Origin of the sequence: Paenibacillus lautus (assembly GCF_050482385.1) — a bacterium.
GTDB classification, from domain to species: Bacteria; Bacillota; Bacilli; order Paenibacillales; family Paenibacillaceae; genus Paenibacillus_AQ; species Paenibacillus_AQ lautus_B.
Genome location: NZ_JBCNHV010000010.1, coordinates 458520 through 842655, shown reverse-complemented (window position 1 = coordinate 842655; position 384136 = coordinate 458520). Strand labels below are relative to the sequence as shown.

The window sequence follows — 384136 nt, the reverse complement described above, 5'->3', positions numbered from 1 at the left end:
ACCCCAAAAAGTGAAGCGAAGTTTTGAAGCAACGCCGAATACTTTCCGGGGACCCCGATATTACATGGGGGAAATGCTACGGATTCTAAAACACGCAAATTCGTTTCGTATCTAGTTTTCAGGTGATCAAAACTGAATTGTAAGTGTACAAGTTATACTTGCAAGGAGGATGATCACGGCATTTGGCGATGCCGGATCCTGAATATACGTTTGGTGGCGATAGCGGAAGGGTTCCACGCGTACCCATACCGAACACGACCGTTAAGCCTTCCAGCGCCGATGGTACTTGGACCGAAGGGTCCCGGGAGAGTAGGACGTCGCCAAGCGATACATATTCCCTGATAGCTCAGTTGGTAGAGCACTCGACTGTTAATCGAGTTGTCACAGGTTCGAGTCCTGTTCGGGGAGCCACTTATGGAGAGGTGTCCGAGTTGGCCGAAGGAGCACGATTGGAAATCGTGTAGGCGCCAAAAGCGTCTCGAGGGTTCGAATCCCTCTCTCTCCGCCAGCAAGGACTGCATATATGGCCCGTTGGTCAAGGGGTTAAGACACCTCCCTTTCACGGAGGTAACAGGGGTTCGAATCCCCTACGGGTCACCACTTTCTTAATTGCATCAGGGGATGAGAATCCCGTCGGTTCGTCGGAGGGTAACTTCGTAAGCAGAGGCTTCGCAGTCTCGAACGAAGTGAGAGTATCCCCTACGGGTCACCACAATATGGAGGCTTAGCTCAGCTGGGAGAGCATCTGCCTTACAAGCAGAGGGTCGGGGGTTCGATCCCCTCAGCCTCCACCATAATTTATCACCATTGCAGCAACCCTTATAATGACGCGGGGTGGAGCAGTTCGGTAGCTCGTCGGGCTCATAACCCGAAGGTCGTAGGTTCAAATCCTGCCCCCGCAACCAATTTATATCGCGATAGCGATAATGCCTCATGGAACTGTGGTGTAGAGGCCTAACATGCCTGCCTGTCACGCAGGAGATCGCGGGTTCGAATCCCGTCAGTTCCGCCATTCTTACAAGCTTCAGGGATGAGAATCCATCATGGGTTCGTCGAAGCATCATCTTCATTAGCATAGACTTCGCAGTCTCGAACGAAGAGAGAGTATCCCGTCAGTTCCGCCATTCTTTCCTCTTAGTAATAAGAGCCATTAGCTCAGTTGGTAGAGCACCTGACTTTTAATCAGGGTGTCGAAGGTTCGAGTCCTTCATGGCTCACCATCTTTACCAAGAGAGCTTGAGACGGAATACATATTTACATTGCGGACGTGGCTCAGCGGTAGAGCATCGCCTTGCCAAGGCGAGGGTCGCGGGTTCGATTCCCGTCGTCCGCTCCATTTTGCGCCCTTAGCTCAGCTGGATAGAGCGTTTGACTACGAATCAAAAGGTCGGGAGTTCGAATCTCTCAGGGCGTGCCATTTTTAAACTAAATTACTTACTCTAAATGAAGTTTTATTGTGCCGGTGTGGCGGAATTGGCAGACGCGCGCGACTCAAAATCGTGAGGGAAACCGTGGGGGTTCGAGTCCCTTCACCGGCATTAATTAACGGGATGTAGCTCAGCTTGGTAGAGCACCTGGTTTGGGACCAGGGGGTCGCATGTTCAAATCGTGTCATCCCGATTCGAATCGAAAGACTGCTTTCAGTGTAACTGAAGGCAGTCTTTCTTTGTCATGGATTGAAAATGATGCTAATGGCAAAAACGAAACTGAATAATTTGGCAGCTTCCCGGTCACAATATGAAAAACATTGAATAGAAGGGGATAACCTTGAGTGTTTTTCATTTCTTTAAGAAGCTGTTCAGAAAACGCTGGAGACGCTGGAGACGCGCGATTTGGTCTTGTGCGATCCTATTGATCGCAGGTGTCATGATATGGTCCGGCCAGAATATAAAGGATCAGATGAATAAGCTGCTCACTGCTGCATCCGACGAAACGCCACTGGCCGTAGAAACGATGCATTACTTGCAGATCGAGGATGAGAAGCAGGAAGAACGCAGGCAGGATCAGAGGGAATTCATGCAGAAGCTGAATACCTCAAAGGGAAAGAAGCATGTTCATGTTCGCATCACTTATGTATGTGGCATCGAAGAGCAGAATATGGGAAAGCTTACGGCGGACGGTATTTATGAACTGATGAATAAAAATCCTTTATGGCAGGGACGCTTGGATAACAAAGGTGTAGTTTGGCTGGAGCACACCGTATCCGACCTTTCACCCACCTGTAAGAGGCAAGCTTATATGAGTATCGATTCCAAAGGAAACTTAACGTTGTTTGACGGCCCACCGGAAGAGGAGAAAGTGATGCGAACCTTCTTTCAGCTGGATGTCGGTTCGATGGAGTCTTCTTTGCCTAAAGATGTGATCAAGCAGCTTGAAGAAGGTATTCGAATCCAAGATATGGAAGAGTATAACAGTGTTCTGTCAACCTTTAGCGATTATGCACGGGATATGGCTGAGAATGTCATGAACCCGACCCCTTAAAATTGTCCCAGCTTTGTCGCTTGGTGACCGAAAATGCTGCTGCCCGGAAATTTTCCGGGCAGTTTTTTGCGTTGGAGGGGGATATCAGCGGTCTCAATATAGTGGATACGTAACGACTGCTTAAAGGATCAAAGTTTTTCCTCAACAGAGGTCGATCTTTTGTTATAATGAGAGAACGATACATATGTTCGCTTCATCAGAGGAGAGATTGGTTTGCGCATTTTAGGGATCGACCCCGGGATTGCGATTGTAGGTTTCGGGTTTGTAGATAAGGTTGGAAGTAAAGTCACACCTGTACAGTATGGCTGTATCCAGACGGAAGCCCATACACCGGATGAAGAGAGGCTGCAGCACGTGTACGAAGGCATGCAGCAGCTTATTGATAAATATGAACCTGAGGCCGTTGCTTTCGAAAAATTGTTTTTTAACCGCAACGTAACCACGGCGATGTCTGTATCCCAGGCAAGAGGGGTTCTTATCCTGGCTGCGGTCCAGCGCGGGCTCCCGATTGCAGAATATACGCCGATGCAGGTGAAGCAGGCGATTGTCGGCTATGGCAAAGCCGAGAAGAAACAGGTACAGGAGATGGTCAGGATGTTCCTGAAGTTGCAGAGCATTCCCAAACCTGACGATGTGGCGGATGCATTGGCTGTAGCGATCTGTCACGCGCATTCCTATACACTGAATTCCAAGTTAAATGAGGTATTGCGAAAATGATCGATTTTTTACGGGGACAGGTAGTCCACTTAGAGAGTGAATATATTGTACTGGATGTTCATGGGGTAGGATATCGGGTGTTCTGTCCGAATCCGTATGCCTTTGCCAAAACCGAAGGAACCGTCACGGTGTTTACCCATCATCATGTCCGTGAGGATGCCATCCTGCTGTTTGGATTTCCGACGCGGGAGGAACAGAAGCTGTTCCGTAAACTGATCGAAGTCTCGGGAATCGGCCCGCGTGTGGCGTTGGGCATATTGGGCGGGGGATCTCCGGATCATGTGGTTTCCGCGATCTACCAGGAGAATGTATCCTTCTTAATCAAACTTCCGGGAATCGGTAAGAAAACAGCGCAGCGCATGATTCTGGACCTTAAGGACAAGCTTGAGGGATTCGGAAATGCGAGCATGATGACCGGTCTTTTTGCCATTCAGGAGCCTGAGCCGGAAGCTGACGGCTCGGCGTGGTCTGAGGCACGTGAGGGATTGAAGGCTCTTGGTTATACGGATAGCGAACTGGACAAGGTCTGGCTCAAAATTAAGGATTCTGCCGCAAGCGGTGAATCCGTCGATGTGCTGATGAAACGGGCACTGCAGCAGCTGTACGCCGGTTAGAGGATCGCTGCAGGAGAGGAGTTTATTAGATGGACGATCGAATTATTTCCGCCAATCTGATGATGGACGAACAGGCTGTCGAGCTTAGTCTGCGTCCACGCTATTTGGCTGAATATATAGGACAGAATCAAGTTAAGGAAAATCTCAAGGTATATATCGAAGCGGCAAAAATGCGTAACGAAGCGCTTGACCACGTGTTGTTGTACGGTCCTCCGGGTCTCGGTAAAACGACGCTGGCCAATATTATCGCCAATGAGCTTGGCGTTAATCTCCGTACGACTTCCGGTCCGGCAATCGAGCGACCGGGGGATCTGGCTGCACTTCTCACTAATCTGCAGGAAGGAGATGTCCTGTTTATTGATGAGATCCATCGGCTGCACCGGACGGTAGAGGAAGTGATGTATCCGGCGATGGAGGATTTTGCGCTGGATATTATGATCGGGAAAGGGCCAAGCGCACGCTCGGTGCGTCTGGACCTGCCGCCGTTTACCTTAATTGGCGCCACTACCCGGGCTGGATTGCTCTCTGCGCCGCTTAGGGACCGTTTTGGCGTGGTAAGCCGTCTGGAATTCTATACGGTGGACGAGCTGAGTTACATTGTGTCACGCAATGCTGATCTTTTGGAGATCGAGATATTAGGAGAGGCAGCAGAAGAGATTGCCCTGAGGTCGCGCGGGACGCCCCGCATTGCCAACCGTCTCTTGAAACGGGTACGTGATTATGCCCAGGTTCGAGGAGATGGCATGATAACACCAAGCATCGCTCAGGAAGCGCTGAAGATGCTGCAGATCGATCCGATGGGACTGGACTTTATTGATCATAAAATGTTGAACGCCATGATCAAAAGTTTCCGTGGGGGGCCTGTAGGCCTGGATACCATTGCGGCAACCATTGGAGAGGAAAGCCAAACCATTGAAGATGTTTATGAACCGTACCTCCTGCAGATCGGTTTCTTGCAGCGTACACCCCGGGGACGGGTTGTAACACCCACAGCTTATCAACATTTAGGTATTCCCTTTCCAGAGGATCGTCGTTAGATTATAGAATTATTACATTCATACCAAATCCTAATAGCTACAGGAGGAAAGACTTAAATGGATAGGAACTGGACGAAATCATTATTTAGTTGGACCACCAAGGGACTCTTGTCACTGGCTGTTGCCGGAACCTTATGGAGCGCGCCTGCAGTACATGCGGCGGCTCCTTCAATAGATACGATTCGAGTTGCGATGTTTTTGGAGCTGGGAAGTCAGTATAAATCAACAACCAATGCCGTTACGCTGAAATCCGCTGAGGTTTTGACGACATCGCTGCTTGTATCCGGTGCTCAGCAGACTTTGATGAGCATTCCAGCAAACCAGCAGGTCCGAATGAGTGTGGATACATACCGCGTCAAGGTGCTTGAGACCACGGATTGGAAAACGGCTTCGGAAGCGGCGAAAAAACTGGAGGCGACGAATGACAAACCGATGCTATTTGCAGACGGCAACGTATACAAACTATATGCCGGTATGTATGGGACAGAGAAAGCGGCCGTTGACGCGGCAACGCGAACTGCGAAGACAGTGGCTGCTTATCTGAATGGTCATACGCCTTCTGTTAAAGGCGGGCTGCATTTGTCTGCGGGATCGTACGGATCGGAGGCTGAGGCGGAATCTGTACGTAAGACGTATGCAAATGCCGGCATGGATGCCTTCAATGTTGTGGTACCTAACGGAGGTGCATCCGCTTATGAGGTTTGGGTAGGCGAGGCAGCCAACACAACCGATCTGGCTGCAGTCAGACAGGAAGCCGCTCCAATATCCGGCGCCCTCGTTGAAATAAATGCCGCTACCCCGGGTCTGATGATGAGACGAGATGTAAGCCTGAACCTGGCGACTCCTCAAGAGACACAGCATTATATGTTGTCAGGTGGTCAGTCGGTTCTGCGGGTAGAAGGAAGCTCAGGTGCCGGAACGAATGTGAAGGAGCGATCGGATCGCTCGTATCGCGGCGCTTTGGAGATCGGACAAAAGAACGGTCAATTGTATCTTGTCAATGAACTGCCGTTCCAGCAGTACCTGTATTCCGTCGTTGGAGCCGAGGTGCCGTCTACTTGGGGGGCTGAAGCTCTGAAAGCACAGGCTGTGGCAGCACGCAGTTATGCGCTCTTCCAAGGAAATAAGTTCGAGGTAGCCCATGTCGTGGACACCACGCTAAGCCAGGCCTATTACGGGACAGCCTATGAGTATCCAAGCATTATTCAAGCAGTGGATGCAACCGACGGCGAAGTAGTCATGAAAGATGGAAAAATAGTGGAAACCGTGTTTTCCTCCAATAGCGGAGGAATGACGGCGGACTCCACCGAGGTGTGGGGTAACCGTAACGATCTGTTTGCCGCGGTGGAAAGCCCTGGAGATTCCACATCCCAGGCAGCGCTTAAATCCTGGTATCATGTACTTCTTCCGAGTGGCGCTACAGGTTATGTCCGTGAGGACAATGTGAAGGAAACCGGCAACAAAACATCGGCAGGACTCTTGTATATGACCGTTACCGCCAAGGACACGAATGTACGCCCATTGCCATTGATCCAATCGAACGTTGAGCCTGTAGGCAAGATGAATCCAGGAGAAACGGCTGTCGTCCTTGAGAAAGTGGCAGAATCCAACAGCTATGACTGGGTTCGAGGTCCGTATACTTCGGATCAACTACTGTCCTCTCTAAAAGGAAAAACCTCTAGCAGCCTGCCTGCTTCTATTACTTCGCTGGATGTAACGGAGCGAGGCCCGTCTGGACGTGCCCTTACGGTTAAAGCCAACGGTCAAGTGCTGGACGTAAAATATCCGGATATGTTCCGCTCGGCTTTTAACGGTCTGCCAAGCACATTGTTTGATATTGAATCGACCGGAAGTTATACTGTATTGAGCGCGAATGGTGCGGTATCAACGGTTTCAAGCGGCCAAACGATATCCGTTATCTCAGGGAGCGGTAACGGAAATGTCAAAGGTTCCGGTACCGTTGTGATGAATGGAACGGGGAAAGCGCGTGTGATTGAAAACTCTTTCGGCTTTAAATTTACCGGTAAAGGTTTGGGTCACGGACTGGGCATGTCCCAATGGGGGGCCAAAGGAATGGCAGATGAAGGGTATGATTACAAGCAGATACTCCAACACTATTACCGCAACACGACTATTACGAAGGACTGACCGACATGAATGTGGATTTGTATGATTTTGAATTACCCGAACACTTAATTGCACAGACGCCGCTGCTTGATCGAAGCTCTTCCAGGCTGCTCACGCTGGACAAAGAGAGCGGACATATAAGCCATCAAACGTTTGCGGACATCATAGACAGCCTGAATCCGGGGGATACACTCGTATTAAACGATACCAAGGTCATACCGGCCCGATTGTTCGGTGCAAAGGAAGACACCGGTGCGAAAGCAGAGGTCCTTCTGCTGAAGAATATGGGGCAAGACCGGTGGGAAGCACTTGTGAAACCCGGCAAGAAGTTGAAAAAAGGGAACGTAATTTCCTTTGGGGACGGTAAATTAAAAGCGATCATTGAGGAAGAAGGCGAGATGGGTGCTCGCATCCTATCCTTTTCGTATAAAGGGATTTTCCAAGAAATCCTGGATGAACTGGGGCAAATGCCGCTTCCGCCATATATTAAGGAGAAGCTGGATGACCGCGATCGGTATCAGACCGTGTATGCGAAGCATGAAGGATCTGCAGCCGCTCCCACAGCGGGCCTGCACTTCACGGAAGCTCTCCTGGAACAGATTCAGGCCAAGGGAGTAGACATCGCCTTCATTACTCTGCACGTGGGACTGGGGACATTTCGTCCGATGTCCGTGGAACAGGTTGAAGATCATGTCATGCATGAAGAATACTATTCCCTTTCCCAGGAAACCGCTGAGCTGCTGAATGAAACGAAGCGGCGCGGGGGCAGGGTTATCGCTGTAGGGACTACCTCTTGCAGAACGCTGGAGACGGTTGGATCGGCGCTGAAAGGCGAGCCACTGCGTGAGAGCAGCGGCTGGACAAGCATTTTCATATATCCCGGATATGCTTTTACCGTTGTGGACGCGCTGATTACGAATTTCCATCTGCCGAAATCCACGCTGGTGATGCTGGTCAGTGCGCTGGCCGGACGCGAACACATTATGAAAGCGTACAAGGAAGCTGTTGAGAAGGAATATCGATTCTTCAGCTTTGGCGACGCGATGTTTATCTATTAATTCGGAGGTTGGTTAATACAATGGTAGCAGCTGTTACTTATGAACATATTAAAACATGTAAACAATCGGGCGCGAGGCTCGGCAGAGTGCACACCCCGCACGGCGTGATCGATACGCCGACATTTATGCCGGTGGGAACATTGGCAACCGTAAAAACCATGAGCCCGGAAGAACTAAAGGCTATGGATGCCCACATTATATTGAGCAACACCTATCACCTCTTTTTGCGTCCTGGACATGATATTGTGAAGGAAGCGGGCGGACTGCACAAATTCATGAACTGGGACCGTCCGATCCTGACCGATAGCGGAGGTTTCCAGGTATTCAGCTTGGCAGAAATGAGAAAAATATCGGAAGAGGGCGTACATTTCCGTTCTCACTTGAACGGAGATAAACTGTTTATCTCCCCGGAAGTCGCGATGGAGATTCAGAACGCGCTCGGATCTGATATTATGATGGCTTTTGATGAATGCCCGCCTTATCCTGCGGAGTATGAATACGTTAAACAATCAACCGAGCGGACCTCTCGCTGGGCTGAACGCTGCCTTAAGAGCCATGCTAGACCGGAAGACCAAGCCCTATTCGCCATCGTTCAGGGAGGCATGCATGAGGATCTGCGCCGTCAGAGCGCCCGTGATTTGACTTCCATGGATTTCCCGGGTTATGCTATTGGTGGACTTAGTGTGGGAGAATCGAAGCAGCTTATGTATGAAGTGCTGGATTACACGGTGCCCCTGCTGCCGAACAATAAGCCTCGCTATTTGATGGGAGTCGGATCACCCGATGCGTTGATTGAGGGCTCGATTCGTGGTGTGGATATGTTCGATTGCGTGCTTCCGACGCGGATCGCTCGCAACGGGACAACGATGACAAGTCAAGGCCGTCTTGTCGTTCGAAATGCTCAATATGCCAGGGATTACGGACCGCTGGATCCGGAATGTGACTGCTACACTTGCCGTAACTACTCGCGTGCTTATCTGCGTCATCTGATCAAGAGTGATGAAACGTTTGGATTAAGATTGACGACGTATCATAACTTGCATTTCCTGCTCAATTTGATGCGTAACGTGCGTAAGAGTATTATGGAAGACCGTCTGCTTGATTTCCGCGATGAGTTTTTTGATAAGTACGGCCTACATGATAATGAAAAAGGGTTCTAAAGCAAGTTCATGGTCATCATGATAAGTTTGTGAAAGGGGGGAAAGGAATGTTTGGAGCTTCATTTGATTTAGCAGCTGGTACAGGTCAAAGCGGAGGCGGTATTTTAGGGTTGATTCTGCCTTTCGTCTTGATGTTTGTCATCTTTTATTTTCTGCTTATTCGTCCACAGCAGAAGAAACAGAAGACCAGAAACGCAATGCTTAGCGCCTTGTCAAAAGGCGATAAAGTGGTAACCATTGGAGGCCTTCACGGTACAATTGTGGAGATTACCGACGATATTGTGGTCTTGAAAGTGAACGATGTAACGAAGTTGACGTTTGATCGCAACTCTATCAGCCATAGTGTGAATGCGGATGCATAATTACGTTTCACTTACATATGGAATGTAATCGTTATAACAAAGGCCGATTCCTTTTAGGAGTCGGCCTTTGGTTTTTAGCATGGCAGTGGATGCTCGCCAGGAGCATTAGCGTGAAACTTTATTTTTTTAAGTTGACCCCGAACATTCCCCCGATGGCGCCGGCAGCAAATACCGTGACAATCAGCGTCAAATCTCCGAGAGATAAGGAACTATCCAAAGCAAGAAAGCCAATGACGAGCAGCGTAATGCCATATATCAGCCCTGTCAGGCAGCCGTAATACCAACCTTTGTTTCCTGCGCGCTTGCCGCTCACACAACCTCCGATAAAGGCTGCGATGGCATGTACGAGAAACGTGTAGAACGATAAATCATCTTCGGCTAGTCCGCTGCCCCATAGAAGTAGGGATAACGCAAACGCGCCAAGAAACATCCAAAAAAAAGAATACAAAAGTCCTGAAAGAATCGGATTGGAGATCCTGAAAGTGAAAACTCGCCGGATCGGTTCCATGAATCATCCCCCTTAACTAATCTTGATCATTAAATTGTATGGCCAAGCCTGTACATATAGTACAAACTGAGCATTTTGCATTCGGTTTTGCATGATTTCCAATAATTAATCCGTTGTAATCGAATGGGAAAAGCTATAGCAGGCCAGAATAGCTGTACATGAGAATGTTCGACAAGCTAGGAGGGATTGTTTATGTCTCATATGACTATTCTGATTCTGCGGACCATTCTGATGTATGTGGTCATCTTTGTCACCATGAGAATCATGGGCAAACGGGAAATCGGAAAGCTGTCTATCTTCGATTTGGTCATATCCGTTATGATTGCAGAGATTGCCGTTTTTGTTCTGGAAGATGTCAAAAAGCCGATTTGGGAGGGACTTGCTCCTATCGCCGTTTTGGTTGCCATTCAGGTAGTTCTTGCTTACATCGGACTGAAGAATCGAAAAATACGGCTGTTTGCCGACGGAAAGCCAAGCATATTGGTGTCCCGGGGCAGGCTGCACCGTAAGGAGATGGCAAAGCTTCGCTATAATCTGGATGATCTGATGCAGCAGCTAAGGGGCAAAGACATTGACAGTCTGTCGGATGTTGAATTTGCGATACTTGAAACATCCGGTCAGCTCACCGTGATTCCAAAGGATACGGGGGACAGCTCAAACAGCAGTTTGAATAACTCTTCAAGCTCATCCAACACCTCAGGGTCCACCAATTTTTCATCTACTTCATCCCAATCGGAAAAAGAAAATCCTACAATCGTAGATATTCCTTACGATAAAATTACGTATGAAGGCCTGCCTATTCCGCTTATATTGGATGGAAAGGTGCAGGACGAGAACCTTGAATTAATCGATAAAACGCGGTTCTGGCTTAAGAATGAGATACAGAATTACGGTGCTAAGGATTTTAAGGATATTTTTCTATGCTCCATTGACCATAAAGGCCGGATTTACATTGACCGTAAAGACAGGATCTAACGACGGCTGAATTTGTTGAACCAGGTGCCGACGAAAGGCACACGATCCAAATCTCGCGGTGTTACCAGCTTGGTCATAAAAATCATGATGAAATAGACCAGAATACCCACTGTGATGGAAGCCCAAAATTGCAGCCATGGCGCGGTCGAAAACGGAAGATGTTTGTACCCATAGAGAACGCAGGCACCCATAATGATCATAACCGCCCCGATTTTGACATAATCCAACAGACGGAATCGAAAGCCGATCAGTCTCGATAGGCTGAAACCGTGGAGTAATGTAACTGCAATGCTGTTTACGATAATGGCAATGACGGCCCCTATTATGCCGAAGGAGGGATTGGATGCCAAAAACACGATGAGGCTCATTTTGATGATCGCCCCGAATAACGTGTTGAGTAATGCCCGGCCCGGACGGTCCAGAGCTTGCAAGGCAGCTTGAAGCGGGGACTGCACATACAGGAACAAGGCAAACGGCGCCATGATTTTGAGCATATCGCTAATCTCCGCGTTGTCGTATAGGAGCAAGCATAATGGCTCAGCCAGGACAAACATAATGATGGCAAACGGAGCTCCGGAGACAAGGGCTAGCCGAAGAGATTGGTTCATTCGTTTGTGGATGGTCGTCCGGTCATTGCGGGCGGCAGCTTCCGAGAGTGAAGGTACAAGAGAGATGGCCAGAGAAACCGTCAGAGCACCGGGCAATAACAGGAGAGGGATGATCATCCCTTGCAGTGCTCCATACTGAGCGGTTGCTACGGATGTCGCTATACCTGCCATGGCCAGGCTGCGATTGGTCAGGATTGTCTCCAGGAGGTAGGAGAATGAACCTACCATCTTGCCCCCCGTCACAGGCAATGCAATACCGAATAAACGTTTCAGGATGCCTTTATTCGAGGAAGCGCCTTCTTTTGCAGTTTTTTCGGATATTACTTCTTGCGGTTGCGGCTTAGGTAAAAGTTTATTCCTAGGTCGTCCCTCTCCGGGATATTGCAGCAGCAGGGCTATCATGCCAATCAGTTCTCCCACGGCAGTTCCGAGCATAGCACCCGCAGCCCCGTAAGCGATGCCTTTGGGCATCAAGAGATGCGCAAACCAGAGCATGCAAATGATTCGGACAATCGTCTCGATCACGGAGGAGCTTGCTGAGGGGATCATGTTCTGTTTGCCCTGGAAATATCCACGATAGACCGACGAAACGGCAATGATGATCAACATGGGTGTCATGCTGATAAAGGTTTGGTATACACGCTCGTCCGGCAAAAGCACGCCGGTTACCCAAGGGGCAAGGAGCAGACTAAGTCCCGTAAAGAGGGCGCCTGCTGTAAGGGTCACCATCAGGCTGACATGCAGGATTTGCTTGGAAGCATCACGCTTTCCGGCGCCTTCCGCTTCGGCAACCATTTTGGCAATGGCCAGCGGAATTCCGCCGGTAATGATCGTCACGAGCACGATAAAGAAGGGATAACCCAGTTGGTAAATTCCGACACCCTCGGGTCCAATGATCCGGGGGAGGGCGATCCGGGGGATAAAACCGAGTAGGCGGTTTAATATGCCGGCTGCAAGTAAGATCAGCGTTCCTTTAATAAATGATTGCTTGTTCACTGTCCATCCCACTCCCTGGTTAAGACTGAATACGGTGACACGACATGGCTATTCTTATGGATATGCCCTACCTGTCCCATCTGATGACTTTACTTTTTTTTCAGGACATGGTAGGAATAGAAGGAAAGCAATGTATCATGTCGAATGTAACTTAGGGACAACAGGGAGTCAGTGAGGAGGCCATATGCATGGAACTCGAGCAAATGAGCGAGGAAGATTTGATGAGCACCATTGAGATGGTATGCTTGAGCAAGGCTGAGGAAATGCATTTGATTGGGTACGAATATGTGACTAGCGACGATATTTGGAACTGTGTCAGCAGCAAATATGAAAAGGAAGGCATCCCCTCCCTCCACAAACTGGTCAATGACGTTCTGTCCTTGAAGGCGACAGCTTTAATGAACTTTATGACAATATCAGCATATAAGGGATCTTCTTTCGATTAATCGAAGAGGTCCCTTTTGCCTTGCGGATATAAGGGTTCATTCATAAACCCGACAAATTTTGATAAATTGACTGGGTTTTATGACATCGCTATAATAGGAATATTGAGTAAAAAGGGGGAACAAAGGACGGCATGAAGAGAATAATCAGTTTCGTCGGAACCGTACTCGTGATCACTGTTTTAATGGCCGTTACAACTCCAGGCTTGCTGAAAGACGTCCGTCTAGGTCTGGATCTTAAGGGTGGATTCGAAATCCTTTATGAAGCAGAGCCTTTGATGGAAGGGCAGCAAGTCACAAAAGAAGCACTGCAGGAAACCGCAAAGAGCTTGCAAAAGCGTGCGGATGCAATGGGAACCTCTGAGCCTGAGGTTACGCCGGAAGGGGCGAACCGGATTCGCTTGAAGGTGGCTGGCGTAACGGATGAGGCTGAAGTTCGAAAAACGATGAAAGAACCTGCGAACCTCACATTCCGAAGCAATGACGGCTGTAAAGAAGGCGAGGAGTTCTGTAAAATTGAGCTCCGCGGCGACGATTTCGTCGAGAACGGCGCATCGATTGCCTATGACCAGCTTAATCAGCCTATGATAGATATTAAAGTGAAGGACAAAGGGAAGTTTGCTGAAATTACACAACGTCTTCTCGGTCAAGAGCTGGCTATCTTCATGGACGATCAATTGCTGTCAGCTCCGACGGTACGGGCCGCATTAACGGACGGTACCGCACAAATTACGGGGAGCTATTCGCTGGATGAAGCAAAGCAGATCCGGGATACGATTAATCTCGGTGCCCTGCCGCTGAAGCTGGTTGAGAAGTACTCTCAGAGCGTAGGAGCTACGCTCGGTATGAAATCTCTTACGAAAACGGTACAAGCAGGTCTTATCGCGTCTGTTGTGATTCTGCTGTTCATGATTATCAGATATCGCGTACCTGGTTTGCTGGCAAGCTTTGCACTTATTTTGCATACATGGCTTCTGATTCTTATTTTCGTATGGGCTGACTTTACGTTGACGCTTCCAGGTATCGCAGCATTTATATTAGGTATTGGTATGGCGGTTGATGCCAATATCATCACCTATGAGCGCATTCGGGAAGAGATCAGAACTGGCAAGAGTGTTCCATCAGCGGTGAAAGCAGGCGGTAAGTCATCCCTGCGAGCCATTATGGACTCCAACTTGACGACGATACTCGTTGGCGCTGTCATGTTCGGATTTGGTACCGGCGCGGTCAAAGGTTTTGCGCTTGTATTGATTCTGGAGATCATCTTAAGTATTGCCACGAACGTTTATTTCTCCCGTTTCTTGCTCAATCTACTTGTGAATATTGGTTGGGCCCGCAAACCGAGCCATTACGGCGTAAAGGAGCGTGACATTCGTGAGCTTTAAAAACTTTGATTTCGTAGGCAAAAGCAGATTTTTTTATATTCTATCCATTGCAATTACGATTCTGGGCTTGGTATTCCTCTTGACTCGTGGACTTAACTACGGCGTTGATTTCCAATCCGGCTCGAACGTAGATATCTCTCTCTCCAAGCCGCTGACTACGGAGCAGATTAATACCGTATTAAAAGAGGCAGGAATCGGTGAAGGTGCGAGCATAACTCCTGGTAATGACCGCGTGAATATTCGATTCAGCGAGGTGCTGACCGAGGATGAGGATCTGAAGATGCGTTCCGGCATTGAGAAGCTGGATAAAACAGCCACCTTCGAGGTCAATACGGTGGACCCAGAAATGGCAAAAGAGCTGGGCCGAAACGCAATTTATGCGGTATTGATTTCCTGTATCGGGATTATCATCTATGTCAGCATCCGTTTTGAATGGCGCTTTGCGATTGCAGCGATCGTAGCCCTTCTGCATGATGCATTTGTGGTCATCAGTATTTTCTCTATCCTCGGTCTTGAGGTGGATCTGACATTCATTATTGCCGTTCTGACGATTATCGGTTACTCCATTAACGATACGATCGTAATCTTTGACCGGATCAGGGAGAATTTGAGGTTTACCAAGATCAAGCGATTCTCGGATCTTAAGGATCTGGTGAACAAAAGCTTATCTCAGACGCTCGGCCGCTCGATTTATACGGCATTGTCCGTGTTTATTGCAGCGTTCTTCATACTCCTGCTTGGCGGTGAGTCGATTCAGATGTTCTCGCTGGCCATTTGTATCGGGTTGATATTCGGCGCGTACTCTTCGATCTTTATCGCAAGTCCGCTGTGGCTCGTCCTTAAGGGGCGCAATGTCAGCAATAAACCAAATTCACCTAAGCCAAGCAAAGATAAGATTGAAATCTAATGCAGCCGCTGTTGGCGTAGCAGTCTAGATAGCAGAGGGTCCTATACAAGTAGAAAGCCGCGTCGCAGGCGACGCGGCTTTCTAAAGTTAACAGCGATAATAAATATAGGATCGATAGTGACATTGAGGGGGGCCTCAAGTGAGCAATGAACGTTTGAATCATACGGAGACTGTCCTTTGGACAGGCATTGTTACGGATTTTGCATTAGCCTTGTGTAAAGGGATCGTCGGATATTTATCCGGCAGTAAGGCTCTAATCGGAGATGCTCTGCATTCTGCGGCAAATGCCGTAACTTTATTGGTGGACCGTTTACCAAGCCTGGGTATATTCGGCAATAAAAGCTCCATTCGGGACAAACAGAAGGTTTCGGAGACGACGGAGCCCGTGATCTCGATTCTATTTGCCGTTTTATTGATCATGGGCGGTATTCAAATTGCGGTATCCGCGATTCAGACCATGGCATCAGGCGACCTGGAGCCGCCAACCAAATCGGCACTGCTTGCCGTTTTCATATCACTCGCTGTGAATGAAGCGGTGTTTCAGTACCAATGTCGGCAGATAAAAAGAAACAAGGATCCCCGGTATGAGGTGCTGTCCGCAGATCATCGATTTGCCTTGTACTCTTCGCTTACGGTATTAATCGGCGTGTCACTAGCTATGGGGGGCTCTTATTTTGAATGGACACCCCTGCTCTATATGGATTCGGTTGCGGCTCTGATTGTGGCTTGTCTCGTGGTCCGCAAAGGGTATATACTAATCGTTCATTCCGTTTATGGAACGCTCGTGGAAGAGAAGCGGCATGAGCACGAAGCCGATTTCATGGATACGATTCAGCGAGTGCATGGCGTGATCACGATCGAGGAACTGAAGGTTCAGGAATACGGGCAGATCCGTCATGTGAACATTGAAGTGAAAATTACCGTGAATCCGCGGACATCCGTATTGGAGGCTCAAGAGATTGCCGAGCGAATCCGGAAGCTGTTAACCCATCGCTTTATTCAGGTTACGGATGCCAAAATTCACGTTGTACCCTATGAACCGGGTTATCCATATAAATCGAACTATGACTTAATGGACAACGATATGCCGACACTGCCGCAGTAGCGTCTGGAGCTAACAGGTATAAGTCCACAGGAAAAAGGCAGGAAAAGGAAGGTGAGTCCCTGTGCTGTATTCCAAATATGAATGGAGAATACGCTCGGCAGAGTCATCGATCACCGATAGGCTGGCCCAGGATCTGGCGCTGCCACCCATGGTGGCTTCACTCATGGCGTCACGGGGGATACAATCAGCCGAGGATGGACGGAGATTTCTATATGGAGCGTTTGAGCTGACGCATGACCCTTATCTCATGCAGGGGATGCAGGAGGCTGTCCCGCGTATTCGTAAAGCGCTGGAGGATCGGGAACATATTCTGATCTATGGCGATTATGATGCAGACGGTGTTTCCAGCACGTCATTAATGATTCATCTGATGCGCTACTTGGGTGCATCTTATGATATTTATATACCTCACCGATCCAATGAAGGTTATGGCTTACATAATCACGCGCTGGATTGGGCCCATCAGCAAGGGGTCAGTCTAGTCATTACCGTAGATACTGGAATTAGTGCAGTCGAGCAAATTGCGTATGCCAACAGCCTTGGCATCGACGTGATTGTCACGGACCATCATGAGCCGCCTGAAGTGCTGCCAGAAGCTTATGCACTGATCAACCCGAAAATCCCTACATGCCCATATCCCTTTAAGGGGTTGGCAGGCGTAGGCGTGGCTTACAAGCTGGCACAGGCTCTCGTTGGAGAACCACCGGAGGAATGGCTTCAGATTGTTTCCATCGGGACCATTGCTGACTTGATGCCGCTTACGGGGGAGAATCGGGTGCTTGTGAAGCACGGAATTGAATCGATGCGGAATACGAGGTATGAAGGCATTCGATGCTTGCTGGAGGTATCGGGGATCCATGTGGAGCAGGTGACTGCCGTAAATGTGGCATTCTCCATGGCACCACGGATTAACGCCAGTGGCCGTTTGGATCATGCAGGCCGTGCCGTTACGCTTCTTACAACAGAACACCGTGAAGAAGCGGAGCGGCTTGCCTGGGAACTGGATGGGCTGAACAAGGATCGGCAGCAAGTGGTCGAAAATATTGTCCAGGAAGCGCTTGGCATGGTTCAAAACCGCTGGAGAGGACAGGAGGTTCCTCCTGTCATCGTATTGGCGGGTGAAGGCTGGAATGTTGGCGTGGTTGGTATCGTGGCATCCAAAATATTGGAGCGATTCTACAGGCCTGTCGTTATCCTCGGGATTGATCCCGAGACGGGAAACTGTAAAGGTTCCGCCCGTTCAATTCCGGGATTTGATATTTATGCGGCTCTGCACTCCTGCAAGGATGTCATGGACCATTTTGGCGGCCATCCGTCTGCAGCGGGCATGAGCCTCCATCGGGATCGCTTGGAGGAATTTGAACAGGGACTCCATCGATATGCTGAGGAAGCACTCGAAGAAGAGCATCTGATCGCAATTTGTGAAGCGGACCTGGAGGCCAACTTGTCGGAGGTATCGGTGCCCGTTATTGAACAGATTGAACAGTTAGGTCCGTTTGGCATGGCGAATGCCGTGCCGAAGATCGTTTTCCGGAATGTTGTCATAAAGGAAGTCCGTAAAATCGGCAAAGAAGGAAAACATCTGAAGCTTCGCTTACAGCAGAAGCGGGAGGTTATGGATGCGATCTCATTCGGATGGGGGCATCTTGCCGATATATTGCCGGTAGGCACGGCTGTGGATGTGCTTGGTGAGCTTTCCGTGAATGAATGGAACGGGAGCCGTAAAGCACAGCTCATGATTCAGGATATCTGCGCTCCTTATCAACAGGTGTTTGACTACCGCGGGATCAAAGAGCCGTTACAGGAAATTCAGCGGTGGAGAGCGGAGCTGGAGCCGCATCTGCGTTGCCCTGCAGTTCGTTCGGCAGTGGTGTACGCAAAAGATTCACATCCGGAAATAAAAAGTCAATTGTATGATATGTGCCTTTGGGTATATGATAGGAATGCTGGCATCATGCCGGATAATGATATTGCTGAAAACAGTCAAAAAGATATTTCCGTTTTGTTCGTACTGGATGTACCGGAGACGGCTGAACAACTGGATGCATTTATGTCAGCCTTCCATTCCGTTCCTAATATATTCATGCTGCATCCGACCCGGAACCTGCGCGAACGACTGCAAATTCCGGACCGCGAACAGTTTAAAAAGCTGTACGTTTCACTTGCCGGGATGACGTCCGCTCCCATGTCGGAGAATGAGGTTGTAGTACGTCTGCAGAAGCAGACTTCCTTATCTACACGCATGCTGATCAAAGTACTGGATGTGTTTGAGGAACTGGCGTTCATCCAGCGTGCCCAGGGACAGATTACCTTTATACCGAAGCCGGAGAAAAAACCGCTGGACGCTTCCCGTCACTTCCGTGAGCTAAGCGATTTGGCGGATATGGAGCAGCATTTGCTGCATGCCGGTACCGAACAGTTAACCCAATGGATGATGTCCCGCACAAAAGGCGTATCTTAACCGCAACTATACAGGAGGAGATTATTTTGGATTTTAAAGATTATATTCGTGTCGTTCCCGATTTTCCGCAGGCGGGGATCAGCTTCAAAGATATTACTACACTGCTGAAGAATGGTGAGGTGTATCGCAAAGCCATCGAAGAATTGAAGGTCATGGTATCCGATCTCAAAATTGATGTGATAGCTGGTCCCGAAGCTCGTGGATTTGTCGTAGGTGCTCCGCTGGCTTATGCTCTTGGAGTAGGATTCGCGCCAATACGTAAAAGCGGAAAGCTTCCCTATGAAACGATTGAAGTGGGATACGACCTCGAATATGGAAAAGATCGCTTGGCGATGCATACCGATGCGATCGAGAAGGGTCAAAATGTATTGATTGCGGATGATCTTCTTGCAACAGGCGGTACGATTTCGACTTCGGTCAACCTCATTCGTCAATTGGGCGGAAATGTTGTGGGAGCTGCTTTCATGATCGAACTGGCTGATTTGAATGGCCGATCGAAGCTGGATGGAATCGATGTATTTACGTTGATGCAATACGAATAAACGACAAAACTCTTCCGGATTTTCCCGGGAAATAATAAAACGCCCTGAGCTATCTGCTCAGGGCGTTTTTCAATGTACAATAAAGATGGTTTGCATTAATCCGGCGTCTTCTCTACGAGCGGCTCATCATTTTTTTCATTGGAGAGGCCGGTAATCTCGAAGACCTTGAAGAGGAGAGCCATGAGGACGCCTACAATGGTAGCCAGGGCCATACCCTTCAGCTCGACGGTACCAAACTTCAAGGTTACGCCGCTAATCCCTGTTACCAGTACCAGCGTAGCCAGGATCATGTTGCTTGCCTTGGAGAAGTCGACCTTTTGCTCAACAAAGATCCGAAGCCCGGAAGCTGCGATAACCCCGAACAGCAACAGGGATACGCCGCCCATTACAGGGGTAGGAATGTTGGCTACAACAGCGGAGAACGTGCCGGAGAAGGAAAGCACAATTGCAATAACGGCTGCTCCGGCAATTACGAATATCGAGTATACCTTTGTGAGTGCCATCACACCAATATTTTCACCGTAGGTGGTATTGGGTGTGGAGCCAACAAATCCTGACAGAATGGTGGATATACCGTTAGCCAGAAGAGAGCGATGCAGGCCAGGGTCTTTGGAAAGGTCTCTGCCCACGATATTACTTGTTACCAGCAAATGCCCGATGTGCTCCACGATAACAACGAGCGCAACCGGAATGATAGTCCAGATCGCCCCATAATCGAATACCGGGGTGGTCAGCTCCGGAGCCGACAGGAACTTCGCGTTCGCGATTTTCTCGGTGTCTACGACGCCTAGAGCGAAGGACAGAGCATAACCGACCACAATCCCGATCAGAATGTGAATGATTTTGGAGAAGCCGCGGAACAGGATGGCCCCGAATACGGTGACACCAAGAGTCACGAGCGAAATCGTAATGATTTTCGGATCAATGGACTGTCCCTCTTCTGGTAAAAAACCAGCCATACCTGCTGCAACTGGTACAAGCTCAAGCCCGATCATGGCAATGATGGCACCCATGACTGCTGGAGGGAATACAAAGTCGATCCATTTGGTACCCGCATATTTAACAATGAGAGCTACCGCACAGAAGATAACTCCTGTAACGATAAAGGCTCCTAAGGCTTTGCCATAGTTGGCATCCGGATCTTTGGCGAGCACGATCAGAACCGGAGAGATAAACGCAAAGCTGGAGCCCAGGTAAGCCGGGATCTTTCCTTTACAAAAGAAAATGTATAGCAGTGTACCAATACCGTTCATCAGCAGGATCATGCCGGGGTCCACACCGAATAGGTTCGGTACAAGCACCGTACTTCCGAACATGGCGAACAAATGCTGCAGGCTCAGAAGAAAACCTGGACCAAACGGAAGTTTCTCATCAACTTGAATTTCTCGTTGCAAACCATTTCACTCCTCTTAGGACTTTAAATATAGGACCGTTCGCGTACGATCTTTAATAGATTAAATACAATCGTTCGTTTTTTCAACAATAATTTTTACAGTTCGTCAAAATACCCAATGGATGTCAAGTTTTGATGTCTCCGCGCCGGAAACGGGCATACTATAAGTGTCTGAACGCTCGACATGTTGACGTATAACGTCTCAAGCGTCATAATGATAGGAAAACAATCACGAGGGAACCTGCACGTTTTGACAAGGGCGGGTTCCATTTTATATAGAAAGGGAAGAGAAGGACTCCAAAATGGGCATAGAGCGATTACTCGAAAAGGCCAGCGCCTATATAAAAGAACCCGATCTTCTCCGCATCCAGGAAGCTTATGAATTTGCGGAGCAAGCCCACCACGGACAAGTGCGGAAATCGGGAGAACCTTATATTCTTCATCCGCTTGCGGTTGCAGACATCGTGGTGAATATGCAGATGGACACGTTGTCTATTATTGCTGCGTTGCTTCATGATGTCGTTGAGGATACAACTGTATCGCTTGAGCAGATCCGTGAGCGCTTCGGGGATACCTGCGCACTGCTGGTGGATGGTTTAACGAAACTAGAGCGTATCCAATTCCGATCCAAAGAAGAGCAACAGAACGAAAATTATCGTAAAATGTTTATAGCGATGGCCCGGGACATCCGGGTGATCGTGATTAAGCTGGCGGACCGGCTTCATAATATGCGCACTCTTAAGTATCAGTCCGAGGAAAGCCAGCGCCGTATTTCCTTTGAAACGCTAGAGATCTTTTCCCCGATCGCCCATCGTCTAGGTATTTCCGCGATCAAGTGGGAGATGGAGGACATTGCGCTTCGTTACTTGAATCCGCAGCAGTATTACCGCATTGCGAATTTGATGCACAAAAAGCGGGCTGAACGTGAGCAGTATATTGACAATGTCATAGTCTGTATCCGTGAGAAGCTCGACGAGATGGGTATACAAGCCGACTTATCCGGCAGACCCAAGCATATCTACAGCGTGTTTAAGAAAATGACGGTGAAGAATAAGCAATTCAACGAAATCTATGATCTGCTTGCAATCCGCATTATTGTCGACAATATTAAGGATTGTTATGCTACGCTTGGCATCATCCACACCCTGTGGAAGCCGATGCCTGGCCGTTTCAAAGATTATATCGCCATGCCAAAAACGAATATGTATCAATCCCTCCACACGACGGTGGTTGGACCCAACGGGGAACCGACGGAGGTTCAGATCCGGACCTGGGAAATGCATCGTACGGCGGAGTACGGTATTGCGGCACACTGGGCCTACAAAGAAGGTTCCGGAGGCAACTTCGATAATAAAATGACGTTCTTCCGTGAAATATTGGAGCTGCAGCATGAGACGAAGGATGCCTCGGAGTTTGTAGAATCTCTGAAGATGGACTTTTTCTCCGATTTGGTTTTTGTGTTTACGCCCAAAGGCGAAGTGATCGAGCTGCCTTCTGGCTCCGTCCCTCTCGATTTTGCCTACCGAATTCATACTGAAGTAGGAAACCGTACTATTGGTGCTAAGGTCAACGGCAGAATTGTTCCGCTGGATCATCAGCTCAAGACCGGCGATATTGTGGAAATTTTAACATCGAAACATTCGTACGGTCCTAGCCAGGACTGGTTGAAGATTGCCCAATCCTCGCACGCTCGCAGTAAAATCAAGCAGTGGTTCAAGAAAGAGAAGCGGGAAGAGAACGTGGAGAAGGGGCGCGAGATGCTGGAGCGCGAGATCAAGCGCCTCGGTCTTGATGTGTCCGAGTGGACGACCGATGATAAATTAATGGAGGCGGCCAAGAAATTCGCCTTTAATGATATTGATGATATGTTATCCGCGGTTGGCTTCGGCGGGATCGCTGCCGCCCAAATCTGTACCAAAGTGACCGAGAAGCTCCGTAAGGAGCAGGAGGAAGCGAATCAGCTTGAATTGACCTCCGAGATGAAGGAAATCAAACCGGCGGAGAAACGAAGCCGTCCGACGAACGGCGTACGCGTCAAAGGGATTGATAACCTGCTTGTGCGTTTCGCTAGATGCTGCAATCCCGTGCCTGGCGACGATATTGTCGGTTACGTTACCCGCGGTCGCGGCGTATCGGTCCACCGTTCGGATTGTGCCAATCTGCCGACTGTGGATGAAGGCGAGGAGGCCGCACGCGTAATCGAGGTGGAATGGGAAATGGCCGTGGAGGCTAATTACAGCGTCGATATCGAAGTGACAGGCCATGATCGTAACGGACTGTTAAACGAAGTCCTTCAGGCCGTATCAGAGAGCAAGACGAATATTTCCGCTGTGACCGGTCGATCTGACAAGAACAAAATGGCGATGATTCACATGACGATTTTGATCCGCAATACGGATCACCTCCATTCCGTTGTGGAACGAATCAAGCGGGTGAAGGATGTATATACCGTTCATCGAATCATGCAGTGATGGCACGGTTGCGTGGTTAACGGACTCTGGGGTTTCATGGACATGGACAGTCTCGGATGATTATACGAATGCGGTCTGTTATCCTGCGGGAGACAGGCCGTTTTATTTTCTGGAAAAGAAGGAGCTAAACCAATGAGAGTGGTTATTCAAAGATGTAAGCATGCGCAAGTTACGGTTGACAATGAAATCGTAGGCAAGATTGAAGCGGGATTGATGGTGCTGGTAGGTGTGACGCACGAGGATGAAGAGAAGGATGCCAAATACCTTGCTGAGAAGGTTGCGGGGCTGCGAATTTTTGAGGATGAGGATGGAAAAATGAATTTTAGCGTCCAGGACGTGGGCGGAGCCATTCTGTCGGTATCCCAGTTTACGCTCTATGGCGACACCCGCAAGGGAAAACGTCCGAACTTCATGGCCGCCGCCAAACCGGATGAAGCGAATGCACTCTACGAATCGTTTAACCGCGAGCTCTTGGCGAAGGGGTTGCAGGTTGAGACTGGGGTATTCGGAGCTATGATGGACGTGTCGCTAACCAATTGGGGACCGGTAACCCTGATCATTGACAGCAGATCCTAAATGGTTAAAAAGACGGGCGGCATGCATCATATTGGAGAGATGGGGCATCCTGAGTGGATAATCGCTTGCTAGGTATTCACACAAAAGGAGCTGTGTTCTTATGCGTCAACCTCCCAAATTCTCAATATGGAGCAGTTTGCCTACGATGCTCGGGTCCGGAGACATAAGGGAAGCAGCGAGCACAGAACGCATGGTTACGGCTTCGGAAGATCCTGTACAGCTCATCAGCATAAAGGGAAATATGCGGAAGCAACTGCCGAGATCGTAGAACTGAATAGGATATTGTGTTGAGTCACTTCCGGTGACTACATAGCAGAGCCTGAGAACATTTCAGGCTCTTTTTTAATTCCTCATCAGTCGGGAGTCCTAACAATCCCTGTTATGACATGTAACTGAATGTGTAGATCATAGGGCTTCCGTTCATTCCACTGTTATAAAAAAGGCATTTCAGGGTAATAACAAATCGAGGACAATCATGAAAGGAGATATGCCAGATGAGTAAAGTTGCATTTCTACTAGCTGACCAATTCGAAGATTCCGAGATGAAAACTCCTTATGATGCTGTGAAGGAAGCGGGGCATCAAGCTGATATTATTGGATTGAAACAAGGACAAGAGGTAAAGGGTAAGCAGGGCAAGGCATCGTATACAACGGATAAAGCCGTTGCCGACGTCAATATAAACGATTATGATGCGGTGGTTATTCCAGGCGGCTCTTCTCCGGAAAATTTGCGTCTGGATTCCCATATATTGCAGTTTGTTGCATCAGCGGACAAGGCAGGCAAACCGATTGCCTCAATATGCCACGGGCCGCAAATTCTTGCAAGCGCCGACCTGCTGAAGGGACGTACGATCACTTCCTATCCTCCGCTTCAGGATGACATGGTAAACGCCGGCGCAAACTTTAAGGATGAGGAAGTCGTCGTGGATCGCAATTTCATTACTTCCCGGACGCCGAAAGACGAGCCAGCCTTCGTGCGCGAGCTGTTAAAGGCACTGTAAGAAGAGAGTAGCAGCATGCCGTATGGTTTGTCCATGTTATACCGGTTTTTCAAACAAGCGGGTTGAAAAAAGGAGGAATGGACATGTCTAGACAAATTCAAGCTTACTTCAGAACGGAAGATGACGCTGAAGGCGCAAGGACGAGGCTGTTAACGTACAACACAGAGCAGTTGGAGGTGGGACAGCTTCAGGATCCTGTTCGAGGTGGAGGCAATATCCTTGTGCCGTTGGTGCCATGGGGTAATTCCGGCACGGGTGGAGCGACTGCAGGGGCTACAACGATGGGAGCTCCAGGCGGAGTCGTTGGGGCTCCGGGGGTCATCGTGGGCTCCCGGGATGTCAATGACAGCCGCGATATAGCGCAAGATCGGCCGCACGGCGATGACACGCTGGGAGACGCATGGCGCGAAGCGGACGTGACGGACCGGGACTATGATGATCTGAGATATACGCTGTCCGTTAAGGTAAGGGATAAGGATTACGATCAGATCGTACATGATTTGCGGGCGAATAACGCTTATGTGGAGCGATTTGATTAATTAGCGAAAAATGCCTGACAGGCGTTTGGATTCCCTAAGAAGTTGGAGATTATCATTCGTACAGGGCATATTCATTAGTACACAAAAAGGGCTGTTCTGCAGATGGAGCAGCCCTTTTGCGGTTTATTTAATAAAAGCGCTTTCTCGCTTGTAACATAACTGTAATGTTTGTTCAATGTTCCTTTAATATTCCCTGTTTATAATAACAGCATGACCCCCTTTTTTATATAATATATGTTTTGGACCTACAACGTTGTTTGTAGGTTTTTTTCTTTTTTCGGGCAATTTCTACAAAGTTTCTTGACTTTAATGTGGTAGTTCATTAGAATCTAAAAATATAATGTTTTGGGAATACTATATTTATGAATAATGGATTTCATGACGGGAACAAGTACTCCATCCCCACAAGACCAGAGAAGAATCCCTTGGCTGTAAGGATTCGCTTGATGAGTGGACGAATGACCTCCCCGAGAACAGACGGCGAAGCAAGCACCGGTTTACCGGTGGGATAGACAGTAGCCGAACTGCGCGGCCGGGCGTTAAACGGATGAAGCGGATGATTGAACGCACTGATATGGGTGTGTCAACGCCGGAATGTGGGTGGTACCACGGGTGATTATATGAATATCTCTCGTCCCTGTTGTCTTAAGACAGCGGGGCGGGAGATTTTTTAGTTTTCACGACTTTTTGCGAAATGACTCCTTAGGAAGAGGGATGAAGATGGCAAACGAGAAATTCGAGAAACCGACAGGCACGCAGGACATCCTGCCAGGTGCCGTCGAGAAATGGCAGTTTATCGAGGAGAAGGCACGAGATTTGTGCCGGAGATACAACTACCGCGAAATTCGCACACCGATCTTTGAACAGACCGAGTTGTTCAAACGCGGGGTAGGCGAAACCACCGACATCGTAGAGAAGGAAATGTATACGTTCAAGGATAAAGGCGATCGCAGCATGACCCTCCGTCCAGAAGGAACGGCAGGCGTCGTCCGGGCTTACGTGCAAAACAAGCTGTATGGAGAGCCTGACGTTACGAAGCTGTACTACATGGGCCCCATGTTCCGCTACGAGCGTCCACAGGCGGGACGCTACCGCCAGTTCCACCAGTTCGGCGTAGAGGTGTTCGGGACTGCAGATCCGGCTATTGATGCTGAGGTGATTGCGCTGGGCTACAGCTTCTACAAGGAGCTTGGGCTGAACGGGGTAAAAGCGGAGATTAACTCCGTAGGGACGCCAGAGGTACGGGCGGCTTACCGTAGTTCACTGCTTGCTTTCCTGGAACCGATGAAAGAGAGCCTATGCTCGGATTGCCAGTCACGCATGGAACGCAACCCGCTGCGCGTGTTGGATTGCAAGAAGGACCAAGGGAAGTTCGGTGATGCGCCTTCGATTCTGGACAGCCTGGATGAGGAATGCAGCACGCACTTTGAGAAAGTAAAAGGGTACCTGGACGCCATGGGCATCGAGTATGAGATCAATCCAAGACTTGTTCGGGGATTGGACTATTACACGCATACCGCATTTGAATTCAAGGCCCAGGGCATCGGCGCAATTGATACGGTAGGCGGCGGCGGACGGTTTAACGGACTGGTCGATCAGATCGGCGGACCGGATCAGCCGGGCATCGGGTTCGGGATTGGTCTTGAGCGAATCCTATTGATCCTCGAGCATCAAGGTGTTAATCTGTCGGCGGCCAAGCCGCTGGATGTCTACCTGGTGGCGCTGGGTGAAGCCGCCGAGCAGGAAGTGGCAAAATTGATCTACGAACTGCGGAGCAATGGCGTAGCAGCCGAACGTGATTACCTCGGCCGGAAAATGAAAGCCCAGATGAAATCCGCCGACCGTCTTCAAGCTCGTTATACCGCCATTTTGGGTGAAGACGAACTGGCGCGCGGAGAAATTGCCCTGAAGTCGATGGAAACTGGCGAACAGCGTACAGTTAAATTGGATCGTCTGGTACAAGAATTGGTTTAATCGTCGCATGAAGCGACTTAATAATATTAAAGGGGAATGATAGACGATGAAAAGGACGCATCAATGCGGTCACCTGACAACCGCGAACATTGGAGAAACTGTAACACTGAACGGCTGGGTACAAACCCGCCGCGACTTGGGCGGCGTGCTGTTCATCGATCTTCGCGATCGCAGCGGCATCATGCAAATCGTATTTAACCCGGATTTCTCCGGCGAAGCTTTGGCTGTTGCCGATAAGGTCCGCAGCGAATTCGTCGTGGCCGTATCCGGTAAAGTTGTAAAGCGTGATCCTGAAACGTTCAACGCGAACCTGCCTACTGGCGAAATCGAAGTCCAAGTGACAAGCATTGAAGTGCTGAATGCAGCCAAAACACCTCCGTTCTTTATCGAAGACGGCGTGGAAGTGGATGAGCAGCTTCGCTTGAAATATCGATATCTGGACCTGCGTCGTCCAGAGATGCAAAAAACGCTGATGCTGCGCTCCAAAGCGTCTAAAGTATTCCGCGACTTCCTCGACGACGAGGGCTTTGTGGATGTGGAAACGCCGATTTTGACCAAGAGCTCGCCGGAAGGCGCCCGCGACTATCTCGTACCGAGCCGCGTGCACGCAGGTGAATTCTTTGCACTTCCACAATCTCCGCAAATTTACAAGCAGCTCCTCATGGTGAGCGGGCTTGAACGTTACTACCAAATCGCACGCTGTTTCCGTGACGAAGACTTGCGGGCTGACCGTCAGCCTGAGTTTACCCAGGTCGACATCGAGACGTCCTTCATGGAACGCGACGACCTGCTGAACATGATGGAGCAGCTAATGGTGAAGTTGTTCAAGGAAACGATCGGCGTTGAACTTGCAACGCCATTCCAGCGTATCAGTTATGCCGATGCGATGGGCAAATACGGCTCCGATAAACCGGATCTTCGCTTCGGTTTAGAATTGATCGAAATGAACGATATCGTTGCAAACAGCGGCGTCAAAGTATTCTCTTCCGTCATTGAAAAAGGCGGCGAAGTGAAGTGTTTGAACGCTAAAGGCTGCGGGACATGGACACGTAAGGAAATTGACGATCTGGGGCCATATGCAGCCCGTTACGGAGCGAAGGGTCTTGCTTGGATTCAAGTGAAAGAAGGCGAGTTCAAAGGACCTATCGTGAAATTCTTCAGCGAGCAGGAAATCGAAGCGGTAAGAGAACGAACGGGAGCCGAAGACGGCGACTTGCTGCTGTTCTCCGCAGACAATAAAAAAGTGGTTGCCGATGTCCTAGGCGCACTCCGCTTGAAAATCGGACGTCAGCTTGGCCTGATCAACGATAATGAATACAAGTTTGCTTGGGTGCTGGACTTCCCGCTGTTCAGCTATGATGAAGAGGCGAAGCGCTATGTGGCCGAGCATCATCCGTTCACCCGTCCAAAAGACGAAGATCTGGAATTGATGGATACGGATCCGCTTGCCGTACGCGCGGAAGCTTATGACATCGTTCTGAATGGATACGAAGTAGGCGGCGGTTCCATGCGGATTTTCAAACGCGAGATCCAAGAGAAAATGTTTGCGGCACTCGGCATGTCACCAGAAGTGGCGCACGACAAATTCGGCTATCTTATGGACGCGTTTGAGTACGGCACTCCTCCACATGGCGGAATCGCCTTCGGGTTGGACCGTTTGGTGATGCTGCTTGCTGGGCGCACCAACCTGCGTGAAACAATTGCGTTCCCGAAAACGGCAAGCGCAACAGATCTGTTGATGGACGCTCCTTCCCAGGTGGACGGAGGACAGTTGGAGCAGCTGCATATCAAACTCGCCAAGAAGCCGGGCGACGAGAAGTAAGTCCGTTGTTCTTGATAAAGGAGGTTGCTTGAATTATGCTGCACCAATTTTCCCGTACGGAATTAGCCATTGGTCCTGAGGGCCTTGAAGTGATGAAGAACAGCACGGTAGCCGTGCTGGGTATCGGCGGCGTGGGAGGCATTGCGGTGGAAGCACTCGCCCGTTCCGGGGTAGGCCGGATCATTTTGATCGACAAAGACGTGGTGGATATCACCAACATCAATCGGCAGATCCATGCGTTAACGACCACGGTAGGCCAGAAGAAAGCGGATCTGATGGTTGATCGGGTCAAACTGATCAATCCGGAATGTGAAGCGATTGCCCTGAACATGTTCTACACCGAAGAGACGTATGAAGAGTTGTTTAAATTCGATCTGGATTATGTGATTGATGCATCGGATACGATCATTTATAAAGTACATCTGATCAAGGAATGCCTGCGGCGCGGGATTCCGATCATCTCCAGTATGGGGGCTGCCAACAAAATGGATCCCACGAAGTTCCAGGTAGCCGACATCTCCAAAACCTCCATGGACCCGATTGCCCGTATCGTACGCACCAAGCTGCGCAAAGACGGCATCAAGAAAGGGGTCAAGGTCGTATTCTCTCTAGAGGAGCCGATGAAGCCCCGCCAGGACGTTACGGAGAAGATTGTACCCGAGAATGCCCCTGAAATCCGGAAGGCGAAGCAGCCGCCGGCCAGCAATGCATTCGTTCCGCCTGTGGCCGGACTGATTATGGTCAGCGTAACGGTGAAAGAACTGCTCGAAAAGGGTGGCGTTTCGTTGTAACGAGACATCCAGCAGACGAACTCAAATTGTGAGTAACCGATAGACAAACGGAAGGCAGGGAGCAGCGCGCCTTCGGCTAAAGCTTAGAGTGGTTAATAAAACGTAGTGTCCAAAGCAAGGGACGCTGCGTTTTTTTATGGTCATTGCTGAAGTGATTATGATGGCAAACCAGCACCATGGAATTCCCGTGACAGAGCTTTGCTAGTATATCCGGGCCAGTTGTGCTACAATGGAACTCCTTTTTGTGTCACGGCCCTTAAAGCCAGACTTTCGATGCGAAAAAATATGTTTCTTAGGAGGTAACTGAAAGTGTCAGAATCTTTTCAAAGTGCCTATCAAGAAGAAGAGTCAAGGCTAAACGAGGTAATCGTTGAAATTGACCGTCAGCTTGAACGTTTGCGCGGCATTCCGGTATATACGGGCCATGATTTTACGGAGCAGGTGCTCGAAGCAGGACGGGAAGAAAAACGGCAGGCCCTCGCCAAAAGTTTGCCGGAGCCTTATTTCGGAAGGCTGGATTTTCAAGAGAGCGGAACCGGAGCGAAGAAACCGCTCTACATTGGGAAGATCGGCTTCGATAAGGAAGATGCCGGGGATCATCCGATGGTGATAGATTGGCGAGCTCCGGTCGCAAGTCTTTTTTATTCGTTTACGGGCGGTACCGACCCGGCATCGTTCGAAGCACCCGAAGGGATCATCGAGGGGCTCGTGTATTTAAAACGCAACGTTGTGATTCGAAAGCAAATTTTGGAACGGGTATCGGATACGTACAATCGGGAAAGCGGCGGACCTGCCGTATCCGATGAGTTTCTGGTCTTCCGTCTCGGTGAGAACAAGGATAATCGGCTGAGGGATATCGTATCCACGATCCAAGCCGAGCAGGACAAAATCATCCGGGCTGCCAAAAATACCGCACTCATCATCCAAGGGGTGGCGGGAAGCGGAAAAACGACAGTGGCACTGCATCGGCTGGCTTATTTGCTCTATCAGTACAAGGAGCAGGTCACCGCGGAGAAAATGATCATATTCGCACCCAACCTGATGTTCCTGGATTACATATCCGACGTGCTGCCGGAGCTCGGAGTTGGCGATATACAGCAGCGAACCTTTGGCGATTGGGCAGCGGAGCTGCTCGATATTCAGCTCGCTTCGGATGATCATGCACAAACGCTTCATCTATGGTTCGAGACAGACCCGGGCCAGGGGACACCGGATATTGACGACAATGTCAGCGGACGCTATAAAGGCTCATTGAGACTGATGGAGATCATTCGGCGCTGTGTGGAGGCTATCGAAACCAAGGCTCTGCCGGATGGGGACTTCTCTCCATGGGATGGAGCCGTACTGAAACAGGAGACGATCGCGGAATGGTTCTACCAGGAATATAAACCATATCCACTGGCAAAACGGAAGGAACGGCTGCTTGCCAGATTGCATCGCTGGGTCGAGATGGAGCTGAAGAAATCGCCATCAGCGGCCGTGATGAAAGAACGGAAGAAAAAAGCGGCTCAACGAGAAAAAGCTTATGCCAACCGATGGCCGAAATTTGAGCCGGTCTCATTATATAAACATTTGTTTGGTGCGGCAAAGGCGACCGGAACGATGTTTGAAGAACTAACTGCTCTGATTCCGTCCGAGGTGCTCGCCGCAACACGTAAAGATCTGAAGAAAAACGTGGTCCGCGAAGAGGATTTGCCTGCCCTTCTGTATTTCCACTGTTTGTTGAATGATATTACCGGGGAGCAGCGCTTTGACCACATCGTCATTGATGAGGCTCAGGATTTCTCGCCATTTCAGGTAGCTGTGCTGGATCTGTTCGTAAGAGGACATTCCTTCACCATATTAGGTGATTTATCGCAGGGCATTCATGCCTATCGCGGCGTTCATGCGTGGGAAGAGATGAGCTCGTTGTTCAAGGAAGAGGAAACTGCCTATTTTGCGCTGACACGCAGTTACCGCTCGACCATGGAGATCATCGAATTTGCGAATGGCATTTTGGAGAAGGGTGTCAGCAGCGATCTGCTCGCCGTACCCGTATTCCGAAGCGGCGATGCCGTTCGCCTCATTCCTTATGAGTCGGAGAAATCCAGAACAAGAGATTTGGGACGGGCGATGGAGGCACTCATCGCTAAGGAATATCGGACGGTAGCCATTCTCACCAGAACCTTACGGGAAGCGCAAGCGCTGCATGAGCAATTAATTGCTGCATGGCCGATGCTGAATCTGATCGATGGCAGCAAAGGAACGTATCAGGGTGGTTATTCCGTGCTTCCTGTTTATTTGTCCAAAGGTCTCGAATTCGATGCGGTCATCGTCGCGGATGCAGATACGGGACACTATGCGGAAAAAGCTTGGGATGCCAAGCTGATGTACGTCGGCTGCACCCGAGCACTGCATGAGCTGTGGCTGCTGCATGGTGAAGCGCGTCCTTCTTATGTAACGGCAGACCCATCGGATATTACAGCCATCGGCTGGCCCGCAGAGTAAGATAGGATTGTGTTACTAAGCGCGAAGAGGAAAGAACATAAAATGTCCCGTGGGGTGGTACATGTCTGCATGTGCTTGTCTCTGCGGGGCTTTTTGCTGTGCCCGCGCTTAACCAAGCATTTGGTAGGAAGAACCAAGGTTATCGATATACCGGATCAAAGTCCAAACGGCGAGAAAGAAGAGTGCAGCTGCCAAGATGTAGAGGGTCATTTTTCGCATAGGTTTTCGTTTCAATTCAAAAACCTCCCTTCGAGTTCTCATGGTCTGACGAGATTTCATCTTCCTCACTGCGGACGCCCTGTTTATACTCATAGAGAATTCTCCTTCAATAGATTGTTTTGATTAACATAGGTATAGAGTCCAAGTAAACTGATCCCCATATTCATAGCCCCTCTAGATAAATTGCGTTTGGACTTCTTGCGAGTCGTCATAGCAAACTCTCCTTAGATAAAGCTTCTCTATAACTTCCTATAATTAAGTAACGCTCCGGAAAGATAAAAGTTGGTTATCATGTTAAACGAGCAGAATATCGATGGATATCCGAACCACTAGAGTGGATGCCCATAGGCTTGCTACAGGCATGACAAAATTGAATATGGTATGATAGAGTGTGACGGATTGGATTGAAACCGGCTTATCTTTGCATTGATATCAGACAAGGAAGTGTAGTTATGGATTTATTCACTATCGGGCGTGAAGGGGACCGGGATTCCAGGCTGCTGGCCGATCGGATGCGCCCTTCGTCGCTGGATGAATATATAGGACAAGAACATATTATCGGACCGGGCAAACTGCTCAGACGAGCCATAGAAGCAGACCAGGTCTCATCCATTTTATTGTACGGCCCGCCGGGATGCGGCAAAACAACGCTGGCGCATATCATCTCCCAGCAAACGAAGGGTTACTTCGTTCGGCTGAATGCGGTGGAAGCCTCGGTTAAGGACGTCCGGGAAGTCATTGAGCAAGCCCAGAGCAACCGCAGCCTGTACGGCACCAAAACGATCCTGTTTCTGGATGAGGTTCACCGCTTTAACAGTTCAAGACAGGACGCGCTGCTGCCTGCCGTGGAGAACGGCACGATTATATTTATCGGCGCGACGACAGAGAACCCCTTTCATTACGTAAATGGGGCCTTGATGAGTCGTTCCACTTTGTTTCAGCTTGAGCCGCTGACTAAGAACCATTCCATGATCGCGATGCAGCGGGCGTTATCCGATCCAGACAAAGGTCTTGGATTCATGGATCTCCAAGCAGACGAGGAAGCATTGGAGCATATTGCAACCATGGCGAACGGCGATATCCGCCGTGCTCTGAACGCCCTCGAATTAGCGGCCATGACCACGTCTCCTGATGAAAGAGGCAGGGTTCATATCACGCTCGAAGTAGCCGAGGAATCGATACGCAAGCCGCTCGTCAAGGCGGACGAGTCCACGCAGTATGACGTGCTGTCTGCCTTCCATAAAAGCATTCGAGGTTCCAGTGATGCGGCCTTGTTCTGGTTCCTGTATGCGGTCGAAAAGCTAGGGATGGACCCAATGGTGTTCATCCGCCGCTTGATTGCTGCCAGCAGCGAGGATATCGGGCTAGCTAATCCGCAAGCGATGGTACAGGCGGTAAGCGCACTGGATGCCTACCGGAATAACGGGTGGCCGGAAGCCAAGCTGAACATTGCCCAGGCGATTCTGTTTGCGGTGGAGAGCCCCAAATCGGATGGCGTTGTGACGGCCATATCCCGGGCGATGTCCGCCATGGATGAAGTCAAATCGGCGGAGGTTCCGCTTCATCTGCGTGATGCGCATTACTCGGGGGCGGTGAAGCTGGGACATGTCGGCTACAAGTACCCGCACGATTATCCGGGCCACTACGTGAAGCAGGAATATTTGCCGAAGGAACTCTCCCGCCGGGTGTTCTATCAGGCGACGGAGCAGGGGAACGAAGCCAAGATCGCGCACAATCAGCGATTACGACGCGAAGAATAGGGTCGACGCGAAGAATAGGGTCGTACAGGGAGAATGTGATTTACGGCCGCTAGTTTAGTTAAATGGAGGAAACGAATGATGAAAACAGGGAAACAACGGTTTGCCATTCTGCTGCTGTCCGTCGGCATGGTGCTGAGCGGCTGTTCGGGAAGAAGTGCCCAGGAACAGGTTTCCCCTGGACAGGCCGCGGAGGCAGTGCATGAGCAGGGGCATCAGACGCAGCTGTCCAACGGGGATATCCAGGAGGCGACGGCTTCGATTGACGAACTGCCTGTCTTTTTGAAGAGCCAGACAAGCGAGATGCAAACGATCTATGCCTTGTCTGCGCAGGTGAGTGATGTCCTGAAATTTATTCCTTGTTATTGCGGCTGTGGAGACAGTGCCGGTCATGAGAGCAACCTGAACTGTTTTATTGATGAGATTCAGGAGGACGGCACCGTGGTGTGGGACGATCATGGCACCCGCTGCGGGGTGTGCTTGGACATTGCCGTGGAATCTGCCAAAATGAGCAGCGAGGGCAAGAGCCTGACGGAGATTCGGACCACAATCGACGAGAAATACAGCACAGGCTATGCTAAGCCGACACCAACCCCAATGCCGCCCGCCGAAAGTTAATTCTACTGTGGATCAAAAAGAAGGTACCCGATGTGATCGATGGATCACTCGAGTGCCTTCTTTTTGTTGGGTATAAGGCCCTCAAGGCTGTTTTCAGGAATCGCCTGATCCGTTTCTCAGACTGACCACGTGATCTATCTCACAGCATCAAACTATATATGGATGTAAATTGATAAAACGGAACTATATATAGTGTGTTGATGATCTAAGGAGAAGGAGTTGATCGAATTCATGAAAGTCATGAAGAGAGACGGATGCCTGGTGAATTTTGAGATAAACCGGATTGTGAAAGCAGTGGATAAAGCGTTTATAGCCGTTGAGGGTGTGTCCCGCATGGAGGCTTCCCTACAGATTGGCGAGGCGGTTGCTCGTGCGACCATGGGGATGGAGCAGGTGAGTGTGGAGGAAATTCAGGATATCGTTGTCGAGCATTTGCAAAGTACAGATTATGAAGAGGCTGCGGCAGCTTATCAACATTATAGGGAAACCCGTGACCTGGAGCGGATGCGGCGGGGAGAGCTCTACAAGATCAGCAGAGATGTGATTGGGGTAACGAATCTGGATCTGCTGCGGGAGAATGCGAATCTGAACGGGGAATCCTTCAGTGGAAAAATGAGTCGGATCGGCTCCGAGTACGCCAAATGGATGGCAAGCAAATTCATCCTCCCTGGAGATCTCATGAGAGCGGTGAGGGATGGTTATGTTTATGTGCACGACCTGGACCAGTACGCACTTGGAACAACGAATTGCATTTTCATTCCGTTTGATCGACTATTGGCCAAGGGATTCAATACCGGTAACGGGTCGGTCAGGCCGCCACAGAGCATCATGACCGCGATGGCGCTGGTGGCCATCATTTTTCAATCCCAGCAGAACAGTCAATTCGGCGGCGTGTCCGGAAATAAAATCGATTGGGATTTGGCCCCGTATGTCGGTAAATCGTTTCGTCGGCATTTTCGCAAAGGGCTGGCCTACTTCGGAGAGGTGGAGCAGGGAGACCATAGACCCGGTGCACGAGTTCTTCTGGATAACGAATTATACATAGACAATGAGCAGTTGAAAGAATTTTATCCGCGAATCTATCACTATGCATATAACGAAACGGTGAATGAAGTAAAGCAGGCCGCGGAATCTCTGATCCACAATCTAAACACGATGAGCAGCCGAGCCGGCGGGCAGATTCCCTTTACATCGCTGAACTATGGCATGTGCACGTCAACCGAAGGAAGGCTGGTGTCCCATGCTCTGCTGGATGCCACGATGAGAGGGCTCGGCGGGGGAGAGACGCCGATATTTCCGCAGCATATTTTCCAGTGCAAGCAGGGGGTTAATCAGGCGGAAGGGGAGCCCAACTACGATCTGTTCCTGAAAGCCGTTGAGTGTTCCAGCCGCAGGCTCTACCCGAATTTTGTCAACGTGGATGCATCGTTTAATCTGGTCTACTATAACCCGGACGAGCCAGACACGATTATTGCCACCATGGGCTGCAGGACACGGACGATTTCAGACCGGTTCGGGCGAAACCGCCTGAGCGGCAAAGGCAATTTATCCTTTAATACGATCAATCTGGTTCGTCTCGGCATTGAGCATGGCATTATCGAAGGCAAACGGGATATACCGGACCTGAACCTCTTCTACGAGCAGTTGGATCAGTATTTGACGATTGCGGTAGAGGGTTTGATTCATCGTTACGAGCTGCAGGCCGACCAACCGGCCAAAGCGTCCGATTTTATGATGCGGGAAGGCGTGTGGGAAGGCGGCGAGACACTGGCACCGGAGGATAAGGTTCGCGAGCTCATCAAGCACGGAACCCTTGCACTTGGATTTATCGGGTTGGCTGAATGCCTGAAGGCGTTAACCGGGCTGCATCACGGAGAAGATGAGACCAGCCGTGGTCTGGGAATCGAGATCATCCGGCATATGCGTCAGTTTTGCGATGCAGCCAGTGAAAGATATAATCTGAACATTACGTTGTTTGCCACGCCGGCAGAAGGGTTATCGGGGAAATTCACGAAGCTGGACCGGCAAACCTTTGGTGTGATCGAGGGTGTCACGGATCGCGAGTATTATACGAACTCGTTCCATATTCCGGTTTATTATCCGATGGCCGCATACCGCAAAATCCGTTCCGAAGCTCCTTTCCATGAGTTGTGTAATGCAGGAGCGATTTCGTATGTAGAGCTCGACGGCAATGCCCGGCAGAATACGGCTGCTTTTCGGGACATCGTACAGTTTGCCTTGCAGCAGAATATCGGATATTTCTCCGTAAACCATCCCGTCGATCGTTGCCCGGCATGCAATTACGAAGGGATCATCGGAAGCTCTTGCCCTGGATGCGGCGCTTCGGAAGACAATGGGAACTTCCAGCGGCTGCGCAGGGTGACGGGATATTTAACGGGCAATTATACGGAGCGCTTCAATTCGGCCAAGCAGGCTGAGGTTAGGGATCGGGTGAAACATCTGTGAATGTGTGCGGATATATCCCCGAGAGCATCAATGAAGGCCCCGGGCTGCGGGCAGTTCTATTCGTGAGCGGCTGCCGTCATGCCTGCGCCGGATGCTTTAATACGGATTCCTGGGACTTTGAAGCGGGGGAGCCGTTTACAGAAGAATTGTCTGCGTCCATCCTGCAGGATATAAGCGACAACCCTTTATTGGATGGCGTGACCTTATGCGGTGGGGACCCGTTCTTCTCGCCGGAGGAATGCACGGCATTTGTACACAAGCTCAGGACCTTGTGTCCTGGGAAAAGTGTATGGGCCTACACGGGCTTCACCTTTGAAGCGCTCATGAGGCAGCAGAAGCTGCGGGAATTGGCGAAACAGTGCGATGTTATCGTGGATGGCAAATTCCAGCTGGAGCAAAGGGATGTTTCGCTACCTTTTCGAGGCAGCTCGAATCAGCGCTTAGTTGATGTAGCCGCCAGCCTAGAACGGGGAGTAACGGTAGAATATGTTCTTGGCTAGCACGTAAAAAAGAGCACACACTTTACGGAAACTTCCGTGTTCAGTGTGTGCTCTTCGCGTTAAGGCAGCGGATTAATAAGGTACTTTATCCGCGGTTTCGATCGTTCCCCCGCCAAGGCATTCGTCCCCTTGGTAGAAGACGACGGCTTGTCCCGGCGTGATTGCTTTTTGCGGCTTGGCAAAAGCGACATGAACGGTTCCATCTTCGCGCGGAGTTATCGTTACCTCTTGATCCGGCTGACGGTAGCGGAATTTCGCGGTGCAGGTGTAGGCGTCTTTGGGCATAGCGTCTTGTCCTGCAATCCAGTTGATTCCGGAGGCAACGAGTCCGGTTGAATACAAACTCGGATGATCGCCTTGAACAACGTACAGAATATTGTTAGTTAAATCCTTGTCGGCAACAAACCAAGGCTCTCCGGAGCCTGAGCCGCCAATGCCGAGACCTTGGCGTTGTCCCAGCGTGTAGTACATCAAGCCATCATGGCGACCTTTCACTTCACCGGTGACAATGTCCACCATATCGCCGGATTGGGCGGGGAGGTATTGTCCAAGAAATTCTTTGAAATTCCGTTCGCCGATGAAGCAAACGCCGGTGCTGTCTTTTTTCTTGGCGGTATATAGTCCGGCTTCCTCAGCGAGTCGGCGAACTTCCGGTTTCGGCAGATGCCCGATCGGGAACATCGCCTTGGAGAGCTGCTCTTGGCTTAGCGCATTAAGGAAGTAGGTTTGATCCTTGTTGCTATCAACGCCGCGCAGCAGCCGGTACTGTCCGTCTTCTTCGATGACGCGGGCATAATGTCCTGTAGCTACGTAATCGGCTCCCAAGTCCATTGCCTTATTCAGAAATTCGCCGAATTTGATTTCACGGTTGCACATGACATCGGGGTTCGGCGTTCTCCCGGCTTTATATTCATCGAGGAAATAGGAAAATACTTTATCAAAGTATTCCTTCTCGAAATTGACGGTATAGTAGGGAATGTCGAGCTGCTCGCACACGCGGCGCACGTCTTCAGCGTCCGCTTCAGCTGTGCAGTAGCCGAGCTCATCGGTATCATCCCAGTTTTTCATAAAGATGCCGATCACTTCATAGCCCTGCTGCTTGAGCAGGAGTGCTGTTACGGAGGAGTCGACTCCTCCCGACATGCCGACAACGATACGAGTGTTATGTTTTTCTTTTGACATCGTTATCACCATTTTCATATTGAATTGTGCCCATGGAGGTATTTTAACATATTGGAACAAGGTTCACACGTATCATTTTGTCCACTCAGCGTGAACATTTTTCGGGTTTCGGGCTGGAATATTACCCATTGAGGTCCAGGATATGTTACCATAAGCAGAGGGTAATGATCGGAATACGGAGAAAAATACAGGATAAGCTGATTCATGCGTAGATTACGCCGTATTTATCGCTAAACCCTCCACCTACAATTCATGTACAGGATGGACATAATATACAATTTACCGAAAGAGGTGTCACCTTTGAAGATATCAACAAAAGGAAGATACGGATTAACGATTATGATGGAGCTGGCCGCCAGGTTTGGTGAAGGGCCGACTTCGCTGAAGAGCATTGCCGAGAAGAACCAGCTGTCGGAACATTATCTTGAGCAGTTGATCGCACCGCTGCGGAATGCGGGACTGGTCAAGAGCATCCGCGGCGCATACGGAGGATATATCCTTTCCCGCGATCCGGCCTCTATAACGGCAGGAGATGTAATCCGCGTGCTGGAAGGACCGATATCCCCTGTGGACTTCACGGAAGAGGACGATCCGGCGAAGCGGGATTTATGGCTTCGTATCCGCGACAGCATTGCTGAAGTGCTCGATTCCACGACGCTGGACTATCTGATCAACTACCAGGAACAGTCTGCTGCTGACAACTATATGTTCTATATATAAGGGTGAGACGGATATGAGATCAGTATATTTGGATCATGCCGCATCAACCCCGGTTCATCCGGAGGTTGCTGAGCGGATGATGAATGTGATGACAAGCCAATATGGCAATGCTTCAAGTGTTCATTCTTTTGGACGGGAAGCGAAGAAGATCGTCAACGGGGCGCGTGATCGGATTGCGTCCCTTTTGGGATGCCAATCGGACGAGCTGGTGTTCACCGCAGGTGGCACCGAAAGCGATAATTTGGCTATACTGGGGTTGCTGGAGTCGCTTGGTGTGAAGGGCAAGCATGTGATTACGTCAGCAGTTGAACACCATGCGGTGCTTCATACATGCCATGAGCTGGAACGGCGGGGCTGTGAAGTTACCTATGTCCCCGTCGATTCTACTGGGCGTGTCTCTGTGGAGGACATTGCGGGCGCGATTCAGGACAACACGGTGCTGGTCACCATCATGTATGGCAACAATGAAGTAGGCACCGTTCAGCCGATCATCGAAATCGGCGAGCTCTGCCGCAGCCGGGGCATCGTGTTTCATACCGATGCTGTTCAGGCATTGGGAGCGGAGGCGATCAACTGCCGCGAGCTGCCGGTGGACATGTGGAGTTTTTCCGCCCACAAAATCAACGGACCCCAAGGCGTCGGAGCATTGGTTGTCCGCAGAGGACTCAGCGTCTCTCCACGTCTGTTCGGAGGGCTGCAGGAGAAGAAACGCCGTGCCGGAACAGAGAATATGGCCGGCATCGCCGGTTTTGCGGCAGCAGTGGAATGGACCGTTAAGAATATGGAGACGCGTATTTTGCATTATCACGAGCTGAGATCGACGCTGCTTGAAGGGTTTCGTCAGGAGATTGGCGAGGATGCTTTTGTGTTTAACGGAAATTCGGAACATTACCTACCTCACATCCTAAATATCAGCTTTCCCGGTGCCAATACGGAGACGATGCTGATGAACCTCGATATGGAAGGAATTGCGGCGGCAAGCGGCTCGGCTTGTACGTCGGGATCTCTGGAAATATCCCATGTACTCCAAGCAATGAAACTTTCTGATCCTGTTTTGAGCTCCGCGATTCGTTTTAGTTTCGGTTTGGGTAATACTACTCAAGAAATGGAGCACACTGCCCAAAAAATTGGAACCATCCTTAATCGGTTACGTAAATAGATGTTAAGGGATTTCTCCTTCTAGAGAATAGGGGGTATGCGTTCGTCCATTTCATCCTTGGAAATCGCCCGTTTAGGCTCACAAAATGTTGACCGGCGGCTGATTTCAAACCATGAAGGATGAGGAGGTGTCCACTGCAGTATGAAACTTCAAGAAATGATTGGACTGGCTGTATTCGACGTGGAGAACGGTAAGGAAATCGGCAAAATCCACGATTTTATACTAGATGAGAACTGGTTGATTACCGGGTTGGAGCTGGAAGGCAAGGCTTTGTTTTCCTCGCATGTGAAAAGCGTCTCATGGGAAGATATCGTAGCATACGGGGAAGATGCCGTCATGATCCGGAGCCAAGAGGCGGTCCGCAAGGTGGGCGCCAATGAAATACCGCTTACGTACCTTTTGGGCAAGCGCAAACTGAAAGAGATGCAGGTCTTGACAGAGGACGGTATCCTGCTCGGACGTATATCGGATGTTTATTTTGAGCAGGAACAGGGCAATACAATACTAGGGTTGGAAATATCCGATGGATTTGTCTCGGATTTGATCGAAGGTCGCAAATGGCTGCCTTGCACAGCGGAAATGGCTATCGGCGAAAGTGCCGTTATGGTACCCCCGATGAGCGAACAGCGTCTGGAAAAAGCCATTAATTCTGTGAACGGATAGGGTGAGGTAGGATGAAATGTCCAAACTGTAGTTCCAAAGATATCGGGAAAATCGGCTCCCACCAGTTTTATTGCTGGGGTTGCTTTATCGAATTGACAGTCAACGGAGAGAAAATGTCCGTATACCAGGTAGAAGAGGATGGTACGCTCAGCTCGCTGGATGATTTGTTCTTCGGTGATGAAATGCAGCCGGATTTCCCTCCTATGCACGCGTCTTCCTAAGAACGCGTACATATAGTTAGATAACGACTCCTTGCTGAAGGCCTATATGGCTGAGCAGCAGGGAGTCTTTTTCATGTTGGCCTGCGGAAATGTTAGTTTATTTCTGGAAGCTTGTACATATACTACAGGGTAGCTTTCGAAAAAAGGAGGGTGCCTGTGTGGAACAGCTGACCGAGAACAAATGGTTTCGATTGTTGGTATGGTTAATGCTTGGACTCATCTCTCTTTACTTTGTCTGGCTGCTGCGTCCACTGTTTCTGGATGTCTATCGATTTCTCAAGGCTGTCCTGGCGCCATTTCTGGTTGCCATGATCATATCTTATGTGCTCAATCCGGTAGTATGCATGCTCTCCGACCGTAAAGTTCCGCGGAGCATGGCCGTGCTGCTCATCTATGCCGTCTTTCTGACGTCACTTACCGTTATTCTGATCAATATGATTCCGATGCTGATCCGGCAGCTGGAGGAGCTCAACGAGCATTTGCCTGAATTATCGATGAACGCCCAGAGCCTGATGACCAATCTGGACAGCAGGCTGCTGCCCCCGGGAGTAAGGACAGGCGTCAACAGCTGGTTCTTGCAGATGGAATCAAGGCTGGCCGGGGGAATTTCGGATTTCATGGACAATATCGGCAACACCATCAACATCCTGTTTAATGTGTTAATTGTTCCGTTCCTGATCTTCTATATATTAAAAGATTTCGAGGTGTTCCAGCGAACCGCCGTATCTTATCTGCCGCGGAGCCGCCGCAAGTCGATTGTCACGCTGCTGAAAGAGATCGACACGGCGCTCGGGAATTACGTCCGTGGACAATTTCTGGTATGCTTAATTATCGGCGTACTGGCTTATGTGGGGTATGTGATCGTGGGCATGCCGTACGCGCTGCTGCTGGCAAGCATCGTGGCGGTGTTTAACATCATTCCCTATTTGGGCCCCTTTCTTGGCGCGGCTCCAGCGCTTGTGATGGCATCTACGATTTCCTGGAAGATGGTGCTGCTGGTGGCGGCGGTTAATATGGTCTGCCAAACGCTGGAGAGCAATGTTATCTCGCCGCAAGTGGTGGGCAAAAAGCTGCATATGCATCCGCTCCTGATCATATTTGCACTTCTTGTCGGTGGACAGGTGGCAGGAACCTTGGGCTTAATTTTGGCTGTTCCGGTCTTTGCCGTCATCAAAGTGCTGCTGCAGCATTTTTTCGCCTATTATGTCAGAAGGAAATCCGGCTGAAGGTTCCAGTCTACAGCTGCACTGCTCATGCATTGACAGATAGTTTCACCCTATATATACTTGAAATAATAAACCTATATCCGTACAAATCGATGAGAAAATCCAGTAGGCTTTGTGTACCTTGCCCAGAGAACAGGTTCCTGCCCGGACAATTTCCGGCTGGCTGCGAGAACCTGGAAGCGAACCTAAGCCGAATGCTAATTTTTGAGTGTGATTCAAATTCACCGGGTGGCCCCCGTTATCCAGCTGTTACGAGGCGATCGTTACATATGTTTTTCCAGGAGATTTCTGCTGGAGGATGAATGGACGATAACCAGGGTGGTACCGCGAGAACATCGTCCCTGAATTCAATTCAGGGGCGTTTTTTGTGTTCGAATACAAGTGATTCGGACCTATATTATGACTGGAGGAAGTGTAGAGATGAAAGCTAGTGAAATCCGTTCCAAATGGCTAGAGTTTTTTGCAGAGAAAGGCCACAATATTGAGCCAAGTGCATCGCTTGTTCCGCACAATGACCCGTCCCTGCTTTGGATTAATGCAGGTATGGCTCCGCTCAAGCCTTATTTTGACGGGCGTGTGAAGCCGGAAAATCCGAGAATTGCGAACTCGCAGAAATGTATTCGGACCAATGATATTGAGAATGTCGGCAAAACCCGTCGTCACCATACATTTTTCGAAATGTTGGGCAACTTCTCCATCGGGGATTATTTTAAGGAAGAGGTTATCACCTGGGCTTGGGAGTTCCTGACAGACAAGAAATGGATCGGATTCGATCCGGAGAAGCTGTCCGTTACCGTCTATCCGGAAGACGAGGAAGCCTACAAGCTGTGGAACGAAAAAATCGGTCTCCCGAAGGAGCGCATCATTAAGCTGCAGGAAAACTTTTGGGATATCGGCGAAGGACCTTGCGGACCTTGTACCGAGATTTTTTATGATCGCGGTGAAGGATACGACACGGATGCTCCGGAATCCGAAATGTTCCCTGGCGGTGAGAATGAACGCTGGCTCGAGGTATGGAACCTCGTATTCTCCCAGTTCAACCACAACAAGGACGGCAGCTATACGCCGCTTCCAAACAAGAACATTGATACGGGTGCGGGACTCGAGCGCTTTGCTTCCATTCTGCAAAATGTGGCGTCCAACTTCGATACTGACCTGTTCCAGCCGATCATCCAGAAGACGGCAGAGCTTGCCGGCGTTAAATACAATGAGAAGACGGAATACGATATCGCGCTGAAAGTTATTGCCGACCATATCCGGACGGTTGCATTTGCGGTAGGTGATGGCGTGCTGCCTTCCAACGAAGGCCGCGGCTATGTCATCCGTCGTTTGCTCCGCCGTGCGGTTCGTTACGGAAAGGTGCTCGGGCTGGACAAACCATTCATGTATACGTTGACCGGAACCGTAGGCGATATTATGGGAATATACTACCCAGAGGTCGTTGAGAAGCGTGCCTTTATCGAGAAGGTTATTGCAACGGAAGAAGAACAGTTCCACAAAACGCTCTCTGACGGCTTGAACATCTTGGCTGACGTCAGCCAAGAAGCGAAGAAGCAGGGCAAATCGGTCATCAGCGGCAGCGACGCGTTCAAATTGTATGATACGTATGGCTTCCCGTTTGATTTAACGGAGGATTATGCGTCCGAGCACGGATTGACCGTGGACCGTGAAGGCTTTGATGCCGCGATGAAGGAACAGCGTGATCGTGCGCGTGCGGCTCGTCATGAAACGGAAAGCATGAAGGTCCAAGGCGGCGTTCTTTCCGATTATACGGTTAAAAGTGAATTTGTTGGATATAATGACACCGTCAGCGAGGCTAAAGTGCTCGCCATTGTTTCCGGTGACAGCTTTGCAGACAGCGTAAGTGAAGGCGAGACCTGTCAGGTCATTCTGGACGTTACCCCGTTCTATGCCGAAAGCGGCGGCCAGGTCAGCGATCAGGGGATTTTGGAAGGCGGATCTGTACGTGCCCGAGTGGAAGGTCTCTTCAAGGCTCCGCATGGACAGCACGTGCATTTCGTAACCGTGGAGCTCGGCGAGCTTAAAGTGGGCGATACGGTTAAGGCGCAGGTGGACTCCGCTATGCGCAATGATATCGTCAAGAACCATACAGCCACACACCTTTTGCATAAAGCATTGAAGGAAGTTCTGGGCGATCATGTCAATCAGGCAGGTTCGCTTGTTGAACCGCAGCGTCTGCGCTTCGACTTCTCCCATTTCGGCAGCATTACGCAGGAGGAGCTGGCGGATATTGAGCGCCGCGTGAATGAACAGGTGTGGAAGAGCATTCCGGTCGTTATCGAGCGCAAGGCCATTGATGAAGCGAAGGCGATGGGTGCCATGGCATTGTTCGGAGAAAAATACGGAGATATCGTCCGTGTCGTTCAGGTCGGAGATTACAGCATCGAGCTGTGCGGCGGATGCCATGTAGGCAACACCTCCCAGATCGGAATCTTCAAACTGCTTGGCGAGAGCGGCATCGGCTCCGGCGTTCGCCGCATTGAAGCCGTAACGGGACGCTGTGCTTATGAGCATCTGGAGGGGCAAATGGACCTGCTCAAGCAAGCTGCCGGCTTGTTGAAGAGCAATCTTGCGGACGTGCCGAAGCGGATCGAGGGCCTGAACCAACAGGTGAAGGATCTTGCCCGGGAGAACGAGTCCCTGCAAGGCAAGCTCGGAGCCATTGAGGCCAGCCAGTTGACCGATAAAGTGAAGCAGGTCGGTAACACGTCGCTGCTTGCAGCTGAAGTACAGGCTGGCAGTATGGATGGACTCCGTGGCATTGCTGACGAATTGAAGGGCAAGCTGCCGGAGACGATCCTCGTGCTCGGCTCCAAAGCGGGCGACAAGGTGAATTTCGTCGTAGCCGTTCCGCAGGAACTGGTGAAGCAAGGCTATCATGCCGGCAAGCTCGTTAAAGAAGTGGCTTCGATCTGCGGCGGAGGCGGCGGGGGCCGTCCGGATATGGCACAAGCGGGGGGCAAGGATGCTTCCAAGCTCGCCCAGGCGCTGCAGCATGCTGAGGATCTCATAGCCCGGGGCGTGTAACAGATTTGTCCAGATTGTGTACAGCAAGTAATAGTAAGCAGGATCCAACATTTTGCTGTACACAATCCTGAATTTTTTGGAACACTCTCTAAATATTTCGCATTCGATTTCCGTAGAGACTCAGGATTATGTTATGATATAACTAGATCAAGCTGGTAAATATTTATTCGACGAAGCATGGTAAACATGTTCTTTGAAGAAGCGAGGTGTGTCACACATGGACTCCATGGATAAGACAGTCAAGTTCAATGTAAAAGGTGATGAAAAGGAGGCTTCCGCCCAGGACATTCTACTTTCGGTATACGATTCGCTGGTAGAGAAGGAGTACAATCCGATTAACCAAATCGTAGGGTATCTTTTGTCCGGGGATCCAGCTTATATACCTCGGCACAATAATGCCAGAAGTTTGATCCGGAAAAAAGAGCGAGATGAATTGATTGAAGAACTGGTCCGGTTCTACTTAGCCAGTCACCGTTAGGAGTACACAGGGATGAAGAAGATCATGGGATTAGATTACGGGGACCGCAGAATCGGTGTTGCCATAAGCGACGTGTTCGGATGGACGGCCCAAGGGGTTGAAGTTATCGAGCGCCGCCGTGATGAAGGCGAACTGGACAGAATTGCCGCACTCGTCAAAGACAACGAGGTCGGTGAAATTGTGGTCGGCTTGCCTAAAAATATGAACGGCACGATTGGTCCGCGGAGCGAAATCTGCATGGAATTCGCAAGTACATTGCGAGAGTCCCTATCCTTACCCGTTCACCTTTGGGATGAACGGCTATCAACAGTATCCGCTGAAAGGACATTGCTTGAAGCCGATGTCAGCCGAAAGAAGCGAAAACAGGTTGTAGATAAAATGGCGGCAAGCTTGATTTTGCAAAACTACTTGGATTCTAAAAGGTAAAGGTGAGGGTGATTACAATGGCTAATGAGCATATTGGTATGGAAGAAGAACCGGAAATTATTTATATTCCCGACGATGAAGGCAACGAGGAAGAATTCGAAGTCATCATGAAATTCGAAGTGGATGGCTCGGATGCTAAATATATGATGGTTGTACCAAGGGAGTCTGCCGACGAAGAGACAGACGAGGTCTACGCCTTCCGTTATGAGGAAGACGGAGAAGACTTGAAATTGTTTATGATTGAAGATGATGAAGAATGGGCCATTGTTGAAGAAACCTTCAATACGCTCGTGGAAGAGCTGGACGGGAGAGACGAATGATGTCTGATTTTTCGGTTGAGAATATCGTATGGACCCAAGTACTTAAGGAAGCATTCGGTGAGAGTGTAGAGCTTGAGGACGAAAAAGGCCATATCGAGGTTTATGATATTGCCGCCGAATTTGAAGTGGATGGTCAAGGGTATGCCATTCTGGTTCAGCCGGATCGAACCGATGAGGAGTATGAGGTGCTTCGTATCGTCAAGGGCGAGGACGGCGGATTGCAGCTGGCAACCATTGATGACGACGAGGAATGGGAGAATGTGTCGGAGCTCTATGATGAGCTGACGTTTCCCGAAGGCGACGAGGATTAAGTTCCCTCCTACAGGAGCACATGCTTAATTTTCAAATGAAAGTTCAGGAAGGGGCGGAGCTGTCCGCCCCTTTTGGTGTGAAGGGATGAGTAGATTGAAGAAACTGGCAATAGCAGTATTGGTCCTGATCCTAGTTGCGGGCGGGGCCATATTCTACGTATGGAATGGTTTACAGCCCGTTCGCAGCTCGGAAACTCCTGTCGAATTCACCGTGGAGTCCGGCATGAGCACGTCCTCTATCGCCGATCTGCTTGAGGAAAAGGGATTGATCAAGAATGCCCTTATACTTAAAGGTTATTTAAAGCTTAGCGGGGAAGGAAGCCGTCTGATGGCAGGAACCTATGAGGCAACCCCAGGTACTCCGTTCAAGGAACTGTTATCGAAGATGAATAAAGGCGAAGTGAAGCCCGAGGAGATGGTTCGTTTTACGATCCCTGAGGGGTATACAATCCTTCAGATGGCGGAGACCATCGCTCACGAGAGCGGAATCGATAAGCAGGAATTTCTGAAGGTTGTAGATCAGACTACCGGCTGGGATGTTCCGATTGCGGGAGAAATTCCCCAAGAAGCAGACCTCAGGCATCACCTCGAGGGATACTTGTTCCCTGCGACCTATGAGTTACCGAAGAAGGATATCACCGCAAAAGGCATTGTAGAAACCATGCTGAAAGAAACGGAGAAACGTTTGGCCGAAATTCCGGGTCGGGAGAATCAGTTAAAGGCTCGCGGCGTGACATTCCATGAACTCATGACCATCGCTTCACTGGTTGAGCGGGAAGTGGTCGCAGATCAGGAGCGTGCCCTGGTTGCCGGCGTTATTTATAATCGATTGGAAGAGGATATGAGGCTGGAAATCGATGCAACCGTTCAATATCTGTTAGATAAACCGAAGGAACGATTGCTTTATGCCGATCTGGAGGTTGAGAGCCCGTATAACACTTATCGTCAAAAGGGTTTGCCGCCTGGGCCCATCTCAAGCCCGAGCCTGGAATCCATTCAGGCTGCCCTGAATCCGGAGAAATCCGAATATTTGTTCTATGTGACTAAGAAAGACGGTACACAAGAGCATTTGTTTGCCAAAACGTATAAAGAGCATTTGAAGAATATCGAGACCAGCAAGAAGATGGCACAACAATAATAATATTACGTGTTTAGCAATTCCCCTGATACGCTGCTGACAACGAACAGATCCAGCTTCGTACTCAGAAGAGTCTTGTTGAACACCCTCTAAGTAGGGAGGAATTTTTAAATGAGTATCAAATCTGAATTATTGGCGGCAGCCGGGTCCGTAGCTGATGCCGCTGCTTATCTGGAAGCGGGAGCCGATGCACTGCTCGTCGGCGAAGATCGATTCGGCATGAGATTGCCCGGCAGTCTGACATTGGACGAAATAAATCAAGTCGTACAGCTTGCTCATGAGCGAGGAAGTAAAGTGTACGTCAGCTTGAACAATCTGATGACGAATGATTTGCTGCCTGAGCTTCCTGCCTATGTTAAGGCGCTCGGAGAGATCGGAGTAGACGCGGTGGAATTTAACGATCCATCGGTACTCACTACCGTAAAAGACTTGGCTCCACAGGTAAAACTTCATTGGAATGCAGAAATGACCGCCACCAACTACTCGACGGCCAATTATTGGGGAAGCAAAGGCGCATCTCGGGTTATTCTTGCGCGTGAATTAAATATGGATGAGGTAACCGACATGAAGCCGCAGCTTCAGCTGGAAGCACAGGTTCAGGTTCATGGCATGACGAACATCTATCATTCCAAACGACGCTTGGTGAACAGCTATATGCAGCAGCAGGGCAGACCCGTGAATGAAGGCAGCCTTGGCAAGGAGCGTGGTTTGTTTCTCATTGAAGCTGAGCGTCAAGAAGAGAAGTATCCGATCTATGAGGATTTCAACGGAACCCATATTATGAGTTCGGAGGATATTTGCATTCTGGAGGATCTTCATCTCTTAATGGCAGCAGGCATTGACAGCTTTAAGGTAGAGACGCTGCTGAAGCCGCGGCATTACAATGAGCTGGTGATTCGAACCTATCGCCAAGCGATGGATCTATATGCTGCAGATGCTTCAACTTATGCATTTCAGGAAGAGTGGATGGACGGAATCCGGGCTATTCAGGATCCGGAACGTGAATTGTCGTTTGGATTTTTCTATAAGGAACAAGTTTATTAAGGAGTGGACAGCATGGAAGCAATGGCACAGCCAACGTATAAGGGCAAACGCTATCGCCTGGACAAGCCGGAATTGCTCGCCCCGGCTGGTAATTTGGAAAAATTGAAATTTGCGGTGCATTATGGCGCCGATGCTGTATATATTGGGGGTCAGAAATACGGCCTTCGTTCAAATGCGGACAACTTCAGTTTTGAAGAAATGAAAGAAGGCGTGGAGTTCGCCAAGAAATACGGCGCTAAAGTATTTGTAGCAACCAACATATATGCGCATAATGAGGACATTGAGGGAATTGAATCCTACTTGAGAAGTTTGGAGGAAGCCGGCATTGCCGCAATCATCGCTGCAGATCCAGCTATTATTGAGGTGGCCAAACGTGCTGCACCCAAGCTCGAAGTTCATCTGAGCACACAGCAATCCACATTGAATTGGCAGGCCGTCAAGTTCTGGAAGGACGAAGGATTGCCGCGGGTTGTACTGGGACGCGAGGCGAGCCTGGAGGAGATCGCAGCGATTAAAGAGCATGTCGACATTGAGATCGAGGCCTTTATCCATGGCGCGATGTGCTCTTCGTTCTCCGGTCGCTGCGTGTTGTCCAATCATTTTACGGATCGTGATTCCAATCGGGGCGGATGCTGCCAATCCTGCCGTTGGAAATACGATTTGTTTGTGGATGGAAGAGAAGAGCAAGGCCAGTGGGTATCGGAAGAGCAGCAGCTGATAGAACAGCCGGCCCCTGTTCCGTCCCCGTTCAAACCGGGTGTTACGCAGATTCCGCTGTTCCAGCCGGAAGACAACCAGTTTACGATGGGGTCGAAGGATCTCTGCATGCTTGAGCATATTCCCGATCTGATTGAGGTGGGAATCGACAGCTTCAAGATTGAAGGACGGATGAAATCGATCCATTACGTAGCGACTGTGGTCAATGTATATAGACAGGCAATTGATTCCTATATGGCTGACCCTGAGCATTATGTATTGAAGCCGGAATGGATCGAGGAAATTAATAAAGCGGCCAATCGACCTCTGAATACCGGTTTTTTCTATGATACACCGGATCATGAGGATCATATCTATGAACCCGAAGAGAAGGCGGTTCCTTATGACTTCGCCGGCTTGGTGATGGAGTATGATGAGAAATCGGGAACGGCTGTCATTCAGCAGCGGAACCACTTTAAGCCTGGGGATGAAATCGAGTTTTTTGGTCCGGAAGGAACTTTCTTTAAGCAGGCAGTTGGTCCTATTAGGGATGAGAATGGCAATGAACTTGATGCAGCTCGCCATCCTTTGCAGCTTATTCGCATGAAGGTGGACCAGCCGGTGCGTCATTTTGATATGATGAGAAAACGCAAAGGAAAATAAAAAATATAGTCACTTTGAACTACACAATTGAGAATCCGGGTCTGTGGATGGACCTTGGATTCTTTTTATTTGCAAAAAAATTAGGGATTAAGAATTATTTTTTTGCGAAAAGCCAAAGGAAAACACCTCCAATTGTCGAAATAAAGAGTAACGAATACGTTTCAAGGGATTGGACCGACGTATTAATAATATGATTGTGGTAGGTGAACAGCTAATGTCAGAAGTTGAGCAGCATGATAAGAAGCCGAAAAAGGGCAAGAAGCCCGGAGGAATTAAAGAGAAAAAGGAAAAACCTTCGGCATCAACAGGGATACATACTGCCAAGTCGTTCTTTTCAAACGTGGGAACGGCTATAAGCCGGATGCCAATGAACCCGGCGAAATCGGTCGGAATTCGGTTGTTCCTGATCTTTTTGTCAGCTATTGTATTTTTTGTTATCGTCTTGGGGTATCTGTCGTACGATAAGGCGAAGAGCACGATTGAGAAGAATGCTGCGAACGGCAATCAGCAGACGATCATTCAAACTTCTGAGAAAATCGACATCATTCTGGAGAAGTATGAGAATGCCGGTAGATCCATCTTTTATGACATTGAATTGCAGAAGTTATTGTCTGAATACACGGATAAAAAGTTAAGCGATTACGATTCATTTACGGTGGAGCGCAGCATTCGCGATAAACTATCCAATCAGATTACATCGGATTCGTCGATCAGAGCCATTTATTTGATCCCTTCCAAGGGAGAGAAGATCATATCGGCAGGACAAACCTCAGAATCCTCTAAAACTGTCCTTGAGCAAAGCTGGTATACTGAACTGAAGGAAGGCGACAAGAAGATAATATGGCTGCCAACGATGCAGAACAGCGGAGCTCCATATTTCACGATCGCCCGTTCTTTGGGGTCTATGAATGATCTGAATTCAACGTATGTGGTCATGTTTGAACTCAACGCCTCGGTACTGGATACGCATCTGAAGGGGATCAACCTGGGCGAGAACGGCCAACTGCAATTGATCAGTCCGGAAGGCATCGTTGTCTCCTCCAGCGAGTCCTCCATTGTGGGTTCGGAAACCGCCTGGACGTTTGCGAAGGAGTTTCCGGAGGACTCCAGAACGGATAATGTAAGAACTAAGGATGAGAACGGAAGTCAGGTTCTGGCGGTGTACAATACGCTCAGCGCTAACGATTGGAAACTCGTAGGTTCTGTCCAAACCAGCGAGCTCACGAAGGATGCGTCAAGCATCCTGGTCATCACGCTTATCGTGGCTGCCATCGACGTTATTTTTGCCATTCTGATCGGGATTTGGATGGTAAGAATGATTGCCCGTCCATTAGGCAAGCTTAACCTGCTGATGAAGGAAGGCGCCAAAGGCAATTTGAATGTTCGTACAGACCATAAGAGCCAAGATGAAATCGGTCAGCTCTCCGCAAGCTTTAACGATATGATGGAGCAGATCACCGGACTCGTTCAGCAAACGAGCAATACCGCTCAGGAAGTGCTTAGAACGGCTACCGAGTTAAGTGATGCCTCGAAGAAGACGGCTATTTCCGCCAAAGAAATTGCCGTAGCTACCGAGGAAATTGCCAACGGTGCCAGCAGTCTGGCGGTTGAAGCCGAACGCGGCAGCGATCTGACCAACAACATCTCCAAGCAGATGCAAATTGTCGTTTCAGCCAACGAAGAGATGGGCAAATCGGCCCGTCACGTGGAAAGCGCAAGCGAGCTTGGAACGAAGCATTTGAGTGATTTGCTGGATAAGACCCATCAGACCGAGGATATGACCCGCTCGATGATGCACAAGGTCGATGGCTTGAAGGAGACGACCTCATCGGTTGTCAAAGTGCTTGACGTCCTTCAGAACATTACGAAGCAAACGAACATCCTGTCATTGAATGCAACAATCGAAGCAGCCCGTGCCGGGGCGGCTGGTAAAGGCTTTATGGTCGTGGCCGATGAAATCCGCCAGTTGGCAGACCAATCCAGACAATCCATTGATATGGTTAGCCAGATTACAGACCGCATCATGACTGAGATGAATGAAACCGTGCAGGTATTGCTGGATGCGAACCCACTCTTCAAAGGTCAGATGGTTGCTGTTAAGGAAACGAACGATATTTTTGTATCCGTTCAGCAGCAGATGGTCGACTTTATCGAGTCCTTGGATTCGGTGACGCATTCGATTGATGAACTGAATGAATCTCAGAATGTACTTTCGGAAGCGATGAGTAATGTGAGTGCGGTAGCCGAAGAATCCTCTGCAACTTCGGAAGAGGTGGCTTCTCTCTCCACAGAGCAGCAAAGCGTCAGCAGTCAGCTGGTAAATCTGTCATCGCAGCTGGAGAATGTATCGAATGAGCTGAAAGAGACTTTGTCACGTTTTAGACTGTAAGATTGAATGTATAACTCAAAAGGCTGTTCCATCAGTTTTAAGCTGATGGGGCAGCCTTTTTTCAGGTTATAGCATTTATAAGTTTTCAGCGAAGCGAAAGCTTTATTCTGTATTCGCATTAGGTTTTGGGGTCCCCGCAAAGTATTTGGAATAGGCAACGAAGCATAGGCTCCACTTTGTGGGGTATTGTTTTGGGGTCCCCGGATGGGATTTTGGAAAAAATGCCAAGAGCAGGAGTATGCCACATGGATGCGTTACAAGCAATGTAAGATTCAAGTGAACGTTGACGCAAAAGTCAGAACCATAGGAACCATTACCGGTACCGAATAGGAAAAGAGGAAGATATGATGGACCTTCGCTATGCCCTTTTGTTAAATCCGCTTGTAGTGATATGCACGCTCCTGCTTATCCTCGTTCCGTTCACTTTATTCAAAATAAATCAGTACTTGCATAAACATGGTGACCCGCCCTGGAAACAGCCAAAGAAGTCGGATTAAGTGTCAACGTTTTAATCGTGGGTGTCTTTTCAGGAGAGCTCATTTTTGGTAGAGAAGTGAACATGATTGAGTCAAGCTGCATATGGAAATAATGATGAGACATAGACCGTATTGGAGGAGCAAGACATGAGGCTAATCCGAAATAATCGAATTGCATACGGATGGCTGATACTGACGCTATTGATCGCCGTTGTGACGCTGCGTCTTGCATGGGTACAGCTCGTGATGAAGCATCAAAGGGTTCCCGGCAGCCGACATACAATGGTAGAGGCATCGCTGATACAGAGAGAGCGGGGCGTTGTGCTGGATTCTGGCCGCGGTCATTTTACGGATCGGAATGGAAAACCGCTTACGGGCAAGCTCATCTGGGCAGCTGTGTTGTTTCCTGCAGGCGAGAAGGAACTGAAGAGCTCCCATAATCAGTTAGTGAAGCTGGCCCGTATACTGGGAACAAATAAGGATCATTTGATACAGACCTGGGGCAAGCTAAAGGAGCCTCAATTGTGGCATGGAGATAATTCGCTCATTCCTCGATCCTTAACCAAAGATCAGATTGTGCAGATTCAAGAGCTTGATCTTCCCAAACTTAAGGTCCTTCCTTATGAGCAGCGGTACGGTAATCGCCAATCGGGCATGCAGTGGCTTGGTTTTGTGTCAGGTCAGCGTAAGGAAAGCCTGTTCTTTGACGATGATCCGGAGGTTATCGGAACCAGTGGATTGGAGAAAACGATGGATTCGTTGATACGTGGCGAAGGGCCGACCATCGTCTATTTTCCGGTTAACAGCACCAATGAGGTCATTCAGGATATTAAGCCGATGGTGAAGGCGCCTAATAATCGGTACTATCCGTTAAGGGTATCCACCACGATTGATCTTGATATTCAACAAGGGATTGAGGCAATTACGGAGAAAGCGGGCATGAAAGAAGGAGCGGTTGTTGTGCTGGATGCTCGAAACGCGGATATCGTGGCTATGGTTTCCAGGCCATTCTACAATCCGGAGCAGATTCAACCGAAGGATGGCCAGTGGGAGAATCGCGGATTGAAAGCAGCCACGCCAGGTTCCATCTTCAAGCTAGTCACGGCCGCAGCCATACTGGAGAATGGTTTAAGCTCTGAAAGCGAACACTTCCATTGTGATGGCGAATACGGTAAGTTCGGAATGTCCTGCTGGAAAAAGGGAGGGCATGGAACGATTGATATTCGTGAAGGCTTCGCGGAGTCATGCAACGTCGTATTCGCTACTCTAGCGGAGAGACTGTCAGCTCAGCAAATGGCGGAGGCGGCCTCCGCGCTGGGCTTCGGGCAAACGGTAGGCTGGAAATCCCGGCAGTTTCTAGGGCTTCGTTCCTTTGCGCCATTGGATCATGAAGAGAAGGGCACGGTTTTTTCCAGCTCTGTGGACACCTCTGATGCAGGTGTTAGGGTCCAGACAGGCATAGGCCAAAGGGACGCTGCCGTATCCCCGCTGCAAGCAGCCAATGCGATGGTCACGCTTCTTCATGGCGGGGTGAAGACCAAGCCCCGTATTTTGCAGCAGATCCGGTATGCTAACGGTCAGCTGCTCCAGGCTACGGATCCATTAAAGGAGCAGATATCTGGAAGGGGTATTTCCCGGGAAACCTCTTCCATCCTCCTCGAGTGGATGGAGGATGTCGTCGAAGAGGGAACAGGCAGCTCATTAAAAAATCGCAAATGGACTCTTGCCGGTAAAACCGGAACGGCACAGGTTACAATAAAAGGCCGTGCCCGCAACAACCAGTGGTTTGTCGGGTACGGCCCAGTGGAGAAGCCACGTTATGCCGTGGCTGTATTGGTTGAGAACCGGAGCCCCAACAGCAACAATCAGGCAACGGACATATTCGGTCAGGTTTCCGATTTCTTGGCTTCGGTTGAATCGGCCTCCGGCTCTGCGTAAGAGCGGGACATGTCCCAAGGAGAAACCTCGAATTCTTCGCTCGGCAGCCGGATCCACTGCTTCAGATATCCCTGGGTAAGCAGTTCCTTGATGAGAATCAGCAGGATAGGAGCCAGAATCAAACCGGCAACTCCAAAAATGGACAGCGAGATCATCATAAAGGACAGCATCAGAAATGCAGAGGATACGCCGATTGAGTTTCCTGTAATTTTTGGCTCAAGCAGCTGTCTGGAAATGACAACCACGGCAAGCAGAACGATCAAGCCAACGGCAAGCCCAGTGTTGCCGACGATGAACAAGTAGGTAATCCACGGAATAAGAATAACGGGAACGCCGAGCAGCGGCAGTACATCGAACACAGCACAGATGAGCGCAACGGACAGGGAATTTCCCGTACCTAATATCAGAAGTCCTATGTAAACAATGACAAAGGTAATGCTGACCAGCTTCATCTGAGCTTTTAAATACGAGCCAATCGCCTTGAACACATTTTCTTTGAGGAAAAGAAAAGCCGTCTTGAGGGTCTTCGGCGTCTTGTCTTTGGCAATTCTCCGCCAGCTGCCGATTTCAATGCTTAGGAAGAAAGCAAGGATAATCGCAACACCGAAATTGGCGATAAACGAGGAGAACGACCCCATAAACCCAATGACATAATGGAAGAACGATTCGGCAGCGCCCTGGGCAAAAGTGGTGATGTCCTGGAAATAACCGTTCAGACGGTCTGTCAGATCGGGTGGCAGCGCGTCGAGCTTGGTTTGGAGGAACGTCAGGCTCTCTGAAAAATGTCTCTGGAGCGTTTTGGTGTAACCCGGCAAATTATCCTGCAGGTTCATGAACTGCGATACGATGAGCGCCCCGGCTCCGAACAGGATGCCCAGGATGACCAGCAGGAAGAGCAGAACGGATATTGCGGCTGCAAACGGTTTTGGCAGCCCCCTGCGGTGCAGGAATTTGGAGAAAGGCTCGATAATCAGGAAAACGAGGAAAGATAAAAACACCGGAGCCGCAATTTGGTACAGCTTGCTGAATATGAACATGATCAGGTAAACCGTAAGCACGATTAAACCTATATCGAAGGCGGTTCTCCAATATTTTTTATACAAGGGAAGCATAGTGGGATATCGGCTCCTTTATACTATATTAATTGATATCATTGTACACGATTTGTGAAAAAAAAGCCTATTTCTTTAAGTGCTATGCTAAAATAATAATAGTGGGTTCATTAGAAAAAGAAATAAAAAGCGGGGAGTTAGCATGCAAACATTACTGCTATGGTTGTTTTACCTTTCATCTTTTTATGCGTTCATTCCCGGCATCTTGACCCGGATATTTGGTTTCCGAGTATTTCGCAGGGGAACAGGTTCGAACGACTTTGCCTTGACCTTTGATGATGGTCCTGATCCCGTCTATACACCAAGACTGCTGGATCTCTTGAAGCAGTATAATATGAAGGCGACGTTTTTCCTGGTGGGTTCTCATGCCGAGAAGCATCCAGAAGTTGTAAAACGCATTCATAGTGAAGGTCATCTGATCGGGATTCACAACTATGTTCACAAGAGCAATTGGTTCATGCGGCCGGTCACCGTCCGTAAACAGGTCAAGCGCACGGATGATATTATTTATTCCATCACCGGTGAGCGCTCGAATTATTACAGACCGCCGTGGGGAATCGTGAATTTATTCGATTTTGCCAAGAATACCGGCTGCCGCATTATTCTATGGTCGTCGATGTTTAATGATTGGCGGAGCAAGATTGGCGCTGACAAGCTGACTCAGCGAATGCTTGCCAAGCTTAACGGTGGCGAGGTTATGCTCCTTCATGACTGCGGCACGACGGTGGGGGCGAACCCCGATGCACCGGAGCAAATGCTGATCGCATTGGAACGTGTTCTGAAAGTCGCAGAGCAGAAGGGAATGAGCAGCGTCCGAATCGACGACATGATAACGAAGGAAAGCAAAGTGAAAGCGAAGAAGCTGTCTCCTTTCAAGCGTATGATCGTCTCGTTGTGGCTTCTCTGGGAAAAAGGATTTCATGCGGTGTTTTCGCTTGAAACGGTTACTCCGGCAGATCCGATGCTGCATTTCCGGAAGCGTCCTTTTACCGGTAAAACGGTCGTGATGGAAGATGGCAGCCGGCTTGAAAAGGGAGACCAGGTGCTGGAACTTCATTTTGATAACAAAAAATTGTTTGAGATCGGCAGCCGCTCCCGTTCGGAAGTACAGCTCGCCATCAAAATGATACGTGCCGTGCAGAAAGACCTGCCTTCTCTGGCTAATATGGCGCTGGAAAGGCCCGAGTACAAGGATATCAAGGGTTTATATGCTGTTACTATGATTTCACGGGGACCGGAGCAATTCGGATTTCATGTCCTGGATTTACCGCGGGGACTGTTTGCAAGTTCGTCCAGACTGTATCTGAAACTGCTGCTTAGCGTCATTCATCCGAAAGGGCAGGCCCGTCTTAAAGAGGGCAGCCAGATCATGGAGCCGAAAATCCTCATGATGCCGGTGGATGTTTTGATCGGCCGTTATGCTGAGAAGAAGAGTCAGGCCCAGCCTCCATCCGAGGAGCAGCAGGAAATACAACAAGAACATGCGGGTGACCTGGCCGTTGCTAGTGCATCGCAGGGTATGTAATTCATTGAACCGATTGTTTACTGTCATTATGTATGGATCATCTCTTAGATAGAATTCGGATATAAAAAAGGGGTTATCCCTGCAGGCTTACAAATGCCTGCGAGGGATAACCCCTTTGCTTTGTTTGAATTAGATTTTCAATACGCCGCCTGAGCTGGCGTTCGTAACAAGCTTCGAGTAACGAGCGAGATAACCAGTCTTCACTTTCGGTTCGAAGTCAACCCATTTGCTGCGGCGTACAGCCATTTCCTCATCGGAAACGCCCAGCAATTGAATCGTCCGGTTATTCAGGTCAAGCTCGATGATATCTCCGTCTTCAACGAAAGCGATAGGTCCGCCTTCTGCCGCTTCCGGCGAGATATGTCCGATACTGATACCGCGGGATGCGCCGGAGAAGCGTCCGTCTGTGATCAGACCGACTTTGGCCCCAAGCCCCATACCTGCGATCTGTGAAGTCGGCGCCAGCATTTCTGGCATACCAGGTCCGCCCTTCGGCCCTTCATAACGAATGACAACCACATGGCCTTCTTTAACCTTGCCGTTGGCAATGCCGCTAAGCGCTTCATCTTGCGAGTTAAAGCAGATGGCAGGTCCTTTATGGTATCCTCCAACCGATGGATCAACGGCACCGACTTTGATGATCGAACCTTCAGGAGCCAGATTACCATACAGTACGGCGAGACCACCGCGCTCGGAATATGGGGAATCGATCGGATGGATAACGTTCTGATCCTGAATTTCGCAGCCCTCTACGTTCTCGGCTAGCGTCTTGCCTGTTACGGTGATGCGATCCCCGTGCAATGCGCCAGGCTTCTTAAGAAGCTCGTGCAGAACCGCGCTTACTCCGCCTGCCATATGCACATCCTCGATAAAGTAATCCGAAGCTGGAGCCAGCTTGGAGATGTGAGGAACGCGGTCAGCAACTTCGTTGATTCGCTCCAGCGGGTAATCGAGACCGGCTTCTTGAGCGAGAGCCAATGTATGAAGCACCGTGTTGGTGGAGCCGCCCATGGCCATATCGAGCGCAAACGCGTTGTCGATGGCTTCTACGGTTACGATATCACGCGGCTTGAGGTCCATTTTTACGAGCTCCATCAATTGTTTGGCTGATTGTTTAACAAATTCTTTACGCTCTTCGGCAATGGCAAGAATGGTGCCGTTGCCCGGCAGAGCCAGACCCAGCGCTTCGGCGAGACAGTTCATGGAATTGGCGGTGAACATGCCGGAACAGGATCCGCAGGTTGGACAACCGAATTGTTCCAATTCCAGGAGCTCATCATCATTGATTTTGCCAACCTGGTGAGCGCCGACGCCTTCAAATACGGAGGTCAGTGACAATTTACGGCCTTTGCTGTCCACGCCGGCTTTCATCGGTCCGCCGCTGACAAACACCGTTGGGATGTTGACGCGCAAGGCACCCATCAGCATGCCTGGCGTGATTTTGTCACAGTTCGGGATGCAGACCATACCGTCGAACCAGTGAGCGGATACGACGGTTTCCAGGGAGTCGGCTATGATCTCGCGGCTTGGCAGCGAGTAGCGCATGCCGATATGTCCCATGGCAATTCCGTCATCCACGCCGATCGTATTGAATTCGAACGGAACGCCGCCGGCTTCACGGATCGCTTCCTTCACGATTTTACCGAATTCCTGAAGATGCACATGACCCGGAACGATGTCGATGTAAGAGTTACATACGGCGATGAACGGTTTGCCGAAATCTTCTTCCTTAACGCCTGCTGCACGCAGAAGGCTGCGGTGCGGCGCGCGGTCAAAGCCTTTTTTGATCATGTCTGAACGCATTTTTTTAGTTGTCATGATGTCGATTTCCCCCCAGATCTATTATAAAATTGTTACGCTTTAGCGCGGTCTTCCGGCAAAGCAGCCGGGTACCTGTAAACAGCGAATAGGTTTTAAATGAGTCTATCACAAAAAGGTAGGTTTTTCTACATGATATTAATTAGGAAGCGATGGAAAGAGGCCTGTTGTGATGGCATGCAAAGAGCCTGTTCCTCTAGGTGGGAACAGGCTCCTATTTGAGTGATGATGCTATTTCTTGCCGCCTTTGCGGCCAATTTCCTGATAGAATTCACGATTATGATTCCGCGAGGTGGCTTCGCCGCCCTTTTGACCGATTTCCTGGTAAAACTCGCGGCTATGGTTCTTGGACGTCGCTTTGCCGCCTTTTTTGCCGATTTCCTGGTAGAATTCGCGGCTATGCTTTTTCGCGGTCGCTTCGCCGCCAAGACGTCCAGCTTCTTCGCGGGTCATCTTTCGATTGGTGCTGTTTGCCATCACAAATCACTCCTTTACCGTCGTATTTGCTATGCGTATATGTTACTTACCACGGCTCATTTGTCATGAATCAAAACATTCGACTAAAGATTGGAAAATTTTCATTTCGGATCGAATTCTGAGTCCTAGCGTTATTTACGCTTAAATCAGAGTTTATTTCATGGTTTAATAAGAGTATGATCAAGATTAGGATAGGGAGGTTTTTTAACATTGCCGTTTGTTCAAGTGAAGGGACGAACCGTTCCCTGCAAAGGGATTTTGTTTGATAAAGACGGAACGCTGCTCCATTTCATGGCGCTGTGGGGAGGGTGGACCGATTATGTGCTCAAGTTCATGGAGGAACGGCTGGAATTAATGGGAGCCGGCTTCACGCTGCCGAAAGAGCAGGTGTTAGGCACAAAGCATGATGCAAGCGGGCGCGTGTCGGGTTACGATCTTCAGGGTCCGCTCGCCATGGGCACCGTGGAGGAGACAAACGGGCTATTGGCTTGGCAGCTGTACGCTGCAGGAATGCCATGGAACGAAGCGATTATGCAGGTCCATCAAATTACGAAAAACGCCATGTATGAAATTCGTCAGCAGAAGCCGGCATTCCCGATGCCGGGGCTGGAAAATTTTCTAAAGAAGTGCAGCTTGGCTTCCGTGAAGATGGCCGTGGTTACTTCGGATGAAACCTCAAGTGCCAAGGAACAGTTGGAGTGGATGGGGCTTCACTCTTCCTTTACGGCCATTTTGGGAAGAGATCAGGTTCGAAACGGCAAGCCGCACCCTGAAATGACGGAGACCGCATGCCGCCTGCTTGGGATTATGCCCGAGGAAGCGGTGGTGATCGGTGACAGCAACGCGGATATGCAAATGGCGAAGCAGGCAGGCGCCGCTCTGGCTGTGGGTTTATCGACAGATGAGGGGGAACCTGTACATCTGACAGATGCCGATGTTATCATATCCGATTATAATGAATTAGACGTGCACAGGTAGACGTGTTATTTTAAGGGCTGTACGGAGGTGTGAAAGAGTGGAGAACAGGGAAAAGATCGAGCAGTTGGCAACATGGATCGAAGCTAGCGACTACATTGTTTTTTTCGGGGGAGCCGGTACCTCCACGGAGAGCGGGATTCCTGACTTCCGTTCGGCTGCCGGACTATACCAGAGCGAGCACCAATCTCCGTATCCGCCGGAGGTCATGCTCAGCCACACTTTTTTCATGAAGCATCCGGAAGTGTTTTACGACTTTTACCGGAGCAAGATGCTTCACCCGCATGCGCAGCCGAACGGCTGTCACCGGCTATTGTCGAGACTGGAACATGACGGTAAGCTGAAGGCGGTGGTCACGCAAAATATCGACGGTTTGCATCAGACTGCTGGATGCTCTGAAGTGTTGGAGCTTCATGGCTCTGTGCACCGCAATTATTGCATGGATTGCTCCCGGTTCTACAGCCTGCAGGATATTCTGGACATCAAGGAAACCGTCCCGCGCTGCAAGGATTGTGGAGGGCTGGTGCGGCCGGATGTCGTGCTGTATGAAGAGGAATTGGACCAAAACACCATCATGCGCTCGATCCAGGAAATATCGACGGCCGATTTATTGATTATTGGCGGGACTTCCCTGACGGTACACCCCGCTGCGAGTTTGATATCCTATTTTCATGGGAGCAAGGTAGCTTTGCTGAATGCAGATCCAACCCCTTACGATCATCGGGCAGGCCTCTTGATTGCAGATCGGATCGGTCAGGTCATGACGCAGGTGGATAAGCTGATCAGCACGTAACAGTGACAGCGGCGGCGTGCTGCTGCACCTATAACTGTAATCGTTTTCTTGTCAAAGGACGACCAAACACGATAAGATGGAATTTAGCAATGGATCTATCACTTAGAGAGGCAGGGATTGCAAGTGACCTATGTGGCTAGCGAAGACCGCTATGAAGGAATGAAGTATAACCGCGTGGGGCGATCCGGATTGAAACTTCCGGCGATCTCCCTTGGATTATGGCATAATTTCGGTGGTGTCGACACGTATGAAAACGGGCGTAATATGATTACGCGCTCCTTCGATCTGGGCATAACCCACTTCGATCTGGCGAACAATTACGGACCGCCTGCAGGCTCTGCCGAAGAGACGTTCGGTAAAGTTCTCTCAAGAGATCTTAAGGCTTACCGTGATGAAATCGTCATTTCGTCCAAAGCGGGATATTATATGTGGCCTGGACCTTATGGTGACTTCGGATCGCGTAAATATCTGGTAGCAAGTCTCGATCAGAGCTTGAAACGAATGGGCCTGGACTATGTCGATATTTTCTATCATCATCGGATGGATCCGGAAACGCCGCTTGAGGAAACCATGGTAGCACTGGATCATCTTGTTCGTTCTGGCAAGGCGCTTTATGTTGGAGTCTCCAATTATTCGCCGGAGAAGACGCGGGAAGCGATATCGATTCTGAAAAGCCTGGGAACTCCGCTGCTCATTCATCAACCAAGCTACTCCATGCTGGACCGTTGGGTGGAGAATGGACTACTTGATGTCCTGGAAGAGAACGGGGTCGGAAGCATCGCATTCACACCGCTTGCTCAAGGACTCTTGACCAACAAATATTTGAACGGCGTGCCTGGCGATTCACGCGCCGCAAGCGCATCCGTATTCTTGAACGAAAGCAATATCACGCCAGAAGTGCTGCGCAAGATCAGAGCTTTGAACCAAATCGCTCAAGCGCGGAACCAGAGTCTCGCCCAATTTGCTCTCGCCTGGGTCCTTCGCGGCGGCCGGGTGACATCTGCCCTGATCGGGGCAAGCAAGGTGAGCCAGATCGAAGACAATGTAGCTGCCTTGAATAACCTGGAGTTCTCGAAGGAAGAGCTGGATCGCATTGAAGCGATTCTGAAAACGGAGAACACCTCTTCTGCAGAGGGATGATCATTTGCCACTAATGATTGCATGCTGAACATAACATAGATTCCAACATACATGAATGGAGCGCCTCAGGATGATTACGGACCTGACAGGCGCTCCTTTTTATTTAGATAAATCGGGCTGACGATTTCATTAAAGTTAAGTTAATGCGGATGATGAGAGGATATCCTTTCGGTACCGCGTCGGGGATCGACCGACAAGACGCTTGAACTGACGCGAGAAATAGAGTGGATCGGTGAGTCCAACGGATGCGGACACCTGTTCAATGGACAAATCGGGACGTTCGCGCAGCAGCCGCTTGGATTGATCGATTCTTAATTTAAGCAGATACGTAATCGGAGTCATGCCCGTTTCCTGCTTGAAGATGCGCGACAGGTACGCGCGGTTGTAGCCCAGGCTTGCGCACATTTGTTCAATCGAGACGGGATGGGCGTACTGAGAAGCCATGTAATTGATCATCTGCTTCACCGTGCGCTGAACCTGCGGTTCTGCCAGCGTTAAACGGGACGGCCGGTCACTCCGATTCATGATCTCAGCCCAGATTAAATGCAGATAACCGATGGCAGCGATATGGGAGCTTTCTTCCCTGGATTGAAAATGGCTTTGAATGAGACAGACATAGCCGGGAATCGGGTTGTTCTCCATGAGATGGAGGACAGGCTTTTCGGGTGTGAGTACCGAACGGGATACCCCTTCACCGGCTTGCTCTCCATCAAAGGCGACCCACCGGTAACGCCAGGGCTGGCTCGCATCGGATACATAACTGACAATCTGACCGGGATGGATCAGGAAACAGTCGCCGGGGCCGAGCTGATACCTGTCGGTTTCGCTTCGAAATACGCCATGTCCCGACTCGATGATATGCAATAAGTAATGATCGTATATTTTCGGCCCCAATGCATGCTCCGGCCGGGTCTGGCTCTCACCGGCGAATCGGACGTGGAGCGAACCGCTGCCTTGCTGTGCAGGATTGGAAGCAACAGAATAGGTTGGTTTCATCATTCATTTTCCTTTACAATAAGTTTGGGAAAAAGAGGAACTGCGGGCACATCGTTGATTTTATGAATTCATTGTACCTCCAGAAGTCACATAAATCCATATGTAACGCACAAGATTTCATTATCGGTTAACGAGATTTCTATTATACTGAAGACAGTAAAACTACCATATGTACAGGATGGAGTGATGGCAGTGACGACGCAACAGCTTATGGAAAGATTTATGGACAAGCACGGTGAGAGCCAGCATAAGGTTCGCATATTTAACGCACCCGGTCGCGTGAACCTGATCGGGGAGCATTTGGATTATAACGGAGGTTACGTGCTTCCAGCCGCCTTGGAGTTTGGCACCACCTTGATTATAAGGCCGCGCGACGATAACAAGGTGAGCTTTTCATCGACGAATATCCCCTATGAACTAACGATCAGCCTGGATGATGATTATGGCCACAAAAGCGATCAATGGACGGATTATCCGGTCGGCGTCATAACGGAGCTAAATAAAATCGGCTGCAACCTTAGCAGTGGTTATGACCTGCTCTACCATGGGGATATCCCGAACGGCGCAGGCCTCTCGTCCTCGGCATCCATCGAAGTGGTCACGGCTTACGCCTTCTTGAAGATGGAAGGCAAGGAGACCGATACGGTGGAGATTGCGAAGCTTTCGCAGCGGGTGGAGAACCTGTTCGTCGGCGTCAACTCCGGCATTATGGATCAATTCGCCGTAGCCAACGGCAAGCAGGATCATGCGATTCTGTTAATGTGCGATACGCTGGAGTATGAGCTGGTGCCTTTCCGGACTGGAGCGTACAAAATCGTGATTTCGAATACCAACAAACGGCGCGGACTCGTCGATTCCAAATATAATGAACGCCGCAGCGAGTGCGACCGCGCTTTGGAAATTTTGCAGAAGGAGCTGCCAGCGTTATCGTATCTCGCTCAACTGAACCCGGATCAATTCGCAACCTTGCAGGACAGCATCCGCGATGAAACGGTCCGAAGACGTGCCCAGCATGTCGTTGAGGAAAACCAGCGTGTGCATGATTCCGTGGAGGCCTTGAGGAACGGTGATCTGGAAGCATTCGGACAATATATGAACCAGTCCCACGACTCTTTACGTTATCTGTACGAAGTCACGGGTGATGAGCTGGATGCGCTGGTGGAAGAAGCCCAGCGGATTCCGGGCACGCTCGGTTCCAGAATGACGGGAGCCGGCTTTGGCGGCTGCACGGTATCCCTCGTACACGAGGATGCGGTGGAACGTTTCATCACGGAAGTGGGACAGCAGTACGAAGCCAGAACGGGACTGAAGCCGGACTTCTACGTATGCGGCGTAGGTCAAGGTGTGCATGAAGTGAAGGAGGGCGAATAATATGGCTATTTTAGTAACTGGCGGCGCGGGTTATATCGGTTCTCACACCGTAGCGGAGCTCTTGGAGCAGGGGGAAGAGGTTGTTGTGATCGACAGTCTGGAGACGGGGCATCGCGAAGCGCTGCTCGGCGGAAAGCTGTATGTTGGCGATTTGCGTGACAAGGCGCTGCTGAAGCAGCTGTTTTCGGAAAACGACATTGATGCCGTTATCCATTTTGCCGCGAATTCTCTGGTCGGCGAGAGCATGAAAGATCCGGTGAAATATTACGATAACAACGTATACGGAACGCTGTGCCTGCTGGAAGCCATGAATGAAGCGGGTGTGCGTAAGATCGTCTTCTCGTCAACGGCAGCAACCTATGGCGAGCCTGAGAAGGTGCCGATCGAGGAAACGGACCGGACGCAGCCGACGAACGTTTACGGGGAAACCAAGCTGATGATGGAACGGATGATGTCCTGGTTTGACACCGTGCTTGGCGTGAAGTATGTGTCCCTTCGTTACTTCAACGCAGCCGGATCGCATGCCAGCGGTAAGATCGGCGAGGATCACCGGCCGGAAAGCCATCTGATTCCGCTTGTCCTGCAAACGGCTTTGAAGCAGCGTGCAAGCATCTCGGTGTTTGGCGATGATTATGCAACGCCTGACGGCACATGCGTCCGTGACTACATTCATGTCAGCGATCTTGCGAACGCGCATCTGCGCGCGGTTGAGTACCTCCGCCGCGGAGAGTCCAGCAATGTGTTTAACCTCGGCAACGGACTCGGGTTCTCGGTGAAGGAAGTGATTGAGACCTCGAAGCAGGTGACGGGTGCCGATATTCCGGTTGTCATGGAAGCTCGCCGTGCCGGTGACCCTGCGGTATTGGTGGCGTCATCGGACAAAGCGCGAACGGTTCTCGGATGGACACCATCCCGAACGACGCTTGAGGAGATTATCGAGAGCGCATGGAAATGGCACAGCAGCCGTCCGGACGGTTACGGTGATAATTAATCCAAGGGGGACGATGACCATGAATGCAGCAACATCAGGAACTCCCGAATCTAAGCAGGTTCTTCATGCGATTGAAATGCTGGTGCGTTTTGCACTTCATAAAGGCTTGATTAAGGAAGCCGATGCTGATTACAGCCGCAATCTGCTGCTGGAGGATTTCGGATTCAGCGAACCGTACGGCGACGAAGTGAACGACCCGATACCAGATGGGCCTCAGACGATGCTCGACATCATGATCGATTACGGGGCGGCGCAGGGCATGATCCCCGAGAATACCGATACGTACCGGGATTTGCTGGACGCCAAAATCATGGGCCGTCTCATGGCAAGACCTTTGGAAGTAACCGCTCGGTTCCGAGCGGCTCAGCAGGAGCAGGGGATTATCGAGGCTACCCGGCAATTTTATAACCTGTGCATCGACTCGAACTACATTCGCATGGATCGCGTAGCCAAAAACGAATACTGGCGGCATGCTAGCGCGTATGGCGATATTGAGATTACCATCAATCTCTCCAAGCCGGAGAAGAGTCCGAAGGAAATCGCTATGGCTAAACTGCTCCCTCCGCCGGTATATCCTAAATGCCAGCTCTGCCGCGAGAATGTCGGTTATGCAGGCAGGGTCAATCACCCGGCGCGGCAAAACCTGCGCATTATTCCGCTGGAGCTAAACGGAGAACCGTGGTTCTTCCAATACTCGCCGTATGTTTACTATAACGAGCATTGTATTGTGTTCCACCATGACCATGTGCCGATGAAGCTGACTAAAGCGACGCTTGCCCGCCTCTTGAGTTTCGTCGATGCCTACCCACATTATTTTCTCGGCTCGAATGCGGATCTTCCGATTGTCGGGGGCTCGATTCTCACGCATGATCATTTTCAAGGGGGACGCCATACTTTCCCGATTCAGAAAGCACCGAAGGTGGCCGGATTTGTGCACCGGGATTACCCGGGCGTATCCGTTGCCATCGTGAAGTGGCCGATGTCGGTGATCCGGCTATCCTCAAACGATCGGGATTCGCTCCTTGAATGCGCGAACAGCATATACGAGGCATGGAAAATCTACAGTGATCCTTCAGCAGACATTGAAGCGTTCAGCGAAGTGGACGGAGAGCGGGTCCGCCATAATACGGTTACTCCGATTGCTCGCCGAAATGATGAGGGCATCTATGAGATGGACCTGGTTCTGCGGAACAATCGCACGAATGAGCAATATCCGGAAGGGATCTTCCATCCTCACCGGGAGATGTTTCACATCAAGAAGGAAAACATCGGCTTGATTGAAGTGATGGGGCTGGCGATCCTGCCGGGCCGGCTTAAGGAAGAGCTCGATCTAATCGCCGACATCCTGGCGGGGAACGAGGAACTGTATGCAGACAGCCTGGCCGCGGACCATCCGCTTGCCATTCATGGGGATTGGATCGAGGAACTGCGAGGCCACGGAGCAGCCGCGCCGGATAAAGCCGAGGCGATCGAGCTGATTCGCCGGGAGGTCGGCCACAAATTTACGATGATTTTGGAGCATGCCGGGGTGTACAAACAGACGGCGGAAGGACAACAGGCATTTCAGCGATTTATGAGCCACATGGGATACGTCCCAGACAGCAAATAGACATTCATTGATGGATATATGATGGATTGAAGTTAACGATAACGATGATCATCATTCAAACAGCCGATCTTTCTGGAGAAGGACGGCTGTTTGTTTTGCATGAGGGGAATGGTATAGAATGAAAAAGCATGCAACATAGAAATAGAAGCGAACAAGATGCAATGGAGGTAATGTACATGAGACCTTTTGTCTTTCATAATCCGACTCGGTTGATTTTTGGCAAGGGCCAACTGAGCGCTTTAAGTAGTGAAGTGGCCAAATACGGCCGGAACGTATTACTCGTATATGGTGGCGGCAGCATCAAGCGCAGCGGACTGTACGATCAGGTTATCACGTTGCTGAAGGAAGCGAATGCAGTAGTGACGGAGCTCGCCGGAGTGGAACCGAACCCGCGCCTTTCGACGGTTCATAAGGGCGTGGCATTGTGCCGGGAGCATAACATTGACCTTATTTTGGCCGTTGGCGGCGGAAGCGTCCTCGACTGCTCCAAGGCCATTGCCGTTGGTGCCAAATACGACGGCGATATGTGGGATTTCGTCGAACGCAAAGCCGTTCCGCAAGCGGGTCTCCCGCTTGGAACCGTGCTTACGATGGCTGCAACGGGATCCGAGATGAACGGCGGCTCCGTCATCACCAATGAAGTAACCCAAGAGAAGATGAGCTGGGGGAGCCCTCATGCTTACCCTGCATTTTCGATTCTGGATCCGGTGCACACGTTCTCTCTTCCGCGGGATCAGACGGTGTACGGAATCGTAGATATCATGTCTCACGTGCTGGAACACTACTTCCATCAAGATACCAATACGCCGGTACAGGACGGCTTCTGCGAAACAATTCTTCGTACCGTTATCGATACGGCGCCGAAGCTGGTTGAGGATCTGGAGAACTATGAGCACCGCGAGACGATGATGTACTGCGGAACGATGGCGCTGAACGGTATGATCAATATGGGGATGGCCGGCGATTGGGGAACCCATAACATCGAGCACGCGGTATCTGCCGTATACGATATACCGCATGGCGGCGGACTGGCGATTCTATTCCCGAATTGGATGAAATATAATCGGAGTGCGGATCCTGAGCGCTTCAAGTCACTTGCCGTGAATGTATTCGGAGTTGACCCGGCCGGAAAAACCGATGAAGCCATCGGATTGGAAGGAATCGATGCGCTTCGCAGCTTCTGGACTTCCATTGGTGCGCCAAGCACGCTGGGAGCGTACGATATTGACGACAGCCAGATCGAGGCTATGGCCGATAAGGCGATGCGGTTTGGTCCTTTTGGCAACTTCCGCAAGCTGCAGCGTGATGACGTCGTGGAGATTTATAAAATGTCGCTATAAGGGTTGTCCTGTCGTTACATGACAAGGAATAGAAATGGTTTCAAAGCCTGCCGGTTCATGCCGTGCAGGCTTTTTAATTGGGACGTGGAATATAGATATGAAGAGATTTTCATACGTTTGAGGGAAATAATTGAAACTTTAGCAAACATTCTGCCGTATTACTTGTTATACACAGTAAGGAATTCCAGAGGGGGCAATCAACATGGAAGCGTTATATTGGGGCTGTCTGATCGGCGGCGTGATATTTGCCATCGTAACCGTGGTGCTTGGCGACATACTTAGCTCGGCGCTTGACGGATTGTTGGACTTTTTGTCAGTGGATTTTTTCAATCCGGTTGTGATCGCTGGAGGAATCACCGTATTTGGCGGTACCGGAATCATGCTGACGAAATACACGGAATTAGCGGCAGGTGCCCATGTAACGCTGTCTGTCTTAGCGGCTATCGTCATTTCGATTCTCGTCTACTTCGGCTACGTGAAACCGATGGCGAACAGCGAGAACTCGACGGGCTTCTCCATTAAGGAGCTCGCGGGCATGATCGGCGTAGTCACCGTACCGCTTCCAGCAGAAGGATTCGGTGAAGTGATGGTCAAGGTTGGTGCAGGCAACACGACGCACATCGCGTCCAGCTTTGATCGCCAAAGTCTCCCCGCAGGTGTTCGTGTGGTGGTTGTCGATGTTGTTGAGGGTGTCCTGAGAGTGTCTGAACTGGAAGAACGAAAAGGAGAGGATTGATTCAATGCCAGAATTCTTAGTAATTCCGTCGATTGTTGTAGGCGTCATTGTCGTGTTAGGACTTGCGTTCTGGGCCCGTTACAAAACGGTGAGCCCGGATGAAGCGATGATCGTAACCGGTTCTTTTTTGGGAAGCAAAAATTTGTCGGAGGATGAATCCGGCCGCAAAATCAAAATCGTGCGCGGCGGTGGCGCTTTTATACTCCCCGTATTTCAGCGCTCCGAATTTGTATCGCTCTTATCTCATAAACTGGATGTTATGACTCCTGAAGTGTATACGGAGCAAGGCGTTCCGGTTATGGCCGATGGGGTAGCCATTATAAAAGTGGGAAGCTCGATCGAAGATGTGGCAACGGCAGCCGAGCAATTCATGGGTAAGCCGATTGAAGCGCTGAAGGGGGAAGCCCAGGAAGTGCTGGAAGGTCATCTTCGCGCCATTCTCGGTTCCATGACGGTAGAGGAAGTTTACCGTAACCGCGATAAATTTGCGCAGGAGGTTCAGGGTGTCGCTGCAAGAGACCTCAAGAAGATGGGACTGCAGATCGTTTCCTTTACCATTAAGGACGTTCGCGATAAGCATGGATATCTAGAAGCGCTGGGTAAACCGCGGATCGCTACGGTAAAGCGGGATGCGGAGATTGCCGAAGCCGAAGCGGTGCGTGACGCGCGGATTCAGAAAGCGCGCGCGGAAGAAGAAGGACAGAAGGCCGAGGTCGTTCGCGATACCAATATCGCGGAAGCCGAGAAGGAAAGAGAACTGAAGGTCGCTTCCTTTAAGAAGGAGCAGGATACGGCGAAGGCGGAAGCTGACCAGGCTTACCATATCCAGGAAGCCCGTGCCAGACAAACAGTGGTTGAAGAGCAGATGAAGGTCGAACTCGTTCGCAAGGAACGTGAAATCGATCTGCAGGAAAAAGAAATCATGGTGCGCGAGAAGCAGTATGATGCAGACGTGAAGAAAAAAGCCGAAGCGGATCGCTACGCGGTGGAACAGGCTGCCGAAGCGGATAAAGCCCGCAAGATGCGCGAAGCGGATGCCGTTCAGTATTCCATCGAGACACAGGCAAAAGCTTCTGCCGAACAGAAGCGCCTGGATGGTATGGCGGTCGCTGATGCTGAGCGTGCGAAAGGTACGGCTGAAGCCGAAGTCATTCGCCTGCGCGGTATTGCCGAAGCCGATGCCAAAGAAAAACTCGCCGAAGCGTTCCAGAAGTTCGGAGAAGCTGCGGTGCTCGACATCATTGTAAAAATGCTGCCTGAGCTTGCTGGCAAGATTGCTCAGCCAATCTCGTCCATCGACAAGCTGACGGTTGTTGATACAGGCAAAGGCGAGGGAGCAGCTCGCGTGAGCAATTATGTGACTGAGCTGATGTCCACGGCGCCTGAAATGCTGAAGAGTGTGTCAGGGATTGATGTGGAAGAACTGATTAAAGGTTTGACCAAGAAGTCGGCCCCAGCCCAAAAGCCGGTAGCTGTGGAGCAGGAGCTTGTACCGGTACCGGTGCCTGTTGAGACAAGTGCTGCGAAGGAAGAATAGAACGTGCGGCAAAGTAGGATTGGATAGCGGTCACAGGCAGCGGTACGGCGCTTTGGAGACTTTGGCAACCACATATGATTTTGCCGCGTTCTGATATTTCTGATAAGATATCCGAGTATACGTGTATGAATCAAAAAGAGGTGCAAACGTGAGCAGCTTACAAGTGGCTAAAGTGTTGAACAATAATGTAATCATAGCGAAGCATCCTCAACATGGCGAGGTTGTTGTTATTGGCAAGGGAATTGGCTTTAACCGGAAGAATAAAGACCGTATCCTGGCCTCCGCTGCCGAGAAGATGTTCATTTTGACCAAACCGGAGGAGCAGGAGCAGTATAAGCAGCTGGTGCCTCATATCGATGAGAAGCTGATTGAGGCGATGAATGACATTATTCTGAATGCTGCCAAATCCAGCGACGCTCCTCTGAATGAGCATATCCACATTGCGTTGACTGACCATATTGCATTTGCCATTAAACGCCATGCCCAAGGACTCTATATTCATAATCCCTTTTTATACGAAACCCGAGAGATGTATCCAGAAGAGTACGAGATGGCGGAATACGCCGTCCATACCATCCGGGAGAAGCTTGGGGTTGACTTGGGCCAAGAGGAAATCGGTTTCATTGCCCTTCATTTTCACGGCGCGCTCACAAACCAGCACATTTCGGAGGTTCGCAAACATTCGGAGCTGATCGCGGATCTAGTCCATACCGTTGAACAGCAGCTGGATTATGTCATCCCGAGGGGTACATTGGATTATTCCCGTCTACTAACCCATCTCCGGTTTGCGTTGGAGCGGATTCGGCGGGGAGAAGCGGTAAACGAGACGAGTTCATTGGATGGTCTGCTGAAGCGTGAATATCCCGAGACGTATTCCTTGGCATGGAAACTGACAAAGATGATGGAGCAGCGACTAAAGAAGCCCGTATATCCCGCTGAAGCCGGTTATTTGACCATTCATCTGGAGCGGCTGGTCCAGCGAAAAGAGCAGGACTAGCAAATGTGAAGATTTTATTAAGTCCCGCACCATGTGGTTGCAACGAAAAATGAACGATGTTACAATACGAACAGTTATGAAGCATAAAACTTCAAATCAAACGTGTAACTGATTCGATCAGGCATGAGTATTGCAGGAATTTGGTTGTTATTACCCATTTTTGGGTAATCTAATCCATGAGATTAGCCATCCATTTTCCCGTGGTTACTCATGCCTTTTTTTGATTTGGTTGTTTTATGATGTTCTACATTCAGCTTGTGATCACAACTAGATAGAGGGTGAGAATTTTCATGTTTAAGCGGCTTTTTGGCGTCCTGCAGAGGGTCGGTAAAGCCTTGATGCTGCCCGTGGCCATATTGCCGGCGGCCGGACTATTACTTGGTCTTGGAAATATGCTGGTCAATCCCGATTTCCTTCAGTATGCACCGTGGCTCGATGCGGCTTGGGTACAAGCAGCTGCCACCGTCATGATGAATGCGGGACAAATCGTGTTCACGAATTTATCCTTGCTGTTTGCAGTGGGGGTTGCCGTCGGCTTGGCCGGAGGCGAAGGTGTGGCCGGGCTTGCTGCGATCATCGGTTACCTTGTCATGAACGTTACCATGGGCAGCGTTATAGGTGTGACGCCATCGATGATTGGCACGAATTACGAATATGCCAGCGTGCTTGGCATTCCGACCCTGGCAACCGGGGTATTCGGCGGGATTATTGTAGGTATATTAGCGGCAAGCATGTACCGAAGATTTTTCAAAATAGAGCTTCCGTCCTATCTGGGCTTTTTTGCAGGAAAACGGTTTGTTCCGATTATGACGGCTGCAACTTCCGTTTTGCTTGGTCTGTTAATGGTCTTTATATGGCCACCGATCCAGTCTGCGCTTAACACTGCATCCCATTTTATGCTGGAGCAAAACCTGACGCTGTCCGCTTTTGTGTTCGGCGTTGTGGAACGCGGATTGATTCCGTTCGGTCTGCACCACATTTTCTATTCTCCATTCTGGTTTGAGTTCGGGGAATATTTGAATCAGGCAGGTCAAATGGTGCGCGGTGATCAAAATATATTCATGGCTCAGCTTCGGGATGGCGTCGAGTTTACGGCAGGCACTTTCATGACGGGTAAATATCCGTTTATGATGTTTGGTCTTCCTGCTGCTGCGCTTGCTATCTATCATGAAGCGAGACCGGAGAACAAAAAGTTCGTTGCCGGTATTATGGGATCGGCAGCGCTGACCTCCTTCTTGACCGGGATCACGGAACCGCTTGAGTTCTCCTTCCTGTTTGTCGCACCGATCTTGTTCGTCGTACACGCGCTGTTCGCAGGTCTATCCTTCATGACCATGCATATTTTGGGTACCAAGATCGGCATGACCTTCTCGGGCGGCCTGATCGATTACATGATATTCGGTGTCATTCCGAATCGGACGCCATGGTGGAATGTACTCATTGTTGGTGCTATCATGGCAGTAATCTATTATTTCGGATTCCGGTTTGTCATTCGGAAATTCAATCTGAAGACGCCGGGCCGGGAGGAAGCTTCTGCATCGGAGTCGGAATCAGGCTCCCAGAGAACAAGTGGTGACAGCAAAAATGAATTGCCGCTTAACATTCTGAATGCGCTTGGCGGCCAACCTAACATTGCGCATCTGGATGCCTGCATTACCCGTCTTCGGGTAGAGGTGAAAGATAAGGGTCATGTCGATAAGACAAGGCTGAAACAGTTGGGTGCGTCAGGTGTGCTGGAGGTGGGGAATAATATCCAGGCGATATTCGGAACACGTTCCGATACGATTAAATCACAAATCCAGGACATTATGTCGGGTATAACACCGACTACCGCACCTGCAGCAGCGGATGTGGAGACGATGCCGACTGCTCGAGAGGAGCAGCAGGCGGGTCAGGACGGAGAAACGCTTGTCATGGAGGAGATTGTATCTCCAGTCGATGGAGAGCTTATGGATATTTCGCACGTGCCTGACCCTGTGTTTGCAGAACGAATGACGGGGGATGGATTTGCGGTATTACCTCATAACGGAACGATCGCTTCTCCTGTTAACGGAACCGTGTTTAACGTATTCCCCAGCAAGCATGCGGTCGGCATTATGTCCGATGGCGGCAAGGAAGTGCTTGTCCATATCGGTGTCAATACCGTTAAGCTGAAGGGGCAAGGGTTTGAAGTGCTTGTTCAGGAGGGGGATCTGGTATCTACGGGCCAACCGATCATGCAAGTGGATCTGGATTATGTGAAGGCGAATGCCAAATCGATTATCTCTCCTGTGATCTTCTCGAATTTGCCGGAAGGAGCTTCTGTGAAGCTGAACAAGACCGGTGAAGTAAAAAGCGGTGAACAAGGGATCATCACCATATTGAAACCTTAACTTCAAGGTTATCTCAAGGATTTTAAAAAATTAAAATATACGAAAGTAGGATGATGAACATGCAACAAACATTCAGAATTATTGACGAAGATGGAATTCACGCACGTCCAGCAACAGCATTGGTAAATACGGCGAACAAATTCCAGGATACCAATTCATTTGCCGAAGCTAACGGTAAAAAAGTAACGTTGAAATCGATCCTGGGCGTTCTGTCCCTCGGATTGGAGCAAGGTGATACATTGACACTGATCACGGAAGGCGGCAATGAGAGCGAAGCGCTGACAGCACTGCAAGAAGTAATGGTGAACGAAGGGTTAGGCGAGCTTCATGAATAATTTGAAAGGAATCGCAGCTTCCGCGGGCATCGCGATTGCACGTGCTTTTATGCTGGAGCATCCCGATTACTCTGTTACGGAAAAGCAAGTGGCAGACACGGATGCCGAGCTTTCGAAGCTGGATGCGGCGCTGGCTCAGTCCCAGGCTGAGCTGGAAGCGATCAAAACCCGTACGCTTCAGGAACTCGGGGAGAAGAAGGCTGAGATTTTCGAATCTCACCTTCTCATCCTGAATGATCCGGAATTGATTGAACCGGTCAAAGCGAAAATCGCTTCCGATTCGGTTAACGCGGAATACGCCTTAAATGAAACAGCAGCCCAATTCATTCAAATGTTCGAGAACATGAAGAGTGCCTATTTGCAGGAGCGGGCAGCGGATATGCGCGACGTAACCAAACGTATTCTTAAGCATCTGCTCGGCCTGAATTATGTCAGTCCATCCGAAATCAGCGAAGAAGTGATCGTGGTTGCAGAGGACTTGACTCCGTCGGATACAGCGCAGTTGAACCGCAACTACGTTAAAGGATTTACGACGAATATTGGCGGGCGTACCTCGCATTCTGCCATCATGGCCCGCTCGCTTGAAATTCCGGCTGTCGTCGGAACGAAAAACGTGCTCTCTTCGGTCCAAAACGGGGATTTGATCATCGTTGACGGGCTGGAAGGGGATGTCATCATTAATCCTACTGAGGCTATCGTAGCCCAATACCGTGCGAAGCAGGATGCTTATGCCAAACAGGTCGAGGAATGGAAGAAACTCCGCTCCGAACCGACGGTATCAAAGGACGGGATCCATGTGGAGCTGGCCGCCAATATCGGGACACCAAACGATGTAACCGGCGTACTGGAGAATGGCGGGGAAGCGGTAGGACTGTATCGCACGGAATTCCTGTACATGGGCAGAGATAAACTTCCTTCCGAAGAGATCCAGTATGTCGCTTATAAATCGGTACTGGAGAAAATGGAAGGCAAGCCGGTTGTTGTCCGCACGCTTGATATCGGCGGGGACAAGGAGCTGCCTTATCTGGATCTTCCTAAGGAAATGAATCCATTCCTGGGGTTCCGGGCCATTAGGCTGTGTCTGGACCGTCAGGATATTTTCAGAACACAGCTTCGGGCACTGCTCCGCGCCAGCGTCCATGGCAATCTGCGAATCATGTTTCCCATGATCGCGACACTCGGTGAATTCCGCGAAGCCAAAGCGCTTTTGGAGGAAGAGAAATCCAAGCTTGTAAGCGAAGGCATTCCGGTATCCGAGGAGATCCAGCTCGGGATCATGGTGGAGATTCCATCCACCGCGGTGCTTGCGGATCAGTTTGCTAAAGAGGTTGATTTCTTCAGTATCGGGACGAATGATCTTATCCAGTATACGATGGCCGCTGACCGCATGAATGAACGGGTTTCTTATTTGTATCAACCCTATAATCCGGCGATTTTGCGACTGGTTAAAATGGTTATCGATGCCGCTCATCGCGAAGGCCGCTGGGTTGGTATGTGCGGTGAAATGGCCGGTGACGCCACGGCGATTCCGATTCTCCTCGGTTTGGGGCTGGATGAGTTTAGCATGAGCGCTACATCCATTCTTCCGGCGCGCAGCCAGATCGGGAAGCTGTCCCGCAGTGATATGCAGGCACTCGCTGCCAAAGCAATTGAAATGGGTACCGCAGAGGAAGTAGTGGCTCTGGTGGAATCTATAGAAGTTACAGGCGAGTAAGGGGAAGAAGCCCCGAACGCTCTTAGGAATTGATGAAGCACTTCGTTTGTTTTGAGGACTCTACTAATCTTTTTCCACGATAGCAATACATTGACAACATCTGTCCATTTGGGCAGATGTTTTTTTGTCAAAAGAAAGACACCCGGCATATTTGCTAGTATAATAGCCTAAATATATAGTTAATTGGCATCAAACCCAAACCAAATCAGGGCTTTTGGCATATCATGGTATATGAAAGCGTTCTACATTCATGTGCTAGAGGTCTGTCTTATGATTCAGGCGCCCATACTAGGAAGTAAATCTACTTATAAGTGACGGTGATGATGACTATGGACATGATCAAGAGCTGCACTAGTGTTAAGCTGGGGGCAACCTACCGAAGAGAGGGAACGGCCTTTCAGGTATGGGCTCCGGAAGCGGTTCATGTGAGACTGGCTTTGTATGAAAGTCCGGGAGAGTATAACGAGCAAGGTCTCGTAACGGATCACGAGGGCGGTATTTTATATTCAATGGAACATAGTGGCGACGGTATATGGTCGACTGTCGTAAACAGGGATCTTCATGGAACGTATTATATGTACCAAATTGAGTCAGTGGATGGTGACGTGTGTTATGCCGTTGACCCCTATGCAACAGCGGTGTCCGCCAACGGCTGCCGCGGGGCGGTTGTTGATCTGGCGAAGAGCAATCCGCCGGGGTGGGAGCAGGATGTTAGACCCGAGCTGCTGAAGCCTACGGATGCGGTGCTCTATGAGCTTCATGTACGCGACTTCTCGATTCATACCGATTCGGGAATGAAATATAGAGGAAAATATAAGGCATTCACGGAGGGTGGCCTGCGGGATTCCGAAGGGAATACCATGGGCCTGGATCATCTTGAAGAATTGGGTGTAACCCATGTGCATCTGCTGCCGGTATTTGATTTTCGAACGGTCAATGAGCTGGACGGCTATGAAACCGGCTGCTTGAACCGCGAGTATAACTGGGGGTATGATCCGCAAAATTACAACGTTCCTGAAGGTTCATATGCGACAGACCCTACGGATCCTATTGTGCGCATCAGGGAGCTGAAGGAGATGATTCTGGCTCTGCATGCGAGGGGAATCCGTGTCATCATGGACGTGGTTTACAACCATACGTATACGGTGGATGACGGTCCGTTTGAACGATTAGCGCCGGGGTATTTCTATCGCAAGGATGGAAATGGAAATTTATCAAACGGTTCAGGCGTAGGCAATGAGCTGGCTACGGAGAAGCCGATGGTACGCAAATATATCAAGGATTCCTTAAAGTACTGGGCCGAGGAGTATCACATCGACGGATTTCGGTTTGATCTGATGGCTCTGATCGATACAAGCACGATGAAAGAGATTGTAAGCGAGCTGCGTCGTGAGGTGGATCGCTCTCTTCTGTTTTACGGTGAGCCCTGGACAGGAGGTTTGAGCCCGTTAACGGAGCAGACCGTCAAAGGAAGCCAGAAGGGTCAAGGCTTTGCTGTATTTAATGATCATTTCCGGCATGCCATTAAGGGTGACAATGACGGGCGCGGCCTTGGGTTTGCTACGGGCGAACCGTGGTACGAGGGTGCAGTCGTTGAAGGGATGATGGGCTCGATCCATGATTTTGCGCTGCATCCGGATGAGACGGTCAATTACGTCACCGTGCACGATAATTTGAATCTGTGGGACAAAATTTTGGTGGCACACGGGATGGAAGAGCAGGCAGGGCTGCTCCATCTGATGGACGGGAAGCTGGTTAACGGCGGCGATATATGGCAGGCAACCGCTGCATCGAAGCCTTATGTTGTTATTCCTGATGAAGATGTGATGTCGGCAGCGCCTGTGCGCCGCAGCTTGCTGGCTAACGGCATTGTACTGCTCTCTCAGGGGATTCCGCTGCTGCATGCCGGCGATGAGCTGCTTCGCACGAAATTTGGCGATCATAACAGCTACCGCAGCGGGGATGCCGTTAATGCCATCCGCTGGTCGAACAAGAAACGATTTAAACCCGTGTTTGATTATTATAAAGGCCTTATTGCTCTGCGCAAAGCCCATCCGGCATTTCGCATGGCCACAAGAGAAGAGATCGAGGAACATATGGAAGTGCTGCTCAGCAGTGATCGGATCATTGCCTACCGTTTAACGCATCATGCCGCCCAAGATAGCTGGGGACAGATCGTTGTGATCGTGAACGGGAATGAGCGTGAAATGACGGTTGATCTGCCGCCTACGCCTTACCGCTGGAACATCGTGGTGAATGATCGCCAAGCAGGTACGGATACGATCGAGACGTTGGACCAAGGAGCAATAGCCGTCCCAGGGCTGTCGCTGATGGTGCTGCACGAGGATCAGGCCCAGAAGAAGCAAGGGCTGACTACCGTTGAGATCGAATATGAGAGACGTGATCAAGCTTATGATGGCTGGAACGTATGGGTGTGGGGAACGGGCGTGCAGGATGGCGGCGTGCCATTCTTAAAGGTGGACGGCGGCAAAGCCCGAGCGGTCTTCTACGCGGCTTCCGGAACCAGGCGGGTCGGCTGTATCGTCAGGTTGAATGATTGGGAGGATCGGGAAGGCGAGAACGACTGGTTTATCGATATTCCGCCGGATGAAGCAAAGGTACGGGTTTCGCTGCGAAGTCACAAAGATGAAGGCTCTGCGGGCCAAGAGCAGCGGGATATGGCGAGTTGAGGATTGTATCGCAAAAAAATAAGGAGCCCTCCTTTTGTACTGAAAGGGGGGCTCCCATTATTTATATTTCAAAAGGGGTACCATTCATTACCCACTGGATTGAAATTTAAAACATCTGCATCTCATGATTAGTTAGCAGGTAAATAGGGTAATAATGAGATAGACTTTGTTTTCGATAAAGGAGGATGTCACTCATGTCAAAAGGAAACACAGTTCAACTCCAAGCAGATGTTCGTAACGAATTTACACGGGCTTCTCGCCGAGTGCTTCGCGAAAATGGCGGAATCCCCGGCGTAGTATACGGCGCGGGAGAGGAAAGCATCCCGGTTGCTGTTAATTTCAAGGATACGGCCAAGCTGTTTCACACCGGACGTTCGGAGGTATTCCAGCTTGATATTCCAGGCTCCGGTAAAATTCCGGTTTTGATTAAGGACATTCAAAAGAGACGCGGCACTGTATCCCATGTGGACTTTCTGCGGATCTCCATGAATAAACCGGTTCGTGTCAGCATTCCGGTAGATTATCATGGTACTGCTGTCGGAACGAAATCTGGCGGTATTCTGCAAACCCAGGTGACCGAAATCGAAGTAGAGGGCTTGCCAGGCAAACTGCCTTCCACCCTTGAAGCAGACGTATCGGCTCTGGAGATAGGTGACAAGCTTACGGTTGCAGATATTAAGGTACCGGAGGGTATTACATTACACGCTTCGGATGAGGAGGTTCTCGCAACCGTCATCGTGCCTCGTGCCGTTGAGGCTGCAGAGACAGAGGATGAAGCGGACGCTGAGGAAGCGAATGCGGGAGAGACAGCCGAAGAATCATAATATGCACAATTCAAAAGGCGCTTGCTTTGCTGGTATTCAGGAAAGCAAGCGCCTTTTTGTCAGGAATTTTGAATGTTGAAAATTCTATTTAACCTTTCGATCATGGATGCCTTTATAACTCACCGGAGCGTCTCCAAAGTATTTGTTCCAAATGGTCAAATACGTTCCGTCCTGCTGCATGGTGGCCAGTGCGTTATCAACGGCAGCGACGAGATCCGGATTCCCTTTTACAAAGGCGGCGGAAATCTCGAACACCTGATTGGCGGATTCAGCGGTAGCAACCGGCAGATCCGGGAACTGCTGCTTCAGGTTGGTCACAGATAACTGGTCCGAAATGACGGCATCCAGCTCTCCATTTGCGAGCTTGTGGGCTGCATCTGATATATATTTGATCGGGACGATGTCCGCTCCATGTTTCTTAGCCATATCCTTATAGATTCCGGTGGGGTTCAGGCCGACACGCTTACCCTTGATATCCGAGAAGGTACGGATCTGATCTTTGCCTGAGGAACGCACAAGCAGAACCGGAGTAGAGGATAGATAAGCAACGGAAAAGTCATAAAGGGCCCGCCGGTCCGGCCGGTCTTCAATCTGGTTGAAGACGGTATCGTATTTGCCTTCTGTCAGCCCTGGCAGCAAGTTCTCCCACTCGGTCTCAACGAATTCTGCTCTTAGTTCCATATGACGGGCAACCTCTTCAGCGATTTCCACATCGAAACCCGTAAGTCTTCCGCCCGTTCCATGGTAACTGAAGGGGGGATAATCCCGTTCCGTTGCAATTCGCAGGGTTCCGCGTTCCACGGCATTCCGAAGCAGGAAGCCGGTGTTCACCCGGTAAGGGTTTACGCCCATATTGGGGGTTGGCACCCGGTCATTGCTGTTAGGGGTGCATCCGGTAAGTACTATTGAACCGATCAGTGTGAATAAACAGGCAAGACTGATCCAACGTATCGATTTTGTTCCGCGCATGACTCCAGAAACCATCCTTTCTTTATTCACGGTCCTTCGAGGCCCATTTCGTAAAGTTAGGATGTCCCAAAGGATGGTTCGTATATTCGTGAAATGTCGGTACCCGGCAAGAACTTAGGGTCTCTAATCAGATGAAAGAGGAAAATGGACAAAAAAGAGGCTGTGCTTCCTCCGCCTGCAGCAGCAGCGGAAAAGCACAGCCTCTTATCGCTAGATTGAATTGAAGCTTAGATTGACATGCTTTTGATACAGCGCTTTAAGATCTTAACGGGCCATCCATCCGCCATCAACACAAAGTACATGTCCGTTCATATAATCCGAAGCGGCGGAAGCGAGGAATACGGCAGGTCCGCCAATATCCTCGGGTTTACCCCAGCGTCCGGCAGGAATACGGTCTGTAATGGAAGTACGTCGTTCCTCATCCTGGCGGATGGCTGCCGTATTATCGGTTTCGATATAACCGGGAGCAATTCCGTTCACCTGGATGCCGCTAGCTGCCCATTCATTAGCCAATGCTTTCGTAAGACCGGCAACACCATGCTTGCTTGCCGTATATCCGGGCACGTTGATTCCGCCTTGGTAGGACAGCATCGAGCAGATATTAATGATTTTGCCGCTACCGCGTTCAATCATATGTCTTCCGGCCAGTTGGGACAGTAAGAATACGGTATTCAGATTCAAATCAATCACGTCAAGCCAATCCTGTGTACCATGATCCTTGGCCGGTGTCCGGCGGATAATGCCGGCATTGTTCACGAGGATGTCCACGTGCCCCGTTAGCTCCAATGCTTGGTCAAAAGTCTGCTGAAGTTTGCTCTGGTCGCTTAGATCGACCTGAATTTCGGAAGCTTTTCTGCCGAGTGAAGTGATGGCATCTATCGTTTCGGCGCTTGTATTCATGGACACGGCAACGATATCCGCGCCGGCTTCGGCTAGAGCTATCGCGATGCCTTGTCCCAATCCTCTGGCGGAACCGGTGACGATTGCAGTTTTGCCTGATAAATCAAACCTGTTCATACTCCGTAAATCCCCTCTCACTTGCTCTCTATTAGATTCGTATGAAGCTTGGCCGGTCGTTATGGTTCATGCAGCGGTTACAGCATAGTAACGCCGGCACCATCATATTGCTTGATCGTCTCGGGAGACAGTCCCGCATCGCTAATGATGCCGCTGATCTCCTGCAGGGATGAAAAAGTCCTTAGTGCCGTTTGCCCGAATTTATGATGGTCGACAACGGCATAAACCTCCAGCGAGGTTTCGATTAATGCCCGTTTGAAAGGGATCAAATCCCCGGTATATATGGACAATCCATGATCAAGATGGACGCCCGTCGCGGATATGAAGGCCTTTTGAATGTTCAACTGGGTTACATACGATACGCCTTCGGGGCCTGCAAGCATGTTCCGGACCCGGTAGCCCCCCGGTACTACCAAACGGATATGATTCTTGGTCGCCAGTTCGCTGATGATATAGACATCGTTCGTAATGACCGTTAAGGGTACGTCTTCCAGCCTGCGGGCGATCTCCAGCGTGGTGCTTCCTCCGTCCAGGGCAATGATGTCGTCGGCATTGATATGCTTCAGTGCTTTCAGCGCGATTTCGGTCTTTTCATTCGGGTGCTTGGCAAGTGGTTCTTTGGACGGCAGGATGCCGAATTGATCGCTGTGCGCAAGCACAGCCCCGCCATGCACACGAACGATTAGACCCTGTTCCTCCAGCTTGGTCAGATCCTCGCGTATCGTTTTTCCGGTCACCTGAAGCTGCTGGCTTAGATCGGCGACAGTCACTTCTTTATGGGTTAGAAGGTACTCCATTATTTTTTCATAGCGTCGTAACGGGTTCATATGAATCTCAACTCTTCCGTGGGTTAATGGATAATCCCCTCTATTTTAAATCTTTTATGGACACGGGGTCCATATCATCATAACGTTTATTATCTCCGGCCATACCCCAGATGAAGGTATAGTTGCTTGTGCCTACGCCGCTGTGGATCGACCAGCTTGGCGAAATCACGGCCTGTTCATTGCGCATAACGATGTGCCGCGTTTCATTAGGTTCGCCCATCAGATGGATGACCACAGCTTCTTCCGGTAAATCAAAATAGAGATAAGCCTCCATTCGTCTTGGATGGGTATGGGCAGGCATCGTGTTCCACATGTTTCCTTCTTTCAGCAGGGTCATACCCATAACAAGTTGGGCGCTCTCAATGCCTTTTTGATGGATGAAACGATAGATCACGCGATCATTGGAATTTTTGATATCGCCCAAAGCGCTGGAATCAGCTTCCTCCAAAGTGGCTTTGGCTGTCGGAAATGTTTGGTGCGCCGGAGCAGAATTTAAATAGAATTTGGCCGGGGTGGATGGATCCGTGCTTTTAAAAATAACTTCTTCCGTGCCCATGCCAACGTACAAGCATTCTTTGTTGTTCAGCTCATGCTCCGTACCGTCAACCAGCACGGTACCATGTCCGCCAATATTGATAATGCCAAGTTCACGGCGTTCCAGGAAAGAGGAAACACCCAGCTCTTTAAGGTCCGTTTCCAGTTTGACCTGCTCTCGAACGGGCGCGGCGCCACCGATAATCATACGATCTTCGTGTGTCAGGACAAGCTCCAGCTTGTCAGGTGTAAACAGGACGGGGATATGGAATTCCTTGCGGAGTCTTTCCGTGTCAAATTGTTTCACTTCGTTCGGGTGTGAGGCGTAACGTCTTTCCATGTTCATTCATCTCCTCAAGATTGTATTTTAATGAATTCATAATGTTCATATATGTACAAATTACTCCATTTACGTTCATATTACAAGAGCCAAATACAAAATGAACAATAATTATACCTGGTGGACCATCGAGCTTCTTCATTTATCTCTGACTGAACTTGAAGCAGAACGGGAAGAATTAGCATCAGATGGAGATGGGCAGGATGTCCTGAAATGATCCTTCACGAGGTAGCTATGTAGTGAACAAGGTACGACTAGGAGATTGATAGCCCAATGAAAAGATTGATTTTTATCTTAGCAGTTGTGCTTGCAATGACCGGTTCTCAAAATATCACTGACGTAAATCGAGACCAGTCTTGGGTCAATATCGCCCATCGGGGGGCGTCGGGTTATGCCCCGGAAAATACGATGGCATCTTTTGTTAAAGCGTTTGATATGGGAGCGGATATGCTGGAACTGGATGTCCAATTGAGTAAGGATGGGCAGGTTGTTGTGATTCACGATTCCACGGTTGAGCGAACCACGGATGGGCAAGGAGAGGTAGGTAATTTAACCTTCGAGGAACTGCGTCGGCTGGATGCAGGTTCATGGTACGGTTCGGCGTTTAAAGGAGAAGTCATTCCTGCATTGGCGGAGGTGCTTGAGCATTTCGCAGGGCGTATCGGGTTGTTGATCGAATTGAAGTCTCCCTCCCGGTATCCGGGTATCGAGCAAAAGGTCGCAGACGATTTGAGTAGGCATATCTTCGGCGCTGATGGTGGTGAACGGTACAAGGACCTGATCATCGTGCAGTCTGCAGATACGAACTCGCTGCTTCGGTTCCACAAGATCATGCCCGATATCCCGCTGGGCGTTATTATCACCAGTGCGGGCGACTTATCCAAGCAGCGATTGGAGGATATGAAAGCCTATGCGGAATATGTGAATATATCGTTGAGACTGGTCTCTAAGGGGCTGGTTCAAAAGATCCATCAATCCGGAATGAAAACGATAGTCTGGACCATTCGGGACATGCTGCAATTTCCTTACGTGCTTCAAGCGAATGTGGATGGGATTATTACGGATTATCCGGATCGGGTACCGATATCCTATATGAAATGATCATAATTAAGGGTTGTCACTTGGGTTTGCGTTTTAACCTGCAGGGGCAGCTTTTTTTTTTTTTTGTATTCAACGAAAACAAAAAAATCTGCACGAACCGTGTTGACATTATTTAACTACAGTTGTAGTTTATAAAAATAAAAAATCATAGGAGAGGAGCATTACCAAATGAAGGCAGCAACGAAAGTAGCGATCGCGACACTAAGCAGCATTTTATTAATGGGTTCTTCCGTAAGTCTCGCGGCGAAGGCGCAGTAAAAACAGACGAAGCAGCCAAGCCTATATCTGCAGAGGAAAAAAAGGTTATCGAAGCTGAGATCCAGAGAGTGAAGGAGTTGGCCCAAGAATCGGGTGATATGTATGTCCTGTATCATAAGTACCCAAGGCCAAATATACGATTAAATAAAAAAAGCAAAGCCTGGTTTTCCAGGCTTTTCAGGCTGTCGAGAAACCCCCTGTTTTTTTGCAGGGGGTTAAGATTTGCCTTAATAGTCCCTAAACTAGGGGCCTCAGATCGTTTTAAATCGATTTTTGTTTTAAAAGATGAGCCCCCCATATAAAAAATGAAGTGTCGAAAAGTCCTCTAGACTTTCTCGATACTCTGAAAGTCTGGTTTTCCAGGCTTTTTTTATTTTGATCTTGCTATTTTTGAGATGCGGGGGTAGAATGTGAGTGATTCAACTTGTACGTACATTTATAAGAAACTAGGTCTATTTTGTTTATAGGTATGTACAAATTTGTGAGTGAGCATTCATACAGGAGGCGTTATAATTATGAATTTGAAACCGCATTCTTTTTGGTTCGTCACCGGAAGCCAGCACTTGTATGGCCCCGAAACGCTGGAGCAGGTCGCTGAGCATTCCCGCATCGTGGCAACGGAGTTTGATAAAGATCCTGTATTTTCCTATCCCATTGTGTTCAAGCCGATCGTAACGACACCCGATGAAATATACAACCTGATTCTTGAAGCTAACAAGGACGAGTCCTGCGCAGGCATTATGACCTGGATGCACACCTTCTCCCCGGCCAAAATGTGGATTGCGGGGCTATCCCAATTGCAGAAGCCGCTTCTTCATTTCCATACCCAATTCAACCGGGATATCCCTTGGGAAACGATTGACATGGATTTTATGAATTTGAACCAGTCCGCGCACGGTGACCGCGAGTATGGTCATATCGGCGCCCGTCTCGGCATCGCCCGCAAGGTGGTTGTGGGCCATTGGGAAGACGGGGAGGTTCGCGACAGCATAGCAGGCTGGATGCGGACTGCCGCGGCCTATGCCGAAAGCCGCAGGCTGAAGGTGGCCCGCTTCGGTGATAATATGCGCCAGGTGGCGGTAACCGAAGGGGATAAAGTGGAGGCGCAAATCAAGCTTGGCTGGTCCGTGAACGGTTATGGCATCGGTGATCTTGTGCAGTGCATGAATGAAGTCGGCGATGAAGAGGTTAAGGCGCTCCTGAACGAATATGCGGAGTTGTATTCCATAACCAAGGAAGGGCTTAGCGACGGTCCTGTACGCGATTCGATTGCGTATCAAGCCCGGATCGAGATTGCGCTTCGTCGTTTCCTGGAAGAGGGCGGATTTGGCGCATTCACAACGACCTTTGAGGATCTGCATGGGATGAAGCAGCTTCCGGGACTCGCCGTACAGCGTCTGATGGAGTCGGGTTACGGCTTCGGCGGGGAAGGGGACTGGAAAACAGCTGCCCTGACGCGTGTGTTGAAGGTACTTGCGGGCAATAAAAGCACTTCCTTCATGGAGGACTACACCTATCACTTCGAGCCGGGAAATCATATGATTCTTGGTTCGCACATGCTGGAGGTATGTCCGACCATCGCACTGGATAAACCGACGCTAGAAGTTCATCCGCTCGGGATCGGAGGCAAGGGAGATCCGGCGCGTCTCGTGTTTAACGGCCAGGACGGCCCGGCCGTCAATGCTTCCCTGATCGATTTGGGTCACCGCTTCAGACTGCTGGTGAATGTGGTGGATGGCGTCAAGGTGGAGCAGCCGATGCCGAAGCTGCCGGTAGCGCGTGTGCTGTGGAAACCGCAGCCATCCCTTCGCGAGTCTGCGGAAGCGTGGATATTGGCTGGCGGAGCGCATCACACCGTTCTCTCTTATGCCATGACGGCTGAGCATTTGAGCGATTGGGCGGAGATGGTCGGCATTGAAGCAGTCATTATTGATAAGGATACAACGATACCGCGCTTCAAGAACGAGCTCCGCTGGAGTGAAGCCGCATACCGTCTGCGGTAACTGGTTCTGTCAGCATTCCCCTGGCCTGTGTTACAATAGCGAGATAACTTGGGATTGCAGGTAATCCTAACATAATGAGTGCGTGAGGCTAGAGGTGAATGATGAATAATAGACGGATACCCAAATATATTGTATTAAAAAACGAACTGCTCTCCTGGTTTGAATCCGGCCGGCTTCAAGCAGGCAAGCAGGTTCCTTCGGAGCATGAAATCGCTGACCAGTTCGGCGTAAGCCGCCAGACGGTCCGCCAAACCTTCGGCGAGCTGGAGAAGGAAGGCTGGCTGGAACGGATTCAGGGCAAAGGGACGTTTGCTAGAAACCCCGAGCGGCGGGAGAGCGAGCAGGTTAAGACGATTGGCATCATAACAACGTACATCTCGGATTATATCTTCCCGCATATCGTTCGTGGAGCGGAAGCGGAGCTGCGCAGCAAGGGATACCGCCTGCTGCTCTCCAGTACCGATAACAACAAGGAGAAGGAGATGGAGAGTCTTCAGCTCATGACCAGCCAGCCGCTTAGCGGGCTGATTATCGAGCCGACCAAGAGTGCGGAAGGCAACCCGAATCTGACGTATTTTCTGTCCCTGCAGGAGAAGGGAATTCCGTTTTTGATGATCAATGAGAAGTATCGGGAGCTGGAATGTCCTTGTCTGAAGCTTGACGATGAGTTTGGCGGTTATATGGCCACGCGTCATTTGATCGAGAACGGACACCAGGCGATCGCCGGATTCTTCAAGCGGGACGATCTTCAGGGTGTGAACCGGCTGAAAGGCTTTCTGCGTGCGCATCGCGAGGCGGGAATTCCCGTTTCGCCAGAGCGGGTGGTTACGTATACAACGGAACAGAAGGGAAGTTTTCCGTATAATCAGGCCATCCAATTGCTGAAGCAGCCGGATGAGTTACGACCAACGGGGTTTGTATGTTATAACGACGAGCTGGCCGTGTCTTTAGTTGAGGCTGCCGGACAATGCGGGCTGCAAATTCCGCAGGATGTGTCTATGGTCGGCTTCGATGATTCGACGCTAGCCGTAGCTTCCGGCGTGAAGCTGACAACGATGACCCACCCAAAGACAGAGATGGGAATCATGGCGGCGAGACAATTGATCAGCATGATTGAGCATCATACCGTTATAGAGGATACGGTGTTTCAACCGGAGCTGGTGGAGAGAGAATCGGTGAAGAAACGGTAGAGATTAAGGGAGTGAAAGGTCCGAAGTTTCGGACCCTTGCCCGCCAACTTGTACGTACAACTATATTTTTCGAATATAGAGAGGAGCGGTTGTTCATGTTGGAGGATTTAAAGCAGCAGGTGCTTGAGGCGAATCTAGAGCTTCCGAAGCACGGGCTCGTTACCTTTACATGGGGAAATGTCAGCGGCATCGACCGTGAACGGGGACTGTTTGTCATTAAGCCAAGCGGCGTGCCTTACGAGGATTTAAAAGCGGACGACATGGTCGTGCTGGATTTGAAGGGAAATGTCGTTGAAGGCGATTTGCGGCCCTCTTCCGATACCCCGACTCACTTGGTGCTGTACCAGAACTTTAAAGAAATCGGCGGCATTGTGCATACCCACTCTCCATGGGGAACGAGCTGGGCTCAAGCCGGACGTGCGCTTCCTGCTTACGGAACGACGCACGCCGACTATTTTTACGGGGAGATTCCGGTTACGCGGCCCATGACCCGCGAAGAAATCGAGGGGGCCTACGAGCTGGAAACAGGCCACGTCATTGTCGAGCGATTCGCAGACCTGGATCCGAACAGGGTACCCGGGGTGCTTGTCCATTCGCATGCGCCGTTCGTGTGGGGCAAGGATGCGCATAACGCGGTGCATAATGCGGTCGTGTTGGAGGAGTGCGCCAAGATTGCAGCCCGGATGCAGCAGATTAATCCGGAAACTGAACCGATGGATCAGACGCTGCTGGATCGCCATTTTTTACGGAAGCATGGAGTTAATGCCTATTACGGTCAAAAGTAACGTTTGTATTCATCATTCATGATTTCATCTGTAGGAGGAAATGAGATGGGGAATAAGTACACCATTGGTGTCGATTACGGAACACAGTCCGGGCGTGCGGTGTTGGTTAATCTGGCTGACGGGCAGGAAGTAGCGGATCATGTTACGCCTTACCGGCATCATGTCATCGATGAGTTTTTACCAGGTTCCAGGAAGAAGCTGGAGCACGACTGGGCGCTTCAGCATCCGGGGGATTATCTAGAGGTTCTGAAGGTATCTGTGCCTGCCGTTATCCAGCAATCCGGTATTGATCCGGCGGATGTGATTGGCATCGGCATTGATTTTACGGCTTGCACCATGCTGCCCGTTGACGAGCTTGGGGAGCCGCTCTGCTTCCAACCGGAGCTGGCCGACCAGCCGCACAGCTGGGTTAAGCTGTGGAAGCATCATGCCGCGCAACCTGAAGCAGACAAGATCAACGCGATTGCCGCCGAGCGAGGAGAAGCCTTCTTGCCCCGTTATGGCGGAAAGATTTCTTCTGAATGGATGGTTGCAAAGGTCTGGCAAATTCTTGACGAGGCACCGGCGATCTATGAACGCGCGGATAGGTTCTTGGAAGCTACCGATTGGGTCATTTCCCAAATGACTGGCCAGATTGTCCGAAACAGCTGTACGGCTGGTTACAAGGCAATATGGCATAAACAAGACGGATATCCAAGCAAGGAATATTTTAAGGCGCTGGATCCAAGGTTGGAGGATCTGACCGATACGAAGCTGCGCGGAGAGGTCCGTTCCCTCGGAAGCAGCGCAGGCGGTCTGACTGAGAAGATGGCGGGGATGATGGGTTTAACTCCAGGGATTGCTGTGGCCGTTGGCAATGTTGACGCTCATGCCGCGGTGCCTGCGGTCGGTGTAGTCACACCGGGCAAGCTGGTGATGGCGATGGGCACATCAATCTGCCATATGCTGCTCGGTACGGAAGAGAAACAGGTTGAAGGGATGTGCGGTGTCGTCGAGGACGGTATCATTCCCGGATTATACGGTTATGAAGCCGGACAATCGGCTGTAGGCGATATTTTTGAATGGTATGTCGAGGAAGCGCTTCCCGCGTATGTAAAAGAAGCTGCGTCCGAAGAAGGAATCGGCGTTCACCAATGGCTTGAGCGGGAAGCGGCTGCGTACAAGCCGGGTCAGACTGGTCTGCTAGCACTGGATTGGTGGAACGGCAACCGTTCCGTGTTGGTGGATACGGATCTGACCGGGCTGATGTTAGGGATGACGCTGTTGACAAAGCCGCAGGAAATCTACCGCGCCTTGCTCGAGGGGACCGCATTCGGCACGCGCAAAATCGTGGATGCTTTTCACGAGAACGGTGTTGCGGTGGATGTCTTGTATGCATGCGGCGGACTGCCGCAGAAGAATCGTCTCTTGATGCAGATCTATGCGGACGTTACCAATCGCGAAATCATGGTAGCTGACTCCAAACAGACGCCGGCGCTTGGCGCCGCGATGTTTGCCGCAGTCGCAGCGGGTCGGGCGCGGGGCGGGTATGATTCCATTATCGATGCCGCCGAGAAGATGGCGCGGGTGAAGGAAGAGACCTTCAAACCGATTCCGGAGCATGTGGAAGTGTATGAGCAGCTGTATCAGGAATACAGCAAGCTGCATGATTATTTCGGCCGGGGCGAAAACGATGTGATGAAGCGGCTGAAACGGATTAAGCAAACGGCTGAATAGCCCTGACAGATGGGCTTTAGGCATAAAGAGGGAATGCTTCGCTCTTCATAAAGCGGGTGAGCCCTCTTTTTGAAACCAATATAGACTAGAAGCTTTGAATAAATACGGCAGGATGGGAAGAAGGGGAGGAACGAACGTGACGGATTACTTGAACGAGGCAAAAGGTTTAATGAACCGGATTAGGGAGCAACAGCCCACGTTCCGCGGACTAGAAACCATGGTGCTTGAGCCCGGCGCTATGCATGACGTGCCTTCGTATCTTAAACGGCAGGGCCTCGGTTCACCGATCGTTGTCGCCGATGCGAATACGCATGAAGCAGCGGGGAAAAGGCTGGTGGAGAGCTTGGAAGCCGATGGCCAGCAGCCTCGGTTGTGTCTGATTCAGCCAGATGAGCAAGGCGACGTTGTGGCGGATGAACGCTCCTTGATGCAGCTGTTTATCGAAGTAGAGCCTGAAGGGACAGGATGCCTGATCGCTGTGGGGTCCGGGACCATTCATGACATTACGCGCTTTGTGAGTCATCGGAGCGGCAAGCCGTTCATCTCGGTACCTACGGCCCCTTCGGTCGACGGCTTTACTTCGGCGGGCGCGCCGATCGTGGTCCGGGGAGTCAAGCGAACCTTTGCGGCCACGGCTCCGATCGCGATATTCGCCGATCCGGACATTCTTGCGAAGGCACCGCAGCCGCTGGTAGCGGCAGGTTTTGGAGATATGCTGGGCAAGTATACATCGCTGCTGGATTGGAAATTCTCTTCGACCACGGCCGGCGAGCCCTATGATGATCAAGTGGCGGCTATTACGGAGAAGGCGCTTAAGGCATGCATTCAGCATGTGGAGGCGATCGGCCAGCGCACGGAGGAAGGCATACGCATTCTGATGACGGCGTTGATCGAGTCGGGTATCGCGATGCTGCTGTTCGGTCAGTCCCACCCTGCTTCCGGGGCGGAACATCATCTGTCGCATTATTGGGAGATGGAGTACTTGCGCCGCGGCAACCGGGCACTGCTGCATGGTGCCAAAGTGGGGGTAGCCTGCAGCGAAATATCGAGCCTCTATCACGACGCGGCCGATAAGGGAGTGTATCCTAATGCCAAGCCTACACATTGGGAGACATATGGAGAGCAGGTTCGGGAGTGGCTGCGCAAGGTCCCTTCGAAGGAGAAGATAGCCGAACTGCTGCGGCAAGCCGGCGGTCCGTCCACTCTGCAGGAGCTCGGGATTGATGACGAGCTGTTCCAGGAGAGCCTGCGGGAGGCCCACTCGCTGCGCGACCGGCATACCATTTTGAGGGCTCTGAACGAGGCAAAGGTTGGTGTAAGGTAATAAGGAGAGTTATTTTAAGCAAATTGCAGGATGCGAACTAAAGATTGTACCGTGATCGATTCTGGTTTTGCTATGCGTATTCTTATAGTAGAGATTATGTTTTGTTAAAGAAGAAGGGGACTTTCAATGGTCATTGAGAGTCCTTTTTTTTGTGTTATGCACTTCAGTTTAATATTTTGGACGCGCGGAGCAGATCGCCGGAGCAAGCTTCGGTGATTTTTAGTTCATATGCTGTAAGAGATGGCTTTAGAACCCTCGGAAAATAATAAACATAATTTTCGGATATACAGAAAATTATTTTCTTGTAAGCATTTACATTCAACTTTCTGTCTGATAGTCTATGGATAAAGTAGCAAATCATACATCACTAAATCAGAAGGAGCGAGGATGATATGGGAAACAGGCTGAAGTATGATGTGGTGGTCATGGGCGGCGGCATATCAGGAGCAATGGCAGCAGTAGCGGCATCCAGTTTAGGGGTGAAGACGCTGATCGTAGAGTCCCATGGGTTTCTTGGCGGGACACTTACTGCGAATGGGGTAGGGCCAATGATGACATTCCATGCGGGAGAGAAGCTTGCCATTCAGGGGTTTACAGATCAGCTGATTGAACGGCTGAAGAAGCAGGGCAAGTCGCCGGGGCATATTTTCGATACGGTTGGCTTTACGTATTCGGTTACCCCGTTCGATGCCGAAGCGATGAAGCATGAGCTGGAGCTGATGGTCACCGAGAGCGGAGGGGAGATTCTGTATCATACGATGCTGGCCGGCGTGAAGACCGAGGACGGACGAATCGTCAGCATCACAGTATGCAATAAATCAGGTTTGAGCGATATCGAGGCGTCCGTGTTCATCGACGGGACGGGAGACGGCGATTTGTCCGTCGGGGCAGGGGCCGAGTTCACCAAGGGCAGGGAATCCGATGGGGCCATGCAGCCGATGACGTTGAAGATGAAGATGTACAATGTCGACATTCCGAAGGTAAAACAATATATTCACGCCCATCCTGAAGACTTTCCACTGTATCAGGGCGACACGTCCATCATCGAGAAGGCGCCTCGCTTGTCGGTAGGCGGGTTCGACAGTCTGTTTAAACTGGCGAAGGAAAGGGGCGAGATCTCGATTCCCCGGGAGAATGTGCTATTCTTCGAGACGAATAACCCGGGCGAGGTCATCCTGAATACGACCCGGATCCTCGGTCATGATCCGACGGATGCGTTCAGTCTGAGCAAGGCGGAGATGGAAGGGCGGAAGCAGTGCCGTGAGCTAGAGCTGTTCATGCGCAAGTATATTCCAGGCTTTGAGCATGCGGTCGTGGAATCGACCGGTCCGAATATTGGCATTCGGGGATCCCGCCAGATTAAGGGCGTGTACACGCTGACAGCCGATGATTTGCTGGAACAGCGGCTGTTCGAAGATACGATCGCGCATTCTGGCTACCCGATCGATATCCATAGTCCGGACGGCGAAGGTACGAAGCATCAGAAGCTGGAATGGGGCGGTATGTACAGCATTCCTTACTCCTGTATGATCACGGATTCTGTGCAGAACCTGATCGTTATCGGCAGATGCATTTCGGCTACCTTCGAAGCGCAGGCCGCGATGCGGACGACACCGACGACGGGGGCGATCGGCCATGCCGGCGGGGTAGCGTCTGCGTTGGCCGCGAAGAAAGGCATTCGCGTCCGGGATGTGGACATCAAGGAAGTGCAGTCCGTGCTGAAAGCACAGGGCGCTTATTTAGAAATATAGATGAAGATAAGGCTATTAAGAACTTGATTCGAGAGGAGAATACAACGTGACATCTTTCATGTGGGTTCAAGCCATCGGCATTTTACTAGTTTTTCTTGTGTTTGTCGGGTTAATGATGACCCGGAAGCTTCCGACCATTCTGGCACTGCCCTTGATGGCGATTCTGTTTGCCGTCATTGCCGGCGTGCCGTGGATGTCGAACGATCCCGAGACGACCACGATTGCCAAGACGATTCTGTCATCCGGCTCGATGAGGTTATCGGGCGCCATCGCAGGCTTGGTGTTCGGGGCCTGGTTCGGACAAATTTTGAATAAAGTCGGTATTACCAAGTCGATTATTCGAAAAGCGGCCGAACTCGCAGGCGACAAGCCGATGCTGATTGCAGTCCTGTTTTTCGCAACCGCATCCATTATTTTCTCGGCGGCCGGCGGACTGGGCATGGTCATCCTGGTCGGTACGATCGTCATTCCGATTATGCTGACGGCAGGCATCTCCCAGTTTGTCGCATCCATCGTCGTCATATCCGCCGTCGGCGTCGGCGCGCTGTTCAACGTCTCCAACTGGGCCGTTTATGTCGATGTGCTGGGCCTCTCGGTTCAGACGATTGCGGATTATACGCTGGTCGCCGCGCTGCCGCTCATTCTTGTGTCGCTCGGGATGATTATATTCTACATCCAGCGGGATGGCAAAGGCCGCAAAGCGTGGGCGATGCCGACGGCTTCCGGAGGAGAAGGCAAAAAGGTGCCTGCCTTTGCCCTCATTAGCCCGCTTGTGCCGGTCATTCTCGTCTTTGCATTCAAGCTCGACATTGTCCCGGCAGTGGTCATCGGCGCGTTGGTTACGATACTGCTGACCTGGCCGAAGCGGCCGATTCATGTCCTGTCCAGTGCGCTGGTGGAAGGGATTCAGGACGTTGCCGGCGCGATGGCGCTCATGATCGGCATCGGCATTCTGTTGAATTCCGTTATGGCGCCGCAGGTGTCGGCGCTGATCAGCCCGTTGATTGAAGCTGTACTGCCGACCAACCCGTTGATGTATATTCTGTTCTTCACGCTGCTATCTCCGCTCGCCATCTACCGTGGGCCGCTGAACGTATGGGGCCTGGGCAGCGGCATTGCAGCTCTGTTCGTGTCGGCGGGTATGACCCCGGTCGCGGCGATGCTGGCACTGCGCGTCGTCAGCAATGTGCAGGCCGTATCCGACCCAACGAACTCGCATAATGTGTGGGTCGCGGATTTTACGAAGAGCGACATTAACGATATTTTGAAAAAGACGCTTCCTTGGATGATGGTTGCGGTGCTGATTTCGATGGTGTTGGGTTCATTCATGGTCTTTTAGAAGCAGATAGAATCCGGGCGGAGACTTCCGAGTGTCTGCCCGTTGTCGCAGGAGGAGAACGATGGAGAGAAGAAAAGTAAGAGTCGGGATTGATGTCGGAGGCACCTTCACGGATGCGGCCGTCATTGACAATGAGACGTATGAGGTTATCGGGAAGATGAAAATTCCGACGACACATCATGACGAAGATGGCGTGGCGAAAGGGATTGTACAAATACTGAAGCGGATTTTGGAGAGCGAGGGCATTGCTCCGGATGATGTGACCTTTATCGCTCACGGGACGACGCAAGCGACGAACGCCTTGCTGGAGGGGGATGTGGCTCGTGTCGGCATTATCGGCATGGGTTCAGGCCTTGACGGCATGAGCGCGCGCTCGGAGTCGAATCCCGGGGACATCGAGCTGGCGCCGGGCAAATATTTGAAGACGTACCATACGTACCTCGATTCCAAAAATTTGCGGGATGAGGATATCGAAGCGGCGATTGACGAGCTTGCGCGGCAGGGGGCGGAAGTGATCGTCGCTTCCGAGGCGTACAGCGTTGATGATCCGGCCAATGAGCTTCGTGTCGTCGAGATAGCGAGCCGCAAAGGTATGTATGCTACCGGCGGGCATGAAATTTCCCAGTTGTATGGACTAAAGACACGGACAAGAACGGCGGTCGTGAATGCGTCTCTCATTCCGAAAATGATGGAAACGGCGAACATGACGGAGAAATCCGTCAAACATGCGAATATTCAATCCCAGCTCATGATTATGCGCTGCGACGGCGGCGTTATGAGTATCGACGAGGTGCGCAAACGTCCGATATTGACGATGCTGTCGGGACTTGCCGCCGGTGTTGCCGGTGTGCTGATGTATGAAAAGGTGTCGGATGGCATCTTTTTCGAGGTCGGCGGCACAAGCGTCGATATTTCCGTCATCAAAAACGGGAAGGTCATGATCAAGAATGCCCAAGTCGGCGGCCACCGGACTTATTTGCAGTCCTTGGATGTCCGGACGCTTGGCATTGCCGGCGGAAGCATGATTAAGGTGGCGAACGGGAATATCATCGATGTCGGCCCACGAAGCGCCCATATTGCGGGCCAGGAATACGAGGCGTTCGCCGGGGCGGAGCAGATCGTTAATCCGAAGGTCAAGTTCGTCAGCCCGCGGGAAGGGGATCCGGCCGAATATATTATTTTGGAGAGTGAGACCTGCAAGGAATTCTCCTACACACTGGCCGGCGCGGCCAACATTCTCGGCTATATTCCGGAGGGCGATTACGCGCGAGGGAACAAGGAAGCGGCCGTGCGGGCATGGGAAGCCCTTGCCGACCATGTAGGCCTGAGCATCGAGGAGGCCGCCAGACAGGTTATGAATATTGCGATTGATAAGACGATGAAAACCGTCAATGAGATGATCGAAGACTATGAGCTGGATCGCTCGTTCGTGACGTTGGTCGGCGGCGGAGGCAGCGGGGCCGTGCTCGTTCCGGCGATGGCGGAACGGGAGCGGTTCCGCTTCCAGATCGCGAATAACGCGCCTTATGTATCGACCATAGGCGTCGCCCTGGCGATGGTGAAGGAGCAGTTGGAAAGAACCGTCGTGAATCCGACGGAAGAGGATATCAAGCGCATTCGGTCCGAGATCGTCGAGCGCATCGTCAAATCCGGCGCCAGTGAGGATACGGTCGAGGTAACGATCGAGATCGATAGCCAGAAAAATATTTTGCGGGCAGTCGCTACCGGCTCGACAGAGCTTCGCTCCAAAGATCTGGGTCAGCAAGCGCTGTCGGTCGAGGAGATGGCCGCCATCGCCGCCAGCTCAGTCGATCAGCCGGCGGCCAGCATGAAGCTGGCGTCCCAGTGCGGCCGATGGAGCCTATTCGCCTGCGAGGAGACAAAGAAATCATTTTTCGGACTGATCAAGAAGAAAACGACCTATGTGAGCGTGCTCGATCGGGAAGGCGTCGTCCGGTTCAAGAAGGGGAACGTCCACTTCGCGAAGCTGACCAAGGCTCAGTTCGGGGACCGATTACAAGATTTTTTGGATGACAATACGATCTACTCCGATGCAAACGCGACGATACCGAAGGTATTCGTCTTTTATCGGGAGAAGATGCTTGACTTGACCGGAATGCAGACGAAGGAGCAATTGATGTCGATTCTGGAGATCGAGACGGAGATGCTGACACAGGAAGAAGAATTGATCATCGTTGTTTATCAGTAAGGAGGGGAAGGTATGCCGGAGCCGGGCGAGGTTATCCGCCGATTGATGGAAGAGGAAGGGGCTGATGAGCTGCTGGCGTGCGCGGAGTTGGAGCAGGACCCCCTGTTCCATAAAATACCGAAGGATCGAGTGGCGTACTATGTCAGCATGTCGCTGAAACGGGGAAGAGAGACGGCGGCTGCCTACAAGAACAAGGGCAAGTCGATCCGGGAGCTGTGTCAGATGGAAGGCTTACAGTATCAAGTGACGAATCGGTCCGGCACTTTCCACAATGTCAGCTTCCGCGCGCAGATTGATTTCGCGAAGAGCCCTCCGGCGATTATCATCTATGCCTCGTCGCTCCGCGATATGCGGCAGGCGTACCGGACGGTGATGGGGAATGGATGCGAGGAACGGGAACAGGAGCTGGAGCGGCTGATCGACCTTCATTTAGCGCATGAGTTTTTTCATTATACGGAATACCGGGCGGGGCAGTTCACGAATGAGACGCTGGAGCCGATTGATTTGTTTAAGCTGGGAAGCTGGTATACAAAGAGATCAAGCATTGTGAAATGCAGTGAAATCGCGGCGCATACGTTCTGCAAAATGATACTGGGCCTGCCCTGCTTGCCGAATGCGCTTGATTACGCGTTTCTTGTAGAAACGAGGGTGATGGATGCAGCTGAGCTTAGCCGGCGGATGGAACAATGGAAGATGATGGTGGTCTGATTTTATCATTGCTTCCCTTGATATGATATAATGGGGTGTACTGGCAAAGTTACCGGATTCGTATTTTTCCCATTGGCAGTCAGGAGGAGGTACCATGTCTTCACAGGTTCCGGCGGTTATCGCAAAAATTGTATCCCAAACTCAAAAATTAACATACGGCGAAAATCAGATCGCTAATTTTGTTATACACAATCCGGAATTCATCACCCGTAACACCATTACGGCCATCGCGAATGAAATTGGTGTGTCCGAGACAAGCATCAACCGTTTTTGCAAAAAGGTGGGCTTCAAGGGGTTCAACGATTTTAAAATCGCGTTCGCCCAGGATGCGTTTTACCGGGATATGCAGGCCAAGAAGAAAGAGAGACGCGAGATTAACGTCATTGATGCGCTGGCACTCGACTATAACGAGCTGATTGTCAACACTTCGGCACTCATTGCGGAAGATCAGCTTCATCAAGTGGTCAAGCTGCTGAAGGGGGCGCGCCGAATCCTCCTCATCGGCTTGTTCGATTCGTTCCTCGCGGCCATGGCATTGAAGAACCGGCTCGCGATTATCGGCGTTCATGCCGATGCAATCAATGACAGCAGGGAAATGAAAATCGCGGCCTCCCAATGCGGTCCCGAGGATGTCGTCATCGCCTTCTCGCGATCGGGTTCGACCCGGGAGATTATCGATGCCGTCAACATCGCACAGGTCAATCAGGCCAAGACCGTGGCAGTCACCTGTTACGACTCATCGGCGATTACAGAAAATGCGGTGGTCGATATTATTGCGCCGGATAAAATCTCGGTCAATAACAGCGCCTTTATGTCCAACCATATCACGTTTCTGTTTGTCGTCGATCTCATTATGAGCGTTTTCATTTCCTCGGATAAACAGTATTTGAAGAAAAAGCTGGACAGCGAAGGGATATTGGCAAGCGATCAATCGATAACGAATTATTTTCTGTGATTGTAGGAACAGACGCTCTTGTCGCGCAAATGCGCGGCGAGGGCGTTTTTTTAATGCTGCTTAATGACTTGATTGTTTTCCGCTTCCAACATTTTCGGTCAATTCGCGGGCAGCAACTACGTCTAAGTTCAGGTGCTGGAAGTCATCGACAATCACCATATCATGAAGTCGAGACGAGCGGTCCGTTAAATATTCAGCATGTCCGCACAAACAGCAGGAGCAGGGTGTCCCTGCTCCTGCTGTTTTCCATACTTTAGTGGATAAACGTATCAAACCCATGCAGATGTTAACCTACTATAGTGAATCTTGTTCAACTTATTCATTCGAGTCTCTAGCCTTCCTTCACATCATACAGTACGCGAGCCAACAGGTCCTGGCTGTAGTTGCCGAAATGCTTGCCGTAAATGGTTAAGCCGCGTTTATTAACAGATTGTTCGTTAACGGCGATCCTGAAGGTAAGCTCGCTCTTGTAATCAAGCTGAATCTGGTCCAGACCGACATCCGAGATGCGGCATCCATCGATAAAGCTGCCTTCCTTATTAATTCGGATCAGCTTCAGCATGCCATATTGGTTCAAATGAGGCGGCCACCATTCAGGGTTGAAAGTACCGCGTTTGTCCCCGAAATCCCCCGGACTTGTCCAGCTGCCAATCTCGATCCCGTTTACGTAAAAGAAAATGTCCGATGGATAATTGTCGCAATATCCTGGCGCCTCGGAGCCAAGCTCCAAGGAGAATTGAATCTCGCGGAACGATTGATTGGACTTTAAATAATTCGGAATCCGGTATTCCAGGAAACCTTCGGTAAGCCAGATGATCTCCGAGTTGATCCGCTCCGGATCAGCGAAATAGCGCGGATCGTCAAAATCTCCGATGATGCTGTCCTTGGTCGCAAGCCCGCAGGTCGGGGTAGCCTGGTAATCGCTGTAATGGCCAACCTGGATCTCCACCTCGTACAAGTTATCCATATCCTTGCTGCGAAGATCAACCATCAGGGTGTCTTTATTCAGGTAGCAGATCTTCTGAATGCCGTGTTTCCCGCCCGTGGTATTAATTTCGATCAGACCGCTATCTTCCAATTTCTTGATATGCATGGTGATAGCGCCATTGCTGAGGTTCAGCCTGTTTGCGAGATCGTTTAGGTTCAGACTTTGATTCTTGGCCAGCAGCTCCAGAATTTGAATGCGAATTTCCGAGCTGAGCGCTTTAAAGATATCAAGCCCGCTCATTAAATCTTTAATGTAGATCATCTTATCTCAAACCTTCTTCCGATTAAAGGATTTATATAACGATGGCAATAGGTACAGAGGGGTTAAGAGGTTTATTTCAAACAATTATAAATCAATATGTGCGTTAAATAAAGATGTGATCTAATTCTTCAAAAATTTCATGAGAAAACCAAGAATTTGAATACTGAAATTCATTTTATTTCAAGTTATTATAAAAATAATAATTTCAAATATCAGAGAAATCAGTGTTTTCCACCACCATTTAGCTGATTTCCAGAAAATTAATCAATTCATTTTTAATTTATATAAATCATTTTATATTTATGTGTTTACAGCAAACCTCTCATATGATATTTTATATTTGAAAACGAATTCATTTAATACTATTTGAATTGTTTCATAATTATATCAACGGAAGGTGAAGGACTTGGCAGCTGAGAAATTGAAAGCACGAATGATCGTGGATAAGTCGTTTCGGATCGCGCAAGTTGATAACCGCATATATGGTTCGTTCATTGAACATCTAGGCCGCGCTGTATATGGCGGTATTTACGAACCTGGCCATGAAACCGCGGATGCAGGCGGTTTTCGTAACGACGTGAAGGAATTGATTAAGGAACTGGATGTCCCGATTATAAGATATCCCGGTGGGAATTTTGTATCTGGCTATAACTGGGAAGATGGCGTAGGTCCTGTAGCCGAACGGCCAAAACGGCTGGAGCTGGCGTGGAGAACGCTGGAGCCGAACGATGTCGGCACGAATGAGTTTATATCCTGGGCCAAGGAAGTAGGCTCGGATGTTATGATGGCCGTGAACCTGGGTACTCGGGGGATCGACTCCGCCAGAAACCTGCTGGAATACACCAATCATCCCGGAGGCACATACTGGAGTGATCTAAGACGCAGTCATGGTTATGAACAGCCGCATAAGATTAAAACCTGGTGCCTTGGCAACGAGATGGATGGACCTTGGCAGATCGGACACAAGACCTCGACGGAATACGGCCGGCTTGCGCTGGAGACGGCAAAAGCCATGCGGCTCGTCGATCCGACCATTGAACTGGTTTCATGCGGAAGCTCGAGCACCGGGATGCCGACATTCCCTGAATGGGAAGCCGTGACGCTGGATCATACGTACGAGGCGGTTGATTACATATCGCTGCATCAATATTACGGTAACCGTGATAACGATACCGCCAACTATCTGGCTCTTTCCCTGGATATGGATCACTTTATTCATACCGTCAAATCGACCTGCGATTACATCAAGGCCAAGAAACGCAGCAAAAAGACGATGTATCTCAGCTTCGACGAGTGGAATGTCTGGTACCATTCCAATGACGCCGACAGGCAGATTGATCCATGGAGCATCGCTCCACCTCAGTTGGAGGATGTGTATAATTTCGAGGACGCAATTCTTGTCGGCAGCATGCTGATCACCTTCCTGCGCCACGCCGACCGGGTGAAGATGGCTTGCCTGGCACAGCTCGTCAACGTAATCGCGCCGATTATGACCGAGAACGGCGGCCGTTCTTGGAAGCAGACCATCTTTTATCCGTATCTTCACGCTTCGAAATTTGGCCGGGGCGTATCGCTGCTGCCTATCGTCGAGTCACCGAAGTATGATTCCAAGGATTTTACCGATGTTCCGTATCTTGATAGTGCGGTCGTTCATAATGAAGAGGATGAAGAAATTACGATTTTTGCCGTGAACCGTCATCTAGAGGAAGCCTTGGAGCTGGAATGTGATGTGCGCAGCTTTGAAGGCTACCGGCTGCTGGAGCATATCGTGATGGAGCATGAGGATCTGAAAGCGGTGAATACTGCAACCGAGGAAAGAGTCAAACCACATCATCAGGGCGGAGCTAAACTCGATAACGGTATGGTTACCGCAAGGCTTGCCAAGGCATCATGGAATGTTATTCGCTTGAAAAAAGCTTAAGGAAAAGCGGGCAGTTCTCACTATGGGCTGCCCCATCTCCCAAATACTCATATCAAATTACACACATTATGAAAGCGCTTTATTTTGGAGGATAGCTCTGGAGGATAGCAGAAGTACCGATTGTTGAAGTGTAGGTTTGTATGAACGAATATTAAGGGAGGTCCAGTTGGATGATGAAAAAATGGATGGTTGTATTCATGGTGTTATGTTTGACATTGTTTCTGTGGGGATGCGGAAAATCGAATAATGCCGGAGGTGAAACCTCGGTTCTGGATGGAGGGGCTGGGGAAAACGCTACGGAGCTGTCTTATTGGACATTTGTTGAGCTGCACGGACAGCATTTCGAGAAAATGCTGGGCAAGTGGAATGCCGAGAATCCCGAACGCCAGATTAAACTGAACGTGACAGTCATGCCGTATGACGACATGCATAACAAATTATCTATAGCGGTTCAATCGGGGACAGGGGCACCTGACATTGCGGATATCGAGCTTGGGAAGTTTCCGGATTTCCTGTCCGGCACACCGCAGCTGGAACCGCTCAATGACGTCATTGATCCATACCGAGACACCATCGTTAAATCCCGAATTGACCTATACAGCAAGGAAGATGTGAATTACGGCATCCCGACCCATGTTGGCGCATCCGTTGCCTTCTATAATACCGAGATTTTGGAGGAGGCTGGCGTTAACTATCAGGATATCGCGACTTGGGAGGATTTTAAGAAGGCCGGTATCCAGGTGTATGAAAAAACAGGCAAATACATGGGAACGGCCGATACTAGCGCAGCTTGGCAAGCCTCCATGCTATTGGCCCAGCAAGGTGCGGATCTGACGGACGATTCCGGCAATCCAGTCGTGAACTCGGAAGCGATGGTGAAAGCCATGACGCTGCTCAAGGACCTTCAGGATAACAATGTCATAGCAACCATTGCTGGCGGCCAGCCTGATACCGAAGAAGCATATGGAGAGTTTAATGCAGGAAATTACGCTACGGCCTTCATGCCGCTGTGGCAAATGTCCAGATACACCAACTACATGTCCGACTTGTCTGGGAAAATAGCCATCGCGCCGATTCCGGTCATTGAAGAAGGAATGCCAAGATCGGTTGGCGGGGGCGGAACCGGCACGGTTGTTACCAAGACCGCAAAAGACGTTCAGTTGGCAAAAGACTTTCTGGCATTTGCCAAACTGTCCCTGGATGCCAATAAAGAGATTTGGAACACACTTGGATTCGATCCGGTCAATATGGACGTTTGGGATATGAAGGATGTTACGCACAATGCCGAGAATCAGTTCGTCAAATATTTTGTTAATAACCCGTTTGATGTCTTGAATGAGATCCGGGATGAAATCCGGTTAATCAAATCGACCTCCGCATCACCTACCATCAACAACGTCCTGTGCACAACGACCTTCAATGAGATTTTTGAGGATGGCAAGGACATTACCGGAGCTCTTAACGATGCCCAGAAGCAAATCGAACAGGAATTGAAATGACACTCGCTCATACGGTATAAAAACGAAGAGCTGCTCATGGGATCGTCGGTGAGCGGCTCTCATTAAAGGAGTAGAATCATGATTAAAAAATTTCTGTACTCGCAAAAAGTTGCTCCTTACGTGTTTGTCCTGCCGTTTATTCTGGTATTCCTCATATTCTGGGTATTTCCGCTGGGCAGCTCGTTTAGCATGAGCTTTCAGAAGACCCAATTGGGGCAGGAAGCAGATTGGATCGGTTTGGCTAATTACGGAAAGTTGATGGGGGACGGCGTCTTTCTGAAGGCGGTGACGAACAGCGCGATATACATGATCCTGACGCTCCTGATCCTGATTCCGTTTCCGATGTTGTTCGCGGTATTGATTAACAATAAGTTCATGTGGGGAAGAGAGTTTTTTAAGTCGTCCTTTTTCTTCCCGGCACTGACGTCGGTTGTTGTCGCAGGCACCATTTTTCGGTTGATGTTCGGCGAGATGGAAGGGTCGCTCATTAACAGTTTACTGGGGTGGTTCGGGATCGATCCCGTGAAGTTTCTGAAGGGTCAGGTTACCGGGTTTATTGCTCTGGTGGCGCTTGCCACATGGCGGTGGACGGGCGTCAATATGCTATATTTTTTATCGGGGCTCAAAAACATCCCGGGTGAATATTATGAGGCGGCATCCATCGATGGGGCCTCGGCCTTTCAGAGGTTTACCAAAATCACGATGCCTTTGTTAAAGCCAACCACGATTTATGTGTTAACGATCAGCATTTATGCGGGGCTTGCCATGTTTATTGAAAGCATGATGCTCTGGAACGGCAACAACTCTCCGAAAAATATCGGCCTCACGATTGTCGGTTATCTGTACCGTCAAGGCATTGAGAAGAACAATCTGGGTTATGCGGCCGCTGTAGGGATCGTGCTGTTGGCAATCACCATGCTTATTAACCTGACGCAACTGAAGCTCTCCGGCATGTTCAAGAAGGAGGATTGAGGATGAGAAGAGAAACGCTGGTTAAAATAATCCTCTTCATTTTGTTCTCCATACTGTGCTTTCTGATTCTGGTCCCTTTTTATGCCGTCACCATTGCCTCCTTTAAACCGGGCGAGGATTTGATCCGGTATGGACTGAATTTGAAATTTGACCTGTCGGTGATGAGCCTGGACAATTTCACTTACCTGTTTACGGGCGATCATTCTTATTTTATGTGGTTTTTTAACTCCTTGCTCCTTACGGTGGTGCAGGTTACGTTAACCCTGCTGGTCAGCGCAACGGTTGCCTATGGGTTTTCAGCCTATGATTTCATCGGCAAAAACTTTTTGTTCATATGCGTGCTTCTGATTATGATGGTTCCTTTTGAAATTCTTCTTCTTCCGTTATACTCTCTGACGTACAATCTTGGCCTTATGAATTCGTACTCGGCGATTGTGCTGCCGGGGATTGCAAGCGCGGCTACGATCTTTTTCTTCAGGCAGTATTTAAGAGGGGTTCCAAAAGAAATGATTGCGGCAGGGCGGGTGGACGGCGCGACGGAATACGGTATCTATGTGCGGCTGATCTTGCCTGTGATGAAGCCATCCTTCGCTGCCATGGCGATCCTGAACGGCATGAACAGCTGGAACAACTTTCTGTGGCCGTTCATTGTGCTCAGTGACGATAGCAAGTATACCCTTCCGATCGGATTAAAGACGCTCTTGACCCCTTACGGGAACAATTATGATTTATTGATTGTCGGTTCCTTCTTTTCGATCATTCCGATCTTTATTTTGTTCATGGCCTTCCAGAAGTATTTTATCGACGGGATGACGGCGGGGGCGGTGAAAGGATGATCGCTCGATCGATAGGAAGGGGCTGACCTTGCATGCGGCATCTCAAATCCTTTATGATACAAGGAAACTTGCGTGTTTCAAGTTTGATTTGATAAATGAGGTGACCGTATCGTGCATCCTGTAACTCGGGCTCTATTGTGGATTGGCGGGGCTCTGATCGTAATCGGGCTGCTCTGGCCTGTCATTGGACGATTTTTCGGCCGGCTGCCAGGTGACATCGTGGTGGATAAACCCCATGTCAAAATTTATTTTCCGATCGTAACCTGCCTCGTCATCAGCGTGGTGGGCTCGTTGATTCTGTTTCTGGTCCAGCAGTTTCGTAAATAGCAGGAATTTCATAAGAAAAACGTCTATCAGCGTACTTTCTCAGAAGACAGACACGGTTAGGGGATGTTTTTCTTGCGATATCAGGAAGGCCTAAGCTTCGGAGTTTATACTTTCTGATATCTTAAAAAAACAGGCCGGCTAGGGCAAATCCTTAGCCGGCCTGTTTATATGGAAGAGCGAAACTTACTTCTGAATGATGGTAATCTCGGCATTCGGATCCAGACTTCTCACGATGGATTTGAATCTGGGCATCTCCAGAATGTGAACCCGATAGATCAGCTGCGTCGAACCGATGGTGTCACCTTCACACATAGGGTCATCTTTAGCGTCAGCAGTTTGGTATTCATACCCCATGATGGTTTTCATTGTATGCTGGATTTCCGCTTCGCTCACGCTGCGAATCTGGACTTCGCGTTTAAGCGGAAGGCTTGAAGTTGTAATACGTCCGGTCTCCAGCGCCATCAGGCATGCGATCGCTGAGTACATCGCTCGTTCCCAGCCGAGAAGCAGCCCTGCCAATGTCAGTACGCATGTATTGACCATGATATGGATGTACGGCAGCTTCAAGCGGGTTAGCAGATGTGATATCTGCTGCGGAATCTTGGGCATTTGGAGTGAGTCCAGGACGACGCCGTAACGAAGGCCGAGACCGATGCCCAGCCCAAGGAAAATGCCGCCGATGCCTGCGCTCCCGATCTTGCTGTCGATGAGAGCGGGAACCGGAAAGAACAGGATCGAGCATACGGAAAAAGTAAGCAGCCCGACGGTGGCAATGACGGCTCTTTCCCGGTTGGCCCCACGATAGGCCAGCAGGAGCAGAGGCAGGTTTAATGCAAACAGAAACATGCCTGTATGAAGTCCCGTCAGATGCGAGGCGAGCGCGGAAATTCCCGTTATGCCGCCCGCGATGATGCCGCTGGGAACAAGAAATAAATCTAAACCGAACGCCGCGATCAGGCCTCCGATGGCAGCCATGCTCATTCTTCTTCGTGTACTTGCCTTGCTTACGGTCTCTTGCGAACCGTTCGTTACCCGAACCGGGGCTTGAACCATAGGCAATGTACCCTCCTTTTATCCGCTAGCACTTTCATCCTTTAGCTTCGGTTTAACCGGTTTCTTCTCCTTATAGTCTTTAAATTTAATTATTTTGTTCAAGAAGTTATATACATGCTTGGACTCCTTGGTGAGCAGCGGTCCGAGTATAGCCAGTATCAGCACATACAAGGCTGCGAACGGCTGAATGAAGGTTGCAAGCCCGCCTGCCTTACCCATATTAGCGAGAATAATGGAGAATTCCCCGCGGGAGACGATGGTCAGACCGATATTGGAGGATGCTTTGGAGGACAATCCAGCACTGCGTCCTGCAAGCATACCTGCAATAAAGTTACCAAGGAGCGTAATGATAACGGCGATCAGCGATAACCACACAGCTCCGCCAAGCTCGGAAGGTACAATCGTTAAACCGAAGCTAAAGAAGAATATGGCTCCAAAGAAATCACGGAATGGTAAAATCAAATGCTCAATGCGTTCACGATGCTCCGTCTCAGCCAGGACAAGCCCGACGAGCAGAGCGCCGATGGCCTCGGCAACATGAATGGTTTCGGCGAATCCTGCGAGCAGGAACAATGCGCCAAAAACAACCAAGGCAAACAATTCGTTCGACCGTATATTTAGTACCTTATTCAGAAGCGGTACGGCTTTACGGCCAATTATAAGGACAAGCAGCATAAATCCAAGGGCAATTACCGCAGATATCAGTACTCCGCCCAGCGATGATGATCCGCTCAATACGAGGCCGGAGAGAATAGAGATATATACAGCAAGGAACACATCCTCGAACATGATAATACCGAGAATCATTTCAGTTTCGGGATTCGCCGTTCTTTTCAAGTCAACCAGCACTTTGGCTACAATAGCACTTGAAGAGATGGTGGTAATTCCCGCAACAATGAGTGTTTCCGCCACGGGGAATCCGGAAAAGATCCCGATCATAAGTCCAAGCGTAAAGTTTATGGCAATATAGATGCTGCCACCAACTACGATGGACTTCCCTGATTTAATTAACCGGCCGACCGAGAATTCGAGGCCAAGATAGAACAGAAGGAACAGTACGCCGATCCGACCCATAAAGTCGATGAACGGAGCACTTTCTATAAAACGAAAATCGAATGATCCAAAATGAAAAGCATGAGGCCCTACCGCCATCCCTATCAGAATGTAGAAAGGGACGACGGAAAACCGGAGTTTAGCTGATAGCAACCCCGCCAGGGCGATCAGGAAAATCGCCAGTCCAACTTCTAAAACCAAATGATCCATTCATCAACCACGTCCGTTCATCAAGATTTGTTTAAATAGCCGCTGTTGTTGACGTTCACCAACGACAACGAGTGTCGAGTCCGGTGTAATGATAACGTCAGGTCCGGGATTGATTTGTTTACTGTTTTTATCAACTGTCGCAATGATGGTTGCACCTGAGGCTTGGCGCACGTCCAAATCACCAATCGATTTACCTGCCCCGTAATAGTGGGACTCGATGCGATACCACTCGATAATCAATTCGTCCAGCGCCATGTCGATTGTTTCCAGCGCTTTAGGTTTATAAGTGAGACCGCCAACGATGGCAGCAATTTGGCGAGCCTCATCATCATCCAAGGAAATCATGGAGATGCTTTCGTCCGGATCGTCATGTTCATAATGGTACATTTCACGGCGGCCGTCGTCATGAATGATAATGACCAGTTTATCGCCACCGCGGGTATCAATTACGAACTTCTTGCCGATTCCGGGCAAATCTGTTTCACGAACATGCATAGGTTAAACTCCTCCTAAAAATACACTTTTTAGTTTTTTTGCAGACCGATCACACGGATCTCAAAAATATACGCAGCCAAATAAAACAACCCATCAGGATGAAATTGTACAGTCTTTAATAAACCTACGTGCATAAGTCAACTAGCACAGGTTGATTGTATGGTTGCATGAGAGATGAAAAATGGGCGGATTTAAGAAACCGCAGTCAGTTTGAATGCGAAAAGGGGAGGGATCTAAACGAACTTCGATGTGTATTTAATGGGGAATAATAATAAAAGCCGGAGCCGAAGCGGAATGATCGGCCGATAGGGCAGACGTGTTTTGGGAGCCTGCAACATGAGAACGGCCGACATCAATAAGAACAGTGGCAAGGTATTGCCGGCTGCCTTAAGTTTGGAGAGAATCTGAGAGTGTTTCAGAACAGCTGCTTTCAGATGAAGGTCGTGCTTATAAACATACCGCTCATCGTGGGTTTCGCTGCTGTAATACTCCTGGACGGGAATATAAAGGGCAAATGCCGTAACCAGAACAAGTACCAGCATCCAAAGAATTTTTGCTGTTTTTAAGAAACGGTTCACGGTGACTCCCCCCTTCGTCCCAAGCTTCTATGTTAATCATAACATAAAAATAATCGTTCTCAAAATGAGAACGATAAATTATTTTTGAACACTTTTACAGATTGATTATATTTTTTACATTATATTGAAGCGGGACGTGTCTTACTTTTTGCGAAGTTTATCGTAATTTTCCGTATCGGGATCGATATCGACTTTCGATGTATCTTTATCTTCCAAAATGCCAAGAACCAGATCATCGAGCTTGTCGGTTGCGGCTTGATCCGGACGATCGGGCTCGGGAATAGGGTCTACGCCGGGGAACTGTCCGTCATATTCAGGTTTCTTTTTGCTCATTAGGGTCTCATTCCTTTCTGGAAATATTTTGGCACAAAAGGTTCCGTTATATGTAACGAATAAACGAAAGGGGTGAAAATGAAACCATGCAAGCGATTATCAGCATGACAATAGTCTTCCTTCTATGTAATGTATCTCTACATATTCATCTGCTATATAAGAAATATGCTAGAATGTATTGGAGGAATATTATACCAGGGGGTAATTTGAGTTATGAAGAAAAAAATGCTATGCTGCACCATCGCTTTATTGCTGGTGTCAGGTTCGGTCGTTTCTGCTCATCCGGGAAGAACGGATGCCAACGGAGGGCATACCTGCCGTACCAATTGCGAACGCTGGGGTCTGTCTTATGGCGAGTATCATTATCATAACGGCGGAGGAAGCTCTTCAGGCAGCAAATCGTCCTCATCCACGCCTAAAGCCAAATCATCGAAGAAGAGTACGACAAAATCCACTGCGCCGAAGCCGGCAGCTCCGACCTATGCCAAGTCTGGTCTTAAAGTTTACGTTAACGGCAGCGTGGTGAAGTTTGACAGTGAGCCGTTGGTGAATAACAACATCAATTTGGTGCCGCTGCGGGAAATCGCCGAAGGAATGGGAGCTGAGGTTACCTGGAATCGCGAAGCGGCCAGCATTGGCGTACAAAGAGGCAATCACAAGATAACACTCACGATTGGCAGCAAAACCGTCTTTTACAACGGCAAATCGGAAACCGTTACGGTCGCTCCCAAAGTGATTGACGGCGTAACGTACGTTCCGATTCAGGTGTTTGCAAGAGGCCTGGGTGCTGGCGTGAACTATACCGATCATGATAAAATTCTGAGAATCTCCTTATAGGAATAAAATAAAACAGCTTCAAACAGGTGAAGAGAGAGGGGAGAACATACTTGAGTTTTTTTGATAAATTTAAGGCCGGTATGTCCGACGCTGGAAACAAAGCTAAAACGCTGGTGGAGATCAATCGGTTAAAGCTGCAAAACAACGGTAAAAAAAGCGACATCGATGAACAGCTTCTGGAAATCGGCAAGGTTGTATTTGCCGCAACCGAAGCTGGGAAGTGGCCGCCTGATCAGGAGAGTATTCAGAGCTACGTGGACAAGATTCATCAATTGAATTTTGAAATCGAACAAAATCTGCTTCATATCGCCAATCTTACGGATGAGAAGGTATGCAGAGGTTGTGGGAACAGCTCCGCTATGAACGCCAAGTTTTGTGCCCACTGTGGCCGTACGTTCGAAGTGATTCAGGTGGAATCGGAAGAGCAGCGTAAAGAAATTCCGCTTCTGGAAGACGGCAACGAACAAGAGGAGCCGAAATAGTGTTATTGGTCCAATTGTCCTCACTAGTCTAGGCGGGCCGATCGATTGGAGCGGGATCTTGTTTTCACATGTTTGTTGTGTGCCAAACAATAACACGAGCAGTAAAAAGGACCTGATGGTCCTTGATGTCAGGATGAATGTTTTTGTTAAAGATAGAGCCGCACCCTGGTTTGGGAATGACTGGGGGCGGCTCTTTTCTTTTTGTCCGGGGTGAAGGAAGCCGCAAATCATTACAGAATGATTATTAAGGTGAGCTTACTCACCATAAAATCGTTATATAGTAATATTAGCTTACTAGCTGAGGGAGTGAGGACATATGCCAATGAACAAGGCCTGTAATGATGAGTTATTTCAACATGGGAATCGAAGGGTATCAAGGCTGCTTAAAGGTAACGTTCTATTGCTTCCCGTCTGTGTATTTCTGATGCTCCTTGCTGCCGGGTGTAACAGTACGAATCCTATGGGAGAGGACCATCAACCGAAGAGCGCATCCATCAGCATCGTCATTTCCAGTCTCGGGATGACGTTCCCTGCCGGGATGGACGAGAATGACAATCCGTATCTGAATTACATTGAAGAGCGTACGGGGCTTGAGATCGGAGTTACTCTTCCGCCACCTGAGGTATACAACGAGAAGCTGGATGTCATTATGTCCTCGGGCAACTTGCCGGATATGCTCCATACGTATGAACCGGTGTGGTTCGACAATTATGTCAAGCAAAAGGCATTTATGCCGCTGGATGAGTTAATCGACAAGTATGGTCCCCATCTAAAGGAAAAAATTCCGCCGGAGGTCTGGGATCGGGTTCGATATGGCGGTAAAATCTACGCGGTTCCGAGCTTGAATGAGGTGACTGGGGCAGAGCTGATGTATGTCCGAAAGGATTGGCTTGATCGGCTGGGCCTGGAGCCGCCCGAAACACTGGAGGAATATTACGAAGTGATCCGTGCCTTTACGCTCGATGATCCGGATGGCAACGGCGTGCAGGATACGGTCGGCCTTACCCTGACATCGAATCTGGGCAGGTCTTCCCCGTTCTTCGGCGCCTTCGGCACGCAGCGGAATACATGGTTTGAACGGGACGGGCAGCTGGTGAACGGAAGCATTCTGCCTGAAACAAAGGAGACCCTCGCGTTTTTCGCCAAGCTGTATCAGGAGAATCTGCTCGATCGGGAGTTTCCTCTTAACCTGCAAAATAATATGTTTGAAAAAATAGAAAATGGCACGGTGGGCCTGTTCTCTGCAGCATGGTACGACACGCGGGGACCGATCGCGGCTAATATGAGCAGAGACCCGGAGGCTGTATGGATGCCGCTTCCGTATCCCACGGGACCGGACGGACTTAAAGGCGTGGAAGGCAAGGATATTATCCGCGGCTACAACGTCATTCCCGCCGAATCGGAGAAAGCAGCCGAAGTGATTAAGTTTCTGGACTTTATCGCCAGCGACTATAAGACGCTGAAGCTCGGCTTCGAGAACGAAATCTGGCGTTGGGAGGACGGGGCGATCGTTACGGATTTTGCGCTTCACGACAAGCATTTGTATCGTGGCATTTACCAGTCGCTTGTTGATGTGCCGGACCAAATGCTGTTTAAGGAGCGGCTTGATTCCCTAGGCGATTTCAATCTATACAACAACTTGCAAATGATTAACTCGCATATTATTCCCAATGCATTCTATGGCGTTCCCACACCTGCCATGACGAAGTACAGCAATAAGCTTAAAAATTTGGAGGATGTGTTTATGAAGATCATTATGGGGCTGGAACCGCTGGATGCCTTTGATGACTATGTGAAGATGTGGAAGGAAGAAGGAGGAGATGAAATCACGAAGGAAGTGAATGAATGGTACTCCAAACAATGATGTCGGCCGCCAAGAGAGGGGGGAGTCGAATGATGGCGTTGACTCGCTGGGTCCGGGATCGGTTTTCGCAAAATATTCAAACCCGCTTGACCGGTTATTTTCTGCTGATCCTGCTCCCGCTGGTCATCATCAGCTTGTTTGCGGTGGAACGTTCCCGGGATATTCTCTACGAACAGGCGGTCGAGCGGACAGAGATGGCGCTTTCGTCAGCAATGAACCATTTTGATCTCGCCCTGCAAAATGTGGAGGAGATATCTACCTTGATAGCAAGCGACCCTGGAATGAATGAGCTGCTGAACAAAAACAGTACCAACTTTTCTTCTCAATCGATCATGGATTTCAGGGATATTTTGGAACAGTTATCGAATTCCGTATCGGTGAACCGGTTTGTATCCCATATTTCGGTGTATCATCGGGCGTCCAATAGGATTATCTCTACCCATTACGGCGGCAAAGAGCTGACGGGCGAGACGCAGCAGGAATGGCTTGTCGAAGCGGCACGGAGGAACGGAACGGGGATTTCCTATGTCATGTCGGAATCCCCCGTGGCAGAAGGCATCACGTTTGGGCAGATGACGAATACGGACAGCGTCTCCTTGATCCGGGCCATGGACCTGTACAACAGTGAGCGGCAGTCGAATCTGTTGGTGGTGTCTTTTAACAAGAGCAAGCTGTTAAACATCATTAAGACGCTGCTTCCCTCCGAGAACAGCCGTATCGCCCTGTTGAACGAAAAGGGAGAAGTGGTTGTGGAGACCGGCAGAGTGCATGAGGATACCATTTCTGACAAGGATATGACCGTAACCATTGACTCGGATTACTCCGCATGGCGTCTCGCGCTGGTTCAGCCGAAAAGCGAGCTGTACAAAGAGACCGATCAGTTGCGCCTGTTCACAGTTGCGATCATCGGGTTAAGCATCCTGCTGGCCATCATTATTTCATGGGTGGTGTACAGTGGAATTGCCTCACCGGTGTTGAAATTGTCGCGCGGGATGAAGCGGCTCAGCAGCGGGGAGCTGAATATTCATGTCGATACCAAGCGGAAGGACGAGTTCGGCTTTCTCATTCAGTCGTTTAATAAGATGGCCGTCGTACAGAAACATCTGATCGAGGATCATTACGAGCAGCAGTTGCGATTAACGACGACGGAACTGAAGTTTCTGCAATCCCAGATCAATCCGCATTTTCTATACAATACACTCGATTCGATATACTGGACGGCCAAAAACTATGATGCGGATGAAATCAGCGAGATGGTAATGAATCTGTCGAAGTTTTTCCGGTTGAGCCTGAACAAGGGCAGGCAGGTGTTCACGATTGAGGAGAGCATTACCCATCTGCACTACTATTTACGAATTCAGCAGCTTCGTTTCATGGACAATTTCACCGTGGATTATCACATTTCGGAAGAGAGCAAGCACGTCCCGCTCCTCAAGCTCCTGCTCCAGCCTTTGGTGGAGAATGCCATCATTCATGGCATGGAGGGTAAATCTTCAGGAGGGAGCCTGGTCATATCCAGCCAGATCGAGAAAGGACAAACCGTGGTCATCAGTGTACAGGATAACGGGCCGGGGATTAAGGAAGAACGGCTGCGTTATCTCCAGCATGAGCTGGAGATGATGGGTTCCCGCAGCGTGCCGGCATCTTCCCAGGATGAGGAGCATGTGAAGGATTTGTTCGGCCTTCGGAACGTGCTGAGCCGAATGAAGCTGTATTATGGCAGGGAAGCCCAACTCACGGTTCACAGTATCTCAAGCGAAGGCACAACCGTCACGATTTCCATTCCGCTGGATCGCTGCAAGGAAGTTAGCTTGAAGTAGGTATTCATATATAGATCGCTCGAAAGGGAGGACATGAATGAATCTCATGATTGTGGAAGACGAGCCCCGATTGCGTAATGCACTGGCTTACAATATCCCGTGGGACAAACATGGAATTGAAGTAGTCGGTATGGCTTCCAATGGCGTCGAGGCGCTTGAGCTTGTAAGTCGGAAGAAACCGGATATTATGCTGATCGATGTGCAGATGCCTGAAATGGATGGGCTGACACTCCTCGGCGAGCTGCGAAGCCGGCAGGACATCAGCCGATTGACAAAAATGATCATTCTGAGCGGACATGATAACTTCGAATTCGCGCAGCTTGCGCTGGAATACGGGGTGTCCAAATATTTATTGAAGCCTGCCGGCGAGGAGGATATTCTCGAAGCGGTGCTTGAAGCGAGGCAGCAGCTTCGGGAGGATCTGGAGCAGTGGCAGCGTAAGGCTGCGCTGGAACAGAAATGGAAAGACAATCTTCCGCACCTGCAAAATCTATTTTTTATCCAATGGGTGAGCGGCAAATATACAAAGCAGGATGTTCTTAACAAGAGCAAGGAATTATATATTCCGTTGAAGGAGGACGACCGCATTGCGGTAGCCGCGGTGGATCTGGATCCGCTGCTGGAGTATGAGACTCGGTTTCAACGGGGTGATGTTGAGCTGCTGCAGTTTACGATGCAGTGCCTGGCTAAGGAGCTGTTGTCCCATCCCTCTCTATGGATCACGTCGGATTCCGGCAGTATGCTGCTGATGGTGTTGTTTGTGAAGGAAAACCAAGATGCCAAGGAGGCGATGCTGCGGCTGAATGCCGATGTATCCAAGCTGCTCTCCCAGACGAAGGAAGTGCTGAAATTAACGGCAAGTGCCGGCATCTGCGCTTCCATCGGTGCGATTGAAGATATGAGCCTGCTGTATATGCAAGCCTGCCGGGCACTTCAGGACCGCATCGTGTACGGACACGATCTCGCGATTCCTTACCGGGAGCAGCACAAGCGGGATATCCAGGGTGTGATCGTGCAGCAGAATCTGGAGAAGACGCTGGAGATCGCGCTGGAAACGGCAGACGAGACGAAAGCCCTGGAGGCGCTGAAAGGGTTATGGGAAGAAGCCTTCTCCAGATCCGAGTCCTCGGATGAATTCCATGAGGCGGTTCTATACATGAACAGCTTCTTTACCCGGATGATCCAGAAGCAGGGCTGGACGGTAAAAAAAGTCGTCGGCGAGGATATCGATTTCTTCCAAAACGTCAAGCTGCTGAGCACCAAAATGCAAACCTGGTCGCTCTTGGAGCGCACGGTGAAACATATCGTCTCGTTTATGAGCGAGCAGCGGAAAACGACAAGCCATCAGGTGGTGAAAGATATTCTGAACCTGCTTGAGGAGGAGATGGATCAGGAAATTACGCTGCATACGGTGGCGGACCGGCTTTATGTCAATTCGTCCTATCTTAGCCGGCTGTTCAAGCAGGAAATGGGGGTTGTCTTCTCGACCTATGTGCTGGAACGCAAAATGGAGCGGGCCAAGTCACTGCTGCAGGAAGGACTTAAGGTGTACGATGCCGCCCGGCTGGTCGGATACCGCGATGTCAGTTATTTCACCAAGGTGTTTCGCAAGTATTGGGGGGTGAATCCGGGGGAATTTAAAGGATGAGGATGCGGGAGAGGCTGTACGGCACTACTGCACACATCTGAAAGCCGCTACGCGGTCGTATCATTCCTCCAATCGCTGTTGTCGCCGAAATTCCTGGAATTATGATTACAGCGGAAGAATTTCGGCTCCAAAGGCGACCACTATCGTTTTTCCGGAATTGATACGTCCTCTCCGCTGGTCCGCGTGGGTCCCATCGCAAGAATGCCTCCCCCCTTTGATGGTGGGGGAGAAGAGATGAGAAAGCCGCTGCGCGGTCGTATCATTCCTCCAATCGCTGTTGTCGCCGAAATTCCAGGAATGATGATGACATAGGAAGAAATTCGGCTCCAGTTTATGCTTTCGATGTGAGTTTTCCGATGGAAAACTTTCAGCCGACCGCTAACGCTTTTCCGGAATCGATACGCCCTCTCCGCTGGTCCGCGTGGGTCCCATCGCAAGAATGCCTCCCCCCTTTGATGGTGGGGGAGAAGAGATGAGATAGCCGCTGCGGTCGTATCGTTCCTTCAATCGCTGTTGCCGCCGAATTTCCATGAATGATGATAACAGAGGAAGAAATTCGGCTCCAGTTTATGCTTCCGATGTGAGTTTTCCGATGGAAAACTTTCAGCCGACCGCTAACGCTTTTCCGGAATCGATACGCCCTCTCCGCTGGTCCGCGTGGATTCACCCCCCAAAAAGACTCCCCCCTTGATGGTTGGGGAAGGGTGAAAACGCAGCGCAGCAGAGCGTGCGCAGTTACATAAACCAACCAAACGAGCCGTTCGGGGCATACATCCCGAACGGCTCGTTTGGTTTTACCTCCAGCCCCAAACATCGGCAGGGCGGAAGTAATCACCCGCACAGTGTGGTGGGGGGGGAAGGGGGGCCAAGCGTGGCTAGAGCAGCGAGGCCTCCCCATGGCGACGAAGCACGGCATTGCCGTGTCTCGAATGCCAACTTCATTCTTGAGCAAGCTTCAACGGAGCAGGCGGAATTGTTCTGGAGAAGCGTGAGCGGTCCCCTTTATCCCCGGATTTCCACATTGTTTCATTCATTCAGAAGAAATCCGGGGGTAACAGGGATCGGAAGAACAATCCGCATGCGGAGTGCTGAACAAGCCTCTTTTTTGGCAGTGTATGCTTTGAATCTCAGTTGTGAATTTCGGTTGGCAGCGATTAGCCGATCGTGACAAGTTAACACCTCATGAAACACCCGCCGTAACCTCATGACATAATTACTGACGTCCGTGCCCCAACACAACATCATATTACCATAAATAGTAATGATCCTCGCCTACTCAGTCGCTTCGGCGGGAATTACAATTTGTAGTAACCAAGGAGATTGAATCAATAGAAAGGGGGAGACGAGTCGATGAAACCCACGATAGAACCATCGCCGGCACCGTATAAAGAGATGAAGAAAAAACGAGGGTACTGGGGCCGTTTAGGGTCGGACATATGGAAAGAGTGGGATCTTTATTTGCTGCTCGTACCGGGCATCTTGTTCATTTTACTGTTCAAATACACGCCCATGTACGGCATTACGATCGCATTTAAGGATTTCAACATATTCACCGGATTTGCCGACAGCCCGTGGGTAGGATGGAAGCATTTCGAGAAGCTGTTTACGTCGCAGGACTTTGCCCAGGTATTCAAAAATACGGTCATCATCAGCTTCCTGAAAATCGTGATCTTGTTTCCACTCCCCATCATTATCGCTCTGATGCTTAATGAGCTGAGGAATATGATGTTCAAGCGAACGGTGCAAACCGTCATCTATTTACCGCATTTTCTGTCCTGGGTTATTGTTGGAGGATTGTTTATCGATATCCTCTCAACGAACGGAGGAATCGTTAATAAAGTTTTGGTATCCCTAGGGATGGAGCAGATTGCGTTTTTCCTGGATAACAGCGTGTTCCGCAGCGTGTTGATTACCTCGGCAGGCTGGAAGGAAACAGGCTGGAGCACGATCGTATATTTGGCAGCGTTTACAATGATCGACCCGATGCTGTATGAAGCAGCGAAGATCGACGGGGCCGGACGATGGAAGCAGCTGTGGCACATTACGCTCCCGGGGATCGCCCCGATTATTGTCCTGATGTTTATTCTGCGGCTCGGGAACGTGCTGGAAGCGGGAACGGAGCAGATTCTTGTCATGTACAATCCGGTGGTGTACCAGGTATCAGATGTCATCGGAACCTATGTATACCGGCAGGGTCTCGGGAACCAGGATTATAGCTTCTCGACCGCGGTTGGCTTGTTCGAAGCGGTTATATCCTTCACGTTGGTTATCATTGGCAATGCCATGAGCAGAAAATACTTACAGCGCGGGATCTGGTAAAGAAAGGGTGGCGCAAATGGATCACAAAAAAGCTTTGGAAGGAACAAACACCACCCGAGGTGTCATCCAAACGTCGTTTTCGGAAAAATGTTTCTCGGTATTCAATTATGTTTTCTTCATCGTAATGGGTTTAACGACCCTGCTGCCTTTCATGAACTTGATCGCCAAATCCTTGAGCAGTGAGGGAGCCGTCATATCGGGCCAGGTTGGACTGCTCCCGGTCGGGGTTCAATTCGAAACCTACAAGTATGTGCTTCAGGATTCCATGTTCTTGAATTCGCTTAAGGTGTCCATCTTTTTGACGGTGATCGGAACGGCATGCAGCCTGTTTCTGACTACGCTGACGGCTTATCCGTTATCCAAATACCGGCTGCGGGGACGAAAAGGGCTTCTGTTGATCTTCGTATTCACGATGCTCTTCAGCGGCGGACTGATCCCGACGTACCTGCTCATGCAGAATTTGAATTTGGTGAACTCCTTCCCGGTGTTGTTCCTGCCGGCGATGGTGAACGTGTACAACATGCTCATCATTAAAAACTATTTCGAGGGGCTTCCGGATGAGCTGGAGGAGTCCGCCAAGCTGGACGGCGCGGGGAATATCCGGATCTTGGTTTCGGTCATTGTGCCGCTTTCTCTTCCCGTCATGGCAACGATTGGATTGTTCTTTGCGGTCGCTTTCTGGAATGACTATTTTGCGGCGATGATCTATATTACCGATCCAGCAATCAAGCCGATGCAGCTGTACCTGAAGGAACTGCTGGTTTCGTCCAGCGGGGACTTCCTGAAGGATAATGTCGACGCCGCGATTAACGCGACGCCTCAGTCCATACAAGCTTCTTCGATCCTGCTGGCAACGATCCCGATTTTGCTGGTGTACCCATTCCTGCAAAAGTATTTTGTCAAAGGCGTGCTGGTAGGTTCGGTTAAAGGCTAGATTTCATCAGGTTTTCTGAAGAGATCAGAAAGTATAAACTTTGGAGGATCTGCAGCCTATATCGCAAGAAAAACTACCGCTAATCGCGGTCTGTCTTCTTGGAGAGTACGTCGATAGACGTTTTTCTTAACATTATAGAAGCTATAATTTCTGGGGTCCCCGCAAGTACCTGAATGGACTTCGGAGCAAGGCCCCACTTTGTGGGGTTATCTTATAAAGGTGGTGATGCGCTTCGTATTGCTCAGATGGCAGAATTCATTGAATTTCTCAATCACAAGGAGGGTTATCCATGATCAAGATTAAAAAATCCGCGGTGTTGGCCGGGATTCTCGGATTCACGCTGGCACTATCCGGATGCGGCGGCGGGGGAGGCGGCACGACGGATACGCCGGCGGCTCAGCCATCGGACACACCGGCAAGCACCCCGAAAGACGATGGGAACAAAGACACAACGTCTGAAAAACCGGGTCTGCGCATGATTATGCAATATGGATTGTTTGATCCGAAGACCGAATACGTGGCCAAGTACATCCAGGAAAGAACCGGATTCAATGTGGATTACGAACTGCTGCCGGCCGAAAACGCGGATGAGAAGCTGAACCTGCTCGTATCCAGCAAAGATAACTATGATTTGGTGAAATTGAATGCACCCCAGTTCTACAATCTGGCCTCTGCGGGAGCGCTCGAGCCAATCGATGAGCTACTTGAGTCTCATGGAAATTATATTAAACAATCCATAAAACAAGAGTCCTTTGGCAGTGCAACGATCGATGGGAAGATCTTCGGTATTCCAGAGACGGGGGCTGGCGTAAGCATCGGCGAGGCGCTCGTCGTCAGACAAGACTGGATGGATGAGCTGGGTTTGTCCATGCCTACGAATACCGATGAACTTTACAATGTACTTAAAACGATTAAGGAAAAGAAGAATGTCATTCCGCTCACCATGAGTAAAGAGTCCACTTCCCTTTATGGCGATATTGCCACAACATTTGGCGTTTTGACCGATTGGAAAGAAGTCGATGGCAAGCTGGTTCATCGAGCTGAACAGCCCGAGATGAAAGAATATGTTGCTTATATGAATAAGCTGTATAAAGAAGGCTTGCTCGATACGGAGATGCCAATTAATACCGCACAGAAATCGATTGAGAAGTTCTCAGGCGGTAAAGCAGCGATGTATAAGCTGGCCTGGTGGAATGCCGGGACGACGCTTGCTGCGCTAGAGAAGAACTTCCCGGAAGCCAAGACATCCGTCATTCCTTATCTGAAAGGCAAGGACGGCAAAGCCATGGTCGGGGTTAAAGCGAATACCACTTGGTATGTTGCTATTCTCAAATCCTCCAAGAATAAGGAAGCCGCTATGGATTTCCTCAACGCAAAAATGGAGCCTGAGACGTTTAAGGGCATCGCGCTGGGTAAAGAAGGCGTTCATCATGAAGTGAAGGACGGAAAGTACTATCCGATTCTGCCGATTTTCAATGATGAATTGAATAATGCAAGCAGTTTCCTGACAGGGGTAGACGAAGAGAAGTATCCGATTTACTGGCAAGCACGTGTACGTAAAGATCCTGTTCTTCAGGCGCATTTTGAAGAGTTCCAGAAAAATGCAGAAGGCATTATGGTTGTAGATCCGATGTCGACAGCACCGCCAATTGAAGCTGTATCCAAAAATCTGTTGAAATTGACGACCATGCTCGATGACAATGTGCTGCAATTCATTTCCGGAGCGAAGCCGATTGAATCTTACGATCAATTTCTGGCTCAATGGAGAGCCGATGGTGGAACCGATATGGTGAACGCAGCGAATGAATGGTTTCAGTCCACGAAGTAAATGATTCATTTGAAAAAGCAGTCTGCGCTGGCGGCTGCTTTTTTCAAAATTAAATAACAGAGGGGAGGTGTTGGTTGAATTTAAATGGCACCAAACGGTTCATTCTGAATAAAAGAAGGGTGGTATTCCTTGATGTATCGTTTATTTCGCAGGCGGATCGCACTGTTTCTCAGTCTGTCACTGATCGTTTCCCTCATCGTTCCGTTTGGTTCCTCCGCGTTCGCGGATAACGAAATTCCCCCGGCCCAAAGCGCGGGTCCCGAACCTGTTACCTTGGTCTCCCAAGGCGGAGACAGTCTGGAATTCACGGATATCAACGTGGCAGGCGACACGGTGGAAGGGAAAAATGATTATTTGGCGCTGTATACCAGCGGCGCAACAGTTACGGGTTCCGTATATACCAATGAGGTATGGGTGCCTACGCTTCATGTCGCGGTCTCTGTGGGTGCTGGTGGTAAAGTATTGGAGCTCGTTGGACCAGACACTGATCCTCCGACTACTTGGCCTCCGGGTATGCTGCTTCCGATTCCAGCCGGTGGTTACGTTGTAGTGGCTGGCGGCACCAATGCGTGGGATCAATCTGTTTTTCAGAAACCTCTCTTCAATCATAACAAAACGGGGGATTCGGTGAAGCTGATGCGTGCGGGCGAAGAAGTGACTGCGGGTGATTTCCTGCCGGATTCGCCGGGACCGGGTCCTGGGCCCGACCCACTGCCACCCGAGCTGCATCTGATTACGCAAACGGATACGACTGTGGATATTCCGGTCATTGAGATTGCGGGTTTTGTGGCGAACTATGCCGCGGATCAGGATTTAAGCGTAACCGTCAATGGCGATAAGACCGCGCTGACGGCGGACGGCGTGTTTCGGATCAATGTTTATTTGGAGCCGGGACCGAACGTGGTTACGGTAAAGCTGTACAAGGGAGATGGCGAGCTGGCAGTCGATACACTGAACATCGTGTACGAACCAATTGAGAACCAGGATTATATTGAAGTCGAAGCGGCGCCGAAGGATATTACGATCGACATTGAAGGCCCGCGCAAGAAGCTGGACTATGTTGACAAAGATGTTACGGGCGTGCCGAACATCGTGGCGATTTTTACAAGGGATTACGGCAGCTCCATCACGATTCCCCAGACCAATGTCGCCGTGCAGGTGGATGCCAATAACCGCGTATTACGGGTGATCAATCCCTCGATCAACGGCAAGCCGCCGGTATGGACCGGACCAACCGAGCTTGAAATCCCCGAAGGCGGTTATGTGCTGATGGCACAGGACAACAGCTACGCAGGTAATAACATCAAGCGCTATTTGGCCGAGAATTTTAAGGTCGGGGACATGATCAAGCTGCGCAAGAACGGGGAAGTGGTACAGGTACGCGACATCATGAGTGGCAATGGCCTCATTGCACGGCTTACGCTGGATAATCAGACGATGTATACCGTAACGGAAGGCAGCACCGCTATCACGGGGCGCATCGACAACATGGACGACATTACCGCGATCAAACTTCTTGTGAACGGTAACGAGATTCCTTTTAAAGAGGATGGTACCTTCTCCCATAACTACACGTTAACAAAAGGCACCAATTATATCGAGGTCAAAGTGTTGAAAAATGACATTGAGCAGGATGTGCGTCATCTTGCGGTGTTTGCAAGACCTGATTTTTCCCCGGATAAAGAAGTCATTCTCTGGGTGGACCAGGCTTCCAATGCCAGAAAGTTTAAAACGAGCGAGGATGTTTTGGCATTCTTGCAAAAAGCCAAGGAATCGGGCGTTACCTCGGTCGCGTTTGATGTGAAGGGCGTTGAAGGTTATGTCTCGTATAAGAAGAACGATTTGACGGGCAGACCTTATGTCAGCGAGATCAAGGCACCCGAAAAAGCGGGCGCAAGTCCAGATCTGGACTTATTGCAGGAGTTCATTGATCACGGTCATGCGCTGGGATTAGAAATTCATGCGGCGATCAATGTGTTTGCCGAAGGATCGATCGCCCATAACGAGTATGCGGTTCTGAACGATCATCTCGATTGGGAGGAACGTGTACATTTCGCGGAGAATAATGGCGAGATCAAGCGTCTGCGTGAAAGCAAAAAGCAGGGCTTGGTAGCCTTCGTCAACCCGTCCAATGACGAGGTTCGCAATTATCAGCTCAGAACATTTGAGGAAATCATTAAGAATTACGATGTAGATGGCGTTGTCCATGACCGGAGCCGATACGACAACGAGGGGGCTGATTTCAGCGACGAAACCCGCGTGAAGTTCGAGCAGTTTTTGCAGGCCCGGGGCAAGCAGCTTGTCAATTGGCCAAACGATATCTTCTACTATGAAAACAATGTTAGGGAATACGGCCCGTTGATTCAGGATTGGTGGGAATTCCGTTCGGGCACGATTCAGAGCTTCTTCGGCGAAGTGAAGGCGCTGGTGGATTCCTATGAAGTTTCAACAGGCAGAAAGATTGAGGTATCCTCTTATGTTGGATCCTGGTATGAAACGTATTATTTGAACGGCGTGAACTGGGGCAGCAAGAACTTCCGGTTCGATCCCGCACTCGGCATGCCGGACGAATCGGTATATACTCCGGAATATTATCAAACTGGGTATATCGAGTATTTGGATTTTCTGATGATCGGGGCTTATCAAACCACGAGCCAGGAAATCCAGAAATATATTACGCTCGGCAATATCGTAACGAACGGGGAAATTCCGCTGTATGCAGGCATTGCCATGAACAATGTGCAGGCCCCGGCCGTTCAGCGCGAAGTGTTCCAGGCGGGGCTAAAGTCCACGAATGGACTGATGCTGTTTGACGCATCCCAGGTCAACTGGCCGATCGCGGCGGCGGCTCTCCAAGATAAGGAGTGGGTGAAAGATTACCAGCTAGGCATGAGCTTGCCGGGAAGTCCGAATTCGTTCCTGGAAGGCAATTTCTATAATATCAACCGGATCGAGGGAAACGTTAATGTAATGACGGAAGCCTTCGGTTACTCTACGGGCACGAACCGCTTTGGAGTGGAAGTGGTGGTGGACAATACGGGCCACGTGACCCGCGTGGTCAACCGGAACCAAGCGATCAAATGGAGCTGGGGAGCGCCGGAAGAGAATAACAGCGTTATTCCGCAGGGAGGCTTCGTCATTTCCACCCTGGACCCGTCAGGCACGAGAACGCTACGTCAGCTCGTTGCCAATGCCTACAATACCGGGGATCAGGTTCGTTCAGCCGTATTAAGCGGGCTGATGGACGACGAGGGCAAGGAGACGCGCGACAGCCAGCTTGCGCTGAAAGGGCTGGTCGAAGTTCTCGGGCCCGGCAAAGCGGCCGTGAAGGTAAACGGTGCCGATGCGACCCTGTCGGCGAAAGGTGAATTTACAGCTGATGTGCCGCTGCAAACAGGCGTCAATTCGATCACCGTGGACGTATTCGTTGACGAATTCAAAACGAACAGCAAAACGTTCGAGGTTATTCGGACCTCTACGGGAGATGGCGGATCCAATCCGGGGACTCCGGGCGGCGGCTCCGGTTCTTCCGGTGGAGGATCGACAACGCCACCTCCTAAACCATCAGAGCCCGAGCGGTTGAGCATCAAGAAAGAGACAACACCAGGCGGTGGGACGGTCATCGTAGCGGATGCGAGCGAAAAGGGCATGCTCGGCGACGTGGAACGGCTCAGCAAACTGCCCGCTGCTTCACGCGTGCTTACGTATTCGGTGACCGACGCTTCGGATGCCGTCGTTCTTCACTTGCCGGTGCAGGGGCTGAGCGCTGCCGTGAAGGACCTGCCGGGGGGCTCCATCGTGCTGGAATCCTCCCTTGGCCGATTGGAAATTCCGCTGCATTCGCTTACGGAAGCTTTACAACAACGGGGTACGGCGGAAAGTCTGCAAATTCGCATCGGTTTAGCTTCGAAAGAAGAAGAGGATCGGGTGAACGCAGCGTTGGAGGCAGGAGCCTCCAAACTGGATGCAGCGCTTACCATTACATTAGCCTGGAAACAGGGTGACAAGTTATCGGAACTGCCAGCACTGAAGGGAGCTTATGCGAAGTTTACCAGGTCCCTGTCAAGTATCGTCAGTCCATCCCAAATGACGGTGCTGCGATTGGATTCAGCATCCGGCAAGCTGGTCTTCGTACCGGCGCTCATTCACACGTCGAACGGCAAATCCCAAGCGGAGTTTAAGTGGAGGGAGAGCGGGGTTTATTCCGTAGTTTCCCATGCGAAGACGTTTGAGGATTTAAGCAGCCATTGGGCCCGCGAGGACATTTCGCTGCTGGCCTCGAAACAATTGATCGAGGGATTAAGCGATACGCGTTTTGGTCCAAACGAGCCGATCACGAGAGCGCAGTTCACAGCGATGCTCGTTCGCGCGCTCGGTTTGAAGGATCAGGGAGAGCATTCGAGCTTCCAGGATGTGAAGGTAAACGATTGGTATGCAGCCGCTGTCGCTACGGCAGTGGAGCATGGGCTGATCGAAGGCTTCAGCAATGGTACGTTCCGTCCGAACGAGGAGATTACCCGTGAGCAGATGAGTGTTTTGCTGCTCCGTGCACTGAAGCTTGCCGATACGGATCTGGAGACAGGAAATTCGGACTCCATTTTAGAAGGGTTCAAGGATCGCGAACGCATTGCGTCCTGGTCCGAAGAGGCCGTATCGGCCATCGTCAAATCAGGGTTGATGGAGGGACGTTCTTCTGATCGGTTTGTTCCGGAAGCCCATTCTACCCGGGCCGAAGGTGCGGTCGTCTTAACCAGAATGCTGCAGATGGCAGAATTCATTAACCGTTAAACGTAGAAGACCCGTTCGTTAATAACGAACGGGTCTTTGCCATACATAAGGCTTTTGAAGTAATAGATAAATTATCGTACTGCTATTTTTCGGATATACCCCGGGAGAAAGGAGTATCATTAAAACAGTTTTAAGGCCTTTCTTGGAATATAGAGGATAATATCAAAAATGAGAGTAGTATATGTATACGCAAGTGTAAATTTTGGAGTTCCCAGTAGAAGAAAGCTTGAGTGAAATGAATTAGAAGTTCAGGAGGTAGTGAAATGAGTAGAGATTGGCATGAGGATATGGAATATTGCAATAGGTTAGATGACAAAGGACAGAGTTTTATTTCGCCGGAGGTTTTAAAATACTGGCTCCAGCAAGCAGCAGAAGAGAAAAAACGTGCAGACAAACTCGATAGAGCAGTAGAAGAGGCCATCGAAATTTGTGAGCAGATGGAGGACGCGGATGATCCATTAGAGCTCCTTGAACAAGTGCTGATTAAATTGCAATTAGTGGCATCCTTTCGTGAGAGGAATAAGCATAATACATAATTGTTAGCAATTGATTAAACATTGGCCCTATATCCTCGGTCAAGTAGGAGTATATGGTAATATATTACTATAGACAGTTATACCATAAAGGGAATTTTAAGGGATGGTGTGACGAGCGGTCAGGTTGCTGTCCCCGAATCTCCGTATGTATCGTCATTATTCGGTTACCTGTCCGTATTTATTGAAAGGATAAAGGAGGCTGAAATGGGACAAGAGAATGAAATACAAGAGCTTAAAGATCGGTTGAATGCAGTGGAGCAGGAGTTGCAGCAGAGATCAAGGGGGGTTAAAGCGCTTCGAACAGGCTTAATCATTATACTCGTTATTTTTCTGCTTATGACACTCATTGGGATAATCCAATTTGTGAGTAGTGGTTAAAGGCTGCCTATAGGGCGGTCTTTTTCTTTTTCTTGAAATTAATCAAGCTTGCGGATTGGGCAGCTCCCGAGCAGGATTTTTAGCCAAACAAAGACGAGGCCAGCTAAAGATTTTTATTCAATACACACATAATTTAGTTGTACCTATCGTCTTAATCTCTTAATAAAAGAACGATAACTCCAATCACAATAAAAATTATTCCGCCAACTATTCCGCTTTCACCATTAGAACGTATTTCTTGTGTATTAGTGTCACTCTTCGGCGTACGAGTAAGAAAATTGAGCAATTTGATATTTGGATTTTTATAGTCATATAAGCCGAAAACAATCATGATGACACCTAATATGATCATTACCATTTAATAATCATCTCCTTAAAAACCATTACCTAAAGACCGAAAGAGGGTTCCAATAAATAGGAGGTGGTCGAGATACAATGATAAGCTAAGACATAGCGACTCGTATGTACTTGAATAGCGCCTTAGTTAAAAGAACCAATCAAGTTTAATCCCGGTGACTAAAAACAATATAATCCAGCCCCACAGAATCAATAAACGGAAGGGGCGGGGGATAATCAAATACTCCGAATACAATTTTGAAATAAGCTTCAAAGGCTCACCTCTTTTTTGATTTAGCGATATTTACTTAAAGAAATAGACCCCCATATCCTTCGCCGGGGCGGGGCAATAGGTAATATATTCCTCTCGATAATTATAGCATAAAGGGGATTGAGGGGAATGGCGATGGCATGGGGACAAAGAGATCTATTTCCAAGGGTGAAAAGTTTGAAGAAAATTCAGAACAATTGGCGTGGCCATTGGATGTCGAAACAGCGACGCATTGATCATGAGGATCTGCATGCTGATAAGACGGCCAACGCTACGATATATCTTATCTATTGAAAAGCAGCGTTGGGTATATCAGAGATATCAGTCTTATACTCATCGGCTTCGTAGGGCATTCTTCCCGCTAGTTCAATAAAGATAGCCTAAAAAATCCAGATTTCCTTTACTCCAATCGGTCTTTCCTACTTCCTTAATCATTAATTCATTTATTGCCTCAAAACCTATTCCATTTGTTAACTGAGTTTCATCATCAATTTTCAACCATTTACACCTGTTCTTCACTGGTTTATATCCATTTCTCAAATACAAGGTCATGTTATCTGCAAATAAAAGTGTAAAGTCAATATTTCGTCCCACAGAAAACTTGTCAATTTCTAAAAGAAGCGTTGAACCTAGTCCTTGGGAACGTGCGCTTTGTGAAACACATAAATCAATTACTCCCAGTACTCTTATGGGTTTCCCATTCAGATTCATCACCCTGTAATCTAATCCAACATGTCCTATCAGCTGATTTTCTTGGTTGAAAGCTAGAAATCTAACATGCGGTAATTGCTTAAAATAAATTCTATCTCTAGGATAAACTTCTGGGAAACTATCAATTAATAATTCTTGTATTTTTGCTTCTAATTCATTACTTATATCATATTCTAATACTTTTTCTAACTTCAAATTATCCCTCCTATTGTTTTAACTCTTTTCTTCAACAGGAAGCTATATTTCTTCTTTGAACTATCCTGCCCGTTAGCTTAATAATTCATCTGCTAGACAGTAGCAAGCATTTTGTCACACCAAATGCTTGTATCCGTGGGTTCAGGTTGTTCAGGCTGAACTGGACCGTATCAACTCCAGCATATCGCCGGCAAATGCGGTGAGCTCACTCGAAGAGAAATCCGCAGGAGTCTGGTCTATTCCACTATATTGAAGCAAGGCACGCTCAATCATCGGATGATATTTGGAAGGAAGCGTGCGCAGGCCCCATTCACCGCCTTCTTTTTTGGAGGAAACCACCCCATCCTTCAGATAGTACAGCACCCGGCACAGGTTTAGCGTGTAGTACATGGGGGAGTCAGTGATGTCCTCTACCGCACCCTCCACGTCATGGAGGATGGCTTGTATGTAATGCTGCCGGTCAACGGGGGTAAAGACCTCTTGAATTGGTTTGCCGTACAGGGTAATGCCCCGATGATAGATCACGGTAAAATGGGCGGCCAGGTCGGCGTCTTGGAATCCGCCGCATAGGTAATCGTCATCGTTCAAGTACTTCTCGCGATGAAAGGTGGAGTAATGAAACTCGAATGGAGGCGGATAGACGAGCTCCTGCAGACTGGATTCCAGGACAAGGCTCAGCTCCACCCCCTGTTGATTAGGCATACCATCGTGGAACGCTATGATTTTTTTGGCCAGTCGTCTCATATGATCCGATGTCAGCTTGTCCGCTACGACAAGCAGCAGATCGATATCGCTTGTGTCCGGGTTGAAACAGCCCATAGCTAACGATCCATGTAAGTAAATGCCAACCAGATTGCCTCCAAGTTCCTCCTTAAACAAGTCGACCGCTTGATCTAGTACTTCTTGCGTGTCCAATCGAAATCCCCACCTTTACCCTGTATGATATTCATCCATTATGTTCGGGAATTCTTTCCTTTGTCAATCAATCGATTCATTTGTGTGTATACGCAAATTGGGGCAGGGAGTCTAATAAAGCAAGCAGGGGATTCGAACGTACATATCGAAGTGAACACGTGACTATGTTTTTTATTGAAAGGACGGAGTTATGAATACTTTTCATGATGACCAATCAAGCCATATCGAAGTATATGCAATCAAGAATTCGGACCATATTCGCGATGAGACGTTCCAAGCCTTGTTCCAGACGTTATCAGCGGAAAGACAGGACTATGTGTCCAAATTCAGAAGAGCGAGCGATTACCAGCGATCGGTGCTTGGTGATGCCATGGTCCATCGAATCCTTCGGGAAAAGCTGGGACTTGATCCGGTGAGTATAGAAATCATAAGGAACGCATATGGCAAGCCATTCTTAAAGGATCATGACAACCTGCATTTTAACGTCTCCCATTCCGGGCATTGGATCGTGTGCGCCGTTAGCCACGAGCCGGTTGGGATTGATGTGGAGAAAATGGAAGCCATCGATATGGATATCGCCCAACGCTTTTTCCATAAAACCGAGTTTAACGCGCTTTTACACTGTGATCCTTCTGTCCGGCTTTCCCGTTTCTTTGATCTATGGACGTTAAAGGAAAGCTATATCAAGGCTGTCGGCAAAGGCCTGCATTTGCCGTTGGATTCTTTTGCATTGGAACTGCTGGGAGAGGAGTGGGCACCTGTGCTTGGCGAGAACGGGGAGACTTACTATTTTAAACAGTATGCGGTGGAAGAAGGTTACAAGCTGTCGGTGTGCGGCATTAGCCGTCATTTCCCTAAGAACGTCCAATTCGTAACCGCTGAGGAGTTATGAACGGAACGAGGAACGAGGAAAAACCAGCCTAAGGACAATGCCCTTGAGCTGATTTTTTGGCACTTCTATTGTAGCTGGTGATCAGACAGGCCGCAGTGCCGGCCATGCTAGCTCGATGCCTTCGCTAACGAGCTTTTGCTGGAAACTGGCCAGTCTTTCTTCGTCGTTCCGTACGTCCGTCGGCAGAATGTCATGATCCAGACAATGGCTGATGCAATATCCGGCGGCCTCGCCGATGTTCCATTCTACGGGATGCAACCGGTAGCAGCCGTTCGTAATGTGGGTGACCCCGATGTTTTTGCTGGCAGCCAGCACATTCTTCATCCGTTTCGGAATTAAGCTGCCCAGCGGGATTTGGAACGGCAGGGATGAGATATCAATGTAGGGGCGCTCGCCCGTGCTCGGATGCAGATCGATCCGATAACAGCCGATGCCAACGGAGTCAGGGAACGTTTCCGCAACGCCGTCCGGCCGCGATTCGGTTGCCACATGCTGCTCCAGCACCGTAAACTCGGCCTGAATTCTTCTCGACTCACGGATGTAAGGATACATGGCCATCCCGTCTTCCGTCCCGACCACATCAGAACGCAGGCGCAGCCCGGGATAACCCTTCCCGCCATCCGGCCGGGGGACCTCAGTTTGAAGCCAGTACAGCAGGGACAAGCTAAGCTGTTTGGCTTGATAGATATGATGGTCGGCCTCTTCCTTCGACACATCGATAATGGAGCCCAGCCAGTAGTCGTTCTGCGGCCAATTCACAAGCGACACCGAGCTGTCGAACGTACCTTCGGCAAAATGCTTCGGGTCCAGGATTTGACGGTATTGATAAAGCGGGAACTTGCCGTATCCCGGGAATATCCCATACTCGATCGGCTCATTGGTCGACGGCTTGACGGCGGTCAGGCTTAACAGCTTATCCGGCCAGAAATCGGGTTTATACTCTCGCCAAAAATCATAAAGTGCGGGCTTCTCAATCGTATGGTCTTCACCCTCTAGATAGTCCACGGCAAAACAATACGTAAAGCCCTGCATGTCCTGCGGCAGCGGATCACCGTCGACGGCATGCGGCTCACCTGTCTGGGTTTTGGACTCGGCGCCGGTAACATATTCGATCCCCGCCAGCGGAAGCAAATCGCCGAGCTCGGTGGCATCCACGAAGAACGGAGCGTGAAGCGCAATTTGATCCTGCGTCTCAAGATGGCGAACGGTTACGCTGTTCACTCGATCCCCTGAAACATCGGCAGACTCCGCCGCATATTGGTACAGGATCGTGAGCCGTCCGTTGTGAATGTACGGGGCCAGCATTTGATGTAGGACGGCGAGGGCCGTGCGCGGCTCATGACACAGCCGGCTGACGATGCCGCTGCCGGGGTTCAATTGCACGTTGGATCTAGCCTTGGGAGTCATGGGGAAAAAATCACGGTAGTACTGGCGGACACCTTCCCGGAACTGCCGGTAGCTGCGCGTGCAGCCAAAGGATTCAATCCATGGATGCTCGTCAGGCGGAACCGCCTGGCTGGTTAGCTGTCCCCCGATCCAAGTGGTCTCCTCGGTCATGATGACCGTCTTTCCTGATTTAGCGGCGGCAAGCGCAGCGGCTGTTCCCCCTGTTCCGCCGCCGAGAATGACGATATCGGCCTGCATTTCTCGTATCATTGACAGATTCTCCTTTTGGGATAGTTTCATAAATGATCCACAAGATCAGCACAACAAGTGACTATTCTAATTGTAGATTCTCTCCCGCAGGAAAAGAACGGGACACAGGTGACCTTTTTTGGTAATCTGATGCCGTTTTACAAGGTTTATTGTCCGGTTTTGTATTTGCTGCGATATTGCCCGGGCGTCATTCCCTCCAGCTTGCGGAAGGACCGGATAAAGTTCTGCGAATTGTTGTAACTCAGCTTCTCCGCAATATCCTTAATGGGCATATCGGTTTCGACAAGCCATTTCTTGGACATTTTGAAGCGGTATTGGGACAGATATTCGCTGAAGGACATATTGGTTTCTTTTTTAAACACGCTGCTTAGATAAAAATTGTTGTAATGGAGTCGAGAAGCACATTCCTCGAGCGTAATATTACGGTCAAACTCATTGCGGATGATCTCTATCATCTGCTCGGAGAGATTTTGGTATTGAGAGTCCTGGCGATCCCGAAACACACGAACCATCGGCCGGATGATGCGGGATTTAAACCAGCTTTCGATATCGTGATTCGTGTAGAGCCGAAGAAGCTCCTCTACGAGAGAGCTGTCCCGGATGTCGAGCTGTTCGAGCATGATCCCATTCTCCTGCATTATGATCATCAGATCATTTAGCAGCCGGATGAGCGAGATTTGATAATCATGCGGGGTCCGATCTTTCCTAAACACTTCGTGCAGCCACTGCTTCAGGAGCTCTACGGCCCGATCTTCATCAGCCAGCTTGATGGCATCAATCAGTTCGTTCTCCACCTGCATCGGGTAGAAATAGACCCGGGTGTGCTTGCCTGAGTTCAGGCTGAAATAAGGGATAATGACACCGGTCCCCAGCTTGATGCGGTGTTTAAGGGCTTCGAGCCCTTCTTGGTAGGCGCGTGACGTTTTGGATAGGTTCTCGTATGATAAACTGATGCCAATGCTGACCTCCAGATCGAGAAAACTGCGCGTTGTCTTCTGGATCTCCTCCGATAACGTATAGATATAGTCATTGAATGCTTCCAACGTGATACCCCCTCGTCCGATGAGCGTAACCTGTGTGAGATCAATAATGACGGAGGGTAGACGATGGGAGGAGGGGATCATCTCCTCGATGATATTGTTGATGGCAAACAGCAGCAGATCACGATCCTTTCGTTCATAGCGGGTTTCGTCCAGCATATCGATCTGAAGGGTAAATACCGCCAGGTGCTCCCAAGCGGATATTTGTTCTTTGAAGCCGAACAGCTCGATCTGCTCCATCACTTCGGGGGGACTGCTCTTGCCCAGGAACAGCTTATGGAGGAAAAAGGTGCGTACCTGCTGGCTGGTCTGCCGAAGCTCGCTGCGGAGCTTGGTGTTCGAATTGAACATATCCCGAATATGTTCGTCGATGATTTGCAGCTCACTCTTTTTGTTGGCTTGGATTTCCGGCAGACGCTCCACGATATTTTCAAAAATGTGCCGGATAGGCGTATACATTTTCCGCGTGCCAAGCCACACAAGCAGAATGCTGAAACCGATCATCAGCAGGCAGATATACAGCGTAAACCAGCCGATGGAGCGAGACTCCTTCGTAATGGCAGACATTTCGGTAAAGGAGGCATACAGCCAGCCGTTAAAATCGGACCGCACGTACGTAACCGACACTTGCCTGTTGTCGATCTTCGTCTCGAACTGCCCCGATTTGCTGTCAAAATGGTCCAGCTCCGCCTCCGCATAACCGGTATCTGTCAGATATTGCCCGAGCTTTCCTTGCTCCGGATGCACAACGATCCGGTAATTGTGGTCCAGCACCATCACCTCCCGGGATTCGGATGGGCTGTCCATCATGGCAGCGAGACTGCAGCTGGGAATGGTGGCGAGCGCGACACCCCGGGCGCTGGAGGAGGAGAGCGGCATTTTCTTCACAAGCGCAATCGTGTAGGGGCAGGCATAACTGAGCGTATCGCTAGACCCGAGGGATTCCGTCTCGAGCATGACCCAATTGGAGTTCCCTTGAAGCTCCATGAGCGTCAGCAACGCATCCCTGGAAGCGTATTCATTAAATTCGTACATGCCCCGGTTATTGATCAACCAGTTGGTTGACGTGTTCGCAAGAATGACGTCCGTGACCTTCGTTTCGGGAGATTGCAGCAGACTCATCTCTTCTCTCAGCTTGTTATACAATTGGAAGTCATAGTAGGATAGGGGCCGATATAACGCACTTTGCAGAATATTGGAATTAATGACGTAATTCAGTGTATAGTCCACGGTCCGCAGCACCTGCTCGAGATTGCTGTTCGTTTGATTCATAATCTGGATATTGCTGCTGTTGACGTGGTTTTGCACGGAGGTGGATGATTTCATGAACGAGAAGAAGCCGAGGGCCACGAGAGGAATGATGCTGATGAAACAGCCGAACAGGATCATTTTAGAATAAAAGCTACTTTTTGGATGCAATAGGCACACCTTCCTGTTTAACAAAGTGTATAATCATTGTATGGGCAACCCGGGTTACATTCAATAATCATTTCATAAAGAATAATCACTGCATTTGATCATCATGACTTGTCATGAAAAAAGATGTACATATGTTAAAATCATTCCAAATACTTAGGATCCGCGAGAAACATGGGGGGAACGGAGGTAGAACAGATTGATGACCCGTCTGTCAAACTATGTCATTCTTACGCTTGCTATTCTGATGGTGTCGGCCGCGTGCATCAGCATGGCCCGATCATCGGGAACGGATGACGGAAGTACGTCTTCTGACCGTTCAACCAGCATTTCGATCATGGCCAACCTGCATACCGCCAAGGTTCCCTCCGATCGGATCGAGAAATCGATCGAGGAAAAAACGGGCGTTCAGCTTAATATTCAGTGGGTACCCGACGGAAGTTATGATGAGAAGGTATTTGCTTCGCTTGCAACAGGGACTTTGCCGCAAGCACTGTATCTTAAGAATGCCGCATCCTTGTCCTATTTCAGGGATGAGATTCGGAGCGGGCTATTCTGGGAAATCGGTCCTTACCTTGACGGCTATCCGAATTTAAAGCGATTGAAGCCCGAGGTTTTAAGGAATACCGCTATTGACGGGAAGCTGTACAGCCTTTACCAGGAACGAGCCTTAGCCCGTTCAGGCATCATTTACCGTAAGGACTGGGCAGAACGGCTAGGACTATCGGCACCGGAAACGCTTGATGATTTATACGAAATGTTGAAAGGGTTTACATATAACGATCCGGACAACAACGGCATCGATGATACCATCGGCTTGGCGGATCGCAACGATTTGATCTACGGGGCTTTCAAGACGATCAGCTCCTATTACGGAACGCCGAATCATTGGGGATGGTACAACGATTCGTTGCAGCCGGAATTCGTCTTTCCGCAGTATATGGAAACGATGAAGTTCTTCAAGAAGCTGCATAGCGAAGGACTGATGAATGAAGACTTCCCGATTACCAGCAAGACGGACCAGCAGGAGCTGTTCATTACGGGAAAAGCCGGGGTCTATATCGGCGCGATGGGAGACGTACTGTCCCTGGAGTCAAGACTGCTGGCGAATGACCCTGAGGCCGTGCTCGATGTCCAGAATCGGGTTCTTGGGCCGGAAGGGTACGGGATATGGGCTTCGCAGGGATACGGAACGGTCATCTTGTTTCCGAAGTCCGCGATCGCCACGGAAGAGGAGCTGAAGAATGTGCTCTCTTTCTATGATGCACTAATGAGTCCCGAGCTTGCGAACCTGATGTATTGGGGGATCGAAGGCACCCACTATACCGTACAGGATGGCAAAGCGGTGGCGGTGGACGCTTTTGAGCTGAGGGAAAAGGACGTGAAGCCTTACCAGGCTTTGATGGCCGGAAGCTTTAGCACCATACCGGGCATGCTGGAGCCGGTGAACACGAATCGGGTTAAGGATAAGGCCGAGCGGCTGATTTACGATAATGAGAATTTCCTCATTTATGATCCCACCGCACCGTTAGAGTCACCGATGTATAACGAGATCGGCGTCCGATTGAATGAACGCATGCGGGACGCCACCTATCAATTCATGCTGGGAATGATCGATGAGAAGGGGTTCCAGGCGGAGATCGACCGTTGGCTTGAAGAAGGGGGAAGCCAGATTATCGAGGAATATGATGCTTCGTATCGAAGCACGGTGGGACCTTATCTGCATGAGGAATACCGCTAGGGGATTGATTTCCCCGGCGGTTTTTTTGTTGTCGCGCCATCATCGGCGATCCCATTGCCTATGTAATCATTAGATTTGATTCCCCCGGCTCCTTATGCCGGGCACGGCCGAACGCCCCATATCCAATCGAAGGATTATGTACGTACCGGGCTTCTCTCAACTAAGCTGTTTCTTGTCAGTCCATATTCAAATTTAAAACGGAGGTCAGATGATGAAGAAGAATAAAGCCAGTACTATCCTGGCAATTGTAACCGCTTTATCCGTGTTGGCAGGCTGTGGCGGCAACTCCGCCCCTGCAGCAACCGGCAGCTCAAATGACAATGGCAGTTCAGCGCAAGGCCAGAACAAGAGCGAACCGGTAACCATCTCGATTATGGCCAACCTCCATACCCCTGAAGTTCCCTCCGACATGATTGAGAAACTGCTGGAAGAGAAAACAGGCACCAAGCTTGACATTCAGTGGGTGCCGGACGGCACTTATGATGAAAAGGTCAATGCATCCTTTGCAACCGGAACGCTGCCGCAGGTGACGTACCTGAAGAATGCCGCCTCGCTTGTGAATATGCGTGATGCGATCCGCAACGGGCAATTCTGGGAGATTGGGCCATTGCTGGGTCAATACCCGAACCTCAGCAAGCTGAAACCTGAAGTGTTAAAGAACACGGCGGTGGACGGCAAAATTTATGCGTTATACCGTGAAGTGCCTTTGTCGCGTCAGGGCATCATTTACCGCAAGGATTGGGCCGATAAGCTTGGGCTCAGCGCCCCGACCAATGTGGACGAATTCTATAATATGTTGAAGCAGTTCAAGGAGAAGGATCCTGATGGCAACGGCAAAGACGACACCATCCCGCTGACGGATCGAAATGACCTGATCTACGGCGCGTTCAAAACGATAAGCTCGTGGCTCGGCACGCCGAATAACTGGGGCGAGAAGGACGGCAAGCTGGCTCCTGAATTTATGTTCCCTGAATATATGGAGACGATGAAATTCTTCAAGAAACTTCACCAGGAAGGCCTGATCAATCAGGATTTCCCGGTTACCAGCAAAACGGACCAACAAAATCTGTTCATTACTGGCAAGTCGGGTGTATATATCGGAGCGATGGGGGACGTATCCAGCCTGCATCCCAAGGTCGTTGAAGTGAATCCGGATGCGGAACTCGATGTTCAGAATAAAATCGAAGGAGGACCGAATGGCTTCGGAATCTGGTCGGTTCCCGGCTATGGCTCGGTGATTCTCTTCCCGAAAACAGCCATCAAATCAGAAGAGGAACTGAAAGATGTGCTGGCCTTTATGGATCAGTTGATGAGTCCGGAGCTTGGCAACCTGATCTACTGGGGGGTTGAAGGACAGCACCACAAGCTGGAGGAAGGCAAGGTCATTCCTTCGGAAGACACCAAGCTGACCGATCGCGAAGTGAAGCCTTATCAAGCGATGCAGGTCGGCGGGCCGTTAACGATCGAGGGTTTTTATGAACCGAAGCATATGCTCCCTGTCAAAGCGAAATCGGAGGAAATGATCACGGAGAACAATGATTATCTCATTGAGGATCCTTCGGCATCACTGGATTCCAAGACGTTTAACGAAAAAGGTGTACAGCTGCAGGAGATGATTAAAGACGGCACGTATCAATTTATGCTTGGCGATATCGATGAGGCCGGATTCCAGGCGGTCGTGGATAACTGGCTTAAGAGCGGCGGTCAGCAAATCATCGATGAGTTCAATGTATCCTACGAATCATCCAAATAACGAACATGCCAGCATCCCGAATGGCCGGGGATTGCGATGCTGCAGTCTCCGGCAGGCTTCGGGATAGAAAGGAAGTCTGAGATCATGAGCGAAACCGCAGTGAAGACCGGGATGAGCAAGAGCGCCCCCAAAATACCGGAGTCCGGTCGAATGAGGAGAATCATAAAAAACCGGGCGATCTACCTCATGATTCTTCCGGGATTTTTATACTTCCTGATCTTTAAATATATCCCGATGTCGGGATTGATTATAGCCTTCCAGGATTATCAGGCTTATCTAGGCGTTACGGGCAGCCCCTGGGTGGGGCTCAAGCATTTTGAGCGGCTGTTTACCGAGCCGATGTTCTTCACGATTTTGGGCAACACGCTGCTGCTGTTTTTCCTGAACCTGGCCTTCTATTTTCCCGTGCCGATCATTCTTGCCTTAATGCTCAACGAGGTTCGGCGCGAAGTGTTTAAACGTTTTATCCAGACGCTGGTGTACATTCCCCACTTCATGTCCTGGGTCATCATCGTATCCATTTCGTTTGTCATGCTCTCGATGGATCGCGGAATCATAAATGAGTTGCTGGTGATGGCCGGATTCGAAAAAATCAATTTTCTGATGAGCAGCGAATGGTTCCGACCAATGTATGTCTTGCAGATCATCTGGCGGGAGGCAGGCTGGGGGACAATCATCTATTTGGCTGCCATGGCGGCGATTGATCCCGGTTTATACGAAGCGTCCCGGATTGACGGGGCCAGCCGCTTTCGGCAAATGTGGCATATTACGCTTCCTTCGATTCGAAGCGTGATCGTCGTTTTGTTGATTTTGAAAATCGGCGATGTGCTGGAACTTGGGTTCGAACATATCTATCTCCTCTTAAACTCAATGAACCGGAATGTGGCGGAGATATTCGATACGTATGTTTATACCGCAGGTCTGAAGCAAGGTCAGTTCAGCTTCAGTACGGCGGTCGGGTTCTTTAAATCGCTGATCGGTCTTATTCTGGTGATGCTGGCCAATTGGTTGGCCAAAAAAGCGGGAGAAGAAGGCATCTATTAACTACAGAAAGGTGGACCGCTATGGTACAAGATAAAACGATATCGAGCCGAATCTTCGATATCGTGAACTATACGCTGCTGTTGATCATTGGCCTGGTTACCATCCTGCCTTTCCTTCACGTCATCGCCGGATCCTTCACAACCGTGACGGAGCTGGCGCAGAAGCAGTTTGTCCTGTTTCCGACCGTATGGTCGCTTGATGCTTACAAATATGTGTTTTCAACCAATACGGTGTTTCGCTCGCTGGGCGTTTCTGTGGGCGTCACCTTTTTGGGTACCTTGTTCAGCATGCTGTTAACCTGCTTGATGGCATACGGGCTGTCGCGCAGGGATCTGGATGGCCGTAATTTCATCATGTTCATGGTTCTGTTCACGATGCTCTTCAGCGGCGGAATGATCCCAACGTTTCTCGTGGTGAAGGAGATGGGGCTGATCGATACGTATGCGGCGCTGATTGTCCCGACGGCGATCAATGCCTTCAATCTCATCATCATGCGTAACTTCTTTCAGAACCTGCCTGAGGGATTGGAGGAATCCGCGAAGATCGACGGGGCCGGCGATTGGGGCATCCTGTTCCGAATCGTGATTCCGCTGTCAATGCCTGCTATTGCGACCATATCGCTCTTTTATGCGGTTACCTACTGGAACACGTATATGTCGGCGATTTTGTACTTGAATGATGCGGCCAAATGGCCCGTGCAGGTCATCCTGCGGCAGATCGTCATCCTTGCCAGCGGTTTGGCGGCAGACACCTCCGGCATGGACGAATTTGTCCGGCCGCCGGAGCAGACGGTGAAGATGGCGGTCATTGTCATTGCCACACTGCCGATTCTGTGCGTATATCCGTTCCTGCAGAAGCATTTTGCGAAGGGTGCGCTGCTGGGTTCAATCAAGGGATAGAGAGGAGCGAGGGATCGTGTTGGAAAAGAAACAGTATGCACCGATCATTGCCGGTAATTATGCCGACCCGTCGATCATCCGGGTTGGCGAGGATTATTACATGACACATTCCTCCTACAAGCTGACGCCAGGTCTCGTCATCTGGCATTCGCGTGATTTGCTAAATTGGAGCCGTATTGGGGCAGCATTGCCCCAATACGAGGGGGACGTATGGGCGCCGGAATTCGTGGCGCATAACGGCATGTATTATATTTATTATCCGGCAGCGCGAACGAACTGGGTCGTAACGGCATCCAGTCCGACGGGACCGTGGAGCAAACCGATTCATTTGGGGATCAAAGGAATTGATCCGGGGCACACGGTAGGACCGGACGGAAAGCGTTATTTACATATGTCCGGCGGTGATTTTGTAGAGCTTACGGCGGACGGACTCGCGGTCACAGGCGAAGTCAGACATGTGTATAACGGCTGGCGGTATCCGGATGATTGGGTCGTGGAGGCATACAGCTTGGAGGGGCCGAAAATTACCGTTCGCGATGGATATTTTTATCTGACGGTGGCAGTCGGAGGGACAGCTGGACCGCCCACAAGCCATATGGCCGTGTCGTCAAGATCCAGAACGCCATGGGGTCCTTGGGAGCATTCTCCGTACAACCCGATCGTTCATACGGAATCCAGGGATGAGCCCTGGTGGTCAAAAGGGCACGCCTCGTTGATCGACTCCCCGGACGGCCAGTGGTGGATAGTCTACCATGCTTATGCGGGCGGGTTCCATTCGCTGGGCAGGCAGACCTTGCTCGAACCGATCGAATGGACCTCGGACGGATGGTTTCGTGCTGCGGGAGGCCGTGAGGGACTTATTGGCGAGTGCGATCGGCCGCATGATGAAGGAGAAATCAATGCTGTGAATCAAGGTGTCGCATTCAGGGATACCTTTGATGATCCTGAGCTGGGACTTCATTGGCAGTGTGAAGGTGTGGAGCCTTCCGCCCGGTTCCATCCGGGGAATCATGAATTGGTAGCCGAGGCAGCATCCGAGGAGGCAAAAGCTTCTCCGCTGCTCTACATGGCGGGCCATAAGCGTTATTCAGCAGAGGTCGAGATCATCGTGGAGGGCCCGGCAGAAGGCCGCCTGCTCCTCTATTATAACGATGCGGCATATCTCGGGATGGGAGTCAACGAGCGTGGGGTCCGGCATTTCCGGTCATTTAAGGGCTACGGCACGATGCCGAATGATCAGCGCAGGGCATTTTTGCGTTTGGTAAACGATGCGCATATCGTCTCATTCTATTACAGCTTCGATGGGTTGGAATGGCTCCGGTATGACAAAGTGGTGGATGTTTCAGGATTCCATCACAACACGTTTGGCGGGTTTCAGAGCCTCCGCATCGGACTGGATGCCGTCGGTAAGGGCAGGGTGATTTTTCGGGGTTTTTCATATAACGTCATAAGCAGCTGAAAGAAGGGGTAGGGAATGACAAAGAGATTAGAGGACATTCTGACGGATGGCGATGGGTTGTTTGAAGGTTTCTTCGAATGGCTCGAAGGTCAATATGACGCTGCTTCCGGCGGCTTTTATTATGCCCGCAGTTCAAGGGATTCCGGTGCGTTTACGCCGGACATCGAATCGACGGCGCAAGCGTTGGGCATTATCGAGCGCTGCGGGCTTCAGCAAAGGCTGGCCGATGATATCAAGACGGGTTTCGTGCGTTTTTTCCAGTCGAAGCAAGACCCTAGGGCGGGTTATTTTTATGATGCTGATCCCAAGATGAGAAAAGACGATGTGATGGTGGGCCGCGCGCTTGGCTACAGCGTAGGAGCACTTGGCAAGTTGGGGGCATCACCCTTGCATCCGCTGCCGGGCAATCGGAATATGGCTCCGGCCTATTGCCGTTCTCCTGAAGCTTATGCGGAGTGGCTGCATTCGATCAGTCTTGCAAACAGCTGGCGCGGCTGCGACCGGCTGTGCAACTCGGCCCCTTATTTAAATCAGATGACGCCGGAGGAGCGGGGGCCATTTTTATATGAAGCTTTGTCTTATTTTGCGAGTATTCAAGACCCCGTAACGGGGTTGTGGGGTGAAGGCACCCCTTATGTGCGAATATCGGGAACCTTCAAACTGTTGACGTTCTATAACCGATTTCAGGCTCCCCTGCCGCGGACTCCGGACATATACCGGTCCCTTCTGCACGCTCTGCGGAACGAGAAGGCCGTTGACATGTGTTACATCCGGAACCCGATCAGCCTCCTGACCTCGATGAAGCTGCGCATCCCGGAAGAGGACGTTCTGGAGATCGCGGAAATCACCTTGTGGAATATGGCGCGGCTCAAGCGGGCGGACGGCGGATTTTCCAGGGAAATTGATCATTCCCCGCCGGCACCGAATGTGGCCCAAGTGAAGCAAGGTGAGTATTACCCTGACATGCCGGAGGCGGTTCCGCTGGGCAAGGGTGAGGTTGAAGGGGACATGAATGCGGGAACGCAGGCAGTTCTTATCCGCTATTCGCTGCGTGAGCTTGGGGGGCTGCAGGAACGAAAGCTGGATATTCCCGATTCTGTGTTCTCATCTTTACGAGCAGATACGGGGAGATGATTTACGAGTCAGGAACTCTAAATATATAGGATCAATCAGTCGACATGACTCTCTGAATTTTTATGAGATGGATAATAGGAATACATAGATCCTTCGGCGAAGAAGTTATGAAGGTTTTTTAATTTAATGAGTCGATATCCGTGGAATTCGGTACTTGGATTAGCAGAGGAGGAGGATCATGGCGGAAATCGGAGTTTGGGAACAAGCGGAGCCCGGGGTGACGAGGAAGGTGTTTAAACCCGGGATCGGCCTGATGATGATGGAGGTACATTTTGAAGAAGGGGCGCAAGGTGCACTGCACAGCCATCCCCATGAGCAGATGAGCTACTGTCTGAAGGGAGCAATCGAATTTTATATCAACGGTGAGACGACCCTGGTGCGTCAGGGTGATACCATCGTCATTCCCGGTGGGGCAGAGCATGGGGTGAAGGCACTGGAACCCTCCGCTCTTTTGGATGCGTTTACACCCCTGAGACTGGATTTGCTTGGTCCCGGAGTGCCGAAAGCTGAAGGAAATGAAGAACTAAGTGAATAAACGACTGGATATGAGAGACAGAAAGGAATGGATATGATGAAGCTTTGGGAACAGGATATCCCCGGACATGAGTCGGTGGAAGAGAAATTCACGCCCTACATGACACCTTATCTATTACAAAAGGACACCCCTCACGGGGCCGTGCTTGTGCTTCCGGGCGGCGGCTACGGGCGGCGCGCGGATCATGAGGGTGATCCGGTTGCCATGTGGCTTAATTCGATTGGGCTATCGGCCTTTGTCGTTCATTACCGTGTTGCCCCTTATCGGCATCCGTATCCGCTGGGCGATGCCCAGCGTGCGGTCCGGCTTGTAAGGCATCACGCCAAGGAATGGAATATCGATCCGGACCGCATCGGAATCCTCGGGTTCTCAGCCGGCGGACATCTCGCGGCGAGCGCCAGTACGCATTTCGATGAAGGCAATCCGGAGGCCGTGGATGCTGTGGACCGGCAGAGCTCCCGCCCGAACGCTTCCATTCTCTGTTACCCGGTCATTTCATTTAAGGATTATTACCATGAGGGCTCCATGACCAATTTGTTGGGAGAGGAACCGCCGGAAGTGTTGAGAAATGCGTTGTCTCTCGAGCTTGCGGTGAAACCGGAGACCCCTCCGTCCTTTCTGTGGCATACCGCGGACGATGGCGCGGTTCCCGTCGAAAACAGCCTGATGTATGCCAAAGCGCTTAGCGAGCAGCGCATCCCGTTTGAGCTTCATGTATTCCCGGAGGGTCGGCACGGTCTTGGTCTTGCAGAAGAAAATGCCAGTGTTTCGCAATGGACGGGTCTGTGCGCGGGCTGGCTGCAGAAGATCGGATTTTCGTCGCAAGCGGTCGTTCAGGGAAGGTAGACGGATGCAGCTAAATTGAACTCATGAAAAAAACAAGCTCATCTGAAAAATCATTCAGATGAGCTTGTTCGTATAACCTAAAGATCAGGACCGGCCTCTAATCTCCTGTCGGAGGAACAGGACGTAAGAGATGGCGAAGCAGATCAACGTTGCTGCGGTCAGTCCGGTAATTTGCGGCCAGACGAGCAGCAGGCTTGAAGGGAAACGACGGGCAGACAGTGCTGTCGTCAGCATGGAACCCAAAGGGGGAGCCGGAGACCGACCGGGCCCGAAGCCGTCCTGGTGAATATGGGGCCTTGAAGCCCAGGCATACAGGGGAAATAAGTTATCCAAGGGAAACGCCGTGTCTAAAAACAATGAGTAAATCGAAGGCGGTGAGTACGGGATGTGGCGTGCAGATGCTTTGCTGGAGTCCATGTATAACGAAGCTATGGGACGAACGAAAGACAGGCAGGTTTCCATGAGTGCCAAAGAGCGCAAAGGGCATTTGAAGCAGACGCTTCGGCAATTGATCGGCGAATTCGAATCCAATGAAGGGCACAAGCCGGTACTGCTTGAACAGGAGCGGTGTGACGGATATATTCGGGAGAGGGTGGAGCTGTCCGCCATACCGGGCGTATCCTTTGCGGCATATGTATTAATTCCGGAAGGGAATCCGATGAAGCCGATGCCAGCAGTCGTCGCCGTTCATGGTCATGGCTATGGAAGCAGGGAAATTGTCGGACTGAGACAGGACGGATCAAGCGATCCCGATACGCCCGGCATACACCGGCATTTCGCTGTCCAGTTGGTACGGCGGGGCATGGTGGTAATCGCTCCGGATGTAGCCGGTTTCGGTGAGCGCCGCCTTGCGGCGGATCTCGCACTAAATCCGGATGCCCCGAACTCCTGCCATCGGCTGTCTACCCAACTGATGATGCATGGCAAGACGCTCGCTGGTCTCCGCGCAGCCGAGACGCTGAAGGCATTGGAGTACGTGGCCGAGCGTCCCGAAGTTCAGGCTGACCACATCGGCATCATGGGCTTTTCGGGAGGCGGGCTTATCTCGTTCCTGTGCGCGGCGCTGGATGAACGGATTCGGGCTGCCGTGCTTGCTGGATACCCCAATACTTTTAAGGACAGCATTATGGCGGTGCAGCACTGTGTATGCAATTACATCCCCGGCATCCTGAACCATGCCGAGCTGCCGGAATGGATGGGACTGATCTGTCCTAGGCCCTTGTTTCTGGAGTCTGGAACCCATGATCGAATATTTCCGGCTGCCGGCTTTGAAGCAGCAGCTCATGAGCTCAGGGAAATATATCGGCGCACCGGTGCGGAGAAGAAGTTTCGAACCGATCTGTTCCCTGGATCACATGAAATTAGCGGCCGGTATTCGTACGATTGGCTGTTTGAACGATTAAGCAGCCCGGACTTGTGAAAGGTATCCTACCTAGCCGTTTCTTATTAGGTACTTCTTGTGACAGGCATCGCACGTACGGACCCCAAGATACCGTGGGTGCAGGTAAAATAAAGCAAAAAGTGACTCCTGAATCACCAGGAGTCACTTTTTCACATGTCAGCATGGTTGCCGCTATAGCGCTTTAGGTTTACTCCAAGCCATCCTGCCAATCTTCGAGCAGGGAGTTCGCATCGGTATTCAATACTGTTTTGGCTTGATCGCTGACGTGGCGTCCCATAGCCTCTTTATTCAGATGCTTGATGAAATTCTGCATATGTTTCACGGCCTGCTCCCGTCTACCCTTATCCAGATGATGCTGGACCTGGTTAAGGGCATTGCTCAACTGGGGAATGATCGCTCCGCGTACATCTCCTGAATCCGCGAATCGGGCGATTAATTGTTTCATGGAAGGCACGCTGGTGATGACTCGGAACTGGAACGTTTTCTGAAGCTTGTTACCGGACCGATCTTCAGTCATAACCGTTGCCGTTATGTCGCCCAAATTCCCAGCCAAATCGATGTCGATAGCGTCCTTGGTCAATGGATCCAGCGCATATGCTTTGCCATTGACCGTTATTTCGGCAAATGGAATGGCGGCAGTGTCCAAGATTTTGAAGCTGAGGACCATGTAATCCTCCAAAGAATCGCCATCCTCCAAGCTCTTTCCATTGGCAGTCAGAGAGAGGGAGGGTAGATCCGTGACCTCTATGGTGACCCCCTGCGAAACATTGCCGGACAAATCTTTAGACCGGATGAAGAGTGTATAATTCTTGCCAGCTTCGATTCCCTGTATCACCGCTGTTTGAACTCCCCGATTGACCTCGATGACGTCGCCAACCTGTTGTCCATCGCTCCGCAGCGTAATTTGTACTTTTTGAGCATCGATATCATAGGGGCCATCCCAAATCAGCGTTATGTTGCCCTCGCCGCGTTTCACCTGCACGTTCTCTACCTCACCCGGGGCAATGTCGTCCTCTTCGGGCAGGGTAGGAGCATCAGGCTCCGTAAATACAGCCGGATCGCCAAAAGTGAATTTATCAAAGTTATATAACCAATCTCCACCTTTAAAAGACATGAATACAATGTGTTTTCCCGTTACAGGGGTCGTTACATCTGTCGAGAAAACTTTGAAATTCTGCCAGCCTCCGGTCCCTGAGACGGTGGCTGTTGCAATGACCGGACCGCCCAGACTGTCCAGTCTGACCTCGATCGTCCCGCCAGCCGTGGCGCTGGCTGCGTTGACATGGAATTGGGTAGGGCTTTCGCTGCCAAAGTCAATATAATTGTACATGGCATAAGGGTTGTTTGGACCAAACATCCCGGCTAGGTAAGTTTCCCCGCCGCCGGTTTCTCTGCCGAAGCCTACCCCGTTCGTATAGTTCTCGGCTTCTAGCTTCTCGTAAGCATCCCTTGCTTTTCCTTTCATGGTGGTAAAGGTGAACCACTCCAGATTGAGGGGGTAGTCGCTGCCATTCGCTCCTTTGAAAACAAGGTATACATCGTGAACGCCTACAGCGAGGGTGTCATCAATATTCGCCATGATATCGACCCAGTTATCCCAGCTTCCCAGCGCCGGAATTTGAACGACACCTGCGGTAGGTCCATCTTGACTGTCCAATTTAATCTCGATCGTGCCGCCTTGATTACCGCTTGCCACATGCACAGTGATACCAGCCGCGCCAGTTCCAAAATCAATTCCTTCATAAGAGGCATAGGCATTGTGATGGATTCCGTCCAAATATCCGAACTCGGCATGTTTACTAAGTCCTTCGCTGCTGTCATAATTTCCGGCCTTCAGCTTGGCATACGCGTCGGTTTCGGTCGGGTCCGTCGTCGTAAATTGGAACCAGTTCAAATTGAATAAATAATCGTCATTCGTCTTGGTGAAGACAAGATACACATCATGGACGCCGGTTATGGTGCTTGGCGCTCCCTGGTCATCTTTAAGGAGGGTGACGGCATCGATATAATGATTCCAGTCGCCCGTTCCCTCTACGTTCAAGGTCCCGACTTTGGGGCCATCCTTGGAATCAAGCCGGATCTCAATTTGGCCTCCGCCCGTTCCGCTAGACGCTCTGGCAATGAAGCCGATCGCGCCGTCTGAGCCGAAATCCACATTTTTGTAAGCGGCATAAGAGCCATGCTGGATTCCGCCTAATTGCAGCGAACCTTCAAATGAACCCTCCAGCACGAATCCGGCCCCGATATTGTAGCGCTCCGCTTCGATTTTATCGAAGGGGTTTTTGACGGCATAACGAAGCTCCGCTTCCATCGGCTTGATCACGTTTAAAGCTTGAACGGCAGCGGCTGAGGACCAGGATTCATAGGTTCCGGACAACAGCTGTCCTGCCCAGTTGCCATCCACGATATGATCCGGATTGCGATGGCTCCAGGCCATTTCGACATTGAATGCAAGCCATTCGTCGAATTCAGCGCTGAATTCCGGGTGCTGGCCGGTTTCATCCAGTGTCTTTTGCAGATGGGCCAGATTGCGCATCAGGATCGTTTTGCCGCCTTTCAGATCTCCGTTGGGGCCTTCGTAATTCAATACCCCGTTTGAATCCACCAGATGGTTCTTGGTGAATGTAGCAGCTTTGACCGCGTCATCGAGGAAAACGGCATTTCCGGTCGCTTTATACAATCCGACGGCCGCCCCGATGTATGTACCCTGGTTGTAGTGAGTGGCATCCGGAATCGAGCCATGTTCAACTTCGATACGGTCGAACACTTTTCCGTTTCCGTCCGTAAGCATCGTTTTGCCCCATCTGAATATTTTGGTTGCCGCGTTCAAATAATGCTCATCTTTCGTAATATCGTAAAGATAAAGTGCAGCTTCCGCCGCCGGGAAATTAATGCACGCATTCTTGGTATTATGGTCGCTGTTCAGCCACCAAATGCCGCCGCTTGCGAACTCTTCATCCCACTGCGTATCGTACACAAAATCGAAATGATCCTTTGCGGCCTCCAAATATCTTGGATTCCCGGTGATTTGATAGGCTCTGGCGCTGCCCATTGCCCACCACATAATATCGTCATTGAACGGATTATTCGTCCAATCTTGGCCGTACTTGGCGACGGTGCCGTCATATACATCGTCGATCTGCGTTTTAAGCTCGGCTTTCAAGACAGGATCGGATGTATGCTGATATGCATCCATGACCAATTCCCACAACTCTGCCTCCACCCAGAAGTCTTGATGCTTTTCGCGCTTCGAATCCTTCCAGAACATCTTGGCGTTCGGATCCCAGAATGTATCGTTAAAAGCTCTCATCGCTGTATCCCCGTCCGATGCGGTATAGGCGTAGGCTTTGGACGTTCCGATGCCGGGCATGGAACCGAGCATGAGCGCGATAGCCAGAGGCACCGCCAGAAACTTGAAAAGTTGACCTAATCTGAGTGACATGAATGTTCCTCCTTTATTTTCAAATCGAAGCCGATCCTTTCCATTCACGATCGGCTTCATAAGTTTAGCGATACCCGGTTACTACTTTCCGGTCGTAATCACTTTGTTGATTTTTTCAGCCATCACATCCAGTTCGGTGATTGGGGCTTTGCCCATCAGAATGTTTTTCCATGATGCTTCGATGAACGGGTACGCTTTGCCTGCCCATGTCGACAGGAAACGAACCGGCTGCGTATTCTGGGATTTCAGAATATGATCAAGGCCTTCGCCCACTTCAGGATGTCCGGCCGCTTTCAGCGCTTCGTAATAAGCTGCGGAAGATGCTTGATAGGCTGCAGGAGCCACCGGGGTTGAAGGGAGGACTTCCTCGTACATTTTGGAATCCAGGTACTTGAGCACTTTCCATACCGCTTCCGGATTTTTGAGCGTTGCCGGACTGGACCAGCCTACAGCGTCATAAATCTCGGTCTGGCTGTTTACCACCGGCATCGGCACGTAGCCCCACTCCAATTCCTTCGGAGCCGTACGGATCAAGTCATCGGCTACCCATTGCCCTTGCAGGGTCATCGGGACTTTACCTTGTTTGAACGAACTCATGGCATTCGTTAAGTCAAAAGTAGGGGGATTCATGTAACCGTTTTCAATGGCGGATTTATATTTTTCGACTCCTTCCCTGAACGGGTCGCTGATTTCCACCTTCGTTGGATTGATGATGGCATCAGCGAAGGGAGCGCCGCCTGCGGAAACCGAATAGAGAGAGACGTGGAAGGGGTCAAGGGGGGCGTAATAACCAAATTGCTGCACGCCGCCCTGATTGCTCGAAAGTTTATCCATCGCCGTGAAGAATTCATCATAGGTCCAGCCAATCTTCGGTTCCGGAAGGCCGGCATCCTGGAATGATTTTTTATTGTAAAAAATACCGTATGTGTTCAAGAGGCCCGGCAATCCGACCAACTTGCCTTCATAGTACCAGCTGTCCACCACGCCATCGTAAAAGCCCTCCATGAACGCTTTGTCCTGTGTTGCAAGCTCCGTCCAGTCATAGAGGAGTCCTTTGCCGGCATTATCGAGCAGCATGTCGTTGCCGGTCATAAAGATGTCGGGCGCTTTCTTCGCCGTGATCATTCCGTTGATCTTGACACCGTAATTGTCCAATGGCGTAGGGATGAGTTTCACTTTGATGTCGGGGTTATCCTCTTCGAATTTTTTCATGGATGCCATGATTTTTTCGTTCATGGCCGCTGACTCCCAAGTAATCATCGTGACTTCGACGGGTTTCTTGGACCCGGCGTTACCTTCTCCGGATGGTGTGTTCCCTGGGCTCGCCGAACCGGAGCCTCCGCCGTTGCCGCCGCAAGCGGCTAGCAAACTTGAAAATAACAGTAAAGCGATGATTCCGCTGGCCCACCTTCTAACACCCTGTCTCATTGAAAGACCTCCCCAATGGTAAATTTAAATGAACTGAACATCACATGCTTTTTACTTCAGTCAAGTTAGAATCGGCATCACCTCCCATACGGTCGGAAGCTTTACTTTAAACCCGCGGAATTCATGGAGCCGAGCCCCTGCATAAAAAACTTCTGGCCAAAGAAGAAGAGCAGCAGCATCGGCAGGATATAAATTAAATCCGCGGCCATGAACAGGTTCCAGGCTGTCGCATAGGTGCCCGTATAGGTAGCCATCGCCAGTGACAACGTCCATTTGCTTGGGTCGATAATATAGAGCAGGGGTTCCAAATATTGATTCCATGCCCCTTGGAACGCAAAGATCACCATGGTCATGATGACTGGCATGGACATCGGCACCAGCACCTTGAGCAGTACATAAAGGTCCGATGCCCCGTCTATTTTGGCAGCCTCGTCAAATGAGACGGAGATCGTTTTTATATACTGGACAAACAGGAACGAGAACGTGGCGTTTCCAAAAAAGGCGGGCACAATGATCGGCAGCCAGGAATCGTACCATCCGATGCTGGTATACAGGTTAAACATAGGGATCATGCCGACAAATCCGGGAAGCATGAGGCTCCCTACAAAAAGCGAGAACCACAGTTTACGTCCCGGGAACTTCAGCCGTGCCAGACCATAGCCCACCAGAACCGAGCTTATAATCTGTCCGATCGTGCAGGTAATCGCAATAAACAGGGAGTTGCCAAACGTTTGCCAAAAGTTGATTTCCTTCGTTCCGGTTACAAAATTGGACCAATGAAATTCCCGCGGAAACCATTCGGGCGGAATTTTGAACACGTCATTGTTGCTCTTCAGTGCAATGGTAACCATCCACAAGAGGGGGAACAGCATCGCAATGGCGCCGATAGCCAATATGATAAAACGAAAGGCATCAATCCAGTTAAATCGTACTCTTTGCTTAACGCGTATGTCCGCCGCATTCAGATTTCCTTGTTGTTTGGGCCGTACTTCCGTTTGCATCCCTTCTTACCCCCTTATTTGTCGCTTTCGTAATAAACGAACCGGTTGGAGTACCGGTAAGAAATCACGGTAAAAATCATGATGATGACGAACAGTACCCACACTTCCGCGATTGCATAGCCAAACATTCTGCCATTGAAGGCGTCGGTATAGATTTTGTAATTCAGCAGGGAGGTGGAAAAGTTCGGGCCGCCTCCAGTCAATACCTGAACCTGGTTAAACGCCTGGAATGCGCCGATGATGCCGAGTATAAGCTGCAGGAACAGGATCGGGGTGATCATGGGCAGCGTAATGTTTAACGACATCCGCCACCTGGAGGCGCCGTCAACTTCCGCCGCTTCATACATTTCCTGGGGAACCGACTGCAGACCGCTCAGAAAAATGATGACACTGGATCCGACCTGCCATAAACCGATTAACACGATCGATGGAAGCGCTGTCGTTTCGCTGGTCAACCAAGTGCCCGGCGGCAATCCGAACTCTCTTAGCAGCGAATTTGCCAGACCGTATTGCGGCTCATAGATAAATTGCCACAACGTGAGCGTGGCGATGGAGGGAACGACGACGGGAAGATAAAAGATCGTGCGGAACCATTTGATGCCTGTCAAGTTTTTGTTCAGCATCATGGCCAATAACAAGCCTAGAATCAGTGATAAAGGAACACTCAGCATCACGAAGTAAAACGTCGCCCGGATGGAAGGCCAAAAAGCCGGATCCTCGGTGAACAGGTATCTAAAGTTCTCAAATCCGACAAAACGGGGAGAATCGTACCCGCTCCATTCTGTCATGGCGTAATACATGGACGACAACAGAGGGTAGGCGACAAAAACGCTGAAGCCGATAATGGACGGTAAAATGAACAGATATCCGGTGACCCAGCCGCGAAGCTTCCTATTGGTTCCCATAGTGATCCCGATGACCTCCTCCGATATCATTCGCTTTGACTCGAATGCCGCAGTAATCCATGATCAGCTCGCAAAACATCATGTTAGCCCAGGAAAACCATGGGCGAGTATAACGGGCAGGATCGTCGACCAGAAATCCTTCATGCATCATACCGGTGCCTGCATCGGTATCGGCCATCAGCCGTAGCAGTCTAAGTTTCTCTTCCCGATCCGTGGTCGTCAAGCCTTGAATCGCCAGTGCAATCGGCCAGATATAACGATCCGGCGTGTGGGGGCTTCCGACGCCTGCGGCGGCAGTGCCTTGATAATAATACGGATTGGCGTGGCTCAGCACGAACCTGCGGGTATTCTGGTAGATCGGGTCATCAGCGCTTGTATAACCCAAATACGGAATGGACAAAAGGCTGGGGACGTTGGCGTCATCCATCAGCAGATGGTTTCCCATCCCGTCCGTTTCATAGGCATATATTTTGCCATATTCGGGGTGATCGACCACGCCGTACGACGCAATGCCATGACGGATCTCATCGGCAAGTTTCTCCGCCTCCGCTTCCAACTCGGGATCGTGCAGGACATCACGGCAAATCTCCGCCAGATAACCAAGCACAACGACGGCGAACATATTGGACGGAATGAGGTATCCGTAGGCGCAGGCGTCGTCGCTCGGACGGAAGCCGGACCAGGTCATTCCCGTGTAAGCCACTTCAGCCCCTTTTCCGCTCCGCGGCAGCGTGTCGCTTGGAGGACAATCGAAGCGTTCGAAGTAATACGGCGAATTGGTTTCGTGATGCTGCTCGGTTCGCCAGGTGTCCAGAATGACTCTGGCAGCTGAATGGAACGTGTGATCCAAATGCGAGGTCCTACCGGTTTCTTTCCATAACAGGTAAGCAAGCTGAAGGGGATAGCATAACGAATCGATCTCATATTTGCGCTCCCATAGCCATGGATTCATGGCAGTGCGGTCGTTCTGATGGCCTTGACCCGAAGGGGAATCATTGAATGCATTGGCGTATGGGTCGAGCAGGATGAATGCCGTTTGCCTGCGAACGAGCCCCTCGATCAAATCGGCCAGCTTGTCGTCTTGGCCCGCCGGAACGAGGAAGGGCCGGATTTGCGCAGCCGAATCCCTAAGCCACATGGCTGGAATATCGCCGGTAATGACAAATGTGGTACCGTCGGGCTGCCGTCGAATGGTCGAACCCAGCGTGTTGTCCAGCATGCTCCTGAACATATGTCCGAGCTTCGGATAAGCTGAGGTGCCTTCGGTTATCGCGCGGTTCAAATCATGCAATACAGAAAAATAGTCCAATGTGTACATGGTAAGTTTCTCCCTTCCATCCTTCAGGGTGTTAATGTTTGTCAGGTCATTATATAAAACGCTTACATTTAATATAATTACATACCAATTTAATGTCAATATATTATATTGATAAAAATTATGGCTGTTATATTATGTTGGTGTAATGAATGGCTTTTCGATCATTCTGTGGGTCCATCGTTTTATATTTGCCAACGTTACTTTCTCTAGTTATGGGGCCAGATATGCTGGATCTTGGATGATTGATTTGAACCAAAAAGCTTGTCTTAGTAGGAATATATCGTTGCGGCAACGCAATTTATCATTTTTATACAGCTTACCTTTATAACATGATATATTGTTATGTGGTGAAAGGACGACCCTTAGCTGCGGTTGTCCGTTGTTTGGTTAAGGGACCGCTAAAATATCAAATGGTGTATCATTGCGCGCCTTCTTTTATGAATGGTCGGACAGATATCGGGGATTTAACGTTTTTACGAATCACTTTCCCACGTACAGGCACTTCTGGGCCGTTGCCTACATAGAATGAGAAGACCGAGAGACCGAGCGCGATAAGGGCCGGTTGCATTGTAACTTCGCAGGAGGTGTCCTAAAGTGCCTGGATTGTTTACCGCAATTGCTTTGTTCATAAAAGAGTTGACCCTGCTCGTTTCGTACGTGAAAAACAACGCGTTTCCCCAGCCTCTGACCGAGGAAGAGGAAGCTAAACATCTGCAGCGTATGGCCGAAGGCGATCCTCAATCGCGCAATAAACTAATTGAGCATAATCTTCGGCTGGTTGCGCACATCGTCAAAAAGTTCGATAACACCGGCGAGGATTTAGAAGATTTGATTTCCATCGGGACGATAGGACTCATCAAGGCGATTGAAAGCTTCAGGCCGAATAAAGGCACGAAGCTGGCGACATTTGCTGCCCGTTGTATAGAAAATGAGATACTGATGCATTTGCGTTCCTTGAAGAAGACACGAAAAGACGTATCCCTCCATGATCCGATTGGAACTGACAAAGAGGGGAATGAAATTACATTAATTGACATTTTAGGGACGGAAGCGGATGATATCGTGGATGCCGTGCAGTTAAAGATTGAGAAGAGCAAGATCTACCGAAACCTCGATATATTGGATGACCGGGAGAAGGAAGTTGTTATTGGTCGTTTTGGACTGGAAGCTGGTGGAGAAGAACGGACGCAGCGTGAGATCGCCAAGGAACTCGGCATATCGCGCAGTTATGTATCGCGGATTGAGAAGCGGGCGCTGATGAAGCTGTATCATGAGTTTTACAAGCAGAAACGTTAGGAAGAAAACTGAAACGGTGTTAACCACTGATGACCGAAACGGGAATGTCGATATAGAGCCGCTAAAGCCACTTCCTGTGATGGAAGTGGCTTTAGCTTGGTTTCCGGGGTCGAGAAAATGAACCTCTTGCCAAGCAAGAGGCTTCTATCATGGGAATAGAATGATTATTTCCGCATTGAGCAGAGGTTTTGCTGTTATCATTCTTCGATCAAAATCATTATCATGAGCGGAACATGGATAAACATCAAGCGAGCGGCAGCCTGTGGGATGCCGCTCGCTTGATTATATCGGGCTAAGCTCGTTCAGCTTGTTGATTGCACGCAACCCAATCCGCGTAGGACTCTTTGGATTTATACTGCTGCCATTGCAGCACGCGGCGAATGGCCATCGGCGCGATGATGCTGCCAATCATGCCGAACAGATCGGATTGAAGCGCTTTTTGAGCGATGATGAAACCGCAAGACCCGCCGATAAATTCAATGGACATGTAGCGCTTTACGCTGGATAATGTGACAACATAAATCACGAATTCATCCTGCTCCTTGATGATGGGCATGATGTACTCCCCCACTCCTTCACGTCTCTGTAACTGCGGACAACGGATTTCTACCTTCTTGGAATCGTACAAGGCTCTCGCAAGAAAAACATCCGCTAAAGCGGTCTTTCTTCTGAGTGACTACGAAGTTAGACGTTTTTCATATGCCATCTTATGTATTTTTATAGGCCATTATGCTTTCCAAGCGAGGATACAAGCCCTGTTACGACAAAAACCAACCGTCTTGGCCATAGAAAAACTGCACCTCCAAATGTTAGAAGGTGTCTAACAAGTGGGGTGCAGTTCACGACGGTTGGTTTTTAGTTCGGCTCTACTCGGGTTTCTGCTGTCCCGGGTCTGCTTGAATGCTCTCGTCTTCACCGGGATACTCCCGTTCGATGCCCATGTGCAAGTTGCGATCCTCGTAATCAAACCGATTCGGAGGGCGCTGATCCTTGCGCCATGGGGTGCTCTTGCCAAGGGAGTCGCTGCGGAGATCGGAACCGTAGGGTCCCTCGGGAAATTCCTCGGCCACCAGATCGTTCCGCTGTGACTCAACGGTGGCTAGATCCGTAAAGTTATCCCGTTCTTCCTTCTCAAATCCGTTCATTCCAGGGACCTCCCGAAAATGTACTTAAGCTACCGTATCAGTGTTCCCTTGAACAGATGGAATCATTCCGTTATGTGGTCTGGATCCTCTACTATAATCCAGCAGCACCGAATACGGTGTCGAAGGCTCGCCGTGATTTAGCGATCAATTCCTCAGGCGTTCCGGTCGGCGTGGCAGGCGTCAATATTTCTTGTGTAACCGGGCCTGCATAGCCGATATCGTTCAGAGCCTGAAGGAACCCTGGCAGATTAATTACGCCTTCACCCGGATAAAGCCGATCATTATCGAGAACATCCCCCACGGGAATGTCCTTCGCATCGTTAATGTGGACATGAACGATTTGTTCGGCGCGCAGCTGCCGAATATCCGCGACCGTCATTTCATTCGTGTACCAGTGATAGGCATCATACAGCAGTCCGACATTCGGCTCTCCGATGGCATCGATCCAATCCAAAGTTTCTTGTACAGTCCAGATAAACGGGTTCTTCCATTGGGTGCGCAGATGATGCGGTCCTACGAACTCCAAGGCCAATCGAATGCCGTATGCTCCCAAAATGTTGGCACAAGCCCGTATTCTTGTGGTGGCCAGCGCCATGAAATGAGCTGCGGGTGCGTCGGTGGAAGGAAGAATGTATGTACAGCATCGAGTGCAGCCGAGGGCCTTGGCAGCTGCCGCGGCTGCCGGAAGTTTCTCAAGGCCGCTTAGGAACTGCTCGTTCGATCCTCTCCATTCCACGGGAAGACCGATTGCCCCGACTTCCAGTTGGCGGGATTGCAGCATATTGGATGCCGCTTCCACGCCAAGGCGGTCTACAAGACCTTTGGCATCGATATCGACGCATTGGAATTCATATTTGGCTGCGAGTTCGATAAACTGTAAATCGCTTTCAAGTTTTCCGAGTCCTGCGCTTGTTAAACCTTGCAGCATATTCATCGTCTCCATTCACTATAAGATGTCGTATTGCTAGGGGCGGGCGCTTCGTTTATATCAACCCTTTGGTTTTTCATAGTTTCTATTATGATATGTTCCACTCTATAAATCTATGATCGCTTATTATTTTTTTAGAGAAAGATAACGATTTAAGCTGTGGCCGAATCGTTATTGTGAGAGGAATTTGTAATAAAGCGGCATGATTTCTACCGTTTCGAAGGGGATTACGGATGTTTTGCCGAAATAACCATGTCATATGAACTTCCACTTTACTCGCGAAAAGGGGATTTAACTCAGAATGAATACCATTGAGCTGCGTAAAAAAGAGCTTGGCAACTTGTATCCCGAGCCTACGATTAACGAGCAGGTTTTGAATCGATTTTGGGAGGAAGCATTGAAGGCGTATGGTGATAAGCCGCTCCACATGGTTAGTCAACCGGATGCGACGCCATATCCCTATATGGAAGTATCCAAGGTCACTTATCATGGTTATGATGATACGCCCATCCATGCTTGGTATATAACTCGGGCTAAACCTTCTTCGGACGAAAAGCCTCGACCGTGTATCGTAACCTTCCCGGGTTATTCCGGAGACCGTGGATTACCAGAGAGGTATGCTCACTGGCTGATGCTGGGTTATACGGTGTTTGCCGTGGACGTCAGGGGACAGGGCGGGGAGACGGGGAATCTGCTTCCATTGGACAGCGGCGTGGTTAAGGGCTGGGTGACGCAGGGGATTACGGATATTCGTCGTTCCTATTACATGGCAGTTGTGATGGATGCTGTGAGAGCGGTGGATGCGGCATCGCAGCAACCGGGAGTGGATCCGAAAAAAATTGCCGTGGTTGGCGGCAGTCAAGGTGGTGGACTGTCTTTGCTTGCAGGGGCATTGAATCCGAAAGTCGCGGCCATTGTGGCCGACATTCCCAACATGTGCAGGATGGATTACGGGATTCTGCATTCGGTCAGCTCGCTGAACGAAATCGCCCAATACATCAAGCGGCACCCGGAGCAATTGGATCAAATCCTGGAGCATCTCTCGTATTTTGACATGCTGAATCTGGCGCCGCGAATCCAGGTGCCGGTCATGGTATCCGTCGGTTGGAAGGATATGGTCTGCATGCCCGAAACCATATATGCCGCATACAACCGAATGAAAGCGGCAAAAGAAATAAGAGACTATCCGTTCTCCGGCCATGAAGTCAATGAGTACCAGAAGCGGGAGGGCGTCTTGTTCCTGGAACGGATTTTTAACGGGAATAGAACATGGTGACAGATTTAGGGCGAAGGCGCTGGGCCTGACGCTTGCTCAGGACTGCTCTTTAAATAGACAGGCAGCGAGAAACAAAAGGAATCATATTCAAATCGTGTTATTTTTATGTTATATAATATAACGCAAATTAAATATTTGTGAATTTATTTGACGTATATGTATTGACAACTACCCGAAACCACCTATAATTATACCCAAGGACAGAAAAAACTCGATAATCACCCTATACCTACCCCGGTCAATGTAATGTTAATTTACATAATGGGTGTTGAACCATGATGACAGCAGGCGAACTCAAACAGGATCTTTTGAGGGTTTACACCGCGATAAATAATTAAAATATTTAACGTGGGTGTAAAGCGGCAAAAAGTCGATTTCGTTGGCAACAAAATCATCATGGGTTCGAGAAATAATAGAGTCCCCGTCCTCAAACTGCTGGATGAGAATTACCCCCTCTCTACCCGGCAGTTGGACCCCCTTTTATTCCAGGTGTTCAAACAAGAGATTAAGGTTCTCCCTGGAACAGTAGTTTCAATATAAAATCATCTCCATTCTTAAAGACTATGATGCAGAGACCAAGTTTTCCGGTACCATCGTATTCTTGGAGAAGGAGATAGAAACATATCTGAACGACATGCCGGACTCTTGTAGTACGGGTTCAAAAAGTCAGGTTTTCTTATCAAAAGATGACTTTTTGAACAACCTCGGGTAGAGAGCGGGCCGATCGTCAGTTTGGTACCAAGGCACATACATGTGTGCGGCTTGGGGCTGAACTGGCGATTTTTTGTTACATCCGCCTTTGAAAATATATGTTGGATGGATCTCAAAAATCATGAAATCAAAAGAGAGGGAGGAAGGGGCATGACTCACAAAATTGAGATTTCGGGCTACATGCCCCAAAAGGACATCCTTCTGCCTTGCTCAAGGGCCCGCGACGGGATTATGCTGGATTATCATATCGTGCTTGTAGCGGATGCTTGCGCATCGTATTCGTCAACGGTTCATGAGATGGCGCTCCAGAATATTGAAGGCAATTTCGGGAAAGTTAGTAAGGTAGCACAGCTTATCGATATTGGATGGATCCAACGCCTGAGGAACCGCTGCGGCCGATGTCGATGGCTCAGCCAGCCATCGGCTAGCTTGTCTGAATATGCTTCAAACAGAGGGAAGCTCTCCGCATGCGGGAGCTTTTTCTATGAACGGCACAGAAATTAATGAATAAAGCGGGTGAGTCCTGCATGTATAACAGATCAAGGATGATTGTCCAATATACCATTTGTTTAGGGGCATTTCTGTCCAATCTGTCGGCCGGCATGTTCAACATTGCGCTTGTTGATATCGCCAGAACATTCGATTCCACCATCCCTACGGCCCAGTGGATTGTCACCGCCTATTTGCTTGTCATCTCCATACTACTTCCGGTCATGGGAAAGCTTGGGGATATGCTGGGCAGGCGGAAAATCCACAATATCGGTTATTTTGTGTTTATGGCAGGGGCGCTCTGCTGCGCCTTGTCTCCTTCATTAAACGGGCTGATATCTTCGCGAATTCTACAAGGCGTAGGAGCGGCTATGTATCAAGCCACCAATATGGCGCTGATCATCTCCGTATTCCCGAAGGAGCAGCGCGGCAAAGCGCTCGGGCTCATTAGCACGTTTGTTGCCGCGGGCTCGATGGTTGGACCTAGCCTTGGCGGAATATTGATTCAATGGTTTTCGTGGCGGAGCAATTTCTGGCTGCTGACGGCCATTTCCCTTATTGCATGGTTGTTCGCCCAGCGCTTCATTCCGAAGGACGAACCGGAAAAAGGCGTAAGCCGATTGGATGTGCCGGGGGCTGCCTTGTTTGCGATATCTCTAACAGGACTGGTTACGGCCGTGAATTTGGGAGCTCAGTGGGGCTGGGGTTCATGGCAGGTTGCGGTGCTGTTCATCGTGTTCGGTGCGGGAGCTGCTGCATTCATCGGGTGGTGTCTTTCGTCGCGGTGGGAACGAGTAGGGAAAGGGAAATTCCCGTTTATGAAGCTGGACCTGTTTCGGGATGCAGGCGTTAGCGTGGGAATCATCATCACCATCATTACCTATATGGCAGCTTTCTCCGCTCAGCTTGTGCTGCCCGTGTTTTTGCTGAGCGAGCTGGGCGTAGAACCTGCCACGGCAGGGCTGATCATGATGGGATATCCGTTGTCGCTGATCATATTCTCGCCTCTGAGCGGGAGCTTGTCGGATAAGCTGGGGACATTCCCGCTACTATCAGCCGGTCTGCTTGTCATGACAGCGGCGTTAATTGTGCTCGGTTTTGTATCGCCGGCATATCCGATCTTCTTCCTGATTCTGCTTATCGTCCTGCTCGGCGGTTCCATGGGCATCATTACGCCCCCGAACAATTCCCTGGTGATGGGCAGGACGTCCAAAACGGACCTCGGCCTGATCAGCAGTATTTTGGCGCTGTCACGAAATTTGGGGATGATGTTTGGTACGGCGGCGGGGGGTGCCATGCTGGCGCTCCCGGGTCATTCGGCAGGGGGGCTTTTAGGATTCCGGATGATATTTGCGCTGAATACGGTGCTGGTTGTTATTGTCTATTTAACGATGATCATATCCTTTCGGTTTGCACGACATAAGGAGACGTTATCTTCATAGGGAAGAAGCAAGAAAAGGGTATCCTCGAGTCTCTGTGAGACCTGCAGGATACCCTTTCCTTAATAAGATTATGCCCGATCCAGAATCGTCTGGAGCGTGGTGCGATCCAAACCTTTCACGAGCTTGATCAGAAGTTCTTTAGCAGCTTCGTAATCGTCTGTGTGGATGATGGAGGAAGATGTGTGGATATAGCGGGAGCAAATGCCGATGATGGTGGACGGAACGCCGATGCCGCTAAGATGCACTTGGCCTGCGTCCGTGCCGCCCGGCGAGACGAAGTATTGGTATTTGATTTTGTTGGTCTCCGCCGTATCTTGAACGTACTCTACCATTCCGCGGTGAGTCAGCATCGTCGGATCAAAGATGCGAAGCAGTGCGCCTTGACCCAATTGGCCGAACTGGCTCTTGTCACCCATCATGTCATTCGCCGCGCTGGCATCCAGTCCGAAGAAAATATCCGGTTGAATCAGGTTGGCCGAAGTACGTGCTCCGCGCAATCCGAGCTCTTCCTGGACGGTTGCACCAGCGTAAACGGTGTTAGGCAGCTTCTCGCCATGGAGCGCCTGAACCAGCTCGATCGCCAGGCCGACGCCATAGCGGTTATCCCATGCTTTAGCCATGATTTTTTTCGGATTGGCGAGCGGGGTGAATTCACAGATCGGAACCACTTGCAATCCGGGACGAATGCCGAACGCTTCGGCTTCCGCCCTATTGTCGGCACCGATATCGATATACATCGTTTTGATGTCGACCGGTTTGCTGCGCTGCGCTTCATCCAGCAGGTGTGTAGGGATGGAGCCGACAACCCCGACGATAGGGCCGTTGTCTGTAATAATTTGTAGGCGCTGAGCAAGCACGGCCTGACTCCACCAGCCGCCGAGCGGCTGGAAACGGACCATCCCCGCTTCGGTAATGCCGGTTACCATGAATCCGACTTCATCCATGTGACCGGCCACCATGACTTTTGGACCTTCATCGTTACCGCGAAGAACGGCGAACAGACTGCCCAGCCGATCCTGCACGAACTCATCTGTATATGGCGAAAGGGCATTCTTCAACCAGGAACGAAGTTCCCTCTCAAAGCCCGGTGCAGCCGGGAATTCCGTCAAAGTACGAAATAATTCCATTGTTGATTCATTCATTACGAAATCGCTCCTTTAGAAAAGGTATGTAAGAGTTTTTCCTTTTCTAGTATGCCCCTATATATCTGAAAAGTCTACAAACCCGTGCCGCTAAGGCTATGTGATTTAAAAGTAAATGGAACAAGCACCCTGCATTCGGGAAAGGAATACGATGTAGAAACGAAGTGGAATTTTTGTTGTTCGAGGGAAGGAGCAGAGTATGAAGCACCATGGGATTGAGGTAAACGTCTATCATGCCGAAGTCAGAGAACTTCTGCTCATTATGGTCCTGTTCATCCTCCTCGTCATTTTGCTGAAATACATTCTTATATAATGATCGGCTTCAGCAATGATGGCAGGCGAGTCTTACTTCAGCTTTCAGGGATATTCCTGAAGGCTGATTTTCGTGCGGGAGGACCTTGATGTTGGACAAGCCGTGATTGCCAAGTGAGAAGGATGATTTTCCAAACATAAAGGGAGTTCATTCAAAGCATAATGATATCGAGTGATATCCATAGTGGTGTTTAGTTTATAGAGGATTCCATACTTAAATAAAAGCGGAGGTGTATTGAAATGTCAGGCTCTAACCAAAAGCCTAAGTCTGATATCACCACAATGAGCTCGGGGGAATATCAGGCGATTGCAAAAAAGCATGAACCTCCACGCCCCATACTTAAAAATTGCCTGCGTGCGTTTTTGGTGGGAGGTCTTATCTGTTTGATCGGCCAATGCATTCAGAAGTTTTTCATGTCCGTGTTCCATATGAGCACCACCGAAGCAAGCAATCCGACGGTCGCCGTGCTGATTATACTCTCCGTCGTTCTGACCAGCTTCGGCGTGTATGACAAAATCGCGCAATGGGCGGGAGCGGGCAGCGCCGTGCCGGTCACGGGGTTTGCGAATTCCATGTGCTCCGCAGCGCTCGAGCACCGTGCGGAGGGTCTGGTCCTCGGGGTCGGGGCCAGCATGTTTAAGTTGGCGGGATCTGTCATTGTATTTGGTACCGTGGCTGCGTTTATTATCGGTATCATTTACGCTATTTTTGGCATCGAGGGGAGATAACGAGAGATGAAGGTAATCGGCCAAACTTGGCAGTTCGAGAACAAACCTGTCATTATCGGCACGGGAACGATTGTAGGCCCGGAGGAAGGCGAAGGGCCTTTGGCCAATGATTTCGACTATGTCTACGACAATATTGAGATCAACGAAAAAACATGGGAAAAAGCGGAACGGAAACTGCTGGAGGATGCTTCGAGCAAAGCGGTAGAGAAGGCTGGCATCAAGGAAGACCAGCTGCAGTTTTTTGTGGGCGGGGACTTGATGAACCAGATCATCAGCAGTTCCTTTGCTGCAAGACAGTTGGGTGTGCCTTACATCGGCGTATTCGGTGCCTGCTCTACTTCAATGGAGAGCCTCGCGGTGGCCTCCATGCTCGTGGATTCAGGAGGGGCCAAGTATGTCATGGCCGGTACTGCAAGCCATAACTGTACGGTCGAGAAGCAGTTTCGTTATCCTACGGAGTATGGATCGCAGAAACCGCCGTATGCGCAATATACGATAACGGGAGCAGGCTGCTCCGTCATTTCGGACAAGGGAGACGGTCCTGCTGTCACGTATGCCACCATTGGCAAAGTGGTCGATCTGGGCATCAAGGACCCGTTCAATATGGGGACGGCGATGGCTCCGGCGGCAGCCGATACGATAACGAAGCACTTTAAGGACACAGGACGGAAAGCGAAGGATTATGACCTGATCGTGACCGGTGACCTGGCCTCGGTTGGACTTCCAATCGCCAAGGATCTCTTGAAACAGAATGATGTCATCATGGACGGCACGGTATTTGCCGATTGCGGCTTAATGATCTACGACATGGAAAAGCAGAAATACGTTAATGCAGGGGGCAGCGGCTGCGGCTGCTCGGCTGTTGTCACTTATGGCCATATTTTGAAACGGATGCTTAAAGGCGAATTGAAGAAGGTGCTGGTCGTTGCTACCGGAGCCTTGCTGTCGCCGCTTTCTTACCAGCAGGGTGAGAGCATTCCGTGCATCGCTCACGCTGTAGCCTTAGAGATGGGAGGATAACACAATGCAGTTTTTATGGGCGTTTATTATTGGCGGTCTGATTTGCGTCATTGGGCAAATTATGATGGACGTTATTAAATTGACACCGGCACATACGATGAGTACGTTAGTGGTCGCCGGAGCCATCGCCGACGGGTTCGGATTGTATGAGCCGCTGGTCAAATTCGCGGGAGCGGGAGCTTCTGTGCCGATCACCAGTTTTGGTAATTCGCTTGTGCACGGTGCCTTGACGGAGCTGGGGAGGGACGGCTGGATCGGGGTCGTGACGGGGATATTCGAAGTCACCAGTGCAGGGATATCCTCGGCCATCATTTTCTCGTTCCTGGCCGCTCTGTTTGTTCGTCCGAAGGGATAAAACTAAAATCATCAAGAAGGAGAGGACCCTGGCATTATGCCGGGGTCTTTTCCTGTTTATAAGGACGACAAGAAGGTGAATAGGCAAAATGTCTCTTCGAATGTACTCCGTGACCTCGATCATGTACAATAGTACTAAAATAAGTATTTATTCCCTTACAGGAGGTTAGTCATACATGCCCGTAAGCCAAGAATCCATGAAAATCATTACCTCGGTGCGAACCAATCTGGAGTCGTGCCTATTAGGCAAAGAATTTGAGATCCAATTGCTCCTTACGGCGCTGCTCGCTGGCGGACATGTACTGATCGAGGATGTGCCCGGCACAGGAAAGACCCAACTGATCAAAGCATTAGCGAAATCCATGCAGGGAGACTACCGCCGCATTCAGTGTAACCCGGATATTCTCCCGAGTGATATAACGGGCGTTTCGGTATTCCACCCGAGAGACGAAATGTTTTACTTCCGTCCAGGTCCGGTCATGACCAACATTTTGCTGGCGGATGAAATCAATCGAGCGACAACCAAGACGCAATCGGCCCTGCTTGAGGTAATGGAGGAGCGAAGCGTAACAGTGGATGGAGCTACCCACGAGCTTCCGCATCCCTTCATGCTGTGCGCGACCCAGAACCCGATCGATTTTGAAGGCACCTATATGCTCCCGGAAGCACAGCTGGACCGGTTTATGCTGAAGCTGAGCCTGGGTTATCCTGATGCTGCCACGGAGAAGCAGCTGATGTACCGTTCGCGGGACGGACAACTGGCGGACAAGCTTCAGCCGGTGACGCATATGGATACCATTTCGGCTATTCAACGTGAGATTCGCGAGGTGTTCATCGGTGACCCCGTCGCCGATTACTTGCTGAATATCACCCGGTCGACCCGTGAGCACCCTTCCGTTATGCTGGGCGCAAGTCCCCGGGCAACGCTGTCATTTATGAATGCTGTTAAAGCTTATGCTTTCTTGCAAGAGAGGGATTACGTTCTGCCAGATGATGTGAAGACGCTGGCTCCATACGTACTTTCGCACCGGATCATGCTGCGTCCGGAAGCCAGGCTCGACAACGCGAGTCCCGAATCGGTGCTCGAGTTTATACTGCGTCAGGTCAAAGTGCCTGTTCAGATGGGGAGATAGGCATGCGCCGCGCTGTTTCGTTATTTTTGAATGGCATGCAGCCGTCTAGACTGGCAGCGGTATTGGCGGTATGGTGCCTATGTCTTTTGTATGTATTATTTCAGGGGGGCAAAACCTCGCTCATGCTTTTCTCCATGGTCAGCCTTCTGACGATCTATTTGATCGGTGCAGGCTTTGGCGGGGTCAATCGTGTGAAAGCCCAGCGAAAAGTGCTGGGAGGATCGGAGCATGAAGGAGAACCTCTTCACGCCGGTGAACAGGTTCGCGTGAAGCTGGAGGTCCATGTTCCGGGTTTGCTGCCGATGCCCTATATGATCGTGCGTGAAGTATTGCAAAGGCACAACGGCGATTCCTGGTCTTTTGAAGATAGCGTCATTCCGAACCTTCGCGGTGCGGGCAAGCTTGTATTTCAGACCCCTCCGCTTGAACGGGGGCGGTACGCTTTTTCAAAGACGGAATGTATTAGCGAGGATATTTTCGGATTAATGGAGCACAAGGGACGAATTGAAGTTCAGACCGATTTCCGCGTTCTGCCAAGAACTATATATATTCCCAAATGGCAGCGAAACATACGGAATTCAAGATTGGGCGGTACGCATACCACGGTTTCCGCTTCAAGACGGGAAACAACGCAGATCAACGGAGTTCGCGATTATGTATATGGCGACCGGATCTCCCGGATTCACTGGAATGCAACGGCGAAGACGGGCTCGTGGAAGTCGAAGGAATTTGAGCATGAATCGTTTCCCAGAACGATGATCGTGCTGGACTGCACCGCGGACGGATATGATCATGCCCAGCAATTTGAGCTGGCCGTATCGGCTGCTGCGTCGCTGATCGAGTATGGGGCCAAGGAGCATGCGGGTACAGGCTTGTTCACGGCTACCCGAGAAGCTCAAATATTCGCTCCTGCCGATCACGCCGGAGAGCGGATGCGCATGATTCAGCATTTGGTTGACGTGGATTATAACCGCAAAACCAAATTGATTGCTTCCCTGGAGAAATCCTATCGCCATTTTCCAAAAGGAGCCCTGTTCCTGCTGATCAGCCCGATGAGCGGCAAGGACGCTTCAGAGATCATGCGCTGGGTAGAAACCAGGGGAATGAACCCTTGCTTCTTGCAAATAAACAATTCCAATGAAACGAAAAAACGCGATGAATCCATATCGCTTCTGCAATCCCGGGGGATTTCAAGCTATTCGGTTTCTTCCCTTGATGAGCTTCCGGCTGCGCTGGGAGGTGGTGCATGATGAAGTTATGGCTGGACAAACTATCTACTACCTTCTTTAGTACCTTAACGATGCTATGGATCTGGATCATCGGGATGCAGTGGGTCTCCTTTACGGAAACGATATGGCTCTCGGAAACGACAGCCATGGTTATCGCAGCATTAACCATTACGGCGGTTACCGAAGCGCTGCTGCCGATCAAGCAAGGTTACCGGGTGCTTATCCAGTTTGTTTTGATCTTGTATTGTGTGTACAGTTTGCTGAAAACTTACGGTAATCCGGTTCCCGCCTTCGGAGCTGAAGGCGTTCTGACCGAGGAAATCATGTATCTTTTTCCTTATTTGTGGTTTGCTATCGCCGCATGGGCCGCTTTCCTGTTCCTTACGCGGTGGGCCAAAACCAAGGGGCGCGTGCTTTTTGCAGTCGGGATCAACGTCATCGGTTTTGCCGTGCTGGATTCCTTTACGAAAATCGTGCTGTGGGATGAGATCGCCTGGGTGGTCGGAGCAGGGATGGGCTGGCTCGTATCCAGCCATTTTAACCGGTTCCGCAGGCGTTTTCCGCAGGGTTGGGTCAATTTATCGAAATATCCGTTTAAGATTATCGCCAACATTCTGGTCATCTTCTCTTTGATCATTGTGGCCGGCGTGAATATGCCGCATGTGAAGCCGACATTAACCGATCCTTACACGGCGTGGAGAGAGTGGAACGGAGTGCCGTTATCCGGCAGCAGTACAACCGGGACCGGAACCCTTATCGAGTCACCGTCTGAAAGCATGTCCGGGTATGGACGAGAGGATAATGACCTTGGCGGCGGTTTTAATTTTGACTATTCACCGGTGATGTCGATTACCTCGGATGAACGCAGCTATTGGCGAGGGGAGACCAGAGCCGTCTACTCGGGAACTGGTTGGGCGGACGGAGCCAGCAGCCGGCGTTCCGGTACGGGCGTGGGCATCGGTGAGAAATTGCCGGGAGAAGCCAGCGCATCCGTACCTACCAAAACGCTGGAGCAATCGGTAACGATGCTGAGTGATACGGTGTACCCGGTATTGTTTGGTGCCTACACTGTTCGTCAGTTGGAGAATTTGGATGAGGATATCGATCCGGATCGGCTCAGCTGGGTGACCGAAGGCGCGGAGATGCATCTGGACGACGTTCGTAATGCGGACTACCCGAAGAGTTATACCTTAACGTCGCAAGTGCCGGTGATTCCAATCGATGAGCTGAGCACCAGGACTTATGATGAACTATATTCCAGTTCGATTGACGATGCTTATATCCAGATGCCGAGAAACTTTCCTGACCGCGTTTCCGATCTGGCCGAAGAAATTACCGCGGATGGAGATACGCCGTATGAGAAGGTCATGCTCTTGCAACAATATTTAACGAGCAACTTTACTTATACCAACACGCCGGATCTTACGCGCAAGAAGAGCGATGATTTTGTGGATGCGTTTCTGTTTGAAATCCAGGAAGGGTATTGTGATTATTTCTCTACATCCTTGGTGATGATGACACGGTCGCTGGATATCCCCGCGCGCTGGGTCAAAGGCTACGCACCGGGAAGAATGACGGCTTCGGAGTACGTTCCGGCCGATGGTCAGACCACGATTGAGCCCGGAAACTATACCGTTACGAATGCTGACGCTCATTCCTGGGTTGAAGTATACTTCGGTGAGTACGGCTGGGTTCCGATTGAAGCAACACCAGGCTTCAGCATGCCGATTTTGACGGCCGACACAGACGCTAAGCCTGTCATTGAGGAAGAAGTTGAAGAAGAAGAGAAGGCAGAGGACAAGGCTACGCCAGCCGCAGCCTCTGATCATCAGCAACCTGTCTGGGTTAAAGTTGTTGTCACGGCAGCCGTGGTTGTTATCGTATTGTGGATTCTGTACATCGTGTGGAGAATGCGCATCAGCCTGCGTTTTGCCGGGGCACGCATTCGGGCGGGCAAGCCGCTGACGGCAGCGGATAAAGTCATTGCCGAAACCGAACGATGGATTCGTTCCGTGCAGCGCCGCGGCTTAGTGAGGCAGGAACATGAAACTCTCCGTGAATCGGTTGGCCGCTGGGTAAGTGCACATCCTGAGCTGGGAGCGGAGCTGAGGCCGCTGCTGCAGCAATTTGAAGCGGCTCGGTACAGTCCGGCTGAAGTGAAGGAGGAGCAATGGCGCTCCGTCCAACATGATGCTCAGAAGCTGAAGAAGTCCATCAAGAAGGTCCGCATTGTATCCGAGAAACGTCTATCAACCTAATCCAAGAAGACAGATTCGCGTGATGGGTGGTTGTTGTTGCGTGTATCAGGATAACTCGATATGAATTCGTTCTGATATCCGGTCATTCAAGACCGCCCGATCTGCTTCCAATTAGCCGCCGGGTGGTCTTTTGCTAGTAAAGTCAGCGGTGCGGTATAAGGGAAGAAAAAGGCTCGTGATTATTTTTACTAAGGAACCGGAATATGGTATAGTTTTTCGTATGAAATTGAGGTGACGAACTTGTTTGAAATGTTAATTCCAAAGCTCCGTGTCAATACGGTTTTTGATATTAACCTAGAGGAATTATATGAGCAGGGGTATCGGGGGATCATTACCGATTTGGATAATACTCTTGTAGGGGCGAAGGCACCGGTTGCCACGCCGGAACTGGTTGTTTGGTTCAAAAGGGTGAAGGAGATCGGTTTCCAGCTCATCATCGTCTCCAATAACCAGCTGGAACGCGTGTCTAAATTTGCGACGCCGCTGGATATCCAGTATGTGCATGAAGCCCGCAAACCAAGCAATACCCCGTTTCGCAAAGCGATGAAGATGATGGAGCTTACGCCGGAGAAAACGGTAGTTGTCGGCGACCAGATGCTGACCGACGTATATGGCGGGAATCGGCTGGGTCTGTATACGGTACTGGTTATGCCCATCGCCATCAACGATGAGGGATGGTTTACGCGCCTGGTCAATCGCCGGGTGGAGCGCATCGCATTGACCCGTTTGCGCAAAAAAGGATTATGGATGGAGGAGGAACCGAAATCATGACGTTGCCTACTGGCGGAGAAGACATCAAGAAGTGCAGCGGCTGCGGCATACAGCTTCAGAGTGCAGCACAGGACAAGCCGGGCTATTTGCCGGAGAAGGCTTGGGACCGCGACCCGGTTATTTGCCAGCGCTGTTTCCGGATAAAGAATTATAATGAAGCGTCCTCGGTTGCCGTAGACCAGGATGAGTTTTTACGGCTGCTGGGACAGATCGGCGGCAAGAACGCGCTTGTTATTCATATCGTGGATCTCTTCGATTTTGAAGGCAGCCTTATTTCGGGGCTGCAGCGGTTTGTCGGCAACAATCCGGTTATTCTGGCCGTTAACAAGACGGATCTTCTGCCGAAGGTCACCAATTGGAACAAGGTTCTCAATTGGGTACAGAAGCAGTGCAAGGAGCATGGCCTGAGAACCGAAGACATCGTGCTCTGCAGCGCGAAGAAGAATCAAGGCTTTGAGCGGTTGCTGGAGACGGTAGCGCATTACCGAGGCGACCGGGACGTCTACGTGGTTGGCGCCACGAATGTGGGTAAATCCAGCTTGATCAATCGCCTGATCCGCGACTACAGCGATTTAGATCAGGAGCTGACCGTTTCCCGTTATCCGGGAACGACGCTGGATATGGTCAATATTCCACTGGACGACGGCCGGTATATTATTGATACGCCGGGCATCGTGTACCCTTGGCGCTACAGCGAGCTTGTGAGCCGTGAGGATTTGGGGACGGTTATGCCGGAAAATCCGCTGAAGCCGATGGTTTACCAGTTGAACGAAGGGCAGACGCTATTCTTCGGAGGTTTCGGCCGTTTTGATTTTCTCCAAGGAGAGCACCAATCCTTTACTTGCTTTATTAGCGGCAGATTAGGGATTCATCGGACCAAACTGGAGCGAGCGGATTCGTTATTTGCTGAGCATGCCGGAGAGCTGCTCTCACCGCCGACCAAAGAACGGATTGAAGAACTACCGGAATGGACAAGACATGAAATCCGTATTCCTAAGGGAACCCGCCAAGATGTGTTTATCTCAGGGCTCGGCTGGATCAAGATCAATGGTGAACAGGGAGCGCTTGTTGCGGTTCATGTCCCTAAAGGAATCAAAGTTCTGTCGCGTCCATCCTTGATATAATTGATGAATCGCTCTGGTATACCGTCCGGTTTATCATGGGAGAGATAGGGGAGAAATGAAAGTGAATCCAATGATCGAGCGTGATTATTTGCTCCTTGGCGTAATGGGGGACCCGATCGGTCACTCGAAATCACCGGCCATGCATCATGCGGCGATCACCGTCCTGGGATTGTCAGGGGCCTATGTGCCTCTTCATATACGTCCGGAAGGGCTTAGTGACGCCATCCAGGCTGTCAAAGCGCTGGGATTCCGAGGGGTGAACGTAACGATCCCGCACAAGGTGGAGGTTATGAAGTATCTGGATGTCGTCGATGAAGGGGCGCGGCGCATCGGTGCCGTGAATACCATCGTCAACGACAATGGCCAATTGACGGGTTATAATACGGATGGGATCGGATATGTTCGTTCATTAAAGGATGAAGCCTGTCCCGATCTTAAGGGGAAGCGCATCGTCGTCATCGGCGCTGGCGGAGCGGCCAGGGGGATCATCTATGCCCTTACCGGAGAAGGGCCTGAGAAGATATCCATTGTGAATCGGACATCCGCCAAAGCGCTGGCGTTGGCCGAGGAGTGGAGCTCGCTTGCCGACTTGAGGGGATACGGAGAGGATCATGCCAGAGAGGCGTTGTCGGATGCCGATGTTGTGATCAACACCACTTCGGTGGGCATGTTTCCCCGGGTTTCCGAGCTTCCCATTCCAATGGAGTATATACCGGAAGGGATCGTTGTCAGCGATCTGATCTATAATCCGTTGAAGACCGAGCTGTTACGGGTAAGTGAGCTTCGGCAATGCACGGTGCATGGCGGACTTGGGATGTTCATCAACCAAGGGGCGTATGCATTCGAGTATTGGACAGGTCTGACGGCGCCTGTACAGGCGATGAAGGAAGCGGTTCTGACCAGCTTCTAAGTCGAGGTTTAATATCTTGTTTATTGATTAATGCTTATGCAAAAGCTACAATATAGCTTTCGATAAGCAGCAAGCTTTAATAATTGAATATTTAAGGAGTAATGACCAAGCATGTTAACAGGAAAGCAAAAACGACATTTACGTTCGCTTGCGCATCATCTGGATCCGCTGTTCCAGGTAGGCAAGGGAGGCAGCAACGAGCATCTGATCCGGCATATTTCCGAGGCGATTGAGAAACGGGAACTCATGAAAGTATCCGTTCTCAACAACTGTCTTGAAGACCCGCGTGAAATCGCCGAGGAGCTTGCTGAAGGTGCCGGAGCCGAACTGGTACAGGTTATCGGCAAGACGATTGTGCTTTATAAAGAATCGAAAGACCACAAAACCATCGAATTGCCGTAAGGGAGCCCTAATAGCTCCAGTTTTATCGGATATAGAATAACTCTCTTATTAGGGGAGGTGAACCCGAATGAAGGTAGGGATAATGGGCGGAACCTTCGATCCCATTCATATCGGGCATATGCTAGCAGCCGAGTGCGCGCGGGACGCTTACGATCTGGAAGAAGTATGGTTTATGCCAAGCCATATCCCCCCACACAAGGAAGATGCTGGCGTAACCGGTCTGATGAGGCTGGAGATGACCGCTGAGGCAGTAGCCGACCATCCATCTTTTCGTACATTGGATTGGGAAGTGAAGCGCGGCGGCGTATCCTATACGGTAGACACGGTTAGAGAACTGCGGGATATGTATCCCGAGCATGATTTCTCGTTCATTATCGGAGCGGATATGGTAGCGTATCTTCCCAAGTGGAATCGGATCGGGGAGCTGGCGGACATGCTGACGTTTATTGGGCTTAACCGTCCCGGAACCAAGCTATCGGTGGATGATCTGCCTGATTTCCTGCAAAAGGTGGTAGTGACAGCGGAGATGCCGTTGATCGAAATATCCTCCACCATGATTCGGAGCAGAGCCGCATCAGGTTCGTCCATCCGTTATATGGTGCCGGACCGTGTATACGATTATATTGTTAGGAGCGGTATTTATGGAGTACAGCCGTGATGAACTCATTGAAGCGGTATCCTCCCAGATGCCGGCCAAGCGCTGGGATCACACAAAAGGCGTAATGGAAACCGCGGTCATCCTTGCAAAGAGGTTCGGGGCCGATCCGGTTAAGGCGGAATTGGCTGCCATCCTGCATGATGTGGCCAAATACTGGCCCGTGCAAAAGCTTCATCAAATGATGGTGGAGCATGCGCTCTCCGAAGAGCTGCTCCATTACGATAAGCAGCTTTGGCATGCTGAGGTAGGCGCATTCGTAGCGGAGCAAGAGTATGGCGTGACGGATGCTGAGGTGCTTGACGCCATCCGCTACCATACGTCGGGGCGCATAGGCATGACGCTGCTTGACAAGGTGGTCTGTCTTGCGGATTATATGGAGCCGGGACGGGATTTCCCCGGCGTGAATAATATTCGCGAACTGGCCAACCATAGCCTTGAAGAGGCGCTTGCAGCCGGTTTTGATTCGACGATCGGACATCTGCTTTCGCGCAGACAAATCATTTTTCCGTTGACGGTACTAGCCCGCAACGATCTAATTAAGCAATTGGAGGCGAATTCATGACGTTGAAACCGAATGAATTATTAAATGTGGCAGTGACTGCCGCTGAAGATAAAAAAGCGATGGATATCGTGGTTCTGGATCTTAGAGGAATCTCCCTGATCGCAGACTATTTTGTCATTTGCCATGGTAACTCGGATACACAAGTGCAAGCGATCGCAACCGAAATTCGTAAACAGGCTCATGATGCAGGAGTGGCTTTGCGCGGACTGGAGGGAATGGATGCAGCCCGCTGGGTGCTGATGGATCTCGGAGACGTGATCGTTCATATCTTCCATCGCGATGAGCGCGAATATTACAACATCGAACGATTGTGGTCAGATGCTAAAGTGGTGGAGAACGTATGAGTCTGATTGCCGGCACATTAACGAAACTCGTCGTTTCCAGAGAAGTGTCCCCTTATGGTTATTTTCTGGATGGCGGAGATCGGGATGTGCTTCTTCATTATTCGGAGCTCACGGGTAAGATTGAGCCGGGGGATACGGTAGAGGTCTTTATATTCTTTGATACGGAAGACCGCCTGGCCGCTACGATGAAGAAGCCTTACCTTACGTTGGGTGAAACCGCTAAGCTTGAGGTGGCGGACGTCCATCCGCGCCTCGGCTGTTTCCTCGAGATGGGGCTCGGCAGGCAACTTCTGCTTCCAATCCGAGAATTGCCGGAGTTGCGGGAGCTTCACCCCCAAGTGGGAGATCATGTGTTTGTCATCATGGAGCATGATAAGCAAGGACGACTTCGCGCGAAACTCGCCGGAGAACAAGAGCTTGCTCCGCTTGCGTTCCATGCGCCTGAATCGTGGAAGGGCCAATGGTTCACTGCTCTGGTGTACAAGCCGCTCCAGATGGGCACGTTTGTCATCATCGATGGCGGTGTGATCGGTTTCGGCGCGATCGGTATGATCCATTCCTCGGAACGGACGCGTATGCTGCGGCTTGGTGAAGAGGTGAAGGTCCGGGTCAGCCATATTCGGGAAGATGGCAGGGTCAACCTGTCCATGGTTCCGCAAAAAGAGATCGGACGGACGGATGATGCAGACCGGCTGCTTGCTTTTCTGAAGGAGCGTCCGGGCCATGGGATGCCGTATTCGGATGAAACGCCGCCCGACATCATTAAGCAGCGGTTCGGCATTAGCAAATCCGCCTTTAAACGCGCGCTTGGCAAGCTGATGAAGGACGGTTTGGTTACGCAAAAGGACAGCTGGACGTATATGGTCAATCAAGAGGAGAACTCCGGTTCAAACGAATAACCCGCCAAGGTAGGGGAAGCTTCTAAGGAAAGTGGTGTCATCATGTTGTCTTACCGCAAGTTTGCTTACGTATATGATCAACTCATGGAAGACATGCCGTACCCGGATTGGATTCGTTTTGCGAGAACCGCCTGGGATAAGCACGGAATGCCAAAAAGCGTCGTTGAGCTCGGGTGCGGGACAGGCAGCATCACCATTCCGCTCGTGAACTCCGGTTTCGAGGTAACAGGAATTGATCTATCGGCAGATATGCTCTCAGTTGCCAGACGCAAGCTGGAGGGTACACCCCAGGGGCATCGATTGTTCCGGGAAGGCAGCGTCCGCTGGGTACAACAGGACATGCGTTCGTGGGAGCTGCCCGAGCAGGTGGATTCCGTCATTTCATTTTGTGATTGTGTGAACTACCTGCTGGAGGAAAAGGACATCCGCTCCGCATTTACAAGGACCTACAACGGTCTCAAGGAAGGCGGCACGTTCCTGTTTGATGTGCATCACCCGAACACGCTGCTTCGATACGATGAAGAGCAGCCCTTTGTGCTGGACGAACGGGAAGTGTCCTACATTTGGACATGCGACCTAGACGAACGCCGGATGGAGATAGAGCATCATCTCTCCATCTTTGCACGAGATGACCAAGACCCTACGGTCTTCCGCCGCTTTGAGGAAACGCATGTGCAGCGGGGATACGACCCCGAATGGATGAAGGTCGAGCTGGTTAAGGCCGGATTCCGGGATGTGAAATGTTATGCCGATTTTGAGTGGATGGAAGCGGGCCAGGATGCATCCCGGCTGTTCTATGTTGCCGTAAAATAAAAAATCCTTGTATGAGAAGCACTTTCATTCGTCTGTAGCGACGAAAGAAAGTGCTTCTTTTTCCTTGATCATGGATTTCATTATATTCAAAGACATTTCTTTTCTGCTTTATTTGACCGTGGTTAAGGTTTGGCAGCAGGGATATGGGTTTGCTTCTGGGACTGTGCTACGATGAGGGATAGATAGGATCAAAAGAAATGATAGCGCTATCTCAAGGGATGCTTCTATGCATTCGATACGCTCTGGATGACCGTATTTGAGTTCAATGATGATCAAATGATGCATAAGCTAATCTATTGGGTCGAGAGAGGATGAATGAGCATGAAACTGTCCGTATTTACAGTCGCAACTCCTGACTTACAGCCTGAGGAGTTAGCAAAAGCCGCGGCGGATGCCGGTATTGAAGGAATCGAATGGCGTTTCAAGGAGATTCCGGAAGAGGCTGCGGGGGAGAAGCCCTCCTTCTGGCGGCATAACCGCTGCTCCATGGATCCAAACGGCACGCAGGAGGATTGGCTCAGGTTTCAGCAAGCAGCCGACAAGCATGGCCGGCGCAGTCTTGCGGTCGTCCCTTATCTGACATGCGGCGACGTGGAAGCGACGGAGCAGGTTATGCAAGCGGCCAAGCTAATCGGAGCCTCCTTTATTCGGGTGGGTATCCCGGGATATGACCGAAAGCGCAATTACAATGAGCTGTACGACCAGGCGGTCCGATATCTGCATGAGGTACAGGATCTCGCTGCGGCTTACGGGGTCAAGGCCGTGGTGGAAACGCATCATCTTACGATCACTCCGAGCGCGGGATTGACGCACCGGCTTGTATCCCACTTCAATCCGCAGCATATCGGCGTGCTGTATGATCCGGGCAACATGGTCCATGAAGGTTACGAGAACTACCGGATGGGCTTGGAGCTGCTCGGTCCCTATTTGGCTCATGTCCATGTGAAAAACGGAGGTTACCGCAAAACGCCTTCCGATGATGGCACCTCGGCGGCGTGGTCCGGGGAATGGGTTCCGCTTGACCAAGGGGCCGTGCCATGGAAGCAGGTCATACAGGATCTGCAATCGGTTGGCTACGAAGGTTATTACGGGATCGAGGATTTTAGCGGAACGTTCCAGTCCAGGGAAATGCTTGTTCGTTTTGCCGAGCAGATGAAGTTGTGGTCGGATCAGAAACAAAACGCGTAGGTCACTTTTGAAGGAGGCTATAGACATGGAGCAGGTAAGAGTAGGGGTAATCGGACTGGGGATGGGGTTTTCGCATGCCAGATCGCTGGCGTCCGGGCGGATCAAGGGCGCACGGCTTAGCGCTATATGCGATCTGAATCCAGCCAAGCAGGAAGAAGCGAGGGCAACGCTGCCTTCGGACGTGAAAATTTGGAGTGATACGGACGCTATGATCTCATCGGGCGAGATTGACGCGGTAATTATTGCCACGCCCCATTATGCCCATCCTCAAGTGGCGATCGCGTGCCTGAATCATGGACTCCATGTCCTGATCGAGAAACCGGCAGGCGTTTACACAAAGCAGGTACGGGAAATGAATCGCGCGGCAGAAGCCAGTGACAAAGTGTTCTCGATTATGTACAACCAGCGCTGTAATCCGCTATACAAGAAGCTGAGAGAGCTTATTGCTGACGGCGAACTCGGCGAAGTCCGGAGGATGAACTGGATCGTAACGAATTGGTACCGGTCCCAGAGCTATTATGATTCAGGCGGATGGCGAGCTACCTGGGCTGGAGAAGGCGGAGGGGTATTGATTAACCAGTCCCCGCATCAACTGGACCTCTGGCAGTGGACGACCGGCATGATGCCAAAGAGAATTCGTGCATTTTGCGCCTTCGGCAAGTACCGGAACATCGAAGTCGAAGATGACGTGACGGCATATGCGGAATACGAGAATGGTGCTACGGCTGTCTTCATTACGACAACGGGTGAAGCGCCGGGAACGAACCGATATGAAGTGACGGGGGACCGCGGAAAAATCGTCATCGAGGACGGCAAGCTCACCTTCTGGCGCCTCCGTGTGCCAGAGCCGGAATTCAATCGGGAGTATACCGGAGGCTTCGGCGAACCGGAATGCTGGAAATGCGAGGTGCCGATCTCGGGGGATAACCCGCAGCATAGTGGCATCATCCAGAACTTTGCGGATGCTATTTTGCATGGAACGCCATTGATTGCCCCGGGTGAAGAGGGAATTCATGGATTGACGCTGTCCAATGCCATGCATCTGTCCACCTGGACCGACAATTGGGTTGATCTGCCTCTTAACGAAGAGCTTTATTACGAAATGCTGCAGGAACGGATCACACACTCTTCCAATCAGAAAACGGTCAAGGAGATCGGACCGGTGGATATGAGCAAAACGTTTGGAGCCTATTAAATAACATTTAGGGGGCACGTGGTATGGACCGCAGTAATGGAATGCTCTATGCGCCGGTGGGCAAGGCCCAGCCGGTGTGCAAGCCCGGAGAATTTATGTTTGCAGCCATGTCGCTTGAGCATGGCCATATATACGGCATGTGCAACGGGCTGATCGAGGCCGGGGCGACATTGAAGTGGGTGTATGATCCAGACCCCGCCAAGGTTGCGGCTTTTTGCAAGGCATACCCGGAGGTTACCGTTGCTTCCTCCGAGGCCCAGGTGCTGGAAGATGCTGAAGTACATCTGGTAGCGGCTGCCGCCATACCTTCGGAGAGATGCGAACTTGGCCTGAAGGTCATGTCGCACGGCAAGGATTATTTTACAGATAAAACGCCGTTCACCACGCTGGAGCAGGTGAACGCTGCACGCGCGAAAGCCGTGGAGACAGGCAAGAAGTACATGGTCTATTACAGCGAACGGCTTCATGTGGAGAGTGCCGTCCATGCCGGGAAGTTGATCCAGGACGGGGCGATCGGGCGAGTGGTGCAAGTGATGGGAACAGGGCCGCACCGTTTAAATGCGTCCTCCCGTCCGGACTGGTTTTTCCGTCATCAACAGTACGGCGGCATTTTGTGTGATATCGGCTCCCACCAGATTGAACAATTTTTGTTTTTTGCGGGCTGCCGCGATGCCAAGGTGCTCAGCAGCAAGGTGGGCAATTATGCAAATCCGGATTACCCGGAGCTGGAGGATTTCGGAGATGCAACGCTTGTGGGAGACAACGGGGCCACCAATTATTTCCGCGTCGACTGGCTGACGCCCGGAGGCCTTGGCACCTGGGGCGATGGCAGAACCTTTATTCTGGGTACGGAAGGATACATCGAGCTTCGCAAATACATCGATATCGCAAGGCATCCGCAGGGCGATCATCTCTACCTGGTTAATGGCGAGGGAGAGTTTCATATGGAGCTTCAAGGCAAGGTGGGCTACCCGTTCTTCGGGGAGCTTATCCTGGATTGTCTGGAACGTACGGAGCATGCCATGTCCCAGGAGCACGCTTTCAAAGCCGGAGAATTGTGCGTCATCGCCCAAAATGAGGCCGTGCGCATTTCATAAAATCATTTATAATAGAGAAAACCCCGCATTGTTGAGGGTTGAGGATTAGACAACTCCAAAATCGCTAAAGGGGCGATTCTCTAGATGACCTCATCTGCCGATATGATGCCAGGCTTTGACCGCATGCAGCTGCAGGAGCCATTCGATCTGACCTATTACAATGAACAGCCGTTGTCCGGAGGGCAGTTTCACTCGCATGCTTTTTATGAAATTTATTATTTCCATGAAGGACGCTGCACTTATTTGATCGGCGATTCCGTTTTCACGCTGAAGCCCGGGGATCTGCTCTTGATGAACGGGCTTACGCTTCACTGTCCGAATGTAGAGCCTGATTCCAGATATGTCAGAAGCATTCTGCATTTTGATCCGGCCTGGATTTGCAAGGGACTTTCGGAGCCGGCCAGATCGATATTGCTGGACCCGTTCGAAACGCTGCGCAATCACCGCATGACGCTGACAGGGGCGAACCGGGACGAATTTGAAGGCATGCTGGCCGATATACATCGCCTTTCGGCATCCACGGCCGGTTTTCGTCAGGAAAGGATGACCTTGCGTATTCAGGAGATGATGTACGTCATCGCCGACTGGTGCCAGGATGCTGTGCAGGATCAGGATTCCATCTCGGAGAAAGAGCGGCATGTCCAGCATGTCGTGTCGTTTGTCGAGGAAAATTATATGCAGGATCTGACGTTGGAGCGAATTGCCCGCGATATGCATATTACGAAGCATTATTTATCCTCCTTGTTTAAGGAGGTTACTGGTACGACCGTGTTTAAATATTTGTATCACCGGCGGATTAACCAAGCTAAAATTTTACTCAGGCTCCACCCTCATCTCAGCATCACGGAGATCAGCCAGGCGGCAGGCTTCAAGCATTTGGCTCATTTCAGCCGGATGTTCAAGGCCATGGTCGGGACGACGCCGGAATATTATCGCAGAAGCGGAGAAGAGCTTTCGTTGACTTGATCGCACTTTTTGGGTATAATAGCCACATTAAAACGGTAATATGAACGCGATGATGAGGATCAATCGTTCCACTTTCGATCATGCAGAGAGCCGGTGTCTGGTGAAAACCGGTTGACGATAGGAATGAACTCGCCTCGGAGCAATGGTGTTAACCCGGCCGTCGGAGGGCTGTATTCCGGCAGATTAGGCCGCTGAAGCATCGTCGTCTCATCCGCGATAAGGATGCAAAGGGAGTGAAAGGCAAAGCATGCCTTTGGCTAACTAGGGTGGTACCACGGGAATCAAACCTCTCGTCCCTAGCGATCAGCGCTATGGATGATGAGGTTTTTTTGTTTTTTGGGCAATGGCATAGGCCTTGTCTCTCGACTGTGAAGGAGGAGCAATGAAGTATGACGGACAATCAACCAACGGGCCACGGCTATCAGCCGCAGGCCATCGAACCGAAGTGGCAGCAATACTGGGATGAGAACAAAACCTTTAAAACGGAAGATTCATCATCCAAACCGAAATTTTATGCGCTGGATATGTTTCCGTATCCATCAGGCGCAGGCTTGCACGTAGGGCATCCGGAGGGGTACACGGCGACTGACATCGTGTCACGCTACAAGCGGATGCGCGGATACAACGTCCTTCATCCGATGGGATGGGATGCCTTCGGTCTGCCAGCGGAGCAGTATGCAATGGACACAGGCAAACATCCTCGCGAGTTTACCGTGCAGAATATCGATACATTCCGCCGCCAGATCAAATCTCTCGGCTTCTCGTATGACTGGGACCGCGAGATCAGCACCACCGATCCGGAATATTATAAATGGACCCAGTGGATCTTTATCCAGCTCTATAAGCGCGGTCTTGCCTATGTGGCTGAAGTGCCGGTGAACTGGTGCGAAGCGCTCGGTACCGTGCTTGCGAACGAAGAGGTCATCGACGGCAAGAGCGAACGCGGAGGCCATCCGGTCGTACGTAAGCCGATGCGTCAATGGATTCTGCGTATTACCGAATATGCGGATCGTCTGCTTGAGGATCTGGAAGAATTGGACTGGAGCGAGAGCCTGAAGGATATGCAGCGCAACTGGATTGGCAAATCCACAGGCGCTGAGGTTCGTTTTGGCATCGAAGGGTACGATGGTCATCTGCAGGTGTTCACAACCCGTCCAGATACGCTGTTCGGGGCAAGCTACTGCGTTCTGGCGCCGGAGCATGACCTCGTGGATAAGATTACGTCAGCCGATCAGCGTGAAGCCGTAAAGGCTTATCAAGATCAAGCAGCTCGTAAAAGCGACCTGGAGCGGACGGATCTGGCCAAGGATAAAACAGGTGTATTCACGGGTGCGTACGCTATCAATCCGGTAAACGGCGCTAAAGTGCCGATCTGGATCGCGGATTACGTGCTTGCTGGCTATGGAACGGGAGCCATTATGGCGGTTCCGGGACATGACAGCCGCGACTGGGAGTTTGCGAAGCAATTCGGTCTTCCGATTATTGAAGTTGTTCAGGGTGGAAATGTCGAGGAGGAAGCATACAGCGGCAGTGGCGCGCATGTGAATTCCGGCTTCCTGAATGGGTTGGATAATGAAGAGGCTATCCAGGCGATGAATGAATGGCTGGAGCACGAGGGCAAGGGCAAGAAGAAGGTAACTTACCGTCTGCGCGACTGGCTGTTCAGCCGTCAACGCTATTGGGGTGAGCCGATTCCAATTCTGCATCTGGAAGACGGAACGATGAAGACCGTGCCGGAGGATCAGCTTCCATTGCTGCTGCCGGATGTGGATCAGATTAAACCGTCCGGTACCGGCGAATCGCCGCTGGCTAACGTTACGGAGTGGGTGGAAACGGTAGATCCCGAAACGGGCATGAAAGCCCGTCGCGAGACCAATACGATGCCGCAATGGGCTGGCAGCTGCTGGTACTACCTGCGCTATATCGATCCGCGTAATAATGAGGAATTGTGCTCCAAGGAGAAGCAGAAGGAATGGCTGCCGGTTGACCTGTACATCGGTGGTGTGGAGCATGCGGTGCTTCATTTGCTGTATGCACGCTTCTGGCACAAAGTATTGTATGACCTGGGTGTTGTCGATACGAAGGAGCCTTTCCAGAAGCTGGTCAATCAGGGTATGATCCTGGGCAATAATAATGAAAAAATGAGTAAATCCCGCGGCAATGTCATCAATCCGGATGATATTGTTAACGAATACGGTGCCGACACGCTGCGCGTGTACGAGATGTTCATGGGGCCGCTGGAAGCGACCAAGCCATGGAACACCAACGGCGTTGAAGGAACGCATCGTTTCCTTTCCCGCGTATGGCGGCTGTTCATCGGGGACGATGGTCAATTGAACCCGAAAATCGTGGAAGGCGAGGGTACGGACGAATTCAAACGTACGCTGCACAAAACGATTAAGAAAGTAACCGAAGATTTTGAACATATGCGCTTTAACACAGCGATCAGCCAGCTGATGGTATTCATCAACGAGGGATACAAGACGGAAGAGCTTCCGCGCAAAGCGATGGAGAACTTCGTTCAGCTGCTTTCCCCGCTGGCCCCTCACCTGGCTGAAGAGCTGTGGAGCCGTTTAGGCTACACGGAGAGCGTAACCTACGTGCCATGGCCGGAGTATGAAGAGGCTTGGACTGTAGAGGCCGAAGTTGAGATTGTCGTTCAAGTTAACGGCAAAATCGTAGAACGTGCCAAAATTTCGAAAGACATGGACCAAGAAACCATGCAACAACATAGCCTCTCCCTTCCGAATGTCAAGCAGGCGCTGGAAGGAAAGAGTATTCGCAAAATTATTGCCGTACCGGGTAAACTGGTCAATATCGTGGCCGGTTAATCGTAAAACCGAAGGCAGCATCCAGTTTTGCCAAATCCTCCTCATACTTGTCGTGTGTGGTTTTGATCAATTGGTAGAACAATCCGTTCAGGTTTGAATCGAGCAGTGTCAAAGCCTGAGCCGTGATGCCTCCGGGAACCGCAACCCGCTCTTGCAGCTGTTCGGGGGAGAAGCCCTCCTCCGTTAGCAGCTTGCCGGTGCCAAGCAGCATTTCACCGGCTAATGCATTAAGGGTCCTGCGGTCGATTCCGGTCATTTCAACGGCAGCGTCGATCCATTTTTCCATGAATAAACTTAAAAAAGCAGGCCCGCAGCTGGAGAAATCGGAAGTGATTCGCGTGTGCGATTCCAGTATCTCGAGTGGCCTGCTGATATAAGACAGGAGGCTTTCTATAAGCTGCCTGTCTTCTTCTTTTATTCGGGAACCATACATGCATAACGATGCTCCGCCTCCGGTTAAGTTGGTGATGCTCGGTATGATTTTCGCCACCTTGCAGGGCAGCGATGATTCCAGATGGATCAATTGGACCGGACTCGTGATAGATATCGCGATTTGCCGGGCTTCAATCCTGTCTTTGATTTCACTGATGACCGATTTGAATTCAAGCGGCTTGATACATAGGAAGAGCAGGTCGCTCTGAGAAGCCGTCTCCGTGTTACAGCTGCATACCGTCAGACCGGGATGACGTTTTGCCAGCTGCAGCGGCTTTTCAGGGCTTCGGTTGCTGACCCGAATCTGCTCAGGCAGGAGTGCGCCCGATTGAATGAAGGCATCGATCAACAGACTACCCATGCTGCCCGTACCGATAAAACCGACCTTCATGTGTATGTTCCCTCCTTTCGCGCTTTACGGCAGAAATGTACCGTCCTTACGTTTAATGTATGCAGGGAAGATGCCGATTCATGACGGTTTTTCATGCGATTTCGGTAGGGAAACCGAAGAATATTCCTGGGTTTGTACAAAATGAACTTTGATGTTAAGGAGAGGTCATAGATGAGACGAGTATCTTTAGGTTGGAGTCTTGCCGCCACGATTGCAGGCTGCGGGTTCATCTTGTTTGCTGGCGGTACGAATCAGGGGATCGAGGACTGGCAGCCGCTAAACGATCAGCTGGAGCAGGTGGTTGCTGTTGAAGAGAATTCGGGTGTGAAGACATCTGGGGCTGATTCCCGGCATAAGGACGTGGAATCGGCTGGAGCATCTATTGAACCCGGAGCGGACTCGAACAATGCTGCAAAGACCGCTCAGGCTGGGCAGATCGAGCCTGCACATAACGCGGAGGACCCCATGCCAAACCAAGACCAAGGAGCGGCAGGGAGCAGTACAGCAGATCAGACGGCTTCATCTTCAACCTCTGGCCAATCTGCTTCGGCCTCGGTTCCACCTCAGGCTGAAGGTGTCGGTCAGCAGTTACAGCAGCAAGCCCCTGTTAACAGTGTAGCGCAGCAACCAGCAGCTCCGGATTCATCCGGGTTGATTAATGTCAACACGGCGGATGCCGCAACGCTCATGGAGCTGCCTGGCATTGGCGAGGCGAAGGCCAAGGCGATTATCGATTATCGAAATCAGTTTGGTCCATTTCGAAGTCAGGCGGACTTGATGAACGTAAAGGGCATCGGTCCCAAAATGCTGGAGAAGATGAAACCTTACGTTGGACTTTAGCTATGTGCTACAATAAAGGGGATATTGATAAGGAACAGGTGACAGATGATGAGTGCAGATCAACGTAAAGATTGGGATACTTATTTCATGGATATTGCCTTTATGGTTTCTACCCGCTCTCAATGCCCGCGGCGTCATGTCGGAGCGGTGCTGGTGCAGGGGAAGAAGCTGCTCGGAACGGCATATAACGGCGCGCCGATGGGAGTGCCTGATTGCTCGGAAGCGGGTTGTATGATCGCTGAGGATTATGAATTGGTCGTACAGGACGGCAAGGAGAGCATGGTGAAGAAACAGCGCTGCATCCGGACGATTCATGCCGAGCAGAATCTGCTGTTATTCACGGACCGGATTGATCGGGAAGGCAGCACGGTGTACGTGACGGATGAGCCCTGCTGGACCTGTGCGAATATGCTTGCCAACAGCGGCATTGTCGAGGTTGTGTTCCACCGTCCTTATCCGAAGGATTCGGGCAAGGTGTCCCGCATGATGGAACAGAAGGGCATTTTGTTCCGGCAGCTTAAAGCGTATGAGCCGCCGCGCGAAACCTTGATGACAGTAGCGGAATGATTCATGAATATAAGGTTACGGAAGAAAGTAAATAGGAAGACACAGAGGAAGGACCTTTGACTGCGATCTGCAGGCGAGGGTTCTTTTTTTATTTAATGATGAAGGGATTGTTCAAATCATGAAGCGAAGGCCGTTACTTGTGTTTACCGTGTTATGGGTAATCGGCAGCGGTACTGCATGCCTGTACGATGGATGGAGGCTGGCTTTGATTGCAGCCGGGCTGATTCTTATACTGCTTGCTGTATGTCATTGGGCGGGGGCGGGGCGTCTTTTTACGCTCTGCATGCTGTTCTCCTTGTGCGTATCGGGTACTTACTGGGAATGGCATGATGGGGCAAATGTAAGTGACTTCGAGTCGCTCCTCTCCGGGCCGACATCGACGGACACCGTTCCGGTTACTGCGTTCGGTGTAATCACATCCCCTTTAGAAGTAGACGGTGACCGCGCGGATTTCAATGTTGCCCTGCACGAAGCTGATCTCACGCTAGTAAAGCGTTCAGCACCGCAAAAACAAGCGAATCCGGATAACGGCACCATGCTGAAGACAGATGATATGGTTAGGGTTCAAGTAAAACTGCTGGACAAAACGGAGCTTGAGAGGGTTAACCGATGGCAGCGCGGGGACCGCATACAACTGAAGGGAGAGTTGCAAAAACCTGGAGTAGCTCGTAATTTTGACGGATTTGATTATGCTCAATATTTGCGAACCCAGAAAATTCATTGGATGATCAAAGTGAAAGGCTCTGAACAAGCGAAGGTTACCCCGCCTGACAGTTGGAATCTAAGTCATATTTTAAGATGGACTGATGCCGTTCGCGAGAAGCTCGGGGGCAAGCTGGATCAATTGTATGATGGAATCCATGCTGGTTATATGAAGGGACTTGTCATTGGCAATCAGGATGATCTCGATCCCGATACGTTTATGGAGTTCTCACGTTTGGGATTAACTCATATTCTTGCGATTTCGGGCATGCATGTGGCTGTGGTTGTGGGATGCCTCTTATTCGTATGCACAACCCTTCGAATGACGAGGGAGACCTCGCTGACTGTGGTCATGTGGCTGATTCCCGTTTATGTCCTGCTTACCGGGGCGAGTCCTTCTATCGTCCGTGCCGGCATCATGGGGATGATCGGATTGTATGCCGCACGGCGGCGACTTTTGAAGGATGGACTGCATATTCTTAGTGTTGCCGCGCTCGCCATGCTGCTGTGGAACCCGTATTTTCTTTTAAACGTCAGCTTTCAGTTGTCATTCATCGTGACTGCGGGTTTGATGATATTCGTGCCGAAGCTGATGCCGCTGCTGACATTTTTGCCCCGCTGGCTTGCGGGAACCGTCGGAATAACGGTCGTAGCGCAGCTGATCTCCTTTCCCCTTACCATTTATTATTTCAACCAAGTGTCGCTGATATCTGTTTTCGCTAATCTGATTCTGGTTCCGGTCATTAGTCTTGTCGTCCTTCCGTTAGGAATGGTGTCTTTGCTGGTGGGGTGGGTATGGATGCGAGGAGCTGGCTGGTTGGCAGCTGTAACGGAATGGTTAAACCAATTGACGTTCCGAATCGTTGAATGGATGAATGGTTCATCCGCTTTTATGACATTGTGGCCATCCCCGTCGTTAGCCTGGATTCTGTGTTATTTTGTTGTTCTGTATGCATTGCTGTCCATTCTGAAGAGGAGATCCGAAAATCACGAAGGAGAGCGGAGCGGGTCCGATGATACAATTCCATTGGAAGGACGCGGACCCATGAATAGTAGAAGAAGCTTGACTGGGGCAACCGGCATGTTTCCGCTTGTGGATCAATGGGCCGGTGCGTTGCGATGGAGAGGTTTTCTTCGCCCCAGTGATTATATCGAACGCTATGCAGCGAGATCCACGATCGTCCTACTGTCCGGAGTTTTGGTTTTTCTATTGTACGCCGGCTATCAATCTCCATCTATGCACGGAGCGGGACTCGTGCAATTCCTGGATGTAGGACAAGGAGATTCGATACTGGTAACAACACCTGAGGGCAAGCATATTCTCATTGACGGTGGCGGCACAGTGAATTTTCGTAAGGAAAAGGATATCTGGAAAGAACGAAAGTCTCCGTATGAGGTGGGAGCGAAAGTGGTGGTTCCCTTGTTGAAAAAACGGGGCGTGCACCGGCTTGAGGCTGTCATCATGACCCATGGAGACCAGGATCATATAGGCGGTCTCCAGGCTGTTCTGCAGGAAATCCCCGTAAAATCGGTTGTGTTCAATGGGACCTTGACCGACTCCGCTTCCTTCCGAAAACTGATGTTAACCGCCGTTCAGCAGCGCATTCCCATTTACGAAGCAGGAGTTGATCGGGGAGTATGGAAGCTTGACAATCATACGGAAATACAATTTTTATCTCCTGCTTTCCCAGAAAGTGGAGAAACCATCAAACCATTACCGTTGATTAAGGAGCAGAATCATGCTTCACTAGTATTTGTCCTTCAGATGAACGGAAGCCGGCTCTTATTTACGGGTGACACGGACCAAGCTGCCGAGCATAAAATATTGCTGCACCTGGAGGAACGTTCTCCACAAGATGATTTAGTTTCACGGCGTGCTGCTGCCGAAGACCGGATCGATGTCATGAAGGTTGCCCATCACGGAAGCAAAACCTCGACATCCGCGCTATGGCTGAATGCATGGAAGCCGAAGGCAGCGGTTATTTCCGCTGGCGTCAACAATATGTACGGCCACCCTCATCCGGATGTGGTAGGGCGGTTGGAACGTTCCTCAACTCTCATCTATCAGACCAACCTTCAAGGTGAAATCCAGATGAGGATCAAGGATGGACATATTGAGACGCGTACGAAGCTTCCATAAAAGCAGCTCGCTGTCCTTGGGACATCGATTCGTAGTATGATCTTTTATAGGAAAATGCAGCGGTGACTATAATCTTTATATTTGGTATAGTTAGATGAAGTTTCCTAAAAAAATAATAGGTTACATACTGCAACATTTTTTTTATTCTATCCGTCTGTATGTATGCAGGGAGAGGGGGATCCACTGTGGTGGAGCAGGGACTCATAAGAGCCGCTCAATCGGGCGATCGCGACGCTCTAATCACCCTATTGCGAGAAATTGAGCAACATGTTTACCGAACTGCTTATTACATTTTAAACAATGAACAGGATGCTATGGATGCAGCCCAGGAAGCACTTATACGTGTATATACGAAGATTAACTCCTACGAGGAGAAGGCTCAGTTCAAAACGTGGGTCCAGCGGATTGTCACCAACATATGCATTGATAAATTCCGCAGGACGAAGCCGACGGTTTCCATCGATGAACATGATCTGGTGTTTCGGGATAATCTCGATGTAGAACGGGAAGTGATGTCGGGATATCTGGCTCAGGATATTCAGGAAGCCATTAATCAACTGCCGGATCATCATCGCACGGTCATTGTCTTAAGGTATTTGCAGGATCTATCCTACAACGAAATTGCTGATTGTCTGAACCTCCCGCTCAATACGGTGAAATCCTATTTGTTCAGGGCCAGGCAGCAGCTGCAGAATATGCTCCAAGAGCATCAGAAAGGTGGTGTATCAGGATGAATTGCCAAGAGGTGGTGGAACGTATGCACCGGTATTTGGACCGGGATCTCACTTCGGAGGAGACGGCCGAAATGTATCAGCATATTGCCGTGTGCCCCATGTGTGCGGAGACCTTTAATATATTGAAATCATTGAACAGAGAGCTTGAAGATCTCCCGGCCGTAACCCCGCCTGTCAGTCTGGTAGACGCTATCATGCCTAGACTGGATGCCATTGACCGTGAACGCCAGAACCTTGTCGTACCTCCAGCCGTGAAAAGCCAGGAGCCCGCCGAAATGATGCCGGAACTGCGGCGTCCGAGACGTGCGGGGAGCTGGTGGAGCACGGTTGCGGGGAGAACTGCTATCGGTGCCGCTGCCGCTGTACTTATTTTCAGCGTAGCTATTTTAAATAATGAACCGAAGATGCTATCCGATGCGGAGATTCCATACGAAGAGGCAAGCACGACCAGTGCCGGCGCGAATGACGACTCGGCTGCGACGCAGAGTCAGGAAATCGCTCAGCCGTTTGCCGCCGATGGCGGTACGGAGACGGGTGGCGCATCGGATGAGGGGAACGATTCATCCGCAAGTCTGCGGAGTTCGCCATCGGAATCGTCATCGGAAGCCCATTCTAAGTCTGCTCCGAATGAAACGAAGGCAACGCCGGAGCCATCGGATGCGGCTAACGGCACCAAGAAAGATGTTACCGCATCCGATAATACGGTCCAGAAGAAAGATGGAGGGGAACCTCAAGCATCAGACCAACCTGCAAAGAGCAACAATGAGGGATCGAAAAACGATACTGCAAGTCCGTCTAACCCTCCGGCCAGTGAACCTGAGCAGGAGTCTGAGACTATGGATATCCAGACTTCACCTACGGATTCGACGGATGCCACGTCAGAGATGCTGCCTCCAATTAGTGATCCTTCCGGTGATGCAGGGACGGGAAGCACCGAATCATCCGACAGGTCAACCGGATCGTACCAAGGACTGGCGATGGTACCGGAACAGTGGGCGTCCCCGGACGGTCTCTACCGTGCTTCGCTGGAGGCCGATCATCTGATTATCTATCGCCTGCCATCGGGAAACCAAACTTCGCCTGAGGCGGTTGAGACGATTCCGCTCGGCGGAAGCTGGGTATCCGGTCAATGGTCAGAGGACGGCTTGACGTTTAAGTACAAGGTACAGACGAATAATGAATTGGTTGAATCCGTCTATTCCATTGAGAAATCTCAGCCACCGGCGACTACGGGGCAGAAGCAGCCTAAACAATAGAAATATTCAGAGATATATACAATCGGTGCACCAATGCCGGGAGATATGAATACACTATATATTAGAGAGAGCATTATACCAACTACCGTCGTATGACCGACGGCGAGGTGTTTCTAGAGCATACTTGCCGGCGTTTATATAGATGTGTTGGGACGAAGGGACCTTGCCGCTGCCAAGCCGAGGTCTCTTTGTTTTCGTGTGGGCGATTTCATTTTTATGCTTGTCGTCTATCGCATTCAGGCGCTCTTTTTTGGTATAGTGTACAGAGTAGAAAGGGGGGACGCCGATGGATGCCAAAGCGGCGGCCAAGGCGGTTAAGCAGGGAGATGTGTCTGCCGTCTATTTGTTGTATGGCAGCGAGAAATTTCAAATGAAGGAATTCGCCGAATTTCTGGAAGCCCAGCTGATCCCGAAAGAAGACCGTGATTTTGCGCTTGTTCATATGGATTTAGGGGAGGTTTCGATTCAAACCGTCATTGAAGAAGCGGAGACGGTTCCATTTATGGTTCAGAAAAAATTGATCATGGTCAGGGATACGGCTTTTTTTACCGCAGCAAAAGATAACGGGAAAGTGGATCATCGTCCAGAGGCTTTACTGGATTATTTGACCAATCCTGCTGATTATAGTGTGATTGTCTTTATGGTTGGACAAGAAAAGCTGGATGAACGTAAGAAGGTAGTCAAGGCAGTCAAGAAATCAGGGGTTGCCTTGTCTTTCATGCCTTTGGGCGGGGAGGATCTGCTTCGCTGGGTGGACAAGCAGGTGAAGAAAGGCGACTGCGCGCTGCAAGAAGGTGCGGCAGAGGCGATCGTGCGAAATGCGGGAACCAGCCTTCAGGCATTATCAGGTGAGATCGAAAAACTGTGTTTATATGCTGGCGCTGGCGGAGCGATTGATGTCGCAACCGTGGATATGCTGGTGGCGCGCAGCACGGAACAGAATGTGTTTGCGCTTGTAGAGGATATTGCGAATCTCCGATTGGACAAGGCGCTCGGAATCTATTACGAACTGCTGAAGCAGCGCGAGGAGCCGATCAAGATTGCGGCGCTGATTACCAGACAGTTCCGGATTATTCTGCAGGTGAAGACGCTATCTACCCAGAGCTACTCGCAGCAGCAAATTGCTTCCCAGATCGGATTGCATCCCTATGCGGTGAAGATTGCGGGCGAGCAAGCCCGCAAGTTTGAGACGGCACGCCTTGAAGGCATATTGAACCATCTGGCGAATCTGGATTACCAGATGAAGACCGGGGCCGTGGATAAGGTGCTCGGCATCGAATTGTTTTTGCTGCGGCTTGGGGCTTAACACATCCGCAACAAGTTAAGAGCGTACGGCCGCGGAAGCAGTCGTACGCTCTTTTTTCTTTAGAGATTAGAAAGCATGAACTTCAGAGGCTTACCCACCTGATCTCCCAAGATAAAAGTCCGCTATATGCGGTTGTCTACCGAGAAGAGTACGTCGATCAACGTACCACAAAAAGCCCTGAGCAGCGTGAACTGTTCAGGGCTTTTTCCATGTCGTATTCAACAAACGTTACTTACGCTTGCGACGTAAGAGCGTTCAGTCTTTTCGCCAGACGGGACTTCTTGCGGGCAGCTGCGTTCTTATGGATCAGGCCCTTTGTTACAGCTTTATCAAGCTTCTTGGAAGCAGCCTGGAAAGCAACTTTAGCAGCTTCGATTTCTGTACCGTTCAACGCTACATCAGCAGTTTTAACAGCTGTGCGAAGCGCGGATTTTTGAGAAATGTTAAGCGCGTGGCGTTTGTCATTTGTCTTTACACGTTTAATCGCGGATTTGATGTTTGGCATTACATTCACCTCCTGTAAGGCATTTCAATAGAGCGAAATGATTCACAACTTAAAATATTTTAGCATGGGGGTGGACAAAAAGCAATACTCATTCGGACTTCTGCATAATCTCTCCCATACTCTCGCACACTACTAGCAATATGAGGAGGAGTGTGAATTTCTATGGATCTGGATCTGCAAAAATACTCGGTCCGAACGGACCTGGCCGTGGAATCAAGAGAACTGGCGGGAGGCAAAGGCAGCGCGCCCATTCCTGGTGTGATGGAGGATGTGGTCCAGGAGGACGGAATCAAGATTACAAGGCTGGACGTGGAGAACGATGCAGCCTCTAAGCAAATTGGAAGAGTAAAGGGCCATTACGTCACGTTGGAGGTGCCCGATCTGCGCAAGGGTGATACGGGGCTTCAGGATCAAGTATCCGTTGTCTTCGCTCGTGAGTTTGAGGCATTCATGTCCCGGATCGGGATCGGTCCCAAGGCAAGCGTGCTCATTGTCGGGCTGGGCAACTGGAACGTGACGCCGGATTCCCTGGGACCGCTGGTGGTGGAGAACGTGATGGTAACCCGACAGTTTTTCGAGCTTATGCCGGATCGTGTGGCCCCAGGCTATCGACAGGTTAGTGCCGTAGCGCCAGGCGTTCTCGGTCTGACAGGCATTGAATCGAGCGAAACGGTTCAGGGCATCGTGGAACAAACCCGTCCCGAGCTGATCATCGCTATTGATGCTCTGGCTTCGCGTTCGCTGGAACGGGTGAATACGACCATCCAGATTGCGGATATCGGAATCCACCCCGGTTCTGGCGTCGGCAATAAGCGCAAGGGATTAACCCAGGAGATTCTCGGGGTCCCCTGCATTGCGATCGGAGTTCCGACCGTCTGCTATGCTTCCACCATCGTCAATAACGCCATTGAGCTCATGAAATCCCATTTTGGCGAAGGTGCGCCCGAGACGGGCAAAATTATGGGCATGCTCCATGATATACCCGAAGGTGATCGCCTCGCACTGGTGAAGGAGGTTCTGGAGCCGCTGGGCCATGACCTTATCGTAACGCCCAAGGAGATTGACGAATTTATAGAGGACATCGCCAATATCGTGGCAACCGGCCTAAACGCAGCGCTGCATGAGGCAGTGGATCCCGGCAACGTAGGTGCGTACACGCACTAACCCAGCATGAAAGCTCCGAATCTATCGGAGCTTTTATATTTTTTCATGGATCTAGTTCTATCGATTCTCCCCGGTTCATAGATTTGAAATATAAGAGATTACACAAGTCGCGGGAACGGCGGTATGATGGCCGAAATAGCTCCCAATCGAACCGAGGAGGGCATCGTTATGAACAATCGCAAGTTTCGCATCTGGAATATTGCCAGACTGAAACGGAAGGTTATGGAAGGTCTGAGCATGGGTCGAACGCTCATTATACTAATGCTAGGTTCTCTTATATTTTTTATTTTACTAGGGCTCGGAGGGATGGCGGAACAGCGGATGAATTCCTCGCCCGTATCATCAATGAAAGGATTGGCCGCATCGTTATCCAGCCATTTTTTCATCGATATGATCGGCATGGAGATGCCGCATATGACGGCTTCCAAAGAGACCTCAAGCTTCTCCAGCGAGAAAATGTCGACCTTCGTCTTTGAACTGCTGACGAGCGTGAACCCGAGGGATCCAAAAAGCCTTCTTGCAGGAGAACTGCCTGGCATGAAGGCGAATCAACCGGTACAGCTGTCTCATGGGTCCGGTAACGAGGATGGGGAGGCACCGGCGGATTACCGGCCGGATCCCGCGGAGGGGCAGGCAGAGGGCGATCCTGCTAATGCCGGGGAAGAGCCGCCACAAGGCGGTCGGGGAGATATCGGCAATGAGGATCATGGTGAGGATGTACCGGATCAGGGCACGAAGGACGAGCCTGGCAGTAAGAACGATCCTGGAAGCACCTCCAAGGATGGAAAATCTACGAATGGTAAGAAAGCCGTTCTCATCTATCATTCACACCCGCAGGAAGCATATAACCCGCTGCTGACACATCCTTCCGATAATCCGGGGGCGGTATCCCCGAGCAAGAACGTCATGCTGGTGGGCAGTTTGCTGAGCAAAAGACTTGAAGCCAACGGAATTGGCACCCTCCATGATAAAAGTGACTATCAATCTACCATTGAAGGGTACAATTACAACTTTTCTTATAAATATTCGCGTCAGATGGTCATGGAGGCCATGTCCCAGAACGACGGCATTAACTATCTGATCGATATCCATCGGGATTCGCAGCGGTATAACAAAACGACGGCAACCGTAAACGGCGTCAACTATGCCAAGGTTTACTTCATCATCGGACATGCGAACGAGAACTGGAGACAGAACGAGGCGTTTGCAAGCAAAATCAATGCCAAGCTGGAACAGTCCTATCCCGGGGTGTCTCGGGGCGTGTGGGGTAAATCAGCGGATCAAGGGAACGGAGAATATAATCAATCCCTGTCGCCGAACAGCATCCTGATCGAAATCGGCGGCATCGATAATACGAAGGAAGAATTGCAGCGGACAGCTGAAGCGTTGGCGGACATCATTGCAGATGTGTACTGGCAGGAGCAAGAGACGGAGAAAGCCAGTGTGAAAAAAGACAATGATCAAACGAAGAAGCAGTCCGTTTCCGCGGAAACCAAGGGCGGAAGCAAAAAAGGCACAGAGGATAAAGCAGCCAAAGCAGGCTAACAGCTCGGCGGCAACGACGGAGCAAGAGTGAACGGGTAAATCAGGGAGGGACTCAGTGATGTCAAGAATGGGAAAACGGTTTGTGGCTCTTATCATATGGACAGGCATCGGCATATTGGTCGGCATGCAGCTTGGCGGGGCAAAGGCGCCCGTACCGGGAGACGGCACAGGCGCCGTGCAAACTGTGCAGCAAGACCATGCTCAGAATCCGCAAGGCGGGGCTGCCCAAGGGAACGGATGGGGAGGGACACGCAAGAACCCTCCCTTATCAGAGTCCGCTGTTCTAGAACAAGATGCTCGTAAAATACTGCCTGAATATGAGCCTACGCCTAGCGACATCCTGCTTCCCGAACGCTCGCAACCGCCTGCCGATGTCCTTGCCGACAAGACGGCAGGACTGCTCCAGCAGTTGTCTGACAAAAGCATACGCTGGGTCGTGTCGATGTTCGGATCGATCGCGGAATAAATTCACCTTTATTCTCAGCATTGCTGTGCATCCCCTCAACTGGTATAATAAGTTGATTCAAACATCTGGTGGTTGTTGGGGGTTAGGCATGACAGACGTACAAGCAAGACAACAAAAAATTCGTAATTTCTGTATCATTGCACATATAGACCATGGGAAATCAACGCTTGCTGACCGTATATTGGAATTTACGGGTGCATTAACTTCGCGTGAAATGCAAGAGCAAGTACTGGATCAGATGGATCTGGAGCGAGAGCGCGGGATTACCATCAAGCTGCAGGCGGTTCGCCTGAATTACAAGGCCGATGACGGCGAGGAGTATATATTGAACCTGATTGATACTCCAGGGCACGTCGATTTTACGTATGAGGTATCTCGAAGCCTGGCTGCTTGTGAAGGCGCGCTGCTCGTCGTTGATGCTGCACAGGGAATTGAAGCGCAGACGTTGGCCAACGTATATTTGGCACTGGATAACAATCTGGAAATTCTGCCTGTTATTAACAAAATTGACCTACCAAGCGCCGATCCCGAGCGGGTGAAGCAGGAAGTTGAGGATGTCATCGGACTGGATGCCAGCGATGCCGTATTAGCTTCCGCCAAGGCGGGTATCGGAATCAAGGAAATTTTGGAGCAGGTGGTTCAGAAAGTACCTGCGCCAACAGGCGATTCGGAAGCACCTCTGAAAGCGCTGATTTTCGACTCCCATTATGATCCTTACAAAGGTGTCATCGTATATGTGCGCGTTCTTGACGGAAGTATCAAAGCCGGTTCCAAGATCAAGATGATGGCTACTGGCAAAACCTTCGAGGTCATTGAGGTGGGGGCGTTTAAGCCGCGCATGTCCATCGTGGACGAGCTTAACGTCGGCGATGTCGGTTTTATCGTGGCTGGCATGAAGAGTGTTGGCGATACGCAGGTCGGTGATACGGTAACGGATGCCAAACGTCCGACGGCCGAACCGCTTCCGGGTTACCGCAAAATTAACCCGATGGTGTTCTGTGGTCTGTATCCAATCGAAACGTCAGACTACAATGATCTGCGCGAGGCGCTCGAGAAGCTGCAGCTTAATGATGCATCGCTCAGCTTTGAGCCAGAGACATCCAGCGCGCTCGGATTCGGTTTCCGTTGCGGATTCCTGGGCCTGCTGCACATGGATGTCATCCAGGAGCGGATTGAACGCGAGTTTAATATACCGCTGATTACAACCGCGCCAAGCGTTATTTACCGCATTACGCTGACAAACGGGGAGCAGATCCAGATCGATAACCCGTCTCATTATCCTGAGGTCGGCAAGGTCGATTATGTCGAAGAGCCTTATGTTAAAGCAGGCATCATCGTTCCGAACGATTATGTTGGAGCGATTATGGAGCTCTGCCAAAATAAACGCGGCGAATTCGTAAATATGGAATACCTGGACACAACGCGCGTAACCATTACCTATGAAATTCCGTTGTCGGAAATCGTGTATGATTTCTTCGACCAGTTGAAATCGAGCACCAAAGGTTATGCTTCGTTCGATTACGAGCTATCCGGGTACCGTCGATCCAACCTGGTCAAAATGGATATTTTGCTTAATGCTGAGCAAGTGGATGCCTTGTCCTTTATCGTGCACAAGGACCGTGCTTATCACCGCGGACGGTTGATTTGCGAGAAGCTGCGCGAGCTGATTCCTCGTCAAATGTTCGAAGTGCCGATTCAAGCTTCTGTCGGTACCAAGGTTGTGGCCCGTGAAACGGTTAAAGCGATGCGTAAAAACGTTCTTGCCAAGTGTTATGGCGGCGACATCTCCCGTAAACGGAAACTCCTTGAGAAGCAGAAGGAAGGTAAGAAACGGATGAAACAAGTCGGCAGTGTCGAAGTGCCGCAGGAAGCTTTCATGGCGGTATTGAAAATTGACGACAAGTAATTTAGCACAGGAATGGCAGGCCCACGAGTTAATGGGCTGGGCTGGTCCTTCGTGTATAGCCTTATGAAGTAAATGATGGGAAAGCCGATTCTCGGCTTTCCTTTCTTTCATTCCAAGAGGCATCGCGTTATAGTAGAGAAGGAACTTCCATGAAGTTACTTAAAGAGGTTGTTCAAAAAGTCATCTTTTGATAAGAAAACCTGATCGATGTCAGTTCAAGGATGAGCGACCGCGATTCAAAGGTAGGCTTTCTTGCGATATAGAATTTCATCAGCTTTGCTGATAACGTATAAATTCTATATCTAACACGAAGCAGCACATGAAGCTTAATCGACATCGAATCTTGAATTCAGCCGGGCCTTCCGGTGCTCACGTAGGTTTTGCCTACGCTCCGCTCCTGACGTCCCTAGCTTCATCCAACTAAAGCGTTTTGAAAAAACGCACATCGGAAGCATAAGCTTCGGTGCTGAAAACCTGACTTTTTGAACTCGCACTTAAAGTAAGTCATGCCAGAGGTGTACATGAGGGGGCAAGAAAAGAATGACGGCAAACGATCAACGGACGGAAGCAGTGTACATTCACATTCCGTTTTGTACTAATAAATGTTTTTACTGCGACTTCAATTCCTATGTGTTGAAGGATCAGCCGGTGATGGATTATCTGCGCGCGCTGGATAAGGAGATGGAGCTAACCGTTCAGGCCAACCCGCCGGGACGAATCAAAAGCATTTTTGTAGGCGGCGGGACCCCTACTGTGCTGAAGCCAAATGAAATGGAATACTTCTTGCAAAGCGTGAAGCGCCATTTTCCGGAATGGTCCGATCGTATTGAATTTTCGATGGAAGCGAATCCCGGCACCACGGATTTGGAGAAACTGTCCGTCATGCGCGAAGGCGGCGTGAACCGGATCAGCTTCGGGGTGCAGGCTTTCCAGAACAGCTTGTTGACCGGCATCGGCCGGATTCACGATACGGATGATGTGTATCGAAGTCTCGAGAACGCCAGAATCGCAGGCTTTGATAACATGTCCATCGATTTGATGTTCGGTCTTCCGAACCAAACGCTGGACATGCTTGCGGAAAGCGTGGATAAGGCGCTAGAGCTTGGACTTCCGCATTATTCAATCTACAGCTTAAAGGTAGAAGAAAATACGCTGTTCCATACGATGTACCAGCGAAACCAGCTGCCGCTTCCGGATGAGGAGGACGAGCTGAATATGTATCTTCTATTAATGGAGCGAATGAAGGCAGCCGGATATAAACAGTATGAGATCAGTAATTTTGCCAAACCCGGCTTTGAGAGTCGGCATAATATGACGTATTGGCGCAACGAGGATTATTATGGGTTGGGTGCAGGAGCGCACGGTTACGTCGGTCGTCAGCGCCATGTGAACATCAAGGGCGTCAACCCATATAATGAAGCGGCGAATCAAGGACTTCCGCGATTGGAGAGTTTTGAGGTATCAAGGGAAGAGGCGATGGAGGATTTCCTCATGGTCGGGCTCCGAGTGCTGGATGGCGTTTCGCGCAGCCGGTTCCGGCAGCAATTCGGAACTTCGATGGAAGAAGTATTCGCCGTCCCGCTGAATAAAATGGTGGGTTCGGGACTTCTTGATTCTACGGAGGACGGATATAAACTGAGCAGTAAAGGCATTCTGTTCGGCAACGATGTGTTCGCTGCATTTATAGGCAGTCTGACGACAAATTAATCTATTGAACTTATATGCGCTCTGTTGTATATTTATTCATAACATGACGGAGCGTGTAAAGGGGAGACGGACAACCATGTCGGCGGTATGCAGAAAGGCGAAGTTAGAAGATGTCGAGCCGCTGTATCAGATGATTCAGGGATATGCGGAAAAGGGGATTATGCTGCCCCGGTCCAAAAAAGTGCTGGAGAAACAAATCGGGGAATTCGTTGTGGCCGAGTCCGAAGGGAACGTAATCGGCTGCGGTTCCTTGTGTCAGCTGGGAAATGATCTGGTGGAGATTCGTTCACTCGGCATCTCTGATGGTTATAAAGGGCAAGGGATCGGCTCCATGCTCGTGGATTCCCTTCTGGAGGAAGCAAAACGCCGTGAGCTTCAGAAAGTAATGGCCTTGACGTATGAAGTATCCTTTTTCATCAAAAACGGCTTTGCCGTCGTGGAGAAGGAGATTTTCCCGGAGAAGGTATGGACCGACTGCATTCACTGCAAGAAGCAGCATGCTTGTGACGAAATAGCTGTTCTTAAAGTACTGAACTGACTTGACAATCCTCAGGTCGGTTTGGTATTTTTGTTATATCGGTTAGCACTCGATGACGATGAGTGCTAACGAAAGAGAAAATAAGCAGTCAGCAAGGAGGGGAGCGACATGTTAACAGATCGTCAACGCATGATTTTGAATGCCATTGTGGATGACTATATCCGTTCTGCCGAACCGGTTGGTTCAAGAAGCATTTCCAAACGCGGGGATGTCGGATACAGTCCGGCAACCATTCGTAACGAGATGGCTGATCTGGAGGAACTCGGATTTCTGGAGCAGCCTCATACATCAGCTGGACGAATTCCGTCACATAAAGGATATCGTTATTATGTTGATCATCTCACGTCGTCGTTTTCCTTGAACCCTGCGGAACTGCATATGATGAAATCCTTTTTTGCAGAAAAGCTGAACGTGATGGAGCAGATGATACAGCATACAGCGGGCATTCTGTCTCAGATGACTAATTACACTTCCATCCTGCTGGGACCGGAAGTTTTTCATACGTCTTTGCGTCATTTCCAGCTTCTTCCTCTCCATGAGGATCAAGCGGTAGCCATCATCGTCACCAGCACAGGGCAAGTCGAGAACAAAATTGTTTCGATTCCGCAGGGTGTGTCCGTTTCGGATCTGGAGCAAGTGGTAAATCTTCTGAACAAGAAGCTGGTCAATGTGCCTCTATATAAACTCAAGACCCGTTTGTATACGGAGATTGGCGAGGAAATGCAGCGGCATATTTCACACTATGAAGATCTCATGAGTATGCTGGATATCGCCCTTAACAATGAACCGGACCATCGCGGCATATATCTCAGCGGCACGACCCACATGCTGAATCAGCCGGAGTTCAAGGATGTTGATAAGGTAAGGGAAATCTTCGAGCTTCTGGAGCAGACACCCGCACTGTTGAAACTCATGTCCCCCGCTCCCGGTGAGCATGGTGTCCAAGTGAAGATCGGTACGGAGAATACGCATGAGGCGATTTCCAATTGCAGTTTGATCACAGCGACGTATTCAATAGACGGAAAAGCGCTCGGATCGATTGGTATTCTCGGTCCTACAAGAATGGAATATGCACGGGTGATCGGCATCTTGAATGTGTTATCCCATGACCTGACGAAGCTGCTGTCACACTGGTACAAATAAAGGAGTGAGACAGATGAGCCAAGGACAACATAGCCAAGTGGACGGAGATGAACGTTATTCTACGCTATTGAACAACAGTAATGCCGTCCGGGCCGTCACGTCCGCTGTTGAAGGCACGCTTGGTCCCAAGGGGCTCGACGTGATGCTGGTGGGTTCCCGCGGCGAAGTGGTCATTACCAATGATGGGGTGACGATTCTGGATAAAATGGATGTCACCCACCCGGCAGCGAGCCTTCTCATTCAGGTGGCAAGAGCGCAGCAGGAGAAAATCGGCGACGGAACCACAACGGCTACCGTGCTTGCAGGCGCACTCGTACAGGAAGGGGTTTCCCGCATAACCCGCGGGGTGCCTGCGTCCAAGGTGGTTGAGGGGCTGCGTCAGGGGATCGAGAAGTCGATGCAGCTCTTAACAAAGCGGGTTCGGCTGATTGACGGATTGGATGATCCACTTCTGGAACGGACCGTGTACGTTGCCGGGCGTGAACGGAAGGACATCGTGGAGCTGATTATGCAAGCTGCGCGGAAAGCCGGAATCACCCGTCTTCAGGATCCTTCCTACTCGCTTGCAGACAGTATAATTGCTCTGGAGAATGCCGAGAATGAAGTGTTCGAGGGGGTTCTGCTCCGGCAGCGGCCGATCTTCGCCCGCGAGTCCAAGTCGTATGACGATGCAAAAGTGTTGGTGCTGTTTGATTCCTTGGAACCAGATGAGATCGATGAAGAGGCGCTCACAACCGAAGCCGGATTTGCCCAATATATGGACCTCCGAAAAGTGTTCGCTTCCGATTTGGAGAGATTGTCCGAACTGTCCGTAAAACTCATCCTGCTTGAAAAAGGCATCCATCCGGATGCAGAGCAGTTTTGCCTGGATCACGGCATGATGGTTGTGCCGCGCGTGTCACGTGCGGATCTGCGCCGGGTAAGCGACATGACGGGAGCTACTCCCATACGCCGGAAGGCGTTACATAAAGACTCGAAGGAGCTTGCGGCCCTTCTGGGTGATACCCCGCGTGTCGCTTACGATGAAGGCATCGAGAAAATCCGACTGGCCTGCGGCAGCCAGAACAGGGAACGTATTGTGACGGTCATTGTTGGGGCAAGCACTTCGGAAGTCGTAGGCGAGGCGGCCAGAATTGCGGGAGATGCGGCCTCGGCACTGCAGGCTGCCGTTTCCGGCGGGGTACTTCCAGGCGGCGGGACAAGCGAGCTCGCGGTGTCCTACGAATTGGAACGGATCCGGGAGGCTCAGAAAGGCATGGAAGCCTTCGGTATGGAAGCCGTTTCGGCGGCGCTGCGCAAGCCGATGTCGCAGATACTACTCAATGCCGGTTACAATCCGCTCGAGAAGATGGAAGAAGTGCGAGCAGCGCAAATCCGTGCAGATTCTGATTGCATGGGCATTGATTGCGACAGCGGCCGGGTTGTTGATTACGAGGAGCTGGGCGTGCTGGATCCGGCTCCGGTCAAACTTCATGGCCTGCGGGCAGCAGGCGAAGTTGCTGCAGCCGTGCTGCGGATTCATCACGTCATCAAGATGAAAGAAATAGGCGAATAACCCTTACGGGATAAAATGAATTACAGACAGTCTGTTTTAGAATATGAAGGAGGTGAAGGCGTCTTGAATAATGAGCATAAGGATGCCGTTCAAGATACTGTTACAGAAGAAACGATTGAAGAAACCTTGGAGAACACGCCAAACTCGGGTGAGAGTGGGTCTGCGGAGGAATCCGTAAATCCTGCACAGGAGATTCCTGTAACGGATTCGGCGGATGAAGCAGGTTCAGCCGAGCTTGAGAAACTTCAGGCCGAGGTGCTGGAGCATCAGCAGCGTGCCCTGCGAGTACAGGCGGATTTTGATAACTTCCGTCGTCGCACGCAAAAGGAGAAAGAAGATCTGGGCAAATACGCTTCTTCCAAACTGATTACAGAGCTTCTGCCTGTCATCGACAACTTTGAGCGTGCGCTTCAGGCATCCGAGGAGAACCCGGAGTTTGAATCCTTCTCCAAGGGAGTTAACATGATCTTCCGCCAGTTGGAATCGGTCCTCGCTACCGAAGGCTTGACGGCGATGAAGAGCGTAGGCGAGCCGTTTAATCCGGAGTATCACCAAGCGATCATGCAGGTGGAAAGCGATGAATACGAGGAAGGCATCGTGGTTGAGGAAGTGCAGAAGGGGTATATGCTAAAAGACAAAGTATTGAGACCTGCGATGGTTAAAGTGAGCATGTAAGCGACTTTCGATAGTCGTTTATCATATAAAAATTGATGAAGATCATACGAGGATTCGTGTGAATGAATAAGGAGGAAAATTTTACATGAGCAAAGTTATTGGTATCGACTTAGGAACAACCAACTCCTGCGTAGCGGTAATGGAGGGTGGGGAAGCAGTAGTTATCCCGAATCCGGAGGGCGCCCGTACGACCCCGTCCGTTGTCGGATTTAAGAAAGACGGCGAGCGTGTCGTTGGGGATACAGCAAAACGTCAAGCGATCACAAACCCGGATCGTACCATTATCTCCATCAAGCGTCATATGGGTACGAATCACAAAGAATCCATCGACGGCAAAGACTATACGCCGCAAGAAATCTCCGCCATCATTCTGCAGAAGCTGAAATCCGATGCGGAAGCTTACCTGGGCCAACCTGTAACCCAGGCGGTTATTACGGTTCCTGCATACTTTAATGACAGCCAGCGTCAAGCGACCAAGGATGCCGGTAAAATCGCGGGTCTTGAGGTTCTGCGTATCGTCAACGAGCCGACAGCAGCAGCTTTGGCATACGGTATGGAGAAATCCGAAGACCAGACTATTCTGGTATATGACCTGGGCGGCGGTACATTCGACGTTTCCATTCTGGAACTCGGCGATGGTTTCTTCGAAGTAAAAGCAACCAGCGGTGACAACAAACTTGGCGGTGACGATTTTGACCAGGTCATCATTGACTATCTGGTAGCCGAATTCAAGAAAGAGCAAGGCATTGATTTGAGCAAAGACAAAGCTGCGGTTCAACGTCTGAAAGACGCTGCGGAGAAAGCGAAAAAGGAACTGTCCGGCGTACTGACTACCACGATTTCTTTGCCGTTCATCACCGTTGCTGACGGCGTGCCTCAGCATCTGGAGATCAACCTGACGCGTGCTAAATTCGAAGAATTGTCTGCTTCTCTTGTAGAGCGTACGCTTGGCCCAACTCGTCAAGCGCTTAGCGATGCAGGTTTGACAGCTAACGATATTCATAAAATCGTCCTTGTCGGTGGTTCCACTCGTATTCCTGCCGTACAGGAAGCGATTAAGAAATTGACAGGCAAAGAGCCTCATAAAGGCGTAAACCCTGACGAAGTGGTTGCGCTTGGTGCAGCTGTTCAAGCCGGCGTATTGACAGGTGACGTTAAAGACGTCGTATTGCTCGACGTAACTCCGTTGTCCCTCGGTATCGAGACAGCAGGCGGCGTATTCACCAAAATGATCGATCGCAACACGACGATTCCAACAAGCAAATCCCAAGTATTCTCTACGTATGCCGATAACCAGCCGAGCGTTGAAATTCACGTTCTGCAAGGTGAGCGCGAAATGGCTGCCGGCAACAAAACGCTGGGACGCTTCATGCTTGGAGATATTCCTCCAGCACCACGCGGCGTGCCGCAAATCGAAGTTACCTTCGATATCGATGCGAACGGGATCGTAAACGTGTCGGCGACGGATAAAGGTACAGGCAAGAGCCAGAAAATCACCATCACGTCCTCCAGCGGCTTGAGCGATGCTGAAGTTGAACAAATGATGAAGGACGCCGAGCTTCATGCCGAAGAAGACCGTAAACGCAAAGAGCTGGTAGAGGCTCGCAACAATGCGGACCAACTCGTATATACAACCGAGAAAACACTCAAGGATCTGGGCGACAAAGTCGATGCTTCCGAAGTGGAAAAAGCGAACGAAGCAAAAGACAAAGTGAAGAAGGCCCTTGAATCCGATAACCTCGAAGAGATTAACGCTTCGGTTGAGGAGCTGACTCAAATCGTACAGCAGCTGTCCGTGAAGCTGTATGAGCAAGCAGCACAAGAGCAGCAGGGTGCTGAAGGTGCCGACGCCGGTGCGGCTAATAAAGACAATGTCGTAGATGCAGATTACGAGGTTGTTGACGAAGATAAAAACAAAGGTTAATCTGAATAGATTGTATGGGAAGGTCAAAGCTGCGCATCTTCGCACTTTGGCTTTCCTTATGTAAAGAGTAATAAAGAGATTGGGGTGAAACCGTGGCTGATAAGCGTGATTATTATGAGGTGCTCGGTGTCGGCAAGGATGCATCGGAAGATGAGATCAAGAAGGCGTACCGTAAAATGGCTCGCCAATATCATCCGGACGTGAACAAAGCGGCTGACGCGGAAGCCAAATTCAAGGAAGTGAAAGAGGCTTACGACGTATTGAGCGATGGTCAGAAACGTTCGACTTATGACCAGTACGGGCATGTCGATCCGAACCAAGGCATGGGCGGAGGCGGTTTCTCCGGTGATTTCGGCGGTTTTGGAGATATATTTGATATGTTCTTTGGCGGTAATGGACGCCGTGATCCGAATGCGCCTCAGCGGGGGAACGATCTGCAATACACGATGACAGTTGAATTTAAGGAAGCCGTATTCGGTAAGGAAACGGATATTACCATTCCGAGAACGGAGACATGTGATACCTGTCACGGTTCCGGGGCGAAGCCGGGTACGCAGCCGCATACATGTTCGGTATGTAACGGCAGCGGGCAGCAAGAAGTCGTGCAGAATACGCCGTTTGGACGGATGGTAAACCGTCGCGCTTGTTCGAACTGTAACGGAACAGGGAAAATCATCAAAGACCGCTGCTCGACCTGTAACGGCAACGGTAAAGTGAAGAAGCAGCGCAAGATTCATGTTCGCGTGCCTGCGGGCGTGGACGACGGAGCTCAACTTCGTATGACAGGTGAAGGTGAAGGCGGCTTCCGCGGCGGCCCGGCCGGTGACTTGTATATCGTAATCCGCGTGAAGCCGCATGACTTCTTCGAACGCGAAGGGGACGACATTTATTGCGAAGTGCCGCTTACCTTTGCTCAGGCTGCGCTTGGCGACGAGATTGAAATCCCGACGTTGACGGAGAGATTGAAGCTGAAGATCCCGGCCGGCACACAGACGGGTACCTTCTTCCGCCTGAAAGGCAAAGGAGTGCCTCGACTCCGCGGCATGGGACAGGGTGACCAGCACGTCAAGGTTGTGGTCGTTACGCCAAGCAAGCTGAGTGATGAACAGAAAGAGCTGCTTCGACAGTTTGCTTCACTTGATGGCGAACAGACCCATGAACAGGAACAGTCCTTTTTTGACCGTGTAAAAAAAGCATTCCGCGGTGACTAATACAACCTTATGGGGCTAAACTCCCCTCATAGCATAAAGAACAGCAGCAGGCTAAAGGTGATCAACCTTCGGCCTGCTGTTTTTTGTTGGGGGAGCTTCAGGAGGGGTTTGCCAGCTTAAACAGGCCCGTTTTCCAAGAATAAAACACTTAACGATGAAGCAACCTAGGGAAGTTCCATCTTTGGAAGATGCAATCTTGAATAGGAAATGCAGGTGAAATGAAGTGGCAGAGAAAAATATTTTGGCGTATTTCAAAAGTCCGGAAGAAGCCCAGCATGCAGCCCGTAAATTGCAGTCGCTGCGCGTTGCCGATATGTCCATCGATCGGTTTAGCGCTGATCCCGGCGGGGAGCTTAACAATCCGATGAATCCGTTGACAGGCAATATTACAAGCTTATCAACGCTGACCTTAAATGCGGATATTTCGGGGCCGGGGGCCGGCATCCTTGGGGCGGCGGATCCGTCAGCCAGCGGGATGAGTAGCGGCGGCCAGGACGGAACCGAGGGCCGGGATATTTTGCTGACGGTTGTATTGGACGAAGGCGTATTCCCGCAAGCCATGCGGTTAATCGAAGAATCCGGCGGCATGATTTGAGGTTACAGGCACAGCTCTGATCGTTTATACGGAAAGGAGAATAGCACCCATGATGAGACGCGTAAAAAAAGGGAAAATCTCGAGCAAAACCGAAAAGATGATTGCGCTTCAATCCGCTAAGGCGGAGGATGTTGAATTTTCGGCTATGGAAGCCGACCACGATGATGTGGAGGCACTGCGCAGAAGCGAGGCAGCGGATGAACGCCAATTGAAGAAAATTCTCGATGAAACCAGTAAAAATGTAGATTAATCATGATGGCTGCAGCATATGGAAAAGCCCTCTTACCTTTCTTGTTACGGAGGTGGTAAGCAGGGCTTTTTTTGAAGAGATAAGAAAGATTAAACTTCGGAGGCTTACTGTTCTTATTTCGCAAGAAAAATTTCTGCCACATGCGGTCAGTCTTCTGAAGAGAGTTCGTTGATAACGTTTTTCGTATTCGAACGACTTGCAAGAAAAGTCATCCTGGTATTTTAGTACAAACTTTGTATCCGGGGTCCTCAATATAGTACAATAATATTTATGTATGAACGAGGAGGAACAGTAGCACATGTTATGGCATGAATTAACGATACATACCACGGAGGAAGCCGTGGAGATGATTACGAATTTCCTGCATGAAGCGGGAGCCGGAGGCGTTTCGATTGAAGAATCCGGTACAACGAACAAGAAGCGGGACACATCCCTTGGACAGTGGTTTGATGAGATCGTTCCGTTTAACGATATTCCTGAAGGTCAGGCCGTTATCAAAGGTTATTTTGATGAGACGGTTACCTTGGAAGCGATCCGTGATGAGATAACGCCGCGCGTGAATGAACTGAAGGAATTCGGGATTGATACAGGCGAAGTCAGGTATGAGATGAAGACGGTTGATGAGAATGAATGGGCGACCGCCTGGAAGCAGTATTTCAAACCGATCCGCGTGTCCGAGCGGTTAACGATCAAGCCGACATGGGAAGAGTACACGCCGGAATCCGATCAAGAATCGATTATTGAGCTGGACCCGGGCATGGCATTCGGTACAGGAACGCATCCGACAACTTCGTTATGCTTGCGCACACTGGAGATGGTGATCAAGGGCGGAGAGGAAGTCATAGATGTTGGGACAGGCTCAGGCATTCTCTCCATCGGCGCAGCGCATCTGGGAGCTTCACGGATACTGGCGCTCGATCTGGATCCGGTTGCCGTATCCAGTGCAATCGAGAATACCCGTCTTAACGGCTTGGAAGATCGGATTACGGTGAAGGAAAGCGATCTGCTCTCGGTACTCACCCATTCGTCCGATCAATCGGATCTGGGCGTGACGCTGCCGGTACAAGTTGTAGTGGCTAACATTTTGGCTGAGGTCATCCTGTTGTTTGTAGACGATGTATACCAGGCTCTCAAGCCGGGAGGAACTTATATCGCCTCGGGCATTTACAAGAACAAAGAAGAGATCGTGGAGAAGGCGCTGATTGCCTCCGGTTTCGAGATTGCCGACATCACCCGCGAGGATGATTGGGTTGCCTTCGTGGCGAGGAAGAACTGATTATGGATTTTTTGGATCGACTGTTATTTTATCCGCTGGAACAACTTCCATTTTATTTGATTGCTTTAATCATTGCCTTTACCGTGCATGAGTTCTCGCATGCCTATTTTGCGAATAAATTCGGAGACCCAACAGCCAAGCTGCTGGGAAGGGTCACGCTGAATCCGGCGGTGCATTTTGATTTTCTGGGGATTATTCTCTTGCTGATTGCGGGTTTCGGCTGGGCACGGCCGGTACCGATCAATCGCGAGAACTTTAGCAACCCCCGCCGTATGAGCATCATTGTGGCAGCGGTTGGCCCGCTGAGCAATCTTATGCTAGGTATACTTGGAACGCTGATCTATGCGGGACTCTATCAGTTCGGTGTGATCGAGCCGATTGGCGTTACCAAAACAGATCAAGCGATACATTTGTTTTTCAATACCTTTATACTGCTCAATTTCTTTCTTTTCCTCTTTAATCTTATTCCGTTGCCACCGCTTGACGGCTACCGGATTCTTGAGAATGTACTTCCTCCGCGCGTCAGTGCGAGGATTCGGAAGTTCGAGCAGTGGTCGATACTTATTTTTTTGTTGATCATATTGCTGCCAACCTTTCAGAGATATACGATTAAGCCATTATATGATACGGCGCATGCATTATCCATCGACTTTTTGAATCTGTTCATTAAGATGTTCGGGGGATAATGGCGCGGATTTCTCTGGTCAGTTGGCACGAAAAGTTGTATGATGGGGTTTGGCGATTTTGGAGTTAGGTGAGGATAAAGATGCAGCGATATTTTGTCACTCCCGCACAATTCGAGGGAGACCGTGTTGAGATTACGGGCGATGACGCCCGTCATATTACCAAGGTCATGCGAGGCAGACTTGGTGATAAATTGATTGTAAGCGATGGGGCATCCCGCGAAGCCATGGTGGAGATTGAAAGCATTGAAGCGGCCAGTGTCATTGCCGTTGTGATTGAACCCATGGAGATGACGCAGGAACCGCGCCTGCAAGTGAGCATCGCTCAGAGCTTGCCGAAAGGCGATAAGATGGAGACCGTCATCCAAAAGTGCACCGAGATTGGCGCGGTGTCCTTTGTGCCCTTCCTATCGGACAGAACGATTGTTCAGTACGATGCCAAGAAGGAAGGAAAACGGCTCGAACGCTGGCGCAAGATTGCGAAGGAGGCGGCTGAGCAGGCGCATCGTAACCGGATACCGTCTGTTGAACAGCCTCTGTCGTGGAAAAATCTGCTTACAGCATTTTCTGGCTACGATGCCGTATATTTTTGTTATGAAAAAGAGCATGGCTCCCAGCTGAGGGACGTGCTGAAGCCTTTTGTAGAGCAGGCGCTGCCGAATTCGGCTGAGAAGGCCAGCTTGCTGCTGGTCGTTGGTCCCGAGGGTGGCTTTACGGAAGAGGAATGCCGAGCGGCCGAAGATGCAGGAGCCGTATCCGTTGGGCTTGGAAAGCGGATCCTTCGCTGCGAGACTGCCGGCATGACGGCGCTTGCCTGCGCACTATACGAATCTGGAGAAATGGGGGGCGTTTGAACATGCCATCCGTAGCGTTTTATACGTTGGGTTGCAAAGTCAATTTTTACGATACCGAGGCCATCTGGCAATACTTCAAAAATGAAGGCTACGACCAGGTGGACTTCGAACAAACCGCAGATGTTTATTTGATTAACACCTGCCACGTTACCAATACAGGGGACAAGAAGAGCCGTCAGATGATCAGACGCGCGGTTCGCCGCAATCCCGAGGCCATCGTGGCTGTAACGGGCTGTTACGCGCAGACCTCACCTGCAGAAATTCTGGATATACCGGGCGTGGATCTTGTCATCGGGAACCAGGATCGCGATAAAATTATGGATTTCATCCATGATATTGAAAAGACGCGCCAGCCGATTAATGCGGTTCGCAATATCATGAAGACCCGGGTGTTTGAGGAAATGGACGTTCCGGATTTTGCGGAACGCACTCGCGCATTTCTAAAAATCCAAGATGGATGCAACAACTTCTGTACGTTCTGCATTATCCCATGGTCCCGCGGTTTGTCACGCAGCCGTGATCCGAAGAGCATCATCAAGCAGGCGCATCAGCTGGTTGGAGCGGGTTATAAGGAAATCGTGCTGACCGGTATCCACACAGGCGGATATGGAGATGATCTTGAAGATTACCGATTGTCCGATTTGCTGTGGGATCTTGACCGGGTAGACGGTTTGGAACGGATCCGCATCAGCTCTATCGAAGCAAGCCAGATCGATGAGAAGATGCTGGATGTGTTGAATCGCTCCAGTAAAATGTGCCGCCATCTTCATATACCGCTGCAAGCGGGGGATGATTCGGTACTGAAACGGATGCGCCGTAAATATACAACCGAAGAGTTCTATAACAAGATGGGCTTGATTCGTCAAGCGATGCCCGATGTGGGGATTACGACGGACGTTATCGTTGGTTTCCCTGGCGAAACCGATGAGATGTTCCGTAACGGCTATGACCTGATGAAGGCAATTCAGTTCTCCGAGATGCATGTATTCCCGTATTCGAAGCGTACCGGTACGCCGGCAGCACGGATGGAGGATCAGGTGGACGAGGAAGTGAAGAATGCACGTGTGCATGATTTGATTGACTTGTCGGAGCAACTGCAGCTTGCTTATGCTGAACGTTTTGTAGGTCAGATTCTGGAAGTGATACCGGAGCGTGAGTACAAGGGTGCTCCTAATGGCGGAAAGATGCAGGGTTATAGCGATAATTATCTGCAGCTTGTATTCAACGGATCGCCTGATCTCGAAGGCAAACTGTGCCGCGTAAAAGTAACCAAAGCCGGTGTAAATGAATGCGAGGGCGAACTCCTCAGCGTTATAGATCATGGACTAAAGGCAGCTGCCCAGTAATTCCAATAGCGGCCATACCAGACAAGGATTTCATTTCCTGGCTACCGGAAGTGGAATCCTTGTTGTACATGAAGGAGGAATAGGACATGACATATACACAGATTTCCGCAGGCGGCGTGGTATACCGTCATCATGAAGGGGCGCTTCAGATCCAGCTTATTTTGGACCGTTATGGAAAAACCTCGCTTCCCAAGGGTAAGATGGAAGCCGGTGAAACCGTCGAGCAGACTGCACTTCGAGAAATTTGCGAGGAGACAGGTATAGTCGGATCCATCACCTCTCCAGTGGACATTATTGCATATAAATACCATCATCCCGAATTCGGCCAGGTGGACAAGGAAGTTCACTACTACCTGGTTAAAGCAGAAAAAGGTAGCTTAAAACCCCAAATCGAGGAAATCAACGGGGTGGACTGGTTTGAGCCTCTGGCCGCATGGAGGAAGCAGCGCAGCAACGGATATAACAACAATGATATCATCCTGCGTAAAGCGCTAACGCTGCTTGAGGTTAGCATTCCTGCGGATGAAGATATGAAACTTTAGGTCTGTTCCCGCTTGTTCCAGAAGGGCAGATAGCATAGGGGAAGCGCAATAAGGGAGCAGATGATATTAAACAAGGTTTGCGCATGGGCGATTTGTCCGGCCGGATCCGCCGCTAACCATCCGGATACGGTGGTTAAGCCCGATATAAACGGAATAAAGAGCAGAACTCCGCCGATATTCAGCCCCATATGGGACCAGGCCACGAATCGCCCTGCTCGGGTACTGCCAATCGCTGCTATAAGTGCTGTTGCGCACGTGCCGACATTGGAGCCCAGAACGATGGCAACGCCGATCTCCGGAGGCAGCGCACCGCTGGCTGCAAGCCCCATAGCCATAGCGATGACAGCTGCGCTGCTGTGCATCAGAGCAGTCAATATCGTTCCGGCTGCTATGCCCCAGAGGACGCTCCGCGAAGCGTGGTCCAGGAACCATTGGAACAAACCGAGGTTTTGAAGGGTCGGGCCGATGGATTGCATGAATTGTATGGCAAGCAGCACCAGCGAGAATCCGGCGACAGCAAGGCATAAAAACTGGCTGCGGATCAAATTGTTTTTTACCTTGTCATGGCTCGGAGGCACGCGCTCGCTGACGAGTACGGCCCCGACCCATAGCATCAGCGAGAGGACAAGCAAAGGCATGGCGGCTTGTCCGATCTGCAGGCTGATGAGCTCGGTGGTTACCGTTGTGCCGATGTTCGTGCCGAGAATAACGCCCAAGGTACCGGCAAGGGTTAATAATCCGGCATTGGCGAAACCTATTGCCAGCACGGTAACGGCGGTACTGCTTTGCAGCAGGGCCGTGACCGCTGTGCTGGCGATCATGCCTTTAAGGGGCGTGGATGTCGCTTTATGGAGCCACTTATGCAACAGCGGACCGGCCCAGCGTTGGAGCGCAACCTCCATGACCTTCATGCCGAACATGAACAGGACAAGACCATAACAGATGGGAAACCAGAGTGAGGATAGCATGATGTTCTCCTTTTAGTGAAATAAAGTGGGGATATGAAGCATCCGCTACTGAGAGAGTCCGTCGATAGACTTTTTTTCTTAATTACGTATATGACCCTTGGCGGACATGCATGCCTATTGAAATGGCCAGGGGATAACTTAAGGAGTGAAATACAGTGCCATCGGTAATTTTGGAGCGCAGTCGAAAAAAGAGACTGGAGCAGGGGCATCCCTGGGTTTATAAAAGCGAGATTGCCTCTGTCGAGGGTGAACCCAAGCCGGGCGATATCGTATCGATATTAACCCATCAAGGCCGTTTTCTCGCCTCCGGTTATTACAACCCGCAATCGCAAATCACCGTACGCACCGTTTCGTATGAGCCGGTTGAGACGATGGACAAGGCTTTTTTTGCCGCCAGGTTTCAGGAATGCCTGAAACACCGGGAACGGTTTATCGGAGATGAGAACGCCTACCGGCTGGTATATGGCGAGGCGGATTTTCTGCCAGGGCTGATTGTGGATCGGTTTGATGACGTATTGGTCATCCAACTGCTCACGCTGGGAATGGATCGCTGCCGTGAGGACATCGTGAACGCGCTTGTCGAGGTGGTCCAGCCGAAAGGAATCTATGAACGAAGCGATGTATCCATCCGGGAACTGGAAGGGCTGGAGCAGCGCACAGGTATTCTCTACGGGGAGTGTCCACGCCACGTAACGGTGACGGAGAACGGTTTGAAGATCAAGGTGGATATTGAAGAAGGCCAGAAGACAGGATATTTCTTTGATCAGCGCGAAAACCGGGCATCCATTAAACCGTTAATGAACGGTTGGGGAGACCGCAGCGGGATCACGCTCCAGACTGTGGAACGGGACGGTGAGATGAAGTCCTTGCCGGTGAACAAAAGCGGAAAAGAAGTCACGTTTCCCTATTGGGACGGGGCCACGGTGCTGGAATGCTTTTCGCATACGGGCAGTTTCACGCTGCACGCATGCCTTTATGGGGCCAAGAAAGTAACCTGTCTAGACATATCGGAGCATGCTATTGAAAGCGCCAAAGAGAATGTGGAATTGAACGGATTCCAGGATCGCGTGGAGTTTGTAGTGGACGACGCCTTCCAATATTTGCGCAACCAGGTAAAAGGCTTGGAAGAACGTGAGCAGCGTGCGCAAGGGGATCAGAAAGTGGATACCTCCAAACCGCTGACCGCGGGAGGTGGGCGTTCCTGGGATGTGGTCATTCTGGACCCGCCGGCGTTTGCCAAAACCAGGTCTGCCGTCAAAGGGGCTTGCCGCGGGTATAAGGACATCAACCTTCATGGCATGAAACTGGTGAACGAGGGCGGTTATTTGGTTACGGCAAGCTGCTCGTACCATATGCGGCCGGATTTGTTCCTGGAGACGATTCAGGATGCGGCGAAAGATGCCGGCAAAATTCTAAGACTCGTGGAATGGCGTGCGGCTGGCAAGGATCACCCGCAAATTCTCGGGGTCGACGAGGGGCATTATTTGAAATTTGCCGTGTTTGAAGTGCGCAGCAAATCAAAGCTTTAAACTGCCGCAGCTACGCGGTTGAAGCGAAGGATCTTGTCATGGTGGGTAAACCACGATGGCAGGATCCTTTTTTGTATGTCCGCAAGATTTTGGAATGGGAATGAAATCCAAACATATGTTCCATCAAACGATACTTATGCTATACTAGTAATCAACATCTTTTTTGATAGAGAACGAACCAAAACGTGGATTGTACATGAATTTTGATACATTTGACTAATAGATTCAAGGGCATGATTTCACCGGACGCGCAGCTTGTTTTGAAGGTGAAGGAGTCCCTTTCGAAAGACGATGTAAAGGGGGCATAGCATGAGCATTCAATTTGTTATCGGCAGGTCGGGCAGCGGCAAGAGCACGTCGATCCGCCAAGAGATGATCGAGCGATTGGAGCAAGATCCGAAGGGGAATCCGATGATACTGATCGTTCCCGAGCAAGGGTCCTATGAAGCAGAGCATGCACTCGTTAATGCGGGAGGCATTCGCGGGATAATGCGCGCGCAAGTGCTTAGTTTCCGTCGATTGGCTTATCGCGTCATGCAGGAAAGCGGCGGGGCCGCAAAGGTGGCGATCAGCGAAGAAGGAAAGCGCATGCTGCTGTACAAAATTTTGCGGAGGCGCAAAGAAGAGCTCCAATTGTTCGGGGCTTCAGGAGAGCAGCATGGTTTTGTCGGTAAGCTGAGCGAGCTGTATACGGAAATGAAGCGCTATTGCATTGACGCTTCTTGTGTGGAGGAGCAGCTGGGACAGATGGTATCAGGCTCCGGGAATTCACCGATGCTTCGGCGCAAGCTGGAGGACATCGTAACGGTTTTTCGCGATTTTGAGCTTGAGATTTCACGGTTTTACATGGATGAGGAAGACACGCTGGCCTCATTAGCAGCGGGCGTGACCCAATCGGACTATATGAAGCGCGCCGACATTTGGATTGATGGTTTCCATGGTTTTACGCCGCAGGAGTACCGGGTGCTCCGGGAAATTATGGCGCATGCCAACCATGTAACGATTGCGTTGACACTGGACAAGCCTTATACGAACGGCAATGTTCCGCATGAGCTGGATCTCTTTCATCCTACCGCAGTGACGTACATAAAGCTTAAAGGCATTGCCGATGAGATGGGGTTGGATATGGAGCATCGTATTCTGCAACCCGATGTTCTTCCACGGTTTCAAGAATCCCCTTTGCTTGCCCACCTGGAGCGCGGTTATGATCGGAAGAAACGTTGGACGAAAGCTGCTGGGGACGGAGTTGCAGTGAGCAATCCGGACCGCAGCAGGACAGGTCTTCTTCTGCATGCTGCCAGTCACCGCCGGGCTGAAATCGAAGGGGCTTTACGTGAAATGGTGCGTCTCGCTCGGGAAGAAGGAGCAAGATACCGGGAAATGGCCGTGTTTGTCCGGAATATGGGAGAATATGAGCATCTGATAGGTCCTTTGTTCAGGGAACACGGCGTTCCTTATTTTCTGGATCAGAAGCGGAGCGAGCTGCAACATCCGCTGGTCGAATTTATTCGATCTGCTCTTGATGTCATTGGACGCCGCTGGCGTTATGAGGACGTATTCCGCTGCGTAAAGACGGATCTGCTGCTGCCGCTGGACGGTTCGCTTACCCGTGAGGACATGGATCGTCTGGAGAACCATGTGCTGGCTTCCGGAATCCAGGGCTCGCGCTGGACGGATGGCCGCCCGTGGAAGGGAATTCCAAGCCTCTCATTAGAGGATGGAGAGAGTGAGGTGCGCAATTCGGATGGGATGCAGGCGATTGAGTATGCCAGAAAGGTGATTACGGAGCCGCTACATGCGTTTGAGAAGCGGATGAAAAAGGCTGCGAGTGCAATGGATCAGAGCACCGCAGTCTATCGGCTTCTGGAGGAAACCGCTGTTCCCGAAAAGCTGGAGCTGTTAAGCCGCGCTGCTCTGGATGCCGGGCGTCCTGAGGAAGCCAGGGAGCATCGCCAGGTATGGGGGGCTGTGCTTGACCTGCTCGACCAGATTGTGGAGATGATGGGTGCGGAGAAGTTGAGCGCCGAATTGTTCACGGGCGTGCTGGGTACGGGACTTACGGAGATGAAAATGGCTCTGGTGCCTCCGTCTCTGGATCAAGTGCTGATCGGCAGCATGGATCGGACACGGACGGGCGGGGTGAAGTATGCTTTTCTGCTCGGCATTAACGATGGTGTTCTCCCAGCCCAGTTTCAGGACGATGGGATCCTGACAGAACCGGAGCGTGTTCAGCTCGAAGACCGCGGCTTGGAGCTAGCTCCAAGCATATCCCGAAGACTGCTGGATGAACGGTTCCTTATTTATAATGCTCTGACTTCGGCCAGCAAGCAGCTGTGGGTCAGCTATCCTGCGGCAGACGATGAAGGCAAGACGTTACTGCCATCCGAGGTCATCCGCCATTTGAAGATGATGTTTCAGGTAGAAGAGCTGCCTTTGTTTCCAAGACCGCATGCCGGGCAACCGGCCAGCGAGCAGGAGCGTTATGCGTCCCGTCCTGATAAGACGTTGGCTTACTTGACGGGTCGGCTTCGCGATTGGAGGAATGGAGAGGAGATCCCGAACATTTGGTGGCATGTGTACAATTGGTACGCGGAACGGCCGGATTTAAGGTCGCGTCTTTCTTCGTTGCTCTCGTCCTTGTCTTACCGGAATGAAGCAAGGCCGCTTAAGCAGGAAACGAGCAGGCAGTTGTATGGAACGAAGCTGCGGACAAGCGTGTCGCGGATGGAGCGCTTTGTTGCGTGCCCGTTTTCCCATTTTGCCTCCCATGGTTTGAAGCTGAGAGAACGGCAGCTTTACCGTCTTCAGGCTCCTGACATCGGGCAGCTATTTCATGCTGCCTTGAGCAGCATGGCCGTGAAGTTTCAATCCCAGCATCGAAGCTGGGGAGACCTGACCGCGGAGGAATGCCTACGCGAGGCGGAAGCGACCGTCGATCGGCTTGCTCCCATGCTGCAGGGTGAAATCCTGCTTAGCTCCAAGCGATACGGATATATTTCGCGCAAGCTGAAAAACATCGTGGGCAGAGCGTCCGTGATTTTGGGTGAACAAGCAAGGCGCGGCAAATTTGAGCCGATCGGTCTCGAGCTCGATTTCGGTCCTGGGAAGCCGCTGCCACCCCTGACGTTTGAATTGCCGAACGGGGTTAAGATGGAGGTTGTCGGGCGTATTGACCGGGTCGACATGGCACGCGGAGAGCATGGGATCATGCTGCGGGTCATTGATTATAAATCCAGCCAGAAGGATCTGCGATTGCATGAGGTCTACTATGGGTTATCCTTGCAGATGCTGACCTATCTGGACGTGCTGCTGACGTTTGCGGAGGACTGGCTCGGCGAACAGGCTTTGCCAGCAGGAACCTTGTATTTCCACGTTCATGATCCAGTCTTGCAATCCGCAAACGGCATGACGCCGGAGCAGGCGGCTGAGGAGCTGCTCAAACGATACAAAATGAAGGGCCTGCTGCTGGCAGACCGCGAAGCGGTTTCCCTTATGGATTCGTTCCTTGAAAAAGGGCACTCGGCCATTCTGCCTGTAGCCGTCAAAACGGACGGCAGCTTCTACAGCAGCGCAGCAGTGGCAACGCCGGACCAGTGGGAGACCTTGTTGTCCGCCGTGCGGGAGAACATGCTGAATATCGGCTCCAGAATTACGGGGGGCGATGTCGCGATTGTGCCATACCGGATTCAGCAGGAGACCGCCTGCACGTACTGTTCCTTCCGGCCTGTATGCCAGTTCGACGACGCAATTGAGGGCAGCGAATATCAGCTGCTGGGTAAACCGGGTAAAGATCAGGTTTGGGATATGCTTGGACATCCGAAGGGAGGAGAGAGCCGGTGAGAGAGAGAATAGCAAAACCCGAGGGCAGCATGTGGAGTGACGACCAGTGGAAAGCCATCGCGCTGTCGGGTGATGACATGCTGGTTGCAGCCGCAGCCGGTTCAGGGAAGACCGCCGTGCTGGTTGAACGGATCATTCGCAAAATCCTCGACGATACCGCGGGGTTCAGCGTCGATCGGCTTCTTGTGGCTACGTTTACCAAGGCAGCGGCTGCCGAAATGCGGGGACGGATTCGGGAAGCGCTTGACCGTGAGCTGGACCGGGATCCGGACAATGAGCATATCCGGCGCCAGCTCGCTTTGCTTGGCAGGGCGTCGATTACAACGCTGCACTCCTTTTGCATGGAAGTCATTCGGCGATATTATCAGTTAATACCCCTGGATCCGGGATTCCGCATTCTGAATGAACATGAGGCGGATTTAATGCGGCAGGACATGCTGGAGGAGCTGTTCGAAGAGAAATACGGCGAGGCCGAGGGCAACCAGGAAAGTCGGTTTCTGCATTTGGCGGACTGGTTCAGCGGCGAGCGAACGGATGACGCGCTGTACCGTCTCGTTCAGCGCCTCTATGATTTCTCCCGCAGCCATTCCTGGCCGGCACACTGGCTCAGGGAAACGGCTGCCGGCTTCCAGGTACAAGATACGGAGGCTCTCGGACAAACGCCATGGGTTCAAAGCATTTTGGCTGATGCCCGTCTGGCTTTGAACGGAGCGGCCGGCTTGCTGCAGCAAGCCAGGGCGATCGCCATGCAGCCGGGAGGGCCTGCGCCGTATGTGGACAATCTGGAGGACGACTTGCGGCTGGTCGCCTCCTTGCTTGAGGCCATCGATAGTTCGCCGTGGGAATCGTTGTACGGCATATTCCGCGAGGCGTCTTTCGGCAAGCTCAAATCCGTTCGGAAGGATGAGGTGCTGCCGGAGCTTCAGGAACAGGTTAAGGAACTGCGCGACAACGTGAAGAAAATCGTCAATGAGCTGAAAAGTGCATTGTTTGGCCGTCCGGCATCGGAATTTTTGCAGGAACTTCACACGGCAGCGCCGCTGATGATGGAGCTGGCCGAGACGGTTATCGCTTTTGGCGAGCGATATCGGGAAGCCAAAGCGGCCAAAGGCATGGTCGACTTTAACGACCTTGAGCATTACTGCCTTCACATTCTTCGTCACCCCGATTCAGTACCGGGCCATATGATGCCTTCAGATGCGGCGATGGAGTACCGCGAGCAGTTTGATGAAGTGCTGCTCGACGAATATCAGGATACGAATAGCGTACAGGAAGACATTGTACGATTGATCTCCCGGGAAATGCCGGGCAACCGATTTATGGTCGGAGACGTGAAGCAGAGTATTTATCGGTTCCGCTTGGCGGAGCCGGGACTGTTTCTCGATAAATATAAGACGTTTTCTTCCGACGCAAGCACGGCCCAAGCCGGTTTACGGATTGATCTGGCCCGTAATTTCCGCAGCCGGATGGAAGTGGTGGATGCGGTCAATTTGCTGTTCCGACAGATCATGAATGAATCCGTAGCCGAGATTGCCTATGATGCAAGGGCGGAGCTAGTATGCGGCGCTTCCTTTCCGGAGCAGGAGGTTCAGGGCGGCACAAACCCTTACTCGCCTGAATTGCTCCTGATCGACCGTCTTGGAAAAGGGACGGAGGAGCAGTCCGAAGAATCGGCTTCCGAAGAGGACGGGGTTCATCTTGAGGTTGAGGCGCTTGAAATGGAAACCGCCCAGCTGGAGGCCCGCGCCATTGCCCGCAGAATCCGTGAGATGACGGGCGAAAACGGGAAGCCGCTCATGGTGTACGATAAGGGACTGAAATCGATGCGGCCTGCGGGGTATGGGGACATGGTTATTTTGCTTCGCTCAGCCATGGTATGGGCACCGTTAATTATAGAGGAGCTGCGGCAGGAAGGGATTCCGGCGTTCGGCGAGCAGAACAAAGGGTACTTTCAGGCGACGGAAGTGGAGATCATCTTGTCGCTGCTGCAGGTGATTGATAATCCCCTGCAGGATATTCCCTTGGCTTCCGTATTACGCTCGCCGATACTCGGATTATCCGAGGAAGAGATGGCACAGGTGCGCCTGTGTGCCAAAGGAACATATTACGATGCGCTTAAGGCTGCAGTCGCGTTAAGTGTCGTCCCGTCGGTCATGGATTCGGCGCGCCCTGTGGGCTTCGTGGATGGCAAATGGACGCCGGGCGTAGAGCTGGAAAGTTTGGCTGAAGCAGCAGCAGGTCATGATCTCGTGGCAGGCAGCCTTCTTTCGGATGCTCCGCTATCAGCGGAAGGTCAGAATATCGAAATATCTCCAGAGCTTAGCTCAAAACTTGGATTGTTTATGGATCGGCTTCAGCACTGGCGGCAGGAAGCGCGTCAAGGAAGTTTGAGTGATCTGATCTGGCAAATTTATAGCGAAACTGGTTATTTGGATTGGGTTGGCGGTCTGCCCGGCGGCAAGCAGCGTCAGGGCAATCTGACCGCCTTGTATGACCGGGCCGTGCAGTATGAACAGGATACAGCCTCCAGAGGTCTCTTCCGTTTCCTGACCTTTATCTCCCGGCTCCGGGAGCGAGGCGGGGATCTCGGCACTGCCGGCGGTACGGAAAGCCAGGGCAATGCGGTGCGCCTGATGACCATTCACAAGAGCAAAGGGCTGGAATTCCCGGTTGTTTTTGTAGCGGGATTGTCCAAAAATTTCAACCAGCAGGATTTGAATTCCCCTTTTCTTATGCATAAGGAGCTAGGCTTTGGACCGAAGTTTGTGGATGAAGGCATGCGCGTTAGCTATCCCACGCTGCCTAACCTGGCGATCCGGCGCAGGTCGCAGCTGGAGCTGTTGGCTGAAGAGATGCGCGTGCTCTACGTTGCCCTTACGCGGCCTAAAGAGAAGATGATTCTGGTCGGCACGGTGAAGGATTTGCCGAAGAAGGTAGCTGCGTGGGCACAAGCCGATTTTAACCCGGAGCTTCTTCTGCCGGATTACGTCCTTGCCCGGGGCCGGAGTTACTTGGATTGGATCGGCCCGGCCGTGATACGCCATCCATCCGCAGGTCTGCTCCGCGAGAAAGCGGGCTTATCCGGGGAGACGAGCTCACGCGTGTTGAGAGAAGATCGATCGCATTGGATTTTTTCGATCGAGACGCCGGAATCCTTGGCGCAAGTCATGATCGGCATTAAGGATGACGTGCAGGCGGATAGCGATGACCGGATGAATAAGCTGAAAGCCCTGCACAAGCTCGAGCCGGTTGTTCCGGTGGCTAGTATAGCCGAAGCGGAAGATACGGGTACGGATGATGAGCGTGCAAGCATCTTTGAGCGCTTGTCTTGGAAATATCGTTATGAAACGGTCAGCCAAATTTCCGCCAAAACGTCCGTAACGGAGATGAAGAAGCTGCTTGCCTTGCAGGACAGCCCCTCCCTGGATCTGCTGGAGGAGCAGGCCGTAAAACGTCAGAGCAAGGAAAATATCGGGGCAGGCTCATCCTTCACACTAAGCCTGCGGCGGCCGAAATTTATGGAGTCAACGAAGCTGACACCCGCGGAACGGGGAACCGTGTATCATACGATCATGCAGCATGTGCCTCTTCAACGATTGGAGGGAGCCGCGGAACCGACGCCGGAGATCGAAGACACGATCCGCTATCTTGTGGAAAAAGAAATCTTAACCGGTGAGCAGGCAGCCGCGGTGGAAGCCATGGAGATCAGCGGCCTGTTTGCTTGCGAGGTAGGGAAGCAGCTGCTGACCGCAGAGGATGTCTGGCGCGAGATGCCGTTTTCATATGCACTCCCTGCAACTGAAGCTTATCAAGGGCTCGCTTTCATGGATCAAATCTCGGACCAAGCGGCCGAAGCAGCGCCGGATGTGCAGCTCCTTCAGGACGAAACCGTGCTGATCCAAGGGGTTGTGGACTGCCTGTTCAGGCAGGGCGGTAGACTTGTGCTGCTGGATTATAAAACGGACCGGGTGCTGGAGCATCGCGGCGGCGTTTCGGCCTTGGCAGAGCAGTATCGTTTTCAGCTGGATCTGTATGCAAAGGCCTTGGAGGATATTTTAGGCGAGCCCGTACATGAAAAATGGCTGTACTTTTTTGATGGGGGACATGCCGTTCAACTATAGTCGTTTCGATTTGTTTGATTTGGAAGTTTGAAGCGGGAGAGGAGATTAGCGATGCGTATTTTGCATACCGGAGACTGGCATCTGGGACGCGCACTTGAAGGCCGGAGCAGGCTTGCAGAGCAAGAGCGCTTTCTGGATGAGCTGGTTCAGCTGGCAGATGAAGAGCAGGCCGATCTGATCCTCATGGCGGGGGATGTTTATGATTCCGTAAATCCGCCTGCGGCTGCAGAGCAGTTGTTTTATGATGCGGCCGCCAGACTTACGGAGGGGGGCCGCCCTATGGTGGTCATTGCAGGCAACCATGATCAGCCGGAACGGGTTGCATCGGTCACGCCGCTTGTTGCAACCAGGGGCATAACGCTGATTGGGACTCCCGTCGCCGATGCGATCACTGTTGCAGCGGCACGTACCGGAGAAACGGCCAAGATTGCAGCACTCCCTTATCCGTCGGAGGCCAGGCTCAATGAGCTGCTATCGATAGATGGAGATGAGGATCAGCTCCGGCGTGCCTATAGCGAGAGAGTCGGACAACTGATGAGGAAGATGGCAAGGGAATTTTCCCCGCAGACGGTCAATCTGGCCATGAGCCATATTTATGTACTTGGCGGCGTCGAGAGCGATTCCGAGCGGCCGATTCAGGTCGGTGGAGCGTACACGGTTGATCCGTTGGCACTCTCTGTAGGCGCATCCTACACGGCGCTTGGTCACCTGCATCGTTCTCAGGCAGTTAAAGGGGAGGGAATCATCCGCTACAGTGGTTCACCGCTGGCCTACAGCTTCTCGGAAGCGGGACAGGCCAAATCGGTGACCCTGGTTGACGTATCGCCAGGAGGAGCCCCCGTGATTGAGGAGCTGTTTCTCAGCAGCGGCCGCCCGCTTGTTCGCTGGAAGGCCAAGGGCGGCTTGGAAGAAGTGTATCGATGGCTTGATGAGGGGCGTGATCCCGAAGCATTCATAGATCTGGAAGTATCCCTAACGGAGGCCATGGGGCTTGCCGATATTCAGCGACTTCGAAAGAGCAGGGACGGCATTGTTCACATCCGTCCGGTTTACCCGGAGATGGAGGCGCTGGAGTTGGAGAGCGAGCGCTCAAGGCTGCCGCTGCCGGACCTGTTCCGAAAGTTCTATCAACGGCAAACGGGCGGGGCGGAGCCCGAGGATCATCTGGTCGATTTGTTTCTGGAGCTTGTAGAGGAAGAGGAGTCTGACGGGATGGAGGTGAAGTCGTAGATGAAACCGATCTTGTTGAAGTTATCCGGATTGCAGAGTTATCGAGATACGCAGGAGATCGATTTTGAGACGTTGTGCGAAACCGGACTCTTCGGTATTTTCGGACCGACGGGAAGCGGGAAATCCACGCTGCTGGATGCTATTACTCTAGCCATGTACGGAAAAGTGGAACGCGCGGTTAACGGAACCCAGGGCATCATGAACCATTCGGAGGACAGCCTGTCCGTCTCCTTTACGTTTGAGTTGTCTTCCGCTGCCGGGCTAGAGCGATACCGGGTAGAGCGCCGATTCAAACGGGTCAACGAGCTCTCCATCAGCAATACGGTGAGTCGATTTATCCACGTTACCCCCGATGGGGATCAGGTGATGGCGGATAAATTGGCCGAAGTCACTCGCTGCGTAGAAGAGAAAATCGGACTTAAAATGGATGATTTTACCCGAGCGGTCGTTCTTCCTCAAGGAAAGTTTGCCGAATTCCTCTCTCTGAAGGGGAGTGAGCGTCGGCAGATGCTTCAGCGGCTGTTTCATTTGGAACGGTACGGAGATCAGCTTGCAATCAAGCTCAGCCGCCGCGTTAAGGATACAGAGGGTTCGCTGAAATCCGTCGAAGCTGAACAGCAAGGGTTGGGCAGTGCAGGCAAAGAAGCTTTAGCGGAAGCGACTACGGTGCTGGAAGATGCCAAGAAACACGCGGCGTCATCCCGGAATATTCTCCGGGCCGCCATTGAAGCCCATGAAGCCATGGGCAAAATCCGTGAGCTGGATATGGAAAAACGGCGGCTGCTGGGGAAACTGGACGAGCTTGCCCTTCATGAGGAAGAGATGAAGGAGCTGGAACGAAAGCTTGAGCTGACAGGGGCGGCAGCCGCTGTTCTCCCTGCACTTGAGGCATGGCGCGAATCGGGCAAAGCCTGGGATCAGCGGCGGCAGATTGCCGAAGGACTCACCGCCCAAGCTGCATCCGCTCAGAAGGCGGCGGAACAGGCCGTCAAGGCGGATGAAGCTGCCCAGGCAGCCCTTCGGGCCGAAGAGCCGAAGCTGGTGCTTCGGGAGCAGCAGCTGGAGCAAGCTGTTGTATTGCAGCGGGAACGTGATGAATTACGGGACGAACTGATTAGGCTGGATGCACAGCGAGTGGATGCACACAAAGAGCTTGAAGGGATAACTGCCCAGTTGCAGAAGGAGCAGGAGCTGCTAGAACGAGGCCGAAAGCGGCAGGAGGAGCTGCAAGCCAAGCTGAAAGGGCTTGAGACCCGCTCTGGTGAGCGCCAGGCGCTTCATATGGCGATGCAGAAGGTTCAAGCCCTTGAGTCTGCCGGAAGACAGAAGCAGAAGGCTGAGCTCGATCTAAAGTCACAGGAGAGCAAGCTGAAGGAGCAAGAGGCAAGGCTTATTGCCCTGCAGAAGCAGGAGCAAGAATTGCAACGGCACTACATACAGCTCTCCGTGCAAGCTGACAGCTTGCAGCGTGATGCAGCCGAAGCCTCATCGTTTGCCGATCGGATGGCAGCCGCGGCAGCTCAGGTAAACCAGGCGATGAGCCAATCGCTTCGCGACAAACAGCTTCATGCCCTGTCCCTTTCGCTGGCCGCCGAACTTCAGGCAGGAGCACCTTGTCCGGTTTGCGGGAGCGAACATCATCCTCGCCCTGCTGCCTCATCCGGGCAGTCTGAACATAATCTTGATGAGAGCATGGATCGACTGACGCAGATTACGCATCAGATCCAGGAGGCTAGATTAACCCTGCGGGGGCAGCTTAACGAAGCGGAAGCGCTGGCTAGTCAAACACGCTCGCAGATTGAGTCGTACGCAGATGACGAGCTGCTTGCCGTCACACGCGACGGGCAAGAACAGGAACGCGGATGGATGGAGGCGGCAGTGTCAGCCATACCTGCCACTGATAAACCGTACGATGTGGAAAGGCTTGCTTCGGATACAGCATGGCTCCTAAAAGCAGCCGAAACTCAGGCTGCTGCCATCGGACAATGCCGTACGGAAGCCTCCAAGGTACAGCAGAGCCTCTTCACATGCCAGCAGGAGCTTATGAAACAGAGCGCCGCGCTTGAGAATGGTCAAATGACATGGAACCAGCTGCGGGATCAGCTTGCAGGACTGGAAGCAGAAGCTGAAGGCATTCTGAATTCCTGGCAGGAAGTCAAGCCGGATTTCTCACTGGAAGAGGCGGCCGGCCGTTTTAAGCTCATGCAAGAGAAGGATGCGGAATCCGAGTCGATCAAGGAAGGGCTTGAGCGCAGCGTTCCATTTATTGAGGAGAAGAAGCAGGCTGTCCTTCGCTTGGAGCAGCAGCTTCGTGAGCTGGAGAAGCAGCTGATTCAATGGGATGCGCAGCGTGAAGGCAAGGCGGAGGGGCTGAAGGATAAAGAAGAGCGTCTTCAGGCATGGATCGGTGACCGGTCGGCTGAGGAGCTGCTGGGTGAATGCCGGACCAGAATGACGATACTGAAGGAATCCGCGGAACAAGCCAGAAACGAGTGCAGGAAGGCAGAGGAGAAGGCTCAGCATGCAGCCAAGGAAGCGGCTCTTGCAGAACAGGCAGAGAGAGCTGCGCAGGAGCAGCATCAAGCTGCCAAGCTTGCCTGGGAGAACCAGCTGGCAAGCTCACCGTTCGCTACAGAGCGTGCCGTCATGGAAGCCTGTTTAACCCCGGAAGAAATCGAGCGATGTGCACAATTAGTGAAAGCACATCGGGAAGGACAACGGGAATGGACGCTGAGACTTCGCGACGTCGAACAGAAGCTTGGCGCAAGCCCTTTTCATGAAGAGGAGTGGGAACGGTGCTCAGCCGAGCTTCAGGCGGCCCGTACAGCCGATGAGGAGGCCCTTCAAGCGAGGGCTCGAGCTGAGCGAGACTTGGAAGACCTGAACAAACGTCACATCCGTTTTATGGAATTGGAGGAGAAGCGTCTTCGCCTTCAACGAGAGAGCGAGCGCTTGTCCAAATTGCAGTCCTGCTTGCGCGGAAACGCGTTTGTTGAATACATTGCGGAGGAGCAGCTGATGCAGGTGAGTCAGTCGGCTTCCCAGCGTCTTCGCTATTTGACCAAGCAGCGCTACTCTCTTGAGGTGGACTCCGGGGGTGGATTCGTCATTCGGGACGATGCCAATGGCGGCGTCCGGCGTCCGGTATCCACACTATCCGGCGGGGAGACATTCCTGACCTCATTGGCCTTGGCTTTGGCACTCTCGGCACAAATTCAGCTGCGCGGGCAATATCCACTGCAGTTCTTTTTCCTCGACGAAGGGTTCGGCACGCTGGATCCGGAGCTGCTGGAGACGGTCATTACCGCGCTTGAGCGCCTCCATACGGATAAGCTGACCGTTGGCATTATCAGTCATGTGCCCGAGCTTCGGGCGCGTCTGCCGCGCAAGCTGGTCGTACGGCCGGCGGAGCAAGCGGGAGCGGGATCGCAGCTTGCGATCGAATCGATGTAACAGCAAAACATGGATGATGTGATTTAGATCACGGAAACAGCAACATGGCACTGTTATAGTACAGATAAGCCGACATATGTAAGAAGCACCGGGCAGGCGCTTGATCATGAGAGATTCCTATCTATTTCCTTGCTCTCATGATCAAGCGCCTCCTTACTGGACAGCTACGTACCAGGGGTGCTTCTCTTTTTTGTGTGTTTAATTGTCATCAATTGGACGCACTGCCTGATTTCTTATATGATAAAAGCATGTAAACGTATGAAAGGGGTAACCGTAATGGATTGTCTTTTTTGTAAAATCGTAGAGGGTGAGCTTCCTTCCACGAAGGTACTCGAGAATGATAAGGTGCTTGTTTTTCAAAACATTAACCCGGAGGCGCCGGTTCATGTCCTGATTATTCCCAAGAAGCATATCGCATCCATGAACGATATTCAGGATGAAGATTTGCTGCTGATTGGCGAGATGCACAAAGCGGCTAAAGAAGCCGCGGCGAAGCTGGGCATTGCGGAGAGCGGTTATCGATTAATTAACAACTGCGGACCCGATGGGGAACAATCGGTGTTTCATGTGCACTATCATCTGATGGGCGGTCGCCGTTTGGGCGCTTTAACAGGCATTTCACCCGCTCATACATAACATCAGGCCAATGAAGAAATAGATCAGCCCCACAGCGGGAGCGTCGCAGCGGGGTTGATCTATTTCTTGCCACTATCGTAAAATAGACGTCTAAGGTTGACACCTTATTTCCGTTTGCCCTATAATGAAGTTTGATGAACCGTGTTAATGCTCTTGGACGGTCTGGTCGGAGGGAGGGAAAACTGGTGTCTGAAACTAAAGTTCGCAAAAACGAGACAATTGATGCTGCACTTCGTCGCTTCAAGCGTTCCATTGCTAAAGATGGCGTATTGGCTGAAGTGAAGAAACGCAAGCATTATGAAAAGCCAAGCGTAAAGCGCAAGAAAAAGTCCGAGGCTGCTCGTAAGAGAAAGTTTTAGGAGGATCTGAACTAGCATGAATCTTAGCGAACGATTGAACGAAGATATGAAGCAAGCGATGAGGAGTAAGGACAAGTTCAAACTCTCAACGATTCGAATGGTTCGTTCGACGATAAAAAATCTTGAAATAGATTTGAAACGAAGTTTGGATGACAACGAAGTGCTTGATATTTTTAGTCGTGAAATCAAACAGCGCAAAGATGCCCTCCAAGAATTTGAAAAAGCGGGACGCGACGATCTTGCCGCCGATGCAAAAGCAGAAATTGAGCTCCTTAGCGCCTACCTCCCGGAACAGCTTACTGAAGAAGAAATTAAAGTCATTGTACAGCAGACCATCCAGGAAACCGGTGCTTCTTCAAAAGCCGAGATGGGTAAAGTAATGAGCGCTCTCATGCCGAAAGTTAAAGGGCGTGCAGATGGAAAGCTTGTCAATCAAGTTGTTCAACAATTTCTGTAACAACATAAGTGAAACACCCCTTGTTTTCTCAAGGGGTGTTTTTTCTTTTTTGTGGATATGTTTTCGAGAACGGCCTCTTTGCGATGGTTTTTTCTAAGGATGGGCATACTTTTTGAAACGAAATCGTTTCTGATTCGTAGTAACTACCATATGAGGGCAAGTAGATACATATGCTTATGCAAAAGGCAGGTCGCTGAACCCTTTTTGTCGAAGTAAGGGTACAGATGGCTGATTAAGTCGAAAAGGAGGGGGAAAAGATGAACAGACAGATTTGGATGCGCAGGTTCCTGACTTTGACGGCAGCCGCCGTTATGGTGCTGATATCCATTGGGATGTATTTTGGTCCGACGAAGCCTGCGGTGGCGGCTAACGTTGGGTCGGTGTATGTCATTCCGGTCAAACAGCAGATCGAGCGCGGTTTAACCAGCTTTATGGAGCGTGGATTTAAGGAAGCCGAGAAGATGGCGGCAGGACTGATCGTCCTGGAAATTGATACGCCGGGAGGTCTGGTCGACCAAGCGGGTGAAATTGCATCCTTGATGAAGGCCAGCGATATTCCGATTGTGGCTTACATTACGGGTGATGCCGCATCAGCTGGGAGTTACATTGCGCTGAACGCAGACAAGATTGCCATGTCGCCAGGCAGCATGATTGGCGCGGCTTATATGGTGGATGCCAGAGGCAACCGAATTGAAGATGCTAAGTTGGTTTCCTGGTGGAAGAGCAAGATGGCTGGCGCTGCTGAAGCAAGCGGGCGAAACAAGAATATCGCCATGGGCATGGCCGATATCAATCTAAAGGTCGACATGCCTGAAATCGGTTTGACGAAGCAGCCAGGCGAGATTATATCTTTGACGCATGATGAAGCGCTTAAGACAGGCTATGCGGATACGATTGCAAGCAGCACGGAAGAAGTCATCGCGTGGATGGATTATTCTACTCAGGATGTATTCCGGATGGAGCCGACTTTCTCGGAAAAGCTGGCTACCTTTCTCACGCATCCCGGTGTCATGGCGCTCCTGCTCTTCATTGGTATTGCAGGTGTCATTATCGAAGTCATTGTTCCGGGCTTTGGTGTGCCGGGAATTTTAGGAGTTACCGCATTTGTATTGTATTTCTTCGGTAACCAGGTTGCTGGATTCGCGGGTTGGGAGACCTGGCTGCTGTTTGTGATCGGCATCGTGATGCTGGCGATGGAGCTGTTTGTGCCAAGTTTCGGGATACTGGGTATCATTGGATCAGCCAGCTTGATTGCCGGTGTCGTGCTGGCGGCCTATAGCACATCGCATGTCGCATTGTCCCTTGGTATTGCCGCCGCCTCGGCTCTTGTAGCTGTAATCGTTGTCGCTCTCGTATTCAAGGAACGGGGGATATGGCGGAAGTTCATACTTAGTGACAGCTTATCGAGGGAGCAGGGATATATTCCGAATGAAGACCGGGACGTATTAATCGGTCTCATTGGAACTTCAATTACGCCGCTCCGTCCAGCTGGAACGATGGAACTCGAGGGAAGACGTCTGGATGTGGTCACGCTGGGAGGATTCATTGATTCTGGTCGCCCGGTCCGAGTAATCAAGACAGACGGTACCAGAATTGTCGTAGAGGAAGAAAAAGGGTGAACCTCATCACGGAATTGTGTAGTATTAAAAGGGCTAGTGTTTAATCGGTTTCAGAATATGATGTAAATATTTTTCAAATGGAGGGTGAAGTAAGTATGGCATTGGATGGTTCTTTGATAACGATTTTGTTGATCGTGGTTGTCGCGATTATCGTGCTTAGTGTGTTTTTCAGTTTCTTCCCGCTAATGCTTTGGATCTCGGCGCTCGCTTCCGGCGTGCGCATCGGGATTATTACATTGGTGGCCATGCGCCTGCGGCGCGTAACCCCGAGCCGGATTGTGAATCCGCTCATCAAGGCAACCAAGGCAGGACTTGGCCTTAACATCAATCAGTTGGAGAGTCACTATCTCGCAGGCGGTAACGTAGACCGGGTGGTCAACGCCTTGATTGCAGCCCAACGCGCCAATATTCCGCTCGAATTTGAAAGAGCAGCGGCGATTGACCTTGCCGGACGCGATGTTCTGCAGGCGGTACAAATGAGTGTTAACCCTCGCGTTATCGAAACGCCGGTTGTAGCAGCAGTAGCCAAAGACGGTATTGAAGTCAAAGTTAAAGCCCGTGTAACCGTACGCGCCAACATTGACCGTTTGGTCGGGGGCGCTGGCGAAGAGACAATTATTGCTCGTGTTGGTGAAGGTATCGTAACGACAGTAGGTTCCAGTAATTCGCATAAAGATGTCCTTGAAAATCCGGATCTGATCTCGAGAACGGTCCTGTCCAAGGGGCTAGACGCAGGAACAGCCTTTGAAATCCTGTCCATCGATATCGCGGACGTGGATGTAGGCAAAAACATCGGTGCGTACTTGCAGACTGAACAGGCGGAAGCCGACAAGCGCATTGCCCAAGCGAAGGCGGAAGAACGCCGCGCGATGGCAGTAGCCCAAGAGCAAGAGATGAAGGCTCGCGTCGTAGAGATGAGAGCACGCGTTGTGGAATCGGAATCCCAAGTTCCGCTGGCTATGGCTGAAGCGCTTCGCAGCGGCCAACTGGGCGTGATGGATTATATGAACCTGAAGAATATCGAAGCCGACACCCAAATGAGGGGTTCCTTCGGTAAGATGGGTGAGAATAATGACAATCCCGGTGACAATAAAACCAAGTAACGATGAGGTGAGCCTATAGTGAGCTGGTTATTCGATAATATTTACATTGTAGCTGTTATAGGCTTCTTCATTATCTCCGCCCTCGGAAGACGCGGCAAGAACCCTGAGGAGGGGAAAAACCCCCGTATGCCGTCCTTTGGCGGCGAAGGGGACCGTCCTGCAAGACCGGGGCAGCAGCGGACTGAAGCAAGACGGGTACAGACGACTCCGCAAGTCTCCCGTCCTGCACCTGTTCAGGAAAGCACCCGGATCGAGCGGATGGATGAAGAAGAAACGGATACCGGAAACGGATACTCTCTTGAACATCGAGAGATTGATCGAGCGAGACGTGAGGAAGAGATGAGGTCTCAGCCTGATAGCATAGATCATAGACTCGAGATGATGGAGAGGGATTTGAACCGAATTCACTCGAATTTGAACCAAATGACCATTGCATTACCTGAAACGGTTGTCGAAAGCAGAGACGAAGATCCTGAACAGTCTAGGAGTAGTGGATCGTTTCTTGCAGAACAAGCTCGAAATGGCATTGTTTGGGCCGAAATTCTGGGAACTCCGCGTGCCAAGCGCCCGATGAATCCTCGTCGTTAAATTAGTGGATTCTTTCGGGACATTCGACCCGATTTATTGAACAAGATTTACGTAAATCAGATTCAATTCATAGATTCATAGAAGCGGGAGACCGCCTCGTCAGATTTTTTTGACGGGGCGGTCTTTTTACTTTTGATCTCATAAAACAGCTTCTTGGGGCATAAGGTGTACAGTACAGGAAGGGGGAAAGTCTCCATATGTCCCGCATCAGCCGCAAGCTGCAGAAATGGACCCAAGAAGTGCTTGATTTGCCACAGGACCTGTTATTTGATTTGCCGCGGTTGACCCTGATTGGCAATAAAGAGCTGCATATCGAAAATCATCGTGGAGTCCGGCATTTTTCCGAGGAGCGACTTGTGTTGTCTATAACGCAGGGTTCTTTGGAGATTTCGGGGACCGGACTTGCGATTCAGGCTATTCAAAGTCAAGAAGTGACCATCATTGGCACCATTCATCATATTCAATACATAGGAATGGGGGAGAAACCGTGAAGATTCCGACGATGATTCATCTTCGAGGATATTTGAAGCTCGCTGTTCGCGGTGAGCATGTGGAAGCATTCATCAATTCATTGGCGGAGGCGGGGACTCCGGTTTGGGATGTAACACCGACAGGGGCTCACTCAGCGGAGCTTAAGCTGCTGCTGAAGGATTTCAGAGGGCTCCGTCCGCTGTTAAAACGGACAGGCTGCCGCACGCGTATTAAGGGGCGCTACGGATACCCCTTCAAAGCTCGCCGCCTGATGAAACGCAAAGCGTTTGTTATCGGTATTGTTGCGTTTTTTATGATCCTGCTGACGCTTTCCTCAATGGTGTGGAACGTGGAAGTAGAGGGGAATGAAACCATCGCTTCAGAAGATGTGCTAGATGCGGCCAAGTTGGAAGGGATCTACCCGTTTCAATGGATATTCAAGCTGCAGTCACTGGACAAGCTGTCCGGGAATATGACGGCCCGCCTCCCGGGAACTTCATGGGTAGGGGTGGAGCGCAATGGGACGCGCATACGCATACAGATCGTAGAGGCGGCCGTACCGGAGAAACCGCCGCTCCAGAGCCCGAGGCATCTAATCAGTACGCAGGACGCTGTCATCACCCATATATACGCTGAGAAGGGGCTCCCTAAAGTAGGGATTAACAGCCGGGTGAAGAAGGGCGACGTTCTGATCTCCGGTGTCCTTGGGGATGAGGAAAATTCGGAACGAATTGTAGCCAAAGGGGAAGTGAAGGGCCTTGTATGGCATGAATACGATATCGAGATTCCATTGGTGAAAACCCATAAGGTTTATACGGGGGAAGGGAAGAAGCGCTCCTATATCGTATTTGGTGATCGGGCCGTCCAGTTGTGGGGCTACGGGGATATTCCGTTTTCGCAGCAGGAGACCTTAACCTTCTATGATCCGCTTACTTGGAGGACACGCGTGCTTCCGCTGGGCTGGATGACGGAAAAGATTATGGAGGTTACCGAGGTCCAGCGGACGATTACCGAGGAAGAAGCCAAGAAAGAGGGAATCGAGGGGGCACGCCGGGATATTTTGGTGAAATATGGGGCGGATTCCAAATTCGTAAGCCAAAAAATTTTGCATGATAAGAAAGAGAATGGTAAAGTTTATATGAAAGTGCTTTTTGAGGTGGAAGAGACCATCGCGAAAGAACTTCCCATAGTATATGATCAAGGAGAATGAGGCTATTTGTCACAGCAAACGACCAGCATTCAAATTTTACTTCAAAGCGCGTCAGAAGGTCTGTCCTTATTCGGACCACAAGATACATTTCTTAAATTAATCGAAAAAGAAATTCCTGCGACGATTGATTCACGGGAAGCAGTCATCACCATTCGGGGACAACATCGAAATGTGGAGAGTCTTCAGCAGCTGTTTGAAGTGCTGCTCCAGCTTGTGCGTAACGGCTACATTTTGACCGAGCGTGATATTCTTTATGCAGTAGAACTTGCCAAGGATCTGAGAGCGGATCAATTGCTGGATCTGTACAAGGGCGAAATCACGACAACCTTCAAGGGTAAGCCTATTCGTGTGAAAACCATCGGTCAGAAGCACTATGTGAGCACCATCAAGAAACGGGATATTGTATTCGGTATCGGTCCTGCCGGAACAGGGAAAACCTACTTGGCCGTTGTTCTGGCTGTTGCCGCACTGAAGGAAGGATCTGTCAAACGGATCATTCTGACAAGGCCGGCAGTCGAGGCTGGAGAGAGCCTGGGCTTCCTGCCAGGAGATCTGCAGGAGAAGGTTGACCCTTATCTCAGACCGTTGTACGATGCCTTATACGACGTCATGGGCCCGGATCAAACGGCCAAGGCGCTGGAGCGTGGGTTGATTGAAATCGCGCCGCTTGCTTACATGCGCGGGCGGACGCTGGATGATTCATTTATTATTTTGGATGAAGCACAGAATACCACGCCGGAACAGATGAAGATGTTTCTGACACGGCTTGGATTCGGCTCGAAGATGGTCATAACAGGGGACGTAACCCAGATTGACCTGCCGCGGGGCAAGAAATCAGGACTTATCGAGGCTAAAAGGATATTAAGTGAAATTGAGGAAGTCGGATTCGTCTATTTTGCCGAACAGGATGTCGTACGTCACTCTTTAGTACAAAAAATCATCGTCGCTTATGATAAAGCAGCAGAAAACCAAGATTAAAGGGGATTGTCGCAATGGCCTCCAAAGAACCATCGACGGACAAGTCCATATGGGGTAAAAACAGCGGATGGAAATATAGCGTGGCAACACGCTATATTCTGTTTTTGCTGCTTGCTTTACTCTTTTATATCAGTCTAGCATCCAAGCTTTTGCCGGAGCGGTATGACATTCAGGTCAATACGAAAAGCGAAAAAAATATCGTGGCCCCCGTGCAAATTGAGGATAGCAAGGCAACGCTGAAGGCACAGGAGGCGGCGGCGGAGAACGTCCAGCCGATTTACCCTCTCGTTCCTCTGCGGAATGACGTTCTGGTTACGCAAATCCTGGATCGCATTGAACGTTTGAATCAGGACGTGGATATAAGCTCCGCGGAAAAGGTGGAAGTTTATCGCAGAGAAATTCCGAGGATGGCCCGTGAATTCGTGCAAAACTTCGTGTCGGCCAACAGCACGAATGAAGCTTATTCCAAAGAGCTGCTTCAGGAAATGCAGCGGGTCATCGAAGAACAAACCTATCGGATCCCTGAGGAAACGTTCATTAAGATACCGAGGTTAAATTCGGAAGATATTATTCAGATGAAGCCTGTAGCTCGCGAGATTGTATCCAGGCTGATGCTGAACGAAATCGTGGATGCCGATACGGCCCGTACCCGCGTGGCGGAGAGAGTGAACACAAGCTCGTTGAATGATCGGACCGCCAGGGAAGTTGTTCAGGAATTGGCGAGTTTAACCATTACAGCCAACAAGTTCTATGATGAGGTTGCCACAAAGAATGCGAAGGTTGAGGCCAGAGAGAATACCCCGCCCGTATTTATCAAACAAGGGGATATCCTCGTAGCGAAGGGCCAGCTGATCACACCGGAGCTATACGAGCTGCTTGGTAAAAATGGCCTGCTGAAGGACGATATTAATTACTGGCCGGAGCTGGGCGTTCTGCTTCTGTCCGTCTTGCTGTCTCTTGGCATATTCAATTTCATCCGGCAATCGGAACCCGGCAAATTCAAATATAACAACTCGCAGCTGCTAATGCTGGTCCTGGTGTATGTGATCACGCTGATCCCCATGCATTTGACCGCATTTCTGCAAAGCGATTCCCAGATGTATGTGGGATATCTTGCACCTGTCGCGATTGGTGCGATTCTGATTACCCTGCTGCTGGAAACCTCGCTGGCCTATTTCAGCGTCATCATTTTCAGCATCATGGCAAGTGTTATATTGAACGTGCAAGGCGAATTGTTTGACTTCAAGTTCGGGTTATTCGCAGCCGTGACTTCTTGCGTGGCGATCTTCTCGATTCACCGCGCGAGCCAGCGGTCGACGATGCTGAAGGGCGGTATAATGGCTTCTCTCTTCGGCTCATTGATCGTGTTTATCATGCTGCTGATCAATAACGATACCTGGACTACGAGCGAAACGCTGTATTCGATCGGTTTTGCCATCGCGGGTGGATTGTTAACGGCCATCCTGGTTATCGGGTTAATGCCGTTCTTCGAAGTAACCTTCGGTATTCTGTCGGCACTGAAGCTGGTGGAATTATCGAACCCGAACCATCCGCTGCTCCGCAAACTGTTGACGGAGACGCCCGGAACATATCACCACAGTGTCATGGTCGGAAACCTGTCCGAAGCTGCGGCAGAAGCGATTGGCGCCAACGGACTGCTGTGCCGCGTCGGTTCTTACTATCATGATATCGGAAAAACCAAGCGGCCGATCTATTTCATTGAGAACCAGAACAATATGGAGAACCCGCATGATTCCATTGAACCGAAGCTGAGCAAATCCATTATCGTTGCTCACGCCAGGGATGGCGTGGAAATGCTCAAGGAGTACAAGCTGCCTAAACCGATACGGGATATCGCAGAGCAGCATCATGGCACAACGTTTTTACACTATTTTTATCATAAAGCGGTTCGCCAGGCGGAGGAGCAGGGCATCGAACCGGATTTCACCGAAGATGATTTCCGTTATCCAGGACCGAAGGCTCAATCCAAGGAGTCTGCGATTGTCGGCATAGCCGACAGCGTGGAAGCGGCTGTCCGTTCACTGCGCAAACCGACGGTGGAACAGGTTGAATCGATGATCGAGAAGATTATCAAAGGTCGCCTGGATGACCATCAGTTTAATGATTGTGATTTAACGATGAAGGAATTGGATATTATCGCCAAGACATTAAAGGAAACGGTGATGGGGATTTTCCATTCCCGGATCGAATATCCGGAAGATGTGAAGCGTCCCAAGCCGTCCCCGCCAAATGGCGATATCTCGACGGCTTCCGAGACATCCGCAACGAGTGAGGAACAGAGAAGGAGCGTATAAGAATGAGCCTGCAGCTGGCATGGAATAATGAACAAGAGGATTTTCAGATTAGCGAGGAATTGATCGCCCTGCTTGAAGTGATTCTTCAGAAGACCGGAGAGGCTGAAGGCGTAACCGATGGAGAGGTGGATCTGACCTTTGTCGATGATGAGCAGATTCATGAATTGAACCGGGAGTATCGGGGAATCGATCGTCCGACCGACGTGCTCTCCTTTGCGATGAATGAGATTACGAACGATGAGCTTGAGATCATTTATGAGCTTGAAGAGGGAGAAGAACTGGAGAGCGTGCCGGATGTTCTGGGTGATATCATTATCTCGGTCCCTCGGGCGAAGCTGCAAAGCGAAGAATATGGTCATTCCTTGGAACGGGAGCTCGGTTTTCTGTTTGTTCACGGATTTCTGCATTTGCTCGGATATGATCATCAAGATGAGGCGAGCGAGGCTGAAATGATGGGCAAGCAGGAGGCTGTACTTGCAGAAGTAGGATTGACAAGATAGTGAAGCCGCACAGACAATCGTTATACAGGGCATTTGGGTGCGCGATACGCGGCATCTTGACGGCTGTACAAACGGAACGCAATATGAAAATCCACATTGCTGCTGCCTTGATTGTATTCATCGCAGCAGCTTTGCTGCAATTGGATCGAATGAGCTGGTTGTTTTTGTTATTGGCGATTGCCCTTGTATTTATCGCGGAGCTGGTGAATACTGCGGTGGAGGCCGTTATCGATTTGATCTCGCCAGAAGAACATGTTTTAGCTCGGGTGGCTAAGGATACAGCAGCCGGTGCAGCGTTAGTTGCAGCGGTGTTTGCCGTCGTAATTGGCATTCTGGTCTTCTATGAACCGGTATGGGAATGGATACAATCAATGACAAGTTGAACAATAGGAGGAACTAGATATGGATGCAGGATTGTTAATGCAGGAAGCGATTAAAGCACGTACGCGGGCTTACATACCCTATTCGACATTTGGTGTGGGGGCAGCCCTGCTCGATTCGAACGGAGAGGTACATCTTGGCTGTAATGTAGAGAATGCCGCATATGGCCCTACCAATTGCGCTGAGCGTACAGCGTTGTTCCGTGCGATTGCCGATGGCCATGAAGCAGGAAGCTTCCAGGCCATTGCCATCGTTGCCGATACGGAAGGCCCGTGCACGCCTTGCGGGGTATGCCGGCAAGTGCTGGTGGAGCTGTGCAAGCCGGATATGAAGGTGATCATGGGAAATATGAAGGGTGACATCAAGGAGACAACCGTCAGTGAACTGCTGCCGGGAGCATTTGGTCCTTGGGATTTAAACAAGAAGTAGTTTGTAAATGAACAGGATCATATTAAGGTTTACACAACATGTAGATACAGGAACAGTAGCGGAGGAATGGTATGCAAAAAAAACAATTTAAGTCTGGGTTTGTGGCTATAATCGGAAGACCAAACGTAGGGAAATCAACGCTGATGAACCAGGTAATTGGTCAGAAGATTGCTATCATGTCGGACAAACCGCAAACAACACGGAATAAAATTCATGGTGTTTATACGACTAACGATTCCCAGGTGGTTTTTCTGGATACGCCGGGAATTCATAAGCGTCAATCCAAGCTCGGGGATTACATGAATCAGACCGCTTTGAGCACGCTGGGCGAGGTTGAAGCCGCCTTGTTTCTGGTAGACGCTTCCGAGGGCATCGGCGGGGGAGACCGTTATATCGCCGAGCAGTTGCAAAAGATCAAGACTCCAATCATCCTGGTGATGAACAAAATCGACAAGATTGAGCCGCCCGCTCTGCTGCCTCTGATTGAGCAATATCGGAAGCTGCATGATTTTGCTGAGATCGTCCCGATTTCCGCGAAGCTCGGCAACAATGTCGACACGCTGCTTGAACAGATACAGAAGTATTTGCCTCCTGGCCCGCAGTATTATCCTGAAGACCAGGTGACGGATCATCCGGAGCAGTTCGTGTGCGCAGAGTTGATTCGCGAGAAAATTTTGCATATGACAAGAGAAGAGATTCCTCATTCCATTGCGGTTACCATCGAGGATATGCGGGTGGAAGAGAGCGGAACCGTATATATTTCAGCCGTAATTTTTGTAGAACGCGACTCCCAAAAGGGCATCATTATCGGCAAGCAGGGTGCTCTGCTAAAAGAAGTTGGCAGACAAGCTCGTCAGGATATTCAAAGGCTGCTCGGGTCCAAGATTTTCTTGGAGCTCTGGGTGAAGGTTAAAAAAGATTGGCGCAATCAAGAACGCGTTCTTCGCGATCTCGGATTTCACCGTGGGGAATAAAGCCGTAGTGCAAATCGGAGGCAAATCATACACGGCGCCGCCTGCCAACAATTGCATTTCATAAATCTGCTCTAGGCGCACATCCTAATTTTCGTAGATGCGAAACGTCATTTCCGAAGAGAGGATGAATACGAATGCGAGATTTTTCGTGGAAGTATTTTGCGATGACTGGAGATGTCGATGCGTATTTGCTGTATAAGCAAACCGAGAGTGAGTCGGTTCTTACAGCTGCATCCGTTGAAGATGAGGCGGCCCCGCATGAAGAAGACGAGTAATTATTGGTTGTTCCAGGAATGGTTGGGGGAAAGCGCATGCTATATCGGGCGGAAGGGATTGTCATCCGCAGCATGGACTACGGTGAAGGGAACAAAATCATTACACTTTGCACCAAAGAATCGGGCAAGGTAGGAGTGCTGGTCAGAGGAGCAAAAAAGGTGAAGAGCCGACATGCTGCTCTGACACAGCTGTTTACCTATGGAGAGTATGTATTCTTCCGAAATGGTACGGGGCTCGGCAACTTGAATGCCGGTGAGATCATGGAATCTCATCACGGGCTCAGGGAGGATCTTGTGAAAGCCGCCTATGCTTCTTATGCCTGCGAGCTCTTGGATCGGGTGCTGCAGGATGAGGAGACGGGCGCTTTTTGGTTTCATCAGCTTAAAGCTTGTCTGGAGGCTCTTCAGGAGGATAAGGATCCTCAAATTATCATCAATCTGTACGAGATGAAAATTCTGCAGGCGGCAGGGTACGGGCCGGAGCTGGATGTGTGCATATCGTGCAATCAGCCGAGAAAAGACGAGGATATGTTGGTGAGCCCCCGGCTTGGCGGCGTCCTGTGCCGTTACTGCAAACATCTGGATCCGCCGGCGATGGCGATCTCGCCCAGAACGTTAAAGCTGCTGCGCCTGTTTGGACGGCTGGATTTAAGACGGCTAGGGAATGTGGATGTAAAGGACGAAACCAAGGCCGAGCTCAAAAAAATCATGCGGGCCTTAATGGATATGCAGCTTGGGCTCCGTCTGAAATCGCAAAACTTTTTGGATCAAATGGACAAGTACAATATTTGACGTAAGATCTAGAATGAGGTATTATATTTATCAGTTTATTAGTTTTTTGAATACTGACATGCATTGATCGGGAAAGTAGTGAATCATCAATCCGCGAAATAGCGAGCCGGGGGCGGTGGAAGCCTGGCGGGAGATATTCATGAACAGGGCACCCGGGAGCATGATGAAACGATAAAGTGGGTTTTGCTGATCGCTGAAGCCTAAGATTGTGTAGGCGACGCAGCAGGGCCAAGTAGGGTGGAACCGCGGGAAGCTACAGCTCTCGTCCCTATGTCTGTACAACAGGCGTAGGGCGAGAGCTTTTTGTTGTACAGAGAATGGATACGTATGACGGAATGAATTTGAAAAAGAATGTAAAGGAGCTAAAATCATGAATTTTCAGCAGATGATTTTGACGCTGCAGCAATTTTGGGCAGAACAGAATTGCATCATCGTGCAGCCGTACGACACGGAAAAGGGTGCCGGTACGATGAACCCGATGACATATTTGCGTTCGATCGGACCCGAGCCTTGGAATGTGGCTTATGTAGAGCCTTCCCGTCGCCCTGCTGACGGCCGCTATGGAGAGAATCCGAACCGTCTGTATCAGCATCACCAATTTCAGGTCATTTTGAAACCTTCGCCAGACAATATTCAAGAGCTGTATTTGGAGAGCTTGAAGCGTCTTGGCATCAATCCGCTTGATCATGACATCCGTTTTGTTGAGGACAATTGGGAAGCGCCGACGCTTGGCGCATGGGGCCTTGGCTGGGAAGTATGGCTGGATGGTATGGAAATTACGCAGTTTACGTATTTCCAGCAGGTTGGCGGCATCGATGCTAGCCCAGTCGCTGTAGAGATTACCTATGGTATGGAGCGTCTTGCATCCTACATCCAGGATAAAGAGAACGTGTTTGATCTGGAATGGGTAGACGGCATCACCTATGGAGACGTATTCCATCAGCCGGAATTCGAGCATTCGAAGTACACTTTTGAAGTATCCGACGTGAAGATGCTGTTTACGCTGTTTAACATGTATGAAGAAGAAGCGAACAAAGCAATGAACCAAAACTTAGTATTCCCGGCGTACGATTATGTTCTAAAATGCTCCCACACGTTTAACCTGCTGGATGCCAGAGGGGCGATCAGTGTAACGGAGAGAACGGGATACATTATGCGCGTGCGAAACCTGGCTCGTCAGGTTGCAGCCACGTATTTGGAAGAGCGCGAGAAGCTGGGCTTCCCGCTGATTAAGAAAGGGGGCGCAGACCATGTCTAAGGATTTATTGTTTGAAATCGGTCTGGAAGAAGTCCCGGCGAGATTTCTGCGCGCCGCGATGGAACAGCTGCAGGACAAATTGGTCAAATGGCTGGATGCTTCCAGAATCGGACATGGCGAAGTAACGGCATATGCTACGCCGCGCCGCTTGGCGGTTTGGGTACAGAACGTTGCGGATAAACAAGAGGACGTTAGCGAGGAAGTGAAAGGGCCTTCCCGCAAGATTGCGTTGGATGATAGCGGACAGTGGAGCAAGGCAGCGCTTGGTTTTGCAAAAAGCCAGGGCGTTGATCCCGAGAGTTTTACCTTTAAGGAGCTCGGCGGGGTAGAGTATATCTATGTGACGAAGAACAGCGTCGGCGTGGATACGAAGTCGATCCTGTCCGAAGGACTTCTTGGCATTTTGACTTCGATGACATTCCCGAAAAATATGCGCTGGGGGGCCCACGAATTCAAATTCGTCCGTCCGATTAAGTGGTTGGTCGCTTTGCTGGGCAGTGAGACGATTGATCTTGAAATTACGGGCGTGAAGGCGGGCAACGTGACCCGTGGTCACCGTTTCCTTGGTGGAGAAGCCGTTATTCCTGAGGCATCCGCTTACCGCGACGTATTGCGCGAACAGCATGTCATCGTAGACGTCAATGAACGCCAAGAGATGATTGTGTCGCAGATCCAGGCATTGGCCCAAGAGAAAGATTGGAATATCGCCATCAAGGATGATTTGCTCGAAGAGGTATTGTTCCTGGTTGAGACTCCAACTGTGTTGTATGGATCATTCGACTCCTCGTTCCTCCATATTCCGCAGGAAGTATTAATTACTTCAATGCGTGAGCATCAGCGGTATTTCCCTGTGCTGGATAAGCAGGGACAATTGCTTCCGTTTTTCGTAACGGTGCGCAGCGGGGACAGCCGTTCCCTGGACGTTATCGCTAGAGGGAATGAGAAGGTGCTGCGGGCTCGTTTGTCGGACGCCAAATTCTTCTATGAGGAAGATCAGAAGCTTCAGATCAAAGATGCCTTATCGAAGTTGGAGAGCATCGTTTTCCATGAGGAGCTGGGGACCATCGGCGATAAAGTCCGCAGAATCCGCCGGATTTCCGATCAGTTGTCCGCGAAGCTTAGCATTTCGGCTGACGAAGCTGATTCTGTGAGCCGTGCAGCCGATATTTGCAAATTCGATCTGGTGACCCAGATGGTTTATGAATTCCCTGAACTGCAGGGGGTTATGGGAGAGGATTATGCAAGAAAAGCCGGTGAGAAGGAGCAGGTCGCCAAAGCGGTATTTGAGCATTATCAGCCTCGCTTCGCCGGTGACGCAGTGCCTTCCACCTCGGTGGGATCCATCGTAAGTATCGCGGATAAAATCGACACGATTGTGGGATGCTTCTCCATCGGCATCATTCCGACAGGATCCCAGGATCCTTACGCACTTCGCCGTCAGGCGGCGGGCATCGTTCAGATTATCTTGGAGCACAAATTCCCGGTGACGTTATCGGACGTCTTCGGTGTGGCTCTGGAGGTTCATGAGAACATTCGCGTTTTGAAGCGCTCGACGGATGAAATCCGTAAGGACCTTAAAGAGTTCTTCGGGCTTCGTGTGAAGAAGCTGCTGTCCGAAGATCAGCGTTATGATGTGGTGGATGCCGTAATTACCGCTGGTTTTGATCATGTGGTGTCGGTTGTATCCCGCGGTCATGCCCTGATGAATGCTGTGGACCATGTCCAGGACTTCAAAACGACGGTAGAATCCTTCAACCGGGTCAGCAATTTGGCTGCCAAGGCTGGCAAGGCAGCGGTCAATCCTGAACTGTTTACGGAAACGGAAGAAGGCAAGCTTTATGAAGCTTGGAACGCGATTCGCGAAGATTACCATGCCGCGCTGCAAGCTGCTGACGGCGAACGTTCATTGTCCTTGCTGGGTGGACTCAAAGAACCGATTACCGGGTTTTTCGACTCCGTGATGGTCATGGCTGAGGACGAAGCGGTTCGGGCCAATCGTCTTGCACTGCTCTCCGGTATTGATGGAGATTTGAAGCGTTATGCCGATTTCACAAAATTAGTGTGGTAGTAGTGACAGCATGATTTTACTAATGTTATAATGCATTGTTCAGTGAAAGCGACAGCCCGTGGTTATGCACGGGATGGCGCTTTCGCTATGAACGGACGGAATCAAGCAAGTGAGGGCCATTGTTTATTTGAAGAGATAAGAAAGTATAAACTTCAGAGGCTTACCATCCTTATCTCGCAAGAAAAACTTCCGCTATACGCGGTCTGTCTTCTGTGAAAGTACGTCGATAGACGTTTTTCTTAGAAGAAGGATTTTAATCGGCCAAAGACGTATATAATAATATACAGCATAAAGATGAATCCAAGATTAACGATAAGAGCCGGTGATGCGAATGAACGAAAGCAATTCCATTTCGATCGTGGTTGACGGTGATGCGTGTCCAGTCAAGAAGGAAATCGCAGAGACTGCTCGTATATTTCGTGTGCCGGTACTGCTTGTTTCTTCCTATGATCATCTGCAGCAGGCAGAAGAAGGGGTTACGACGGTCCAGGTGGATCGGAGTGATCAAAGTGCGGATCTATACATCGCTAACCACATATCCAGGGGGGATATCGTAGTGACGCAGGATTATGGACTGGCTGCACTTGCGCTTGCCAAATCATGCCATGTGATATCCTTTCGTGGTCGTATTTTCCATAATGCGGATATCGATTTCATGCTGGATTCCCGTCACCATCAGGCGAAGGCGAGGAAGCAAGGAAAGTATGGCAAAGGGCCCAAAAAACTGCTTGACGAAGACCGGAGTTTTTTTCAACATAAACTGACAAAACTTTTGCATGAATTGCAGGAGAATGTCCACCCGTAGCGAATACTATTTACGTGCCAAAAGAGATGAAGGTGGTTTGGATGAGTACCGGACAAGGTAATATTCCGGATGATGTCATTGAGGAAGTACTGGCCAAAAGCGATATTGTGGACACGGTCAGCAAATACGTGCATCTTACCAAACAAGGGAAATACCTGAAGGGCTTGTGCCCGTTTCACTCAGAGAAGACTCCTTCCTTTACGGTTACACCGGAACGCCAAATCTTTTACTGCTATGGCTGCGGTAAGGGCGGAAACGCCATTAAATTTAGAATGGAAATCGAAGGATTTTCTTTCCCCGAAGCCGTAAAGACAATGGCAGAAGAGAATGATATCTCGTTGCCGGAAGGTCAAGGAGTTCCCGTAATTCCTCGTAATCCGGAAAAAGAGCGTTTGATTGAAGCCTATGAGCTTAGCGCCAAGCTGTACCATTTTCTGTTGAAGAACACGGAGCATGGTACGGAAGCCATGAAGTATTTACGATCCCGTGGAATGAGCGACAAAATGATTGACCAGTTCCAAATCGGTTATGCGCCAGATCGTTGGGACACGCTGGTTCAGTTCCTGACGAAGCGAGCCTTTGACTTGAAAGAGATGGAAAAGGGCGGTTTATTATCCGCAAGAAATGAACAAGAAGGCTATCTCGACCGTTTTCGCGGACGAATCATGTTTCCGATACATGACCGCAGCGGCAAGGTCATTGCGTTTGCTGGCAGAATACTGGGGGACGGTCAACCGAAGTATCTGAATTCCCCGGAGACACTTCTATTTAATAAGAGCCGCACATTGTACAACCTGCACCAGGCAAAGACATCCATACGCAAATTGCGTCAAATTCTGTTATTCGAAGGTTACGGTGATGTCATTTCGTCATGGGAAGCAGGACTTCACAATGGTGTGGCAACGATGGGGACCTCTCTAACGGAAAACCAAGTAGCAATCATGAAATCGGTGGCTGAAGAAGTTGTTGTTGTCTATGACGGTGATAAAGCCGGTATGGCTGCTGCGTTAAAAGTCATTCCAATGCTGGAAGGCGTTGGTCTCAGAGTACGAATCGCTTTGGTGAACGAAGGAATGGATCCCGATGATTACATCCGCAAATTCGGTGCCGAGCGTTTCAGGCATGTAGTAGAAACAGCTGTTTCAACAACAAAATTTAAACTTATATATCTGAAGAAAAACCATATACTGCTAGAAGAAGATGGTAAGATTGCGTACGCCAAAGAGGCATTGCCCATTATCGCAGTACTGAATTCCTCAACTGAACGAGAAGTTTATTTGAGGGAATTGTCCTCCGAGCTTCATCTTTCCTACGAGAGTCTTAAGCAGGATTGCAATCTGCTTCGGCAATCGATGCAAAAAAAGATGGGCGATGGGGATAATAAGGAAAAAAGGTGGAATAATGGTAGGCATAAAAAAGGGCGTCAGCCCGCCCCGGTACTTCTGCCTGCTTACCATGCTGCAGAGCGGCGGCTGCTGTCGCTGATGCTGCAGGATGCGGAGGCCGCGCGATACGTTGGCGATCGCCTGGGAGAAGCGTTTAATATTGAAGATCATGCGGCAATTGCTGCTTATCTATATGCTTTTTACGCACAGGGTAAATCTCCGGATATCAGCCGTTTCATGTCATCGCTCCACGACGATCGTTTGGAAATGACGGTCAGCTCGATCATGATGATGGAAGCACCAGCCGAGTGGAATGTTCAAGTGCTCGATGATTGCATACGTGAGGTGCTGAAATTTCCGCAGCAGAGAGAGATCGACCAGAAAAAAGAAGAGATGATAAAAGCGGAACGCTCAGGTGATTTTTTGCGAGCCGCACAAATTGCAAGTGAGATTATCGCCCTAGAAAGACAATGAAGCCCCGCACATTGCTGTTTCTAGGGAGGAGGGAGTCGAATGATGGCGAATGATCAGCATACTGAACTAGAAACGGAATTTACGCTGGATCAAGTCAAGGATCAGTTGATTGAACAGGGTAAAAAGAGATCCGTATTGAGCTATAAAGATATTATGGAGAAATTATCGCCATTTGATCAGGACACGGAGCAGATGGAAGAGTTCTATGAGCAGCTGGCCGACCTGGGTATCGATGTAGTAAATGAGAATGATGAAGAGGTTACTCACCGGCAATCGGGAGATTCGGAATCCCATGATAATGAGGATTTTGGGTTTGACGACGATCTTTCACTGCCTCCAGGGATCAAGATTAACGATCCGGTACGGATGTATCTGAAGGAAATTGGACGGGTTCCGCTGTTGTCAGCTGATGATGAGATTGAACTTGCCAACCGGATTGAACAGGGGGATGAGGAGGCCAAGCGCCGTTTGGCCGAAGCCAACCTGCGTCTCGTTGTAAGTATCGCAAAGCGTTATGTCGGACGAGGAATGCTGTTCCTGGATTTGATTCAGGAGGGCAACATGGGTTTGATCAAAGCCGTGGAGAAGTTCGATTACAAAAAGGGTTTTAAATTCAGTACGTATGCGACCTGGTGGATTCGCCAAGCGATCACCCGTGCTATTGCTGACCAGGCCCGTACCATCCGAATTCCTGTGCATATGGTGGAGACCATCAACAAACTGATTCGTGTATCCAGACAGCTTCTGCAGGAGCTCGGACGTGAGCCTTCGCCGGAGGAAATTGCTGCAGAGATGGAACTCAGTGTTGAGAAAGTTCGGGAGATTATGAAGATTGCCCAAGAGCCGGTTTCGCTGGAAACGCCAATCGGTGAAGAAGACGATTCCCATCTTGGCGATTTCATCGAGGATCAAGAAGCGCTCGCTCCTGCGGACGCGGCTGCTTACGAGCTTCTAAAGGAACAGCTCGAAGATGTGCTGGATACGCTGACAGAGCGCGAGGAGAATGTGCTTCGTCTTCGTTTCGGACTCGATGATGGCCGCACGAGAACACTCGAAGAGGTCGGCAAGGTGTTCGGTGTTACACGCGAACGGATTCGGCAAATCGAAGCGAAAGCGCTCCGTAAGCTTCGTCACCCAAGCCGCAGCAAGCGGTTAAAGGATTTTCTCGAATAGCTTAATCCACGGACCTTCTGCAGTAACGGCAGCAGGTCCTTTTTTTCGAATTCATGCATCGCATGTATAAGTTTCTTGGTTATGGAATTTCTTCCTGCATTTGTTTTATTGGTCTTTATTTTAGCTCTTTTTCAGACCCATTGCAAATGACCTGGCACAACTTTATTTTCACCGGCTTTGCCGGTTTGCAGTTTGGTATCGTCTCTGTTAGGGTAAGGAATAGATCGTGATTTGGACGAAAATATGGAATGGTAAGGTGTGTCAACCGTGAAATTATCAAGAAGATTAACGCAAATACTGGAGAAAATTCCACGCGGCAGCCGACTTGCAGATATCGGTTCCGATCATGCCCTGCTGCCTGTCGCTGCCGTAGAGAGCGGAGCTGCCATTCAAGCGATCGCCGGTGAAGTTAATCCCGGCCCTTATGATGCTGCTGTCAAGCAGGTCATCGAATCAGGGATGACGGATGTCATCAGCGTGCGAAGAGGAGACGGTTTGAATGTACTCTCAGCCGGTGAGGCCGACGTCATTACGATTGCCGGTATGGGCGGCAGTTTAATTGCAGCGATTTTGGACCGCGGCATCGATAAGCTGGAAGGCGTCCGCAGGTTGGTCCTGCAGCCAAATGTAGGAGAAGATATTTTGCGCAAATGGCTGTACTCCCATGGCTGGGTGCTGATCGAGGAATTGATCCTAGAGGAAGACGGCAAAATTTACGAAGTGCTGATCGCCGAGCCTTCGCATACAACAGACCTGACGAATGAGCAGGTATACACGGAAAGGACGATTGGAGACGGTGTCCGGTTATCCACGGACTGGCTTTTCCGTATGGGACCTTGGCTGACGAAGTCCCCGAATCCGGTGTTCTACGATAAATGGAAGTCGGAGATGGAGAAGCTGGGGTATATTCTTCAATCGCTATCCCGTTCAGATCTCACCACGGCAGCCGATAAGGCGAGTGAGATGCGATCGGATATCGAGTTTATTCAGGAGGTGCTGGCATGCTTGCCAAAGGACAAACGGTAATTCAATACATGGAGCAATTGGCTCCGAAGCACGTGGCCGAACCTGATGACCGAATCGGCCTCCAGCTTGGAACCTTGCAAAAGGACATTCGCACGGTGCTGATTGCACTGGATGTCAATGATGAAGTGGTGGATGAAGCCATTGAGCTTGGAGCTGACCTGATTATCGCGCATCATGCAATTATATACCGTCCGCTGAAACAACTGCAGACGGATACGCCAATGGGCAAGGTATACGAGAAGCTGATCAAACACGACATTGCGGTATATATAAGCCATACCAACCTGGACGTAACCGAAGGCGGGATGAACGATTGGATGGCGGAAGCCTTGGGAATCGAGAATACGTCGCCTATTCATGATATGCATAATGAACAGTTGTCCAAGCTGGTGGTATTTGTGCCGAAGAGTCATCATCAAGAGGTGCTGGATGCTGTGCTCGGCGCTGGTGCAGGCTGGATCGGAAATTACAGCCACTGCAGCTTCAATATCGAGGGCTTTGGCACCTATGTCCCGCGAGAAGGCAGTAACCCTTTTCTAGGTCGGGAAGGCAAGATGGAACGTGCAAATGAGGTTCGAATCGAGACGATTGTTCCTCATGCCATCCGAAATAAAGTGATCCAGGCGATGCTGAAGGCGCATCCTTATGAAGAGGTTGCCTATGATCTGTATGCGATGGACCTTAAGGGGAGATCCCTTGGTCTTGGCCGGGTGGGTAAGCTAAAGGAGCCTAAGACGTTGGCTGAGCTGGTAGACGTGGTAAAAGAGAAGCTGGAGGTCCCTCATGTTCGTGTCGTAGGAGAACTCGACCGCACTATCCGCAAGGCGGCCGTCATAGGGGGCTCCGGAGGACGCTACATGATGAAAGCACTGTTCCGAGGAGCTGATGTGCTGGTAACGGGAGATGTGGATTATCATACCGCACAGGATGCACTCGCAGCGGGACTTACGATCATTGATCCGGGTCATAATGCCGAGAAGATCATGAAGGTCAAAGTGGCCGAGTGGATGGAACAGAAACTGCAGGAGCATAAGTACGAAACCCGGGTTGTCGCTTCCCGAATCAATACAGAGCCGTTCCAGTTCGTTTAAAGAACCGAATTGTAAGACATGGAAAAGTGTTCTCATTTTGACGTGGCCATGAACATTACTTCGTCCAAAGCTGGGAAATTAATCAGCTGTTGTTAATGTTTAATGGGTTGTGTACCGCTTCAAATCACTGTATAATATATAATGTTGTCCGGAAAGTTTGACAGACAATCGCTGGCGGCGTCAAAGCCGCGAGAGGAAAGTCCGGGCTCCATAGGGCAGGGTGCTGGATAACGTCCAGTCAGCGCGAGTTGAAGGATAGTGCCACAGAAATGGACCGCCGATGGCCGCCTTAGGGTGGCACAGGCAAGGATGGAACCGAGGTGTAAGAGACCCCGAGGAACGCTGGTGACTTCGTTCCTGGTAAACCCCACCTGGAGCAAGACCTAATGGGACGCAGTCTCCTTCGAGGAGACAGCCTTAGCCCGAGGCGCGTCCGGGTTGGTCGCTTGAGTCGATTAGTAATGATCGGCCTAGATAGATGATTGTCGCTCATGGTGGCAGGGTAGTTCCCGCTATGACCACGAAGAGCACAGAACCCGGCTTACGGAAAGCTTTCCAAACTGAACAACATATTGCTTTACGGATATCGCAATGGTACAAACGCGCATTTTCTTTACATTCCTCATCAGGTGTGTAAAGGAAATGCGCGTTTTTCTTATGGTCCCATGAAAATATTAGGAGTTCATCTGCCCTTTAAGGATAATCGTCCATACCAAATAGCCCCTTGGGTAATAAACTATAATCATCAACGGAAAGGAGATGCAAAAAACATGTTTTGTCATAACGAAAATCCATGTCCTCCTGTGTCACCGATCGTGTGCGACCCGATCGTGGTCGTTAGAGACCACTATGTACCGCAAATCGTCCCTGTCATTCATCCGATTAAAGTGGTGGATAAGATTCACTGCGTACCTGTAGAAAAACATCTATATACGTACAGCGAAGAAGAAGTCGTTAACAAAAATGTAGGTTATGGCGGAGTTACGGTCTCCAGCAAGCGTTCGAAGAAAGCTGCAGCACGTACTAGCCGCTCCCGCCGGAAAAAATAGTAACGGCTCCTTGCCTCCCATCATGAATAAAGCAGCTAACGCTAATGAGGCGGAAGCTGCTTTATTTCACGTATTTTATTCGTTGAAGCTCTTTAATTTGCGAAGCTCCCGCTTCAGATTCTGAAGCGTTTGACCTGGCCACAATTGGAGAGGAACTTCGGGCACGCCAACCGCTTTCAAGGATTGGAAAATATCAATCTGACCATGACCGTAATATTTATCTTTTCCTTTATCGCCAAGATCGACCGCTTGGTTTATCATGACGTCCATGACTTCCTGATTGGTCAGTTCAGGGTTAAGGGAACGAATGAGACCTGCCATGGCAGCTGCGTGGGGACTGGCCATGGAGGTTCCGGATAGAGCTGCGTATTGATTCCCTGGAAAGGTGCTTGCAATATTGGTCCCTGGAGCAGCCACGTCGATATAATCGCCGTAGTTGGAATATTCCGCCCGTTTCTGATTGGAATCCGTTGCGGCGACGGCAAGCACTTCCGGGTAGGCGGCAGGATAACCAGGGCGCTCCGTGTTGTCATTGCCTGAGGCGGCAACAAGGACGACGTCACGATCATAAGCATATTTCACGGCATCATGCAGGAACTGGGAGTCCGCATAGTTGCCTAGACTCATATTGATCACCTTGGCTCCGTGATCCGTCGCCCAAATAATCCCTTCTGCGACAGCATAGGTTGTTCCTGATCCGGATCCGTCAAGCGCCTTGACCGGCATGATTTTGTTGTACCAGCTTACCCCGGCAACACCTTCACCGTTATTGACCAGGGCGCCGATGATCCCGGCCACATGCGTACCATGACCAACATCATCCAAGGGTTGCTTGTCCTTGTCTACAATGTTGTACCCTTCCACCAACTGCCCATTCAAATCGGAATGCTGAAGATCCACTCCTGTATCCACGACTGCAATGACCACATCTTCACTGCCCCTGGATAAATCCCAGCCCCGGTTCGTCTCAATGACGGGCAAATTCCACTGATACTCAGAAAACAGCAAATCATTCGGGATATTGACCTGAGCGTTCGCTCCATCCGGTAAGGAATCCGAGGTTACCCTGGATTGATGGGGGCGATCATTGGTTAAATAGATGTAGTGAGGCTCGGTATATTTGGGTTTCCACTTCTGCTCGAAATAGGAGCGGAGTTTAAGGTAGTCCATATCCTTGGAACGAAAAACATAAGCATAGCCAAGTTTCCTCGGCGTTTCACACGATATTTCCTTAGAGATATCGAGGAGCTGCTGCTGTGACGGCTCATGTTGAAAGGACACCACAATTTCATTTTCGTAAAAGTGACTGGCCTTCTCATTATCATGTCCGGTTTTAACGGTAATGTCGGAGAGGGTATCCGCATGAATGGATTCGACCTTGAATTTTCCTTCTTTCGGGTACGGAATTAAGCGCAGATTCCGCTTCTGGTGATTGCTTACTTCATGCAGTATGCCTTGATTAACCAAGGCGGCAGCGCCATATTTGCCATCCTTGGACGGCTCTGCAACAACAAAATAAGGCTGCCCCGCGACATTGAACTTGGGTGAATCATAAGTTTCTCCCCGTTTAAGTTTCTGCTGCGCCATTTGGAAATGATGAGTAATCAGATTTTTATCTTTTTTGTTTAGTTTGGGAAGCAAACCCTGTATATCTGTCATTTTGTTCTGCTTAAGGTTATACCACCGTACTTGCTGAAAATGCTTGTGAAACTTTTGTTCTTTTTGCGTGTAGGCTTTTATTTGACCTGGGCTGCGCAAAGCGTTATTGTTCAGCATCCTGCGCAGATGACCTTTTGCATCAATACGGTTTAGTTGATCCGTTGCCTGGATATCGCTTTGCATGGTAAAGTGCTTGGCCTTGTTCTCCTGTTTGGGATTTAAAGGCTGTGTTGGTTCAGCCGTTGGAGCCGGCTGTTTCGAACCGGGGATGAACAGTAAGATCAGAAGCACACCAAGAACTGACGCTGCACCTAGAATGGTCCACAAGGTACGAGATTTCACAAAATTTCCTCCTCGCCGCATTTCATGATTTAAGTAGTCTTAGCGTGGGAAGAGTGAATCCTTTTTATGCGTTCCATTTCGTGATAAAACGGATGTGAGTTCGCAAAATGAAATGTACTAAAAATAACCGTGTAAGTGTATTCATGATAGGGATTTCGTTATCCCAAAATTTGTGTTAGGATAGTACATATTATAACGGCCGCCAGGTTATATGACCTGTAGGGTCACGACCATTTAAGGGGGATCTATCGTAATGCCAGCAGACAATCTTCAGAAATTATGCTCAGAGTCCAGAGAAAAGTTGAAATCTGCTATTTCGATTATGGAAACGTTTTTGAATGAACATGCTTTATCCCAATTGGTAACGGAACAGGACGAGGAAACCGTTCATTTTTACAAAGGATTTCTGTCGGATGTTCGCCATTTGCTTGTGTTTTCTGAAGTTTCCTATGAGAAGCTAGGTGTTGTACAGCGTCGCCCTAATTTTGATATCGATTTTGCCGAGAAGGCTTTGTATAATTTGTATCACCGCTGTGTCAACAGTTTCTTCTATCCCAAAAATGAAAGCTATTCTGAAGATGGTCGTTACGCCTATACTGGACAGGATGCGATTCGTTTCCGGAAGAAACCGGTTCGTCCTGCTCGTGATGTCATTATGAACATTACCAAGATTTATGAGGAGCTACGTGATGATCTTGCTTACTACGAAAGCGATTATTTGACGGAGCGCCGCATGCAATCAGAGAAAAGTCACGCTTAACATATTAAGGAATACTCAAGAGATGCCAACCATTGGCATCTCTTTTTTCGTTTCGCGGCTTAGGCACCAACTGACAATCGTTCTTGTGCATACCGGCAGTAAACTAAGGAAAAAATGTTGAAGAGGTGATGCTAAAATGGCCAACGAAGCCAAACCATTAGTGAAGTGCAGTGTCAGCAATTGCCATTACTGGGGAGAACAAAACTTATGTCATGCCGAGATGATTATGATTGAAATTGACCGTCATGCGAATGTGAAACTGAATGAAGAGTATGGAGCAGAGCCTTACGTAGACGACCATCAGGATGTTGCTGACAAGTCTTCCGAGACCTGTTGTTTGACCTTTAAGCCGAAGGGCTGACGGGGAAAAGCCGGATAAAGTCAGGGTGCTGGGCACTTTAGGATGATGGAAATGGAGGAAGCGCGTTTATGGATAAAAAACATCGCAATCACAAAATGAAGGTTGTTGAAGGCAAGCGAAACAGGGTAGACTTCCCGCGCAAAGATCATCGTGAAGAATATGCAGCCGAGGTTGCTCCCCCTAGGGATGCCTCCGCACGAAGAGCAGACGAGGATAAGGCAGACGTTTCTACCGGACGTACTGTCGGATATGTGGGCTTGGTATTGGGCATCGCCTCCTTGTTCATGTGGTCGGTTATCCTGGGGCCCATCGCAGCGGTTGTTGGATATTACGCGTACAGCAAAGGAAGCAGGACGACAGGCGCATGGTCAATCGGACTCGGCATATTGGCAACGCTCAGTTATTTTATCTTGATTCCTTTCAGTAGATAATTTTTGTAATGATGTGAATATGGGCGGATCAACTAGTGAGTGGTTGATTCGCTTATTTTTTTGCCGAATAGGTCTAGCAGATTGTTCCAGTTCCATGATAAAATAAAGGACAAGTATGAAATTTTGCTGCAGAAAGTGAGTTAAACGATGCAAATAGATCCGATATCATGGAAGCAAATGACCGATATACCACAGATGAATACGAATTCCACCGAGTCGGCAACCGGATTTGTCAATGTGCTAAGCAGCCTGCTTACCGAAGATTCCGCCTCCAAGCCGGTTGAACGTTCCGTGACACAGCTTGCGCCGGGCGTAACCTTTAAGGATGGACTGTTGTGGCAGCAGCTAGGAGCTGTAGATGAATCCGCCTCGTCTATACCAATGGAGGGGGTCGTGCATGACACGGGGGCAACAAAGCCAACAACCTTTGAGGATTTAATTACAGCAGCAGGGGAACGGTATGGTGTGCCAGTATCGCTGATTAAAGCGGTCATCGATGCGGAATCCTCCTTTAATCCGAATGCGGTGTCCTCTGCAGGAGCCAAGGGCCTGATGCAGCTGATGGACGGCACAGCAAGGGGACTTGGGGTAAGCAACCCTTTTGATCCGGCTCAGAACATCGAAGGTGGTACTAAATATTTATCCAATCTGATTCAGCGGTTTGGCGGAGAAAAGGCTATGGTTCTCGCAGCGTATAATGCAGGTCCAACCCGTATCGCGAATTTGGGTGTATCCAGTGATGAAGAGCTGATGTCCGTTGCTCATGAATTACCTGAGGAAACGCAGGCATATATTAGTAAAGTCATGAATGCACAATCAAAATACACTTTATAAACCCGCTTGGGGATAAATAGAAACCTGATAGAGGATCAAACGATAAGCGCCCACTTTGTCCGATCTAAGATGGAGTGCGGCTTTACCGTTTGGTCTTTTTGTGTAAATATAAAGGTCTGGAATAATAAGTTCTACAACGTGCGATGTGTAAGATGGAAAGGGGAATTTACCTTGATATATTGGGATCACGCTGCAACGACCCCTCCCTATGATGAAGTAGTGGACACGATGGCGGAAATCATGAAAATGCATTATGCTAATCCCTCAGCCCTTCATCGTTCAGGCGAGGCTGCCGCTAAACTGCTGAAGAAGGCAAGAGAGGTGTGTGCAGCCGCGCTGGACGTTTTGCCGACGGAGATCGTATTTACATCCGGGGCAACCGAAGGCAATAACATGGCGATTAAAGGGACTGCGATGCAGTACAGCAGCCGGGGCCGGCATATCATCACGACGGGAACAGAGCATCCTTCCGTATATGAATGCTGCAAACAGCTGGAAACGTTGGGATGGGAAGTGACCTATCTCCCGGTGGATGCCGCCGGTGTGGTGGATCTGGCTGCTTTGACGGAAGCTGTGCGCAAAGATACGGTGCTCGTCAGCATCATGCATGTCAATAATGAGACGGGGGCCGTCCAGCCGCTGGCTGAAGTGGGGCGTATCGTCAAGGAACGAAATTCACGAACGCTGCTGCATATCGATGGCGTACAGGGATTTGGCAAGCTGCCGGTTACTCTTTCCGAGTGGCAGGCCGACTTATACAGCCTGTCTGCACATAAATTCAATGGCCCGAGAGGAATGGGCGTGCTGTACATTAAGCAAGGCGTGCAGTTGTTCCCGTTGGTATCGGGCGGATCGCAGGAGAATGGGCACCGGGCAGGAACGGAGAATGTTGCCGGAGCGGTAGCAATGTCGAAGGCCATGCGATTATCCAGAGAACGCCAGCCCGAGTTTTATGCAAGGATGACGGAAGTAAGGGAGCTTCTGCTCCAGGGAATAGACAAAATTCCAGGATTGGTGTTAAACAGCAGTGAGCAGAATGCGCCTCATATCATTCATTTTTCGTATCCGGGATTAAAACCTGAGGTGATGGTCCATGCTCTGGAAGAGATGGGGATGCTCGTATCAACCAAATCCGCTTGCTCCTCTAAATTAAGCGAACCCAGCCGGGTCCTGTTAGCGATGGGGAAGGACATGGACATTGCTTCCTCCGGAATTCGTATCAGTCTTGGCAAAGAGCATCAGCTGGGCGATGCAGCGCGACTAGTCGAAGTTTTGGCCAAAGTTTGCGGGAACCTGCGTCCCATTATAGAAAGAGAGGGTAACCGAAGATGACTTACGATAAACTGCTGCTTCGCTTTGGCGAATTTACCCTAAAAGGCAAAAACCGCAACCGATTCGAGAGATCGGTATTGAATCATATTCGAAGCGTGCTCAAACCGTTTCCGGAAGCGAAAATCGTTAAGGAATACGGCCGCTTGTACGTCGAGCTTAACGGGGAGTCACCGGAGGCTCTGATCCAAGTTCTTAAAAAAGTATTTGGTCTTGTTTCCATCAGTCCGGTTCGCGTATGTCCTTCCGAGCTTGACCGCATTATCGAAACAGCGGTTGATTTTGTGGGACAGAAGGAACTAGCTGACCCGTCGACCTTCAAAGTCAATGCGAGAAGGGTGTGGAAACAATTCCCTCACTCCTCGCAAGAGATGAACCATTTAGTCGGATCACCTTTGCTGCGGACCTATCCCCAGCTTAAAGTAAAGGTAAAGCAGCCCGATATGGAGCTTCGTGTGGAAATTCGGGAGAACGAGACGTATTTGTACTATGAAGTAATCCCAGGCGCCGGCGGGTACCCGATTGGCACGAATGGGAAGGCCATGCTGCTCCTCTCGGGGGGGATTGATAGTCCTGTAGCGGGCTGGTCGGCTATGCGCAGGGGCCTTGAAATAGAATGTGTACACTTCTACAGCTTCCCTTACACGAGCCAACTGGCGAAGGAAAAGGTAATGGAGCTAACCAGGCTGTTATCGGGCTTTACCGGCAAAATCAAGCTGCACCTCGTTCCATTTACCGATGTACAGACTTCATTTGTGGGTATCGGCCAGGATAACCTGATCATTACGTTTATGCGCAGAGCGATGTTAAGGATTACTTCCTCGCTTGCGGAGCGGGAAGGGGCATTGGCGATCGTGACGGGTGACAGTCTCGGACAAGTTGCCAGTCAGACGCTGCCGAGCATGAATGTGATCGGCAGAGCCACTGAGCTGCCGCTGCTGCGGCCGCTCGTTATGATGGATAAGAACGATATCATTAATATCGCGATGGACATTGGTACATTCGAGACATCCATTCTGCCGTATGAGGATTGCTGTACGTTGTTTGTGCCAAAATCGCCCACCACCAATCCGAATTTGAAGATCATCGAGAAGGTGGAGGCTTCTATTACCGAGCTGCCTGCACGGATCCAAGCAGCGATTGAAGGTACGGAGACCGTGGTCATCACCCCGGACAGTAAAATCGGCGAGCTGGGCGAGAAGCATGCGGAGCCGGTGGTAAACGAAGACTGGTTTTAGTCGAGTATCAAACGAAGGTTAACATTCTGTAGCAGTGAAGCGAACGAGTATGGGCCCGTTTGGTACTGCCAACATAAAAACAACACCCCAAAGCTTCTTGGAAGCCTTGGGGTGTTGTTTTTTATCGCGCGTATGAAGTTACAATTAGGACTGGGTAGATGACTTGCGGCGCCCGGCAGATCTTTTTTTTAGATGTCCTGCAGTCAGCACGCCGATAATGATGGCAGCTATGAAGAGATACTTTATAAGCTGATGCCCTTCGAAATATCCCAGAAAATGTTTCTCTTCGGTAATCATGGAGGACGCCGTGTACGCAAGTACCGCAGAGCCTACATAGATAATCCATGGGAAACGGTTGATTAGTTTGATAAACAATGTGCTGCCCCATACCACGATGGGCACACTGATGAGCAGGCCTAGCGTTACAAGGATCACATTGTGTTTGGCTGCGCCTGCAACGGCAATGACATTGTCAAGACCCATAGCAGCGTCGGCTACAATGATAGTACGAATGGCAGCTCCAAGGCTTTTGCCGGCTTTTATATTGTCATGCTCATTATTGTCGTCGGTCATCAGCTTGTAGGCAATGCCAATCAGGAGTACACCTCCCACAAGCAGCAACCAAGGGATGTTAAGCAGCCAGACAACGAGGATGGTGGCAATGATACGAAGAATAACAGCTCCGGCAGTGCCGTAGATAATTGCTTTTTTCTGGGTTTCCTCCGGAAGATTACGTGCTGCAAGACCGATCACAATGGCATTGTCCCCGGCCAAGATCAGATCCAAAAAGACAATGTTGATTAATGCAAGAAAAAATTCAGCGGCTGTGGTTTCCATGAATGTCACTCCTCTTAGAATACGGTTCCACCATTAAACAAAGTGGATTAATTATAGGCCTATTTTTCCCGTTGTGCAAGCATAGCCTGGACCATTACCACATATGTGTAGAGTGGGGGTGTTGTTCTAGTGGAGACGATTTTTTTGTTGGGACAGATATTGATGATCAACCTTGTACTCAGTGGCGACAATGCCCTGGTTATCGCGATGGCCAGCAGAGACCTTCCCGAAATACATCGCAGACGGGCGGTCTGGATCGGGACTGCAGGGGCTGTTCTCTTACGGTGTATTCTGACTTTTTTGGCGGTGCTGCTGCTGAAAATCCCGTTTTTGCAGGCGGGTGGCGCATTACTGTTAATCTGGATCGCAGTCAAACTCATGATGCAAAAGGAACATGACCCTGCAAGCTTGGCCAGAGCTTCAACGATATGGGCCGCTGTCAATACAATTTTGATTGCTGATTTTGTGATGAGCCTGGATAATGTCTTGGCCATTGCGGGGCTTGCCAAAGGCGATCTTGCCTTGATTGTCATCGGAATATTATTAAGCATTCCCATCGTTGTATGGGGAAGCGGGATGATCTCAAACCTGCTTCACAAGTTTCCCGTGCTGCTTTACATAGGTGCCGGTATTCTAGCTTTTACAGCAGGCGAAATGCTCATACAGGATTCCCGCGTAGGGCTGATTCTGGCTTACTGGATGCCTTATGCCCACAGTCTCCTGCCAATTGTTATTGCAGGTGCTGTCGTTCTGATTGGCGGATTACAGACGGTAAGACGGCCCGGTATGTAACGGGACTTTACTTCAACAGCCTATTCGCGTAAGCGGGCGTGTTAAATCAAAAAAATGGACAACTGTCTTGTGCAGTCGTCCATTTTTTGTTAGCTTGATGCAGGTATATGGGACGGGCCTAGGTTATTTCAAGTGGAACAAGCTCGGGATATGGTTTTTTTTGTCGGTTTGGGCTAAAATTAACGTAACTGCTTCTTTTAGAAACCGCTACTTTTGGTGATACATATATTGAAGAGAGAGGGTGATCAAATGTCCTCCAGAAAAGATTTGGCGTTGGGTATATTCATCGTTGTTGCTGGAGTCGTTATTTTGCTCGGTAAGCTTGGTGTGTTTGGATTTCTGGGAAGAACGTTATGGCCGCTCGTACTGCTGCTGCCGGGTATCTTTTTGCATATCATGTTTTTTGGTCGCCGTGCCTCTGCCGCAATTCTTATTCCGGGTGGTATTCTGACGGTATATGGCCTTCTGTTCTTCATATGTAATATCGGGGGATGGGGACTGATGACTTCATTATGGCCTGTGCTAATTCTCGGTGTGGCTGTCGGCTTGTATGAATATTATCTGTACGAGAGCCCGCGACCTGGCGCAGCGCTGCCGGTTGCGCTTGGACTGACGGTGCTTTCCGTTTTGATATTCATCTTCACCTGGCTTGAGACTGGGGCGTTCTACATTATTGCCCTGATCTTAATCGCAGCGGGTATTTGGATGATCTTTGGCCGCAATCGTTCCGGGCGCAATAATAAATGGAGCAGAGGTTGGTAATTGGTAAGAGGTAAAAGTTGCTGGAAGTTTTCTGAAAAGACTTGATTTTCCCGCTCGTTTACCTATATTATAGGATGTATGTTGAAGCGTCGGCATGTCGTCCGGCGCTTTCTTTGTGGCTCATTCGAACAGAAGGGATTTGAGATATATTTATGCAATCAAGAGATCAGATTCGCAACATTGCCATTATTGCTCACGTTGACCATGGCAAAACAACACTTGTAGACCAACTGCTGCAGCAGTCCGGTATTTTCCGGGAGCATGAGACGCTGCAGGAACGCGCGATGGACTCCAATGATTTGGAGCGCGAACGCGGAATTACCATCCTAGCCAAGAATACGGCTATTACGTATAAAGATTTCTTGATTAACATTGTGGATACACCTGGACACGCCGATTTCGGTGGTGAAGTTGAACGTATTATGAAAATGGTCGATGGCGTTCTGCTCGTTGTTGACGCTTATGAAGGATGTATGCCTCAGACCAAGTTTGTGCTAGGTAAAGCTCTTGCACATAACTTGACTCCAATCGTCGTTGTGAACAAGATTGACCGTCCAGCCGCCCGCCCAGCAGAAGTGATCGATGAAGTGCTTGATCTGTTTATTGAGCTTGGTGCGAATGACGACCAACTGGACTTCCCCGTTGTATATGCATCAGCCCTAAACGGTACTTCAAGTATGGATCCAGAGAAGCAAGACGATAACATGCTTGCTCTTTATGAAACCATTATTGACCATATCCCTTCCCCTACTGAGAAAGTGGACGAGCCTCTTCAGTTCCTCGTTACCTTGATGGATTACAATGAATATCTGGGCCGTATTGCCGTCGGCCGTGTGAACCGCGGTATCATTAAGCAAGGCCAACCGGTTACCGTTATGCTTCGTGATGGTTCCACCAAGAGTGCCCGTATCGAGAAGCTGTTCGGCTTCCAAGGATTGAAGCGGATCGAGGTTGCTGAAGCAGGTGGCGGCGACATCGTGGCGATCGCAGGCATCAAAGACATTAACATTGGAGAGACCATTGCGGATCCACAGAATCCGGAGGCATTGCCTGTCCTTAAAATTGACGAACCAACCTTGCAAATGACGTTCCTTGTTAACAACAGTCCTTTTGCCGGACGCGAAGGCAAATGGGTAACATCCCGTAAGCTGCGTGACCGCCTCTTCAAAGAACTTGAAACAGATGTAAGTTTGAGAGTGGATGAGACGGAGAGCCCTGATGCCTATATCGTATCGGGACGCGGCGAGCTTCACCTCAGTATTTTGATTGAGAATATGCGTCGTGAAGGCTATGAGCTTCAAGTATCCAAACCAGAAGTTATCGTTAGAGAAATTGATGGCGTCAAAATGGAGCCGATCGAACGTCTTATGATCGATGTACCAGAAGAAAGCATGGGTTCCGTTATGGAAAGTCTCGGAACACGCAAGGCTGAAATGGTGAACATGGTGAATAACGGAAATGGTCAAGTGCGTCTGGAATTCCTGATTCCCGCTCGTGGACTTATCGGTTACCGTACCCATTTTCTGACCCTGACACGCGGTTATGGTATTATGAACCACGCATTCGACAGCTACGGTCCGCTTATTGGCGGTCAAGTGGGAGGACGTCACCAAGGCGTACTGGTTTCCACGGAGAACGGATCTTCAACGTTCTATGGCATGATGTCGGTGGAAGACCGCGGAACCCTGTTCCTGGAACCGGGGACTGAGATTTATGAAGGTATGATTGTTGGAGAGCATACCCGCGATAACGATATCGTCGTTAATATTTGTAAAGAGAAGCAATTGACCAACGTTCGTTCGGCAACGAAGGACGACACGGTTAAATTGAAAACACCGGTTATTTTCTCACTGGAGCAAGCTCTGGAATACTTGAATGATGACGAGTATTGCGAGATTACACCGAAGTCCGTTCGTCTTCGCAAGAAGATTTTGAACAAGAGTGAGCGCGAACGTGCAGAAAAACATCGTAAAATGGCACAAGCAAATCTATAATAGATAGAGATCTACTTGTCCAAAAGGAGTGAACCTATCATGCAAGAATGGTTTGCCGCGCACCCGCTCATCTCTTATATCGTGATTTTTGTGCTCATCACCTACGTTTACAACAAGGTATTCCGGGTGAAACAGAAGCTCCCTCTGTTGAAGGAGATTCTCCTGTATATCTTGATGGCCTTGGGCTCGGCGATACTGCTTGTGTTTCAGATTGATAAGCTGCCGATTATCCAGTGCTTGTTAGTAGCTGTGGCATTGATGCTGATGGTGCGTATTCGATATTTTGTTGAAGATCGTCAGAAGAAAAAGGCTCAGACCGAGCCGAAGTCATAAGCTTTGTAGAAATTTAGCAACTCAGGTAACAATCATACGGCAACTTTTTGTCAGTCCCCATCGTTTATAAGAGAGAGAAGTCAACCATGGTCCGGTAAATGCTTCGAAATTTGAAGCGTTTATCGGACATTCATCTAATTTGAATGAAATCAGGTGTTATGATATGAAACCTACTCATACCAATCTCCCTCCGAGAGCCAAAAGTGGGGGGAAGGGCAAGAAACAGCCAGTTCCAAAAAAGAAAAAAAGCGCATGGACATCATTTTTTAAATTCGTTCTTATCGTCTTGTTAATCGCAGTTCTGACTGCAGCAGGTTATGCCGGCTACTTGTTCTTCAAGGGCAATGAGATCATTGAAAAAAGCGGGATCGACAAACCAGTTGCTCCAGGCCATTCCGCAAAAGAAAAACCGATTACGGTGCTTCTATTGGGAACGGATCATCGCCCGGAGACGGGGACTTACTTGACGGACGTGGTCATGGTCGCCACCATGCATCCGGAAACCAATACGTCGACGCTGGTATCTTTGCCGCGGGATACACTGATTGAACTTGAAGGATATAAAGCGAGTAAACTGAACGCCTATTACCCAAGATTTAAAGCTGCTTACAAGGCAGCCGAGAAAAAGGAACCGGGCAGCGGCATTCCGGCTGAAGAAGAAATGAAAGTCATGATGAGCAAATATCTTGGCGTTAATATCGACTATGTAACGGTTATCGATTTTCAGGGATTCCGTGAAGTGGTGGATACTTTTGGCGGAGTGGATGTTAACGTTCAGTACAACATGTGTTACCGCGACAGTGCGGATGGGACGGATATTAACCTAACTGCAGGCCCTCAGAAGTTGGATGGCAAGAAAGCGCTGGATTATGTCCGTTACCGTAAATCTCGGAACTGTACGCCAAAGACGAAGGAATCCAATGACTTTGATCGCAATGCCCGTCAGAGTGAGGTACTACACTCCCTGCTCGATAAAATGAAGTCTTTTGGCGGCGTAACTAAAGTGGGTAATGCACTGGATGCAGTCAGCGATAACATGACCACCGATTTTGAGCAGGAGCAGATCCGGAACTTGCTCACGACTTATTATGATATCGGTAAAGATGACGTTAAATTTATGCCGATTACCGGTGAGTGGAGAAGCCCTAACGTTTACATTAACGACAATGAACTCAATGCGGCGAAACAAGCGCTGCAAGACGAACTTGCCGGCAAGCATAACGCTGGCCAGCAGGGGACAGAAGCGGATTCTGCAACAACTCCGTGACAATTGAAGGCAAGTTTTATTGTATGCTATAATACAATGTATCAGATGGAGATCATTGTACAGGAGGCCGAAGGCATGTCCTACCTTATGATGCATACGACACACCCATTGATCTGTAATCGGCAGACGGATAACCCTGCCCAAACATTTGTTCGAGCAGATTCCATTTGGGGATGGGAGCCTTTCAGATGTCATCCTTCTGATTCCATGTCTTATCAGGCGTGTTCATTCGACATGGGTGTCAATTTCACACCGAACAGGCTGCAGAACTCTGAATATGATACGGGTCATGTCACTGGCGAAGCAGAAATGCTCGTTAGTGGCGTTGTTATGGCCTTAAAAAAAGCCCAGTGAGCTTCACTGGGCTTTTTTGTATGAAATTTGGAACTAGGTGACGGACAAACTCGGGTAATGACAGGATTTGTCTTCTGCTGATTAGCGAGTTTATCCTCAAGTGGGTGGCCTATTTATTAGGGTGTGGATTGGCAGGTGCATGGCCTCGGTTTTTCGGTTTTACCGTTTGTGTACCTTTTTGCCGTACATTCCCGTCTCGCGGCGTTACATCTTTAGGCAACTGAGGAATGATGCGACCTACGATGTCAGCAAGTTCACTGGCAAGTCCTGAAACAGGATGCCCCTCCTGAATATGCCGGCCAAGATCGGCAATCCGGTTTGCAACGTCCACATCGGCCGTAACAAGTGCATTGGCACCTGCCGGATCGGATTGAAGGGCTTCCGCGACTGTGTATTTAATGGTTCCGACTTCTGCTCGATCTAAATTTCCATCTACATTAAGTCCAACAACAGCCGTTTTTCCCATCACAACACAGTTCGCGTTTTTAACGCCGGGCACACGCTCGGCTAGTGATTTTAGGTGATTCGCGGTTGTAGCGTCAACTTGTCCGTCGTTATTATTGACGTTGCCGACTCGTCCCGTATTCGTGTTATCCGGAGTCAAACCGTCTACATTGTTCGTGGTATAACCTCTGTTCCCATTCATGTTGTGAACACTGTTAGCAGTAGTTCCATTGGTTTGATTACGAGGAGAGGGTGATGCATTGTGCCCGCAGCCTGCGAGCAACAACACCGCTAGCATGATGGATAGAGCAGCTTTCATGGATTGATCTGTCCTTTCGTAGTAAAGTTCACTAAATTACTCCAGTCGCTACGCTTATTATGTCCGGGACGGAAAGGTTTATGTGTGTACCTGATGAAGAAGCAGTGGAGGGATAAGATGAGAAAAATATTTGTGCTGGATACGAACGTATTGCTGCATGATCCTCAGTCGATCTATGCATTCGAGGAGCATGAAGTCATCATTCCTGCGGTGGTTCTTGAAGAGATTGACTCGAAGAAGCGAAATGCGGATGAAATCGGCCGCAACGCCCGTACGGTCTCCCGATTGCTTGATGGGCTAAGAGAACAAGGTCATCTTCATGACGGGGTTCTTCTGGAGAATGGCGGGACATTGAAGGTTGAGCTTAATCATCGCAGCTTCGTCAAGGTACAGGAGTTATTTAGCGAAGCATCCAACGACAACCGGATTTTGGCTGTCGCGTTAAATTATAAATTGGAGGAGGAACCGAAGGAGCAAGGAAGACCAGTCGTTCTGGTTAGCAAGGATGTGCTTGTTCGAATTAAGGCCGATGTGCTCGGATTAACGACACAGGATTATCTATCGGACCGTACAGCTGATCCTAGTGAATTGTATCCTGGATTCTCTACCCTAAAGGTTCATCCTTCGGTGATTGATGAATTCTACAGCTATCGTTATTTACCAATTAAACCTCTTCAATTGTCTTATCCACTTTATCCCCATGAATTTGTTATCTTGAAGGATGAGATGGGGTCAGGAAAGTCTGCCCTCCTTCATGTGAATGAGGATGCAACTAGATTGGAGCCCCTCCATTTAAGCAATGATCCTGTTTGGGGCATCAGCGCCCGTAACGCCCAACAGCGTATGGCGATCGAGCTTCTTCTGAATGACGATATTCCGCTGGTCACCATTACTGGGAAGGCCGGAACGGGAAAAACCTTATTGGCTTTGGCAGCAGGTCTTTCCAAGGTGGAGGATGAGCATAAATACAAAAAACTGCTCATTGCGCGTCCGGTCGTTCCAATGGGGAAGGATATCGGTTATTTGCCTGGCGAAAAGGAAGAGAAATTAAGACCATGGATGCAGCCGATATATGACAATCTGGAATATTTGTTCGACACCAAAAAATCGGGTGATATCGATAAAATATTGATGGGACTTGGCAGCATCCAGGTGGAAGCCCTGACTTATATCCGGGGCCGCTCGATACCAGGTCAGTTCATCATTGTAGATGAGGCCCAAAACTTATCCCGTCATGAGGTCAAGACGATTGTTTCCCGGGCGGGAGAAGGGAGTAAGGTAATCCTGATGGGAGATCCGGAGCAGATTGATCATCCTTACCTGGATGCTGTGAGTAATGGGCTGACCTATGTGGTGGAACGCTTCAAGCAAGAAAATCTGAGCGGGCATATTACGCTGACAAAAGGGGAACGATCCAAGCTGGCTCAACTGGCTGCCGACTTATTGTAATCATATATTTCCCGAGAAATGATACCGCGGAGTAAATTGTATGGTAAAGACTGTTCAAGACTCATAGGACAGTCTTTTTTCCTTCCCATCGTTAATTAGTAAAATCTGGACTAGATTATTAACAAAAAAGATAGGACAAGAGCACTAGAAGTTTGGTAAAATAAGGGCATGCGACTATTGAAGGAGTGAAGATGGGATATGAAGCGGAAGAAATATTGGTTCTTATTTGCCATTTTACTGTTGTCTTTATCCAGTTTATCTCCCAGCTTTGACTTCACTCACCACACTAGACGAGAGCCCCCGGGGGATGAACCGAATCCTCCGCAGCAAAGACCGGAGGTGCCGGAGACCGATCTGGGCCCGATCAAGGTCGGTGTTCAGTTAAACCCGGATGAACTGAGACAACTTAAAGCTCTTAATGAGCGTTTTATGGAAGAGACCGGTGCAGAGATTGAAATCACGCCTCTGGAAACGAGTGAAACACACAAAGAGTCGTTTCTGCTCGAGATGTCCCTTGGTGAAGGACCTGATATCGTATTAACGGATTCACACTTTATTAAAGCGCTTGCAATGAGTGGCTGCTTATTGCCTGTTGATGCTTCTCAGGGCACGATGCCAGGCGAAGATATCTTGAATGGTCTTCTGCCGCCGCTGCAGTGGAACGGGTATCAATGGGGAATGCCGTTTGATATAGACCCCTATATTATGACTTGGCAGACCAAGGGAAAGAACGGCGAACCATTCAAAGTGCCGGAGAGCCGTCAGGCATGGCAGGAATATTTGGAGCGGCACAAGGTAAGCCCTGTCCTCTCATTTGACTGGAATGATCCTTATGCGTTCGGTGCGGCGGTTCATTTGCTCGAAGGTGATCCCTCCAAGCCAGATCAAGAGGTGCTTGATATGTTGATTCGCAATCATGGAAGAGTGGCAGAATCAGCGCAAGGAGCGACAGAGGCAGAGGTTGATAGCCAAGGTTCTACAGCCTCCGATAAGGTGGAAGCAGCCGTGATCATTGAGCCGTATTCGAGCTTTTCAGATCAAGAGGCCGATGGAGTGTCCCTTGCATTGGCAATGGGAAAGGCGCATCTGGATACGCCGGTTGTCCGAACTCGAAGTTTTGCAGTAGCGGCACACACGGAATCATCGGCGCTTGCCATGAAGTGGATTACGTATATGACTGGCAAAGCGATGCAGCGTGAATGGAGCAGAGCGGCAGGAACGCTGCCTGTTATTTCTGAATTGTATGTCATGGGCACAAACCTGAGTGATCGGGGCATTTGGCAAAAAGCCGCCGTTCCAGCCCAGGTGCTGCTCTCTCGAAATGAACCGGCCGCTTTGACTTTTGGCGATTCGGAAGGTTTTCAAACGTATAACCAAGCAGCGAATCGATTGCTGCTTGGCGAAATCACGATCCAACAATATATGGAATTGTACACGCCTACTCAACCTTAAAAAAGCTGCCCAAGCGAAGGGCAGCTTTTTTCTATAAATCCAGCTCCATTTTGACCACTAATCTTTGATCTTGGCTGGATACCTGCGTTGCTTTTAAGAAAGACACCAACTGTTTAGGGTAAAAGTTCATGTCGAATTCTTCCTGCAAGGCTTTGCGCGTGGTGTCAGGCAATTCCAGCCGATTGAACACGAGTTTGTCAACTTGAAACATGATGGCATTCTCCGGTTCGTTGATCACGGTGTATTTTCCTTCAATCAGCAGTGACAGATTTCCGCTCTCACCGGAAGCTATTACTTTTCCATCGTTAAAATGGAAAGCAAAGCTGTTAAAGATTTCATCTTCGGATCTTAAAAATGCGTTGAGATCATCCTCATGGATATCGATGGTGTACTCCTTGCCGTTTGTTTTCAGCATATTCTTACTTCCTTGGACGAATTGCGGCAAGTTTTCCATGGCGTTAGCCAGAGCCTGGAAGTGACGCTTTACTTCGTACAGTCCCACGTTCTCCCAATAAAGGGTGAACTCCTCAATCAACTTCTTCATGGCATCCGGGTTGCCACTGGCTGTCAGTGCTCCGTCAACCTGCTGTTCAAGCGCCAGCACTCGTTCACGCTGCTTGACAAGGCTGTCCTTTACTTCGGCGAGCTGAGCTGTATTGCGTGCCGCTTCAGCCTGAGCGGAGGCAAGGGAGCGGTACTGATTGTTATATACCGCAAGTGTATCCCGGTCATTTTGAATGATCATATCGTAAAAGTCCATGATCCGGAATAAACCGGCTAAGTCTTTTGCAGACAACAGCATAAAGAATAAATGATCCCGTTCACCCATGTAATAAGACCGAAGAACAGCTCCTGCCCGATCGCGCCGGTCTTCGATACGCAAGCCCATATCCTGAATTTTGATTTGCAGTTCGCTCTGAAGTAGCTGCAATTCGGCGATGCGTTTGGTTATCCGTTCGATTTCATGGTCGATCTCCACGATGGAGAGGCTGTCCTCCAGAAGTTTGCGCGCCTCTTCCGAATCAGGCATAACCGGGCTTACATCCTGCTCGGAATATACCAGAGCTGGAGTCCCTATGAAGCAGAATAACAGGGTTATACACAGCATGACCGGGAGGAGAGTTTTTTTTACTCGTACATTCAAACGGGAGTCCTCCTTGAATGGTTGTTAGTCGAAAGGAATCCAACCACTGTCTGTCCCTTCATTTTAACCAATATATGACGTATACGACTTAATTATCAACCTTCAGGCACTAAAAAAGCGATCCGGCCGCTAAAGCACCTGATCGCTCTTTTAAGTACTCTCGTTCTCTAATTGCAAGGGAAAATCCACCAGCTGCCATCATTTTGTCCAGGTTGAGCGCCGGTGGATTTCAAGCATCGCTTGCATCGTTTACCTATTAGAGTGGTTTGCCCATAATGAAGACCGTCCAATAGCTAAAGCCTGTGAAGGTCACGATCATATAAGCCCAGAAGAGAAGAATATAGGTTCTCTCCGTGAATTTCAAATATCCCAGGATCACGAAAAATGCAGTCTGCAGGAAGAAAAGCAGTGCCATTTCTATATGATCTCCGGCAAAGGCCATCAACCCGATAGTCAGGGTGAAAAAGCCAAGGACTCGAAACATCCGTGCCACGATTATATCCTCCTCTCGTATGTACGCACATAATGCTGCTATCAACATTATAGCGTTATGGCAAAAACGTGTAAACGCCTAACTCAAGAAAACCCTTTATTTTTTATTATTATCCAGAAGTAAGACATTGAATTCGTGAATAATTTGGACGAATCTCCCCTTTTCCCTTCGTAAGAGTATGATCTGTCTTAAAAATGGAAATACATTTTAGTATCAAATAGATTCTATGAACTCTATGAGAGGCATAGAAATGAATTAAGCAGTTTTTATACCCTATTCAGCAGCCGATTTACGGTATTGAAGACGGTTATTTTAGGATGTCGTTAGGAGGGTTTTATGGTATGTCAGCAGTGAGACAGGATGCATGGAGTGCAGAGGACGACCTGATATTGGCGGAGGTGACTCTTCGTCATATTCGTGAGGGCAGCACCCAATTGGCTGCCTTTGAGGAAGTGGGAGAAAGAATCGGCCGGACATCGGCAGCTTGTGGATTTCGTTGGAATAGCTGCGTTCGCAAGAAATATGAGGATGCTATCAGCTTGGCGAAATCTCAGCGTCAAAAGAGAAGTTATTATAAAAAACAACCTTTGGCAAGTGGACCGCAGGTTGCCGGCTTGGCTGCTCCGGAACTGGAGCACGATGTCTATAAGAATGATGGTGCAAGTGAAGAAACACTGTCCATCGATGCCGTTATCCGTTTCCTTCGTCAGTGGAAGGGCGGGCTTCAGGAAAGTTCGCGTCAGTATAAATTGCTGGAGAAGAACTTGCGAGAAAAAGAGGATGAGCTTTCAAGACTCCGCAGTGAGAATCAACGGTTATTGAAGGAAGTCAGCGAAGTGAAAACAGACTATCATGTGGTCAATGACGATTATAAGGCACTGATTCAGATCATGGATCGGGCACGAAGACTTGCTTTCTTAAATGAAGAAGACGAGGAGCTTAAAACACGCTTCAAAATGGACGCAAACGGTAATCTGGAACGAATCGAATAGGTAAAGGTTATCTTGCTCTAGCCGTAACCCGCATTAGTGCATTCCATGCGCTTTGGCGGGTTATTTGTGCGTATCGAGGATTATTCTGATATATACTAGGACTAGTACTTCGTGGTTGATTACATAAAATGGGGGATTATCATGAATATCCATATTATCGGAGCTGGCTCATTGGGGCTATTATTTGCGGGTAAACTTGCGAATTCAGGCTGCCGTGTCACGTTATGGTGCCGAAGCGAGGAGCAGGCGGACAAGCTTCGGGCTTCCGGCATAACCATCGAGGAGAAGGGTCAGCACCAGGTTGTTGACGCCCATGCGTTCTCGGTCTGTTCATGGTCATCCTTTGCGCAGTCGGGTGGCGCTGCCGATGCGGATTATCTTCTCCTCATGTTGAAGCAGCAAGGGATCGAAGAGATGGCAACGGAGATGCTGGCTCAATATGGTCAAGAACATCGCAGACTAATATGTTTTCAGAACGGTACAGGCCATTTGGAGCGGCTTCAGGAGCTGCTGCCAGTTTGGACGATCTACGCGGCCATTACAACGGAAGGGGCCAAGCGTTCAAGCGGCGTCTCTGTTTTGCATGCCGGTCATGGAACGACGACAATCGGCAAAATGATGCCCGCCTGGAGCCCATTAGAACCTTTATCTCCAGAAAATCATGAAATTGAACTGGTTAAACAGCTGAATAGAGCAGGATTTGAAGCTTTTTTGTCGAATCAAATGGATGAGATGATTTATCGCAAGCTGCTGATGAACGCAGTCATTAATCCATTGACTGCATTGTGGCGGATTCCTAACGGAGAGCTGTTATCTTCCCCTGAACGACTCAGGTTTATGAAGCAGCTATATCATGAAGGGATCGCTGTATATGAAGCGGGTGGAATTCCTTACGGAAGCGGGCTATGGGAATGGATTATATCCGTTTGTCAATCGACTTCAGGTAACACGTCCTCCATGCTTAAGGATGTAATGGACGGTAGAACGACGGAAGTTGCCTGGATTAACGGAAGTATTGTCCGTCTGGGCCAAAAATATGGGATTTCTGTGCCAACACACGAGCTGATTACGAAGCTCATCGAGGGGATGAATACATAGGGGGTCTTAGCATGGGTTTCTTGCAGGGGCTGTTTCAAACATTAAGTTCTTTTCCGTTCATTCCGTTTTTACTGGTTTATTTCATTGTCTTGCAAAGAAATAAAAATCGAAAGCAAGCGCTGGAGCTGGCCATGGATGTCACCACATTTTTTATGCTGTTTTCAGTCTCCGCCTTGTTTAATAATACATTCCAGTCCAAATTCGGTTTCTATCTCATTCTCCTCATGCTGCTCATTGCAGCAGGGCTGATCGGCAGTGCGCAGAACCGCTGGAAAGGCAAGGTTAACGGTAAAAGGCTGCTGCGCGCCGTGTGGCGTCTCGGGTTTGTCAGCATGAGTTTCGGGTACATCATATTCACATTTTTTGGCGTCCTCTCCTACATAATTAAGATGATGTAAACAATTCTAACAACTAGAATTTTATGATAAATCTGTTTGATCTTTGGGTCAGGCAGATTTTTCAATTTATTGATTTCTGGATTTTTTTGACCACTGGTTGTATAATCGATAAGCATATACCTAAAATCTATGAGGGGGATACCGCAAGATGAAGAAACAAAAGAAATTAATGCTTCTTATGACGTTAATTCTTGCTTTCAGCTCAGTTTTAGCAGCATGTGGAGCTGACAAGAACGATGGCGCCAATAAAGGCGGAACGGCGGACAAGCCTAAAGAGCAAGTTTTCCGTATGAACCTTGCTTCCGACCCTCCTACATTGGATCCGGGCTTGTCTCAGGATAACACGTCGAATACAGTAATCAGTGCTGTGTTTGAAGGTTTGGTTCGGAAGGGTGCAGATGGATCAGAAGAGCCTGGCGTAGCCGAAAAATGGGATGTTTCTGAAGACGGATTGAAATATGTCTTCACCCTTCGCAAAGATGCCAAATGGAGTAACGGCGATTCAGTAACGGCAAAAGATTTTGAGTATGCATGGAAACGCGTACTTGATCCGAACTTTACTCCAGCATCACCATATGCGTATCAGCTCTATTACATTAAGAACGCTGAAGCTTACAATCTTGGAGAGATCAAAGACGCCAATGAAGTCGGCTTAAAAGCAACCGATGATTATACGCTCGAAGTTACGCTGGCAAACCCAACGCCATACTTCCTCAGCTTGATGTCATTCCAAACCTACTTCCCGATTCATAACTCCGTTGAAGGTAATGCTTCTTGGGCAACCAAACCGGAAACATTGATTGGTAATGGTCCGTTCAAAGTTTCACAAATGACCAAAGGTCAAAAGATCGAGCTTGTGAAGAACGACCAATATTGGGACAAGGATGCAATCAAACTTGAAAAAGTTCAAATGAGTATCGTGAACAGCTCTGCAACTGAACTTTCAAGCTATCGTAACGATGAATTGGATTATGCAGGACATCCAACAGGAAATATTCCGACGGATCAGCTGAATGCGATCAAGAAGGAATTGGGCGATGAACTGATGATCAAAGGTATTTCATCGACGTATTTCTATATCTTTAACACAACAGAAGAACCATTTGACAATGTGAACATCCGTAAAGCTTTTGCAATGGCGATTGATCGTCAGGCGATCGTAGAGAAAATCACGCAAGGTGGACAACTTCCTGCACATGGTTTTGTTCCTCCTGGTATCAAGGGTGAGTCCGACGAGTACCGTAAAGAGGTACCGGATACTTACTTCGATGAAAATCTTGAAGAAGCTAAGAAACTGCTCGAGCAAGGTATGAAGGAAAAAGGCTATACCACATTACCGGAAGTAACTCTAATCCACAATTCCGATGACAACCACAAGAAAATTGCGCTTGCCATTGCGGATATGTGGAAGAACAACCTCGGCGTTACTGTGAAGGTTCAAAACCAAGAGTGGGGCGTATTCCTGAAGAACCGTGATGCTTTGAACTATCAAGTGGCACGTTCCGGTTGGGGAGCAGACTATAACGACCCGATGACTTATATCGATATGTGGACATCCAACGGCGGTAACAACGATACTGGTTTCAAGAACGAAGAATATGACAAGCTTGTGAAGGATGCTTATGCAACTAGCGATAACGCTAAACGCATGGAGCTGATGTCCAAAGCTGAGAAAATTCTTGTTGAAGACAACCAAGTTGTTATGCCGATCTACTACTACTCCAGCGTGTCCCTGGTTAAACCATGGGTGAAGAATCTTCATCTGGATTATAAGGGTGATATCGATTTCACACGTGCATATATCGAGTAGTCTTTTGTAAACCATTTATAAAAGATTACGGTTCGGGATATATATGTGGGGCATTTTAAACCTCATATATATCCCGATTTTTTTGTATGAGCACAAGGTTTCCAAATCTTGTGTCCGTTGGTGAAAGTTAAGGGATGCCAGGTCCGTTCTAGAATAATACAATTATATAGACGGCTTGGTTTAGAACAACTGATCAGGAGGCTAGCGAAATGCTGAGGTATGTGGCGAGTAAGTTTTTTTATATGCTTGTATCGTTGTTCATACTGATCTCAGCCACTTTTTTTCTTATGAAAGCCATACCGGGCGATCCGTTTATGGGAGAGAAAAAGCCATCGCCTGAAATTTTGGCGAGGCTGATGGAGCAGTATGATTTAGATAAACCGGTATTTCAGCAATATACGAAATACTTGGGCAATATCGTTCAGGGTGACTTTGGTTTGTCTATGAAAAAACAGGGGCAATCCGTCACTGATATTATTGTTGATACATTTGGCCCTTCACTTCGATTGGGTCTTATCGCGATCGTCGTATCCGTTATTGTGGGTGTCCTGCTGGGGATGCTTGCAGCTCTGTATCACCGCAAGCTGATTGACAACATCGCCATGATTATCTCGGTTCTGGGGATTGCGGTACCGAGTTTTGTACTAGCGTCATTGTTGCAATTCGTTCTCGCAGAGAAAGCGGGTATTTTCAATGTTATGGGCTTTGAAGGACCGCTCGACTACGTGCTTCCTGTTATGGCTCTATCTGCTCAGCCGATTGCATTTATCGCGCGATTAACGCGATCCAGCATGCTGGAAGTACTGCATTCGGATTATATCAAGACGGCGAAGGCCAAGGGTCTTAACTGGTTCGCCATTATGTTCCGTCACGTGGTCCGAAACGGGATATTGCCGGTCGTAACTTATGTCGGCCCAATGACAGCGAACATCATTACCGGTTCGGTCGTTATTGAACAGATCTTCGGTATTGGCGGCATTGGCAAGCAGTTTGTGGAAAGTATCACAAACCGCGATTATACAGTCATTATGGGGATTACCATATTCTACGGCATCTTGCTGATGCTGGCGCGTTTCGTTACAGATATCGTATATGTATTTGTGGATCCACGCATTAAATTGACCGGCGGGAAGGAGAGGTAGACATGGAGAAAGAACAAAGTATGCCTCATCCTGCGGCACTAAACTTGAAGCCTGAAGATTTTCAGAAGATTGGTCCTGATGAGAAACAATCCGAGGTAATACAGCGTGAAAGTTTGTCCTCCTGGAGAGATTCCTGGGAAAGATTGCGCAAGAACAAGCTTGCTATGTCCGGCTTGATTATTATGATCCTGATTGTCATCATGGCCATTATCGGCCCGATGATCTCTAACTATGATTATGAAACGAATGATTTGATGAATACGAATATGCCGCCTTCATCAGAACATTGGTTTGGAACCGACGATCTGGGCCGCGATGTTTTTGTTCGTACTTGGATGGGTGCTCGGATTTCCTTGACCGTTGGTCTTGCAGCAGCTGCGATTGACTTGATGATTGGTGTAATATATGGCGGCATCATGGGTTATTTCGGTGGCCGTGTCGATGAGTTCATGAATAAGTTTGCAGAAATTTTGTATTCCATTCCGTACCTGCTCGTTACGATTTTGCTGTTGGTTGTATTTGAACCAAGTTTAGGAACGATCATACTCGCCTTAACCATCACCGGTTGGATTAACATGTCCTGGATTGTGCGGGGCGAGATTATGCAGCTTAAGAACAGAGAATATGTCCTTGCTTCACGTTCGATGGGTGCGGGAACCGCACGCCTGTTGTTCCGGCATTTGATTCCGAATGCGATGGGGCCGATTATCGTTACCTTGACCCTGTCGGTTCCAAGCGCGATTTTTTCCGAGGCTTTCCTGAGCTTCCTTGGTCTTGGAGTTCAAGCACCGGTTGCCTCATGGGGCTCCATGATTAATGATGCCCTGTCCGGATGGATGTACTATCCATGGCGGATGTTGTTCCCTGCTCTATTTATCAGCTTGACGATGTTGGCATTTAACATTTTCGGTGATGGATTGCGTGATGCGCTGGATCCGAAATTGAAAAAATAGGAGGTGGGAAGGTATGGAACCGATCTTGCAGGTAAAGGACCTCAACGTATCGTTTCGTGTTCGCGGCGGTGAAGTAAAGGCAGTCCGCGGCATGAATTTTGAAGTCGGCAAGGGGGAGACGGTTGCCATCGTCGGTGAGTCCGGAAGCGGTAAAAGTGTTACCGCCCAGACCATTATGCGATTGATTCCGTCCCCGCCCTCAGAAATAAAAAAGGGTGAGGTCATTTTCCAAGGACAAGACCTTCTCAAAAAAACGAATAAACAGATGGAAGCGATTCGCGGCAAGGATATCGGGATGATCTTCCAGGATCCGATGACATCGCTGAACCCGACCATTCGAATAGGTAAGCAAATTACGGAGGTGCTGATTAAGCACCAGGGGATGTCTTTCTCCGAAGCCAAAAAACATGCGATTGAAATGCTGAAGCTGGTTGGCATCAAAAATGCCGAGGAACGTTTCAATCAGTATCCGCATGAGTTCTCCGGCGGTATGCGCCAGCGTGCGATGATAGCCATCGCGCTTGCGTGCAAGCCGACCCTGCTGATCGCCGATGAGCCGACAACGGCACTCGACGTTACCATTCAGGCACAGATTATGGACGTTATGAAGGAAATGCAGGAGCGCCTCGGAACATCCATCATTCTGATCACGCATGACCTTGGCGTGGTTGCCGGCATGTGTGACCGTGTCATCGTAATGTACGCAGGTGAAGTGGTGGAAACGGGAACGAAATGGGAGATTTTCAAAAATCCGCAGCATCCTTACACCAAAGGTTTGCTTCGTTCCATGCCGCGTCTGGATCAGAAGAAAGACGAACCGCTCATTCCGATTATCGGAACACCACCGGATCTGATCAAACCGCCTGTAGGCTGTCCGTTCGCCGCTCGCTGTGATGAAGCTATGCGAATTTGTGAACGGGTGGATCCGGGCGCAACGGAATTTAGCGACACGCATATGGCGCGCTGCTGGAATCTGCATCCGATGGCGAAGGAGGCGCAGGGTTCATGAAGGAAAACCACTTGATTGAGGTAAAGGGCCTGAAGAAGTATTTTAACGTCGGTAAGGGCAACATCCTTAAAGCAGTCGACGACTTGAATTTTTATATTCGCGAAGGCGAAACGCTTGGCATGGTGGGAGAGTCGGGTTGTGGTAAATCAACAGCAGGACGGACGATTCTCCGTCTCTATGAACCTACGGCCGGCAGCGTTAATTTTAACGGAACGGATATTTACAAGCTGTCTCCGGGCAAGATGAAGGCGATGCGCCGCGATATGCAGATGATCTTCCAGGATCCGTATGCCTCGCTGAATCCAAGATTCACGGTGTCGGATATTATCGGAGAAGCATTGGATATTCACGGTATGGCCGGCAGTCGCGCCGAACGCAAGAAGCGGATTGAGGAGCTGCTGGATATGGTCGGCTTGAATAGTGACCACTCGACGCGTTACCCTCATGAATTCTCCGGCGGTCAACGTCAACGGATCGGGATTGCTCGTGCTCTTGCGGTAAACCCTAAATTCATCATATGCGACGAGCCGATCTCGGCGCTTGACGTTTCGATTCAGGCGCAGGTTGTCAATCTGCTTAAGGATTTGCAGGACCGTCTGGGCTTGACCTATCTCTTCATTGCGCATGACCTGTCCATGGTCAAGCATATCAGTGATCGGGTAGCGGTTATGTATTTGGGTAAAATGGTGGAGCTAGCAGACAGTGAAGAGCTGTATGCAAATCCGATCCATCCTTATACCAAGACTTTGCTGTCCGCGATTCCGATTCCGGATCCAGAAATTGAGGCAAACAAAAAGCGTCTCAAGCTGGAAGACGATATGCAGGGGCCGATTTCAGCTGCCAAAGGCGAAGACGGAACGGTTCAACTGGACGTGAAGGATTCGGAATTGGTCGAAGTGTCCAAAGGACACTGGGTTGCAAAGGCCTACGCTTGAACAAGCGGACCTGAATATGAGAAAGCTGCTTCAAGAATAGCCGCTGGCATCGTGCCGGCGGCTATTCTTTTCCTTTGACGCAGAATGCCAACATTCGGTACAATCAAGAAAGGCAAAATGTTATAGAATAATTAAATTTCATGCACAATCTAGATTTGGTTGCGACGTAGAATAGGAGGAATACCTCATGAATATCGTTCCGGAACCATTATCCCTCGCTTCGCGTCTCGCTCAGGATTATATTCATCACTTCGACCGGGTAAGCGGGTTCTACGGTGAAGATTACCGCGGCGAGCACAGCTATGCAGAGCGAGTACAATGGCTGGATCTTTCGGAAGACAAACGAATTCAGCGTAAAGCGCTGGCAGATTGTCTTCGGACGTACAATCAGAAACACAATGACCATCCCGCTGTACATAAATCACTCCAACTTCTGGAGCAGCCAGGAACGGTTACCATGGTTGGTGGACAACAAAGCGGTTTGTTCACCGGACCTCTGCTTGTCATATATAAAGCAATTACCGTCATTCAAGCGGCCCGCGAAGCGGAAGAGCGCTTGAATCGTCCTGTCGTGCCTGTATTTTGGATCGCCGGGGAAGATCATGATTGGGATGAAGTGAATCATACGTACTTCCTGAGTCAGGATCAGCAGCTTTCCAAGATCAAGCTTGATGCCAAGGACGGACTCAGGACGTCGGTTAGTTATACTGACGTTGCTGAGGAAGATTGGAATGCGATGCTGGCAGAGCTCCAGATTCAATTGGCAGACAGCGAATATAAGGCAGATCTGCTGAAGATGGCGAGGGAGTCGTTTGACGGTTCGGCTGGACTCAGCGAGGCATTCGCTAAACTCATCAGCTGTATGTTCGGCAAATATGGGCTAATACTCCTGGATTCTGCAGATCCGGGACTGCGAGCGTTGGAAATACCCGTATTCGAATCTTTGATTACCCGCAACGAAACAATGGGACTTTCGTACCAGCAGGCTGCAAGGGATATCGCAGGTTTGGGATATGAAGTCCAGGCTGATGTATCCGAGAATGGGGCCAACTTGTTCTACTTGCATGAAGGCAGACGCTTGCTGCTTTACCGAGAAGGACGTGTATTCTCAGACCGGAAAGGCATCATTACGCTCACGGAGGAAGAACTGCTTCGGGATTTGCATCAGCATCCGGAACGCTTCAGCAACAATGTGCTGACCCGTCCAATTATGCAGGATTCGCTGCTGCCCGTGCTCGGAACGATACTCGGTCCAGGGGAGATTTCCTATTGGGCGATTACGCGCTATGCATTTTCCGACTTAGGTTTGCAGATGCCGCTGATCATCCCGAGAATGTCATTCTCCATCGTAGATGGAACCGTCCATAAGCTTATGGAGAAATATGGATTGTCCTTCGAGGATGTGCACCTCCGCTTGTCTGAGAAGCGTGAGGCTTGGCTTGCCAGCAAGGATGAGTTGAATCTGGAAGAGCGATTCAGTCAAACCCGGGAACAATTTGAAGCATTATATCAGCCTTTAATAGAAGATCTTGGCAAAATGCAAAGTGGACTGTTAAAATTAGGTCTAACCAATAAAGATAAAATATTGGAGCAGATGGATTACCTGTTAAGTAAATCCCGGAATGCCTTGGAACAGCAGCATGAGGCCGCGCTGGCACAGTGGAAACGCATTGAACAGACACTGATGCCGGAAGGGAAACCTCAGGAGAGGGTGTATAACATCCTGGAATACATGAATCGTTATGGATTGAATCTGGTGGATCGCCTGATGGAAATCCCATACGTTGCTTCAGGCATTCACAGGGTCCTTTACGTATAATGATCAGGAATTCAATCATCAGATCATAGGAGGCCGTTAAATGAGCTCATCATCAATACAAACCAGCAATATTACCGACTTGAAACTGGCACCGGAAGGTCATTTGAAAATTGATTGGGTGAAGGCGCATATGCCGGTATTGAATCGGGTGCGTGAACAATTCGAGAAAGAACAGCCATTCAAAGGGTTGAAAGTCGCCATCTCCTTGCATCTGGAAGCCAAGACTGCTTATCTGGCGAAAGTCGTTCAGGCTGGCGGAGCTGAAGTGACAATTACGGGCAGTAATCCGTTGTCCACTCAAGATGATGTGTGTGCCGCATTGGTAGAAGACGGGATCACGGTGTTTGCCAAGTATAACCCGGATCCTGCAGAATACAAGCAGCACCTCATTTCAACACTGGAGACCAGACCGGATCTGATTATCGACGATGGCGGGGATCTCGTAACGATCCTTCACTCCGAACGTACGGATCTGCTTGAAGGAATTCGAGGCGGAGCTGAAGAGACAACGACAGGCATCCTGCGCCTGAAATCTTTGGAGAAGGAAGGCTCTCTGAAATTCCCGATGGTTGCCGTGAATGATGCTTACTGCAAATACTTATTCGATAACCGTTACGGTACCGGACAATCGGTCTGGGACGGAATTAACCGGACGACCAACCTGGTGGTTGCAGGTAAGACCGTCGTTGTCGTAGGGTATGGCTGGTGCGGGAAGGGCGTGGCTATGCGCGCCAAAGGTCTTGGTGCCAACGTCATTGTGACCGAGATTGATGCGATTAAGGCCGTTGAAGCTTATATGGACGGCTTCCGCGTCATGCCAATGCGCGAAGCAGCCAAATTGGGAGATTTCTTTGTGACCGTCACGGGTAACCGCGATGTCATTAGTGGGGAAGACTTTGATGTCATGAAGGACGGTGCCATTTTATCCAATGCCGGTCATTTCGATGTGGAAGTCAATAAACCGGATTTGTCAGAACGGTCTCAATCAGTTCGGACGGTTCGGCGCAATATCGAAGAATATCATCTGAAAGATGGTCGTAAGATTTATTTGCTTGCCGAAGGCCGTTTGGTGAATCTGGCGGCAGGTGACGGACATCCGGCAGAAATTATGGATATGACGTTTGCGCTTCAGGCCTTGTCTCTCAAACACGTGAATGATCAGTACAAGAACATCGGTAACCACGTAGTAAATGTTCCTTACGAATTGGATGAACAGGTTGCCTTATATAAACTGGAAAGTCTAGGTATTACAATCGACAGCCTGAGCGCTGAGCAAAAGTCTTACTTGGACAGCTGGGCTCAGCACTAAACAGCAGCAGCTTTAGATCATTTGCAAACCTCCTTTCCATCCCCGAGTGGGATGAAAGGAGGTTTTTTGTGCGAATGTACTGAGAGAAAGTTCCAAAAAAACAAATGCTCGTTAGAAGGTATTTGATTCTTGACGCCGAATCTATTATCCTAAAGTGGTGGAAAGTGGTGCAAAGTGGGGAATCGGGGTTAAGGGGTGGAGTGCCTGATGTTCATGGGGGAGTTTCAACATAGCATCGACGATAAGGGGAGAATCATCATCCCTGCTAAATTTCGTGACCTCCTGGGCACCTCGTTTATCGTAACCCGCGGATTGGACAATTGCCTCTTTGTATACCCCAAAGATGAATGGGCCATCATGGAGCAGAAGCTCAAATCCCTGCCACTCATGAAGTCGGATGCACGCGCATTCACACGGTTTTTTTTCTCCGGGGCGACGGAATGTGAATGGGATAAACAGGGAAGGGTAAATTTGCCGGGCAATTTGCGCGAGTTCGCCAAGCTCGAGAAGGAATGCGTTGTTATCGGCGTATCGAGCCGAGTGGAGATCTGGAGCAAGGAGCAGTGGCAGAATTACTATCAGCAATCGGAGGAAGCATTCAACGACATTGCTGAGAAGCTGGTAGACTTTGATTTTGATTTATAACCAGCTAGGAACATCGTATGGAAATGGACAAGTTACACTTAAAAACTATGAATGAGACACAATGGAGGGCTGCAGCTTTGTTCCACCACATCACAGTGCTTAAGCAAGAAGCAACAGAAGGGCTGCGCATCAAACCAGACGGTATATATGTTGACTGTACGCTCGGGGGAGCAGGGCACAGCTCGCTTATTGCTTCCCAACTAAGTTCGAAGGGCCGGTTAATCGCATTGGATCAGGACGATTGGGCATTGAATAATGCCCGGGAAGTCATGAAGCCTTATGTGGACCGGATCACTCTTGTCAAAACCAATTTTCGTGATTTGGAGGAGGTGCTCCGAAACGAAGTGGAGGTTGACGAGAACGGGCAGCCGCAAGTTGACGGTATACTGTTCGATTTGGGCGTATCCTCTCCGCAGTTCGATGAAGGGGAGAGAGGCTTTAGTTACAACCATGATGCCCCGCTGGATATGCGGATGGATCAATCCGCTGAGCTTACCGCAGCCAAGATTGTAAACGAATGGCCAGAACAGGAAATCGCACGAATATTGTATGAATACGGCGAAGAGAAATTTTCAAGACGAATTGCCAAGGTCATTGTTGAAAGAAGGGCACAGAGTCCTATTCAAACAACGGGCGAGCTTGTCGAAATGATTAAGGAAGGGATTCCGGCCGCAGCTCGGAGAACGGGCGGCCATCCGGCGAAACGAAGCTTTCAAGCGTTTCGGATTGCGGTAAATGATGAGCTTGGTGCATTCAAAGATGCACTTCACCAAGCCGTGAGATGTCTTGCACCAGGAGGAAGAGTTTCAGTAATCACTTTTCACTCGCTCGAAGACCGGATATGCAAACAGATTTTTAACAGCTACATTCCCAAGTGTACGTGCCCTCCAGACTTTCCGATGTGTGTATGCGGAGGCGGCCAAGGTGATCTGAAACTGGTGAACCGCAAACCGCTTATCCCCTCTGCGGAAGAGATTGAGAGTAATCCAAGGGCGCGATCGGCGAAGCTGCGGATTGCGGAGAAACTGTAGAAACATAAAATCCCTGAAGAAGGAGAATCAGCCATGGCCTACACGCGCGGCAATTTAGCCGTACAGGAGAGACAGAAGGAAACGCAGCAGTCCGCTTATCTCGAGAAGACAAAAGTCGTCAAACGTCGTTCCCAGCTTCCGCAAAAAGAAAAGCTGCTGTATATGTTGTCCGTGGTGTTTGTGGTTGCCGTCATGGGCGTCATTGGCATGAGTCATGTTCATTCCTATGACTTAAACCGGCAAATTCATGATACCGACAATAATATACTCAAAGCGAAACGAAATATTGATCAGCTTCAGGTTGAAAAGCAAACACTGGAGACGCAAATATTGGACAAGGCAAAAGAGTTGGGTTATGTGCCTATTGAGGATAAAAATACGATCCATCTATCACCCGTCTCGGGTTCATCCGGGACACAGAATTCGGACTCGGGACAAAATGATTGAAGTGTGAGGTTTTGACCGATGATAAAAAAAATCAAACTGCGTACCGTGCTAATAGGGGGATGTATAACCCTCTTTTTTGCTTTATTGATTGGTCGGGTGTTTTGGCTGCAGGTGATCGATAACGACTTCTGGAAGGCCGAAGCTTTGAAGAAGTGGTCTCGTAAACAGGATCTTCCGGCCACTAGAGGGACGATTATGGATCGGGACGGCGATATTCTTGCCATGGATGCGCCTGCCTTTACGGTCATTGTGAATCCTGCGGTCATTCAGGCTAACGGCATGGTGAATGAGGTAGTTAAAGGGCTTCACGAAACTCTCGGCAAGGATGAGGACAAGCTTCGAGAGATGGTTCAAGCCAAAGACAAGGATGGCGAATACTTGAAGGGCGTGGAAGTCCGCAATGAAGGATGGAAGATCAGCCAAGAGAAGATGGAAGAGGTTAAAGAGTTTAGTGAAAGCTTGAATCAAAAATTAAAGGCCGCCGGTAAGGTTCCCGATTCGGGCATCGGCTTTCAGCGAGAGTCAAAACGATATTACCCACAAAAGACATTGGCTGCTCATATCTTGGGTTATACCGATCGACAGGGTAAAGGTGTCGGAGGCATTGAGCAATATTATGACGACAAACTAAAGGGAACCGACGGATTCGCTTCTTACAAGAGTGACAAGAAGGGGGTCAAGCTCCCGAGTGAGGACGATTTATACCAGCCTGCAATAAATGGGAAAAATTTAGTGCTGACGACCGACGATACAATCCAGTATTATATCGAGGAAGCGATGCGCGACACGTATAACCAATATAAACCAATCAGTATGACGGTCATCGCAGCGGATCCGAACACGATGGAAATACTGGGGATGGCCAACATGCCGACTTTTGATCCCAATACATATTCGGAATGGAAGCCGAAAGATTTTAACAATCATGCCGTGCGGTCCACCTATGAGCCGGGATCGACTTTCAAAATTGTAACGCTGGCCAGTGCAGTTCAGGAGAAGCTGTTTAACCCGGGTGCTATTTATCAATCCGGATCCATAAGAGCGGGTGGAAGAACTCACCGGGACATTAACAGCGTAGGCTGGGGCCCTATCACTTATTTGGAAGGTGTGAAGAAGTCGAGTAACGTTGCTTTTGTAAAATTGGGATTCGAAATGCTTGGCAAGGAACGATTTACCAACTACATTCAGGAATTTGGGTTTACTCAGAGAACGGGGATCGACCTCCCAGTCGAAGTTTTGGGTACCTTGAATATGACTTATGATTCCGATATTTCAACCATGACCTACGGTTACGCTGTATCCGTAACGCCTATCCAACAGATCGCTGCTATTTCGGCAGTGGCTAACGGAGGCAAGCTCATGAAGCCTCATATGGTGAAGCAGATCGAGGACCCAAACACGGGCAAGGTTGAGAAAATCGAGCCGGAAGTCGTGCGTCAGGTTATATCTCCTAAAGCCGCAAGAGAAACAGGGACTTACCTTGAGCAGGTCGTAGCCGACCAATCCATTGGTACAGGTAGGCTTGCGTATATTGAAGGCTACCGGGTTGCGGGCAAAACGGGTACCGCTATAAAATCCGGCGGCGGATATAAAGACCGTTCGAAACAAGTGGTTTCGTTCATCGGGTACGCTCCCGTCGAGAATCCGAAGATTGCCGTACTGGTCATTATCGACGAACCGAACGTGGAACAAGGCGGCGGTAAGCTGGCAGCACCGATATTCAAAGAAATCGTCTCCAACACATTGAATTATTGGGGCGTTCCCAAATCGAATGCAACTCAGGATAAAGAAAAATCGAATGCAGGTACAACGCTGAAGGATTCCCTGAAAGCACCAGACTTTACGGGGATGAAGCTGAGCGACGTAAAAGCGAAACTGCTGAAGGATGGAGTAGCGTTTGAGACCTTGGGCAACGGCAGCACGGTGAAGGAGCAATATCCGCCTGCAAATGCGATCATTAGTGCTGGTCAACGGATCTATCTTCTTACAGAGGATAGCCCAACGATGAAGATCCCGAATTTAGAGGGTGAATCGCTCAGGGACGCCATGGAAGTACTCACGTTGATGAAAGTAAAGGTTAATGTTCAGGGTGAGGGCTACGTTGTTTCGCAATTGGAAGCCAAGGAGAATGGCCAGCGAATCGTGCAATTAACCTTGAAATCGGCTCAAGAGTTGATAACAGGGACCAGCAGCACGGATGAAACATCATCCGCTGGCAACGAAGATCCTAACGGGGAAGAATCCACCGATGAAGAAACTGAAACAACAGGCAGCGCAGGAGGGGAATAGCTTGTTCTAACCCGGGTTTGTCCCGAATACTCATGTGAAGAACGCATATCATGAGCTTTCGGGTTCAAACAGGGAGGGAAGCTTAGGTGAAAGTATCCAAGGTATCGCAGCGGAGAAGACTGCTCTGGAGCCTGCTGCTGCTGCTCTTGCTGTTCTCAGCACTGATCATCAGATTGGCTTATGTGCAGATTGGGAAAGGCGCGGAGCTGTCGGCGAAGGCGGAGAACCTCTGGCGCCGTGACATTCCGTTTGCGGCACAGCGTGGTGAAATTTTGGATCGCAACGGAACCGCATTGGTTACGAATATAACGACACCGACCATTTGGGCGATTCCTGTACAAATCAAAGATCCGGACCATACGGCCGAGACCTTGGCTGGGCTTATCAGCATGGACAAAGCCGATATCAAGAAAATCATTACGAAACGTTCGAGGTTGGAACGGATAAATCCCGGTGGACGAAAAATTACGATGGAGCTGGCTCAGGAAATTCGTGATTTGAAGCTGCCGGGTATCGTTGTTGCTGAGGATAACAAACGGTATTATCCCTATGGCGATCTCGCAGCCCATATTTTGGGGTTCACGGGGGCTTACAGTCAGGGACTTACCGGCTTGGAAGCCATGCATGACGACAAGCTGAAGGGCTTTGAAGGCGGAATATCCTATCTGTCTGACGCAGGCGGAAGAATTATGCCGGGCTCCTCGGAGAAGTATGTCGAGCCTCGTGACGGTCTGAATCTGGAGCTAACGATCGATAAATCGATTCAGTCCATTATGGAGCGGGAGCTTGACCAAGCCATGGTGAAGTATCAGGCGAATGGGGCTTGGTCGATTGCCATGAATCCCAAGACGGGCGAGATTTTGGCGATGGCCAGCAGACCGGGTTATTCTCCTGCCAATTACCAGCAATTTTCAGCCGAGACATACAATCGCAACCTGCCGATCTGGATGACCTATGAACCGGGCTCGACATTCAAGATTATTACGCTTGCCGCTGCCCTTGAAGAGGACAAGGTTAATCTGAAGAACGATCACTTCTTTGACAGCGGGGCGGTAGAGGTCGGTGGGGCAAGACTGCGCTGCTGGAAAAAAGGCGGCCATGGCAGCCAGACCTTCATGGAGGTTGTCCAGAATTCCTGCAACCCGGGCTTTGTGGCGTTAGGTCAGAAGCTGGGCAAGGAAAGCCTGTTTCAGTATATCCGCGATTTTGGCTTTGGGGCCAAGACGGGCATCGATTTGAATGGGGAAGAGAATGGCATCCTGTTCAAACTTGCTAAAGTCGGTCCGGTTGAGTTAGCCACAACGGCATTTGGGCAGGGGGTATCCGTTACGCCAATCCAGCAGGTTGCGGCAGTGTCTGCGGCCATTAACGGCGGCAAATTGTTTAAACCGCATGTGGCCAAGGCGTGGGTCAATTCGGAGACGGGCGAGACGGTCGAGGAAATCAAACCGGAGCTCGTCAGACAAGTGATCTCGGAAGAAACATCCAAGCAAGTGCGCGAGGCGCTCGAGAGCGTCGTCGCCAAAGGGACCGGACGCCCGGCCTTCATTGACGGTTATCGCGTCGGAGGGAAGACGGGAACGGCCCAGAAGGTTATTAACGGCAGGTACTCGTCGACAGAGCATATTGTATCGTTTATCGGATTCGCACCTGCCGATGATCCTGAGATTGTGGTGTACACTGCGGTAGATAACCCGAAGGGCATCCAGTTCGGTGGTGTCGTAGCTGCTCCAATCGTACAGAACATCCTGGAGGATGCGCTGCATTATATGAAGGTTCCACCGCGTAAAGATCAGCTTGCCCGTGAGTATAAATATGGCGAGACGCCAACCGTGACTGTGCCGAATCTGGTCGGAGCGACCATTCAGGATCTGTATGAGGATCTGAATATGAATTTCATGCTGGCCAAGTCCGGGACCGGCAACACGGTGATTTCCCAGGCGCCGAAGCCGGGAAGCCGGGTGGAGCGGGGGGCTACCATTCGGATATATATGGGTGAAGACCCGGAGGAATCCAAACACGAACATTAAGGCATCATCCGATTCACGAGCGAGGACGGATGATGCAGTTATATAGAGAGAGGGATAACAATGAAATTGAAGCAATTATCATCCGTATTGGCTGCTGCTGTTATCAAAGGATCCGGAGATGTTGAAATAACGGGGATTGAAACAGACTCGAGACAAGTGAAAGCGGGGGATTTGTTCATTTGTCTGCCGGGTCATACGGTAGATGGACACCTGTTTGCAGCCCAGGCTGCTGACCAAGGCGCTGCGGCATTGGTCGTTGAGCGTAAGCTTGAGGTAGACCTTCCGCAAGTCATCGTGAAGGACAGCCGCTTTGCGATGGCGGGTTTGGCGAATGCCTTTTTTAATCAGCCAAGCTCCCGCATGAAGATGATCGGCGTAACCGGAACGAACGGCAAGACCACGACAACGTATTTGATCGATTCAATCATGAACGATTACGGTCTGAAGACCGGACTCATTGGCACGATTCAGATGAAATATGACGGCCGGTCGTTCCCGATGCCGAGAACGACGCCAGAGGCGTTGGAGCTTCAGCGTTACTTGAACGATATGGCGAACGCAGGCACTGAGTGCTGCGTGATGGAGGTATCCTCGCATGCGCTCGAACAGGGGCGGGTGAAAGGAACGGATTTCCGGACGGCCATATTTACAAACCTGACGCAGGATCATCTGGATTATCATCATACGATGGAAGAATACCGCGGGGCAAAAGGGTTATTTTTCTCCCGGCTGGGCAACGCTTTTGCCAAGGATGAATCATCGCGCAAATATGCTGTCCTGAATGCGGATGATGAGGCTTCCGCTTATTTTGCCAAGCAGACGGCAGCGGAAGTGATTACCTATGGTTTGGGAGACGATGCGGATATACGAGCAAGCAACATCTCGATCACCGCTCAAGGGACCTCGTTCCATGTGGATACATTCCGCGGCAGTGCGGATATTTCAATTCGAATGGTAGGGAAATTTAACGTATATAACGCCATGGCCGCGATTGCTGCCGCGCTTCTTGAGGGAATCCCGCTCGAGGATATCAAGAAGAGCCTGGAGTCCGTACCCGGAGTCGACGGCCGCGTTGAGGTCGTGGATGAGGGTCAGCCGTACGCCGTGATTGTGGATTATGCACATACGCCGGACGGACTGGAAAATGTGCTGCGTACCGTTAATGAATTTGCTGAAGGTCAGGTGCTCACGGTATTCGGCTGCGGCGGCGACCGGGATCGGAGCAAACGGCCGATCATGGGTAAAATTGCCGCGAAATATAGCGATGTTGTATTGGTGACTTCCGATAATCCCCGTACCGAAGACCCGGATTTGATCCTGAAGGATATCGAAGCCGGCTTGATTGAGGACGGAGTGGCAACAGAAAGCTACAAGCTCATCGTCGATCGCCGGAAAGCGATCGAAAAGGCTATTGAAATGGCAAGCCCGGGCGATGTAGTATTGATTGCGGGGAAAGGTCATGAGACCTACCAGCTGATTGCGGGCGAAGTGCTAGATTTTGACGACCGCATCGTAGCCAAAGACGCGATAAGGGGCAGACAATAGTGATCCATAAATCATTAAAGAGCATTGCCGACATGTGCGGCGGGACGCTCTCACGTAACCAAGATGACAGCATTATCATTCAAGGGGTCGGTACCGACTCCCGAACCATACAGCCGGGGAATCTGTTTGTTCCGATTGTCGGCGAGAAATTTGACGGGCATGCGTTCGCCGAGAGTGTGCTCGCCAGCGGAGCTGGTGCAGTGCTCTGGCAGAGAGATCATCAACCGATTCCCGATGACCTGCCACTCATTCTCGTTGAGGATACGTTAACGGCACTCCAGTCGCTTGCTGCAGCCTATTTGTCCGAGAGCCGTGCAAAGGTGATCGGCATTACCGGCAGCAACGGAAAAACGACAGTGAAGGACATGGTGTCCGCACTGCTTGAAACCACGTTTAAGGTTCACAAGACGCAAGGCAATTACAACAATCATATCGGTCTTCCGTTAACCGTACTCGCGATGAAGGAAGATACCGATGTGATCGTGCTTGAGATGGGCATGAGCGGACGGCGCGAGATTGAACTGCTTTCGACTATTGCGCGTCCGGATATGACGGTGATTACTAATGTAGGGGAAGCGCATATGCTTCAGCTCGGTTCGCGGGAAGAAATCGCCCGCGCCAAGCTTGAAATTATCAGCGGTATGAAGCCAGGCGGCTTGTTGATCTATCACGGGGACGAACCGTTGATCCGTCAGGTGCTTGCTGAAGAAGCTACGGTGAAGCCAGAGGGACTGCGAACGTTTACGTTCGGCAATCAAGAAATCAATGACGATTATCCGACAGGACTCATGTTCCATGCAAGAGGAATCATATTCACTTCGAACCGGCATGCGGGCGAAGGCTTCAGCCTGCCGCTTCTCGGTCGTCATAATGTAGTCAACGCGCTGGCGGCGATGGCAGTAGCGGCTCATTTGGGAATCGGCGATGAAGCCATTCGCAGCGGCTTTGCCAATCTGAAGCTGTCGAGTATGCGGATCGAAGCCGTGGAGACTGCGTTCGGGGTCACTGTGCTGAATGATGCTTACAATTCCAGTCCTACCGCGGTTAAGGCGGCAGTGGACGTGCTTGGAGATATGAAAGGCTACCACCGACGGATCGCCGTTCTCGGGGACATGCTGGAACTTGGTCAGCGGGAACAGGAATTCCATGCCGAGATTGGAGATTATTTATCTCCGGACAATGCGGATCTTGTGTTCACCTTCGGCCCATTGTCGCTTCACACGGCGAAGAAAGCGAAAGATCGCTTCCCAGAAGGGGCTGTGCTTCCGTTTACGGATAAAGAGCAACTGATCGAGGCCTTGCTGGAGCGGGTAACGGAGAAAGATATCGTATTGGTGAAAGCCTCGCGCGGCATGAGGCTGGAACACGTGGTTGACGCCTTGAAGGCCCTGCCTGGCGGCAACAACGGAGTGAGGGGGTGAGCTGATGGACTTTCAATTGCTGTTATTGACAATCGGTGTAGCGTTTGTGCTTGCGGTGATATCGGCTCCGCTGCTCATTCCGCTGCTGCGGCGGATGAAGTTCGGCCAGCAGGTCAGAAGTGACGGTCCGCAGAGCCACTTGAAAAAAGCCGGGACGCCCACGATGGGCGGCGTTGTGATTTTGCTTGCTTTTACACTGACTTATATTAAATTTTCGCCTGTCGATACCGATTTCTATGTAATGATCGTAGCCACGCTCGGTTTCGGCTTGATCGGCTTTCTTGACGACTATATTAAGATCGTATTTCGCAGATCATTAGGACTCACGGCTAGACAGAAGCTGTTTGGACAGCTTCTGTTTTCCGGTATTATGTGCTGGTTGTTGATCTCCAACGGTCATAGCACGGCAATAAGCGTTCCAGGAATGGATTGGTCCTTTGATTGGGGGCCGTGGTTCTATTATCCGTTTATCGTAGTCATGATGCTTGCGATCAGCAACGCGGTCAATTTCACCGATGGATTGGATGGTCTTCTGTCCGGTGTGAGTGCAATTGCCTTTGGTGCTTATGCCATTGTGGCGATCCAGTCTACCTCGTTTGCGGCGGCATTCTGTGCAGCAGCGATGATCGGTGCGGTTCTCGGTTTTCTGGTATTTAACGCTCACCCTGCCAAGGTGTTCATGGGAGACACGGGCTCTTTAGGAATCGGCGGCGCCATTGGCGCCATTGCGATCGTAACCAAGAGCGAGCTGCTGTTCCTGATCATTGGCGGAGTTTTCGTCATCGAGATGCTATCTGTTGTGCTTCAGGTGATCTCCTTCAAAACCCGGGGCAAACGAATATTCAAAATGAGCCCGATCCATCACCATTACGAATTATCCGGGTGGTCGGAGTGGCGCGTCGTCTTTACATTTTGGGCCGTGGGACTGATACTTGCGGGACTCGGACTTTATATCAACAAGGGGTTGTAACATATGAAGCAGCTAGATGATTATCGGGATAAGCATATCGTAGTATTGGGCCTTGCCAAAAGTGGAGTACAGGTAGCTAAAGTGCTGCATCAAGCTGGGGCCTTCGTCATTGTAAATGATAGAAAGGAAAGAGAACAGTGTCCTGAAGCTTCGGAGCTCGAGGCTTTGGGTATTTCTGTTATTTGCGGTGGACATCCCGATGATCTTATTCATCCCGGTGTGACGCTTCTTGTCAAAAATCCCGGAATTCCGTATTCCGTCCCGCCTGTTCAAAAAGCGCTTGAGCTTGAGATTCCTATCGTGACCGAAGTTGAAATCGCCTATCACCTGTGTGAAGCTCCGATCATCGGCATTACGGGCTCGAATGGCAAAACAACGACGACAACCTGGGTGGGCAAGCTGTTGGAAAGCGCAGCTCTTTCCCCGATTGTAGCCGGTAATATCGGCACGCCTCTATCCGAGGCTGCAGCAGAAGCAACTGAAAACGACTGGATGGTCGTTGAGCTGAGCAGCTTTCAGTTAAAAGGAACACAGGCGTTCAGACCGCGTATTGCCTGCCTTCTCAACGTTGCGGAAACGCATCTTGATTACCATGGCGGAATGGATGATTATATTACATCCAAAGCTAAGCTGTTCGCCAACCAGACTGCGGATGATACCGCTGTGCTCAATTGGGATGATCCCGTGTGCAGAAACCTTGTTCCGTATATCAAGGCGCGCATCGTGCCTTTTTCGATGAGTGAGAGCCTTCGTGAAGGGGTTCACGTCATGCCGCCATATGCTGCCGGTGCCCAGGACTCGGACGAAGACGATCAAGGGCGTACCGTGATTTATACAGATGGCGAAGGGTTTACGCATGAGATCATCCGTGTGGAGAACATCGGACTGCCCGGAAGATTTAATGTAGCGAATGCATTGGCAGCCTGTGCAATCGCCATAGCGGCCGGCGTTGCCCCCGATAAGCTGGAAGAAGCTTTGTCCAACTTCCGCAGCGTTGAGCACCGCCTGGAGTATGTTGCCGAAATTCAGGGCGTATCCTATTACAATAACTCGAAGGCAACGAACTCCAAGGCGACGCACATGGCGTTGACTTCGTTTAAGGAGCCTATCGTATTAATCGCTGGCGGGCTTGATCGTGGGTCGGATTACGAGGAATTGATTCCGTCCATGCAAGGAAGGGTGAAAGCCATCGTGCTTCTTGGCGAAACCAAGGAGAAAATCGCGAATGCTGCTGCTAAAGCCGGATTAAAGGACATCTTCCTCGTCGATAATGGAAAGGACGCCGCCGCGACTTTGACCTCGGCTGTCCAGAAGGCTGCCGGGCTGGCAGAGAGCGGGGATATTGTTCTACTATCTCCCGCATGTGCGAGCTGGGACATGTTTCCTTCCTTTGAGGTACGAGGACGCATTTTTAAAGAGGCGGTGCATAACCTTTAAGTAGGGGGGTGGATAAGCCCCTACTTAGGATGTACGAGGTGGCCTTTCCATGAACAAGAACCGCCAGGCGCCCGATCTGTGGCTGCTTATCTGTATTTTGGCCCTGCTGGCCATCGGAATCGTCATGGTATACAGCGCAGGATCCGTCCTCGCATTTCATGACTATGGCGATAAGTTTTATTTTGTGAAGCGTCAGCTGTTTTTTGCCTGTTTGGGGCTTGCTGCCATGTATTTCACATCGAAGACCGACTATCGGGTTTGGAAAAAATACAGCAAGCTTGCACTGCTGGTCTGCTTTTTTATGCTGATTATCGTACTTATTCCAGGGGTCGGTGTTGTACGCGGCGGGGCCAGAAGCTGGCTCGGCATCAGCTCGTTCGGTATTCAGCCCTCCGAGTTTATGAAGCTGGGGATGATTCTGTTTCTATCACGCTGGCTTAGTAAGCAAGATTATGATATTACGTCTTTTACCAAGGGGCTTTTGCCGCCGCTTGGTTTGATCGGACTGGCATTCGGATTGATTATGCTGCAGCCTGATTTGGGTACGGGTGCTGTTATGCTGGGTGCTGCGATGATGATCGTTTTTACCGCAGGGGCACAGATGAAGCATCTGGGCTTTCTCGCATTAGGCGGGGTAGCCGGTTTCATTGGCTTGATTCTGACAGCCCCCTACCGGCTGAAGCGGATAACCGGATTTCTCGATCCATGGTCCGACCCGCTTGGCACAGGCTATCAGATCATCCAATCCCTCTATGCTATAGGGCCGGGCGGACTTGGTGGACTCGGACTTGGCATGAGCCGTCAGAAGTACGCTTATGTACCTGAACCGCAGACAGATTTTATTTTTTCGATCTTGGCCGAAGAGCTTGGGTTCATTGGCGGTTTGATTGTACTGCTCTTGTTCGCTGCCTTGGTGTGGCGGGGCATGAGGGTGGCCATGACCGTAACTGATGGCTTTGGAAGTCTGCTGGCTGTTGGTATCGTAGGCATGGTCGCCATACAGGTCGTTATCAATATCGGTGTCGTTATCGGTTTAATGCCGGTGACAGGGATAACGCTGCCGCTTATCAGTTACGGTGGCAGCTCACTGACGCTGATGCTGACGGCGCTGGGCATTTTATTAAATATTTCCCGTTATGCGAGGTGAAGGGTATGCGTGTCGTATTGACCGGCGGCGGAACGGGGGGGCATATTTACCCCGCCGTTGCCATTGCAAGACAATGTGAAAAGGAAGATCCGAAAACGGAGTTTTTATATATTGGAGGCCAGCGAGGCCTCGAAAGCAAGCTGGTCCCTCAGGAGAAGCTGCCGTTTGAGAGCATCGATATCACGGGGTTCCGGCGCAAGCTGTCGCTGGATAACGTGAAGACAATCATGCGTTTTTTCAAAGGCGTGAAGCGATCGAAGGCCCTCTTGAAGGAGTTTAAACCCGATGTCGTGATCGGTACCGGAGGTTATGTGTGCGGTCCGGTGGTTTATGCAGCAGCCAAGCTCGGAATACCGACCATGATTCATGAGCAGAATGCGATCCCGGGGCTCACCAACCAGTTCCTCAGCCGATATGCGGATACGGTTGCCGTCAGCTTTGAGGGATCGGAGTCGTCTTTTCCTAAAGCCAAAAGAACGGTATATACAGGAAATCCACGTGCGACAACGGTATTATCCGCCAATCGTGAACGTGGATTTGCTACGCTCGGCATTCCGATGGACAGCCAGGTCGTACTGATCGTCGGCGGAAGCCGGGGAGCCAAGGCGATCAATAACGCAATGATCGGGATGGCGCCGTTTATACAGGAGCTGTCAGGCGTACATTTTGTGTTTGTTACGGGCGATACTTATTTTGAGAACACACGGGAATCCATCCTGTCGCAGCTCGGTACTATGCCGAATCATCTTCATATCGTGCCTTACGTTCATAATATGCCGGAAGTGCTTGCGGCTACTTCGTTGATTGTAAATCGTGCTGGAGCTTCATTCCTGGCGGAGATTACATCGCTGGGCATTCCTTCCGTACTTATACCTTCACCTAACGTCACCAATAACCATCAGGAGGCGAATGCGAGGCAATTGGAGGAAGCGGGCGCATCCAGCATGATTCTTGAAAAGGATTTGACGGCTGAAACGCTGTTTCGAAAGCTTGAGGAGATCATGACCAGTCGCTCTACCAGAGAGGCGATGTCTGCGGCTTCGAAAAAGCTCGGCAAACCGGATTCGGCTACCGTCATGGTTCAAGAAATCCGCCGGTTAACCGGCAAACGCTAAAACGGCTGGGCGATTGTCACACACCTATGGAGCCTGACATAAGATACTCTATAATCGTGACACACCCATGAGGCCGGCATTACTGACAGCGGCCATCTCTTCATCTAGTTGAAGGAATGGCCTTTTGGTTTTGAAAGTCAAGGGGAGGTTTATTTAAAATGCAGCAGTGGAAATCGCTACTATCAGAGGCCAATGTCGGAACCGTATTATGGAATGAACCGCTGGCAAAATACACGACGTGGAAAATAGGCGGACCAGCCGATTGCCTGATTATTCCTGAGAACAAGGAACAACTAAGGGAACTGGTCACTCTTCTCCATGCCCATCACATACCTTGGACACAACTGGGCCGCGGTTCAAACATGTTGGTTGCCGATAAAGGCATTCGGGGAGCGGTCATCAAGCTGGGCCAGGGATTTGAGGAGCTTCATTTTGAAGGAGAGACGGTAACTGCAGGCGGCAGTCTGTCTTTTGTCAAGCTCAGTGTTCTGGCCGGAAAAGAAGGATTATCCGGTCTTGAATTTGCCGGAGGCATTCCTGGATCGGTCGGAGGGGCCGTCTACATGAATGCAGGTGCCCATGGGTCAGATGTGTCACGCATATTCAAGTCCGCTGACATTGTACTGGAAACAGGGGAATTGGTTACGTATGCTGCGAAAGATATGGCGTTTGATTACCGACACTCCATTCTGCATGATCGAAAAGGGATTGTGACTGAAGCGGTATTTGGGCTCCGTCAAGGAGACCGCAAAGAAATTTCAGCTGTTATGGCCTCCTACAAGGACCGTCGCCGGCGTACACAGCCGCTCCAATCCGCAACGGCAGGCAGTGTATTTCGCAACCCGCCAGGCGACCATGCCGCAAGGTTGATCGAGGCTGCCGGTCTTAAGGGCCTACGGATCGGGGGAGCAGAAGTTTCTTTACAGCATGCCAATTTCATTGAGAACACCGGTCAAGCGACAGCAGAGGACGTGCTCGCTTTGATGGAACGCATCAAGGAAACCATCTCGGAAAAGAACGGAATTCATATGGTGCCTGAGGTGTACGTTCTGGGCGAGCGGTAAACTCGGAGGTGATACATTGGACAAATTGGTGATTGAGGGTGGAAGGCCCCTATCAGGAACCATTCGTATCCATGGCGCAAAAAATGCAGCTTTACCTATTCTAGCAGCTAGTCTTCTGGCAGAAGGGACTGTCAGATTAAGCAATGTCCCGCACCTGCTGGATATTGAAGTGATGCTGAGCATTCTCAGCCGTCTTGGCTCCAAATGCAAGCATGAGCTGGAGACGGTGACCGTGGATACCTCGTCTGCCAATTCGTTTCATGTCCCGGAAGATTTAATGAAGCAGATGCGATCCTCCATCTTTTTGATGGGACCTCTGCTGGCCCGTTTTGGTGAAGTGACCATCTATCAACCTGGGGGCTGCGCGATCGGAGAACGGAAGATCGACCTCCACCTTCAGGGATTGCAGGCGCTTGGTGCGGAAATTGAGGAGAGTAACGATAAGATCCATTGCAGGGCAAGCCGGCTGATCGGAACGGATATTCATCTGGATTTTGCCAGCGTAGGGGCAACGGAGAATATCATGATGGCAGCAGCAACGGCGCTTGGCACAACGGTGCTCACCAATGCCGCCAGGGAGCCTGAAATTCAGGACCTTCAGCATTTCCTGAACAAGATGGGAGCGAACATTATCGGCGCAGGAACGGATACCATCACGATCCATGGCGTGGAGCGTCTGGAGTCTTGCGAGTATGAGATTATACCGGATCGGATCGTAGCCGGCACCGTCATGATCGCAGCGGCCGTCACCCGCGGTAGTGTAACGCTTACAAAGACCAATCCATCTCATTTAACTTCCCTTATACATGTGCTAAAGCGCGCCGGTGTTCAAACCAGTATATGCAATGATATAATAAACATAAGCTGTATGAGCCGTCCTAAAGCGGTGGAACGTATTGTGACTTCACCGTATCCTTCGTTCCCGACTGATTTGCAATCCCAGGTCATGGTCTTGTTGTCCTTGGCGGACGGATTTAGTGTGATGAAAGAGACGGTATTCGAAGGACGGTTCAAGCATGTGGAGGAACTCTCCCGTATGGGGGCGGACATTTCCACGGATCTGAACTATGCGTTTATACGCGGGGTTCAGAGAATTTATGGAGCTACTGTGGAGGCAACCGATCTTCGGGCTGGAGCGGCGCTCGTCATTGCCGGTTTGGCCGCGCAGGGAACAACCGTGGTGGAGCAAGTTCACCATATTGATCGCGGTTATGATCGTATTGAAAACATGTTCCAAGGTTTAGGCGCACGGATCTATCGTCAATCTCCGGTGCCCAAACCGCTTGATTTAGCCAATTGAGGTCCTGTGCTTCCCCTCCGTGAAAAGAGGGGATAACAGGTCTTTGTGGAGAGAGTGGATATGTCCAAGACACATATGCCTGTCCTTAAGCAGGACAAGCCCAAACCGAAAACAGCCAAAAAAATCATAGCGATACTTTTGCTGCTATTCGTAGCTCTGCTGACGATTCTATTTTTCCGGTCGTCAGTCAGCCAAGTTACCGAGATTCATTTTACAGGCAATACGTTTAATACAAATGAGCAGCTTATCAAGCAAAGCGGACTCCGCATCGGAGACCAGTACTTTGGAGTTGAGCCAAAAGATGTGCAGGAACGCCTGATGAAGCTGGGAACGATTAAGTCGGCTGAAGTGGTCAAGAGCTTTCCGGGCGAAGTCAGCATCGTGGTGACGGAGCATCCTACAGTGGCCTACGAGCTATCCGAAAGCGGGGAACTTCAAGCCATACTGGCCAGCGGTACTTCAGTTCCTGTTACAGCGAGCGGTATTGCCGTTGAGAAGCCGATTTTGACCAATTGGGCTCCGGACGATCCCAACAAGGCCGAGCTTAGCGAAGTGCTTGCGGAGATTTCGGGCAGCCTGACCTCCGATATCTCGGAAATTATGCCGTCACCGACGCTATCTTTTCCGGATCGGATCAAGATGTATACACGTTCCAAGTTCGAAGTCATCACTTCGGTTTCCTTGCTCCGTGACAAAGTAGAGTACCTGAACCAGGTAACCGAAATGGAGCGGCCAGGTGTGATTACGATGCTGGAAGCGGACTCTTATGTGCCGTTTGTAGAAGAAGTTGGAGAAGACGCGGAAGAAGGGCAATAACCCCCTACTCAGGGATTGGAATAAATGGTACAATCGAATGTATTGACAACTTGTTTAGACTCTTCTTTTTTGAATGACTTTTACGGCCTGTCATAGCAAATGTTGGCAGTAAAAAAAATGTTGAAAAAAGAGGGAAAGACCTGCGAGTGTTGAATAAGTAGAAATGTATTCTTTATTATCAAAATTAATTTGCTAAAAACAGGAGGTGCCAGGGCTTGAGCAACAATGACATCATTGTTAGTTTGGACATCGGTACATCCAAAGTTCGTGCTATTATTGGGGAAGTTAATAATGGAACCTTTAATATTATTGGAGTTGGATCTGCCGACTCGGAGGGAATTCGCAAAGGTGCAATTGTAGATATCGACCAGACCGTACAATCCATTCGCAGCGCTGTTGATCATGCGGAGCGTATGGTCGGTATTCAAATATCCGAAGTATATGTCGGCATTTCTGGAAATCATATCGGACTTCAATCCAGCCATGGAGTTGTGGCAGTATCGAACGAGGATCGCGAAATTGGTGAAGAGGACATCGACCGCGTACTGAAAGCAGCGGAAGTTGTGGCGCTTCCTCCGGATCGTGAAATTATCGATGTGGTTGCTAAACAGTTTGTAGTTGACGGTTTGGAAGGAATCTCTGATCCGCGAGGAATGATCGGCGTAAGGCTAGAAGTTGAAGCGACGATTATTACTGGCGCCAAAACGGCAATACATAACCTGTTACGTTGTGTGGAGAAATCAGGTCTGAAAGTGAAGGATCTGGTGCTGATTCCGCTTGGTGCCGGACAGCTATCCTTGTCCAAGGATGAGAAAACGATGGGTTCGGTGCTGGTTGACGTCGGGGCGGGTTCAACCACGTTGGCTGTGTTTGAGGGCGGCAGTATTGCCGCAACTTCGACGCTCCCGGTTGGTGGAGATTTCGTTACGAATGATATCGCTTATGGCCTGCGAACGCTGACGGATCAAGCAGAGAAGGTTAAGCTGAAGTACGGATGCGCGCTGATCGAGAGTGCCGCACACGAAGTAACGTTTAAAGTAACGAGAATTGGAAGCAATGTGGACAAGGAGTTCACCCAAGAAGATCTGGCAGCTATCATTGAACCTCGCGTTCAAGAAATTTTCCAATTGGTGCGCCAAGAAATTAAACGCTTGGGTTACAGTGAGCTTCCTGGTGGTTATATACTTACTGGGGGCACTATGTCCATGCCTGGTGTGCTGCAGGTGGCACAAAATGAGCTGGCGACTTCCGTACGGATTGCGGTTCCCGATTTCATCGGTGTTCGTGATCCGGGATACTGCAGCGGAGTCGGCATCCTCCATAATGCAATCCGGAACGTACGTGTACGCAATACAGGAGGAAGCAACAACAGCAGCGGAAATAGCAAGAAACCGGTGAACCGCGCTAAGCAGCAAAATCCTGTCGCAGCAACTCAGGAGACCAGCCAGAAGCCGGGATTTATTGAACGCTTGAAAAAGATGTTCAGCGAGTTTATATAGCGGATTCATTCGACTGTGGACGTGCCATCCACGCACATTGAGGGGGAGATGGATTAGATGTTGGAATTTGATTTTGAAATGGAGAGCTTAGCTCAAATAAAAGTAATCGGAGTCGGCGGCGGCGGAAGCAACGCTGTTAACCGAATGATTGAGAATGGTGTGCAGGGTGTTGAATTTATTACAGTCAATACGGATGCTCAGGCACTCCACCTTGCCAAATCCGAACATAAACTGCAAATCGGGGACAAGCTGACTCGCGGTCTTGGTGCCGGCGCCAATCCTGACGTAGGCAAGAAGGCTGCGGAAGAATCCCGCGATTTGATCATGAACACCCTGAAGGGTGCCGATATGGTATTCGTTACGGCCGGTATGGGTGGCGGTACAGGTACTGGAGCTGCGCCTGTCATCGCTGAAATTGCTAAGGAGTGCGGGGCATTAACGGTTGGGGTTGTCACTCGTCCGTTTACGTTCGAAGGACGCAAGCGTGCTTCCCAAGCGGAGCTTGGAATTGAAGCATTGAAAGAGAAAGTGGACACACTCATCGTCATTCCGAATGATCGCTTGCTGGAGATCGTGGATAAGAAGACACCGATGCTGGAAGCGTTCCGAGAAGCTGATAACGTATTGCGTCAGGCCGTTCAGGGCATTTCTGATCTGATCCAAGTGCCGGGTCTGATCAACCTTGACTTCGCCGACGTGAAGACCATTATGACAGAACGTGGTTCAGCTCTGATGGGTATTGGAGAAGCTACCGGTGAGAACCGTGCTTCTGAAGCTGCCCGCAAGGCAATCATGAGCCCGCTGCTTGAAACCTCTATCGAAGGTGCGCGCGGTGTGATCATGAACATTACGGGAGGAACCAATCTCTCCTTGTATGAAGTAAATGAAGCGGCCGAGATCGTAACTTCAGCTTCCGATCCGGAAGTGAACATGATCTTTGGTGCGATTATTGAGGAAAACATGAAGGATGAAATCAAGGTAACGGTTATCGCTACCGGCTTTGAAGGTAAGCCTTCTCCAATCCCTCCTGGACGTCGTCCTGCGCCTCAAGGGGAACAGCAGCAGCAGCAACAGCAGCCGGCAACGGACAAGAGTAATGTGAATCTGAAGCCGTTTGGCAATCAGAGCAGCAATGATCAGCTTGATATTCCTACTTTCCTTCGCAATCGTTCCCGCAATAATGATTAATATAAGTAAGCCTGGGCTTCGTCATCATGATGAAGACAGGCTTATTTTTGTATTCAAACCTCGCCATCTTCCTTTGCTTCCATTTGCAGGACTGTTCAGCTAATGCTGTCACACTTTCACGAATAAGAACACGCCAATGGGTAAATACCGTAGAATTTAAGGATATTCCCCAATCTTTCCATCCAAGATAGAGATTGCTGATAACGCCAAGTGGCTGCTCTTGGTTCGGTCTTTTAAAAACTGCCCTTCATCGACAAAAAAAGTCTATAAACCGCCCACAGGTTTAGACAGACTTTGAATTCTATTCTTCTTATACTAGTAACATCTCCCATTGCCCAGCAAACAACAGAAGGATAACCGAAGTGATTCTTCGACTAGGCAGGTGAACAACCTGGTTGTTTATATTGATCTCATATTTTTGGCAAACCTCGTCATTGACGGCATTTTGCTGGCTTTGACCGCTTGGATGCGCAGGGTTAGGCCAAGGTGGTGGAGACTTGCATTATCCTCTGTGGTAGGCGCACTGTATGTCGTCTTGATGTTTGTCCCGCAGCTGTCATTCTTGTTTACCTTTCTCATCAAATTTGGACTTTCGTTGATCATGTTATGGATCGCTTTCGGCTTTGCAAGTTTACAGAGTTATCTGCGGAATTTGGGAGCATTTTATATGGTGAATTTTGCCGCGGCCGGAGGCATTATTGGTGTTCATTACTTGGTCCAAAATTCGGGAGAACTGTTCAGCGGGATATGGTATACGACATCGGGAGGGCTATCGTTTGAATTGAAGGTGGGATTCTGGTTTGCGTGCATTACCTTTTTTGTAGTTGTATTCGCGTTTAAAGCCGTTCAGACCACGAAACGTAAAACCGAGAACCGGGAGGCCTTATTGGGAGAGGTGTCCGTATGGATCGGCAGCACCAAAATATCCTGTGTGGGGCTGCTGGATACAGGTAACCAATTGAGTGATCCCTTAACGCGCACACCGGTTATGGTGATGGAAGCAGCACTGTGGGAAGCCCACCTGCCCCAGGGATGGAGTAAACAGTTGATGGAGGGGGAACCGGACAAATTAATCATGGGGCTGGCGGCAGAGGAATTTGAATGGCAAGACCGTCTGCGGCTTGTTCCGTATCGCGGTGTTAACCGGGGGGCTGCCTTCATGCTTGCGCTAAAGCCCGACATGGTACGGATCGAACTGGGAGGATTTGAATATTCGGCATCCAAGGTGTTGATTGGTCTTGATGGCGGGACGCTCTCGGGTGACAGGGCATACAGGGCCATCATCCATCCGGCATTGACGGAAGGAGAAGGTACGCCGAAGATGAATGCACATTCTACCGAAAAGGACGCTTTATCGCTCAATGGGGGAACCGGTCCGGAATCAGGTGAAACCGAGAATGCAGGATGATAACGGTGAAGCCATTTTCATAGTGCTCGCGTGCTGCCGTCCTTGCGACGAACCGCGTGGATAAGTCTTTGAAAACCCTTATGACATTTCCAAACCATGCCGAACTAGAAGAATGAAAATAACGCTATGAAGTCAGTTATCCCTACGGGAAAACGTTTAGGAGGATAAGAGATGCCCGTTAAATGGAGATTAGCATTGCAGCTGCAGTATTATCGCGTACTTTTTTTGCTAGGCCTGAAGAGTCAGGAAATCTACTATATCGGAGGAAGCGAGGCGCTCCCGCCGCCGCTTACGAAAGAGGAAGAGGAGTTCTTGCTCAAGAAGCTGCCTACCGGGGATGCGGCCACCCGTGCCATGCTTATCGAACGTAACCTGCGTCTGGTTGTTTACATTGCCCGCAAGTTCGAGAACACCGGCATTAACATCGAGGATTTGGTATCGATTGGTGCCATCGGTTTGATTAAAGCGGTGAATACCTTTGACCCGGAGAAAAAAATCAAGCTGGCTACATACGCCTCGCGCTGCATTGAGAACGAAATTTTGATGTATTTGCGCCGGAATAACAAAACCCGCAGCGAGGTTTCTTTTGACGAACCGCTAAATATCGATTGGGACGGCAATGAATTGCTCTTGTCCGACGTATTGGGTACTGAGAATGACACCATCTACCGTAACATCGAGGAGCAGGTCGACCGGAAGCTGCTGCAAAAAGCACTCGATAAATTAAGCGACCGGGAACGTATGATTATGGAGCTTCGTTTTGGCCTTCAGGATGGCGAGGAAAAGACGCAAAAAGACGTGGCAGATCTGCTTGGAATCTCACAATCCTACATTTCCCGATTGGAGAAGAGAATTATTAAACGGCTCCGCAAAGAATTCAACAAGATGGTGTAACTGGAAATCGTAAGGAATAAAATAGCCCCCCTCGGAGATAATGTACAGTAATGTTTCTCCTTGGGAGGTTAGTCATCATGACGCGAAACAAAGTTGAAATTTGTGGTGTGGATACGTCAAAACTGCCTGTTCTGACGAATGTGGAAATGAGGGAACTGTTTCATAATCTGCAGCAGAACAATGAACGATCGGCTCGAGAAAAACTGGTGAATGGCAACTTGAGACTGGTGCTCAGCGTCATCCAAAGGTTTAACAATCGGGGAGAGTTTGTTGATGATCTGTTTCAGGTAGGCTGCATCGGATTGATGAAAGCCATCGACAATTTTGATTTATCGCAAAATGTTAAATTTTCCACTTATGCCGTACCGATGATTATCGGAGAAATACGTCGATACTTAAGGGACAATAACCCGATTCGCGTCTCCCGATCACTGCGTGATATTGCTTACAAGGCGCTTCAGGTCAGGGATCAGCTGACAAATGCGAACTCGCGTGAACCGACGATTTTTGAAATTTCCGAAGCGCTGAACGTGCCCAAGGAAGACGTTGTTTTTGCACTTGATGCTATTCAAGATCCCGTTTCGCTGTTTGAGCCGATTTATCATGATGGTGGCGATCCGATTTATGTGATGGATCAAATCAGTGATGATAAGAACAAAGATGTGTCCTGGATTGAGGAAATTGCCCTCCGGGAAGCGATGCACAAGCTCGGACAACGCGAGAAAATGATTTTATCCATGCGCTTTTATGAAGGCAAGACCCAGATGGAAGTTGCGGATGAAATCGGCATCTCCCAAGCTCAAGTGTCCCGCCTGGAGAAGTCAGCGATCAAGCAAATGCAGAAGCACGTCAAAACTTAAGAAGACCAGCAATCAAACGAAAGATAACGATCCCGTTGATGGGATCGTTTTTTTAATTTTAAATAAGCTATTTTGCCCAAGCGGCTCATATATTGAACAGAGGGATATGGATTGAAAACGGATGGACGGCTAACCTTCAAATACATCTAAGGTGTGATGTGCATGATACCTGATAATCAAATGGTGGGGAAAAAGATGAAAATTTCCGATTTTCAAACGAAGGATGTTATTAATATCATTGATGGCAAGCGGCTCGGACAGATCAGCGATCTGGAGCTCGACTTGCGGCAGGGCCGGATTGAAGCGATTGTGGTGCCGAGCTATGGCAAATTTATGGGGCTGTTCGGCGGCGGGAGCGACCTGATCATTCCGTGGCGGAATATCGTCAAGATTGGCTCGGATGTCGTCCTTGTCAAAATGGAGGAATTGCGAAGAACGCCCGATGAGCAGGAATCGGTGGAATACCTGGATCGGCCGGACCGGCGCTCCTTCTAAACAGACGATGGGTTAATGTGTCTCCGGCTCAGGTTTTCTGTTACACTGGTCATAGAGGTGGGATGCGAATGGAACCGTTTGTTAGGCAAGATCAGCAGACACCGAGTCTGTTTGTGCTCGAAAAATGGAGTGGGGGATTGGAAAATGCCGCACTCACGGCCGGTTTTACAGGCCGGCATGGCGGCGTTAGCCGGGCCCCCTATGACAGTTTGAATGTAGCCTTTCATGTCGGAGACGAGCCGGGTGACATTGTAGAGAACCGGAAACGGACGGCTGCGGCGCTTGGTTTTTCTCTGGAAGACTGGACCTGCGGTGAACAGGTCCATGATGTTCAGATTGGCGTGGTTCATAATAAGGACAGGGGCAGAGGGAGCTTGGACCGAGCCTCGGCTTTTCAAGATACGGATGGACTTGTGACCAATGTTCCCGGCGTTTTGTTGACGTCCTTCTACGCGGACTGCGTGCCGCTTTATTTTTGGGATCCGGTTACGGGGGCTGTCGGGTTGGCACACGCTGGCTGGAAGGGGACCGTTGGAAGCATCGCCGAGAAAATGGTCGACAGGATGGCTGTGGAATACGGAAGCTTGCCTCAGCACATTCACGCAGCGATTGGTCCTTCCATAGGCGAGTGCTGCTACGAGGTAGATGATCGGGTCATGGATCGTGTCCGCGATATCGGAATCGGGGAGTTTATAACCGAGGAAGTTACAAATTCTGCTGTTTATATCGACAAGGGACACGGGAAATACATGCTGAACTTGAAAGAAATAAACAGACACATTATGATTAAAGCAGGAATATTGGCGGAACATATCGAATGTACATCATGGTGTACAAGCTGCAATCACGATCTGTTCTTCTCTTATCGTAAAGATGGAGGGACTACAGGTCGTATGGCAAGTTGGATCGGGATGAGAAAGAGGTGAGTCGTCCCTTGAGCTTGAAGGAACGCATCGATCAAGTGGAACAGCGAATAACAGAGGCTTGCGGAAGAAGCGGCAGGGATCGGAATGATGTAAATATCATTGCGGTTACTAAATATGTCTCCTTGGATATGACAGCTTCGGTACTGGATCAGGGACTGCAGCATATCGGCGAGAATCGCTGGCAGGATGCCCAGGGAAAGTGGGAAGCTCTTGGAGATCGCGGCACATGGCATTTCATCGGTCATCTTCAGACCAATAAGGTCCGGGATGTCATTGATAAATTTCAATATATTCATTCGCTCGACCGCTTGTCCTTGGCCCATGAGCTGGAGAAGAGGGCTGCTGCGCTGAATCTGCAGGTATCCGCCTTTATGCAGGTCAATATCTCGGGCGAGGAATCCAAGTATGGCTTGCCTCCTGAGCAAGCAGCCGAGTTTTTGAAGGAAATCAACAGTCTTTCACACGTAAAGGTGGCCGGACTCATGACCATGGCTCCATACGAATCGTCGGCGGAGCAGACGCGTCCTGTATTTCGTGGTTTAAGACAACTAAGAGATGAGTTGAATGCACAGGCGCTTACGGCGGAGCCATTGACCGAATTGTCCATGGGCATGTCCAATGACTTTGAAGTAGCCATAGAGGAAGGGGCGACCTGGGTGCGTCTCGGCTCGATTTTAGTAGGGAAAGAGGAGGATTGACGATGGGCGTGATGAACCGGTTTATGAATTTCTTGGGACTGCAAGAGGAAGAAGAAGTTGTGGAACGCGAGGTTCTGGCCTCGCAGGAAGAGCCGGTGGAGGCAACGCCGTTTGATCATCGGAAGAACCAAAAGAGTGGCAATATTGTCAGCATTCATTCACAAAAGAACGTTAAAGTGGTATTAGTGGAGCCTCGTTCATATGATGAAGCACAGGAGATTGCAGATCATCTGCGCTCCTTCCGAACCGTTGTGGTCAACCTGCAGCGTGTGCGGAATGATCAAGCGCTGCGCATTATCGATTTTCTAAGCGGAACCGTGTATGCGCTTAGTGGCGGCATCTCAAAGGTGGGCGGGAATATCTTCCTATGCACGCCGGATACCGTGGAGATCCAAGGTTCGATCTCGGAGATTCTAGCGGACGAGCATGAATATAACAGAATGAGGTGATTTAGGCTTTGACCTACGAAATTTACAGTATCGTCGGAACGCTGTTCCAAATTTATTTTTATATGATCTTGGTCTACGTTTTAATGTCATGGCTTCCGAACGTGAGAGAAAGCTTTATCGGTGAACTGCTTGGCAAGTTAGTGGAGCCGTATCTAGCACCTTTTCGCCGTTTCATTCCGCCGATCATGGGTATGATCGATATTTCTCCGATCGTCGCACTGTTTGTGCTTCAACTGGCACAGCGCGGCGTGTACGCTATTCTCGGATATTTCCTGTAAGCAGGTGAATCAGCGATGAAACTGGACATCTACGATCATTTTCACAAGGATGAACGGGAATTTGTGGACCGAGCTTGGGAGTGGGTTGTCAATGCCGGACAATACCATGAAGCGAAACTGACGGATTTCCTGGACCCTCGGCAGCGATTCATTCTGGAATCGCTCGTGAATCGTCATCCAGATGTGCATGCTATGTTTGATGGTGGACATGCTGATGCAGAACGCGTGCGGGCGTTGATCGCTCCAGATTACCGAGCGCTTGAAGGCGAGGATTTCAAGATGAAGGTGCTCAGCATCGCTTCCGGAGATCAGAAGTTTCTGGAGCTGGAGCATGGCGATTATATGGGTTCGATATTGGGCCTTGGCATTAAAAGATCCAAGATCGGTGACATTCATGTGCTCGCGGACGGCTGTCATGCGGTCGTTGCCGACGATATTAGCTCGTTCCTCCATCTGAATCTCAGCCAGGTCCACCGGGTGCATGTGATGACGGAACTGCTGCCGCTGGACAAGCTTCAGGTTGCCCACACGAATTTTGAAACGATGGATATAACGGCATCTTCCATGAGACTCGACGGAATCGCCAGTGATGCATACCGAATCAGCCGTACGAAAATCGTGGTGCCAATCAAGGCTGGCCGATGCCGCGTGAACTGGAAAGTGGAAGAGGATCCATCCACGAATTTAAAAGAAGGCGATGTCGTTTCCATCCAAGGGTTTGGACGGTTTAAAGTTTTGGAGACAGGAAGCCTGACGAAAAAAGGGCGGTACCGTATCAAGGTTGGGAAATATGCCTGACCTTTGAAGGAATTGCCGTTTTTTTGTCGAATGAGTACAAAGTGTCATTCAAAATTACAATGGATTTACCGATAAATCGTAAATGACCGCTATTGTCTTCACGGACGGGTGGTTTGACTAACACAGCGGATGAACCGTCCTGTAAGGCCCATATATTTAGGAGGTGCACACCATGCCATTGACGCCGCTTGATATACATAACAAGGAATTTGCCCGTCGAATTCGGGGTTATGATGAGGACGAGGTCAACGAGTTTTTGGATCAGATTATTAAGGATTATGAAAGTGTGATCCGGGAGAACAAAGAGTTGGGTAACCAGCTTATGACGATGCAAGAAAGACTGGATCATTTTTCGAATATTGAGGAAACCTTGTCTAAGACCATCATTGTCGCTCAGGAGGCGGCGGATGAGCTGAAGAACAACGCGAAGAAGGAAGCTCAGCTGATCATTAAGGAATCCGAGAAGAATGCGGACCGGATCATTAACGATGCGCTAGGTAAATCCCGCAAAATCGCGCTTGAGGTTGAAGAGCTGAAAAAGCAGGCTTCCATCTACCGAACACGCTTCCGTTCCTTGGTTGAAGCACAGCTGGAGCTTTTGAAACAAGAGGGCTGGGAGACGCTGGAGAACCGCGAACCGAGTCTTGAACCAAAAGAGGTATACTAGACGGGTATCCGGTTGACTTTTCCCGCGAAAGAGTCTATAACTAATAACATATTGTTGATTCATACAAGAATTCGTTGATGGGAATAGTACGCGAAGGATCTGTCCCTCAGAGAGCCGGCAGTTGCTGAAAGCCCGGCGTTCAGACCAAGCAGAAGATCATCCCGGAGAAGTGAAGCTGAAGCGTTTAACCGCGTGCGTAAGCTGAACCGTCAGCCGAACGTTACATCGGACCTTGCCTATGATATACAGGCATGGACATTGAGGTGTCGCTTGCACAGGCTTTTTAATTGAAGTCGGTTAAGCGAAATTAGGGTGGTAACGCGAGAACAGGTTCTCGTCCCTTGGGGGATGAGGCCTTTTTTTATTTTCACAGAACTTTACGAAAAAGGGCGAGTTCAAAAAGGTCGGTTTTCAGCACCGAGAAGGTTGGATGAAGCTAGGGAGTGAGGAGCGGAGCGTACGTAGTTTGTACGTGAGCACCGGAAGGCCCGGCTGAATTCAAGATTCGATGCCGAGTTGCTTCTTGATTCACTTCGTGATCAAAATCGGACTTTTTGAACAACCTCGAAAAAGAGTGAAAGGAAGATCTGCATGAATAAAGTAGACGTCAAGGAGAAGGCGCGGGCAAGAGAGCTGCGTATCTTGAACAAATGGAACGAGGAGAATACGTTCAAGAAATCAATCGAACTGCGGGCCGGCAAGCCAAACTATGTATTCTACGAAGGTCCCCCAACCGCAAACGGCGCGCCCCATATCGGACACGTGCTCGGCCGGGTGATCAAAGATTTTGTGGGCCGCTATCAGACGATGAAAGGCTTCCATGTCGTTCGGAAAGCAGGCTGGGATACACACGGACTTCCGGTAGAGCTTGGCGTAGAGAAGCAGCTGGGCATCTCCGGCAAGCAGGAGATCGAGAATTATGGCGTTGAAGCTTTTATTAAAAAGTGTAAATCCAGCGTATTTGAATATGAGCATAAATGGCGCGAACTGACTGAAGCGATCGCGTATTGGACCGATCTGGATCATCCATACATCACGCTCGAGAACAACTATATCGAGAGCGTATGGAACATTTTGGCGACGATTCATGATAAAGGTCTTCTGTATCGCGGTCATCGCGTTAGCCCGTATTGCCCTTGCTGTCAGACCACGCTCAGCTCCCACGAAGTGGCTCAGGGTTATGAAGATGTTAAAGACCTGAGCGCAACGGCGAAGTTTAAGCTGCATGACAGCGGAGAGTATGTACTGGCATGGACGACGACGCCTTGGACGCTTCCATCTCACGTGGCGCTGGCCGTTAATCCAGATATGGATTATGCCCGTGTCGAGCAGGAGGATGGCATTTATATCGTGGCTAAGAATTTGGTAGAGGATGTCATGAAGGGCGACTTTACCGTTCTATCGACGCTGAAAGGTTCCGAACTGGTTGGAAAAACTTACGATCCTCCGTTCCCGTATGTACAAGCGGAGAAAGCGAATCTCATCGTCGGCGCATCCTTTGTTACCGATGCAAGCGGTACGGGGATTGTACACATGGCGCCTGCGCACGGTGAGGATGACTATCGCGTGTGCCGCGAGAATGGTATTAGCTTCGTGAGTGTCGTGAACGGCCAAGGCCGTTATACCGATGAAGTGACGGATTTTGCCGGACGCTTTGTCAAGGATTGCGATCTGGACATTGTGAAGGCATTGTCTGAAAAAGGACTTTTGTACAGCAAGGAGAAATACGAGCACAGCTATCCATTCTGCTGGCGCTGTAAATCCCCGCTGCTCTATTATGCAATGGAGAGCTGGTTTATCGAAACGACAGCCGTTAAGGATCAGTTGATCGCGAACAACAATGAGGTAACCTGGTATCCGGGCCATGTTCGTGACGGCCGCTTCGGTAAATTCCTTGAAGATCTGGTCGATTGGAACATCAGCCGAAACCGTTATTGGGGAACGCCACTCAATGTATGGGTCTGCGATTCTTGTGAAGGACAATTCTCGCCGCACAGCATCGCGGAGCTTCGCGCCAACGCGGTAGGTGAGGTAGCGGAGGATCTGGAGCTGCATAAACCTTATGTGGATGAAGTGAAAGTGAAATGCCCTCACTGTGAAGGCGGCGTGATGGAACGGACCTCGGAAGTCATCGACGTATGGTTTGACAGCGGCTCGATGCCGTATGCGCAATACCATTATCCGTTCGAGGACAAGGAGAAATTCGAACAGCAGTATCCAGCCGATATGATCTGCGAAGGGATCGACCAGACGCGCGGCTGGTTCTACAGCTTGCTGGCCGTATCGACGCTCTTCACGGGCAAAGCGCCTTATAAAGCGGTGATGGCCACAGGCCATATTCTTGATGAGAATGGACAGAAGATGTCCAAATCCAAAGGCAACGTCATCGATCCTTGGGAAATCATTGAAGAGTACGGCACGGATGCGTTCCGTTGGGCGCTGCTGGCTGACAGTGCGCCATGGAACAGCAAACGTTTCTCGAAGGGAATTGTAGGCGAAGCCAAATCTAAGGTTGTGGATACGCTGGTCAATACCCATGCATTTCTGACGCTGTATGCCGGTATTGACGGCTATGATCCGAAGAAGCACGAGTTCAAAGGATCGGACCATAAGCTGGACCGCTGGATTCTATCCCGCCTGAACAGCTTGATTCAAGTGGTTGACAAGGGATTGGCTGTGAATGATTTCCTGAATGCGGCAAAAGCAATCGAAGCTTATGTGGATGAGCTGAGCAACTGGTATATCCGCCGTTCGCGTGACCGTTTCTGGGGCAGCGGGCTCGGGGAAGATAAGCTGGCGGCTTACGGAACGCTTACACATGTGCTGCTGACCCTCTCCAAGCTGATGGCTCCATTTACGCCGATGCTGTCTGAAGATATTTTCGTGAATTTGGGCGGAGGAGAAAGCGTGCATCTGGCCGACTTCCCGCAAGCCGATGAAGCATTGATCGACAAGGCGCTTGAGCAGGACATGGAGACGGCAAGACAGATCGTAGAGCTTGCGCGCAACGTCCGCAACGAGACAGGGATCAAAACGCGTCAGCCGCTGTCTGAGCTGATTGTGTCCATGGATCGCGAGTTTGATCTCTCCGGTTATCAAGACATCATCAAGGATGAGATCAACGTCAAAGTGATTGAAGTGGAGACCAGCGATAGTGGTTTCGTTGATTTCACACTGAAAATGAACCTGAAGGTCGCAGGCAAGAAATACGGTAAAAATATCGGTTTCCTGCAAGGGTTCCTGAAAGGCATGAGCAGTGACGAGACCCGCAAGGTGGTGCAAACGGGCGGCGTGAATGTTACATCACCGGAAGGTGAAGAATTACAGATCACGTCCGAAGAGCTGCTGGTGGAGAAGAAGGCGAAGGAAGGCTTCGCATCTGCTTCAGGATATGGTTTAACCGTGGCGCTCAATACGGATATTACGCCAGAGCTGGAGCAAGAAGGCTGGGTTCGCGAAGTGGTGCGTGCCGTACAAGATACGCGTAAGAAGCTGGACCTTCCGATCGAGAAGCGAGTCAACTTGACTCTGGATACAGATGATGAGCTTAAAGCTGCAATCACCGCATTTGAAGAAGTGCTGCGCGAGAATGTCCTTGTTAGCGATTTGCAATTCGGACAACGCGAAGGCATGGAGCGGGTTGAGCTTGGCGGCAAAACCATTGGCATCCAAATCGCCTAAGTAATAAATATGGTTATACAACACTGCCCTTATCTATAAGGGGCAGTGTTTTTTTGTATTCAAATAAGTATCGGCTTTCGTCAGGGGGGCTCACGAACGAATGAGATTCTTCCAATAGATGCATAATAATCAGCGAAATCAAAAGTAATGATAAACAGGCTGCGAGCACACATGGCGATGTAGCTGCTCTTGATCTCATTCATTTGATGTCGATTAATTTAGGCAAAGGGGCGGTGGACATGGCGGAGAAGCCGGATGCTGGGGTGTCAACTGAACAAAAAAAGCCGTTGGAGGAAGACCGGGACCAATTGAGTGCCATACACCGCATGACCACGGACATCGCACAGCAGCTGGAGAAGTCCCGGATCGCGGAATACACCCAGCTGTTGAATCGGCCATGGAGGCTCATATGGACGAATCTGCTGGCCGGAACCGCCCGCGGGGTCGGAATCGCGATTGGCTTTACCTTTTTTGCGGCGACCATTATATATGTCTTGCAGGCGCTTGGCGCGTTGAACTTGCCAATTATCGGCGATTACATTGCGGATATTGTTCGGATCGTTCAGCGTCAGCTTGAACTATCGTAGTTTGTATGTAATGCCCGGCAGCACTGCATCCAATTTTATGCTGCCGGTCGGTAAAGACTTATTTAACTTAAAGATTCATCATCAGGATCGCCATGGGGATCAAGCAGGTAGCTTCCTTCGCCCCGGTTTAGGTAATCGACATATTGCGGACTTCGAACGATAAACACTTCGGAAGCATCGATATTGGTTGCAACGAAATTTTCATACACTTCTACAAATCCGCCTTGATCATCGCCATTCTCGATATCCATCTCGTTATAGCTGTCAATGTCGTTTCCTTCCGCCATTGCAGGCGTGTTGGAGGTGCCCCAGCTTTCGACGATCTGCCAAGCATCCTCGCCATCAAAAGCCGCATATTCATGTTCATCCATACTGGATTTTCCAAAAGCGGGCGCAAGAACCTCTTCCTCAATCGGACGATTGTAGGACAAGTTCTCGCGAGGAGTGTCTGATACGCAATATTGCGTATCAGGGAGAGCTTCCAGCCGTTCGTATGGAATGGGTTGACCGCAGGTCAGGCAAACACCGTAGCGTCCGTGATGAATGGCTTCAAGAGAGAAAATGACACGCTGCAGCTCAAGATCTACCCTGTCCTGTAGGGCGAGGTCTTTTTCCCGCTCATACAGCTCCGTAGCCAGATCACCGGGGTGATTATCGATATGCGATAACTCGCCGGTCGAATCCCTCTCGGATTCCCCCAGCCCATGTTGGTCGTTATATACCATGCGCCGTTCAAGCTCAACCTTTTGATCCATCAGCTTTTGTTGCAAATTATTGAGTTGCTCCTGAGTTAGATGCGACATGTCAGGCTCCTTTCATGGTCCGAAGTTGACCTTCTGGTTCATATGTATAGAGTGCACCCATTGAGATGGTTTTACTGACGGAAAATGTTCTCGCCACTGGACAGGAATGGACGGTTTCTGAGCCGCTGTGCTACAATAAGACGAGTTACTGACCGATCAGCGAAGTACATCGCCTGATTGGAGAAGACAAGAACGGAGTGACATAAACAAGTGGTGTATTATTTGATTGCATTTGTTTTATTTCTTATCGATCAGGGAACCAAGTACTTGATTGCCTCGAAGCTGGAGCTTTATGAACAGATCCCTGTGATCGGAGACTTTTTCCTGATTACCTCGAGCCGAAACCGGGGAGCCGCGTTTGGCATACTGCAGGATCAATTATGGTTCTTCATTGTGGTGACGCTAATCGTTGTGGGCGGGATTGTCTGGTACCTGCGGAAAGTATCGAAAGAAGGACGTAAGCTGCTGCCTACGGCCCTTGCGCTTGTACTTGGCGGGGCAGTTGGAAACTTCATCGATCGTTTGGTGATGGGAGAGGTTGTCGATTTCCTGCAATTTAATTTTGGCAGCTACACATTCCCGATTTTTAATATTGCCGATTCTTGTATCGTCATCGGTGTGGGATTGATCATATTGGATACGCTTCTGGAAGGAAGACGCGAGAAGATAAAGACAACAAGTGAAGTTTCTGGCACAGAAGGGAATGAATAATGTTGCAAGAAGGTATGGATACAGATACGGAATGGACAGGCGAAACGGGGCACGAATCCGAAACCTATGAGTGGACGGTGGATGCAGAATCTGCCAAAACCCGTATAGATAAATACATAACAGAGAATCTCGGTGAGGATATTTCCCGCTCCCAGGTGCAGTTATGGATTACCGATGGCCATGTCATCGTTAATGAAGGTCCGGTTAAGTCTAATTACAAAGTGAGTCAGGGTGACCGCATCCTGCTGAAGGTTCCTGAGCCATCAGCAGTAGAGATTATTCCGGAGGACATCCCGCTAGAGATCGCGTTTGAAGATGCAGACGTCATTGTTGTGAACAAGCCAAGAGGGATGGTAGTTCATCCAGCTCCTGGTCATTCCTCGGGCACTCTTGTGAACGCATTAATGTTTCACTGCAAGGATTTGTCAGGCATCAACGGCGAACTCCGGCCTGGCATCGTGCATCGGATTGACAAGGATACAACCGGTCTGATTATGGCAGCGAAGAATGATAAAGCTCATGCTTCTCTTGCGGCTCAGTTGAAGGATCACAGCGTGAACCGTCGTTATCTGGCTTTGGTTCATGGCAATATGACTCATGATCAAGGGACCGTTGACGCGCCAATCGGACGGGATGCGCATGATCGTAAATTGTATACGGTCACGGACCGGAACAGCAAGCATGCGGTAACCCATTTTACCGTTATAGAACGTTTCGGTGATTACACTCTTCTGGAGCTGAAGCTGGAGACTGGGCGTACGCATCAAATCCGCGTGCATATGAAGTATATCGGCCATCCTCTCGTGGGGGATCCCGTATACGGCAAGAGCAAGGGCATAAAATTGGACGGCCAAGCCCTTCACGCAGCCGTTCTGGGTTTTGTCCACCCTTCGAGTGGTGAGTATATGGAGTATTCAGCGCCGTTGCCAAGTGATATGGAAGAATTGTTGACGATTCTAAGGGGCCGCTAGCGGTTCCTTTTCGCATTTATATGTTTTTTTGGGGTCCCCGCAAAGTATATGGAGTAAGCATCGAAGCATAGGCTCCACTTTGTGGGGCTATTTTTCTTGCCATTTTATCCATGGATATGTTATAGTGACGATAACTTTGATGAAGGAGGTGAGCAGGATGAATATCGAGATGGTTAACAACCGTATTAGCCAGCTGCCTTTAGCTATGGCTGGCATTGTTCATGCATTTCTCTACAACGGGAGAGGTCTGTCCAATATTAACAATACGGTTTGTACCATCGCGAGAAGTCACCTGCCTGCCTATACGGATTAAGCCTATTCAGGCTTACTATTCTTAAGGGTCCGCGGAGCTTGCTCTGTGGGCCCTTTTTGCGTTTGCAGTCCGGGTCTTCTCCCTAATCTATACGCTTTTGCGAACAGGTTGAATGTTCGCAGCTTACAGGAGGATACCTAGAATGAATATAATCAATGTACAGAAACTGACGCAATACCACGGTGCTCATCTGGTGCTGGACCAGATATCGTTTGAAATACAGGAAGGCGAGAAGGTTGCGCTAATCGGAAGGAACGGCAGCGGAAAGTCGACGCTGATGCGCCTGCTTGCCGGTTTGGATCAGCCCAACGAAGGGCAGCTGGCTATAAAGAAGGGGGCAAAAATCGGATATTTGGAGCAGATTCCGAGCCATATGGATACCTGGACAGTGCTGGATGTATTGTCACAGGGGTTGAGTCACTTGAAGGATTACCGAGCGGAAATGACGGAGCTTGAGGAAAAAATGAGTGACCCGGATATCGCTGGAAATGCGGAATTGCTCGATCGAGTGCTGCGGAAATACGCAGCGCTTCAGGAACGGTTTGAAACCGAGGGCGGTTATGAGCTGGAAGCGAGCATCGACAAAATCGCTTCCGGGCTGCAAATACCCAAGAGCGAGTACGGACTGGCCTTTGGCTCGTTGTCCGGTGGAGAACAAACCCGTGTCGCGCTGGCATCGCAGCTGATTGTACAGCCGGATTTGCTCTTGCTTGATGAACCGACCAACCATCTGGATTTGGCACGTACGGAATGGCTGGAGGAATTCTTACGCGAATATCCGGGAACTTGCGTCTTAATCTCTCACGACCGATATTTTCTGGATCGGGTCGTGTCCAAAACGATTGAGCTTGAAGATGGCGAAGCTTTTACTGCCCATGGTGGCTACACCGCGTTCATGAAAGATAAGGAAGAGCGTTTGCTGCGGCAGTTTGCAGACTATCAGGAGCAGCAGAAAGTAATCAAGAAGATGAAAGAATCCATCAAGCAGCTAGAAGAGTTCGGCCGGATTGGCGGCAATGAGAAGTTTTTCAAGCGCGCGGCTTCCATGAGACGGGCGCTGGAGAGGATGGAGCGGGTTCAGAGACCCGTGCTGGAACGAAGACAGGCTGATTTTGAACTGAATCCTCAGGATCGTTCCGGTCGCCGCGTGGCATACTTTGAGCAAGTTGAGGTTTCCTATGGGAATCAGGCAGTGCTGAGGGGAGCATCCGGTCTAATCGAATTCGGCGAGAAAATTACGCTGATGGGCTCAAACGGCAGCGGGAAAACAACGCTGTTCAAAGTGCTGTTAGGCGTGTTGACACCTGATTCCGGTACGCTTGAATGGGGTTCGCGTGTCGATGTAGGTTACCTCGCTCAGCAGGAGGAACCGGACAATCCGAAGGAAACAGTGCTTCAATATTTCCGGGAGAAGGCCGGAGTTGAAGAGGGAGAAGCTCGAGGAATATTGGCAAGGTATCTGTTCTATGGTGCGGCCGTGTTCAGATCGGTAGGGCAGTTGTCCGGAGGGGAATGGACACGATTGAGACTCGCGCTGCTTATTCATCAGAAGCCGAACCTGCTGCTTCTGGATGAACCCACGAATCATCTGGATATTGCCTCCCGCGAAGCGTTGGAGGATGCACTGCAGGATTATGCGGGGACCGTTCTTGCCATTTCGCATGACCGTTATTTTGTAAATCAGGTGTCTCGCAAAGTGTGGGATTTGAATCAAGGGAAGCTGACCGTCTATCATGGCAATTATGACGAATTCCGGGATAAGAAAGACCGGCTTGAAGCGGCATTGCAGGCAAGGGAAGTATCAGCGGGCGTTGATGTTAGTCCCAAGCAGAAGGTGGCGCAGCAGCCTGAAACGGAGGATAGCCCTGCTCCGCTTTCCAAACGCGTAAAAGCGGATCGTTCTACCGCCGAAAGGTCCAAATGGTTAGAAGAGGAGATTGCTCGTATAGAGACCCGCATCCGGCAGCTTGACGGCTGGCTTGAAACGGAAGGCGATGATTTACACAAGGATACGGATCTCTCACTGCTTGAGCAGCGCTGGAACGAGCGGGAGTCGCTATCCACCAGTCGTGACGAGCTCCTTGCGGAATGGCTGGAGCTGACTTAAGCTCCGACCAGCCGAAAAAGTACAAATCATTTGATATATAATGCATGGCTCCAGTTGTGATTTTCCTGCATATTTAGGATGAGTATGAAAGCTAGAGTAGGAGATGAATACAAATCATGAGTATGGATAAATATCAGGAAACATACATTCAACAGAGCTTTGCCAACCGCATCGGCGGTGCTAATTATGGCAAAGATACAGCCATTTATAAATTCGAGAAGATCAAAAGAGCGAAGGCAGCTGCGAAGCAGGAACATCCTGGCACGGAGCTGATCGATATGGGGGTTGGCGAGCCGGATGAGATGGCGGATGCAGGCATCGTGGCGAAGCTGGCAGAAGAAGCGGCGAAGCGGGAAAACCGCGGCTATGCGGATAACGGAATTCCGGAGTTCAAGGAAGCGGCTGTTCGCTACTTGAAGAATGTATTTGGTGTCGAAGGCATCGATGGCGCTACAGAAGTTCTGCACTCCATCGGTTCCAAGCCGGCACTGGCCATGCTGCCGTCCTGTTTCATTAACCCTGGGGACATCACGATCATGACGGTTCCCGGATACCCTGTACTCGGTACGCATACCAAGTACTTGGGCGGCGAAGTTTATAATGTGGAGTTAAAAAAAGAGAATGGATTTCTGCCGGATCTCAGCTCGATCCCTGAGGACATTGCACGCCGTGCCAAACTGCTCTACCTGAACTATCCGAACAACCCGACGGGTGCCAGCGCAACGGTCGAGTTTTTCACCGAGGTTGTCGAGTGGGCCCGCAAGTATGGCGTTGTTGTTGTCCATGACGCTCCTTATGCAGCGCTCACTTACGATGGCTTGAAGCCACTCAGCTTTCTCTCCGTCCCCGGCGCGAAGGATGTTGGCGTAGAGCTTCACTCCCTGTCGAAGTCTTACAACATGACAGGATGGCGCATTGGTTTCATCGCCGGTAATCCGCTAGTGGTTAAAGCGTTTGGTGATGTGAAGGACAACAATGATTCCGGACAATTCATAGCTATTCAAAAAGCTGCCGCATACGGTCTGGACAATCCGCAAATTACGGAGAAGATCGCTGAGAAGTATTCCCGTCGCCACAACATGCTGGTAGACGTGTTGAACGGGCTTGGTTTTACGGCCGAGAAGCCGAAGGGTTCCTTCTTCCTGTATGTTGAAGCTCCAAAAGGCGTTAAAGGCGGACGTCGTTTTGAATCCGGCGAAGATTTCTCCCAATATCTGATTCGCGAGAAATTGATCTCCACCGTACCATGGGATGATGCGGGACACTTCGTACGTTTCTCCGTAACCTTTATTGCTGACGGCGAAGAAGAAGAGAAACGCGTCATTTCCGAAATTCGCAGAAGACTTAGCGATGTAGAATTTGAATTCTGATGAACACCATATAAACTCCACTTGGCACACGACATTATTCGACTTGATCGCTGTTGACATCTCCTGTAGGGTCTGTCATAATGAGAGCAATCGAATAGCACCTTTAAATCAGTCCCGTGAGGCTGGCAAGGTAACGTGAACCGAGGTTCATTAACAGGAGGCATGGCTCTGTCTGCGGATAGATGCTGCGCTTTCGACACTATCTCTATGAGATCAACTCCTTGTCCAGCCGGGCAAGGAGTTTTTTTGTGTGTAATGAACTCACGGATCGTCTGAACTAAAGAGGGCTAATCAAACGTTTATAAGGAGGACTTGAGGATGAACAACGAACAGCATGTGATTATGGACGAGACGGCCATCCGCCGCGCCCTAACGAGAATTGCCCATGAAATATTGGAAAAAAATAAAGGGATTGAGGACTGCGTCCTGGTCGGCATTCGCACACGCGGCGTGTTCCTGGCTCAGCGAATCGCTGAGCGAATGAATGAAATTGAAGGGACGCCCATTCCATGGGGGGAGATCGACGTGACTTCCTACCGCGATGACCGTGACAGCAAGGAAGCCACTGCAGAACGGGTGGAAGGAGCGAAGCGCAGTCTGGAACACCTGAATATTCATGACAAGAAAGTCATTTTGTTCGATGACGTGCTGTACACCGGACGGACGATTCGGGCTGCGATGGATGCGCTGATGGACTGTGGGCGGCCTAGAATGATACAGCTAGCGGTTTTGGCAGATCGCGGACATCGCGAACTGCCCATCCGGCCGGATTATATCGGTAAGAACGTTCCTACCTCCAAACATGAGGAGATTACGGTTGCATTAACCGAATTCGACGGCAAGGACGAAGTGACCATTAGCCAAAGAGAGGAACGATAATCATGACAACAGCCATTTCATTGAAAGAACGTAGCCTCTTAGGTTTGAAGGATATTAGCAGAGACGAGATTGGATCGATCCTGAGTCGGGCGTCATATTGGGAAGCACAGCCCGAGAAAGTGGTGCCGGTACTTAAATCGAAATTTGCGGTTAATATGTTCTTCGAGAACAGCACCAGAACGAGATTTTCGTTTGAAATGGCTGAGAAAAGACTTGGCGCCGAGGTGATGAACTTTGCAGCGGCAGCCTCCAGCGTCGAAAAGGGCGAGTCCATCTACGATACCGTAAGAACACTGGAATCCATGGGGATCGATGCCGGCGTCATCCGGCTGAAACCCTCTGGAGTGCTTCAGGAGCTTGGGGAGCGGATCTCGATCCCGCTAGTCAATGCGGGTGACGGCAACAACGAGCATCCTACCCAGGCGCTGCTCGATCTTTATACGATGAAGAAAAACTTCGGAGAGCTTAAAGGATTGACGGTATCCATTATCGGCGACATCAAGCATAGCCGGGTTGCGCGTTCGGACCTGTGGGCACTGCAGAAGTTCGGAGCCCATGTCCAATTCTGCGCACCGGAAACGATGCAGGCTCCGGAGCTAGCTCAGTATGCACCCTACGTATCGATGGAGAAGGCACTGAAGGCAGATGTGGTGATGATGCTGAGGGTTCAGTTGGAACGCCATAACGAAGGTGTATTCAAATCCAGCGCAGAATACCGGCAGCAATATGGTTTGACGGAAGAACGGGCGGCAAAGCTGTCGGAGCACACGATGATTATGCACCCGGCACCGGTGAACCGCAATGTTGAAATCGACGATGTGGTCGTGGAAAGTCCAAAATCGATGATATTCAAGCAGATGGCGAACGGAGTACCCATTCGCATGGCGGTTATGGAACGGGCGATGGGCTGATTCGAAAACGCGTAATACGGTGTATAGGATGAATAAATACTAATATTTATACACAAAAATGAATTTTTATTATACAATATACAAAGAAGCGAATGGTGCTTCTGCTGCGGAGGGAATCAAGATGCAAATGCAAGTGATAAAGAATGCCAAAGTGATCAATGAACGAGGACAGCTCGAAGATAAACATATCGTCATTGCAGACGGTTTGATTCAGTCGGTTGCAAGTGATATCGCAGCTTTGCCGGAAGTGGACGATAACGTTCAAATAATCGATGCCGAGGGCAAACTGGTCACACCGGGATTCATCGATATGCATGTGCACTTGAGAGAGCCGGGTTATGAGCACAAGGAAACGATCGAGAGTGGCAGCCGCTCGGCAGTGAAAGGCGGCTTTACAACCATCGCCTGCATGCCGAACACAAGACCAGTTACCGATTCGCCGGAAACGGTGAAGCTTGTGCTGGAAAAGGCTAGTGAAGCGGGTCTGGCCAAGGTTCTGCCTTACGCAGCCATTACGAAAAACGAGCTGGGCCGCGAACTGACGGATTTTGAGGCCTTGAAGGCAGCAGGTGCGATCGGCTTTACGGATGACGGCGTTGGTGTGCAGAACGCACAGATGATGAAAGATGCCATGAACAAAGCGAAAGCGCTGGGCATGCCGGTCATTGCTCATTGCGAGGATGACTCGCTGGTGAAAGGGGCTTGCGTGACGGAAGGCAAGTTCGCTCAGAAGCACGGCCTGAAAGGAATACCCAATGAGTCGGAAGCGATCCATGTCGGACGGGACATTCTGCTTACCGAGGCCACCGGCGTACATTACCACGTATGCCACGTGAGCACGGAGCAGTCCGTACGCTTGATCCGCCAAGCAAAAGCAATAGGCATCTCGGTAACGGCTGAAGTATGCCCGCACCATCTGGTTCTCTCTGACGAAGATATTCCTGGTCTGGACGCCAACTGGAAGATGAACCCGCCGCTGCGCACCCCGCGTGATGTGGAGGCTTGTATAGAAGGTCTGCTGGATGGAACGCTCGATATGATCGTAACAGACCATGCACCGCACAGCGCGGAAGAGAAGGCGAAAGGCATGGAGCTTGCACCATTCGGAATCGTGGGATTCGAAACAGCATTCCCGCTGCTCTATACCCAATTTGTCGCCACAGGCCAATGGGATCTCGGCTTGCTGGTGAAGCGGATGACCAGCGATCCGGCAAGAGTATTCGGTCTTGCAACGGGCGTGCTGGAAGCTGGTAAAGCAGCAGATCTGACCATGATTGATCTCGAAGCAGAGAAAGAAGTGAATCCGGAAGAGTTCGCAACGAAAGGCCGCAACACGCCATTTACAGGCTGGAAGCTGAAAGGCTGGCCTGTGATGACTTGGGTGGACGGCGAAGTGAAATGGTCGGAGCAGCACGGATTTTAAGTAACACTTAGGCAAAAGACTTATAAAATAAATTACACATAGATGACAGGAGTGATCGGGATGCAGGCAAGATTGTTACTGGAGGACGGAACGCTGTTCAGCGGAAAATCCTTTGGCGCGGATGCTGAAATGACCGGAGAGGTTGTTTTCAATACAGGGATTACAGGGTATCAAGAGGTGCTGAGCGACCCGTCTTACTGTGGACAGATCGTGACCATGACGTACCCTTTGATCGGAAATTACGGCATCACGCGGGATGACTTTGAATCCATTCGGCCGTTCGTCCACGGATTCGTTGTTCGTCGTCATGAGCCTGTTCCTAGCAACTGGCGAGCAGAATATAGTGTTGACAGCTTATTGAAGGAATACGGTATTCCAGGAATCAGCGAGATTGATACCCGGATGTTGACCCGGATTATTCGTCACTACGGTACGATGAAGGGGATTCTCACCACTTCCAACAAGCCGGTGGAAGAGCTTAAGGAGATGCTCGGTGACACGACGATCGCCGAACTCCGCAACCAGGTGGCAAAAACCTCTACGCCGCAAATGTTTACAAGCCCAGGCTCCAAAGAGCGGATCGTTCTGGTTGACTTCGGTGCAAAAAGCGGAATTCTGCGCGAACTGACTTCTCGCGGCTGCGACGTGATGGTCGTTCCGCATGACACGACGGCCGATGAAATCCGCAGACTTCACCCGGACGGCATTCAGTTGTCCAACGGCCCTGGGGACCCGAAAGACGTTCCATACGCGGTCGATATGGTCAAAGAACTGCTTGGCGAATATCCGATCTTCGGCATCTGCCTTGGCCACCAATTGTTTGCACTGGCTGCGGGCGCTGATACCGAGAAGCTGAAATTCGGCCACCGCGGCGGGAACCACCCGGTAAAAGAGCTTGCCAGCGGACGCTGCTACATCACTTCCCAGAATCATGGCTATACGGTAAATGAAGATTCCGTCAAAGGGACGGATCTGGAAGTTACACATATCAACAATAACGATAAAACGATTGAAGGCTTGAAGCACTCGAAATTCCCGGCCTTCTCCGTGCAATATCATCCTGAAGCTGCACCTGGTCCGCAAGACAGCAGCTATCTGTTCGATCAATTCCTTGAGATGATAAGAGACCATAAACAGAATGAAATCCGGAAACCGCGCCAAGCGGTTCTGGCCGCAGCCGTGAAAGGAGCTCATTAATATGCCTAAAAATGAAACACTCAAAAAAATTCTCGTCATCGGCTCCGGTCCGATTGTCATCGGGCAAGCAGCGGAATTTGACTACGCTGGAACCCAAGCCTGCCAAGCCTTGAAAGAAGAAGGTATCGAGGTTGTGCTGATTAACAGCAACCCGGCGACCATCATGACGGACACGAACATGGCGGATAAAGTATATATCGAGCCAATTACGCTCGAATTTGTTACACAGATCATCCGTCAAGAGCGTCCGGACGGATTGCTCCCGACGCTTGGAGGGCAAACGGGCCTGAATATGGCCGTTGAGCTTGCACGCGCTGGTATTTTGGAGCAGGAGAATGTGAAGCTGCTCGGAACGCAGCTGGAGTCCATCGAGAAAGCGGAAGACCGCGACTTGTTCCGTGAACTGATGCGTGAACTCGATCAGCCCGTACCGGAAAGCACGATTGTAACGACGTTGGAAGAGGCGCTTGACTTCGCAAATGAGATTGGTTATCCGCTGATCGTGCGCCCGGCATATACTTTGGGCGGCACCGGCGGCGGTATCTGCGCAACCGAAGAGGAACTTCGTGAAACAGTCAGCTCGGGACTTCGTTACAGCCCGATCACGCAATGTTTGGTCGAGAAGAGCATCGCAGGTATGAAAGAAGTCGAGTATGAGGTTATGCGCGACGCGAACGACAACTGCATCGTGGTATGTAACATGGAGAACTTTGATCCGGTCGGCGTTCATACCGGTGACAGCATCGTCGTGGCACCAAGCCAGACCCTGTCCGATCGCGAGTATCAAATGCTCAGATCCGCTTCGCTGAAAATCATCCGCGCCTTGAACATTGAGGGCGGTTGTAACGTGCAATTCGCGCTGGATCCTAACAGCTATCAATATTATGTCATCGAGGTAAACCCTCGGGTCAGCCGCTCTTCTGCCCTTGCTTCCAAGGCAACGGGCTACCCGATCGCGAAGATGGCAGCAAAAATTGCGATGGGTTACACCCTGGACGAGATTGTCAACCCGGTAACGGGACAGACTTATGCTTGCTTTGAGCCTACGCTGGACTATATTGTCAGCAAAATTCCACGCTGGCCATTCGACAAGTTCATCCACGCAAACCGGAAGCTGGGAACTCAGATGAAGGCAACCGGCGAAGTGATGGCGATTGGCCGCACCTTCGAAGAGTCGATCCATAAAGCGGTTCGCTCTCTGGAGATCGGCGTGCACCGCCTTTACTTGAAGGGCGCTAATGAGCTGAGCGATGAAGTGCTCCAGGAGCGTCTGATCAAAGCCGACGATGAGCGGATGTTCCTGATTGCAGAAGCGTTCCGCCGGGGATATGGACTCCAGCAGATTCAGGACCTGACGAAGATCGACTGGTGGTTCCTGGACAAGATCGAGCGCCTGATCCAATATGAAGATCATATTCGCAGCGAAGCGTCACTGACTTACGAAACGCTGTACGAAGCGAAGCGACTCGGCTTTACGGATCGTGCCATAGCCGAGCTGCGCGCGGAAGGCAAGGCCAGCACGCACACAACCGAGGAGTCGATCGGATTCCTGCGTCGCGAGCATGGATTGCGTCCGGTTTACAAAATGGTGGATACTTGCGCCGCTGAGTTTGAAGCAACGACGCCGTACTACTACTCGACGTACGAAACGGAGAACGAAGTCATCGAATCCGCCAAGGAGAAGGTCATCGTACTGGGCTCCGGACCGATCCGGATCGGTCAAGGGATCGAGTTCGACTACTCCACGGTGCACGCTGTATGGGCGATCCAAAAAGCGGGATACGAAGCGGTTATCATTAACAACAACCCGGAGACTGTCTCCACTGACTTTAATACGTCGGACCGTCTCTATTTCGAACCGCTCTTCCTCGAAGATGTCATGAACGTCATCGAGCAGGAGAAACCGATCGGTGTCATCGTACAGTTTGGCGGGCAGACCGCAATTAACCTTGCTGAGCCGCTCAGCAAAGCGGGCGTGAAGATTCTGGGTACCAGCTTGGAAAGCATTGACGAAGCCGAGGACCGTAAAAAATTCGAAGCGCTTCTGTCCAGACTTGAGATTGCCCAACCGAAAGGCAAAACTGTAATTTCGGTTGATGATGCTGTAGAAACTGCGCAATCGCTGGGTTATCCTGTTCTGGTAAGACCATCTTATGTACTCGGTGGACGCGCGATGGAGATTGTATACTCCGACAGCGAGCTGCTGAGCTACATGAAAGAGGCGGTTAAGATCAACCCGGATCATCCGGTTCTGATCGACCGTTACATGATGGGTAAAGAAGTGGAAGTAGACGCGATCTGCGATGGCGATACGGTGCTGATTCCAGGCATCATGGAACATGTAGAACGCGCGGGCGTTCACTCCGGTGACTCCATTGCGGTATATCCTCCACAGTACTTGTCCCAGGACCTGAAAGACAAGATTGCCGAAATTACGATCAAAATTGCCAAAGAGCTGAATACACGCGGACTTGTTAACATCCAGTTCGTTATCTATAAAAATGAAGTGTACGTGATCGAAGTGAATCCGCGTTCTTCCCGGACGGTTCCGTTCCTGAGCAAGGTTACAGGTATCCCGATGGCAAACCTGGCAACACAGGCGATCATGGGCAGCAAACTGAAGGATCTGGGATACGAGGAAGGCATGTGGCCGGAAAGCGAGCATGTATCGGTTAAAGTACCGGTCTTCTCCTTTGCTAAACTTCGCCGCGTTGAGCCTACACTTGGACCAGAAATGAAATCCACCGGTGAGGTTATGGGCCGTGACGTGAAGTATGCCAAAGCGCTGTACAAAGGTCTGATCGGTGCAGGCATGAAAATTCCTTCAACGGGTGCGATCATCGCTACCATCGCAGATAAAGATAAAGCTGAAGCTGCAGCACTTCTGAAAGGCTTCCATAAGCTTGGTTATAAAATTATCGCCACAGGCGGCACGGCTGCAGCATTGAAAGAAGCGGGTCTTAACGTGACCACCATTCATAAGCTGTCCGAGGGAACGCCGAACATTCTGGATATGATCCGCACAGGTGAAGCGAATTTCGTCTTCAACACATTGACCAAGGGTAAAACGCCGCAGCGTGACGGATTCCGAATTCGCCGTGAAGCGGTAGAAAACGGTGTGGTATGTATGACCTCGCTCGATACGGTACGTGAGCTTCTGACGATGCTGGAGACCATCAACTTCTCCTCTGAAGCGATGCCGGTTTAATCGAGAAGGAGGGATATAGATGAACGCCAGCTACAATGAAATGGCGGGCCGCCTGATGGTGGCCCTGGATTACCCGGATGCCGAGCGTGCGAAAGCATTAGTGCAGCAGCTGGAGGGGATCCCGTGTTATATGAAGGTCGGTATGCAGCTGTTCTACGCTGCCGGTCCCGATTTTGTTAAAGAATTGAAAGCAAAAGGCTATTCCGTGTTCCTGGATGTGAAGATGCATGATATTCCGAACACGGTAAAAGGCGGGTCGGATAGCGTAACGCGGCTGGGTGTGGACATGTTTAATGTCCATGCCAGCGGCGGCGCTCTCATGATGCAGGCGGCAAAAGCCGGGGCGGAGGCCGCAGTGGCGGACACCCCGGGTCTTGCCATGCCTACGATTATTGCGGTAACCCAGTTGACTAGTACGAGTCAGAATGTCATGAATAACGAAATCGGTATCCCGGGTTTGGTGGAGGATGCGGTCGTACGTTATGCGAAGCTGGCTCAGCAAGCGGGGTTGCATGGCGTCGTCGCTTCATCGCTTGAAGTGGAGGCCATTCGATCCGCATGCGGGGAAGCGTTTAAGACCGTTATACCGGGTATCCGTCCGGCCGGTGCGGATATCGGAGACCAGGCTCGGGTCCTTACACCAGGAGAAGCCATCCGCAAGGGCAGTCATTATCTGGTTGTCGGCCGTCCCATTACGGAATCCCCGAGCCCGAGACAAGCTGCAGAACAGATTATTGAGGAGATGATTCAAGCATGAGTACACTCGCGAATATTCCACATCAGATCGCATCTTATTTGCTGAAGATTGAGGCCGTTTCCCTTAGACCTCACCAGCCGTTTACATGGACGTCGGGAATTAAGTCCCCGATCTACTGTGACAATCGCTTGACGATGTCTTATCCCGAGATTCGCGACTACATTGCTGAATCGTTCGCAGCCGTCATCCGGGAGCAATATCCGGAGGCCGAGGCCATTGCCGGTACGGCCACAGCCGGGATTCCACACGCGGCATTTGTATCTCAGAAGATGAACCTGCCCATGTCCTATATTCGGGACAAAGCAAAGGGTCATGGCAAGGAAAACCTGATCGAAGGCTTGATCAAGCCCGGTCAGAAGGTGGTTGTGATCGAGGATCTGATCTCGACGGGCGGCAGCTCGCTCAAAGCGGTGCAAGCGGTCAAGGATGCAGGGGCAGAGCCGCTGGCGGTACTGGCCATATTCAGCTATCAGCTGGATAAAGCGGTACAAGCCTTCGCCGAAGCTGAGATTCCGCTGCAAAGCTTGTCCAACTACGGTGCGCTGATTGATGTAGCTTTATCCGAGAATCGGATTCAGGAACAAGATGTGGAGCTTCTTCAATCTTGGAGATCGAATCCAACTTCCTTTGGCGTGTAAACAACGTATACCAGCTAAGATTATCAGGCTGTCGTCTTTGTGAGTTATCGCAGAGCGACAGCTTTTTTTATTATAATGAGGCTAAGACAATCCATGGTGGGTGCCGGGTTGACAGCGGCAGGCTGGATCGTTACATTAGGACTGTACGCGGCTGGTAGCCAGCCAGCGGTGTCCTCATGCTGATATAGAAGGGATATAGTCTAACAGATGAATGCTAAGAAAGAAGCAGTGCTTGAAGCCGGGAAGCGGTTGTTTTTAGAGCAGGGGATTTTACAGACGAGTATGGAGCAGATTGCCGAAGCGGTCCCCGTTTCCAAGATGACGATTTATAACTACTATCAGAGCAAAGAGGGTTTACTGGATCATGTCGTGGACCAGATGGTCGACGAGCTCATGGCGATTTACCGCGATATGATGGACCAGGCAAAAGACCCGCTTGAGGCGTTAACCGTCTTCTACAGGGATCAGCACAAATTTTCAGCGTTTGTATCGCAGAAATTTGTGGCGGATCTGGCCAAATTCCCGGAGCAGATGGACAAGCTGATTCAATTCAACCAGAAATTCGTTGTTCCGGAATTTGAAATGCTGATCTTTAAAGGCCAGCAGCTTGGACAGATACGGAAAGACATCTCTCCCCAGATATTGGTCGCGTTCCTTACTTTTATCAAGGAATTTACAGCCCGGAACGAATGGTACCATGGTCTGGGGAGCCTGAACGTGGTCAGTGAACAACTGATGACGATTCTTTATCACGGTATTATCCAGCAGGAGGATCTGTCTAATCTAACATGAGTACAAGAACATTCCAGAGGTGATTTCGACCCGGGAATGTTTTTTTTGTGAAATTTCACTGCTCAATTGGTTTGAAAATCGGCTAATTTGGGAATATGTTCCTATAAATTTAGGGCCACGACTTGGTAGAGGGCAAGGAGATGTCTCACCTATAATAGTATTGATAACCTCAGATTTTAACACAAAATAGGTGGGGCTGACCGTAAGGAGGAGAGGTCTTTGGGAATTCCGTCCAGGATTCAACTGACCGGCAAACAATTCTTTGTATTAACCGGCATTGTCGGTGTGCGGGCTGTCATTGGGTTAGAGGACCCTTTTCGCGGAACGTTGACCGAGGAGATGCCCGCAGAAGTGGCCAAGATCGAGCAGGAGCTGCAGGAGAAAGGCTTGATTGATACGGCGGATAACGAGCCCGTACTTGTGCAGGAACTGCTGGAATACATAGAAGTATGCAGCCGGACCCTGTTAACGATACATATGAGAGTGTCCGGTTCCGACGAAGGGCAGAAGGAGTGTTTCATTTATTACAGTTCAAGTATGGTGGTAAAGGCCGATATTGAAAGCGGACCTGACGGTGCGAGAGTCTATGTGCTGGAAGCGCTGGGAACCCCTTCGGAGGCTTGGCTAAAAATCATCAATCATCTGCAGCTGGAGGATAGGAAGAACCGTGATACAGCTTCTTTGACTATGCCTAAAGGCTGGTTCCAGCAATGGATGAGTGCCGAGCAAGGGGAGCAGGAGCCACGGAAGTACTTGCTCGCCCAAGGCTACCCTGAATCGGTTGTCTCCGCCTTGGCCGATTGTGTCAGCCATCCGGAGAGATATGCTACCTTTACCGCGTACTATTGTCCGAATCTGAACTGCCGAATGCAGGGAATCGAATTGTTGAGAGGACAGCACTCCAATTGGCTGATTCGCAATGAAGGCGAACAGGATCAAATTTGGGGCGCCACGGTAACGGAAATCATTCGGGAGCTTGGTGCGGTCATTGAGCGCATTAAGTGAGAAAGGGCGGCATCATGCTAGCCGGATGGTTCAAATAAGGGGCGTGTCAAGATGAGCACAAAGATTTCAGAGGAAGAACAGTTTCATTTCCGGCTAATCCCTGCCGAGCAGATTCGGGGCGGCATTGGCCGGAGTTGAATCCATCGGGTATGGGCTAAGCTCGGCAGCGGTGATGCTTCTGCTCCTCCTCGTTTTTTATGCATGTCATTTCAGAGCACTGCAGCAAGGTACCTACCAGTCCATGGAGCGCAAAGGCGGCGTTGGAAAAGCGGGTAAAGCGGCCCTGCTGTTTGCAGCTATCGGTTACACCGGGTATTACATGGTGGTTGCGGTAACCGGCGATCTCGGCGGGTTTGTGATGGGTATGGCGGCCTTTTCCGTTCTGTTAATTCTCGGTCTGTACATGGCTTTTGTTTTCATTCATCGGTATAGGTTCATTCAGAACAATATGGATAAGCTGAAAGCTCATTATCCCTTACTGGGATTGCCGAAGGAGCAGCCGAACGCCGGGAAGGGTATGTTAGCCCGGAGTTTGCCTACATCTTTAATCATGAGGGTATCCCCCAAGGCCTGCGCCCCGCTGCGGCAGACATTCGAAGCGGGACGGCGTATGGCTGATTGTATTTTTATCGGGAGTTCGCAAAGAAGTTTGTTGGATTTCGGTTTTTTTGTGGAAGTTTGGATATAATATGACAGCATTACATTATCATTCGGGTAAGGAGTCGCATAGGATGAACTGGGTATATTACGGAAAGCTGTATACAAGCAAATTTCAGGCGGGCTGCTTCGCTAAACGTTTGGAGCAGGATGGCTGGCTGTTCGGGTACCATGATCCGCGGATGGTGGAGGTTTACCGTTCCAAAAAGGGTCGCTATGGCGTGCGGTTTATGCCTTGAGAAAATCCCATTAAAACAGCACTTGACTTGTTGTAGGGAAATGGTGTATATTTATTCTTGTCGCTGTTTGATACAGCATTGACGCGGGGTGGAGCAGTTCGGTAGCTCGTCGGGCTCATAACCCGAAGGCCGCAGGTTCAAATCCTGCCCCCGCAACCAATTTTTAAACGATGTATGTATGACGTCCTTATGTTTATGTGTACATGTATGTTCAGGGCCCTTAGCTCAGTTGGTTAGAGCGGTCGGCTCATAACCGACTGGTCGGGGGTTCGAGTCCCTCAGGGCCCACTTTATCGAAAACCCTTGCGATGCAAGGGTTTTTTGCTGTTTATAGGGCTGTTATGCAGAGAAAAATATTATGGTAAAAATGCAGGAAACTTCGATTTGCTAACGCATTTGCTAACGGCAGCTATTTATCCACAGGATCTAGCGTCTTTTCAGAGTATTATTAAGCTCTGCTTCAATCCTATCGACGGCTTCTTGGGCTTAATATAACCGCCGTTGGGGTAGAGCATACGAGATCATTATTCTCATACCCATCACCGTACTCAAATTTGTGCTTCTGAATCTGCTCATAGCGCTCCTGAAGGTCGTCTAAGATAAACTGGAATAGTTTTACCCTACGGGTTGAATCATTCGTCTTAGGGCGCTGTATGACCAGTCCTGAACGGGTCCAGTTGGCTGTTTGAGTAACAAGCAGCTCCTTACGTTCAAAATCGACATCCTTCCAGTGGAGACCCAGAATCTCACCACGACGCATGCCGGTGTAAATTGCGAGCGAGAATACAATATAGTGAATATGACCTTTCGATGATTTTAGAAACTGGTTGAATTCTTCAACAGACCAGAACTTCATTTCCTTTTGTTCGTTCTCTTCCGGAATGGATGCAGCAGACAGAATCTGATACTTCTGATCCAGCTGAAGCCGAGCCTCGTGAAATGAGCTTTGAAGGTGATGATCAAGAGCCTGCACCTGCAGAGAACGATACTACTGTTGCTGAGGAAAGCCCAAATTCCAACGATGAAGAGATCAGTAAGGAAGCACTGGAACAGTTTATCCTGAAAGAACGCCCTTCTTTCGAAAATATCCCGTTGGATTTCCCAGACGGCTTTGCAGGCATTATAGAACATTCAGTACAAGATAGCTTCTATTCTCTTTGCTGGCGTCGGTGGCGCTATAGCCGGTATTGAATTTATAAAGGACAAAGCCTTAATAGAAAGAGAAAGGGATATGTTTTCTCCGTATCCCTTTCTCAGCCATTAGATCATATGAAGAATGGAAGCAAGAATATAGAACTAATGGGAAAAGGGATACGGCGCTGCAAGAAACGACGACGAGGGAAAAAGCCAGGATGGAAACCGAATTGTCTGTAGGTTGATTCCTGTGCGGGCATCCCACGCATTTCCTCAATCATTTCATTAGTTGGAACAGCAAGAGTGACATACTCATTATCGACATGAGTAATAAATCCATCATAAGAGTGACCATCAGTTGTATTAATTCCAACGTATTGATTCATCAGTCTCCAACATAATTGTTTATAATCAGTTTCCATAGTTACCTCCTTAGGTAAATGTAATACAACACCAGTCTATGGACTATAACCTGAACTGCTCACGACACTTGCCTAATATCAAATTTATGGGCAAATAAAAAATCGTTAACTTTACAACCAATCAATAGGGAGAGACGAGATGCGTACGGATATGACCCGGAAGTAGAAGTACAGTACCAGGGCACGACCTGGACATTTCAAAGAAGTCGGTTGAAGAATTAGAAGACTATGGGAAGCTATTGGAGAGCATGTTCGACATCGTTTTAACGAAGATGCTTACGCGGACAAGGATGATATTTAAAAAATCAAATGAATTACATGGAATGAAAAAGACCCCCACATCCTTGGCCGGGGCGGGGATCAATCGGTAATATATTCCTCTCAATAATTATATCACAAAGGGGATTGAGGGGAATGGCGATGGCGTGGGGACGAGGTGAGCTCTTTCCAAAAGCAAATGAAGCGGAAATCCAGCGCACAAAATTCCTGCTTGGAAAATATAAAGAGATGACAATGCTCATGCAGGATTTTGAAAAATTCGAAGAAGATTTAAAGCAAGTGGCCATTGACGGCGAAGTTGTTCGTCGCATCGATCAGGAGGATCTGCATGCTGATAAGACGGCCAATGCGACTATTCTGATTGAGAAGCAGCGTTGGGTATACCAGAGATATCAGTTTTATACTCATCAAATACGCAGAGCGTTCAGTTTGATTCAGGATATAGAGGCAAATAAGGCGATCGATTACAGGTATATGCAGGGCTACTCTTATAAGGAGACCTTGCTGTTCTTCCGGCATGGCCTAGCAATAGCACTATTCGTCGTAAGATATCTGAGGGCACTGAAAGCATAGCGAATAGTTTAAGCTGATGGGGTTTTTCGAGCAAGATGATGCAGAATTTTGAAAGCAAACAAAAAGCGGCAAACTAAGATGTCAAAAAAAGTCTTAGTCGGCCGCATTTTATTGAATTAATGTTCTACATTTGACAGATTCTCACTATACTGGGAGTTAAAATAAAGTCCTTGATACAGAACTGTAAATGCTGCACCGCCCATTTGCTTACTAACCCGAATTATACTTCCTTGTTTTTACTCACAAGGCGTTCATGCTCTGGTTCCACATGAATTAATACTTGGGCGTGTTCAAATTTCACTTTAATAGCTAGTTCAATTTCATCACATAGTTGATGCGCCTTTTCTATCTCCATAATGGAAGAAACCACAAGATGAAAATCCACATATTCCTCTGGACCTGATCGCCGCGTACGAAAATCATGAACCTCAATATATTTTTCTTTAAATAAATGAATGATACTCAGGATTTCGTTCTCTTCTTCTTCGGTCAATCTAGCATCCAACAAAGGAGGAAATGATTCCTTTAATAGTTTATAGGCTTCTCTCATGATATAAATTGCCAATATAATTCCGATGAGAGGGTCTAAGATGGTCCATCCTGTTATGGTTACTAATAATAAACTAAATGCAACACCCAAAGATGTGAAGACATCAGTAAGCAGGTGTAGGGCATTTGATTTCATAGCAACAGAATGGTGTTCTATCGCTGCCTTTTTAACTCTTAGAGAGACAACATAATTAATCCCAGCCCCTATAACCATTACAACGATACCCAAAAAAGGAAGCTCAATCGCTGTAGGGTTTAGTATTTTATGAACACACTCATAAATTATCCAAATACCTGCCACAAAAATAAGTAAGGTTTCAATGGTTCCTGAGATATTTTCCACTTTGCCATGGCCATAAGGGTGGTCTTTATCGGCGGAGCGACCAGAAACCCGCACCGAAAAAAAAGCAATAAGGGATGCGACTAAATCTAATGCTGAGTGAATTGCTTCAGAAATCACTGCTACTGAGCCAGTTATAAAACCCACGATGAGCTTTAGTAAAACGACAAACGTATTACTAAGTACCGATAAGAACGCAACCTTTGAACCTTTCATCGTAACACAACCTTTTTCTAGTATTACAATTTACATTATCAAACGAATCCCGAGTGGGTCTACAGCAAGCTTTTTGCCGGTCTTCAGTTAATTAGTCTTTGGTTTAAAGTGTTACCTTAATGAAAGAAAAATACTATTCCAGCAAGCAGATAAAGTGATCAAGAGCGAAATTTGACTGTAAACTGAACACGGGATGACCGTAAACTGACCCTATATTGAGCACCACATGACAGTTTTCCCGTGATAGTATGTAACCATAGAAAAAGGCGAGAATGACACGCGCGGCTGCATGAATGCGGCATATGACCGGGGCGTGACTCTTCTCGCCTTTTTTGTTTATTACAAGCTTTAGTCTTCTTGCCTCAGATGGCAATTTGCCGTGGAGGCTTTTTTAAACCCTTAACCTGATTATGTTTTTTTACTTTCCGACAGCATATTGAAACATGCCATCCCCATATACTTTGCTTACAAGCAAATATAAATGGTTGTCTTAATAAGTAGACTGAAAGGTGGGAAATGGCTTGTCGGATCCTTTTGTAGTCAGATCATTAGACGAAATACGTTTTTGGTCACGTATTATGAAAGAGCATTCCTTTTTTCTTCGACTAGGATTCAGGTGTGAAGACACGGAGTTAATTAATGAGGCCAATCAATTTCATGCAAGCTTTGATGATATCGAAAGAAGATCCCATTCTTTTCATGCAGATACTGATCCACAAACAATTCGACAGTTTAATTCAGAAGTTCACAATGCTGCTGTACACATTTGGGTATTTAAGAGAAAGGTACTTGGGCTTATACTGCGGTGCCAACTTCCTGGTGGAACAAATTTCCCTCTGCTTGTAGATCATATTAGTCGAGAAGCAAGATACTTTAAAAATCGACTGGAGGAACTCAATAACGGAAGACTTGAGCCATTACCTGATTCGATTATCGATGAAAATGTCTTTTTCCTGAAAATTATGGCTGATCATGCAAAGTTTATAGGCCATCTGCTTGATCCATCTGAACGAAAATTAGTAGAACAAGCAAGGGAGTTTAGTCAAGATTTTGATGCGCTGATGTATCAAGCCATTGATTTAAGCTCCATGCGTCCACAATCGCAAACCCATCCATTACTAAGTCAATTTGTTGATGAAAACCGCGTTTCAGTCAAATCATTGCGGGATTTTAAGAAGACAGCGCGCGACTTAATTGATGAGTGTCGAATCAAAAGCATTATCCATCCCTTATTAGCAGATCACGTTTTTCGTGAAGCCGAACGATTCTTATTTATTCTTGATATGTTCGATCGGTCATTGTCTGGCATGAAAGTAAACAAAAAAGAAATTATGCATTAATTTAAGGGAGGCTCTATTTGATGGAAATACCAATAACGGGATTTATTGTTCTCCAATGACTCCGATTCTGGACATTCACATAAACTCTTTCTTACATCTTGGGATGGAAGACCCGTTAACGTTCATGTTCATCCCTTTGAAGGAGATACATCCTTTGATGTTTTGGACATTTCCACCATTACGTGGGTGTAACTGAACCAGCTCCAAGTGGCGTTCCACACGTCCATAATTTTCATGCGGAAACATCGTTTAATGATCAACACAAGCACATGATTAGAGGAACAACTGGCCCCGCCATTCCCTTGGCAGGCGGCGGGCACTATCATTATTTTGAAGGCCAAACCACAGGATTCCACATGCTCATCGATATAGTGGAAACACAGGTAATGAACAGGGCTAGATAGTAATTCAAGATATCTGACGGTACTGAGAGCATGGCAAACAAATTAAAGTTGATGGGGTTCTTTGAGCAGGATGATGCGGAGTTCTAATAAGAAAGCGGCAAACTAAGATGTGGAATCAAGTCTTAGTTTGCCGCTTTCTTAATTGAACAAGTATTTACCGATTACTCGTTACATTTCTTCGTAAACCTCTTCTACATACTTAATGGATACTTGTTGAGCCTCAGATTTTATGTGTATATCGCTTTCATATACTCGTCTTAGATTTAAATATAATGAAATTGAAGACTTAATTGTGTTATAGCAGCTTTCTTTTTCATGAACAGCAACCGTTTTTTCTAGTTCCTCGATAAGTTCAGGAGCATGTCTTTCAATTTTCCGTACCCCGCTTGGCAGTGAATTGTGTTGCATTAAAATTAATGGACCCAAAACAGTTTCTCTAACAAATGAAAGAAAACTGATTACTTCGAATAACTCTCCTCTTCCGAGTTTAGTAGCAGCATAATGTACCCAAACCCAGAAACGGTCTTCAATCCATTGAAGATCAGGGTAAGGATAAGAAAACTTGATTTCATTCAGCAGCTGTTCTAAGGAGCAACCACGTTGCCATACCACAATAGGCTTTTCTACTCCATCCTTTATTTCTTCGACAGTTACAAATTTTAAATCAACATGAAGAGGGCCCTGGTACAAGCAAATGAGTAATCGTGGCTCACCTACATGTTCACCAGTGAACCCAGATAAAAGATGACCAAATTCACCTGCTATTTGCAGTCTATTCATCATAATGTCCGTTTTAAAGGTTGGGACATAGACAAGAATCAAATCAAGATCGCTAAACTGATCCATCGTATTATTTGTCATTGAACCCCCAGCAAGTACACCTACAAATCGTTTGTCATCTTTTATCTGCTTTACAAGATTTTGAATAAACTCTTCATGTTGTTTTAACATGCTTATCACTCCTGTAATTTGACCTATTAAAAATAGGTATTACGCCATCATAACATAATTGATATAACGGATTCAATAATGATTATCCAATCGAATGAGTTTTCCTTACCTGATAAATTTATCCTGCAAGTTAGCATAGTGTGCTTCATATGATGCATGCAGAAATTACGCAGATGGTAAAAAATCAAGCCTGGATTTGAATTGAGAGTGAAGGTGGGGTGATCGTAATCTGAACCTAAGTTGAACACCATATGACTATTTTTCCGTGATAGGATGTAACCATAGAAAAAGGCGAGAATGACACGCACGGCTGCATGAATGCGGCATATGACTGGGGCGTAACTCTTCTCGCTTTTTTTATTTAAAAGAACTAAATGAAATTTGTTTATGTAAAGAGATTTGATAAAATACCATTCGACAAATAAAAACAAATATCTCCATAATGTATTTGATTGTACTGAGACCGTTATATCATTTTACTATTAATTTCATTATTTTCCTTGACTTGGAACATGAATGCCGTTTCTGTAAGATAATGCCTATGTATCGTTCAAGATCAGACAGAGAGGGGCGGGTAACTTTGAGAAGAGGTAGTTTGTTAGAATGGTTGGGTTTTGGAATAACGATCTTGGCAATTATTTTGAGTCTATATACCAGTAATGTTGTTACATATTCGATCTTAGGTGTAGGCTTGACTGTTGCAATTGTCGGCTTAGTGATAAGATTATCAAAAAAAAAGCTGAAATAAGGGGAATTTAACATGAATCGTACTTTAAACAAATCGATAATGATTCTGAGTGTGTTTATCATGTTATTTTCAACAATTTTATCAACTCATACAGCAAATGCTGACAGTGCTAGTGAAATAGAAAATGGGTATAAAACCGAAATTATAGAGAGTAGTGCAGATTGCTCAAAAGTATATATTTAAAAAGCGCCATTTCTCGGCGCTTTTTCTATTTTCATTGTGTGGTTGAGAGATATATGAAATGGATTAAATGGTTGGCCAGACTCACGGCGGGCAGCTCTCCACGAAATAGAGAGGAACGATACTGTATGCCACAATCTCTCCGTTAAACAAGTCCAAGATGCTCGACAGGTATAACGTCTTTCCGCCAAACGGCAAATCGTAATGTCTGTAACGAGTTTTTGCATGGGGGCATCGGCCTCAAACTGACGCTTTAATAAGTGTTCTGCGATGTAAGCTGGCTGCCCTGTAGGTTTGCGTTTCTTCACTTTGACGCGACATTGGAGCCCCTCTCGCTGCATAATCCGCTGCACGCGTTTATGGTTAATCTTACGTTCCATCCGAAGCAGTGCCGTGATCTTCCGGTATCCATAACGAAATTTATGTAGCTTACAAAGCTCATGAATCTTCTCTACCGTGTGATCCTCGTATTGGCTCCCATAGGCGTCTTTCCAGCGATAGTAGGTGGCGCGGGAAATCCCGATCCATGCACATGCTTGGGTTAAACTAACTTCCCCCCGAATGGGCTCCATCCACTCCACTACAGTCTTTGCCGACACCTCCTTTGCATTTCCGCGAACTTTTTTAGCAGATCTAATTGTTGCTTTAGAAACCGATTTTCCGCCTGTACCTTCTCGAGCTCTGATGTATATTCAGGCCCTTTACCGTAACTGTATTGTTTACCGACAGGCTGCTCCAACCGGTTCCATTGGCCACTGAGATACCATCTCATCCAGGTCTCTACTTGTGTCTTATTTCGTATGTTCAGTTGGTCCACGACTTCTTTCACTGGAATGCCATCCAGTCTCATTTCAATGGCCTTCTTCTTCACTTCTACCGGATAGCTGACTCTTGTTGCCAACGCAAAAACACCTCCAAAGTTGTCTCCATATCTTACGACATGGTTGCATTCTCTTGAAGGTGTTTTTAATTTGTCTCACGCTATGGGGTCAGTACCGTAGAGCTAGTCCTTTTTTTGTTGCAAAACAACATCAGACAATGGGGCTATAGTATCTGTTTCTTAAGAATGTTTTTTGAAAAAGTGGAGTAATGTTTGCCCAAGTGCAGTTAGAACGACACCTTTTCCATTACATTTTGAACAAGGTTCTTTTTTATCATTAGCGATAACATATTTTTCTCCGTTGCAGTTAGGGCAAGGGAGTTCCAAATCGTCCTCTGCAATAATTACTGACATAAATATCCCCTTTGCATTTTTGTAGGAGGTTCTTCGTGTTTTGATTTAACATATCAAAAGTAAATTACTTATTCAACTGTGGGCAGTTTTATTCTTGCCATAAAACCAATGGAGGTAGAGAACATGAACAGAACATCAGAATCGTGCCAATCGATCAAATCAATGCAGCAGCTTATAACCCAAGAGTGGATTTACAACAGGGAGATCCGGAATACGAAAAGCTAAAGCGTAGCATTGAATATGGCCTATTGTTGGGGCTGTTGTTGCTGCTATAATAAAAGCAGCTGTTAAAAAGAAGATGGGGAAGAAGATACCACAGCAAATAGGTAAACAATTCGATGAGATTGTATGGCCAAAATTAGACCCAGGAATTAAAGCTCAATATGAAAGATATGATCTAGAAATCATACTCGGTGGCATTATCATACAAAAGATAATTGGCCTGACCATAAAGGAAATATTGATTTACACCATAATTCACTTCCAAAATGGGGTTCAGAGTAAAATTGGATAAGCGACGATTTTTGTTAACGTTTGGTCGTAATTTAGACCACAGTAATATCGACTACTTGGTAAAGAGCCGATTATCAAAGTATAAATGCGGGATCCAAGAGGATTATTTTAACCCCATTCTTCAAAAGAGGGCCGAAGTGATTTTGAACTACCAGATCATCGATACGAACTTTGATCGAATATCATCAAAGTATTATTTGGATGATTATCATCTTACGGAAGCTCAGAAGAATGGTTTTTTACTTTCATTAAAAAAGCTAAAAGGGACTCACGTCTGGTGCGATCCGAGAATTCAAGGTCACGCCTTTTGTGTAGTTGATGGGATCGAGTACAATTTTTATGTTTATCGATCACTTGAAGGACAAGATTACCGCTTTCCTCAATATTATTCTGCTGACAGTAATGTTGATCCTATTGTGCATAGTCAGTTGCATAAAATGCCTGAGGAAGAACAATATTTACAGTTTCCTTCCGACTTGAGCACGGAGGTCAAAGATGAAATAACGATCAAGTGGATACAGAAACTGATTAAAATGTAGTAAGTAATTGGAAAAGTAAGACCCTGGCAGCTTAATTGCATGCAGGGTTCTTTTTTTTTTTTCACTCATCCTATGAGTTCCATTAATACTGGAGTCCGCAACATCCCTGATTTGAACCAGTTTCTAAATTTAACCCGCCCTCGGATTGTTGGATTCAAATAGAAGAAACCACACAGAGTTCAACTCAGAAAAACATTTCCCTTAGCTCAGTTGGTTAGAGCGGTCGGCTCATAACCGACTGGTCGGGGGTTCGAGTCCCTCAGGGCCCACTTTATCGAAAACCCTTGCGATGCAAGGGTTTTTTGCTGTTTATAGGGCTGTTTAGTTGAGTGAAAAACTATGGTGAAAAACGCATTTGCTAACGGTAGCTATTGATCGACAGTATCGTTCATTGAACATTGCTGTGGTCATTCCAAGGCGTTCAACTGCGACTTTCAGATAACTGAAGGCACTGAGAGTATGGCTAATACGTCCGTTCTTCAAGTAGACCGCGATGTGAAGAACCCCTCCCAGTCCTATTTATGGTACAACATTCTGATCATGATTGCCGAAATGTCCAGACTAAGTCCGTCTATGTACATAAACTGTACCATTCCACAAAACAAGGAGGTAAATATCGGTGAGTTACGAAAAATCTTGTTACGGCGGATACGGGAATCCAGTAGGTACTGTTCTGGTTTTATTTATTCTCTTGGTTATTATCTTGGGAACTTTTTGGATTTAACTAAGCACCTGAATGAAGCATTCATTGATTTAATTTAATTCACCAATTACGATACTGCACCCATGCGGTATCCCCAATTCAGTAAACGGGGACGGCTACTTTCCGTCCCTGTTTTTGATTAAGTTCATTGTACATAAACCGAACATCAAACAACGAGGAGAATCAGTGCTGCAAGGCATGTTTATTTGTCTGCGAACATGATATCGTGACAAGGGCAGAAAATAGTAGAGAAGGGGTACAGCGTTGGCGTGTGCCCCTTATTTGTCGTGCATCCATATATAGAAACCAACAGGGCATCAACGGTATAAGATCATGGTTCATGAGGTGTCAGTTGTTGACCTGGAGGATCGGCAAGAACTCTATGTAGCTGGTTTGATTCTATGGTCACCAAGCAAAATGTGAGACAGCTCTCCGTTTTTTACGGGGGGCTATTTTCATTTGAGGAAATTGAGCGACTTGACTAATCATTTGTCCAGATCCATTAAATCCATGGATTCATATATATGTTAAAGATTCGTTGATAATAAAGGAGGAAGCATAAAATGCACAAAAGAACAGTACTAGGAAAGGCAAATAGTACGGCCAAACAACTACAAGCGCCTAGAAGACTTAACGGAATCCGGGCGAGTAGCGTTGCAAAGGCAATGAGAACGATGATTGCCGCACAAAGATCATTGAATGCACAAAGTCCGGTTGTTATTAGTCAAAGAACTAGGAGAATAAGTACGAATCGAAACTGGGTAAACGCACTTGAAATCGAGCGAAATCCGGCATGGGTAGCGCCGCAATCTGGTGAATCGTACGTTTGGGGAAGAAATGACCCTAACGGTCCTGCTGCTGTGGTCGCCAGAAGATTTACGATTAGAGACGATATTGAGAGAGCTAGCTTATTCCTATCCGTTGATAACTTTGCCATCGTTTTAATAAATGGGCGGCCGGTAGTTATCGACAATCCGCAGGGCAATGTTTCATTCTTTAATCCGGGAAGATCGTTTAATATTAGACGTTTCCTTCGGAGAGGTACAAATGATATTGTGATCGCTGCTTTTAACTTCCCGTCAAATGCAAACAGAAGCGGAGATAATCCAGCTGGAGTCCTTGCACGTATCGAAATTGAACTAGGAAATTAGTCCGGTAGTAGCTCTAAGTTCAATCAATTGCGAACGCTATAACGTTGCCGATGTCGTAATCATCGCCATGTTCGACTTTAATTCGCCGCAACCGGTATGTTGAGGAGTAGACGACTTTTTTGATGACCGAGTTTTTTCAAATGATGTGCTCCTCATCGACATACTAAGCTGACTAAGCTAACGGAACACTATAGTTTAGAACAAACCGCCTAATGATTGGGCGGTTTTTCTTATGCCAAGACTTATTAAAAGGAGGACGCTGACACGTTCTCCCCTTAGTCCAGGGTATCACCCGGCTGAGATAGCGGCCCGCCGCGCGCAATTTATCTGACATCCGCTATCTCGCATTCCATCATAACTGAAAGCCGAGAGGAACGACAATGGGAACACTTGAGAGTAAGAATTTGCTAATGCTGCACGAGCTCTTCAAAGCCGGAATAGCCAAAAGGGTAAAGGATTTTCAGGACGGCCGGATCGAGAATAAGACAGTGGATTATCTTAAGAAGCTGATTGAAATAGATATCGAATTGCAGAAGGATGAACTATAAAAACTATTAGAGTAGTCCTAATAATGGCCTTGCACATAACCATGTATGTCTAAATAGGATGTTGTAAGTCGTTTAAATTTAAGGAGGCATACAACGAATGCAGACGAAACGGCAAGCAGTAAAGAAGGTTAGAATAACATCTACAAAACAGGTGAAGAGACGCGTAAAGGTACAGAGACACGTACATGAATTTGAAGGTAGTACCAAGCTGGCTGAAGAAGGAGCAGATCGACACAATCATCGGTTTGCTGGTGTTACAGGGCAAGCGATTCGAGTGGGGAATAGTCATGTCCACGAAATTGAATTAGAAAAAACTGATTTCTTGAACCATTTTCATAATCTGAAAAAGATTAGAACTGGACCGGCTATTCCAGTAGGAAATGGCAAACACGTACATTTTGTAACTGGTCAGACTACATTAAACGATGGTCACGTACACCAATTCAATTTTGCGACATTGATTCAATCACCTCTCGTTTAAGAATTATAAAACAATAAACTTTGACGGCTAGTGGTCTAACGCAATTGCTGACAAAAACATAAAAACACACGAAAACATTTGCAGTAGCAGAACAAACTGTATTTTTATTAACCGTGTTGATTAACCTGAGGAGATTATCTTGTTCAATGATCGATGTCTCCACAATGCACTTACTTAACTCCACTATGAGTGGAAACATGCAGAAAAACCCTACTGCTTAGGCTGGTGGGGTTATTTTTTGTCCATAGAGCATATCCGCCCTGACATTGCATGAGATTTTGAATACTTTGTATCGTATCGAAAATAAAAAGGCATCGCAAGAAACTTCTTATAAATCGTTAGATGAGGCACTTGCATTAATTGAACAAGCCGTTTCAGGCGAGCGAGAAGACGAGTTGTTTTATGATTATTTAGTTTCAGTGGCTCCGACGACCGAATTCATTTATAGAGTATTTATAGAGGGAGTAGAGAAAGCTTTAATGGGTGAATTAAGGGTAGTGGAAAAATACCGTAATAGAGCCGGGATGCCATACAGGTACTATAGGGACATGGTATTTGAGATTTTAACAGACGAATTTAAACATGCAAGTAAGTATAATTTTATTATGAACTTAGAGCTCAAAAGAAAATTAAATGAGATCACCGATTAATTAGAAATTCAATTAGAGTATATTCTTGAAACTTTGCTATCCTTATCGGTTTATTTTTGTGAAAATTGCCCATATATATGGTATACGATGAAAATGGGGTGTATGGGTTTTTATGGGTGAATATATGATGATTCTGATTCGTAGTATATCTGCATTTGTGATTTTGTTGATTATTACGCGGTTCTTGGGAAAACAAACGTTATCTAACATGAATTTTCATGAGTTTGTTTCTGCCCTTATTTTGGGCTCAATTGCTGCAAACTTTGCTTTCAATGAAAAGCTGCAGGCCCTACATATACTCATCTCGCTTGCGGTTTTTTCATTTACATCCTATCTTTTATCAAAGATCGTTGTGAAGAACCGTAAACTCCGTATGTGGGCTGAAGGGACGCCGAGTATACTTATAGAGGGGGGGAAGATTCTTGAAGAGAATCTAAAGAAAAATAATTTAACATTAGATACAATCAATCAGATGCTACGACAAAGGGATATTTTTGACATCTCGGAAGTTGAGTACGGCGTATTAGAGATCAATGGAATGATATCTGTGATGAAGAAAAAGGAATACCAGAATGTAACTTTAAAAGATATGAAAAAGGGAGCGAAAGGGAATCAGCAGTTCCCGATTGAGCTTATCATGGATGGACAACTTTTAGAAGACAATCTAAAGGTAAACGATCTCTCCCCAGATTGGATACAGGATATATTAAAACATAGGAACAAAAATATTGAAGATGTTTTTTATGCGGTCAAGGGAACCGACGGTCAACTGTATATGGATTTTTATAAGGATAAGATACAACATCCAATAGACGTAGAGTAATGCGAAAGCGGCAAGATCAGGACCCTAGCGAAACCATACATAACCGAACGAACCTCCCCCCCGCGGTTCACTTTAACGGTAAGACTCCACCAACAATGCCGGTGGAGTCTTTTTCGGTATATATTTTAAGCGAGATTTGTAATCGGGCGCAACATACGGTACATTTTAATAGAATCATTGAGGGATACCTTATTTATACAGATGCTGCTGGTTGGATGCAGCTCATTTTAGATATAGGATGGGGGATTAAGGTGTCAGAGTGGGTGTTAAATCAGTCGTGGGGATTGCCTGTGTTGCTTGCCTTCTTGATGGTCGTATTCGTATTTGAGTCACGGAAAGCCTTTAAGGCATATAAAGAAAAAAGACGGTTCGAATTGGGATGGGCTCTCTTGTTTGCACTTGTGGCTTTATTGGCGATGATCGTCCTGGTGGCATATTAAAAATACATAACCAAAAGACACCGCCAGATGCTTCCGGCGGTGTCTTGTTTAATGATTGGCTATAAACGTTGAGGAAGGCCGTTATCCTTCGTTACCGTTCACTCATGACAGCCTCTGTTGCGGCCCAGGCTCTGCCGGCACGCATGGCCAGGAAGAAGCAGAGAATGAGGACGATGGACGCGGAAATGTAGGGAAAGTTGATGTCCAAATCAAACAGATACCCTGCTACCAGCGGTCCTGCAATATTCCCCAGGCTGGTATAAGCCGAGTTCAGACCGGCCACGTAGCCTTGCTGATCCTTCGCCAGCTTGGACATTTGCGTACCGATAGCGGGACGTAAGATGTCGATCGACAGAAAGACCAGGAAGGTAACAAGGAATATCAGCCAGTATTTATGCACAAACAGGGTTAACAGGATACAGATTCCTGCGGTAAGCAAACTGAGTGTAATGACTCTTTTCTCCCCGAACCGGTTCAGGATCCAACCGAAAATCGTCGCTTGGACGACGGCACCCGCAATCGATCCAAATGTGATGATCATGGCAATATCTTTAGGGGTGAACCCAAATTTATGATCCACAAACAGGCCGAACACCGTTTCATAATTGGCAAGGCCGAAAGAGAGCACAAATACAATGATCAAACTTAAGAAATAAGGTTCTTTGAAAGAGCGTACCAGTTGGACAACCATGCTCTCCTTCTTCCGTCCCAGTACGGTAGGTGCTTCCTGCTTGGCGGATGATTCCGGAAGCAGCAGCAGCGTTACCAGTGCGGCAATTCCTCCCGCAACAGCCGCAGCGTAGAAAGGAACGCGAATGCCATACTCGGCGATAAACCCTCCGATACCCGGTCCGATGATGAAACCTGTCGTAATCGCAGCATTAATGAACCCCATGCCCCTGCCACGTTCCTCATTCGAAGTCACGTCAGCCGTGTAGGCCATAACAGCAGGCATAATAAGCGCAGCGCCAATACCGCCGAGCATTCTCGATGCAAACAGGAGCGGCGGTGTGCTGGCAGCTCCGAACAACCATTCCGATATAGCGAACACAATCATGCCGGAGATGATGATTTTTTTACGACCCATGGTGTCCGACAATCTACCCGCAAGTGGCGAGAATAACAGCTGTGTTAATGAAAAAGCGGCAACGAGCATGCCTACCGTGCTTCCGCTGATATGCAGTTCCGTCATATAGGTTGGCATAATAGGTATGACGAGCCCGATGCCGGTGAAGACTAGAAATATATTGAACATGAGGAGCAGGATGGCTCCATTGTTTCGCATCAGTAATGACATGATGATTCCTCCAAAATAAAAGACGATTTAATAATGACATGATGAAAATGATGGGAATTCGATTATTTATATACTGAACGTTCGGTTTGTAATAGAGCATGAAAAAAGAGTCTTATTTTTCATGATTTCTTTTCAATACCATGCAGAAATACTTTGATGGCGGCATGATAAAGGGAAAGCGCATTTTCCACCTTCGTTATGCGGGACATCTGGCTTAAACCAACAATGAGGCTCTCAAAGATGACGGATAGTTGCTCCACATTATGATTCTCAAACTCCCCGCGATCAATCCCTTGCTGCAGCAATTTCTGATCGAATTCCAAATGGCTACGAATAATCTGGACGATTCGCTGCTCGACTTCCTCGGTAACATCTCCATTGCTGTTCATAAATTCATCAAGCGCCTTGGAGAAGGGGTGGTTCAGATCATCAAACACCAATTGATCTGCTATTCCGTATAGCTTGTCAACGGTTGTGGTGTAATGCTGCTCTTTACTGTTCCATTTCTGTTCCCACTCGAGGTCCCATTCCTCGATCAGATACAGAAACAGCCCTTCCTTGCTCTTGAAATGATAATAGATATTTCCTTTGCTGCTGCCGGTGGCTTCAACGATTTCCTCGATGGACGTGGATTTGTAACCCTTCTGCATAAAAAGCGCCTTGGCGGCTTCGGCTATGCGTCGCTTGGTATCCTCTGTTTGTTGTTGTTTTTTATTCACGCATGCACCCCCTTATGATCCTGGGTCATTCAAAATTTATATACTGAACGTTCGTTCTGTATCTTACCAAATACAATTCATTTATTCAAGACCCCCCTTGCTGGAGACCTCCATAGGGTGCGTTCTTAATTCCAGGATGTCGTCCTTGAGCGTAAAGCAAGTAGCGGCCTGTCGGTTTCAAAAAATAACCGTTACCATTAGTAGGCAGCGGTTATTATAGAACGCGATTCATTTCTTTAATGGTTTACTTCAATAAACTTACGCGATTTCTCATGATAGGACAGGAGCCCGGAGACGGTCACAAATTCGTAGCCTCTCTTTTGCAGCTCCGGCAGAATCACTTTGAGGGCTTCAACCGTCTGTGTACTACCCGGCACAAAATCGTGCATCAGTACAATGTCTCCATTATGGGCATTATCCAGCACTTTTTTGGCAATCCGATTTACGCCGGGCTTTCGCCAGTCAAGCGTATCCTGATGCCATGACCATAATACGGTCAGCATACCGAAATCCTTGCTCGTGCGGACAATCGCTTCATTGTAACTGCCTCCGGGTGGACGAAACAGAACGGTTTGAATGCCAGTTGCATGAAAAATCGCATCCTGCGTCCGCTTCAGTTCGTCCGTTAACTTGCTGACGTTAATATTGTGAAAAGCAGGATGGGAGTATGAGTGATTGCCGATCTCATGTCCTTCCTGCAGCTCTCGCGCTACGATCTCAGGGTGTTTCTCCACCCGGTTGCCAACAACGAAGAAGGTAGCCTTTGCGTCATATTGCTTTAGCAGATCCAGAATTTGAACGGTATTCTGCTTGTCCGGACCATCGTCAAAGGTAAGGGCAATTACTTTATTGTTTGTGGGGACTTCCCATACAATCTCGCCGCGTTCCTCATAATAATCCCTGCCTTTGGAAGCGGATGGCGCATGCTCGGCGTTAACAACTTTCGGATAGCAAAGGGAAATGGAGAGAGCGATTAATACGACGGTTGAGAGTTTTTTCATGGTGAGGGGTATCCTTTTCTCGGCTGTTCTAGTCTTCGCATATGACAATGCAAGCCTATTTATCATTTGGTGATAACAGTAAAATTATTCTTTATGGCATACGGAAGCATTTGAATCGATGAATTAAAGCGGTGGCCCAAGCTATTTAGTAAGGTGATGCCAAAAATTATGAGTTTCATATATTGACATCATATGGTTGGACATGGTATTATCAATTTTGTCGCTAAGACGAAATGTGCACACCTAGATATCGGAATGAGATCGCAATGTATTGCGATTCCCACGCGTACCTTCGGCTATGTGAGTGAACGTGAACGACGCTAGGAACATGCGCGGATAAATATGCCGGGGTGGCGGAATTGGCAGACGCACAGGACTTAAAATCCTGCGGTAGGTGACTACCGTACGGGTTCGACCCCCGTCCTCGGCATTATAACAGCGTCTGGTAAGATGCAAAATAAGTCGGCCCCCGTATGGGTGCCGGCTTATTTTTTAATCGACACAAGGTCAATTCATGATAAGCGTTGTTATTTGATTCAAATTGAACGGAAGATGTTATGGTGTTCCGATTATAGAAATCGCATTCTTTTATGATTCCATGCTGGCCTGTGTGAGGAGGAGAGAGGAGACATGCGGATGTTTAACAATGATTGGGACCTTATTCTGCAGGGAGAAATGGATAAGCCTTATTTTCAAGCGTTGATGGAACGGGTGGACGAGGAATACCGGCGCAGCACGGTGTATCCCCCAAAGGAAAATATATTTCGGGCTCTTCAGCAAACATCGTACCAATCGACAAAAGTCGTTATTTTGGGACAAGACCCTTATCACGGTCGTAGGCAGGCGCAGGGACTGAGCTTTTCCGTTTCGCCCGGAGTTACGATTCCTCCGTCTTTACGAAATATACATAAGGAGCTTGCTTCGGATCTGGGAATCTCGATTCCCCATCACGGTTCCTTGCAATCGTGGGCGGATCAAGGAGTACTGCTGCTCAATGCAGTGCTTACGGTTCGCGAAGGCGAGCCGAACTCGCATAAAGGGATCGGGTGGGAGAAATTCACTGATACGGTTATTGCGAAACTGAATGAACGTGAGCAGCCAATGGTTTTTATATTATGGGGCAGTTACGCACAGAAAAAAGGTTCCTTCATAGACCGAAGCCGGCACAAAGTGCTTGAGTCCAGTCATCCGAGTCCGTTTGCAGCGCATAAAGGTTTCTTCGGTAGTCGTCCATTTTCAGCATCGAATGCTTTTTTAATGCAAAAGGGTATGGATCCGGTGAATTGGGACATCCCGAGCACACCGGGCGTTGGAGATGAATAATCCGCGAGAGGTGACCTTCATGAAGCATTGGATTGGTCGTCATGTTGTCATTCAGCGTTTAGACGGGGCGAAAAGCATGGTTGAAGGTGTGCTGAAAGGGTGGGATCCCGTTCAGGAAAAAGTGATTCTAGGTCCGGGTGAGCTTGTTATACCGTTTCGGGCCATTCATAGAATTATGCCGAGAAACGCATACCCGGCCTTGAACTCCATCGGTTATGTCGTGAATCATACCATTCAATTCGATAATGCCGTCTATTTTGGATCTTCCGTGATGATATGGAGGGGCAATCGACTGGTGTCATCACAGGCCATCCTGACTACTCACGATGAGGATACCGTTACCCTGTCAAATGGCATGATATTGCGCAAGGACGAGCATTATTTTGTGGTTCGATCCCTGCGCGGCAATGCGTGATTCTTTAAATAAAGGATGTCCCCAGCAGCCATCGTGAAGTTGGCGGGGACATCCTTTTTTATACAAATGGCATTTGTATGTCTCCAGTAACTCGAGTTCATTATGCGTCTTCCACTTTTTCGGCAAGGAACAGCTCGTAAATCCGTACCACGATAATTTTGACGATCATGTAGGCGGGAATGGCGAGCAGGATGCCAAGCAGCCCGAAGAAGTCGCCGCCTACAAGAATGAGGACAATCGTAGTTAGCGGATGAATATCCAGCTGTTTCCCGTAGATGACCGGTGTCAGAATATTGTCTTGGATCTGCTGTGCGATGACAATGACGACAACAGACCATATCGCAATCGAAGGAGATTCGATAAATCCGACGATCACGGCAGGAATGGTCGCCAGCAGCGCTCCGATATACGGGATGAAATTCAAGAAGAAGGAGATCACCGTCAAGAGCAAAGAATAGGGCAGCCCGATGATCAGAAATCCGATATAGATCATGATGCTAAGTATAAGATTTAGGATCACTTTGCCGATAATAAAATGGCTGAGTGCTGTATCGATCTCAGCCAGCACTTCCTTGCCGTCACGGCGGTATCGTCTTGGCAGGACGCTGAGTAGCCTAGGAGGAAGCTTGCTGCCTTCCTTCAGCATGTAGTACAGAATGATCGGAATCGTAGCAATAATAACGAGAACGCTGGATACAACGGTAATCAGATTATTGATGGAGTTGCTGATCCAGGTAATGATCCGGTTCATGTACTCCGTCAGTGTGGTAGACAGCTCGGATTCCGTTGGCATAAAGCGTGACCAGTATGGATTCTGCTGCAGCTGGTCGATCTGTTGCTGAACACCCTCTACCAGAAAGGGGGCATTACTGATAAAATTTTCGATCTGCTCGCGCAGTGTCGGCCACACCACAATGCCGAAGATGGCGCAGAGACCGGCAAACACGAAATACAGCATCAGGACGCCAATGGATCGTTTGATTTTCCGCCGCTCCAGGTAGTCCACAATTGGTCTGAGAAGATAATAGAAGAAGCCGGCCATCGCGACGGGAACGATCAGCATATTGAACATGGAGACGATTGGCCGGAACAAGAAGCTGATTTCGGATCCGAGATAAATGATCAAGAGCAGTGCGATTATGCCAAAGCATGTCCTGAAATATTTGCTCTGCATCATGGGCAATCCCTCCATACAACGGTTAGGTAACATAGGTACGATGTAACATTTGTATTTAACCAATTTGGAGGGATTTGAAATCACCAGTTTATGCTATCAGTTGCGTATGGTGACCTGGGTATGAATCGGAACGAGGGAGGCAAGCTCCATTACGTCCTCGTTGTACATCCGAATGCAGCCATGGGAAACGTAGCGGCCGATGGATGAAGGGTCATTCGTGCCATGGATGCCATAATGGGGTTTGGACAACCCTAACCAATAGGCCCCAAAAGGCCCCCCGGGATTTGGCTGTTTGTTGACGATGGTGTAATTGCCTGGCGGCGTCTGCGTAGCCATTTTACCGATGGCCACCGGGAACGTACGTACCACGGTGTTGCCATCCAGTAGGTGCAGCTGAAAATCGGATAGATCGACAATAATGCGGTATTGGGGCATCTTAATTCATCTCCTTCCTGATCATGCTATGAATGAGCGGGAAGTGCGACCCCTAAATCAACTTAAAATAGGCAAATTACATCTTCTTGACTGGTAGAAATTTCATCCATTGATGATGGCCCGCCGATGTTATATTTAATATGTTAAGCAGTAACAACGTTTACATCAGGAAGGGGAAACCGATGTCTCCTGCTAGGTTTTATCAAAAATATATTAAAAATAATATGTTTACCAAAATGCTGCTGTTAATCTCCTTGATAGCGGTGGTTACCATTGTCACTTTATCTTTTCTCATGTATTACTTCTTGTTTCAATCGGCCGTGCGCAGCGAACTGGACATTCAGCGCAGCGCGGTTGAACGGGTGGAGCGGCAATTGAATCAAAAATTTGAGAATGAGCAGTCCTATGTAAATGACTTGTACCGCAACAGTTCTCTAGGGATTGACACTTCCTATTTCCTCATGAACTCGTTTGATGAGTACATGGCCAAGCGAATGGATCGGATCGCGGGCGGCGCTCAGTCCAATTCAGATAGTGTGGTCGCTTATTTCAAGCAGAGGCTGGACGATGACCCGGATATTGAGAATATCATGCTGTACAGTGCCGAGAAGCAATATGTGTATGTATACAAGCAGGGCAGCATGACCAGGCTCTATCAGGCGAATGCCACGCATTCGTACATTCCTGATGTGATGGCGATGGAGAGCCAGAGCGTCACGCTGCCGAATCTCTGGGTACGTAAGCTGGCCGGAGATGTGAATTTGCCGTTATTCTCGATCCGGAGCCCAATTAATGATATGACCACATACAAGAATTTGGGGCAGTTGGTTATTTTATATCGAACGGAAGCACTGAATGCTGTCCTGAACAGCGGTGAAGATCCCCTGAAGGGATCCGTGCTGGTCTTGTCGGGTGACGGCCGTGTGATGTTTGATTCCTCCGGCAAATATTACGGGTTGAAGTATCCTTATGCCGACCGGCTGCTGAATTCCAAAGAAACCGTGAACCTAGATGAGGAATCGTACATTACAACAGCGGTTCACAATCAGGCAGGGTATACGGTGGTCGGAATCACACCCAAGCGTGAGATAACGGAGTCCTTCCATGGTCTGCGGAACACCATCATCATTGCGGCCGTGCTATGTATTGTCATTGCGGTATTCATTCCTTCGCTGACAATCGTGAATTACTCCAAGCGCACCGATAACATTATCCGTTTTATGCGCAAGGTAGAGAAGGGGGAATTCGTTGCCCGGATGCAGGATACGAAGGAGGATCAGCTAGGGCAAATTGCGGGCAGCTTCAATGAAATGCTGGATGAGCTTTCCCGGTATATCGACAAGGTGTATAAGGCAGAGATTAACCAGAAGAACGCGGAGCTGTCTGCACTGCAAGCGAGAATTAATCCGCATTTTTTATACAATACGCTTGAAGTGATTCGGATGAGAGCTCTCTCGCAGGGGGCTCAGGATGTCGGTGATATGATCTACAGCTTGTCGATGCTGTTCAAGAATATCGTTCAGCATAAGTCCCACTACACACTGAAGGATGAGCTGGAGGCGTGCAGGCTCTATCTGGAGCTGTTTCGAATTCGCTATAAGGACAAGTATATTTATAAAATGCACTGTGAGGAACAAATCAAACATGTGCCGATGATGAAAATGTCGCTGCAACCACTGATTGAAAACTACATCGTTCATGGGCTGCGCAGCGACCAGGATGATAACTGGCTAACGGTTAACGCGACACAGCAGGGTGATGATGTCGTAATCGAGATCAAGGATAACGGGAAAGGGATCGAGCCGGAGCAGCTTGAGGAGATCAAATCCCGGCTGGAAATGGCCGAGTCGAGTGAAGAATCATTTGGTCTGCGGAGTGTGAATGAGCGATTAAAGCTGACGTTTGGAAGTTCGTACGGAATGGACATCCAGAGTGAGCCGGGCAGCGGTACAACGGTGACAGTCAAATTTCCGGTGGCAGAAGGGAAGCTGAATAACGATGTATAAAGTGTTTATCGTGGACGATGAGCCATTTATTATAGAAGGATTGTATGACGTCGTGGATTGGTCGAAGTATGGCATTGAGGTGGTGGGTCATGCGGAGAATGGCCGTCAGGCACTTGAGAAAATGGCGGTCATTCCGGTTGATATTCTCATCACGGATATCTCGATGCCTGTCATGACGGGACTTGAATTGATTGAAGGCGCACGAAAATTGAACCGTAATTTGAAGGTAATCATCCTGAGCGGTTTCGACGATTTTGCCTATTTGAAGGGAGGCATGCGTCTGGGGATCGAGAATTATTTGCTCAAGCCGATCAATCTGAAGGAATTGGAAGAAACGATTGCCAGCACAACGGATAAAATGAACAAATCCAGAAGAGAAATGAGACTGGACGAGTACGACATTAACATATTGCGGAGCAATATCCTGTACCGCTGGATCACGGACCGGATTGAGCCGGAGGAACTGGAGGAGCGCACGACCCTTCTGGGGTTGAACCTGAATTTGCCGTATGTCATGGCGTCTATTCTGAGAGCGGATTTCACGCCGCTGGAGAACAGTCTGTATCAATTAATGGATCAGGAACCGGGTGTCCTGTATTTCCGGGACAACGACGGCGATCATGTGGTGATTTTTATGATGAAAGATCCGGACACGGAAAAAGCGAGAGCCATCCGGCTGCTGCAGCAGGTGCGCGAGCAATGCTATGAAGAGGAGCTGTCCATCTCGCTTGGCAGCGTGGAAAGTCTCGGTGGAAATTATAAGGACAGTTATCTTCATGCCAAGGAGGCACAGGAATACTATCTTGTTCTGGAGCAGCCCTCCTACGTGGATTATGTTGATGTTCAAGCCAAGAAGGGGGAAGCGGCGGAATCCTATTCCGTGCAATGGCCTGAGTATGCCAAAGGCATCGCTGGAAGGGACAAGCAGGTGCTGTTTGATTTGATCGATAGTGATTTTGATCGGCTTCGCCATACGCAGGGGATGATCCCGACGACACTCAAGAGCATCGCGGTCGAGATGGTCATTCGCCTGAAACTGGAGCTGAACGATATCCAATACACGGCTGCGCCTGATTTTGTGAAAAATACGATTACTGACATTATGGATTCCGTATCGATCGACGATCTGATTACGGCCGTGAAGGACGGGGTCGGCGGGCTGGTTGATTCGCTCAACAACGATGTGAAGAGCCCTGTCATCCAGCAGATTCTGCATCATATCCAGCACCATTATAATGAGGATTTGTCGCTGAAGGTGCTGGGCGCTCAGTATCATATTCATCCCGTCTACCTGGGGCATCTGTTCCATAAAGAGACGGGAGAGAACTTTACGGAGTATATTAACCGGTACCGGATTGAAAGAGCGAAGGAACTGCTCCGAAACTCTTCAACGAAAGTACAAGATATCGCAAAAAATGTAGGTTATTGGGAAACCGGTTATTTCTATAAACAGTTCAAAAAATTTGTCGGCGTATCGCCGAGGGATTTCCGAGGAATGCTCTGATTGATTAATCAGAGTTTTTTTTCTTTATTTTCACCATAATACCTTTAATTTTTCGCCTATGTGAAACTGCTTTCATGGGATAACCTTATATGTGTAGAGACACAAGGATTCAAAAGGGAGGATAAACATGAGTAAATCGAAAAAGAAATGGCTCCTGCCCCTAACGCTTTTATTGTCCGCATCCATGCTGTTGTCGGCATGCGGGGGCAACAAAGAGAGTGCAGGAAACGGCGGGGGAACTGCCGAGAAACCGGTTGAGCTGATCTGGTACACCATCGGAACACCTCAAAAGGATGTTGACAAGGTTGAGGAAGAAATCAATAAATACACTGCTGAGAAGATTGGTGTAACCGTTGACATGAAAATGATCGACTTCGGTGATTACAACCAGAAGATGCAAGTCATGGCAGCTTCCGGCGAACCGATGGATATCTTGTTCACAAGCTCATGGGCGTTTGACTATGTGCAAAATGCACGTAAAGGCGCATTCATGGAAATGGACGAGCTGATTGAAAGTCATGGACAAGGCATCAAAGACGCGATTGACCCTGCGTTCCTGGAAGGTTCCAAGGTTGATGGTCACAACTATGCGATTCCTGCAAACAAAGAGCTTCCTGCTCAAGAAGCATGGCGCTTTAATAAAACATTGCTTGATAAGTACAACCTCGATATTTCGAACGTGAAATCGATGGAAAGCTTGGAGCCACTGCTGAAAACGATTAAGGAAAAAGAACCGAACGTCGTGCCATTGGCACTTAGCAAAGACTTCGGTCCATTGCTTCCGTTTGACTACATCATCGAAAAAATGCCAATGGCCGTGTACCTGGATGACAAGGAAGATCTGAAAGTTGTGAACTTCCTCGAAATGCCAGAAACAATGGACATGCTTAAATTGATGAACAAGTACTACAAAGCGGGATACATTTCCCCTGAAGCAGCTACAACAACTTCGACGCAAGATCTAATGACTTCCGGCAACTGGTTCGCAGACCGTGCGGCAACGCAGCCATTCGCAGACAATCTGTGGAGCCAAAGCTACGGCTATCCGGTAGTGTCCACTCCGGCTGGCGACGCAACGATCTTCAACTGGTCGGTAATGGGTTCGATGCAAGCGATTTCCGCTAACTCGAAATACCCTGAGAAAGCCATGGAGTTCCTGAACCTGCTGAACACAGACGTATATCTTCGTAACCTGGTTGACTCCGGTATCGAAGGCGTACACTACAAAAAGCTTAGCGAGAACGTAATGGAAAACTTGCCAGAATCGAAAAACTACGACATGCCTACCTTCGCACTTGGTAATGTCATGCTGACTTACTTGAATCCTGAGGATCCTGAGAACAAATGGGAAGAGTTCAAGAAGTTTAACGAGTCCGGCCAGGCTGCTCCGCTTCTCGGTTTCAACTTCGATCCAACCAAAGTATCCACAGAGCTCGCAGCAGTCAACAACGTAAAAGAAGAGTTCTGGGCGCCGCTGATGACAGGTACCGTCAATCCTGAAGAGTTCCTGCCAAAAGCGAATCAAAAGCTGAAAGCCGCTGGTCTGGACAAGATCATCGCTGAAGCACAAAGCCAAATTGATGCTTGGAAAGCAAGCAAGTAATAACCATGCATGAAGCGGTCTTTCTTGTCCCAAGGACAGCAGATACCGCTGCAGCATGAACAAGGACGGGGCGGCGGATGTTCACCGCCCTTCTTTTGTTCATTCATGCACATCACGAGGAGGGGTAAGCGTGAGAGCGATCGGACAGTTTTTCAAAAATATTATGACGAATAAGGCCATGCTGTTCATGGTTTTGCCGGGGACCCTGTGGTTTCTCTTATTCTCATATTTGCCCATGTTCGGGACCATTATTGCATTTAAGGAATACCGCTTTAGCCGGGACGGCTTCTGGGCAAGTATCGTTAATAGTGAATGGGTAGGATTCCAAAACTTTAAATTCCTGTTCAGTACCAACGATGCTTACATCATTACGCGCAACACCGTACTTTATAATTTCGTGTTCATCATTTTGGGTCTCATTCTATCCGTAGTACTGGCTATCGTGTTGTCCGAAATTGTGAATAAGAAATTGGCGAAAGTCTATCAAACGGGTATGTTTCTGCCGTATTTCTTGTCCTGGGTTATTGTAGGCTATTTTGCATTCAGTTTCCTGAGCATGGATAAAGGGATGCTCAATCAGATCCTGGGATGGTTTGGCATGGAGCCGGTTCAATGGTATTCCGAAGCCAAGTATTGGCCGATATTCCTGACGTTAATCAGTTTATGGAAATCCGTTGGTTATAACAGTGTCGTTTATCTGGCGGCGATTATGGGGATCGACAAATCCTTGTACGAAGCGGCGATGATTGACGGCGCGAACAAATGGCAGCAGATTAAAGCCATCACGCTTCCGATGCTGAAACCGCTGATGACCATTTTGACTCTTCTTGCGATCGGTAAAATTTTCTACGCTGACTTTGGTCTCTTCTATCAAGTGCCAAGGGATTCGGGAACCTTGTATTCCGTAACGAACGTTATCGATACCTATGTATATCGTGGTCTGAAGACAACAGGCGAGATCGGAATGAGTACTGCTGCGGGTCTGTACCAGTCGGTAGTCGGATTTATTCTCGTTATGGTATCGAACTATATCGTTCGTAAATATGACAAGGATAATGCATTGTTCTAATCGATCAATCTACCAAGAAGGGGGTATGTGACGTGTTCAAATCTAAAAGCAAGATGAAAGATTTCCATCAGCTTTCATCCGGGTGGAATGTCGTGTTCAACCTGATTGCCGGTATTTTCTCGTTCCTGTGTGTATTTCCGTTTTTGTTCGTCATGATCATTTCATTTACGGATGAAGGCGCTCTTGCCCGCAACGGATATCAAATCTGGCCGGAAAAATGGAGTCTGGAAGCCTATAAATATGTATTCCAAACGGGCGATACACTCCTTCGTTCCTATGGCGTGACGATCTTTGTAACGGTAGTAGGGACGTTGATCAGCTTGTTTATTATCTCGTTGTATGCTTATGCCATCTCTCGTAAAGGGTTCAGATATCGGAACTTCTTCGCGTTCTTTGCATTTTTCACGATGCTGTTTAACGGGGGTCTGGTACCGACTTATATTGTTGCAACGCAATTGCTCGGTCTGAAAGATTCCATCTGGGCTTTGATCCTGCCCTTGGCACTCAACGCCTTCTATATTATGATACTTCGTACGTTCTACAGCACCAGCGTTCCGGATGCCATCATTGAATCCGGTAAAATCGACGGTGCGAGTGAGTTTAAAATCTTCTACAAGCTGGTATTGCCGCTATCCTTGCCGGGTCTGGCAACCATTGGGTTGTTCAGCACCTTGGGTTATTGGAATGACTGGTTCAACGCATTGCTCTACATTGATGATCCGAACCTGGTTCCACTGCAATCCATGCTCATGCGGATTGAGACCAGCATGCAATTCATCTTGCAGAACTCTCAGAATTCATCCCTTAGCATGGCCGCTCTGCAGAGCATGCCGCAGGATACTTCGCGGATGGCGATGGTCGTTCTGGCAACCGGACCGATTATTCTGGCCTATCCGTTCTTCCAGCGCTATTTCATTCAAGGTCTGACCATCGGCGCGGTTAAAGAATAAATTCTTCATGTACCGGAGGGTATGAGATGACTTATAAAGATCCCAGTAAACCCATTACGGAAAGAGTGGAACATCTTCTTGGCCTGATGAACCTGAAGGAAAAGGTTGGGCAGCTGATTCAGCCGTTCGGCTGGAAGACCTATGAAGTGAATGAAGGTCGGATTACATTAACGGATTCATTTAAAGAGCAAGTGAAAAATGGCGGCGTCGGCTCCCTTTACGGGACCCTTCGCGCCGATCCATGGACCGGTGTAACACTTGAGACCGGTCTTTCTCCGCGTGAAGGAGCAGAAGTCGTCAATCACATCCAGCGGTACGCCATTGAGGAATCGCGTCTGGGTATCCCGATTCTGATCGGGGAGGAATGCTCGCATGGGCACATGGCCATCGGCGGCACGGTTTTCCCGGTCCCGCTGTCCATTGGAAGTACATGGAACGTGGATTTGTACCGGGATATGTGCCGTGCCGTGGCGCTCGAGACGCGCAGCCAAGGCGGTGCCGTCACCTATTCCCCGGTCCTCGACGTCGTGCGCGATCCAAGATGGGGCCGTACCGAGGAATGCTTCGGCGAAGATCCATACCTGATCAGCGAATATGCGGTTGCATCGGTTGAAGGCCTTCAAGGTGATTCATTGGACAGCCCGAACAGTGTTGCGGCGACGTTGAAGCATTTTGTGGGTTATGGCAGTTCCGAAGGCGGGAGAAATGCGGGTCCCGTGCATATGGGAACACGTGAATTGATGGAAGTGGATATGCTGCCATTCAAGAAAGCCGTGGAGGCAGGAGCTGCATCCATTATGCCGGCCTATAATGAGATTGACGGCGCGCCTTGCACCGTCAATACCGAGCTCCTTGACGGCATTCTCCGCAAGGAGTGGGGCTTTGACGGCATGGTAATCACCGACTGCGGTGCCATCGATATGCTGGCCAGCGGCCATGATACCGCTGAAGACGGAATGGATGCCGCTGCTCAGGCACTTCGTGCCGGTATCGACATGGAGATGTCAGGTGAGATGTTCGGCAAGCATCTTCTGAACGCGATCGAGTTAAACAAGCTTGAGGTTGCCGTACTGGATGAGGCCGTTCGCCGCGTATTGACCTTGAAGTTCAAGCTCGGACTATTCGAGAACCCTTACGTGGATCCGCAGGTAGCGGAGGATGTTATCGGCAGCCAGCAGCATGTCGAACTTGCCAGACAGCTTGCGGCGGAAGGCATCGTCCTGCTCAAGAATGAAGGCCAGGCGCTGCCGTTATCCAACGAAAGCGGCGTGATTGCCGTCATTGGACCTAACGCCGATCAAGGATACAATCAGCTTGGAGATTATACGTCTCCTCAGCCAACGGCAAACGTGACCACCGTGCTGGGTGGAATCCGCGCGAAACTGGAAGATGAAGCTGAACGTGTATTATATGCACCGGGCTGCCGCATTAAGGATGACTCCAGGGAAGGCTTTGATTTCGCGCTAGCTTGTGCGGATCAGGCCGATACCGTGGTCATGGTACTGGGTGGTTCCAGCGCACGCGACTTTGGCGAAGGCACGATCGATTTGCGAACAGGAGCATCGAAGGTCACGGACGACGCTTTAAGCGACATGGATTGCGGTGAGGGCATCGACCGGATGACGCTGCAGTTATCCGGCGTTCAATTGGAATTGGCTCAGGAGATTCATAAGCTTGGCAAGCGGATGATTGTTGTGTATATCAACGGTCGGCCCATTGCGGAACCGTGGATCGACGAGCATGCCGATGCCATCTTGGAAGCATGGTATCCGGGCCAGGAGGGCGGACATGCGGTAGCGGACATTTTGTTCGGCGATGTGAATCCGTCTGGTAAGCTGACGATGTCGATACCGAAGCATGTCGGACAGCTTCCGGTTTACTATAATGGCAAGCGGTCGCGGGGTAAGCGTTACCTCGAAGAGGATTCCCAGCCGCGTTATCCGTTCGGATACGGGCTTAGCTATACCGAGTTCAGTTATTCGGATATTCATATTACCCCAGAAGTGATCGGAACGGGCGAAACGGCCGTTGTCTCCGTGAATGTTACAAACAGCGGCGACAGGGAAGGATCCGAGGTTGTACAATTGTATGTGAGCGACGTGGCCAGCAAATATACGAGACCGGCCCGTGAGCTGAAGGGCTTCCGCAAAATCTCTTTGCAGCCTGGAGAGCATTGCAAGGTGGAATTTACCGTCGGTGCGGAACAGCTTCAATATATCGGCCAAAATTACAAGCAAGTGGTTGAACCTGGCTTGTTCCGTATCTTGGTTGGCAGACATGTGAACGATGCGCTGAGTGCAGATCTGACTGTACAGGAGGGTTAAGGAATGGAACGCATTCGACGTTTTATACGCGAACTTTCGGAGCGGCAGTGGCTCGAGGCTGTAGAGCTTGGAGAGTGGAACATTACCCGAGCCACGTACATGGTTCCGGGTGTGTATGAAGATCAAGCCCCTTATACGGAAGGCCAAGACTTCAACCGCTTCCCGAGCACACAGGGGACAACCTATTTCTTTCGGAGGAACCTTGAATTGCCCACGCACTGGGTGAACGGAGCGATCGGGCTTGTGTTCCACTCTGGGGGCGAGGGCTTACTGCGCATAAACGGAACATCTTATCAGGGATTGGACCGTAATCATACCTTCGTCAAGCTGGATCCGAAACGCACCGGCTTGAATATGGAGCTAGAGATCGAGTTGTACGATCCGATTCCGGAGCCGGTGGACCCGCTGAATCAGCAGGCTGTCATTCAGCCTCCGATTACTAAGGTGCAAAGCTTGCTTGTCAACGTGAACGTGTCCGTTCAGAGCCTGATGTACACCGCGACCGTGATTCGGGATTCACTTATCCTGTTGCCGGATAGCGATATGCGGCGCATCCGCTTAATGGAGGCGCTGTATCAGGCGATGGACCGCTTTGTCAGCCTAGATGACGCCGCCATCCGGGATGGTGCTCAGGTAACCGGGATTGAGCATGATCTGAAACGGAGCGTTACTGCCATTGGCGGCCATGCTGAAGGTACGGAGCATATGGTGGGTCAATCGCATATTGACATCGCTTGGTTGTGGCCCGTCCGGGAAACCGTACGAAAAACAAGCCGGACCTTCTCTACCATGGATGCGCTGATGAATGAATATCCCGATTTTAAGTACGCGCAGAGCCAGCCTTTGCTATACCAATTCCTGAAGGATCATGATCCTGAGCTGTACGAGAGAGTGAAGACCAGAATCAAGGAAGGACGCTGGGAGCTTGTCGGCGGGATGTGGGTCGAACCGGACCTGAACATTCCGAGCGGGGAGTCCCTCATGCGTCAATTGCTATACGGGCAACGATTCTATCAAGAAGAGTTTGGCCGGACATCTCATATTGAATGGCTGCCGGATACATTCGGATATTGTGCATCGCTGCCTCAAATCTTGAAGCATGGCGGCATTCGTTATTTCATGACAACAAAGCTCGGCTGGAACGATACGAATGTGTTTCCTTACGACCTGTTCCATTGGGTTGGGATCGATGGAACCCCGATGTTATCCTATCTCAATCACGGCGTGAACGAGAATACGCTGCCCAAAGATGTTCACGAACATTGGCAGTCATACCGCCAAAGAGCCGTTCATCCGGAGCAGATGCTGCTGTATGGACACGGTGACGGCGGAGGCGGCGTAACCCGTGAAATGTTGGAATATATCGACCGTGCCGAGCTTATGGTAGGTCAACCGGCCAGCAAGTATAGCACAGCTGCCGAGTTTTTCGGCGGGATTGAGGATGCACAGCCGAAGCTGCCGAAATGGCGCGGGGATTTGTACCTCGAGCTTCATCGCGGCACCTATACAACGCATGCGCGGAACAAGCGTCATAACCGGAAAGCGGAAATCCTGTACCGCGAGGCGGAGCTATGGAACTCGGTGGCATTTTCGTCGATGGGCCATGAGCAGCGGCAGGCGATTATGAGCGAGCTGCATGACGGCTGGAAGTTGATTTTGCTGAATCAATTTCATGATATTATCCCGGGCTCTGCCATTACGGAGTCTTACGTCACCTCTGAGAAGGAATACGCAGAGGTGTTCCAAAAAGGAAATCAAAGCCTCCGTCTTGGGCTTCAGGTATTGGCGGATCAGGCCGATACAGAAGGGGAAGGCATTCCGTATGTCGTCTTCAACGGACTTGGATGGAGCAGAGATGCCGTCATTTCGATTGAAGGGGAGCAGGGCCATGCACCGTATGATTCGGATGGAACACTGCTGCAGCACGATACCCTGACAGGAGAGAACAGTAAAACCTCTCACCGCTTGAATGTTCATGTGCAAGGCATCCCGGGTTTGGGATACAAGACCATTTGGTTGAAGCCTTTGGCAGGAAACAACGCGGTGGCGGAGAATTCTACTACAGTGTTCGAAGATTCCTGGGAAACGGATTATTATAAGGTCAGCTTTAATGAGCGCGGCGAAATCACGAGCCTGTGGGATAAAGAGGCCAATCGGGAAGTGGTCAAGCCGGGCGAAGCCGCGAACCGCTTCCACTTCTTCCATGATCGTCCGACGCTGTGGGACGCATGGGACATCGATACCCGTTACGAGGAGCAATTAGCTGGAGTGGCGGAGCTGATCGAGAAGAAGCTCGTGCAAGCGGGTGAGGTACAGGATGTGCTGCGTTTCCGCTGGCGCATCCATAACTCGGAGATCATGCAGGACATGATTTTTTATCATCATGACCGGCGGATCGACTTCAAGACGCAAGTCAGCTGGAACGAATCGCACAAACTGCTGAAAGTCGGCTTTCCGATCGGGGTCGTTGCGGATAAGGCTACTTATGAGATTCCGTTCGGAACCATCGAGAGACCGACCCATCGCAATACAAGCTGGGAACAGGCGCAATATGAAGTCTGTGGCCACCGTTTCGCGGATGTGTCGGAGCATGGATACGGCGTCAGCCTCATCAACGACTGCAAGTACGGGTATGACATTCAGGACAGCACAATCCGGTTATCTCTGCTGCGCGCACCGAAGTGGCCCGATGTCACGGCAGACTTGGGTGAGCATGAGTTCACGTATTCCTTATACCCGCATAACGGAGACTGGAGAAGTGCTGGAATCGTCCGTAAAGCTGCCGAGCTCAATCATGAGCTTCCTTACGTAAGAGCAAGATCGAATCAGGGTTCTCGGCCTGCTGTTCATTCATTTATTCCGTTCGAGAGCCATCATGTAATCCTGGATACCGTAAAACCCGCAGAAGACGGTTCAGGGTATATCCTTCGGATGTACGAGTCGGCGGGAGGCAGAGATAATGCAGCACTGAGCTGGCCTTATCCTTATGAAAGCGTCCATTTATCCAACGCCTTGGAAGAAGAGCTCGAACAACTGGATACCGCGGAAGGAAGGCTAACGCTTCCATTCATGCCGTATGAGATCAAAACCATCAAACTAACTACACATCATACTTAATTAAAGGAGCCAGAACAACCATGGAACAATTCAGACTCCCCAAAATACCAATGCCGGAGCTTGATCTGCCGCAATCGATTCAGGCGGTTCTGCAAGAGGCTGAAGAAAAGCTTGCGCACCGTCCCAAGCTGCTTCAGCTGTTCAAGAACTGTTTCCCGAACACGCTGGAGACAACAACCAAACTGATGGAGGATGGCACAACATTTGTGATTACCGGTGATATCCCGGCCATGTGGCTGCGCGACTCGGTAGAACAGGTGATCCATTACATTCCGTTTGCAAAGAATGATCTGCAGCTGCAGCGGATTTTAAGCGGATTGATCAAACGCCATTTTCAATATATTCATATCGATCCTTATGCCAATGCCTTTAATGAATCGGCGAATGACTGGCATTGGAACACAACCGACGAAACTGAAATGTCCCCATGGGTATGGGAGCGCAAATTTGAGATTGATTCGCTATGCTTCTCTGTTCGCTTGGCCTACCTGTACTGGAAGGAAACCGGCCTTACGGATGTGTTTGACGCTAACTTCAAGTCGGCTATGATCAAGATTATTGAGCTGTTTAAAACCGAACAGTACCATTTCGAGAAATCGCCTTACCGTTTCACCCGGGATAACGGAATTCCAACGGATTCCTTGCGCAATAACGGGCTCGGCATGCCGGTGAATTATACGGGCATGATCTGGTCAGGCTTCCGTTCAAGTGATGACGCTTGCGATTTCCACTACAATATTCCAGGCAACATGTTCGCCGTTGTCGCCTTGCGTCAAATGCAGGAATTCGCGGAATGGGTATTCCGGGATATGAAGCTGCTGGATGAACTGAAACGACTCGAAGCCGACGTGGATCACGGAATTCAGTTGTACGGCATTTACCGTCATCCGGAGTTTGGACCGATTTACGCCTATGAAACAGACGGTTACGGAAATTACTGCTTGATGGATGATGCGGGAACACCTGGATTGATGTCCATTCCTTATCTGGGTTATTGCTCTGCAGATGATCCGATCTACCAAAATACCAGACGGTTTGCACTCAGCAAAGAAAATCCTTTCTACTACGAAGGCGCTGTTGCCAAAGGAATCGGCAGTCCGCATACGCCGCCGGATTATATCTGGCATATGGCCTTGTCGATGCAGGGAATTACGGCACAGACGGCAGAAGAGAAGCTGCAGATGATTGCATTGCTGGAAGCGACCGATGCCGATACCGGATTTATGCATGAAGGCTTCCATGCCGACGATCCGAAAGTTTTCACCAGATCTTGGTTTGCCTGGTCCAACAGCCTCTTCTCGCAATTGGTGTATCAGGCGATGAAAGCAGGGATTCTATGAGCGGTCGTCTGATTGTATTTTATGATCCGTCCTTTCCGGCAGCAGAAGCTGCCGGTTTGCCGGCTAGCGCGGCGGCTCTGAGTGCATTCGATGTCGTGTGCCGCGCTGAAAATTTGGCTGAAGCACTGGAATCTGCAGGAGGGCAGGGCGCAAGCTTTGTCAATTTGCATGCGCCTTACTTCCCGAAAAGCGCCTGGAGAGCGATCCTGGACTTTCTGAGAAATGGCGGCGGTTTGGTCAGCATTGGCGGCGCACCTTTCAAGCGCCCTGTCCGCATGGAGGACGGTGCTTGGGTGGTGGAGCACGAACAGACGGCATACCATCAGCAGCTACACATACATGAAGTGCTGCCAGTGGACAGCGGACGCGTCGACCATTTGACTTCCAGTGACGTTATTCCGCTTATGGAGAGCAGCCGGGAGCGGTTATCCATAAGCGATACGTGGAACCTGGTTCCGCATGTCACCAAAAGCAGTGATTTGCCGCATCAGATGGGATCGGCGGGGCCGATGGATACGCGGATTTATCCGCTCCTTAAAGGGACCACGGCGAAGGGAAGAGAAGTCGCGGCTCCTGTCGTTCTGTGGGAAAATGTCGGCGGGCCATTCTTGGGCGGACGCTGGCTATTTGTGAATCAGCCTCTCTCTGCTTCTTTCTGGGAACAGGATGGAGGCGATGCGGTGCGCAGCTGGGCGGCATTCTGTGCGAAGGGGATTACCGAGCTGTGGATCAAGCCGAATTATGCAGCCTACGAGTCCGGCGAGCGTGCGATCCTGACCCTGCAGGCACAACGGCTTGGCCGGAAACTTTCCGTACTAGAGTCGCAGAGCTGGACGTTCCGCATCTCCGTCCAACACGACCAAGATGAATCCTTATCATGGAATCATTCCGAGAAGGTGGATGTGACCGGACAATTTCATGTACAGCGCATTCCGGTTATGCTGGATATCAAGCCGGGGTCTTATCGGGTGGTGTGTGAAGCGGAAGGACCGGATGGAGAAATCCGCAGGCTGAAACAAGGGTTCTGGGGAGCAGATTCCGAGCTTTTGCAGGCGGGTACGCCTGTAACCTGCAATCGGGATTACTTCATCAAGGATGGTCGCCCGCTGCCTGTGGTCGGGATGACTTACATGACGTCCGATGTCGCGCGTAAGTTCCTGTTCCTTCCGAATACGGATGTGTGGGATCGCGATATGGCGCAAATGCGCAAAGCGGGCATCAATTGGATTCGTACCGGGATCTGGACCGCATATCGCAATATTATGCAGGTGGACGGGCATGCATCCGAAGAGGTTTTGCGTTCGATTGATGCCTTCCTGTTAACGGCGAAGAAGCATGATTTGCAGGTAACATTCACGTTCTTCTCCTTCACGCCGGAGACTTGGGAAGGCCAAAATCCTTACCTCGATCCGCGAAGTGTGGAAGCGCAGAAGCGTTTCATACGTTCCATCATTAGTAGACATAAAGATACGAAAAATGTGGACTGGGATCTGATTAACGAACCATCCATGTTTGATCCGCCGCAGATTTTCTCGGACGGTCCGCGTTCCGCGAAGGATCCGTTTGAGAAACAAGCTTATATCGACTGGTTGAAAAAGCGTCATGGTTCGATTGAGCGTCTGCAGGAACGATGGAATATGACAGCGGATCAGCTGCCGGGTTTTGACTCCGTGGTTCCGCCGGAGCCTCAAGTCATTAATTTTGATGTTCAAGACATGCATCAAGGGAAAAAAGGCACACAATGGCTCGATTATGTACTGTTCTCGATGGACATGCATAACCGCTGGGCCAAGGAATTATATGACGATATCAAAGAGGTATGCCCGGATCATATGGTTACCGTTGGACAGGACGAGGCGCTTGGGGCACAGCGTCCATCTCCGTTCTTCTATGCCGAAGCCGTAGACTATACGACGGTTCACTCCTGGTGGTTCAACGACTATTTGATCTGGGACGGCATATTTGCCAAAACGCCGGATAAACCGAACCTGATTCAGGAAACAGGCATCATGTACGTGGAGACACCGGATGGCCGGGCGAAGCGAAGCGAAGCCGAGCTTCGGAATCTGCTGGAGCGCAAGTATGCTTACGCCTTCTCCACAGGAGGCGCTGGAGCCATTCATTGGATCTGGAACACGAATTTCTACATGGATAATGCCAATGAATCGCATATCGGAGCTGTGCGCGCTGACGGCACGGAGAAACCGGAAGCGGATGTGTCGTATGATTTCGGTGCCTTCATGGAAGACATCCGGGACATGTTTAAAGGCCGGAAGCTGGAGGAAACCGCGGTCATTTTCCCTTATTCGAACGATTTCTCGAACCGGAAGCTCGCTTTTGAAGCGACGACCAAGGCGACGCGCGCGCTTGCTTACGAGCTGAACGTGCCGTTCCGTGCTGTCGGGGAGTATGATTTAAGCTCGCTGCGTAACCATCCGGTGAAATTCATCATTCTGCCGAGCGCGCACAATGTCGATGACCAGGCGTTTGCTGAGTTGATGGATATCGTGAAGGAAACGGGAGCTACATTGCTTCTGACGGGTCCAATCGGTCTGGATGCATATTGGCATCAGGTCGATCGAATGACAGAGGAGCTGGGCGAGCGGAAGCTGGCGAATGTGCGCCGGGAAGAAAGCTTGCGCATTGGGGACCGTACATGGTCTGCATCGTATGGACATCGGAAGATTGCCGAGCTGACCAAAGAAATTCCGGCAGGCAGCGGGGCGAAACCGGCCGATATAGCTGGCGATTCCATCGTGGAAGTGAAGCTTGGGGCAGGACGTCTTCTCTGGAGCCCGCTTCCTGTCGAATTGAATGATCGAATCGACACCATTTCGGCTTTATATCGGTATGCATTGGAGCTATCTGCTGCCGACACAGGGCTCATCTGGAATCAAGGCGGAGAACATTCTGGCGTATATGGACGCAAGGTAACGTTTGAAGAAGGAGCACTCTTCGTATTCGGCTCGGAGCAATCGTGGGACACGAACGTCGAGGTAAAGGATCCTTCAACAGGACTCATCTATTCATTCGTGCTGGAAGCGGATCGTTCGATTTTGTTTGCAGTAGATGCAAGCGGTGACCTGTTATCGGTGTACCGCCCGGATGAGGTCGAAATCACAGTATCGAAGGGCTAACATAAGGGGGACTAAGCAGAGATGGATCAATCCAGAAAAGCACATATTATTTCGCATACTCACTGGGACCGCGAGTGGTATTTACCGTATGAAAAGCACCATGTGCGGCTGATCGAGCTCATGGACAGCTTGCTTGAGACGATGGAGAAGGACTCGGAATACCGCAGCTTTTTCCTTGATGGCCAGACAATTATTATCGAAGATTATTTGCAGGTAAGACCTGAGAAGAAAGAGCAGCTTGAGAAGCTGATCACGGACGGACGTATCATTATCGGTCCATGGTACATTTTGCAGGATGCCTACCTCACGAGCAGTGAAGCTAACGTGAGAAATATGCAGATAGGACACCAGGATGCCGAGCGATATGGCACGGTTGCCAAAATCGGTTATTTCCCGGATACATTTGGACTTACAGGCCAAATTCCGCAGTTGATGCTGCAGTCCGGCATTGATAATGCCTTCTTCGGCCGGGGCGTAAAGCCAACGGGCTTTAACAATACCGTCTCCGACAGCGGCTATGAGTCTTCATTCTCAGAGCTGATGTGGGAAGGTCCGGACGGCTCCAAGGTGCTGGGCATCCTGTTTGCCAACTGGTACAGTAACGGTAACGAGGTTCCCGTTGATGAAGCGGAAGCGAAGGCATTCTGGGACCGCAAGCTGGCGGATGCCGAGAAGTATGCTTCCACACCTGAGCTGCTCTATATGAACGGGTGTGACCATCAGCCGATACAGACCGATCTTCCGGAAGGCATCCGTACAGCGAAGAAGCTGTATCCGGATACGGAATTCATTCATTCCAATTTTGACGATTACCTGACAGCCGTTCGGGAGAAGCTGCCGCAAGATCTTTCCTCCGTAAAAGGAGAGCTGCGCAGTCAGCGTACCGATGGATGGGGTACGCTTGTGAATACCGCTTCGGCACGCGTATACCTGAAGCAGATGAACCAGCGCGGCCAGACCTTACTGGAAAAAGTGGCCGAACCGCTTGCATCCTACGCCAGCCTGCTAGGCAAGGAGTATCCGCATCATCTGTTCACCTATGCGTGGAAGACGCTGATGCAGAATCATCCGCATGACAGCATCTGCGGCTGCAGTGTGGACGAAGTTCACCGCGAGATGGTGACCCGCTTTGAGAAAAGCGCGCACGTGGCTGAAAATATCGTGGACGACAGCGTTCGCGTCATTGCAGATGCCGTTGATACGAGCGCCTTCGAGCAATGGGGATCCGATCCGCTGCCGTTGGTTGTATTCAATACGACGGGATGGAACCGCAGCGGTACGGTCAGCATCGAGCTGGATGCGAAACGCCTATATTTCCGGGAAGGTTACTCTTTGGAGGAAACCAGCCGCCGGATGAAGGAAATCGACTTGTCCGGCCGTGTGCTGGTTAACGCTCAAGGCCAAGCTGTACCTTGCACCGTTGAGGATCTGGGTCTTCAGTTCGGGTACGATCTGCCGGACGACCGTTTCCGCCAGCCGTATATGTGCCGCCGTGTGAGACTTACTTTTGAGGCAAACGCGATCCCAGCAATGGGCTTGACTACTTATGCTTGGGTGAAGAGCGAAGTGAAGCCAGCCGAGGTAGCATCCTTAATTAGTAAGGCCAATGTGATGGAGAATGAGCTGATCAAGATCGAGATCGCTAAGGATGGTTCCTTCTCCTTGACGGATAAAAAGAACGGACAAGTATACCGGGATCTGGGCGTCTATGAAAATACCGGAGATATCGGTAACGAATATATGTACAAACAGCCGGATGGCGAAGCGGCATTGACCACGAAGGGCCAAACCGCCCAAATTTCGATTCTGGAAGATACACCTTACCGCGCATCCATTGAAATCGTTCATAACTGGTCCATTCCGGCTATGGCGGACAGCAAGCTGGATGAAGAGCAGCACGAGCTCATATATTATCCGAACCGCAAAGCGCAAAGATCGAGCGAAATGGTGCCACTGCGCATTCGTACCGTTGTGAGTTTGAACCGCAGCGGCAAAGGCGTGGAGATCGAAGCGACAATGGATAATCAAGCGAAGGATCATCGGGTGCGTGCATTGTTCCCAACGGATCTGCAGGCATCGTCCCATAACGTGGATTCCATGTTTGAAGTGGCAACGCGGGATAATGAACCTGCTGCCGAATGGGAGAATCCAAGCTATACGGCTCATCAACAGGCATTCGTTGATGTCTCGACAGCTACTGCAGGATTGACGGTAGCGAACCAGGGCTTAAATGAATATGAAGTTCTGCGTGACGGCCGGAATACCATCGCTGTTACATTGCTTCGTTCCGTTGGCGAGCTCGGTGACTGGGGGTACTTCCCTACGCCTGAAGCTCAGTGCATCGGCGTTCATACGGTACGTATGGAGGTCATTCCGCATCAGGGCGACGGCATGAAGTCAGGCGCATACGCCGAGGCTTATCAGTTCCAAATCCCATGGACGGTTGCGCAGACCGGTGTTCATGCCGGCGCTGTCGCATCGACTTCCGCACCGTTTGAATGGAGCCATGAAGAACTTGCGTTCTCTTCCCTGAAAGTGAATCCGAAGACCGGGGATCTGATGCTGCGCTGGTTCAATATGGCAGGCACGGATACTGAGCTGAAGCTGAAATCTTCTCTATCTTCCCAGGGCGTGTATAAGAGCTCTATTCTGGAAGTAGAGGGAGCGGTTCAACGCTTTGATGATCAAGAAAGCTTCATGCTGCCGGTTAAGCCCCACGAAATCGTGACACTGGGCGTTAAAGTTTCGGTTAAGTAAGCATTTATTATGTAGTGCTGGGAATGTTGTATATCCCGGTCCAGCAAAGCCCGATTCCGAAATTACAGGGATCGGGCTTTACTGTCTTGCCTAATGATAAGCAGGTTCCTGAACGCTCCAAAATATAATAATGAAAAAGCTGCTCTCCCTAGGTCTTTGCGGACGGCTGGAGGGCAGCTTTTTTTACTCGGCTTAATTATTGATTTTCCCCTTGGTTTTGGTCTTTCTCGTAAGCAATCAGGGTGATTTCTTTGCCAGTAAGCTCGGCAATCTTGGTCTCTGCGTCTTCAATCGCTTTCAAGGTACCTTCATTCCCATTGAGTGAGGCAATTTTATATTCCTCCGAATGGATGTCCATGTGAACTCCCCCCTTAGATGGTTGATACAAATATAATGATAAGTTATCCTATACAAGTTGGTTACATACCTGGTATTCAAAGAATTGGATTGAAAAAAGCCAGACACATGAGTGTGTTTGGCTTTTTACGCTCTTATTTTTGGATGAGGACGGGGGTACTCATTTTCACCTTGTCGTAAAGCCAGCGTACGTCTTTATTATGCATCCGTATACAACCTGCCGACACGTACTTGCCGATCGAGTTTGCGTTGTTGTTTCCATGAATAGCGTACGCGTAGCTAACTCTGCCGTTCACTTTCACATTAATGCCAAGCCAGCGGTCCCCAAGCGGATTGCGTGGGTCTCCTCCCTTGATGCCTTCCTTGTAGTAAGGTCTGTTCTTCACTTTTTCGTGAATTTTGAACAGGCCTTCCGGCGTATAAGAGGGCTTTTTGCCTGTGGCGACAGGAAACGTTTTAATGACCTTGCCTTTTTCATAATACGTCAGTTTGTTGGTGGATTTATCAATGACGATAAACTGTGCGTACTTGGTGTACTTACTGTCCAGCTTCTGTCCGGAAGCGCCATGGGATATGGCGGGGAAAAAGAAAACCAGCAGTAAGGTGAAGATCAGTATGCGGCTGATGCCCTTAATGATGTCCGATCACCTCTTTTCGTTCTCCCCCATATATATGCAGCTATTCGCGAATGTTGACGGAAATGTGCATCAGTCGAAAAATAGAACAAGTTGTTTTCAAAGAGAGATATGGGTGGCTGAGAGGACATTCTATCTAATATGGGATCGTGATTTGGATGTAGGCAAATGAGCTCCTGAGGGTATTTCTTCAAGAAGCTTCTCGTGTTCATTATGGAAATCGCTTGAAAACGACACTGATGTCGTTTATGATGAAATAAGTTAAAAAACGACACATCTGTCGTTTATGTTGTGGTGAGGATCGTGGAATCGATATTTATGTTAAAGGGCGGGAGAGGAATGACTTATGTGTCCACGGGTAAGTGAGGAATACAAACGGGAGAAGAAGTTTGAAATATTGACGGCAGCCAGGCGCGTCTTTATCAGAAAGGGCTATACCCGCACCGTGATGCAGGACATCATGGATGAAGCCGGTATGTCCCGCGGAGCCGTGTATGCGTATTTTGATAATGTGGAGCATGTATTTATAGAGGTCCTGCGTTTTGACGACCAAGAGACACTCGGTTTTTTTGAACCGGATCCGCAATATCCGATATGGAATCAGTTGATGGACTGGGTTCAGAAACAGCAGGGTGATATTACGCGAATCCAGCATTCGCTTGTATTGGCCAGGGCTGAATTTTTCCTGTCCTCCTCTTATGTTCATGCCAAGCAGGATTATCCCTATATAACCGAGCGTTACCAACTGACCGTTGCAGCCATGAGCCGGGTCATTCGAAAGGGCCAACAGCAAGGGGAGTTTCAGCCGCGATTGGAACCGGAAGCCATAGCACGTTATATGATCTCATTTCTGAACGGACTGATGCTGGATACCTTCCAACTCGGACCGACGGTGACATGCGTGCCGGAGCAGCTGAAAACCTTCATACATTCTCTCAGAGCAATGTTAATTCCTAAAACACTAGAATCATGATTATAGAAAGGGTGCTTTTTGAATGCTATTTGATTCTGCTAGACTTGCTTGTCGAAAAATGACGATGAACGACGCGGAGCTGTACCATACCTGGCGCAATGATCTCGAAGTGATGCAATCCACCAGTCCCAATCTGGATACTTATCAGCTGGAGGAGACAAAGGACTTCGTTCAGCATGTGATCCTGGGTCCTGCCTCCTCGCAGAGCTATCTGATTCTGTTGAAGGAAACCGGCAAACCGATTGGCATCATGTCATTGATTCTTATCGATACCAAGAACCGGAACGCGGAGTGCATCATCGATATTGGCGAAAAGACTTATTGGGGCCAGGGGTACGGATTTGAAGCGATGACGCTCTTGCTTGATTATGCTTTTTTGGAGCTGAATCTGCACCGGGTAAGCTTGCGAGTATTTTCTTTCAACCATAACGCGATCAAACTGTATGAAAAAATCGGTTTTGTCCACGAAGGTAGCTCCAGACAGAGCTTGTACCGGAATGGCGTCTGGCATGACATCGTACACATGGGGATATTGCAGAGCGAGTATGCGTTAAAAGGTTGATTTTCCCTTCCTTCCATAATAAGGTAGGTATGTGAAGACAATGAGGGAATGGGAGAATAAAATCATGTCTGAAAATGAAGTGTTATCGATTCAAGACCTGCGCATGAAATATGATAATCGTTATGTGCTGAACGGTATCGACTTGGAAGTACGCCGCGGCGAGATGATTGGATATATCGGTCCGAACGGGGCGGGGAAGAGCACGACGGTCAAGATTATGCTTGGGCTGGTTGAGGGGTACACGGGGACAGTCCGCATATTCGGTCAGGATATTTCCGATGGGAATATCGATTATAAACGGAGAATCGGATATGTGCCCGAGGTGGCGGAATTGTACGATCAGTTAACGGCTGCCGAGTATTTGACTTTTATAGGTGAGTTGTACGGACTTACATATGATGCAGCGGATTATAAGGCAAAGCAATTAATGGATTGCTTTGACATGGAAAAGGCCTATCATTCACGGATCGCTACGTTTTCAAAAGGAATGCGGCAAAAGGTGCTCCTGATCTCGAGCCTGCTGCATGACCCTGATCTATTGTTTCTGGATGAGCCCTTAAGCGGGCTGGATGCGAACAGCGTGATGGTGGTCAAGGAAGTACTGGCCCAGCTGTCGGCCCAGGGCAAGACGATTTTTTATTCCTCACATATCATGGACGTTGTTGAGAAAATCAGCAGCCGGATCATTCTGCTCGCTGACAGCCGGGTAGTGGCGGACGGAACGTTCAAAGAACTGCAGCAGCATTCCCATGAGGGGTCCCTGGAAGAAGTGTTTAATCAGCTGACGGGTTTCCATGACCATGCCCGTATTGCGGAACGGTTCGTATCGATCGTTCGGGAGGGAAGCTGATATGGCGGGATCGGAATCATCGTTTCGGATGCTGAAGATACTGGATCGATTTCAAGGAATCATCTCGAGAATGGGTGTCGACTATGAAACACTGCGTCGGATCCTCCATGTCAAATTGCTGATGGATTCGAGGCGCGCACCAGTCATATTATCTTCAAGCAACCGGAAGAAAGAAGAGCAGGACAAGAACCTGTTTGTCAGCTCCCTCTGGTTGTATGGCTTAATCGGGCTTGTCCTAACGCCTTTTGTGTTCTGGAGCGATCCGGAATATTTAATGCCGATGAGCATCCTGTCTGCCATCCTAATGTTCCTGATTATGAGCTCTATGATTTCAGATTTCTCATCCGTGCTGCTGGATGTGCGCGACCGCAGCATTTTGATGACGAAGCCTATCGACGGTCGAACGGTCGGATTGGCGCGATCGATTCATGCAGGAATTTATTTGCTGCTCCTAACCGGAGCGCTCTCAGCAGGCTCACTGGTCGTGGGATTGATCAAGCATGGCCTGCTGTTCTTTCTGATCTATATCCTAGAGTTAATACTGATGAATATGCTCATTCTGGTGAGCACCTCCTTGGTTTATCTGTTGCTGCTCAAGTATTGGGATGGAGAGAAACTGAAGGATCTGATCAATTATGTACAGATTGGACTTTCCGCCACGTTGGCTATCGGTTATCAGTTTGTAATGCGTTCCTTTGATCTGATTGATTTCAATTTGGTATTTACGCCGGCCTGGTGGCAGATTTTGCTTCCGCCGGTCTGGTTTGCGGCTCCGTATGAATGGTTGTTCGGCGAGGGGAGCGGGTGGCTGATTGTTCTCTCATTAATGGCCGTGTTTGTTCCGATTCTACTCATGCTGGTCTACGTCCGTTATATTCCTTCTTTCGAGCAGCATTTGGAGAAGCTGGCTCACAGCGAAGCAGGAAAAGGGCGGGAGCGCGGGCGATTGGACAGATTCTTGGCCAAAATGGTATGCCGGTCGCGCACGGAGCAAGCTTGTTTCCGACTATCTGCCAGCATGCTGAAGAACGAGAGAGAATTTAAACTTAAAGTGTACCCTACACTTGGGTTGTCCGTGTTATTGCCCTATTTATTCTTTGTCTCTACGATCCGTAACTCCTCATTGGCGGAAATCAGCCAGGGATCATCGTACTATGTTTTGCACACTATGCTCATTATGATTGTAACGGTCGTTATGATGCTGAAATTCTCCGGCAAACCCAAAGCCTTCTGGTTGTTTGGCGCAGCCCCGATGCCAAGCATGAATCCTTTATACCAAGGGGCTTTAAAGGCTTTTGCGGTCAAAATGTTCCTGCCGCTGTTCAGTGTGAATGCGATCGTGTTTCTGATCGTATTCGGTATCCGGATTATCCCAGATATTCTCATCATTTTCCTTACCGGCTTGGTGTTGATTCCTTTATCAGCCAAGGCAATTCTGCGCACTCCGCCGTTCTCTCAGGCGTTTAATATGGCTCAGCAGAAAGACGGCTGGTGGGTGCTGCTATTCTTTATTGTAGTGGGCGGATTATGGGGGTTGCATTATGCAAGCAGCACGCTTCCCTATGGTATGTTGGCATATATCCTCACGCTGCTCGTTGCGAATGGCTTGGCATGGACCAAGCTGTATAAGTAAATTAGGGAGGAAGGCATCCGATTGGATGCCTTTTCTTTGATTGTTCAGATCATGGTATAGTTGCTCTTTAAAGTCATTGTACAAGAACGTAGGTTCTTATATAATAGGAATATAGCAAATTAACTTCCTATTTCACTCCTTCACTTCATAGATCCTTGATGGATTCCCCCACTTATGTATTTAATTACCTGTTGTTATGCCTTCCGGGCCTTATATAATCAACTTAGATGATGTCAGGATGTTAAATAGTAGGATCTGAGTTTATTCTGGCTTAGTCATATTCACAAGGTCGTGGATTCTTGACAACTAATGCTTGGTTTTTAGCCACACCGGAGCTATAAACGGCGTTTATTGTTTTTGCATTTTCCATCACAGTTTCCAGACATATAAGAAGTGGCAGGCGCCATCGGAATTGACCTCAAAGAACATACATCATTAGGACGACTCGATAGAAACTGAGGGTCTGTCGGTATATCGTTTATTTACGGACGTTATAACCACCAGTGTAATCAGGTTACATCGGGAAGTGGCGTAGCACACATTTAACCATTTCTTATGGTGCAGGGAGGAAATCTTTGAATGGAAGTTATTTGGTTTATGGTGTTTTCAACATTTGAAACACTGGCAATTTATTCACTAATCATGACATTGCTTAGATTTAAGACAACAGAGTACCTATGGCAGGCGTTGATTGTCATGATCCTTGCCAACTTACAAAGCTTCATTATGCGCAACGAACTTCAATTGGATTTTCTGGCCCCTCTCATTACCGTGCTGATCTTCGTTTTCTTGTTTTCTGCTATTATCAAGATCCCAGTTATTTGGTCGGCGATATGTACCATTCTGGGTTATATGTTTTATGCTCTAATTCAGGCCGTTTACATGCTATCATTGTATGGCTCAATCGAAGCTACGCACAACAATGAAGTAGATGGTTATATACTTCAGCTATTATCATCAGTGACGGGTTTACTCATTTCTTGGATTATGTATAAGTATGCAATAGGTTTTACATATGATCTCGAAAAGTTGCGTATTAAATTTGAACACATCTTACTAATCTCCCTCATCGTAGTTGTTTTGATCTTATTGGCGATATTATTTTATCTGAATCGGTTATGGCTTCTTCTTCTCTTTTTTGGTATAACTTTTGGTATTTTCTTATTTTATGCGATCCAAACAAAGGAGTGACAATTCATGATTGAAAGAGCCGCCCTTTGGATATCGGAAGGCATTAAACGACAAGTGCCGGAACACCCTTCATCTGTTAGTGTTTTAAAGCATGCGATTGCAATTCTATTAAATATACTATTTATTGTTACATTTACTTTAGTAATCTCCATTTATACCGGACATATGAAGCAGGCAATTACAGGTTTGGTAGGCTTTGCACTGCTAAGACAGTTTTCTGGAGGAATCCACGTTAGGACGGGCGCTGGTTGTATTGTTATTACTACCGCTTTGTTTACTGCAGCGTCTTTTGTTGATTTAGGAGAACTGCCTACACAAATTTTGAACATCCTAAGTTTTTTGTTAGTCGTTTTATTTGCCCCCAGTAAGATTGCCAAGCAATCAAGAATACCAACAAAACATTATCCTAAACTTCGTCTAATTAGCTGTATTATCGTGGGGGTGAACTTTTTCATTCTATCACCAACATTATCCATAGTATTCTTTATCCAGGCACTGAGCCTAATTCATTTGAAGGGAGGTGAGTCAAGTGTCGATAATCAATAAATCTAAGCATGGCTTATTTTCATTTATCGCATCTGCTCTTACGTTGGTAGCTGTATTCTTTGTTAATACTGCAAGCCCTGTTTTTGTGTATAGTGGTGATACACCCGAGGAGCTCTTGAAATAACCTTTCCCAATATGAATTCATTATTGGATTCCGGTACCTACTAGGTGCCGGATTTTTCTATTTATCATACTTTCAACATCAACATAGCATGATTATGCTATATAGATTGAACTAATGAAAAGAAGAACCTCAACGGAGAAGGCACAATTATTCTGGAGAAGCGGTAGCGGTCGCCCGAAAGCTTTCCAAAGGAAAGCTCGCATCGGAAGCATATACTGCACCCGGATTTCAACATTTTTAATGGATTGATAGAAATCTGGGGGCAACAGCGATCGGAAGAATAATCCGTATTCGTAGTGATGCTCGGGCTGAGTCTTTAGTTCAGCTTATATAGGTAAACGGTGTCATGATGACCAGGAGTTATAAATTGCTGCTTTCTCCTTTCATCAAGGCAGTCAGGGTAAAATTGACATTGATAAAAGAACGAATGTTCGCATATAATACAAACGAATGTTCTAGTTAGAGGAGGTGGCATGATGTTTAAGAATTACCTGGAGCAAACCATAGAAATCATATATGAAGACCGGAAAGGGAATATCACCCAACGGAAAATACAGATACACAGTATTCGGGATCATCGGATACGGGCAACGTGTCTGGAGACTGGAAAACCTCGGGTGTTTAATGAACATAATATTCTGTCCTGGAGGCCCGGGAAAGGAAGGGAAACGCATGCTTCCTGATCCGGAACGAATATTGCTGAGAATCTTGGTCAACCCTCCGGCGCTTCGCATCCATGGTCCTGACTTTGTCCCCCGATCCTGCCCCAAGAGCCGGTGCTTATGTGTCATATCAGAAAATGAAAAACCCCTGACGCCAATGGCATCAAGGGTTTTCGGCTATGATCTGTAGTGGGCTCGAACCACTGACCCCTACCCTGTCAAAGTAATATTGATGCTATTTTATACAGCTAATAAACGCGAGAAGTGCCTAGAATTACGGGTTCTTTAGTATTTGTTATTTTGCTTTATTTTTAATTATCAGGAATTTGCGTCATGTTTTGCGTCAATTTTGCGTCAATCATGATCAGTAGTAGAAGAGGGGGGAGTTTCTGTTTCACGAGGAGCCTTGCGAGCAAATTTGTCGAATTTCACTGTGGTTCTCTGCCTTACTTTTTTGGTGACATGGACATAAATATCTGACGTGGTTGATAATCTCGAGTGTCCCAATCTCTTTTGAATAGCAATTAAAAGAGGATCAATCATGGTTTCATCCTCGTCTTCAATAAGAAGTGTTCCCATACTGTGTCTTAAGCCATGGAATTTAATATATCGTAAATTATGACGTTTGCAAAATCGCTCCCACCAGCGCGAAGGATGTTTGTAGTAATACGGTTGCCCTTTTCCATTATGAAAAACAAATTGGCGTTCTTTACCTAACCACTTTGTGCCTAGAGTCTTCTTCTCGAGCTGCCATTCCCTGAAATACGCCTTCATTTCTTCCATATACCAAACAGGCATGTCCACAGTGCGTATAGAGCTGACAGACTTCGGATCCTTCTCAACAGCTTTCCCTTCTTTGGTTAATGGGATATTGTTTTCAATGGAAATACAATTCTCTTCGAAAGAGACCTGAGGCCACTCTAATGCAACAAGTTCACCTCTTCTATAGCCACCTAGCATAGAGCCAAGCATAAACAGTCTCCACTTCCGTGTTTCACTATAAAGAGCGTCTACAACATCCTGTGCTTCCTTATCATTGTAATACTGGGGATTGTTTTTTTGATCAAGTTGTTTTTGTTTTCTTATCTCAATGGGTGGGGTTGGCTTCTTAATACCTTCCATGGGATTAGAAAGGATCATTTTCCACTCTTCAGCTCTTTTTAATATGTTTTTTAGAACGCGATATATGTATCCGATCGTACTGAAGTCTAAAGCAATTACCTCAGCTGAATCACCGTGATTTTCAGTTTCGTTTTTTTTAGGTTTCTTCAAGCGAGACTCGGGTTTTTCTAATTCCTTTAGGAAGTCAAGAATGTGTCCAGGCTTTATTTGATCGAGTGTTAAATGTCCGAAGGCAGGAATCAATCTGGAATTTATGTGCCTATTATACGTTTCAAGTGTTGTAGGAGATAGGTTGGAAATCGCGTAATGAGTTTTCCATAAGGTGATAAATTCTTCAAACGTTTTTTTACTTGGTTTGATGTAATTACCACTCTTTACCTCTTCTTTGAACTTGGCGTATTCATATTCAAGATACTCCTGTAACTTCTTAGGGCTCAACTTCTCAGTTACCTCTAATGTCTTCGTTTCACGTCCATATTTATTATTTGGCCCCTTACCTGTGCTCACAGTAAACTCCCAACTGTTCTTTCCTCGTTGTCGTATATTAGCCACTCTGATACCCTCCCAGCATACATATTTTAAATTCATATACGAATTTAAAGTTTTACGTGCTCGTACGATAAAGCCTTTGGGGAGTGACGATCTCTATTATTGGCTTCTAGTGCTCGTACTAGTTACGATTGGAAAACAAAGCATCCAGGTAACTCATGATTAACTTTCGGTCGTTATCTGTTATTACATGTCCGTTATATGTTAAGGGTTTGGAGTGGGCAATAATAGCGTCAAGATTTTGATTGTTTAATTGTTTTGATTCGGTCAATCTCTCCAAGATGTCAAATAAATCATAATATATAAGATCTTCACCAGAATCCATTAAATCATCCCAATTATCCCTGTTAACGAATTCCTCTAATTTTTCAAATAAGTTATCTATTGTTATCGAAGTAACGTTATTAATTTCAAGATAATATTCAATATTTTTCTTCGCGACTTGGTTGAAATCCCCGTTATCATGGAGCCATTTCATTGCGCGGTTTAATGTCCTTTTAAACTCATGTACAGGATTATCAGGATCCATTCGTCCTAACAATTCATCTATATATCCAGCTTGTATCATTAATTCAGCATATGAAACCCCTAAAGGATCAGCAAGCTTGTTAAGAATATCTGGTGATGGTATACCTCGTTTCCCATTCTCAATCTGAGATAGGTAAGGATGTGAAACATCAGACAATTCAGATAGTTCGATTAATGTTAATTTTTTTTCTTTTCTCAAAGATTTTATATATCTCCCGAATTCATTTACGTCCATAATCCGACACTCCCTTCTAAAATTATAGTATATGCAAAATCTTGATAAAGCAACATTAAAGAAAAATAATGTTGCAAACGCAAAATAAACATGATATTCTTGCTCCAGTAACATTGTTGCTGTTGCAAAAAAAAGGAGGGAAGAGTAAATGGACAAATTACAAAAAATCACTCTAACAGTCACAGAAACCGCTGATCTAATCGGAGTGTCACAAACAACGGTGTATACCATGGCGAGGGAAAAACAGATCCCTCATACCAGAGTTCGGGGACGGATATTATTTCATCGAGAGATAATTGAGTCATGGCTGCGTGGTGATTTACAAGAAATTAAACAAACATAAAGCTTGTATTTCTTAAAAAGAAGAGGTCAGAGATAGACAAACCAATTTGGAATGTTTTCGGAAAGGGATGAAGAAAAGAGAGGAGGGAGAGTGTTGCCTGAATAAAACAAATAAACTTAAGTTACAGTAGATGTGGTTTAGGGCCACTGGACGTTTAGTCAGGTTGGCAAAATATTCTCATTACCTCAGCAGTTGGGTAAACGGGATAACTGCTTTCCGACCAATTGTAGAAAAGCTAATTAACTAGTTTTTTATATACTTCTTTAGCGATGAAATCGTGTATCTCACATTTTTTATAGCCAAAAATAGAAGAATCCTCAAAGTCATTAACCATTTCGACGCACTTATTATGTGACATCTTAAAATTTCCGATTAAAAATCGAATTAATCTCCAACGAAGGGTTTCGTGAGAAGTTTGTGTTACTGCAGATATACGATTAAAACTAAATTTACTCTTAAGCATTATGTAGACGACAATATTCGGTAGGACGATTTCGGACGCAAATGCATTCGCTTGTTTTTCAAAAACTATATCTGAGGAATTTAATAAATCACTAGCTCTATCAGGAAAATTTGAATTTAAATGCCTATGTAAATAAAAATGACCTAATTCATGAGCAATCGTAAAATTTCGTCTAACAGCGGGTGAATTCTTATTTACTACAATTGTTATCTCATCTTCATCAATTGTTAAAAGACCACAGAATTTATCACTTTTAAAAGGATATAAATCCAACCTTATATTGTTGTCTTGAATCAGCCTTACCAGAAATTCATCACATCTATACGTCTTCAGATCCATTTCACGTGAATAGTATCGAGAGAACAAACTTTGAGCTTTAAGTATTGGGAAAGTGAAAATATTTTTTGTGTTTGCCATGAATCGCTAACCACCTTTATTGCGATCTTTCATTAGCCGTTCTTTCCTTACTTTAAAGTAATCTTCAAGTTCATCAGATAATTGTTCTTTTTCTTCAGGCAAAAGATCGTTGTCAGCACGGAGCCAAGCCTTTATAGAAGAGGGAGTCTCCTCAATGGAGGTTTCAACTTTAATACCAAGTAAATAATCAGCAGTCACGCCAAAAGTATCAGCTAATTTTGAAATCATCGAGGAGTCAGGGTCTCTTTTTCCAATTTCCCACATCGCTATAGTACTCGTGGATTTCCCTATGACTTTTGCTAAATCGCCCTGAGTCATATTTTTCTTTTTTCTTAATTCGGCTATTCTCACGCCAAGATTTGGTGTCATATTGAACCACTCCAATTAAAATTTCAACACAAAAAGTGAGAATAAGGGTAGACATATCACTTTTGGTGATGTATTCTGAACATAATTACTTTTGGTGATAATTGTTAAGGAGGTGATGAATTGAATCAAGTCCTGATTAATATCCGCAAAGAGCGGGGGCTTACTATAGCGAAAGCCGCTGAATGCATTGGAATCTCATATGGGATGCTTGCTATGCTTGAAACTAAAAAAAGAAGGGGAAGTGACAAAACAAAAATCATAATTGCAAAGTTCTACAATAGAACGGTTGAAGAACTATTCTACAATGACAATTAAATCACATTTAGTGATTATTTGCAATAGGAATAAATGTTCTGAGTATGTGTGATTCGTTAGAAAGGAGAAATGAAATGGCTAATACTTTTAGTGCTGATGTTATCTCTGTAATGGGTGTAAGAGGATATATTGATGAAAATGGTACAGCCAACTTGAATTTAGAGGATGTTGCAAGAGGTTTTGGATTTACCAGAACAGCTGCAAGCGGGAATAAGGTTGTTCGCTGGGACAGGGTAAGAGATTATCTTAGTGAGTTAGGCGTGCCCACAAGTGGGCACGAAGGAAAAGACAGTTTACCTGAATACATCAAAGAAAACATCTTCTACCGATTTGGAATGATAGCAAAGAACTCTACAGCGATGAATTTTCAAGCACGGGTCGCTGACGAAATTCTTCCAACAATCCGCAAAACTGGTGGTTATGTTGCAAACGATGACTTATTCATAAACACATATCTTCCACATGCAGACCCTCAAATTAAGCACATGTTTAGGGCTACACTCCAAACTGTACGAGATCAAAATAACAAAATTGCTGTTATGCAGCCAAAAGCTGATTATTTTGATGCAATAGTTGATCGTAATTTGCTGACAAACTTCCGTAGAACTGCACAAGAATTACATGTTTATGAGGGGAAATTCATTGAGTGGCTGTTGGATGAAGGTTATCTCTATCGAAATTCAAAGAAGGAATTAATGGCTTATGCACGATATATTCCTGAGTTGTTTGATAACAAGGATTGGGTTGGAGCAAATAAAGCTGGAGTTCAAACCTTAATTACGCCAAAAGGGAAGGAAACCTTTCGTTTACTTATACCGGAAGAAATTAAAAAGAAGGTGAGGAAAAGCACATGACATTCTTCGAACTGGCACGTCTCTGGTTCAATCATCCATTACAGCATGCAATTATTGTACGTAATATCCAAAAACAATCTAAAGGAGCTAGATAATATGACAATTCAAATGATTGAGTCCTCTGTAGGAGAAGCATTATACCTGTTTGGAATTATGGAAAAACATCAAGTACCATGCAGCTTGGAATTAAAAATTGACACTCAAGCTGATCCTTTTGTTGGCATTGCATCACAGCCGGTAAAAGCTGAGTATCTCGAAACATTTAAGGGTGAAGGGACCGGGGACACAGTTGTTATTACGCTGGGTGAATCAGAGTTTGCATTTGAGCTTAATTTTTCGGTTAGTAAGCATATCACAGATAGCCAAATCTCATTATGTATTG

336 protein-coding genes, 15 tRNA genes, 1 rRNA gene, 1 other RNA gene, 3 pseudogenes and 2 other annotated features (1 of these 358 running past the window's edge) are annotated in these 384136 nt (G+C 49.4%); of the genes and pseudogenes, 295 read left to right on the top strand and 61 right to left on the bottom strand.

Translation table 11 applies throughout. From position 1 onward, the window contains the following. Positions 1–209 precede the first annotated feature (209 nt). From rrf to yajC, 20 genes are all read left to right on the top strand, one after another. Positions 210–326: ribosomal RNA gene (rrf, locus tag ABEW73_RS15075) — 5S ribosomal RNA — on the top strand. A gap of 9 nt (positions 327–335) precedes the next feature. Further along, positions 336–411 (top strand) — tRNA-Asn (locus ABEW73_RS15070). 5 nt (positions 412–416) lie between these two features. Then, a tRNA-Ser gene (locus ABEW73_RS15065) sits at positions 417–508 on the top strand. Positions 509–525: 17 nt separating this feature from the next. Beyond that, positions 526–600: transfer RNA gene (locus ABEW73_RS15060), tRNA-Glu, on the top strand. Positions 601–718: 118 nt separating this feature from the next. After that, positions 719–794: transfer RNA gene (locus ABEW73_RS15055), tRNA-Val, on the top strand. A gap of 34 nt (positions 795–828) precedes the next feature. Next, positions 829–905, top strand: a tRNA-Met gene (locus ABEW73_RS15050). A 30-nt stretch (positions 906–935) separates the two neighbouring features. Further along, a tRNA-Asp gene (locus ABEW73_RS15045) sits at positions 936–1012 on the top strand. A 132-nt stretch (positions 1013–1144) separates the two neighbouring features. Continuing rightward, positions 1145–1220, top strand: a tRNA-Lys gene (locus tag ABEW73_RS15040). A gap of 41 nt (positions 1221–1261) precedes the next feature. After that, positions 1262–1336 (top strand) — tRNA-Gly (locus ABEW73_RS15035). 4 nt (positions 1337–1340) lie between these two features. After that, positions 1341–1417 (top strand) — tRNA-Arg (locus tag ABEW73_RS15030). Positions 1418–1458: 41 nt separating this feature from the next. Next, a tRNA-Leu gene (locus ABEW73_RS15025) sits at positions 1459–1538 on the top strand. 8 nt (positions 1539–1546) lie between these two features. Further along, positions 1547–1620 (top strand) — tRNA-Pro (locus ABEW73_RS15020). Positions 1621–1767: 147 nt separating this feature from the next. Continuing rightward, positions 1768–2481, top strand: coding sequence for a BofC C-terminal domain-containing protein (locus ABEW73_RS15015; protein WP_430167284.1), 714 nt, complete (start codon positions 1768–1770; stop codon positions 2479–2481). 213 nt (positions 2482–2694) lie between these two features. Further along, positions 2695–3198 carry a crossover junction endodeoxyribonuclease RuvC gene (gene ruvC / locus ABEW73_RS15010; protein ID WP_076320426.1) on the top strand — a complete coding sequence of 168 codons (504 nt, stop codon included), beginning with the start codon at positions 2695–2697 and terminating at the stop codon, positions 3196–3198. Then, complete coding sequence (gene ruvA / locus ABEW73_RS15005) at positions 3195–3812, top strand: Holliday junction branch migration protein RuvA (protein WP_430167282.1); 618 nt, start codon at positions 3195–3197, stop codon at positions 3810–3812. Before ruvC ends, ruvA begins: the two co-directional genes overlap by 4 nt. Positions 3813–3841: 29 nt before the next feature. Continuing rightward, positions 3842–4849: a Holliday junction branch migration DNA helicase RuvB gene (ruvB, locus tag ABEW73_RS15000; RefSeq protein WP_076320428.1), complete on the top strand. Its 1008-nt coding sequence runs from the start codon at positions 3842–3844 to the stop codon at positions 4847–4849. 57 nt (positions 4850–4906) lie between these two features. Then, entirely contained in the window at positions 4907–6997 is a 2091-nt protein-coding gene (locus ABEW73_RS14995) for a SpoIID/LytB domain-containing protein (RefSeq protein ID WP_430167279.1), read from the top strand. 5 nt (positions 6998–7002) lie between these two features. Continuing rightward, the gene (queA, locus tag ABEW73_RS14990) at positions 7003–8034 is read left to right on the top strand and encodes a tRNA preQ1(34) S-adenosylmethionine ribosyltransferase-isomerase QueA (protein ID WP_430167277.1); all 1032 of its coding nucleotides are present in this window, start codon (positions 7003–7005) and stop codon (positions 8032–8034) included. A gap of 20 nt (positions 8035–8054) precedes the next feature. After that, positions 8055–9194: a tRNA guanosine(34) transglycosylase Tgt gene (tgt, locus tag ABEW73_RS14985; protein ID WP_430167275.1), complete on the top strand. Its 1140-nt coding sequence runs from the start codon at positions 8055–8057 to the stop codon at positions 9192–9194. A 47-nt stretch (positions 9195–9241) separates the two neighbouring features. Next, positions 9242–9556: a preprotein translocase subunit YajC gene (gene yajC / locus ABEW73_RS14980; protein WP_430167273.1), complete on the top strand. Its 315-nt coding sequence runs from the start codon at positions 9242–9244 to the stop codon at positions 9554–9556. A gap of 118 nt (positions 9557–9674) precedes the next feature. Here the strand turns inward: yajC and ABEW73_RS14975 are convergent, their stop codons facing one another. Next, the gene (locus ABEW73_RS14975; RefSeq protein WP_215162314.1) at positions 9675–10064 is read right to left on the bottom strand and encodes a TIGR04086 family membrane protein; all 390 of its coding nucleotides are present in this window, start codon (positions 10062–10064) and stop codon (positions 9675–9677) included. 192 nt (positions 10065–10256) lie between these two features. Here ABEW73_RS14975 and ABEW73_RS14970 point away from each other — a divergent pair, with 192 nt between their 5' ends. Further along, positions 10257–11039: a YetF domain-containing protein gene (locus tag ABEW73_RS14970; RefSeq protein WP_430167271.1), complete on the top strand. Its 783-nt coding sequence runs from the start codon at positions 10257–10259 to the stop codon at positions 11037–11039. Here ABEW73_RS14970 and spoVB read toward each other — a convergent pair. Next, positions 11036–12643 carry a stage V sporulation protein B gene (gene spoVB, locus ABEW73_RS14965; protein WP_430167269.1) on the bottom strand — a complete coding sequence of 536 codons (1608 nt, stop codon included), beginning with the start codon at positions 12641–12643 and terminating at the stop codon, positions 11036–11038. The genes ABEW73_RS14970 and spoVB overlap by 4 nt on opposite strands. 188 nt (positions 12644–12831) lie before the next feature. Here spoVB and ABEW73_RS14960 point away from each other — a divergent pair, with 188 nt between their 5' ends. The 6 genes from ABEW73_RS14960 (at position 12832) to ABEW73_RS14935 (ending at position 19486) form a co-directional block, all read left to right on the top strand. Continuing rightward, positions 12832–13089, top strand: a complete 258-nt coding sequence (locus ABEW73_RS14960) for a post-transcriptional regulator (RefSeq protein WP_430167267.1) — start codon at positions 12832–12834, stop codon at positions 13087–13089. 131 nt (positions 13090–13220) lie between these two features. After that, entirely contained in the window at positions 13221–14471 is a 1251-nt protein-coding gene (secD, locus tag ABEW73_RS14955) for a protein translocase subunit SecD (protein WP_430167265.1), read from the top strand. Beyond that, the gene (gene secF, locus ABEW73_RS14950) at positions 14461–15378 is read left to right on the top strand and encodes a protein translocase subunit SecF (protein ID WP_430167263.1); all 918 of its coding nucleotides are present in this window, start codon (positions 14461–14463) and stop codon (positions 15376–15378) included. The genes secD and secF overlap by 11 nt, the downstream gene beginning before the upstream one ends. Positions 15379–15517: 139 nt before the next feature. Continuing rightward, positions 15518–16483, top strand: a complete 966-nt coding sequence (locus ABEW73_RS14945; RefSeq protein ID WP_430167261.1) for a cation diffusion facilitator family transporter — start codon at positions 15518–15520, stop codon at positions 16481–16483. 61 nt (positions 16484–16544) lie between these two features. After that, positions 16545–18944, top strand: a complete 2400-nt coding sequence (gene recJ, locus ABEW73_RS14940) for a single-stranded-DNA-specific exonuclease RecJ (RefSeq protein WP_430167259.1) — start codon at positions 16545–16547, stop codon at positions 18942–18944. Positions 18945–18970: 26 nt separating this feature from the next. Then, positions 18971–19486, top strand: a complete 516-nt coding sequence (locus ABEW73_RS14935; protein WP_430167258.1) for an adenine phosphoribosyltransferase — start codon at positions 18971–18973, stop codon at positions 19484–19486. Positions 19487–19581: 95 nt separating this feature from the next. Here ABEW73_RS14935 and uraA read toward each other — a convergent pair whose 3' ends face one another. Beyond that, complete coding sequence (gene uraA / locus ABEW73_RS14930) at positions 19582–20880, bottom strand: uracil permease (protein WP_430167256.1); 1299 nt, start codon at positions 20878–20880, stop codon at positions 19582–19584. 301 nt (positions 20881–21181) lie between these two features. On the opposite strand from uraA, the gene ABEW73_RS14925 reads away from it, so the two are divergent. From ABEW73_RS14925 to ABEW73_RS14890, 8 genes are all read left to right on the top strand, one after another. Further along, entirely contained in the window at positions 21182–23350 is a 2169-nt protein-coding gene (locus ABEW73_RS14925; RefSeq protein ID WP_430167254.1) for a RelA/SpoT family protein, read from the top strand. A gap of 132 nt (positions 23351–23482) precedes the next feature. Then, entirely contained in the window at positions 23483–23926 is a 444-nt protein-coding gene (dtd, locus tag ABEW73_RS14920; RefSeq protein WP_076320444.1) for a D-aminoacyl-tRNA deacylase, read from the top strand. Between the two features lie 494 nt (positions 23927–24420). After that, positions 24421–24927 carry a type 1 glutamine amidotransferase domain-containing protein gene (locus tag ABEW73_RS14915; RefSeq protein WP_430167252.1) on the top strand — a complete coding sequence of 169 codons (507 nt, stop codon included), beginning with the start codon at positions 24421–24423 and terminating at the stop codon, positions 24925–24927. 83 nt (positions 24928–25010) lie between these two features. Beyond that, the gene (locus tag ABEW73_RS14910; protein ID WP_430167251.1) at positions 25011–25466 is read left to right on the top strand and encodes a hypothetical protein; all 456 of its coding nucleotides are present in this window, start codon (positions 25011–25013) and stop codon (positions 25464–25466) included. Between the two features lie 720 nt (positions 25467–26186). After that, positions 26187–27440, top strand: coding sequence for a histidine--tRNA ligase (gene hisS / locus ABEW73_RS14905; RefSeq protein ID WP_430167249.1), 1254 nt, complete (start codon positions 26187–26189; stop codon positions 27438–27440). A 46-nt stretch (positions 27441–27486) separates the two neighbouring features. After that, positions 27487–29262, top strand: coding sequence for an aspartate--tRNA ligase (gene aspS, locus ABEW73_RS14900; protein WP_076320448.1), 1776 nt, complete (start codon positions 27487–27489; stop codon positions 29260–29262). Positions 29263–29297: 35 nt separating this feature from the next. After that, positions 29298–30053 carry a tRNA threonylcarbamoyladenosine dehydratase gene (locus ABEW73_RS14895; protein ID WP_430167247.1) on the top strand — a complete coding sequence of 252 codons (756 nt, stop codon included), beginning with the start codon at positions 29298–29300 and terminating at the stop codon, positions 30051–30053. Between the two features lie 309 nt (positions 30054–30362). Then, complete coding sequence (locus ABEW73_RS14890; protein WP_430167245.1) at positions 30363–32540, top strand: HelD family protein; 2178 nt, start codon at positions 30363–30365, stop codon at positions 32538–32540. Between the two features lie 108 nt (positions 32541–32648). Here the strand turns inward: ABEW73_RS14890 and ABEW73_RS14885 are convergent, their stop codons facing one another. Beyond that, positions 32649–32774, bottom strand: coding sequence for a hypothetical protein (locus ABEW73_RS14885; protein ID WP_430167244.1), 126 nt, complete (start codon positions 32772–32774; stop codon positions 32649–32651). Between the two features lie 437 nt (positions 32775–33211). On the opposite strand from ABEW73_RS14885, the gene ABEW73_RS14880 reads away from it, so the two are divergent. The 4 genes from ABEW73_RS14880 to nrdG all read left to right on the top strand — a co-directional run bounded on the left by ABEW73_RS14880 (position 33212) and on the right by nrdG (position 38100). Beyond that, positions 33212–34519 carry a replication-associated recombination protein A gene (locus ABEW73_RS14880; protein ID WP_430167242.1) on the top strand — a complete coding sequence of 436 codons (1308 nt, stop codon included), beginning with the start codon at positions 33212–33214 and terminating at the stop codon, positions 34517–34519. A 75-nt stretch (positions 34520–34594) separates the two neighbouring features. Next, the gene (locus ABEW73_RS14875) at positions 34595–35134 is read left to right on the top strand and encodes a PCYCGC motif-containing (lipo)protein (RefSeq protein WP_430167241.1); all 540 of its coding nucleotides are present in this window, start codon (positions 34595–34597) and stop codon (positions 35132–35134) included. A 231-nt stretch (positions 35135–35365) separates the two neighbouring features. Then, positions 35366–37600, top strand: coding sequence for an anaerobic ribonucleoside triphosphate reductase (locus ABEW73_RS14870; protein WP_430167239.1), 2235 nt, complete (start codon positions 35366–35368; stop codon positions 37598–37600). Further along, entirely contained in the window at positions 37597–38100 is a 504-nt protein-coding gene (gene nrdG / locus ABEW73_RS14865; protein ID WP_430167237.1) for an anaerobic ribonucleoside-triphosphate reductase activating protein, read from the top strand. The genes ABEW73_RS14870 and nrdG overlap by 4 nt, the downstream gene beginning before the upstream one ends. Positions 38101–38172: 72 nt before the next feature. Here the strand turns inward: nrdG and mnmA are convergent, their stop codons facing one another. Then, positions 38173–39282 carry a tRNA 2-thiouridine(34) synthase MnmA gene (gene mnmA, locus ABEW73_RS14860; protein ID WP_430167235.1) on the bottom strand — a complete coding sequence of 370 codons (1110 nt, stop codon included), beginning with the start codon at positions 39280–39282 and terminating at the stop codon, positions 38173–38175. A gap of 300 nt (positions 39283–39582) precedes the next feature. Between mnmA and cymR the strand changes: the two genes are divergently transcribed. From cymR to ABEW73_RS14785, 15 genes are all read left to right on the top strand, one after another. Then, entirely contained in the window at positions 39583–40002 is a 420-nt protein-coding gene (gene cymR / locus ABEW73_RS14855) for a cysteine metabolism transcriptional regulator CymR (RefSeq protein ID WP_071222772.1), read from the top strand. A 13-nt stretch (positions 40003–40015) separates the two neighbouring features. Continuing rightward, positions 40016–41161, top strand: coding sequence for a cysteine desulfurase family protein (locus tag ABEW73_RS14850; protein ID WP_430167233.1), 1146 nt, complete (start codon positions 40016–40018; stop codon positions 41159–41161). 141 nt (positions 41162–41302) lie between these two features. Continuing rightward, the gene (locus ABEW73_RS14845; RefSeq protein WP_430167231.1) at positions 41303–41824 is read left to right on the top strand and encodes a PRC-barrel domain-containing protein; all 522 of its coding nucleotides are present in this window, start codon (positions 41303–41305) and stop codon (positions 41822–41824) included. Positions 41825–41835: 11 nt separating this feature from the next. Beyond that, positions 41836–42045 (top strand): hypothetical protein, encoded by a 210-nt coding sequence (locus tag ABEW73_RS14840; protein WP_071222775.1) that lies wholly within the window; start codon positions 41836–41838, stop codon positions 42043–42045. Between the two features lie 158 nt (positions 42046–42203). Continuing rightward, positions 42204–43271: an AI-2E family transporter gene (locus tag ABEW73_RS14835; RefSeq protein ID WP_430167229.1), complete on the top strand. Its 1068-nt coding sequence runs from the start codon at positions 42204–42206 to the stop codon at positions 43269–43271. Between the two features lie 420 nt (positions 43272–43691). Next, the gene (gene alaS / locus ABEW73_RS14830; protein WP_430167227.1) at positions 43692–46319 is read left to right on the top strand and encodes an alanine--tRNA ligase; all 2628 of its coding nucleotides are present in this window, start codon (positions 43692–43694) and stop codon (positions 46317–46319) included. Between the two features lie 217 nt (positions 46320–46536). Then, positions 46537–46797 (top strand): IreB family regulatory phosphoprotein, encoded by a 261-nt coding sequence (locus ABEW73_RS14825; RefSeq protein ID WP_006208869.1) that lies wholly within the window; start codon positions 46537–46539, stop codon positions 46795–46797. Between the two features lie 12 nt (positions 46798–46809). Further along, complete coding sequence (ruvX, locus tag ABEW73_RS14820; RefSeq protein WP_430167225.1) at positions 46810–47223, top strand: Holliday junction resolvase RuvX; 414 nt, start codon at positions 46810–46812, stop codon at positions 47221–47223. A gap of 17 nt (positions 47224–47240) precedes the next feature. Continuing rightward, positions 47241–47543, top strand: coding sequence for a DUF1292 domain-containing protein (locus ABEW73_RS14815; RefSeq protein ID WP_076320459.1), 303 nt, complete (start codon positions 47241–47243; stop codon positions 47541–47543). Next, positions 47543–47854 (top strand): DUF1292 domain-containing protein, encoded by a 312-nt coding sequence (locus ABEW73_RS14810; RefSeq protein WP_179090578.1) that lies wholly within the window; start codon positions 47543–47545, stop codon positions 47852–47854. The genes ABEW73_RS14815 and ABEW73_RS14810 overlap by 1 nt, the downstream gene beginning before the upstream one ends. A 94-nt stretch (positions 47855–47948) precedes the next feature. Next, positions 47949–48992, top strand: a complete 1044-nt coding sequence (mltG, locus tag ABEW73_RS14805; RefSeq protein ID WP_430167304.1) for an endolytic transglycosylase MltG — start codon at positions 47949–47951, stop codon at positions 48990–48992. 111 nt (positions 48993–49103) lie between these two features. Beyond that, positions 49104–50036 carry a peptidase U32 family protein gene (locus tag ABEW73_RS14800; protein WP_430167223.1) on the top strand — a complete coding sequence of 311 codons (933 nt, stop codon included), beginning with the start codon at positions 49104–49106 and terminating at the stop codon, positions 50034–50036. 12 nt (positions 50037–50048) lie between these two features. Continuing rightward, positions 50049–51395 carry a peptidase U32 family protein gene (locus ABEW73_RS14795; RefSeq protein WP_430167222.1) on the top strand — a complete coding sequence of 449 codons (1347 nt, stop codon included), beginning with the start codon at positions 50049–50051 and terminating at the stop codon, positions 51393–51395. A gap of 214 nt (positions 51396–51609) precedes the next feature. Beyond that, positions 51610–53784 (top strand): methyl-accepting chemotaxis protein, encoded by a 2175-nt coding sequence (locus ABEW73_RS14790; protein WP_430167220.1) that lies wholly within the window; start codon positions 51610–51612, stop codon positions 53782–53784. Between the two features lie 623 nt (positions 53785–54407). Next, positions 54408–56198, top strand: coding sequence for a peptidoglycan D,D-transpeptidase FtsI family protein (locus ABEW73_RS14785; protein ID WP_430167219.1), 1791 nt, complete (start codon positions 54408–54410; stop codon positions 56196–56198). Here ABEW73_RS14785 and ABEW73_RS14780 read toward each other — a convergent pair. Next, positions 56147–57310 carry an AI-2E family transporter gene (locus ABEW73_RS14780; protein WP_430167218.1) on the bottom strand — a complete coding sequence of 388 codons (1164 nt, stop codon included), beginning with the start codon at positions 57308–57310 and terminating at the stop codon, positions 56147–56149. The genes ABEW73_RS14785 and ABEW73_RS14780 overlap by 52 nt on opposite strands. A gap of 142 nt (positions 57311–57452) precedes the next feature. On the opposite strand from ABEW73_RS14780, the gene ABEW73_RS14775 reads away from it, so the two are divergent. Beyond that, on the top strand, positions 57453–58835 hold the full coding sequence (locus tag ABEW73_RS14775; protein ID WP_430167216.1) for a polysaccharide deacetylase family protein: 1383 nt from the start codon (positions 57453–57455) through the stop codon (positions 58833–58835). A gap of 129 nt (positions 58836–58964) precedes the next feature. Here the strand turns inward: ABEW73_RS14775 and ilvD are convergent, their stop codons facing one another. Both ilvD and ABEW73_RS14765 read right to left on the bottom strand, forming a co-directional pair. Beyond that, entirely contained in the window at positions 58965–60653 is a 1689-nt protein-coding gene (gene ilvD / locus ABEW73_RS14770; protein ID WP_430167214.1) for a dihydroxy-acid dehydratase, read from the bottom strand. Positions 60654–60890: 237 nt separating this feature from the next. Next, positions 60891–61130: pseudogene (locus tag ABEW73_RS14765) on the bottom strand (KGG domain-containing protein); the annotation flags it as partial. Between the two features lie 210 nt (positions 61131–61340). On the opposite strand from ABEW73_RS14765, the gene ABEW73_RS14760 reads away from it, so the two are divergent. The 3 genes from ABEW73_RS14760 to mgrA all read left to right on the top strand — a co-directional run bounded on the left by ABEW73_RS14760 (position 61341) and on the right by mgrA (position 64038). Then, entirely contained in the window at positions 61341–62108 is a 768-nt protein-coding gene (locus ABEW73_RS14760) for an HAD family hydrolase (RefSeq protein ID WP_430167213.1), read from the top strand. A 37-nt stretch (positions 62109–62145) separates the two neighbouring features. Then, a complete protein-coding gene (locus ABEW73_RS14755; protein WP_430167211.1) occupies positions 62146–62898 on the top strand; it encodes an NAD-dependent protein deacylase in 753 nt (250 codons plus the stop codon). A 123-nt stretch (positions 62899–63021) separates the two neighbouring features. After that, complete coding sequence (gene mgrA, locus ABEW73_RS14750; protein ID WP_430167302.1) at positions 63022–64038, top strand: L-glyceraldehyde 3-phosphate reductase; 1017 nt, start codon at positions 63022–63024, stop codon at positions 64036–64038. Positions 64039–64173: 135 nt separating this feature from the next. On the opposite strand, the gene ABEW73_RS14745 is transcribed toward mgrA, so the two are convergent. Beyond that, positions 64174–65037: an AraC family transcriptional regulator gene (locus tag ABEW73_RS14745; RefSeq protein WP_430167209.1), complete on the bottom strand. Its 864-nt coding sequence runs from the start codon at positions 65035–65037 to the stop codon at positions 64174–64176. A 189-nt stretch (positions 65038–65226) separates the two neighbouring features. Between ABEW73_RS14745 and ABEW73_RS14740 the strand changes: the two genes are divergently transcribed. The 12 genes from ABEW73_RS14740 (at position 65227) to ABEW73_RS14685 (ending at position 81550) form a co-directional block, all read left to right on the top strand. Further along, a complete protein-coding gene (locus ABEW73_RS14740) occupies positions 65227–66405 on the top strand; it encodes a galactokinase (protein WP_430167300.1) in 1179 nt (392 codons plus the stop codon). Position 66406: 1 nt separating this feature from the next. After that, positions 66407–67396 carry a UDP-glucose 4-epimerase GalE gene (gene galE / locus ABEW73_RS14735; RefSeq protein WP_213645466.1) on the top strand — a complete coding sequence of 330 codons (990 nt, stop codon included), beginning with the start codon at positions 66407–66409 and terminating at the stop codon, positions 67394–67396. A 19-nt stretch (positions 67397–67415) separates the two neighbouring features. Then, the gene (locus ABEW73_RS14730) at positions 67416–69005 is read left to right on the top strand and encodes a UDP-glucose--hexose-1-phosphate uridylyltransferase (protein ID WP_430167207.1); all 1590 of its coding nucleotides are present in this window, start codon (positions 67416–67418) and stop codon (positions 69003–69005) included. A gap of 176 nt (positions 69006–69181) precedes the next feature. Next, the gene (locus ABEW73_RS14725; protein ID WP_430167205.1) at positions 69182–70345 is read left to right on the top strand and encodes an iron-containing alcohol dehydrogenase; all 1164 of its coding nucleotides are present in this window, start codon (positions 69182–69184) and stop codon (positions 70343–70345) included. Between the two features lie 202 nt (positions 70346–70547). Beyond that, positions 70548–71081 carry a protease gene (locus ABEW73_RS14720; protein ID WP_076320476.1) on the top strand — a complete coding sequence of 178 codons (534 nt, stop codon included), beginning with the start codon at positions 70548–70550 and terminating at the stop codon, positions 71079–71081. Between the two features lie 4 nt (positions 71082–71085). Further along, positions 71086–72618, top strand: a complete 1533-nt coding sequence (locus ABEW73_RS14715) for a flotillin family protein (RefSeq protein WP_430167204.1) — start codon at positions 71086–71088, stop codon at positions 72616–72618. Positions 72619–72766: 148 nt separating this feature from the next. Beyond that, positions 72767–73615 (top strand): glucose PTS transporter transcription antiterminator GlcT, encoded by an 849-nt coding sequence (glcT, locus tag ABEW73_RS14710; protein WP_430167202.1) that lies wholly within the window; start codon positions 72767–72769, stop codon positions 73613–73615. A gap of 290 nt (positions 73616–73905) precedes the next feature. Next, the gene (gene ptsG / locus ABEW73_RS14705; RefSeq protein WP_430167200.1) at positions 73906–75987 is read left to right on the top strand and encodes a glucose-specific PTS transporter subunit IIBC; all 2082 of its coding nucleotides are present in this window, start codon (positions 73906–73908) and stop codon (positions 75985–75987) included. 59 nt (positions 75988–76046) lie between these two features. Then, the gene (locus ABEW73_RS14700; protein ID WP_009591829.1) at positions 76047–76322 is read left to right on the top strand and encodes an HPr family phosphocarrier protein; all 276 of its coding nucleotides are present in this window, start codon (positions 76047–76049) and stop codon (positions 76320–76322) included. Further along, positions 76315–78036, top strand: a complete 1722-nt coding sequence (gene ptsP / locus ABEW73_RS14695) for a phosphoenolpyruvate--protein phosphotransferase (protein WP_430167198.1) — start codon at positions 76315–76317, stop codon at positions 78034–78036. The genes ABEW73_RS14700 and ptsP overlap by 8 nt, the downstream gene beginning before the upstream one ends. A 335-nt stretch (positions 78037–78371) precedes the next feature. After that, positions 78372–80726: a type I pullulanase gene (pulA, locus tag ABEW73_RS14690; protein WP_430167298.1), complete on the top strand. Its 2355-nt coding sequence runs from the start codon at positions 78372–78374 to the stop codon at positions 80724–80726. A 194-nt stretch (positions 80727–80920) separates the two neighbouring features. Continuing rightward, a complete protein-coding gene (locus tag ABEW73_RS14685; RefSeq protein WP_430167196.1) occupies positions 80921–81550 on the top strand; it encodes a 50S ribosomal protein L25 in 630 nt (209 codons plus the stop codon). Between the two features lie 84 nt (positions 81551–81634). Here ABEW73_RS14685 and ABEW73_RS14680 read toward each other — a convergent pair whose 3' ends face one another. From ABEW73_RS14680 to kduI, 4 genes are all read right to left on the bottom strand, one after another. After that, positions 81635–82519: a transporter substrate-binding domain-containing protein gene (locus ABEW73_RS14680; protein ID WP_430167194.1), complete on the bottom strand. Its 885-nt coding sequence runs from the start codon at positions 82517–82519 to the stop codon at positions 81635–81637. A 264-nt stretch (positions 82520–82783) separates the two neighbouring features. Then, on the bottom strand, positions 82784–83536 hold the full coding sequence (kduD, locus tag ABEW73_RS14675; protein WP_213645457.1) for a 2-dehydro-3-deoxy-D-gluconate 5-dehydrogenase KduD: 753 nt from the start codon (positions 83534–83536) through the stop codon (positions 82784–82786). Between the two features lie 77 nt (positions 83537–83613). Beyond that, positions 83614–84363, bottom strand: a complete 750-nt coding sequence (locus tag ABEW73_RS14670; protein WP_430167192.1) for a DeoR/GlpR family DNA-binding transcription regulator — start codon at positions 84361–84363, stop codon at positions 83614–83616. 40 nt (positions 84364–84403) lie between these two features. Next, positions 84404–85237, bottom strand: a complete 834-nt coding sequence (gene kduI, locus ABEW73_RS14665; RefSeq protein WP_430167190.1) for a 5-dehydro-4-deoxy-D-glucuronate isomerase — start codon at positions 85235–85237, stop codon at positions 84404–84406. A 273-nt stretch (positions 85238–85510) separates the two neighbouring features. Here kduI and ABEW73_RS14660 point away from each other — a divergent pair, with 273 nt between their 5' ends. The 11 genes from ABEW73_RS14660 to ABEW73_RS14610 all read left to right on the top strand — a co-directional run bounded on the left by ABEW73_RS14660 (position 85511) and on the right by ABEW73_RS14610 (position 100576). Continuing rightward, positions 85511–86338: a glycerophosphodiester phosphodiesterase gene (locus tag ABEW73_RS14660; RefSeq protein WP_430167188.1), complete on the top strand. Its 828-nt coding sequence runs from the start codon at positions 85511–85513 to the stop codon at positions 86336–86338. Between the two features lie 773 nt (positions 86339–87111). Next, positions 87112–88599, top strand: coding sequence for an L-arabinose isomerase (gene araA, locus ABEW73_RS14655; RefSeq protein WP_430167186.1), 1488 nt, complete (start codon positions 87112–87114; stop codon positions 88597–88599). A gap of 101 nt (positions 88600–88700) precedes the next feature. Continuing rightward, a complete protein-coding gene (locus tag ABEW73_RS14650; protein ID WP_430167184.1) occupies positions 88701–89789 on the top strand; it encodes a GntR family transcriptional regulator in 1089 nt (362 codons plus the stop codon). A gap of 95 nt (positions 89790–89884) precedes the next feature. Beyond that, positions 89885–90574 (top strand): L-ribulose-5-phosphate 4-epimerase, encoded by a 690-nt coding sequence (gene araD, locus ABEW73_RS14645; RefSeq protein WP_430167182.1) that lies wholly within the window; start codon positions 89885–89887, stop codon positions 90572–90574. Between the two features lie 45 nt (positions 90575–90619). Beyond that, entirely contained in the window at positions 90620–92290 is a 1671-nt protein-coding gene (locus ABEW73_RS14640; RefSeq protein WP_430167180.1) for a ribulokinase, read from the top strand. A gap of 136 nt (positions 92291–92426) precedes the next feature. Beyond that, positions 92427–93614: a sn-glycerol-1-phosphate dehydrogenase gene (locus tag ABEW73_RS14635; protein ID WP_430167178.1), complete on the top strand. Its 1188-nt coding sequence runs from the start codon at positions 92427–92429 to the stop codon at positions 93612–93614. A 392-nt stretch (positions 93615–94006) separates the two neighbouring features. Then, positions 94007–95365 (top strand): FAD-dependent oxidoreductase, encoded by a 1359-nt coding sequence (locus ABEW73_RS14630; protein ID WP_430167176.1) that lies wholly within the window; start codon positions 94007–94009, stop codon positions 95363–95365. A 46-nt stretch (positions 95366–95411) separates the two neighbouring features. Continuing rightward, a complete protein-coding gene (locus ABEW73_RS14625) occupies positions 95412–96704 on the top strand; it encodes a citrate transporter (protein ID WP_430167174.1) in 1293 nt (430 codons plus the stop codon). A 61-nt stretch (positions 96705–96765) separates the two neighbouring features. After that, entirely contained in the window at positions 96766–98913 is a 2148-nt protein-coding gene (locus tag ABEW73_RS14620) for a hydantoinase/oxoprolinase family protein (protein ID WP_430167172.1), read from the top strand. A gap of 12 nt (positions 98914–98925) precedes the next feature. Continuing rightward, positions 98926–99621: a hypothetical protein gene (locus ABEW73_RS14615; RefSeq protein WP_430167170.1), complete on the top strand. Its 696-nt coding sequence runs from the start codon at positions 98926–98928 to the stop codon at positions 99619–99621. A gap of 94 nt (positions 99622–99715) precedes the next feature. Continuing rightward, positions 99716–100576 carry a MurR/RpiR family transcriptional regulator gene (locus tag ABEW73_RS14610; protein WP_430167168.1) on the top strand — a complete coding sequence of 287 codons (861 nt, stop codon included), beginning with the start codon at positions 99716–99718 and terminating at the stop codon, positions 100574–100576. 331 nt (positions 100577–100907) lie between these two features. Here the strand turns inward: ABEW73_RS14610 and ABEW73_RS14605 are convergent, their stop codons facing one another. Further along, entirely contained in the window at positions 100908–101825 is a 918-nt protein-coding gene (locus ABEW73_RS14605) for an ArsR/SmtB family transcription factor (RefSeq protein WP_215162168.1), read from the bottom strand. Positions 101826–102258: 433 nt separating this feature from the next. Here ABEW73_RS14605 and ABEW73_RS14600 point away from each other — a divergent pair, with 433 nt between their 5' ends. The 5 genes from ABEW73_RS14600 to ABEW73_RS14580 all read left to right on the top strand — a co-directional run bounded on the left by ABEW73_RS14600 (position 102259) and on the right by ABEW73_RS14580 (position 107380). After that, on the top strand, positions 102259–103746 hold the full coding sequence (locus ABEW73_RS14600) for an alpha-N-arabinofuranosidase (protein ID WP_430167296.1): 1488 nt from the start codon (positions 102259–102261) through the stop codon (positions 103744–103746). A 170-nt stretch (positions 103747–103916) separates the two neighbouring features. Beyond that, the gene (locus ABEW73_RS14595) at positions 103917–105245 is read left to right on the top strand and encodes an ABC transporter substrate-binding protein (RefSeq protein WP_430167166.1); all 1329 of its coding nucleotides are present in this window, start codon (positions 103917–103919) and stop codon (positions 105243–105245) included. 78 nt (positions 105246–105323) lie between these two features. After that, positions 105324–106217, top strand: a complete 894-nt coding sequence (locus ABEW73_RS14590; RefSeq protein WP_430167164.1) for a carbohydrate ABC transporter permease — start codon at positions 105324–105326, stop codon at positions 106215–106217. Positions 106218–106219: 2 nt separating this feature from the next. Then, positions 106220–107053, top strand: coding sequence for a carbohydrate ABC transporter permease (locus tag ABEW73_RS14585; protein ID WP_430167162.1), 834 nt, complete (start codon positions 106220–106222; stop codon positions 107051–107053). Between the two features lie 111 nt (positions 107054–107164). Continuing rightward, a complete protein-coding gene (locus ABEW73_RS14580; protein WP_430167161.1) occupies positions 107165–107380 on the top strand; it encodes a DUF2905 domain-containing protein in 216 nt (71 codons plus the stop codon). A gap of 183 nt (positions 107381–107563) precedes the next feature. Here the strand turns inward: ABEW73_RS14580 and ABEW73_RS14575 are convergent, their stop codons facing one another. From ABEW73_RS14575 to ABEW73_RS14555, 5 genes are all read right to left on the bottom strand, one after another. Further along, complete coding sequence (locus ABEW73_RS14575) at positions 107564–108433, bottom strand: YitT family protein (RefSeq protein WP_430167159.1); 870 nt, start codon at positions 108431–108433, stop codon at positions 107564–107566. 18 nt (positions 108434–108451) lie between these two features. Further along, positions 108452–109696, bottom strand: coding sequence for a cation:proton antiporter (locus ABEW73_RS14570; protein ID WP_098742636.1), 1245 nt, complete (start codon positions 109694–109696; stop codon positions 108452–108454). 3 nt (positions 109697–109699) lie between these two features. Continuing rightward, entirely contained in the window at positions 109700–110191 is a 492-nt protein-coding gene (locus ABEW73_RS14565) for a cation:proton antiporter regulatory subunit (RefSeq protein ID WP_076320505.1), read from the bottom strand. Positions 110192–110424: 233 nt separating this feature from the next. After that, a complete protein-coding gene (locus ABEW73_RS14560) occupies positions 110425–110769 on the bottom strand; it encodes a hypothetical protein (RefSeq protein ID WP_430167157.1) in 345 nt (114 codons plus the stop codon). Positions 110770–110910: 141 nt separating this feature from the next. Beyond that, complete coding sequence (locus tag ABEW73_RS14555) at positions 110911–111102, bottom strand: hypothetical protein (protein WP_076320507.1); 192 nt, start codon at positions 111100–111102, stop codon at positions 110911–110913. 213 nt (positions 111103–111315) lie between these two features. On the opposite strand from ABEW73_RS14555, the gene ABEW73_RS14550 reads away from it, so the two are divergent. The 12 genes from ABEW73_RS14550 to ABEW73_RS14495 all read left to right on the top strand — a co-directional run bounded on the left by ABEW73_RS14550 (position 111316) and on the right by ABEW73_RS14495 (position 128536). Continuing rightward, positions 111316–111939, top strand: a complete 624-nt coding sequence (locus ABEW73_RS14550) for a stalk domain-containing protein (protein ID WP_430167155.1) — start codon at positions 111316–111318, stop codon at positions 111937–111939. 50 nt (positions 111940–111989) lie between these two features. Continuing rightward, positions 111990–112421 carry a zinc ribbon domain-containing protein gene (locus ABEW73_RS14545; protein WP_430167153.1) on the top strand — a complete coding sequence of 144 codons (432 nt, stop codon included), beginning with the start codon at positions 111990–111992 and terminating at the stop codon, positions 112419–112421. 316 nt (positions 112422–112737) lie between these two features. Further along, entirely contained in the window at positions 112738–114285 is a 1548-nt protein-coding gene (locus ABEW73_RS14540; RefSeq protein WP_430167151.1) for an extracellular solute-binding protein, read from the top strand. A 29-nt stretch (positions 114286–114314) separates the two neighbouring features. Continuing rightward, positions 114315–116105, top strand: coding sequence for a cache domain-containing sensor histidine kinase (locus ABEW73_RS14535; RefSeq protein WP_430167149.1), 1791 nt, complete (start codon positions 114315–114317; stop codon positions 116103–116105). A 37-nt stretch (positions 116106–116142) separates the two neighbouring features. Further along, the gene (locus ABEW73_RS14530; protein ID WP_430167147.1) at positions 116143–117753 is read left to right on the top strand and encodes a response regulator transcription factor; all 1611 of its coding nucleotides are present in this window, start codon (positions 116143–116145) and stop codon (positions 117751–117753) included. Positions 117754–118624: 871 nt separating this feature from the next. Next, positions 118625–118921, top strand: coding sequence for a hypothetical protein (locus ABEW73_RS14525; RefSeq protein ID WP_430167145.1), 297 nt, complete (start codon positions 118625–118627; stop codon positions 118919–118921). Between the two features lie 182 nt (positions 118922–119103). Further along, on the top strand, positions 119104–120072 hold the full coding sequence (locus tag ABEW73_RS14520) for an ABC transporter permease (protein WP_430167143.1): 969 nt from the start codon (positions 119104–119106) through the stop codon (positions 120070–120072). A 16-nt stretch (positions 120073–120088) separates the two neighbouring features. Beyond that, positions 120089–121006 carry a carbohydrate ABC transporter permease gene (locus ABEW73_RS14515; RefSeq protein ID WP_430167141.1) on the top strand — a complete coding sequence of 306 codons (918 nt, stop codon included), beginning with the start codon at positions 120089–120091 and terminating at the stop codon, positions 121004–121006. 289 nt (positions 121007–121295) lie between these two features. Then, on the top strand, positions 121296–122834 hold the full coding sequence (locus tag ABEW73_RS14510) for an extracellular solute-binding protein (protein ID WP_076320517.1): 1539 nt from the start codon (positions 121296–121298) through the stop codon (positions 122832–122834). Positions 122835–122966: 132 nt separating this feature from the next. Continuing rightward, positions 122967–127622, top strand: a complete 4656-nt coding sequence (locus ABEW73_RS14505; protein ID WP_430167139.1) for an S-layer homology domain-containing protein — start codon at positions 122967–122969, stop codon at positions 127620–127622. Between the two features lie 263 nt (positions 127623–127885). Further along, the gene (locus ABEW73_RS14500; RefSeq protein ID WP_430167137.1) at positions 127886–128158 is read left to right on the top strand and encodes a hypothetical protein; all 273 of its coding nucleotides are present in this window, start codon (positions 127886–127888) and stop codon (positions 128156–128158) included. A 204-nt stretch (positions 128159–128362) separates the two neighbouring features. Further along, a complete protein-coding gene (locus ABEW73_RS14495) occupies positions 128363–128536 on the top strand; it encodes a hypothetical protein (protein ID WP_430167136.1) in 174 nt (57 codons plus the stop codon). Positions 128537–128687: 151 nt separating this feature from the next. On the opposite strand, the gene ABEW73_RS14490 is transcribed toward ABEW73_RS14495, so the two are convergent. The 3 genes from ABEW73_RS14490 to ABEW73_RS14480 form a co-directional block, all read right to left on the bottom strand. Next, entirely contained in the window at positions 128688–128894 is a 207-nt protein-coding gene (locus tag ABEW73_RS14490; RefSeq protein ID WP_430167134.1) for a hypothetical protein, read from the bottom strand. Between the two features lie 615 nt (positions 128895–129509). Next, positions 129510–130049, bottom strand: coding sequence for a GNAT family N-acetyltransferase (locus ABEW73_RS14485; RefSeq protein WP_430167132.1), 540 nt, complete (start codon positions 130047–130049; stop codon positions 129510–129512). A 150-nt stretch (positions 130050–130199) separates the two neighbouring features. Continuing rightward, complete coding sequence (locus ABEW73_RS14480; protein WP_430167130.1) at positions 130200–130964, bottom strand: aminoglycoside adenylyltransferase domain-containing protein; 765 nt, start codon at positions 130962–130964, stop codon at positions 130200–130202. Positions 130965–131154: 190 nt separating this feature from the next. On the opposite strand from ABEW73_RS14480, the gene ABEW73_RS14475 reads away from it, so the two are divergent. Next, positions 131155–131856 carry a 4'-phosphopantetheinyl transferase family protein gene (locus tag ABEW73_RS14475; RefSeq protein WP_430167128.1) on the top strand — a complete coding sequence of 234 codons (702 nt, stop codon included), beginning with the start codon at positions 131155–131157 and terminating at the stop codon, positions 131854–131856. An 81-nt stretch (positions 131857–131937) separates the two neighbouring features. Here ABEW73_RS14475 and ABEW73_RS14470 read toward each other — a convergent pair whose 3' ends face one another. Together ABEW73_RS14470 and ABEW73_RS14465 are read right to left on the bottom strand one after the other, a co-directional pair. Beyond that, positions 131938–133512 (bottom strand): FAD-dependent oxidoreductase, encoded by a 1575-nt coding sequence (locus ABEW73_RS14470; protein WP_430167126.1) that lies wholly within the window; start codon positions 133510–133512, stop codon positions 131938–131940. Positions 133513–133658: 146 nt separating this feature from the next. After that, the gene (locus ABEW73_RS14465; RefSeq protein ID WP_430167124.1) at positions 133659–135971 is read right to left on the bottom strand and encodes a helix-turn-helix domain-containing protein; all 2313 of its coding nucleotides are present in this window, start codon (positions 135969–135971) and stop codon (positions 133659–133661) included. Positions 135972–136170: 199 nt separating this feature from the next. On the opposite strand from ABEW73_RS14465, the gene ABEW73_RS14460 reads away from it, so the two are divergent. The 8 genes from ABEW73_RS14460 (at position 136171) to ABEW73_RS14425 (ending at position 145379) form a co-directional block, all read left to right on the top strand. Beyond that, positions 136171–137709, top strand: a complete 1539-nt coding sequence (locus tag ABEW73_RS14460; RefSeq protein WP_430167122.1) for an extracellular solute-binding protein — start codon at positions 136171–136173, stop codon at positions 137707–137709. 211 nt (positions 137710–137920) lie between these two features. Further along, positions 137921–139462, top strand: coding sequence for an extracellular solute-binding protein (locus tag ABEW73_RS14455; protein WP_430167120.1), 1542 nt, complete (start codon positions 137921–137923; stop codon positions 139460–139462). Between the two features lie 84 nt (positions 139463–139546). Next, positions 139547–140506, top strand: a complete 960-nt coding sequence (locus ABEW73_RS14450; protein ID WP_430167118.1) for an ABC transporter permease — start codon at positions 139547–139549, stop codon at positions 140504–140506. Between the two features lie 20 nt (positions 140507–140526). After that, positions 140527–141405 carry a carbohydrate ABC transporter permease gene (locus ABEW73_RS14445; RefSeq protein WP_071222846.1) on the top strand — a complete coding sequence of 293 codons (879 nt, stop codon included), beginning with the start codon at positions 140527–140529 and terminating at the stop codon, positions 141403–141405. 19 nt (positions 141406–141424) lie between these two features. After that, on the top strand, positions 141425–142864 hold the full coding sequence (locus ABEW73_RS14440) for a family 43 glycosylhydrolase (protein WP_430167294.1): 1440 nt from the start codon (positions 141425–141427) through the stop codon (positions 142862–142864). Positions 142865–142879: 15 nt separating this feature from the next. Then, positions 142880–143998, top strand: coding sequence for a hypothetical protein (locus ABEW73_RS14435; protein WP_430167116.1), 1119 nt, complete (start codon positions 142880–142882; stop codon positions 143996–143998). 178 nt (positions 143999–144176) lie between these two features. Further along, complete coding sequence (locus ABEW73_RS14430) at positions 144177–144533, top strand: cupin domain-containing protein (protein ID WP_430167114.1); 357 nt, start codon at positions 144177–144179, stop codon at positions 144531–144533. 36 nt (positions 144534–144569) lie between these two features. Beyond that, positions 144570–145379, top strand: coding sequence for an alpha/beta hydrolase (locus ABEW73_RS14425; RefSeq protein ID WP_430167292.1), 810 nt, complete (start codon positions 144570–144572; stop codon positions 145377–145379). A gap of 84 nt (positions 145380–145463) precedes the next feature. Here ABEW73_RS14425 and ABEW73_RS14420 read toward each other — a convergent pair. Further along, positions 145464–145583 (bottom strand): annotated as a pseudogene (locus ABEW73_RS14420) (ABC transporter permease); the annotation flags it as partial. Positions 145584–145764: 181 nt separating this feature from the next. Here ABEW73_RS14420 and ABEW73_RS14415 point away from each other — a divergent pair. Further along, entirely contained in the window at positions 145765–146799 is a 1035-nt protein-coding gene (locus ABEW73_RS14415) for a dienelactone hydrolase family protein (RefSeq protein WP_430167112.1), read from the top strand. 169 nt (positions 146800–146968) lie between these two features. Here ABEW73_RS14415 and ABEW73_RS14410 read toward each other — a convergent pair whose 3' ends face one another. The 5 genes from ABEW73_RS14410 to ABEW73_RS14390 all read right to left on the bottom strand — a co-directional run bounded on the left by ABEW73_RS14410 (position 146969) and on the right by ABEW73_RS14390 (position 154875). Next, positions 146969–150223, bottom strand: a complete 3255-nt coding sequence (locus ABEW73_RS14410) for a carbohydrate-binding protein (RefSeq protein WP_430167110.1) — start codon at positions 150221–150223, stop codon at positions 146969–146971. An 81-nt stretch (positions 150224–150304) separates the two neighbouring features. Beyond that, positions 150305–151651 (bottom strand): ABC transporter substrate-binding protein, encoded by a 1347-nt coding sequence (locus tag ABEW73_RS14405; RefSeq protein WP_430167108.1) that lies wholly within the window; start codon positions 151649–151651, stop codon positions 150305–150307. 101 nt (positions 151652–151752) lie between these two features. Further along, positions 151753–152652 (bottom strand): carbohydrate ABC transporter permease, encoded by a 900-nt coding sequence (locus ABEW73_RS14400; protein WP_430167106.1) that lies wholly within the window; start codon positions 152650–152652, stop codon positions 151753–151755. A gap of 14 nt (positions 152653–152666) precedes the next feature. Further along, positions 152667–153557, bottom strand: a complete 891-nt coding sequence (locus ABEW73_RS14395; protein WP_430167104.1) for a carbohydrate ABC transporter permease — start codon at positions 153555–153557, stop codon at positions 152667–152669. After that, positions 153544–154875, bottom strand: coding sequence for a glycoside hydrolase family 125 protein (locus ABEW73_RS14390; RefSeq protein ID WP_430167102.1), 1332 nt, complete (start codon positions 154873–154875; stop codon positions 153544–153546). The genes ABEW73_RS14395 and ABEW73_RS14390 overlap by 14 nt, the downstream gene beginning before the upstream one ends. Positions 154876–155469: 594 nt before the next feature. Here ABEW73_RS14390 and sigK point away from each other — a divergent pair. Continuing rightward, complete coding sequence (gene sigK, locus ABEW73_RS14385) at positions 155470–156171, top strand: RNA polymerase sporulation sigma factor SigK (RefSeq protein ID WP_006208952.1); 702 nt, start codon at positions 155470–155472, stop codon at positions 156169–156171. A 292-nt stretch (positions 156172–156463) separates the two neighbouring features. Here sigK and ABEW73_RS14380 read toward each other — a convergent pair whose 3' ends face one another. The 3 genes from ABEW73_RS14380 to ABEW73_RS14370 form a co-directional block, all read right to left on the bottom strand. Next, complete coding sequence (locus tag ABEW73_RS14380) at positions 156464–156727, bottom strand: hypothetical protein (RefSeq protein WP_430167100.1); 264 nt, start codon at positions 156725–156727, stop codon at positions 156464–156466. 310 nt (positions 156728–157037) lie between these two features. Next, positions 157038–157316 (bottom strand): hypothetical protein, encoded by a 279-nt coding sequence (locus ABEW73_RS14375; protein WP_430167099.1) that lies wholly within the window; start codon positions 157314–157316, stop codon positions 157038–157040. 91 nt (positions 157317–157407) lie between these two features. Continuing rightward, positions 157408–158244: a sugar phosphate isomerase/epimerase family protein gene (locus ABEW73_RS14370; protein WP_430167097.1), complete on the bottom strand. Its 837-nt coding sequence runs from the start codon at positions 158242–158244 to the stop codon at positions 157408–157410. Positions 158245–158545: 301 nt separating this feature from the next. On the opposite strand from ABEW73_RS14370, the gene ABEW73_RS14365 reads away from it, so the two are divergent. The 3 genes from ABEW73_RS14365 to ABEW73_RS14355 all read left to right on the top strand — a co-directional run bounded on the left by ABEW73_RS14365 (position 158546) and on the right by ABEW73_RS14355 (position 162162). After that, positions 158546–159520, top strand: a complete 975-nt coding sequence (locus tag ABEW73_RS14365) for an acetylxylan esterase (RefSeq protein WP_430167095.1) — start codon at positions 158546–158548, stop codon at positions 159518–159520. Between the two features lie 861 nt (positions 159521–160381). Continuing rightward, the gene (locus ABEW73_RS14360; RefSeq protein ID WP_430167093.1) at positions 160382–160735 is read left to right on the top strand and encodes an isochorismatase family protein; all 354 of its coding nucleotides are present in this window, start codon (positions 160382–160384) and stop codon (positions 160733–160735) included. A 23-nt stretch (positions 160736–160758) separates the two neighbouring features. After that, complete coding sequence (locus ABEW73_RS14355; protein ID WP_430167091.1) at positions 160759–162162, top strand: MFS transporter; 1404 nt, start codon at positions 160759–160761, stop codon at positions 162160–162162. A gap of 68 nt (positions 162163–162230) precedes the next feature. On the opposite strand, the gene ABEW73_RS14350 is transcribed toward ABEW73_RS14355, so the two are convergent. After that, entirely contained in the window at positions 162231–163304 is a 1074-nt protein-coding gene (locus ABEW73_RS14350) for a M42 family metallopeptidase (protein WP_430167089.1), read from the bottom strand. Between the two features lie 552 nt (positions 163305–163856). Here ABEW73_RS14350 and spoVAC point away from each other — a divergent pair. From spoVAC to leuS, 20 genes are all read left to right on the top strand, one after another. After that, positions 163857–164345 (top strand): stage V sporulation protein AC, encoded by a 489-nt coding sequence (spoVAC, locus tag ABEW73_RS14345; RefSeq protein ID WP_430167087.1) that lies wholly within the window; start codon positions 163857–163859, stop codon positions 164343–164345. Between the two features lie 6 nt (positions 164346–164351). Then, positions 164352–165365 (top strand): stage V sporulation protein AD, encoded by a 1014-nt coding sequence (gene spoVAD / locus ABEW73_RS14340; protein ID WP_430167085.1) that lies wholly within the window; start codon positions 164352–164354, stop codon positions 165363–165365. Between the two features lie 4 nt (positions 165366–165369). Further along, positions 165370–165720, top strand: a complete 351-nt coding sequence (gene spoVAE, locus ABEW73_RS14335) for a stage V sporulation protein AE (protein WP_015734153.1) — start codon at positions 165370–165372, stop codon at positions 165718–165720. A 175-nt stretch (positions 165721–165895) separates the two neighbouring features. After that, entirely contained in the window at positions 165896–166852 is a 957-nt protein-coding gene (locus ABEW73_RS14330; protein ID WP_076320542.1) for an AAA family ATPase, read from the top strand. A gap of 2 nt (positions 166853–166854) precedes the next feature. Beyond that, the gene (locus ABEW73_RS14325; protein ID WP_430167084.1) at positions 166855–168102 is read left to right on the top strand and encodes a DUF58 domain-containing protein; all 1248 of its coding nucleotides are present in this window, start codon (positions 166855–166857) and stop codon (positions 168100–168102) included. Continuing rightward, the gene (locus tag ABEW73_RS14320) at positions 168099–170339 is read left to right on the top strand and encodes a DUF4129 domain-containing transglutaminase family protein (protein ID WP_430167082.1); all 2241 of its coding nucleotides are present in this window, start codon (positions 168099–168101) and stop codon (positions 170337–170339) included. Before ABEW73_RS14325 ends, ABEW73_RS14320 begins: the two co-directional genes overlap by 4 nt. 240 nt (positions 170340–170579) lie before the next feature. Next, a complete protein-coding gene (locus ABEW73_RS14315) occupies positions 170580–171110 on the top strand; it encodes a YqeG family HAD IIIA-type phosphatase (protein WP_098742677.1) in 531 nt (176 codons plus the stop codon). Beyond that, entirely contained in the window at positions 171107–172234 is a 1128-nt protein-coding gene (yqeH, locus tag ABEW73_RS14310) for a ribosome biogenesis GTPase YqeH (protein WP_076320546.1), read from the top strand. The genes ABEW73_RS14315 and yqeH overlap by 4 nt, the downstream gene beginning before the upstream one ends. Before the next feature lie 55 nt (positions 172235–172289). Next, positions 172290–173144, top strand: coding sequence for a shikimate dehydrogenase (locus ABEW73_RS14305; protein ID WP_076320547.1), 855 nt, complete (start codon positions 172290–172292; stop codon positions 173142–173144). 111 nt (positions 173145–173255) lie between these two features. Continuing rightward, positions 173256–173546, top strand: coding sequence for a ribosome assembly RNA-binding protein YhbY (gene yhbY, locus ABEW73_RS14300; protein ID WP_076320548.1), 291 nt, complete (start codon positions 173256–173258; stop codon positions 173544–173546). 67 nt (positions 173547–173613) lie between these two features. Further along, a complete protein-coding gene (locus ABEW73_RS14295) occupies positions 173614–174204 on the top strand; it encodes a nicotinate-nucleotide adenylyltransferase (RefSeq protein WP_430133197.1) in 591 nt (196 codons plus the stop codon). After that, positions 174188–174766, top strand: coding sequence for a bis(5'-nucleosyl)-tetraphosphatase (symmetrical) YqeK (gene yqeK, locus ABEW73_RS14290; RefSeq protein ID WP_076320550.1), 579 nt, complete (start codon positions 174188–174190; stop codon positions 174764–174766). Before ABEW73_RS14295 ends, yqeK begins: the two co-directional genes overlap by 17 nt. After that, entirely contained in the window at positions 174763–175110 is a 348-nt protein-coding gene (gene rsfS / locus ABEW73_RS14285) for a ribosome silencing factor (RefSeq protein WP_071222884.1), read from the top strand. Before yqeK ends, rsfS begins: the two co-directional genes overlap by 4 nt. Then, a complete protein-coding gene (locus tag ABEW73_RS14280) occupies positions 175107–176009 on the top strand; it encodes a CvfB family protein (RefSeq protein ID WP_076320551.1) in 903 nt (300 codons plus the stop codon). The genes rsfS and ABEW73_RS14280 overlap by 4 nt, the downstream gene beginning before the upstream one ends. A 42-nt stretch (positions 176010–176051) precedes the next feature. Beyond that, entirely contained in the window at positions 176052–176822 is a 771-nt protein-coding gene (locus ABEW73_RS14275) for a class I SAM-dependent DNA methyltransferase (protein ID WP_430167080.1), read from the top strand. A gap of 321 nt (positions 176823–177143) precedes the next feature. Further along, on the top strand, positions 177144–178010 hold the full coding sequence (locus ABEW73_RS14270; RefSeq protein WP_430167078.1) for a sugar phosphate isomerase/epimerase family protein: 867 nt from the start codon (positions 177144–177146) through the stop codon (positions 178008–178010). Positions 178011–178035: 25 nt separating this feature from the next. After that, positions 178036–179205: a Gfo/Idh/MocA family protein gene (locus ABEW73_RS14265; RefSeq protein ID WP_430167076.1), complete on the top strand. Its 1170-nt coding sequence runs from the start codon at positions 178036–178038 to the stop codon at positions 179203–179205. 23 nt (positions 179206–179228) lie between these two features. Next, positions 179229–180302, top strand: coding sequence for a Gfo/Idh/MocA family protein (locus tag ABEW73_RS14260; RefSeq protein ID WP_430167074.1), 1074 nt, complete (start codon positions 179229–179231; stop codon positions 180300–180302). An 84-nt stretch (positions 180303–180386) separates the two neighbouring features. Then, positions 180387–181268 carry an AraC family transcriptional regulator gene (locus ABEW73_RS14255; protein WP_430167072.1) on the top strand — a complete coding sequence of 294 codons (882 nt, stop codon included), beginning with the start codon at positions 180387–180389 and terminating at the stop codon, positions 181266–181268. Positions 181269–181308: 40 nt separating this feature from the next. Next, positions 181309–181569: a binding site (T-box leader), on the top strand. A gap of 88 nt (positions 181570–181657) precedes the next feature. Continuing rightward, positions 181658–184099, top strand: coding sequence for a leucine--tRNA ligase (gene leuS / locus ABEW73_RS14250; RefSeq protein WP_430167070.1), 2442 nt, complete (start codon positions 181658–181660; stop codon positions 184097–184099). Here the strand turns inward: leuS and comER are convergent. After that, complete coding sequence (comER, locus tag ABEW73_RS14245) at positions 184080–184922, bottom strand: late competence protein ComER (RefSeq protein WP_430167068.1); 843 nt, start codon at positions 184920–184922, stop codon at positions 184080–184082. The two genes, leuS and comER, sit on opposite strands and share 20 nt — an antisense overlap. A 171-nt stretch (positions 184923–185093) precedes the next feature. Here comER and ABEW73_RS14240 point away from each other — a divergent pair, with 171 nt between their 5' ends. From ABEW73_RS14240 to holA, 6 genes are all read left to right on the top strand, one after another. After that, the gene (locus ABEW73_RS14240) at positions 185094–185762 is read left to right on the top strand and encodes a ComEA family DNA-binding protein (RefSeq protein ID WP_430167066.1); all 669 of its coding nucleotides are present in this window, start codon (positions 185094–185096) and stop codon (positions 185760–185762) included. 48 nt (positions 185763–185810) lie between these two features. After that, entirely contained in the window at positions 185811–186329 is a 519-nt protein-coding gene (locus tag ABEW73_RS14235) for a deoxycytidylate deaminase (protein WP_430167064.1), read from the top strand. A 118-nt stretch (positions 186330–186447) separates the two neighbouring features. Further along, positions 186448–189171, top strand: a complete 2724-nt coding sequence (locus tag ABEW73_RS14230) for a ComEC/Rec2 family competence protein (protein ID WP_430167062.1) — start codon at positions 186448–186450, stop codon at positions 189169–189171. Positions 189172–189356: 185 nt separating this feature from the next. Further along, complete coding sequence (locus ABEW73_RS14225) at positions 189357–189905, top strand: RNA polymerase sigma factor (RefSeq protein WP_036644490.1); 549 nt, start codon at positions 189357–189359, stop codon at positions 189903–189905. Next, on the top strand, positions 189902–191161 hold the full coding sequence (locus ABEW73_RS14220; RefSeq protein ID WP_430167060.1) for an anti-sigma factor family protein: 1260 nt from the start codon (positions 189902–189904) through the stop codon (positions 191159–191161). The genes ABEW73_RS14225 and ABEW73_RS14220 overlap by 4 nt, the downstream gene beginning before the upstream one ends. Positions 191162–191447: 286 nt before the next feature. Then, the gene (holA, locus tag ABEW73_RS14215) at positions 191448–192467 is read left to right on the top strand and encodes a DNA polymerase III subunit delta (RefSeq protein ID WP_430167058.1); all 1020 of its coding nucleotides are present in this window, start codon (positions 191448–191450) and stop codon (positions 192465–192467) included. A gap of 232 nt (positions 192468–192699) precedes the next feature. Here holA and rpsT read toward each other — a convergent pair whose 3' ends face one another. Then, on the bottom strand, positions 192700–192972 hold the full coding sequence (gene rpsT, locus ABEW73_RS14210; protein ID WP_009590780.1) for a 30S ribosomal protein S20: 273 nt from the start codon (positions 192970–192972) through the stop codon (positions 192700–192702). Between the two features lie 162 nt (positions 192973–193134). On the opposite strand from rpsT, the gene gpr reads away from it, so the two are divergent. The 18 genes from gpr to ABEW73_RS14120 all read left to right on the top strand — a co-directional run bounded on the left by gpr (position 193135) and on the right by ABEW73_RS14120 (position 212352). Next, complete coding sequence (gene gpr, locus ABEW73_RS14205) at positions 193135–194136, top strand: GPR endopeptidase (protein ID WP_098742693.1); 1002 nt, start codon at positions 193135–193137, stop codon at positions 194134–194136. A gap of 168 nt (positions 194137–194304) precedes the next feature. Further along, complete coding sequence (locus ABEW73_RS14200) at positions 194305–195681, top strand: stage II sporulation protein P (RefSeq protein ID WP_430167056.1); 1377 nt, start codon at positions 194305–194307, stop codon at positions 195679–195681. Between the two features lie 58 nt (positions 195682–195739). Beyond that, positions 195740–196147: a hypothetical protein gene (locus ABEW73_RS14195; RefSeq protein WP_430167054.1), complete on the top strand. Its 408-nt coding sequence runs from the start codon at positions 195740–195742 to the stop codon at positions 196145–196147. An 88-nt stretch (positions 196148–196235) separates the two neighbouring features. After that, the gene (gene lepA, locus ABEW73_RS14190; protein WP_076320566.1) at positions 196236–198053 is read left to right on the top strand and encodes a translation elongation factor 4; all 1818 of its coding nucleotides are present in this window, start codon (positions 196236–196238) and stop codon (positions 198051–198053) included. 540 nt (positions 198054–198593) lie between these two features. After that, positions 198594–199760, top strand: coding sequence for a radical SAM family heme chaperone HemW (gene hemW, locus ABEW73_RS14185; protein ID WP_430167052.1), 1167 nt, complete (start codon positions 198594–198596; stop codon positions 199758–199760). 76 nt (positions 199761–199836) lie between these two features. After that, positions 199837–200298: an N-acetyltransferase gene (locus ABEW73_RS14180; RefSeq protein WP_430167050.1), complete on the top strand. Its 462-nt coding sequence runs from the start codon at positions 199837–199839 to the stop codon at positions 200296–200298. A 108-nt stretch (positions 200299–200406) separates the two neighbouring features. Then, positions 200407–201441, top strand: coding sequence for a heat-inducible transcriptional repressor HrcA (gene hrcA, locus ABEW73_RS14175; protein ID WP_430167048.1), 1035 nt, complete (start codon positions 200407–200409; stop codon positions 201439–201441). A 13-nt stretch (positions 201442–201454) separates the two neighbouring features. Next, entirely contained in the window at positions 201455–202996 is a 1542-nt protein-coding gene (locus ABEW73_RS14170; protein ID WP_430167047.1) for a TCP-1/cpn60 chaperonin family protein, read from the top strand. Positions 202997–203059: 63 nt separating this feature from the next. Then, entirely contained in the window at positions 203060–203671 is a 612-nt protein-coding gene (gene grpE / locus ABEW73_RS14165; RefSeq protein ID WP_430167045.1) for a nucleotide exchange factor GrpE, read from the top strand. Positions 203672–203756: 85 nt separating this feature from the next. Beyond that, positions 203757–205595, top strand: a complete 1839-nt coding sequence (gene dnaK, locus ABEW73_RS14160; RefSeq protein ID WP_430167043.1) for a molecular chaperone DnaK — start codon at positions 203757–203759, stop codon at positions 205593–205595. Between the two features lie 92 nt (positions 205596–205687). After that, positions 205688–206806 carry a molecular chaperone DnaJ gene (dnaJ, locus tag ABEW73_RS14155; protein ID WP_430167041.1) on the top strand — a complete coding sequence of 373 codons (1119 nt, stop codon included), beginning with the start codon at positions 205688–205690 and terminating at the stop codon, positions 206804–206806. A gap of 223 nt (positions 206807–207029) precedes the next feature. After that, positions 207030–207401, top strand: coding sequence for a hypothetical protein (locus ABEW73_RS14150; RefSeq protein ID WP_430167039.1), 372 nt, complete (start codon positions 207030–207032; stop codon positions 207399–207401). A 49-nt stretch (positions 207402–207450) separates the two neighbouring features. Further along, complete coding sequence (locus ABEW73_RS14145; protein WP_009590798.1) at positions 207451–207651, top strand: YfhD family protein; 201 nt, start codon at positions 207451–207453, stop codon at positions 207649–207651. Positions 207652–207949: 298 nt separating this feature from the next. Continuing rightward, a complete protein-coding gene (gene prmA / locus ABEW73_RS14140; protein ID WP_430167037.1) occupies positions 207950–208927 on the top strand; it encodes a 50S ribosomal protein L11 methyltransferase in 978 nt (325 codons plus the stop codon). A 2-nt stretch (positions 208928–208929) separates the two neighbouring features. Continuing rightward, positions 208930–209613, top strand: coding sequence for a site-2 protease family protein (locus ABEW73_RS14135; RefSeq protein ID WP_430167035.1), 684 nt, complete (start codon positions 208930–208932; stop codon positions 209611–209613). An 80-nt stretch (positions 209614–209693) separates the two neighbouring features. Continuing rightward, complete coding sequence (locus ABEW73_RS14130) at positions 209694–210464, top strand: RsmE family RNA methyltransferase (RefSeq protein ID WP_430167034.1); 771 nt, start codon at positions 209694–209696, stop codon at positions 210462–210464. A 2-nt stretch (positions 210465–210466) separates the two neighbouring features. After that, the gene (mtaB, locus tag ABEW73_RS14125; protein ID WP_430167033.1) at positions 210467–211810 is read left to right on the top strand and encodes a tRNA (N(6)-L-threonylcarbamoyladenosine(37)-C(2))-methylthiotransferase MtaB; all 1344 of its coding nucleotides are present in this window, start codon (positions 210467–210469) and stop codon (positions 211808–211810) included. A gap of 86 nt (positions 211811–211896) precedes the next feature. Beyond that, positions 211897–212352 (top strand): NUDIX hydrolase, encoded by a 456-nt coding sequence (locus ABEW73_RS14120; protein WP_427494021.1) that lies wholly within the window; start codon positions 211897–211899, stop codon positions 212350–212352. Here the strand turns inward: ABEW73_RS14120 and ABEW73_RS14115 are convergent. Further along, complete coding sequence (locus ABEW73_RS14115; RefSeq protein ID WP_430167030.1) at positions 212349–213320, bottom strand: Na/Pi cotransporter family protein; 972 nt, start codon at positions 213318–213320, stop codon at positions 212349–212351. The two genes, ABEW73_RS14120 and ABEW73_RS14115, sit on opposite strands and share 4 nt — an antisense overlap. A 155-nt stretch (positions 213321–213475) precedes the next feature. Here ABEW73_RS14115 and ABEW73_RS14110 point away from each other — a divergent pair, with 155 nt between their 5' ends. From ABEW73_RS14110 to ABEW73_RS13965, 30 genes are all read left to right on the top strand, one after another. Beyond that, a complete protein-coding gene (locus tag ABEW73_RS14110; protein ID WP_430167028.1) occupies positions 213476–214849 on the top strand; it encodes a class I SAM-dependent rRNA methyltransferase in 1374 nt (457 codons plus the stop codon). Positions 214850–215158: 309 nt separating this feature from the next. After that, on the top strand, positions 215159–218689 hold the full coding sequence (addB, locus tag ABEW73_RS14105) for a helicase-exonuclease AddAB subunit AddB (RefSeq protein WP_430167027.1): 3531 nt from the start codon (positions 215159–215161) through the stop codon (positions 218687–218689). Beyond that, a complete protein-coding gene (addA, locus tag ABEW73_RS14100; RefSeq protein ID WP_430167025.1) occupies positions 218686–222810 on the top strand; it encodes a helicase-exonuclease AddAB subunit AddA in 4125 nt (1374 codons plus the stop codon). The genes addB and addA overlap by 4 nt, the downstream gene beginning before the upstream one ends. Positions 222811–222861: 51 nt before the next feature. Next, on the top strand, positions 222862–224040 hold the full coding sequence (locus tag ABEW73_RS14095; protein ID WP_430167023.1) for an exonuclease SbcCD subunit D: 1179 nt from the start codon (positions 222862–222864) through the stop codon (positions 224038–224040). Beyond that, a complete protein-coding gene (locus tag ABEW73_RS14090; RefSeq protein ID WP_430167022.1) occupies positions 224041–227493 on the top strand; it encodes an AAA family ATPase in 3453 nt (1150 codons plus the stop codon). A gap of 276 nt (positions 227494–227769) precedes the next feature. After that, a complete protein-coding gene (locus ABEW73_RS14085) occupies positions 227770–228129 on the top strand; it encodes a histidine triad nucleotide-binding protein (protein ID WP_071222932.1) in 360 nt (119 codons plus the stop codon). A 185-nt stretch (positions 228130–228314) separates the two neighbouring features. Then, positions 228315–228488 carry a 30S ribosomal protein S21 gene (rpsU, locus tag ABEW73_RS14080; protein WP_005547957.1) on the top strand — a complete coding sequence of 58 codons (174 nt, stop codon included), beginning with the start codon at positions 228315–228317 and terminating at the stop codon, positions 228486–228488. 16 nt (positions 228489–228504) lie between these two features. After that, positions 228505–228945 (top strand): GatB/YqeY domain-containing protein, encoded by a 441-nt coding sequence (locus ABEW73_RS14075; RefSeq protein WP_053489149.1) that lies wholly within the window; start codon positions 228505–228507, stop codon positions 228943–228945. A 257-nt stretch (positions 228946–229202) separates the two neighbouring features. After that, positions 229203–230564, top strand: coding sequence for an NfeD family protein (locus ABEW73_RS14070; protein ID WP_430167020.1), 1362 nt, complete (start codon positions 229203–229205; stop codon positions 230562–230564). Positions 230565–230659: 95 nt separating this feature from the next. Beyond that, entirely contained in the window at positions 230660–231667 is a 1008-nt protein-coding gene (floA, locus tag ABEW73_RS14065) for a flotillin-like protein FloA (RefSeq protein ID WP_430167018.1), read from the top strand. Between the two features lie 18 nt (positions 231668–231685). Continuing rightward, positions 231686–232255, top strand: coding sequence for a hypothetical protein (locus tag ABEW73_RS14060; RefSeq protein WP_430167017.1), 570 nt, complete (start codon positions 231686–231688; stop codon positions 232253–232255). A gap of 197 nt (positions 232256–232452) precedes the next feature. Continuing rightward, positions 232453–232746 carry a sporulation protein YqfC gene (yqfC, locus tag ABEW73_RS14055; protein WP_430167015.1) on the top strand — a complete coding sequence of 98 codons (294 nt, stop codon included), beginning with the start codon at positions 232453–232455 and terminating at the stop codon, positions 232744–232746. Continuing rightward, on the top strand, positions 232743–233936 hold the full coding sequence (gene yqfD / locus ABEW73_RS14050) for a sporulation protein YqfD (RefSeq protein WP_430167013.1): 1194 nt from the start codon (positions 232743–232745) through the stop codon (positions 233934–233936). Before yqfC ends, yqfD begins: the two co-directional genes overlap by 4 nt. A 6-nt stretch (positions 233937–233942) precedes the next feature. After that, positions 233943–234914, top strand: coding sequence for a PhoH family protein (locus ABEW73_RS14045; RefSeq protein WP_430167011.1), 972 nt, complete (start codon positions 233943–233945; stop codon positions 234912–234914). A gap of 14 nt (positions 234915–234928) precedes the next feature. Beyond that, on the top strand, positions 234929–237229 hold the full coding sequence (locus ABEW73_RS14040) for an HD family phosphohydrolase (RefSeq protein ID WP_430167009.1): 2301 nt from the start codon (positions 234929–234931) through the stop codon (positions 237227–237229). Positions 237230–237231: 2 nt separating this feature from the next. Then, positions 237232–237729 carry an rRNA maturation RNase YbeY gene (gene ybeY / locus ABEW73_RS14035; RefSeq protein ID WP_430167007.1) on the top strand — a complete coding sequence of 166 codons (498 nt, stop codon included), beginning with the start codon at positions 237232–237234 and terminating at the stop codon, positions 237727–237729. Continuing rightward, the gene (locus ABEW73_RS14030; protein WP_430167005.1) at positions 237729–238112 is read left to right on the top strand and encodes a diacylglycerol kinase family protein; all 384 of its coding nucleotides are present in this window, start codon (positions 237729–237731) and stop codon (positions 238110–238112) included. Before ybeY ends, ABEW73_RS14030 begins: the two co-directional genes overlap by 1 nt. Positions 238113–238131: 19 nt before the next feature. Beyond that, a complete protein-coding gene (gene cdd, locus ABEW73_RS14025; RefSeq protein ID WP_430167004.1) occupies positions 238132–238539 on the top strand; it encodes a cytidine deaminase in 408 nt (135 codons plus the stop codon). Positions 238540–238610: 71 nt separating this feature from the next. Next, positions 238611–239513 carry a GTPase Era gene (era, locus tag ABEW73_RS14020; RefSeq protein ID WP_430167002.1) on the top strand — a complete coding sequence of 301 codons (903 nt, stop codon included), beginning with the start codon at positions 238611–238613 and terminating at the stop codon, positions 239511–239513. Positions 239514–239647: 134 nt separating this feature from the next. Further along, the gene (locus ABEW73_RS14015) at positions 239648–239788 is read left to right on the top strand and encodes a YqzL family protein (protein WP_430167001.1); all 141 of its coding nucleotides are present in this window, start codon (positions 239648–239650) and stop codon (positions 239786–239788) included. A gap of 36 nt (positions 239789–239824) precedes the next feature. Then, on the top strand, positions 239825–240580 hold the full coding sequence (gene recO / locus ABEW73_RS14010) for a DNA repair protein RecO (RefSeq protein ID WP_076320596.1): 756 nt from the start codon (positions 239825–239827) through the stop codon (positions 240578–240580). Between the two features lie 370 nt (positions 240581–240950). Next, entirely contained in the window at positions 240951–241838 is an 888-nt protein-coding gene (gene glyQ / locus ABEW73_RS14005) for a glycine--tRNA ligase subunit alpha (RefSeq protein ID WP_071223067.1), read from the top strand. Continuing rightward, positions 241831–243906, top strand: a complete 2076-nt coding sequence (gene glyS, locus ABEW73_RS14000) for a glycine--tRNA ligase subunit beta (protein ID WP_430166999.1) — start codon at positions 241831–241833, stop codon at positions 243904–243906. The genes glyQ and glyS overlap by 8 nt, the downstream gene beginning before the upstream one ends. A gap of 325 nt (positions 243907–244231) precedes the next feature. Beyond that, the gene (locus ABEW73_RS13995; RefSeq protein WP_430166997.1) at positions 244232–244711 is read left to right on the top strand and encodes a YaiI/YqxD family protein; all 480 of its coding nucleotides are present in this window, start codon (positions 244232–244234) and stop codon (positions 244709–244711) included. Between the two features lie 41 nt (positions 244712–244752). Further along, positions 244753–246570 (top strand): DNA primase, encoded by a 1818-nt coding sequence (gene dnaG / locus ABEW73_RS13990; RefSeq protein WP_098742717.1) that lies wholly within the window; start codon positions 244753–244755, stop codon positions 246568–246570. Positions 246571–246612: 42 nt separating this feature from the next. After that, positions 246613–247743: an RNA polymerase sigma factor RpoD gene (gene rpoD, locus ABEW73_RS13985; protein ID WP_430167290.1), complete on the top strand. Its 1131-nt coding sequence runs from the start codon at positions 246613–246615 to the stop codon at positions 247741–247743. Positions 247744–248010: 267 nt separating this feature from the next. Beyond that, a complete protein-coding gene (locus ABEW73_RS13980) occupies positions 248011–248769 on the top strand; it encodes a tRNA (adenine(22)-N(1))-methyltransferase (protein WP_430166995.1) in 759 nt (252 codons plus the stop codon). Further along, positions 248745–249860, top strand: a complete 1116-nt coding sequence (locus tag ABEW73_RS13975; protein WP_430166993.1) for a Nif3-like dinuclear metal center hexameric protein — start codon at positions 248745–248747, stop codon at positions 249858–249860. The genes ABEW73_RS13980 and ABEW73_RS13975 overlap by 25 nt, the downstream gene beginning before the upstream one ends. A gap of 152 nt (positions 249861–250012) precedes the next feature. Continuing rightward, positions 250013–250419: RNase P RNA component class A (rnpB, locus tag ABEW73_RS13970), an RNA gene on the top strand. A gap of 211 nt (positions 250420–250630) precedes the next feature. Next, positions 250631–250909, top strand: coding sequence for a hypothetical protein (locus tag ABEW73_RS13965; RefSeq protein WP_430166991.1), 279 nt, complete (start codon positions 250631–250633; stop codon positions 250907–250909). 75 nt (positions 250910–250984) lie between these two features. Here ABEW73_RS13965 and ABEW73_RS13960 read toward each other — a convergent pair whose 3' ends face one another. Further along, positions 250985–252910: a S8 family peptidase gene (locus ABEW73_RS13960; protein WP_430166989.1), complete on the bottom strand. Its 1926-nt coding sequence runs from the start codon at positions 252908–252910 to the stop codon at positions 250985–250987. Positions 252911–253163: 253 nt separating this feature from the next. Between ABEW73_RS13960 and ABEW73_RS13955 the strand changes: the two genes are divergently transcribed. From ABEW73_RS13955 to thiI, 6 genes are all read left to right on the top strand, one after another. Then, on the top strand, positions 253164–253670 hold the full coding sequence (locus ABEW73_RS13955) for a YpuI family protein (protein WP_006209041.1): 507 nt from the start codon (positions 253164–253166) through the stop codon (positions 253668–253670). Between the two features lie 136 nt (positions 253671–253806). Further along, on the top strand, positions 253807–254031 hold the full coding sequence (locus tag ABEW73_RS13950; protein WP_006209042.1) for a DUF1540 domain-containing protein: 225 nt from the start codon (positions 253807–253809) through the stop codon (positions 254029–254031). 68 nt (positions 254032–254099) lie between these two features. Then, the gene (locus ABEW73_RS13945; protein ID WP_430166987.1) at positions 254100–254462 is read left to right on the top strand and encodes a hypothetical protein; all 363 of its coding nucleotides are present in this window, start codon (positions 254100–254102) and stop codon (positions 254460–254462) included. A 147-nt stretch (positions 254463–254609) separates the two neighbouring features. Then, a complete protein-coding gene (locus ABEW73_RS13940) occupies positions 254610–255296 on the top strand; it encodes a lytic transglycosylase domain-containing protein (protein WP_430166985.1) in 687 nt (228 codons plus the stop codon). A gap of 171 nt (positions 255297–255467) precedes the next feature. Further along, positions 255468–256628 (top strand): cysteine desulfurase family protein, encoded by a 1161-nt coding sequence (locus ABEW73_RS13935; protein WP_430166983.1) that lies wholly within the window; start codon positions 255468–255470, stop codon positions 256626–256628. Continuing rightward, on the top strand, positions 256625–257863 hold the full coding sequence (gene thiI, locus ABEW73_RS13930; protein ID WP_430166981.1) for a tRNA uracil 4-sulfurtransferase ThiI: 1239 nt from the start codon (positions 256625–256627) through the stop codon (positions 257861–257863). Before ABEW73_RS13935 ends, thiI begins: the two co-directional genes overlap by 4 nt. Positions 257864–258007: 144 nt before the next feature. Here thiI and ABEW73_RS13925 read toward each other — a convergent pair whose 3' ends face one another. Then, positions 258008–258700, bottom strand: coding sequence for a TerC family protein (locus ABEW73_RS13925; protein ID WP_430166979.1), 693 nt, complete (start codon positions 258698–258700; stop codon positions 258008–258010). Positions 258701–258829: 129 nt separating this feature from the next. Here ABEW73_RS13925 and ABEW73_RS13920 point away from each other — a divergent pair, with 129 nt between their 5' ends. The 6 genes from ABEW73_RS13920 to ABEW73_RS13895 all read left to right on the top strand — a co-directional run bounded on the left by ABEW73_RS13920 (position 258830) and on the right by ABEW73_RS13895 (position 264202). After that, positions 258830–259492, top strand: coding sequence for a TerC family protein (locus ABEW73_RS13920; RefSeq protein WP_430166977.1), 663 nt, complete (start codon positions 258830–258832; stop codon positions 259490–259492). A 249-nt stretch (positions 259493–259741) separates the two neighbouring features. Next, a complete protein-coding gene (locus ABEW73_RS13915; RefSeq protein ID WP_215157607.1) occupies positions 259742–260254 on the top strand; it encodes a hypothetical protein in 513 nt (170 codons plus the stop codon). A gap of 152 nt (positions 260255–260406) precedes the next feature. Beyond that, positions 260407–262248, top strand: a complete 1842-nt coding sequence (gene typA / locus ABEW73_RS13910; protein WP_430166975.1) for a translational GTPase TypA — start codon at positions 260407–260409, stop codon at positions 262246–262248. A 39-nt stretch (positions 262249–262287) separates the two neighbouring features. Further along, positions 262288–262581, top strand: coding sequence for a YlaH-like family protein (locus ABEW73_RS13905; RefSeq protein ID WP_215157611.1), 294 nt, complete (start codon positions 262288–262290; stop codon positions 262579–262581). Positions 262582–262744: 163 nt separating this feature from the next. Continuing rightward, positions 262745–263848: an LCP family protein gene (locus ABEW73_RS13900; protein ID WP_430166973.1), complete on the top strand. Its 1104-nt coding sequence runs from the start codon at positions 262745–262747 to the stop codon at positions 263846–263848. A gap of 75 nt (positions 263849–263923) precedes the next feature. Next, positions 263924–264202: a hypothetical protein gene (locus ABEW73_RS13895; protein ID WP_430166971.1), complete on the top strand. Its 279-nt coding sequence runs from the start codon at positions 263924–263926 to the stop codon at positions 264200–264202. Positions 264203–264311: 109 nt separating this feature from the next. On the opposite strand, the gene ABEW73_RS13890 is transcribed toward ABEW73_RS13895, so the two are convergent. Next, complete coding sequence (locus ABEW73_RS13890) at positions 264312–264944, bottom strand: YhcN/YlaJ family sporulation lipoprotein (protein WP_430166969.1); 633 nt, start codon at positions 264942–264944, stop codon at positions 264312–264314. A gap of 138 nt (positions 264945–265082) precedes the next feature. On the opposite strand from ABEW73_RS13890, the gene ABEW73_RS13885 reads away from it, so the two are divergent. Next, on the top strand, positions 265083–266414 hold the full coding sequence (locus ABEW73_RS13885; protein ID WP_430166967.1) for a PhoH family protein: 1332 nt from the start codon (positions 265083–265085) through the stop codon (positions 266412–266414). A 198-nt stretch (positions 266415–266612) separates the two neighbouring features. Continuing rightward, positions 266613–267866: an extracellular solute-binding protein gene (locus ABEW73_RS13880; protein ID WP_430166965.1), complete on the top strand. Its 1254-nt coding sequence runs from the start codon at positions 266613–266615 to the stop codon at positions 267864–267866. Between the two features lie 31 nt (positions 267867–267897). Here the strand turns inward: ABEW73_RS13880 and ABEW73_RS13875 are convergent, their stop codons facing one another. Together ABEW73_RS13875 and ABEW73_RS13870 are read right to left on the bottom strand one after the other, a co-directional pair. Then, complete coding sequence (locus ABEW73_RS13875) at positions 267898–269010, bottom strand: coiled-coil domain-containing protein (RefSeq protein ID WP_430166963.1); 1113 nt, start codon at positions 269008–269010, stop codon at positions 267898–267900. Between the two features lie 256 nt (positions 269011–269266). Next, a complete protein-coding gene (locus tag ABEW73_RS13870) occupies positions 269267–269503 on the bottom strand; it encodes a DUF2626 domain-containing protein (RefSeq protein ID WP_006209059.1) in 237 nt (78 codons plus the stop codon). A gap of 341 nt (positions 269504–269844) precedes the next feature. Between ABEW73_RS13870 and ABEW73_RS13865 the strand changes: the two genes are divergently transcribed. The 38 genes from ABEW73_RS13865 to ABEW73_RS13680 all read left to right on the top strand — a co-directional run bounded on the left by ABEW73_RS13865 (position 269845) and on the right by ABEW73_RS13680 (position 312653). Continuing rightward, complete coding sequence (locus ABEW73_RS13865) at positions 269845–270495, top strand: RsfA family transcriptional regulator (protein ID WP_430166961.1); 651 nt, start codon at positions 269845–269847, stop codon at positions 270493–270495. A gap of 141 nt (positions 270496–270636) precedes the next feature. Continuing rightward, positions 270637–271593, top strand: coding sequence for a ketopantoate reductase family protein (locus tag ABEW73_RS13860; protein ID WP_430166959.1), 957 nt, complete (start codon positions 270637–270639; stop codon positions 271591–271593). A gap of 11 nt (positions 271594–271604) precedes the next feature. Further along, positions 271605–271991: a DUF3397 domain-containing protein gene (locus ABEW73_RS13855; protein WP_213645351.1), complete on the top strand. Its 387-nt coding sequence runs from the start codon at positions 271605–271607 to the stop codon at positions 271989–271991. A 148-nt stretch (positions 271992–272139) separates the two neighbouring features. Beyond that, entirely contained in the window at positions 272140–273801 is a 1662-nt protein-coding gene (locus ABEW73_RS13850; protein WP_430166958.1) for a peptide ABC transporter substrate-binding protein, read from the top strand. A 209-nt stretch (positions 273802–274010) separates the two neighbouring features. After that, positions 274011–274943, top strand: a complete 933-nt coding sequence (locus ABEW73_RS13845; protein ID WP_430166956.1) for an ABC transporter permease — start codon at positions 274011–274013, stop codon at positions 274941–274943. Between the two features lie 2 nt (positions 274944–274945). After that, complete coding sequence (locus ABEW73_RS13840) at positions 274946–275896, top strand: ABC transporter permease (RefSeq protein WP_430166954.1); 951 nt, start codon at positions 274946–274948, stop codon at positions 275894–275896. Between the two features lie 13 nt (positions 275897–275909). Continuing rightward, positions 275910–276905 carry an ABC transporter ATP-binding protein gene (locus ABEW73_RS13835; RefSeq protein ID WP_076320625.1) on the top strand — a complete coding sequence of 332 codons (996 nt, stop codon included), beginning with the start codon at positions 275910–275912 and terminating at the stop codon, positions 276903–276905. Continuing rightward, positions 276902–277840 (top strand): ABC transporter ATP-binding protein, encoded by a 939-nt coding sequence (locus tag ABEW73_RS13830; protein ID WP_430166952.1) that lies wholly within the window; start codon positions 276902–276904, stop codon positions 277838–277840. The genes ABEW73_RS13835 and ABEW73_RS13830 overlap by 4 nt, the downstream gene beginning before the upstream one ends. Positions 277841–278027: 187 nt before the next feature. Next, the gene (bshC, locus tag ABEW73_RS13825; protein WP_430166950.1) at positions 278028–279659 is read left to right on the top strand and encodes a bacillithiol biosynthesis cysteine-adding enzyme BshC; all 1632 of its coding nucleotides are present in this window, start codon (positions 278028–278030) and stop codon (positions 279657–279659) included. Between the two features lie 40 nt (positions 279660–279699). Then, a complete protein-coding gene (locus ABEW73_RS13820) occupies positions 279700–280968 on the top strand; it encodes an adenosylhomocysteinase (protein WP_098742742.1) in 1269 nt (422 codons plus the stop codon). A 207-nt stretch (positions 280969–281175) separates the two neighbouring features. Further along, positions 281176–281613, top strand: coding sequence for a division/cell wall cluster transcriptional repressor MraZ (mraZ, locus tag ABEW73_RS13815; RefSeq protein WP_009590832.1), 438 nt, complete (start codon positions 281176–281178; stop codon positions 281611–281613). Between the two features lie 77 nt (positions 281614–281690). Beyond that, positions 281691–282644: a 16S rRNA (cytosine(1402)-N(4))-methyltransferase RsmH gene (rsmH, locus tag ABEW73_RS13810; RefSeq protein WP_326094145.1), complete on the top strand. Its 954-nt coding sequence runs from the start codon at positions 281691–281693 to the stop codon at positions 282642–282644. 33 nt (positions 282645–282677) lie between these two features. Beyond that, positions 282678–283091, top strand: a complete 414-nt coding sequence (locus tag ABEW73_RS13805) for a cell division protein FtsL (protein ID WP_379406544.1) — start codon at positions 282678–282680, stop codon at positions 283089–283091. Between the two features lie 18 nt (positions 283092–283109). Continuing rightward, positions 283110–285380 (top strand): penicillin-binding transpeptidase domain-containing protein, encoded by a 2271-nt coding sequence (locus tag ABEW73_RS13800; protein WP_430166947.1) that lies wholly within the window; start codon positions 283110–283112, stop codon positions 285378–285380. Between the two features lie 86 nt (positions 285381–285466). Continuing rightward, on the top strand, positions 285467–287410 hold the full coding sequence (locus ABEW73_RS13795) for a stage V sporulation protein D (protein WP_430166945.1): 1944 nt from the start codon (positions 285467–285469) through the stop codon (positions 287408–287410). A 60-nt stretch (positions 287411–287470) separates the two neighbouring features. Next, positions 287471–288955, top strand: coding sequence for a UDP-N-acetylmuramoyl-L-alanyl-D-glutamate--2,6-diaminopimelate ligase (locus tag ABEW73_RS13790; RefSeq protein ID WP_430166943.1), 1485 nt, complete (start codon positions 287471–287473; stop codon positions 288953–288955). Next, positions 288955–290376, top strand: coding sequence for a UDP-N-acetylmuramoyl-tripeptide--D-alanyl-D-alanine ligase (locus tag ABEW73_RS13785; RefSeq protein ID WP_430166942.1), 1422 nt, complete (start codon positions 288955–288957; stop codon positions 290374–290376). Before ABEW73_RS13790 ends, ABEW73_RS13785 begins: the two co-directional genes overlap by 1 nt. A gap of 4 nt (positions 290377–290380) precedes the next feature. After that, positions 290381–291346 (top strand): phospho-N-acetylmuramoyl-pentapeptide-transferase, encoded by a 966-nt coding sequence (gene mraY / locus ABEW73_RS13780; protein WP_076320635.1) that lies wholly within the window; start codon positions 290381–290383, stop codon positions 291344–291346. 3 nt (positions 291347–291349) lie between these two features. Next, positions 291350–292783 (top strand): UDP-N-acetylmuramoyl-L-alanine--D-glutamate ligase, encoded by a 1434-nt coding sequence (gene murD / locus ABEW73_RS13775; RefSeq protein WP_430166940.1) that lies wholly within the window; start codon positions 291350–291352, stop codon positions 292781–292783. Positions 292784–292832: 49 nt separating this feature from the next. Beyond that, on the top strand, positions 292833–293930 hold the full coding sequence (gene spoVE / locus ABEW73_RS13770) for a stage V sporulation protein E (RefSeq protein ID WP_430166938.1): 1098 nt from the start codon (positions 292833–292835) through the stop codon (positions 293928–293930). 5 nt (positions 293931–293935) lie between these two features. Continuing rightward, positions 293936–295045 (top strand): undecaprenyldiphospho-muramoylpentapeptide beta-N-acetylglucosaminyltransferase, encoded by a 1110-nt coding sequence (gene murG, locus ABEW73_RS13765; RefSeq protein ID WP_430166937.1) that lies wholly within the window; start codon positions 293936–293938, stop codon positions 295043–295045. A 158-nt stretch (positions 295046–295203) separates the two neighbouring features. Continuing rightward, on the top strand, positions 295204–296109 hold the full coding sequence (murB, locus tag ABEW73_RS13760) for a UDP-N-acetylmuramate dehydrogenase (RefSeq protein WP_430166935.1): 906 nt from the start codon (positions 295204–295206) through the stop codon (positions 296107–296109). A 16-nt stretch (positions 296110–296125) separates the two neighbouring features. Continuing rightward, complete coding sequence (gene murA, locus ABEW73_RS13755) at positions 296126–297409, top strand: UDP-N-acetylglucosamine 1-carboxyvinyltransferase (protein WP_430166933.1); 1284 nt, start codon at positions 296126–296128, stop codon at positions 297407–297409. A 60-nt stretch (positions 297410–297469) separates the two neighbouring features. Continuing rightward, on the top strand, positions 297470–298225 hold the full coding sequence (locus ABEW73_RS13750; RefSeq protein WP_430166931.1) for a cell division protein FtsQ/DivIB: 756 nt from the start codon (positions 297470–297472) through the stop codon (positions 298223–298225). Between the two features lie 215 nt (positions 298226–298440). After that, positions 298441–299724 (top strand): cell division protein FtsA, encoded by a 1284-nt coding sequence (gene ftsA, locus ABEW73_RS13745; RefSeq protein ID WP_076320641.1) that lies wholly within the window; start codon positions 298441–298443, stop codon positions 299722–299724. A gap of 57 nt (positions 299725–299781) precedes the next feature. Then, entirely contained in the window at positions 299782–300912 is a 1131-nt protein-coding gene (ftsZ, locus tag ABEW73_RS13740) for a cell division protein FtsZ (protein ID WP_430166929.1), read from the top strand. Between the two features lie 391 nt (positions 300913–301303). Beyond that, on the top strand, positions 301304–302320 hold the full coding sequence (spoIIGA, locus tag ABEW73_RS13735) for a sigma-E processing peptidase SpoIIGA (protein WP_430167288.1): 1017 nt from the start codon (positions 301304–301306) through the stop codon (positions 302318–302320). A 171-nt stretch (positions 302321–302491) separates the two neighbouring features. Further along, positions 302492–303214 (top strand): RNA polymerase sporulation sigma factor SigE, encoded by a 723-nt coding sequence (sigE, locus tag ABEW73_RS13730; protein WP_071222992.1) that lies wholly within the window; start codon positions 302492–302494, stop codon positions 303212–303214. 77 nt (positions 303215–303291) lie between these two features. Continuing rightward, complete coding sequence (gene sigG / locus ABEW73_RS13725; protein ID WP_006209087.1) at positions 303292–304074, top strand: RNA polymerase sporulation sigma factor SigG; 783 nt, start codon at positions 303292–303294, stop codon at positions 304072–304074. A 162-nt stretch (positions 304075–304236) separates the two neighbouring features. Then, on the top strand, positions 304237–304569 hold the full coding sequence (locus tag ABEW73_RS13720; protein WP_427494074.1) for a YlmC/YmxH family sporulation protein: 333 nt from the start codon (positions 304237–304239) through the stop codon (positions 304567–304569). Positions 304570–304637: 68 nt separating this feature from the next. Then, entirely contained in the window at positions 304638–305495 is an 858-nt protein-coding gene (gene pgeF / locus ABEW73_RS13715; protein WP_430166927.1) for a peptidoglycan editing factor PgeF, read from the top strand. Positions 305496–305503: 8 nt separating this feature from the next. Continuing rightward, the gene (locus tag ABEW73_RS13710) at positions 305504–306193 is read left to right on the top strand and encodes a YggS family pyridoxal phosphate-dependent enzyme (protein ID WP_430167286.1); all 690 of its coding nucleotides are present in this window, start codon (positions 305504–305506) and stop codon (positions 306191–306193) included. Positions 306194–306195: 2 nt separating this feature from the next. After that, positions 306196–306642: a cell division protein SepF gene (locus ABEW73_RS13705; RefSeq protein ID WP_009589651.1), complete on the top strand. Its 447-nt coding sequence runs from the start codon at positions 306196–306198 to the stop codon at positions 306640–306642. A gap of 8 nt (positions 306643–306650) precedes the next feature. Then, positions 306651–306920: a YggT family protein gene (locus ABEW73_RS13700; RefSeq protein ID WP_194541674.1), complete on the top strand. Its 270-nt coding sequence runs from the start codon at positions 306651–306653 to the stop codon at positions 306918–306920. A 15-nt stretch (positions 306921–306935) separates the two neighbouring features. Continuing rightward, a complete protein-coding gene (locus ABEW73_RS13695; protein ID WP_430166924.1) occupies positions 306936–307718 on the top strand; it encodes an RNA-binding protein in 783 nt (260 codons plus the stop codon). 172 nt (positions 307719–307890) lie between these two features. After that, complete coding sequence (locus ABEW73_RS13690; protein ID WP_076320648.1) at positions 307891–308385, top strand: DivIVA domain-containing protein; 495 nt, start codon at positions 307891–307893, stop codon at positions 308383–308385. Positions 308386–308450: 65 nt separating this feature from the next. After that, positions 308451–308730, top strand: a binding site (T-box leader). A 246-nt stretch (positions 308731–308976) separates the two neighbouring features. Next, positions 308977–312066 (top strand): isoleucine--tRNA ligase, encoded by a 3090-nt coding sequence (gene ileS / locus ABEW73_RS13685; RefSeq protein ID WP_430171235.1) that lies wholly within the window; start codon positions 308977–308979, stop codon positions 312064–312066. A 239-nt stretch (positions 312067–312305) separates the two neighbouring features. Further along, positions 312306–312653, top strand: coding sequence for a DUF5665 domain-containing protein (locus ABEW73_RS13680; protein ID WP_430171233.1), 348 nt, complete (start codon positions 312306–312308; stop codon positions 312651–312653). A 62-nt stretch (positions 312654–312715) separates the two neighbouring features. Here ABEW73_RS13680 and ABEW73_RS13675 read toward each other — a convergent pair whose 3' ends face one another. Further along, positions 312716–313456 (bottom strand): TraR/DksA C4-type zinc finger protein, encoded by a 741-nt coding sequence (locus ABEW73_RS13675; RefSeq protein ID WP_430171231.1) that lies wholly within the window; start codon positions 313454–313456, stop codon positions 312716–312718. A 210-nt stretch (positions 313457–313666) separates the two neighbouring features. Between ABEW73_RS13675 and lspA the strand changes: the two genes are divergently transcribed. From lspA to ABEW73_RS13585, 18 genes are all read left to right on the top strand, one after another. Further along, positions 313667–314167: a signal peptidase II gene (lspA, locus tag ABEW73_RS13670; protein ID WP_430171229.1), complete on the top strand. Its 501-nt coding sequence runs from the start codon at positions 313667–313669 to the stop codon at positions 314165–314167. Continuing rightward, complete coding sequence (locus tag ABEW73_RS13665) at positions 314167–315138, top strand: RluA family pseudouridine synthase (RefSeq protein ID WP_430171227.1); 972 nt, start codon at positions 314167–314169, stop codon at positions 315136–315138. Before lspA ends, ABEW73_RS13665 begins: the two co-directional genes overlap by 1 nt. A 157-nt stretch (positions 315139–315295) precedes the next feature. Next, a complete protein-coding gene (locus tag ABEW73_RS13660; protein ID WP_430171225.1) occupies positions 315296–315451 on the top strand; it encodes an RAxF-45 family protein in 156 nt (51 codons plus the stop codon). A gap of 142 nt (positions 315452–315593) precedes the next feature. After that, on the top strand, positions 315594–317558 hold the full coding sequence (gene abc-f, locus ABEW73_RS13655; RefSeq protein ID WP_430171223.1) for a ribosomal protection-like ABC-F family protein: 1965 nt from the start codon (positions 315594–315596) through the stop codon (positions 317556–317558). 116 nt (positions 317559–317674) lie between these two features. Continuing rightward, positions 317675–318928 (top strand): LL-diaminopimelate aminotransferase, encoded by a 1254-nt coding sequence (locus tag ABEW73_RS13650; RefSeq protein ID WP_430171221.1) that lies wholly within the window; start codon positions 317675–317677, stop codon positions 318926–318928. Between the two features lie 318 nt (positions 318929–319246). Then, positions 319247–319807 carry a bifunctional pyr operon transcriptional regulator/uracil phosphoribosyltransferase PyrR gene (gene pyrR / locus ABEW73_RS13645; protein ID WP_430171219.1) on the top strand — a complete coding sequence of 187 codons (561 nt, stop codon included), beginning with the start codon at positions 319247–319249 and terminating at the stop codon, positions 319805–319807. Continuing rightward, on the top strand, positions 319807–320718 hold the full coding sequence (locus ABEW73_RS13640; protein WP_430171266.1) for an aspartate carbamoyltransferase catalytic subunit: 912 nt from the start codon (positions 319807–319809) through the stop codon (positions 320716–320718). Before pyrR ends, ABEW73_RS13640 begins: the two co-directional genes overlap by 1 nt. A 121-nt stretch (positions 320719–320839) precedes the next feature. Further along, positions 320840–322141 carry a dihydroorotase gene (locus ABEW73_RS13635; RefSeq protein ID WP_430171217.1) on the top strand — a complete coding sequence of 434 codons (1302 nt, stop codon included), beginning with the start codon at positions 320840–320842 and terminating at the stop codon, positions 322139–322141. Positions 322142–322201: 60 nt separating this feature from the next. Further along, the gene (locus ABEW73_RS13630; protein ID WP_213645330.1) at positions 322202–323338 is read left to right on the top strand and encodes a carbamoyl phosphate synthase small subunit; all 1137 of its coding nucleotides are present in this window, start codon (positions 322202–322204) and stop codon (positions 323336–323338) included. A gap of 1 nt (position 323339) precedes the next feature. Then, the gene (gene carB / locus ABEW73_RS13625; RefSeq protein WP_430171215.1) at positions 323340–326546 is read left to right on the top strand and encodes a carbamoyl-phosphate synthase large subunit; all 3207 of its coding nucleotides are present in this window, start codon (positions 323340–323342) and stop codon (positions 326544–326546) included. A gap of 19 nt (positions 326547–326565) precedes the next feature. Next, positions 326566–327303 (top strand): orotidine-5'-phosphate decarboxylase, encoded by a 738-nt coding sequence (gene pyrF, locus ABEW73_RS13620; protein ID WP_430171213.1) that lies wholly within the window; start codon positions 326566–326568, stop codon positions 327301–327303. Beyond that, complete coding sequence (gene pyrE, locus ABEW73_RS13615; RefSeq protein ID WP_430171211.1) at positions 327300–327941, top strand: orotate phosphoribosyltransferase; 642 nt, start codon at positions 327300–327302, stop codon at positions 327939–327941. The genes pyrF and pyrE overlap by 4 nt, the downstream gene beginning before the upstream one ends. A gap of 207 nt (positions 327942–328148) precedes the next feature. Continuing rightward, positions 328149–328733, top strand: a complete 585-nt coding sequence (locus ABEW73_RS13610; RefSeq protein ID WP_430171209.1) for a TetR/AcrR family transcriptional regulator — start codon at positions 328149–328151, stop codon at positions 328731–328733. Positions 328734–328952: 219 nt separating this feature from the next. Beyond that, positions 328953–329738, top strand: coding sequence for a hypothetical protein (locus ABEW73_RS13605; protein WP_430171207.1), 786 nt, complete (start codon positions 328953–328955; stop codon positions 329736–329738). A 124-nt stretch (positions 329739–329862) separates the two neighbouring features. Beyond that, on the top strand, positions 329863–330426 hold the full coding sequence (locus ABEW73_RS13600) for a hypothetical protein (RefSeq protein WP_430171205.1): 564 nt from the start codon (positions 329863–329865) through the stop codon (positions 330424–330426). 43 nt (positions 330427–330469) lie between these two features. Beyond that, positions 330470–330634, top strand: coding sequence for a hypothetical protein (locus tag ABEW73_RS13595; RefSeq protein ID WP_164817394.1), 165 nt, complete (start codon positions 330470–330472; stop codon positions 330632–330634). 82 nt (positions 330635–330716) lie between these two features. After that, positions 330717–330793, top strand: a tRNA-Met gene (locus tag ABEW73_RS13590). Positions 330794–330848: 55 nt separating this feature from the next. Beyond that, positions 330849–330922, top strand: a tRNA-Ile gene (locus ABEW73_RS13585). Between the two features lie 178 nt (positions 330923–331100). Here the strand turns inward: ABEW73_RS13585 and ABEW73_RS13580 are convergent. Then, entirely contained in the window at positions 331101–331490 is a 390-nt protein-coding gene (locus tag ABEW73_RS13580) for a site-specific integrase (protein ID WP_430171203.1), read from the bottom strand. Positions 331491–331519: 29 nt separating this feature from the next. On the opposite strand from ABEW73_RS13580, the gene ABEW73_RS13575 reads away from it, so the two are divergent. Continuing rightward, entirely contained in the window at positions 331520–331825 is a 306-nt protein-coding gene (locus ABEW73_RS13575) for a hypothetical protein (RefSeq protein ID WP_430171201.1), read from the top strand. Between the two features lie 74 nt (positions 331826–331899). On the opposite strand, the gene ABEW73_RS13570 is transcribed toward ABEW73_RS13575, so the two are convergent. Next, on the bottom strand, positions 331900–332190 hold the full coding sequence (locus tag ABEW73_RS13570; RefSeq protein WP_430171199.1) for a phosphatidylinositol kinase: 291 nt from the start codon (positions 332188–332190) through the stop codon (positions 331900–331902). A 414-nt stretch (positions 332191–332604) separates the two neighbouring features. Here ABEW73_RS13570 and ABEW73_RS13565 point away from each other — a divergent pair, with 414 nt between their 5' ends. Then, positions 332605–333042: a hypothetical protein gene (locus ABEW73_RS13565; protein WP_430171197.1), complete on the top strand. Its 438-nt coding sequence runs from the start codon at positions 332605–332607 to the stop codon at positions 333040–333042. Between the two features lie 220 nt (positions 333043–333262). Here ABEW73_RS13565 and ABEW73_RS13560 read toward each other — a convergent pair whose 3' ends face one another. Continuing rightward, positions 333263–334147, bottom strand: coding sequence for a cation diffusion facilitator family transporter (locus tag ABEW73_RS13560; protein WP_430171195.1), 885 nt, complete (start codon positions 334145–334147; stop codon positions 333263–333265). Positions 334148–334668: 521 nt separating this feature from the next. Here ABEW73_RS13560 and ABEW73_RS13555 point away from each other — a divergent pair. Together ABEW73_RS13555 and ABEW73_RS13550 are read left to right on the top strand one after the other, a co-directional pair. Beyond that, a complete protein-coding gene (locus ABEW73_RS13555) occupies positions 334669–335487 on the top strand; it encodes a DUF2935 domain-containing protein (RefSeq protein ID WP_430171193.1) in 819 nt (272 codons plus the stop codon). A 20-nt stretch (positions 335488–335507) separates the two neighbouring features. Further along, a pseudogene (locus ABEW73_RS13550) lies at positions 335508–335887 on the top strand (YmaF family protein). A 172-nt stretch (positions 335888–336059) separates the two neighbouring features. Here ABEW73_RS13550 and ABEW73_RS13545 read toward each other — a convergent pair. Continuing rightward, entirely contained in the window at positions 336060–336842 is a 783-nt protein-coding gene (locus ABEW73_RS13545; RefSeq protein ID WP_430171191.1) for an aminoglycoside 6-adenylyltransferase, read from the bottom strand. 760 nt (positions 336843–337602) lie between these two features. Between ABEW73_RS13545 and ABEW73_RS13540 the strand changes: the two genes are divergently transcribed. Beyond that, positions 337603–337773: a hypothetical protein gene (locus ABEW73_RS13540; RefSeq protein ID WP_430171189.1), complete on the top strand. Its 171-nt coding sequence runs from the start codon at positions 337603–337605 to the stop codon at positions 337771–337773. Here ABEW73_RS13540 and ABEW73_RS13535 read toward each other — a convergent pair. The 3 genes from ABEW73_RS13535 to ABEW73_RS13525 all read right to left on the bottom strand — a co-directional run bounded on the left by ABEW73_RS13535 (position 337770) and on the right by ABEW73_RS13525 (position 339004). Further along, positions 337770–338342: an IS3 family transposase gene (locus tag ABEW73_RS13535; RefSeq protein ID WP_430171264.1), complete on the bottom strand. Its 573-nt coding sequence runs from the start codon at positions 338340–338342 to the stop codon at positions 337770–337772. The two genes, ABEW73_RS13540 and ABEW73_RS13535, sit on opposite strands and share 4 nt — an antisense overlap. 8 nt (positions 338343–338350) lie before the next feature. Further along, on the bottom strand, positions 338351–338671 hold the full coding sequence (locus ABEW73_RS13530; protein WP_430171187.1) for a hypothetical protein: 321 nt from the start codon (positions 338669–338671) through the stop codon (positions 338351–338353). 159 nt (positions 338672–338830) lie between these two features. After that, on the bottom strand, positions 338831–339004 hold the full coding sequence (locus ABEW73_RS13525) for a tryptophan RNA-binding attenuation protein (RefSeq protein WP_430171185.1): 174 nt from the start codon (positions 339002–339004) through the stop codon (positions 338831–338833). Between the two features lie 506 nt (positions 339005–339510). Between ABEW73_RS13525 and ABEW73_RS13520 the strand changes: the two genes are divergently transcribed. The 9 genes from ABEW73_RS13520 (at position 339511) to ABEW73_RS13480 (ending at position 344852) form a co-directional block, all read left to right on the top strand. Then, positions 339511–340056: a hypothetical protein gene (locus ABEW73_RS13520; RefSeq protein ID WP_430171183.1), complete on the top strand. Its 546-nt coding sequence runs from the start codon at positions 339511–339513 to the stop codon at positions 340054–340056. A gap of 198 nt (positions 340057–340254) precedes the next feature. After that, a tRNA-Ile gene (locus ABEW73_RS13515) sits at positions 340255–340325 on the top strand. Between the two features lie 344 nt (positions 340326–340669). Further along, on the top strand, positions 340670–340780 hold the full coding sequence (locus ABEW73_RS13510; protein ID WP_372238779.1) for a YjcZ family sporulation protein: 111 nt from the start codon (positions 340670–340672) through the stop codon (positions 340778–340780). 542 nt (positions 340781–341322) lie between these two features. Next, entirely contained in the window at positions 341323–341910 is a 588-nt protein-coding gene (locus tag ABEW73_RS13505; RefSeq protein ID WP_430171181.1) for a hypothetical protein, read from the top strand. Between the two features lie 380 nt (positions 341911–342290). After that, a complete protein-coding gene (locus tag ABEW73_RS13500) occupies positions 342291–342458 on the top strand; it encodes a hypothetical protein (protein ID WP_430171179.1) in 168 nt (55 codons plus the stop codon). A gap of 97 nt (positions 342459–342555) precedes the next feature. Next, on the top strand, positions 342556–342939 hold the full coding sequence (locus tag ABEW73_RS13495; RefSeq protein WP_339271966.1) for a YmaF family protein: 384 nt from the start codon (positions 342556–342558) through the stop codon (positions 342937–342939). 287 nt (positions 342940–343226) lie between these two features. Beyond that, positions 343227–343589 carry a hypothetical protein gene (locus tag ABEW73_RS13490; protein WP_430171177.1) on the top strand — a complete coding sequence of 121 codons (363 nt, stop codon included), beginning with the start codon at positions 343227–343229 and terminating at the stop codon, positions 343587–343589. A gap of 112 nt (positions 343590–343701) precedes the next feature. Continuing rightward, a complete protein-coding gene (locus ABEW73_RS13485) occupies positions 343702–344412 on the top strand; it encodes a DUF421 domain-containing protein (RefSeq protein WP_430171175.1) in 711 nt (236 codons plus the stop codon). 251 nt (positions 344413–344663) lie between these two features. Next, complete coding sequence (locus ABEW73_RS13480) at positions 344664–344852, top strand: hypothetical protein (protein WP_076321296.1); 189 nt, start codon at positions 344664–344666, stop codon at positions 344850–344852. A gap of 91 nt (positions 344853–344943) precedes the next feature. Here the strand turns inward: ABEW73_RS13480 and ABEW73_RS13475 are convergent, their stop codons facing one another. The 3 genes from ABEW73_RS13475 to ABEW73_RS13465 all read right to left on the bottom strand — a co-directional run bounded on the left by ABEW73_RS13475 (position 344944) and on the right by ABEW73_RS13465 (position 347869). Beyond that, positions 344944–346149, bottom strand: coding sequence for an MFS transporter (locus ABEW73_RS13475; RefSeq protein ID WP_430171173.1), 1206 nt, complete (start codon positions 346147–346149; stop codon positions 344944–344946). 119 nt (positions 346150–346268) lie between these two features. Beyond that, on the bottom strand, positions 346269–346868 hold the full coding sequence (locus ABEW73_RS13470) for a TetR/AcrR family transcriptional regulator (RefSeq protein ID WP_098742778.1): 600 nt from the start codon (positions 346866–346868) through the stop codon (positions 346269–346271). A gap of 236 nt (positions 346869–347104) precedes the next feature. Next, the gene (locus tag ABEW73_RS13465) at positions 347105–347869 is read right to left on the bottom strand and encodes a polysaccharide deacetylase family protein (RefSeq protein WP_430171171.1); all 765 of its coding nucleotides are present in this window, start codon (positions 347867–347869) and stop codon (positions 347105–347107) included. A gap of 344 nt (positions 347870–348213) precedes the next feature. On the opposite strand from ABEW73_RS13465, the gene ABEW73_RS13460 reads away from it, so the two are divergent. The 3 genes from ABEW73_RS13460 (at position 348214) to ABEW73_RS13450 (ending at position 349607) form a co-directional block, all read left to right on the top strand. Then, positions 348214–348299 (top strand) — tRNA-Leu (locus tag ABEW73_RS13460). 206 nt (positions 348300–348505) lie between these two features. Then, positions 348506–349192 carry a uracil-DNA glycosylase gene (locus ABEW73_RS13455; RefSeq protein WP_430171169.1) on the top strand — a complete coding sequence of 229 codons (687 nt, stop codon included), beginning with the start codon at positions 348506–348508 and terminating at the stop codon, positions 349190–349192. A gap of 19 nt (positions 349193–349211) precedes the next feature. Next, positions 349212–349607, top strand: coding sequence for a hypothetical protein (locus tag ABEW73_RS13450; protein WP_430171167.1), 396 nt, complete (start codon positions 349212–349214; stop codon positions 349605–349607). Positions 349608–349707: 100 nt separating this feature from the next. On the opposite strand, the gene ABEW73_RS13445 is transcribed toward ABEW73_RS13450, so the two are convergent. Next, positions 349708–350784 (bottom strand): AI-2E family transporter, encoded by a 1077-nt coding sequence (locus tag ABEW73_RS13445; RefSeq protein WP_430171165.1) that lies wholly within the window; start codon positions 350782–350784, stop codon positions 349708–349710. A gap of 96 nt (positions 350785–350880) precedes the next feature. Continuing rightward, entirely contained in the window at positions 350881–351219 is a 339-nt protein-coding gene (locus tag ABEW73_RS13440) for a L,D-transpeptidase (protein WP_430171163.1), read from the bottom strand. Positions 351220–351401: 182 nt separating this feature from the next. On the opposite strand from ABEW73_RS13440, the gene ABEW73_RS13435 reads away from it, so the two are divergent. From ABEW73_RS13435 to ABEW73_RS13390, 10 genes are all read left to right on the top strand, one after another. Beyond that, entirely contained in the window at positions 351402–353225 is a 1824-nt protein-coding gene (locus ABEW73_RS13435) for a cache domain-containing sensor histidine kinase (RefSeq protein ID WP_430171161.1), read from the top strand. Continuing rightward, positions 353218–354729, top strand: coding sequence for a response regulator (locus tag ABEW73_RS13430; RefSeq protein WP_430171159.1), 1512 nt, complete (start codon positions 353218–353220; stop codon positions 354727–354729). Before ABEW73_RS13435 ends, ABEW73_RS13430 begins: the two co-directional genes overlap by 8 nt. A gap of 127 nt (positions 354730–354856) precedes the next feature. Next, positions 354857–356332: an ABC transporter substrate-binding protein gene (locus tag ABEW73_RS13425; RefSeq protein WP_215164052.1), complete on the top strand. Its 1476-nt coding sequence runs from the start codon at positions 354857–354859 to the stop codon at positions 356330–356332. Between the two features lie 139 nt (positions 356333–356471). Further along, complete coding sequence (locus ABEW73_RS13420; protein ID WP_179090580.1) at positions 356472–357401, top strand: ABC transporter permease; 930 nt, start codon at positions 356472–356474, stop codon at positions 357399–357401. A gap of 53 nt (positions 357402–357454) precedes the next feature. Beyond that, positions 357455–358351, top strand: a complete 897-nt coding sequence (locus tag ABEW73_RS13415; protein WP_076321299.1) for a carbohydrate ABC transporter permease — start codon at positions 357455–357457, stop codon at positions 358349–358351. Positions 358352–358377: 26 nt separating this feature from the next. Further along, positions 358378–360675 carry a glycoside hydrolase family 3 N-terminal domain-containing protein gene (locus ABEW73_RS13410; protein WP_430171157.1) on the top strand — a complete coding sequence of 766 codons (2298 nt, stop codon included), beginning with the start codon at positions 358378–358380 and terminating at the stop codon, positions 360673–360675. A gap of 3 nt (positions 360676–360678) precedes the next feature. Next, a complete protein-coding gene (locus tag ABEW73_RS13405) occupies positions 360679–363792 on the top strand; it encodes an alpha-mannosidase (RefSeq protein WP_430171155.1) in 3114 nt (1037 codons plus the stop codon). Between the two features lie 20 nt (positions 363793–363812). After that, on the top strand, positions 363813–365132 hold the full coding sequence (locus ABEW73_RS13400; protein WP_430171153.1) for a glycoside hydrolase family 125 protein: 1320 nt from the start codon (positions 363813–363815) through the stop codon (positions 365130–365132). Next, positions 365129–368269: a beta-galactosidase gene (locus ABEW73_RS13395; RefSeq protein ID WP_430171151.1), complete on the top strand. Its 3141-nt coding sequence runs from the start codon at positions 365129–365131 to the stop codon at positions 368267–368269. The genes ABEW73_RS13400 and ABEW73_RS13395 overlap by 4 nt, the downstream gene beginning before the upstream one ends. A gap of 21 nt (positions 368270–368290) precedes the next feature. Beyond that, a complete protein-coding gene (locus ABEW73_RS13390) occupies positions 368291–371026 on the top strand; it encodes an alpha-mannosidase (RefSeq protein WP_430171149.1) in 2736 nt (911 codons plus the stop codon). A 196-nt stretch (positions 371027–371222) separates the two neighbouring features. On the opposite strand, the gene ABEW73_RS13385 is transcribed toward ABEW73_RS13390, so the two are convergent. Both ABEW73_RS13385 and ABEW73_RS13380 read right to left on the bottom strand, forming a co-directional pair. Next, positions 371223–371384 carry a hypothetical protein gene (locus ABEW73_RS13385; RefSeq protein WP_430171148.1) on the bottom strand — a complete coding sequence of 54 codons (162 nt, stop codon included), beginning with the start codon at positions 371382–371384 and terminating at the stop codon, positions 371223–371225. A gap of 133 nt (positions 371385–371517) precedes the next feature. Beyond that, complete coding sequence (locus ABEW73_RS13380) at positions 371518–371844, bottom strand: L,D-transpeptidase (protein ID WP_237566362.1); 327 nt, start codon at positions 371842–371844, stop codon at positions 371518–371520. Between the two features lie 520 nt (positions 371845–372364). Here ABEW73_RS13380 and ABEW73_RS13375 point away from each other — a divergent pair. The 8 genes from ABEW73_RS13375 (at position 372365) to ABEW73_RS13340 (ending at position 378580) form a co-directional block, all read left to right on the top strand. Next, entirely contained in the window at positions 372365–372991 is a 627-nt protein-coding gene (locus ABEW73_RS13375) for a TetR family transcriptional regulator (protein WP_430171147.1), read from the top strand. Between the two features lie 22 nt (positions 372992–373013). Continuing rightward, positions 373014–373553, top strand: a complete 540-nt coding sequence (locus tag ABEW73_RS13370) for a GNAT family N-acetyltransferase (protein WP_430171146.1) — start codon at positions 373014–373016, stop codon at positions 373551–373553. Between the two features lie 64 nt (positions 373554–373617). After that, positions 373618–374403 (top strand): ABC transporter ATP-binding protein, encoded by a 786-nt coding sequence (locus tag ABEW73_RS13365; protein ID WP_430171144.1) that lies wholly within the window; start codon positions 373618–373620, stop codon positions 374401–374403. 1 nt (position 374404) lies between these two features. Further along, entirely contained in the window at positions 374405–376036 is a 1632-nt protein-coding gene (locus ABEW73_RS13360) for a hypothetical protein (RefSeq protein ID WP_430171142.1), read from the top strand. A gap of 579 nt (positions 376037–376615) precedes the next feature. Further along, positions 376616–377227: a hypothetical protein gene (locus tag ABEW73_RS13355; protein WP_430171141.1), complete on the top strand. Its 612-nt coding sequence runs from the start codon at positions 376616–376618 to the stop codon at positions 377225–377227. Between the two features lie 6 nt (positions 377228–377233). Continuing rightward, positions 377234–377773 (top strand): accessory gene regulator ArgB-like protein, encoded by a 540-nt coding sequence (locus tag ABEW73_RS13350; RefSeq protein WP_430171140.1) that lies wholly within the window; start codon positions 377234–377236, stop codon positions 377771–377773. Continuing rightward, positions 377748–377897: a cyclic lactone autoinducer peptide gene (locus ABEW73_RS13345; RefSeq protein WP_430171138.1), complete on the top strand. Its 150-nt coding sequence runs from the start codon at positions 377748–377750 to the stop codon at positions 377895–377897. The genes ABEW73_RS13350 and ABEW73_RS13345 overlap by 26 nt, the downstream gene beginning before the upstream one ends. Before the next feature lie 476 nt (positions 377898–378373). Next, a complete protein-coding gene (locus ABEW73_RS13340; RefSeq protein WP_430171137.1) occupies positions 378374–378580 on the top strand; it encodes a hypothetical protein in 207 nt (68 codons plus the stop codon). A gap of 333 nt (positions 378581–378913) precedes the next feature. Here the strand turns inward: ABEW73_RS13340 and ABEW73_RS13335 are convergent, their stop codons facing one another. Continuing rightward, positions 378914–380233, bottom strand: a complete 1320-nt coding sequence (locus ABEW73_RS13335; RefSeq protein WP_430171135.1) for a tyrosine-type recombinase/integrase — start codon at positions 380231–380233, stop codon at positions 378914–378916. Positions 380234–380351: 118 nt separating this feature from the next. Further along, positions 380352–380993: a helix-turn-helix domain-containing protein gene (locus ABEW73_RS13330; RefSeq protein ID WP_430171134.1), complete on the bottom strand. Its 642-nt coding sequence runs from the start codon at positions 380991–380993 to the stop codon at positions 380352–380354. Between the two features lie 148 nt (positions 380994–381141). Here ABEW73_RS13330 and ABEW73_RS13325 point away from each other — a divergent pair, with 148 nt between their 5' ends. Next, entirely contained in the window at positions 381142–381336 is a 195-nt protein-coding gene (locus ABEW73_RS13325) for a helix-turn-helix domain-containing protein (protein WP_430171133.1), read from the top strand. Positions 381337–381571: 235 nt separating this feature from the next. Here the strand turns inward: ABEW73_RS13325 and ABEW73_RS13320 are convergent, their stop codons facing one another. Further along, complete coding sequence (locus ABEW73_RS13320) at positions 381572–382216, bottom strand: ImmA/IrrE family metallo-endopeptidase (RefSeq protein WP_430171132.1); 645 nt, start codon at positions 382214–382216, stop codon at positions 381572–381574. 6 nt (positions 382217–382222) lie between these two features. After that, the gene (locus ABEW73_RS13315) at positions 382223–382585 is read right to left on the bottom strand and encodes a helix-turn-helix domain-containing protein (RefSeq protein WP_430171131.1); all 363 of its coding nucleotides are present in this window, start codon (positions 382583–382585) and stop codon (positions 382223–382225) included. A 120-nt stretch (positions 382586–382705) separates the two neighbouring features. Between ABEW73_RS13315 and ABEW73_RS13310 the strand changes: the two genes are divergently transcribed. The 3 genes from ABEW73_RS13310 to ABEW73_RS13300 all read left to right on the top strand — a co-directional run. Then, on the top strand, positions 382706–382900 hold the full coding sequence (locus ABEW73_RS13310) for a helix-turn-helix transcriptional regulator (RefSeq protein ID WP_430171130.1): 195 nt from the start codon (positions 382706–382708) through the stop codon (positions 382898–382900). A 74-nt stretch (positions 382901–382974) separates the two neighbouring features. Further along, the gene (locus ABEW73_RS13305) at positions 382975–383754 is read left to right on the top strand and encodes a phage antirepressor KilAC domain-containing protein (protein WP_430171128.1); all 780 of its coding nucleotides are present in this window, start codon (positions 382975–382977) and stop codon (positions 383752–383754) included. Positions 383755–383850: 96 nt separating this feature from the next. Continuing rightward, on the top strand, positions 383851–384136 hold the start of the coding sequence (locus ABEW73_RS13300; protein ID WP_430171126.1) for a hypothetical protein. It continues 368 nt past the right edge of the window; only the first 286 of its 654 coding nucleotides appear in the window; it begins with the start codon at positions 383851–383853; its stop codon lies off the right edge, out of view.

What these genes read in the sequence shown, in the direction of transcription:
- ruvA (WP_430167282.1), top strand. Translation starts at nt 3,195, where the DNA reads ATGATCGATTTTTTACGGGGACAGGTAGTCCACTTAGAGAGTGAATAT.
- ruvB (WP_076320428.1), top strand. Translation starts at nt 3,842, where the DNA reads ATGGACGATCGAATTATTTCCGCCAATCTGATGATGGACGAACAGGCT.
- ABEW73_RS14995 (WP_430167279.1), top strand. Translation starts at nt 4,907, where the DNA reads ATGGATAGGAACTGGACGAAATCATTATTTAGTTGGACCACCAAGGGA.
- queA (WP_430167277.1), top strand. Translation starts at nt 7,003, where the DNA reads ATGAATGTGGATTTGTATGATTTTGAATTACCCGAACACTTAATTGCA.
- tgt (WP_430167275.1), top strand. Translation starts at nt 8,055, where the DNA reads ATGGTAGCAGCTGTTACTTATGAACATATTAAAACATGTAAACAATCG.
- yajC (WP_430167273.1), top strand. Translation starts at nt 9,242, where the DNA reads ATGTTTGGAGCTTCATTTGATTTAGCAGCTGGTACAGGTCAAAGCGGA.
- ABEW73_RS14975 (WP_215162314.1), bottom strand. Translation starts at nt 10,064, where the DNA reads ATGGAACCGATCCGGCGAGTTTTCACTTTCAGGATCTCCAATCCGATT.
- ABEW73_RS14970 (WP_430167271.1), top strand. Translation starts at nt 10,257, where the DNA reads ATGTCTCATATGACTATTCTGATTCTGCGGACCATTCTGATGTATGTG.
- ABEW73_RS14960 (WP_430167267.1), top strand. Translation starts at nt 12,832, where the DNA reads ATGGAACTCGAGCAAATGAGCGAGGAAGATTTGATGAGCACCATTGAG.
- secD (WP_430167265.1), top strand. Translation starts at nt 13,221, where the DNA reads ATGAAGAGAATAATCAGTTTCGTCGGAACCGTACTCGTGATCACTGTT.
- ABEW73_RS14925 (WP_430167254.1), top strand. Translation starts at nt 21,182, where the DNA reads ATGGGCATAGAGCGATTACTCGAAAAGGCCAGCGCCTATATAAAAGAA.
- dtd (WP_076320444.1), top strand. Translation starts at nt 23,483, where the DNA reads ATGAGAGTGGTTATTCAAAGATGTAAGCATGCGCAAGTTACGGTTGAC.
- ABEW73_RS14915 (WP_430167252.1), top strand. Translation starts at nt 24,421, where the DNA reads ATGAGTAAAGTTGCATTTCTACTAGCTGACCAATTCGAAGATTCCGAG.
- ABEW73_RS14910 (WP_430167251.1), top strand. Translation starts at nt 25,011, where the DNA reads ATGTCTAGACAAATTCAAGCTTACTTCAGAACGGAAGATGACGCTGAA.
- hisS (WP_430167249.1), top strand. Translation starts at nt 26,187, where the DNA reads ATGGCAAACGAGAAATTCGAGAAACCGACAGGCACGCAGGACATCCTG.
- aspS (WP_076320448.1), top strand. Translation starts at nt 27,487, where the DNA reads ATGAAAAGGACGCATCAATGCGGTCACCTGACAACCGCGAACATTGGA.
- ABEW73_RS14895 (WP_430167247.1), top strand. Translation starts at nt 29,298, where the DNA reads ATGCTGCACCAATTTTCCCGTACGGAATTAGCCATTGGTCCTGAGGGC.
- ABEW73_RS14880 (WP_430167242.1), top strand. Translation starts at nt 33,212, where the DNA reads ATGGATTTATTCACTATCGGGCGTGAAGGGGACCGGGATTCCAGGCTG.
- ABEW73_RS14875 (WP_430167241.1), top strand. Translation starts at nt 34,595, where the DNA reads ATGATGAAAACAGGGAAACAACGGTTTGCCATTCTGCTGCTGTCCGTC.
- ABEW73_RS14870 (WP_430167239.1), top strand. Translation starts at nt 35,366, where the DNA reads ATGAAAGTCATGAAGAGAGACGGATGCCTGGTGAATTTTGAGATAAAC.
- mnmA (WP_430167235.1), bottom strand. Translation starts at nt 39,282, where the DNA reads ATGTCAAAAGAAAAACATAACACTCGTATCGTTGTCGGCATGTCGGGA.
- ABEW73_RS14850 (WP_430167233.1), top strand. Translation starts at nt 40,016, where the DNA reads ATGAGATCAGTATATTTGGATCATGCCGCATCAACCCCGGTTCATCCG.
- ABEW73_RS14845 (WP_430167231.1), top strand. Translation starts at nt 41,303, where the DNA reads ATGAAACTTCAAGAAATGATTGGACTGGCTGTATTCGACGTGGAGAAC.
- ABEW73_RS14840 (WP_071222775.1), top strand. Translation starts at nt 41,836, where the DNA reads ATGAAATGTCCAAACTGTAGTTCCAAAGATATCGGGAAAATCGGCTCC.
- alaS (WP_430167227.1), top strand. Translation starts at nt 43,692, where the DNA reads ATGAAAGCTAGTGAAATCCGTTCCAAATGGCTAGAGTTTTTTGCAGAG.
- ABEW73_RS14825 (WP_006208869.1), top strand. Translation starts at nt 46,537, where the DNA reads ATGGACTCCATGGATAAGACAGTCAAGTTCAATGTAAAAGGTGATGAA.
- ruvX (WP_430167225.1), top strand. Translation starts at nt 46,810, where the DNA reads ATGAAGAAGATCATGGGATTAGATTACGGGGACCGCAGAATCGGTGTT.
- ABEW73_RS14815 (WP_076320459.1), top strand. Translation starts at nt 47,241, where the DNA reads ATGGCTAATGAGCATATTGGTATGGAAGAAGAACCGGAAATTATTTAT.
- ABEW73_RS14810 (WP_179090578.1), top strand. Translation starts at nt 47,543, where the DNA reads ATGTCTGATTTTTCGGTTGAGAATATCGTATGGACCCAAGTACTTAAG.
- ABEW73_RS14800 (WP_430167223.1), top strand. Translation starts at nt 49,104, where the DNA reads ATGAGTATCAAATCTGAATTATTGGCGGCAGCCGGGTCCGTAGCTGAT.
- ABEW73_RS14795 (WP_430167222.1), top strand. Translation starts at nt 50,049, where the DNA reads ATGGAAGCAATGGCACAGCCAACGTATAAGGGCAAACGCTATCGCCTG.
- ABEW73_RS14790 (WP_430167220.1), top strand. Translation starts at nt 51,610, where the DNA reads ATGTCAGAAGTTGAGCAGCATGATAAGAAGCCGAAAAAGGGCAAGAAG.
- ABEW73_RS14785 (WP_430167219.1), top strand. Translation starts at nt 54,408, where the DNA reads ATGAGGCTAATCCGAAATAATCGAATTGCATACGGATGGCTGATACTG.
- ABEW73_RS14780 (WP_430167218.1), bottom strand. Translation starts at nt 57,310, where the DNA reads ATGCTTCCCTTGTATAAAAAATATTGGAGAACCGCCTTCGATATAGGT.
- ABEW73_RS14775 (WP_430167216.1), top strand. Translation starts at nt 57,453, where the DNA reads ATGCAAACATTACTGCTATGGTTGTTTTACCTTTCATCTTTTTATGCG.
- ilvD (WP_430167214.1), bottom strand. Translation starts at nt 60,653, where the DNA reads ATGACAACTAAAAAAATGCGTTCAGACATGATCAAAAAAGGCTTTGAC.
- ABEW73_RS14745 (WP_430167209.1), bottom strand. Translation starts at nt 65,037, where the DNA reads ATGATGAAACCAACCTATTCTGTTGCTTCCAATCCTGCACAGCAAGGC.
- galE (WP_213645466.1), top strand. Translation starts at nt 66,407, where the DNA reads ATGGCTATTTTAGTAACTGGCGGCGCGGGTTATATCGGTTCTCACACC.
- ABEW73_RS14730 (WP_430167207.1), top strand. Translation starts at nt 67,416, where the DNA reads ATGAATGCAGCAACATCAGGAACTCCCGAATCTAAGCAGGTTCTTCAT.
- ABEW73_RS14725 (WP_430167205.1), top strand. Translation starts at nt 69,182, where the DNA reads ATGAGACCTTTTGTCTTTCATAATCCGACTCGGTTGATTTTTGGCAAG.
- ABEW73_RS14720 (WP_076320476.1), top strand. Translation starts at nt 70,548, where the DNA reads ATGGAAGCGTTATATTGGGGCTGTCTGATCGGCGGCGTGATATTTGCC.
- ABEW73_RS14715 (WP_430167204.1), top strand. Translation starts at nt 71,086, where the DNA reads ATGCCAGAATTCTTAGTAATTCCGTCGATTGTTGTAGGCGTCATTGTC.
- ptsG (WP_430167200.1), top strand. Translation starts at nt 73,906, where the DNA reads ATGTTTAAGCGGCTTTTTGGCGTCCTGCAGAGGGTCGGTAAAGCCTTG.
- ABEW73_RS14700 (WP_009591829.1), top strand. Translation starts at nt 76,047, where the DNA reads ATGCAACAAACATTCAGAATTATTGACGAAGATGGAATTCACGCACGT.
- ptsP (WP_430167198.1), top strand. Translation starts at nt 76,315, where the DNA reads ATGAATAATTTGAAAGGAATCGCAGCTTCCGCGGGCATCGCGATTGCA.
- pulA (WP_430167298.1), top strand. Translation starts at nt 78,372, where the DNA reads ATGATCAAGAGCTGCACTAGTGTTAAGCTGGGGGCAACCTACCGAAGA.
- ABEW73_RS14685 (WP_430167196.1), top strand. Translation starts at nt 80,921, where the DNA reads ATGTCAAAAGGAAACACAGTTCAACTCCAAGCAGATGTTCGTAACGAA.
- ABEW73_RS14680 (WP_430167194.1), bottom strand. Translation starts at nt 82,519, where the DNA reads ATGCGCGGAACAAAATCGATACGTTGGATCAGTCTTGCCTGTTTATTC.
- kduD (WP_213645457.1), bottom strand. Translation starts at nt 83,536, where the DNA reads ATGAACAGGTTTGATTTATCAGGCAAAACTGCAATCGTCACCGGTTCC.
- ABEW73_RS14670 (WP_430167192.1), bottom strand. Translation starts at nt 84,363, where the DNA reads ATGAACCCGTTACGACGCTATGAAAAAATAATGGAGTACCTTCTAACC.
- kduI (WP_430167190.1), bottom strand. Translation starts at nt 85,237, where the DNA reads ATGGAAAGACGTTACGCCTCACACCCGAACGAAGTGAAACAATTTGAC.
- ABEW73_RS14660 (WP_430167188.1), top strand. Translation starts at nt 85,511, where the DNA reads ATGAAAAGATTGATTTTTATCTTAGCAGTTGTGCTTGCAATGACCGGT.
- araA (WP_430167186.1), top strand. Translation starts at nt 87,112, where the DNA reads ATGAATTTGAAACCGCATTCTTTTTGGTTCGTCACCGGAAGCCAGCAC.
- ABEW73_RS14650 (WP_430167184.1), top strand. Translation starts at nt 88,701, where the DNA reads ATGAATAATAGACGGATACCCAAATATATTGTATTAAAAAACGAACTG.
- araD (WP_430167182.1), top strand. Translation starts at nt 89,885, where the DNA reads ATGTTGGAGGATTTAAAGCAGCAGGTGCTTGAGGCGAATCTAGAGCTT.
- ABEW73_RS14640 (WP_430167180.1), top strand. Translation starts at nt 90,620, where the DNA reads ATGGGGAATAAGTACACCATTGGTGTCGATTACGGAACACAGTCCGGG.
- ABEW73_RS14630 (WP_430167176.1), top strand. Translation starts at nt 94,007, where the DNA reads ATGGGAAACAGGCTGAAGTATGATGTGGTGGTCATGGGCGGCGGCATA.
- ABEW73_RS14620 (WP_430167172.1), top strand. Translation starts at nt 96,766, where the DNA reads ATGGAGAGAAGAAAAGTAAGAGTCGGGATTGATGTCGGAGGCACCTTC.
- ABEW73_RS14615 (WP_430167170.1), top strand. Translation starts at nt 98,926, where the DNA reads ATGCCGGAGCCGGGCGAGGTTATCCGCCGATTGATGGAAGAGGAAGGG.
- ABEW73_RS14610 (WP_430167168.1), top strand. Translation starts at nt 99,716, where the DNA reads ATGTCTTCACAGGTTCCGGCGGTTATCGCAAAAATTGTATCCCAAACT.
- ABEW73_RS14605 (WP_215162168.1), bottom strand. Translation starts at nt 101,825, where the DNA reads ATGATCTACATTAAAGATTTAATGAGCGGGCTTGATATCTTTAAAGCG.
- ABEW73_RS14600 (WP_430167296.1), top strand. Translation starts at nt 102,259, where the DNA reads ATGATCGTGGATAAGTCGTTTCGGATCGCGCAAGTTGATAACCGCATA.
- ABEW73_RS14595 (WP_430167166.1), top strand. Translation starts at nt 103,917, where the DNA reads ATGATGAAAAAATGGATGGTTGTATTCATGGTGTTATGTTTGACATTG.
- ABEW73_RS14590 (WP_430167164.1), top strand. Translation starts at nt 105,324, where the DNA reads ATGATTAAAAAATTTCTGTACTCGCAAAAAGTTGCTCCTTACGTGTTT.
- ABEW73_RS14585 (WP_430167162.1), top strand. Translation starts at nt 106,220, where the DNA reads ATGAGAAGAGAAACGCTGGTTAAAATAATCCTCTTCATTTTGTTCTCC.
- ABEW73_RS14575 (WP_430167159.1), bottom strand. Translation starts at nt 108,433, where the DNA reads ATGGTTCAAGCCCCGGTTCGGGTAACGAACGGTTCGCAAGAGACCGTA.
- ABEW73_RS14570 (WP_098742636.1), bottom strand. Translation starts at nt 109,696, where the DNA reads ATGGATCATTTGGTTTTAGAAGTTGGACTGGCGATTTTCCTGATCGCC.
- ABEW73_RS14565 (WP_076320505.1), bottom strand. Translation starts at nt 110,191, where the DNA reads ATGCATGTTCGTGAAACAGATTTGCCCGGAATCGGCAAGAAGTTCGTA.
- ABEW73_RS14555 (WP_076320507.1), bottom strand. Translation starts at nt 111,102, where the DNA reads ATGAGCAAAAAGAAACCTGAATATGACGGACAGTTCCCCGGCGTAGAC.
- ABEW73_RS14550 (WP_430167155.1), top strand. Translation starts at nt 111,316, where the DNA reads ATGAAGAAAAAAATGCTATGCTGCACCATCGCTTTATTGCTGGTGTCA.
- ABEW73_RS14540 (WP_430167151.1), top strand. Translation starts at nt 112,738, where the DNA reads ATGCCAATGAACAAGGCCTGTAATGATGAGTTATTTCAACATGGGAAT.
- ABEW73_RS14535 (WP_430167149.1), top strand. Translation starts at nt 114,315, where the DNA reads ATGATGGCGTTGACTCGCTGGGTCCGGGATCGGTTTTCGCAAAATATT.
- ABEW73_RS14530 (WP_430167147.1), top strand. Translation starts at nt 116,143, where the DNA reads ATGAATCTCATGATTGTGGAAGACGAGCCCCGATTGCGTAATGCACTG.
- ABEW73_RS14520 (WP_430167143.1), top strand. Translation starts at nt 119,104, where the DNA reads ATGAAACCCACGATAGAACCATCGCCGGCACCGTATAAAGAGATGAAG.
- ABEW73_RS14515 (WP_430167141.1), top strand. Translation starts at nt 120,089, where the DNA reads ATGGATCACAAAAAAGCTTTGGAAGGAACAAACACCACCCGAGGTGTC.
- ABEW73_RS14510 (WP_076320517.1), top strand. Translation starts at nt 121,296, where the DNA reads ATGATCAAGATTAAAAAATCCGCGGTGTTGGCCGGGATTCTCGGATTC.
- ABEW73_RS14505 (WP_430167139.1), top strand. Translation starts at nt 122,967, where the DNA reads ATGTATCGTTTATTTCGCAGGCGGATCGCACTGTTTCTCAGTCTGTCA.
- ABEW73_RS14500 (WP_430167137.1), top strand. Translation starts at nt 127,886, where the DNA reads ATGAGTAGAGATTGGCATGAGGATATGGAATATTGCAATAGGTTAGAT.
- ABEW73_RS14495 (WP_430167136.1), top strand. Translation starts at nt 128,363, where the DNA reads ATGGGACAAGAGAATGAAATACAAGAGCTTAAAGATCGGTTGAATGCA.
- ABEW73_RS14490 (WP_430167134.1), bottom strand. Translation starts at nt 128,894, where the DNA reads ATGGTAATGATCATATTAGGTGTCATCATGATTGTTTTCGGCTTATAT.
- ABEW73_RS14475 (WP_430167128.1), top strand. Translation starts at nt 131,155, where the DNA reads ATGAATACTTTTCATGATGACCAATCAAGCCATATCGAAGTATATGCA.
- ABEW73_RS14470 (WP_430167126.1), bottom strand. Translation starts at nt 133,512, where the DNA reads ATGATACGAGAAATGCAGGCCGATATCGTCATTCTCGGCGGCGGAACA.
- ABEW73_RS14460 (WP_430167122.1), top strand. Translation starts at nt 136,171, where the DNA reads ATGACCCGTCTGTCAAACTATGTCATTCTTACGCTTGCTATTCTGATG.
- ABEW73_RS14455 (WP_430167120.1), top strand. Translation starts at nt 137,921, where the DNA reads ATGAAGAAGAATAAAGCCAGTACTATCCTGGCAATTGTAACCGCTTTA.
- ABEW73_RS14450 (WP_430167118.1), top strand. Translation starts at nt 139,547, where the DNA reads ATGAGCGAAACCGCAGTGAAGACCGGGATGAGCAAGAGCGCCCCCAAA.
- ABEW73_RS14445 (WP_071222846.1), top strand. Translation starts at nt 140,527, where the DNA reads ATGGTACAAGATAAAACGATATCGAGCCGAATCTTCGATATCGTGAAC.
- ABEW73_RS14435 (WP_430167116.1), top strand. Translation starts at nt 142,880, where the DNA reads ATGACAAAGAGATTAGAGGACATTCTGACGGATGGCGATGGGTTGTTT.
- ABEW73_RS14430 (WP_430167114.1), top strand. Translation starts at nt 144,177, where the DNA reads ATGGCGGAAATCGGAGTTTGGGAACAAGCGGAGCCCGGGGTGACGAGG.
- ABEW73_RS14425 (WP_430167292.1), top strand. Translation starts at nt 144,570, where the DNA reads ATGAAGCTTTGGGAACAGGATATCCCCGGACATGAGTCGGTGGAAGAG.
- ABEW73_RS14415 (WP_430167112.1), top strand. Translation starts at nt 145,765, where the DNA reads ATGTGGCGTGCAGATGCTTTGCTGGAGTCCATGTATAACGAAGCTATG.
- ABEW73_RS14410 (WP_430167110.1), bottom strand. Translation starts at nt 150,223, where the DNA reads ATGTCACTCAGATTAGGTCAACTTTTCAAGTTTCTGGCGGTGCCTCTG.
- ABEW73_RS14405 (WP_430167108.1), bottom strand. Translation starts at nt 151,651, where the DNA reads ATGAGACAGGGTGTTAGAAGGTGGGCCAGCGGAATCATCGCTTTACTG.
- ABEW73_RS14400 (WP_430167106.1), bottom strand. Translation starts at nt 152,652, where the DNA reads ATGCAAACGGAAGTACGGCCCAAACAACAAGGAAATCTGAATGCGGCG.
- ABEW73_RS14395 (WP_430167104.1), bottom strand. Translation starts at nt 153,557, where the DNA reads ATGGGAACCAATAGGAAGCTTCGCGGCTGGGTCACCGGATATCTGTTC.
- ABEW73_RS14390 (WP_430167102.1), bottom strand. Translation starts at nt 154,875, where the DNA reads ATGTACACATTGGACTATTTTTCTGTATTGCATGATTTGAACCGCGCG.
- ABEW73_RS14380 (WP_430167100.1), bottom strand. Translation starts at nt 156,727, where the DNA reads ATGCCCATCATCAAGGAGCAGGATGAATTCGTGATTTATGTTGTCACA.
- ABEW73_RS14375 (WP_430167099.1), bottom strand. Translation starts at nt 157,316, where the DNA reads ATGAACGGATTTGAGAAGGAAGAACGGGATAACTTTACGGATCTAGCC.
- ABEW73_RS14370 (WP_430167097.1), bottom strand. Translation starts at nt 158,244, where the DNA reads ATGCTGCAAGGTTTAACAAGCGCAGGACTCGGAAAACTTGAAAGCGAT.
- ABEW73_RS14365 (WP_430167095.1), top strand. Translation starts at nt 158,546, where the DNA reads ATGAATACCATTGAGCTGCGTAAAAAAGAGCTTGGCAACTTGTATCCC.
- ABEW73_RS14360 (WP_430167093.1), top strand. Translation starts at nt 160,382, where the DNA reads ATGACTCACAAAATTGAGATTTCGGGCTACATGCCCCAAAAGGACATC.
- ABEW73_RS14355 (WP_430167091.1), top strand. Translation starts at nt 160,759, where the DNA reads ATGTATAACAGATCAAGGATGATTGTCCAATATACCATTTGTTTAGGG.
- ABEW73_RS14350 (WP_430167089.1), bottom strand. Translation starts at nt 163,304, where the DNA reads ATGAATGAATCAACAATGGAATTATTTCGTACTTTGACGGAATTCCCG.
- spoVAC (WP_430167087.1), top strand. Translation starts at nt 163,857, where the DNA reads ATGTCAGGCTCTAACCAAAAGCCTAAGTCTGATATCACCACAATGAGC.
- spoVAD (WP_430167085.1), top strand. Translation starts at nt 164,352, where the DNA reads ATGAAGGTAATCGGCCAAACTTGGCAGTTCGAGAACAAACCTGTCATT.
- spoVAE (WP_015734153.1), top strand. Translation starts at nt 165,370, where the DNA reads ATGCAGTTTTTATGGGCGTTTATTATTGGCGGTCTGATTTGCGTCATT.
- ABEW73_RS14330 (WP_076320542.1), top strand. Translation starts at nt 165,896, where the DNA reads ATGCCCGTAAGCCAAGAATCCATGAAAATCATTACCTCGGTGCGAACC.
- ABEW73_RS14325 (WP_430167084.1), top strand. Translation starts at nt 166,855, where the DNA reads ATGCGCCGCGCTGTTTCGTTATTTTTGAATGGCATGCAGCCGTCTAGA.
- ABEW73_RS14320 (WP_430167082.1), top strand. Translation starts at nt 168,099, where the DNA reads ATGATGAAGTTATGGCTGGACAAACTATCTACTACCTTCTTTAGTACC.
- yqeH (WP_076320546.1), top strand. Translation starts at nt 171,107, where the DNA reads ATGACGTTGCCTACTGGCGGAGAAGACATCAAGAAGTGCAGCGGCTGC.
- ABEW73_RS14305 (WP_076320547.1), top strand. Translation starts at nt 172,290, where the DNA reads ATGAAAGTGAATCCAATGATCGAGCGTGATTATTTGCTCCTTGGCGTA.
- yhbY (WP_076320548.1), top strand. Translation starts at nt 173,256, where the DNA reads ATGTTAACAGGAAAGCAAAAACGACATTTACGTTCGCTTGCGCATCAT.
- ABEW73_RS14295 (WP_430133197.1), top strand. Translation starts at nt 173,614, where the DNA reads ATGAAGGTAGGGATAATGGGCGGAACCTTCGATCCCATTCATATCGGG.
- yqeK (WP_076320550.1), top strand. Translation starts at nt 174,188, where the DNA reads ATGGAGTACAGCCGTGATGAACTCATTGAAGCGGTATCCTCCCAGATG.
- rsfS (WP_071222884.1), top strand. Translation starts at nt 174,763, where the DNA reads ATGACGTTGAAACCGAATGAATTATTAAATGTGGCAGTGACTGCCGCT.
- ABEW73_RS14280 (WP_076320551.1), top strand. Translation starts at nt 175,107, where the DNA reads ATGAGTCTGATTGCCGGCACATTAACGAAACTCGTCGTTTCCAGAGAA.
- ABEW73_RS14275 (WP_430167080.1), top strand. Translation starts at nt 176,052, where the DNA reads ATGTTGTCTTACCGCAAGTTTGCTTACGTATATGATCAACTCATGGAA.
- ABEW73_RS14270 (WP_430167078.1), top strand. Translation starts at nt 177,144, where the DNA reads ATGAAACTGTCCGTATTTACAGTCGCAACTCCTGACTTACAGCCTGAG.
- ABEW73_RS14265 (WP_430167076.1), top strand. Translation starts at nt 178,036, where the DNA reads ATGGAGCAGGTAAGAGTAGGGGTAATCGGACTGGGGATGGGGTTTTCG.
- ABEW73_RS14260 (WP_430167074.1), top strand. Translation starts at nt 179,229, where the DNA reads ATGGACCGCAGTAATGGAATGCTCTATGCGCCGGTGGGCAAGGCCCAG.
- ABEW73_RS14255 (WP_430167072.1), top strand. Translation starts at nt 180,387, where the DNA reads ATGACCTCATCTGCCGATATGATGCCAGGCTTTGACCGCATGCAGCTG.
- leuS (WP_430167070.1), top strand. Translation starts at nt 181,658, where the DNA reads ATGACGGACAATCAACCAACGGGCCACGGCTATCAGCCGCAGGCCATC.
- comER (WP_430167068.1), bottom strand. Translation starts at nt 184,922, where the DNA reads ATGAAGGTCGGTTTTATCGGTACGGGCAGCATGGGTAGTCTGTTGATC.
- ABEW73_RS14240 (WP_430167066.1), top strand. Translation starts at nt 185,094, where the DNA reads ATGAGACGAGTATCTTTAGGTTGGAGTCTTGCCGCCACGATTGCAGGC.
- ABEW73_RS14235 (WP_430167064.1), top strand. Translation starts at nt 185,811, where the DNA reads ATGAGTGCAGATCAACGTAAAGATTGGGATACTTATTTCATGGATATT.
- ABEW73_RS14230 (WP_430167062.1), top strand. Translation starts at nt 186,448, where the DNA reads ATGAAGCGAAGGCCGTTACTTGTGTTTACCGTGTTATGGGTAATCGGC.
- ABEW73_RS14220 (WP_430167060.1), top strand. Translation starts at nt 189,902, where the DNA reads ATGAATTGCCAAGAGGTGGTGGAACGTATGCACCGGTATTTGGACCGG.
- holA (WP_430167058.1), top strand. Translation starts at nt 191,448, where the DNA reads ATGGATGCCAAAGCGGCGGCCAAGGCGGTTAAGCAGGGAGATGTGTCT.
- rpsT (WP_009590780.1), bottom strand. Translation starts at nt 192,972, where the DNA reads ATGCCAAACATCAAATCCGCGATTAAACGTGTAAAGACAAATGACAAA.
- gpr (WP_098742693.1), top strand. Translation starts at nt 193,135, where the DNA reads ATGGATCTGGATCTGCAAAAATACTCGGTCCGAACGGACCTGGCCGTG.
- ABEW73_RS14200 (WP_430167056.1), top strand. Translation starts at nt 194,305, where the DNA reads ATGAACAATCGCAAGTTTCGCATCTGGAATATTGCCAGACTGAAACGG.
- ABEW73_RS14195 (WP_430167054.1), top strand. Translation starts at nt 195,740, where the DNA reads ATGTCAAGAATGGGAAAACGGTTTGTGGCTCTTATCATATGGACAGGC.
- lepA (WP_076320566.1), top strand. Translation starts at nt 196,236, where the DNA reads ATGACAGACGTACAAGCAAGACAACAAAAAATTCGTAATTTCTGTATC.
- hemW (WP_430167052.1), top strand. Translation starts at nt 198,594, where the DNA reads ATGACGGCAAACGATCAACGGACGGAAGCAGTGTACATTCACATTCCG.
- ABEW73_RS14180 (WP_430167050.1), top strand. Translation starts at nt 199,837, where the DNA reads ATGTCGGCGGTATGCAGAAAGGCGAAGTTAGAAGATGTCGAGCCGCTG.
- hrcA (WP_430167048.1), top strand. Translation starts at nt 200,407, where the DNA reads ATGTTAACAGATCGTCAACGCATGATTTTGAATGCCATTGTGGATGAC.
- ABEW73_RS14170 (WP_430167047.1), top strand. Translation starts at nt 201,455, where the DNA reads ATGAGCCAAGGACAACATAGCCAAGTGGACGGAGATGAACGTTATTCT.
- dnaK (WP_430167043.1), top strand. Translation starts at nt 203,757, where the DNA reads ATGAGCAAAGTTATTGGTATCGACTTAGGAACAACCAACTCCTGCGTA.
- ABEW73_RS14145 (WP_009590798.1), top strand. Translation starts at nt 207,451, where the DNA reads ATGATGAGACGCGTAAAAAAAGGGAAAATCTCGAGCAAAACCGAAAAG.
- prmA (WP_430167037.1), top strand. Translation starts at nt 207,950, where the DNA reads ATGTTATGGCATGAATTAACGATACATACCACGGAGGAAGCCGTGGAG.
- ABEW73_RS14135 (WP_430167035.1), top strand. Translation starts at nt 208,930, where the DNA reads ATGGATTTTTTGGATCGACTGTTATTTTATCCGCTGGAACAACTTCCA.
- ABEW73_RS14130 (WP_430167034.1), top strand. Translation starts at nt 209,694, where the DNA reads ATGCAGCGATATTTTGTCACTCCCGCACAATTCGAGGGAGACCGTGTT.
- mtaB (WP_430167033.1), top strand. Translation starts at nt 210,467, where the DNA reads ATGCCATCCGTAGCGTTTTATACGTTGGGTTGCAAAGTCAATTTTTAC.
- ABEW73_RS14120 (WP_427494021.1), top strand. Translation starts at nt 211,897, where the DNA reads ATGACATATACACAGATTTCCGCAGGCGGCGTGGTATACCGTCATCAT.
- ABEW73_RS14115 (WP_430167030.1), bottom strand. Translation starts at nt 213,320, where the DNA reads ATGCTATCCTCACTCTGGTTTCCCATCTGTTATGGTCTTGTCCTGTTC.
- addB (WP_430167027.1), top strand. Translation starts at nt 215,159, where the DNA reads ATGAGCATTCAATTTGTTATCGGCAGGTCGGGCAGCGGCAAGAGCACG.
- ABEW73_RS14095 (WP_430167023.1), top strand. Translation starts at nt 222,862, where the DNA reads ATGCGTATTTTGCATACCGGAGACTGGCATCTGGGACGCGCACTTGAA.
- ABEW73_RS14090 (WP_430167022.1), top strand. Translation starts at nt 224,041, where the DNA reads ATGAAACCGATCTTGTTGAAGTTATCCGGATTGCAGAGTTATCGAGAT.
- ABEW73_RS14085 (WP_071222932.1), top strand. Translation starts at nt 227,770, where the DNA reads ATGGATTGTCTTTTTTGTAAAATCGTAGAGGGTGAGCTTCCTTCCACG.
- ABEW73_RS14075 (WP_053489149.1), top strand. Translation starts at nt 228,505, where the DNA reads ATGAATCTTAGCGAACGATTGAACGAAGATATGAAGCAAGCGATGAGG.
- ABEW73_RS14070 (WP_430167020.1), top strand. Translation starts at nt 229,203, where the DNA reads ATGAACAGACAGATTTGGATGCGCAGGTTCCTGACTTTGACGGCAGCC.
- floA (WP_430167018.1), top strand. Translation starts at nt 230,660, where the DNA reads ATGGCATTGGATGGTTCTTTGATAACGATTTTGTTGATCGTGGTTGTC.
- yqfC (WP_430167015.1), top strand. Translation starts at nt 232,453, where the DNA reads ATGTCCCGCATCAGCCGCAAGCTGCAGAAATGGACCCAAGAAGTGCTT.
- ABEW73_RS14040 (WP_430167009.1), top strand. Translation starts at nt 234,929, where the DNA reads ATGGCCTCCAAAGAACCATCGACGGACAAGTCCATATGGGGTAAAAAC.
- ybeY (WP_430167007.1), top strand. Translation starts at nt 237,232, where the DNA reads ATGAGCCTGCAGCTGGCATGGAATAATGAACAAGAGGATTTTCAGATT.
- cdd (WP_430167004.1), top strand. Translation starts at nt 238,132, where the DNA reads ATGGATGCAGGATTGTTAATGCAGGAAGCGATTAAAGCACGTACGCGG.
- era (WP_430167002.1), top strand. Translation starts at nt 238,611, where the DNA reads ATGCAAAAAAAACAATTTAAGTCTGGGTTTGTGGCTATAATCGGAAGA.
- ABEW73_RS14015 (WP_430167001.1), top strand. Translation starts at nt 239,648, where the DNA reads ATGCGAGATTTTTCGTGGAAGTATTTTGCGATGACTGGAGATGTCGAT.
- recO (WP_076320596.1), top strand. Translation starts at nt 239,825, where the DNA reads ATGCTATATCGGGCGGAAGGGATTGTCATCCGCAGCATGGACTACGGT.
- glyQ (WP_071223067.1), top strand. Translation starts at nt 240,951, where the DNA reads ATGAATTTTCAGCAGATGATTTTGACGCTGCAGCAATTTTGGGCAGAA.
- glyS (WP_430166999.1), top strand. Translation starts at nt 241,831, where the DNA reads ATGTCTAAGGATTTATTGTTTGAAATCGGTCTGGAAGAAGTCCCGGCG.
- ABEW73_RS13995 (WP_430166997.1), top strand. Translation starts at nt 244,232, where the DNA reads ATGCGAATGAACGAAAGCAATTCCATTTCGATCGTGGTTGACGGTGAT.
- dnaG (WP_098742717.1), top strand. Translation starts at nt 244,753, where the DNA reads ATGAGTACCGGACAAGGTAATATTCCGGATGATGTCATTGAGGAAGTA.
- rpoD (WP_430167290.1), top strand. Translation starts at nt 246,613, where the DNA reads ATGGCGAATGATCAGCATACTGAACTAGAAACGGAATTTACGCTGGAT.
- ABEW73_RS13975 (WP_430166993.1), top strand. Translation starts at nt 248,745, where the DNA reads ATGCTTGCCAAAGGACAAACGGTAATTCAATACATGGAGCAATTGGCT.
- ABEW73_RS13965 (WP_430166991.1), top strand. Translation starts at nt 250,631, where the DNA reads ATGTTTTGTCATAACGAAAATCCATGTCCTCCTGTGTCACCGATCGTG.
- ABEW73_RS13955 (WP_006209041.1), top strand. Translation starts at nt 253,164, where the DNA reads ATGCCAGCAGACAATCTTCAGAAATTATGCTCAGAGTCCAGAGAAAAG.
- ABEW73_RS13950 (WP_006209042.1), top strand. Translation starts at nt 253,807, where the DNA reads ATGGCCAACGAAGCCAAACCATTAGTGAAGTGCAGTGTCAGCAATTGC.
- ABEW73_RS13945 (WP_430166987.1), top strand. Translation starts at nt 254,100, where the DNA reads ATGGATAAAAAACATCGCAATCACAAAATGAAGGTTGTTGAAGGCAAG.
- ABEW73_RS13940 (WP_430166985.1), top strand. Translation starts at nt 254,610, where the DNA reads ATGCAAATAGATCCGATATCATGGAAGCAAATGACCGATATACCACAG.
- thiI (WP_430166981.1), top strand. Translation starts at nt 256,625, where the DNA reads ATGACTTACGATAAACTGCTGCTTCGCTTTGGCGAATTTACCCTAAAA.
- ABEW73_RS13925 (WP_430166979.1), bottom strand. Translation starts at nt 258,700, where the DNA reads ATGGAAACCACAGCCGCTGAATTTTTTCTTGCATTAATCAACATTGTC.
- ABEW73_RS13915 (WP_215157607.1), top strand. Translation starts at nt 259,742, where the DNA reads ATGTCCTCCAGAAAAGATTTGGCGTTGGGTATATTCATCGTTGTTGCT.
- typA (WP_430166975.1), top strand. Translation starts at nt 260,407, where the DNA reads ATGCAATCAAGAGATCAGATTCGCAACATTGCCATTATTGCTCACGTT.
- ABEW73_RS13905 (WP_215157611.1), top strand. Translation starts at nt 262,288, where the DNA reads ATGCAAGAATGGTTTGCCGCGCACCCGCTCATCTCTTATATCGTGATT.
- ABEW73_RS13900 (WP_430166973.1), top strand. Translation starts at nt 262,745, where the DNA reads ATGAAACCTACTCATACCAATCTCCCTCCGAGAGCCAAAAGTGGGGGG.
- ABEW73_RS13895 (WP_430166971.1), top strand. Translation starts at nt 263,924, where the DNA reads ATGTCCTACCTTATGATGCATACGACACACCCATTGATCTGTAATCGG.
- ABEW73_RS13890 (WP_430166969.1), bottom strand. Translation starts at nt 264,944, where the DNA reads ATGCTAGCGGTGTTGTTGCTCGCAGGCTGCGGGCACAATGCATCACCC.
- ABEW73_RS13885 (WP_430166967.1), top strand. Translation starts at nt 265,083, where the DNA reads ATGAGAAAAATATTTGTGCTGGATACGAACGTATTGCTGCATGATCCT.
- ABEW73_RS13880 (WP_430166965.1), top strand. Translation starts at nt 266,613, where the DNA reads ATGAAGCGGAAGAAATATTGGTTCTTATTTGCCATTTTACTGTTGTCT.
- ABEW73_RS13865 (WP_430166961.1), top strand. Translation starts at nt 269,845, where the DNA reads ATGTCAGCAGTGAGACAGGATGCATGGAGTGCAGAGGACGACCTGATA.
- ABEW73_RS13860 (WP_430166959.1), top strand. Translation starts at nt 270,637, where the DNA reads ATGAATATCCATATTATCGGAGCTGGCTCATTGGGGCTATTATTTGCG.
- ABEW73_RS13855 (WP_213645351.1), top strand. Translation starts at nt 271,605, where the DNA reads ATGGGTTTCTTGCAGGGGCTGTTTCAAACATTAAGTTCTTTTCCGTTC.
- ABEW73_RS13850 (WP_430166958.1), top strand. Translation starts at nt 272,140, where the DNA reads ATGAAGAAACAAAAGAAATTAATGCTTCTTATGACGTTAATTCTTGCT.
- ABEW73_RS13845 (WP_430166956.1), top strand. Translation starts at nt 274,011, where the DNA reads ATGCTGAGGTATGTGGCGAGTAAGTTTTTTTATATGCTTGTATCGTTG.
- ABEW73_RS13840 (WP_430166954.1), top strand. Translation starts at nt 274,946, where the DNA reads ATGGAGAAAGAACAAAGTATGCCTCATCCTGCGGCACTAAACTTGAAG.
- ABEW73_RS13835 (WP_076320625.1), top strand. Translation starts at nt 275,910, where the DNA reads ATGGAACCGATCTTGCAGGTAAAGGACCTCAACGTATCGTTTCGTGTT.
- ABEW73_RS13830 (WP_430166952.1), top strand. Translation starts at nt 276,902, where the DNA reads ATGAAGGAAAACCACTTGATTGAGGTAAAGGGCCTGAAGAAGTATTTT.
- bshC (WP_430166950.1), top strand. Translation starts at nt 278,028, where the DNA reads ATGAATATCGTTCCGGAACCATTATCCCTCGCTTCGCGTCTCGCTCAG.
- ABEW73_RS13820 (WP_098742742.1), top strand. Translation starts at nt 279,700, where the DNA reads ATGAGCTCATCATCAATACAAACCAGCAATATTACCGACTTGAAACTG.
- mraZ (WP_009590832.1), top strand. Translation starts at nt 281,176, where the DNA reads ATGTTCATGGGGGAGTTTCAACATAGCATCGACGATAAGGGGAGAATC.
- ABEW73_RS13805 (WP_379406544.1), top strand. Translation starts at nt 282,678, where the DNA reads ATGGCCTACACGCGCGGCAATTTAGCCGTACAGGAGAGACAGAAGGAA.
- ABEW73_RS13800 (WP_430166947.1), top strand. Translation starts at nt 283,110, where the DNA reads ATGATAAAAAAAATCAAACTGCGTACCGTGCTAATAGGGGGATGTATA.
- ABEW73_RS13790 (WP_430166943.1), top strand. Translation starts at nt 287,471, where the DNA reads ATGAAATTGAAGCAATTATCATCCGTATTGGCTGCTGCTGTTATCAAA.
- mraY (WP_076320635.1), top strand. Translation starts at nt 290,381, where the DNA reads ATGGACTTTCAATTGCTGTTATTGACAATCGGTGTAGCGTTTGTGCTT.
- murD (WP_430166940.1), top strand. Translation starts at nt 291,350, where the DNA reads ATGAAGCAGCTAGATGATTATCGGGATAAGCATATCGTAGTATTGGGC.
- spoVE (WP_430166938.1), top strand. Translation starts at nt 292,833, where the DNA reads ATGAACAAGAACCGCCAGGCGCCCGATCTGTGGCTGCTTATCTGTATT.
- murG (WP_430166937.1), top strand. Translation starts at nt 293,936, where the DNA reads ATGCGTGTCGTATTGACCGGCGGCGGAACGGGGGGGCATATTTACCCC.
- murB (WP_430166935.1), top strand. Translation starts at nt 295,204, where the DNA reads ATGCAGCAGTGGAAATCGCTACTATCAGAGGCCAATGTCGGAACCGTA.
- ABEW73_RS13750 (WP_430166931.1), top strand. Translation starts at nt 297,470, where the DNA reads ATGTCCAAGACACATATGCCTGTCCTTAAGCAGGACAAGCCCAAACCG.
- ftsZ (WP_430166929.1), top strand. Translation starts at nt 299,782, where the DNA reads ATGTTGGAATTTGATTTTGAAATGGAGAGCTTAGCTCAAATAAAAGTA.
- sigE (WP_071222992.1), top strand. Translation starts at nt 302,492, where the DNA reads ATGCCCGTTAAATGGAGATTAGCATTGCAGCTGCAGTATTATCGCGTA.
- sigG (WP_006209087.1), top strand. Translation starts at nt 303,292, where the DNA reads ATGACGCGAAACAAAGTTGAAATTTGTGGTGTGGATACGTCAAAACTG.
- ABEW73_RS13720 (WP_427494074.1), top strand. Translation starts at nt 304,237, where the DNA reads ATGATACCTGATAATCAAATGGTGGGGAAAAAGATGAAAATTTCCGAT.
- pgeF (WP_430166927.1), top strand. Translation starts at nt 304,638, where the DNA reads ATGGAACCGTTTGTTAGGCAAGATCAGCAGACACCGAGTCTGTTTGTG.
- ABEW73_RS13705 (WP_009589651.1), top strand. Translation starts at nt 306,196, where the DNA reads ATGGGCGTGATGAACCGGTTTATGAATTTCTTGGGACTGCAAGAGGAA.
- ABEW73_RS13695 (WP_430166924.1), top strand. Translation starts at nt 306,936, where the DNA reads ATGAAACTGGACATCTACGATCATTTTCACAAGGATGAACGGGAATTT.
- ABEW73_RS13690 (WP_076320648.1), top strand. Translation starts at nt 307,891, where the DNA reads ATGCCATTGACGCCGCTTGATATACATAACAAGGAATTTGCCCGTCGA.
- ileS (WP_430171235.1), top strand. Translation starts at nt 308,977, where the DNA reads ATGAATAAAGTAGACGTCAAGGAGAAGGCGCGGGCAAGAGAGCTGCGT.
- ABEW73_RS13680 (WP_430171233.1), top strand. Translation starts at nt 312,306, where the DNA reads ATGGCGGAGAAGCCGGATGCTGGGGTGTCAACTGAACAAAAAAAGCCG.
- ABEW73_RS13675 (WP_430171231.1), bottom strand. Translation starts at nt 313,456, where the DNA reads ATGTCGCATCTAACTCAGGAGCAACTCAATAATTTGCAACAAAAGCTG.
- ABEW73_RS13665 (WP_430171227.1), top strand. Translation starts at nt 314,167, where the DNA reads ATGTTGCAAGAAGGTATGGATACAGATACGGAATGGACAGGCGAAACG.
- ABEW73_RS13660 (WP_430171225.1), top strand. Translation starts at nt 315,296, where the DNA reads ATGAATATCGAGATGGTTAACAACCGTATTAGCCAGCTGCCTTTAGCT.
- abc-f (WP_430171223.1), top strand. Translation starts at nt 315,594, where the DNA reads ATGAATATAATCAATGTACAGAAACTGACGCAATACCACGGTGCTCAT.
- ABEW73_RS13650 (WP_430171221.1), top strand. Translation starts at nt 317,675, where the DNA reads ATGAGTATGGATAAATATCAGGAAACATACATTCAACAGAGCTTTGCC.
- pyrR (WP_430171219.1), top strand. Translation starts at nt 319,247, where the DNA reads ATGAACAACGAACAGCATGTGATTATGGACGAGACGGCCATCCGCCGC.
- ABEW73_RS13635 (WP_430171217.1), top strand. Translation starts at nt 320,840, where the DNA reads ATGCAAATGCAAGTGATAAAGAATGCCAAAGTGATCAATGAACGAGGA.
- ABEW73_RS13630 (WP_213645330.1), top strand. Translation starts at nt 322,202, where the DNA reads ATGCAGGCAAGATTGTTACTGGAGGACGGAACGCTGTTCAGCGGAAAA.
- carB (WP_430171215.1), top strand. Translation starts at nt 323,340, where the DNA reads ATGCCTAAAAATGAAACACTCAAAAAAATTCTCGTCATCGGCTCCGGT.
- pyrF (WP_430171213.1), top strand. Translation starts at nt 326,566, where the DNA reads ATGAACGCCAGCTACAATGAAATGGCGGGCCGCCTGATGGTGGCCCTG.
- pyrE (WP_430171211.1), top strand. Translation starts at nt 327,300, where the DNA reads ATGAGTACACTCGCGAATATTCCACATCAGATCGCATCTTATTTGCTG.
- ABEW73_RS13610 (WP_430171209.1), top strand. Translation starts at nt 328,149, where the DNA reads ATGAATGCTAAGAAAGAAGCAGTGCTTGAAGCCGGGAAGCGGTTGTTT.
- ABEW73_RS13595 (WP_164817394.1), top strand. Translation starts at nt 330,470, where the DNA reads ATGAACTGGGTATATTACGGAAAGCTGTATACAAGCAAATTTCAGGCG.
- ABEW73_RS13580 (WP_430171203.1), bottom strand. Translation starts at nt 331,490, where the DNA reads ATGAAGTTCTGGTCTGTTGAAGAATTCAACCAGTTTCTAAAATCATCG.
- ABEW73_RS13575 (WP_430171201.1), top strand. Translation starts at nt 331,520, where the DNA reads ATGCAGCAGACAGAATCTGATACTTCTGATCCAGCTGAAGCCGAGCCT.
- ABEW73_RS13570 (WP_430171199.1), bottom strand. Translation starts at nt 332,190, where the DNA reads ATGGAAACTGATTATAAACAATTATGTTGGAGACTGATGAATCAATAC.
- ABEW73_RS13565 (WP_430171197.1), top strand. Translation starts at nt 332,605, where the DNA reads ATGGCGATGGCGTGGGGACGAGGTGAGCTCTTTCCAAAAGCAAATGAA.
- ABEW73_RS13560 (WP_430171195.1), bottom strand. Translation starts at nt 334,147, where the DNA reads ATGAAAGGTTCAAAGGTTGCGTTCTTATCGGTACTTAGTAATACGTTT.
- ABEW73_RS13545 (WP_430171191.1), bottom strand. Translation starts at nt 336,842, where the DNA reads ATGTTAAAACAACATGAAGAGTTTATTCAAAATCTTGTAAAGCAGATA.
- ABEW73_RS13540 (WP_430171189.1), top strand. Translation starts at nt 337,603, where the DNA reads ATGAATCGTACTTTAAACAAATCGATAATGATTCTGAGTGTGTTTATC.
- ABEW73_RS13535 (WP_430171264.1), bottom strand. Translation starts at nt 338,342, where the DNA reads ATGGAGCCCATTCGGGGGGAAGTTAGTTTAACCCAAGCATGTGCATGG.
- ABEW73_RS13525 (WP_430171185.1), bottom strand. Translation starts at nt 339,004, where the DNA reads ATGTCAGTAATTATTGCAGAGGACGATTTGGAACTCCCTTGCCCTAAC.
- ABEW73_RS13505 (WP_430171181.1), top strand. Translation starts at nt 341,323, where the DNA reads ATGCACAAAAGAACAGTACTAGGAAAGGCAAATAGTACGGCCAAACAA.
- ABEW73_RS13500 (WP_430171179.1), top strand. Translation starts at nt 342,291, where the DNA reads ATGGGAACACTTGAGAGTAAGAATTTGCTAATGCTGCACGAGCTCTTC.
- ABEW73_RS13495 (WP_339271966.1), top strand. Translation starts at nt 342,556, where the DNA reads ATGCAGACGAAACGGCAAGCAGTAAAGAAGGTTAGAATAACATCTACA.
- ABEW73_RS13485 (WP_430171175.1), top strand. Translation starts at nt 343,702, where the DNA reads ATGGGTGAATATATGATGATTCTGATTCGTAGTATATCTGCATTTGTG.
- ABEW73_RS13475 (WP_430171173.1), bottom strand. Translation starts at nt 346,149, where the DNA reads ATGTCATTACTGATGCGAAACAATGGAGCCATCCTGCTCCTCATGTTC.
- ABEW73_RS13465 (WP_430171171.1), bottom strand. Translation starts at nt 347,869, where the DNA reads ATGAAAAAACTCTCAACCGTCGTATTAATCGCTCTCTCCATTTCCCTT.
- ABEW73_RS13455 (WP_430171169.1), top strand. Translation starts at nt 348,506, where the DNA reads ATGTTTAACAATGATTGGGACCTTATTCTGCAGGGAGAAATGGATAAG.
- ABEW73_RS13450 (WP_430171167.1), top strand. Translation starts at nt 349,212, where the DNA reads ATGAAGCATTGGATTGGTCGTCATGTTGTCATTCAGCGTTTAGACGGG.
- ABEW73_RS13445 (WP_430171165.1), bottom strand. Translation starts at nt 350,784, where the DNA reads ATGATGCAGAGCAAATATTTCAGGACATGCTTTGGCATAATCGCACTG.
- ABEW73_RS13440 (WP_430171163.1), bottom strand. Translation starts at nt 351,219, where the DNA reads ATGCCCCAATACCGCATTATTGTCGATCTATCCGATTTTCAGCTGCAC.
- ABEW73_RS13435 (WP_430171161.1), top strand. Translation starts at nt 351,402, where the DNA reads ATGTCTCCTGCTAGGTTTTATCAAAAATATATTAAAAATAATATGTTT.
- ABEW73_RS13430 (WP_430171159.1), top strand. Translation starts at nt 353,218, where the DNA reads ATGTATAAAGTGTTTATCGTGGACGATGAGCCATTTATTATAGAAGGA.
- ABEW73_RS13425 (WP_215164052.1), top strand. Translation starts at nt 354,857, where the DNA reads ATGAGTAAATCGAAAAAGAAATGGCTCCTGCCCCTAACGCTTTTATTG.
- ABEW73_RS13415 (WP_076321299.1), top strand. Translation starts at nt 357,455, where the DNA reads ATGAAAGATTTCCATCAGCTTTCATCCGGGTGGAATGTCGTGTTCAAC.
- ABEW73_RS13410 (WP_430171157.1), top strand. Translation starts at nt 358,378, where the DNA reads ATGACTTATAAAGATCCCAGTAAACCCATTACGGAAAGAGTGGAACAT.
- ABEW73_RS13405 (WP_430171155.1), top strand. Translation starts at nt 360,679, where the DNA reads ATGGAACGCATTCGACGTTTTATACGCGAACTTTCGGAGCGGCAGTGG.
- ABEW73_RS13400 (WP_430171153.1), top strand. Translation starts at nt 363,813, where the DNA reads ATGGAACAATTCAGACTCCCCAAAATACCAATGCCGGAGCTTGATCTG.
- ABEW73_RS13395 (WP_430171151.1), top strand. Translation starts at nt 365,129, where the DNA reads ATGAGCGGTCGTCTGATTGTATTTTATGATCCGTCCTTTCCGGCAGCA.
- ABEW73_RS13390 (WP_430171149.1), top strand. Translation starts at nt 368,291, where the DNA reads ATGGATCAATCCAGAAAAGCACATATTATTTCGCATACTCACTGGGAC.
- ABEW73_RS13385 (WP_430171148.1), bottom strand. Translation starts at nt 371,384, where the DNA reads ATGGACATCCATTCGGAGGAATATAAAATTGCCTCACTCAATGGGAAT.
- ABEW73_RS13375 (WP_430171147.1), top strand. Translation starts at nt 372,365, where the DNA reads ATGTGTCCACGGGTAAGTGAGGAATACAAACGGGAGAAGAAGTTTGAA.
- ABEW73_RS13370 (WP_430171146.1), top strand. Translation starts at nt 373,014, where the DNA reads ATGCTATTTGATTCTGCTAGACTTGCTTGTCGAAAAATGACGATGAAC.
- ABEW73_RS13365 (WP_430171144.1), top strand. Translation starts at nt 373,618, where the DNA reads ATGTCTGAAAATGAAGTGTTATCGATTCAAGACCTGCGCATGAAATAT.
- ABEW73_RS13360 (WP_430171142.1), top strand. Translation starts at nt 374,405, where the DNA reads ATGGCGGGATCGGAATCATCGTTTCGGATGCTGAAGATACTGGATCGA.
- ABEW73_RS13355 (WP_430171141.1), top strand. Translation starts at nt 376,616, where the DNA reads ATGGAAGTTATTTGGTTTATGGTGTTTTCAACATTTGAAACACTGGCA.
- ABEW73_RS13350 (WP_430171140.1), top strand. Translation starts at nt 377,234, where the DNA reads ATGATTGAAAGAGCCGCCCTTTGGATATCGGAAGGCATTAAACGACAA.
- ABEW73_RS13340 (WP_430171137.1), top strand. Translation starts at nt 378,374, where the DNA reads ATGTTTAAGAATTACCTGGAGCAAACCATAGAAATCATATATGAAGAC.
- ABEW73_RS13330 (WP_430171134.1), bottom strand. Translation starts at nt 380,993, where the DNA reads ATGGACGTAAATGAATTCGGGAGATATATAAAATCTTTGAGAAAAGAA.
- ABEW73_RS13325 (WP_430171133.1), top strand. Translation starts at nt 381,142, where the DNA reads ATGGACAAATTACAAAAAATCACTCTAACAGTCACAGAAACCGCTGAT.
- ABEW73_RS13320 (WP_430171132.1), bottom strand. Translation starts at nt 382,216, where the DNA reads ATGGCAAACACAAAAAATATTTTCACTTTCCCAATACTTAAAGCTCAA.
- ABEW73_RS13315 (WP_430171131.1), bottom strand. Translation starts at nt 382,585, where the DNA reads ATGACACCAAATCTTGGCGTGAGAATAGCCGAATTAAGAAAAAAGAAA.
- ABEW73_RS13305 (WP_430171128.1), top strand. Translation starts at nt 382,975, where the DNA reads ATGGCTAATACTTTTAGTGCTGATGTTATCTCTGTAATGGGTGTAAGA.